The following is a 430,353-nucleotide window of genomic DNA, read 5'->3' as shown; positions in this document are numbered from 1 at the left end:
GGGCATTACGGTGGACCACGAGGGCCTCCTGATCTCGGTGGAGATGTCGCAATCCACACCGAACCCGGAGGCCCTCACCCATTTCAAGAACCCAGCACGCGTGTCACCAACGTCCCGGGACAACACAGCTAGGGCGTGCCGGGCATCGCGGACCCGGTCAAGATCCGCCGGACACGCCCTAGGGAGGTCCCGCGCCGAGGAGGGTCCAGGCACCGTAGGCCGCCGACGCGCAGGCCAGTACGGCGATGACCGCCGCCGCGCGCCCCGTACTCCGCAGCCGCACGAGGGCTGCGGCGGGCGGGAGGAGCAGCGGGAACGCGGGCATCATCAGGCGTGGTCGCGAGCCGAAGTACCCGGCTCCGATCAGCGAGATGACGACGATGGCGATGCCGTAGACGAGGACGGGCAACGGCTGCCGCTGCCGTACGCAGAGCACCACCAGCCAACCCAGCAGCCCGAGTGCCGCGCACAGTCCGAGGGCGGCGGGCAGCGGCAGCCCGCCGATGAAGACGGCGAGCGCGCGCCCGCCGTCGATGCTGTTGCCCCACTGCGCCTGGACGTCGAAGTACGCGAAGGGGCTGCCCTGGCGGACGGCGACGAACACGACGTACGCCAGCCACCCCAGCGGTGCGAGCGCAACGCCCGCGAGCATCCGGGCGTTGCGGCGGAGGACACCCCTGCTGCGGCTCCCGGTCCCGCTCCCGCCCCCGGTCCCACGCCTTTCGTTCCCGTTCCCGCTCCCGCTCTCGTTCCCCTTCCCGTTCTCGTTCCCGGAGCGGTAGTCGCGTACGAGGGTGGCGGCGGCGGTGATCGCCAGCGCGGCGATGAGGGCGGCGGCCGAGGGGCGGGTGAGCCCCGCCAGTACGCACAGGGAACCGGCCACGATCCAGCGCCCGGTGAGGACGGCGTACAGGGCCCAGGCGGCCAGCGCGGTGAACAGCGTCTCCGTGTACGCCATCGACTGGACGAACGCGGTCGGGTACACCCCCCACAGGGCCGCCAGCACCACCCCCGTACGCCGCCCGTGCAGCCGGTACCCGACCGCGAAGACGCCCCAGGCGGCGAGCAGCCCGGCCGTCCAGGCGACCAGGAGCCCCGCGCCGCCGAGGGTGAGCGGGGTCACGGCGGAGATGCCGCGCTCCAGGACGGGGAGGAGGGGGAAGAAGGCCAGGTCGGAGTGGAGGGCGCCGTCCGGGAGGGTGACGGTGTACCCGTATCCATCCTGGGCGATGCGCTGATACCAGACGGAGTCCCAGCGGCCGCTGAGCCGCGCCACGGGGTCCTTGCCGGAGGTGTGGGCGGCCACCCAGAAACCCAGGAGCCCTAGGGCCCGGACGGCGGCGTAGACCGCGAGCGCCGGCGCGGCGGCCCGGAACGCGGCGGCCGCCCGGGGGCCGGTTCGGCGGGGGTGCGGGGCCGGGCTGCGGGGCGTCCGGGTGCGGAGCTGGTGGTCGGACATACGGCCGATTATGTCCTCAGGCTCGGACCATCCAGACACGGACGCTCCCGGGAGGGCTCCGCCCGACTACGACGCCGACCACCGGCAGGGCCCGCCCACCGCCGCCCACCGCCGCTCCCGGCCCTCACACGCTCAACACAGCGCTCCCGAACACCTTCCAGGGCGAGACCGCGACGGACTCCAGCACCGCCAGCTGAGGGTGCCGGGACGCGGTCTCCTCCCGTACGGCGAGGGCGTCCGGCCATGCGTCGAGGTGCGCGGCGCCCTCGATGACGACGCCGTCCCAGTCGGTGGCGGCCGTGGCCCCGCTGCGGTCGACGACGAACCCGATGCAGAGCACGGACGCCCGCCCCACGGTCCGCCGTATGGCGCTCACCGCTCGCTCCCGTTCCGCCTCGGGCAGCTCCCCGACGCCGAACTCGACGGCGACGACACCGCCGCAGGCCCGGCGTATCCGCACCAGGAGGTCGGAGCCGCCGTCCACCCATAACCGAAAGCCGACCTCCTGAAGCCTTTGCAGACCGGAAAGGGAGAGAAGTTGCTCCCGGGAGACAGGGGAACGGGCTCCGGACGAGGGGTGGTCCAGGCTGACGAGCATGGTGCGCCCGGTCACCGGATGCTCCGGCCGAAGCCCTTCGGCTTCAAGGTCGCCCAGGAGGGTCGCGGCGTCCAGCCGGGTCCAGCCCAGGTGGTACGAGTAGAAGAATCCGGCACTCACCGACGCCCCACCCCATCACGAAATGAATCCAGCAATTCGCGTGCGCAAATACGAGAGTAGGGGCCGCCGCCCGACCGGACAAGCGCCCACGGAGACCAATCCGCACGCGGACGAAGGAGGCGGGGGTGGAGGGGAGGGGAGGGGGAACGGCCGAGCGTGGTGGTCGGCGTATCCGAGCGTACCGAGCGGCGGCGGGGGCGGCGTGGGCCCACGGACCCACGAACGACCCAAAGAACGGAGCCCCCGGCCTCCGCCACCGAAGCGGCACACCGGAACACATCGGCCATGCCCATGCGACAGCCACGCACGGCACCACCTCAACAGCCCTGCCTGACAGCCGACTTGGGCCCGCCCTTGGGCCCGGGGGCCCGGGTCCGAAGCCCTCTCCGACCGTACGCTCAAGGTCAACAGCGGCACGGTGACAGCCAGGTTGGGGCTCGGGGTCGAGCTCGGATTCTCGAGTTCTCGGGTTCTCGGGTTCTCGGGTTCGAGGAGGGGAGGAACGGTGAGGGGTGACGGGGGCTGGACGGGCAGGAGGACGGACCGCAAACCGCCGCCGGACCGCGGCCGTGACGCGCTGGGTTCCGCTTCGAATTCCGGCTCCGGTTCCAGTTCCCGTTTGGGCTCCGGCTCCGGCCCAGGTTCCGCCACCGGGGCCGGTTCCCGTTCCGGCCTGGGCCCGGGTTCCGGTTCGGGGACGTACAGCGAGCCGGGCGGCCGCTTCTTCGCACTGACCCGCAGTTGGGCGGCGGGGGGCCTGGCCTACATAGCCACCGGCTTCCTGACGAGCCGGTTGCTGTTCGAACTGCTGGCGACGGAAACCCGGTTGGAGTCGTTCGGCTGGCGACTGTCCCTGCTGCACCTACCCGTGCTCGCCGCCTCCCTCCTCACCGTCCTGGCCGCCGCCCGCGTACTCCCCGACGAGCACCGGGAGTCCCGCGCCCTCTACCTGCTCGCCACGCTGACCGTGCCCTTGGCCGGCATGACGTACGCCTTCGCCCTCTCGCGGGAGGCCGTGGGGGCCGAGGGCGTGGTGATGCCCCTGGCCGCGCTGGTCACGGGCGCGGTGTCGGGGGTGGCCGTAGACCGGCTCCTGGAGGACCGCGCCACCCGGCCGGCTCCGCCGCCGAGGAACCCGTACGACTGGCGGGACGGCGGGGCCACAGCGACGGAGTACCTCGGCGTCGCCGTCCTCGTCATCACGTTGATCGGCGCGATGGCGATGACCGGGACCGGCGGGCGGATCGGGGAGCGCATGCCCTGCGCGGTGAGCGTGCTCGCGGGCGGCGGCGGGTCCTGCACCACGGGTGGCGGCGAGGCGGAGGAAACTTTCGCCACGGGCGTGAGCGACGCGAGGGAGGCAGCAACCGCCGCAGGCGCGGGATCCGGCCCGGGTTCCACCCGCCGGGCCACGAAGGACGTACGCCTGAGAGACCCGGAGATGGCCCGCGACGCCCGCCGGATCGACTACGCCTTCACGGCGGACGGCAAGGAGAACACTCCGAACGCGGGCACCCCGATGACCGGGGCCCTGGTGGCGGGCGTGGACTCGGGCGGTGTGCCGTTCGTGGTACGCCTGAACGCGGTGAAGGGCGAGGTGAGCGGGGCGGAGCTGGATGAGCTCGCGGGGGTCTATCGCGGTGAAGTAGGGGGCGGCTGAAGCCTGTTGCAGCCATACCGGGAGCACGGGTAGGCCGCTGCTGACACCGCCTGAGCCCCCTGAACACGCCCCACCTGCCCTGTCCGCAATATCCGCTGCACCTGCACCTGCACCAGCGCCTCGCCAGCCCCTGCGACCACCGCCGCAGATCAGGAAGAGTGGTTCCCGCGCAGCCGGGGGTGTTCCCCGGCGTCTGTTCTCCAGGCCGCCCTTTGAACTCCGTCCACTGATCTGTCGGCACCGCTGTGCCGGCCGGGGCCCGGTGCCGCCACGTGATCGCGGTGCCGGGCCCTCGGTCCTGAACGGAGCGGGGCGGGGCGGTCAGGAGTCCTCGCCGCGCGGGAAGGAGATCTCCACACGGCGGTTCTTCTTCCGGCCCTCCTCATCGCTGTTGCTGGCGATCGGGTACTGCTCGCCGTAACCCCGGATCTCGTACGTGATCGAGGGGCCGAGCTGCTTCGACAAGACCCTGTGCACGGCATCGGCGCGCTTCTTGGAGAGCACGTCGCCGTGGGCGGAGGAGCCGAGGTCGTCGGTGAAGCCGAAGACGCGGACCTTGGTCGTGTTCTGCTTCTTGATCTCGTCGGCGATGGCGGCGATACGGGCGTTGGCCTCCGGGCCCAGCTTCGCGCTGTTCTTGCCGAAGAGGACCTCCGCCTGCAGCGCGAGCTTGATGTCGGCGTTGCTGTCCTCGCGACGCTCCTCGCCACCGAGATCTTCCACGACCTGGACGATGTCGAGGACCCGGCTGGGGGCGAGGGTGCCGCCCTCCGGCATTTTGAGGTCCGGGTCCTGACCATCGATCGGCACCGGGGGCTCGGATACCGCTTCCGTGCCTGGAGGCACACTGGGGCCGTCGTCGGCCGACGCGGGTGATGTACCGAACAGGGCCGTTGTGGCCACGAACACAGCGGCCGCGATGGGCAGCCCCACCGTACGCGGGGGTGTCATATTCGCCATCACCCGGTGATCTTGAGCGATGTGGTGGCGAACGTCGGAACGGAGAAGTCGACCTCTGTCGTAGTGCTCGGGGGTGCCGGGAACTGCATGAACACGGCAGTCGTGTCGCCCGGCTGCAGCGCTCTGATCTTCGTGGTGCACAGGCACCGACCGTCGGTGTCGCGGAGCACGTAGTAGCGCTTCTTGCCAACCTTGTCCACCAGTGTGGCGCCGCCGACCGACGAAAGATTCTCGCGCACGATCACACTTTCACTGCCGGCCCACTGCGCCGGATTAGCAGGCGCATCTCCCTCATTTTTGACCTCTGCCTGCACAGTCACGAATCCGCCTGAATCCCGCTGCACTTGGTTGATCACCATGATGACGCCTGCTTGCCCGCGGATTTCTGCGAGCTTCACGCTGGGGTCGACGTTCTCCCCAGCTGCCGTGTCCTGCCGCGCCACGGATTCTTTATCCGGTGACGGGGATGCCGGAGCTGACGGGGGTGCCGCATTGTCCTGGTTGGCCTTGTCGTCGCTGCCGCTTCCGCAGCTGGTAAGGGCCAGGACGAGCGCAGCGGACATCGAAGCGACAGCCCACAGACTTCGATTCCTTGTGCTGCATCGCATGCTCATGGGGTTCGAATCCTTTACTCGTTGTTCGCTGTCACTGGTCGACCAACCGCACATCGAAGAGCGTCCTGCTCACTGTTTCCCACGGTGGAGCGTCGTCCGGTGTGATCTCGAGGATCTCGCCGTTCGAGCAGGTGAAGGTGAACAAGTCCTGGACTCCGTCGCCGTCCGAGTCCACAGCCTTGGGTCGAGGGCAGCGGAACTCGACGAGCGCAGTGGCCTTGGCCTTGGCGAATCTGCGCTCCGTACCGGGGACGACCGGCGAGTCCACCGGTGCACGCCCCTCGACCTCGACCGTGACTCGATCGCGCAGGTAGCCGGAAGTCGGGACGCACAACACACTGTCTGCGTCGTTGGCGGCAGCCAACCGCTGAGCCTCGTAACAAGGGGGAGCGAAAGACTCGTCGAGGAAGAGGTTCAGCGTGTCTTTGAGGAGCGACGCGTAAAACCCGGCGCCAAAGTCGTCACGGGCACTTTGAGCAGCGGCCAGCGCGGCGGCATCCGCAGCGCTCTGTGATTCATTGCGTAAGACAGATGCCTTGCCGACAGCGAAGAAGGAGAATGCAAGAAAGAGCAAGAATGCCACCATCGCAACATAGATGGGGAATGCCTGCCCTCGATCGCCACGGCACCGCCAAGTCATTAGCCGGCAGTGATCTGATCGACCAGCGCCTTGATGCGCTTCGAGATCGCGCCGCCGATGCCCGTAGCCACGATCGCGCCGATGATCGCCACGACCACCAGGATGATCCCCAGGTACTCGAACGCCGTCTGCCCCCGGTCCTTCGCCGCGTAACGCTTCTGCATGGCGCTGACGGCGGTGTTGGTCCAGCCGTTGACGCGGACGGCCATCTTCAGGGTGAAGTCCGACATGGTGTTCCCCTCCTGGTGCGGCCGACCGGTGGGCGGTCGGCTCTCGTGTCCCTGCGGTGCCGGTCGTGGAACCGGCTTCCCCCTGGCTGGTGCCGTTGCCGAGGTGAGCAATATAGGAGGGTATTGGCGGGCGGCCAGAGGGCCCGTGGGCCCATTTCCGGGCCCAAAGGGTCTTCCGCGCTCCCTCGTCGGGCGCTCTGTCGGTCATGAATGCCGCCCTGGATCCTGGGGGGCCGTGCCGAGCCAGTGGGCTATCGCCTCGCTGCGGCTGGTGCTGTGGAGCTTGGCGAAGATGCGGTTGATGTGGTTCTTGACCGTCTTCTCGCTGATGAAGCAGGTGGCGGCGATCTGCTGATTGCTCATGCCCGCCGCAATCAGCTCCATGACCTCCACCTCTCTCGAACTCAGCCCGTCATGCCGTCTGTTGACGCGAGAGGCCGAGCCTCCGGTTACCGCCGACTGTCCCACAAGGGGTTGCGGCCGTGAAAGGCTTTCCGCTGGTTCGTGCCGGTGCGGCGGTGCCTTCGCCGGGGCGGCCGGGAGAGCCGCGCCCAGGCCCTCCGGCAGGGGGGAGGGGGCTCCGAGGCGCAGGTGCGCCAGCAAGGCGTCGGCGGCCGTCGCGGTGAAGTGGGCGCGGCCGTCCTTCGTGTCGCGGACTGCCTGCACCAGCTGGTCCGCCGTGAACTCGCCGTGCACCAAATAGCCGCCCGCGCCCAGTCGTAGGGCCTCGTGCACGATCTCGCTCTCCCGGCTGTACGTCAGCATCAGCACCGGCGCGACCCTGACCAGGTGCGGCAGCGCCGAGATGCCGTCCACGCCCGGCATGCGGACATCGAGCAGCACGACATCCGGGCGGTGCTGGAGCGTCTTCTCGTACGCCTCCCGGCCGTCCGCCGCCTCCGCGACCACCTCGATGTCGGCCCGATCGGACAGCAGCACGCCCAGGCCGGCCCGGACCACGGGGTTGTCGTCGGCGATCACCACCCGGAGCGAGACGGGGGCAGAATCCGAGGGGAGCGGGGGAAGCGAGGGGAGCGGGGGGAGCAGGGGGAAGACGTCGTCTGGCATGTTGCGACCTCCTCTCGGGGGGGGGCCAGTACGGGGGGAGCTACGGGCGGGGGCTGGACGCGGGGACGGGTGTGGGAGCGAGGGTGGGAATGGGCATGGGGGCGAGGGTGGGGATGGGGATGGGGGTGAGCGTGAACGGGGGCGATGGAGCGGAGAATGACCGACGTGGTGGCTCACGCTGCGGCTCGGACTCCGCGCGGGACTGCGACTCGCCCTGCGGCCCGGGCTTCGGGCTGGACCGGACCTCACCCTGCCGACCGGGCTCCGTGCTGGACCAGGTCTCGCCCTGTCGCCCGGACTCCGGCCTGGACCGGGGCTCGCCCTGCCGCCCGCACTCCGGGCGGAACCGCAGCCCCGTCGTGCCCGCCAGCGCCGCCAGCGGCAGTTCCACGCGTACCTCCGTGCCCCTCTCCGCCTTCCCCCTGCCGATCCGGATGCGGGCCCCGATCGAGGCGGCCCGTTCCACCATGCCGACCAGGCCGAAGCGGCCTGCCCCGCGGAGGCTGTCCAGGGTGGTTCCCTCGGGCAGGCCGCAGCCGTCGTCGTACACGCTCAGGCGGAGCACGTCTCCCTGTACGCCGGCGAGGACGACCAGGTACGTGGGGGCCGCGTGGCGGTGGGCGTTCTCCAGGGCCTCCGAGGCGACCGTGAGGAGTTGGCGGGCCACCGCCTGCGGGACGGGCGGTACGGGGGTCTCCTCGGCGAGTCTGCGGAACGTGGCCGTGACCGGGTGGCGGGCGGTGAAGTCCGCCGTGTGGGCTGCCAGTTGGTCGATGAAGTCCACCCCGCCCTCCAGGCCCTGCTCGCGGCGGAGGTCCGTGAGCAGTTCCCTCGACTCGGCGGCGGCCCGGCGCGCTGCCCGGGCGACCAGTTCGGCCCGGCGCCTCACGGTGGGCGGGTCCAGGCGGTCGGCCGAGCGGGCCAGGCCGTCCGCGGCCAGGGCGAGGCCGTGCAGGGTCTTGGCGACCGAATCGTGCATCTCCCGTGCCAGGCGGGTGCGTTCGGCCTCCACCGCCTCGTTCACCGCCAGCCGCGCCCGGGTCTCGGTGAGCGCCTGAGTGGCCGTGCCGAAACGCAGGAGCAGGTTGCGCAGGGTGACCCCCACCGCCCCGGCGATCACGCAGAAGCCGGGCAGGAGCAGTGCCGTGGGCCCGCCCGCCTCCAGCTTCGGGACACTCGCGTACACGCCGAAGACGATCACCACCTGGAGCGCCGCGAACACCGCCGCCCCGCGCCAGCCGTGGACCAGGCCGGCCAGCAGCGGGGTGCAGACCGTGACGTACGCGAGGGTCGACTCGGGTGTGGCCGTGATCAGCAGCAGCGAGCCGAAGAACACGTCGACGGCGAGCAGCCAGGGGTAGCGCAGAAGGACCGGGCCGAAACGTTCCCAGTCGCGGAACAGGACGTACGAGCCCATGAAGGTGACCAGGATCGCCGAGCCGATGAACCAGGTGGGCAGGCCAGGGGCGGTGCGGCTGATGGCGAACGGGGTCGCCAGCGCGATCATCGCCAGCCGGAAGCCGAAGACCTGGCGGCACATCGCCTGGAGCGCGTTGACCTGGATGGCCAGGGCCGGACGTTCCGGGGTGCCGCTGTGGGCCCGTGTCAGGTCCGTGGTCGGGTCGGGCTGGGAGCCGCTGAGCTGGTAGGCCATGCGCCTGTCGTCACCTCCCTCTCGTTCCCCGTAAGTTCACTGAATGCGCCGAATGCACTGAATCCGCTGGATTCGTTGAGTTCGTTGAGTTCGTTGGATTCGTTGAGTTCGCTGAGCCCGTGCGGGTCTCGTCGGCCGTGCGGCCCCCGTCGTTCCCGTCGTCCCCATCCCGTACGCCGTTCATGTCAGCCGCCCGTGAGAAACGTGAAGTCGACGTCGGCTCCGTACACGAATCCGACCGTGAGGAGAACGAGCGTGCCGGGCAGGAGGAACGACGTCACCGCGAACGTCGCCTTCGGGACCGCCTTGGCCGCCTTGCGTCGGGCGTTCTGGGCGTCCGTGCGGCGCATGTCGTTGGCGATCTGGATGAGCGTCTCCACGATGGGCGCGCCCAGTTCCTCGCCCTGCTGGAGCGTCGTGACGAACATCGCGACCTGCTCCGAGTCGTTGCGCCTGCGCAGCTCCTCGAACGCCTGGCGGCGGCTGACGCCCATGTCCATCTGGCGCAGGGTGATGCGCAGTTCGTCCGACCACGGGCCCTCGTACTTCTCCGCGACCCGGTCCAGCGCCTGTCGGAAGCCGAGTCCGGCGGACACGACGACGGCGAGGACGTCGAGGAAGTCCGGGAGGGTGCGTTCGATGTGCTCGCGGCGCACCCGGATCGCCGACCAGATCCCCACCTCCACCCAGAACAGGCCGAACCCGATCATGAGGAGCGCGAGGAAGAGCTGGTCCTGGAGGAGCATGGAGAAGGCTCCGAGGAGGCCCAGCGCGCCGTAGACCGCGCGGCGGGCCGCGTAACGGTCGATGGTCAGGCCGCCCGGGTTTCCGGCCAGGTCGATCTGCCGGCGCTTCTTGTTGACGGCCTTGGGGCCCATCATCCGCAGCACCATCGGGGCCCAGCGGATGCCGAGCCGGTCGATGCCGGAGCCCACCGCGCTGGTGCGGGAGGAGCCGGATTCGAGGGCGACGGCGAGGTCGCCGGGGAGTTCGGCCTCGGCCCGGTACATCCGTATGCCGTGGATGGCCCCGTAGACGGCGAGGCCGACGATCAGGGCGAGCAGCAAGTCCATGCCGGTTCCTCTCGGTTGGGGTCGGTGGGGTCAGGCGCTGGGTCGGTGGAGTACGGCGCTGGGACGGTGGTCCAGGTGGCCCAAGTGGTCTCGGTGGTGTCGGACGCCGGCTTCGGGGGCGTTGGATGTCGTCGGTTCAAGGGCTTCAGACGTCGATACGGGACAGGCGGCGGATGACCACGAAGCCGATCGCGTACAGGGCGATGGCCACGACCACGGCCGCCTGGCCGAGGAAGGCCCCGGTCATCCGGTCCAGGGCGCCGGGCATGACCGCGTTCATCAGGAGCATCGCGCCGACGCCGAAGGCCGGTACGGCGTAGGCGGTGACGGTGACCTGGGAGAGCTGGGTCTTGACCTCGCGGCGGGTCTCCTTGCGCTCCTCCAGCGTCTCGGTCAGGTTGCGCAGGGAGCTCACGACCGTACCGCCGGCCCGGTTGGAGAGCACCAACGTCGTGACCAGGACGACCAGTTCGCGGGAGGGCAGTCTGTCCGTCAGCTCGCTCAGCGCTTCATCCAGGGACTCCCCCACCGCCAACCTCCTGGCCACCCGCGCCAGTTCCTCGCCTGCCGGGTCCTCCAACTCCTCGGCGGCCATGGAGAGTGCGGTGCGCAGGGCCAGGCCGGCCTGGGTGGCGTTGGCCAGGATGCGGGAGACCTCGGGCAGTTGGTTGATAAAGCGCTCGGTGCGCTTGGCCCGCTGCCAGTTGAGGTACGCGTTGGCGCCCCAGAGGCCGATGAGGGCGGCGACCGGGCCGAAGAAGGCGGCGAGCAGGGACGAGGCGATCATCCACAGTCCGGCCATCGCGATGAGGGCGTAGACGGCGAACTCGCCGGGGGTGAGCTCCATGCCGGTCGCCGCGAGCTTCAGCTCCAGCTTCCGGCCGAGGGCGGTGCGCCGGAGCCGGCGGTCCAGGCCCTTGAACCGGCGGTGCCGGCCCGTCTCGGGGATCTGCCCGACGTGGGAGAGCCGCTCGACCAGGGCGTCGCGGTCGGCCTTGCCGCCGGAGTACGCGTACAGGCCCATCACGCCGAGCACGCAGCACAGCAGCGTCACGCCGATGGTGACCAGGGGGAGGTTGACGTTGTCCATGGCTCGGTACCTAGTTGGCCTCTCGGATGGCGAGCTGTTCGGCGCTCTCGGCGATGCCGAACGCCTGCGGGATGGGCTGGCTCGCCATGTAGAGGCGGTCGGCGATCCTGCGGGGCAGCGGCAAGTACTGGAAGTGGCCGTGGATCCGGCCGTCCGGAGCCATCGGCCGGGCGTTGAACCGGGCCACCGTGACGATCCGGTACGGGTCGCGGCCGTGCGAGTCGAGCACCGCGATCTCGGTGACCTTCCTGGTGCCGTCCGCGTGCCGGGTGAGCTGGACGATCACGTCGACGGCGCTGTTGATCTGGTCGTGCAGCGCCTCGAAGGGGATCTCCACCTCGGACATCGAGGCCAGGGTCTGGAGACGCATGAGCGCGTCCTCGGCGCTGTTGGCGTGAACGGTGGCGAGCGAGCCGTCGTGGCCCGTGGACATCGCCTGGAGCATGTCGAGGGACTCGCCGCCGCGGACCTCGCCGACGACGATGCGGTCGGGGCGCATCCGCAGCGAGTTGCGGACCAGGTCGCGGATGGTGATCTGGCCCTTGCCCTCGACGTTGGCCGGGCGGGCCTCCAGCCGGATCACATGGCTCTGCTGGAGCTGGAGTTCGGCGGAGTCCTCGATGGTGACGATGCGCTCGTGGCCGGGGATCAGCCCGGAGAGCGCGTTGAGGAGCGTCGTCTTGCCGGTGCCGGTGGCGCCCGAGACGATGATGTTCAGCTTGGCCTGGACGAGACCGGCGAGCAGGATCAGCATCTGCTCGTCCAGCGAGCCGAAGCCGATCATCTCCTGGAGGGTGAAGGAGCGCGGGAAGCGGCGGATGGTGAGCGTCGCGCCGGTGAGGGAGAGCGGCGGGATGATGACGTTGACGCGTTCGCCGCTCGGCAGCCTCGCGTCGACCATCGGGTTCGACTCGTCGACGCGGCGGTTGACGGTCGCCACGATGCGTTCGATGGTCTGCATCAGTTGCTCGTGGGAGCCGAAACGCAGGGGCAGTTGCTCGACCTTGCCGCTGCGCTCGACGAAGATCTGGTCGGGTCCGTTCACCATGATCTCGGTGATGGACGCGTCCTCCAGGAGCGGTTCCAGGATGCCGAGGCCGAGCGCCTCGTCCACGACGCGCCGGATCAGCTGCGAGCGCTCGACGGTGGAGAGCACCGGGCCCTCGCGGCTGATGATGTGGCCGAGTACGCGCTCCAGCCGGGCCCGCCGGTCCGCGGCGGCCAGCGAGGACATCTCCGCGAGGTCGATCTCCTCCAGCAGCTTGGCCCGGTAGGCGGCCACCAGATGGCCGTCCTCCCGTGCGCCGCCGTGCTCGTCCGGGGCGCTCATGCGTGCCCGCAAACTCATCTGCGTAACTCTCCTCGGTGTCGCGGATGGTGCTGGTCCCGCCGGTCGGGCAGTCGGTCAGTCGGTGGGGCAGTCGGTGGGTGGGTGCGGTCGGGGCGGTCGGTCTGCCGGTCAGTCGGTGGGTGGGTGGGTGCGGTCGGTGCGGTCGGACGACCAGTGCGATCAGCCGTTGTGCGGACGGCCGTTGCGGTCGGTCCGTGCGGTCCTGGGGGCGCGATCCCTCGGTCAGTCCGGGAACTTCTCGTTGGGCATGGTCGCGCTCCGCTCGGCCCACCAGCCGTCCAGTCCGGGGACGACGGAGGGGACCCTGACCCTGACGGTGGCCGTCACATCGCGCCCGCCCTGCTCCTGGTAGTCGAACCCGCCGTTCGCCACCCAGCCGCTCACCGCGTCCCGGGCCGTGGACGAGGGGTCGCCCTGGGCGTCGAAGCTGGCGGCCGTACGGGCTCCGGCGCGGGCCGCCGTGCCCGCCTGGTTGGCGGCGTACGCGGCCAGGCCGAGCTGGATGGCCCCCATGGCGACCAGGAGCAGCAGCGGGAGGAAGCCGAGGTACTCCAGAGCGACCTGGCCCCGGTCCCGACTCCGGCCCTGGCCCCGGTCCCGGCCCTGCCCCTGCTCCCGGCTCCGACCCTCGTCCCACCCCCGCTCCCGTCCCCCGTTCCGTCCCCGTCCCCGGTCCCGGCTCCTGCCGCCCCGCCGGGCCCGGCCGCGCTCGCTGTGCGGGATCGTCGTCATCACTCAGTCCTCCAACGCCGATCCGGCTTCGCCGTCGATGCGGATGTCGAGGTCGAACAGGCCGGGCGCCAGCACCGGGACCTTGAGCGTCACCCGGGCCTCGTACAGTCCGCCGCCCGGGCCGCAGGAGACCTGCGCCCCGCCCCTCCATGCCTGCGGGAGGTGCTCCACCGCCCCCGCCTCGCAGGCCGCCCCCGCCCCGGACTCCGCGCCGCTGCCCTTGCGCGCGGCGACGTCCGCCGCGTTGCCCGCGAGGCTGAAGGTGTAGCCGATCAGGGCGCACTCCCAGAGCACGAGCATGATCAGGATGATGAAGGGCGTCATGCCCAGGAACTCGATCGCGACCTGCCCGCGGTCGTCCCGGACCCTCCCCGGCCGCCGCGGCCGCTCCCCCGGGGGCCGTCGATCGCGTCCGTCGTCAGGTGGGGCGGCCGTGGCCCGCCCCCGTATGCCGCTTCGGACCGTCCCAGTGGTGGTCATCGCTCAACGTGTCCCCTCGGCGTCCGCGGACCCGCCGCGCCGGTGGCGGGGGCGTCCGATCGAGCCCCGGTCGTTCTTGAAGGCGCCGCTGTTCCTCCTGGCCAGGGCGCTGCCCTTCCTCTTGGCCGGGGCGCTCGGCCTGACGATGCCCAGCTCTCCGGCCAGCGCCCACAGGGCCTGCTTCACCGTGCTCCTGGCGTCCAGTTCGTGCAGGCGGCCGGAGTCGATGGACGCCTGGAGCTCCTTGAAGTTGGCGGGGATCGCGGCGGAGGCGACCCGGGTGCCGGTGATCTTCTGGATCAGCGGCGGCTGGATCTCGGTGTTGCGGGTGAGGCGGTTGACGAGCGTGACCGTCTCCTCGGCCTTGCGGATCTGGAGCCGTTCCCACATCCGTACGATGCGTTTCGCGCCGCGCACCGCGACCACGTCGGGCGTCGTGACCAGCAGGGCCACGTCCGCCATCTCGATGGCCGCCGCGTTGGCCCCGTTCATCTGGCCGCCGCAGTCGATGACGACGATCTCGTACCGCGAACGCAGGGCGCTGACGATCTGCCGGGCCGAACGGTCGCTGACCTCCTCGCCGCGCTCGCCCTCCCCCGGGGCCAGCAGCAGGGCGAGGCCCGTGGAGTGGGAGAAGACGGCGTCGGCGAGCACCCGGGGCGAGATGTCGGCGATCTGGGCGAGGTCGGCGAGGGAGCGCCGGAACTGTACGTCGAGGAACGAGGCGATGTCCCCGGTCTGGAGGTCCATGTCGACCAGGGCGACGGTGTGGCCGGACGCCTGGGCGGCCAGGGCGAGTTGGATGGCCGTGACGGTGGCCCCGACGCCGCCCTTCGCGCCGGTGACCGTGACGACCGTGCCGCCGGGGCCGGTGAAGACGTCGTTGCCGGAGGAGAGGTGACGGCGTACGCCGATGGACCACTGGGCGGCGGCCTGGACCCGGTTGGCGAGCTCCTCGTACCCCACCGGCAGGGTGACCAGGCCGCGGGCCCCGGAGTCCATCGCGTCGGCGAAGAGGCCGGGGCTCGCGTCCGCGGTGATCATGACGACCCCGACCGAGGGGAACCGCAGCGAGACCTCCCGGATCAGTTCCAGCGCCGGGACCGGGCCGATCCGCTCGTGCACCAGGACCACTTCGGGCAGCTCGTCGATGGCCTCGCCCGCGAGCCGGGCCAGGGTGTCGATGAGCTGGGTCGAGTCGGTGACCGGGTTCGCCGGTTCGGCGTCGGGGAGCTGGCTCAGCAGGGTGGTGACCGCGCGGGCCGCGTCGGGATCGCCTACGGCCGGGAGGATTCTGGTGGTCATCCGACCCTCACTTGTCCTTGTCGAGCGTGTAGGTGCGGTCCCCCGGACGGATGGCGCCGTCGCCGCCCGGGGCGACGAGCGCGAGACGTACGTGCTCCGCGAAGGACTCGGCGTACGCGACGCGCTGGGCGTCCAGCGTGTTCAGGGCGAAGGTGATCGGCACGGCCTCGGTGACCTGGCCGCGCCGGTCGTCGCCGGACGGGTTGAGGGGGGTGAGCCTGCCGACCTCCAGCACCTTGGCGTTGGAGACGATGACCTTGGACTGGGCGGGCTCGGCGTTCTCCCGCTGCTGCTCACCGGCGAACGTGGCGTAGATGTTGACCGTCGCGCCCGGTGTGATCTTGCCCGCGACGCCGGTGGCGGCGTCGATCATGATGGCGATCTCCTGCTCACCGGCGCGGAGTTCGGGCTTGCGGACCATCATGTCGGACTGGAGCAGCGAGCCCTCGCGCAGATTGGTGACGGCGATCTTCCCCTCCACCTCCCGCAGGTCGATCACGGCGTTCGCCGAGAGCCAGCGCTTGGGCATCGTGATCTTCTCGAACTGGCGGCTGTTCAGGGCCGTGTACGGAGCCACGTCGGCCTTCAGCCGGTACGCGGTCACTTCGGGGCCGACCTTGGAGTTCACATCGCTGATCACCGAGAGCACACCGGCGAACGCGCCGAAGGCGCACAGGACCGACAACAGCAGGAGTATCACGCCGCGGCGCTGGCGGGAGTTCATGGCCGGACAACCTCGTTCGGATCGGATGCGTGGGGCAGCGGGCGGGAAGCGGATGGTGCGGGGCGGGGGTCGGGGGCGCACCGTGAGACGGCGCGGGCCGGTGTCGGTGTCCTGCGGCCAAGGTCCGGAGTCGGCGCCCTTCGGACGTCGGACCTCGGGCTTCGGACCTCGGGCTTCGGGCTTCGGACCCCGGGCTTCGGACCTCGGGCTTCGGACCCCGGGCAGGAGCCGGCCTCCGTGCCCTTCGGTCAGGGGCCGGGGCGGTTGCCGGCCTCCAGTTGCAGGACACCGGTGGTCGCCCTTCGGGTCTCGGGGGCGGCGAGGGGGGCGGTGAGCGGGGCGGAACAGAACGCGCAGCGGTCGCCGATGAGTTCCATCGCGCACCAGTGGCACTTCTCCCGCCGGACGGACGCGACCAGTTGGTACAGCAGGGAGATGTCCGGGAGGTAGGCGGCGAACTCCACCAGCTTCCCCGTGCCCCACCAGCGCGGGGAGTCGGCGGGAACGGCCCCCTCGTGCACGGCGTGGACCTTCCAGGCGGGCGCGAGGGTCTCCTGCACCCAGTTCGACTGCAACGGCCCTCTGGCCACCAGAAGATGCGTACGGAATCTGGGCCCGGCAGGCGGTTCGGCGGCCGGTCCTACCTTGACGAGCTGCGGTTCAGGACCGGCGACGACGGCGAAATGGGAGCCCGGGACCCACGACTTGGCGTGGCTTTTGAGGCCGACCGGGACCCGGTCGAGCTTGGCGACCGAGTTGAGCAGCGCGCCCGCGTGGATGTAGTGCGACAGCAGCCGGGCGGCGGAGGCGACCACGCCGGGGCTGAAGTCGCAGACGGACAACTGCCGTAACTGGCGCACCAGTACGGCAATGCCGAGGGGCGGAAGGTCCACCTTGACCAGGGCGATCCGGTCGCTTTCGAGGACCGAGCGGATCGAGTGGAGGCGACGCTCGTGCTCGGGCCGGATGCCGGAGGAGTAGAGGGCGATCACATGTCCGTGCTGTTCGAGCAGCAGATGCATGTCACCGATCGCCAGCTCCAGGACCTGGGCCTCGGGGGCCTGCAACAGGGCCGCGGTCGGGGTCTGCTGATCGGTGGGCGGCAGCACCAGATCTGCACTCGTCACTGCTATCGCGGTCGGCACGCTCTTCCCCGTTCCGGCTCCGGCCGCCGTCGAGACGTCGGCCGCGAACACTCCTGCTCTGTGCTCCTGTGCCCGGTACTTCTGCTCTGTCTCCGCACTTCTGCTCCGTGCTCCTGTCTCAGCACTTTAGCCACGTCTCACCAGGCAGAGAACAGTTATCGGGGACCAGTGCGTCATCGGGCGAACACTGTTCGTACCGGCAGCGGGCGGCAAACGGGATGAAATCGATTTCGGCCGACTCGCCCGCCCTTGCGCAGCGTTACGGAGCAGCCCGCCCGAAATCCCGTCGCGCGTCCATTCCCGCACGTCAGGCCGGACACCAGGCCGCTGCGGACCCTTTCGGCGGGCCGTTTCCGTCACGGTACGAAGACCTTGACCAAGATCACCCGTGCGGGTGCCGGGGCGCGTCCGCCGAGTCATCACCCGGCAAAGAAACTCCTGCCCGAGCGTGCCCGTCGAGCGGCTCGCGGAGAGCGGACGAGTCCATCGCGGACGGGTACGCGCGAACCTCCCGTACGCCTTTTCGTCGCCAGAGGTCTTGACAACTCGATTGGTCTGGACCAGCTTATCCGCCAGTGGTGGCCACCGCTTCAGCTTCAGCTTCAACTCAAGCTCCAGCTCCAGCTCCAGCTCCAGCTCCAAAAGTTCCGGGCACGGCACTTCTCGATCCCCATCCCCACCCCATTCCCGACGCCGTGCATCGCGTACGTCCGGCGCATCCGGCGCATCCGGTACGTCCAGTACGCCCGCAGCCCCCGCACCACACCCCCGCCACGCACCACCAACTCCCCCCGGAGGCCCCCCGTGCAACGCTCCGCAGGCAGCAGCAGACGCAGAAGGCACCACACCCGGCCGCTCCTCGGAGGCGCCGTGGCCGTCATCGCGGCGGGCGCCCTGACCGTCACCGGGCTCGTCAGCACCGCCCAGGCCGCCGACGTCAACAACGCCAAGAACGCGGGCTTCGAGTCCGGGCTCGCCAACTGGACCTGCTCCGCCGGCAGCGGCGCGACCGTCTCCTCCCCCGTGCGCAGCGGTACGTCGGCCCTGAAGGCCACTCCGGCCGGCCAGGACAACGCCAAGTGTTCGCAGACCGTGGCCGTGAAGCCCAACTCGACCTACGCGCTGAGCTCCTGGGTGCAGGGCGGTTACGCCTACCTCGGCGTGACCGGCAGCGGAACGACCGACGTCTCCACCTGGACGCCGGGCTCCACCACCTGGACCAAGCTGTCCACCAGCTTCAAGACCGGCGCGAACACCACGTCGGTGACCGTCTACACCCACGGCTGGTACGGGCAGTCCGCCTACTTCGCCGACGACGTCGAGGTGACCGGCCCCGACGGCGGGGGCGGCGGCGACGGGCCCGGCCCGGTCATCCCGGCGGCCCCCGCCGGCCTCACGGCGGGCGCCACGACCACCTCCTCCGTCTCCCTGTCCTGGAACGCGGTCTCGGGCGCGACGGGCTACAAGGTGTACCGGGACGGTGTGCAGGCCGCCACCTCCACCGGGACCTCGGCGACCGTCACGGGGCTGGCCGCCGACACCGCGTACCAGTTCTCCGTGAGCGCCACCAACGCGGCCGGTGAATCGGTCAAGTCCGCCGCCGTCAACGCCCGTACGGCGAAGCCCGGTTCGGGCGGCCCAGGCCCGGCCGTGCCCAAGCACGCGGTGACCGGCTACTGGCAGAACTTCAACAACGGCGCGGCCGTCCAGAAGCTCACCGACGTCCCGGCCGACTACGACATCATCGCGGTCTCCTTCGCGGACGCCACGCCGACGCCGGGCGCGGTCACCTTCAAGCTGGACACCGCCGGGCTGAACGGCTACACCGACGCCCAGTTCCGGGCGGACATCAAGACCAAGCAGGCGCAGGGCAAGAACGTCATCATCTCGATCGGCGGCGAACTGGGCACGGTCCGGGTCGACAACGACGCCTCCGCCACCGCGTTCGCCAACTCGGTGTACGCGCTGATGCAGGACTACGGCTTCAACGGGGTCGACATCGACCTGGAGAACGGCCTCAACGCCACCTATATGACGAAGGCGCTGCGCCAGCTGTCGGCGAAGGCGGGCAGCGGCCTGGTGATCACGATGGCTCCGCAGACGATCGACATGCAGTCGACGTCGGGTGAGTACTTCAAGACGGCGCTCAACGTGAAGGACATCCTGACCGTCGTCAACATGCAGTACTACAACAGCGGTTCGATGCTCGGCTGCGACGGCAAGGTCTACTCGCAGGGCTCGGTGGACTTCCTGACCGCGCTCGCCTGCATCCAGCTGGAGGGCGGCCTCGACCCGTCCCAGGTCGGCATCGGCGTCCCCGCCTCCACGCGCGGCGCGGGCAGCGGATACGTCTCCCCGTCGATCGTGAACGCCGCGCTGGACTGCCTGACCAAGGGAACCAACTGCGGTTCCTTCAAGCCCTCGAAGACCTACCCGTCGCTGCGCGGCGCGATGACCTGGTCGACCAACTGGGACGCCACGGCCGGGTTCGCCTGGTCGAAGGCGGTCGGCCCGCACGTCCGCAGTCTGCCGTAACCACCCCCGTAAACCGCTCCGTTCAGCGGGACCCGATACCTGCAGCGCCGCCGCTCCCCCGGCGGCGCTGCGGCGTTCCACCGGCCCCTCGCCTACCAGGGCTGTTCGCGCACCTGCTGGATGCAGAGCACGATGAACAGCAGCCCTGCCAGGACCAGCATCCCGTTGCTGACCCAGCCGTTGCGCCATTCCTTGGGCGTACGGGAGGAGTTGAGGAGCCAGAGCAGGGTGAGGGCGAGGAAGGGCATGAAGAACGCGCCGAGCACCCCGTAGGCGATGACCAGGCCGAACGGCTCGTCCAGCCACAGCAGGGCCATCGGCGGGAAGGTCAGCCACAGGAGGTACGCGCGGAACGGCAGTGACCGCTGCTGCCGTTCGACGACGGCCGGACCGGCCTGCTCCTTCTCCGAAGCGTCCTCGGCGGCCGGGGCACGGAACCGCTCCACGAAGTCCGCGAACATCAGGCTCACCCCGTGCCAGACGCCGATCAGCGACGAGAACGAGGTGGCGAAGAAGCCGACCAGGAAGAGCTTCGCGGTGCCCGCGCCGAACCGGTCCTCCAGGACCTTGCCCAGGTCGATCAGCCCGCGGTCGCCCGAGGTGAGGGCGATCTGCGAGGCGTGCAGCAGCTCCGCGCCGACGATGAGCATCGCCACGACGAAGATCCCGGTGGTGACGTAGGCGACCCGGTTGTCGAGCCGCATCACCTTCATCCAGGAGGAGTTGCTCCACCCCTTGGCGTTGACCCAGTAGCCGTACGCCGCCATGGTGATGGTGCCGCCGACGCCGCCGATCAGCCCGAGGGTGTAGAGGAGCGATCCGTCCGGCAGTACGGGGACGAGCCCGGCGAACGACGCCCCGACGTCCGGCACGACGCGGGCGGCCACGTACACGACCACCACGAACATGATGCCGATGAGGACCGTCATGACCTTCTCGAAGACGGCGTACCGGTTGAACCAGACGAAGGCCAGCCCGATCAGTCCGGTGACGATGGCCCAGAACTTCAGCCCCGGCCCGTCCGGGAAGAGCGCCACGATGGGCAGGGCGCTGGAGGACATGGCCGTCGCGCCGTAGATGAAGCCCCACAGGACGACGTAGATCGCGAAGTAGGCGGTGGTCCACGCGCCGAGGCTGCGCCAGCCGTCGAAGAGCGTGCGGCCGGTCGCCAGATGCCAGCGGCCGGCCGCCTCGGCGAGCGAGATCTTGACGACGCAGCCGATCACCGCCGCCCACATCAGGGTGTACCCGAACTTGCTGCCCGCGATCAGCGTCGCGACCAGGTCCCCGGCCCCGACCCCGGTCGCCGCGACGACGATCCCGGGGCCGATGTACTTCCAGCTGGACTTACGTGGTCGGGAGGCCGGCTCCCCTGTCCCTGTGGTTGCGCTTGTCTCCGCCATGCCGATCAAGGAAGCGCAATCGGCGGGGCGGCACAAGGGGGCGTGCGGGAATTGGGCGGACATGGTGTGCGGGAGGGGGCTCCGGCCGGTCGCGACGGCCATCCCATTCCCGTCACAGTGGGCATGACGGAAATGGGACGAGTAAGGCGAGTATCGGACCCGCTCGACCAACCGACCCGGAATCATTGCGTCCGCAAATGCACAGCGCTACGCTGCCCGAACGAAAACGGCACCATATCGTCGGCACGTCAGATTCACTCGAACCCCCTCTTTCGGGGATTCTTCATTCCGACCGGGGGAAGTTTTGCGATCCAACGAACAACGCTCACGCGGCTTCAAGAGCAAGCTTTTCGGCGCCCTGGGAGGCGCGCTCCTCCTCACCGTGGGCGCGGCCGGAGCGGCTGCCGTGACCGACAACCTGGCGCCGACCGTCAAGTACCCGCAGCCCTGCAAGAAGGGAGCGGTGTGCCAGACGGACAACAAGGACGTCACGTACTACATGGACAGCAGCGGTGAGTTCAAGCTGGAGGCGGTCGACCGTACGATCGTCACGAACATGCTGAAGAGCCAGTACTCGCCGACCGACCTGGTGATCAAGTACGACAGCACGCCCACGTTCTCCGGAAGCGCGGAGACGGACGTCGTCTGGCAGGAAGGGTCCAAGGGGGTCTCCGACGACGCCGCCGGGACGACGTGGTGCGACGACCCGGTTTCGGGCAACAGATGCGATCAGCAAGTCATACGCATTCGGGGCAACGGGACCTACGACCCCAGCATCACCTGCCACGAAATGGGCCACGCGGTCGGATTGCTCCACGGAAACAACGCCTACCCGATGCTGGACCGAGAGGACGCGAGGCTCGGCTGCATGATCGCCAAAGGCTACAACGCGACGCTCGGCAGCAATAACGTGAGCAACATCAACGGGAATTACTGATGAGGGACGCAGGAGTAGCGATGACAGCCCGTAGGCGCCTTTCCTTCGCTCTGAGCGCCGTCGCCTGTGCCGCTCTGCTGGCCGGATGCGGCGGCGGCGAGCCGGCACCGGATCCGGTCAAGGGGGAGGGCAAGGACCTGATGCCCAGCCGGACGGCCCAGGACTGGGTCACCTACGCGGATCACGTCGTGGTGGCCACCCCCACGAGCGAGAAGGAACTGGCTCCGGACCAGTCCGAGATCGATCGCGGGGAGGGGATCATAGGCCGCGAAGTGCATATGAAGGTCGAGAAGGTGCTGTGGTCCAGGGCGGACGCCGCCCAGCCCGCACCCGCGTCCTGGCCCCGGAACTCGTCGGGCTGGGTCTTCGAGGGGGGCGACGTCGGGAACCGCGCCGAGTTCGCGCTCACCGAGAGGCCCCGGATCGAGCTGGGACATCGCTACATCATCGCGCTGGCCTGGCAGGGCGCCAAGTGTTCGGAGGGCGACGCGGAGGAGCCCGCCCGCTGGATGGGGCTCGGCGAGGGAAGCACGGTGCCTTACGACGACGACACCATCGGGAAGGGCGAGATGGAGGGGGAGGAGCAGTCGGCGGGGAAGGCCGCCGCTGTGTCGGACTCCGACGATCCGGAGCCCAGGCTGGAGGACGAGCTGGCCGGAAAGGACTCCGACGCCCTGGTGTCGGCGTTGCGCGCTGTGCGCCCCGCCGTCGCGGACCGGGAGAAGGCGCCCGCCGCCAGGTCTCTGGCCTCCACCTGCGGATAGTCGGCTCCGACCCGCCCCGGCCGTCGACCTGAGCCCACCGGCGTCCGCCCCGGCCGTCGACCTGAGCCCACTGGCGTCCGCCCCGGCGTCGACCTCAGTCCGCCGCGCACGGCCGGTGCCCGCCCCGGCCGTGCGCCCCCGCCTCCGGCCGTCGACGTCGGCGGCGGGCTTCAGATCACCAGGCTGAGCGCCGCCGCGACCGCGAAGCCCGCGACCGACAGCACCGTCTCCAGCACCGTCCAGGACTTCAGCGTGTCGCGTTCCGAGATGCCGAAGTACTTCGACACCATCCAGAAGCCGCCGTCGTTGACGTGCGAGGCGAAGATCGAGCCCGCCGAGATCGCCATGATGATCAGCGCGAGGTGCGCCTGTGACAGGTCCTGGCCCTCGACCAGCGGGACCACGATGCCGGCCGTGGTGACGATCGCGACGGTGGCCGAGCCCTGGGCGACGCGCAGGACGACCGAGATCAGCCAGGCGAGGAGGATCACCGGCAGGCCCACGTCGTTGAAGGTGTCGGCCAGCGCGTCCGCGATGCCGCTGCCCTTGAGCACGGCCCCGAAGACGCCGCCCGCGCCGACCACCAGCAGGATGTTGCCGACCGGCTTCAGCGAGGAAGTGGAGACCGATTCCAGGGACTTGCGGGACCAGCCGCGGCGGATGCCCAGCAGGTAGTACGCGAGGAACAGCGCGATCGTCAGGGCCACGAACGGGTTGCCGAAGAACTCTACGACCGAGCGGAGGGTCGAAGGGTTCAGCGCGATGGAGGAGAAGGTCGCGGCCAGGATCAGGATCAGCGGCGTCCCGATGATCGCGAGGACCGTGGCGAGCGGGACCGGCTTCTCGTGGGGGGTGGCCCCGGCGGCCCGCTGCTCGGCGGCGACGGCCTCCTTGGCCTCCGCCGCGGCCTCCACCATGTCCTGCGGTACGTCGACGAAGATCCGCTTCCCGATCCAGGCGGCGTACACCCAGGCGGCGATGACGGACGGGATGCCGACGAGGACGCCCATCAGGATGACCCAGCCCAGCGACACGTTGAAGAGTCCGGCGGCGGCCACCGGGCCCGGGTGCGGCGGCAGGAACGCGTGGGTCATCGACAGGCCCGCCAGCAGCGGCATCGCGTAGAGCAGAATCGATTTTCCGGAGCGCTTGGCCGCCGCGTACACGATCGGCGCGAGAACGAAGATGCCGACGTCGAAGAAGACCGGGACGCCGAAGACCAGGCCGGTCAGGCCCATCGCGAGCGGGGCGCGCTTCTCCCCGAAGAGGTTCAGCAGGCGGGCGCTCAACACCTCGGCCCCGCCGGAGACTTCGAGGATCGCGCCGAGCATCGTACCGAGCCCGATGATGATCGCGACATGGCCGAGGATGCCGCCCATCCCGGACTCGATGACCGAGACGGCGGCGGATTTCTGCACGGTGCCGAAGAGTTCGGTGACCGAGAGCCCGGCGCCGAGGCCGACGGCTATGGAGACCGCGAGCAGGGCGACGAACGGCTGGAGTCTGACCTTGATGATCAGGAAGAGGAGGAGCGCGATACCGAGGGCGGCGACGGTCAGCAGACCGGCGGTGCCGTCGATCAGGAGGAGCAGACCACCGGTGTGCGGCGGGGTCTCGACCGGCGGTGGGGTGGCGGCGAGCGGCATGGGGGACTCCGGTGGTGCTGGAGGGAGGGCAGGGCGGAGCGCGGCACGGCGCCCCCGGGGAACGGGGCGCCGTGCCGTACGGCGAGTTGAAGAGTTGCTGCGGGTGGAGCAAGGCGATCAGTGCGGCAGGACCTTCGGTGAAGCCGGGGCCCGGGCCGGAGCGGGGGCCGGGGCGGGAGCCGGGGCCGGGGCCGAAGCGGAAGCCGGGGCGGGAGCCGAAGCCGAAGCGGAAGCCGAGGCCAGGGCCGTCAGCTCAGCACCGCGAGCGCGTCGATCTCGATCAACAGCCCCTTGGGCAGCCCGACATAGACCGTCGTACGCGCCGAGGGGGCCTCCTTGAGGTTCTGCTCCGCGAAGTACGCGTTGTAGATCTCGTTCATCTCCGCGAAGTGGTCCACGTCCGTGAGGTAGACGCGCATCATCATCACGTCGTCCCAGCTCGCGCCGCCCTCCTCCAGGATCGCCTTGACGTTGGCGAAGGTCTGGAGGGTCTGCTCGCGCAGGGTGGGGCCGGCCGGGGTGGGGGCCTGGCCCTCCACGGCGGGGAGGAAGCCGACCTGGCCGGCGACCTGGAGGATGTTCCCCTTCTTCACGCCGTGCGAGAACTTCGCGGGCGGGGTGGTGTGGGTGGAGGGGGTGAGCGCGGTCTTGTCGGTCATGGCTGAATCAGACTTTCTTGGGTCGGTTGGTGCCGGATCCGGAGTACTCCCGGCTGACGGTCTCGGCGGTGCGCCGGACCAGCGGGAGGAGGGTGAGGAGTTCCTCGGCCGTGACGACCACGTTCGGTGCGGACACCGACATGGCCGCGACGACGCGCCCGTCCGCCCCGCGGATGGGGGCGCCGACGCAGTTGATGGACTCCTCGTGGCCGCCGAGGTCGGTGGCCCAGCCCTGTTCGCGGACGACGGCGAGCTCCTTGAGGAAGGCAGCCGCGTGCGGCGTCGAACGGGACGTGTACATGGGGTAGTCGAGCTTCTCGGCGATCGCGCGCCGCTCGGGCTCGGTGAGGTCGGCGAGCAGCAGCTTGGCCACGGCCGCGACGGTGATCGCGACGGGCTTGCCGATCCGCGAGTACATCCGGACCGGGTAGCGGCTCTCGACCTTGTCGATGTAGAGGACTTCCTGCTCCTCGTAGACCGCCAGGTGCACGGTGTGCCCGCACCGGTCGTTCAGTTCGACCAGGTGGGGGTGGGCGATCTCGCGTACGTCGAGGTTCTCGACGGCCTCCTGGGCGAGCGCGAACAGCCGGGCGCCGAGGCGGTAGCGCTGGTCCTGCTGGCGGTAGACGAGCCCGTGCTCGTGGAGCGTACGCAGCAGGCGCAGCGCCGTGGACTTGTGGACGCCGAGCCGCTCGGCGACCTGGCCGAGGTCGGCGGGTCCCTGGGCGAGCAGCGGCAGGATGCTGAGTGCCCGGTCGACGGTCTGGCTCATGGCGTGCGTACCTCCTCGGGGGCCCGGTCGGCTGCGGTCCAGCCGGGGCCGAGACGAAGTCTCCCCCAGGCGTCGTCGTCGAGGGCGGCGAGGCGGTCGGCGTGGTCGCGGGCGGGCGGCTCGGTGAGGTCGCCGGGGACGGTGAGGACGGCGGCGGCCATCAGGTGCCCGTGCCGGACCCGGTCGCGTACGGGCAGTCCGCGCAGGGTCGCGGAGAGGAACCCGGCGGCGAACGCGTCCCCGGCCCCGACCGCCGCGACCACGTCCACGTGGAGGGCGGGCACGACGGTGACGGTGTCGGGGGCGTTCCCGGAGCCGGTGGCCGCGGGGGCTGCGGGGGCTTCCGGAGCCGCGTGGGCTGCCGGAGCCGCGGGAGCTCCCGGGCCCTCGTTGGCAGCGCCGCCACCCGCGCCCGCCGTGCCTTCCGCGCCCGCCGTGCCTTCCGCACCTGCCGTGCCTGCCGCGCCCGCCGTGCCTCCGGCGTCTTCCGTGCCTCCCGGGCCCTCGGTGGCCGCCCCTCCGCCGTTCGAGGAGCGGGGTCCGGAGCCGCGCCCCGAGAACACCGTCGCCCCAGCGCTCCCCCGCTTCACCACCACCACGGACGGCTCCGGCAGCGCCGCCCGGATCGCCTCCGCGCCGACGATCCCCCACGCCTCCTCCGCCTCGTCCTCCCCCACGAACACCAGGTCCGCCCGCCGCGCCAGCTCCAGCAGCACGGAAGCATCACCGCCGCGCCACAGATGCGGCCGGTGGTTCACGTCGAAGGAGACCAGCGGGCGGCCCGCCCGGGGCGCGGTCAGGTCCCGCAGCAGCGCCAGGCAGTCGCCCGACAACGCCGCCGTGATGCCGGACAGATGCAGGATCCGCCCCGCGAAGAGGTGCTCGTACGGCATGTTCGACGGCGACATCGCGGACGCCGCCGACCCCGCCCGGTAGTACGCCACCTCGTGGGCGCCGGCCCCCCGGTCCGTCGCCGTACGGAAGTAGACGCCGGTGGGCCGGGCCGGATCGCGGCGGACGGCCGACGTGTCGACCCCGTACCCCGCGATCGTCTCGACCAGGTGGTCGCCGAAGCCGTCAGCGCCCACCCGCCCCACCCAGGCCGCCCGGTGCCCGGCGGCGGCGAGCGCGCAGGCCACGTTGGACTCGGCTCCCCCGATTCCCCGTCCGAAGGACGGCACATCGGCGAGGCGGCCGGGCTGCGAGGGCAGGAACGTCACCATGGACTCACCGAGACAGACGACGTCGGTGGTCGCGGCGGCGCGGGCCGTCCCTGCTGCGGGTCCGGGCACGGGCACTGAGGGCTCCTCGCTGATCGGCGTGCGGGCCGGTGGTCACCATTGACCGGGCATCGGCTCGGATGTTAGACAGCGTTGAGCGATATACGCAATGGGTGTTGCATATGTTGCAACTGACTTCGAGGAGCTCCCCTTGGCAGCCGAACGCCCCACCGCCCCCACCGCCTCCCGCACGGCGGGCCTCGCCGAAGAACGCGTCGACCACCGCTTCAAGGCGCTCCCGCCCGACGCCGAGGGCCTGACCGTCGGCACCCTGGCCGCCGAGCGCCGCAACCTCTTCACCGGCGGGTTCACCACCCCGGTGCTCGCCCTCTCCGCCGAGTCGGTCGAGCACAACCTCGCCCTGCTGGAGACGTACGCCGAACGCCACGGCCTCGCGTTCGCCCCGCACGGCAAGACCTCGATGTCCCCGCAGCTCTTCGCGGACCAGCTGAAGCGCGGCGCGTGGGGCATCACGGCCGCCGTTCCGCACCAGGCGCGCGTGTACCGGGCGTACGGGATCGGGCGGATCTTCCTCGCCAACGAGCTGGTCGACCCGGTGGCGCTGCGCTGGCTGGCCGGCGAGATGACGGCCGACCCGGGGTTCCGCTTCATCTGTTACGTCGACTCCGTGCGCGGCGTCGAACTGATGGAGGCGGCCCTGAGCGCGGCCGGCGCGACCCGCCCGGTCGACGTCGTCGTGGAGCTCGGCGCGGGCGAGGGCGCGCGCACCGGGGCCCGTACGGAAGCCGACTGCGCGGCGGTGGCCGACGCGGTGGCGGGGGCCGGTTCGCTGCGCCTGGTGGGCGTGGCCGGTTACGAGGGCGAGGTGCCGGACGCCGACCCCGAGCGCGTACGGGAGTGGCTGCGGCGGCTCGTCGCGCTGGCCGCCGACTTCGACGGGGCCGGGCGGTTCGCCCAGGCCGACGAGATCGTCATCAGCGCGGGCGGCAGCGCCTGGTTCGACGCGGTCGCGGACGTCTTCGCGGAGACCGGCGAACTCAGCCTCCCCGTACTGAAGTTGCTGCGCTCCGGTGCGTACGTGTCCCACGACGACGGGCACTACAAGCACCTCACCCCGTTCAACCGCGTCCCGGAGGAAGGGGCGTTGGAGCCCGCCTTCCGCCTCTGGGCCCAGGTCGTCTCGCGCCCGACCGGCGAGCAGGCGTTCCTGAACGCGGGCAAGCGGGACGCGGCGTACGACCTGGACCTGCCCGAGGCGCAGGTGGTCCGCTCGGCCCGGGACGGCTCGGTGCGGCCCGCCACCGGGATCACGGTGACCGGCCTCTCCGACCAGCACACCTGGGTGCGTACGGAGGAGGGGGCCGAGCTGGAGGTGGGCGACTGGGTCGGCATGGGCCTCTCGCACCCCTGCACCAGCTTCGACAAGTGGCAGCTGATCCCGCTGGTGGACGCGGACGGCACGGTCAGCGACTACATCCGCACGTTCTTCTGACCCGCTGACTCCCCCGCCCCGAGCCGCCGATTCCTCCGCTCCGGGCCTCCGACTCCCCGCCCCCTGAAAGGCCACCCATGGACCTGGTCCTGCGCGACGCGCTCGTCGTCGACGGCACCGGCGAGCCCGCCCACCGCGCCGATGTGGCGGTCGACGGCGGCCGGATCACCGAGATCCACCGCGAGGGCTCCCCCGGCCCCCGTCCCACCGCCACCCGCACGGTCGACGCGGACGGGCTCGCGCTGGCCCCCGGCTTCATCGACATGCACGCCCACAGCGACCTGGCGTTGCTGCGCGACCCGGACCACCGCGCGAAGGCGGCGCAGGGCGTCACGCTCGAAGTGCTGGGCCAGGACGGCCTGTCGTACGCCCCCGTCGACGACCGCACGCTCGCCAAGGTCCGCCGCTCCATCACCGGCTGGAACGGCGACGGCTCCGACATCGACTTCGACTGGCGCACGGTCGGCGGCTATCTGGACCGCCTGGACCGCAACTTCGGCGGCGAGGGCATCGCCGTCAACGCCGCCTACCTCATCCCCCAGGGCACGGTCCGGATGCACGCGGTCGGCTGGGAGGACCGCCCCGCCACCGAAGCCGAACTGGCCCGGATGCGGGAGCTGGTGGACCAGGGCATGCGGGAGGGCGCGGTCGGCATGTCGTCCGGGCTGACCTACACCCCCGGGATGTACGCGGACGACGCCGAACTCACCGATCTCTGCCGGGTGGTGGCCCGCCACGGGGGCTACTACTGCCCGCACCACCGCAGTTACGGCGCGGGCGCGCTGGCAGCGTACGAGGAGATGGTGCAGCTCACCCACAACGCCGGCTGCGCCCTCCATCTCGCCCACGCCACCATGAACTTCGGCGTGAACAAGGGGAAGGCCCCGGACCTCCTCGCCCTGCTCGACGGGGCACTCACCGCCGGGGCCGACATCTCGCTCGACACCTACCCGTACACCCCGGGCTGCACAACCCTGGTCGCGATGCTGCCGAGTTGGGCGGGCGAGGGCGGTCCGGAGTCGGTCCTGACCCGGCTCGCGGACGCGGAGAGCGCGGAGAGGATACGGCACCACCTGGAGGTGCTGGGCTCGGACGGCTGCCACGGGGTGCCGATCGAGTGGGACACCATCGAGATCTCCGGCGTCAGCGCCCCGCACCTGGCCGAGTACGTGGGCCGTACGGTGGCGGAGTCGGCGCGACTGCGGGGCGAGGGGCCCTGGGTGACGGCCCGCCGGCTGCTCACCGAGGACCGGCTCGGGACGACGATCCTCCAGCACGTGGGCCACGAGGAGAACGTCCGGCAGATCATGCGCCACCCGGTGCACACCGGCGGCAGCGACGGCATCCTCCAGGGCGACAAGCCGCACCCGAGGGCGTACGGCACGTTCCCGCAGTATCTGGGCCGGTACGTGAGGGAGTTGGGCATCCTCTCGCTGGAGGAGTGCGTCGCCCACCTGACCTCGCGCCCGGCCGCCCGGCTGCGGCTGGCGGACCGGGGCCTGGTGCGCGAGGGCTACCGCGCGGACCTGGTGCTCTTCGACCCGGCGACGGTGGCGGCGGGCTCGACGTTCGAGGAGCCGCGCAGGCTGCCGGTGGGCATCCCGCACGTCCTGATCGACGGCCGGTTCGTCATCGAGGACGGCGAGCGGACGAACGTGCTGGCGGGCCGGGCCATCCGGGGCACGGGGGCTCAAGCGACCTGACGGACACGCGCCGGGCCCCTCACCCGGAGTCGGCGGCCCGACGCCGGGCCCCTCACCCCGAGTCGGCGGCCCGTTCCGCCGCCCAGGCGAGGTCCTCCTCGGTGGGGGCGTCGTCCTGGGTGAGGGCGCGCCGCCAGTAGCCGCTGAACTCGACGGCGCTCCTGGGCAGTTGCCGCTCCCCCACCAGATGGCGACGAAGCGCCCGGACCGCCGACGCCTCCCCCGCCACCCAGGCCGCGCCCACCCCGTCGAGGTCCGCCCCGGCCTCCCGTACGGCTGCGACCAGCGAGCCGCCCCGGTCCCGGTGCACCCAGCGCACCTCGGTCCCGCCGGCGGCGGTCGGCAGCTCCCGCTCCTCCGCCGCGTCCGCGACCTCCGCGTACACGAGCGCCCTGGTCCCGGCCGGCAGCGCCTCCAGCACCGTGGCGATGGCCGGGAGCGCCGCCTCGTCCCCGGCGAGCAGCATCCCCGCCGAAGTCGTCGGCAGCGGGCGGGCGTAGAGGGACGACGGGCCGACCATGCCGAGCACGTCACCGGGCCGGGCTGCCGCACCCCAGCGCGAGGCAGGGCCGCCGTCCCCGTGGAGCACGAAGTCGACGGCCATCACGTTGTGCGCGCGGTCGTAGGAGCGGACGGTGAAGCCGCGCATCCAGGGCCGCACCGGCTCCGGGATCGCGAGGAACGCCTCGTACCAGCGCATGCCGTACGCGTCCTCGGCGTCCTGCTCCGGCAGCAGCCCCTCCTCCAGGCTTCGCCCCTCGCGCGGCAGGCACAGCTTCATCTGCTGGTCGGGGCGGTCCTCCATGAGGCGGGGCAGCGCATCCCCGGTGAAGGTGACCCGGGCCGTGCGCGGGGTGATCCGCTCGGTCCCGGTGACCCGCACATGGCTGACCGGCATGGCGTGACCCATGAGTCCGCGCCCCTATCCTCCGGATGTCCCGGACATCGCTGGTATCTTTACGTCGTAAAGAATTACTCGACCGAAGTTACTTTATGGCGTAAGGAGTCGCAAGTGGTGGTCTTCGCCGGGCAGGGTGACGCCCGCCGCTCCCTCTCCCTGCTGTGGCGCGCGGAGGCCGCCGCCCCACCGCGCGGCGGCCCCGGGCCCAAGCCTCGGCTGAGCGTGGACGCCATCGTGGCGGCGGCCGTGGCGGTCGCGGACGAAGAGGGCATGGCCACCCTGTCGATGCGTGCGGTCGGCGACCGGCTCGGGCGGACCGCGATGGCGCTCTACACCCACGTGCCGGGCAAGAGCGAGCTGCTGGACCTGATGTACGACGCGGTGCACGCCGAACTCCCCTCGGCGTACCCGGAGTCGGACGATTGGCGGGTACCGCTCACCGCGTGGGCCGGGGAGGTGCTGGAGTTCTACGTCCGGCACCCCTGGGCGCTCCAGGTCTCGCAGGCCCGGCCGGTGCTGGGCCCGCACGAGTACGCGAACCTGGACACGCTCGTCCGGCTGCTCGGGGCGACCGGGCTGGCGGCGCGGACGGTGCGGCGGCTGGTGGGGACGCTGTTCCCGCTGGTGCGGGGCTCGGCGCGGACGGTGGCCGATGCCCGGCTGGCCGCTGCGGCGACCGGCAGTTCCGACGCGGAGTGGCGGGCGGCGCGTTCGGCCGCCCTGACGGAGCTGGTCCCGGACTTCGCGGAGCGCTTCCCGGCGGTGATCCGGCTGGAGCGGGAAGAGCCTCCGGAGCCGTATCCGGGAGGCGGCGGGGGCGAAGGGGCGGCGGGCGAGGGCCCGGACGCGATGCCGTATCCGGAGCGGGAGGCGCGGGAGACGTTCCGGGTGGGGCTCGGGATCCTGCTGGACGGGATCGACGCGGCGGTGGCAGCGCAGGAGAAGAGGTAGGGGGACGGGATCGGGGGCGCAGAGGCGCGTGCCGGGCGACCCTGAGCCCGGGGCCGCCCGGCATGTCTGCCGTCAGGCCGCCCGGCGTCTCTGCTGTCAGGCCGCCCGGCATCTCTGCTGTCAGGCCGTCACAGGAGGCTGTTCGTCAGGCCGTCACAGGAGGCCGTTCGTCAGACCGTCACAAGAGGTCGTTTCCAGCCATGGATTCCGGCACGCGGAGGACGTTCTCGCGCCCCCACGCCCCCAGCGGGGCCAGCGCCGCGTTCAGCGAGACCCCGCGCGGCGTGAGCGAGTACTCCACGCGCGGCGGCACTTCGGCGTACTCCTCGCGGTGCACGATGCCGTCCCCCTCCAGCTCCTTGAGATGGGAGCTGAGCACCTTCTCGGTCACCCCGGGCACCGCCCGCCGCAGCTCGCCGAAACGGCACGGCTTCTCGTCCAGCGCCCACAGGATGAGCACCTTCCACTTGCCGCCGATCACGTCCATCGCCGCGTCGATCCCGCAGATGTAAGCCCCCGGCCTCCGTGCGCTCCGCACCGTCCGCTCCTCCCCTGCCCCGCCCGGTCGCCCGCCGTCACCGGGCGACCACCCTTCGAGCAGCCTAGGGCCTGTCGTCCGGGGCGGCCCGTCTGCCGGAGCCCCCGTCCGTCCGGCGGAGGGGGACTCGGTCCGCAGCCGGAGGCGCGGTCGGGCCCCGGCTGCGTACGGTCGGCGTATGACGACACTCGACCTCGACGCCTACTTCGCCCGCATCGGCTGGACCGGTGAGCCCCGCCCCACGCTGGAGGTGCTGCGATCCCTGCACCGCGCCCACTCCCTGGGCATCCCGTTCGAGAACCTGGAGCCGGTGCTCGGCTCGGCCCCTTCCCTGGACCTCGCGGATCTGGAGGCCAAGCTCGTACGCGGTGAGCGGGGCGGCTACTGCTACGAGCACAACACCCTGCTGTGGGCCGCCCTGAGGCAGATCGGCTTCTCCGTGACGCTGCTGAACGCCCGGGTGCTGCTGGGCGCGGCTCCGGGCGACATCCGGCCGCGTACGCACATGCTGCTGCGGGTGGACGTGCCCGGTGAGCCGTACGCCTATCTCGCGGACGTCGGGTTCGGCTCCGTGGGCGCGCTGCTGGAGCCGATCGAGCTGCTGGAGAACGCCGAGCTGTCGGACACCCCGCGCCACCACCGCCTGGTCCACACCCCGAACGACGGGCCGCTGGAGATGTGGGAGCTCCAGACGGAGAAGGGCGGGGCCTGGGAGCCGCAGTACTGCTTCACCCTGGAGCCCTTCGAGGCGCCGGACTTCGAGGTGATCAACTGGCACGTGGCGACCAACCCGCGCTCGCCCTTCCAGAAGGCGGTGTACGCGCAGCGCACCCTGGCCGGATCCCATCTGGCGCTCTCCGGGCTCAGCCTGGTGGAGACGGCCGGCGACGGCACGATCAAGGAGCGGCTGCTGTCCGGGCCCGACGAGGCCCTCCAGGTGCTCCGGGACGACTTCGGCATCCGCCTCCCCGAGGGGACCCGGCTGCCGGAGTGACCCGGCGGCCGGGACGGGGACCCTCCTTTAGGCGTACCCGTACGGGCACGGGCCCCGCGTGGCGCATCTCACCCGGCCGGGCCGCCCACGCCCCATTCCAAGCCGCGACGCCGCCGGGACCGGGCCATCCCACGGTCCGGGACCGGGGCCGGCATACCGATGGAAGACGGGGCGTCGCGGCGCGCGGACCCGGGGGTCGCGAGGACGGCGCAATCTCCGCGCACCGCGCGAAACGCCGCCGTAAGCTCGCGGACATGCAGGTCATCCAGTCCACGAAGCTCGCCAATGTCTGTTACGAGATCCGGGGTCCCGTGCTGGAGGAGGCGATGCGGCTGGAGGCGGCCGGTCACCGCATCCTCAAGCTCAACACGGGCAACCCGGCCGCGTTCGGGTTCGAGTGCCCGCCGGAGATCCTTGAGGACATCCTGCGCAACCTCGCGGGCGCGCACGGGTACGGGGACGCGAAGGGCCTGCTGTCCGCGCGCCGTGCGGTGACGCAGCACTACCAGACCAAGGGCATCGACCTCGACGTCGAGGACGTCTACCTGGGCAACGGCGTCTCCGAGCTGATCCAGATGTCGATGCAGGCGCTGCTGGACGACGGCGACGAGGTGCTCGTACCGGCTCCGGACTATCCGCTGTGGACGGCGTCGGTCTCGCTGGCCGGCGGGACGGCCGTGCACTACCGGTGCGACGAGCAGGCCGACTGGATGCCGGACCTCGCGGACATCGAGCGGAAGATCACCGACCGCACCAAGGCCCTGGTGATCATCAACCCGAACAATCCGACCGGTGCGGTGTACGACGACGAGATGCTGCGCGGTCTCACCGAGATCGCCCGCCGGCACAACCTGATCGTCTGCTCCGACGAGATCTACGACCGGATCCTGTACGACGGCGCGACGCACACCCCCACAGCGGCGCTGGCCCCCGACCTGATGGTGCTGACCTTCAACGGGCTCTCCAAGAACTACCGGGTGGCCGGCTACCGCTCCGGCTGGATGGCCGTCTGCGGCCCGAAGGCGCACGCCACCTCGTACATCGAGGGGCTGACGATCCTCGCCAACATGCGGCTGTGCGCCAACATGCCCTCCCAGCACGCGGTGGCCACCGCGCTCGGCGGGCGGCAGTCGATCGAGGACCTGGTGCTGCCGGGCGGGCGGATCCTGGAGCAGCGGGACGTGGCGTACGACCTGCTGACGTCGATCCCCGGGGTGACCTGCGTGAAGCCGAAGGGGGCGCTGTACCTCTTCCCCCGGCTCGATCCCAAGGTCTACAAGATCAAGGACGACCGGCAGATGGTGCTGGACCTGCTGCGGGCCGAGAAGATCATGGTCGTGCAGGGTACGGGGTTCAACTGGCCGGAACCCGACCACTTCCGGGTGGTGACGCTGCCGGCGACCGAGGAGCTGACCGACGCGATGACCCGGATCGGGTCGTTCCTGGACGGTTACGGTCAGCCGTAGGGCGACCGCACGCCGTACCGGGTCCCGGATCGGGTCCCGGATCGGGCACAAACTTAGACTCGATCCAATGTAGGATGGACACCCAGCATCACCGGGAGGCCATCCATGTACGAGCCGATCCGCACCCCATCGGTCCACACCACGGCCGACGACGCGGACTTTCCGCACCGCAGCCGCGAGGAGGAGCTGGACATCCAGCTCGCGGGGCACCTGGCCGCGCTCCTCGCCGTCACCGACGAACTCGGTCTCGGCCCGGCGGGCGACCGCATCGCCGAACAGGTGGCCCGGCTGCGCGGCGCACCGCCCGCCCGGCACGCCGCCCTGACCGACGCCGCCCCGGCGTCCCTGCACCGCCGCGCCCACGCGCTCGCGGGCCGCGCGCTGCTGGTGGCCGCGTCCCGCGCCGACACCACCGCCGCCATCCTCGCCGCGCAGCGGATGGACGCCCACACCGAGGCCCTGGCCTCCACCGCCGACACCGCCCCCGGGCAGTTGATCGGCGCCCACTGACGGCCCCGGTCCGCGTGCCGCCTCGGCGCGCGGACCGGGCGCCACGACCTCTCGCCACAGCCGCACCCGGGCACGTCCTCGTCCTCGGCCGCCCGCGCGGCGAGGGCGCCCACCTCTTCGCGCAGAGCCGTAAGGCTGTCGGAGCAGCGCTGACGGCGGAAGGGGCCGGACCCGGCAGCAGCTCGAAGGGGCCGCCGGGCACGCCGAGTTGAGCGGGACCGTGTTCACCACGAGCACCGACCCCGTCTCGTCCGACTCGGGGGCCCTCGACGTCGGCGCTGCTGCACGGGAAGGCGGCGGGGCTGGTGGCGAGGTTGCGGGAGGCGGAGGAGATCCGCCGGCAGGCCCATACCCGCTATCCGGAGGACCGGGGGACCTGACCACGGACGAAAGAAGGGCGGCGAAAAGGGGGCGGCCCCCGGAACCGTGAGGGGGTTCCGGGGGCCGGACCGCGGCGGGTCGTCGCTTCCACAGGTCAGGGCGGACGTCCGATGGACCCGGCCGCGGGGGTTTCGGGCCGGGGACGCCGACGCGCCCCCGGCAACGGGCGTCAGCCCAGGCGCTCCACCAGCGCGCGGTACTCGTCCCACAGCTCCTTGGGCGTGTGGTCCCCGAAGGTGTTGAGGTGCTCGGGGACCAGGGCGGCCTCCTCGCGCCAGACCTCCTTGTCGACCGTGAGCAGGAAGTCGAGGTCGGACTCGGCGAGGTCCAGGCCCTCGGTGTCGAGCGCGCCCTTGGCCGGCAGGATGCCGATCGGGGTCTCGACGCCCTCGCCCTTGCCCTCCAGGCGCTCCACGATCCACTTCAGGACGCGGCTGTTCTCGCCGAAGCCGGGCCACACGAACGTGCCCGCCTCGTTCTTGCGGAACCAGTTCACGTAGTAGATCTTCGGCAGCTTCGACTGGTCGGCCTTGTCCGCGCCGACCTTGACCCAGTGGTTCATGTAGTCGCCCATGTTGTAGCCGCAGAACGGCAGCATGGCGAACGGGTCGCGGCGCAGCTCACCGACCTTGCCCTCGGCGGCGGCGGTCTTCTCGGAGGCGACGTTGGCTCCGAGGAAGACGCCGTGCTGCCAGTCGAAGGACTCGGTGACCAGCGGTACGGCCGAGGCGCGGCGGCCGCCGAAGAGGATCGCGGAGATCGGCACGCCCTTGGGGTCCTCCCACTCGGGCGCGATGATCGGGCACTGTCCGGCCGGGACGGTGAAGCGGGCGTTGGGGTGGGCGGCGGGCGTGGAGGACTCGGGGGTCCAGTCGTTGCCCTTCCAGTCCGTGAGGTGCGCGGGCGGCTCCTCGGTCATGCCCTCCCACCAGACGTCGCCGTCGTCGGTGAGCGCGACGTTGGTGAAGACGGAGTTGCCCCACATGGTCTTCATGGCGTTGGCGTTGGTGTGCTCGCCGGTGCCGGGCGCGACGCCGAAGAACCCGGCCTCGGGGTTGATCGCGTAGAGCCTGCCGTCCTCACCGAACCGCATCCAGGCGATGTCGTCGCCGATGGTCTCCACGGTCCAGCCGGGGATGGTCGGCTCCAGCATGGCGAGGTTGGTCTTGCCGCAGGCGGACGGGAACGCGGCCGCGACGTACTTGGACTCCCCGCGCGGCGGCGTGAGCTTCAGGATGAGCATGTGCTCGGCGAGCCAGCCCTCGTCGCGGGCCATCACGGAGGCGATGCGCAGCGCGTAGCACTTCTTGCCGAGCAGGGCGTTGCCGCCGTAGCCGGACCCGTACGACCAGATCTCGCGGTCCTCGGGGAAGTGCGAGATGTACTTGGTGGTGTTGCAGGGCCACGGGACGTCTTCCAATGGGGCCTCCCCTGCTCGAGCGGAGCCGAGAGCTTGGGGAACCTCGGCCAGCGGGGCGCCGAGGGTGTGGACGGCCTTCACGAAGAAGCCGTCCGTGCCCAGCTCGTCCAGGACCGGCTGACCCATCCGGGTCATGGTGCGCATGGAGACGGCGACGTACGCGGAGTCGGTGATCTCGACGCCGATGGCGGAGAGGGGCGAGCCGACCGGGCCCATACAGAAGGGCACGACGTACATGGTGCGCCCGCGCATGGACCCGCGGAAGACACCTTCCTGCCCCGTGAAGATCTCCCGCATCTCGGCGGGATCCTTCCAGTGGTTGGTCGGACCCGCGTCCTTCTCCTCCTTGGAGCAGATGAACGTACGGTCCTCGACGCGGGCGACATCGCTCGGGTCGGACGCGGCGTAGTACGAGTTCGGCCGCTTGATCTCGTCCAGCTTGGTGAACGTGCCCTTGGCGACGAGCTCCCCGCACAGGCGCTCGTACTCGGCCTCGGAGCCGTCGCACCAGACCACCCGGTCGGGCAGGGTGATGGCTGCGATCTCGTCGACCCAGGAGACCAGCTCCTGGTGGTGGGTGGGGACAGTGAGGGGAGCCGCGATGTCGCGCGCCACGATCGCTCCTTGTTGAGGGTATGTGTTGTCAGGTGCCCCGTGGGGGCTGCGACCCGGATGCTTCGTACCCTTCGATCCCCTGGCGCTCATCCGGTGCCGACCGCACTCATTTGATCATCCGACTGATCCGCCCATATGTCCAGGGGGCCGCACACGTGAGCATGGCCACTCATATTCGTTACCTACGGTTGCGTAGGTAACATGCGGATATGACTGACGCCGCCGCTGCCGCAGCGACCACAGGAACTGCCGAGGCCACCACGACGGGACCTGCCGAGCCGACGACCGGCCCCGTCGAACTCGTCGACCCCGTCCCCGTCAAGCCGCGGATGCGCGGCTGGCTGCACGCCGGAATGTTCCCCGCGGTGCTGATCGCCGGGATCACCCTGATCGCCCTCACCGACAGCACCCGCGGCCGGATCGCGTGCGCCGTCTACATCGCGACCGCCTGTCTGCTCTTCGGCGTCAGCGCGGTCTACCACCGCGGCACCTGGGGCCCGCGCGGGGAGGCGGTGCTCCGCCGCCTGGACCACGCCAACATCTTCCTGATCATCGCGGGGACCTATACCCCGCTGACCCTGCTGCTCCTGCCCGAATCCACCGGACGGCCCCTGCTGTGGGCGGTCTGGGCGGCAGCGGCGGCGGGCATCGCCTTCCGGGTCTTCTGGGTCGGCGCACCGCGCTGGCTCTACACGCCGTGCTACATCGCGATGGGCTGGGCGGCGGTCTTCTTCCTGCCCGACTTCATGCGGACGGGCGGCATTGCGGTCCTGGTGCTGGTCGTCGTCGGCGGGCTGCTCTACAGCGCGGGCGGCGTGATCTACGGGATCAAGAAGCCGAACCCGTCGCCGCGCTGGTTCGGCTTCCACGAGGTGTTCCACTCGCTGACCCTGGCGGCGTTCGTGGCGCACTACGTGGGCATCTCCCTGGTGGCGTACCAGCACGGATAGCCGTACGGGAGTCCTTACGGGCACGTGTGAGGGGCCGGCCGCACGCGGCGACCGGCCCCTCACGCCTGCTCCACGGCCCTCAGCCGCCCAGCTTCGCCGCCAGCTCCCCCGCGTCCGTGGTCGGCGCGTCGCAGACGAAATGCCGGCAGACGTACGCGGTCGGCGCGCCGCCGACCAGCGGCCGGTCCACCAGCAGCGGGAATTCGGCCCCCGCGCCCGGCCCCTCGCCCGCGGCGACGACCGCACCCGGCGCGCGTCCCAGCAGCGCCGTACGGTGCAGCTCACCGCCGACCGGTCCGGCGACGGCCACCTCGCGGGGCCCGTCCAGCAGCGCCTCCGCCACGGCGAGGCCCCAGCCGATGAACCGGGGGGCGCGCGGGCCGAGCGCCTTCACCACGCCGAGTGCGCCCTCGGCAGCGGTGCGATGGGGCTCGGATGCGGTGTACGCGGCGTACGAGAGCAGAGCGCCCGCAGCCGCCGTCCACCCGGCCGGGGTGGCGCTGTCGGTCGGATCCTGCGGCCTCCGGATCAGCTTCTCCGCCTCATGGGCGGTGTCGTAGAGCTGCCCGCCCTCGCCGGTGAACTGCTCCAGCACGATGTCCAGCAGGAACCCGGCGAACTCCAGCCAGGCCCCTTCCCCCGTCACCGCGGCCAGCGCGAGGAACCCCTCGGCCACATCGCCGTAGTCCTCCAGCACCCCGGCGTTGTCGCCCGCGCGCCCGTCCTTGGAGGTGCGGGTCAGCCGGGCCACCTCGCCCAGGTGCACCCGGACCAGCAGGTCGGCGGCCTCGGTGGCGCGCTCGACGAGGTCGGGCCGGTCGAAGTAGGCCCCGGTCTCGGCGAGGGCGGCGACGGCGAGCCCGTTCCAGGCGGCGACCACCTTGTCGTCCCGCCCCGGACGCGGCCGCTCCTCGCGGGCCGCCAGCAGCCGGGCCCGTACGTCGGCGACGCGTCCGGCGTCCACGGGCCGCGCCTCGCCCGGGAGCTGGAGGACGGAGGCCCCCTCCTCGAAGGTGCCCTCCTCGGTGACGCCGAAGTACGCGGCGGCGAAGGCCCCGTCCTCCTCGCCGAGCACCTCGCGCAGCTGCGCCGGCGTCCACACGTAGAACGCGCCCTCGACGTGCTTGCCGTCCGCGTCCTCGCTGTCGGCGTCGAGCGCGGAGGCGAAGCCGCCCTCGGCGGTACGGAGCTCCCGCACCATGAAGTCGGCGGTCTCCAGGGCGATCCGCCGGGCTTCGGCGGACCCGGTGGTGCGCCAGAGATGGGCGTACACGCGGCACAGCAGGGCGTTGTCGTAGAGCATCTTCTCGAAGTGCGGGACGACCCACTCCCGGTCCACGGAGTAGCGCGCGAACCCGCCGCCGAGCTGGTCGTAGATCCCGCCCCGGGCCATGGCCGAACAGGTGTCGGCGGCCATCTGGAGCGCACCCTCGGACCCGGTACGGGCGTAATGCCGCAACAGGAACTCCACAGCCATGGACGGCGGGAACTTGGGCGCGCCCCCGAACCCGCCGTGCTGCTCGTCGTACTCCCGGGTCAGCCCCAGCAGCGCCTGCGCGACCTCCGACTCCCCCGGAACCCCGTCCCCGCCATGGACCAGCGACCGCCCGGCGAGATCCGCGACGATCCGCCCGGCGACCTCGCCGACCTCGTCGCGCCGATCGGTCCACGCGGCGCTCACCCCTTCGAGCACCTGCTGGAAGGAGGGCGAGCCGTGGCGGGGCTCGGGCGGGAAGTACGTACCGAAGTAGAAGGGTTCGGCGTCCGGCGTGAGGAAGACGGTCATGGGCCACCCACCGTGCCCGGTGGCCGCCTGCACGGCCTCCATGTACACGGCGTCGACGTCGGGCCGCTCCTCACGGTCGACCTTGACGGAGACGAAGTGCTCGTTGAGGTAGGCGGCCACGGTCTCGTCCTCGAACGACTCGTGCGCCATGACGTGGCACCAGTGGCAACTGGCATACCCGACGCTGAGCAGCACGGGCACATCCCGCTTCCTGGCCTCCTCGAACGCCTCGGGCGACCAGGGCCACCAGTCGACGGGATTGTCGGCGTGCTGCAACAGATAGGGGGAGGTCTCCCCCACGAGTCGATTCGGCATCCCACCAACCTATGCCTCCGCCCGCTGCACCCCACCCGCCAGTCAGGAACGGCGTGCCGCGGTCAAGCGCGGGGGCGTCCGTGTTCGGCAGGCTCACTGGCGGGTTGCCGGATCGGCAGGATGCTCAACAGCCCGCAGCCGTAGGACTTGCCTCTTCCGATTCCCTCCCACATGGCTCGCCGAAGGGCGGACACGTCGTGGATCTCCGCCTCCCCGTCGAACTGTGCGAGGTGAAATCGGAGGCCCGCGCGTGCGCGGAGTCGACTGACGAGCGGATGCCGGGGGGTCACGAGCCCGGACTGAAGACTGAGCCCCGCCTTAACCGCACGCAACCTCCACCACTCCTCGGCGGCCTCCCCGTGCAAGGCCACCCGCTGCCCGACCCGGCCGCCTCCCGCCGAGGGAACGGCCAGCTGTTTCGAAGGGTTGGCAGCGATTCGATAGCGCACCCGCATGCCCCCCGCGAGCGTGTCGAGGTACGACTTCAGGTGCAGCACCCCCGTCTCGGCGTACCCCTCGGGCAGGTGTCCGATCTCGGGCTGCACGTGGCTCTGCACGAGGACCTGTACCGCGTCTCGCACGGGCTCCGTCCGGTAGAGGGCACCCACATCGCTGCGGGGGGTGTCGGAGAGGCGGTCGGGGAAGAGGGACATGACGCGGCGGTGCATCAAGTGGGCGTCATTCAGGTCGTTCAACACGTCCCCTCTGCGCAGGTCGGGGGTCAACCGGGTCAGCCAGAGGCTCATGCTGTTCCCACCTGTTCGGACTTCGAGGTGGCCTCCGGCTGTCGTGGGAGCATCGGAGCGGTCAGAGGGACGTGACCGACACGTACCGCGCGCGTACCGTGCCGCCGCCGTGCCGAGAATGAGATCGGGTGATCGTGGCGCAACTCGGCTCCTACGAACACGGGCACGGTGTCGCGCACGGTCCGCAGGTGCAGCGGTGTACCCGCGTCCAGGCGCTCGCGTGCACGGCGCAGCGGCGCTGGACGTGTCTCCAGCCAAGGATGGCCCTCCAGCACGTCGTCCACGTGACCGTCGTGTACCGCACGGCTCTCGTCCGGGTGTACGACGGGAGTACCGGGCGGGAATGCCTTGCGGCCGAGGAACAGGGGCCATCGAGGACGTCTCAGGGCCCGGTACAGGCCGCGCACCTCCTCGTCCGCTCCTTCGAGAACCACGAGGAAGAGTGCCCCCGACAGGTAGAACCGCTCGCTGACGACGGTGGCTCCCGCACCGCCTTCGGTGTTGGGTACGTTGGAAACGGTGTGGAAGTCGCGTTCCAGCTCGCCTTCGCGGTCCACCCGAACGCCCATCGACAGTGCGGCGAGTTCCCGAACGCGATCATCGTCGTCCCTCGCCACGCCGAGGGCCGACGCGAGCAGACCGACGATGCCGGACTTCGTCGGTTCACGGGCCGTGTCCCGGCGGTCGAAGCGGGAGGAGACGCCCCAGGACTGCATGGGAGCGTCGAGGCACAGAATCAGGGTGGACGTCACCGCACTGCTCCTCAGAGACCGGCCGAGCCGATGAGCCCCTCGACGAAGGCATCGATGCCCTTCGCCTCCTGACAACCACGTGGTTGGCGGTCGGAGAGCCCTCCGCTCGGATCAAGGGAGCCGTAGTGCACGCCGCGCAGCTCCTCGTCCCCATAGAAGTCACGGATCTGATCGAAGTAACCCGCCATGCGCCGGGCGGACGCGCCCATCAGGTCCGCAACGTCGCCGACGGGCGAGAGGAACGCGTTAGCGAGGCTCCACGCCCCGTCCGTGCGTGCGACTCCCAACAGGACGTCGGGGACCGTCGGCGCGGCCATGGAGTTCTGCTTGCCGCGCGGGACGGCGTGGACGAAGGCCCGAAGCCATGCCCGGACACTGCGGACCAAGAGCGCCTTGTCCTCGGCGGCGAGTTCCTCCGGGGGCACCGATTCCTCACCGAAGAGGTTGCGGAGCAGACGGTCGGTGTCCAGGTTGGCGTAGCGGTAGTAGCAAGCCGCGTTGTAGTCGATGGTGCCCATCATGTCCGCGGCGGGTTCCTCGGCCGGACGCATGTCGTCCATGGCCGTGTAGAAGTCGAACTCGTTGGCCACGGCGTGGGTGGAGATGCTGTGGGCGACCTGGCTGGCGGAGATCACGGAGAAGTCCTGGTTGTCGGCGATCATCCGGCCGAAGAGCGCGATGTCGGCGACCCGGGAGGAGTCGAAGACCTTCCGCGCTTCAATGAGCTCCTTCTGCGTCGGCTTGACCTTGGTCCGTGACGCCTTCTTCGCGTCCGCCTTGCGCTTCTCCTCCTTTTCCAGCGCCTTTTCCAGGATGTCCCAGCGCTTCTCGCAGTAGTCCGCGAGATGCTCCACGGCAGCCGGTCCCACGTACAACAGGTACTCGGACCGCCCCCGGTCCTCGGTCACCCCAAATCCGAACGCCGCCAGCGCCTCTTGGGCCACCAGCTGCGCCCTGCCCACCTCGCACTTGCCGCGCTCAGCGAGGAGAATGCCGGCCCGTTCCGGCAGTTGCTTCGTCCGCCGCCCGATGTCACCCGTTTCCAGGCCGTGTGAGGTGAACAGCTCGCGTGCCGCCCGTTTCAGTGACTGGCTGGAGATCCGGGCCCGGGTGACCCCGCCGAACCGCACTGTCTTCGGCTGTCCGATGTCGTCCCGGTTGAGGTTGCTGACCGGGAAGGACTGGAGCAGGTGGAGCTCAATGATCATTCGTCATCCTGAGTGGTCGAATCGGGGGCCTGGTCGAGCGGGGTGCCAGGGTCGCCGCCCGGCTCGTCGTCCGCCCTCCGGGGCCGGGCGACCGGATGATGGTGGTAGTCACTGATCCAGCGCAGTCGCACGCGTTGCCGCTCCTTCACCCGGTGATCCGTCTGGTCCGTCGAGAGGAGGACGACGAGATCGTCGAGGAGCCGTCCGTAGTTCAAAGGCGCATGGCTGGCGCGCAGGAGTCGCACAGCCTGGCGCACCTGGTGTTCCAGGGCCGCGCCCTCCACGGAAACGAGTTCGGTGAAGCGGCGCTCGACGGAACTCCCCTTCGTCCGTGCGAGAGCCCCGAGAGAACGGGCGAGGGTCGGTGCGTGTGATCCGCTCAGCGAGCGGGGCAGAGGGTGCAGGGCGAAGAGACCGCTCACCAGCAGCCAGACGCCCTGCTCCTCTTCCGGCGGGCCGTACGGCGCGACGATCCCGTACGCCTGCGCCTGGTGTCGCCCGCCGCTGAAGCCCCGGCGCAGCACAGCGAGCTCCGCACGCCCTCGGGCCACCAGATGCGTGGCGTCCGATTCCCGCGCCGTCGCGAGGGAGTGCAGGTGGGAGACGAACGCGTCACGCCGAGTCCGCCGTTCCTCACGGAGCTCGGTCCGTACCGTCATCGGGTGCTCCTCCTCGCGTCGATTCTCGTCGTCCGTGTTCGACAGCTCATGAGTCCTCCGTGTACTGGGCGAGGTTCTCGCGGTGACGGTCGCGGAGCCACATGGCGGCACGGAGGTAGTGCGTGTAGCTCTCACCGGCCGCCAAGAGCTCACGGTCTCGTCGTCCGACGTCCTCCGCCCAGCGTCGAGCGGCCCGGCCAGCAGTGCCGTGAACGACGTCCGCCCATTCAGTCGCGGCCTGTTCGATCTCGGCGTCCGAACCCACCGAGACGCCGAGACGCCGAACGAGTTCGTTGAAGGGCTCAGCCACCCTCGGCCAGAAGTCGATTTCCAGAGCCGTGCGCCGCAAGGCCGCAGACGGCTTTCCGCGACGGCCGGAGGACGCAGGGGCGAAACTCTGGCCGTAGGTCGTCTCCATCACGCGCAGGGCGTTACCAAGGTTGTCGGCATAGGCGACGGCTTCTCCGATGACGTACCCGATACGGCGATCACGAGCCCGCATCAGGGCGACGGGGGCCGGAACCTCCTCCTCGTACCACGCGACGATGTTCCCGCCGTTCTTCCCCAACTCCTGTCCGAAGACCCGCAGCGTGAACACCGTCGAGTCGGGGATGACGTGCGAACCGTCCACCCTGGACACCGCGAGAGGTCGCAACCGGGCGGGCTCGGCTCCGGGAACCAGTGAGGGAACGAGCTTGTTCTTCGAGGCGAGCTTCTTCTCCCCCGCCTTGCCCTGGTACTTACGGCCGGAGCGGCTCCAGCGCGCGACCTCCGGCAACAACAACTCCTGCGTGTACTGCCACACGCCGCGCACCCCCTCCAGCCGAACGGGCACGGTGCGGGCCGGCTTGGAATCCGAGATCCACCGTTCGCGGAAGGCGGCCATGGGCTCCACGTCCTGGGACAAGTCACCGTCGAGACGGGTCCCCGGAGTGCGCAGCACACCCACGACCGAAGCCGCCGTGGCCTCCCGGCCGCGGAAGAGCAGCACCCGCCGCGACGGCCAGGTCAAGGCGTCGGTGAGCCCCAGAGGTGGACGCGGCGGGCCCGGATCGGGCCGGTGCACCTCGTCGTCCTCCCAGGCGGGCCGATCCGCAGGGCCGGTACCGGTCGGACGCCCTTCGTCGGGCCGGTACGCGACGAGGTTGAGCAGAAGGGTCCTGCGGAGCGTGTCCCCCTCCAGGAGAGCGCATCCGAAGTAGCTGCCCAGAGAGGTCTGGGAAGAGGCCGGGCTCTTCTCGTATCCGGTCTTCTGCCCACCTGTGTCGTACGCCTGCAACGTGACCAGCCAGCGCGCGGCCTCGGCTGGTGACAGTTCCGGCCGTTCGGTGGCGGTGGTGTGGTCGAAAAGGGTGCGGTTGTTGCCGGTGGCCCACGGCGCGACGAGGACGGCGGTGCTCTGGTGTGGTTCGGCATCCTTGGCGGGATTCCATGAGGGACGCCTCGCGAGATCCGGGCACTGCAGGAACGGCCGGTGGGCATCGAACAGGTCGAACCGAGAATCCGTGCGCTCCACATAGCGATCGAGCCGACGTCGGAACTCGTCTTCCTCGTCGAGCAGATGTGCTGGGTCGGCCATCCACAGCTCGTCCCAGTCGTCGTCATCGGGGGTGAACGCCCGGTGCAGGAGGGCCAGCACGAGCCGGTGGAGCGCCGCCGTCATCGTCGGGCTGCTGCCGACGAGGCGGCGGTGGCGGTGCGCGTTGAGGACGAGGTCGACCAGACTCACTTGAGTCATGTGGTCGGAATCGAGCGGAAGCACTGGAAGCCAGGGTTCGCGCAACAAATCGAACGTCACTCGACCCCTCCGTCTTCTGGAACTGCGGCGCGGGATCAGTGAAGCGAACCCCGGCGCACCGTGCACACGTTCCTCAAGAAATCGCGGCCATCTCGCCTACATTCGGCCAAGAGGCAGCGAGCTTGCCCGAAAATGACCTACCGCCCCGACCGTGGGGGGCGGTCATGCCTTGCGGTCCCGGTCGGCTCCATGGCCGCTCTGACGTGTGCCGGTACCAGCACGACCGAATTCCGTGAGGGTCCGCAGACCCCATCTCGTACCCCGTGACATGGGGATGCGGGCCATCAGCGCCTCGCGGCCTGCCTTCGGCGTGCACCTCTCCGACCGGGCCGCCGCACGTTCCCACTGCTCCTCCCATCCGAGCGGGGAACGCAGTTCCTCGCCGTCGTCGTACACCCTGTCGAGTAATTCCTGTACCTCGTCGGGGCATCGGATCACGTCCCGCTCCCTCAGCACCGCCAACGTGCGAAGAAGGACCGCCTCGTCGTACACGTTCACGGCGTAACTGAAATTGACCGCCTTCCGTCCTGAGCGCGGCTCCGGCACCCTGATGAGGACGAACCGGATTTCGGGCCGTTCGGCGCCCACCCGGTGCCGCCCGATCCGTCCCATACGCTGGATCAGGCTGTCGATCGGTGCCACCGCGCTGATCATCACGTCGAAGTCCAGGTCGAGACTGCTCTCCAGGACCATGGTGCCGATCACGATCGATCCCCCGCTCCCAACCGCTGCGGTCATCGAACCCTGCGGCCCGAAGCGGGCGCGCAGGCGTCCTTCCGCCGCGAGCCGCTCCGCCGGATCGAGCCGCCCGTGAATCAACTCCGTCACCACGGTCTGCCCGGCCACGTCCCCCACCGCCCTCTGCAGCGACTCCCAGTCCCCCTCCGCCTCCCCGACGAGGTTGTGCACGATCGCGACGTTCCGCCCCCGACGCGCCTCCCGCAAGGCGAGTTCCACGACGTCTTGCCGATCCACCCAGTGCAACTGGACCACTCGATCGCGGTTGACGGGAGCGGCGGTAACGCCCACGGTGGACACCGTGACCCCAACGGAGACATCGGCGGAAAGGATCCGCGGATAGGCGGCCATCCCCGGGACTTCGGGTTCCGGCAGCTCCCCCACCGACAGCCCCAGGGCTCCCGCCCGCCAGCTGTTCACCATGGCGTGCTGTTGGCGAGTCGACAGGGTCGCCGACAGGAGCACCACTGGTGTCCGCAGCCCGCCCAATCGGTACAGCAAGGTCTCGAACAGACCCCCCGAGTGCACGTCGTAGCCGTGCACCTCATCGAAGATGATCACTTTGCCCGAGAGCCCCGCCAGCCGCACGAAGACGTGCCCCGAGCGAACGGCAGCCTTCAACACCTGATCGACGGTGCTCACCACCAGCGGATTCAGGTGATCGGCCTTTGAGGACAGCTGAGCCTGCGCCTGCGCGTCACTGTCACACCCGAACTGCTCCGATGCCCCGGAGCCGCCGTCCTCCGCGACGCACTCGGGACACAACGGTGGCGGACCGGTGGCGGACCGCCGGTTCAGGTACTCGCTCGCGGCACCGTGGAACAGCTTTAGCCGACCTATTGCGTGCCCATCCCACGGCCTCAGCAATTCGGCGGCAACCTCGTACGCCTGGTTGCCGCTCGCCCTGGTCGGCATGGCCACGTGGAATCCCCGCAGATGATGCAAACGGATCATGGCAGCAGCAGCCTGCAGGGCCGCTTTCGTTTTGCCCTCACCGGTCGGCGCGGACAACAGGTACACACCGGGTCCCCGCTCACCGGCGACCAATTGCTCCAGCCGGGCCTGGAGGTCGCGCTGTTCGGAAGTCTGGGGGAACAACGATCCGAAGGAGGTGTCTTCGGGTGCCGTGCACGCCTCCCAGCCCAGAGACCTGACCTTCGGTTGCTGGGTAGCCATCACTCCGGCGGCATACGCAGCCAGGTCGATGGCCGGACCGGCGTGAGCCGCCTCCCTCCGATCAGACGCGATCCAGTCGCTGACCGAGGTGAGCGCCGCGAGGGCCACCTCCGACGGCCCGTCCATCGTCACCCGTGCCCAGTCGGCCGCACTCGGCTCGCCTTCCGAGGTGCGACGCAACCTGCACAACTCGTCGGCCAGTGCCTCCACACGGGTGGCCCAGATCTCCCCTCCGATCGCACCGCGCTTGTAGGAGACCTGGCGGAGATCGGCCGGGCTTGGAACGTACCCGTGGTGAGCGCCAAGCACGACCCCGATGGACTCGGCGGTCTCCGCCGAGGCGCCCCACTTCATCAGCAGTTTCCGTACGTACAGCGCGCTGATCAGCCCGTGCGCCACATCCGTCCGCGCCCCAGGACTCCTCGGTCCTGCCCGCAACCGGTCGATGGCAGCGTGATCGGACTCTGGCAGCAGCGTCTTGGCGACATCCGCTCTCAACCCCTGGAAGGTGGGTGAACACTTGCCCAGGTCGTGCAGTCCCGCCAACCTCGCGGCCCACTCCCGCGCGTCCCCGAGCGGCTCCAGCGCCGCTTCCAGACGGTTCTTGAGATAGGGCCCAAGGCATAGGTCGAACAACTGGGACGCCACTTCCGCAGTGTCCAACGCATGACAGATGAGGGGGTGCGGCCGGGACCCGTTACCCAGCTTCCCCCAGATTGGGCGGACGTCGACTGGCAGGTGGAATCCACCGTTCGAGAGGGACACGACGCCCACCCAACCAAATACCGGACACCGCCGGGAGGGAATTCCGCTCCCCATTCCCTACGAACCACCGCTCCATCAGTCCCGCCTGCTGTTCTCGCGAAGCCCTCACTCCCTCACGCCCCTCTATAATAGACAATGTATTACACTAAGGCCATGAAGCCATCCCGCCCCGGAACCACCGAGAACATCTCCGTATCCATGCCCGCCGAGCTGGTCAGCGAGCTCCGCTCCCGAACCGGCCGTCGTGGATTGTCCAGCTACATCACCGAGGCTGTGAGGCATCAGCTCGCCATGGACGGACTCGCCGAGATCGTGGCGTCCCACGAGGAGGAGCACGGTGCGCTCACGGAGCAAGAGATCGAAGCCGCACGTCGCGAGCTGTTCGGAGACGTGAACGCCGAGGGTGTCGAGCGGGGCGCCGCGTGAAGGAGCAGCCGGCCCGCTCGGTGGTGCTCGACTCCGAGGCGCTCTCTCTGCTCCTGCGCAACGACCGCGGTATGGCGGCTCGCATCGAGGCATCCCGGCAGGTCGGGGTTCCCATCCTCGTGTCCCCGCTGGCCATTGTTGAAGCCGTACACGGGAAGACCAATCTTGCCCGCTTGAAGTGGCTGCTCTCCCGGCTGCAGGTGGAACCAGTCAGCCAAGAGGACTCCCTGACCGCAGTGGAGCTGCTTCGGGACGCAGGCGGGCTACATGGGCACAAATACGCAATCGACGCCCTCGTTGCCGCGCTCGCGCTCCGCCTCCCAGCCCCCGTGATCGTTCTGACCTCCGACCGCGACGACTGGTCCAAGCTCTGCGGGAAGCGCGTGATCATCAGAGACGTGTAAGCACCGTCGGCTACTGGGTCCGCGAGTTCACTGGCACCAGTGGCACGCAGAGTAGCCGACCGAGAGCAGGACGGGTACGTCGCGCCGTCGCGCTTCCTCGAAAGCGTCCGGCGTCCAGGGCCATCAGTCGACGGGATTGTCAGCGTGCTGAAGCAGATAGGGCGAGGTCGCGCCAGCCAGCCGGTTCGTGCGGCCCCCCTCTCACAGGGCCCGTATCCGCCAGGGAGACCGCACGGATTCCTCCTCGCCCGGCCGAACTCCGACGAGAGATCGCCCTCCCCCGAAGGCGGGCGCCTCGGAACCACTGGACCGTAGGCTGAGCCAAGCAGTGCCGGACGTGCGGAATCTCCTCGAAGGAGGCACACCATGACCGCCGAGATGGTGACGCCTGCCTGATGCACACCCAGATCAGCGCGGAGCAGTACGACTCGTGGTCCGAGGAGCAGTGCGCCGGCGTCGAGATCGTGGACGGAACGGCCGTCGCGAGCCCGAGCGCCTTCAAGCGCCACCACCGGCTGGCCCGCATCCTGGCCAACGCCCTGGACGCCGCGGGCCCGGACTGGAACGCCGACACGGACTTCGACGTCCGCCTGCAGGACGTGCCGCTCACCAACCGCCGTCCGGACGTCATCGTCTATCAGGCGGAAACCATCGACCTCACGCCCACCCGCCCCGAGCACGTGCTCCTGGTCGTCGAGGTGGTGTCGCCCGGCTCGGAGACCACCGACCGGATCGTGAAGGTGGACCAGTACGCCAAGGCGGGCATCCCCTTCTACTGGCGCATTGAACAGGCCGCCACCGGTGTTCCAATCGTGTACACCTACGTCCTCGACCCCGCCACCAAGGCTCCGGAACGGCGAGATGTTCACCGGCACGGTGAAGGCCGCCGCACCATTCCCTGTCACGGTCGACCTGGGAGCCATCTGACAGCTAGGCCGCCGGCTGCCCTCGCCGGCGGGCTATGTCCGGGGCCCCGATCCCCCGGACACCCCTTGGCCCCGGCCGAGGCGGGTGAGCAGGGACCGTCGCGCCCACCCGGTCCGGCGCAGGCCCGCCCAGCCGCACCAGAGAGCCGTGCCCAGGGCCGCGCCGGGCGCGGTCGGCATCTCGTTCATCACGAGGAGGCCGATCAGCACGACGACGAGTCCGTCGAACTGCCAGACGAAGACGCGGAGTCCGGAGAGGTCGCCCAGGGGCGTGATGACGGGGAGCAGCAGTTCGACGGGCAGGTTCATCTTCATCTCGCGCAGGAACCTGGCGCCCAGCACGAGCACCACGGAGCCCGCGACGAGCAGCAGCGCGTCGGCCGCCCGGCGGTCCAGCAGCGGCCACCGCGGCAAGGCCGTGACCCCGCTCGCCAGGCCCACGGCGGCGGCCACCGCGACGACGGGCCAGGCCAGGGTGCGGGCGAGCATCCCGCCCCACCACTCACCAAGCAGTGGGGCCTGCGTCCGCTCGTCGCGCAGGCCACGCCAGGTCTCGCCGACCCACCCGGACCCCCAGTACACGGCGACCGCCCCGAACACCCAGGAGAACGTCGCGAGGCGGGCCTCCGGCTCCGCGACGCCCAGCGTCAGGACCGCGCCGCCGGGCAGCAGGAACGCCGCAGCCGCGATCGCGCGGCCCCGCGTGCGCAGCGCGCGGACCGCCCCCTGCGCGAGGTGGCCGCGCAGGCGTCCGTCCGGCCGCACCAGGGCCGAGGTGAGCCCCGCGCGGCTGCGGACGGTACAGGTCCAGCGCGTGGTGGAGCATACCGGTCCAGGCGAAGGTCTGGGCCTCGGCCGCGCGCGCCGACTCGCGGGCGAGCCGGGCGAGATCGACTGTGCGGAAGGACCGGAAGGCGGCCGGCCGAGCACTCCCGCGCCGACCGCCGGCCCGCCGGAGAGCAGCCACAGGCCGCCCACGATCGCGGGCCGGCCGATCAGCGCGACGGCGATAGCCGCGGCGGCCAAGGCGGCGACGAGCGAAAGGTTGTCGCGCACCGTCCGAGCCTGGCCCCACAGCCAGTCGTGTGCGCCGGCCCGGTCGCCGCACCGGGCGTACCGATGCCGTACGGCGTGAACGCGGGCCCAGGGCTCGGCCTCGACGGCGGTGATGCTGTCTGTCGTCATCCCAGCTCCACGACGCCGTCGCACGCTCCGACCACGGCGGCCTCATGGGTGGCGACGAGGAACGAGGTCCCCTGCTTCGCGCGCTCGGCGAGCAGTGAGGCGACGAGGTCGACGCGGTCGGTGTCGAGGTGCCGCTCGGGCTCGTCGAGCAGGACGACACCGGCAGGGCGGACCAGGGTCAGGGCGAGGCTGAAGAGCTACAACTGGCCGGAGGAGAGCTGGGCGGGAAACCGCTCGCCCAGCGCGGGAAGGCCCAGGCGGTCGATGACCTCCTCGGCGCGCTCGGCGGTCGTCGTGGTGTTGTCGTGCCAGGAGGCGGCGACCAGAGTCACCTGCTCACGCAGCGTCATATCCCGTGCGACGGGCACCCGTTCGACGAGCAAGGCCACGAGCCGCCGGTGCCGGGGCCTCGCCAGGTCGACGCCCTCGCCCCCACGGGAAGGGCCGTCCGTCAGCCGGCCGCTGCCGAGGAAGGCCCACAGAAGGGTCGTCCTGCCGGAGCCGTTGGGGCCGGTGAGGCAGCGGAACTCGCCGGGCGTCACGGCGAACGTCGTCGGCGACAGCAGGGTGGTCCCGTCCAGGACGACCGTGGCGCCCTCCGCGGCGATCGCGGACACATCGGTCACGGCCCGCTCCCGGTCCGGATGGGTCGGCTGTTTCCGCTCACTCCCGCGACTTCCCTCTTACTCAGCCGGTGATCGAGAAGAAGATCGAGCAGTCCTCGGCCCACCACCAGGCGCCCCGCCCCGCAGCCCACTCCGAGTGCCAGCCGTCGAGAGCCCCGATCAGCTCGCTCACTTCGTACCGGAGGCCGGGGTCGATCCGGTCCAGCACCTCGCGGTAGGCGGCGATCGCGGGTCCTGCCTTCTGCATCGGCCAGCAGCCGATTTCCGGCGAGCCCTCTGCAGGCGGGGGCACGTAGAACCCGATCTCCGCGGGCGGGCCGCTGTAGAGGTACTGGATGGGCAGCAAGTCGGCCGGAACGCCAGCCGCGTTGAGCTCGTCGTCCAGCCTGGAGAAGACGGTGGACGGGCTCCGATAGCTCGCCAGGGTGGATATGTCGCTGCCGTTGTGATCGATGACGATCTGGAGGGCCTTGTAGTAGGCGTTGCCGGCCCACTCGGCGGTGGAGTCGGCGCGTCCGGCGACGAGTTGCTCCAGCGCGTCCTGTACCGAGAGCCCCCAGTCCACGCCTTGGGCATCGAGATCGTCCTGCTGCGCCCGCGCCCTCCCCCGCATCTTGTCCAGGAGCTGCGCTTCGTCCGCGCTCAGGTCTCGGGCGGGCAGGAAGCGGGCGACCTCTCCACGGTTCGCCATGCTGTAGTTCACGACTTTGCTCATGAGGCCATGCTGCCAAAGGGCCGTTCACCGACGACAGGCCGGGCGGGCGGGTCTCGGGGCGGTCGCTGAGCGGCACAACGGCGACGGTCGCTGAACAGCGGAACAGCGGCGGAACGGCGGGCGGAACGGCCTCTTCCCGCTGAACGGTCCCATGCACGGCCCCACCGGCTCTGGATCGCCCCGGCTCTGGATCGTCGGCACCGGTGGAGGGGCGCGTGCCCTCCGGATCAGCCCGGCGGAATTTCACCGGCGGCTTCGTCCAGGTGCTTCAGATCGGTGGAATCGATGCCGGCGACTTCGGCCACTTCCTCGACCGGTTCCCCTTCGCGGACCGCGGCCACAGCTTCACGCTCTACATCTGTACGCGCCGCTTCTGCGGCGACCTCAGCGGTACGCCGACGCTGAGCAGCCAACTCGACGGAGGAGATCGTATCCATGGCTCCCTGTTTCCCAGGCTGGAGCCGCGTATGCGCCCGGGTGGATTTTCGCAGCCGCAGCCGAAGCCACCGCCGCGGATACTGCCGCAGCCTCAGTCGTGCCCGCAGTCATCCGCGGATCGAGGACCGCCGCACAGCAGTGATCCCGGCGACCCCACGGGCGGGATCACCGGGATCGACCGGGTGCGCTACTTGCCCTTGAAGGCGTCCTTGACCTTCTCCTTGGCCGCCCGCAGGTCGCCCTTGGACTCCTCGCCGCGTCCCTCGGCCCGCAGGGACTCGTTGCCCACCGCACCGCCGACGACCTTCTTGACCTTGCCCTTGGCCTGCTCACCCGTGGCCTGAGCCTTCTCGTCCGCTGCCATAACCGCTCACACCCTCATACGCATCGAAAACATTGCTGCCCTCCGCATGACCCTGAACTCCCGCCGTAAACACGAAGATTCCTCAGGGATACCCTTCTCACGCAGAGTGACGTGGGAGATCCGTGAGTTCAGCGTGAGTGCAGAGGGTCAGACGGCAGTCGGGACGGCCGGAGGCCGCCGTGGCGGCCACCGTTGAGCACTCCCCGGTGAACCCGCGATCGGCCCGGACGGTGCCACGCGCATCGGATCAGACAATGGGTGTCAGACAATCGGTGTCAGATAATGGGCGTCGAACAATCGGTGTTGGACAATTAGTGTCAGACAATTGGTGTTGGGAAATCGGTGTTGGACAATCAACATCAGGCGAACTGATCAAAAGCCATCTTCGTCACCATTCCGGTGACCACCAGGACCAGGACGACCCGCACGAATCCGGATCCCCTCTTCATCGCTGTACGAGATCCGATCATCGCGCCGACGATGTTTCCCACCGCCATTCCCAGACCGAGGGCCCACAGAACGTTTCCCTGCCAGGCGAAGACCGCCAGGGCTCCCAGGTTGGAAGAGGCGTTGATCACCTTCGCCATGGCCGCGCTCTCCAGGAACTGCGTCGCGAGGAGCGTGGTGAAGGAGATGATGAGAAAGGTGCCCACTCCGGGCCCGAAGATGCCGTCGTAGAAACCGATCCCGACGCCTGCGATGAGGATCGCCGCATTACGGCGGAGCGGGGTGACGACGATGTTCCTCGGCTGCATCCCGAAGCTGGGTTTGAAGGCCACGAAGAGCGCCACCGCGATGAGCAGGCCCATGATGACGGGCCGGAAGTAGCTCGTGGGGACGCTCGACGCCGACAGTGCGCCGAGGGCGCCGAAGGGAACCGCGAGCCCGGCGGCGGGCAACAGCACCGAGCGGTCCAGTTTCGTGCGCCGCTGGTACATGTACGCGGCGGTCGTGGTGCCCATGACCGCCGCGATCTTGTTCGTGCCCAGCGCCACCGCCGGCGAGTACTGGGGGAAGGCCAGCAGGAGCACCGGGATGAGCAGGACCCCGCCACCGCCGACGACCGCGTCCACCCAGCCTGCTGCCGCGGCGGCAAGGAGCAGGCCGAGCACCTCGTACAGTTCCACTCTTCCTCATTCACGTCGAACGGCCCCGGCGGATTCCCGTCCGGTCGGCGGATTCCCGTCCGGTCGGCGGATTCCCGTCCGGTCGGCGGATTCCCGTCCGGTCGGCGGATTGCCTTCCAGTCGGCGGATTCCCGTCCGGCCATAGGGCCCCGCGGATCTCCGTCGTCGCGGGCAGCACGCGCGGGCCCCGCGTCATCCGCCGTTCTCGGTCCGGCGCTCCTCCCCCGCACGGGATGGGCGTCGCGGAAGAGAGCCCCCGACTTCTCGTCCTGATATCCGGTCAGCGGACCCCCGGGGATCCACGACGAGCATGAGGGTTCCATTGGCGGGACGGCTGTCGCGAATAGAGCCTTGTGAACGGCGCGCCGATTTCCGCCTACAGGATGTTCCTATTTCGCTGAAAAACGTATCCCGGGCGCATTCTTTCCGTCAACAATCAGTTTCGGACAGCGTGGAGGCGATCGCACGCAGCCGTCAGCCGGTGAGTGCTCCGGTCGAGGCGCGACCCGCGTCGAGCGGTTGCGGAACCAGTGCGCGCGGCGGCGACTTGCGCAGCGTGAACACGATCCGGGCGCCGGGCGCGTGGGTGGGATCGACGGCGATGACGCCCCCGTGGTACTCCACGATCTTCTTGCAGAGGGCCAGCCCGATGCCGTTGCCCGCGTACTGCTCGCGGGTGTGCAGGCGTTGGAAGACGACGAAGACCCGGTCGGCGAACTCCTCCTCGATTCCGATGCCGTTGTCGGTGACGGCGAACTCCCAGCCGTCGTCCACGGGCCGGCAGCCGAGGTGGATGACGGGCGGGCGGTCCGGGGAGCGGAACTTGATCGCGTTGGTGAGGAGGTTCTGGAACAGCATGCCCAACTGGCCGGGCTCTCCCTCCAGTACGGGCAGCGGGTCATGGGTGATGACCGCGTCCGACTCCTCGACGGCGAGGCTGAGCGAGGTGAGGGTCCGCTCGAACTTCTCGTCCAGGTCGACGCGTTGGTGCTCGGTCGCCAGCCGGCCGACGCGTGAGAAGTCCAGCAGGTCGCTGATGAGGCTCTGCATCCGGGTGGCCCCGTCGACGGCGAAGGCGATGTACTGCCGGGCCCGCTCGTCGAGGTTCGCGGCGTAGCGCCTCTCCAGCAGCTGGCAGAAGCTGGCGACCTTGCGGAGCGGCTCCTGGAGGTCGTGGGAGGCGACGTACGCGAACTGTTCCAGTTCGGCGTTGGAGCGGCGCAGTTCCTCGGCCTGGGCGGACAGGTTCGCCTGGGCCACGTCGCGGTGGGCGAGCTCGTCGGCCAGGCGGGCGCGCATGCTCTCGACGTCCGTCGCGAGGAGCCGCAGGTCGGCGGGGCCGGTGCCGGCGACCGGATGGCCGAAGGCGCCGCCCGCGACCGTGCGCACATGGCCGGAGAGGCGGTCCAGGTGATCGGTCACGCCGCGGCGGAGGCCGACGAAGACCGACGCGGTGAGGGCGAGGATGGCGAGGGCGATGGCGCTGAACGACCAGTTGCGCAGGGTTCGCGCCTCCTGGAGGTCGGCGCGGGCCCCGGCCCGGTCGGCCGCCAGCCGGGACTGCTGGGCGGACGCGGCCGAGCGTACGGAGTCGAAGAGGGCCTTCCCCTCGACGGCGCGCTCGGCGGCGGCGGCCTTCGGATCGGCGGCCGCGACCACGGGTCGGGCGATACGGGCCTGCCACAGGTCGGCCCGCCCGACCACCTCGGCCAGGTCCCGCTCCGTCGCCCGGTCGCCGCCGGTCGCCGTACGCAGGTCGGTCATGGCCTTCTTCTGCTGCTCCAGGCCCTCGCGGTAGGGGGCGAGGAAGCTGTCCTGCCCGGTCACCCCGTAGCCGCGGATGCCGGTCTCCTGGTTGACCAGGGCGCTCTCCAGCCGGACCGCGGCTATGAGCGCCGGGGTGGAGTGGTCGATCAGCCGCGTGTTGATCGCGGTCGACCGGGCGAGGATCCAGCCCCCGAACAGCATGAGCGCGAGCAGCAGCGACAGTGCGGCGGCGGCCATGACCGCGAGCCAGCGCCTCGTCGTCCACCCGGCGGTCATGGGTCTCGTCGTCCACCCGGCGGTCATGGGTCTCTTCGTCCGACCGGCGGTCACGGGATTCTTCGTCCGACCGGCGGTCACGGGTCTCTTCGGCTTCCCGGTCGGCACGGCATTGCCCAGGCCCACGGCGTGTACTCCTCGATGAGAGGCCCGGAGGGCTCCGAGCCGGAACAGCGTACCGCCGCCGACAACTCTTGTTGTCACGGTCCTGTCGAGCGCCTACCCTGACGCCCATGGGCCACGACCTCAGCACCTTCGACGACCACGGGTTGCTGGATGTGCTCGCCGACAGCGGTCTTCAGGAGCTGGCTCAGCGGATCGCCGAGCAGGCGCTGAACGACCGCCCCGCCCACCCCGAAGCGGCGCACGCCGCGGAGCCGGGCGCGGACCGTGGGCGGATCGACCCGCTGACCCGCCTGCGTGTGCTGGCCCACCTCGGCAGAGCGGTCACCCGGCAGGCCGAGGCGGAGGCGGAGGCGGCGGCCCGAGCAGGCGCGAACTACCCCCAACTCGGAGCGGCGTGGGGGATCAGCCGGCAGGGCGCCCGCAGGCGCTGGCCGGGTCTGGTCTTCACCGCCGAGCCGCCCAGCCGTCCTCTTCCCACCCGCCATCACCGGAGCCACGACGTGAACGCCTTCACCACGAACCGCCCCTACAGCGTCCTTCTCGTCGAGGACGACCCGGCGGACGCCCTGCTCATCGAGGAGGCTCTGGTGGATCGCGGCATGGCCCGCACCATCGATCAGGTCACCGATGGCGTCGCCGCCCTCCAGTACCTCCGCGACCCCGGCAACGAGCGGCCCGACCTCATCGTCCTCGACCTGAACATGCCGCGCATGAACGGCCGCGAACTGCTCGCCGTGCTCAAGGACGACGCCTCGCTGAGCAATATCCCCGTCGTGGTGCTGACCACGTCCTCCGCCCCCGACGACGTCGAGGACGCCTACCGCCGGCACGCCAACGCGTATGTCACCAAGCCCGTCAACCTCGACGCCTTCATCAAGTCCGTCCAGGAGATCGACGCCTTCTTCCTCGACACCGCGGTGCTGCCGCCCCGCCCGCAGAACCCGGGAACGGACTGACCCGCCCGCCGCCCCCGTGGCCGGCCCCCTCCCTCGCCCTTCACCGTCCCCCCGCGCGGTGGCTCTCGCGCGGAAGCGTCGTACGCAGGACACTTGTCCCTGACGCCGGGTCACCGACCTCGGAGACGAATTCGGACGCACCTCTCGGAGGGGGACACATATGCGGGAGAGCCATCGGGCGGAAGCGACAAGGCTGTTGGCGCGCGCCGTGGAGGAGGAGGCGCGACGCACAGGTGGCCGTACGGACCCCGGTGCGCTGATGGCGCGGGCGCGCGCGGCGCTCGACACGATCGCGGCGGGGGCGCACGAGGAGTACGCCGCGTACACGCAGGCGCTGGACGCGGCGGCGGCCGGTGAACGCCCCCTGTCGGAGCGGCTGAGCCGGGAGCAGCTCGGAACACCGCTGCTGGTGACGGGTGTCGCCGCCGTCGCCGCGTTCGGCGCGGACCTGGCGTTCGGGACGGCCACCGGTCCGGCGCTCGGCGCGGGCGCGGTCGTCGCGGTGGCCGGAGCGGCGACGACCGTGGCGAAGGCGACCGCCTCGCACTGGCCCGCCGCCCACCGCCGCGCGGGTGCGGCCGGACAGCCGGGCGGGGCCGAGCAGTTGCGCCTCCAGTGGCTGACCGCGCTGGAGGTACGGGGCATCCGCCCGTACCTGGACCAGCAGCGGATGCTGACCCCGGCCGCCCGCGCCCCGAAGAAGCAAGCAGCTCCGGTCGTACGCCAGTTGCGCGGCGGGGACCGCAGTGCCGCGGCCCGTGCCCGGGTGCTGCTGGAGCAGTCGTTCGGCCATCTCCCGCAGGATGACGGGCCGTTCACCGGGCGACGGGCCGAACTGGCGCAGATCGCCCAGTGGGTGCACGCGGCCCGCGCCGCCACGCAGACCCGGCCCACCGTCGTCGTGCTGCACGGCGAGCCGGGGTCGGGGCGCACCGCGCTCGCGGTGCGGGCGGCGCACGCGCTCAAGGACCAGTTCCGCGGGGCCTGCGTGGTCGATCTGCGGGGCCAGGTCACCGGCGAGAGCCCGTTGCCGACCCGGGACGCCCTGCTGCACCTGCTCAACCGGCTGGGAGCCCCGCGCGAGCAGTTGCTCTTCCGGGACGGGACCACCCCCGGAGCCCCCGGCCGGGCGCTCGGGACCGCTCCCGGAGCCCCCGGCCGGCCGCGGGCACAGGACGGGCCGCAGCAGCCGCAGGCGTACGGGAAGTCCGCGGCCGAGCAGCATGTGCGGCGGCTCGGGGAGCTGTACCACCAGCACCTCACCGGCACCCCGGTCACCATCGTGCTCGACGACGCGACCGACGCCGAGCAGGTCCGCACCCTGATCCCGGAGCGTTCGGACAGCCTGGTGATCGTCACCGCCCGGGAGCCGCTGGAGCTGCCCGAGGACACGCCGGCCTGGGTGCACCACCTGCCGGTGGGGCCGCTGGACGCGGCCGGTGCGGAGGAGCTGCTGCGCGAGGTGGCCCAGGGCGAGGAGTCGGGGCCGTACGACTATCCCTCGACCGACGCCGTGGTGGAGCTGTGCGGCGGGCTGCCGCTGGCCCTGCGGGTGGCGGCGTCCGCGCTCGGGGCCCGCAGCCGCCTCACGCTCGCCGAGGACCTGCGCGCGTACGGCCCGGTCTCCCCCGTCGACCGGGCCTTGTGGCTGCGCTACACCGACCAGAACGAGGCGGCCCGCCGGCTGCTGCGGCGACTCGCGCTGGCGGGCCGGGCCAGCCTCGGTACGGCGGCCGCCGCGGCCCTCCTGGCGGCCGACGAGCAGGAGGCCGGGCGGCGGCTCGCGGAGCTGACCCGGGCCGGGCTGCTCACCCGCGTACGGGGATCGCGCTACCGGCTCCACGACCTCGTCCGGAGTTTCGCGCAGGCCCGCCTCCTCGACGAGGAGGAGCCCGCCGAGCGGGCCGCCGCCCATGAGCGGCTGCTGACGAACTACGCGGAGCTGGCCGACGCCGTGATCCGCATGGTGGACGGGAAGATGTCGACCCGGGCCGGCCAGTTCGGCTCGCACGGCTTCGGGTCGCTGGACGCGGCGCTGCGCTGGCTGGACGACGAGTCGAGCTTCATCACCTCCGCCCTGCGCCACACCGAGGGCGTCGACCAGGGCACGGTGCTGGGCCTCCTCGGGGCCCTCTGCGACTACTGCCTGCTGCGCGGCGACCTCTACCGGCTGGGCGAGATCAGCGAGTTGACCCAGTCCGTCGACCAGGGGCTGCTGGAGCGGTCGGTGCAATGGCGTACGGGGATCGCGGCCCGGCAGCTCGGCGAGCTGGACAAGGCCCGCACCACGCTCTCCTCCGTGGTCGGCCTCTACCGGGAGGCGCACAACGACGCGGGCGCGGCCCTCGCCCTCTGCTCGCTCGGCATCACCCTGCACCACCAGGGCAATCTGACGGAGGCCGCCGCCCGGCTCGGTGAGGCGCTGGACCTCCAGTCCTCCGAGGGGCAGGCGGAGGACCGGGCCTGGACCCTGCACGCGCTGGCGGCCGTCGAACGCGACCGGGGCAACCTCGCCCGCGCCCTCACCCTGCTGGACACCGCGCTGCGCCTGCACCGGGAGGGCGAGTCGCTGCACGGGGAGGCGTGGACGCGGTTCCAGCTCGGCCAGGTCCGCCTGCGTACGGGCGAGGTCGCGGCGGCCGAGGAGGCCCTGAGCACCGCCCTGGAGCTGTACGAGCGCACCCGCGACGGCCGCGGCGAGGCGTGGGCGATCACCCAGCTGGCCCGGGCCCGGCTGCTGGACGGCGACCCGCGGGCCGCGCTGGAGCAGCTCCGCGACGCGCTGGCCCGGCACCGGGACAACGAGGACGCGCGGGGCGAGGCGTGGACGCTGTACTACCTGGGCCAGGCGCTGGAGGAGGACGGCGACACCGTGGAGGCCGTACGGGAGCTGGAGCGGGCCCGGACGATGTTCTCCCGGATGCGGGACGTGTACGGGCTGGCGTGCGCCCGCCACCACTCGGGCCGGGTCACCCGCGACCAGCGGGCCGCGCAGACGGGGAACCTGCGCAATTCGGGGTTCGCCCGTCAGCTCCTGATGGACGCCCGGGCCGACTTCCGGCGGATCGGGGTGGCGCACGGGGAGGCGTGGGCGTGCCTGGAGCTGGCGCTGATCGACGCGGGCAACGCCCGGGCGGCCCAGGCGCTGGGGCTGTGCGGCGAGGCGGTGGAGCTGTTCGCCTCGTACGGGGACGAGCGCGGGCGCGACTGGGCCCGGTTCCTGCGGTGCACGCTCCTGCCGTACGCCTCGCCGGGCGGCAGCGAGGTGGGCACGGTGGTGGCGCAGCAGGAGCTGGCGGAGCTGGCCGCCGAGCACCACCCGGCCCGGGACTCCCGGCTGGAGCGGTGCGCGGAGGCGTTCGCGCTGGTCCTGGAGCGGGGCGTGGACCTGGACGACGGCTGGCAGGCGTGGCGGCTCGGCCTGATCCCGACCCGCCACTCCCGCGAGGTGATGGGCGTCCCCGTGGAAGGCACGCCGAGCACGTCCGGCCCGTCCGGTGACCACGCCAGCCCGTCCGGCGTTTGAGGACGGAAGCCCGCGCCCCGGGGCCCCCGGGGCCTACTTCTCGGCGGTAGCCCCGGAGGCCCCGCTCTTGGCGGCCTCCGCCGCCCCCGCCTCCGGGGCCTCCTCGAAGTTCACCCGTCCCATGTGCCGGTTCATCGACTTCATCAGCTGCCACACGCCGACGGCGAGGGCCGCGAAGACGAGGAAGCCGAGGACTCCGGGGGTGACCTTGTTCTTGTCGAGCTCGGCGGCGAGCGGGACGACGTGCGTCAGTGCCTGGGTCGCGTACATATCAGGCATTGTCGCGGATGCCCGCGAAGAGGTCGCTCTCGGGGAGGGAGGTATCGACCAGAGACTTCGCCAGCTCGTACTCCTCGGTCGGCCAGACCTCCCGCTGGACGTCCATCGGAACGCGGAACCAGCCGCCCTCCGGGTCGATCTGCGTGGCGTGCGCGATCAGCGCCTTGTCGCGGATCTCGAAGAACTCGTCGCAGGGAACGTGCGTGGTCAGCGTCCGCTCCACGCGCTCGAACTCCTTCCAGCGCTCCAGCCACTCCCCGTACGGCGACTCCAGGCCGCGGGCGAGCAGCGCCTCGTGCAGCGCGACGGTGCGCGGCCGGTTGAAGCCCTGGTTGTAGTACAGCTTCTTCGGCTCCCAGACCGGGCCGAACTCCTCCTCCGGGAACGCCTCCGCGTCCGCCGCACCGTCGAACGCGATCATCGAGATCGTGTGCGTCATGATGTGGTCGGGGTGCGGGTAGCCGCCGTTCTCGTCGTACGTGGTGATGACCTGCGGCCGGAACGCCCGGATCTTCGCCACCAGCCGCCCCGCCCCGACCTGGGGGTCCTCCAGGGCGAAGCAGCCCTCGGGCAGCGGCGGCAGCGGGTCGCCCTCGGGGAGCCCGGAGTCGACGAAGCCGAGCCACTCCTGCTGGACGCCCAGGATCTCCCGGGCCTCGTCCATCTCCTTCTTGCGCACCTCGTGGATGTTCTTCTCGATGTACGCGTCGCCCAGGAGCTTCGGGTTGAGGATGGAGCCCCGCTCGCCTCCCGTGCAGGTCACGACCAGCACGTCCACCCCCTCGGACACGTACTTGGCCATGGTGGCCGCGCCCTTGCTCGACTCGTCGTCGGGGTGGGCGTGTACGGCCATCAGTCGCAGCTGCTCAGTCAAAGCTAGATCCTCAGTGAAGAAATGGTCGCTATGGGTGGCTATAAACGGCTATGAGCGCCCACGAGGAGAGTGACCTCTCCCCGGACGTCGTCGTGGGGCGCGGTCGGATGACGGACGGGCGGCTTCTATAGTGACCGAACGGGGAGACGGAAAATTCCTCGATGCCCGGTCCGGAGGGAACGATCATGACGGCGGTTCGCGAAGCCACGCCCGAGGGGCGGTACGGCAGGACCGATGATCAGCGCGCGGACCGCACGCTGAAGATCGTCGGTTCGGTGCTGGGCGTCGCCCTGCTCGGGATGGTCGCCTGGATCGGCTTCGACTACGTGGGCGGCAAGGGCGTCAGCGCCGAGCTCATCAAGTTCAAGATCGTCTCCGATGTCCGGGCCGAGGCCCACCTCGAAGTCCGCAAGGACCGGGACGCCCGGGGCTTCTGCACCGTACGGGCCCTGAGCGAGGACGGCAGCGAGGTCAGCCGCAAGGAAGTCCGCTTCGACCAGGACACCGACCGGATCGACGAGATCGTGGCCCTGCGGACCCGGGCGCGGGCGACCGCGGTCGAGCTGACGGGCTGCACGGCCGACGACGCTCCGAAGGGCTGACTTTTCGGCGCGCCTCCCGGGGTGGACACCGCCTGACCTGCGTCTTCCGGCACCGGAAGCGGTCCACCCGGACGTGTGACGGTTTACCTTCTCCCCCTTTTCCTGGGGAATTGTTAGGCTCGTGGTTTCGCCCACCCGAGGAAGCACATGCTTCCGGGTAGGGCGATGCTTTGTATTCCCAGTACCGACGAGGAGCACCTGTGACCCAGACCAGCGAAAACGTCACCTGGCTCACGCAGGAGGCGTACAACCAGCTGAAGGCCGAGCTGGAGTACCTGTCTGGTCCCGCGCGCACGGAGATCGCCGTCAAGATCGCGGCGGCCCGTGAGGAGGGTGACCTCCGGGAGAACGGCGGGTACCACGCGGCCAAGGAGGAGCAGGGCAAGATGGAGCTGCGCGTGCGCCAGCTCACCCAGCTCCTGGAGCACGCGAAGGTCGGCGAGGCCCCGGCCGACGACGGCGTGGTCGAGCCCGGCATGGTCGTGACGATCGCCTTCGACGGCGACGAGGACGACACGACGACCTTCCTGCTCGCCTCCCGCGAGTACGCCAGCTCGGACATCGAGACGTACTCCCCGCAGTCCCCGCTCGGTATCGGCGTGAACGGCAAGCGGACGGGCGACGACGCCGAGTACGAGCTGCCGAACGGCAGGACCGCCACGGTGAAGATCCTCGCGGCGAAGCCGTACACGGGCTGACCCGCGCCCACCCTTCCGTACGACGCGGGAGCCCCGGCCCGAGAAGGCCGGGGCTCCCGCGTCTTCCCTGCGCGGCTACTGGTCCGCGCCGGCGGGGTCGGTCACAGAGCAGGCAGACCGCTGCCGGGGCACATCTCCGTGCCGGTTCCGCCGGCCTGGTGGCTGGTCGTCGGGGTGCCGGGTTCGCTTCCGACACCCGCGCCGCACACCGGGCAGTAGCCCTCGGTGAGGGCCGGGTCGAACCGGTGGCCGGGGGTGGCGTGACTGCACATATCAGTTCCTCCTTGACGGTGGTGGTGCTGACAGGTGGTGCCCATGCGCCCCGGACCGGTCGCCCGGCCGGGGAGATCAGAAGGCGGTCTGCAGATCGAAGGGCTGGCTGCCCTTGTCCTGACCGGCGCGCGCGGTGTGCTGGAACAGGAACTGGATCCGGGCTTCGCTGTGGAACTTCAGGCCGAGGCCGGGGTGCGAGGTCGCGGGGTCCTTCACGGTGTATGCGTACACCGAGGCGATCTCCGGGGACCCGCTGTTCGTGAAGGCCGCGGCGAGGTACTTCTCGGCCTGCTGCGGGGTGACCTTCCCGTCCTCGTACAGCTCGGGGTAGCCGACCTCGGCGGGCGCTTCGTAGCTGACCGGGTTCTCCGGCTGGTCGTAGTCCTCGCCCGGGGCGGCGGTCGCGGTGATCGCCGCCCAGATCTGCGCGCCGGACATGAACACGATGTGGATGCCGAAGGGGCGGTCCGGCTCCTGCCATGGGTCGACGCTTTTCACATCGGGGGCCTTGGCGAGGGCGTCTGCTGCGAAGTCCTGGAATCGCGCGGGTCGCATTTGTGATCATTCCTTCCGTGGCGGCCGAGCCAGTCTAGGCCGCGCACGAGGTCTCGACCGAGGCCGCGACCGTCAGGGCGAGGAGCGGGCCGGCCGCTCCCGTCAGCTCCACCACGGCGTCGGGGTCGACCTCCCGGTGCCTGTCACCGGACAGCGCGTGCAAGCGGAACGACCCCTCGGGGGCGCGCCGCACGATGCCGATGTCGCCCGATGCCGTGTCCCTCATGACCGAGCCGACCTCGATACGGGGCCCGACCTACCGGTTACTCGCCATGACGATGAAGCTACGACGGGTGACCGCGACAAGCCAGACACGCAGCGGTGCACTTACGGCGACGGGCCGTCAGAAGTGCACCGTTGGAGTGCAGTTAGGCGAAAGCGCCCAAGTGGGCACCCACCTCGCGCATCTCCGTCGTGAGGGTGCGGCGTTTCTTAGTGATCTCCTCGAAGGTGATCGCGGCGGACGACTGGTGCCGGAACCACTCGGGCGCGAGCGAGGTCGAGGCGGTAGCGGTTGCCGTCGTTGGTGCTCGGTCCTCCGAGCTGCTTCCAGTGCTTCTCCTGGAGGGTGGCGTCCTCCTTGGACTTCCGGATCACCGAGCGCGCGTCGCCCTCGGTCATGTAGTCCTCAAGCTCCTTCATGGCGGCCGTGACGGGGCCGAACATCGACCAGTGGCGCAGCAGGTTCCTGTGTGTCCTGCCCACGGCCTTCGCGGCGGTGCCGGCCGCCTTGCGCAGGGCCTTCGCCTCGCCGGGGCGGTTGTTCCGCGCTGCCGCGGCAGCCGCTTCCATTGCCAGGCCGCCCCATGTCGCGTACTCGTCCGGGGTGGCTCCCATGATCTTCGGCTCGACGACGTCCATCGTCGAGACCGCGATGTCCTCGGCTTCGTCGAACCGCTCGGTCCGTACGAGCAGCCAGCACATCCCGCCGACCCCGGACGCCGCGACGAGGTTGTCGCCTGCCGCCTCGGCGTCCTCGATGGCACCTCTGGCGGCCACGTGGGCAAGGTCGAACTGCCTGATCTGTGTCAGGTACCGCCCGGCCAGGTTCAGGGCCCGTGAGCGCTCCACCAGGGCGTTCGTGTGCTCCTCGCCGGAGTCGTAGTACGCCACGGCGTCGTTCGCCGCCCTGACGAGCACGGGCAGATCCGCGGCGATGCTCCGGTAGGTGTCGCCGAAGTACAGAACAGAGTTGTCGTACGTCATACGGCTCAGGCGGCGCAGGTCCGGCTCCTCGCCCGCCGGGGCGCCGACCGGTCCCAGGCTGAGCGCGGGCGTGAGCGCGATGCGCAGCTCGCGCAGGTTCTGGCTGTTCGGATCGTCATGCTTGACCGGCTGCGGGGGGCCGGCCGCCATCAGGTCCGAGGTCTTCACCCCGAGGATGCGGGCGAGCTTATGCAGAGTCTCCATCCGGACCCCGCCATGGCCCTGTTCGATCCTCCGGATCGGCCCGACCGACATGTTGCCCCGATGCGCAAGCTCTTCCTGGTTCAGCCCCGCAGCCCGGCGGTACTTCCTTAGGCTCTCTGCGAGTTCAGCGGACATGCGACACCACCTCTCGCAGCCGGCGTAAGGCTTTCGGTAACGCGCAAGCCCCCTCCAAGTCGCACCTGAAGGGGACTTGGGCCCACACAGGGCCCCTCGGTTCGGCATGCGGTCGGCGGCCGAATTCGGTGGTAGGCGCAGTCATTGGTCCGCGGCACAGGCGAGGCCCCCTCAGCCGTGGCGAGGGGGCCTCTTCTCCTGGCCGGCCGGACGGCCGCCGAGCCGTACAGATCGGACGGCCGCCGTGCGGTGCGTTCGGACGGCGGCCGTGCGGTGCGTTCAGACGGCCGCCGAGCGGTACTTGCGGACCGCGAGGGTCCGGAAGACCACGATGATCAGGATGGACCACGCGATCGAGGCGATGATCGGGTGCTCCATCGGCCACGCCCCGGTCACCGACTTCGGCACGCCCGGCATGGTGTTGCCGAAGAGTTCACGGGCGCCCGCCACCGTGGCGCTGAACGGGTTCCACTCCGCGACGTGCTGGAGGAACGTCGGCATGCCGGTGACCGGCACGAAGGCGTTCGAGATGAACGTCAGCGGGAACAGCCAGATCAGCCCGCCGGAGGTGGCCGCCTCGGGAGTCCGCACCGAGAGGCCGATCAGGGCCCCGATCCAGGAGAACGCGTACCCGAGCAGGAGCAGCAGCAGGAAGCCGCAGAGCACCTTGCCGATGTTCTCGTGGGCCCGCCAGCCGACGAGCAGGGCGACTCCCGCGAGGACGACCAGGGTGAGCGTGGTCTGTACGAGGTCGGCGAGGGTGCGTCCGGTGAGGACCGCGCCCCGGGCCATGGGCAGGGACCGGAAGCGGTCGATGAGCCCCTTGTGCATGTCGTCGGCGATGCCCGCTCCGGCGCCCGCGGTGGCGAAGGTGACGGTCTGGGCGAAGATGCCCGCCATCAGGAATTCCTTGTACAGCTGCGGGTCGGTGGAACCGCCGATGCTGATCGAGCCGCCGAAGACGTACGTGAACAGCACCACGAACATGATCGGCTGGATCAGCCCGAAGATCACCATCTCGGGGATCCTGGTCATCCGGATCAGGTTCCGTTTGGCGACGACGAGTGAGTCCTTGACCGACTGGACCACGCCCCCGGAGGGACGGGGAGCCAGGACCGGGTCGTCCTTGGTGGTGACGCTCACTGGGTGTCCTCCTTGTCCTCGTGCTCGCCCGCCTCGGCCGCGTGGCCGGTGAGGGAGAGGAAGACGTCGTCCAGGGTCGGGCGGCGCAGGGCGATGTCGTCGATCTCCACGCCCTGGGCGTCCAGGTCGCGGATGATCTCGGCGAGCAGCTTGGCCCCGCCGCTCACCGGGACGGTCAGCTTGCGGGAGAGGCGGACGACGGCGACCTCGCCCTTGCCGAGGGCCGTCAGGACCGACCGGGCGCGCTCGATCTCGTCGGGGCGGTGTACGACGACCTCGACGCGTTCCCCGCCGGTGCGGGCCTTCAGCTCGTCGGAGGTGCCGCGGGCGATGACCTTGCCGTGGTCGATGACGCAGATGTCGTTGGCGAGGCGGTCGGCCTCCTCCAGATACTGCGTGGTCAGCAGCAGCGTCGTGCCGCCGGCCACCAGGTCCTCGATGACGTCCCACAGCTGCTGCCGGTTGCGCGGGTCGAGGCCGGTCGTCGGCTCGTCCATGAACATCACGGGCGGCGAGACGACCAGGGCGGCCGCGAGGTCGAGGCGTCGGCGCATGCCGCCGGAGTACGTCTTGGCGGTGCGGTCGGCGGCGTCGGCGAGGTTGAACCGCTCCAGCAGGACGCCCGCCCGGGCCTTCGCGTCGCGCGCGTTCATCTGGTAGAGCTGTCCGACCATCTGGAGGTTCTCGCGGCCGGTCAGATACTCGTCGACGGCGGCGAACTGTCCGGAGAGCCCGATCGACCGGCGTACCTCGTTGGGCTTCTTCAGTACGTCGATCCCGGCCACGAACGCAGCTCCGCTGTCGGGGCGCAGGAGGGTGGTGAGGACCCGGACGGCGGTCGTCTTGCCCGCGCCGTTGGGTCCGAGCAGCCCGAGGACGGTGCCCTCGGGCACGTCGAGGTCCACTCCGTCCAGGGCTCGTACGTCGCCGAAGGTCTTCACCAGACCCTCGGCATGGATGGCACCTGGCATGGAAGGGGTCCCCCGTCGATCGCGGATGGCGTACGCGTACGCGGCTCGGCGAGCGATCACGTACGCGGCTTCGTGAGCGATCCTAGGATTCGCGGGGCCGTATCGCGCGCTGATTATGGAGATCGCATGTCGGGATCCGGCCGGAGGGGTGGGGAAACCGGCGGTCAGCCGATGACCCGGTAGCCGGCCGCCCGCAGCGCCGCCTCCACCTCCTCGCAGTGGCGCGGCCCCTTGGTCTCCAGATGGAGGTCGACCTCGGCCTCGGTCAGCCCCAGGCGCGGGTCGGTGCGGACGTGGCTGATGTCGAGCACGTTGGCGTCGGCCACGGTCAGCGCGGCCAGCAGCGTGGCCAGCGCCCCGGGGCGGTCGGTGAGCCGCAGCCGCAGGCTCAGGTAGCGGCCGGCGGCGGACATGCCGTGGCGCAGGACCCGCTGCATCACCAGCGGGTCCACGTTGCCGCCCGACAGCACCGCCACCACCGGCCCCCGGAACGCCTTCGGGTCGCTGAGCAGCGCCGCCACCGGGCTCGCCCCCGCCGGTTCCACCACCAGCTTGGCCCGCTCCAGGCACAGCAGCAGCGCGCTGGAGAGCTCGTCCTCGGTGACGGTGCGGACCTCGTCGACCAGCTCCTCGATCACCGCGAAGGGGATGTCGCCGGGGCGGCCCACCTTGATGCCGTCCGCCATCGTGACCGGGTCGTCGAGGGAGATCGGGTGGCCCGCCGCCAGGGAGGGCGGGTAGGAGGCGGCGCCCTCGGCCTGGACGCCGACGATCCGGACGTCGGGGCGCAGCGCCTTCACCGCTACGGCGATGCCCGCGGCGAGGCCGCCGCCGCCGATGCCGACGACGATGGTGCGGACCTCCGGGCACTGCTCCAGGATCTCCAGCCCGACCGTGCCCTGGCCCGCGATGATGTCGGGGTGGTCGAAGGGGTGGATGAAGACCGCACCGGTCTGCGCCGCGTACTCCTGGGCGGCGGCGAGCGTCTCGTCGACGACCTGGCCGTGGAGCCGCACCTCGGCCCCGTACTCCTGGGTCGCGGCGACCTTGGGCAGGGGGGCGCCGACCGGCATGAAGACCGTGGAGCGCACGCCGAGGAGGGAGGAGGCCAGGGCGACGCCCTGGGCGTGGTTCCCGGCGCTGGCCGCGACCACCCCGGCCGCCCGCTCCACCGGGGTGAGGCCGGAGATGCGGACGTACGCGCCGCGCAGTTTGAAGGAACCGGTGCGCTGGAGGTTCTCGCACTTGAGGTGGACCGGGGCGCCGACCAGCTCGGTGAGGTGGCGGCTGCCCTCCAGGGCGGTCGTCCTGGCCACCCCGGCCAGCATTTTCTGCGCGCCCCGGACGTCGTCGAGGATCAGGGCCGGGTGGCGGGCGGTCGCGCGGAAGGTCATGACCGCAAGTCTTGCAGCTCGGACGGCTCGCGGCAGACTTGTCTCATGGCGGCCTGCGGTGGTGTCCGCAGGTTTGTGCGGCACTGGTACGCGTTGCCCCGGGGCCGCGTACTCTGTCCCCCACCCATCCGACACCGCACGAAGAGAGCCCCCGGCCATGCCCCCTCAGGACATGACGACTGCTGCGTCTCCTTCCGGGGGCGCCGCCCCCCAACACCCGGGTCCCGACCGCCTGCTGGACTCCCTCCAGCACCAGGTGGCGGTGTTCGCCCGCCGTGCCGAGCAGACCCGCCTCGGCGGTGTCGGCCAGGTCCGCAACTCGATGGACCGGGCGGCCTACCTGTTGCTGAACCGGCTGGACCGGGAGGGCCCGATGGGCGTCAAGGCGCTCGCGGCGGGCATGGGCATCGACTCCTCGACCGTGACCCGTCAGGTGGCCCCGCTCGTGGACACCGGACTGGTCAAGCGGACCTCGCACCCGGAGGACGGCCGGGCGGTCGTGCTCCAGCTCTCCCCGCGCGGCCAGGCCCGCCTGGAGGAGGTCCGCGCTTCGCGGCGCGAGCTGATGTCGCAGGTGACGGACGGGTGGACGCAGGAGGAGCGGGACACCTTCTGCGCGCTGCTGACCCGGTTCAACGGGTCGCTGGCCGCCCGGCAGGCCGCGCACCAGCCGCCGCAGAACGACTGAGCCTCTCCCCCCTTTCCTTCTCAGGTCCCCCGGCCCCCGAGGTGCCCGGGGGCGTTGCCGTACGCTTCGCAAGAGTTGCCTGACGGATACTTTTTACCTTTAAGGGGCGCCGGACATGGCGAAGCAGGAGAGCAAGAGCGACCTGGTGGGGCTGTTGGCCGCCGAGAGAGACAAGGTCGCCGGCCAGTGGGTCGACAGCGTCGTCGGCTCGCTCAGGAACCGCATCAGCAAGGCCGAGGTCGACCGGGAGCTGCGCGAGCTGTACGCGGCCCTCGTGGAGGCGCTGCGCACGGGCGGGGAGGACGCGCGCGGCGAGGGCATGTCCGAGGTCCGGGCGCTGCTGACCGAGCTGTCGCGCAACCGCGCCCGGCAGGGCTTCACGCCCAGCGAGACGGCGATCAGCGTCCTGGCGCTCAAGGGGCCGTTCGAACCGGCGCTGCGGGACGGCTCCGCCGAGGACACCGACCGGTATCTGCGGCTGAGCCGGATCCTCGACGATCTGTCGCTGTTCACCATCGAGACGTACACCCGCACCCGCGAGGAGATCATCAGCTCGCAGGCGGCCCAGCTCATGGAGCTGTCCACCCCCGTGGTGAAGCTCTGGGACGGCGTCATAGCCGTGCCCCTCGTGGGCACCCTGGACTCGGCGCGCACCCAGGTCGTGATGGAGAAGCTTCTCCAGGCGCTGGTGGACACCGGTTCCGAGCAGGCCATCATCGACATCACCGGGGTGCCCGCCGTCGACACCCAGGTCGCCCAGCACCTGCTGAAGACGATCGTGGCGGCCCGGCTGATGGGCGCGGAGTGCACGGTCTCCGGCATCCGTCCGCAGATCGCGCAGACCATCGTGGCGCTGGGCATCGAGTTCGGCGACATCGTCACCAAGGCGACCCTGGCCGACGCCCTCCAGCTCGCGCTGAAGAAGTCCGGCATCGACCTCGTCGCGCACCAGGGTTCCGGCCGATGACCGAACGGGTTCCGGTCCTGCGGATCGGTGACGTGCTCCTCGTCTCCATCCAGGTGGACCTGGAGGACCAGACGGTGCTGAACCTCCAGGAGGACCTGGCCGAGCAGATCGTCTCGCGCGCGGCCCGGGGTGTCGTCATCGACATCACCGCCGTCGAGATCGTCGACTCCTTCGTGGGCCGCATGCTGGCCACGATCGCCTCCATATCGCGGCTGCTCGACGCCGAGACCGTGGTGGTGGGGATGCGGCCGGCCGTGGCCATCACGCTCGTCGAGCTGGGTCTTTCGCTGGGCGGAGTACGCACGGCACTCGATCTGGAGAAGGGGCTCGCGCTGCTGCGGCGGTCCGCCACCGGCACGGACCGGCGATGAACGTCCCCTGGGCGGTGGGGCAGGAACCGCAGACGCAGTCCATCGTCCAGAACGACGACGTCGTACGGGCCCGCCAGCAGGTCCGCGGTTTCGCGCAGAGCTGCGGTCTCTCCCTGGTCGACCAGACGAAGTTCATCACGGCCGCCAGCGAACTCGCCCGCAACACCCTGGTGTACGGCGGCGGCGGGGAGATGCGGGCGGGCCTGGTGGAGCGGGACGGGCGGCGCGGCATCGCCGCGGTCTTCGAGGACTCCGGCCCCGGCATCCCCGACATCGAACTCGCCCTGACCGACGGCTGGACCTCCGGCGGCGGACTGGGCCTGGGGCTGAGCGGCGCGCGCCGGCTGGTCGACGAGTTCCTCCTCGACACCGAGCCGGGCCGCGGCACCGCGGTCACCATCGTCAAGTGGTCGCGATGAGCGTCCCCTCCCCTCTGTACGTCCTCGACTGCGAGGACGTCGCATGGTTCCGGGACGACCCCGGCCTGCCCTCGGCGGCCCGGGGAGCGGCGGCGACGCTGGCGCGGCGTATCGGGCTGGACGGCTACCGGTCCTCCGAGGTCGCGCTCGCGGTCACCGAGGCCGCGACCAACCTCCAGCGGCACGCGAGCGACGGGGCGCTGCTGCTGCGGGTCCTGCGGACGCCGGAGCGGGCGGGCGTCGAGTTCGTCACCGTGGACACCGGCCCCGGCATGGCCGACGTCGAGGCCGCGCTCTCGGACGGCACGTCCACGGCGGGGACGCTCGGCATCGGGCTGGGTGCGGTGGCCCGGCTCGCCGACGCCTTCGACATCCACTCGATCCCGGGGCGGGGCACGGTGATGGCCGCCCAGTTCTGGGCGCGCGGCCAGGGAGCGGCCCCGACCGGCGGCACGCCGGACGGCCCGGCGCTCTCCGTGGCCTCGGGCCTGACCCGGCCCATCAGCGGCGAGAGCACGTGCGGCGACGCCTGGGCGGTACGCGTGGACCCGGGGCCGGACCGCGACGCGCGGTCCGGGCCTGACGCGCGGTCCGGGGGGTATGGGGAGGGCGAGGGGCCCGGCGCGCACGGCGCGTACGGCGGGTCCGGCGGCTCCGCGGCCCACGGCGCGTACGGCGGGGTCGGCGGCTCCGGCGCGTACAACGCGTACAGCGGCTCCGGCGCGCACGGCGGCTCCGGCGCGCACGGCGCGTACGGGGAGACCGGCGGCTCCGGCGCGTACGGCAGGTCCGGCTCCGGGGCCCACGGCGCGTACGGGGAGACCGGCGGCTCCGGCGCGTACAACACGTACGGCAGGTCCGGCGGCTCCGGCGCGCACGGCGCGTACGGCACCACGGGCGCCGCCCCCTCCCCCGAGCCCGCGATCCTCGTCATGCTCTGCGACGGCCTCGGCCACGGGCCGCTCGCCGCGCTCGCCGGTGAGGCGGCCGTCAAGGCGTTCCGGCAGAGCGCGGCCCGCCACCCGGAGGGTCTGCTGCGCGACATCCACACCGCGTTGCGCGGCACCCGGGGCGGGGCGGTCGCGGTCGCCAGGATCGAGCCCTCCGCGCAGCGCCTGCTCTACTGCGGCATCGGCAACGTCAGCGGCGTCCTCCTCGGGCCCGACTCCCGCAACGGCCTGCTCTCGGCACCGGGCATCGTCGGGCAGCAGATGCGCAGTCTGCGGACGTTCGAGCTGCCGCTCAAGCCGGGCGGGGCGCTGGTCATGCACTCGGACGGGCTGACCGAGCGCTGGAAGGCCGACGATCTGCCCGGGCTGCTCCGGCACTCCCCGGCGGTGATGGCCGGTCAGCTGCTGCGCGAGGCCGGCGTCCGCCGCGACGACGCCGGGATCGTGGTCGTCAAGGGGGCCTGGTGACGGTGACCGCACCGCGTTCCGCCTCGCTCGCCGCGTACGACCTGGCCACGGCGCAGGACGTCTTCGCCCTGCGCCGCATCGGCCAGGGCGCGGCGGAGGCCCTGGGCATGGACCGCCAGGACCAGGTGCGCCTGGCGACCGCGCTCAGCGAGCTCGGCCGCGACCGGCTCGGCTGCGAGGGGCTGACGGTGGCCTTCACCCTGCCGGGCGGGCCCGCCCCCGTACTCGCCGTCGTCTTCGAGTGGGAGTGGGCGGGCGGCACGGAGGCGGCCCCCGATCTGGAGCCGGCCTCCCGGCTGCTGCACCGGGTCCGCCACGAACCCGGCGGGGCGCGCGGCCGGATCATCGCGGAGCACCTGCTGCCGCCGGGCTGGGTGGACGGCCCGGACGCCCGACGGAGGGTGCGGGAGGCCCTGCGCCGCCACGCGCCCCTGACGTTCGCCGACGACCTGCGGGCGCAGACCCGCGACCTGATCACCGCCCTGGAGGAGACGCGGGCCCAGCGCGAGGAGCTGCGCAGGCTCAACGAGGAGCTGGAGGAGACGAACCGGGGGGTCCTCGCGCTCTACACCGAGCTGTCGCAGGAGCTGGAGGAGACCAACAGCGGTGTGGTGGCCCTGCACGCCGAGCTGGAGGAGAAGTCGAACCGGCTGCGCGAGACGAGCGAGGCCAAGACGCGCTTCTGGACCAACATCAGCCATGAGCTCCGTACGCCGGTGAACGCGGTGGTCGCCCTGTCCCGGCTGCTCCTGGCCCCCGGTTCCTCGCCGCTCAACGACGAGCAGCGCCGCCAGATCTCCCTGGTCGACGCGTCGGGGCAGACCCTGCTGGCCCTGGTCAACGACCTGCTGGACGTGGCGAAGGCGGAGGCCGGCGAGCTGGAGATCGTCTCCGGACCGGTCGACCTGCGGGCGCTGGTGGGTCAGCTGGGGGCCGTGATGCGTTCCACCGGGCTCTCGGGCGACGTCGTCCTGCTGACCCCCGACCCGGGTGCGCTCCCCGTCGCGGTGACCGATGAGGCCCTGCTCACCCGCATCCTGCGCAACCTGCTGTCGAACGCCCTGAAGTTCACCGAGAAGGGTGAGGTCCGACTGGAGTTCGCCGTGGACCCGGGGCCGTCCCCGCAGTGGATGACCTTCAGCGTCACGGACACCGGGGTGGGCATCCCGGAGACCGAACTGACGCGGGTGTTCGAGGAGTTCTACCAGGTACGCGGACCGCTCCAGCGGACCCATCGGGGCACCGGCCTCGGACTCCCGTACGCCCGCACCCTCACCGAACTGCTGGGCGGCACGCTCCTGTTGTCCAGCACCCCCGGGGTGGGCACCCGCGTGGAGGTCCGGCTGCCCCACCGGCCCGTGGCCCCGCCCGCCCACCGGCTCCCCGCACCGTCCGGCCCCCGGCCCGCGTCCCCGCCCGCCGCCCCCACCCCGGAGAACGACCAGTGACCGAGACAGCCAGACGCGACAGCGCGCCGGGGACCATCCTGGTGATCGACGACGACGAGACCAACCGCTACATCCTCACGAGCTGGCTCCAGCGCGCCGGGCACACCGTGATCGACGCCGCGGACGGGGGCCAGGGTCTCGCCCTGCTCATCGCGGAGGACGGCGCCCCCCGGGCCGAGGCGGCCGTCATCGACGTCCAGCTCCCGGACATGACCGGTTTCGAGGTCTGCGAGCGGCTCAAGGCCGACCCGCGCACCGCCTTCCTGCCGGTGATCCACGTCTCCGCCATCGCCATGAGCCCGGAGGACCACACCGAGGGGCTGAGCCGGGGCGCGGACGCCTATCTCGACCAGCCCGTCGACCCGGACGAGTTCCTGGCCACCGTCACGGCCGCCCTGCGCTACGCACGGGCCCGCCGCCGGGCGGAGCGCCTCACCGCACGGCTGGCCACCCTCAACCGGGCGACCCTGGACGTCTACCGGGCGGTGGGCTTCCACTCCTTCGCCGCCTCCGCGACCGGCGGTGCGGCCACCCTGATGTCCAGCCCCGCCACCGCGATCTTCCTGAGCCCCCTCGGGCAGCCGGTGCACAGCCACACCCCGAGGCCGGACGCCGCCCCCCTCACGCTGCCCGCCGGCTCCGAACTCCTCGACCGGCTCGCCTCGTACACCCTCGGCAGCGACACCGGATCGGAGGTGCGGCTGATGCCCCACAGCCAGTGGAAGGCTCTGCTGCCCCTCGACCCGATCGAGGGCGACGTCGTGGTGGTCGTGGCGCGGACCAAGCGCAACCGTCCGCCCGTCTGCGTCGCCGTCCCCGCCGGCGCGGCCCGCGGGACCGACGAGCGCGAGCTCCTCCAGCAGCTCGCCAGCGCCAGCGCGCTCGCCCTGGAGGCCCTGCGCACGTACAACGAGGAGCACGCCCTCGCGCTCGCCCTCCAGCGCACCTTCCTGCCGGACCGGCTGCCCGCCGTGCCGGGCACGTCCCTCGCCGTGCGCTACCTCCCGGCCTCCGACCACGCGGAGATCGGCGGCGACTTCTACGAGGCCCTGGAGACCCCGGCCGGGCTGCTGCTGGCCATCGGGGACGTGGCCGGGCACTCGCTGGTCGCCGCGACGGTCATGGGCGAGATCCGGCACGCACTGCGCGCCTACGCCCTGGAGGGCCACTCGCCGCACCACGTGCTGGAGCGGCTCGACGTGCTCCTCGCCCACACCCGGCCCGGCCTCACCGTGACGCTGTGCCTGGTCCTGGTCGAGCCGGACGGCGGCCGGGTGCACGTCGCCAACGCCGGTCACATACCGCCGCTGCTGCTCGCCCCGGACGGCGGCGCCGCCTACCTCCACGAGCACGGCCCGCTGCTGGGCCTGCGGCTCCCGCACCCCGAGGCGACCGTCCACCCGACCGCACCGGGCACCCGGATCCTGCTGATCACGGACGGCCTGGTGGAGGTGCGCAGCCAGGACCTCGACGACACCCTGGCGGCGTTCCGCGACGCGACGGCGTCCGGACCCCGGGAGCTGGAGGCCCTGTGCGACTTCCTGCTCGGGTCGTTCGGCGAGGGCAAGGAGGACGACATCGCGCTCCTCGCCCTCCAGCTGGACGCGGAGCCGGAGGCGGGGGCGGAGGCGGGGGCGGGGGCGGAGGCGGGGGCAGCGGCCTGAGCGCAACGTAAAGGAGGGGCCCGCCGGAAGCGGGCCCCTCCTTTACGTACCACGGGGCTTCTACGTACTGCGGGGCTTCGTGCTGCGTACGGGATCAGCCCAGGGCCTGGGTGAGGTCGGCGAGCAGGTCGTCGCCGTTCTCGATGCCCACGGAGAGCCGGACCAGGTCGCCGGGGACCTCCAGCAGGGAGCCCGCGACGGAGGCGTGCGTCATCCGGCCGGGGTGCTCGATCAGCGACTCGACGCCGCCGAGGGACTCGCCGAGCGTGAAGAGCTTCGCCCGGTTGCAGACCTCGACCGCCGCCTCCTCGCCGCCCGCGACGCGGAAGGAGACCATCCCGCCGAACGCCTTCATCTGCTTGGCGGCGACCTCGTGGCCGGGATGCTCGGGGAGCCCCGGGTACAGGACCTGGGAGACCTTGGGGTGCCGGGTCAGCAGGTCGGCGACCTTGGTGGCGTTCTCGGTGTGCCGGTCCATGCGGACGGCCAGGGTCTTGATGCCGCGCAGCACGAGCCAGGCGTCGAAGGGGCCGGAGACCGCGCCCATGGCGTTCTGGTGGTACGCCAGGTCCTCGGCGAGCTCCGGGTCGCTGACGACGAGCGCGCCGCCGACGACGTCGGAGTGGCCGCCCATGTACTTGGTGGTGGAGTGCACGATGACGTCCGCGCCGAGCGCGAGGGGCTGCTGGAGGTAGGGCGAGGCGAAGGTGTTGTCGACGACGAGGCGGGCCCCGGCCTGCCGGGCGACCTGGGCGAGCGCGGCGATGTCGGTGATGTTGAGCAGCGGGTTGGAGGGGGTCTCCACCCAGATCGCCTTCGTACGCGGGGTGATCGCCTCCCGTACGGCCGCCACGTCCGAGGTGTCGGCGACCGAGAACTCCACGCCCCACCGCGCGGCGACCTTCGCGAACAGGCGGAACGTGCCGCCGTAGGCGTCGTTCGGGATGACCACGTGGTCGCCGGGCGTCAGCAGCGTACGGAGGAGGCAGTCCTCGGCGGCGAGGCCGGAGGCGAAGGCCAGACCCCGGCGGCCGCCTTCCAGGGCCGCCAGGTTCTCCTCCAGGGCGGTGCGGGTCGGGTTGGCGCTGCGGCTGTACTCGTAGCCGCCGCGCAGCCCGCCCACGCCGTCCTGCTTGTACGTGGACACCTGGTAGATGGGCGGAACAACCGCGCCGGTGAGGGGGTCGGCGGTGTTCCCCGCGTGGATCGCGAGAGTCTCGAAGCTGTGCTGGTCGCTCATGGGCACCGAGCGTAGTTCGTCAAGAGGGCCCTTGACGTCAAGAGGGTCCTTGACGTGGAGAGGATCCGGACGTGGACAGGGCCCTTGACGTGGACAGGGTCCTTGACGTCGAGAAGGCCCTTGGCGTCGAGAGGGCCCTTACCGGCCACCGGGCGCTCCGGGGACAATGGAGCCATGGAGATTCTGTTGTTCCTGCTCGCGATGTGCATGCTCGCCGCGATCGTCGGGCCGATCGTGATGCGCCGCCGGGGCGGTATCCGTCAGGTCGCCCCGGGTTCGCCCGACGCCGCCGACCCCGATACGTACGGCTTCGCACGTCAGGAGGAGCTGGACGTCCGGATGCCGGGCCCGGACCAGGACCTCCTGGACGTGCTCGACGTCGTCCAGGCCACCCAGGACTGGCGGGCCGCCGCCCAGCTGCTCGCCGGTACGCCGAAGGAGGGCGAGGTGCGCTGGCAGCGGGTGCAGGCGTTCGCGGGCGCGGCCTCGCTGGAGCTGGCGCAGCAGCCGGGCAAGGGCGGCTCGTGGCTGCGCGCCTGGCGTGCGGAGGCCCCCAAGGACGCGGGCGGGGCGGCGGTGCACGCGGAGTTCCTGGTGCAGCAGGCGTGGCGCTCCTCCGCCGCCGGGACCGACGACTTCCGGATCATCCTGGAGGAGGCCCGTACGGTCTGCGGGGAGGCGGCCCTGCTCGCCCCGGGCGACCCGGTGCCGTACATCGTGGAGCTGGCGGTGGCCCGGGGCCTCACCTACACCCCCGAGCAGTTCGACCAGCTCTGGGCGAGGATCATCGACCGGGCCCCGGCCCACATGGGCGCGCACATCGCGGCGCTGCACTTCCACTGCGAGAAGTGGCACGGCTCCCGCAAGGACGCCGACGCCTTCGCCACGGCCGCCGCCGCCCGCGCCCCGCAGGGTTCGCTGCTGGCCGCGCTGCCGCTGTTCGCGGTGTACGAGCACCTGCCGGAGGTCAACCTCGTGCAGGGCTTCTACCGCAGCCAGGTGGTGGTGAAGGCGGTCGAGGGCGCGATGTTCGCGGTCCACGCGGCCCGGCCGGACGACCCGATGCTCGCCCACGTACGCCATCTGCTGGTGCTGTTCCTGGTGCACATGGAGCGCTGGTCGGAGGCGATGCACCAGCTGGTCCTCATCGACGGCCATGTGGGCGCGCTGCCGTGGACGACGGACCCGGACCCGGCCGCGCAGTACACGGTCTACCGGGCGCTGGCGGTCGCGGGGTATGAGGCGAACGGCGGCAGCCCGGCGACGCTGCCGCACTGACGTACGGGGGGGCGCTGCCGCACTGACGTACGGGGGCGGGGCTTGGGTGGTCACGTAAGCGGGCGCGGGGGGCCCGGGAGGTCACTTCGGAGGGCGTACGGGCGCGGGGGCCCAGGGGGTCACTTCGGAGGGCGTACGGGCGCGGGGGCCGGGCCGGCCGCCGTGGTCACCAGCGCGCCCACCGCGAGCGCTCCGCCCACCCACATCACCGCCGTGACGCCCACGCCGTCCGCCGCGAGCCCGCCCACCAGCGCGCCCAGGGCGATGGCGCCGTTGAACACCCCGGCGAACAGCGAGGAGGCCGCCTCGCGGGCGTCCGGGGCCGCGAGCAGGAGCCAGGTCTGCGTGGCCACCGAGACGCCTCCGTAGCTCAGGCCCCAGACCGCCATCAGCACGGCCGCGAGGGCCGGGGACCCGCCCAGCCACGGCAGCGCGAGCACGGTGGCGGCCAGGACCGAGCTGATCACCAGGAGCGTCCTGCGCGGCGAGCGGGCCGCCCCGGCCCCGGCCAGGAAGTTCCCGGCCACGCCGGCGATCCCGTACGCCAGGAGCAGCGTGCCGATCATGCCCGCGCCGACGCCGGAGACGTCCTCCAGCACCGGCCTGACATAGGTGTACGCGGCGAAGTGACCGGTCACCACGAAGCCGACGACGACGAGGCCCGTACGCACCCGGGCGTCGCCGAACAGGCCCAGGACGCCGCCCGGCGGAACCGCGCGCTCCGTGGGCAGCGGCGGCAGCAGGACCGCCATCGCGACCAGCACCACCACACCGAGCCCGGCCGCCGCGAGGAACGCCGTACGCCAACCGGTCAGCGCCCCGAGGTACGTTCCGGCCGGGACGCCCAGCACGGACGCCACGGCGATGCCGCTGAAGACCAGCGAGGTGGCGGAGCCGACCGATCGCGCGGGCACCAGCCGCACCGCGAGCCCCGCCGCGACGGCCCAGACGCCGCCCATGCCGACGCCGACCAGGACGCGGGCGACGACCATGACCGCGAAGTTCGGGGCCCAGGCCGCGCCCGCATTGCCGATCACCAGCACGGCGAGCAGGACGCAGAGCACCGTCCGCCGGTCGGCCCTGCCCAGCTTCGGGACGAGCACCGGGGCCGAGACGGCCGCGACCAGGCCGGTGATCGTCAGCGTGAGACCGGCCACGCCCTCGGAGACCTGGAGGGACTGACCCATCGGGGTCAGCAGCCCCACGGGCAGCATCTCGGACGTGACGACCGTGAACGTGCCGAGCGCGAGGGCGACCACCCCCGACCAGGCCCTGAGCGGGGTGGGAGAGGGGTTCGGGTCTGCGTCCGAGTCTGTGTTCGGGTCTGGGTTCGGGCCTGGGTTCGTGTTCGTGGATTCCTCGACCTGCGTCATGTCCCCAGCCAACAGAGCGCGGTTCGCGGGAACAACGGCCGATCTCTCATCCTTCTATGAGCTGGACTCATGGACGGCGAGGGACGGGCGCTGACGGCTGACGGCTGACGGCTGACGGCTGACGGCTGACGGCTGACGGGGGAGGAAACGCGATGAGCAGTCTGGACGCTCGTGAGCTGGAGGCGTTTCTCGCGCTGGCCGAGGAACTGCACTTCGGTCGGGCGGGGGAACGCCTGTACGTGTCGCAGAGCCGCGTCAGCCAGCTCCTGCGGTCCCTGGAGAGCCGGATCGGCGCGCGGCTCGTCGAGCGCACCAGCCGCCGGGTCCGGCTCACCCCGCTCGGCGAGCAGCTCCTCGCGGGACTGCGCCCCGCCTTCGACGCCATCGTGGAGACGATCGACGAGGTCCGGGAGGTCGCGCGCGGCGTCGGGGGGCTGCTCCGCATCGGCTTCCAGGGCACGGTCAACGACCAGGTCATGAACGCCATCGCGCTCTTCCGGAGCAGGTATCCCGACTGCGCCACGGAGATCGTGGAAATACCCTTCTCCGATCCGTTCGGCCCGCTGCACCGGAGGGAGGTCGACACGGCGGTGGTGCTGACGCCCGTCCAGGAGGACGAGCTGGTGCAGGGCCATGTCTTCTCCCGGCAGCAGCAGTCGCTGGCCGTGTCCACCCGGCACCCGTTCGCGAAGCGCGGCGGTCTCGACGTCGAGGAACTGGCCGCCTGCCCACTCATCGGCGTCCACGGCGCGGCCCCGGAGTACTGGCGGCGCGCTCAGGCCCCGGTCGCCACCCCCGGAGGCCGCCCCATCCCCGCCGGCCCCGCGGTGAACACCCTCCAGGAGGGCCTGGCCCTGGTCCGGGCGGGGCGCGGCGCGATGCTCCTGTGCCACCCCACCGCCGACTACTACGGCCACCGCGCGGTCGCGTTCGTCCCCGTCACCGGCCTCCAGCACTCCGTCCTGGCCCTCGTGTGGCACCGCAGCCACGAAACCGCCCGCATCCGCGCCTTCTCCGAGGCCCTCGCGGCCGCCGCCGAGGCCGCCGGATAGCCGCCGCCGGAACCGCCGGACAGCCGCGCCGAGGCCGCCGGACAGCCGCCGCCGGAACCGCCGGACAGTCGCGCCGGGGCCGCCGGACAGCCGCGCGACGAGTCGCCACCGCCCGTCCGCCTCCGGGTCCGGAATCCCGGCGACCGCTCCGTTGTTGTACGCGACGAACCCGAGTACCGAGGAGCCCTTCGCATGTTCCTGAACCGCCGCACCCCCGAGCTCCCCACCCCGGAGCAGGCCCTGCGCGGCCGCCCCGTCCCCGAATTCACCGTCCCCTCCCGCCACACGGTCCTCGGCAACCCCCTGGTGGGTCCGTACCCGGAGGGCCTGGAGACAGCGGACTTCGCGCTCGGCTGTTTCTGGGGCGCGGAGCGGAAGTTCTGGCAGACGGAGGGCGTCTGGACGACACTGGTCGGCTACCAGGGCGGCTACACGGAGAACCCCACGTACGAGGAAGCCTGCTCGGGCCTGACCGGCCACACGGAGGCCGTCCGCGTCGTCTTCGACCCGGCGGTCGTCTCGTACGAGGAGCTGCTGAAGCTGTTCTGGGAGTCCCACAACCCGACCCAGGGCTTCCGCCAGGGCAACGACGTGGGCACCCAGTACCGCTCCGCGATCTACACCCACTCCCCCGCGCAGGCAGCGGCGGCGGACGCCTCCCGCGAGGCGTACCAGAAGGTCCTGACGGCCTCCGGCCACAAGGAGATCACCACGGAGATCCTCCCGGCGGAGGGCCGCCCGTTCTGGCCGGCGGAGGCGTACCACCAGCAGTACCTGGACAAGAACCCGGGCGGTTACTGCGGAATCGGCGGTACGGGGGTGTCCTGCCCGATCGGCGTGGCGCCGACAACGGGCGGCTAGGGGCTTTCCATCGACGCTCAGCCGGGCCCTCTCCGCAGTAGGGCCGGCGCTCCGGACCTTTCCTGTTCTGGAAAGGCTCGGCACTTGACCTCGCCGTGACCGGGTCGGGAGCATCGAAGACGACAGATGCTCACCGACGAGTGGGGGCCGAGAGTGCTGAGAAAGTTGTCCGGTGACCAAGACTGCAAGAACGGAACATGCCCCACGTTATGGGTCACGGAAGACGGCACGTACTACGTGGTCCAGGGGTTTGTCATCACCGACCCGGAGAGACTGGCCCAACTCGCTCTGCCCGAGGGTGAGACCGCCGTCGTGATCCCTGCGGCCGTCCTGGAGGAGTATTTCCGTGCTCAGCGGTGAAGAGTTCGGCCTGCTCTTCCAGTCGTTCGAACGGGCTGCCTTCCGGCTGGAGACGCTTGCCGTCTACGACATCGAGGATGAGCGAGAGGAAGTCGAACGGTTCCTCGCGGGCCGGGACATGGGCCCTGGGTGGGACGACAACCCGTGGGTGCGGTCGATGACCGACAAGGGCAAGGAAGTGTCCCGCGTCCACGTCCTCCGCTCACCTCTGACCGACTACCTGCGGTACGAACTGGCCGCGTATCCCGGCAATATCTCAGCCGGGGAGTCCATCGGCATCATCGACCTGGTGGAGCAGACGGTACCCGGCCTGCCTGATCACGACTTCTGGCTGTTCGACGACCGGACCGTGTACCGGATGCACTACACACCCGAGGGCGCGTTCATCGGTGCCGAACTCCTCCCCGACCACAGACTCGCCGAGTATCAGGGTCATCGGGACCGCGCCTTGACCGCGGCGGTGCCGTTCGCGGATTACTGGGAGCGGCACCACTGACCGCCGACTCGATCGGGAAAGCCCTGCGGGCACTGCGCGACGCATCCGGACTCACGGGTGACTCCGTGGCCCGCAGGGCTTCCATGTCTGCCGGGAAGCTGTCGAAAATCGAGACCGGCAAGGTGCGACCGACCGTCCAGGACGTCGGCCTCGTCCTCGCCGCCATAGGCGTGAGCCAAGAGGTCAAGGAAGAGTTCCTGGCGGCGGCCCGCGCTGAAGCCACCGAGGCCACCGCATGGCGCCTGCTGCGCCGCATGGGCCCGTGGAAGCATCAGAAGACCATCCGGGCCATCGAGGCCGGCACCACCACACTCAGGCTCTTCCAGGGCCAGCTCGTCCCCGGCCTCCTCCAGACACCCGAGTACGCCTCTGCCATCTTTTCTCTGCCTCCGGCTCTGCCTGAGGAGACCAGGGCCATGACCTTGGCGGCCCGCCTCGAACGGCAATCCGTCCTCTACGAGTCGGGCCGGGCTTTCCGCTTTCTGATCTGCGAGCACGTACTCCGGTGGCGTATCAGCGCTCCCCTGGTCATGTCGCTCCAACTGGACCGGCTCGTGTCCGTGTCCCATCTGCCCAACGTCTCGCTGGGTATCGTGCCCTCCGACCGCAGGATGCCCGACTTCCCCATGACCTGCTTCAGCCTCCACGACGACCGGCTCGTCATCGTGGAAACGTTCCATTCCGAGGTCACCACCCGCGATCCGAAGGACGTGGAGATGTACCTCGACACCTTCGAGCGATTCGCCGCCGTGGCGGTCTACGGGGATGCCATGAGAGCCACGATCGAGGGCATCCGGGACGGATTCCTGCCCCGACAGGGAAGGTCCTGACCTGCCTGTCGGCATGGCTTCGGTGGAGAGCTGACGGGCCTTGCCTCCGGTGGAACGGCGATCGGAGCGATGGAGAAGACCCGGATGCCGGTGGGCGGTGCGCGCCACTACGGTGGCCTGATGGCATCGATCAAGCAGTTCCAAGTCACCTTCGACTGCGCGGAGCCGGAGCGTGTCGCCCGTTTCTGGTGCGAGGTGTTGGGTTACGTCATCACGCCGCCGAAGGGGTTCGCCTCATGGGCCGACTTCGATCGCGCGCAGCCGCCCGAGGACCGGGGGACCTGGTCGGCGTGCACCGATCCCTCGGGGGTGGGACCGCGCCTGTTCTTCCAGCGGGTTCCGGAGGGCAAGGTCGTCAAGAACCGGGTGCATCTCGACGTACGGGCCGGGGCCGGGCTCGCGGGCGAGGAGCGCCTCGCCGCACTGGAGGCCGAGTGCGCGCGCCTGGTCGTGCTCGGTGCGGTACGGGTGGGGCTCCTGCCCGCCGATGACGAGAACCAGGTGTGCATCGTGATGCAGGACATCGAAGGCAACGAGTTCTGCCTCGACTGAGCCGCGCAATCGGCCGGGACACGCGCCGTTCGATGACGCGTGCCGTTCGATGACGCGCGCCGTCACCGCGACGCCGAGTGCCGTTCGACGACGCGTGCGCGCCCCGGCCCCGACCGGCTAGCCGAGCATCGCCGGAAGCAGCCGGCGCAGCAGCCGTTCGAACAGCGCGTCCCGCTCGGCCGGGCCCGCCGAGGGTGGTGGGCCCGCCGTCGCGAGGGCGGCAAGCAGGTGCGGGTGGCGGCCCTGTGCGGCCACCGCGGCGAGGTGGGCCGCCCGGGCGGGCGGGTCGTCGGAGCCGGGGGCGCCGTCGCCCGAGGCGGTGCTCTCGCGGCGGGCGAAAAGGGTGGCGAGGCCGCCGAGGAGCCCGATGGTCTCCAGTTTCTGCCGGCTCGTTCCGGGCGCGGGGGCCAGGACCGCCAGGGCATGGTCGAGGTAGTCGATCGCGCACGGGCCCAGCACCTCGCCCCGCCGGTCGTTCAGGTCGGCCAGCCACGGATGCCGGGCGTGCGCGGCCTTCGACTGGAGGGCCAGGCCCACGAGGTCGCCCAGCCAGTCGCCGCTGGGGGCCGCGGAGAGGTCGAGTTCGCCCGCGACCGCGTCGGCCATGAGGTCCAGCAGCTCGTCACGGCTCCCCACATAGCGGTAGAGCGAGGCGGGCCCGGTGCCCAGCCGCTGAGCGAGCGCCCGCATCGACACGGCCGCCAGCCCTTCGGCGTCGGCCAGGGCGACGGCGGCCTCGGTGATCTGGTGGCGGCTGCGTTCGGGCGCGGGGCCGCGCGCACCGCGCTCGGGCCGTGACCACACGGTCGTCGGCCGGGTCTCGCGTTCGGCCACTGCCCACCGCCTTTCTCGTCGTCCGGGTCCTGACCGGCCCGCCGGCTGGCTGTAGTCTAATACTGCGAACACTGATCGCAGTATTACCCCGCCCGCCACCGCAATCGAAGGAGCCCGCCATGACCTGGACCGAACGCCGCTTCGCCCGCAACGGCACGGTCGAGCTGGCCCACGACCGGCTCCGGGGCGGCGGGGACGGCGAACCGCTGCTGCTGGTGATGGGGCTGGCGGTCTCCCGGCACTGGTGGCCGCAGGGGCTGTGCGCGGCCTTCTCCGACGCCGGGTTCGCCGTCGCCCGCTACGACCAGCGGGACGCGGGCGAGTCCACCCGGCTGCCGAGGAGCGCCCCGGCCGACCGCACCGGCAAGCGCGGCGAGGGAACCGGAGGCGGCCGGGACGGCAACCCGTTCGCCGCCCTGGCCGCCCGGCGCGGAGCCGCTTACACCGCCGAGGACATGGCCGACGACGCCGTCGCCGTCCTGGACGCGCTCGGCTGGGAGTCGGCGCACCTCTTCGGGCACTCGCTCGGCGGGGTCGTCGCCCAGCGCGTCGCGCTCCGTCACCCCGACCGGGTGCGCACGCTCACCTCGTCCGCCGCGCTGCCGAGCGACGTCGGCGGGCTCGGCGCGTTCCGCCACCTGCGCCTGCCCACCCTCGCCAAGTTCGCCCGCGTCAAACCGGCCCGGGACCGGGAGGGCCGGATCGCGGCGGGGCTCGCGGTGGCGCGGCTCTGCGCGTCGCCGGGCTACCCGTTCGACGAGGCGGAGGCGCTGGAGCGGATCACCGCCGACGTGGACACCGGCATCGCGGACCCGGACGCCCAGTCCCGCCAGATCGGCGCGCGCTGGAGCGGGCCGCCCCTGGCCGGACTACGCGTTCCGGCACTGGTGTTGCACGGTACGGGCGACCCGCTGCTCAAGCCCTCCGCGGGCCGGGCCACCGCCGCGGCGATCCCCGGAGCCCGTCTCGTACTCCAGCCGGGCGTCGGCCATGACATCCCGCGCGAGCGCCACACGGCGGTCGCCGCCGAGGTGCGGGCGCTCGCGGACCGGGCGAGCTCCGCGAGCACCCGCAACGGGCCGGCGGATGCGCCCCCTACTGCTTGACGAAGTCCAGCGGGTCCGCCGTGAACTCCTCCTCGACAGCGCCGTCCCGGCCGTTCGGGGCGCGCCCGGGTAGACCTTGAGCGTGGCGGTCGGGAGGAGCTGGACCGACTTGTGGGCGGCGGCGGCGATGGGAACGATCTGGTCGTCGTCGCCGTGGGCCACCAGGACGGGGACGCCGATGCGCCCGGTGCCGTGCCGGCCGAGGTGGCGGACCACCTCGCCGCGAGGTCGTGGGCGTACGCCGAACTGCTGCGGGCGTCCGGGCGCCCCGATCCGGAATCCGCCGTCAGGCAGCACGCGGGGCCTTCGGCGAAGGCCCCGCCCCCCGAACCCTCCGAACCCCGATTCAGGCGGCGAGCAGCACACCGCCCATCGGGCCCGCCTGACCTGCCTGACCTGCCTGACGAGCGGAATGCCCCGCACGGCCCGCACCGGCGACCCGGGAGCGCGCCCCGGACAGGCTGATCAACGTGCCCCGGGTCAGCCCGAGGACGTCGGCGAGACTCAGACCGAGCGCTTGGGCCGCCGCCGCCAGCACCTCGGAGGATGCCTCCTTGCGGCCGCGTTCCACCTCGGAGAGGTACGCCATCGAGATGCGCGCGGTGTCGGCCACGTCCTTCAACGTCCGCCCCTGGGAAAGGCGTTCGCGGCGCAGTACGTCTCCGACGAGGTCGCGCCAGAGCGGTTCCCTGGCCGGAGCGAGGTCGGGTGCGGACGCGGGTGAGGGCGCGGGCGAGGGTGCGGATGGAGCCGGGAACGGGCGGAGGGGGATGGCGCGGGCCTGGTTCGTCGCTCGTATGCTCATCGCTCCACCCTAGGAGAACCGCTCCCGGCCGGCAGCGCCTCGGGCGCGGCGCCCGGCACCGCTGAGCGCGCACGGCCCGCGCGAGCACCGGCTCGAACCGGTCGCCTACAGCCCCTCATCGGGGCGGGCGCTGAGCCACGCGGCCTCGAACTCCTGCCGACCGATCTCCATGCCCACGAGATCGGGGTCGAAGAGGTCCACGACGGGCGGGTTGAACGGCCAGTCGTCCGGGCCGCTGCTGAGGCCGGAACCGTCCGGGGTCAACTCGACCTGACGCAGCCTGCGGCCGTCCGACCCGACCTCCATCAGGTAGATCGTCTGATCGTCGTCGTCCTCGTAGTCCCAGCGACGCCGCAGCCACAGAAGCTCCCGGTCGGCGAACGCGCCGAACCCCTCGCGACCGCGCTGAGCCTCGCGCTTGGCCCACAGCTCGTCCAGCCCTGCGGGCATGACCGCCGCGTCGACCTCGACTTCGTCCAGCTCCCACGTCTCGGCCCGCTCGACCGTCTCCGGGCTGTCGACGACCTCCACGTCGGAGAACCGTTCGCGCACCTCGCGAACCGAACGCGCGTGGACCCACCACCACGAGCCGCCCATCCCGTAGTCGTGCAGAACGAGGAAGCGCGACAAGGGCGAAGCTGTTGGATCAGAATCGGTCACGGGCCAACGATACGGGGCACGTTTCGCGCACCCGACACGACGAACTCGCCGGGCAAAGGGGCAGCCGGCGAGCGGAGTCGGGATGCAGCGCTCTCCGAGAGGCCCGGCCGGTGAGCACCGGCCGGACCCTCATCGCGTACGGAGTGAATCCCGGCGCGGGCGCGATCAGTGGTCGGAGTAGCTGAAGTCGCCCATGGTCCAGGCGCTGACGTCCTCGATCGCCACGCGGTACATCCCGCCCGTCTCCGGAATCCCCACCGCACCCTGGAGAATCCGCGCCACGTGGAAATGCAGATGCGTGGGCGGCCCCTCCGTGCGCGTCGTGGCGGTGAAGGCGGCGGCGAAGTCGCTCAGGCTGGCGGAGTCCGCCAGCACCTCCGACACCCGCTGCCTCCAGACGACTTCGGGAGCCAGCCGGCCCGTGACGACAGCGCCGCCGGCGACCACGGTCAGAGACATCTGATTGCTGTGCCCGGACTCCACCAACGCGGCGACGTCCACGAGCAACTCGTCAGGCTTCGACATGAAAGTCGATTCTAGTCACCGGCTCCGATCGTCGGCCGCCCCGGCCGCCCCGGTTGCCCAGCCGTCCGGGGCGGCAGTGCTCCAGGCACTCGCCCCGGGCGGCGGCACGGGGGCGGCACCGGCCCGGCGAAACCCCCGCCCGGGCCGACACCGCGTACCGCGTACCGCACGCCGCACACAGCCACGGCACACCGCACACCGCACACCGCGATCAGATCAGCCCCTGCGCCAGCATCGCGTCCGCCACCAGCTCGAAGCCCGCGATGTTCGCGCCCACCACGTAGTTGCCGGGGCTGCCGTAGCGCTCGGCGGTGGTGTAGCAGGAGTCGTGGATGTGGCGCATGATCTCGGCGAGGCGCTCCTCGGTGTGGGAGAAGGTCCAGGAGTCGCGCGACGCGTTCTGCTGCATCTCCAGGGCGCTCGTCGCCACCCCGCCCGCGTTGGCCGCCTTTCCGGGGGCGAAGGCGACGCCCGCGTCCTGGAGGACCCGGACCGCGTCCGGGGTGGTGGGCATGTTGGCGCCCTCCGCGACCGCCTTGACCCCGTTGCGTACGAGTTCGAGCGCGTCGGCCTCGTGGAGCTCGTTCTGCGTGGCGCAGGGCAGGGCCACGTCCACGGGGACCGACCACACCCCCGTACCGGGGACGAACCGGGCGTGCGTGCCGCGCCGTTCGGCGTACTCGGAGACCCGGCCGCGGCCCGCCTCCTTGATCTCCTTGAGGAGGGCGAGGTCGATGCCCTTCTCGTCGACGACGTAACCGCCGGAGTCCGAGCAGGTCACCACGGTCGCGCCGAGCTGCTGGGCCTTCTCTATGGCGTAGATCGCCACGTTCCCGGAGCCGGAGACCGCGATGGTCTGGCCCTCCAGCGACTCGCCCCGGCTGCGCAGCATCTCGGCGGTGAACAGGACGCAGCCGTAGCCGGTGGCCTCCGTACGGGCCTGGGCGCCGCCCCAGCCGAGGCCCTTTCCGGTGAGGACGCCGGACTCGTAGCGGTTGGTGATCCGCTTGTACTGGCCGAAGAGGTAGCCGATCTCCCGGCCGCCCACGCCGATGTCACCGGCGGGAACGTCGGTGTACTCGCCCAGGTGGCGGTGGAGCTCGGTCATGAACGACTGGCAGAACCGCATGATCTCGGCGTCGGAGCGGCCCTTGGGGTCGAAGTCCGCGCCGCCCTTGCCGCCGCCGATGGGCATGCCGGTCAGGGCGTTCTTGAAGATCTGCTCGAAGCCGAGGAACTTCACGATGCCGAGGTTGACCGAGGGGTGGAAGCGCAGGCCGCCCTTGTAGGGGCCGAGCGAGCTGGAGAACTCGACCCGGAAGCCGCGGTTGACGTGGATGTCGCCGGAGTCGTCCGCCCACGGCACCCGGAAGATGAGCTGCCGCTCGGGCTCGCAGATCCGCTCGATGATGCGGGCGTCGACGAACTCGGGGCGCTGCGTCAGCACGGGGCCGAGCGTCTCCAGGACCTCGCGGACCGCCTGGTGGAACTCCTTCTCGCCCTGGTTGCGCCGCAGGATCTCGGCGTACAGCGGCTCGATGACCCGGTTCGCGGCGTCGTGGCCCACGGCGTGGGGCGTGCGGGCGGGGTCGGGGGTGACCGGCATCTGATCAAGACCTTCCGTGGTCGGCTCGTGCGCGTCGACGCCCCCGTCCCGGGGGGCGCCGCCGGTCCGCCTCCCCGCCGGAGCCCTGCGGAATCCCCTCGGGAAGCCGCGCGGCCTTCGCCCGGCCGGGCGCTACGCAGGACCGTCGTACGCACCGATTCTCCCGCCCGATCCGATGATCTTCGAGGACCATCCACATACTGGCCATGATCAGCCATTTCGATCGGGACGGGGACAGCACGACGTACCGACCACGGGCCCCTTCCCCGAGCCACTTCCCCGGGCCCCGGCAGGGCATCAGGCGCCTCGCCCCCGCGCACCGCCGGGAACCACGGAGGGCGAACGCCATACCCCCCGGCTCGCCCCGCGCCCACCCCCGGGAGGCGAGGAGCGACCGTAAAGGATGAGTGAAACCCGGTGAGGGCACGGGAGTTACCCGCCAGAAACCCGCGACACCTCGCCTGACGATCAGTCATGATGCCCCCATGACGAAGCCGCGGGGGCGTCGGAGAAAGCAATCTCCTTATCAGCCAAGGTTGTTGTACGGAACAAGCCGAGCCGCCGCCCACCCCATACCGCCACAGCCACAGCCACAGCCACAGCCACAGCCACAACGTTACGGTGCGCTCCCCCGGCCGCCCCGCATCCCCAAGGGCCCTGGGGACACCCGCCGTTACCTGGCGGTCGGGCTCGACTGCTATCTGTGCCTGCTGGTCGTCGGCCTGCTGGTGCACTCGTGCCTGGGCCGGGCGGAGGGGAGCGCGGGGGCGGGCGCCGGGGCCGGGAGGACGGCGGCGGTGCTCCTCTGCCAGCTCACCGTGCTGTCCTTCGCCAATCAGGTGCTGCTCACGATGGCCGTACGGGCGAGCGCCGGAAAGCTGATCATGGGCGTACGGGTGGTCCGCCTGCCCGACGCGGGCCGCCCGGAATTCCGCCGCCTGGTCCTGCGCTGGCTGTACGGCCTGTTCTGGCTCCCGCTCCAGCCCTGGCGCCACCTCCGCCGGACAGCCACCGCCGAACCACCCTGCGAACGCCTCTGCGGCATCCCCCCGGCCGCCCAGGACACAGACGTGGCCGGGGTACGCCAGGTCCACCGCGCCGACCTGCTGCACTACCGGGAGGCGGTGGAGGGGCGGACGGGGTGAAGCCCGGGCCCGCCCACTCTCCGACAAACCGGGGAGACGTCTGAGTAGGACGCAGTTCACCCAGCTGGAGGCAGAGCCGACTGAGGGCCCGCCACGCACGGCAGGCCGTAAACTCAATTCCATTCACACGCTGCATCGAATACTCGACGGAGACGCCTTCCAGCGAAGATTGTCCCCTGAATAGGCAGTAAAGGGCGCCCAGTGCAACCGATCACCGAATACACCGTAGACGCACTCCCCGACCGATGCGTTGTGGAGATCTACGACGCCGATGCCTACTTGATGGACAATGCCGCGATGAAGGCGTCCCAGCGACAGGTGGTGGCCGGGAACGGCTACCACCTGTACTGCCACAGCCTTCAGTCGAACATCCGCGTAAGAGTAAACATTCGCATCTGGGCTTTGCCGCAGGATATTCCCGATCACGCCGAAGGTTCCACACCCATCCGCATCGAGTCCGAAACGGGGATTCTCGTCATCGGCCAGCTCACCTTCGGCCCAGCCGGAGAGATGGAGCTGCCACGGACAGGCGTGTACGAAGGGAATGCCTGGTGGACGGGCAGGGGCGCAGTCTCGTCCTACCACGACGACATCTTTCGACGCATTGATGATGACTGGGAGTTTGAGCAGATCAATCGAGCCTGGGGGGAGTGCCCTTTCACTGAGGAATATGTACTGGATTTGACACTTTCAAGCCCCTGCGTGCCGGAATAAGGATGGACTTCCTCTCCATGCGCGACGCGGGCCGTTGAATGACCTCCTTTTGATTGGCCACCGATCGGCTGACGGGTCGTGAAGCGCAAGGAGCAAGGCTTCCCGGGCTCTTGGTGGAGATGTCTGACGTCTCATTCATTCACGTTGCTGGGGCCCTGTCGGTCATTCATCCCGTCGAACTCGACCTGCCGCACAAGGAGCCATAGGAGCTCCCGAGAACGCCGAAGGCGGCGGCCCCGGAACGTTCCGGGGCCGCCGCCTTCAGTGGGGACGGGGAGAGTGGGGACGGGGAGAGGGAGGGCGGTGGATCAGGCCGCGGAGCCGGCCGTCCACTGGGCCCAGTCCATGTTCCAGCCGTTGAGGCCGTTGTCCGGGGTGATGGTCTTGTCCGGGGAGTTCTTGACGATGACCACGTCGCCGACCATGGAGTTGTCGTAGAACCAGGCGCCGGGCGCGTTGGGGTCGTTCGCGCCCTTCACGTCGGCCAGGCCCACGCAGCCGTGGCTGGTGTTGGCGGTGCCGAAGATGCCCTTGCCCCAGTAGTTGCCGTGGATGAAGGTGCCCGAGGTGGACAGGCGCATGGCGTGCGGCACGTCCTTGATGTCGTACTCGCCCTTGCCGTCGTCATCGGTGAAGCCGACCGTGGCGCCGTTCATCCGGGTCTCTTTGTGCTTCTCGGAGATCACCATCTGACCGTTGTACGTGGGGTTCTCGGGCGCGCCCGCGGAGATCGGGATGGACTTGACCGTCTTGCCGTCGCGCGTGACCGTCATCGTCTTGGTCTTCACGTCGACGGTGGAGACCTGGTTGCGGCCGACCTTGAACGTCACGGTCTTCTGCTGCACGCCGAAGACGCCGTCAGCGCCCTCGACGCCGTCCAGCGCCAGCTTCAGGGTGACGGTGGAGCCGCCCTTCCAGTAGCTCTCCGGGCGCAGGTCCAGGCGCTGCGGGTTGAACCAGTGGCCGACGACTTCCTGGCCGCTGCTGGAGGTCACGGTGATGCCGTCCTGGACGGCCTTCTTGTCCGTGATCGGCTTGTTGAAGTTGATCGAGACGGGCATCCCGACGCCGACCGTGGAGCCGTCCTCAGGGGTGAAGTTCCCGATGAAGCTGTTGTCGGGCGAGACGGTGGTGAAGGAGCTGTTCTCGTGGGCCTTGCGGCCCTTCGCGTCCTCGGCCGTGGCGTCGATCTTGTACGTGGTGGAGCGTTCGAGCTGCGCCGAGGGCTTCCAGCTGGAGCCGTCGGCCGCCAGCGTGCCCTCGACCGCCTTGCCGTCCGCCGTGGTCATGAGGACCTCGGTCAGCTTGCCCTTCTTGACGGAGACCTGGGCGGCGTTGTTGATGCTCGCGTTGGTGGCGCCGTTCTTCGGCTTGATCGCTATCTGGGCCTCGGACGCGTCCTCGGCCGCGGCCTTGTCCACTTCCTGCGCCTGCGACGACTCCGAACTTCCGGCACCCGCCTTCTTGTCGCCGTCGTCGGTACACGCCGAAAGCACCAGCACGCCGCCGAGCAGTGCGGACGCGGCCGCGAGGCCCCTGCGCCGCTTGCTGTCCGTCATCACACGCTTCTCCATCGTTGCCGATTCCCCAAAATCCCCGAACGGGGCCGCCAGGCGGCGATTCCCCGTCAATGTTCCAAGAACACCCGGAACGGGCACTCCGTTCCACATCCGCCGAGGATGTGGGGAACACCACTCATCGACGCGGCCGCAGCAGCGGTGGTTCCCGCTGCGGGACACGTATACGGCAGCGCCGCGCAGCACGGCCCCGGTCCGCGGTGAAGCGGTGCCGGGGCCGGTGTTCTCACACGTCAGGCCCGCTGCGCGAGGTCACCGTCCTCGCCGTCGTTCTTCCCATTGTGCGCGACACCGTCGCCGTACCCCTCCTCGTCCACCTCGTCCCCCGAAAGGAACGAGCCGTCCTCGTCGTCGTCCCAGCCCTCCGCGTCGGGGTCGTGGTCGATGGACTCGCTGCTCCAGGAAGCCTGGGCGAGATCGACCCCGGGCACCTCGCTGACCAGGTCGAAGGGATCGACCAGCGAGGCGAGCGCCTCCGCTCCGTCTGCCCGGACGGTGGCCTCGGCATGCATCCGCTCCTCGGCGCTGTCGCTCTCGGCGATCCCCGAGACGGGTTCTCCGTACTCGGCGGCGATGCTTTCGAGGGCGGTGCCGGTCAGGGCGTCGAGGTCGGTGATCTCCACCACCATCTCCACGCGAAGTCGAACAAACCTGGATGTCTCTTCTGTGCTCATACGCCGGAGCGTAAGGCTCGTGGAGGCCGCGACTTTCCTCCGACCCGCTGCTTTGCTTAGCATCGGGTCACGGGGCTAACTCATGGTTGTCGCAAGGGGATCGAAACTGTGTCCGTCACTCGTCGCACACTCCTGACCGCCACCGCCTCAGGCACGCTGCTGGCCGCTCTCTGGTTCGTCCCGTCCGCCAACGCGACGGTCGAGAGCGCTTCGCGGAGCGACGGCGTGGCCACCGAGTCCGGCCAGGCCGCGCAGTCGGCCGCCGAGGCCGCGCGGACCACCGGCGGCGCCGACGCCGCCCCAGGGCAGCCGCAGCTCGCCGCCACGGGGCCGGGGATGGACACCACGCCCTATCTGATCGGCGGCACGGCGCTGCTGGGCATCGGCGCGGGCTTCGTCACGTACTCGGTACGCCGCTCCGGAGCGCGCCCGGCCCTCTGAGCCCGTACGAGCCCGAGGGCACGGTTCGGCCGGCCTTCTGAGCCCGTACGACCTCGGAGGCACGGCCCGACCGGCTCCCTGAGCCCGTACGAGCCCGGGGGCGCGGCCCGACCGGCTCCCCGAGCCCGTACGCACACGGAAAGGCACGGAAAAGGGCTGCCGCACCCCCCGGTGCGGCAGCCCTTCCCCGTACGTACGGAACCGGCTCAGGCCAGCGGCCCCGTGACCGGCTCCACGGCCGCGACCAGACGCCCCTCCCGTACGAACGTCTCGGCGGCGGCCAGGTCCGGCGCGAGGAAGCGGTCCGGGCCCGCGCCCTCGGCCCCCGCCGTCCGCAGCGCGACCACGGCGGCCTGCGAGGCGGAGGCGGGGACGAGGCCCTCGGTGGCCCGGATCTCGATGGCCCGGGTGGCCGCGTACAGCTCGACGGCGACGATCCGCGCCAGGTTGTCCACGGTGGTACGGAGCTTGCGCGCGGCCGACCAGCCCATGGAGACGTGGTCCTCCTGCATCGCGGAGGACGGGATGGAGTCGGCGGAGGCGGGGACCGCGAGCCGCTTCATCTCGCTGACCAGGGCGGCCTGGGTGTACTGGGCGATCATCAGCCCCGAGTCGACCCCGGCGTCGTCCGCGAGGAACGGCGGCAGCCCGTGCGAGCGGTTCTTGTCGAGCAGCCGGTCGGTGCGGCGCTCGCAGATCGAGCCGAGGTCGGCGGCGACGATGGCGAGGAAGTCCAGGACGTACGCGACGGGCGCGCCGTGGAAGTTGCCGTTGGACTCGACCCGGCCATCGGGCAGGACGACCGGGTTGTCCACGGAGGAGGCCAGTTCGCGCCCGGCGACCACGGCCGCGTAGTCCAGGGTGTCGCGGCCCGCGCCGTTGACCTGGGGGGCGCAGCGTACGGAGTAGGCGTCCTGGACCCGGGGCGCGTCGTCCTGGTGATGGCCCGTCAAGCCCGAACCGGCGAGCACCCGGAGCATGTTGTCCGCGCTGACGCCCTGGCCGGGGTGCGGGCGGATGGCGTGCAGCTCGGGGGCGAGGACCTTGTCCGTGCCGAGCAGCGCCTCCAGGGAGAGGGCGGCGGTGATGTCGGCCGAGGTGTAGAGGTTACGCAGGTCGGCGAGGGCCATGACCAGCATGCCGAGCATGCCGTCCGTGCCGTTGAGGAGGGCCAGGCCCTCCTTCTCCCGCAGCTCGACCGGGGTGATGCCGTGCGCGGCGAGGAGTTCGCCGGCGGGGCGGACGGTGCCGTCCGGGCCTTCCGCGTCGCCCTCGCCCATCAGGGTGAGCGCGCAGTGCGAGAGGGGGGCCAGGTCGCCGGAACAGCCGAGCGAGCCGTACTCGTGGACGACGGGCGTGATGCCCGCGTTCAGCACGTCCGCCATGGTCTGCGCGACCTCGGGGCGTACGCCGGTGTGGCCGGAGGCGACCGTCTTGAGCCGCAGGAACATCAGCGCGCGCACCACCTCGCGCTCGACGCGGGGTCCCATGCCGGCCGCGTGCGAGCGGACGATGTTGCGCTGGAGCTGGGCGCGCAGCTCGGGACTGATGTGGCGGCTGGCGAGGGCGCCGAAGCCGGTGGAGACGCCGTAGACCGGCTCGGGCTTCGCCGCGAGCGCGTCGACGATGAGGCGGGAGGCGGCCAGCGCGTCCACGGCTGCGGTGGAGAGCTCGACCCGGGCGCCGTGGCGGGCCACGGCGACGACGTCCTCGGCGGTGGTTCCGGACGTCCCCACCACGACAGTGTGCATATCCATATTCAGCAGCGTACGGATTGAAACCCGCTATGTCACTAGTGGTTCGGCGCTGGGCCCCTTACAGCTTCCGGGGCCCGCGCCGGCCACCGCTCACGCCCGGTTCCCGCTCACGGCCGCCCATCGCTCACGGCCGGTTCCCGCGCAGCCGGCGCCGGTCGTGCGCGGACTTCGGCGGGGAGTCGGCCAGCCGGATCACCTCGCCGTCCCGCCCGGCCACCACCGGGCGCAGCGAGCGGGCGGCCTTGGCCCGGTACTGCGCCGCGTCCGCCAGCCGGAACAGCCGGCGGGCCGAGCGCACCGGGCCGATCGGGTCGCCGGTCGACGCGACCCCGCAGGCCACCCCGTCGCCGAGCTCGATCACCGCCGCCCGGTCACACAGCTCGGTGGCCGCCCCCACCACGTCGTCCGCCGGGGGCCCGTCCGCGAGGAGGCAGAACTCGTCGCCGCCGAGCCGGGCCGCCAGCGCGTCCGGCAGCATCGCGCCGCACAGCGAGAGCACGGAGGCGAAACGTTCCAGCAGCCGGTCGCCGACCGCGTGCCCATGGGTGTCGTTCACCGCCTTGAGGCCGTTCAGGTCGCAGACGACGAGACTGACCACGGTCCCCTTGTCACGGTGCGCCTCGATCGCCTCGTCGAGGCGGAGGTCGACGGCGCGGCGGTTGGCGAGGCCGGTCAGCGGGTCGGTGAAGGCGAGCTTGCGGACCTCCTCCAGCCGTTCGGTCTGGGCGACCCCGGAGGCCACGACGGCGGCGAGCACGGTCGCGAAGTCCGCGTCGTCCCGGTCGAACACCGGCTTCCCGGCCGGGCGCGCCACATACAGCTCGCCCCAGGCCCGGCCGTGCAGCACGATCGGCGCGACCACGCAGCAGCCCCGGCCGCGCCGCCGCAGGGCGGCGACCCGCTGATGGCAGTACGGGCGTGCGCCGCGCGCCGGGCCGCCCGCGCCCGCCTGGCCGTCCGCGGTCTCCACCCAGGCGTCGGGCTCCCCGCCGCCGGCCCAGCGCTCGTGCAGGAACTCGGTGATCTCCGGGAACTCGTGGACCGGGTAGGTCTCCTCCTCGGGGAACTCCTCCTCCCCCTCGGCCCGCTGCCCCGCGTTCACCAGGACCCGCAGCCTGCCCCGGTCCCGCTCCCACACCGAGAGCGCGGCGAAGCTGCCGCCGAGCGCCTCGCAGGCCCCCAGCGCGGCCGCCCGCCACGACTCGCGCGGCGTGTAGGCCGCGGCCATCGCCTGCGCAAGCGAAACCACGGCCCGCAGCCGCGCATCATCACCACCCATCTGTACAGCTTATGTAGATTTGTTCCCTTTTGATCAGTTTGATGCGCAACTAATTCTCACTAATTCTCGCCACGACCCGGCCAGATCGGATCAGGTCAGGTCAGGTCAGGTCAGGTCAGGTCAGGTCACTCACCCGGCCACCGCGGGCTCCGCTTCTCGTTGAAGGCTGCCACGCCCTCCGCCCGGTCCCCGGAGAAGGCCACCGACCGCCAGGCCGCGTCCTCCACCTCCAGGCCGGCCCGCAGGTCGAGCCCGTGCCCCAGCCGCAGGGCCCGCTTCGCGGCGCGCAGCCCGACCGGCGAGTTCGCGGCGATCCGGCCGCCCAGGGCGAGCGCCTCCTCCCGGTCCCGGCCCGCCTCGACCAGCTCGTCGACCAGGCCCAGCTCCCGCGCCTCGGCGGCCTCCACCCGGCGGGCGGTGAACACCAGCTCGGCGGCGCGCGCCGCACCCACCCGGCGCGGCAACAGCTGGGTACCCCCGCCGCCGGGGATGACACCCACCGACACCTCGGGCAGGCCGACCACGGCGGTGGCGTCGGCGACGATCACATCGCAGGCGAGGGCCAGTTCGAAGCCGCCGCCGAGGGCGAAGCCGTGCACGGCGGCGATCGTGGGCATCGGCAGCTCCAGGACGCCGGTGTAGGCGGCGCGGGCGGTGGGCCGCTGGCGTACCAGCTCGGCGTCGGTGAAGGAGTTCCGCTCCTTGAGGTCGGCCCCCACGCAGAAGGCCCGCTCATGGCTGGAGGTGAGGACGGCGACCCGCACGTCCCGGTCGGCGGCGAGCGCGTCGCAGGCGGCGGCGATGGAGCGGGCCATGTCGGTGGAGACGGCGTTCATGGCCTTGGGCCGGTCGAGCACCAGCTCGGCCACGTGCTCCTGGCCCTCATGACGCCGTACGGCGACGAACTCCCCGAACCGCTGCTCGGACGTGACGGTCATGACTGCACCCCTGTCGGTCGACTGCCGGTGGACGACACCGGTGAACGCCGGTTAACGAGCGTTACCGACAGGGATCCTAGACAGAGCGCCCCGGGAACGGACAGGCCGAGCCGGGAGCGGAGCCGTAACGAAGGAGGCCGCACAGTGCGCGCAGCGGGCCGCACAGCGCGCCCGGCGACGCGAGGGCGTCAGGACCCCGTCTTCCCCCGCCGGGCCAGCAGCCACGGCTCCACGACCCCGAGCCCGCGCACCGGCCGCTGCCACATCGGCTGGAGTCCGAAGCGGTACGTGGGCAGCGGCGGCTCGTCCGCGGCCGACCGGCCCTCCTTCTCGGCCAGCCGGGCCCGCTCGGCGGCCGCCGTGACCTCCTCGGCGGCCTGGGCCTCGGACTCCGGGGCGTCCCCGTGCCGGACCAGCTCCTTGGCGAACGCCCCGTCCACCAGGACGGCGTCCTTCGGAGCTATCGAGGTGAGCCGGCTGGCCAGGTTCACCGTGGTGCCGAAGACGTCGCCCATGCGGGTGGTGACCGTGCCGAAGGCGATGCCGACGCGCAGGGCGGGCATCGTCTCGTCCTGGGACATCGCCTCGATCAGCCGGAGCGCTATCTCGGCGGCCGTGCCCGCGTCGTCGGCGGCGAAGAGCACCTCGTCGCCGAGGGTCTTGATGAGCCGTCCGCCGTGCGCGGCGACCAGGTCGGCGGCGGTCGTCTCGAAGGACTCGACCAGCTCCCCGAGCTCCTCCTCCTCCAGCCGCCGGGTCAGCCGGGTGAAGCCGACCAGGTCCGCGAAGCCCACGGCGAGCCGCCGGTCGACCATCTCGTCGTCGTCCGCCGCCTGCACGACCCGCCCGGTCGCGGCGGCCAGCTGCCGCCGCCACACATAGACCAGGAACTCCTGGAGCTCCGGCAGCAGCAGCTCCACCAGCGGATACGTGACCTCGGTGCGCGTCATCCCCGGCTCGGGCGGCTCGGTGAGCCCCTCCAGGAACGAGTCGATCTGCCACTCCGCCAGCCGCGCGGTGGTCTGCCCGGTGGAGCGGGCCACCTGGATCGCCATCGGCTCGCTGAGCAGCCCCGCCTCCACCAGACCGGCGAGCCGGCGCAGGGCCAGCACGTCGGCCTCGGTGAGCGCCTTGGCCTGGCCGATGTCCGCGAAGCCCATGGCCCGCCAGAAACGCGAGGCCAGGTCCATGGAGACACCGGCGGTGCGGGCGGCCTGGAAGGGCGTGTAGCGGCGGTCCGCCCCGAGGATCAGGGCTTCGAGCCGGATCGCGAGGGGATCGTCGGTCGGCTCGGCCGTGTGGTCGACCTCGAGATGCGGGGTGGCATGGACCGAGGAGTCCGACGAGGGCTCCTCGCCCGCGCCGGACGTCGTGTCGCCGACGGTCACCAGCCGCCTCCTGCCCGTTCCCTGCGCACTGCCTGCCGATCTGTCGCTGATCGCCTCAACAGTGATCTGTCGCTGGATCGCCTCAACAATACGGCAGGTGTGCCCTAGCTCACGTCCTTGGTCGCCCGATACGGGTGCGTCGCGCGTGACATCTACCGGTTACGCGGTATCCACCCCTTGCCCGAGCCCCTTCGCGTACGACTCACCCGGCCCGATCACGTACCGGCGTCCGGGCCCTGTCCAGACCTCCGGACCCCTTCGCGTACCGGCGTCCGGGCGTCTCAGATCAGCCCGCCCTCCGCGCCGCGCAGGTGCACGATGTCGCCCGCCGACACCGGCTGCTGGAGCCCGCCCTCCGTGGAGAGCACGAGACGCCCGTCGCCGTCGATCGCGACCGCCTGCCCCACCAGCGACGTCCCGCCCGGCAGCTCCGCCCGCACGGTCCGGTCCAGGGTCGCGCACCCGGCCGCGTACGCCGCCTGGAGCCCGCTCGCGGCCGCGTCGCCGCCCGCCGCCTTCCACTCCCCGTACCAGTGCTCCAGCGAGCGCAGGACGGCCCGCAGCAGGGTCTCCCGGTCGGTGGAGACGGCTCCGGCCAGGGCCAGGGACCCGGCGGTGGGGGCGGGGAGCTCGTCGGCGCGCAGCGAGACGTTGATGCCGAGGCCGACGACGATGCCGTCCCCGGCGAACTCGCCGAGGATGCCGCCCGCCTTGCGCTCATCGCCCGGCGGCATCTCCCCCGGACGGCGCTCGCCGGAGCCTCCGGGGACCGTGACCAGCAGGTCGTTGGGCCACTTCAGCGACGTGTCGACGCCGGCCGACCTGGCGAGCCCGGTCGCGGCGGCGACCCCGGCGAGCAGCGGCACCCACCCCCACCGCTCCACCGGTACGTCGCCGGGCTCCAGGTACACCGAGAAGAACAGCCCGGAGCGGGGCGGCGCGGTCCAGGTCCGCTCCAGCCGGCCGCGTCCGGCGGTCTGCTCCTCGGCGACCAGGACCGCGCCCTCGGCCAGGTCGCCGGAGCGGGCGCGCTCGGCCAGGTCGGAGTTGGTCGAGCCGGTCCTCTCCACCACCTCCAGCTCGCTCCAGAGCGCGTCCGGGCGCAGCAGCCCGCGGCGCAGCGCGGTCACGTTCAGGGGCGGCCGGTCGAGGTCCGACCAGCGGTTGTGTGGCGCATCCGGTGGTGTCATGCAAGCCACCCTAGGTGTGGCAAAGGACGCACTGCCTTTCCGCAGACGCGCCGATACCCTACGAGTCAGTAGCCGACCGCTACCGGTCGTCGTCCCCCGTGACCAGGCAGGGAGCCGCCCCCCGATGTCCGAGCCGCAGAGCGACATCCACACCACCGCGGGCAAGCTCGCGGACCTGAGGCGCCGCATTGACGAAGCGACGCACGCGGGTTCGGCCCGCGCGGTCGAGAAGCAGCACGCCAAGGGCAAGCTGACGGCCCGTGAGCGGGTCGATCTCCTGCTGGACGAGGGCTCCTTCGTGGAGCTCGACGAGTTCGCCCGGCACCGCTCCACCAACTTCGGCATCGAGAAGAACCGCCCGTACGGCGACGGCGTCGTCACCGGGTACGGCACGGTCGACGGCCGCCCGGTCTGCGTGTACTCGCAGGACTTCACCATCTTCGGCGGCTCCCTCGGCGAGGTCTACGGCGAGAAGATCGTCAAGGTGATGGACTTCGCGCTGAAGACCGGCTGTCCGGTCATCGGCATCAACGACGGCGGCGGGGCGCGCATCCAGGAAGGCGTGGCGGCCCTCGGGCTGTTCGCGGAGATCTTCCGCCGCAACGTGCACGCCTCCGGGGTGATCCCGCAGATCTCGCTGATCGTCGGCCCGTGCGCGGGCGGTGCGGTGTACTCCCCCGCGATCACCGACTTCACGGTGATGGTGGACCAGACCTCGCACATGTTCATCACCGGACCCGACGTCATCAAGACGGTCACCGGCGAGGACGTGGGCTTCGAGGAGCTGGGCGGAGCCCGTACGCACAACACTACCTCCGGGGTGGCGCACCACATGGCGGGCGACGAGAAGGACGCCATCGAGTACGTCAAGTCCCTTCTCTCCTACCTGCCTTCGAACAACCTCTCCGAGGCCCCGGCGTTCCCGGAGGAGGCGGACCTCGCCGTCACCGACGAGGACCGCGAGCTCGACACGCTGATCCCGGACTCGGCGAACCAGCCGTACGACATGCACACCGCGATCGAGCACGTGCTCGACGACGCCGAATTCCTGGAGACCCAGGCCCTGTTCGCGCCGAACATCATCACCGGCTTCGGGCGGGTGGAGGGGCAACCGGTCGGGATCGTCGCCAACCAGCCGATGCAGTTCGCCGGTTGCCTCGACATCGACGCGAGCGAGAAGGCGGCGCGCTTCGTGCGCACCTGCGACGCGTTCAACGTCCCCGTCATCACCTTCGTCGACGTGCCGGGCTTCCTGCCGGGCGTGGACCAGGAGTACGGCGGCATCATCCGGCGCGGCGCGAAGCTGATCTACGCCTACGCGGAGGCGACGGTCCCGCTGATCACCGTCATCACCCGCAAGGCGTTCGGCGGCGCGTACGACGTGATGGGCTCCAAGCACCTGGGGGCCGACCTCAACGTGGCCTGGCCGACCGCGCAGATCGCCGTCATGGGCGCCCAGGGCGCGGTGAACATCCTGCACCGCCGCGCCATCGCCGCCGCCGACGACCCCGACGCCACCCGCGCCGAGCTGATGGCGGCGTACGAGGACGCGCTGCTCAACCCGTACGTGGCGGCCGAGCGCGGCTATGTCGACGCGGTGGTCATGCCGTCCGAGACCCGGGCCCACATCGTGAAGGGCCTGCGTCAGCTGCGGACGAAGCGGGAATCCCTGCCGCCGAAGAAGCACGGCAACATTCCTCTCTAGAAAGGTCGCTGCCCATGATCAGGGTCGTACGGGGCAACCCGACCCCCGAGGAGCTGGCCGCCGCCCTGGCGGTGGTCCGGGCCCGCGCCGCGGCGAGCGCCGCCGTGTCGTCCGGCGCGCCGACGCCGCCCGAGCAGTGGTCCGATCCGGGGCGCATCGCCCGCACGGACCGCCCGCGGCCGGGCCCGCGGGCCTGGGCCCGGACGTACTGGCCGGCCTGAGCGACGCCTGGGTGTCCGGCGGGCGTCGATGCGGTTGAGTACCCGTACTCAGGCGTATCGGCGCCCGGCGCAGCAGGATCGGAAGCATGCTGTGGTCCGACCCCGAGAACAAGCCCCCGAAGGAACTGCGCGACGCCCAGGACATGATGCGCCGCGCGGGTTTCGTGCTCGCGCTGGCGATGGTGGTCGCGATGTTCGTGCTCGGCGTCCGCTGAGGCCCTGCGCCCCGACTCCTCGATGGCGTGGGGTCTTCGAGGACGTCCGGCCCTTCTACGATGGCCGGTATGACTGATCAGCGCCGTCTTGTGCTCGCCTCCGCCTCCCCCGCCCGCCTCGGCCTGCTGCGCCAGGCGGGTTTCGCCCCCGAGGTGATCGTCAGCGGGGTCGACGAGGACGCCCTGAGCGCCCCGACGCCCGGCGAACTGGCCCTCGTGCTGGCCCGGGCCAAGGCGGCGGCGGTCGCGGAGCGCCCCGAGGCGGCGGGGGCGCTGGTCATCGGCTGCGACTCGGTGCTGGAGCTGGACGGCGAGGCGCTCGGCAAGCCGGCCGACGCCGAGGAGGCCACCGCCCGTTGGAAGGCGATGCGCGGCCGGTCGGGCGTCCTGCGGACCGGGCACAGCGTGATCGACACCGCTTCGGGCCGTACGGCTTCGGCGACGGCGTCCACCGTCGTACGGTTCGGGGAGCCGAGCGACGCGGAGGTCGCCGCGTACGTCGCGTCGGGCGAGCCGCTGCACGTGGCGGGGGCCTTCACGCTGGACGGCCGCTCGGCGCCGTTCGTCGACTCCATCGAGGGCGACCACGGCAACGTGATCGGCCTCTCGCTGCCGCTGCTGCGCCGTCTGCTGGGCGAACTGGACGTCTCCGTCACGGAGTTGTGGGTCTGAGACCTGTACGCGGCGGCGGGCGGCGGCTCATGCCGCCGCCGGGGCCGCCTCATCGCTCGTACGGTCCTCGGGGCGCGGCTCGGGGCCGTACGCCAGCAGGGTGAACACCAGCAGGGCCAGCACCGCCATCAGGAACGCGAACGCGGCCCAGCCCACCAGGCCCACGCTCACCGCGCCGAGCACCCCGTGCGTGACCGCGCAGCCGATCAGCGCGATCCGCCCGAAGCGCCCCGGCGAGCGGTCCCGGAGCCCGGCCAGCAGCGGGATCAGCCCGCACCCGATGAGCAGCAGGGCACAGAGCCCGCCCAGCACCCAGGTCCCGCCGGACATCATCTTCGGGTCCATCCCGGCCAGCGACATGTTCTGGTTCTCGGCGACCGTGGCGAGGGCGGCGTTGATCGCGAAGATGCCCAGCGCCTCCCCGAAGAGCACGAGCGCGGTCACGACGGCCACCGTTCTGCGCACCACTGCGCCACCCCCTGGTACGTGTTCGAGCGGGCCCGGCGACCACGGGACAGGTCTTACCCGCGGTACGCCCGATAGCGCGGACCCTACTCACCGGTAAACCTCCGGACAAGGGGTCGCGCGCGGGTCGTGCGCGGCTCGCGCCCCACTCACGCCGCCCTCGTACGCCGGGCAAAAATTCCGTCGGCCGTTCGTAGGGAGTCCACAAAGAATTACTCTGAGGCGTTGACCTTCAAGACAGAGACCTGCACCACACAAGGTGGTTACTGTGCGGTTGTAGAACCCGGCGTACCGTGGTGCCACAGGGGATTTCACCACTGGGGCAAACCTCGGATCACACTCCGTGTGGGCAAGCTCACCATTGGGGACGGGTCGTAGCGCCGTGTCGGTAGTCCCTAAACTCAGCTTGTTTCAAGGAGGGAGTCATCGTGCGCAAGGTGCTCATCGCCAACCGTGGCGAAATCGCTGTCCGCGTTGCTCGGGCGTGCCGGGACGCGGGGATCGCGAGCGTGGCGGTCTACGCCGATCCGGACCGGGACGCTCTGCACGTCCGGGCCGCCGACGAGGCGTTCGCCCTGGGCGGTGACACCCCGGCCGCCAGCTATCTGGACATGGCCAAGGTGCTCCAGGCCGCGGCGGACTCCGGCGCGGACGCCATCCACCCGGGGTACGGGTTCCTGTCGGAGAACGCGGAGTTCGCCCAGGCGGTGCTGGACGCGGGCCTGACCTGGATCGGCCCGCCGCCGCAGGCCATCCGCGACCTCGGCGACAAGGTCGCCGCCCGGCACATCGCCCAGCGCGCCGGCGCGCCGCTGGTCGCCGGCACGCCGGACCCGGTCTCCGGGTCGGCCGAGGTCGTCGCGTTCGCCGAGGCCAACGGCCTGCCCATCGCGATCAAGGCCGCCTTCGGCGGTGGCGGGCGCGGTCTGAAGGTGGCCCGCACGCTGGAGGAGATCCCGGAGCTGTACGACTCCGCCGTGCGCGAGGCCGTCGCCGCGTTCGGCCGGGGCGAGTGCTTCGTGGAGCGCTACCTCGACAAGCCGCGCCACGTGGAGACCCAGTGCCTGGCCGACCAGCACGGCAACGTGGTGGTCGTCTCCACCCGTGACTGCTCGCTCCAGCGCCGCCACCAGAAGCTGGTGGAGGAGGCCCCGGCCCCCTTCCTGACCCAGGCGCAGAACGACGAGCTGTACGCGGCGTCCAAGGCGATCCTGAAGGAAGCCGGTTACGTCGGCGCCGGCACGGTCGAGTTCCTGGTCGGGGTCGACGGCACGATCTCGTTCCTGGAGGTCAACACCCGCCTCCAGGTCGAGCACCCCGTCACCGAAGAGGTCACCGGCATCGACCTCGTACGGGAGATGTTCCGCATCGCGGACGGCGAGGAGCTGGGTTACGGCGACCCGGCCGTGCGCGGCCACTCCTTCGAGTTCCGCATCAACGGCGAGGACCCGGGGCGCGGCTTCCTCCCGGCCCCCGGCACGGTCACGACGTTCGCCCCGCCGACCGGCCCCGGCGTCCGGCTGGACGCGGGCGTCGAGTCCGGCTCCGTCATCGGCCCGGCGTGGGACTCCCTCCTCGCCAAGCTGATCGTGACGGGCGCGACCCGTGAGCAGGCCCTCCAGCGTGCGGCGCGCGCACTGGCGGAGTTCCAGGTCGAGGGCATGGCCACGGCCATCCCCTTCCACCGTGCCGTGGTCGCGGACCCCGCGTTCACCTCGGACCCCTTCACCGTCCACACCCGGTGGATCGAGACCGAGTTCGTCAACGAGATCAAGCCCTTCGCCGCGCCCGCCGACGCGGACGCCGAGGACGAGGCCGGTCGCGAGACCGTCGTCGTCGAGGTCGGCGGCAAGCGCCTGGAGGTCTCGCTGCCCTCCTCGCTGGGCATGTCGCTGGCCCGGACCGGCCTCGCCGCCGGCGCCAAGCCGAAGCGCCGCGCGGCGAAGAAGGCCGGTTCCGCCGCTTCGGGCGACAGCCTCGCCTCTCCCATGCAGGGCACGATCGTCAAGGTCGCGGTCGAGGAGGGCCAGGAGGTCAAGGAGGGCGACCTCGTCGTCGTCCTGGAGGCCATGAAGATGGAGCAGCCGCTGAACGCGCACCGCTCCGGCACGGTCAAGGGGCTCACCGCGGAGGTCGGCGGCTCCGTCTCCTCCGGCGCCCTGATCTGCGAGATCAAGGACTGACGGCGCCCGCCCGTACGGAGGGGCCCGGCCGGCGTCGTCAGGACGCGGGCCGGGCCCCTTCGTGTGCGACAGGCTCAAGCCCCGCGAGCACAGTGGCATCCTGGATCCCGACGGGAGAACTGCGAGCCCCGGGAACCGAGGGAGGGCGGGAGCCATGGCAGGGCCGATCTCGATGGGGACGGGCACGGCACGGCAGCCGGAGCGGCCGATGCGCGCGGACGCCCGCCGGAACCACGAACGGCTGCTCGGCGAGGCCCGCGCGTCCTTCGCCGAGCACGGCACCGACGCCTCGCTGGAGGACATCGCCCGGCGGGCGGGCGTGGGCATCGGCACCCTCTACCGGCACTTCCCCAACCGGCACGCCCTGATGAACGCGGTCTTCCAGGACGCCCTGCGCTCGCTCCTGGACCGCTCACGGGAACTGACGGCGGCACAGGCGCCCTGCCGGGCGCTGGTGGACTGGCTGGGCGCGATCATCACTCATGCGGGTGAGTACCGCGGCCTGGCCCGCGCCCTCATGTCGGCCTCGCGGGACGAGACTTCGGCGCTCGCCCAGTGCCATCTGCCGCTGCGGGAGGCGGGGGCGGGGCTGCTGCTGCGGGCCCAGGAGAGCGGTTCGGTGCGGGCGGACGTCTCGATCGACGACCTGCTCCAGCTGACGAACGCGATCGCGCTCGCGGCGGAGCAGTCGCCGGACGACCCGGAGCTGGCGGGACGGCTGCTGCGGCTGACCCTGCGGGGGCTCAGACCCGGGTGAGGTCGCGGTACCGGATCTCGTGCTCGATCACCGGCCGGGCCTGCGGTCTGCCGTTCTCGATGACGTAATAGCCTCGCCCGGGCTCGCGCAGCACCCAGTCGATCAGATCCTCCACGGCCGCACTGGCATCCCTGATGCCGCCCCAAGCGTGCTTCCCCGCGGTGTACCCGAAGCGGGCCGCGACCGTACCGTCCGCGATCTGGTGGACGGGGTGGTACGAGAAGGCCGAGGTCTGCCCCGTCGCCGCGTTCCACGTCGGCACCCCGTCGCGGGCCGCGTTCTTCTCGATGCCTTTGAGTACGTTGCTGAGCGCGAGGTGATACATGACGGAAAAGGCGAAGTGTTCAGCAGCGTGCCCCGCGTGCGCCACGAATCCGGGGTGGTGGACGACCTCGGTCCGTGTGGATCCGTTGACGGCGAAGAAATGCTGGACGACCGGATTATTCCGATGCACGAGGCGCAGCAGGTCGTCATGGGGAGCGGAAAGGAACTGGACATTCGATATATGCAGTGTCGCCGTCTCTCCCGAGACGAGGCGCACGGGCGCCGAGAAATTCTCGTGCGCGGTAAGGATTCCCGACCGGTCGCTCATGCTGTTCCTTCTGTCAGTCCGCAGAACTCTGGTAATTGACCGGCATCCATGAGACGCCGTTCCCCTTCAGGAGCACGTGGTACCTGCCGGGTCCGGACACTCTGAACGTGAATCGGCAGGCCATCTCGTCGGCGTCGAATTCGTCCTCGACCAGCGACAGGCTCGCCTCATCCGTGATGCCGTAACGGCCGGCGACACAGCTGCGGGCGAACGCAAGCATTTCGGCGTACGAAAGCTCTCCCTTCACCCCGGGCGCGCTCGACGCCGGGGGCGGCGTGGGGGGCGCCTGCGCGGGTGGTAGCGCAGGACTCGGCTCCGCGGGTCGCGCGGGCGGGGATCCGGGCGCGACGGCGGACCCGGCCGGAGAGGCCGGCGTCGCACCGCCGTCGCGCTGCGCCTTCTTCCGCTTCAGCGTCTGCCAGGCGTGCTGTCCGGCGCTGAGGAGGGAGAGGGCGGCGGCCGCCTCGACCAGCGCGTGCCCGACGCCGTGGTGCCCCGACCCATGGCCGCCCGGATCGCCGCCCCCGTCGTCCGCACCCGTGGACGGATCGGACGCGACGGCCAAGAGGACCGGATCGGCGGTCCGCAGCATCTCTTTCAACAGGTCGGATGCCATGAATGACCCCTGACGTCATCTGCCTGCCGCACACCCGGCAGACACCCCCACCCCACGCATCCGGCGCAATACCGCCCGATGCCTCACGATCCTGCCCATCTCGAATCCCCGGAAAACCACGGAAGGGAGGGTAACCCCTGGGGCTTCTGGGCCTTCTGGGGTTCTTGGGACCTCTGATACGGAATCCACTTCCCGCTTCGGGAGAGGAATCGAGGAATCGCAGTCGCCTGCCGAAACTGCCGACGCGTAGAGAGAATCAGACCTGGGCACCCTTTCCGCCGAAGGAGATATTCCATGATCCACCGCTGTGAGGCATCGCCATGATCCACCGCCCCACGGCAGAACGGCGTCATCGAACGGCGGCCCCGTGAGTGCGAGCTATTACCGAAGCCGGCTGGACCGGAAGAACAGGGCCCGCGCCGACGCGGAGCGTAAAGCCGGTGAGCACCGGCGCAGAGAGGCGGACAAGCGGTCGCGGGCGGCCCGGGAGCGGGCGGCCGCCGCCAGGTCGAAGAACCCGGACACGGTCAGGGGGCGGCTGAGCGCCGCCGCCCGTTACGAGAGCCAGGCCGGTGCGGCCGGCCGGGACGCCGTCGTATGGAGCAGCAGGGCGGCCCGGCTCGGCAAGGAGGCGGCACTCCTGGAAGCACAACTGGCGCGTGCGCAGACAGCGGCACAGGAAGCCGCCGACAGGGCGCGCCGGCGTGAGCAGCGGGCGGCCGAACGGCGGTCCGCGGAACGGCAGAAGAGGATCGAGGACCGGATGGCGAGTGCGGAGGAGCAGGTGGGCGCCGTGCTGAAGGAGATACGGGCGCCGAAGCCCGAGAAGTTGCGCCTGCTGATGCTGGGCGCCTCGTCGGACGGCGATCTCCGCGTCGCCCGCGAGCAGGAGCGTATCCGGACGGCGGTACGGCGGGCCCTGCACCGGGACTTGGTGGAGATGGACGCCCATCCCGCCGCCACCGCGGAGAGTCTGCTGGACGGCCTCACCCAATTCCGGCCGCACGTCGTGCACTTCTCCGGCCACAGCACGCAGGACCTGATCGTCTTCGAGCAGGACGTGGACCAGCGCCACGAGGGCGCGATCATCACGGCCGGGGCCTTCGCGCGTGCCATCGGGGCGAGCGACGATCCCCCGCTGCTGGTCGTGCTGAACTCGTGCCACTCGGCGGCGCAGACCAAGAACCTGCTGGACGTCGTCCCCTTCGCCATCGGCATGTCCGACTCCATCGGCGACACCGACGCGATCACCTACGCAGCCCGGTTCTACGCCGCCGTCGCCGATGGCCAGTCGATCCAGGGAGCGCACGCCCTCGGCCGGACCGCGGTGGAGCTGGCCGGTCTCACCGACCACGACCTGCCCACCCTCGACCACGCCGACGACGTCGACCCCCGGCTGACCCGCCTGGTCACCCCGCCACCGCAGGGCCCCTGACGGGTCGGGCGGCGGCTCACGGGCCGGGGGCACGGCGGCCCGGAGGGACAGAAGTCAGCACCTCCGGAAGCCCGCACCTCGACAGTCGACGCCCCGGAAGTCAGCGCCGCCGCAGGTCCGCGACCCGGGCGCGGTCGCCCGGCGACTGGTCGGGCAGCGGGGAAGCGCTGCGCAACTGCGGCACCGGCCCCCCGTTCCGCGTCGTCGTCCGCCGCTGCCCCGGCAACGGCATGTCGCGGCGCGGACGGCGGTCCCCCGGGGAGCCTCCGCCGTCTCCCGCCGCCACGTCCGCCTCGGGGCCGGCCACGGTGACCTCCACGCCCTGGTCCGCCAGCGCCTGGAGCTCGGCGGCGGCGCGCTCGTCGTGGGGCGGGGGTTCGTCCGTCACGAGCCGGGTGATCAGCTCGGTCGGCACCGTCTGGAACATGGTGTCCGCGCCGAGCTTCGTGTGGTCCGCGAGGACGACCACCTCCGCGGCGGCCTGCACCAGGGCCCGGTCCACGCTGGCCGAGAGCATGTTGGAGGTGGACAGGCCGCGCTCCGCGGTGAGGCCGCTCCCCGAGAGGAAGGCCCGGGAGACCCGCAGCCCCTGGAGGGACTGCTCGGCCCCGCTGCCCACCAGCGCGTAGTTGCTGCCGCGCAGGGTGCCGCCGGTCATGACGACCTCCACCCGGTTGGCATGGGCCAACGCCTGGGCTACCAGCAGCGAGTTGGTGACCACGGTGAGACCGGGGACCCGCGCGAGCCGGCGGGCCAGCTCCTGCGTGGTCGTACCCGCGCCGACGACGATGGCCTCGCCCTCGCCGACGAGCGAGGCGGCCAGATCGGCGATGGCCGTCTTCTCCGCGGCGGAGAGATGGGATTTCTGCGGAAAGCCGGACTCCCGCGTGAAACCGCCCGGCAAGACCGCACCGCCGTGCCGGCGGTCGAGGAGTCCTTCTGCCTCCAGCGCCCGCACGTCCCGCCGTACGGTCACTTCGGAGGTCTGGACGACGCGGGCGAGCTCACGGAGCGATACCGCCCCGTTGGCGCGCACCATTTCGAGGATCAATTGACGACGTTCTGCAGCGAACACGAAACTGACAGTAACCTGGTCGCCGGTGAGTTTTCAGCAGTTTGCGCCGAATAACGGAAGTTGTACTGAGAGGGCCCTCTCAGGTGGTATAGGGCCCCGGGACCGGGCTCCGGCCCCTCACTCGTCGCCCGTGAGCTTGCGGGTGTGGAGCTGCCGGGCCACCTCCGCGATGGACCCGGAGAGCGACGGGTACACGGTGAAGGCGTTGGCGATCTGTTCCACGGTCAGGTTGTTGTCGACCGCGAGCGAGATGGGGTGGATCAGCTCGCTGGCGCGCGGCGCGACGACGCAGCCGCCGACCACGATCCCCGTACCGGGACGGCAGAAGATCTTGACGAAGCCGTCGCGGATGCCCTGCATCTTGGCGCGCGGGTTGCGCAGCAGCGGCAGCTTCACCACCCGGGCCTCGATCTTGCCCGCGTCGACGTCGGCCTGGCTGTAGCCGACGGTGGCGATCTCCGGGTCGGTGAAGACGTTGGCGGAGACGGCCTTGAGGTTCAGCGGGGCGACCGCGTCGCCCAGGAAGTGGTACATCGCGATCCGGCCCTGCATCGCGGCGACCGAGGCCAGCGCGAAGATGCCGGTGACGTCGCCGGCCGCGTAGACGCCGGGGGCGCTGGTGCGCGAGACCCGGTCGGTCAGGACGTGCCCGGAGTCCTTCAGCCGTACGCCGGCCTCCTCCAGGCCCATCCCCGCGGTGTTCGGGATCGCGCCGACCGCCATCAGGCAGTGCGAGCCGGTGATGACCCGGCCGTCCGCGAGCGTCACCTCGACCCGGTCGCCGACCCGCTTGGCGGACTGGGCGCGGGAGCGGGCCATGACGTTCATGCCGCGGCGGCGGAAGACGTCCTCCAGCACGGCGGCGGCGTCCGGGTCCTCGCCCGGCAGCACCCGGTCGCGGGAGGAGACGAGGGTGACGCGGGAGCCGAGCGCCTGGTAGGCCCCGGCGAACTCCGCTCCGGTCACACCGGAGCCGACGACGATGAGCTCCTCGGGGAGCTCGTCGAGGTCGTAGACCTGGGTCCAGTTGAGGATGCGCTCGCCGTCCGGCTGCGCGTCCGGGATCTCCCGGGGGTGGCCGCCGGTCGCTATCAGCACTGCGTCGGCGGTGAGCCGCTCCTCGGTGCCGTCCGCCGCCGTGACGACGACCTGGCGGGAGCCGTCCGACGCCTGGAGCCCGTCGAGCCGGCCGCGCCCGCGCATGACCCGGGCGCCGGCCCGGGTGACGGAGGCGGTGATGTCGTGGGACTGGGCGAGCGCCAGGCGCTTCACGCGCCGGTTGACCTTGCCGAGGTCCACGCCGACGACCCGGGCCGCCTGCTCGTGGTGCGGCGTGTCGTCGGCGACGATGATGCCCAGCTCCTCGTACGAGGAGTCGAAGGTGGTCATCACCTCGGCCGTGGCGATCAGGGTCTTCGATGGCACGCAGTCGGTGAGAACCGAGGCTCCGCCGAGGCCGTCGCAGTCGACGACGGTCACCTCCGCGCCGAGCTGGGCGCCCACCAGAGCCGCCTCGTAGCCGCCGGGGCCGCCGCCGATGATCACGATCCGGGTCACGAAAAGTCCGCCTCGCGTGGGTGTCATCCCGCGGCCGTCTGCCGCCCCGGCCGGGGGTCCGGGGGATCGCCCCGGGGGAATGCAGTACGTACTCCATTGTCCCGCACGCGCCAAACAGATTCGCCCCGGGGCCCTCCATACGGGAGCGGGGGCCTCAGCCGTACGGTGACGGGCCGGGAGCCGGAGCCCCAGCCGGACGCCGACCAACCGGGATCCGGGATCCTCTCCGTACGGTGACGAGCCCCAGGCCCCCGACACGCGGGCGGTCCGACGCTCCCCCGACCGGGGCCTTTGTCACAGGAACCGGCACTCCCGCGGCCACCTCCCGTACCCTCGGTCCCATGTCGCTCTACGCCGCGTACGCCGGCAACCTCGACGCGCGGCTGATGACCCGCCGCGCCCCGCATTCCCCGATGCGCAGCACCGGCTGGCTCAACGGCTGGCGGCTGACCTTCGGCGGGGAGCAGATGGGCTGGGAGGGGGCGCTGGCCACCGTGGTGGAGGCGCCGCGCTCCCAGGTCTTCGTCGCGCTGTACGACCTGGCTCCGATGGACGAGGACTCCATGGACCGCTGGGAGGGCGTCGGGCTCGACATCTACCGCCGCATGCGGGTGCGCGTGCACACCCTGGACGGCGAGGAGCCGGCCTGGATGTACGTGCTGAACGGGTACGAGGGCGGGCTCCCCTCCGCGCGCTACCTGGGCGAGATCGCGGACGCGGCGGAATCCGCGGGCGCCCCGCACGACTATGTGATGAACCTGCGCAAGCGCCCCTGCTGAGCGGGATCCCCCGGCCCTCTTCGTACGAAGCCACAAACCCGTCCCGGGAGACTTTGCGCACGGTCATCTACGCGCGTAGGGGTTCAGCGGTTACGCTCGTCCGCGTGAACGCATCAGTTATTCCGGACAACATCCAGAGCGACCCGTACGAAGCCGCCGCCGGGGCCGCCGCCCGTCTGCGCGAGCTGACCGGGGCCGAGACCCATGACGTCGCCCTGGTCATGGGCTCCGGCTGGGCCCCCGCGGGCGAAGCACTCGGCGCCCCGGAGGCCGAGTTCCCCGTCACCGCGCTGCCCGGCTTCCCGGCGCCCGCGGTCGAGGGCCACGGCGGCACGATCCGCTCGTACAAGATCGGCAACAAGCGCGCGCTGGTCTTCCTCGGCCGCACGCACTACTACGAGGGCCGCGGCGTCGCCGCCGTCGCCCACGGAGTCCGTACGGCGGTGGCGGCGGGCTGCAAGACCATCGTTCTGACGAACGGCTGCGGCGGCCTCCGCGAGGGCATGCGCCCCGGACAGCCGGTGCTGATCAGCGACCACATCAACCTCACGGCGACCTCCCCGATCGTCGGCGCGAACTTCGTCGACCTGACCGACCTGTACTCGCCGCGCCTGCGCGCGCTGTGCAAGGAGATCGACGACACCCTCGAAGAGGGTGTGTACGTGCAGTTCCCCGGCCCGCACTACGAGACCCCCGCCGAGATCAACATGGTCCGGGTGATGGGCGGCGACCTGGTCGGCATGTCCACGGTCCTGGAGGCCATCGCGGCCCGCGAGGCGGGCGCGGAGGTGCTGGGCCTCTCCCTGGTCACCAACCTGGCGGCGGGCCTCTCCGGCGAGCCCCTGAACCACGAGGAAGTCCTCCAGGCGGGCCGCGACTCGGCGACCCGGATGGGCTCACTGCTGGCCCAGGTGCTGGACCGGGTCTAGCAGGACCGACCGCAGCCGGACCGGCTTCTCTCCCGGTTCTCCCGCCCGTCCGGCTCCTCTCCTGGTTCTCCCGCCCGTCCGGCACCGTTCCGGTTTCCCGGCCCGCCCGGTGCCGTCCCGGCTCCCCAGCCCACTCGGCGCCTGTCCGGTTCTCCAGCCCGCTCGGCGCCTTGCCCGGCTCTCCAGCCCACTAGGTGCCTTGCCCGGCTCTCCAGCCCGCTCGGCGCCCTGCCCGGTCCTCCAAGCCCACTCGGTGCCTTCCCGGTGCCGTCCTGGCTCTCCAGCCCGTCCGGCTGCCGCTACGGCCGCCCGTACGGCTCCGCCTCCCCGTCCACCCCGTAGGGCTTCCCGCCCTGTACAAGTTCCCCCTACAACTCGCCCGTAGGGCTTCGCCTCCCTGTGGGGCTTCCCCGCCCTGTAGGGGTTGCCCGTCCCGTCCGAGGGCTTCCCCGCCCTGTAGGGGTTGCCCGTCCCGTCCGAGGGCTTCCCCGCCCTGTAGGGGTTGCCCGTCCCGTCCGAGGGCTTCCCGTCCGTAGGACTTGCCCCTCCCCTCCGCCCCGTCCCGCCTCCCTCCTCCAACCCGCCCGGCTTCCTTCCAGCCCGTCCGGCGTTTGAGGACCGGGGTCCGGGGCGGAGCCCCGGTTTCGGGAAGGGGCGGGGAGGGGAACAGCCCGCGCAGCGCCACCCCCACCCCCACACCTCCGCACCGCTCACAGCCCGACACCCCGAAAGGCGGACCCCGTGCAGCACGACCTCATCGCGCAGGCCAGAACCTGGCTGGCCGAGGACCCCGACCCCGAGACGCGCGACGAGCTGAGCGCGCTCGTCGAGGCGGGCGACACCCAGGAGCTCGCCGCCCGTTTCGCCGGCACGCTCCAGTTCGGCACCGCCGGTCTGCGCGGCGAGCTCGGGGCCGGGCCGATGCGGATGAACCGGTCCGTGGTGATCCGGGCGGCGGCGGGCCTCGCCGCCTACCTGAAGGCCCAGGGCCAGGACGGCGGCCTCGTCGTCATCGGGTACGACGCCCGCTACAAGTCCGCCGACTTCGCGCGCGACACCGCCGCCGTGATGACGGGCGCCGGGCTGCGCGCCGCCGTGCTCCCCCGCCCGCTCCCCACCCCCGTACTGGCGTACGCCATAAGGCGCCTGGGCGCCGTCGCCGGCGTCGAGGTCACCGCCAGCCACAACCCGCCGCGCGACAACGGCTACAAGGTCTACCTCGGCGACGGCTCGCAGATCGTGCCCCCGGCGGACGGCGAGATCGCGGCGGCCATCGCCGCGGTCGGCCCGCTGGCCGGCGTGCCGCGCCCGGAGGACGGCTGGCAGACCCTCGGCGACGACGTCCTGGATGCCTATCTGGCGCGTACGGACGCGGTGCTCACCGCCGGCGGCCCCCGTACGGCTCGCACGGTCTACACGGCGATGCACGGCGTCGGCGCGTCCGTGCTGACCGCCGCGTTCGCCCGGGCCGGCTTCCCCGAGCCGGTGCTCGTGGCCGAGCAGGCGGAGCCGGACCCCGCGTTCCCCACCGTGGCCTTCCCCAACCCGGAGGAGCCCGGCGCGATGGATCTCGCGTTCGCCACCGCGCGCCGGGCGACCCCGGACCTGATCATCGCCAACGACCCGGACGCGGACCGCTGCGCCGTCGCCGTGCCCGACCCCGCCGCCGAGGGCGGCTGGCGGATGCTGCGCGGCGACGAGGTGGGCGCGCTGCTGGCCGCGCACCTGGTGGAGCGCGGGGTCAGCGGCGTGTTCGCGGAGTCGATCGTGTCGTCGTCGCTGCTCGGCCGGATCGCGGAGAAAGCGGGCCTCGGTTACGAGGAGACGCTGACCGGCTTCAAGTGGATCGCCCGGGTGGACGGTCTGCGGTACGGGTACGAGGAGGCGCTCGGCTACTGCGTCGACCCCGAGGGCGTCCGCGACAAGGACGGCATCACCGCCGCGCTGCTCGTCGCGGAGCTCGCCTCCGTACTGAAGGAGCGGGGCCGTACGCTGCTGGACCTGCTGGACGACCTGGCCCTGGCCCACGGGCTGCACGCCACCGACCAGCTCTCGGTGCGGGTGGAGGACCTGACCGTCATCGCGAACGCCATGACCCGGCTGCGGGAGCGGCCGCCGGCCGCGCTGGCCGGCCTCGCCGTCACCTCGGCGGAGGACCTGTCGCGGGGGACGGCCGCGCTGCCGCCCACGGACGGGCTGCGCTACCGGCTGGAGGGGGCCAGGGTGATCGTCCGCCCGAGCGGCACGGAGCCGAAGCTGAAGTGCTACCTGGAGGTCGTGGTCCCGGTCGCGGACGCCGCCGGGCTGCCCGCCGCGCGGGCGCGGGGGGCGGAACTCCTCGCCGGGATCAAGCGGGACCTGGCGGCGGCCGCCGGGATCTGACGGGGCGCGTTCGAGGGGTGTGTTCCGGTCCACGCATGGACCGGAACACACCCCTCGGCCTTCCTGCGGCCACCTCGACGGCCCGCGCAGGCACGGGATTCACCCGCCCCCTCGCGGGGCACCCGACACTCCAAAGGCACGGAGGGGTTCCTGGCGCCTGTGTCGGCGGATTCGCCCGCCGGGCTCCTCAGGACCGCGAAGGAGATCGCGCATGCGCCAGGCCGGAGTCCCCTTGGAGCGACGAACGCTCCTGAAGCGCTTGCTGGTGACCAGCCATGTATTCGGCTTTCTCGGCGTCGTGCTCTCGATAGCACTGCTCGCTCTGGGAATGACCGCGGGCGGGCTGACGGTCCTCGGTCTCACCGTGGCCACCTGGGGCGGCGCGACGCTGAGCGCCCGCGCCCGGGAGAGGAGGGGGTGGTGAACTCCCACCCCGGGGCCCCCGGGAGCGCCTCCTGGCCTCCGGGGCGAGTCCGAACCTCCCGGAGCCTAGGGTCTGGACTCCGGGGCGAGTCCCGAACCTCCGGGAGCCCAGGGCCTGCCCTCCGGGGGCGAGTCCCGAACCTCCCGGAGCCTAGGGTCTGGACTCCGGGGCGAGTCCCGAACCTCCGGGAGCCCAGGGCCTGCCCTCCGGGGCGAGTCCGATCCTCCAGGAGCCCAGAGCTTGGCCTCCGGGGCGAGTCCCGAGCCTCCGGGCCCCCTCAGGCCGCGAAGCCGAACGCCTCAGCCGGTCGCCGCCAGCACCACGAGCAGGACCGCTCCGACGACGGCCGGGGCCATCACCTCGTACGCCCACCGCACCGTGACCGTGCCGGCGCCGTCGTCCTTGGGGTCGCCCGCGCGCTCGGCCAGGTTCCGCAGCTCCCGGACCGTGCGGTCGCCCGTGGCGACGGTCGGGTCGGTGGGCTGCGGGGCGTCGGAGCCGAAACCGGGGCCCAGTGGGAACCCGCCGCCCCTGCCCCCGCGCGGCGGCCGGGACGCCGCCCGCGCGGCCTTCTTGCGGTCGCGCAGCGAGACGGGCACCGCCCACAGCTGGTACTTCGTGCCGTCGTTGGCGATGAGCTCGGAGGTGTAGGCGGCCCGGACGCCGGCGACCTCGGTCCAGGGCAGCTGGATCGTGCGGAACGGGTTGCGGATCCGCACGCGCTCGTCGTTCACGAACACGGCGGGCCGCAGACTGAACGCCACGATCAGCGGCACCGCGGTGACCAGCGCGGCCAGGGCCAGCCACGGCACCCGCCCCGTGCCCCGGATCAGGGCGTCACCGGCCATCCCGACGGTCAGCACAAGGAGCAGCGACCCGCAGACCAGCCCGACCATGGAGCGGTAGATCCGGTCGGCGTACTGCGGCTCAGCAGGGGGTGTGGGGCTCGTCATGGGGCCGATTCTGCCTGACGGATCCCGGCACCGGCCTTCCGCCCCACTCCGCCCCCCCTCTCCCCGCCCCGGCCGCCCCGCACGGAGGCAGACCGGCCCCTGTGGCGATGCGCACGGTCGGCCCGGCCCCCTGTACAGGTCGCTACGCGCGTAGATATGCTCCTCTGGTGACCATGCCCACCACTGCTCCCTCCCCCAAGCTCTCAGCTGCGTTCGAGCAGGGACGTACCCCCCTCTCCGACGCGACGGCGTCCGACAGTGCGCTGCGCCGCTTCCTGTTCGGGCTGCCCGGCGTCGACGCCGTCGGCCTCGAAGCGCGCGCCGCCTCCCTCGGAACCCGTTCGATCAAGACGACGGCCAAGGCGTACGCCATCGATCTCGCCATCTCGATGATCGACCTGACGACGCTGGAAGGCGCGGACACCCCGGGCAAGGTCCGGGCTCTCGCCGCCAAGGCCGTCCACCCCGACCCGCTCGACCGCACGACCCCGCGCACCGCCGCGGTCTGCGTCTACCCCGACATGGCGGCCACCGCCGCCGCCGCGCTCGCCGGCTCCGGTGTGAAGGTGGCGTCCGTGGCGACCGCCTTCCCGGCCGGCCGCGCCGCGCTGGACGTCAAGCTCGCGGACGTCCGCGACGCCGTGGCGGCCGGGGCCGACGAGATCGACATGGTGATCGACCGGGGGGCCTTCCTCTCCGGCCGGTTCCTGAAGGTCTACGAGGAGATCCTCGCCGTGAAGGCCGAGTGCGGGACCGCCCGCCTCAAGGTGATCTTCGAGACCGGCGAGCTGTCCACGTACGACAACATCCGCCGCGCCTCCTGGCTCGGGATGCTGGCGGGCGCGGACTTCATCAAGACCTCGACCGGCAAGGTGGCCACCAACGCCACCCCCGCCAACACGCTCCTGATGCTGGAGGCGGTCCGCGACTTCCGGGCGCAGACCGGCGTACAGATCGGTGTGAAGCCGGCCGGCGGCATCCGCACCACCAAGGACGCGATCAAGTTCCTGGTGCTGGTGAACGAGACGGCGGGTGAGGACTGGCTGGACAACCACTGGTTCCGGTTCGGCGCCTCCAGCCTCCTCAACGACCTGCTGATGCAGCGCCAGAAGCTCAGCACCGGCCGCTACTCCGGCCCCGATTACGTGACGGTGGACTGATACGCCATGGCATCTGCATTCGAGTACGCACCGGCGCCGGAGTCCCGCTCCGTCGTCGACATCGCCCCCTCGTACGGGCTGTTCATCGACGGCGAGTTCACCGAGGCCGCCGAGGGCAAGGTCTTCAAGACCGTCTCGCCGAGCACCGAGGAGGTGCTCTCCGAGGTCGCCCGGGCGGGCGCGGCGGACGTGGACCGGGCCGTGAAGGCGGCGCGCAAGGCGTTCGAGAAGTGGTCGGCGCTGCCCGGCTCCGAGCGCGCCAAGTACCTGTTCCGGATCGCGCGGATCATCCAGGAGCGCAGCCGTCAGCTGGCCGTTCTGGAGACCCTCGACAACGGCAAGCCGATCAAGGAGACCCGCGACGCGGACCTCCCGCTGGTCGCCGCGCACTTCTTCTACTACGCGGGCTGGGCCGACAAGCTGGACCACGCGGGGTACGGGAGCAACCCCCGGCCGCTGGGTGTGGCCGGCCAGGTCATCCCGTGGAACTTCCCGCTGCTGATGCTCGCGTGGAAGATCGCCCCGGCGCTCGCCACGGGCAACACGGTGGTGCTGAAGCCCGCCGAGACGACCCCGCTCTCCGCCCTGTTCTTCGCGGACGTCTGCCGCCAGGCCGGGCTGCCCAGGGGCGTCGTGAACATCCTGACGGGTTACGGGGACGCGGGCGAGGCCCTCGTCACGCACCCCGGCGTCGACAAGGTCGCCTTCACCGGCTCGACCGCCGTGGGCAAGGCCATCGCGCGCTCCGTCGCGGGCACGGACAAGAAGGTCACGCTGGAGCTGGGCGGCAAGGGCGCGAACATCGTGTTCGACGACGCCCCCATCGACCAGGCCGTCGAGGGCATCGTCACCGGCATCTTCTTCAACCAGGGCCAGGTCTGCTGCGCGGGCTCCCGGCTGCTGGTCCAGGAGTCGGTCCAGGACGAGGTCCTGGACGCCCTCAAGCGGAGGCTCTCCACGCTCCGCCTCGGCGACCCGCTGGACAAGAACACCGACATCGGCGCGATCAACTCCGCCGAGCAGCTCGCCCGGATCACCGCCCTGGTGGAGACCGGCGAGGCGGAGGGCGCGGAGCGCTGGAGCGCCCCCTGCGAACTGCCGTCGTCGGGTTACTGGTTCGCCCCGACCCTGTTCACCAACGTCACCCAGGCCCACACGGTTGCCCGTGACGAGATCTTCGGCCCGGTCCTCTCCGTCCTCTCGTTCCGCACCCCGGACGAGGCGGTCGCCAAGGCCAACAACAGCCAGTACGGCCTCTCGGCCGGCATCTGGACGGAGAAGGGCTCCCGCATCCTCGCGGTGGCGAACAAGCTCCGCGCGGGCGTCGTCTGGGCCAACACGTTCAACAAGTTCGACCCCACGTCGCCCTTCGGCGGCTACAAGGAGTCGGGCTACGGCCGCGAGGGCGGCCGCCACGGCCTGGAGGCGTACCTCGATGTCTGACCGCGAATCCATCAACGGCTCCGCCGAGCGGCGTCTTGGCGTCTTCAAGACCTACAAGCTGTACGTCGGGGGCAAGTTCCCCCGCTCCGAGAGCGGCCGGGTGTACGAGGTGACGGACTCCAAGGGCCAGTGGCTCGCCAACGCGCCGCAGTCCTCCCGCAAGGACGCCCGCGACGCGGTCGTGGCCGCGAGGAAGGCGTTCGGCGGCTGGTCGGGCGCGACCGCGTACAACCGCGGCCAGGTCCTCTACCGCGTCGCCGAGATGCTGGAGGGCCGCAAGGAGCAGTTCGTCCGCGAGGTGGCCGCGTCCGAGGGGCTGTCGAAGTCCAAGGCAGCGGCCGTCGTCGACGCGGCGATCGACCGCTGGGTCTGGTACGCGGGCTGGACCGACAAGATCGGCCAGATCTCCGGCGGGGCGAACCCGGTGGCGGGCCCGTTCTTCAACCTCTCCACCCCCGAGCCGACCGGTGTCGTCACGGTCCTCGCGCCGCAGAAGTCGTCGTTCCTCGGGCTGGTCTCGGTGATCGCCCCGGTGATCGCGACCGGCAACACGGCGGTCGTCATCGCCTCCGCCGACGCCCCGCTGCCCGCGCTCTCCCTCGGTGAGGTGCTGGCCACCTCCGACGTGCCCGGCGGCGTGGTCAACATCCTGTCCGGCGCCACGGCGGAGCTCGCGGCCCCGCTCGCCGCCCACCAGGACGTCAACGCGATCGACCTCACCGGCGCGGCCCCGGAGCTGGCCAAGGAGCTGGAGATCGCCGCGGCGGACAACCTGAAGCGGGTCCTGCGCCCGCGGCCGGCCGAGGCGGACGGCTCGGACGCCTCCACCGACTGGCTGGCCGCGCCCGGCACGCACCGGCTGACGGCGTTCCTGGAGACCAAGACGGTCTGGCACCCCACGGGTGCGCTGGGGGCCTCGGGCTCGTCGTACTGACGTTCCCGGCCTCGTACGCCGGAAGGGGCCGCCCCCGCGAACGGGGCGGCCCCTTCCGGCGTGCCGCGGACGTCAGCCCGTGAGCAGCCGGGTCACCTGCCCCACCACCGGCAGGTCGTTGATCGCACCGCCGCTGGTGAGCGGGTCGGTGAGCACCGCCGTCGTCACCGGCTGGAAGTCCGCGATCTGGGTGCCCACCGCGTTGTCCAGCGGGTCCACCCCGGTGTTGGCCAGCGGGTGCAGCTGGAGGTCGGTGACGGGGCGGATGCTGTTGGTCAGCGAGGTCCCGAGCGCGCCTGCCACCGCGGGCCCGGCGTTCTCGGTGACCGCCTGGACGGCCGTGAGGCCCTGCTCGGGGATCTCGGCGACCGGGGGCAGCTGGGGAGCGGCCTGCGCGGAGCCCGCACCGGCTCCCAGGGCCGCGCCCAGCGCGGTGACGGTCAGACCGGCGCGCAGCAGGACGCGACGTTCGGGCTTGCGGGCGTGAAGTGCCATGTTTTCCACCTGATCGGGCCTGGTCGGGTAATCGTCCGTACGCGCAGAGTAGTTGAGGTGTGATGCTGGATACCAACAAGTGGCCCGAGTGGTCCCCTACGCGGGTCAATGCCTCACACTTCTGTTCTGTGAGTTCCAGTTCCCCTCCGCTCCCGACCCGCGTCGTGCTGCTCGCGGGCCCCTCCGGCTCCGGCAAGTCCGTCCTGGCCGCCCGCACCGGCCTCCCGGTGCTGCGCCTGGACGACTTCTACAAGGAGCACGACGACCCGACGCTGCCCCGGGTCCCCGGCTCCACGGACATCGACTGGGACTCCGCCGGGTCCTGGGACGCGGACGCGGCGGTGGCGGCCATCGCCGAGCTGTGCCGGTCCGGCCGTACGGACGTTCCGGTGTACGACATCGCCACCAGCTCCCGTACGGGCGACGAGACCTTCCACATCGAGCGCTCGCCGCTGTTCGTGGCCGAGGGCATCTTCGCGGCGGACATCGTGGGGCGCTGCCGCGAACTGGGCCTGCTGGCGGACGCGCTGTGCCTGCGCGGGCGGCCGTCCACGACGTTCCGGCGGCGGTTGGCGCGGGATCTGCGCGAGGGCCGCAAGTCGGTGCCCTTCCTGCTGCGGCGCGGCTGGCGGCTGATGCGGGCCGAGCGGCGCATCGTGGCCCGCCAGACGGCGCTGGGGGCGTATCCGTGCGCCAAGGAGGAGGCGCTGGGTCGGCTGGCGGCGGCCGCGGCGGGGCGGTGCCATCGGGGGGCGCCGGCGGTGCGGGCGGGACGGGCGGGTTAGGGAGCGCCTGCGGCGGGCTCTCTCCCCGCCCCTTCCCGGAACCGGGGCTCCGCCCCGGGCCCTCTTGTCCTCAAGCGCCGGACGGGCTGATTTCGGGACTCAGCCCCGGGGGCTGATTTCGGGACTCAGCCCGGGCCCCGCTCCTCAAACGCCCCAGGGGCTGAAAGAGGGCGAAGGGGGCCCAGGGGCTGAAAGACAGACAGCGGGGCCGTACAGGACCCCCGGCCCGTACGACCCCGCTGTGTTTCCCCCGTGGCCCGCGCCTCCCCCGAAGCGATGGGCCATTCCCCCGTGTTCCCCCCGGGGTCCCCCTCGGTCCCCGTTTTCTCCCCCGTAGCCTCAGGCCACCAGCTCGCCGAAGGACTCCTGCTCGTCACGGCCGAAGCTGAGGACCTCGTCCTCACGCAGCCGGCGGAGGGACCGCCAGATGCTCGACTTCACCGTGCCGACACTGATGTCGAGGATCGACGCGATCTCCGGGTCGGTGCGGCCCTCGTAGTACCGCAGGACCAGCATCGTGCGCTGGAGTTCGGGCAGCCGCGCGAGCGCCTGCCAGAGCACCGCCCGCAGCTCCGTGCCGCGCATCGCGTCCGTGTCGCCCACCGTCTCCGGCAGCTCCTCGGTCGGGTATTCGTTCAGCTTGCGCCGGCGCCAGGCGCTGATGTGCAGGTTGGTCATGGTGCGGCGCAGATAGCCGCCGACCGCCGCCTTGTCACTGATCCGGTGCCAGGCCCGGTACGTCGAGAAAAGGGCGCTCTGGAGCAGGTCCTCGGCCTCGAAGCGGTCGCCGGTCAGGTGGTAGGCGGTCGCGTACAGGGAGGCCCGCCGCTCCTGGACGTAGGCCGTGAACGCCGCTTCGGCGTCCTCGGTCTCCGCCCGGGTGGTGCGGTCCCCCGTGACCTCCCCGTACGCGCTTCCCCCGTTGCCCCCCGTGGGCGCGTCGACCACCGTCATGAACGACTTGCGCACCTGCTCCGCAGCCGACTGGTGCTGACGCCCGGCGCCCCGGACACACCCCCGCTTGTTCAGGGCGCCGGACTTCTCCGTGCTCCGGCCGACGTCGTGGAGACGCGTCACAACTGCGCTTGAGCTGGTGCTGTGCAGTGCGTTCATCTCGCGCCCCCTATCGGTGGAGATCGGTGAAGATTGTTCGCGAGCGGTCCAGAGCCGTGGCGACCGGTCGAGTCCGTTCGTTTCCCGCTGACCAAGAGCTTGCCGGGGCAGTTTCATGGCGCTGTCCTCCGACTGTCACAGGGCTGTCACAGGGGCAGTTGTGCCCGTGCCCGGACAACGGGTCCGGACCACAGGTCGAACTGAAGCGCCACCATGGGCCAGAATGACGCTCGTGCCTTTCCTGTTGCTGATCGAGGACGACGACGCCATCCGCACGGCCCTCGAACTCTCGTTGTCACGCCAGGGCCACCGTGTGGCCACCGCGGCGACGGGAGAGGACGGCCTGGAGCTGCTGCGCGAGCAGCGCCCCGACCTGGTCGTGCTGGACGTCATGCTGCCCGGGATCGACGGTTTCGAGGTGTGCCGGCGCATCCGGCGCACCGACCAGCTGCCGATCATTCTGCTGACCGCGCGCAGCGACGACATCGACGTCGTGGTGGGACTGGAGTCCGGCGCGGACGACTATGTGGTCAAACCCGTCCAGGGCCGGGTGCTGGACGCCCGGATCCGGGCGGTGCTGCGCCGCGGGGAGCGCGAGTCGACCGACTCCGCGACCTTCGGCAGCGTGGTCATCGACCGTTCCGCCATGACCGTGACCAAGGGCGGTGAGGATCTGCAGCTCACGCCGACCGAGCTGCGGCTCCTGCTGGAGCTGAGCCGCCGGCCCGGCCAGGCCCTGTCCCGGCAGCAGTTGCTGCGCCTGGTGTGGGAGCACGACTACCTGGGCGACTCGCGGCTGGTGGACGCCTGTGTGCAGCGGCTGCGCGCCAAGGTGGAGGACGTGCCGTCCTCGCCGACCCTGATCCGCACGGTGCGGGGCGTGGGCTATCGGCTGGACACGCCTCAGTGACCGAAAGCGCCAAGCGGTCGATCCGGGCGGGGCTGCGCTGGACCAGTCTGCGGTTGCGGCTCGTCGTGGTGTTCGCGCTGGTGGCGCTGACCGCCGCGGTCTCCGCCTCGGGGATCGCGTACTGGCTCAACCGCGAGGCCGTGCTGACCCGTACGCAGGACACCGCGCTCGACGACTTCCGGCGGCAGATGCAGGACACGGCGGCGACGCTGCCGGTGCGGCCCACCAAGGACGACCTCCAGCGGGCCGCCGGGCAGATGGCGACCGGCGGCCCCGGTTACAGCGTCCTGCTGGAGGACGAGCGCGAGCGCGGCAAGCCGATCGTCGGGTACTCCGACCTGGACACCTTCACCCGGGCCGACGTACCGGACTCGTTGCAGAAGCAGGTGGCCCGCAAGCAGCCGCTGACCTCGAACAACGAGCACGAGTACCACCTCTTCTGGCAGCGTACGAGCATCGCGGGCACCCCGTACCTCGTCGCCGGCACCCGGATCATCGGCGGCGGCCCGACCGGGTACATGCTCAAGTCCCTCGACCAGGAACGGCAGGACCTCAACTCGCTGGCCTGGTCGCTGGGGATCGCCACCGCCCTCGCCCTGATCGGTTCGGCGCTGCTCGCGCAGGCCGCCGCGACGACGGTCCTGCGCCCGGTGCAACGGCTCGGCGACGCGGCCCGCAAGCTCGGCGAGGGCAAGCTCGACACCCGGCTCACCGTCTCCGGTACGGACGAACTCGCGGATCTCTCCCGTACGTTCAACCGGACCGCGAGCTCGCTGGAGAAGAAGGTCGCGGACATGAGCGCGCGGGAGGAGTCGAGCCGCCGGTTCGTCGCCGACATGTCGCACGAACTGCGCACCCCGCTGACCGCGATCACGGCGGTGGCCGAGGTGCTGGAGGACGAGGCGGACAGCCTCGATCCGATGATCGCGCCCGCCGTGCACCTCGTGGTGAGCGAGACCCGGCGGCTGAACGACCTGGTGGAGAACCTGATGGAGGTGACCCGCTTCGACGCGGGCACCGCGCGCCTGGTCCTGGACGACGTCGACGTGGCCGACCAGGTCACCGCGTGCATCGACGCGCGGGCCTGGCTGGACGCGGTGGACCTGGACGCGGAGCGCGGCATGATGGTCCGGCTCGACCCGCGCCGGCTCGACGTGATCCTGGCCAACCTGATCGGCAACGCCCTCAAGCACGGGGGTTCGCCGGTGGGGGTCAGGGTGCGGACCGAGGGCGAGGAGCTGGTCATCGAGGTACGGGACCACGGCCCGGGCATCCCCGAGGAGGTGCTGCCGCACGTGTTCGACCGGTTCTACAAGGCCAGTGCCTCCCGGCCGCGTTCGGAGGGCAGCGGGCTCGGCCTCTCCATCGCCGTGGAGAACGCGCACATCCACGGCGGCGACATCTCGGCCGCCAACTCCCCTGATGGCGGGGCCGTGTTCGTCCTGCGGCTGCCGCGCGACGCCTCGGAGCTGACCGGCGGCGGGGAGCAGGGCGACGGTCAGAACGGGCGGGACGCGCGGGCCGGGCAGGACTCCGGAGCCGTCGCCGACGAGGACGGTGGGGCCTCATGACCGGCCGCAGCCTTTCGACCCTCCGGGCCCTCTTGAACGGCCGGACCCTTTTCAGCGGCCGGACCCCTTCGAGCGGCGGGACCCTCTTGAGCGGCGGGACCCTCCTCAGCAGCGGCGGCGTGACCGGCCGGGGCTTCGCCGCCGCCCGCTTCGGGGGGCTTCGGCTGCGGCGCTCTGCCGCCGTGCTGGGCGCGGTGCTGGCCGCCGCCGCCCTGGCCTCGGGGTGCGGGATCCGGACGACGTCCGTGCCCGTGGACGCCGGGGGAGCCCCCTCCCGGGTGCCGTGCAAGCTGCCTTCGGCGGACGTCACCACCCGGTCCCCGGACAGCGTGGCCGCCGAGGTGTACCTCGTGTGCGCCTCGCAACTGGTCCCCGTGGACCGTCCGGTGCCGGTGGGCACGCCCGGCTCCGACCGGCTCGCGGTCGCCCGTGCGCTGCTGGACCAGGTCCGGCGGACACCGCCCGAGAGCGAGCGGCGGGCCGGGTTCTCCACGGCGGTCCCGGCGGGCCTGCGGGTCGCCCCGTCCCGCTCCGGCGACCCGGCGGGCGCGGTGCGGCTGAGCAGTCAGCCCGAGGACCTCTCCGCCGAGGCGCTGGCGCAGCTGGTGTGCACGTACGCGGAGAACGAGGCGCTCGCGACGAACGGCTCGGTGGTCCTGGGCGGCCCCGGGGAGTACCCGACGCGCGGCTACCTGTGCACCTCGCAGACGAAGGCCCGGCCGCAGGACGTGACGACGCCGGGCGCGGTGGGGCTGGGCTGAGGGCGGGACCGGGGCGCGGAGGCTGAAAGCCCCGGGAGGCTGAGGGCCGGGAGCTGAGGCCGGGGGGGCTGAGGGCCGGGGGCTGAGGGCCGGGAGCTTGCGAAGTCACGGAACCGATCCTGCCGATCGGGGCGTCTTGGTGGGCGTGCGTCAAGGTTCGGACGGTCAGACCGTCATCCACTTCCGCGCGGCGGGGGTCACCCTCCTCCTCGCGCATCTCCTGCTCGTCGGGTGGCTGACGCTGCGCCCGCTGGACGTGCCCTGGATCGCGGCCGCGAATTTCGAGCCGCTCGCCGGGATCAGAGCCGACCTCGCGCTGGGACCGGTCGAGGCCACGCGCCGGATCGGCGGGGCGCTGCTCCTGCTGGCCCCCCTCGGCGTGCTGCTGCCGATGGCCGGGGGCCGGATCTTCGTCTCGCCGTGGGTCTCGCTGCTGCGGACCGTCACGGCCGGGGCGCTGATCTCGCTCGCCATCGAGCTGGGCCAGACCGGGGTGCCGGGCCAGGTGGTCGACGTCGATTCGGTGCTGCTGAACACCACGGGCGTGACGCTCGCCCATCTGCTGGTGGTCCCGGTGTGCCGGGCGCGGCTGCGCCGGCGGGGACTGCCGGGGGTGCGGGACCTCCCCCAGTACCGGCAGGAGACCCGTCTGCGGGAGGAGGCCCCTGGGGGCTCGACCCCGACGATTACCAGGGTCGGCATCGCCCCGTAGAGCGATGCTTTGTACCCCTTCGCGGCGGCACTATGGATACATCGGGAGCGGAACTCTCCGCCCCCACCGCAACGGTTCGCGAAGGAGTCCACCATGGCCGCACTTGTCCGCCCCACCGAGGGACGCATGATCGGCGGTGTGTGCGCGGGGCTGGCACGGCGCTTCGGCACATCGGCCGGCACCATGCGCGTGATCTTCGTCGTCTCCTGCCTGCTGCCCGGCCCGCAGTTCCTGCTCTACCTGGCCCTGTGGGCGCTGCTGCCCTCCGAGAAGTCGGCCTCGTCCGCCTCGGCCTGGTGACGTACGCGCCACGGGGAGAGAGCGCGCGGGACGCGCAGTGGGGCGCACACCCTGGATCAGGGTGTGCGCCCCACTGGCATGTACGGGTGCGCGCCGCCGGGCGACCTGTCGTCGCGGCGCGGCACGGCGATACGCCGTGGTGGCGCGTCCGGCGGCGGCGCGTCGTCGCGGTGGGTCAGCCGCCCAGCGGGATGCCGTTGGCGGTGAGGCCCTGCGTCGGCAGTCCGCCGAGCAGGCCGGTGACCGGAGCGGCGGCGTCGGTGGCGTCGCCGCCGAGAAGCTTGCTGACGGTCTCCTGGACCGGCGCGGACTGGGCCGACTTGGCGACGGTGTCCACGGCCATGGTGGAGACGGGGAGCAGGCTCGCCGCGGAGTCCAGCGGCAGGGACGGAGCGGCGGACGCGCTGCCGGCGGCGGCAGCGGCGAAAGCGGCGCCGAGAGCGGCGACGCCGAGAGTCTTGGCAGCAGACTTCTTCATGAAGAATTCATCCTTGGGGAAGGGGATGTGAGCGGCTCTGCACGGTAGTCATTCCGCCGCCCCGACCGCAAACATCCCGACACGCGGAAAATGGCCGGCATTTCCCCGCCCGGCCATCTTCCGCGCCCCGATCATCAGCCCGCAGTGGAAGCAGAACCGCTGGTCACAGCGGTCTGGCGGAAAAGCCACTCCGACCTGAGCTCGGCATAACCGGGCTTGACGACGTCGTTGATCATCGCAAGACGTTCGTCGAAAGGAATGAATGCTGATTTCATCGCATTGACGGTGAACCACTGCATGTCGTCGAGCGTGTATCCGAATGCCTCGGTCAGCAGCTCGAATTCCCGGCTCATGCTCGTCCCGCTCATCAGCCGGTTGTCCGTGTTCACGGTGACGCGGAAATGCAGCTTGCGCAGCAGCCCGATCGGGTGCCCCGCGTACGAGTCGGCGGCGCCGGTCTGGAGGTTGGAGGTGGGGCACATCTCCAGCGGGATGCGCTTGTCGCGTACGTACGAGGCGAGGCGGCCGAGCGCGACCGAGCCGTCGTCGGCGACCTCGATGTCGTCGATGATCCGCACGCCGTGGCCGAGCCGGTCGGCGCCGCACCACTGGAGGGCCTGCCAGATCGACGGCAGGCCGAACGCCTCGCCCGCGTGGATCGTGAAGTGGTTGTTCTCCCGCTTGAGGTACTCGAACGCGTCGAGGTGGCGGGTGGGAGGGAAGCCGGCCTCGGCGCCCGCGATGTCGAACCCGACGACGCCCTGGTCGCGGTAGGTGTTGGCGAGCTCGGCGATCTCCAGCGCGCGGGCGGCGTGCCGCATCGCGGTGAGCAGCGCCCCGACCCGGATGCGGTGGCCGTTGGCCCGGGCGATGCGCTCGCCCTCGCGGAAGCCCTCGTTGACCGCCTCGACGACCTCTTCGAGGGTCAGGCCGCCCTCCAGGTGCTGCTCGGGGGCGTACCGGATCTCGGCGTAGACGACGCCGTCCTCGGCGAGGTCCTCGGCGCACTCGGCGGCCACCCGGAAGAGCGCGTCGCGGCTCTGCATGACGGCGCAGGTGTGGGCGAAGGTCTCCAGATAGCGCTCCAGCGAACCGGAGTCGGCGGCCTCGCGGAACCAGATGCCGAGCTTGTCGGCCTCGGTCTCGGGGAGGGAGTCGTAACCCTGCGCGCGGGCCAGCTCGATGATCGTGCCCGGTCGCAGGCCGCCGTCGAGGTGGTCGTGCAGCAGCACCTTGGGGGCGCGCCGGATCTGGTCGGAATCAGGGACATTCGGGGTCTGGCTCGTCATCCGGCAACTCTAGCGCCTACGCGCGTAGAGCGCCCGCTGCCGATGCGTAACAGTGACCGGAAAGTCGGGTGGAGTACACCTGCTCTTCTGAGACTGTTCTGTCATGGCACAGCGCGCACTCCCCCTGCCTGCTGCGAGGCTGGGACGGGCCGTCCAGACGGCCGGAGCACCACATGAGGTCAGCGGCGTGGTCCTGCTGCTCCCGGACGGCGAGGCCGATTCGCGCCGCCGTCCCTCCACCCTGTCGTACGCGACCCAGCTGCCGTTCGCCCGCGCCCTGGCGCGCGCCGGGGAGGGGGACGGGCTGGCGGTGCACGTCCTGCGCTACCGCTGGCGCGGCTGGAACGACGCCGACGCGCATCCGGCCGAGGACGCCGCGTGGGCCGCCGACGAAGTGCAGAGGCGGTACGGGGACGTGCCCGTCTGCCTGGTCGGGCACGGGATGGGCGGCCGGGCGGCGCTGCGGGCCGCCGGGCACGGGGCGGTCACCTCGGTGCTGGCGATGGCCCCCTGGCTGCCCGAGCGCGCCGCCGCCGAACCGGAACCGGTGAAGCAGCTCGTGGGGCGGCGGGTGCTGATCGTGCACGGCACCAACGACGAGCGCACCGACCCGGAGCTGTCGTACCGGCTGGCCGAGCGGGCGAAGAAGTCCAACCGGGACACCTGCCGCTTCGAGGTCCACTCGGACGGGCACGCGCTGCGCGAGCACCGCTCCGAAGTGGTGGCGCTGGCAGCCGACTTCGTCCGCGGCTCGCTCTTCGCCCGGTCGTACGCCCGCCCGGTCAAGGACGCCCTGGCGGCGCCACCGCCGCTCGGGCTGCGGATGCCGCTGGCCGCCGGGTTCGGGCGGTCGCTGCGGCACTGAGGGGGGTACGGGGGTCTCGTACGCGAACGTCTCGTGCGGGGATGTCTCGTGCGGGAACGCCGTACGCGGACGTCTCGCACGGGAACGTCGTACCGCGGACGTCTCGCACGGGAACGCCGTACCGGGGGTGTCGCGTACGGGGTGTCTCGTACGGGGTGTCTCGTACGGGAACGTCGTACGGGGCGGAGCCCGTACATCAGGCCGTACGTCCGCCTCCCAGTCGGCGGACCAGCAGCGCCGAGGCCGTCCACGCCACCGCGCATCCGGCGGCGGTGACCAGCAGGACGAGCCAGATGTTCTCCGTGGCGACGGCGGCGGTGGCGGCGACGCCGACCGCCGCCAGGGTCGCCGCCACCGGCACGAGGACCTGCGACGCGCGGGCGGCCGGGGCGCGGACGGCGCGGCGGCGGTGCAGCCATCCCGCTCCGCGCAGGAAGACGGCCCCGACGATCAGCAGCGCGAGGCCGATGGCCAGTTGGGCGGTGGAGGCGCGGCCCGGCTTCTCGGTCGTGTCCTGGCGCAGCTCGCCCAGGCCCATCGCCCACGTCAGATCGCGCCAGGTGAACACGGTGACCCGGCTCCCGGGCGCGAGCTTCTCCCACACCGGGCCGTCGCCCCGCATCCGTACCCGGAACGCCGGTTCCTCGGGGCTGAGGTCGACGGTGACCCAGTGGGTGACGGCCTTGTTCTTCCGCCCGGTCTCCGTCGAGACCACGGTGGCCGGCCACGCGGAGAGGCAGTCGCCGTTCTCGGCCACGGAGCCCCCGATCTCCTCGCACGACCGCGCGGCCCGGAAGTCGCGGGCCTCGGAGAGGGACCCGGGCAGCAGTGCGAACAGGACGGCGGCGGCGAGCACCATCACCGAGCCGACCACGGCGGCGAGGGTGACGCCCATCAGGCTGGAGCGTTCGGGCGGCACCGAGGGGGAAACAGGATTCACCGGGCCATTCTCCCCTCCCGTTCGAACAGGGGGGCGACAGGGTCACCCCGCCTCAGTCCGGCAGCAGGTTCCCCCGCCGTGAGAGCAGGAACCGTTTGAAGGCGGCGACCGGCGGGGTGTCGGGGTGGCCGTCCAGCCAAGCGACCCCGATCTCGCGGACCGCGCGCGGAGCCGTCACCGTCAGCTCGACCACGCCGGGGCGGGCGACCGCGGGCGGTGGGAGCAGGGCCACCCCGAGCCCGGCCGCGACCAGGCCGCGCAGGGTCTCGGCCTCCTCGCCCTCGAAGGCGACGCGCGGGGTGAAGCCCGCCTCCGTGCAGAGGTCGTCGGTGATGCGGCGGAGCCCGTAACCGGGTTCGAGGGTCACGAACGTCTCGTCGGCGGCCTCCGCGAGACGGATGCGGCGGCGGGAGGCGAGGCGGTGGTCGTCGGGGACCACCAGGCGCAGGCGCTGTTCGTCGAGGCGGCGGGTGACCAGGTCGGGGGCGTCGGGCACGGGTGAGGTGAGGCAGAGGTCGAGGCCGCCCGCGCGCAGGCGTTCGATCATGGCCTCGCCGTAGTTCTGGACGAGCTGGAAGCGGACCTTGGGGTGGTCGGCCCGGAAGCCGCGGATCAGGGCGGGTACGGTCTCCGAGCCCATGGTGTGCAGGAAGCCGAAGGAGACCCGGCCCGCCGTGGGGTCGGCGTCCGCCCGGACCGAGTCGGCGGCCTTCTCCACCTCGGCCAGGGCCCGTTCGGCCGAGCCGAGGAAGGTGCGGCCGGCCGGGGTGAGCGAGACGGTGCGGCCCTTGCGGGCGAACAGGGCGACGCCCAGGTCCGCTTCGAGCCGGACCATGGCCCGCGAGAGCGTGGACTGCGGGACGCCGAGCTCGTGTGCGGCGCGGGTCACATGCTCGTGCCGGGCGACGGCCTCGAAGTACGCGAGGCGGGGCGCGAGGACGGCCCGGATGTCTTCTTCGTAACTGCTCGGTGACAGCCGAGGCTGTGAGCTGCGTTGATGCGCCATGGGATCGATTATGGCGGTTTCGTGCATTGGACGCATGAAACGTCGCGCTCTACGTTCGCTGTATGCCTCCCGCCGATACCGGGGCATCCACCGTCGTCGTGGATGCCTCTGCCCCGTCGTCCCCCGTCATCACCTCCCGCGCCGCCGCTGCCGACGCCCATGAGCGTCTGGAGCCCGGCCGCCCCGGCTACCGCCGGATGAGCTTCGCGCTCTTCGCCGCCGGTGTCGCGGCCTTCGCCCTCCTCTACTCCACCCAGGCCCTGCTGCCCGCGATCTCCGCCGCGTACGGAGCGAGTGCCGGGCAGGCGAGCTGGACGGTCTCGGCGGCGACCGGCGCGCTGGCGCTGTGCGTGCTGCCGCTGAGCGCGCTCTCGGAGCGGTTCGGGCGGCGGCAGATGATGACGGCCTCGCTGGCGGTCGCGGTCCTGGTCGGGATGCTGGTGCCCCTCGCCCCCTCGATCGGCTGGCTGATCGCGCTGCGGGCGATCCAGGGCGCGGCGCTCGCCGGGCTTCCGGCCTCCGCGATGGCGTATCTCGCGGAGGAGGTGCGGCCCAAGGCGCTGATCGCCGCGATCGGGCTGTTCGTCGCGGGCAACAGCATCGGCGGCATGAGCGGCCGCATCCTCACCGGCTGGGTCGCCCAGCTGTGGGGCTGGCGCGCCGCGCTCGCGGCGGTCGGACTGCTGGCCGTGGCGTGCGCCGTCGCCTTCCACTTCCTGATCCCCAAGGCCCGTAATTTCCGGCCCGGTTCGCTGAACCCGAAGGCGCTCGCGAGGACCGTCGCCACGCACCTGGGCAACCCGCTGCTGGTGCGGCTGTACGCGATCGGCGCGCTGTTCATGACGGTCTTCGGCGCGGTCTACACGGTGATCGGCTACCGGCTGGTCGAGGAGCCGTTCTCGCTGCCGCAGGGCGTCATCGGCTCGATCTTCCTGGTCTACCTGGTCGGTACGGTCTCCTCCGCCGCGGCCGGACGTCTGGTGGCCCGCCTCGGCCGCCGGGGCGCGCTCTATCTGGCGGTCTCCACGACGGCCGCCGGGCTGCTGCTCTCGCTGGGCGACCGGCTGGCTTCCGTGCTGCTGGGCCTGGTGCTGATCACGGCCGGTTTCTTCGCCGGGCACGCGGTGGCCTCGTCGTCGGTGAGCCGGACCGCGACGACGGGCCGGGCACAGGCGTCGGCGCTGTACCAGTCGGCGTACTACCTGGGCTCCAGCGCGGGCGGCACGCTGGGCGCGGTCGCCTTCCACACGGGCGGCTGGGCGGCGACGGTGGTACTGGGGCTGCTCGCGGTCCTGGGCGTCGTCTCCATCACGCTGTACGGGACCCGGGTGGCGCGGGCCGAGCGGCGGGCGCTGGTGCCGGCGACGCGGTAGGGACGGCGCGGGTGGGCACCCCTGGCAGGCACCCCGGCAGGGACAGCCCGCCGGGTGGGCACCTCCGGCAGGGACGGCCCGGCAGGCACCCTGGCAGGGGGCAGCCCGGCAGGCACCCCCGGCAGGACGGCCCGGCGAAACGGAGGCCGTAATTCCGGCTAGACCGGACCGCGACGTAACCGAGACCTGCCCCGCGCAACCACCCCTCCCCTTCGAGCGTCTACCAGGCGTAACCACAAAACCACTGTGGGCGAAGGGGAGTTGGCGCACATGGGAGTGACGGCGAAAATATCCGGAGGACGGCTGCGACGCGGGGCGGCGCTCTCCGTGGCGGGACTGGTGGCGGCGCCCGCCCTGGTCCTGGGCACCGGGACCGCGGCCCAGGCGGCGTCCTGCACCACCTCCACCGGACCGCACCAGAAGCAGGTCGAGAAGTTCCTCAAGCGGCCTGTGGACGGCAAGCAGTCGGCGGCCGACTGCAAGGCGATCCAGAAGTTCCAGAAGGCCCACGGCATCACCCCCACCATCGGGTACGCCGGGCCGCTGACCTGGCGCACGATGAACACGATGCTCGCCCAGAAGGCGGCCGGGAAGAACCCGAACAAGGCCGGCAAGTGTCCGACGAACAAGGGCCGCATCGCCTGCGTGGACCTGACCCGGCAGCTGAGCTGGATCCAGGACGGCAAGAAGCTCACCTACGGCCCGGTGCCGGTGCGGACCGGGCGGGACGGCGCGGAGACCCGGACCGGCGCGAAGAAGATCTACTGGCGCAGCATCAAGCACTGGTCGACGATCTACAAGGTGTGGATGCCGCACGCGCAGTTCTTCGACGGCGGCCAGGCGTTCCACTCGGTCACCAAGTCCATGTACAACCCGCCGGGCTCCGGCGGCTGCGTCAACATGCGCCCCGCCGACGCGAAGGCATACTGGAAACTGCTGAAGAACGGCGACGACGTGTACGTCTACGGGCGCAAGCCCGGGACCTGATCCGGCCCGGACGGCGAGCCCCTCGGCCTCTTGCCCGCCCTCGTTGTCAGTGCCCTGCGGTAGCTTCCGACGTACCGGGTGAAGCTACCGGCGTACGGGGTGACGGATGCCGCGGCGCGGCTGCGCGACAGGGGTGGAACGATGAGCGACCTGACCACGACGGCGACCGGCGGTGGGGCCGCTGACGCCCCGGGCGGTGGCGAAGCCGGGGCCGCCGACGTCGACGCGCGCCTCGAAAGTCACCGGACCGAGCTGACCGGGTACTGCTACCGGATGCTCGGTTCGGCGTTCGAGGCCGAGGACGCGGTGCAGGACACCCTGGTGCGGGCCTGGCGCAACTTCGACAGGTTCGAGGGCCGCTCCTCCCTGCGCTCCTGGCTCTACCGGATCGCCACCAACGTCTGTCTGGACATGCTGAGCGCGGGCAGCAAGCGGGCCCGGCCGGTCGATCTGACCGGCCCGACCCCGCTCGCCCGGGCCGCCCTCACCCCCCGGCCGGAGAACGTCTGGCTGGAGCCCATGCCGGACGGCCGGATCCTGCCCACGGTCCAGGACCCGGCGGAGGCGGCCGTGGCGCGGGAGTCAGTGCGCCTGGCGTTCGTCGCCGCCCTCCAGCACCTGCCGCCCAAGCAGCGTGCCGTGCTGATCCTGCGCGAGGTGCTCGCCTGGAAGGCCGCCGAGGTCGCCGAACTGCTGGAGACCACGGTCGCCTCGGTGAACAGCGCCCTCCAGCGGGCCCGCGCCACCCTCACCGAGACCGAGGGCCGGATCCCGGACGCGGCGGACCCGCTCGACGAGGAGCAGCAGAAGCTCCTGGAGCGCTATGTGCGGGCGTTCGAGGGGTACGACATGACCGCGCTCACCGCACTGCTCCATGAGGACGCGGTGATGACGATGCCGCCGTTCGACCTGTGGTTGCAGGGCACTTCGGACATCACGGGCTTCATGACCACCCTCGGCGCGGCGTGCGCGGGCTCCCGGCTGCTGCCCGTGTCGGTCAACGGCTCCCCGGGCTTCGCGCACTACAAGCCCGATCCGGCGGGGTCCGGGTTCGTGCCGTGGGCGGTGCAGGTCATCGACGTCCGGGACGGGGCGATCTCGGGAATGCACTGCTTCCTGGACGTGGAGCGCTGGTTCCCGCTGTTCGGCCTGCCCGACCGGCTTCCGGCGGCGTCGGCCGGGGGCTGACCGGGGCCTTCGGGGCGACCGCGTCCGTCAGCCCCACCAGGTCCAGCAGCGCCCGGAGTTCGGGCGTCACCCGGCGCAGCCGCAGACGTCGCCCGGCCCGCCGGGCGACGAGCGCCAGCCGGGCCAGCGCCTCGACCAGGAGCAGGTCGGCACGGTCCACGCCTCCCACATCGCACTCCACCGAAGCGGACTGTCCCGGCGTGGCGGCCGGGGCGTCCGCGAGGCGGCGTTCCAGTTCGGCGCCAAGGCCCGGCACGGTGTCACGAGTGACGCGTCCGGCGACGACGAGGACGATCGGATCGGTGGCTTCCACACTCTGGGGGACCGGCGCGGCGACCGAAACTCATCGCCGCCGGGGCCCGGCTCTCCGCAAAGAGAGCCAACTCACAGTTTCCACACATCCCTTGCGAACCTCTTCACCATTTTTCCCCTCTAGGTTGAGTGAACGGTTCAGAGGAACCGCCTCATTCTCCAGGGGGAGAGTTGCACAGACACGTGAACAGGGTGGGAGTCCCGGCCGTCGCCGCGGCCGCTGCCGTCGCTCTCGCGGCGGGCATGACCGCGCCCGCCGTCGCCCAGCCGGTCCCGGCCAAGGCTGAGCGCCCGGCGGCCGCCGGCCTCTCGGGCAAGGCGTCGCACCAGCTGACACTCATCACCGGCGACCGGGTGTCGGTCGACGCCGAGGGCCGGGTCGTGGGCTTCCGGGCCGCGAAGGGCCGCGCCGACATCCCGGTGCGCAAGCAGATACGCGGCGGACGCACGCTCGTCATACCCGCCGACGCCCAGCGGCTCATCGCCTCGGGCAAGCTGGACCGGCGGCTGTTCGACATCACCGAGCTGAACCGGCCGGAGAACCGCCGGTCCCAGCAGCAGGACCTGCGGCTCATCGTCAGCTACCGGGGCGCGCAGAGCGCCCTGGCGAAGGCTGAGGTCAGGGACGCGGGCGGCACCCGGATCGGCCGGAGCCTGACGTCGCTGAACGCGCAGTCGGTCGCCACGCCGAAGGCGGACGCCCCCGAGCTGTGGGAGGCGCTCACCAGCGAGCAGGCGGGCGACCCGCAGCGCACCACGGCGGCGGGCGTCGACCGGGTCTGGCTGGACGGCAAGCGCAAGGCCAGCCTGGACCGCAGCGTCGCCCAGATCGGGACGCAGGCCGCCTGGAACGCCGGGTACACCGGCAAGGGCGTCAAGATCGCGGTCCTGGACACCGGTGTGGACGCGACCCACGCGGACCTCAAGGGCAAGGTCGTCGCGGCGAAGAACTTCACCAAGTCGCCCGACCTCAAGGACCGCATCGGCCACGGCACCCACGTCGCCTCGATCGCGGCGGGCACGGGCGCCAGGTCGGGCGGGAAGTTCAAGGGCGTCGCCCCGGACGCCACGCTGCTGGCGGGCAAGGTCCTCGGCGACGACGGGTTCGGCGACGACTCCGGCATCCTGGCCGGGATGGAGTGGGCGGTCGCCCAGGGCGCCGACATCGTCAACCTGAGCCTCGGCGGCCTGGACACCCCCGAGGTGGACGCGCTGGAGGCCGGGGTCAACAAGCTCTCGGCCGGCAAGGGCGTCCTGTTCGCCATCGCTGCGGGCAACGAGGGCGACGAGGCGGGCACGGTCGGCTCCCCGGGCAGCGCGGACGCCGCGCTGACGGTCGGAGCGGTCGACGTCAAGGACAAGCTGGCGGACTTCTCCAGCCGTGGCCCGCGCGTGGGCGACGGCGGGGTCAAGCCCGACGTCACCGCCCCCGGCGTGGACATCACGGCGGCCTCCGCCCCCGGTTCGGAGATCGCGAAGGAGGTCGGCGAGAAGCCGGCCGGATACACGACCATCTCCGGTACGTCGATGGCCACCCCGCACGTCGCGGGCGCCGCCGCCCTGCTCAAGCAGCAGCACCCCGAGTGGACGTACACGCAGCTCAAGAGCGTGCTGGCGGCCTCGGCGAAGCCGGGCCCGTACAACCCGTTCCAGCAGGGCGTGGGCCGGATCTCGGTGGACCGGGCGCTCGCCCAGACCGTCGTGGGCGAGCAGGTCTCGGTGAACTTCGGTGTGCGGCAGTGGCCGCACACCAACAGCACCCCGGTCGCCAAGGCGGTCACCTACCGCAACCTCGGCACCGAGGACGTCACCCTCGACCTGACGGTCGAAGGCGGGACCGGCCCCAAGGGCAAGCCCGTCCCGGCCGGCTTCTTCACCCTCGGCGCGCAGCAGGTCACCGTCCCCGCGGGCGGCACCGCCGCTGTGCAGCTGACGGCCGACACCCGGCTCGGCGGCACGGTGACCGGCGCGTACGCCGCGTACGTCGTGGCCACCGGCGGCGGCCAGAGCGTGCGCACCTCCGTCGCGGTGGAGCGCGAGCGCGAGACGTACGACGTCACCCTGAAGGCCATCGGCCGCACCGGAAAGGTTCCGGCCACCGTGGACTTCACGCTGGACGACCTGGTCGGCGCGGCGGACTACACCGGATTCACCGCCAAGTTCACCAACGGCGTGGCGAAGGTCCGGGTGCCCAAGGGCACGTACGCGCTGGACAGCGCCATCGTCTCGGCGCCCAAGTCCAAGGAGATCGACTGGCTCGCCCAGCCGAAGCTGGCCGTCACGAAGAACACGACGGTCACGCTGGACGCCCGCAAGACCAAGCCGGTCACCATCACCCTGCCGGAGAAGGGCGCCAAGCTCCGGGCCCTTCAGAGCGACTACACGGTCACGACCAAGCAGACCCTCGTCGAGTACGGCTGGGCGGTCACCGGGGCGTACACGCTGCGCACCGCCCACATCGGGCCGAAGATCACCGATGGCTCGGTCCGCCAGTACTGGGCCGGCCGCTGGGACAAGGGGGCGTCGAGCGAGTACAACATCGCGACCGGCGGCCCCGTCCAGCAGCTCGCCACGGGCTACAGCCGTAAGTACACGGCCGGTCAGTTCGCCACGCTGAAGGTGGGCCTGGGCGTCGGCGCGGTCAAGAACAAGGTCGGACTGCTCCTGGCCTGGCCCGAGCTGCCGGGCGGGCACACGCTGCACGGCGAACCCACCGCGCAGAAGCTGCCCGGTACGCGTACGGTCAAGGTCTCCACCACCGACAAGGTGCGCTGGGGTCTGGAGTTCGCCCAGAGCAGCGGCAAGGACTCCAAGGGCTTCTGGAAGTTCGAAGCCGGCTACACCATCGGCGGCCCCACGGCGTACAAGGGCGGCTCCCAGCACACCAAGGCCGTGAACACGGGCGTCTTCGGCCCGCGGCTGGCCGCCCGCGACGGCGTCTACCGCGAGGGCAACGAGATCTACCCCGTCATCCCGGTGCTGGCGGACGGCAAGGGCAACGAGGGCTCGATCCTCTCCTCGGCCACGACCGTGCTCTACCGCAACGGGAAGAAGTACGCCCAGACCAAGACCGGTCTTGACGGCTACGACGGCTTCGTCGTCCCGGCCGGCAGCGCCGACTACCGGCTCACCTCGTCGGTGAAGCACAGCGCGAAGATCGGCGCCCTCTCCACCCGGGTGGACGTCAGCTTCTCGTTCCGCTCCAAGAAGGCGACGAGCGCCAAGCTCCCGGCGTCCACCGCCCGCTTCACGCCCGCGCTCTCCATCGACGGCAGGGCGAAGGCCGGCAAGACCCTCTCCGTGCCGGTGAAGGTGCAGGGTTCGGCCGCCGGGAAGAACCTGAAGTCGCTGACGACGTACGTCAGTTACAACAACGGCAAGACCTGGAAGAAGGTCGCCGTGAAGAAGGGCAAGATCTCGGTGAAGAACCCGGCGAAGGGCAAGGGCATCGCCTTCTCCGCCAACATCACCGACAAGCAGGGCAACAAGTCCTCGGTGAAGATCTACAACGCGTACCTGGGCAAGTGACCCCGGTTCGCGGGTAGTCCACGTCGACTGCGCGCAACGGCGGCCCGCCGCACGGAACTTGTTCCGTGCGGCGGGCCGCTCGCTTGTCCCCGTGGGGCGGGCCGCCTGTCCGCGCATGCCGAACGGGACCGGCGGCAGTCCACCGGTCCCGTTCGCCCGTACGAGGAAAGCGCAGGTCAGGCGATACGTTCCCGCACCACCGGGAGCGGCGCGAACGACGTGCCGGCCGGGGCGATGTCGTACGCCTCCGGGAGCGCCTTCAGGGCGTAGTCGAACTTCTCGGGGGTGTCCGTGTGCAGCGTCATCAGGGGCTGGCCCTCGGTGACGGTGTCGCCGGGCTTGGCGTGCAGCTCGACGCCCGCGCCCGCCTGCACCGGGTCCTCCTTGCGGGCCCGGCCCGCGCCCAGGCGCCAGGCGGCGACGCCGACGTCGTACGCGTCCAGGCGGGTCAGGACGCCGGAGGAGCGCGCGGTCACCACGTGCCGCTCGCGGGCGGTCGGGAGCGTGGCGTCCGGGTCGCCGCCCTGGGCGGAGATCATCCGGCGCCAGACGTCCATGGCGGAGCCGTCGGCGAGGGCCTTCTCCGGGTCGGCGTCCTTGAGTCCGGCGGCGTCCAGCATCTCGCGGGCGAGGGCGAGGGTCAGGTCGATGACGTCCTGGGGGCCGCCGCCGGCGAGGACCTCGACCGACTCCCGTACCTCCAGCGCGTTGCCCGCGGTGAGGCCGAGCGGGGTCGACATGTCGGTGAGCAGCGCGACCGTGCGCACTCCGCTGTCGGTGCCGAGCGCGACCATGGTGGAGGCCAGTTCACGGGCGTCCTCGATGGTCTTCATGAACGCGCCGGAGCCGACCTTGACGTCCAGGACGAGCGCCCCGGTGCCCTCGGCGATCTTCTTCGACATGATCGAGCTGGCGATCAGCGGGATGGCCTCGACGGTGCCGGTGACATCGCGCAGCGCGTACAGCTTCTTGTCGGCGGGGGCGAGTCCGTCGCCGGCGGCGCAGATGACCGCGCCGGTGGTGTCGAGGACGTTGAGCATCTCCTGGTTGGAGATGTGGGCCCGCCAGCCGGGGATGGACTCCAGCTTGTCCAGGGTGCCGCCGGTGTGGCCGAGGCCCCGGCCGCTGAGCTGGGGCACGGCCGCGCCGCACGCGGCGACCAGCGGGGCGAGCGGCAGGGTGATCTTGTCGCCGACGCCGCCGGTGGAGTGCTTGTCGGTGGTGGGGCGGGAGAGCGCGGCGAAGTCCATCCGCTCGCCCGAGGCGATCATCGCGGCGGTCCAGCGGGCGATCTCGGTGCGGTTCATGCCGTTGAGCAGGATCGCCATGGCGAGGGCGGACATCTGCTCGTCGGCGACCTCGCCGCGGGTGTACGCGTCGATGACCCAGTCGATCTGCTCGGGGGTCAGCTCGCCTCGGTCCCGCTTGGTGCGGATGACGGAGATGGCGTCCATGGGAGTCCTTCCGGCCGGTGCGTACGCAAGAGTTCGATGGCGACTCTACGCGCATAGAGAGGGGAATGGCGGTGGCCCTTCCGGGAAGGGAAGGGCCACCGGAACGACGGATTCAGCCGAGGTGCTGCGGGCCGAACGACTGCGGGAGCATCTCGTCCAGCGTGCGTCGGCCGTCCGGCGTCTCCAGGAGGAGTCCGGGGCCGCCGAACTCGTACAGGAGCTGCCGGCACCTGCCGCACGGCACCAGGGCCGACCCGGTGCCGTCCACGCAGGTGAAGTGGGTCAGCCGGCCGCCGCCGGTGGCCTGGAGCTGGGAGACGAGGCCGCACTCGGCACAGAGCGAGAGGCCGTAGGAGGCGTTCTCGACGTTGCAGCCGGTGATGATGCGGCCGTCGTCCACCCGGGCCGCGACGCCGACCGGGAAGCCCGAGTAGGGCGCGTACGCCCGGGACATGGCGTCCCGGGCCGCGACCCGCAGGGCCTCCCAGTCGGCCTCGCCGAAGACGGCGTCGGGCTCCCCGTCTGCCCCCTGGGAGGCCGTTTCCGGCTCCCCGGGGGCGGCCGGGGTCACTTGCCCTGGCCCTTGCGGTAGCGCATGCCGTCCGCCTTGGGCATGCGCAGGCGTTGCGCGGAGAGCGAGAGCACGAGCAGCGTGACGATGTACGGGGTCGCGCTGACGAACTCGGTGGGCACCGTGTCCGTACCGAGGTACCAGACCAGGACCACGGCGGCGATGACACCGCTGACGACGGCGGGGACGTACGCCTTGCGGTAGAGCTTCCAGGCCGCCAGGACGCCCAGGACGACCACCAGGAGCAGCAGCAGCGCGTGGACGGAGTCGCCGCCGTTGCGCAGCTGGAGCGCGTCGGCGAAGCCGAACAGGCCCGCGCCCATGGCGAGTCCGCCGGGACGCCAGTTGCCGAAGATCATCGCTGCCAGGCCGATGTAGCCGCGGCCGCCGGTCTGGCCCTCGTTGTAGATGTGCGAGGTGACCAGCGAGAGGAAGGCCCCGCCGAGTCCGGCGAGACCGCCGGAGGCGATCACCGCGATGTACTTGTAGCGGTAGACGTTCACGCCGAGCGACTCGGCGGCGACCGGGTTCTCACCGGCCGAGCGCAGCCGCAGGCCGAACGCGGTCTTCCACAGGATGAAGAAGGTGCCCACGAACAGCGCCATCGCGACCAGCGTCAGCACCGAGACGTTGGTGACCAGGCCGCCGACCACACCGGCGACGTCGGAGACGAAGAACCAGTGGTGCTGTTCCACCGAGTGCAGCCAGTCGGAGAGACCGGGGAACGTCACGGTGGCGATGTCCTCGGCCGGTGGCGACTGTTTGGGGCTGCCGCCCCGGGCCGCCGCTTCGCCGCTGTTGAACCAGAGCTTGGCGAAGTAGGTGGTGAAGCCGAGCGCCAGGATGTTGATCGCGATGCCGGAGATGATGTGGTCGACGCCGAAGGTGACGGTGGCGACCGCGTGCAGCAGCCCGCCGAGCATGCCGCCGACAACACCGGCGAGCACGCCGAGCCAGGGGCTGGTCTGCCAGCCGGCCCAGGCGCCGAAGAAGGTGCCGAGGATCATCATGCCTTCGAGGCCGATGTTGACCACGCCGGCCCGCTCGGACCACAGGCCGCCGAGACCGGCGAGGCCGATCGGCACGGCCATGGCGAGCGCGGCGCTGATCTGGCCCGCCGAGGTCACGTCCTGCGCGCCGGTGATGGCGCGCACCGCGGAGAGCGCGAGCAGGGCGCCCGCCACGATCAGCAGGATGACGGGGAGGGAGAACCGGATACGGCCGCCCTTGCCGCCGGAGACCTTGGGGGCCGCGGGCGGCGGAGTGGAAGTCGCCGTGGCGGTCACGCCGACACCTCCTGCTGGTCGGAGTTACGTGCCTGGGCGGCGAGCTCCTCGCCGACCTTGCTCTGCTGACGCTTGAGGCCGTAGCGGCGGACGACTTCGTAGGCGATGACGACGCACAGGACGATGACGCCCTGGATGACGCCGACGATCTCCTTGTCGTACCCCTCGAACTCGAGCTTTCCGGTGCCGCGCTCCAGGAAGCCCCACAGCAGCGCGCCGAGCGCGATGCCGACGGGGTGGTTGCGGCCCAGGAGGGCGATGGCGATGCCGGTGAAGCCGATGCCGATCGGGAAGTCGCCGCTGTACTCGTAACTGTCGTTGAGGAGCGTCGGCATCCCGATCAGGCCGGCCATCGCGCCGGAGATGAGCATCGAGGTGACGACCATCTTCTTGACGTTGACGCCGCTGGCCTGGGCGGCGGAGCCGGACTGGCCGACCGTGCGCAGGTCGAAGCCGAAGCGGGTGCGCGAGAGGACGAACCAGTAGGCGACGCCCGCGAGGGCCGCGATCACGATGAAGCCCCAGATCGGGGTCGGCGTGGTCGGGATCTCGAAGAAGTGCGAGGACTCCGGGATCGGCTTGGTGGAGATCTTCGTGCCGGCCTGGTCCAGGTGGCCCAGACGGCCCTGCTGGAGCAGGTAGCCGATGATGGCCGTCGCGATGGCGTTCAGCATGATCGTCGAGACGACCTCGCTGACGCCCCGGGTGACCTTGAGGACACCGGCGATGCCGGCCCACATGGCGCCGACGATCATCGCCGTGAGGATGATCATCGGGATCTGGAGGATGCCGGGCAGGGTCAGCGCGCCGCCGAGGGCGGCGGCGAAGAACGCCGCCAGGCGGTACTGGCCGTCCACGCCGATGTTGAACAGGTTCATCCGGAAGCCGACCGCCACCGCGAGACCCGCGAGGTAGTACGTCGTCCCCTTGTTGAGGATGTAGACCTGGCTGTCCGACTTCAGCCCGTAGTCGAACATGATGCCGAAGGCGCTGAACGGTTCCTTGCCGGTGGCCGCCAGCACGAGGGCGGTCACCAGGAACGCGACCACGATCGCGAGCAGCGGGGCCGCGATGCCCAGGAGCAACCGCTCCTTGTCGAACTTCTTCATCGGTCCTCTCCCCCGTCCCGGGGGTCGGTGGGGGCGGCGGCGTCGCCGCCGGCGTCCGGTGCTTGGGAGTCGCCCTCCGATGCCGGCGCGTGGCTCTCCGGCGCTTCGAGGTGGCCCGAGGCCGCGCCCGTCATCGCCGAGCCGAGCTCCTCGGGGGTGATGGTCGCCGGGTCGGCGTCCGCGACCAGCCGGCCGCGGTACATGACGCGCAGGGTGTCGGACAGGCCGATCAGCTCGTCCAGGTCCGCCGAGATCAGCAGCACGGCCAGACCCTCGCGGCGGGCCTCGCGGATCTGGTCCCAGATCTGCGCCTGGGCCCCGACGTCCACGCCCCGGGTGGGGTGGGCCGCGATGAGCAGCTTGGGCTGATGGCTCATCTCGCGGCCGACGATCAGCTTCTGCTGGTTGCCGCCCGAGAGCGAGGCCGCGGTGACCTCGATGCCGGGGGTGCGGACGTCGTACTCGCGCACGATCCGCTCGGTGTCGGCGCGGGCCGCCTTCAGGTCGAGGAAGGCGCCCTTGCTGTTGGGCTTCTCGGTCACGTGGCCGAGGATGCGGTTCTCCCAGAGGGGGGCGTCCAGCAGCAGGCCGTGGCGGTGGCGGTCCTCGGGGATGACCGCCATGCCGTCCTCGCGCCGCTTGCGGGTGGCGAGGCGGGAGATGTCGGAGCCGTCCAGGGTGAGGACGCCGTGTTCGAGGTGGCGCATCCCCATGATGGAGTCGACCAGCTCGGACTGCCCGTTGCCCTCGACGCCCGCGATGCCGAGCACCTCGCCCTTGTGGATGGTGAAGGTGATGCCGTCCAGCACCACGCGCACCACGCCGTCCGGGTCGGTGACCGTCAGCCGCAGGTCGTCGACGGTCAGCATCGGGGTGTCGGTGACGGTCGAATCCCGGGTCTCCGGCGAGGGGAGCTCGCTGCCGACCATCAGCTCGGCGAGCTGCTTGGTCGTGGTGTTCGCCGGGTCCGCGGTGCCCACCGTCGTACCGCGCCGGATCACCGTGATCTCGTCGGCGACGGAGAGCACCTCGCCCAGCTTGTGCGAGATGAAGATGACGGTGAGGCCCTCGGCCTTGAGCTCGCGGAGGTTGTCGAAGAGCGCGTCGACCTCCTGCGGCACGAGTACGGCGGTGGGCTCGTCGAGGATCAGGGTGCGGGCGCCCCGGTAGAGGACCTTGAGGATCTCCACCCGCTGCCGGTCGGCGACCCCGAGGTCCTCGACCATGGCGTCCGGGCGGACCCCGAGACCGTACGTCTCGGAGATCTCCTTGATCTTGGCGCGGGCCCGGTCCCCGATGCCGTACAGCTTCTCGGAGCCGAGGACGACGTTCTCCAGGACGGTGAGGTAGTCCGCGAGCATGAAGTGCTGGTGCACCATGCCGATCCCGCGGTCGATCGCGTCACCGGGGTTGCTGAACGAGACCTGCTCGCCGTCCACCGTGATGGTGCCCTCGTCCGGCTTCTGCATGCCGTAGAGGATCTTCATCAGGGTGGACTTCCCGGCGCCGTTCTCGCCGACGAGGGCGTGCACGGTGCCGCGGCTCACGGTGATGTCGATGTCGTGGTTGGCCACGACTCCGGGGAATCGTTTGGTGATGCCGCGGAGCTCTACGGCATGAGGACTGCTGGACGCTTTGATGACGCACTCTCCTTGACAGGAGCGGAGGGTGGGAGGACGAGGGGGGCCGGCGGTGGGGCGGTGGCTGGGGCTCGTGCCTGTGGCGATGGGTGGTGGCTGTGACGGTCGCCGGCGGGCGTGGCGGTGGCTGGCAGGTGTGGCGGACGTCGATGGCCGTGGCGATGGCTGGTGGGTGTGGCGGTAGCTGCGGGCGGGTCGGTAGCTGTGGGCGTGTCAGTAGCTGGGGGTGTGTCGGGCGGGCGTGGCGAAAATACCGTGCCCGGGGGAAGCTACGCGCGTAGCGCCACCGATCGGCCGAACCGCCGGCGAGCGGACGGCGATCCGTTCACGCGGACCGGACAGCGCGGTCACAGCGTGTACGTGAATCGGGGCCCGGAGATGCGGCCGAAACCGCGTTCCCGGACCCCGATGCCAACGGGCCGGTCAGGTCGTGGTCTTGACCTTGATGGAGCCGTCGACGATCTTCTTCTTGGCCTCGTCGATCTTGGCCTGGATGTCGGTGAGGTGGTCGCCCGTGGTGGTCAGGCTGACCCCGTCCTCGGCCAGCGAGTACGCCTGGGTGCCGCTCAGCGGCTTGTCCTCGTCGACCGACTTGATGAGGTCGAAGACGCCGCTGTCGACGTTCTTGACGACGGAGGTCAGGATCGTCTCCGAGTACTTCGACAGGGCCGGGTCCTTGGCCTGGTCGGAGTCGACGCCGATGGACCAGGCGCCCTTCTTGCCGGCCACGGCCTCGATCGCACCGGCGCCGGAGCCGCCCGCGGCGGCGAAGATCACGTCGGCGCCCTTGTCGAGCATGCCCTTGGCGGCGGCCTTGCCCTTGTCGGGGCTGCCGAAGCCGGAGAGGTCCGAGCCCGTGGACAGGTACTGGATCTGCACCTTGGCCTTCGGGTCCGTGTCCGTGACGCCCTGCTGGAAGCCGGCGGCGAACTTCTTGATCAGCGGAAGGTCGACGCCGCCGATGAAGCCGACCTGACCGTCCTTGGACTTCAGCGCCGCCGCGACACCGGCGAGGTAGGAGCCCTGCTCCTCGGTGAAGACGATGGAGGCCACGTTCTTGGCGTCGGAGACCGAGTCGATCAGGCCGAACGTGGTGTCCGGGTGCGACTTGGCGACCTTCGCGATCGCGTCCGAGTAGGCGAAGCCGACCCCGATGACCGGGTTGTAGCCGGCCTCGGCGAGCGAGGTGAGGCGCTGCTCGCGGTCGGCCGGGGTCTCGCCGCTCTTGGCGGTGAGCTCCTTGGTCTCGGCGCCGAGATCGGCCTTGGCCTTGTCCAGGCCGCGGGCGGCGGAGTCGTTGAAGGAGTTGTCCCCCCGACCGCCGACGTCATAGGCCATGCCGACCTTGAGCTTGCTCTCGGAGTCGCTGGACTCGGTGGACGACTCGCCGCACGACGTGGCGGTGAGCGCGAGGGCCGCGACGACGGCACACGCGGCGGTGATCTTGGATACCCGGCGCACGAGGAGGGTCCCTTCAAACTGGCCGAAAGCGCCTCTTCCGGCGCTGGTTTCGCGGCGATCGTAACGCGCGTAGATATCTGTTTAGCCCCAGTTCATGAGTCGTTACCAGATCGAAGCGCGAGGTCCACTCAGGGACATCGGACGCCTCCGGGAAGCGACGCGCGGGACCGTCCGCGCCCTCAGCGTACGACGGGCCGGCCGCCCTCGCCGGGCGCCGCGAGAGTCGTGCGGGTCGTGCGGATCGGCGCCGGGGAGCGCGGAAGGGCCGGGGGTGCGGGAGTTCGGGGTGGACGTTCGCGGCGGGGCCGCGGGCGAAGACCAGCCGGCTGGGACCGGAGGACAGAGCAATACCCATCCAATTATGCTTCCGAATCCACCGGGAAACCTCAAAAGAACCTCAGAAAACGATGCCCCGGGATCCGCATTCCTCTCTCGCACGGGGCGCACTCCACCTCCTCCCCCGCTATCACCATCAGGCCGGGCGGAACCCGCCCGTCCGGAATGAACTTGCCGCTTGAAGTGCCCCAAAGCCATCGAAAACCTTTGGCCGAAAAGCGACATCCGGCCAACTCGCCCCACCTTCTTGACTTCCCCTTTGCGGTGATAGTGAATAGCAGCGCTTCATCCGATCAGAGGCTTACCGCACTCGGCGGAAGAAGGGCACACGCGCTGGTGGGGCAGGGAGGACGCGACAGCCCGCTGAGGACGCCTGCCGCTTCTCGATCCGCCTCGCACCACCACTCGCACAATCACTCACACGGCTACTTTGCGTATTCGGCGCATTCCATCGAGTCAAGGGAGAATCATGAAGCGAGCTCTTGCCGTTCTTTCCGTCACGGCAGCGGCCCTGGGGGCTGCCGGCGCCGTCGCCCCTACCGCCGTCGCCGCGAGTGCGGGGCCCTGTAAGACCTGGGTGTCGGCCACCTCCCCGTACGCCGGCTCCGCCTCCTGCGGCAACCTGACCACGTCCGACGGTTTCCGCGCGAGGGTCGTCTGCGTCGCCCCGCAGGGCGCCACGTGGACCGTGTACGGCCCGTGGAAGAAGGGCGGGCAGACCTCCACCGCCACGTGCCCGGACAGGGCGATCGACATCAAGTCGATCAGCGTCCAGGTCAGCCCCTGACCCAGGGGTCCGCGTGCTCCTGGCCCGGCCCGCCCGGCAGCAGCACGTACGTCCGGCCTGCCCGGCAGCAGCACGTACGTCCGGCCTGCCCGGCAGCACGTACGTACGTCCGCAGGGATCTCAGGGCAGGTCCCGCGACGGACACCGGGTTTCACGACGGACGACAAGCAGCGCGTCGCCACATCCGAACATCCAAGAGGTATCCGTGAAGAAGATATTCAGCCTGGTCGCAGGAACAGCCGTCGTAACCGGCTCGCTCTTCCTCGCCGCACCCGCCGCGAGCGCCAAGCCGATATGCGTGCTGTCGAAGTCGACCACGGCCCCGTACAAGGCTTTTGTCAGGTGTAGCGGAATGCTGTCGAACCAGCGTGCCGTGGTCTACGCGGACTGCGTCGATCCCCGTGGAAAGACCTGGACGGTCGCGGGGAAGCGAGTGAAGAACGGACAGGAGTCCGTGGCTCAGTGCTCCGACAGCCCGAATGTGGGGATGACCAAGATCTCGCACAAGGTCGTCACTCTCTGACGCCGGGTCCGTCCAGCTGGGACCGCATGTCACCCCACCCAAAAGGAACCCCGTGAAGAAAATGTTCAGCCTGGTCGCAGGCACAGCCGTCGCAGCCGGCTCGCTCTTCCTGTCCGTACCGACCGCGAACGCCGCCGACGCCGCACAGGTCGGCACGACCGCTGTGCCGATATGCACGGCGTCCAAGTCGTCCAGCGCTCCGTACAGCGCTTATGCCAAGTGCACCAGAATGGCTGAGACCAAGTACGTCGTGGTCATACCGACCTGCGTCGACCCCCGCGGAAACAAGTGGACGATCACCGGGAATCGGGCATATAACGGACAGACGTCCAGGGCCAAGTGCTCCGACAATCCGAACGTGGGCATCGCCAAGGTGACGTACAGCATCAGGTCCATTTTCTAGCGGTATGCCCTCTCCTGCGTCGGCCCCACCGCGACCAGAGGATTTCGCGAGCAAGGTCCATCGTGGGACGAGCTCTGTCGCCATCGGGCCGGACAGAACCCATCCGACGGGAAAGACCTCGCCGCTCACATCCGACACGGCCGGGTCCTCGCGTCATCACCATCCGAAAGGAACCTTGTGAAGAAGATATTCAGCCTGGTCGCAGGAACAGCCGTCGCAGCCGGCTCGCTCTTCCTGTCCGTACCGGCCGCGAACGCCGCCGACGCCGCACAGGTCAGCGCGGACGCTCTCCCGAAGTGCAAGGCGTGGAAGTCGTCCGGCGCTCCGTACAAGGGCTATGCCAAGTGCACCGGAATGTCCCCGTACAGGTACGCCGTGGTCAAAGTGACCTGCGTCGATCCGCGAGGAAAGAAGTGGATCATCGCGGGAACCAAGGCGAAGAACGGGCAGACCTCCACAGCCCAGTGCTCGGACAACCCGAACGTCGGCATAGCCGAGGTGGGTCACGCCATCAGGTCCATCTACACGTAGTCCTCACCGGCTCGGGTTCGGCCCTGACGCCAGGTTCTCGCGAGCGAGGTCCCTGGGACGCCCGGCCTGAAGCGGACCGCGGCGCGCGACTGAGCCGCACAGACGACGAAGCTCCCGACAGGCGGGGTCTCCACCGGGACCGCCCACTGCCTTTCGGGAGCTTCGCGTGCGTAGCGATCTTCTGTACGCAGGCGCCGCGGAGGGGCGGGGCGACCGCCTGTTCGCGCTATCGGGCTCTGCGGGACGACTCCCCCAGCCACTCCCCGCTTCCGCGCCGCACCGGACGGGCTTTCTCAGCGCTTCGCGTCCAGCAGCGCGGCCGCCGTGAACAGCTCCACCCCCACGGTGATCGCTTCCTCGTCCACGTCGAAGTTGCCCCGGTGCAGATCCAGGCCGCGCGTGTCGCCCGGGGGGCGCACCCCGAGGCGGGCCATGGCGCCCGGGACCCGCTCCAGATACCAGGAGAAGTCCTCGCCGCCGAGGCTCTGCTCGGTGTCCTCGATCGCATACGATCCGCGGCGCTCGGCCATCGCCGCGTCCAGCAGCCCGACGCTCTCCGCGTCGTTCACCACGGGCGGCACGCCCCGTACGTAATTGATCACGCTCTTGGCCCGGTGCATGCCGGCGACCTCGTCCACGGCGGCGTGCACCATGTCGGGCGCGTCCCGCCAGGCGTCCAGGTCGAGGCAGCGGACGGTGCCGGACAGCTCGGCGTGCTGCGGTACGACGTTGGGGGCGTGGCCGGTCTGCAACCGCCCCCAGGTCAGGACGAGCCCCGAGCGGGCGTCGACGCGGCGGGAGAGCAGCGCGGGCACGTCGACGGCGACCCGGGCGGCGGCGGTGACCAGGTCGGTGGTCAGGTGCGGGCGGGCGGTGTGGCCGCCGGGCCCGTCGAGGGAGATCTCCAGCCGGTCGCAGGCCGAGGTGATGGGCCCGACGCGCAGCCCGATCCGCCCGGCGTCCACCTTCGGGTCGCAGTGCACGGCGATGATCCGCCCGACGCCCTCCAGCACCCCGGACTCGATCGCGTCGATCGCGCCGCCCGGGAGGACCTCCTCGGCCGGCTGGAAGACCAGCCGCACCGCGTTCGGCAGCAGCCCCTCCCGGTCGAGCGCGGCGAGCACCAGACCGGCCCCGAGCACGGTGGTGGTGTGCACGTCGTGGCCGCAGGCGTGGGCCCGGTCGGGCACGGTGGACCGGTAGGGGACGTCCACCTTGGTGTCGGGGATCGGCAGCGCGTCGATGTCGGCCCGCAACGCCAGCATCGGCGTCACCCCGTCCCACTCCCCCACGTCGCAGACGAGCCCGGTGCCCACGTCGAGCACGCGCGGCCGCAGCCCGGCCTTCTCCAGCCGGTCCTTGATGGCGGCGGTGGTGCGGAACTCCTGGTTGCCCAGCTCGGGGTGCATGTGCAGATCCCGGCGGAAGGCGATCAGCTCGTCCCGCAACTCGTCACCGAGCCTGCCGGGCAGCCCACCTCCCCCCGGCTGGTCGACCAGGTCTTCGGGGCGGGAGGCGCGGGACTTCAACTGGTTCACCTTGTGAAGGGTAGGCCCCTTTACCCGTCAACTGGCCACAGATCAACAAAACTTCAGCCGCACAGGCGAACAAAAGGCGGCGCGGAGGCGTGTGACGCCCTGCGACAGTGGGTATACCTTGCGGCTCGCTCGGCGGTTCCTTGAGGGTTCCTCGGTGCTTCCTCGCGGCTTCGTCACGGCTTTCCGCCGGTCCAGGGATGCCGGGCGGACCGGGCGGTCACGCGGGCCGTTGACGCCCTCCACCCATCCCTCTCGCCTCGCCCGCCGCTTCGGTCGGCTCCTGACTGCACTGCCGAATTCGCTTCCATGGCCTATGACACGCGACCGTGGCCTTGCTCCTGGCTTACAGTGTCGATCACCTGGCGATCGAAGAACTCCTCGGCCACGTTCACAACACTGACGTCAACGTCAGCCGTCGGCACTCTTAACGACCTATACGGCTGGGCCCGCGTCCCCTCGACGGCCCAGCCACTACAGCCACCGCCCGCTGGCGTTGCCGCAAGACTTTGCGAAAAATTCCCGCCGCAGCCCTGCCGCAAGACATGTGCAAGGGCTTCAAGCGACGCATTCAACGATGTCAGCCGCCGACATTTCCAACCGGCGGATTAAAACGCCAGATCATCAAAAGCAGAGCGCCATGGACCGAGTCCATGAAAACCACGAAGGGCCGCTTCGACGACGGCAGGAGAGAACGACTTGTGGAGCTTCATCTCACTCGCCCGTTCTGAGGAGATTGAGATCCCCAAGTTTCCGCGAACATCCTGAATTCGATACTCCCCAGGCGGGTCAACCCAGACTTTGCATTCAGGGCCCGCGATTCTCTTTGACACCTTCCCTTTCCCCATAATCAGCCAATGCCATCTGTGATCCGAGGGCCAATTACCCTGAAAGGCGAGAAATCCGATCAGTCCGATCGAACGAGGTCAGCAAGTTCGATTAGATACTCGTTAAACCTCAAGTCGCCATGAGCGGAAAAAAGCACCGCAAAGGCCGACTGAAGAGCCGTACTCGGGGCTTCCTCCAAATCGCACAGAAGGACCGTTGAAACCACATCGGAAAAGCTGCAGGAGAGCTCCACCACACCTCCTTCCATCACAGCTGTAATTGAATCCTGAGTTTTCGAGGATTCTACAACTGACGCACCGGAAGAGACGACTTCGCGGCACAGCTGAACAAGCATCAGCACAAAGTCCACGACGGGCAGGTCAGGCGTCCTCAATTGTATCTCGTTGCACCCATCGCCGATCACTACGTCGGAAGTGAAGTAGTGAAAAGTAAGGTCATCGGCCGTTAGCGTGCGAGCTGGGAGTCCCGACAGGCCGTCGACATCCCAGGACGGATCGTCGATGCGAGGTAGGAATGTAAACGAGATCACTTAGTCCCCTAGTACATAAACTTCGGCATCGCGGTGACGAAGTTCCCTGCACCATCAACGGCTATCCTCATGCCGTTCTGGCCCATCGCACCGACTTCCACATCGCCGAAATCGCAGTCGATGTAATATCCGCCGCGAGGGTCGGACTTAGACCTAGGAACCTGCGTCCCGTTCTTGATCGCCTCATCCACCATCCCTCGGAATCGGGTCTTGTCGATGCCATCGGCAAATACATTCTCCACTTTTCCGGCCTTATGGTAGGCCCCTCCAGGTGAATGCTGGTCCCAAGCGTGGTCAAACTGCCGGGTTCCTGCAATGCAGTTTGCATTGTGGACCAGTACCGGAGTCTTACCCGCCAGCAGATAATACGTGTGCTCGCCGGGCGGGTGTCACCTGCATTATTGCTGGTCAGCGAATTGCGGCTGGTCCGTGGGTGTGCGTGGAAGTGCCGTGTGCGCCTGTGTTGCCGTCGGCGATGCCGTCAGACGGCTGCGCGCGTGAGGGCGGTGGAGTGGGCTCTGGCCGGTGTCCTGCCCGGGTTGGGGTCGGGCATGGTCAGGGGGCCGTACGCTGGCCCGGCAACTCGGGCAGGTCGTGATCCTGCCCGGAATTTGAATGAGTGGCCCCCTGGCCTTGCCTGACGCGGGCCCCGGCCCACGGAGCCGACCGACCCCACCTCCGGGCCTCCACCCTCTACGACCTCCTGCGCACCCGCCGCCTGGCCTCGCTGACCATCGGCCGCGCCCGCCGCATCCCCACCCACGCCCTCGCTGACTACGTCCAGTGCCACCTGGAAGATGCCTCCCGATGACCGCCCCCAAGCGCAAGAAGGCCCGCGCCAACGGCGAAGGCACCATCTACCAGCGCAAGGACGGACGCTGGGAAGCCGCCGGATACGTGCTGGCCCCCGGCAATACCCGCAAGCGCGTCCGCGTCTACGGCGCTACCCGTAAAGACGCGATGACCAAGCTCACCGAGAAGATCGCCGCCAGCAACCGCGGCCTCCCCGTCGCGGCGGCCGACAGTACCGTGAGCGCCTACCTCGCGTAATGGCTGGACGGCGTCGCCGTGCACCGTCTGCGGGAGAACACCCGCACCCGCTACGCGGCCTCCATCCACCTCCACCTCAACCCCCGCCTCGGCGCAAAGAAGCTCGCCCGACTCACCACCCGCGACGTCCTCCCCACCGAATGCATCACCTCCCTGAAGATCCACCAGGATCGGCAGCAGAAAGAGCATCAGGCGGCCAGAGCGGGCTGGACGGATGACGGGCTCGTCTTCACGACTGTGAAGGGCGGCCCCCTCGACCCCGGCAACCTCACCCGCCGCTTTCGTCGCGTCCTCCACAGCGCTGGCCTTCGGACGATCCGCTTCCACGACCTCCGGCACTCGATCGCCACCCTGCTCCTGGAACAAGGCGTCGATCTCGTCGTCATCAAGGAACTCCTCGGCCACGCCCACATCGGCGTCTACGCCCACGTACGACTCCGCCTCCAGCGCCGGGCCATCGCCACCCTCGGGGGCATACTCAGCCAGACCGACGCCCCGGACGACCCGCCCACCGCAGCCGTCGTCCGCTGACGTTGCCGTCACTGTTGCCGTCACAAGACGCCAGGCCCCGCCGGAGATCATTCCGGCGGGGCCTGTTTGATCTATTTTCCCGAGCAATGTAAATGCCCGACTATTAGGCGTCCCGCAACAGGGGCGTACCGAACCCCTTCACTCGGTTCAACCTATCCGCGTGAAGAAGTATCACTCGCTGGGATCGTATAGGAAGCCGCGAGACTCTCGTCGAAGAACACGACCAACTCGTCAGGCATATACGTGAACCCCTCCCCCTCAGCCACCCCTAGAGCAATAACCAGGCTTGACTTATTGGAGAATCCAAGGCGATACGCCCACGGCATTACAGGACACCCGTCGTTGGGAACGTGCCAGGCAGGAATGATTTCCAGAATATCCGCCCCAAGGAACCTCTCCCAATCAACATGGTCGCTCACGTCGACAGTGTTCCCAGGCAAGTCGGCGTCCGACTCTCCAGGTTCCCTGAGCTCGATTGCCATCCCTTCGTTGAGGCCATCCATCGCCCAAGACAGGGACAGTGCAGCCCCGGTGCTCATGACCAGATCAACGGCCATGTCGACTTCATGAGCACGATCCTCCCTGTGCCCTTCGGGCCAGGTTTCCCCTTGCAGAACTACGTAGCGGACCGCACTTACAGACGCCCCCGCGATCGCACCCCGAAGGTCAGCGAGACTAGCGTCACCGCGCGCCTTTGCATCCCACGGCTCGATTACCAACATGCCTAGTACCGCCCGAAGTATTGGAACTGTCCATTTGCGTCGAAGGTTGCACCGATCCCGCGCCCACCAGCAGGGTCCGGCATGATATATCGCGTTCCGCCCGCGAAGTTGCCGGAATTGACAGCGGAAGTAGCGGTTTGCGGATTGGTCAGAATGTCGTCCAACAAATTCTGTCCGGCAGTCTTCAACTGCTTGCCGGGAACCACAGGAAGATCGCCGCGGTTCATATGCTTCTGGTATTCACGCCCTGCATGAGTCGTCTTCCCCTTGGCTGGACGCATTCCACTCTGCGAAAGCGCATCCAGATCGGGGCAGCCTCCGGAGTTATGCACGAGCACGGGAGTTTCGCCCGCCAGCACATAGTACGTATGGAAGTCAGCCACCGTGAAGTTATGGACGCGGGACCCCTCAGTCCAGCGCGCCACGGCGGTGATCCGAAGGCTGGCGCCATCGTTCCTGCGGAGCCGCTCGCCCGGACGAAGGTCGGTGGCGTCGATCCACTCCTTCACCCCCGCAACCCAGAAGGGGTGCCTATCGGTCGCGGTCACCGAGGCGGTGCTGTCGCCCTTCTCGCCGTCGGTGTCGATGGTGATCTCGACCAGGTGCTTGATGCCTTCGCCGTTGATCTCCGCGGTGACGGTCTTGGCAGTCGTCTCACCGGTTTCGGGGTCGGTCGCGAGGACCTGGTCACCGATTTCTACGTCTTCGATGTTCTTGGTGGCGCCGTCGGCGAGGACTACCTGAGTGCCGGGCAGGAAGCTGTTTCGGGTCGCACAGTTGCCGGACCCTCCCTTGCCGTCTCTCCTGGGCCCGTGAATACCTCCGCGACCCGCCACCCCTTCGGATACTCCGGCAATGAGCTTCGCGCCGGCCGAACTGTACATGTACCGCTTTTTGGACGGGCAGCTGGTTGCGTGACACGCGTTGAGCAGTGCGCTCTTGATATCGGAATCTATGTACGGCGCGTGGCCCTGATAGTCCGCGTAGAGATCAATCCCGATGTAGCTGAGATTTTCCAGATGGCTGTAGAACGCCTCGATGAACTTCTGCTGCCCCTCCCAACCATCGGGGATGTAAACGTTGGGAAGCAGCTCGACATAACCGTCCTCATTGAGGTCATACCCCGTTCCGCCCTCCTCCTTCCAGGCCGGCGTCTTCGGTGCCGAAGCCTTCGGCGACGTCGACCGTTCCGGGTGGTGCGTCGACTTACTGGTGGGGGACCCGTTGACGCAGCGGTCGAATTCGCCGGAGTGGCACTCCGGGACGCCCAGTCCGCTGGCATCGGTGAAGGTGAGGGGGTTTTGGTGTGCGTAGGTGTAGCCGTTGAGGGACTGCGGTTTGTCGGTTTCGAGGAGGGGGTCGACGCTGATGAACCGGCCGATGGCGGGGTCGTACTCTCGGGCGCCGAGGTGGGTGAGGCCGGTGGACTTGGTGTCGTCGGTGCCGCCGACGAAGCCCTTGGTGCCGGGCCAGGAGGCGGGCTGGTTGCCGCGTGGGGCGCCGAAGGGCAGGGTGCGCCGCTGGGTGAGTTTCAGGGTGGACGCGGCGATGGCCAGCTGGCCCGTGCCGTGGTGGTCGGCGGTGGTGAGGGTGACGGATCCGTCGTCGTGCTTGATGGCCTGGTGGCCGCCGCCGAGGTCGGTGTACCGGGTGGCCTTGGCCTTGCTCGCGTCGGCGGGCAGGGTGACTTCGGTGTGGCCGAGGTACAGGGTGGTTTCCGTCGGGGTGCGGCTGATGAGGCGGCTGCCGCCGGTGTCGTAGAGGTACTCGGTGGTCTTGGTCTTTCCGCCACCGGCCGGTTCGCTGGTCTTGGCGAGGTGGCCCTCGGCGTCCCAGAACAGGGTCTGGGTGGTACCGGACAGCGTGCGGGTCTCGGTATTGCCCGCCGCGTCGTAGCCGTAGCTGTCCTTGGCCGTGCCGGTGGGGCCCGTGGTGGTGACGGAGGTCAGGGTGTGGGCCTTGGGCGTGCCCGGGGCAGGGTAGGTGTAGACGCGCTTGCGGTCCTTGGTGCTGTCACCGGTGGTGTCGTGTTGGGTCTCGGTGACCCGCTGGCCGGTTTTGTTGTACGTGTAGGTGTCCCAGTACGGGGCCGGCCCGCCGATCCTGCCGCCGGTCGGGGCGGCGGCGCAGGGTGCCGTGTTCTGCGTCCAGGCTGCCGTCAGGCGACGCAGGTGATCGTAGGTGAAGCACTGGTTGTCGGTGCCGTCGCGAGAAACGTCCGCGACGGACAGGACGTTGCCGATCGCGTCGTAGCGGTAGGTGTTGTGCTGGTCGACTCCGGCTACGTCCTGGCGGTCGACCCGTGACGTGGCCAGCCGCTGGGTTCCCCACTCGTAGGTGTTGGTGGCCCAGGTCTTCTTCGCCCCGCCGGCGGTCGAGCCGAGCGCGTACTGCAGCGGCTTGCCGGTCAGCGAGTAGCTGACGTCGGCCTGGAACCCGTCGCCGAGAAGGGAGACGGGGCGCAGGGTCTGGTCTTCGTAGGTGTACGCGTTGGAGCCGCCCGGAAGGGATCCCGCTGCCGAGAAGGAGACGGCTCCCACCAGGCCGGAGGGCTTGTAGGCGGTGCCTGTCTGGTAGGTGCCGGCCAGGGCGCCCTCAGCTGCCGGGATCACCACCGCGGTTCTGATGGGGCGGTAGAGCTGGTCGTACTGGGTGACCTTGGAGGTGTAGGCGGCACTTCCCACGTAACGCGTGGTTTCGGCGAGCTGCCCCTTGGCGCCGGTGACGGCGTCGTAGACCCACTTGGACCGCAGGGCTCCGGTGGCGGAGCCTTCACGCAGCTCCGTCCTGCGGCCGAGGTTGTCGTAGAGGTGGAAGAGCGCCGGCACCTTCTCGCGGGCGTCGTTGCTGGAGGTCAGCTGGCCGCGGTCGTCGTAGGTGCTGGTGGTGACGCCCTTGTCCGGGTCCGTGGCCTTGGTCTGGCGTCCGAGCTGGTCGTATGTGTAGGTCCAGCTGTTGTCGCCCGGATCGGTCACCTTCTCGAGCTCGCCGCGCGGCGTGTACCCGTAGCGTGTGGAGTCGAAGGCAGCCTCCGCGCTCCGCGTGTGGTGCTGGCGCAGCTCGGTCAGCTTCCCACGGGCGTCCGTCAGCGTCGTGGTGGCCGGCGCCCCCTCGGGCGGGACGACAGTGGTGCGGTCACCGCCGTAGCTCGTGGTGGTCGTGCTCAGGACCCGGCCGCCGTCGCCGTTTCCGGCGATCTGCCGGCTCTCGGTCTCACGGCCGAGCCCGTCGTAGCTGTGGCGCGTCTGGGACTCCACGCTGAGGGCGTCGTCCGGCTTGAACAGGTCCCGGCCGGCGGGCTTGTCGTTGTAGTAGGGGGCGAAGGTCTTCGCGGTGAGACCGCGCTCGTCGTAGAAGACGTCCGTGATGAGGCGGCCGCCGGCCGGGCCGGGAGTCTGGGTCTGTCGCTCGCGCAGGAACCCGTCGTACAGCGCGTAGGAGGCGATCTGCGCGCCACCGTTGTTCAGGGTCTGGGTGCGGACCGCCACTTCCTTGTTCGCGGTCACGAAATAGGTGAACTCGTAGTTCGGCGTCTGCCCGGTCTTGCGGTCGGGCAGCCACACCTTGGCGGAACGGCCCAGCGCGTCGTAAGTGAGCTCGGTGCGTTTGGCGTTGGTGTCCACCTGCGCGGCAGGCCGGCCACGCAGCGGCTCCAGTTCCGTGATCGAGGTCTGTGCGGTGGTGGCGTCCTTCACCGAGGCGGGCGGGGTCGTCGTGGTGACCCTGGCGGCGAACCCGGAGCTCGGGCTGTAGGCCGTGCTCGTCGTACGGCCGTCCGTGCGGGCGGTGCGCACCAACTGGTCGGTGGCGGCGGTCACCGTGACATCGGCGGACAGGTCGGTGGCCTTCAGGGAGCGACCGTAGCCGTCGTAGCCGACCGATGCCTCCAGGTAGGCAGCGGTCGTGCCGTCGTGCTTCTTCAGCGTGGCGATGGCGGTCGCGTCGCCCTTGACCGGGATTGCCCCGTAGGCTCCGCCGTCGTAAGCGGTGCGCACGTCCGAGATCACGCCGGTGGCCCGGTTCACCGTGCCGGCGCAGGGCGCGGCGACGGTCTCCACCCTGGCGGGCAGGGTGAGGATGTTGACATCGGCGTTGGTGGCGTACGTGCTGCGGGTGCAGCGGTTGTCGGCGGCGGTGGAGTTGTCGCCGGCGTCGTCGATCTGGGTCACACGGCCTGCGACCGTGTCATGGGTCGTGGTGGTGGAGGTGGTACGCCAACTGGCGCCGGCCCCCTTGTCCAGGGAGGTCCAGGTCTTGGAGTGGGAGGTGCCGGTGAAGTTGGAGGCGATGGTTCCCCAGGCCCGCTTCTTGGACGCGGTCTGGTGGGCCCAGGGCCGCTCCACCGTCTTGCCCAGGACCTTGCCGTCCGGGCCGGAGTAGCTGACGGTCCTGTAGGTGAAGCCCGCCGCCGACGCATGGTCGGTGATGGGGTCGCCCTCGCCGTCCGCGAGGGCGACGGTCACCGTCTTGGTGGCATCGCCGGAGGCACCGGCTCGGTCACCGTGCATGCCGCGCAGGAAATACGTGTCCTCCTGGGTCTTCAGGGCGGCCGTGCCACCCTGCCCGCCGGTCTTGACCCGCACATGCCCGTAGCCGCGCCACTGGGACCAGGTCTTGAACTGCTCCTTGGTCAGGCCGTCGTCATCGTCGAAGTGCCAGGCCGCGTCGCCCTTGTACTCGTACGAGGTGACCGAGTCCGGGGCGCCGCCGGTGCGGTCGGTGGCGGTCACCGACGTCGTGACGTACTTGTTGAACCATTGCTGCTCCGGATCGTCGGTGGACGATCCGCCGATGTACTGGGGGAAGCACCTCGTGGCGTTCGTCCTCGGCGTGGGCAGTGCACCCCAGGTGCAGGACGGCGCCGAGTAGTTGACCGAGGTCAGGCCACCGCTCTCATCCGCGACGGTGGAGAGACGGCTTTTGATGAACGGCGCGTAGCCGTCGTTGTCCTTGTCCAGACGGTTCTGCAACTGGGTGTAGCCGAACGTGGTCTTCGGCAGGGTGACCGCGGGGGTGGCGGTGTGCCCGGTGCGCTGGATCGAGTCGAGCAACAGCTGGCGGTCGACGTCCGCCATACCCCAGCGGTGTGCCAGGGCCCAGGAGTCGACCTTGCTGTGGACGGTGCCGTTCAGCACCTGCGTGGTGACCCCGGTAAGCCGCTCGCGGGTGAAGAACACCGGGGACAGTCGTCCCTGGTCGCAGTCCGCCCCGACGTTGCAGTTCATGTCCCACGGGGTGTCGTACCAGTTAAACGCCTTGTCGTCGATGGTGTCCGCCGCGCAGGTCACACCGGTCTTCGGCAGGCAGCGTTCCGATGTGCTGAAATCCACGACGGCCAAGGGCTTCGCGCTGTAGACGGAGGAGCTCTTCAGGCCGTATTCGATGCGGTCCAGGGACCCGCCGCGGGTGTAGCGGGTGTTGTCCTTGGCCTCGAGGTTGCGGCCGTAGGAGTTCTTCTCCTGGTCGTAGTAGTAGGCGATCGCGTTGCCATGCGTGTCGACGGCGTAGTCCAGGTTCCAGCGCCATGCCTGCTGGCACCAGGAGTCCTTGAACGCACTGGCGTGGCAGGGCTCGCCTGCGTTGTTGCCGAAGACCGGTACCGTCCAGGTCGAGTCGCTGGTCTCCTTGCCCTCCGTCCAGCCCTGCAGACGGTGATAGCCGAAGTAGTAGCGGCTGCCGTCCGGGGTGGTCAGGCGCCAGTACTCACCGTCGTTGTCGCCGTTGCCGCGGTCCGCCGACGCCAGCCGCCTGATCCTGGAGCCGTCGTCCTGCTGGAACTTGTACTCGTTCACACCGGCCGGGACCAGCTCACCGCCCTTGCCGTTGAACGTGATGAACGCGTTGTCGTACGCCCAGCACAGGTCACCCGGCTTGTCGCCCTTGGCGTTCTCCACTCCGTCGTCGGCACACGGCTTGTACCGGCGCTCGATGTAGCCGGGCCAGGCGTCGAACCCGTCCCCCACCCAGGAGGACTGGTTGTTCGTGGTGCCGGTCCGCCCGTCGATCGCGCCCGAGGAGTAGGACAGGCCCACCGTCGGCTTGAAGCCGCCGGGTACGTCCGGTACCTGCATGTCGTAGGCCCAGGTGAAGTCGCCCGTGTTCAGGTCGGTCTTCGAGGTCGCGGACGGGGACAGCGAGGTCGCCTTGTAGTCTCCGGCCTTCGCCTCGCCCTCGGCGACCGCTGCCAGCACCGTGGGCGAGCCCGCGCTCAGGGAGACCGCGCGGGTGCTCAGCGTCTGCTTCTCGGTGTCGTTGACCGCCGCGACCGGCTTGACTGTCCGGCATTTCGCCGCGTCCGGTGTCCTGAGAACACACGCGGGTAGTTCGACGAGGGTCAGGCGCGCACCGTAGTTGCCACCGTAGGACTCGGCGAAGTCCGCGTAGTCGATGCTCGCGCCGACCGTGCCCGCGTCCGTGGCGGACTGGGGCTCCAGCGTGAACAGCAACCCGTCGACGCCTGCTTCGCGGGCCTGCTTCCGAGACAGGACGCGGGTGTTGATCTTTCCGTCGAGCGGCTTCCCGGCGTGCTCGGTCGACGGGGTGTTGAGGTGGAGCGGAAGGCCCTTGGCCTGCACGGGGCGACCGGCTTTCGCGGTCGGCTCCGCGAGGGTGACCGCAACCGCTTCGGCCGTGGGCCAGTCGGCCCTGGGGCCGTTCTCCGGGGACCGCGGCCCCTCCCGCAGGATGCGCGGTTCGCCCCCGGTCCGGCTCTTGCCCGCCACGGGCCTGTCCGGATCGATCACCTCGGGACGGCCGTTGCCCGCGGCGTCCGCGGCCGGGGCGAAGGTGATGGCCTGGATCAGGGTGGCCACCATGACCGTCGAAGCGCCCAGGGCGATCTTGCGTCGAAGCCTCACGGCACGACGTGGCCGTCTTGTTCCATACATGTCTGGACCGATTCTCCGAGTGAGCGGGGGGCTCGGCCACGACGACCGGGCGCGGGGATTCAAGAACGGGAAGGATGAGTGCGGCGCGAGTGGGGTGCCGGGCCGCGGCCCGGCACCCCACTCAGGGGGAGTCAGCCGCCGGGTACTTCGGTGGGCGGGTCGAACCAGGAACCGGCCAGCTTCTCGACCTGCGCGTCGCTCAGCGCACCCTGGAAAGCCCATACGTCGTCGATCAGGCCGGGGAAGTACTCCCCGGCGCGGCCTCCGGCGCCCGAGCGGCCGATCATCAAAGACGTGGTCCTGAACGCCAGGACGTCCTCGGCCCACGGCACCAGGTCGGCGCACCCCGTCACGTCGGCGGCGCCGTCACCGTCCATATCCGCGCAGGCGACTTCGGCGAGGGAGCCGTTCACGTACAAGCGGGCCTGCTTGGCGAAGCCGTCGTAGACGAGTGCCAGATGATTCCATTCCGTGACGCCATAGAACTCACCGTTGTCGGCGCTCACGACGCTCGCACCGGCGGCGTCCTTGTCCGCCACGGACAGGGTCCAGCGGCCCGGACCGGCCGGGTTGGCGGGATCGGGCCTGAACCGCACGGCGAACCCGCTCCGGTTGGCTCCCTCCGCACTGGCCAGGGCGATGTCCTTCTTGGGTTCCGCGGAGCCCTGCGCCCAGGCGGTCAACGTGAAGCTGCCCGAGGTGTCCACCGGCATGGACGCCGGTGAGGCGTACGCGCCCACACCGTCGAGCTTCATCGCGCCGGAGCCGACGAAGGCGTCATCCACCTTGACCGCACCGCCCCGAAGGGCGAGCGAGTTGGTCGTGCCGGTGGCGTCGGGCGTGGTGACCGGGTTGGATCCGGCAGTGGTATCGATCGTCCATCGGCTCTTCAGCAGCGGGCGTTGCCGGAAGAGTTGCTGCACCTCTTCGGCGGACACCGGCCGGGCGAAGAGACGCACGTCGTCGATCGTTCCGGGGAAGAAGTTCTTGATGACACCGCTGTAGGAGCCCGCTCCGATCAACATCGACTGGTCGGCGTAGAAGGATGTGCTGAGCGGGACCGAAGCGGCTCGCTGACCGTTGACGTAGAGCGTCAGGGTGTTGGCGACGGTGTCGTGCACTCCCGTCAGGTGCACCCACTCACCGGCCCGCGCTGTCGTCCCTTCCGGCTGCATCGCACGGACGGGCGTGGCGTCCGCGGTGTCGGCGGAGTACTGGTTGAAGGCCCACCGGTCGTAGGCGGCGGAGTAGTAGAGCTCGAAACCCGGTGCGTGCCGGCCGGCCTGGGCCGCGATGATCGCCGCCTGTTTCGGCTTGGCGGAGTTCAGCTTGGCCCAGGCGCTGACACTGAAGCTGCGCGATGTGCTCAGGTGCGGGCCGCTGACCTGGCCGATCTTCGCGTGGCCGGTGGTTCCGTCGAACTGCGCGGCCTTACCCGCCATCCCGGGCACGCCCGTGGTGACACCGCCGCTGTATTTCGCCGGCAGGACGCCGGCCTGCCCCTGGACCTCCGTGGCGCCTGCCTCCTCGTCGAGCGGGAAGACGGCCACCGCCGGACGTCCGGGGTCGCCCTCGGACTGCTTGGCGTACAGCTTGTCGACCGCGTTCTGGGTGAGGGCCTTGTCGAAGATCTGCACCTCGTCCACGGTGCCGGGGAGGAACGACTTGGTGACGCCGTTGTAGGTGGCGGCGCCGATCTGGAGACCTCGGCGGGCGTTCCACGCGTTGGGCAGCGCGGCCTCACCCACGAGTCGGCCGTTGACGTACAGCCGCAGCTGTTTCGCGGTGCTGTCGTACGCGCCCACCAGATGCGTCCACGCACCGGCCGTCACTCCTCCCGGCTGGGCCGCCATGGCCCGGATGATCTTCGCGTTCGGCGCGTCCGTCTCGTACTGGTTGAACACCCAGCGGTTCAGGTCGGCCGAGTAGTACAGCTCGAAGCCGGAGTGGTGATTGCCGGGCTGGGCCGCCACGATCGCCGCTTCGGTGGGCAGCTTCGAGAGCTTCACCCACGACGAGATGGTGAAACCACGCGCGGAGTCGATCACTGACAGGTCCGACGAGGCGTAGCCGTCGATGCCGTTGAGCCCGAGTGCCGTGCCCTTCGCGCCGGCCGCGCCGGTGGTCGCCCCGCCGTTCAGAGTGAGGATTCTGGGCGGTGTGGAGCCCTGCGCCGCGGCGGCCCCCGCCGCCTCGTCCAGCTGCCAGGTGGCCCGCTCGGGTTGGCCGGCCTTCACCCGGAACTGGTACGTACGGATCTCCGAACCGTTCCCCGCCGCGTCGAACGCCTGGGCGGTGACGAAGTTCAGCCCCGGCTTCGAGGGCAGAAAGTCCACGTTTCTCGGCGCACCACCGGTCGTGGTCAGCTGACGGGCCGAGGAGGGGTCGCCGTTGATGCCGTACCAGTAACGCGTCACGTCGTTCGACGCGGTGTCGAAGGCGAACGTTCCGTACTGGCCCACCCCGTCCAGCCAGGGATCGTTCGGGTCGTCGGGGCGGGAGGCCGGGTACTCGCCGGACACGATGGTCGGCGCCGCCGGGACGGTCCTGTCGTAGACGAAGTAGCACGCCGTGGGATCTCCCGCCGAGGACCAGGGGGAGTACCGGGCGCCATCGTAGGAACGGACGTGCCAGCTCACCGTCTTGTTCTGGGGAATCGTCGTGGGCAGGCTCAGAGTGAAACTGAACCCTGCCTTCTTGGGTGATGTCCGGTCGGGAGTCCACCGGGCGATCAAGCCCTTGCCGTCACCCGCGTCCCACGAAGCCTGCACCTGCACCGCGACGTTGTCCCCGTCGGGGTCCGTCACGCCATTGATGTTGATCTTGCCCAGGGTGCGTACGCGTGGAGCACCGGCCGGGCGCTTGCAGACGCCCCCGAACTCCATCGACAACTGCGACATCTTCACCTGAGCGGGCGGGCGGTTGTACTCCACTCGCAGAAACGCGTGGTCGGAGAACCGCTTCCACGCCAGCCCGTCCGACTCGCTCACGGCCCGCAGGCCGAAGGTCATGGTGGGCGATCTGTCGTCCGCCGCCGCCTGCGTGGCCGCCTGCACGTCGAACTCGGCGTCCTTCGCCGCGCAGCCGTCGTAGCCGTACGCGAAGGACTCCGTCCTGAGCTTTTTCATCCAGAAGCCGGGTTCACTCTGTGTCTTCCACGTGGTGGAGGACGAGATGTCCCGCGTCTGCCAGAGTTCGACGCCCCTGGCCGAGCACGAAGCGGACCACGTGCTGCGGACCACGAACGCGGCCTTCCGGATCGACTTGCCCGCGAACGCGGTCGTCTTCAGCCGGTACATCAGGCGCTTGGTGTCGTGGGGTGCGCAGTAGGACCAGTCGCAGTAGCCCAGGCCGGCGGTGGGCTCGCCGTTGAACTTCCACTGCGGTGAGGACTCCCAGTACTTCGATGTCATCGTCCACGCCCCAGCCCGGGGCGTGGACCACTGCGGGTCGATGAAGACCGGGTACGTGGTGTGCTCGCCCCGGAGTACGTCGGCGTCCGGCGTCAGTACGAGTTCCTTGCCGTGGGCCGGCAGCGTCACCCCGACCGGAGCCAGCTTCCCCGACTCCGTCGCCGCAGGTTCGCCCGCGCTCTCCGTGTCTGCCGCTCCTGAGGGCGCACGCGTCGCCGGTGCGGCGGCGGCCTTGGCCGGTGCGGCAGTCGTCACGGTGCTGGAATCCCACATCATGGGCCGCGGCGCCTCGAACACCGCTGCCCCGGCGCCCTCGTCGACCGCCTCCAGTCCGCCTTCGCCGGTCTCCCGCACGTCCATGCCGTCTGCCGCCAGCTCCAGCCGGAGCTCGGTCAGCTTCGGATGGGCCGCTGCCTCGGCGGACTTGACGACCAGCAACTGAGTGAAGCCGTCCTCCTGCGCCTCCATCCGCAGGTCCACGTCCGGCAGCACGTCGCGGTAGGTGGCCCTGGCGCCGTCGAGTTCCGGGGCCGGCAGCTTCTCCGGCCATGAAAGGGCCAGCTCACGACCGGCCTTCGTCATGCGTACGAGGGGGGTGTCACCGCCCCCGGAGAACGCCAGGCCCACCGTGGCGGCCCCGGGTGCGACGCTCCCGTCCGCCGCGCGGACCAGGTCGGTCTCGATCGGCTGCCACGCGCCCCGCACCCTGGCCCGAACCGGACGCAGATACTCCCGCGCCTCCAGGTTTCCTCCGGGCGTCGCGAACACGTCGCTGCTCTCGCCGCGCATCGCCGTCACCTCGACGGGGCGGCCGGTCCGTTTCGCCGCCGCCTGCGCCTCGTCGAGGGTCGTTCCGCCGTCGCTGGACGCCGGTCGCTCAGGGGCGGCCGGCTCGTCCGCCGCGGCCGCTCCCTGAGGCGTCAGTGTGGCCATGACGACCAGGCACACACTCCCGGCCACCAGGCCCCTACGGCCGCGCGCACGCAGACGTCTCCACACAGTCCCCACCCCGACCCCCACAAGACGCAGATCCTCGCGAGTGAGGAGCCCTGCGTGACTCTATGGAGACACTGTGTGGATATCCAGAGGATGATGTGTGCGTCAAGCGGGCGGAAACAGGGCATCGGGTCTGTGATGCGCCTCACTCGGGCCTCGCCGCGCCCCTCAGATCACCACCGACGTCAGCCGCTGCACCCCCCGTGCCGTCTCCGTGACCCCGCTCAGGAATCCCTGGGCGCGCGGGGAGGCCGTGGCGCGGAGCCATTCCGGGGCGATGTCGCAGACCGCGACGCCCACGCCCGTGCCGGCCAGGGCCAGGGGGAGGGTGTGGACCACCGTCGAGGGGAAGCTCACCACCGTGTGGCCGATGGGGCCGCGGCGGGCGATGAGTTCCAGGGGGAGGTCCGGGCGGACGATCTCCAGGCCGGTGGCGGCTTCCAGGGCGTGGAGCTTCTCGGCGGACTCGCGGCGGTGCGCGAAGTAGCGCGTGGCGCCGTGGGTGCGGGCCAGGTACGCGACCGCCTCCTGGTACGGGATCGGGTCGACCACCCCCGTCTCCACCAGCGAGGTGCCCACCAGGTCCGCGCCCCTGCCGACGCTGGGCGGGCCGAAGCGGGCCCGGGTCCAGGCGAAGGTGTTGGCGGTGACGGTGACCCCGGGCGGGGGCTCCACCGGCATCGCGGTGAAGACCTCGACCCCGTGCCTGGCCGTCGGGGTGAAGCGGCGGCGGGCGGTGGCCGTGACCGGGGCGAGCAGCAGTTCGCGCGGGCCGCCGCGGCCCTTGCGGTGCCAGCGGGTCAGCCGCTCGCCCCGGGCCAGCTGGGTGACGAACTCCATGGTGGCCGTGCCGTCGTCCACCACCGTGAGCCGCTCGGCGCGGACCAGGGTGAGCAGGAGCTGGACGTAACGGGAGAACGGGTCGCCGATCACTATGTGGTCCGCGCGCCTGACCAGTCCGGCCAGGGCGCGCAGGGCCTTGAGAGGCGCGCCGGACTCGCCGCGCGCCTCCTGCCAGCGGACCGCGATGCCCTCGTCGCGGGCCAGCTCCGCCATCCGGCGCAGCTGGCCGCGCGACATCGGGTCGACCGGGGGGAGGACGACGACCGTGGTGTCGGCCGGGTCGTCTCCCCCCTGGGTGTGAACCCACTCCAGGACGTTCAGGAGCTGGACCGGGCTCTCGACGAAGGCGAGGTTCACCGGTCGGCGCTCAGACCGCGACCGGCTCGGGGGCCGGCGCGTTCTCGGTCTCGGCGACGACGCCCGCGACCCGGCGGAGCTTCTTCATCGGGCCGAGCTCGGACTCGTACACCTTCTTGACTCCGTCGCCGAGCGACGCCTCGATGGTGCGGATGTCGCGGACCAGGCGGGTCAGGCCCTGCGGCTCGACGGAGGCGGCCTGGTCGGAGCCCCACATGGCGCGGTCCAGGGTGATGTGGCGCTCGACGAACGTGGCGCCGAGCGCGACGGCGGCCAGCGTGGTCTGGAGGCCCGTCTCATGGCCGCTGTAGCCGATCGGGACGTTGGGGTACTCCTGCTGGAGGGTGTTGATCACGCGCAGGTTCAGCTCCTCGGCCTTGGCCGGGTACGTCGAAGTGGCGTGGCAGAGCAGGATGTTGTCCGAGCCGAGGACCTCCACCGCGTGGCGGATCTGCTTCGGGGTCGACATGCCGGTGGAGAGGATCACCGTGCGGCCGGTGGCGCGCAGGGCGCGCAGCAGCTCGTCGTCGGTGAGGGAGGCGGAGGCCACCTTGTGGGCGGGTACGTCGAACTTCTCCAGGAACGCAACGGCCTCGGTGTCCCACGGGGAGGCGAACCAGTCGATGCCGCGCTCGGCGCAGTGGTCCGAGATGGCCTGGTACTCCTCCTCGCCGAACTCGACGCGGTGGCGGTAGTCGATGTACGTCATGCGGCCCCAGGGGGTGTCGCGCTCGATGTCCCACTGGTCGCGCGGGGTGCAGATCTCCGGGGTGCGCTTCTGGAACTTGACGGCGTCGCAGCCGGCTTCGGCGGCCGCGTCGATCAGGGCGATGGCGTTGTCGAGGTCGCCGTTGTGGTTGATGCCGATCTCGCCGGTGATGTAGACGGGGTTGCCGGGTCCGGCGGTACGGGTGCCGAACGTGCGCAGACGGGAGGTGCTCATGGTGGTGCGTCCTTACTTGGTGGGGGCAGTGGGGGCAGGAGAAGGGGTCGTGGTGGTGGTGAGGGTGGGGCCCAGCAGCCAGGCCGCGATCTCGCGGATGGCGCCGTAGCCGCCGGGGGTGGTCGTGACGGCGCGCGCGGCGGCGCGCACCGAGTCATGGGCGCTGCCCACCGCCACGGGCCAGCCCGCGAGGGAGAAGCAGGGCAGGTCGTTGACGTCGTTGCCGACGTACAGGACCCGGTCGGGGGCGATGTTCTGCTCGTCGCACCACTGCTTGAGCGCCTCGTCCTTGCGGTCGATGCCGTGCAGGACGGGCACCTGGAGCTTGCGGGCGCGGGCGGCGACGACCGGGTTCTGTTCGGTGGAGAGGATCAGGAGGGGCACGCCCGCCTTGCGCAGCGCGGCGATGCCGAGTCCGTCGCCCCGGTGCACGGCCACGGTCTCGCGGCCGTCCGAGTCGACCATGACCCGGTCGTCGGTCTGGGTGCCGTCGAAGTCCAGGACGACCGCGTCCACGTCCGCGAGGGAGGGCAGCGGCGAGGGGTCCAGGAGCGGGGCGAGCGCGCGGGCCCGGGCCAGGTCGTGCGGGTCGTCGATCTCCAGCACCCGGGCCGGGTCGGTGGGCACCAGGGCGGTGTGGCCGAAGAAGCGGTGGCGGTGGGTACGGAAGCCCGCCGCGTCCATCGCGTAGGCCGCACCGGTCTCCAGGTGGTCCTGGGGGCGGTCCTGGCGGCGCGGGCGTACGGACTTGTCGTGGTTGACGCCGTACGTTCCCTCCTCGACCGCGGCCCCGTCGCGCCAGAGGAACCCGTGGAACGGGGCGACGGTGACGGCCGTGTCGGCACCCTCCTGGGCCACCGCCCGGGCCACCTTGGCGATGTCCTCGCGGGAGACGAACGGGCTGGTGCACTGGACGAGGAGGACCACGTCGACGGTGCGGGCCCGCTCGGCCTCGTAGACGTCCAGGGCGTGCAGGACGGCGGCCTCGCTGGTGGCGGTGTCGCCCGCGATGGCGGCGGGGCGCTCCACGCAGTGCAGCCGGTGGGCCGCGCCGAGGTGGGCGGCGGCGGTGCGGGCGGCCTCGGCGATGGCCCCGTCGTCGGTGGTGACCACGACGTCGGTGACCTCGGGGGCGCCCAGTGCCGCGCGGACCGCGCGGGCCACCAGGGGGATGCCGCCGACCTCGGCGAGGTTCTTGGCGGGGACGCCCTTGGAGCCGCCGCGGGCGGGGATCACGGCGAGGACGGTCGGGGGCGTCGGGGGCGGCTTCATCGCTGCTCCTGGGGTCAGGGAGGTGTCTGAGGTGGTGGTCACAGCTGCCCCATCCGGCGGATCACGGGGGCGACGCGCTGGACGCCGTGGCGGTAGGCCCCGCGCGCCGCGCCGCGCACGGTCGCCCGCACCGCGCCCCGTACCCGGCCGGTCGCCCGGAGCGTGCCGACGCCGGCCAGGGGCGTTCCGTCCGGGGCCAGTTGGTGGCGGGCGAGGAGGCCGGGGAGGTAGCCGGATGCGGTGGTGGGCGTGTAGTACGGGGCGATCGGCGGGAGCGGGTCCGCCAGCAGGGCGGTGACCTTGGCGCGGACGGCGTCGTAGGCCGTGGCGTACGAGCCGTCCGCGGCGACGCCCTGGCCGGACAGCCACTCCTCGTCGGGGGTCGGGCGCGATCCGCCGTCGAGCCGGTCCCAGGAGGTGAGGAGCCCGGAGCCGATGAAGTGGTGGTTGCCGAGGGGTTCGCGTACGCCGAGATCGGTGAGGATCGCGGTCGGGATGCGGCGGTGCAGGGACTCCAGCGCGGCGGTCGAGGAGACGGTGACCAGCAGGTCGGCGCGGTCCAGGACCTCGCCCATGTTCCCGTACACCAGGCGGAAGTTGGGCGGCAGCCCGCCGGGCAGCTTCTGGGCGAGCAGCTGGTAGGGCAGTTCCTCGATGTGCGTGGTCTGCTCGCCCGGCTTGGAGCGCAGCTTGAGCAGCACCTCGCGGCGCGGGTGCAGCCGGGCGTGCTCGACGAGCCGGCGGAGCAGGTACGTACGGTCGGCGCGGTCGGCCGGTACGGAGGGCTGGACGGCGAACACCACGGTGTCGCGGCCCTCTTCGGGGCGGTAGGGATCGCCGCCGAGGAAGGGCAGCGCGGCTTCGGTGACGGCGGACGCGTCGGCGCCCACTCCCTCGTACACCGCGCGGAAACGCTCCGCGTCGTGCCGGGAGTTGGCGAGGACGACGTCGGCGCCGTGGCGGAGCAGGAGGCCGTCCGACAGCTTCTCGTAGACGACGCCCACGTATCCGGTGACGACGACGGGGCGGCGCGGCAGGCCGAGGGCGGCGATGCCGTGCAGCATGGCCTGGACGCCGCCGCCGACGAGGGCGAGGACGAGGACGTCGTACGCCTCGTCGCGCACCGCGTGCAGGAACTCCGTCGTGGTGACCTCGCGGACCCGCTCGGCCGCTACCCCGACGTCCCCCACCTCCGCGAGCTGGCGCGGCGTCGGGGTGGCCCGGCCGCGCAGCAGCAGTCCGCTGACCTCCACGGGGCGCGCGTCGCGTTCGAGCGCGCCGGCGGTCAGGCGGCGCGCGGTGAGCGCGCCCCATTTCCACCGCGTGTCGGAGTCGGCGAGGACGGCGACCCGCAGCGCCGGGCGGGGCTCGGCGGGGGTTCGGGCCGGATCGGCCGCGTTGCTGGTACGTGAGGGCACGTCCTAGAAGTTAGGAAGGCATTTCGATGCGCGGCCCAACGCGATGGCAACAGATGGTTAACAGCGAACCGACGATTAGGGAATCGGGCGGCCGGGCCCCACAATTATCCGATAATGACCGGCAGTTCACCTCTCTGAGGCGTTCTGTTTACCTGATGTGCGCATGCGGGAAAGGAAAGAGAAAAGGGGAGGGTAAGGGAATGAGAATGAGGGGGAATGAAGGGAAGGGAAAAGGGTGGTGCCCGGCCTCGGCCTCGCACACTCAACCCCGCCGGGCGGGCCGCGACCCCGCCGGGCGGACCTCCTGGAGCATGCCGAGTGCCCTCAGCGCGTCGCGTTCGACGCGTGAGGGCTCGGGGGGGGCGGAGGCGGCCGTCGAGCGCACAGCCGACCGGCCGGCGTCGATGGACGCCGGCCGGTCGGTCTGCCCTGTCTTGCGCGGGAAGGTGGTCGCGCGTCGAGGGGCGGGCGCTTCCTGGCCCCGTATCCAGCCTGGGGGAAGCGCCGGGACCCGTGACGCCCGGCCTCTCTCGACGCGACGCTCAGCCCAGCAGGCGGGCCAGCCCGAGCCGCCGCCACAGAAGCACGGACGCGAACGACAGGACGGTGATCGCCGCCGACACGGCCATGAAGAGCGCGACGGCGGCCGGCCACCCCGCATCCGCGTTGACGAACATGTCGGCCAGCACGTCCTCGAAGAGGATGTGGACCACATAGACCCCGAACGTCGCCTCGACGAGCCGGGACACGGCCGGACGCAGCCGGTCGGGCAGGCGCACCCGGTGCAGCGCGAGCAGGAAGCCGCCGGTGAACAGGGCGATCACCACGTTCGCGTTCGGGATGAAGTAGTGGACCTTGTGCTGGTACAGGATCACGACGAGGAAACCCGCCACGGCGAGCAGCAGCCAGGGCAGTCGCCGCTTGCCGAAGGTTCCGGCGGGCGCCGCTATCAGCAGCGCGCCGAGCGCGGCGTATATCACCTGGTACACGGCGAAGCTCCAGCCGAAGCGCGGTACGTCCCAGTCGGTGACCCCGGCCAGATCGCCGAAGAGCAGCGGGGCGGACGCGACCACCAGCAGGATCAGCGCGAGCCCCCAGGGGCGCTTGCCCGACCTCACCATCGAGACGAGGGCGAGCAGCATGATCACGGGGATGTAGGCGTACAGGTACCAGAGGTGGTAGGCGGGGCGGACCGAGCCGAACAGCGAGTCCAGTGCCAGGTCGCCGATCGGGCCGTCGTTCGTGCCGCGCCACCGGCCCCACACCAGGTAGACGGCCGTCCACACGGCGAGCGGCACCACGATGCTCACGATCCGCTGCCGCAGCCGGGCGACGTCCTTGGGCGGGGCGCCGACCAGCACGGCCCAGCCCGCTATGGCGAAGAACGTCGGTACGGCGAACCGCCCGAGGGAGTCCGCGACCAGCCCGGTCCAGTAGACGCCGGCGCCGCCCGACGCCTTGCGCCCGGCCGCGTCCATGAACGCGGCGCCCGTATGCGAGACGACCACACCGACCGAGCAGATCAGCCGGATCAGGTCGATGTCGTAGCGGTGTTCACGCGGTGAACCGGCGCGGGCGGACGGCACCGTGGCGACGGGGGCCTCGGGCAGGGCGGCGGCGGGGGCTGAGGCGGGGGCGGCTGTGAAAGACATTGTCCTCGAAGATTAGGCAGCGGCCGGATCCCGCTGAACTCCGGTGAGATGAACGGTCACTTCGGCCGGGCGTACGAAAGGTGAACTCCCGGCGCCTGGAGGGTCGCAGGCGGGGAGGCCCGGAGCCCCAACGGCTCAGGGGCCCCGGTGCTCGGAGCCCGGAGCTCCAAAGCCCTGGAGTCCCGGAGTCCCGGAGTCCCCAAGGCTCAGAGCCCCGGGGCCCCGAAGGCTCAGAGCCCCGGAACCTCAGAGCCCCAAAGGCGTCAGAGCCCCAAAGTGCTGCGCGTGCGCCGTACGGTCCTGCGCAGCCGGACCGCGGCCCCCCGGGGCCCGCCGCCGGGGAGGGTGAGCGTCTGGAGGCGGCGGCGCTTGAAGTAGTGCTGGGTGGTGGCGTCCAGCCGCTCCCGCAGCCACGCCTCCGCGTCGGGCCGCAGTGGGCGGTGGAGGGCGGCCTGCATGCAGTAGCCGACCGTGCGGACCAGCGGGCTGAGCGTGTCGGGCGCGGTGGGCGGGAGGGTCCCGACGCCCTCCTCGCCCCGCTGGTCCAGGTCGGGCACCAGATGGTCGACGATCGTCAGCGGGATGCGGTTGCTGTTCTCGTACGGGACGATGCGGTCCAGGACCAGCCGGGCGCCGACGCTCGCGACGGGGATGCCGTAGTACGCGGCGGCGGTGAACATCGCGGTGGAGAAGCAGCCGACGACCAGTGCGGGCGCGCAGCGCTCGTACAGGGTCTCGGCGAGCAACGGGCTGTCCAGCGTCGTCAGTCGGACCCCGGACGCGGCGGCCGCCCGCTCCAGCGCCTGCGAGTAGCGGGCGGGCGCGGTCGGGTGGGGCTTGAAGAGTACGGAGGTGTGGCCCGCGCGGGCCGCGCCGCGCAGCATCCGGATGTGCAGGTCCTCCTCCTCCTCGGCGGTGAGGATGTCCAGGGCGGCGAGGTACTGCCCGAGGAGTATCGCCGTGGGTGCCGCGGCCTCCGCCGCGGCCAGGGCGCGGTCGCCGTCCGCCGCCTCGGAGAGCTCGGCGAGGATCTTGCGGAAGGCGCTGTCCGGGACCAGTTCGGCCTGGACGTCGAACTCGGTGAGCAGGAGGGGCTTGAGGCCGGGCACCAGGTCGAGGTGGAGGACCCGGCGGATGCGGCAGCCGACCGAGACGGGCAGCTTGTTGCGGGTGGGCCCATAGCTCATCAGGCCGTCCGCGTACACGTGCAGGGCGCTGTCGGAGAAGATCGCCGCGAGTGCGCCGGCCGGGTTGACCTGGATGGACTCCACGGCCAGCTCGACCCGTTCGTCCGGGCCGATGCCCCAGGCGCGGCGGAAGGCGCGCTGCCACAGCACGCTGTCGTCGGCGCGCGGGCCCCAGCCGCTGGGGTGGTGCGGGCTGATGGCCTCGTTCCAGTCGACGACGGAGTCGAAGCGGGCGGCGATGACGTCGTAACCGCGCATGTCCTCCATGCGCAGGGCGGTTTCGGGGACCGCCGCGTTGTTGGACACCAGCAGGATGCGGCGGCTGTCGGCCGCCGGGCCGAACTGGCCGGCGTCCAGCGCGGCGGCGAGGGTGGCGGCCCCGTACAGGGTGGAGACCTGGAAGATCTGGGTGCGCGTCGGCATGCGTCAGGCGGCCTTCTGCTTGGTACGCAGGCGGCCGAGGAGCGCGCCGCGCTTGTCGTCGATCATCTTCAGGGTGTGGTCCAGCACCTCTTGCGGCATGCGGTTCAGCGCCGAGGCGGACTCGCCGCGCAGCCGCCGGGCCGTGGCCGGTTCGTAGGTGGCGGCCTTCTCGTTGTGGAAGGCGATCATCGCGCAGTAGGTGCGGACCGCCTTGGGGAGCAGGCGCTCACCGTCCCGGTCCCGGTGGAGCTCGTCGAGCACCGCGTCGTAGGCGGGGAAGAAGTCGAGCTGCCGGGAGTCCTTGATCTGGGTGAGCGAGGTGGTCACGCCCCGCCGGTAGAAGATGCCGTGCAGCCCGAGCGCCGCGTAGGTACGGGCCCGCAGGTGCAGCTTCCAGGTCCACAACCGGTCCTCGGCGGTGCGCAGTTCGGTGGCGAAGCGCTGTTCGCCGTCCTCGAAGAGCCGCCGGTGGTAGATCCCCGCCCAGACGAACGGGTAGTCGACCATGGTCTCCCGGGCGGCCGCCCCTATCCCCTCCCGGGGATCGATCACGGTGTCGCGGAGCGGGGCGGGCGCGCGCCGCACGACGCGGTTGACGCCGGTGGACTGGACGTGGTCGGTGCGCACGAAGTCGCAGTCGAGGTCCTGGGCGGCCCGCAGCAGCCGGTTCAGATGGCCGGGGGCGTACCAGTCGTCGCCGTCGAGGAAGGTGATGAAGTCGCCGAGGGCCGCGTCGATGCCGCTGTTGCGGGCGGCGGCGATGCCGACATTCGTGCCGTGCCGGATCACCCGCGCCTGCGGGAGGCGGTCGGCCCAGTGGTCGACGACGGCCTCGGTCCCGTCCGTGGAGGCGTCGTCGACGAGCAGGAACTCCACGTCCGGGTCCGCGTTGCGGGCCAGACTGCCCAGCGTGGTCCCGGCATAGGCCGCGACATTGTGGAACGGTACGACAACGGACAGTTTCGGCACGCGGGCCCTCACCTTCGATCTTGGTCCCGGAACAACGTAATGAGGGACCCGAAGGGTTGGGTGAAGCCCGGCGCGACGAGAGGTGAACTCTGCGCGTCCGCCGAGTGGCCCGTCCCGCGCGAGGCCCGGGGCCGGCGGCTGTCACGGCGTCACCGCCACGGGCCCCGGACGCGCCCGGCGGCGGCTTCGACATTCCCGCCGTAGGTCACGTCGGAGCGATTATCGGCGCGTATCAGCCCGAAGCCGTTCCGGTTCGTATATGCGACCCCCGCAGTACGCCCGGAATTCACTCAGCTATGCGGCCGTATTCGACCGGCCTCTCGAGGTGAGCCGGGCCCGCCGCCCCCTCACCCGACTCCGTACCGCGCCTCGATGCCCGCGACGATCAGCAGCAGGCCGTCCTCGAAGCGTTCGTCGTAACCGGAGAAGATCTCGGGCCCGGCGGCGGCCGCGAGGGGGAACTCGGCCATGCGGGCGGCCCGTTCGTCGGTGTCGAAGCCGTCGCGCCGCTCGTCGGGCCGGGGCTGGACGCCCTGTTCCTCCGTCACGAAGCCCAGCGTGTACGAGAACGCGGTGGTGCCCGCACGGACCGCCTGGCGCAGGGTGAAGCCCGCCTCGGTCATGGTCCTCAGGTGGGCTTCGAGGCCGGGGGCGTGGTCGGTGCCGGTGAAGCGGGCGCCGCTGTAGACCTTGGCGCCGTCGCGGTAGCGCAGGAGCGCGGTGCGCAGGGCGGTGTTGTACGCGATGAGCTGGGCCTGCCAGGTGACGGGGGCGGGTCCGGGTTCAAGCCCTTGCCCTGGTCCGGGGAGGTCGTCGGCGAGCATCCGGCGGTACATCACCGTGGCCATCTCGTCGAGGAGGGCCTGCTTGTCCTTGAAGTGCCAGTAGAGGGCCGGCGCCTTGACGTCCAGCTCCCGGGCGATGGCGCGCAGGGTCAGCCCGTCGAGGCCCACCTCGTTCAGCAGCCGCAGGGCGGTGTCGGCGACCCGCGCCCGGTCGATCTTCGTCATAGCCACCTTGACAACTTAACAGTGTTAAGCGCAGACTCCGAATCATGGAACTTAACACCGTTAAGGAAATGTCCCGGGGCCCCGTCACGCCCCCCGCCGAGGTCGACGTGCTGATCGTCGGCGCGGGCCCCAGCGGCCTCGCCCTCGCCGTCGACCTGGCCCGCCGGGGCGTGCCCGCCCTCGCCGTCGAGCGGGCCGGCTCCCTCTTCCCCGGGTCCCGGGGCAAGGGCGTTCAGCCCCGCACCCGCGAGGTGTTCGACGACCTCGGGGTGGGCGAGGCGGTGCGCGAGCACGGCGGGAGCGCGCCGGTCGGGATGGTCTGGGAGGGCGGCAGACGGCAGGGCCCGCACGACATGTTCCGCCGGGCGGCCCCCACCGACGCGGAGCCGTACGGGGAGCCCTGGCTGCTGCCCCAGTGGCGGACCCAGGAGATCCTGCTCGCCCGGCTGCGGGAGCTCGGGGGCGACGTCGCCTTCTCCACCGCCCTGACCTCGCTGACCCAGGACGCCGCCGGGGTCACCGCCGAACTGTCGACCGGGCCCGCGCTCCGGGCCTCCGGGGCCGCGCTCCGGGCCTCCGACCCCGCCCACGCCTCCGAGACCGAGCGCACCTCCGGGACCGCAGAAGCCTCCGAAGCCTCCGAAGCCACCCACACCCACCCCCAGACCCAGACCCACCCCCACACCCACACCCCCGGGACCGTGAGGGCCTCCTGGCTGGTCGCGGCGGACGGTGGGCGCTCCACCGTGCGGCGGGCGCTGGGGATCGGCATGACGGGCGAGAGCGTCGACCCGGCGCCGATGCTGGTCGCGGACGTGCGGATCGCGCCGGCCGCCCTCGACCGGGACGACTGGCACATCTTCCTGGGCGAAGCGGGCTACACCACGCTGTGCCCGCTGCCCGGCACGGAGGACTTCCAGCTGGTCGCCCAGTTCAAGGAGGGCGAGCCCGGCCTCGCGCCGGAGGCCGTACGCGCCCTGATCGCCGGTCGGACGCATCTGGCCGCCCGGGACGTCACCGAGGTCCGGTGGTCGTCCGACTTCCGGCCGCGCACGGCCCTCGCCGACCGCTTCCGGGCGGGCCGGGCGCTGCTCATGGGCGACGCGGCGCACATCCACTCGCCGGCGGGCGGCCAGGGCCTGAACACCAGCGTCCAGGACGCGTACAACCTGGGCTGGAAGCTCGGCCAGGTGCTGCTGCACGGTGCGCCCGAGGCCCTGATCGACAGTTACGAGCAGGAGCGCCGCCCGGTCGCCGAGGCGATGCTGAACCTGTCGACCCGCATCCACCAGGGCCGGCAGGAACGCGGCCGGGACACCGGGCAACTCGGGCTCGGCTACCGGGGCGGCCCCCTCTCCTCGGGCCGGGCGGGCCTGCTGGAGGCGGGCGACCGGGCGCCGGACGGGCCGGCCGGTGAGCACGGGCGGCTGTTCGACGTGTTCCGGGGGGCGCACTTCACGCTGCTGGCGCTGGGCACGGACGCCGGACTCCCCACGGCGGGGGACGCGTCGGTGCGTACGTACCGGGGGCCGGCCTGCGAGGCGTACGGCGACGGCCTGTTCCTGGTCCGGCCGGACGGCTACATCGGCTGGGCGGGCGAGGACGCCTCGGGGCTCACCGCGTACGCGGAACGCCTGGGCCTTGACCTCAAGTTCGCTTGAGCTCCTACGTTCGGGGCATGGACTACTCACACGACGACACAGGACTCGCCCGCCAGCCGATCGGCTACTGGAGCTGGGCCGCCCACGAGGCGACGGTCACTCACATCCGCGCCGCCCTGGCGGAGAACGGGCTCACCCAGCCGCCCTGGTGGGTGCTCAACCAGCTCGCCGGGGCGGCCGGCGAGGCAGCCGCTCGCGACGAACTGGTCACCCTGTTCAGCGGCTACCTGGACACCGGGGCCGACGGGATGGAGGAGGCCGTCGACAGCCTGCTGGAACGCGGGCTCGCCGCCCAGGACGACGGGGCCCGGCTGCGGATCACCCCTGAGGGGCGGGCGCTGCGCGACCGGGCGTACACCCGGGTGATGCGGGCCCGTGCGGAGATCCATGAGGGCATCCCCGACGAGGAGTTCGTCGCCGCGCTCAAGGTGCTCCAGCGGATGATCCACAACGTCGGAGCCACCGCATACCACCAGTGACGGGTTCCGGGCCTGTCCGGCCCACGCCCCCTAGACGCTGCTGAGCGAGAGCTTTGCCGCGAACCCCAGGAACAGCACGCCCGCCGCCGAAGTCGCCCCCGCCGACAGCCTCTTGCGGCGGCGGAAGACGGCGGCCAGGCGGGTGCCGCCGAAGATCAGCGTCGAGAGGTAGAGGAAGCTGGCGAGCTGGAGCAGCGTGCCCAGCACGAGGAACGACAGAGCCGGGTAGGCGTAACCGGGATCGACGAACTGGACGAAGAACGAGATCAGGAACAGGATCGCCTTCGGGTTGATCAGGCTGACCACCAGCGCCCGCCGGTAGGGGTGCTCCGTCGCCGCCCCCGCCTCGGACGCCTCGGCCGCCTCCGCCAGTTCGGCGGTGCGCCGGTGCCGTTCGCGCCACAGGGAGACCGCGGCCCGCAGCATGCCGATCGCCAGCCAGGTGAGATAACCGGCGCCCGCGTACTTGACGACGGCGAACAGCAGGGGCGTGGTCCGGAGCAGCGAGGCCGCGCCGAGCGCGGCCAACGTCATCAGGACGGCGTCCCCGGTCCACACGCCGGCGGCGGCTCTGTAGCCGGTGCGTACGCCGCGTCGCGCCGCGACGGAGAGCACGTACAGCGAGTTCGGCCCGGGCAGCAGAACGATCAGCAGCAGGCCGGCGAGGTAGGTCGGAAGGTCGGTGACACCCAGCATGGACGGAGTTTCGCACATCCGTACGGTGTGCCGTCCGGTCGTCCCACCCGGGCGGACAGCCGCCCCGTCGTGACCTCGTGACCTCGTGGCACTCAGGCCGTGACCTGGTGGCACTACCGTCGTGCGCGGGCGCACTCTCCCGGTGGCCGGTTGGCGACGGGCGGCCTGGACGCGCCGCCGTCGTCACGCGCAGGATTCGACCACCGGGCGGGACGGGCATCCGTCAGGGGGAGCCCGGAAGCACGGGAAACACCGGGAGCACCGGAAACACCGGAAGCGTCGGACGATCCGGGAGCGCCGGTGAGGCACCGCGCCGATCGGGCGGTGCGGACAAGGGCCTTGGGGGCAGCGGGGATGACGGGGACGGCGGACAGCTACGTGCGCGCGGACAGCGAGACGTACGGGAGCGGGGACGGTGGCCCGGACGGCGAGACGTACGGGAGCGGGAGCGGTGGCCCGGACGACGAGACGTACGGGAGCGGGAGCGGTGGCCCGGACAGCGAGACGTACGGGAGCGGGAACCCGGACAGCGAGACGTACGGGATCGGGGGCAGCACCCTCCACCGATACACGCACCGCAACGCGCACCGCGACACACACCGACCCGGGCCCCCGCGCGGCAGGCGGACGGCGACCGTGACCGCGGCCGGGGTGCTCGCGATGGCCGCCCTGGCGGCCGGGTGCGGCCCGCAGACGCCCGGGGCCGACGCGCTGCCGCAGCCACCGGCCCGGGCCACCACCGCGCCGCCCACGCCCTCCCCCACCGTCGACGACGACGCCAAGCCGGGTGACGGCTCCGCATCCCCGGCACCGACCCCGACCCCCAGCCCGTCGTCGGCCGCGACCGAACCGGTCGCCGTGCCCTCGGCCCCCGTACCGTCGCCATCCACCCCCGAGCCCCCTGGGCCGAGCACCGCCCCGCCGCCGCGGCTCCTCATGCGGATCGGCTCCGAGGGCCCCCAGGTACGGGAGTTGCAGGCGCGGCTGCGGCAGATCGGGCACTTCGGACGCACCCCCACCGGCTACTACGGCACGGTCACCGCCGACGCCGTCCGGTCCTTCCAGGTCAAGCGGGGTACGGAGGCGACCGGCGGCACCGACGCGGTCACCTGGCAAAAGCTGCTCGCCATGACCCGTACGCCATCGGCCGACGAGCTGGACCCGCCGACCGAGCGACCGGTGGCGGCGCCGGACAAGCGGTGTCTGACGGGCAGGGTGCTGTGCATCAGCAAGAAGAGCCGGACCCTGGCGTGGATGATCGACGGCCGGGTCGTCTCCGCGATGGACGTGCGTTTCGGCTCGCAGTACACGCCCACCCGGGAGGGCGAGTTCCCGGTGTACTGGAAGTCCCGGGACCATGTCTCGACGCTGTACGACACCCCGATGCCGTACGCCCTGTTCTTCAGCGGCGGCCAGGCCGTCCACTACTCCGCCGACTTCGCGGCCAGCGGCTACGGCGGCGCGTCGCACGGCTGTGTCAACGTGCGGGACAAGGGGAAGGTCGCGGCCCTCTTCGACCAGGTGAAGAACGGCGACAAGGTCGTCATCTACTGGTGAGGGCGGTGCGGGAAGAGGGGGCGGTACGGGAAGAGAGGGCGCGGGCGGAACCGGGGGAACGTGTCCCGCCCGCGCCGATGCGCTGAGCCGAAGGTACGGGGGGAACCCCGGCTCGTCGCGCTGCCGATGACCAGTCGGCTCACTCTGTACTGCGTCCGGCCGCCGAAAAACGTCACACCCCTTGGATCGCGCGGTGCTGTTCGGGGGGAAAGGCGCAGGTCAGCGGGCGAGAACGGCCGCCGGGGCGGAGGCGGTCGGCGACAGCGAGGGCCACAGCGGCTTCGCCGCCCCGCCGCCCTGGGACCGTACGCCGACATCACCACGCCGGTCCCCGCCGCCTACCTGGGACCGGACGTCGGCACCGCCACGCCGGTCGCCCCTGCCGGCCTGGGACCGCACGTCGGCACTACCCCGCCGATCACCGCCGCCGGCCTGGGACCGCACGTCGGCACCACCCCGCCGATCACCGCTGCCGGCCTCGGACCGCACGCAGGCATCACCCCGCCGGTTGTGCCCGTCCGCCTCGGGCCGCACGCCCATCTCTCCGCGTCGGCCCCGGTCCGCGTGGGGCGGCGGGGCGGGCTGGAAGGAGACGGGCGGCAGCGGGTCGCCGTCGCCCTCCCTCGGGCCCTCGCCGTGCCCGCCGTCCTTGCCGTCACCCTTGCCGTCGTCCTTGCCGCTTCCGGGGCCGTTGCCCCCGCCGAGCAGCCGGTCGCAGAAGCGCTGAACGTTCTGTTCGCCCTTGGCGAGCTGGATCAGCTGCCGCCGGCTCCGTTCGTCGAGGGTGCCGTCGCGGAATGCCTTGCATGCCTTGGCGGACTTCTCGTACCAGTTCCCGCCGGACCCCCGCCCGTCGCCGGAGCCGCCGGGCCGGTTCTCGCGGCCGGTGGGGCTCCTGGAGGCGTTCTCGCGCCCGGACGCCTTCGGGCGTTCGCGGGCGCGGTCGCCCGGATCGTCCTCGCCGGTCTCCGGCCCGGTGGAGCCGGGACTCGGCTCCGCGGGTTCCCCGGACGCCCCGGGCTCCCGGCTCCCGGGCGACGCGAGCGGGTCCGGGTCGCCGGGCGGCGGGGAATCGACCGGGGACGGCGGATCGTCAGCGGGTTGCCCGGACGTCGGCGGCTCGGGAGGCACGGCGGCCGATACGGAGGTGGCGGGCGCGGGCGCGCCCTGGCTGCCGAAGGAGCCCGGGAAGATCCCCGTACCGGCGGCGACCGCCACCCCGCCGAGCGCGCAGCCCGCGAGCGAGACGGCCAGGCCGAAGCGGACCGGGCGGCTCCAGCGCGGCCTGCGGAGCGGGGTGGCGGGGGCGGCGCCGATGTGGACGGCGTGCAGTGTTCCGGGCCGGCCGGGGAGGGCGGCGCCCGCGTTCCGCCCGGCGAGCCGGTCGGTGCGGTTGCCGTGGGCGGCCTGCCGGAACGCGGTGAGCACGGCCTCCTCGCCGGGGAGTGCGCCGGCCGGGGCGCGGTGGCCGACACGCGCCGCTCCGAGGGCTTCGGCGAGCCGGCGGGCATCGCTCGCGGCCCGGTCGCCGAGGGGTACGACCGGCTCGCCGCGGAGCAGTTTCTCCGCCGCGTCCTTGTCGAGCCACTCGTTCCGCTCGTCGGCCATCACATGTCCCTCTGCGTCCACGCCCGCGAATGCGTCACACCGGGAGTGACCCCGGCTGGCGCTGTCGGACCGCCCCTTCCGGGGCGCTGAGAGGGTACGGCACCGAGCTCGCCGCCGCTGCCCGCGTCCGGCCCGCCGTCGCTCCCGGACCGCCCGGCCGGGGCCGGAAGGGGACCGTCGTGGCCGCCACCGGGGAACGCGGCGTCACGGCCGCCACCGGGACGAGGGCCGTCGTGGCCACCGCCGGGACGCGGACCCTCGTGGCCACCGCCGGGGAACGCGGCGTCACGGCTGCCGCCGGGACGAGGGCCGTCGTGGCCGCCCCCCGGACGCGGACCCTCGTGGCCGCCGCCCGAGAGTGCGGCGACGCCGCCGCCGCCGGGGAACGCGCCGTCATGTCCCCCGCCCGGGAACGCACCGTCACGTCCCCCGCCCGGGAGCGGGCCGTCGTGGCCGCCGCCCGGGGCGGGGGCGCCGCCGGAGCGGGGCGGGTCCGGGTGGTCGGCGACGAGGAGTTCGGCGAGGCGCTTGAGGCCGCGGTGGGCGGCGGTCCGTACGGCGCCGGGCCGCTTGCCGAGGGTCTGGGCGGCGCTCTTGGCGTCCAGCCCGACGACCACCCGCAGCACGACGGCCTCGGCCTGGTCCTGCGGCAGCTGCGCTATGAGCGACATGGTGCGGTCGGTGTCCAGCGCCTCCATGGCGTCGCCCGCCGTGTCGGACTCGGCGGGCCTGCCGGTCAGCTCCGTCTCGTCGCCGCCGATCGCGGGGCGACGGCTGCGCATCCGCAGATGGTCGAGCGAACGGTTGCGCGCGATCCGGGCCGCCCAGCCGCGGAAGCGGTCGGCGTCGCCGCTGAAGCGGTCGAGGTCGCGCGCTATCTGTAGCCACGCCTCGGACGCCACGTCCTCGGCGTCCGGCTCCCCCACCAGCGTTCTTATGTAGCCCAGCAACCGTGGCTGCACCGCGCGGTACACAGCACGGAACGCGTCCTCGTCCCCGTCCTGTGCCGCGAGCACCGCGGCGGTCAGCTCCGCGTCGTCCCCCAGCACTCCCTCAACCCGCCCCGCTGTCCTCAATCGCAGCTGGTCACCACTGCTGCGCCACTCTGCGCGACTCAGCACGCTACGTGCTCGGCAGGGGCCACGTCCACGACTTGTACAACTCGCAACAATTCACGGTGCCCGGTGCGGTGTGACAGAAAACGCGGTCACGGCGCTGAGATGAGTACGGGGTCGTGCTGCGACCCCGTGGAAGACGGCCGGGGCCTCTCCTGTGGGGGGTGGCGGCCCCGGTCGTCGCTCCTCTCCGTCCGCGCCCCGACCAGGGACGCCCTGGACGCGGCGCCCCTGCGTGACCGGCGGCACGGCCATCGGCGTGACCGACGCGTCACCGAATTCGCGGGAACGACGGGAACGAACAGACCCGCGATGCCCGTCACCTGAGGGAGCCGGGGGCGGTGGTCGCCCGTGCGAGGCGGTCGGCCCGCTTCTCGACGATCCGGCGCGCCGTGCCACGATGGCTGCCGCAGCCGGGGCGCGTGGTCGCCCGGACGCCGCGGAGAGGCTCGTGGACGTGATCCTGTCCGCAGCGGCCCGGCAACCGCGCAGCCTGTCCGTGGGCTACGCGCATCGCCCGGTGTGGCGGGCGGGGGCGGCTTCGACGAGCACAGCGCACATCGCACTCGTCGAACGCGGCGTCGCCCCGGCCCATCGGGGCGGGCGCGTCGCCCTTCCCCGACGTAGTTCGCCAAGGAGTGCCGTCGTGCCCGACATCGCCGTCCCCGCGCCCGCGCAGGCCCCCGGCACACCCCACCGCTTCCGTGCCGTACTCGACCGCGTCGCCGAGGAGATGGCCGACCTGACCCATCGCGGGAGGCCGGCGGACTACATCCCCGTGCTCGCTGACGGCGACCCCCGGCGCTTCGGCATGGCCGTGGCGGAGCCGGACGGAACGGTCTACGGCGTCGGGGAGTGGCGTCAGCCCTTCTCGGCCCAGTCCATCACCAAGGTCTTCGCCCTGGCCCTGGTGCTCTCGCTGGACGGCGAGGGGCTGTGGCAGCGCGTGGGACGCGAGCCGTCGGGCGATCCCTTCAACTCTCTTGTGCAGTTGGAGTACGAGAACGGCATCCCCCGCAATCCCTTCATCAACGCCGGAGCCCTGGTGGTCACCGACCGCCTCCAGGAGCTGACCGGTGACGCGGCCGCCCTGCTCCTGGAGTTGCTGCGCACCGAGAGCGGCAACCCGGCTCTCGACTTCGACCCGCAGGTCGCCGCCTCCGAAGCCGCGCGCGGCGACCGCAATGCCGCCCTGGCCCACTTCATGGCCTCCTACGGCAACATCGTCACCCCGGTCCCCCGGCTGCTCACCGCGTACTTCCAGCAGTGCTCCGTCGAGGCATCCTGCGCGGACCTGGCCCTGGCCGCCGGGTTCCTGGCCCGCCACGGCATCCGGGCGGACGGTTCGGCGCTGCTGACGCGCAGCCAGGCGAAGCGGATCAACGCCGTGATGCTGACGTGCGGGACGTACGACGCCGCCGGGGAGTTCGCCTACCGCGTCGGGCTGCCCGCCAAGAGCGGGGTCGGCGGCGGCATCGTCGCCGTCGTCCCCGGGGTCTGCACCCTCTGTGTGTGGAGTCCGGGGCTCGACCGGCGCGGGAACTCCGTCGCCGCCATGACCGCACTCGACCGGTTCACCACCCTGACGAACCTCTCCGTCTTCTGACCCGCGACCCGGACGCTCCCTCCCGGTCGGTGAGTGAGGACCGCCATGCTCAGCAGCGTGCGAGGGGAGCCGCTTCACGGGCTTCCTCCCGGCCGGTGGCGCGTGAGGTCGCGGCGGGAGATCGCCCCGGTCTTGCGCATGGCGTGGGCGATGTGCTGTTCCACCGTTCGGGGCGAGAGGTGCAGCGTCGCCGCGATCTCCCTGTTCGTCAGACCGGAGGCCGCGAGCTGGGCCACCTCCGCTTCCCGGGGGGACAGTTCGTCGGCGTGCGAGGGGCGGCCCGGAGGACGGCCCTTCCGGGCGGGCTTTCGGGTACGGAGCAGAGCTCTGGTGCGCGCGGTGTCCCAGGACGCGCCGAGATCGGTGTAGCGCTGGATGCAGAGCTCCAGTTCGGTGATCGCCGATGCGGCGGCGGCGCGATCTTCGTCCGGGGGCGACGCCGCGCCCGTCTCGGCGGTCCCGGCGGCGGGCCCGGCACCGGAATCCGCCCCGAGCACGCAGCGCGCGGCGCTCTCCGAAGCCAGGGCCTGGGAGTAGGGCCGGGACAGTGCCGCGTAGGCCGCCGCGGCCTCCCGGTAGGTCTCCGCGGCCCGCAGCAGGTCGCTCGGCCCTCCCGAGGCCGATGCCTGTGTCTCGGCGAGTACGGCCCGGCTCCACACCAGCGCGGCTTCGGCGGCCGGAGCGTCGCGTCCGGCCAGGCCCCGCGAGAGATCACGCACCATGGCCTCGGCCGTCGCGGCGTCTTCGGCGCGTGCCAGTGCCTCCACCGCCCACGGGACGAGCTCGGCGGCCCACGCCCACACCCCCTTGTCGGTCACCGCCGTCCAGGCCGTACGGGCCTGCTCCGCCGCGGCGGCGACTTCCTGGCGGGCGAGAGCCAGCCGGATCATGGCCCCTGCCACGGTCGCCGCCAGGGGTACGGGCAGGCTCTCCGTCTCCAGGGCACCGCGCTGGGACAGCCAGAAGGTCGCCTCGCCCCACTCCGCCTGGGCGACGGCGAGCAGACCTCGTACGACACAGGCGTCGGACGCGAGGAACGGCATGTCGGCGGTCGCCTCGACGAAGTCCTCGCACTGCTTGGCCAGGCCCGTCCACCGGCCGGTCCACCACCGCTGGAGCAACTGGGTGCCCAGCGCGGTCTGCTCGGTGTACGGCGCGCCGCTCCGGGCGGCCAGGGTGCGCCCCTCGGCCAGCAGGTCGTCGGCCCGTTCGTAGAAGCCGAGCCAGACCGCCGAGTCCGCGGCGTTGCACAGACCGCGGGCGGCCTGCTGGAGACACGCCGGGTCCGTGCTGTCGGTGGGCAGCCGTTCCACCAGGTCCCACGCCTCCGGGTCGGCGTCGCTCATGGCCAGTCCCACCTGGTTGGCCAGGACCGCCGCCCGCATCACCTCTTCCCCGCTGGCGTCCGCCGCCGCGGCGGCCCGGACCAGCCAGGCACGGTGTACGTCGATGGAGTTACTCGGCCAGTAGGGCATGGCCAGCGCCGACATCGCGCGGGCCGCCAGACCGGGCCTGACCTCGCGCAGCTCGGCCGCCGCGAGCTCCAGTTCCTGCCACCCCTCGGCCTGCCGGCCCATCTGGTTGCACAGCATCAGCCCCAGGTCGAGCCGCAGTTCCCCGCGTACGGCGACGGGCAGGGCCGTGTCCTGGACGATCTGGGTGAGCACCTCGACGGTCTGGTCCGACCGCAGTCCGGTCACGGCGCTGCTGGCGAGCAACGGGGCCAGCCGGGCCCGGGCCTGCGGAGGCAGCCCCGGTGCGGCCAGCGTCCGCTCCAGCAGCGTGATCGCCTGCTGGTGCCGGCCGGAGGCCGCCGCCGACCCGGCCGCCCTCTCCACCGCCCTCAGCCATTTCCGGATGTCGCCGGCCGCCCTGTGGTGCGCGGCGGCCGCGGCCCACGCCGCCGGCTGTCTGCGGCTCAGCGCCTCCGCCGCCCGCCCGTGCAGCGCTTGGCGGACCGGGCCGGGGACACCGTCGCGTACGGCCGACGCCGCCAGCGGGACGGCGAAGCCGTAACGGTCCTCCCCCAGTTCCGCCAGGGCCGCGCCCCGCAGGGCCGACGACAGCGCGTCGCTCCCCGCGACGGATCCGAGCCCGGACACGGCAAGCAGTTCGTCGCGCCCCACCGGTTCGTCGAGGACGGCGGCCGCCCAGACCACGGGGCGGACCGCCGGCGCCAGCGCGTGCGTACGGCTCAGCACCAGCTCGGCCAGCCGGACCGGCGGGCCGGCCGCGTCCACCTCGGCGGCGGTGCCGGCGAAGGCCGGCCGCTGTTCCCGCAGGGCGGCCAGGAGGTCCAGGACCACCCGGGGCGATCCGCCGGTGCGCCGGTGCAGCCCGCTCACCGCTTCGGGCGTGCAGCGGTCGCCCAGCATCTCCACGGCGGCCCGCCGGACGCGCTCCTCGTCCCAGGGCGCCAACCGGTGCCGGAGCACCGTCGACCGGGCCGGGTACGCCACCGCCGGGCCGCCCAGCGGCAGACCGGGTACGGAGAGCTCCTCGGGGCGGTAGGCCACCGCGGCCACCGAACCCGGCTTCAGCCGCTCCAGCGCGCGCCGCAGCCGCCGCCGCTCGTCCTCGTCGGCCCGGTGCGCGTCGTCCACCAGCAGCAGGAGCGGCTCCTGCCGGATCGCGCCCTCCTCCGGCCGCCCGCCGTCAGCCCCGCACCGCCACCACACGCCGACCGCGTCCGCCGCCTCGGGCAGACCGGCCAGCGCCTGGAGCAGGCGGGTCTTGCCCGCACCGGCCGGGCCCTCCACGTACAACAGCACCGGATCGGCGGACTCGGCCGACTCGGCGGCGAGGGCGCGCGCCAAAGGGGCCAGAGCGGGATCACGCGCCGATGTCACGTCACTGTCCTCGCACTCTCTCCGGGGCGGCGACCCGGAACACGTCGCCGCAGGTTCACCGGGAGGGGCCGTCGCCTTCACCGGCGCGCTGTGCTCTCTCGGAGCATAGGTCGGGGCCGGGGCGGGGTCCTGGCGAAACACCCCCGGGGCGGCGGCCGACGCCTCCCGCAGGCCCCGGCCCCGTTCGCGCGGCGGGCCTCGCCGGGCGGCCGACGCCGTCAGACCCGGCCGCGCGCCCTTCGTGACATCACCGCGCGCAGCACCCTGCGCCCCTCCGTGGACAGGTCCAGGGCCTTGCGCACCCCGGCCCCGCCGCCCGCCGTGCCCGTGGTCTCCGCGAGGATCTCCAGGATCCGGACCTGGCGCTCCAGCTCCCCCGCGACCAGGGGTCCCACCGCGGCCGCCTCCCCGCCGCGGGCCGCCTTCAGCAGGTCCGCCGTGTCCCGCGGGGCGTCCCCGTCCGGCGCGTCGAACCGCCCGTGGATCTCCAGGGCCACCAGCGAGCAGGCGTCGGCCCACTCCCGCAGCGGTGCGGGGGCGAAGTCCGAGGGGGCGGCCGCCAGCATGGCCCGCACCAGGGCGGCCGGACCCTCGGTGACGGCCGTCTGCTCCATCTCCGTACGGATGGCTGAGAGGCGGATGGCCCATTCGCGCCCGTCCGCGCAGCTCGCCCAGAGCGGGCGCAGCGGTTCGGGCCCGTCCGGGGCCAGCAGCGGCAGGCAGCGGTCCAGGCAGGCCACGGCACTGGCGGCGAGCGCTCGTTCATCGGCGCGTTCGATCAGTTCCAGCAGACTCATCGGCGTCTCCCTCGGTCTACCGCGTACTGCGTCGAATGGCTGAAAAGCGTCACTTCGGGGCGACCCGTCACCGGTGAGCGACCGGGACGGCCGGGGCGGGGACAGCGCGCCGCGCGGCCCGCTCCACCTGCATCCGGGTCAGGGTGCGGACGAAGAGGACGGCCGACACGGCGGCGGCGACGTCGACCGCGCCGGAGTCCACGACCAGCGCGGCGGCCTCCGCGATCTCCTCCGGGCCCTCGGCCCTCTCCGCCGTCCGCGCGGCGAACCGTCCGAAGAGGACGGCCCCGACCCACGCGCCCCACCACAGATGGAGCGGCGCCCGCGACACCGCGAGCCGGTCGCCCTCGGGGCCGGTCGGGGCGCTGCCGGTCCAGATGCCGTGAGCCACCCGGCAGGGGATCCAGAAGTTGGCGATCGGGACGAACCAGCCGCCCACCGACCAGCCGGGGCCCGTCTTCTGCGCGCCCGGGTCGAAGACCTCGGCGTTCCGCCGGGTCCGGTGGAACCACACGATGAAGACGACGGCGGTGGCCACGAGGACAGCCGCCTGGGCGGTCTCCGCGAGGGAGGAGAACCGCTCGGCCCGCACGCCCTGGCTGCCGGGAACGGCCCGGTCGCCGTCGTCGACGAGCCGGTTCCCCAGGCCGCGCAGGTGGAGGCCGGCGGCGATGGCGGCCAGTTCCGTCGCCACCGCGACGCCGAGCAGGGCGGTCACCGTCCGGGACAGGCCCACGGGCGAACGCGGCCAGGCCCCGACGCCCCAGCCGCCCGGGCCGGCGACCGGGGGCTTCAGGTGGTCCGGCAGCGGGGGCCGGGTACCGGAACAGAACGTGCGGAGGCCGTCGTCGGTGACGGCGGTTCTGGTGCGGCAGCGCGTACAGAGCATGAGGCGGCCCCCCGGGGCGCGGTGGCGGTGTGCGATCCCGCGTCCCTCCCCAGGAGCGCGTGGTCGGCGGACCGTAGCCCGTGGACGCTCACGCTGTCCACGGGCTCACACGTCCAGTCGCCTGCCGCACCCCCGTCAGCTTCCCGCGCTGCCCGTCCGGCCCGCGAGCTGCTGGAACTGCGCCCAGCTCAGCTCGGGCTTCCGCGGGTCCCAGAGCTTCTGCGCGGTCGCCACCAGCGGCATCCTGATCCCGTCCGCGACCTGCTGGGTGGTCTGCGCGTTGGGCAGGTCGCCCCAGACGGCGAACCGGCCGCCGAGGATCTGCGGCGAGTAGCGCTCCGCGACGGGCTCGGTGCCGCGCAGCACGAGCGGGGTCCACTGCTCGTAGATCCGCTCGCCGGTCGGGTAGACGAACTCGTTGGGCTCGCCGAGTACGTAGTACAGGAACTCGTCGTTGAGGTTGAGCATCTTGTAGCCCTCGGCCAGGTACTCCTGCGGGGGCCGGGCGCCGATCTCCTTGCCGGTCCAGTACTCGATCTCGATGTTCTTGTCGGCCTTGACCTTCGTGCCGCGGAAGAGCCCGTCGTTCCACGCCTTGGACGTGCGGCCCTTCGGCTCGACCACCGCGGCCCGGTCGTTGAGCCAGCCGGTGGCGAGGTCCTCGATGGTGGCGCCGGACCCGTGCTTCTGCTCGGCGGCCCGCTGGAGCTGCGGATAGGAGGCAGCGGGGTTCTGGACGGTGAGCGCCTGGTACTCGTCCGCGCCCAGGTGCCAGTACTTCCCCGGGAACAGCTCCGTGTACTCGTCGAGCAGTTCGTCGATGAGCTTGGCCGCGCCCGGCTTGGAGATGTCGATGGACCCCTTGGACTCCACGCCCCGGGTGTTGCGGAGCTGGAGGTCGGGGTGGGCGCGCAGCACCGCGCCGAGGTGTCCGGGCGAGTCGATCTCGGGGACGACCTCGATGTGCAGGCGGTTGGCGAGCCCGACGATACGGCGGACCTCGTCCTGGGTCAGGGCCTCGTCCGAGACCACCTCGGGGTGGGTCTCCGACTCGATCCGGAACGCCTGGTCGTCCGAGAAGTGCAGGCCGAGCTGGTTGAGCTTGAGGTCGGCCATCTCGCGGATGCGGTCCTCTATCCACCCCGCGCTGTAGTGCTTGCGCGCGATGTCGAGGTTGAGCCCGCGCTGCGGCCGGTCGGGCCGGTCGTTGACGACGCCCTCGGGCAGGGTCTTGTCCGCCTTGAGCGACTGCTTGAGGGTGCGGGTGCCGTAGAAGACGCCCGACTCGTCGGGTCCGGTGATCCGCACCTTCCGGTCGCGGACGGTGAGCTCGTACGACTCGGCCGCGCCTTCGTCCTTCGGGCCGAGCGCCAGCTCGACGTCCCCCTCGCGAGGGGCCTCGGCGCCCCGGTAGCGGATCTTCAGCTCCTTGGCGAGCAGCTGGGCCTCGTCGGCCAGCACCTGGCTGCCCTTGGCTATGACGACCGTGCTGCCCTCGCCCGGCTGCCAGCCGGGCCCGCGTGCGGCGGTGTGTTCGCGGACCGCCGGGATCGTGCTGGGCGCGCTGGACATCGGGTAGCTGCGGGAGGGCGAGGGGGCGGCCGCCGTGGCCGCGTTCCCGGACGCCGCGTCGCGGGAGGGGTGACTGCCGGAGCCTTCCGGCCAGACGACGACGGTGAGGACGACGGCGGCTGCGGCCGTGACGGCCGCGCCGGAGACGAGGGCACCACGCGTGGGCGACATCGGTCAGATCCCTCCGGGACAGGGGACGGGGACGGGAGATAACAGGGGATGGGGACAGGGGATGGGGACAGGCCGGGGATAGAGGGTCAGGGGCAAGGGGTCAGAGGCCGGCGACGGTGGACAAGGGTGGGTGAAGAGAGTGAATAGGCTGAAAGACTGACATTCTTGCCGGTGATCCGCCCACCGGGGGCGAGGGAGAAGCGGACGAAACTCCAAGGTCCGCAGGTCAGACGTCCATCAAACGTTTCCAAACTCTCCCGTTCGAGTGATTTTTCGCCGATCCACCGGACGGCCGCCGAACGATCTCGCTAACGTTGCGACACATTCGCCACTCCCTTCACACGCCGTCGCACTTCCTCCTCGCCGCCCCCGCACTCCGGCACTCCCTTCACTCCCGCCCCGCACGCACCCCACCACTCTCCCTCCGCGCGCCTCACTTTCGGCCCGCACATGGCTCGTTCTCGCCTCTCACCCCTCTCTGCCACGCAACCTTGTTGCGCTCCTGCCCCTCTTCAGGGGGGTAGATGTCGTTGATTCGAGGAGTCCACGCTGTCCAGGTCCAGCGAGTCCCCCGCCGGCCTGCCGAAGCAGCCCGCACCCCGGGCCGGGCGCTCCGCCATACCCGTACAGCTCCGCCGCCCGGAGCGGCCGGCCGGAGCCCCCGGCGTACCGCGGGCCGATGCGGCCGCCGGTCTCGCCCGCTTCAACGCCGCCCCCTTCGCCACCGCCGAGGCCGCGCTCCTGGAGTGCTGCGGCAGCCGCCGCTGGGCCCACCGGATGGCCGCGCACCGCCCCTTCCCGGATCTGGCGTCCCTGCTGGCCGCCTCCGACGAGGCGGGCTACGACCTCGCGGCCCGGGACATCGCGGAGGCGCTCGCCGCCGAGCCCGCCCCCTGCCTGCACGACGACGCGCCCCGCGCCGCCCATCTGGCCCTGCGGGCCGCGAACGCGGCGTACGAGAGCAGATTCGGCCATTCCTTCGTGATCTGCCTGGACACGCACCTGCCCTCCCGGTACGTGGACCAGGTCCTGGCCGGCATCCGGCTCAGGCTGACGCACGAGGTGGACGAGGAGCGGGCGGTGACCGCCGACGAGCTGCGGCGACTCGCCCGGAGCCGGCTCGTGGAGCTGGTGGTCGAGGGCTGGTGAGCCGGACGGCGGGCGGCCGGGCGGACCGCCGGGCCGGGGCCCGCCGCCGGACCGGGGGACGACGCCCCGCCGGGGCCGGAGGGACGACGCCCGGGTACGGGCCGCTCTAGCCCGTACGTGCCTGTTTGATTGCCGCTTTGATCACACCGGAGGCCCCGGCGCGAACGAACCGACAATGCGTCGCTACGATGGCCGGGGCCGGTGGACCGTACCCGGCCGGGTCAGACCGACAGTCAAGCCGGCCGACCCCAATCCCCGCTCCCGGAGGGTTCTTCCGTGCCGGCTGGAACGCTGTACCGCGGCCGGGAAGGCATGTGGTCGTGGGTGGCTCATCGAGTCACCGGTGTCCTCATTTTCTTCTTCCTGTTCGTACATGTCCTGGACACCGCACTCGTCCGCGTCTCCCCGGAGGCGTACGACGAGGTCGTGGCCACCTACAAGACGTGGCCCGTCGCCCTCCTCGAATACGGCCTCGTGGCCGCGATTCTCTTCCACGCGCTGAACGGTCTGAGGATCATCGCCGTGGACTTCTGGGCCAGGGGCCCGCGCTTCCAGAAGCAGATGCTCTGGACCGTGCTGGGCATCTGGATCGTGCTGATGGTCGGGGCCCTGTACCCCGTCCTCGGTCACGCCGTACGCGACGTCTTCGGGAGCTGAGGCCCATGTCCAGCGAGACTTCTTCCGCGGCCGCGATCGGCGACGTCGAGGGCGTGAGCCTGTACGACGTCGACCACCCGGCCCCGGTGATCGAGCCCCCGCGCAAGCGCACGGGCAAGACGCCCAAGGGTTCGCGCACCAACTTCGAGATGTACGCCTGGCTCTTCATGCGCCTGTCGGGCATCGTCCTGGTCGTCCTCGTCATCGGCCACCTGCTGATCCAGCTGGTGCTCGACGGCGGCGTCTCCAAGATCGGCTTCGCCTTCGTGGCGGGCCGCTGGGCCTCGCCGTTCTGGCAGATCTGGGACCTGACGATGCTGTGGCTCGCCATGCTCCACGGCGCCAACGGCCTCCGTACGGTCATCAACGACTACGCCGAACGGGACAAGACCCGCTTCTGGCTGAAGATGCTCCTGTACACCGCCACGGTGTTCACCGTCCTGCTGGGCACGCTGGTGATCTTCACCTTCGACCCGAACATCCGCTAGGCGCCGGGACAGAGGGACCAGAGGAAACCATGCAGATCCACAAGTACGACACCGTCATCGTCGGCGCCGGCGGCGCCGGCATGCGCGCGGCCATCGAGTCGACCAAGCGCAGCCGTACCGCCGTGCTGACGAAGCTCTACCCCACCCGCTCCCACACGGGCGCCGCGCAGGGCGGCATGGCCGCCGCGCTCGCCAACGTGGAGGAGGACAACTGGGAGTGGCACACCTTCGACACGATCAAGGGCGGCGACTACCTGGTCGACCAGGACGCCGCCGAGATCCTCGCGAAGGAGGCCATCGACGCCGTCCTCGACCTGGAGAAGATGGGCCTGCCGTTCGGCCGCACTCCCGAGGGCAAGATCGACCAGCGCCGCTTCGGTGGTCACACCCGTAGCCACGGCGAGGCCCCGGTCCGTCGCGCCTGCTACTCGGGCGACCGCACCGGCCACATGATCCTCCAGACGCTGTACCAGAACTGCGTCAAGGAGGGCGTGGAGTTCTTCAACGAGTTCTACGTCCTGGACCAGCTGATCACCGAGGTCGACGGGGTCAAGAAGTCCGCCGGCGTCGTCGCGTTCGAGCTGGCGACCGGCGAGATCCACGTCTTCCAGGCGAAGTCGGTCATCTACGCCTCCGGCGGCACCGGCAAGTTCTTCAAGGTGACGTCCAACGCGCACACCCTGACCGGTGACGGCCAGGCCGCCTGCTACCGGCGCGGCCTGCCGCTGGAGGACATGGAGTTCTTCCAGTTCCACCCCACGGGCATCTGGCGCATGGGCATCCTGCTGACGGAGGGCGCCCGCGGTGAGGGCGGCATCCTCCGCAACAAGGACGGCGAGCGCTTCATGGAGAAGTACGCGCCCGTCATGAAGGACCTCGCGTCCCGTGACGTCGTGTCCCGCTCCATCTACACGGAGATCCGCGAGGGCCGCGGCTGCGGTCCCGCCGGCGACCACGTCTACCTGGACCTCACCCACCTGCCGCCGGAGCAGCTGGACGCCAAGCTCCCGGACATCACGGAGTTCGCGCGGACCTACCTCGGCATCGAGCCCTACACGGACCCGATCCCGATCCAGCCGACCGCGCACTACGCCATGGGCGGCATCCCGACCAACGTCGAGGGCGAGGTGCTGGCCGACAACACCACCGTCGTCCCGGGCCTGTACGCCGCCGGCGAGGTCGCCTGCGTCTCCGTGCACGGTGCCAACCGCCTGGGCACCAACTCGCTGCTCGACATCAACGTCTTCGGCAAGCGCTCCGGCATCGCCGCCGCCGAGTACGCGGTGAAGAACGACTTCGTCGAGCTTCCCGAGAACCCGGCGCAGCTCGTCGCCGACCAGGTGGAGCGGCTGCGCGACTCCACCGGCACCGAGCGCGTCGCCACCCTGCGCACGGAGCTCCAGGAGTGCATGGACGCCAATGTGATGGTGTTCCGCACCGAGCAGACGATCAAGACGGCGGTCGCCAAGATCGCCGAGCTGCGCGAGCGGTACCTCAACGTGTCCATCCAGGACAAGGGCAAGCGATTCAACACCGACCTGCTGGAGGCCATCGAGCTGGGCAACCTGCTCGACCTGGCCGAGGTCATGGCGGTCTCCGCGCTCGCCCGCAAGGAGTCCCGCGGCGGTCACTACCGCGAGGACTACCCCAACCGCGACGACGTCAACTTCATGCGCCACACCATGGCGTACCGCGAGGTGGCCGCCGACGGCGCCGAGTCGATCCGGCTCGACTACAAGCCGGTCGTGACGACCCGCTACCAGCCGATGGAGCGTAAGTACTGATGGCTACCCCGACCCTGGACAAGACCGGCAACGCCGAGGCCGGCTTCGCCGACTCCCCGTTCATCACGGCCACGTTCCGCATCCGCCGCTTCAACCCCGAGGTGTCGGACGAGGTCCAGTGGCAGGACTTCCAGATCGAGATCGACCCGAAGGAGCGTGTCCTCGACGCCCTTCACAAGATCAAGTGGGAGTTCGACGGGACCCTGACGTTCCGTCGTTCCTGCGCGCACGGCATCTGCGGTTCCGACGCGATGCGGATCAACGGCAAGAACAGGCTCGCCTGCAAGACGCTGATCAAGGACATCAACCCGGAGAAGCCGATCCTGGTGGAGGCCATCAAGGGCCTCACGGTCCTCAAGGACCTCGTGGTCGACATGGACCCGTTCTTCCAGGCGTACCACGATGTCATGCCCTTCCTCATCACCAAGGGGAACGAGCCGACCCGCGAGCGCCTCCAGTCCCCCGAGGACCGCGAGCGGTTCGACGACACCACCAAGTGCATCCTGTGCGCCGCGTGCACGTCCTCGTGCCCGGTGTTCTGGAACGACGGCCAGTACTTCGGCCCGGCGGCGATCGTCAACGCGCACCGCTTCATCTTCGACTCGCGCGACGAGGGCGGCGAGCAGCGGCTGGAGATCCTCAACGACCGTGACGGCGTGTGGCGTTGCCGTACGACGTTCAACTGCACGGACGCCTGCCCGCGTGGCATCGAGGTCACCAAGGCGATCCAGGAAGTCAAGCGCGCGCTCATCACGCGCCGCTTCTGACCTCTCCCGGGTGTGCCCCGGCTCCTCTCAGGGGGCCGGTCGGCCCCCGCACAGGCCCCGGCCGCCGCGGTCGTCACGACCGCGGCGGCCGGGGCCTGTTGCTGCGCCGGGGCGGTGCGGGCGGTACGGTCGTGCGGAGCTGAACGGCGTAGAGAAGCAGAGCATCAGAGAAACGGGGATTCCCATGAGCGAGCCGAATCCGTACGCGGACGACGCGTACAAGTGGGGTCCTCCCCAGCAGCCCGGCCACCCGCCCACGATGGCCGACGGACAGGGGTACGGTTACCCGCCCCCGGGCGGCACGCCCGCGTACGGCTACCCCCAGCCGCTGCCCGAGACGCCGCCCCAGCCCGACCCCGGCTACGGCTATCCGAACCCGGCCCAGCCGACGTTGCCCGGCCAGTACCTTCCCGCGCCGCACGACCTGTCCGGTCAGGGCAGCGTCCCGGTGATGAGCATCGGCGACATCACCGTCATGAACGACTCGATCGTCACCCCGTCCGGGGCGATGCCCCTCAGCGGCGCGGTCTGGACGGCGACGGACATGTCGCGCACGGAGGAGAAGATCCCGACGCACGCGATCGTGCTGGCGATCATCTTCGCCTGGTTCTGCCTGATCGGCCTGCTGTTCCTGCTCATGAAGGAGAAGCGGACCACCGGGTTCGTCCAGGTCACCGTCACCAGCGGCGGCCGGCACCACAGCACCATGATCCCGGCGACGGGCCCGCACACCTTCCCCGCCGTCATGCACCAGCTCAACGCCGCCCGCTCGATGAGCGTCTGAACGGCGGGCCCCGGTCATGGCACGGTTCGAGCACACGGTCACCGTCCCGGCCCTGGACCGGGGCTGGTTCGAAGAGGCCGCCGGGGCCCTGGTGGACCTCTTCGAAGCCTCCCGGGAACAGGGCGGTGCGATCCTGCTCCCGGACGGCCGCCCGATCCACGGCCTGCGGCTGCTGAAGGGGCGCCACCTACAGGCCGGGGCGCACTACGGGGAGGACCCGGGGGCGGACGCCGCGGACGGGACGGCGAAGGCCCCGGGCGCACCGGACGCCTCGAAGGCCCCGGGCGCCCCGGACGTCTCGGAGACGACCGTGCTGCGTGAGTGGCGGCCCTCCCGCTCCGTCGAGGTGGAGAGCCTCATGGCGGAGGAGGACATGTCCGTACGCATAGGAGTGCGGCTGCGTGAGCCCCGGACGCCCAGGGAGCTGGAGGTGTCCCTCGCCGGGCACAACCCGAAGGGCGGTTCGCTGTACCGCTTCTCGGGCCGCGCCAAGGCCGACCTGCACGCCTGGTGGGCGGCGCTGGACCGGCCCTCGTCGGCGCCCCCGCAGGCCCGGCCGCCGGTCGTGGGCAAGGCGGTGCACCGGCTGGCCAGGGCCCGTCTCACGGTGACCCCGCGCCCGGCCGGGGACGGCTCCTGGCAGGTCTCCGTCGTGCTGAGCGCGCGCGGGCGGTGGCTGCTGCGGCCGGTCGGCGCGGTGGCGCTGTTCTTCGCCCGCAGGCCCGTCGAGCGGGGGTTCCGGGAGGCGGTGGACTCCGCGGCCGAGGAGTGGACCGAGATGCTGGCGGAGCTGCCGTCGCTGCACGGGGAGGCGCTGCGGGCGGAGATCGCGGACGCGCTGACCGAGCCGCCCGAGCCTCTGGAGTCGGCGGTGTAGGTGGAGTCGGCGGCGGTGGGCGGAACTCTCGGACGCCGCGGAGTCAGCGAGTCCGCACCCGGGCAGTGAGCCCGATCACCGCGCCCGGTTCCCCGTTAACCTTGGGCCTGTGGTGAAGCAAGAGAAGAACGTGCAGGAGAGCGGGGCCGCGAAGCCCGCCAGGGGCGGCAAGGCCGCGAAGAGCGAGCAGACCCGCACGCTGATTCTCGAGACGGCGCTCCGGCTCTTCGCCGAGCGGGGTTACGACCGGACGACCATGCGGGCGATCGCCCAGGAGGCGGGCGTCTCCGTGGGGAACGCCTACTACTACTTCTCCTCCAAGGAGCACCTGGTCCAGGGGTTCTACGACCGCATCGCGGGCGAGCACGCGGCCGCGGTCCGGCCCGTCCTCGCGGACGAGGAGGAGTTGGCCGACCGGATCCGGGGCGTGCTGCTGATCTGGCTGGACGTGGCGGAGCCGTACCACCGGTTCGCCGCGCAGTTCTTCAAGAACGCGGCCGACCCGGACAGTCCGCTCTCCCCGTTCTCCGACGAGTCGGCGGCAGCCCGCGAGGCGGCGATCTCCGTCCACCGGGAGACCCTCGCCGGTTCGAGCACCAAGAGCGATCCCGAACTGGCCCCGCTGCTGCCCGAGTTGCTCTGGCTGATGCAGATGGGGCTGGTGCTGTTCTGGGTGTACGACCGCTCCCGGGGCGCGGAGCGGTCGCGGCGGCTCGTCGAGCGCACCGCGCCGATCGCCGCACGGGCGATCGCGCTCTCCCGGTTCCGGGTGCTGCGACCGCTCGTACGGCAGGTTCACGCGCTGCTGGTGGAGTTCATGCCCGGCGCGGCGGCCGGGGCGGAGCCGGAGCCCCGGCCGGCCGGCTGACCGGGACGGCGACCGGCGAGCAGGCCGGCCCGACCGACATCCGGCCGGTCAACCGACCTGGCCGGTCAGATCCAGCTCAGTTCCCACAGGCGCCACAGGCCGGTGCCGTCCGAGAGGTACTGGGACCCGGCGACCTCCGACTTCGCGATGACATAGTCCTTCTTCTGCCACAGCGGCAGCAGGGGCACGTCCTCGCCCACCAGACGCTGGACCTCCTTGAAGCCGGACGAGGTGCGGCCGCGGTCGCTGAACTGCTGCGTGGCGGCGATCAACTGGTCCATGCGCTTGCTGGAGTAGCCGCTGTGGAGGATGCTGCCGGTGCCGACGAGCGGCTGGCTGAAGGTGTCGGGGTCCGGGAAGTCGGGGAGCCAGCCGACGGTGTACATGTCGTACGCACCGGCCGCGTACCCCTTCTGGAACTTCGTCCACTCGGCGGACTTGAGCGAGACCTTGAACAGTCCGTCCTTCTCCAGCTGGCGGCGCAGCTCGGCGGTCTCCTCCACGTACGCGTCGCCCTCGCGGTAGCCGAAGGTGACGGGGACCGGCGTCTGGAGACCGGCCTCCTGGAGCAGCTCCTGAGCCCGCTTCAGGTCGGGTGAGGGGTAGGCGTCGAAGAAGGGGGTGCTGTGCCCGATGTAGCCCGTGGGGATCAGCGAGTACAGCGGCTCGACGGTGTTCTTGTAGACCTTGGTGACCAGGGGCCCGCGATCGAGGGTCGCGGCGACGGCCTGGCGGACCCGCTTGTCGGCGAACGGGGATCCCGACCGGGCGTTGAAGATGATGTTGCGGATCTCGGCGCTGTCCGCCTCGGTCACCCGCATGTCCGGGTCGCCGGGGTTCAGCTCGGAGAGCCGGGAGGCGGGCAGCTGGCGATGGGTGACGTCCACCTCACCGCTGTTCCAGGCGGCCAGAAGGTCCTCGCCACCCTTGTAGTAGCGGACGGTGACGGCCTCGCCGGTCTTCTTGAGCGCGCCCCGGTACTTCAGGTTGGGCAGCAGTTCGGCCTTGACCCCGGGCTCGTACGCCTTGAGGACGTACGGCCCCGAACCGTCGATCTGGTTGCCGGTGCGCAGCTTGTCCTTCGGGTACTTCGCCGGGTCGACGATCGCGCCGGCGCCGGTGGCCAGCTTGTGCGGGAAGGTCGCGTCCTTGCCGGACAGGTTGAAGGTGATGGTGCGGCCTTCGGTCGCGATGCTGTCGAGCGTCGGGAACAGACCCGCCGGACCGGTGTCGGGGTCGATCTTGAGCATCCGCTCGAAGGAGTACTTGACGTCCTCGACGGTGATCTTCTTCCCGTTGGAGAAGGTGAGGTCGTCACGGAGCTTGCACTGGTACGTCTGCAACTTCTGCCCGATGAACGAGCAGCTCTCCGCCGCGTCCGGCTCGGGCACGACGGCCCCGGCCTTGAACGTCATCAGCGACTGGTAGAGATTGCTGTAGATCGACCAGGATCCCGCGTCGTACGCCCCGGCCGGGTCGAGATGACTCACCGAGTCCGATGTCCCGACCTTGATCGCGTCGGTCTTCGCCTCCCCCGACGGGAGCAGTTGCCAGGCGACGACGCCTGCGATGATCAAAACCGCGAGAATCGCGAGAATCCGTACCCGGACCGACCGCATTGCCGTGCTCTCCCTTACCTGCCCCACCACGACAGTTGCGCTCAGACACGCACGTCGCCGCATGTTCGCGCTTACCCAATCACACGATTTTCACATCTGGAAGAGTAAACAGGACACTCACTGCCTTTTGTTGGGCACGTTCGACGGAGCGTGCCCGAAAAGGCCGTTTCCCGGCGCTCACCTGCGGTTTTTCGTAGCTGACAGTGACACAGCGGTCGGATTTCAATGACAGGCACATGATCGCAACCGCAACTCCGGACCCGCCCCGACGCGCGCTCACGCCTGCCGGGAGGCGAGTTGCACGACGGTGATGTCGGCCGGGGCTCCGACCCGTACCGGCGGCCCCCAGGCTCCCGCGCCCCGGGAGACGAAGAGCTGGGTGTCGCCGTAGCGTTCGAGCCCGGCGACGGTCGGATTGGCCAGCTCGGCGAGGTAGTTGCCGGGCCAGAGCTGACCGCCGTGGGTGTGGCCGGAGAGTTGCAGGTCGACGCCGTGCTCGACGGCGTCGTGGATGACGACGGGCTGGTGCGCGAGGAGGACGGAGGCCCGGGAGCGGTCCCGGTCGCCCAGCGCCCGGACGAAGTCGGGCCCCTGGCCCTCGGTCTCCCCCGCCACGTCGTTGACCCCGGCGAGGTCGAAGCCGCCGATCTCCACGCGGGCGTTCTCCAGCGGGATCAGCCCCAACTCCCGTACGTGGTCGACCCACTGGGCCGCGCCGGAGAAGTACTCGTGGTTGCCGGTCACGAAGAAGCTGCCGTGCCGGGCCCGCAGCCCGGCCAGCGGCTCGGCGGCGGAACCGAGGTCGGCCACGGACCCGTCGACGAGGTCGCCGACGACCGCGACCAGGTCGGGGGAGGTGGAGTTGATCGTGTCGACGATGCGCCGGGTGTGGGCGCGGCCGAGGATCGGGCCGATGTGGATGTCGCTGACCACGGCGATCTTGAACCCGTGGGCCGCGCGCGGCAGTCTGGCGAGCGGCACGGTGATCCGCTGGACGCTCGGGCCGCTCAGCACGTTGTGGGTCCCGTACCCGACCGTGGCGAGCCCGGCGGCGGCAGCGGCGCCGCCGACGACCCGGGAGACGAAGAGCCGCCGGGAGGGGCCGGCCGGGGCGGCCGGGGGCGTCTGCGGCGCTGCCGACGCCCCGGTGTCCCGGGGCGTTTCGGTGTCGGTGTCCGCTTCCGTCGCCGTGGCCGTCGCCTTCTCCGGTTCCGGGTCGGCCGGGGCGGAGGGGAGCGACGGGCCCGCCGGTACGAGTTCCTCGGTACGGGGACGGGCTCCCTCGGCGGTCCGGGCCCGGGCGGCCGTGGCATCGCGCCGGGCGAGCACCCGCCCGAGGACCGGACGTACGGCCTCGCCCACCAGCAGAGCCAGCGTCAGATACATCAGCGCGGCCAGCCACAGGAAGCCCGGCCAGGCCAGCACCTGCTGGAGCCGGAAGGGGAAGCCCGCGCGGCCGGAGACCATGGCCCCGAGGCTCAGCAGGGGCAGGACGAAGGCCGCCACGGTGCCGACCCTGCGCATCGTGCTGCCCGGCGCCGTCGTGTCACCGACCAAGCGCCGCCAGACATACCGGTGCACGCTCGCGAGCAGCGCGAGCACCACCAGTGCCACCAGGACGAAGACCACTGCTGTCATCCGCGCTTCCCTACGTTCCTGTCGTCATGCGCGCTCGTTGCGCAAAGCCCGGACGCCACGCAACCCGATGACGCCGACCGCCGTCCCCAGAGACAAGGACGTGATGGCGAGCAGCAGGTGCACCCAGAAGTACCCGGTCGGCTCACCCGCGTCGTCGAACGCGAGCCCGCTGCCGTCCTGCCACAGGTTCTTGACGAAAGTGATCCAGATGAACCAGCTCCACACCCCGAAGACGAGCAGGAACCAGGAGACGGGGCGGCTGAGCTTCATGGGTCCAGTATCGCCGCCGCCCTCCGGACCCCTCGTCCGGGGTGACGTCCGAAAGGGGCAGTCCCGGCCGTCCCTCCGGCGGGTCAGCCGGTCCGGGTCCTCAACCACATCTTCGCCCTGTACGTTTTCGACCGTGCCTGCTCTGAAAAAGATCGCTTTTACGGTCACCTCCGTCGCCCTGCTGTCCGGTCTTGTCCTGAGCCCCGCCTCGGCGGCCGACAAGGACAAGAAGGAGGACGAACGGCCGAAGCCGAACCACGTGATGTCGAGCATCGGCGGCGTACAGCTCTCCAAGGTCGGCACCCAGGTCAACCTGGGCCCGGGAGCCCCCGTGCTGCCCAAGAAGCTGACCGGCCGCTCGTGGATCGTCGCGGACGCGGAGAGCGGGCAGGTGCTGGCGGCGCACAACGCGCACTGGCGGCTGCCGCCCGCCTCCACCCTCAAGATGCTGTTCGCGGACACGGTCCTGCCCGCGCTCCAGCCCACCTCCCTGACGTACAAGGTCGAGGAGAGCGACCTGGCGGGCGTCGGCGAGGGCAGCAGCCTGGTGGGCGTCAAGGAGGACCACACGTACACGGTCCACGACCTGTGGCTCGGGGTCTTCCTGCGGTCGGGCAACGACGCGGTGCACGTGCTGTCGGAGATGTACGGCGGCATCCCCAAGACGGTCGCGGCGATGCAGAAGCACGCCGAGGAGCTCCAGGCGCTGGACACGACGGTGGTCTCGCCGGACGGGTACGACGCTCCGCGCCAGGTCTCCAGCGCCTACGACCTGACGCTGATCGCCCGCAGCGGCATGCAGAAGAAGGACTTCCGGGAGTACGCGGCGACGGCCTCCGCCGACTTCCCCGGGGAGAAGAAGAAGGGCAAGAAGCGCGACAGCTTCGAGATCCAGAACACCAACCGGCTGATCACCGGGGACTACGGCGTGGACCCCTACAAGGGCATCGCGGGCGTGAAGAACGGCTACACCACCCACGCGGGCAGCACCTTCACCGGCGTCGCCGAGCGCAACGGCCGGGTGCTGCTGGTCACCGTCATGAACCCGTCGGCGGACGAGAGCCACTCCGTCTACAAGGAGGCCGCCCACCTGCTGGACTGGGGCTTCGCCGCGAGCGGCAAGGTGAAGCCGGTCGGCGAGCTGGTGCCGCCGAAGTCCGTGGACACCGGCGCCGGCAACGGCGCGGGGGGCCTGACGGGCGGGAAGGGCGCGCAGCCGGCCGCCGGGGCGGACCAGGGCTCGGGGGGCGACGCGAAGGCCGCGCACGCCTCGGCGGCCTCCCGGGGCTCCAGCGGCGTCGGGATCGCGCTGGCGATCGTCGGCGGGCTGCTGATGACGCTGGCGGCCGCGGTCTTCCTGGTCAACCGGCGCTGGCCGCTGCCCGGCCTGGCCCGCCGGGCCCCGCGCGACTGACGCGAAGGGCCCGGGCGCGGCTGAGCTAGCGAGAGCCCGCCGCCCGGGTGGAGCCCCCGGCCTCGCTGGAGCCGCCGGGGCCGCTGGAGCCTTCGACGGCCCCGGCACTCTTCCCGGCCCCGGCCGGCCCGGCGCTCTCCCCGGCCCCGGCTGCCCCGGCGCTCTTCCCCGCCTCGGCGGGATCCGGCTCGGTGTCGCCCTGTGCCGCCGGCTCCGCCTCGTCCTTGGAGCGGGTCGCGGTCCAGGCGGCGCAGAACAGCAGCAGCTTGGCGGTGAAGTTGATCCACAGGAGCAGGGCGATCGGGACGCCGAACGCCCCGTACATGCTTTTGCCCGCGACGCCCTTCATATAGCTGCCGAGCAGCAGCTTGAGCAGTTCGAAGCCGACCGCGCCGATCAGGGCCGCGACCACCAGACGGCGGCGGGGCGGCTCGACCCCGGGCAGCAGCGACAGCAGATAGAGCATCAGCAGGAAGTCGGCGAGGACCGCGACCGCCAGGGCCGCCACCCGGAGCACGACGCCGCCCGCGCCGCCCTCGGGGATGCCGAGCCGGTCGGCGGTCCAGCCCACGGCCGTCGTCCCCACCGTGGAGACCGCCAGGGTGGCGAGCCCCGCGCCGCCGAGGCCCACCAGGAGAACGGTGTCCTTCAGCTTGGCGACGACCGGGTTGGCCTCCTGGACGTCGTCCAGCTCCCAGACCGCGCGCAGGCACTCCCGCATCGAGCCGATCCAGCCGACACCGGTGAACAGCAGCAGCACACCGGCCACCAGTCCGACCGTGCCCGCGTTGGCCACCAGGCCGTCGATGCCGAGCTGGTCGGAGATGCCCGGCACCTGCTCGGCGAGCTTGTCCTTGATGGTGTCCAGCTGCTTGTCGCTCAGCAGCGCGGCGGCGATCGCCGCGCCGACCGCGATCAGCGGGAACAGCGCCAGGAAGCTGATGAAGGTGATGGCGGCGGCGAGCCTGGCCCAGTGGACCCGGTCCAGCCTCTCGTAGGAGCGCCAGGCGTGCGTCTCCATCAGCCGGGAGACGAGAGGCCCGACCACGGGGAGTTTCTTGAGCCAGTCCATGACGTAACGCGTACCCTCCCGGGGCCGGAAAACCAGCGGCCCGCGCCGAGGACTCTTCCGGACGCGTCCGGAAGAACGACACCCCGCCCCGCTGACACCCGCTCCATCACCCATTCCGGTGAGTGCTGTAACAAAAGGGTCGAATAGGTTTTCCCGGACGTCACGGCCGGGGCTACGGTCACGGGCATGTCCGTCGACACGGTGTCCCTGACCGGCTGGGGCCGCACCGCCCCGACCACCGCCGTACGGTTTCGCCCCCGTACGTACGAGGAAGCGGCCGCCGTGATCCGGGGTCGCGGGCCCCGGGGCGCCATCGCCCGGGGACTCGGGCGCGCGCCCGGCGACGCGGCGCAGAACGCGGGCGGCTCGGTGCTCGACATGACGGGGCTGGACCGCGTCCGCGCCCTGGACGAGGCCGCGGGGACCGTCCGCTGCGACGCGGGGGTGAGCCTGGACCGGCTGCTGCGCGTCCTGCTGCCGCACGGCTGGTGCCCGCCGGCCGTGCCGGGGACGGGCCGGGTCACCGTGGGCGGCGCGATCGCCTCCGACGTGCAGGGCCGCGACCACACCGCCGCGGGTTCGCTCGCCCGGCACGTCAGCGAGCTGGACCTCCTCACCGCGGACGGCGACGTCCGTACGGTGACACCCGGCACCGCCCTCTTCGACGCGACCACCGGCGGCCTGGGGCTGACCGGGGTGATCCTCGGCGCCACCCTCCGCCTGAAGCGCGTGAGCACCCCGCTGATCTCGGTCTCCACCGAGCGGGCCGCCGACCTGGACGATCTGCTGGCCCGTTTCACGGACGGCGGGGACCGGCTGCCGTACGCCTCCGCGTGGATCGACCTGCTGGCCGGGGGCCGGGCGACCGGGCGCGGCGTCCTGACCAGAGGGGAGCACGCGCCCCCTTCTGTGCTACCGGCGCACGCCCGGCGCACTATGCGCGCCGGGCGCACACCGCTCCCCGGGCAGCGGGACCGGTGGTCCGCCGCGCCGGCCCTCCCGGACGGGCTGCTGGGCCGGACCTCCGTCGCCCTCCTCAACGAGGTCCGCTACCGGAGTGCGTCCCGCGCCCGGACCGGGGAGCTCCGCACCGCCGCCGCCTTCTTCCACCCCCTGGACGCGCTCCCCGACGTCTCCCGGCTGTACGGCGGCCGCGCCGGTCTCGTGCGCTACCGGTTCACGGTCGGGTACGGGCAGGAGGAGGCCCTGCACCGCGTGGTGCGGCGGATCTCGGCGCGGCGGTGCCCGGCGTTCCGGGCCGAGCTCCAGCGGTTCGGCGCGCCGGACCCGGGCTGGCTGTCGCTCCCGGCGTCGCCCGGCTGGGCCCTCGCCCTCGATCTGCCCGCAGCCCTGCCCGGCCTCGGCCGCTTCCTGGACGGGCTCGACGAGGAGGTGGCGGCGGCCGGGGGGCGGGTCTGCCTCGCGAAGGACTCCCGGATGCGCCCGGAGACGGCGGCCGCGATGTACCCCCGGCTCGCGGAGTTCCGGGAGCTGCGGGCGGAGCTGGACCCGGCGGGCGCGTTCCGCTCGGACCTGGCCCGCCGCCTCGGCCTGTGACCGGGCCCCATCCCCGTAACCGCGCTTCCCCCTGAACAGGAGAGTTCCGTGAAGGACGCCTTCGGTGCCCCGCAGTCCCTGCTCGTCCTCGGCGGCACCTCCGAGATCGCCCTCGCCACCGCGCGCCGTCTGGTCGCCCTGCGCACCCGGCGGGTGTGGCTGGCCGGCCGCCCCTCCCCCGCCCTGGACGCGGCGGCGGCCGAGCTGCGCGACCGGGGCGCCGACGTGCGTACCGTCGCCTTCGACGCGCTGGACTCCGCCGCGCACGAGGAGGTGCTCGGGAAGGTCTTCGCGGAGGGCGACGTCGATGTGGTGCTGCTGGCGTTCGGGATCGCCGGCGACCAGGCGCGCGACGAGGAGGAGCCGCTGTCGGCGGTCCGGGTCGCGCAGACCAACTACACGGGGGCGGTCTCGGCGGGGCTGGTGTGCGCCGGCGCACTCCAGGCGCAGGGGCACGGTTCGCTGGTGGTGCTGTCGTCGGTGGCCGGGGAGCGCGCCCGGCGGGCCGACTTCATCTACGGCTCCAGCAAGGCGGGCCTGGACGTCTTCGCGCAGGGGCTCGGGGACGCGCTCCAGGGGACCGGCGTCCAGGTGATGGTCGTCCGCCCCGGGACCGTACGCACACGGGCCACGGCCGCCGGGCAGCCGGAGCAGCCGCTCACCACTACTCCGGAGGCGGTCGCCGGGGCGATCGTGACGGGGCTGCGGCGGCGCTCGGAGACGGTGTGGGTGCCCGGTTCGCTGCGGGTGGTGATGTCGGCGCTGCGGCACGTCCCGCGCCCGCTGTTCCGGCGGCTGCCGGTGTGATCGGCGGCCCCCCGGTTCAGGGCCGCAGCGACCGCGCCTCGACCGTGTAGCCGCCCTGGGCGGGGACGGCGGGCGGGTTGCCCCCGGCCCCGAACGGGAAGTCCCTGATCTTGCGCCAGACGGCGTCCGCGCCCTGTTCGTACAGCGCGAAGGAGCCGCAGGTCCAGGCCGCCTCGTAGTCGGCGAGCTCCGCGTACGCCCGGTCCATCGCCTCTTCGGAGATGCCGTGCGCCACGGTGACGTGCGGGTGGTACGGGAACTGGAGCTCGCGCACCAGCGGCCCGGAGGCGTCCCGGACCCGCTTCTGGAGCCAGGAGCAGGCCGACGCGCCCTCGACGACCTGGACGAAGACCACCGGCGACAGTGGCCGGAACGTGCCGGTGCCGGAGAGCCGCATCGGGAAGGGGCGGCCGGCCGTGGCGATCCTGTCGAGGTGCGCCTCGATCGCCGGCAGGTCGGCCGCCTCCGCCTCGGTCGGCGGCATGAGGGTGACGTGGGTGGGAATGCCGTACGCGGCGGGATCCCCGAAGCTCGCGCGCCGCTCCTGGAGCAGGCTGCCGTAGGGCTCCGGGACCGCGATCGAAACGCCGAGCGTTACGGTCCCCACGTCGTTCTCCTCAATCGTCGATGGTCGTGGTCGATGAGCGTCGATGGTCGATTTCCGGCCTGCGTCGCGACCCGCCGCCGTAAGTGTGGCCCCTGGGGGCGGGATCTCGCCAGAGTCCTTGGACTCAGTGCTTCGCGGGCAGGAAGCCCATCCGGTCGTACGTCTGCGCCAGGGTCTCGGCGGCGACGGCCCGCGCCTTCTCCGCGCCCTTGGCCAGGATGGAGTCCAGCGTCTCCGGGTCGTCCAGATATTCCTGGGTGCGGAGCTGGAAGGGGGTGACGAATTCCACCATGGCCTCGGCCAGGTCGGTCTTCAGCGCGCCGTAGCCCTTGCCCGCGTACTTCCCCTCCAGGTCCTCGACCGTGCTGCCGGAGAGGGTGGAGAGGATGGTGAGCAGGTTGCTGACGCCCGGCTTCTTCTCCTCGTCGAAGCGGATCACCGTGTCGGTATCGGTGACCGCGCTCTTCACCTTCTTCGCCGTGGCCTTCGGGTCGTCGAGGAGGTTGATGAGGCCCTTCGGCGTGGAGGCCGACTTGCTCATCTTGACCGCCGGGTCCTGGAGGTCGAGGATCTTCGCCGTCTCCTTGAGGATGTACGGCGCCGGGACGGTGAACGTCTGCCCGAACCGGCCGTTGAACCGCTCCGCGAGGTCGCGGGTCAGCTCGATGTGCTGGCGCTGGTCGCCGCCGACCGGGACCTGGTCGGCCTGGTAGAGCAGGATGTCGGCGACCTGGAGCACGGGGTAGGTGAAGAGGCCCACGGTGGCGCGGTCGGAGCCCTGCTTGGCGGACTTGTCCTTGAACTGCGTCATCCGGGACGCCTCGCCGAAGCCGGTGAGGCAGTTCATCACCCAGCCGAGCTGGGCGTGCTCGGGCACGTGGCTCTGCACGAAGAGCGTGCACCGCTCCGGGTCCAGACCGGCCGCGAGGAGCTGCGCCACGGCGAGCCGGGTGTTGGCCCGCAGCGCGGCGGGGTCCTGCGGAATCGTGATCGCGTGCAGGTCCACGACCATGTAGAAGGCGTCGTGGGTCTCCTGGAGCGCCACCCACTGGCGCACCGCGCCCAGGTAGTTGCCGAGGTGGAACGAGCCCGCGGTGGGCTGGATCCCGGAGAGCACACGGGGCCGGGCGGGCACGCCGGTGCGGCCCGTCTGCGGCTGGTCGGTGGAGAGCGCGGAGCGATCAGAGGCCATGGGCCCATTGTCTCAGGTGCGGAGGCGATCTCCGGCAGCCGGTGCGGGGCGCAGCGGGGGCGCACCCGCTCGGGTGCGGGGCCCTGGAGCGCCCCGGGAGCGCGGGCCTGAGACGAAGTGCACATTCCGGCCGCCGGAGCGCCACCGAGCGCCGCCGGAGCGCGCGCGGGCGGGCGCACGGGGAAGTGCCCGGCAGTGCGCGCGGGCGGGCGCGCCGGAGAGTGAAGGTTTCCCCGCGCCGGATGCGACCGACGATACAAAGTGGGCACCACCCCCGCCCACGCCGCACGACGAACGGAGATCCCGTGTCGAACACGGAAACTGCCATCGCCTCCGCCGAGGCGCACAGCGCGCACAACTACCACCCGTTGCCGGTCGTCGTGGCCTCGGCGGAGGGCGCGTGGATGACCGACGTCGAGGGGCGCCGCTACCTCGATCTGCTCGCCGGGTACTCGGCGCTCAACTTCGGCCACGGCAACCGCCGGCTGATCGACGCGGCCAAGGCGCAGCTGGAGCGGGTGACGCTGACCTCCCGGGCCTTCTACCACGACCGGTTCGCCGATTTCTGTACGCGGCTGGCCGAGCTCTGTTCCATGGAGATGGTGCTGCCGATGAACACGGGGGCGGAGGCCGTGGAGACGGCGGTGAAGACCGCCCGCAAGTGGGGCTACCGGGTCAAGGGCGTCCCGGACGGGATGGCGAAGATCATCGTGGCCTCGGACAACTTCCACGGCCGCACGACGACGATCGTCAGCTTCTCCACGGACCCGGAGGCGCGGGCCGACTACGGCCCGTACACCCCGGGGTTCGAGATCGTGCCGTACGGGGATCTCACCGCGATGCGGGAGGCGATGACGGAGAACACCGTCGCGGTGCTGATCGAGCCGATCCAGGGCGAGGCGGGCGTGCTGGTACCGCCGGCCGGCTATCTGCCCGGGGTGCGGGAGCTGACCCGGGAGCGGAACGTGCTCTTCATCGCGGACGAGATCCAGTCGGGTCTGGGACGTACCGGGAAGACGTTCGCGTGCGAGCACGAGGGCGTGGTCCCGGACATGTACGTGCTGGGCAAGGCGCTCGGCGGCGGGGTCGTGCCGGTGTCGGCCGTCGTCTCGTCGGCGGACGTCCTGGGCGTGTTCAAGCCGGGCGAGCACGGCTCCACCTTCGGCGGGAACCCGCTGGCGTGCGCGGTGGCGCTGGAGGTGATCGCGATGCTGCGGACCGGCGAGTACCAGGAGCGCGCCGCCGAGCTGGGCGACCATCTGCACCGGGAGCTGGGGCTGCTGGCCGGGGGCGGCGCGGTGGAGACCGTACGCGGCCGGGGGCTGTGGGCGGGCGTCGACATCGCGCCCGCCCTGGGCACCGGCCGGGAGATCTCCGAGAAGCTGATGGAGGAGCGGGTGCTGGTGAAGGACACCCACGGCTCGACGATCCGGATCGCGCCGCCGCTGGTGATCAGCAAGGAGGACCTGGACTGGGGTCTGGACCGGCTGCGTACGGTGCTCAGCGCCTGAGCCGTTCGCGTGTGGGCCGTTCGCAGGAAGGTCAGAGGATGACGTGGGGCAGGAAGCGGGCGTACTCGTCCGTGACCGGCCCCGCCGATTCCCGGATGCCGAGCCCCGCCGCCTCGTCCTCCACCACCCAGGCCCCGAGCACCACCCGGTTGCCGTCGACGTCGGGCAGCGGGGCTGACTCCTGGTAGCAGCACGGCTCGTCGCGCAGCACCGGCGGGGAGCCGGGGCCGTGCAGCTCGACCCCGGCGCCCTCGCGGCCCAGCAGCGGCTTCGACACGTAACCCGCCCCGCCGGGTCCGGCCAGCTCGCGGGGGCCGTCGAGGTGGGCGGGGAGCAGATTGGGGTGGCCCGGGTAGAGCTCCCACAGGATCGCGAGCAGCGCCTTGTTGGACAGCAGCATCTTCCAGGCGGGCTCGATCCAGCAGGTCGTGCCGGAGCCGCCGCCGTTGTCGAGGGTGTCCAGGACGTGCGGCCCGAAACGGTCGGTGACCAGCCACTCCCAGGGGTAGAGCTTGAAGCAGCTGCGGATGAAGCGGAGCCGGTCGTCGACGAACCGCCCGCTCAGCCGGTCCCAGCCGATCTCCTCGACGGACAGCGCCTGGGTGTCGATCCCGGCCTGCTGGGCGGTCTCGCGCAGATACGCGACCGTCATCAGGTCCTCGCCCGCCTCGTCGCCGTCCGAGTGGACGAAGTGCAGCGGGCCCGGCGGCAGCAGGGGCGCCTGCCGCTTCCAGGCGTCGACCAGCCGCTCGTGCAGGGAGTTCCACTGGTCCGCGCCGGGGAACCGGTCCTCCATCCAGAACCACTGGGCGCTGGCGGCCTCGACCAGCGAGGTCGGGGTGTCGGCGTTGTACTCCAGCATCTTCGCCGGGCCGCCGCCGTCATAGCGCAGGTCGAACCGCCCGTACAGGGAGGGCAGTTCGTCGCGCCGCCGCCAGGACTCCGCGACCAGCGCGGCGAGTCGCGGGTCGGTGATGGCGAGGTCGGCGAAACGGTCCTGCTCCACGATGTGCGCGGCGGCGGCCAGGCACATCGCGTGCAGTTCCTCGACGGTCTCCTCCAGCGCCTCGACCTCGGGCAGCGAGAAGACGTAGTAGGCGCTCTCGTCCCAGTAGGGGCGCAGCGAGCCGTCCGGGTAGCGGGTGAGCGGGTAGACCACTCCCTGCGACTCCACGGTCTCCTGCCAGCCGGGGCGGGGCGCGATGGTGCGGCGCTCCATCTTCCTCAGCCTCCGCCGGACTTGGTGCAGCCGAAGCCGCCGCGGTCGACCGCCGACTTGTCGAAGCTGCCGCCCTGCACCTTGCCGTCCGAGCTGTCGCCGCCGTAGTAGTACGAGCCACGGCCGCCGCCGGAACCGCCCGCGCCGCCGCCGCTGCCGCCCCGGCACTCGTAACTCGGCAGGGTCTCGCGGGTCGTACGGTCGGCGCACCGCCGGTCCGGTTCCGATCCGCAGGACGTGATGGCCAGGGCGAACAGCCCCATGCCGCCGAGCACGACCGTGCTCGACCTCAACCTCCGCCTGGACATGTCCTGTTCTCCCCCGTCGTACGCGCCCGGCACCTCTCGTCACCGGGCCTCTTGTCAGAATAAAGCCTCGCGCCGAGGCCGGACCGGGGGCCGGTGCCGGACGTCGCGCGGCAGACGGCAGACGGCAGGCGGCAGACGGCAGACGGCAGGCGGCAGGCGGCAGTGTGAACGACCGGCCCTACGGCAGCGCCCGGCAGAGGGCGTCCAGCGCGCCCGCCCAGCCGCTCTCCGAGGGCGAGCCGTAGCCGATCACCAGCGCGTCCCGGCCGGCCGGGGCGTCCGGGTGCCGGTAGCGGGACAGGCCGTCCAGTGCCAGGCCCTGGAAGGCCGCCGCCTGGATCACCGTGCCCTCGGTGCCTTCGGGGAGTTCGAGGACCGCGTGCAGCCCGGCCGCGATGCCGCTGACCTCGATGCCCGGCGCGCGTTCGGCGAGCGCGGCGACGAGCTGGTCGCGGCGGCGGCGGTAGCGCAGCCGCATGGAACGTACATGCCGGTCGTACGCTCCCGAGGCGATGAACTCCGCCAGCGTCAGCTGTTCGAGGGCGCCGGTCGACCAGCCCGACGCGTCCTTCGCCGCCGCCACCTCCGCCGTCAGGGCGCGGGGCAGCACCATCCAGCCCAGGCGCAGCCCGGGGGCCAGCGACTTGCTGGCGGTGCCGAGGTGGACGACCCGTTCGGGGTCCAGGCCCTGGAGCGCCCCGACCGGCTGCCGGTCGTAGCGGAACTCCCCGTCGTAGTCGTCCTCCAGGATCAGCCCTCCGCTCGACCGGGCCCAGTCGACGGCGGCGGCCCGCCGGTCCGGGTGGAGCGGGACGCCGGTGGGGAACTGGTGCGCCGGGGTCAGCAGGACCGCCCCCGTACCGCGCATCCCGGCCAGTTCCCCGGTGCGCGAGCCGAGTTCGTCGAGCCCGAGGCGGGGGGTGCGCAGCCCGGCGCCGGTGAGGAGGTCGCGGTGCAGGTCGAGGCCGTACGACTCGACGGCGAGGTCCCGCACCCGGCGTTGCCGCAGCACCCTGCCGAGCAGCGTCAGCCCGTGGGCGAAGCCGGAGCAGATCACGATGCGCTCCGGATCGGCGTACACCCCGCGCGCCCGCGCCAGGTACTCGGCCAGCACCGTGCGCAGTTCGGCGCGCCCGCGCGGATCGCCGTAGCCGAGGGCCTCGTCGGGCGCGGCGGTGAGCGCCTTGCGGGAGGCCCTCAGCCAGGCGGCGCGCGGGAACGCCGACAGGTCCGGCTGGCCCGGCTTCAGGCTGTGGGCGGGTCCGGGGCGCACCGGCCGGCTCCGGGACGCCGCCTGGGCCGCCCGCCGGGGCGCGGACCGCTGGGCGACCCGGGTCCCCGAGCCCTGCCGGGCGGTGAGCCAGCCCTCGGCGACCAGCTCGGCGTAGGCGTCGGCGACCGTGTTGCGGGCGATGCCCAGGTCGGCGGCGAGCGCCCGGGAGGACGGCAGCCGGGTGCCGGGAGTCAGCCGCCCGGTGCGCACGGCTTCGCGCAGCGCCTCCATCAGTCCGCTGCGCAGCCCGGTGCCGACCGGTTCCAGATGCAGGTCGGCACCGAAAGCGGCCCAGGAATCCGTCATGGAAATGGACCATACCGGGGAGCCATCCGGCACGTAACGTCGTTCCCATGACGACGCACGAGCACCACTCCCACCCCGCCGCCCCCTACGCCCCCGAGCACCCCGCCCGGCTGTCCTGGGCCGAGCTGGCCCCCGAGGTCTTCAAGGCGATGGTCCGCCTGGACGCCGCCTCCCGGAAGGGCCTGGACCCGCTGCTGCTGGAGCTGGTGAAGATCCGGGCCTCGCAGCTCAACCGGTGCGCGCTCTGCCTGGACATGCACTCCAAGGACGCTCTCGCGGCGGGTGAGAGCGTCGAGCGGATCGTCCAGCTCAGCGCCTGGGACGAGTCGCGGCACTTCTACACGGAGAAGGAGATCGCGGCGCTCGAACTGACCGAGGCCATCACCGTCCTGACCGACGGGTTCGTCCCGGACGAGGTGTACGCGCGGGCCGCCGAGCGCTTCGAGGAGGCCGAGCTGGCCCAGCTGATCGCCGCGATCACGGTGATCAACGCCTGGAACCGGTTCGGCGTCGCCACCCGGCAGGTTCCCGGCCACTACACGCCCGGCGACTTCAAGCACTGATGGCCCGTGCCGGGGAAGGCACTCGCGTGGACGCCGGACGCCCCCGGCAGCACCGGACGTGCTGCCGGGGGCGTCCGGCGTGATGCGGGGGGCGCCGATCTCAGATGAGGCCGAGCTCGCGGACCGCGTCGCGCTCCTCGGTGAGCTCCTTGACCGACGCGTCGATGCGCGCACGGGAGAACTCGTTGACGTCCAGGCCCTGGACGATCTCGTACGTGCCGTCCTTCGTGGTGACCGGGAAGGAGGAGATGATGCCCTCGGGGACGCCGTAGGAGCCGTCCGAGGGGATGCCCATCGAGGTCCAGTCGCCGGCGGCGGTGCCGTTGACCCAGGTGTGCACGTGGTCGATGGCGGCGTTGGCGGCCGAGGCGGCGGAGGACGCGCCACGGGCCTCGATGATCGCCGCGCCGCGCTTGGCGACGGTCGGGATGAAGGTGTCGGCGAGCCACACCTCGTCGTTGACGACCTCGGCGGCGTTCTTGCCGGCGATCTCCGCGTGGAAGATGTCCGGGTACTGGGTGGCCGAGTGGTTGCCCCAGATCGTCAGCTTCTTGATGTCGGAGACGGCGGCGCCGGTCTTGGCGGCCAGCTGCGAGATCGCCCGGTTGTGGTCCAGGCGGGTCATCGCGGTGAAGCGCTCCGCCGGTACGTCCGGGGCGGCGGCCTGCGCGATGAGCGCGTTGGTGTTGGCCGGGTTGCCGACGACGAGGACCTTGATGTCGTCCGCCGCGTTGTCGTTGATGGCCTTGCCCTGCGGCTTGAAGATGCCGCCGTTGGCGGCGAGCAGGTCGCCGCGCTCCATGCCCTTGGTGCGCGGGCGCGCGCCGACGAGGAGGGCGACGTTCGCGCCGGCGAAGCCGACGTTCGGGTCGTCGGTGATCTCGATGCCGCGCAGCAGCGGGAAGGCGCAGTCGTCGAGCTCCATCGCGGTGCCCTCGGCGGCCTTGAGGCCCTGCGGGATCTCCAGGAGGCGCAGGTTGACCGGCACGTCCGGGCCGAGCAGGTGGCCGGAGGCGATGCGGAAGAGCAGCGCGTAGCCGATCTGGCCGGCAGCGCCGGTCACGGTGACATTCACGGGAGTGCGGGTCATGGCGGTCTCCGTTAGACAGCTGGCGGTGGGGGTCCCGGCCCCTGGTGCCGGACCCTGGTGCGGGACACCTCCGCACGCCCTGACGAATCTTGACGTGAAGAGATATCCGGCGGCCAGGCTATCGGACCCGGGTGGGCCGGACCGCCCGCCCCCCTGTGGGACGGCGCACTCCTACGACGTGGTGCACCCCTTCGTGCCGGCGACGAGCGACGCGCATGCCTGGGCGTCGCCCGGCTTCCGTACCGCGACCATCGGGGTGTACGCGTCCGTGTCCCCCATGACCTCGCCGTTCTGCCCGTCCCCGGCCGCGCCCGCGGTGATCGTCACGGTGTCGCCGACCGCCGCCTCGGTGAGCCGGGCCCACGCGGCGGAGCAGACCTCGCTGTAGCGGACCTCGACGCGGGCGCCGCCGACGACGGCGCTCGACACCGTACGGGCGTACTCGCCGCCGCAGCCCATCGCCTCGGGGTCCTCCCCGGCGCAGTCGCCGCCGTTGCACTCGACGCCGGCCGGCAGCTCGGGGGCGGCCGTGGTGGGCGGGGCCGAGGGGGGCGGGGCGGCCTTGGCGGGGTCGCCGTCGTTCGGTGCGAGCAGCACCGCGCCGACCACGACGACGAGGGCGGCGGCCGCGCCGACGATGAGCATGACCGCCTTGGGGCGGCCTCCGGGGGCCGCCGCTCCGGGGTCGCTCCGCCGCCCGTCCACGCGTCCCGCGGGCTGCGGGTGCTGGTTCTGCTGCTGGTGCTGCTGCTGGTGCTGGTGTTGCGGGGCCGGGGGCGACGGGACGGTGCCGCGCTGCGGGGGCACGGAGGGGGCGTACCCGTTGTGGACGCCGTACGCGTCGGTCGGCTGCGCGCCCGGTCCGTACGACGTATCGCTTCCTTGCGCGCCCGGTCCGTACGACACGTCGCTTCCGTACGCGCCCGGTCCGTACGACGTATCACTCCCGCGCGCGCCCGGTCCGTACGACGCATCGCTCCCGCGCGCGCCCGGTCCGTACGCGTCGGTTCCGTGACCGCCCGGCCAGGGGGTGTCGGTCGGGTGCGCGCGCCGCCCGGGGGCGTCGGTTCCGGTCGTGGTGGGGACCCGGGCGGGGGAACCGGCGCCGCTGTGGCGGCCGCCCGTGGAGCGGCCGGTCCCGCCGCCCGGCCGGGCGTTCGCCGGGCCGGTCGTGCCGAGGTCGCCGAGGGCCGCGCGCGCCTGGGTGATGCGGATGGCCTCCATGGTCATGTCGTGGCGCATCTCGGCCCGGCTCCAGGCCCGCTCGGCCAGCTCCCACATGGTGGTGAGGTGGTGCTGCGGGGTGTCCGTCGCCTCGGCGAGGGCCACGACGGCACCGCGCGGGGGGAGGAGCCGGCCGTTGAGGTACCGCTCCCAGGACGTCTTGCTGTATCCCGTGCGGTCGGCGACCGCGTTGATGTTCAGTCCGCTGCGGTCGACGAGCCTGCGCAACTGGCTCGCGAACTCCCTGATCTGCGGGTCGAGCTCTTCGGGCAGTGCCTTCCAACGAGGCATTGCGTTCCCCCCTTGTGATCCCCCGGACGTCCTTGCTGTGCCCCGCTGCGGCCGGTCCCGCCGGCTCGGCCGTCCCCCCGGACCCGATCCGGCCGTACGTCCGTTCCGGACCGCTCAGCCGGCCTACCCAGGAGGATGCGCCGTGCCAGGGTGTCAGTTCCTGACGAGGGGGCGCACGGGAGCATTCGGACCGCGGTGCGCTCTTCGCGCGCCCCTGCCGCCGCGCTTCGTCCTGATCCGTGCGCCGTGCCAGTCTGCCATCGTTGCGCGGCGATCACACCGTGCCGGAATGGTCACTTCCGTGCCACAGGCCACAGGGGCCCCTTGTCGTGGCCTTTCATGTCCATGACGCTGGAATCAGGACGGGGCAAGGCCGCTCATTCCGCCGTATACCGGGGCTTGTCGACCTTGGCGGCCGCGATCCGGGGTGTCCGTCCCTCCACGGGGGAGGGGACGGACGCCTCAGCCCCCACCCCGGCGGCGGGACAAGCCCTAGCGGATCGCGAAGCGGACCGCTTTCTCCAGGACCGGGACGTCCAGCCACGGATACGGCTGGGCGACCAGCGCGAGCAGCACGATCAGCGTCCCCATCAGCCCGTACGTGACCAGGTCGGTGAAGCGGGACCGCACCGCGAGCATCCCCACGGACGGCACTGCCCAGCGCAGCGCCGCTCCGGCGATCAGGCCGGCTCCGATCAGGATGACGCCGATGCGGAACGCCTCGGCGAACGGGTCGAGGGCCACCACCAGCAGGCCGGCGCCCGCCGTGCAGAGGACGGTGAGCAGCGGCCACTGCCGGGCCGGGGCGGGCGCGTCGCCCGAAGCGGCCCGGCCGCCGCCCTCGGGGCGTGCGGTGTCCCGGGTGAACAGCGGAAAGCGCCGGGACCTGCGGCGCGCGCCGCTCCCGTCGTCCGGCTCCCCGGTCGCGGGGTCGGCCGCACTCGTACCAGCACCCATGGGGTTCCCTCCGGTTGTCCGGCCGTCAGCCGGCGGCAGCGGCGTCGGCGGCCTCGGCGGCGGTCCGTTCGGCCGCCTCCACCACGTTGACCAGGAGCTGGGCGCGGGTCATCGGGCCGACGCCGCCGGGGTTGGGCGCGACCCAGGCCGCCACCTCGCGGACCCCGGGGTGCACATCCCCGACGATCTTGCCGTTCTCGTCCCGGCTGACGCCGACGTCGAGCACGGCCGCGCCCGGCTTGACGTCCTCGGGCTTGATCAGGTGCCGCACCCCGGCGGCGGCCACGATGATGTCGGCCTGCCGCAGGTGCGAGGAGAGGTCCCGGGTGCCGGTGTGGCACTGGGTCACCGTGGCGTTCTCCGACTTACGGGTCAGCAGCAGCGGGATCGACCGGCCGATGGTGACACCGCGTCCGACGACCACCACATGCGCCCCGTTGATCTCCACGCCGTGCGCGCGCAGCAGCTGGACCACGCCCTGCGGGGTGCAGGGCAGCGGACCGGTCTCGTTGAGGACGAGGCGGCCGAGGCTCATCGGGTGCAGGCCGTCGGCGTCCTTGGCCGGATCCATCAGCTCCAGGACGCGGTTGGTGTCGATGCCCTTGGGCAGCGGCAGCTGCACGATGTAACCCGTGCACTCCGGGTCGGCGTTCAGCTCCCGTACGACGTCCTCGATCTCCTCCTGGGTGGCGGTGTCGGGGAGTTCGCGCTGGATGGAGCCGATGCCGACCTGGGCGCAGTCCCGGTGCTTGCCGTTCACGTACCACCGGCTGCCCGGGTCGTCCCCGACGAGGAGGGTTCCCAGGCCGGGGGTGATTCCCTGGGCCTTCAGGGCCGCGACGCGGACGGTCAGATCGGACTTGATCGCGGCAGCGGTGGCCTTGCCGTCGAGAATCTGGGCAGTCATGGCCCCATCTTCGCGGATGACCCCTCCCCCGTACCAATTCCGGGTCGACACATGGACGTGGGGTTGCACTTGCACAACGTCTTGGCAATCGGCTGGACAAAAAGGCGATGTCAAGACGACGATAAGGCGCGCACTACCGTGGACAGCGTCGGGGGACCAACCGTAGATCGCGCCGTTTTTCCTCCGTCCGGACCGCGTCGTCCCCAGCACTTTCGCAACGGAGGAACATCGCCATGAGCTTCGGCGACCCCAACAACCCCTACGGCCAGCAGCAGGGTGGCCAGCCGCAGCAGGGCGGCCAGCCGGGCTACGGCTACCCCCAGCAGCCGCAGCAGTCCCAGCAGGGCTACGGCTACCCCCAGGCCCCGGCCGCCCCGGGCGGCTACGGCTTCCCGGCCGGCCCCACGGAGATGCCCGGCGGGGTGAAGGCCGCGCGCGTCCTTCTCTACGTGATCGCCGGCCTCCAGGCCATCGGCGCGATCTTCGTCGTCCTCGCCGCGGCGGCCGTGAACGCGGCCAAGAACGACTCCACGATGCAGGAGGACGTCCAGTTCCAGCAGCTCGCCGACTACTCGGGCGGCGTGCTGTGGGCCATGGCCGCCTTCGCGGTGGCCTGGGGCGTCTTCGCCGTCGTCCTCGCCGCGAAGTTCGGCAAGGGCGGCAACGGACTGCGCATCACGACCATCGTCTTCGGTGTGGTCACCGCGATCCTCGGCATCTGGCCCTTCGTCGTAATAGGTCTCATCCACACGATCCTGGCCATTCTGGTGGTCGTGTTCGTCGCGAAGTCCGATGGCGACGCCTGGTTCAACCGTCAGCAGCAGCACTGACGTCCTCGCTCGCGTATGAAGGCCGTGACACCCGCTCAGCCGCGGGTGTAGCGGCCTTCAGCCGTTTCGGGCGTCAGCCTTTCCCGCCCTCAGCCGTTTCCGCCCTCAGCCGTTTCGGGCTCCGGCGTGGTGCGCTCCATCACCACGAAGCTGCCGCCCCGGTGCTTGAGCCGGTAGCGCGCCTCCGGGTGCAGCTGCTCCGCGTAGGCCACCGGGTCCTGGATCGGCCGTGCCCAGCCGAAGTCGAGGTTGAGGGCGACGATGTCGGGCGCGGTGCCCGGGGCGCCCCCGATCCAGTAGACGGTCCGGTCCGAGGTGAGGTGGGCCATCAGCGTGATGTCGGTCTCGACCCGCGACCCGGCGGGGATGGCGTCCAGGGCCGCCCGCGCCGCCTCCGTACGGGCGTCGGTGCGGTAGGACTCCGGGCGCAGCAGCTCGCGCAGCGGCAGGTGCTGGGCCAGGGCGACGGCGATCGCGGTGGCGACGGGCACGGCGACCTTCGCGTACGAGGCGAGCCAGGGGCGGTGTGACGACCGGCTGCGGCGGACGCCGTCCGCCATCGCCAGGAACAGCACCGGCATCAGGATCGCGCTGTAGTGCCAGACCATGCCCCAGTGGTTGCTGTCCTGGGAGAGCAGCCGCCAGCCGAGGGTGGGCACGATCAGCAGCGTCAGGGGCGAGCGCAGCGCCAGGAACGCGGTGATGCCGACGAGAAAGACCAGCATCTCGATCTTGGTGGAGGAGTTCAGGACGCCGAGGACGGAGTCCAGCATCGAGACGTCCTGCTCGCCGTTCTTGTCGATCTTCTTCCAGTAGTCGTACGTGCCCGCGCTGCTGGCCGCCGGGATGAGGACGAGGAGGGTGACGACGAAGGCCGCCACCCCGAACGCGGCGAGCAGCGCGCCCTGGAGGCGTCGCCCGTACACGAACAGCAGGAAGCCGACCACGGCGACGGTCGCGCCGAGGTCCTCCTTGACCAGGACCAGCGGCAGCGACCACAGGACGGCGGCCGTCCACCGCCGCAGGAGCAGCGCCCGGCAGACGAGCGCGAGGAGCGGGACGGCGAAGGCGATCTCGTGGAAGTCGGCCTTCACCGCTTCCTGGATGCCCCAGGACAGTCCGTACGCGACGGTGACGCAGAGCCCGGAGCGGCCGCCGAGGAGCTGCTGCGTGGTGCGGCCGACGATGACCGCGCCCAGCGCGAAGAACGCGGCCTGCGCGAAGAGCAGGGACTCGGCCGAGGGCCAGAGCCAGTACAGCGGGGCCAGCAGCGCGACGATCGGGGAGAAGTGGTCGCCCAGGATCAGATAGCCGGGGCCCTTGATGTCGACGATCGGGGCGCGGAGGCCGGCGTACGCCCGTACCTCCTGCTCGAAGATCCCGAGGTCCCAGGAGGGCGAGCCGAACCGGCTGTACTGGAGGTAGGAGTACAGGAAGTAGAGCGCGCACAGGATCGCGGCGGCGATGAGGTAGGGGCGCAGGGGCACGCGTTCGGCGGTGGCCGCGCCCGGGGAGCCGTCCGCCGGGCGGGCGTCCGGCCCGGCGCCCTGCGCGGGCAGCCGCCCCGGCTCCAGCTCCGGCTCCGGCTCCGGCTCCGGCTCCGGCTCCGACCGGTCCGTTCCACTCTTGTTCAGCTCAAGCACGGTGACTGCCCCCGCCAGGGATTCCTGCTGGTCTTCGGACACGGCCGCTCATGGACTCGGCCGTTCATGGCACACGGCTGTTCATGGACTCGGCCGTTCATGACGCACGGCCGTTCATTAGAACAGAGCGGCGAGCGGGTTCCGTACGACGGACACGGCCGTGGCCGCACCCCTGTGAGGGAGCGCGGCCACGGGTCGTGCGGGTGCCGGTCGGGGGATCGGCGGGAGATCAGTGGAAGAAGTGGCGCGTCCCGGTGAAGTACATCGTGACGCCCGCCTTCTTCGCGGCCTCGATCACCAGCTCGTCGCGGACGGAGCCGCCGGGCTGGGCGACCGCCTTGATGCCGGCGGCGGTGAGGATCTCCAGACCGTCCGGGAACGGGAAGAACGCGTCGGACGCGGCGTACGCGCCGGCCGCCCGCTCCTGCCCCGCCCGCTCGACGGCGAGCTTCGCGGAGTCGACCCGGTTGACCTGGCCCATGCCGACGCCGACCGAAGCGCCGTCCTTGGCGAGCAGGATCGCGTTGGACTTGACCGCGCGGCACGCCTTCCAGGCGAAGGCGAGCTCCTTGAGCTCGGCCTCGGAGAGGGCGTCGCCGGTGGCGAGCGTCCAGTTCGCCGGGTCGTCGCCCTCGGCCTGGAGCCGGTCGGCGACCTGGAGCAGCGCCCCGCCGTCGATGGGCTTGACCTCGACGTCGGCGGCCGGGGCCCCGGGGGTGCGCAGCACGCGGATGTTCTTCTTGCGGGCGAGCACCTCGACCGCGCCGTCCTCGTACGCCGGGGCGACGATGACCTCGGTGAAGATCTCCGCGACCTGCTCGGCCAGCGCGACCGTCACCGGGCGGTTGACGGCGATGACCCCGCCGAACGCCGAGAGCGGGTCGCAGGCGTGGGCCTTGCGGTGCGCCTCGGCGACGTCGTCACCGATCGCGATGCCGCACGGGTTGGCGTGCTTGATGATCGCGACGCACGGCTCGGCGTGGTCGTACGCGGCCCGGCGCGCGGCGTCGGTGTCCGTGTAGTTGTTGTACGACATCTCCTTGCCGTGCAGCTGCTCCGCCTCGGCCAGACCGCCGGTGCCCGAGGTGTAGAGGGCGGCGGGCTGGTGCGGGTTCTCGCCGTAGCGCAGGACGTCTCTACGGGTGAGGGCGTCGCCCACGAACTCCGGGAGTCCCGAATCGTCGGCAGGCGCGTAGCCGTCCACGAACCAGGAGGCCACGGCCACGTCGTACGCGGCGGTGTGCTGGAACGCCTCGGCGGCCAGCCGCTTGCGGGCGGTGAGGTCGAAGCCGCCGGCCTGCACCGCCGCGAGGACGTCCCCGTACCGCCCGGGGCTGGTCACCACGGCGACGGACGGGTGGTTCTTGGCGGCGGCGCGGACCATGGAGGGGCCGCCGATGTCGATCTGCTCCACGCACTCGTCGTCGGACGCGCCGGAGGCGACGGTCTCCTTGAACGGGTAGAGGTTGACCACGACCAGGTCGAAGGGCTCGACCCCGAGCTCGGCGAGCTGCTCGCGGTGGGCGTCCAGGCGCAGGTCGGCGAGGATGCCGGCGTGGACGCGGGGGTGCAGCGTCTTGACGCGGCCGTCCAGGCACTCGGGGAAGCCCGTGAGCTCCTCGACCTTGGTGACCGGCACTCCGGCGGCGGCGATCCTCCCGGCGGTCGAGCCGGTGGAGACGAGCTCGACGCCCGCCTCGTGCAGACCGCGGGCAAGGTCTTCGAGCCCCGTCTTGTCGTAGACGCTGACCAGGGCGCGGCGGATGGGCTTATTCACCGACATGACCGAGATGAACCTTTCGTCCCTCAATGCGATGGCCGTCGCGGGCGAGCCGCCCCACGGCCTCGACGAGCAGCGAGCGCTCGACTTCCTTGATGCGTTCGTGGAGGGCGGCTTCGCCCTCCGGGGTGTCCTCCTCGGTCACCTCGACCACGCCCTGCGCGATGATCGGACCGGTGTCGACGCCGTCGTCGACGAAGTGGACGGTGCAGCCCGTGACCTTGACGCCGTGCGCGAGTGCGTCGCGCACGCCGTGGGCGCCGGGAAAACTGGGCAGCAGGGCGGGGTGGGTGTTGATGAACCGGCCGCCGAAGGCGGCGAGGAACGCCGGGCCCACGATCTTCATGAAACCGGCGGAGACGATGAGGCCCGGGCGGTGATCGGCGATGGCGGCGGTGAGCGCCTCGTCCCACTCCGCACGCGTCGCGTGGTCCTTGAGCTTGCACACGAACGTGGGGATTCCCGCCCGCTCCGCGCGCTCCAGACCGCCGGCCTTGTCGCGGTCCGCGCCGACTGCGACGATCCGCGCCCCGTACGCCGCCGGGTCGTCCCCGATGGCGTCGATCAACGCCTGAAGGTTCGTACCGGATCCGGAGAGCAGCACGACCAGCCGGACGGGACCGGTCGAGGGGGGCGGGGAGGCCACGTCGGGGCCCTTTCTCGCATGAATGACACGGGCGGTGGGCGGGAAGCTCTTCGCAGGGCCGGAGGCTCTTCGCAGGATCGAAAGCTCTTTGTAGGGTCGAAGGCTCTTTGTAGGGTCGTACGAAAGAAGCGCTTCGCTCGATACGGGGAACCCTACGAAGGGGCCGACCGTCAGCAACGATACCGGCACACCCGGCGGCCCCCACGGGACGGGGGCGGGGCCGGGAGGTAGCGTCAGGGGACAGCGAGCCGTCCACCGGGCGGTCGAACCGTCCTTCGGGCGGACATGACGAGATGGGGAAGACGTTCACCACATGCCGGACCGACGCCGTCGCACCGCCTTCCGCCTCCCCCTGCCCGCGCGGGCCGCTCTGTTGATGCGGGAAAGCCGGCCCTCTTCGCCGGACTCCTCTTCGCAGCCGGCTTCGGGTTCCCCCTCGGGTTCCTCCTCGGGGTCGCCCTCCGGGCCGTCCTCGGGATCGCCTTCGGGTTCCTCGCCCGCTCCCGACTCCTCTTCCGGCTCCTCAGCCTCCTCTTCCGGCTCCTCCGGATCCTCGTCCTCCGGATCCTCGGGCTCGTCTCCCGACCGGCCGGCCGACGACAATCCGTTCGCCGCGCCGCCGGCCGGCCGGCCCGACCAGCCCTGGCAGCCCCGCCACCCCTCCGGCACGAACGGGGAGGGCGGCGACGAGGGCTCCCAGGACGGCTCCTCCTCCGGCGGCCGCCCGTCCTGGGGCAGCCAGTGGAGCAGCCGCCAGCCCGGCCGGGGCAACGGCGGCTTCGGCAGCCGCTCCGGCGGCAACGGCTCCGGCCCGAACGGCAAGGGCGGGCCGGACGGCGGTCCGGGCGGGCTGCGGTGGGACCCCACCGACCCCACGCAGCGGCGCGCCCGCTACGCGGTGCTCGGCGGCATGTGGGCCTTCTTCTTCGCGCTCTTCGAGTTCCCGGAGATCGCGATGCTGCTGGGCGCGCTCTCCGTGTACTGGGCGATCAGCTCGCTGCGCGGCCAGCCCAAGACCCCGGCCGCGACGGACCGTACGGCGGCCGGCGTCGGTACGGGCGCGGCCCCGGGCGGCGGCGCCGCGTCGGCGGGCGGCGCCTCGCCCGCCGCGAAGGGCAACAGCCGGCCGCACACCACCGCGGCGATCGGCGGGCTGGTGACCGCTCTGCTCGCCCTGCTGATCGTGATCACGACGTTCACCGTGCAGCTCGTCTACCGCGACTACTACACGTGCGTGAACGACGCCCTGACCAAGACCGGCGCGCAGGCGTGCAACGAGCACCTGCCGAAGCAGCTGGAACCGCTCTTCGGCGTCAAGGAGTAGCCCCCGGGGCGTCGGGGCCGGAACCGGAGTCGGATTCGGCGTCCGCCCTGCCGGGGTCGTCGCTGCGCAGGGCGGCCGGGACACGGGCCGGGAAGTCGGCCATCAGTCCGCCGGAGCCCTGCTTGAGGGAGGCCCACCGGGCCTCCCTCGCCTCCTTCTCGTGCCAGGGGTCGGTGGGCAGGAAGTCGTACGGCTCGAAGCCCGCGTCGTCCGTGGCCGGCCCGCCGGCCGGGGCCGCCCGGTCGCCCGCCGCCGACGCGTCCAGGCCCGCCTGGACGGCCGCGCCCTTCGTCTCCTCGCCCGCGCCCCGCCCCGACCTGCGCCACGGGGCCCACCAGCGACGCGCTCCACCGGCGGCCGTCGCCTCCGGCTTCGGGGGTGCCTCCTGCGGCTTCGCGGCTGCCTTCTCCGGCTTCGCGCCCGGCTTCGCGGCTGCCTTCTTCGCCGTCCCCGCGCCCGGCTTCGCGAACCCCGCGCCCGGCTTCGCGGGGGCCGACGCCGCGTCAGGCCCCTGCGGTACGTCCCTGCGCCAGGCCCAGCCCGGTGCGCGCAGCCGCCACACCCGTAGGAGCAGAGCCGCCGGTACGCCGATGGCGGCCGTCCACGCCAGTGCCGCCGGGCCCGTCAGCCACCACACGGGCCCGAACGCGCTGAGCGCCCCCGTCCCCAGCGGCCCGCCCGCCATCGCCGCGAGCAGCGCCGTGACGGCTCCGCAGACCAGCGCGGCGAGACCGGTGACCAGCGCCGTCTCGCGCACGCTCCACGCCTGCGCGCGCGGGGCGTCGGCGGGGGCCGCCCTGCGTACGGTGAACCAGGCGAGCGCCAGTGCGGCCGCGACCGGCACCGCGAGGGCCGTCCAGTTCAGCGGGGCGCCCGGCCCCTGGTCCGGCACCGCCGCGAGCAGCGGGAAATCGGGGACGGCCGGGGTCCCGGCGAGACCCAGCGGGGTGGCCGTGGACCCCGTACCGAGGGCGAAACCGGGGCCGAGCCCGTACGACGCGCCCCACAGCGCGGCGTTCGGCACCAGCGACACGGCGAGCAGGAGCACCGCGATCCGCCCGGACCAGTCCCCGGCGAGCGCCAGGAACGCGTCCTGGGTCCTCGCCGCGTCCCGCCCCAGGGCCACCGCCACCAGCAGTGCGCCCCCGCCGAGCAGCACCGCCGTCCCGGCCGCCGCCGACCGGCAGACGGCCTCGGCCCGGGTACGGAAGAGGGTGCGCGCGACGGCCTCCTGGAGTACCAGGGGCGACCAGGACGGCAGCGGCCCGAGCGGGCGGCCGGCCGCCGTCCAGATCCCGGCCGCCGCCGAAGCCGCCACCACCAGGGCCACCGGGAACGCCAGCGTGTCCGGGACCGCGCGCAGCGACCCGCCCCGCGCATGGGCCGCCGCCCCCGCCACGACCAGCAGGTAGCCCGCCGTCACCGCGCAGAACGCACCGGCCTGCGAAGGGACCGGCCGCCCCTCCTCCGGCTCCGCCGCATCGCGCGCCGCCCGGTGCGCCAGCCAGACCGGGCCCGCCATCAGCAGCAGCGGAACCAGGGCGACGGGGGCGGGAGCGCCGCTGACGGTGTCGCTCCGGACGAGTTCGGCACCGTGCGCGAGCAGCCACACGCCGGCCGCCGCGCGCAACGCGCCGCCGGGTCCGCTGTCGGGGTAGGGGGAGCTGATCCACAGCACCGTCACCAGCACGGCCAGGGACCCGAGACCGAGCCCGGCGGCAACGACGCCCCGCAGAAAGGCGGAGGCGAGAGCGAGGGTCCGGTTCCGCTCGGCCGGCAACATCGGGCCGCGTTCGGTCATTTGGGTCACGCCGCCCATGCTCCCAACGACACGCGCTTATGTCGCGTAACGAGCTAACGGCCGTTGTGTCGCTCAATATACGTTTATGTACTTTATTTCCCCGTGCAGCGCTGCCGGGGGTCACCCATGACCCGGAGCACCACCGATGAGGCCACCGCACCGCCGCTGCCCTCCCCCAAGGAGCGCCGCAGACTGCGCGAGGCGAAGTCGTTGAGCGAGGAGCAGGTGGCGGCGGCCGTAGGCGTCACACGCGCCACCGTGCGCTCCTGGGAGACGGGGCGCACGAGCCCGCGCGGACGCAAGCGCGCGCTGTACGCCAAGCTCATCGCACCCGATGGGGGCCCCGCCCAGGGAACACCGGACGCGCCGAGCGTGCTGGACGCGCCCGAACCGGCTCCCGAAGCGCGGCCCGTGAGCGCGCCCCCGTCCTCGCCGCTGCCCCCGCCTCCGTCTCCGCCGCCTGTCGCGAAGCCCGTCGTCCCCGGCCTCACCCCCGCCGAGGCGTTCGACGCGCTGTACGCCCACACCGCCCCCGGCCTCGTCCGGCAGACCTTTCTGCTCACCGGCCGCCGCAGCCTGGCCCGCGAGTCCGTGGAGCGGGCCTTCCAGCAGGCATGGCACCGCTGGCCCGAGGTGGCCGTCGACCGTGACCCGGCGGGCTGGGTGCGCGCGGCGGCGTACGAGTACGCGATGTCCCCCTGGCACCGGCTGCGCCGCGCGCACCGGCACCCCGACGCCCCGCCCACCGCGCCGGGCGGCCGGGCCCTGTTCGACGCGCTGCTCGAACTGCCCCCGGCCTACCGGCGCACCCTGCTCCTGTACGACGGGGTCGGCCTGGACCTCCCGGAGACCGCGGCCGAGACGGAGGCGTCCACTCCGGCGGCGGCGGGACGGCTGGAGACCGCCCGTGCGGTCATCGCCGCGCGGCTGCCGGAGCTGGCCGCCGCGGCCTCGCCCGCCGAGCAGTCGGAGCTGCTGCACGACCGGCTGGGCGGCCTCGCCCGGGCCGAGCACGTGCCCGTGCCGCCGCCCGCCCGGACCGTGCGCACCGGCAGCGAGAACAAGGCGAGGCTCTGGACCAGGGCCGCGATCGCCTTCGCCGCCCTGCTCATCGGCGCGACCGCCCTGACCCTGCACACGGCGCCCACGCACTACGAGGAGCCGCTGTCACCCGCCGAACGGGTCGGGGGCGTACCGCCGCGCGGTGGTCCGCAGAAGCTCACCGCGCAGGACCTGAAGCTCCAGAAGTCGCTGAAGGAGCAGTTGACGCACGGCCCGGAACGGCTGGTGCCCCGCATCCCCTGAGCCCGGAACCGCTGGTGACCCACACCCCTGAGCCCGGGGAACGGCCGGTGCCCCACACCCCTGAGCCCGGGGCGTCTGCCCCGCATCCCCTGAGCCCGGGGGCGTCCGCATCGGACCGTCCGAGCCCCGGCCACGGGAACGGCGTGGGCCCGCACCCCCTGTGTGCTCAGGGGTGCGGGCCCACGCCGTTCAAGCGTGCCGGGCTGCCCGACTCAGGCGCCGAGGATCTCGCGCGCCAGCTTGGCGGTCTCGGTCGGCGTCTTGCCGACCTTCACGCCGGCGGCCTCCAGGGCCTCCTTCTTCGCCTGGGCGGTGCCGGAGGAGCCGGAGACGATGGCGCCCGCGTGGCCCATGGTCTTGCCCTCGGGGGCGGTGAAGCCCGCGACGTAACCGACGACCGGCTTCGTGACGTTCTTCGCGATGAAGTCGGCGGCACGCTCCTCGGCGTCGCCGCCGATCTCGCCGATCATCACGATGAGGTCGGTCTCCGGGTCCGCCTCGAACGCCGCGAGGGCGTCGATGTGCGTCGTGCCGATGACCGGGTCGCCACCGATGCCGACCGCGGAGGAGAAGCCGATGTCGCGGAGCTCGTACATCATCTGGTAGGTCAGCGTGCCGGACTTGGACACGAGACCGATGCGGCCGGGCTTGGTGATGTCGCCCGGGATGATGCCGGCGTTGGACTGGCCGGGGGTGATGAGACCCGGGCAGTTCGGGCCGATGATCCGGGTCTTGTTGCCCTTCTCGTTCGCGTACGCCCAGAAGGCGGCGGAGTCGTGAACGGCGATGCCCTCGGTGATGACGACCGCGAGCGGGATCTCGGCGTCGATCGCCTCGACGACGGCGGCCTTGGAGAAGGCCGGCGGCACGAAGAGGACGGAGACGTTCGCGCCCGTCTTCTCGATGGCCTCCTTGACGGAGCCGAAGACGGGGACCTCGGTGCCGTCGAAGTCGACGGACGTGCCGGCCTTGCGCGGGTTCACGCCGCCGACGATGTTGGTGCCGTCGGCCAGCATGAGCTTGGTGTGCTTCATGCCCGTGGCGCCGGTCATCCCCTGGACGATGACCTTGCTGTCCTTGGTGAGGAAGATAGCCATGGTGTTGGAGTCCCTCGTCCTTTACTTCGCAGCCGCGGCGAGCTCGGCGGCCTTGTCGGCCGCGCCGTCCATGGTGTCCACGCGCTGCACGAGCGGGTGGTTGGCGTCGGAGAGGATCTTGCGACCCAGCTCCGCGTTGTTGCCGTCGAGACGCACGACCAGCGGCTTCTCGACCTTCTCGCCCTTGGACTCGAGCAGCGCGAGCGCCTGCACGATGCCGTTGGCGACCTCGTCGCAGGCGGTGATGCCACCGAAGACGTTGACGAAGACGGACTTGACGTCCGAGTCGCCGAGGATGATCTCCAGGCCGTTCGCCATGACCTCTGCGGAGGCGCCGCCACCGATGTCGAGGAAGTTGGCGGGCTTCACGTCGCCGTGCTTCTCACCGGCGTACGCGACGACGTCCAGGGTCGACATGACCAGGCCCGCGCCGTTGCCGATGATGCCGACCTCGCCGTCGAGCTTGACGTAGTTGAGGTTCTTGGCCTTGGCGGCAGCCTCGAGCGGGTTGGCTGCGGCCTTGTCCTCGAGGGCCTCGTGGTCCGGCTGGCGGAAGTCGGCGTTCTCGTCGAGCGAGACCTTGCCGTCCAGCGCCAGGATGCGGCCGTCCTTGGTCTTCACCAGCGGGTTGACCTCGACGAGGAGCGCGTCCTCGGCGACGAAGGTGTCCCACAGCGTCACCAGGACCTCGGCGACCTTCTCGGCCACCTCGGCCGGGAACTTCGCCTGGGCCACGATCTCGCGGGCCTTGACGATGTCCACGCCGGAGTTGGAGTCGACCGGGACCTTCGCGAGGGCCTCGGGGGTCTTCTCCGCGACCTCCTCGATGTCCATGCCGCCCTGCACCGAGGCCATGGCCAGGAAGGTGCGGTTGGTGCGGTCGAGGAGGTACGAGACGTAGTACTCCGCCTCGATCTCCGGGGACAGCTCGGCGATCATCACCTTGTGGACCGTGTGGCCCTTGATGTCCATGCCGAGGATGTCGGTCGCCCGGGCGACCGCCTCGTCGGCGTCGGCGGCCAGCTTGACGCCGCCGGCCTTGCCGCGGCCGCCGACCTTCACCTGCGCCTTGACGACAGACTTGCCGCCCAGCTTCTCGGTCGCCTCGCGGGCCGCCTCAGGCGTGTCGATGACTTCACCGGCCAGCACCGGTACACCGTGCTTGGCGAAGAGGTCCCTCGCCTGGTACTCGAACAGGTCCACGCGCGTCCGTCCCTTTTAAGTGGTATCGCGGTTCGTTCTTCTGCGTGGGCGTGCCGCGATGGGCAACGTGACTGCGCTGTCACTAGGGAGGCGTACACGGTGTCCGAGTACGCGGCATGTCCATCCGGCAGGTTATCCCCGCGCCCCGTGTGACCCTAAATCGCAGATCACACCTGAGCGGTGATAACGGTCACAGAGGGTACCGAAGGCGGGTCCGGCCGGGTCGCCCCGTGACGGGTCTACGACGCGCTCTCCTGGTCCGGTATGGGCAGGGGCCGCTTCTCGATCGCGGCGGCCATGACGTCCGGGAAGAGGTCCGGCGTACAGGCGAACGCGGGTGCGCCCAGTGCGCCGAGCGCCGCCGCGTGCTCGTGGTCGTAGGCGGGGGCTCCCTCGTCGGAGAGGGCGAGCAGGGTCACGAACTGCACGCCGGACGCCTTCATCGCCGCGACCCGCTTGAGCATCTCGTCGCGGATGCCGCCCTCGTAGAGGTCGCTGATGAGGACGACGACGGTGTCCGCGGGCCGGGTGATCTGCGACTGGCAGTAGGCGAGCGCCCGGTTGATGTCCGTACCGCCGCCGAGCTGGGTGCCGAAGAGGACGTCGACCGGGTCGTCGAGCTGGTCGGTGAGGTCGACGACCGCCGTGTCGAAGACGACCAGGCGGGTCGCGAGGGTGCGCATGGAGGCGAGCACCGCGCCGAAGACCGAGGCGTAGACGACGGAGGCGGCCATGGAGCCCGACTGGTCGATGCAGAGGATGACGTCCTTCTTCACCGACTGTGACGCGCGGCCGTAGCCGATGAGGCGCTCCGGGACGACCGTGCCGGTGGCCTGCCCGCCGTCCGCTGCGGGGATGGTCAGGTAGTTCTTCAGGTTGGCGCGGATGGTGCGGTCCCAGTCGATGTCCCGGTGGCGCGGCCGGCTGATCCGCGCGGAGCGGTCCAGGGCCCCGGTGAGGGTGGCCCAGGTCCGGCTCTCCAGCCGCTTCTCCAGGTCCTCGACGACCTTGCGGACGACGGCCCGCGCGGTCTCCTTGGTCGTCTCGGGCATGGCCTTGTTGAGGGAGAGCAGGGTGCCGACGAGATGGACGTCCGCCTCGACGGCCTCCAGCATCTCGGGCTCCAGGAGCAGCGCGGAGAGGCCGAGGCGGTCGATCGCGTCGCGCTGCATGACCTGGACGACGGAGCTGGGGAAGTACGTGCGGATGTCGCCGAGCCAGCGGGCTACGGAGGGGGCCGACGCGCCGAGGCCCGCCGAACGCCCGCCGCCGTTCCGGCCGCCGGGCTTCTTCCCGCCGCCCCCGCCGTAGAGCGCGTTGAGCGCGCCGTCCATGGCGGCGTCCCGGCCGGTGAGGGTGCAGCCGGTGCTCTCCGCACTGTCCGCGCCGAGCACCATGCGCCAGCGCCGCAACCGCTCGGCGTCGCCGGGGTGCGCCCTCGCTGTCTCCCCGCCTGTCTCCCTCGCTGCCTCCCTCGCTGTCTCCGTCTGCACCGTCGCCCCCGTTCGGTCATCGTCCTGTGTGGTGTGTGGGTCTGTCGTGGCGTGTGCGGCTGTCGTGGTGTGTGGGCCTGTCACGGCCTGTGCGGCTGTCGCGGCGTGTGCGGTTTTCGTGGCGTGTGCGGTTGTCGTGGCCGTGGTCGCTCTCGTGGTGGTCATGCGGTGGCCTCCGCCGGTTCGGGTGTGCGGCCGAGGAGCAGGTGCAGCACCGGCTCCACGGCGGCGGCCCGGTCCGTGTCGAGGCCGGGTCCGAAGCCGGGGTACGCGTGTTCGGCGCGGTCGCTCCTGGCGCCCTCGGGGACGGGCCCGCGCCGGACCAGCTCGCCGAGGGTGCGCCGTACGCCCGGCTCGAAGGCCGAGAACGTACGCCGCAGGAGCGGCAGCACGTCGGTGAACGTGTCAGCGGATACGCCGGTGAGCCAGGCGTCGACCAGGGAGAGCAGCCGCTCGTCGTGGACCAGCAGCATGCCGCCGCCGGACGCTCCGCCGACGAACCCCTCGATCCAGGCGGCGGCGTCGCCGGGCGGGGTGCCGGGCGAGAGGGCCAGGCCCATCAGCCGGGCCGCCTCGTCCTCCGTGAGCCGCCCGTCGTCGAGCAGCAGCCGGGTGGCGCGGCCCCGGATGATCCCGGCGACCGTGTCCCGGCCGGCCAGCTTGCGCAGGACGGCGCACCAGCGGCCCCGCAGTCCTTCGGCGGGCGCGGCGAGTCCTTCGAGGAGCGCGGTGAGCCCCTCGGCGGGCGCGGCATCTCCCTCTGCGGGCGCGGGGAGCCCTTCGGCGGGGGCGGCCTCTCCCTCTGCGGGCGCGGCGGGTCCTTCCGCGGGCGCGGCGGGTCCTTCCGCGGGCGCGGCGGGTCCTTCCGCGGGCGCGGCGGGTCCTTCCGCGGGCGCGGTGCCGGCGGTGAGCAGCCCGATGGCGCTGTGCACCCCGTCCACCTGGCGGCGCAGCGCCTCCGCCCCGTCCGCGTCGAGGCCGGTGCAGGCCGGGGGCAGGCCGACGCAGATCCGCTCGGCGATCCCGGCCGCGACCTCGGAGAGCGCGGCCGTGTCCGTGGAGCGCACGTCGCCGTAGCGCAGGGAGCGGGCGAGGGCCGGGAGGGCGTCGGCGAGGTGGCCGACGTCCGCGTCGAGTGCGGCGCGGTCGGCGAGGGCCTTCATCACGACGGGCAGGGCCTCGGGCAGCCCGGCCAGGAGGCAGTGCTCGGCGAGTGCGGTGACCTCGAAGAGCGCGGTCGCCGCGAGGGCCCCGGACTCGGTCTTCGCGGTGGCGGCGGCCTCGACCGTGGTCCCCCACACGCCTGCCTCCGCGACCCGGACGTGCAGTTCCGGCTCCCAGCGCAGCCGCCAGCTCTCCCGGAAGGTGCCGGTGCTGCCCCGGCCCTCGGCCGGTTCGCCCCAGCCGACGCCGAGGAGGCGCAGCCGGTGCAGGAGGCGGCTGCGGGCGGCGTCGGTCTCCTTGCGCAGGTCGAGGTCGAGGTCTCGCTCCAGGGCCTCCGGCTTGAGCCGGAGGGTCCGCTGACTGCGGGTCAGGTCGCGTTGGAGCGGGACGGCGGGGGCGCTGTCGGGCACCTCGCCCAGGGTCTCGCCGACGACCAGGCGGTCCTGGACGAGCGCGAGCGGTACGTCGGAGCCCTCGCACATCACGGCGCGCACCGCGTCGGTGGTCTCGCTCAGTCCGGCCAGCGGGCGGCCCCGCATCGCCGCGAGCGTCTCGGCGAGCCGGACGGCCTCGATGACGTGGGCGGTGGAGACGAACCGGTCCTCCTCGCGCAGCAGTCCGGCGACCTTGGTCATCCACCGCTCGATCGGCCGGTCGGCCGCGCCGAAGAGGTGCCCGTACCAGCCGGGCGAGTCGATCCCGGCCCCGTAACCGCTGTGCCGGGCGAGCCGGCGGTGGGTCCACGGCACCCACGTCATCTCGGTCTTGACCTTCGGGAGCCCCTTGAGGAGGGCGCGGTCGGCGGCGAGGGTGGTCCGTGCGGCGAGCGCCGGAACGTGCCAGGCCCCGCAGACGACGGCCACGGAGTCTCCGTGCTCCTTGCGTGCGGTACGGAGCTGGATCCGCATGTACGCCTCGCGCACGGCGTCCCGGGGGTGCCCGCCGTCCCCGTACGCCTCACGCAGGGCCGTCATGGCGTCGGCGAGCGCGGCGAAGGGCGCGAGCGCGTCGGCGGTGGGTGAACCGTCCGGTGAGCGGTGCTCGACGACGTCCTCCCACCAGCGCTCGGGGTCGTCGTATCCGGCGGTCTCGGCGAGCGCCCGGATGGGGTCGACGGTGGGCGCGGCCTCCTCGGCCTCCGGGGCAGGTCCGGCCTCCTCGCCGGGCGGTTCGCCGTGGGGCTCCTTCAGCGCCAGCGAGTGGGTGGCGGGGAGGTCGATGAAGCGCACCGGGACGTCGTGGGCGAGGGCCCAGCGGATCGCCGCCCACTCGGGCGAGAACTCGGCCAGCGGCCAGAAGGCGGCCCGCCCCGGGTCGTCCACGGCATGGGCGAGCAGGGCGACGGGCGGACGCATCTGCGGGTCGGCCGCGAGCGGCAGCAGCGCGTCGCCCTCGGGCGGCCCCTCGACGAGGACGGCGGCCGGCCGGACGGCTTCGAGCGCGGCCAGGACCGCACGGGCCGAACCGGGACCGTGGTGCCGCACGCCCAGCAGCAACGGCCCGGCTACGGCGACGGACCGGGTGGTGGCGGGGCCGGTGGCGGAGGGGGCGGTGGTGGCCGCGAGGCCGGTGGTGGCCGCCGGGCTGGAAGTCAGGGGCCCGGCGGTGGTGGGGCCGGTGGTCGTAGGGCCGGTGGTGGCCGCCGGGCCGGTGGTCGCGGGGCCAGAGGGCACGGGGCCGGTCATGCGGAGACCTCGCGGCAGGCGCGGTAGAAGTCCTTCCAGCCGTCCCGCTCGCGGACCACGGTCTCCAGATACTCCTGCCAGACCACTCGGTCCGCCGCCGGATCCCGGACGACCGCGCCGAGGATGCCCGCGGCCACGTCGGCCGGGCGCAGGACGCCGTCGCCGAAGTGGGCGGCGAGTGCGAGGCCGTTGGTGACGACGGAGATCGCCTCGGCCGTGGAGAGCGTGCCCGAGGGGGACTTGAGCTTGGTGCGCCCGTCCGTGGTGACTCCGTCGCGCAGCTCCCGGAAGACGGTCACCACGCGGCGGATCTCCAGGAGTCCTTCCGGCGCGGCGGGCAGGTCCAGCGAGCGGCCGATCTGGTCGACGCGCCGGGACACGATGTCGACCTCGGCGTCGGGGGTCGCGGGCAGCGGCAGGACGACGGTGTTGAACCGGCGGCGCAGCGCGCTGGACAGCTCGTTGACGCCCCGGTCGCGGTCGTTGGCCGTGGCGATCAGGTTGAACCCGCGGACGGCCTGGACCTCCTGTCCCAGCTCGGGGACGGGGAGGGTCTTCTCCGACAGGATCGTGATGAGCGAGTCCTGCACATCGGCGGGGATGCGGGTCAGCTCCTCGACCCGGGCGGTCATGCCCTCCGACATGGCCCGCATCAGCGGGCTGGGCACCAGGGCGTCACGGCTGGGGCCGTGGGCGAGCAGCTGGGCGTAGTTCCACCCGTAGCGGACGGCTTCCTCCGGGGTGCCGGCGGTGCCCTGCACGAGCAGGGTCGAGTCGCCGCTCACGGCGGCGGCGAGGTGTTCGGACACCCAGGTCTTGGCGGTCCCGGGAACGCCGAGCAGGAGCAGCGCGCGATCGGTGGCCAGGGTGGTGACGGCCACTTCGATCAGGCGGCGCGGTCCCACGTACTTGGGTGTGATCACCGTGCCGTCCGGCAGTGTCCCGCCCTGGAGGTAGGTGGCGACGGCCCAGGGCGAGAGTCGCCAACGGGCGGGCCTCGGGCGGTCGTCGGCCGCGGCGAGCGCCTTCAGCTCGTCCGCGAACGCGTCCTCGGCGTGCGGGCGCAGAGCCTCGGCCCCGGTGGCCTCGTCGACGGCTGCGGCAGTGGTTTCGGGCACGGTCATGGATCCCCCTCCAGATCGTCGACAGATCGTCGACCTGATGTGGTTCCACCGTGCACCATGCCACTGACAATGGGTCCCGCATCCGGCCCGACCGCAGGTCAGAGCCCTTGCAGCGGCCGGGTGGGCAGGGCGGGCAGGCTGGTCGGGCGGCCGGGGTCAGATCCCGATCGGCGATTCTGCGACGCAGCCGCCTTCCGCGAGCATCCCCTCGCCCTGCCCCTCGTTGATGACCTTGCCCTTGTACGTGATGGTGCAGGTGATGTCGGTGCCGTCCGTCGACGCCGCCACCGGCATGACGGCGGACGGCATGATGCCGCGCAGCTTCACCGTCTTCTTCCACGGCAGGGTGGGCGAGGTGACGGTCTCCAGGTCGGTCGGGGTCCATGGCCTCGCCACCGCCGCCGTTGTACACGATCTCGTCGACGGCCTCCCCCGTCACTTCGTACGTGACCTCGTACTCCTGGTCCACGGCCTTGTCGACCGCCGTTTCGATCGCCGCGTCCACCGGTGAGGCCGAGCAGGCTCCGAGTCCGAACGTCAGGCCGGTGGCCGCGAGAACGCCGGCGGCGGCGCGCAGTCCGCGAGTGGCGCGTGCGGTGCGCGGGGCGTCTGTCATCTGGGTTCTCCTTTGGACCGGCCCGCGACCGGACCCGTTCCGTGCGCGGAGATCGCAGAGAATCGCAAAGGGAAGGCAAAGTCAAATTGGCCTCCGGATCATGAAACCGCAGGTCAGAGCAGATTGTCAGTGCCGCCCCCTACCGTCGTTCCCATGCTGCTATCTCACGGGGGAGAACCCTCGCCCGCCACGGAACAGGTGGCGCGCTGGACGGTGGAGCAGGTGCTGGCCCTGGCTCCTGACGACGCATCACGCAAGGCGGGGAACAAGCTGGCTTCGGCCGGGCAGTGGTCGGGGACCGGCTTCGACGGGACGGGGGCGGTCTGGGGGCTGTGCAAGGGGAGCGGGAGCAAGCCGTATCAGACGGTGGTCGACGTCACCGGCCCCGCGTACCGGTGCAGTTGCCCGAGCCGGAAGTTCCCCTGCAAGCACGCGCTGGGCCTGCTGCTGCTCCGGGCCTCCGGCGACGGGCCGCTCCAGCGGGGTGAGCCGGCCGACTGGGCGGCGCAGTGGCTCGAAGCCCGACGCGGACGGGCGGAGGCCAAGCAGGCCGCGCAACAGGCGGGCATGGAGGGGCAGTCCGCACCCGGCCCGGCCGACGCCACCGCCGCGGCCGCCGCCAGGAAGCGGGCGGAGCGCCGGGCGGAGCGCGTCACCTCGGGGGCCCAGGAGCTGGAGCAGCGCCTGACCGATCTGCTGCGGGGCGGCCTCGCCGTCGCCGACCGCGCGGGCCACAGCCTGTGGGAGGAGACCGCGGCCCGCATGGTCGACGCGCAGGCGCCCGGACTCGCGAACCGGGTGCGGGAGTTGGGCGCCATACCCGGCTCCGGTCCGGGCTGGCCGGTGCGGCTGCTGGAGGAGTGCGGCCTGCTCCATCTGCTGGGCACGGCGTGGCTGGGCCGGGAGCGGCTGCCGGATCCGCTGGCCGCGACGGTGCGCACGCGGGTGGGGCTGCCGGCGTCCGCCGAAGGCCCGCCGGTCCGCGACCACTGGCTGGTCCTCGCGCAGTACGACATCCCGGACGGGCGGCTCGTCACCCGGCGGATCTGGCTGTACGGGAGGGAGTCGGGCCGCACGGCACTGCTCCTCTCCTTCGGCGCGGCGGGCCGGTCCCCGGAGACGGCGCTGCCGGTGGGCGTCACGATCGACGCCGAGCTCACGCCGTACCCGGGCAGCGGGCTCCGGGCCGAGCTGGGCCGGCAGTTCTCCACGCCCGCACCGGGGCCGGAGCGGGAGCCGGGCACGCCGCCACCGCCGGGCGTGGTCACCGCCGCCGCTCTCGCCGCCTACGGAGCGGCCCTGCGGGACGATCCCTGGCTGGACGCCTGGCCGGTCGTCCTGCGCGACGTCATACCCGTGCCGTCGAAGGACGGCTGGCAACTGGCCGACGCGGAGGCCGGGTCCGCGCTGCCCCTCGCCCCGGCGGCGTTGTCCCGCCCGGGGCTGTGGAAGCTCGTCGCGCTCTCCGGCGGCGGGCCGGTCACGGTGTTCGGCGAGGTGGGCCACCGAGGCTTCGACCCGTTCGCGGCCTGGGACACCGGTGGCGGGGAGATGGGGAGCGGGAGCGCGGGGGCCGGAGGCACGGGAAGCGGAGGCACGGGGAGCGGAGACCCGAGGAGCAGGAGCACGGGGGCCGGGGGCGGGCCGCTCACGGGTGGGACCGTGCGGCTCATCTGACCCGCGCCGAGGGACCCGGGAGCCGCCCGATGCCGCCCCGCGCCTGTCCCCCGCTCCTCTCCGCCTCTCGCCCGCGCCTGCCACCCGCTCCGCCCCGTCGCTCACTCATCCCTGCCACTGATCTCCGCCGCCACCGACTGCTGCTGACCGCCACAGTCGGCCACCGACTGCCACCGACTGCTGCCAACTGCTGCTGACTGCCGTTGAAGGGGACCCGATGTCTCGCACGACCACCGATCCGTCCGGGCCCACGACAGCCCCCGCGCCGACCGCCGCCCACCCCCTCGCGTCCCTCCCCTGGGAGGAGCTGGTCACCTCGGCGCTCCTGGGCACCGACCGCCGCCCGCCGGTGGCTCCCGGCGGCGCGGCCCCGGCCGACGCCCCCGTGGCGCTGCTGGACGCCGCCGCGCTGCACACCGTGCGGCGGCGGGCCGGGCTGCTGCCCGCCGCGCCGGGGCCCCGGCCGGAGCCCGCGCCCCACGACCCGCGCCCGCCACTGCCCGAGGCCGCCCGGCAGCGGCTCGCCCAACTGCTCGCCGACCGGGCCGCGCCGACCGCCTCCGGGCGGCGCGGGGCGACGCCCGACCTCACCGAGCTCATCCCGCAGTGGCTGGCCATCGCCAACCTGCGGGGGTTCCGGGCCCCGGCCGCCCTGTTGCCGCCCCTGCTGGACGCCGCCCGGGCCCGCACGGACCTGCGTCCCCAGGCGCTCGCCTTCGCCGGTCCGCGCGGGCTGTGGCTGGCCGCGCTGAACCCCGAGTGGAAGTTCGCCCTGCGCGGCGCGGCGGGCGGCGCGCTCGTGCCCGACACCGCCGACCCGGACGCGGTGCGCCGGCTGTGGGAGGAGGGGCTGTTCGCCGAGCGGGTCGCGCTGCTCGACACCGTACGGGCGCAGGATCCCGCCGCCGCGCTCGCCCTGCTCGCCACCACCTGGTCCACCGAACGGGCGGAGGACCGGCTGATGTTCCTGGACTCCCTGCGGACCGGGCTCGGCGGCGGTGACGAGGAGTTCCTGGAGCAGGCGCTGTCCGACCGCAGCCGCAACGTCCGCGCCACGGCCGCCGAGCTCCTCTCCGCCCTCCCCGCGTCGGCCCTCGCCGGGCGGATGGCGGCCCGCGCTACGTCATGCGTCAATCCCGACCGTACGGGGGGTGGCGCATCCATCGCCGTGGAGGCGCCGCACGAGTGCGACGCCGGGATGCAGCGCGACGGGGTGGCGGCCGTGCCGCCGACCGGCCGGGGCGAGCGGTCCTGGTGGCTCGGGCAGTTGGTGGAGGCGACGCCGCTCGGGGTCTGGCAGGAACAGTTCGGCGGGCGCCCGGCCGAGGACATCGTGGCGCTGCCGGTCGCCGACGACTGGGCGGGCGAGCTGCACGCCGCCTGGTGCCGGGCCGCGGTGCGCCAACGCGACCCGCGATGGGCGCGGGCCCTGCTGGGCATACCGGCCGCGCCTCCGGCGAGCAGCCCCGGGACGGCGTCGATCGCCGAGCGGTCCAAGCTCCTGGCGGTCCTGCCCGAGGCCGAACGGGCCGAGTGGGTGGCCGGGTTCATCGCGGCGCACGGGCTGTCCGAGGCGTTCCAGCTGCTCGGGGTCTGCGCGGTGCCCTGGGCCGGTCCGCTCGGGCGCGCCGTGGTCGACGCGCTCGACATCGCGCGGGACGGCGGGAGTTACCCGTGGAGCTTCAGCGGGGTGATGGGCCTGGCCGAACGCTGCCTGGACCCCGCCGAGGCCGACCGCCTGGAGGTCCTCACGGCCACCCCCGACGAGCAGGAGGGGGCGTCGCCGGGGGCGGGCGGCTACTGGTCGGAGGCGTTCCAGCGCCTGGTCTCCACGCTGCGGCTGCGCGCCGCCATGGAGGCGGAGCTGGCCTGACGCCCGCCGCCAGAACCTGGCGCGCCCTTCCGGCCGTGCCCCGCCACCAGAACCCGGCGCGCGTCCCCGGCCGTGCCCCGCCACCAGAACCCGGCGCGCGTCTCCGGCCGTGCCCCGCCGACCAGAACCCGGCGCACCCCTCCGGCCGTGCCCCGCCACCAGAACCCCGGGCGCGCCTCCGGTCGTTGCCCCGGCCTCGGACCCGGACCCGGCCGCGCCTCACCCCGGACCCCGGCGCGCCTCCGGCCGTCGCCCCCGCCCCGGATCCGGCCGCGCCCCGGACCTGGACCCGGCCGTTGGCTCGACCCCGGACACCGCCCCGGCCCCGGCCGCGCCGCACCTCCGGACCGGCAGCCCATCCGGCCCCGGGCCCGGGCCCGGGCCCGGGCCCGACCGCGCGTCCGCCTCACTCACCGCTCCCCCTCCCGCCCCTCCCCGGAGGAGACGGCGGCCGGCGGGTCAGGTCTGCGCGGGCTGGCGGACGTTCGCGTTGACCCAGGAGACGATCTCGGTCGTCGTCGCGCCCGGGGTGAAGAGCTCCGCCACGCCCAGCTGCTTCAGCGGCGCGATGTCGTCCTCCGGGATGATCCCGCCGCCGAACACCTTGATGTCCTCCGCCTCCCGCTCCTTCAGCAGCTCGATCACCTTGGCGAACAGCGTGTTGTGCGCGCCCGAGAGGATCGAGAGGCCGATCGCGTCGGCGTCCTCCTGGATCGCCGTGTCGACGATCTGCTCGGGTGTCTGGTGGAGCCCCGTATAGATGACTTCCATACCGGCATCCCGCAACGCCCGCGCGATCACCTTGGCCCCGCGGTCATGGCCGTCGAGTCCCGGCTTGGCCACCACCACACGGATCGGACCGGTCACACCCATCACTGCCTCCACATGGTCTCCCGCGCCTGAAGGGCCGGGGATGTGAACGAACGTTATCCACAGCATCCCGCACGCCACAGTTTCGCGGCAGGCGGGGAGGGGGAAATCACATGTGGGACATGTTCGCCAGGCGTCGGACCCCGCACCACACGGCATACCGGCCGCGCGGGGACCGGCGCCGGGGGCTGTCTTGCCGGTCATGGCGCTCTCCGCCCCGACCTGCGAACCCCATCCCCCAGGGGAGCCGCTACGAGGTCGCCGTATCACCGCGCCGCCAGCCGCACGGCACGGTGGTACGGCCCGTCGCAGCCCAGCCTCCGGACCAGGGGCCCAGGTGCCCGCAGGTCCGCGACAGGGTGCGGTCCTCGCGCCGGCGCATCCCAGGAAGGCATCAGGAAGGCATACGGGGGCGTGAGCCGCCTCCTCCCGTGCGCCAGTGCAGGAGGTCGGCTGTGCAGGTCTTCCCTCTCCTCTCCCTACTGCCCCACCCGCCCCGCCCGCCGGGCCCCCGGTGGTCGACCGCACTGCTCGCCGCCGCCGCGCTGGAGTTCGTCGTCCTCACCGGCCATCTGGCCGCGTACCCCTTCGGCCTCACCCAGGAGCGCCCCTCCCCGGGCCCGCCGCCCGGGGAGCTGCCGGGCCCGGGCCGCTCCCCCGGATCCCCGCACGCCGGGCGGCCCGTCGTCCTGCTGCACGGGTTCATCGACAACCGCTCCGTCTTCCTCCTGCTGCGCCGCACCCTGGCCCGGCACGGCCGCAATCACCTGGCGTCCCTCAACTACTCGCCGCTCACCCGCGATCTGCGCGTCGCCGCCGAACTGCTCGGCCGCCATGTGGAGGAGATCTGCGCCCGCACCGGCCACCGCGAGGTCGACATCGTCGGGCACAGCCTCGGCGGCCTGATCGCCCGCTACTACGTACAGCGGCTGGGCGGCGACCACCGGGTGCGCACGCTCGTCACGCTCGGGACGCCGCACGGCGGCACCGCCGTCGCCCCCGGGGCCGGCATTCACCCCATCGTGCGGCAGATGCGCGGCGGGTCCACGGTGATCGAGGAGCTGCGCGGCCCCGCCCCCGGCTGCCGGACCCGGTTCGTCAGCTTCTGGAGCGAGTTGGACCAGGTGATGGTCCCGGTGGAGACGGCCCGCGTCGACCATCCCGACCTCGACGCGGTGAACGTACGCGTCACCGGCATCGGACATCTCGCGCTGCCGGTGCACCCCACGGTGGCCGCCGCGATCCTCGACGCCCTGGAGACGGATGAGGCGGAAGGGATGGAAGGGGCGGAAGGGGTGGAAGGGGCGCGGGAGGAGAGGGAGGGCCGGGAGGACGGAGAGAGCCGGGAGGCAACGGCGTCCTCAACCGGAACGGCCTCCGTCGCCTGACCCGTCGCCCATTACGCCACACCCGCCACTCGGAATAGAACAACCCTCGAACATAGAGCCAAGGCTGTGCCTGACGTCCGCCGAAAGGCGGCCGATTGCCCGTTTCCTGCGGACGTAAAACCTGGCGAAGATTGTCGTCCTCACATACTGCCGGGTACAGTCGCGGCCACTGCTTCCCCCTGGGACCCCCTCACCGGGATCCAGAACAGTCCTGCTGCCGAGGCGAGAGAGAAGTTGGTGAACGACCAGCACCCCCACGCCGGGCCCGTCGGGTATGACACCCGATCCACCGGCAGCTTCGACACCGACCCGCTTTTCGGTACCTTCTCCGGCGACTCGGGTACCCGCGACACCACGGATTACACAGCCTCCGGATACGACGGTTCCTACGTCGACCACAGTGGCCACAACAGCCACGGCGACCACACCCCCCACAGTGGCCAGTACGACTCCTCCGCCTGGGACACCGGAGCCCAGCAGACCGGCACGTACGACGCGTACGCCGCCCAGCCGCAGACCGCCGCCGACACCCACCAGCAGTGGGACACCGGCGCGACGGGAGCCTGGCAACAGCCCTCCGACCAGGACCTGACCGGCCCGTGGGCGACGACCGACACCGGCGCGTTCCACACCGCCGACGCCGGGTTCACCACAGCCGCCTTCGGCACCGCCCCGTACGAGACGGGGGCGTACGACACCGGCGCGTACGGCACCAGCGCCTACACCACCCCCACGTACGGCACCGGCACCGCCTACGTGACGGACGGCCCGTACGCGACGGACGGCTCCTACGGAACGGCCGCCTACGACACCGGGGCCTACGGGACGATCGCCGCCGACGACACGGGCGCCTACGCCACCACCTCCTTCACCACCGGGGTGCACGACACCGGGGTGCACGACACCGGGGTGCATGACACCGGCGCGTACGACACCGGGATGTACGACTCCGGCGCCTACGACGCGACCGCCTGGAACTCCGGCGCCACGCCCGGGGACGCCGCGTACGAGCCCGAACAGACGTCGCATCAGCTGTACGAACAGCAGGCGTCCGAAACGGCGGAACCCGAAGCGGCCGAGCAGGCGGCGGACCGGGCCGAGGAGACGGCGTCCACCACCGCCGAGTTCGCCGTCCTCGAACCGGACGCCGCCCCCGCGCCGGACGACGGCGACGCCCCCGACGCCGCCCCGCTCTCCATGGACCGCACCGTGGTCCGCACCGCCCCCGCCCCGCGCAACCGGGCCCGCCGCCGCAGCCCCGCCAAGCGGTCCGCCCTCCTGACCGTCGCGGTCCCCTCCGCCTGCGTGATGAGCGTCGCCGGCATCGCCGCCGCCTCCGTCAGCGGGATCAACGGCGGCGAGGAGAAGCAGGAGGACACCACCTCCCTGGCCGTCGCCGATCCGAGCACGGTCAAGGCGGTCACCGCCGCGAACAAGAAGCTCGACAGCCAGCTGGAGCAGCTCACCGAGGGCAGCGACGACTTCCGTGTGCGGGCGAGCCGCACCCAGGAGCGCATCGACCTCAAGCAGCGTCAGGTGGCGGAGAAGAAGAAGCGCGAGGAGGAGGCCGCCCGCCGCGAGGCGCTGCGCCCCAAGTTCGTCCTGCCGGTCAAGCAGCACGGACTCAGCGCGTACTACGGCCAGGCGGGCGTCAACTGGATGTCCGTGCACACGGGCATCGACTTCCCCGTGGGGTACGGCACTCCGGTGATGGCCGCGACCGATGGCACCGTGCGCACCCAGTTCAACAGCGCCTACGGCAACATGGCGATCGTGACCATGGCCGATGGCACGGAGACCTGGTACTGCCACCTCAGCAGCACCAGGATCCGGTCGGGCCCGGTGAAGGCCGGGGACGTCATCGCGTACGCCGGAAGCTCCGGCAACTCCACCGGTCCGCACCTGCACTTCGAGGTCCGGCCCGGCGGCGGCGCGTCGATCGACCCGCTGGCGTGGCTGCGCAGCCACGGCGTCAACGCGACCTGATACGCACAAGCGCATACGAGAGAGGGGTGCGGGACGGCCGAAGCCGTCCCGCACCCCTTCTTTCACGCTCCCCGCCGGCAGAGCCCCGTCCGCCGGAAGCCGCGTACACAGCTCCGGAACTCCGGCGGACAGCTCCGGAACTCCGCCGGAGCTCCGGAGCCCCGGCGGACAGCTCCGGAGCCCCGGCGGCAGCTCCGTCTACAGCTTCTCGACCGGCGCGTACCGCAGGAGCAGCTTCTTGGGGCGCTCGTCGCCGAAGTCCACCGTCGCCTTGGCCTGGTCGCCGAAGCCCTCGACGGCCGTCACCGTGCCCAGCCCGAACTGGTCGTGCGTGACCCGGTCCCCCACCACCAGCGTGACCGTGGGCTTCTCCACGCCGCGCCGGGTCGCGAAGCCCGAGGGTCCCGAGCGGGCGCGCGAGGAGGAGAGCGAGGACGTGATGCCCGAGGTGGGTCCGGCCGGGGCGGCCATCGGGCCCTTGCGCTTCCACTCCAGGTGCTGGTCCGGGATCTCCTCCAGGAACCGCGAGGGCGGGTTGTACGAGGGCTGGCCCCAGGCGCTGCGCATCGCGGCCCGGGTGAGGTAGAGGCGTTCGCGGGCGCGGGTGATGCCGACGTACGCGAGGCGGCGCTCCTCCTCCAGCTCCTTGGTCTGGCCGAGGGCCCGCATGTGCGGGAAGACGCCGTCCTCCATGCCGGTGAGGAAGACCACCGGGAACTCCAGGCCCTTCGCGGTGTGCAGGGTCATCAGCGTGATGACGCCGGAACCGTCCTCGTCCTCGTCGGGGATCTGGTCGGAGTCCGCGACCAGCGCGACCTTCTCCAGAAACTCCGCGAGCGTGCCGGCCTCCTCCTCGTCGCCGCGCTCCTGCTCGAACTCCAGGGCGACGGCGGCGAGTTCCTGGAGGTTCTCGATACGGGTCTCGTCCTGCGGGTCGGTCGACGCCTGGAGCTCCGCGAGATAGCCCGTGCGCTCCAGCACCGCTTCCAGCACGACGGCGGGTCCGGCCCCGGACTCGACGATGGTGCGCAGCTCCTCCATCAGCGTGTTGAAGCGCTTGACGGCGTTGGACGAGCGGGCCGCCATGCCGTACGCCTCGTCCACGCGGCGCAGCGCCTGCGGGAAGGAGATCTTCTCGCGCATCGACAGGGCGTCGATCATGGCCTCGGCGCGGTCGCCGATGCCGCGCTTGGGCACGTTGAGGATGCGGCGCAGCGGGACGGTGTCCTCGGGGTTGGCGAGGACCCGGAGGTAGGCCAGGACGTCCCGGACCTCCTTGCGCTCGTAGAAGCGCACGCCGCCGACGACCTTGTAGGGCAGGCCGACGCGGATGAAGATCTCTTCGAAGACGCGGGACTGGGCGTTGGTCCGGTAGAAGACGGCGACGTCGCCCGCCTTGGCGTCGCCCGCGTCGGTGAGGCGGTCGATCTCGTCCGCGACGAACTGAGCCTCGTCGTGCTCGGTGTCCGCGACGTATCCGGTGATGCGGGCGCCGGAGCCGGCGTTGGTCCACAGGTTCTTCGGGCGGCGGCTCTCGTTGCGCTCGATGACCGCGTTGGCGGCGGAGAGGATCGTCTGCGTGGAGCGGTAGTTCTGCTCCAGCAGGATCGTGGTCGCGCTCGGGTAGTCCTCCTCGAACTGGAGGATGTTGCGGATGGTCGCACCCCGGAAGGCGTAGATCGACTGGTCCGCGTCGCCCACCACGCACAGCTCGGCGGGGGCGTCGGCCTCTCCGGCCGGGCCGACCAGCTCGCGTACCAGCGTGTACTGGGCGTGGTTGGTGTCCTGGTACTCGTCGACCAGGACGTGGCGGAAGCGGCGGCGGTAGTGCTCGGCGACGTCCGGGAATGCCTGGAGGAGGTGGACCGTCGTCATGATGATGTCGTCGAAGTCCAGGGCGTTGGCCTCGCGGAGGCGGGCCTGGTACAGCGCGTACGCCTGGGCGAGGGTCTTCTCGAAGCCGTCCGCGGCCTGTCCGGCGAAGGTCTCCTCGTCGATCAGCTCGTTCTTGAGGTTGGAGACCTTCGCGGTGAAGGACTTCGGCGGGAAGCGCTTGGGGTCCAGGTCCAGATCGCGGCAGACCAGGGCCATCAGGCGCTTGGAGTCGGCGGCGTCGTAGATCGAGAACGACGACGTGAAGCCGAGCTTCTTGGACTCGCGGCGCAGGATGCGGACGCACGCGCTGTGGAAGGTCATGACCCACATGGCGTTGGCGCGCGGGCCCACGAGCTGCTCGACGCGCTCCTTCATCTCGCCCGCGGCCTTGTTGGTGAAGGTGATCGCGAGGATCTGCCCGGGGTGCGTCCCGCGCTCGGCCAGCAGGTGGGCGATGCGGTGGGTCAGGACCCGGGTCTTGCCGGAGCCGGCCCCGGCGACGATGAGCAGCGGGGACCCGGCGTGCACGACGGCGGCGCGCTGCTCGGTGTTCAGCCCGTCGAGCAGCGCCGCGGCGTCGATGACCGGGCGCGGGTGGCCGTCCCGGTAATACCCGTCCCTGGGCGGCGGGGGCGCGTCGAAGACGCCCTCGAAGAGTCCCTCCGGCACCGCTTCGGGTGCGTGGTCCTCGGGGGGCGGGGGCGGGCCGTCCTCCGTGGTCTGGAGGCCGGTCAGGAAGTTGTCGTCAAAGAGGCTGCTCATCGCCATCCGAGTCTAGGCGGCCGCACCGACAACCTTCCGCCGAAGCCGGGAAGAGAGCGGGAAGAGGCCGGGAAGAGGCCCGGAAGAGGCTGGCGAGAAGTCGGTGAAAAGCCGGCGAGAGGCCGGTGAGAGGCCAGAAGAAGCGCTCCGGTCGGCGGCCGCCACGCCGAGCCCCGCCACGCACGGAGACCGGACGAGCGCGTTCCGTTAAAGAACCCCCGGTGGGAGGGGGTGCGGCGGCCTCCGGCCACAAAGGTCACGAAAATGTATCGGGCATATCGCTCATCGACCTTCCCAGCGGTGGCGCCGGTTGGCTAGCGTGCTCGATCAGGTGGCCCGTACCCCCTGGACGCGATCCGCGCCGAACGGGCGACCCTGCCGAATCCGTCCTGCCTCGCGGCAGTTCGGAACCGGGGACCCACACGCAGCACCGGGGTGAATCGGTCCGTACCCCTCGTCCGGACCGTAGGACAGCCTTCCGTTCCGTCCGAACCCGACAGCTAACCCGGTAGGTGGTCCACGGAAGGAGATGCCGGTCTTGGCATCGCACCGCAAGCCGCGCACGAAGGTGCGCACCACCACCCCCGCCGTCGGGTTCACGACGGCCGCGCTGGCCTCTGTGACGTTGCTCTCCACGCAGAGCGCGACGGCCGCCCCCACAGAGCCGAAGCCGGCCATCGAGGAAGTCCAGAAGAAGGTCGACGAGCTCTACCGGCAGGCGGGCAGCGCGACCCAGCAGTACAACCACGCCAAGGCCGCCTCCACGGCCCAGCGGACGAAGGTCGACACGCTGCTCTCGGACGTGGCGAAGCGGACCGAGAAGATGAACGAGGCGCGCCGGGAACTGGGGGCCTACGCGGCCGCGCAGTACCGCTCCGGCGGCATCGCGCCCACCGCGACCTTCTTCCTGGCGGACGACCCGCAGTCGTACTTCGACCAGAGCCAGGTGATGAGCCGGTCGACGGCGCGGCAGCAGAAGGCCGTGGACGACTTCCGGACGCAGCAGGCGGACGCGGCGAAGAAGCGCGCGGAGGCCGTCCAGAGCCTGGAGACGCTGACCGAGACGCAGACGACGCTGCGCACCAGCAAGAAGAACGTGCAGGCCAAGCTCACCGAGGCCCGGTCCCTGCTCTCCCGGCTGACCGCCGAGGAGAAGGCGCGGCTGGCGGAGCTGGAGCGCAAGAAGGAGGCCGAGGCGCGGAAGAAGGCGGCGAAGCTGGCCGCCCGCCAGGCCGCCGAGGCCCAGCAGCGCGCCGACGCCGAGAAGAAGGCCCGCGAGGAGGCCGCGAAGGAGTCGGACGGCGACAGCGCGACCGGTTCCGGCGGTGGTGCGGGTTCCGGCGGCGGGACCGGTTCCGGCAGCGGTACGGGGACGGGCCCGGGAGCCGGTACGGGTACGGAGACGGGCCCAGGGGCGGGCACCGGAACGGGCAGCGGTTACGCGGCCAAGGCCGAGAAGGTGCTCGCCTTCGCGCGCGCCCAGATCGGCAAGCCGTACGTGTGGGGGGCCTCGGGCCCGTCCTCGTACGACTGCTCGGGGTTGACGCAGGCGGCCTGGCGGGCGGCGGGCGTCACGCTGCCCCGGACCACCTGGGACCAGGTCAAGGTCGGGACGCGGGTCGCCACCTCCGACCTGCAACCCGGCGACCTGGTCTTCTTCTACGACGACATCAGCCACGTCGGCGTCTACAAGGGCGGCGGGATGATGATCCACGCCCCGAAGCCGGGGGCGAACGTGCGCGAGGAGTCGATCTACTACATGCCGATCTACGGCAGCGTGCGCCCGGCGTAGCACGTCGAGGGGCGGCCTCCGGAGAGGCCGCCCCTCAGGTCCAGAGCGTGGCGATGAAGATGTTGGCGACCGTCAGAGCGCCGACCGCCGCGAACGCACCCTTCTCGACCCTCTCCTCGTCCCGCTTGACGTAGACCAGCGCGAGGATGGCGACGAGCAGCAGCAGCTTCACGCCGATCTTGACGTTGTTCACGCTCTGGTCGTCGGCCTGGTTGAGCCCGACCAGGGCCACGCCGGTGACCAGCATGGTCAGCGCGCCGTGCAGCATGGCGGGAACGAAGCGGGCGGCGCCCGCGCCCATGGCCTTCATCTGCGTGAGGAAGCCGCCCAGCAGGGAGGCGATGCCGATGATGTGCAGGGCGACGAAGACATTGATGAGTACGTCCATGGCTCGGGAGCCTAGCCATGGCCAAAGCATGGCCGGGCAGTGAGGCAAGCCTTTCCTGGAGCCTTCGCCGGAACTGAACGCCCTGCGCCCGAACCTGCCGGAATGATCAATTCCGGGTGCGTATCTCCGATCATCCGGCGGCGACGAAACGTCACATCCGGGCAATAACTGTCATGGCGACCCTTTTCCGTGCGCCGGGATTAGCGTCCCTCGCGGGCCCTACGGCATCCGCCGGAGGACAGCCGACAGCCCCTTCGGTATCCGCCGGAGGGGCCGTCGACAGCTCCTCCGGCACCCCCGGAGGGCAGCCCCGCAGATCCTCCGGCACCCGCCGGAGGGCCGCCGACAGGAAGGATGCCGCCCCCGTGGCCGCGCACCGGAGATCAGCCCACCGAAAACCCAAGCAGCGCCCGTTCACCGGCACTGCTGCCCGCACCGCCGCCACCCTGGCGCTCGCCGGGACCGCCACCGCGGCCTCGGCCACCGGGGCCGGGGCCGCACCCGCCGAGCCCGCTCCCACCGCCGCCCAGGTCCGGGCGAAGGTCGACCGGCTCTACCACGACGCCGAGGTCGCCACCGAGAAGTACAACGGGGCGAGGGAGAAGGCGGCCGCCGCCACGAAGACCGTCGACGCCCTGGCCGACGAGGCCGCCCGCCGCACCGACCGCCTCAACTCCTCCCGTAACGCGCTCGGTTCACTGGCCACCGCCCAGTACCGCACCGGCGCACTCGACCCGGCCGTGCAGCTGGCGCTCTCCTCGGACCCCGACTCCTATCTGGAGCGCGCCGCCCACCTCGACCGCGCGGCCGACCGGCAGTCGGGCATGCTCCAGGGCATCCGCCGCCAGCTCTCCGGCCTCGCCCAGATCAAGGCCCGCGCCGACCGGGAGACCGAGGCGCTCGCCGCCCGCCGGGCCGAGCTGCGCGAACACCGCACCGCGATCCGGACGAAGCTGTCCGACGCCCGCCGGCTCCTGGCCACCCTCACCGCCGACGAGCGCGCCGCGTACGAACGCTCGGCCGACGCCCGCCACGGCGGCGGCCCGGCCACCGCCAGTCGGTCCACCTCCACCGACCGCACCGCCGCCCACGCCGACCGCACCGCCGCACGCACCCCGGTCACGGCCCCCGACTCCCGGGCTGCGCAGGCGATCTCCTTCGCGCACGGGGCCATCGGCAAGCCGTACGTCTGGGGCGCGACCGGCCCGAACGCCTTCGACTGCTCGGGCCTGACCCAGGCGGCCTGGCGGGCGGCGGGCGTCAGCCTGCCCCGCACCACCTACACCCAGATCAACGCCGGGCAGCGGGTCTCCCGCTCCCAACTGGCCCCCGGCGACCTGGTGTTCTTCTACTCGGGCATCAGCCATGTCGGCCTCTACATCGGCGGCGGCCAGATGATCCACGCCCCGCGCGCGGGAGCGCCGGTGCGGATCGCGCCCATCGACCAGATGCCCTTCGCGGGAGCAACCCGGGTGGCGTAGTCTCCCCCGCGCCGACGCCCCTCCCGCCGAAGGAACTCCCGTATGACGATGGCGAACGCCGTCCAGGACTACGCCCGCACCCTCACACTGCGCTCCCCCGCCCACTACCGGGTGGGCCCGTTCACCGTCCGGCACAACCCGGGCTGGGAGCTGAAGTACGCCAACTACGCCATCCCCGACCGGGAAGCGGAACCCACGGCGGACGAGGTGGCGGCCTTGGTGGACGCGTTCCGGAAGCGGGCGCGGCTGCCCCGCCTGGAGTTCCTGCCCGCCTGGGCCCCGGCCGTCGAACCGGCCCTGCTGGCCGCCGGTTTCACCGTGGAGCACCGGGCCCCGCTGCTGGCCTGCGCCCCCGCCGACCTGACCCCGCCGAAGCCGGTCGACGGCCTCCGTATCGCCGTGCCCGGCACCGAAGCGGAGTTCACCGACGCCGCCCGCGTCCAGCACCACGGCTTCGGCGGCGCGGGCGAACCCGACGCGGGGACGACCGACTGGCTGCGCACGGCGGCCACCGGCGACGGGGTCGCCGCCCTGGCGGTCCTCGACGGCGCACCGGCCGGGGCGGGCGGCTGCTCCGTGGCCGTCGACGGCCTGAGCGAACTCGTCGGCCTCGCCGTCGCCGCCCCCTTCCGCCGCCGGGGCATCGGCGCGGCCCTCTCCGCCTGGCTGACGGAACGGGCCTTCGACCGGGGCTGCCGGACGGTGTGGCTGGAGCCGGGCGACGCCGACGTGGAACGGATCTACGCGGGCATCGGCTACCGCCGGATCGGCGAGAAGGTCAACATCTCGCTGGAGCCCGGAAGGCGCGCATTTGGAGAGCACGAACCCGGACAGCGGGAGCCGGGAGAGCGCGAGCCGGGAAAGAGCGAACCCGGACAGCGGGAGCCGGGAGAGCGCGAGCCGGGAAAGAGCGAACCCGGACAGCGGGGCCCCGGAAGCGGTTGAGCAACGGCCTCGGACCAGCCGTCGCTCAGACCGCCCGTGACTCCGGCCAACCCCCGCTCGGACCAACCGCGCTCAGACCAGCCGCCGAGCCGTCGCTCAGACCAACCGCGCTCAGACCAGCCGCCGAGCCGTCGCTCAGACCGACCGTGGCTCGGACCAACCCCCGCTCAGACCAGCCGCCGAGCCGTCGCCCACCGCGTCAGCTCATGCCGGTTGGACAGCTGGAGCTTGCGCAGCACCGCCGAGACGTGCGACTCCACCGTCTTCACCGAGATGAACAGCTGCTTGGCGATCTCCTTGTACGCGTAGCCGCGCGCGATCAGCCGCAGCACCTCGCGCTCGCGCTGGGTGAGGCGGTCCATGTCCTCGTCGACCGGCGGGGCGTCCGTGGAGGCGAAGGCGTCCAGGACGAAGCCGGCCAGGCGGGGCGAGAAGACCGCGTCGCCCTCCTGGACCCGGAAGACGGAGTCGACCAGGTCGGTGCCGGTGATCGTCTTGGTGACATAGCCGCGCGCGCCGCCCCGGATCACCCCGATGACGTCCTCGGCCGCGTCCGAGACGGAGAGCGCCAGGAAGCGGACCGGGTTGTCGGCCGTGCCCATCAGCGGGGCGCAGCGGCGCAGCACCTCGACGCCGCCGCCGCCGGGGAGGTGGACGTCGAGGAGGACGACCTCGGGGCGGGTCGCCGTGATGACGGTGACCGCCTGGTCGACGTCGGCGGCCTCGCCGACGACCTCGACGCCGGTCTCCTCGGTGCGGCCGATCTCGGCCTGCACCCCGGTGCGGAACATCCGGTGGTCGTCGACGAGCACGACCCGTACCCGTCGCTCCGGGCCCCCGGTGGCTTCGGTGTTCTCGGTCATTCGCTCGCCCTTTCCATCTCCAGCTCGACCTCGGTGCCCCCGCCGGGCGCGGGACGCAGCCGGGCGCTGCCGCCGTTGCGCCGCATCCGGCCGATGATTGATTCTCGTACGCCCATGCGGTCCGCGGGAACATCGTCCAGGTCGAAACCCGGACCCCGGTCCCGTACGGACACGAAGACCGTACGGCCCTCGACCTCCGCGAAGACCTGGACGGCGCCGCCCTCGCCACCGTACTTGGCGGCGTTGACCATCGCCTCGCGCGCGGCCTGCATCTGCGCCGCCAGCCTGTCGTCGAGGGGGCAGTCGCCGACGACCACGACCTCCAGGGGGACGCCGTGCTTGTCCTCGACCTCGGCGGCGGCCCGCTTCACCGCCTCGGCCAGGGTCTCCGGTTCGTCGTCCTCCTCCTTGCCGGTGCCCTCGGGGTTGTACAGCCAGTTCCGCAACTCGCGCTCCTGGGCCCGGGCCAGGCGTCTGACCTCGCCGCCGTCGTCCGCGTTGCGCTGGATCAGGGTGAGGGTGTGCAGCACGGAGTCGTGGACGTGGGCGGCGACCTCGGCGCGCTCCTGGGCGCGGATGCGCATGAGGCGCTCCTCGGACAGGTCCTGGGTCATCCGGACCAGGTAGGGGCCGGCGAGCAGGGCGATGCCGGTGAGGACGGCGATGGCCGCGGTCAGTACGTTGCCGAGCTGGGCGGCCGAGCCGCGCACCACGATGAACACGGCGAGGCCGAGTCCGACGAGCGCCACCCCGGCGAGGCCGCGCGCCAGGTGGAGCAGCTTGCGGTGGCGGCCGACCTCCATCCAGCGGGCCCGCCGGACGTTGTCCGCCTGCCGCCAGACCAGGACGGAGCCCGCGCCGATCAGGAGCGTCGGCCAGATGTAGCGGTCGGCGTCGCTGCCCATGTCGACGTTGGCGACGAACGTGACGGCCCCGACGAGCAGCGCGACCAGTGCGAAGACCTGGCCCTTGTCCGGTTTACGGAGTCGGCGCCGGCCGTCCGCCGCCGTGTCGAACACCGAGCGCGGGCCCTCGACGCCGCCGACGCCGAGCGGGACGACGATCCAGAACACCGCGTACAGCAGCGCGCCGAGGCCGTCCGTGAAGAAGAGCCCGAGGAACACGAACCGCACCCAGGCGACGGGCAGCCCGAGGTGCCCGGCGAGCCCGCGCGCGACGCCGCCGAGCAGTCGGCCGTCCGCGCTCCGGTACAGCTTGCGCGGCGGCTGCTCCTCCGGATCGGCGGCGAGGGAGCTGGCGGCTCGGGCGGTGGCGGCTGGCATACCCCGATCGTCACACGCGCGGGCGCGGAAGGTCATCAGGGTCGATCCCCCAGAGGACCCTGACGGCGGCGGGATCGTGTCCTGGGCGAGGACGCCCCCGCCGCGCGGTCGCGGAGCCGTTCACCGCCCCCTCCGGGCCCCCGCCCGGCAATATCAGGGACCGTCCAGGGTCGGCGCGGGTCCCGGCAGGCGGTCCGGGCCGTCACCATGGAGGCATGACCGCTCCTTCGGACGCCGCCCCCGGCGTCGCGCCCCCCGACGCGCCGAAGCCCCAGTTGCGGCGCACCCCCCGGCAGAAGGTCGTCGCCGGGGTGTGCGGCGGCCTCGGCCGGTACTGCGACGTGGACCCGGTGATCTTCCGGATCGTGCTCGGCGTCCTGTCGGCGACCGGGGGCGTCGGGCTGATCTTCTACGGCTTCGCGTGGCTGCTGCTGCCCGCGGACGGCGACGAGGAGAACGAGGCGCGCAAGCTGCTGTCGGGGCGGGTCGACGGGGCGTCCCTGGTGGCGCTGCTGCTGGCGCTGATCGGCTGCGGGCTGTTCCTGTCGATGCTGCACAACCGGAGCATGCTGTCGTTCGCCGCGCTGCTGACGCTGGCCGTCGTCGGCTTCTCCGTATGGACGCAGGCGCGCCGGACGGCGGACCCGAAGGACCCGGCGGCCCCGCCCGGGGCTCCGGCCGCCCCTCCCGGCCGGGCTCCCGGCCCCGCGCACACCGGCGGACTCGGCGTGCCGCCGCCGGAGGTGAAGGCTCCGCCCACGCCGGGCGGTCCGTCCTGGTGGCGGGACCCGATCGTCAAGGACGGGACCACCGGGCCGGTGGGCTCCGGGTATCTGTGGGGGCCGCCGGACACGGACGTCGGCACGGCGCGGGCCGGGCGGCCCAGCGCGGACGCCCCGTTCCGGGCCCCGCATCCGTCGCCCCGTCCGCGCGGGCCGCGCCCGGTCGGCGGGCTCGTCCTCCTGGCGGCGCTGGTGGCGGGCGGCCTGGGCGCCAGGCTGAACTGGGACCAGCCGCTGGGCACCGCCCTCCAGATCGGGCTGGCCGCCGCCCTCGCGGTGTTCGGCCTCGGGCTGCTCATCGCCTCGGTGCTGGGCCGGACCGGCTTCGGCACGGTCGTGATGGCGATGGTCACGGCGGGCCTGCTGGCGGGTGCGTCGGTGCTGCCGAAGGACATCACCACGACCTGGGTCCGCCAGGAGTGGCGGCCCGCGTCGACGGCCGCCGTCCAGCCGTCCTACGGACTGAGCACCGGCAACGCCCGGCTGGACCTGTCCGGCCTGACGGTCCCGGCGGGCGAGACCCTGAGCACCCGTCTCGACGTCGCGGCGGGGCGGGCGGCCGTGGTCGTCCCGAGGGACGTGACGGTGAACGTGCGCGCCGACACCGACCTCGGGGAGATCCGGCTGGAGGAAGGGCAGTCGGTCCAGGTCCGGATCAGCAGCGACAAGACGATCCGGCGCACCCTGCCGCCGCCCGGAGGCGGCAAACCGGCGGGCACGATCGAACTGCGAGTCGACATCGGCATCGGACAGGTGGAGGTCACCCGTGCTGCGTCATGAATTCCGGCCCGGCCGCGCGGTGGCGGGCCTGACGATGCTGGCCCTGGCCGCCGGGTACGCGGCCGACGCCGCCGGGAAGTGGGAGGCCCCGTGGACGTTCTTCCTCCCGCTGTTCTTCGGCGGGCTGTGGCTGTCCGCGGCGGCGACCTGGCTGGGCTACCTGGTCCGGCGGCGGCGCGCGGCGAAGAAGGCGTCGGCGGAGAACACGGCCGCGCCGGCGAGCACCAGCGGCAGCCACGCCATCAGATAGGGCAGGTCGTTGCCGTAGTAGTACGGGGTCATCTGCCAGCTCACCGTCAGCCACAGGCTCAGCGAGATCAGCGCGCCGCCGAGCGCGGCGAGCCGGGCCCAGAGGCCGACGAGGGTGCCGAGCCCGACGAGCAGTTCGCCGATGGCGATGGCGTAACCGAAGCCCTCGGGGCTCTTGAGCGCGAGGTCGACGAGGGCGGGGACCGCGGAGGAGTCGCGGATCCCGCGCATCGTCTCCCCGATGGAGCCGTCGCCGGTCGCGGAGAGGAACGCGCTGTCCGTCAGCTTGTCGAGCCCCGCGTAGACGAAGGTGACGCCGAGGAAGATGCGCAGCGGGAGCAGGGCGTACTCCCGCGCCCGGTCCCGCAGCCCTTTCGGCTCGCTCAGCCCGTACGAACCGCCGCCGTAACCGTTCATCAGCGCTGCCCCGCTTCCCGAAGTCCCGTCACCCGACCATACGTACGCCTGTCCGGCGTCGCTCACCAGGGCTGCGGGGCAATCAGCGGAAGGAAGGAAGGAAGGAAGGAAGGAAGGAAGGGGCCGTCAGTCCGTCACGTCGATGGAACAGCGGTTGGTCTCCACCCCGGCGGCGGTGACGACCTGGACGTCCACGGTCCCCGGCTCGACCTCGACCGGCACCGGCACGGTGAGCACGGTGTCGGTCGGGTTGGCGAAGCCCCCGGCGACCGGGATCAGCGGTACGTGGACGTGGACCGTGCCGATCCGTACGACGAGCCGGGCCAGCCGGTCGGGGCTGCCCGCGCCGGGCGGTACGAAGCCCGCGCCCCGGATCTCGATGTCGTCGCCGGTCCGGATCGGGGCGTCCAGGTCCCCGGCCTCCCGGGCCCGCACCACGGACAGCACGACGGGACGGCCGCCCTCCGCGTACTTCCCGGCGAAGTACGTCGCCGCCGACACCGCCACCAGCAGGGCGAGGCCCCACGGCAGGTCGGGCAGTTGCTCGGGGCGGCGGGCGAGCCGGACCCCGGCGAAGAGCACGGCGACGGCGCTGACCAGCACGTACTGCACATCCGTGAACGAACCGCGCCCGGAGTCGTCGGTGAGCAGGTCCGCCGCGCGCGGCCGGTCCGCGCGCAGCTTCTGGAGCCGCTGCCCCAGCACCCGTACGGTCACCACGCGGCGTACGACGACGGCGACCGCGCACACCAGCGCCAGCACGGCCAGCACCCCGGCGGACCGCACCAGGTCGAGCCCCTCGATCAGCGCGTCCCGGTCCTCGTGGTCGGACGCGCCCGCCAGCTGGAGGGCGAGCACGAGCACGGCGAAGACGGCGAACAGCACCCAGGCTGCGGCGACGGCCCGGGAGGTGGAGAGCCGGTTGTCCTCCCCGATCAGCGGGGCGAGGAGGCCGCCCCGGGCGCGGTGGAAGCGGGCGGCGACGGTCAGCAGGGAAGCGGTCACGAGCGCGGCGGCCAGACCGGCCGTGCGGGCGGTGGTCCAGCCGGGCCCGATCGCGGTGAGGCTCGCGCCGACGAGCAGCGCCACGACCGCGCCCCAGACGACGGACAGGGTGCCCCGCCACACCTGGTGGAGCCAGACGTCACCGGCCGCCCGGCCCCGTTCGGCGACGGTGCGGGCGGACTCGGTCAGCTCGTCGGAGACCCACTGCCGGGACGCGGAGGCGGACTGGGCGACCCCGGCGGGCAGACCGCTCCCCGCCGCCAGCTCGTCGCGCTTGGCGAGGAAGGCGGCGACCGCGCGCCGGTGTCCCTCGCGTGCTCCGTGCGGGCAGTCGCCGCACGTACAGCCCCCGCCGTGCGTACCGCTCGCCCTCGACTCGTCCAACGCCACGGGAGATTACGCCCTTTCCCACCCCGGTACAGCCAACCCAGCTGCGATCCCAGCGCATTGTGCCGTACGGGGACGCCGGGGCCCGCATCGGGGCGAACCAGGGGCGGGCCCCGTCAGAACGTTCGACTGATCCGCTGCCACAGGGGCTGGTAGTTGATCCAGGCCACCAGGTCGCTGCCGAGCTGGTCGCGGGTGGTGACGGCGTCCCGGTGGTCGATCAGGACGGGCTTCCCGGCGGCCCGCGCCAGCAACTGCACCTGGCAGGCGCGCTCCATCGTGAGGAACCACCAGGCCGCCGCGTCCACCGAGTCCCCCACGGTCAGCAGCCCGTGGTTGCGCAGGATGACCGCCTTGCGCGGCCCCAGCGCCTCGGCGATCCGCCGCCCCTCCTCCTCGTCCACGACGACCCCGGAGTACGCGTCGTACAGCGCGTGGTCCTCGTAGAAGGCACAGGATTCCTGGGTGATCGGCTCGATCAGCTCCCCGAGCGCGGCCAGCGCCCGCCCGTGCACGGAGTGGGTGTGCGCGACGGCCACGGCGTCCGGCCGGGCCCGGTGCACGGCCGCGTGCACCGCGAAGGCGGCCTGGTTGACGTGGAAGCGGCCCTGGACCACCTGCCCGTCGCCGTTGACGAGGATCAGGTCCTGCGGGGCGAGGTCGGCGAAGGGCGCGCCGAACGGGTTGACCCAGTAGTGGTCGGCCGACTCGGGGTCGCGCACGGTGATGTGCCCGGAGACCCCGTCCTCGTACCCGTACTGCCCGAACAGCCGCAACGCCCCCGCGAGCCGCTGCCTGCGGTACGCCCGCTCCTCGTCCGGCGACGCGTGCACGGGCGGCATCGCGAAGTGCAGCTGCTCGACGGGGACGGGGGCGGGCACGGCGGGCGGCTCGGACATGGCGGGCTCCTCGGGTTCCCAGGGCGTACGGGACCGGAAGTTACCGCCGGGTGGGGGCGATGAGAAGGGGTGGGGCTAGGGACGACGCTGATTGATCGCGGTGAGGTCGATGGAGAGAGGGAAGGGGACGTCGAGCTTCAGGGCGTTGCGGTGAATGCCCGTGGGCGTGTATGCCTTCAGTGCGGGGTCCAGCTCGTAGACGTACACGACGGGGAGACCGTCAGGGCCCTGTTCGACGCGCCAGAAGTGGACGATGCCGGCGGCGGCGTACTTGCGGGGCTTGGTCTCGCGGTCGCGGGCTTCGGAGTCGGGGGAGACGACCTCCACGGCGAGGATGACGTCCTCGGGCGCGTACCACGTCTGATCCGCGCCGGTGTCGGCGTCCGCCCGGTACACCAGCATGTCGGGTTCGGGACGGTTGTTGCGGTCCAGCTTGACCGTCATCTCCCGGTCCACGTCCAGATCCGCGGGCAAGTGCGCGAGCAGCCCGTGCTCAAGCAGCCACATGGCTCGCGTGTGGAACTTCCGCTGCGGACTCATGAAAACGAGACTCCCGTCGATCAGCTCGGTGTGGGGCGGGAGGCCCGGAATCCGGTCGAGATCGTCTGCCGTCCAGCCGCCCTCCGGCGGGACGGGCCACCGGTACGGCTGCTGCTCAAGCCTGGGCTCGGGTGCGGCGCTCATGATTGCTCCCATACGCCGAAAGTCTCGTCTCTTCACTCAGCGTACCCAGCCCATACGACAATGCCGCCACTCAAACGAATGAGCGACGGCATCGGCGTTGACCAGGAGGCCCTACGGGCTCACCGGGAGCGGGAGGTCACTCCCACTCGATCGTCCCCGGCGGCTTGCTCGTCACGTCGAGGACCACGCGGTTGACGTCGGCGACCTCGTTGGTGATGCGGGTGGAGATCTTCGCCAGCGTCTCGTACGGCAGGCGCGACCAGTCGGCCGTCATGGCGTCCTCGGAGGAGACCGGGCGCAGCACGATCGGGTGGCCGTAGGTGCGGCCGTCGCCCTGGACGCCGACCGAGCGGACGTCGGCGAGGAGGACCACCGGGCACTGCCAGATGTCGCGGTCCAGGCCGGCCGCCGTCAGCTCCTCGCGGGCGATGGCGTCGGCCTCGCGGAGGAGGTCCAGGCGGTCCTTGGTGACCTCGCCGACGATGCGGATGCCGAGGCCGGGGCCGGGGAACGGCTGGCGCTGGACGATCTCCTCGGGGAGGCCGAGCTCCTGGCCGACCATCCGGACCTCGTCTTTGAACAGCTGGCGCAGCGGCTCGACGAGCTGGAACTCGATGTCGTCGGGGAGGCCGCCCACGTTGTGGTGGGACTTGATGTTGGCGGTGCCGGTGCCGCCGCCGGACTCCACGACGTCCGGGTAGAGCGTGCCCTGGACCAGGAAGGCGACCTCGGGGCCGTCCTCCTGGAGGATCTCCAGCTGGGCCTGCTCGAAGACGCGGATGAACTCGCGGCCGATGATCTTCCGCTTCTGCTCGGGGTCGGAGACCCCGGCCAGCGCGTCCAGGAAGCGCTTCTCGGCGTCGACCACCTTCAGCTTCGCGCCGGTCGCGGCCACGAAGTCCTTCTCGACCTGCTCGGTCTCGCCCTTGCGCATCAGCCCGTGGTCGACGTACACACAGGTCAGCTGCGAGCCGATGGCCTTCTGGACGAGCGCCGCGGCGACGGCGGAGTCGACGCCGCCGGACAGGCCGCAGATCGCGCGCTTGGAGCCGACCTGCTCGCGGATGAGGGCGACCTGCTCCTCGACCACGTTGGTGGTGGTCCAGTTCGGCTCGATGCCCGCGCCCCGGTAGAGGAAGTGCTCCAGGACCTGCTGCCCGTGGGTCGAGTGCATGACCTCGGGGTGGTACTGGACGCCGTAGAGCTTCTTCTCGTCGTTCTCGAAGGCGGCGACCGGCACGACGTCGGTGGACGCGGTGACGGTGAAGCCCTCGGGGGCCGCCGAGCAGGCGTCGCCGTGCGACATCCACACCGGCTGCTCGGTGGGCGTGCCCTCGAAGAGCGTCGAGCCCGCCTTCGTGACGTGCAGCGGGGTGCGGCCGTACTCACGCGCCCCGTTGTCGTCGACCGTGCCGCCGAGGGCGGTCGCCATCAGCTGGAAGCCGTAGCACATGCCGAAGACGGGGACCCCGGCCTCGAACAGCGAGCGGTCCAGGGAGGGGGCGTCCTCCGCGTAGACCGACGACGGGCCGCCGGACAGGATGATCGCGCGGGGGTTCTTCGCCAGCATCTCGGCCACCGGCATGGTGGACGGGACGATCTCGCTGTAGACCCGGGCCTCACGGACGCGGCGGGCGATGAGCTGGGCGTACTGCGCGCCGAAGTCGACGACGAGGACCACGTCGGCCGTGGTGTCGGGGGCGGCGGGGGGTGCTGCTGGCACGGGGCGGCCTTCCGGCGGTGGTGAAGGGGGTCGGTCCTTCCGATTCTACCGGCCGTGCGCGAGCCCTCGGCCGGGCCGGGCGCGGGGCCCGCGTCTCACGATCCGGGCCCCGCCTTGGCCGGGCCGCCGGGCCGGGGCCATACTGTTCCCATGCTTCAGCACACGACCTTCGTCTTTACCTATGGCATCCGGCCCGCCGGCTGCCATGGTCGTGCTGCTTGAGTCACTGACGAGCAACGTTCCAGGCGCCCCGGGCCATCAGGCCCGGGGCGTCTCTCGTGTCCGGGTCTCTCGCCCCGGGGGGCCGCCACCCCACCGGGAGTCACCACCATGAGCAGCAGCACCACAGCCACCACGGCCACCGGCGCGCACACCGACGAGGCCGCCGCCCTGATCGGCGGCGCGCGGGAGCGCATCGACGCCCTCGACGACCGGATCATCGGCCTCATCCAGGAACGGATGGCCGTCTCGGCGGTGATCCAGAAGGCCCGCATCACCTCCGGCGGCCGCCGGGTCAACCTCTCCCGCGAGACGGCCGTCCTCAGCCACTACAGGGACGCGCTGGGCAAGCCGGGCACCGCGCTCGCGATGACGCTGCTGGAGCTGTGCCGCGGCCGGGTCTGAGGGCCCGGCAGAGGCCCAGCAGGACCGTATCTGCGTTCGGTCCCCGTCTCACCCGTACGGCGCGTGACCGGGGGCGCGGCGCCTTCGTTGGTCCCGATGTCCGTGCCAACCAGGGGCGGCATCGGTAGAAAACCACGCGTGGCTCCGCCGGGACGTGTGACGTACCGCAGGTGCGTCGTGGGACCACATCCCGGCGCATGTGACCGGTCCGCAGGGGACAGCGGCCCGGTCACCCCATGTGCGGCCGTACCCGGGGACGCCCGGGTCGGCCGCATCGGGATGTAGACGTCAGTCGGGACGGAGGCTGTTCCCCCTCCATCCCTCCCCCGCTCGCCCCTCCCTCCTGCCTTTCCCTCCTGTCCCTCCCTCCTGCCTTCCTTCCTCAGACCCGCCGCCGTCGCCCGGCCGCAGTGAACAGCGCCAGGCCCGCCGTCAACGCCGTGACCGCCGCCGCGCCCGAGGCGAGCACGGCGGTGGACGATCCGGTGGAGGCCAGGCTGCCGCCGTTCCCGGCGGCGCTGTCCGCGCCCGGGCCGCCGGAACCGCCTGAGCCGCCCCCGCCGTCCGTGTCGCCTCCGCCCGTCGCGGCCGTCGCGCCCTCCGCGCCCCGGGCGGCGGACCCGGACGTTCCGGGGGCGTCGTCGCCCGGGGCGTCCGTGGGAGCGCTCGACGGTTCGCCGGGGCCGTCGCCCGGGCCGCCCGACCACCCGCCGCCCGCCCCGTTGAGGACCACCCGGGCCGTGTCGTTGCCCGCCCTCGGGTCGAACGGCAGCCCCGGCCGCCGGAGCTCCGGGCCCCTCACCGTGACCCGGCCGACCGCGCCGGTGCGCACCTCGTCGATCCGCAGCCCGAAGGTCAGGTCCAGCCCGCCGCCGTCGCGCACGGTCGTCGAGGTCGGGCAGACGTAACGCGGCGCGGGGCCCGTCCCGTCCTCGCGGTACGCGCCATCGGCCCTCGCCGCCCGGCACCCCGCCGGCGCGGAGACGACGGTCGCGCCCGGCGGCACGGTGAAGTCGACGGCGGCGACGCTCCCGCCGGACCGGAGGCGGCCGATCCAGGCCGGGCCGTCGTTGCGGAACCCGATGTCCGCCGTGACCGTGTCGCCCACGGCCCCGGACGCGGTGTCCCCGTACGCGACGAAGTCGGCCGTGTTCTCCGTACGGAAGTCGGCCCGGCGCTCGTTGTCGCCCGGTTCGAGGTCCACGGCCCGGGCCGCCCCGGGCTGCTTCAGCTGTACGGCCCTGAGCACGGCGTCCGCCCCGTGCGCGAGGGAGCGGGCGGCGGGCGCGCGCCGGTCCGCGCCGCTCTCGTGGATGCCGTACACGAAGGTGTCGCGGTAGGCCCGGGTGGTGGCCTCCAGCGTCAGCGGGGCGGCCAGCGTGTACGTCCCGCCCGCCTCGAAGGAGCCCTCGACGGAGCAGCGGGCCGTGGTCCAGCCGCCGCCGGGGAGGTCCGGGGCGTCGGTCGCGTACGCGCAGTTGGAATAGCGCTGCGGGATGTCGAGGCCGCGCGAGTACCGCAGGGTGAGGACGACGCCCTCGGCCGCGCGGCTGCCCCGGTTGGTGAACGTGATCGGGGCCGGCTGCCTGTGGCCGGGGGTGAGCTCGTGCTCGAAGGGGAGTTCCCGCATCACCAGGTCGGGGCCGCCGACCGTGAGCCGGGCGGTGAACGGGGTGAAGGCCGCGCCCCCGGCCTCGCCGGTCACCCGGATCGTGCCGGAGTCGCCCGGCTCGCTGCCCTCGGCCGCGCCGAGGAGGAGGTCGGCGAGGGGGGTGAGGCCGGGTGGCAGGCCGTGGCCGGTGCAGACGGCGGTGCGGGGCCCGGTGGTCCCGCAGGTGATGCCGGGGCCGGCGTCGAGGGCGAGGGTGTCGAGGTCCGCGACGCCCCCGGCGCCGGTCAGGTCGAAGGTGACGGCGAAGTCGCCCTCGTAACCCTTCCCGCCCCCGGCCGGGTTGGCGACCGTGATCGCCACCGCGGTCCGCCGCGGCTCGCCGCCGCCCTCCGCGTACGGGTGCAGGGCCGTCCCGGCCGGGCCGCCCAGGGCGAACACCGGGGCCTCGGCCCGGGGCGGAGCGGTGGTGGCGGCCACGGTGAGCGAACCGGCGGCGAGCAGCAGGGCGGTGGCGGCGAGCCCGCCCGCCCGGCTGCGCGACGCGGTTCGCGGGGAGAAGCGTGTCATCGCGGGACCTCGGGGACTCGGCAGGAGCTGTGCGACTGCCCCCGTCACCGGGCAGTCAGGCGTTCGACCCCGCAGCGTACGGGGTCGGGCGCACCGTTCTCCGAAGAGCGGCCCAAGAGATGATCACGGATTGGGTACGGGGGTGTTCCCGACGCCCTTCACGTCCGCACCGGCCTCCACGGTGTCCCTCGGCGGCACCACGGGGATGCCGAGGAACGGCAGCTTCAGCGCCGCGAACGCGTCCTTGGGCACGGTCGGGGCCAACGGCTCGACGGGCGTGAGGCGTTCGTAGCCCGCGCCCTGCTCCGGGCGCGGGTCCGCCTCGCCCTTGTTGGGCCACAGCGACATCGCGCGCTCGGCCTGGGCCGTGATGGTCAGCGACGGGTTGACGCCGAGGTTGGCGGAGATCGCGGAGCCGTCGACGACGCTGATGCCGGGGTGGCCGTAGAGGCGGTGGTACGGGTCGATGACGCCCTCCTCCGCACTCGCGCCGATCGGGCAGCCGCCGAGGAAGTGGGCGGTGAGCGGGGTGCCCATCAGCTCGCCGACGTTGGAGCCGGCGAAGCCGTTGATCTCCTCGGCGAGGAGGGTGGCGCTGCGGGTCGCCTCGGGGATCTGGGTCGGGTTGGGCGCGCCGTGGCCCTGGCGGGCGGTGAGCAGGCCCTTGCCGATGCCGCCCGTCTTGCGGTACGTCGTCAGGGAGTTGTCGAGCGACTGCATGACGAGCCCGATGATGGTGCGCTCGGACCAGTGGTGGTTGGAGAGCGAACGGGCGGCGAGGGTGGGGTGCTTGACCATGTTGGCGAGCCAGCCGCGCACCCGGTGGGCCCCGTAGGGCACCTGGAGGATCGACATCGCGCCCATGGCGTTGGAGCCCTTGCCGTAACGGACGGGCTCGATGTGGGTGTTGTCGTCCGGGTGGATCGAGGAGGTGATCGCGACGCCCTGCGAGAAGTCGGCCTTGGCGATGCCGTGCTTCTTGCGGTAGCGCCGGTCGCTGGTCTGGGAGCCCACCAGCGCCTCGGAGTTGGTACGGGTCAGCTCACCGAGCCTCGTGGAGAGCCGGGGCAGCAGGCCCCGGTCCCTCATGGTGTGCAGCAGGGTCTGGGTGCCGTACGTGCCCGCCGCGACGACCACCTTGCGGGCGCGCAGCCGGGTGGGCTTCGCCTTGCGGCGGCGGTCGGTGGGGACGGTGAGGACCCGGTAGCCGCCCTCGGGGTCGTCGGTGACCGCGACGACGGAGGTCATCGGGTGGATGACCGCTCCGGCCTTCTCCGCGAGATGGAGGTAGTTCTCGTTGAGGGTGTTCTTGGCTCCGTGGCGGCAGCCCGTCATGCACTCGCCGCACTCGGTGCACGCCTTGCGGGCGGGTCCCGCGCCGCCGAAGTACGGGTCGGGGACGGTGTCGCCCGGCTTGGCCCTCGCGGTGCCGTCCGCGTCCTTGCCGTCGCCGAAGAACACGCCGACCGGGGCCAGGTGGAAGGTGTCGCCGACGCCCATCGCCTCGGCGGCGTTCTTGAGGTGGACGTCGGAGGGGGTCATGGTCGGGTTGAGGCGGACCCCGAGCATCCGGCGGGCCTGGTCGTAGTACGGCTTCAGCTCGTCCTGCCAGTCGGTGATCGAGGCCCACTGGCGGTCCTCGAAGAACGGCGCGGGCGGCACGTACAGCGTGTTGGCGTAGTTGAGCGAGCCGCCGCCGACGCCCGCCCCGGCGAGCACCATGACGTTGCCGAGCAGATGGACGCGCTGGATGCCGAAGAGGCCGAGGGCGGGGGCCCAGAGGTAGTTCTTGAGGTCCCAGGACGTCTTGGGGAGCGTGCCGGGGGTGAAGCGGCGGCCCGCCTCCAGGATTCCGACGCGGTATCCCTTCTCCGTCAGCCGCAGGGCGGACACCGCCCCGCCGAAGCCGGAGCCGACGACCAGGACGTCGTAGTCGTACGCGGCGTCGTCCTCGGCCGGCACATGGCTCACGGCCTGTTTCTGGGCAGGGCTGTCCTGGGACATGGCGCTCCTCACTACGGAATCGGAACGAAAAGGGCGTACTGCGGCGGCTTCCGGCGGGGCGCTCAGCGCAGCCGGAACGCCTTCATCGCCTTGAGGCTGCGGGTCATGAACGCGGCGTACTTCTCGTCGTCCATCCCGAAGGACGGCGCGAGCGGGATCAGCCGCTGCTGGGCGACGGTCTGGGCCTCGGTGAACTTGAGGATGCCCTCGGAACCGTGCCGCCGGCCGAGACCGGAGTCCTTCATGCCGCCCATCGGGGACTGGACGCTGCCGTAGGCGGGGGCGTACCCCTCGTTGATGTTGACGGTGCCGGTCCGCAGCCGGGCGGCGATCCGGTGGCCGCGTCGCGAGTCGGTGGTCCAGACGCTGGAGTTGAGACCGTACGGGGTGGCGTTGGCCAGCGCGATCACCTCGTCCTCGTCGCTGAACCGGTAGATGGCGACGACCGGGCCGAAGGTCTCCTCGGTGCAGACGGCCATCGGCGCCTCCACTCCGTCGAGGATGGTCGGCTCGTAGAACAGCGGGCCGATGTCGGGGCGGGCGACCCCGCCCGCGATGAGCGTCGCGCCCTTCTCGACGGCCTCGGCGACATGCCGGCTGACGGTCTCCAGCTGGCGTTCCCCGACGAGGGAGCCCATGTCGGCCCCGTACGCGAGGGAGTTGCCGAGCCGCATGGCCTTCGTACGGGTGGCGAAGCGCTCCACGAAGTCGTCGGCGACGGACTCGTGGACGTACAGCCGCTCGATGGAGATGCAGAGCTGCCCGGCGGAGGAGAAGCAGGCGCGGACCGCGCCCTGGGCGGCCTTCTCGACGTCGGCGTCCTTCAGGACGAGCATGGCGTTCTTGCCGCCGAGCTCCAGCGACACGCCGACCAGGCGGGAGGCCGCGCCGATGGCGACCTCGCGGCCGGTGCGGGTGGAGCCGGTGAAGGAGACGTAGTCGGCGCGGCTGACGACCTCGGGGCCGACGACGGGTCCCTCGCCCAGGACGACCTGGAAGACCTCGGCGGGCAGTCCGGCCTCGATGAGCAGGTCACGGGCCCACAGGGCGGTCAGCGCGGTCTCCGTGTCGGGCTTCATCACGACGGCGTTGCCGGAGACGAACGCGGGCAGGGCGTCGCCCACGGACAGCTCGAAGGGGTAGTTCCACGGGGCGATCTGGCCGATCACCCCGCGCGGCTGGCGCAGTTCGGTGACCTTGGTGAGGGTGGGGACGACGCCGGTGTGCCGCTTCGGCCTGAGGTAGGAGGCGGCCCTGCGCCCGTAGTGGCGGGCGGCGACGGCGACGGACAGCACCTCCTCATGGGCGTGCAGCCGGGCCTTGCCGGTCTCCAGCTGGATGAGGTCGAGGACCTCGGACTGGCGGCTGAGCACGAGGTCGTGGAAGCGGAGCAGGACGGCGGCCCGCTGCCGGACGGGGGTGTCGGCCCAGGCCGGCTGGGCGGCGCGGGCCCGGTCGAAGGCGGCGGCGACGTCCTCGGGGGTGGACTCGGGCAGATCGGCCAGCTTCTCGCCGGTGAACGGCGCGTGGTTGGCCGTGCGGCCCGACCCGACGACGCCGCGGGTCAGCTGGGCGATCACCTCGGGGGTGACCACGTCGGCGGCCGTGCGCACGCCGGCGGGGGCGACCGCCACGGGGTTCGTACCGAGAGGGGCGTCAGGGGCCTGCGAGTCCGTCATGAGGCCGAGAGTATGTCCAGACGCACCCTTTGGGTACCCGTGGGTAACAGATTTTCACCGGACCCGCCGGCCATCCAGGGCCATCACCTCGAACGAGCCAGCGATCACTGGCGACATAACCGCTGATCAGTGGCTATGCGGCGGTGCGGGCGGACGCGATCCGCCCGCAGCCGTCAGGAATCGTGAATCTTCAGCCCCTCGACGACCTCGGCGAAGATCCGCTCCCCGTCCTCGGCCGCCTGTCCCTGCGCCGGCATCCGCACCCGGGCGTTCCAGTGCGGCTCCTCCGGCTTCTCGCCGGGGATCAGCAGCTCGTGGAGCCGGTAGCGCACGGGGTCGTCGTCGGAGGCGTCGGCGTACGGGATGTAGTCGGTGACCATGTCGACGGCGTCGCGCCCCTGGTGCTTGACCTTCTTGTGGGTCGGGGAGGCGTCCGCCATCTGCGTGGCGTTCTCCCCGCCCTTCTCGTAGTACGCCTTACGGGCCGCCGGGTCGGGTCCCGGGTCTTCCCTGTCCTCGCTCTGGCCCCGCCGCCAGAAGGTGATCTCGAAGACGCCGCTGGGGTCCACGTACCAGACCAGCTCGCCGCCGTCCTGCTCAACCCGCTTGTAGTCCTCGGGCACCGCCACGTCCGCCGACAGCACCTCGTTCTCCGGCCTGACCTGCCACCCCTCGGGCGGCCCGTCGCCCGCGAACGGGTTGACCAGGACCAGGACCAGCGCCAGCACCACCGCCAGCGCCCCGCCCGCCAGGCCGAACTGCGCGGCCCGGTTGCGGTGCAGCACCGGCGGCACCCACTTGCTGCCACCGCCCGTCGAGGCGGCGAACAGCTCGGTGGGCCGGGCCGGGGCGGCGATCTCCTGGAGCACCCGGCGGACCTCGGCGGTGGGCGGGCGGGCCGCCGGGTCCTTGCGGAGCAGCCGCATCACGAGCAGCCCGAAGGCGTCCGTGGCGCGCGCGGGCATCTGCGGTTCGGCGGTGAGCACGGCCTGGAGGGTGGCCGGGGTGTTCGAGCGGCGGTACGGGGACATCCCCTCCACCGCCGCGTACAGCACGACCCCCAGCGACCAGAGGTCGGAGGCCGGTCCCGGGTGCTGGCCGAGCACCCGCTCCGGCGAGATGTACTCGGGCGAGCCGATGAACGCCCCCGTCTCCGTGAGCCGCTGCTCGCCCTCCACCTGGGCGATCCCGAAGTCGGTGAGGACGACCCGGTCGGCGGTGCCGAGCAGCACGTTGTCCGGCTTGACGTCCCGGTGCAGGATGCCCGCGGCGTGGGCGGCGGTCAGGGCGTCGAGGACAGCGAGGCCGATCCTGGCGGCCTCGCGGGTGTCGAGGATGCCTTCCTGGAGGCGGTCGCCGAGCGACTGGCCGCGCACCAGCTCCATGACGATCCACGGCCGGCCGTCCTCCATGACGACGTCGTGGATGGTGACGACCGAGGGGTGGTCGATCCGGGCGGCGGACCGCGCCTCCACCTGCATGCGCCGGTGGGCGGTGGCGTGTTCGCGCTCGCCCAGGTGCTCCGGTACGCGGGGCTCCTTGACGGCCACCTCACGGTCGACGACCTGGTCGTGCGCCCGCCACACCGTGCCCATCCCGCCGTGCCCGAGCCGGGCCAGCAGCCGGTAGCGCCCTCCGACGACCCGGTCCACCGCGCCGTCCGGGGCCGGCGGGGCCTGGGAGGCGGTGGGGGCGTGCGGGGCCTGAGGGGCTTGCGGGCCTTGCGGGGCGGGGATGTGCGCGGAGGGCGTCGGGGGCGCGGGATCGGGTGCGCCGGCGGGCGGCGTGGGGCGCGGCGGCTGGAGTCCGTAACTGGTGGGCTCGTTGGCCCGTCCCCCGTGGTTGCTCATGGCCCCATCCTGGGTCACGCCCGGGGGCGGACACCACAGGGGCCGGTCACCGGATGCAGAGCCGTGACGTACGGGACCGGGACCGTGACGTACGGAACCGTGACGTACGGAGACGGGCTCACGGGACCGATGCGTACCCGGGGACGGGCCCCGGGGGGGGCGGCGCTGGGCGTACGGGACCGGGGGCACGGCCTACAGGACCGGCGTTCACGGCGTACGGGACCGGCGGCACGGCGTACGGGGCCGGCCTCCGGTCAGTTCTGCGCGGCGGGGGCCCGCCAGCTGCGCAGCATGATGTCGAAGCGCTCGCGGCTGGTCTTCCAGCCCTCTTCCGGGGCCGTCAGATAGAGGGCGTACTCGGGGCCGCCCGGGCCGCCGTAGTACATCTGGTCGATCCCGTGCCGGGGGCCGGCGTGGTCCTTGGTCTCGTTCCAGGTGAACTCCCAGAGCGAGCCCGGCCGATCGCGGAAGGTGTTCTTCTCCAGCGCGATCCGCCGGTAGCCCGGCAGCCGCTCGGAGAGCTGCTGCTCCATGTTCTCCATATGGAGGTACGGATGGTCGAAGTCCGGGTCCGGGTCGACGCTGATCCGGATCCGGTGGGCCCCGTCGTCCGGCGTGTAGTCGATCTGCCCGTCCTGCACCCGGCGCTTCCAGTCCTTCGGCACGACCAGGCTGAAGCCCGCCGGATCGTCGACCCGGCGCCAGCCCTCGGGTATCTCCGGCGCCCCCTGCTCGGTGATGGGGGCGGGGGTGGTGGGGGCGGCCGTCCGCTCGTCGGCCACGGCGGAACGGCCCGCGCCTCCGCCGTAGTTCAGCGCGACCAGCCCGGCCACGCCCCCGAGAACCGCTGTGGCGGCGACCGTGACGAGCACCGTGCGCCGCCGGTACCCACCGCGCCGGGTGACGGGGGTGGAGGTGCGGCCGGCGACGGGAGCGGTGGGCGGGGGCGTCGAAAGCGCCGGTGCGGGGGGCCGGCCGGGGAGCCGGGCCGTGGAGCCGTCGGAGCCGGAACCGCCGGAGCCCGGGGCGTCCGTGGCCGGGAACCCGTACCGGGCCTCCTCCGGCACCCGCTGCGTCGGCACATGCGCCTGGGCCGAGCGCGGCTCCCGGCCCTCCATGGCCTCCAGGAACATCTGCTCGGCCTCGGCGGGGGCGGGCCGGTGGGCCGGGTCCTTGCGGAGGAGCGCGATGATGACGGGGCCCAGCGGACCGGCGTTGACGGGCGGCGGCGGTTCCTCGGTGACGACGGCCTGCATGGTGGAGATCGGGGACGTACGGCGGAAGGGGGAACGGCCCTCGACCGCCGTGTACAGGGTCGCGCCCAGCGACCAGAGGTCGGAGGCGGGCCCGGGGTCGCCGCCGCGTACCCGCTCGGGGGCCAGGTAGTCGATGGAGCCCACCAGTTCACCGGTCCGGGTGATGGTGGAGTCGCCCTCGATGGCGGCGATCCCGAAGTCGGTCAGGAGCACCTGCCCGTCGCGGGCCAGCAGGACGTTGCCGGGCTTCACGTCGCGGTGCAGCACCCCGGCCCCGTGCGCGGCGCGCAGCGCGCCCAGCACATGGAAGCCGATCCGGGCGGCCTCGCGCGGGGCGATCTCGCCGCTCTCCTTGGCGGCGTCGGCGAGCGAGGGCCCGTCGACGTACTGCATGACGATCCAGGGGCGTTTGTCGTACTCGATCACATCGTGGACGGTGACGACGCCGGGGTGCGTGATACGGGCCGCCGCACGCGCCTCCTTCTGCGTGCGGGCGTGCAGGACGAGCCGGTCGGCCTCGGCGACGTACAGCCCGGCGGTCAACTCCTTGACCGCGACCGTGCGGTGCAACACCTCGTCATGGGCGCGCCAGACCTTGCCCATGCCCCCGCGCCCGAGGACCTCGCCCAGCCGGTAACGCCCCGCCAGCACCAGTCCCGCAGCCGCGCCTTGTGTTCCGTCCACGTGTGTCCCCGCCCCGTTCCTCGGCTGCCAGATTACGGAGCGGGGGCGGCGGCGGGGAACCGGGGATCGCCCACGAGACCGCACTGTGATGGTTGTCGACTCCGGCCAAGTGGCGGTGGATCGGACGCCGGTGGGCAACCGAGCCGCACGTGATTTCGGTCCGGGCCGGGGGACTCGCCGACTCGGCCTGATCACCGGCCCCGTTGGCGAGGGCTTGACGGCGCGCCTTCCGGGCCGGGCTCAGAGCAGGTCTTCACCCGTGTCCGCGTAGTCCGCCTCTTCCCCCTCGGGGTTCAGGGGATCCGCGCCGATCCGGGCGTGGAGGAGATACGCCCCGTGCGGCGCGTCGTCGCTGACGACCGGCCCGTCCTTGGCGCCCAGCACGCCGCCGGCGCCCTCCTCGTCGGCCTCGAACGCCCCCGGGTCCAGGCCCAGCCGCCTCGCGAGCGGCGACACCGAGGCGGACAGCCGACCCCGCGCACTCTTGCCGTCAACGGCCTCGCTCCCCGTGCTCCCGGCCCCTGCCAGGGGGGCCGCCACAAGGAGGCCGGCCAGAAATCCGCGGCGCAGGCCATCGGGGTGGGCGGCCTTGAACGTCACTGCGGACGGCTGGAGTTCGGCCACCAGCGGCAGCCAGACCCGCATCGCCTCGTCGGCGGTGCTCACCTGCTCCAGGTTGAGCTGGACACGAAAAACGACATCGTGCGGGGAGAACCGCATGGGTGGGTCACCTTTCCCTTCCGAGAGACGTCCACGGGGGAAGGGTGTCAGGGGCGCCAGGGCCACAAGCAGCGGGGCGGGGGCGTTCCTCATCCCTGCCCAGGGTGCCGGGCGCTCAGGCGCTCACCCGGTACGAGTTGACGGCCTGCCGATAGATCTCGCTGACCCTGTCGCGGTCGTTCTCCGGGCCGATGACCTGGATGATGTGGTAGCGGCCGTCGACGATCATGGCGAGGTTGCGGACGTACACCTCGCGCCCCCCGCTGTCCTGCCAGGTGAACTGCCCCTCGGCCATGGCCTGCCGGCCCACGTCGACCCGGCGCAGCCCGGACGAGGTGGACCAGCTGGAGTCCCGGAACGGCTGGAGTTCGGGCTGCTTGTCGCGCTGGTAGTCCAGCGGGTCGCCGCCGACCGCCTTCACGGTGTCCCGGCCGGGCACCACGAGCAGGGTGAACCCGTCGCTGCCGTAACGGATCTGACGGTCCGCGTTGGCGGGGCTGCGCTGCCAGTCCTTCGGTACGCCGATCGCGAAGCCCTCCGCGTCCTTGCGAAGCTCGTAGCCGGAGGCGAGCGCGGCGGCGGAGCGGCTGGTCTGCGGCTGCTGGGAGCCGGGGTCGGCGGGCGGCTCGGCGGCGGGGGCCGACGACTCCGGGGAGGGAGCGGGCGACCCGGTGCCGGGCGGTGCGGAGGCCGCCGGGCCCGTGGGCTGTCCGGACGCGCCGGTCCGCCCCTCCGGCTCCTGCTTCGGCAGGAAGAGGAAGGCGTACGCGACGGCGGCGGCCATCAGCAGCAGGATCAGGATCAGCAGCAGCCGGCCGAGGTGGCGCGGCGAACGCCCCTGGGACGGCCGGGCCGGTTCGCGCAGCACCCGGGGGCCCTTGGGCTCGCGCGGTGCCCGGGACGGGCGGGACTCCCAGGCGTCGACGGGGTGGCCGGACGGCTCGGGGACCCGTGCCGATTCGCGTCGCTGCGGCGGGGGCCGGCGGCGCGGGTCCGGGCGGTCGGCCGCACGCCGCTTCTCCATCTGCTGCCGCTGCCCCTTGCCCTGCCGGTGGCGGCCGTGCGCCGCTCCCCCGCCGAACCGGCCCCGCCGCCTGCGGACCAGCTCGCCCCGGCGGCGTACGACGGGAAGCCGGGTGGCGTCGGGCGCCGGCAGCGGGACCACGTCCGCGCCCGCCTCCGGCTCGGGGGCGGAGCGCACCAGCGAACGCAGCCAGCCGCGCAGCTCCTCGAAGTCCGGCCGCTCCGTGGGGTCCTGGCGCAGCAGCGACTCCACGACGGGCCGCAGCGCCCCGCACTCCTCCGCGAAGGCGGGCGGCTCGGCGCACACCATCTGGACGAGCTCGGCCGCGTTCTCCTCGGGGTAGGGGGCGTGGCCCTGGACGGCGCGGTAGAGCAGCGCGCCGAGCGCCCACAGGTCGGTGGAGGGGCCGATGGGGGGCGCGAGCCGCCAGTTCTCGTGGACGGGGCCCGCCTGTTCGGGGGCCCAGCGTTCGGTGACGGGTCCGACGACGGCGATCCGCGCCTGCCGGGCCCGCTCGGCCGCGAGGGGCGTCTCGGGGCCCCGGTAGGCGGCGGCCCTGCTGCCGCCCGCGACGGCTTCCTCCCAGGCGCTGGAGGCGGCCCGGTCGGCGACCGGGGCCCGCGAGGCGGGGGCGAGGGCGGAGGACGGCGGGCCGGGGCGGCGGGAGTCGGCGCGCAGCGCGTCCTGGCCGGAGCCGCCCGCCGGGACGGACCGCCCGGAGCCGGGCCCGTCGTCCCAGGTGCCCGCGAGGTGGACGCGGCGGCCGGGCGGGCGGGGGCCCTCTTCGTCGTCCTCGTCATCCTCGTCGTCGTACGGGTCCTCGCCCGGGCCGCCCCAGGGGCCGGTCATACGGGGGGCGGGCAGGCCGGGGGAGAAGGGGGCGGGGGGGTGCTGCGCCTCGCCCTCGGGGGTGGCGGTGTCCGCCTCGCCCCCCGGGGCGTCCTTCGCGAGGTTCGTGGGGGCCGCCGGGGTGTTCCCGGCCGCCTGCTGCCGGTCCTCGGTGACCCGGGCGGCGGCGCGCGCGCCCGCGCGGTAGGCGGCGATCGCCCCGGCGCGGGCGGCCCGCAACTGCGCGGCGCTCCCGGCCCCCGGCTCGGCGGGGGGCCGCGGTGCGCCGACGTAGGGCACGGCGGGCGCGGCGGGACGCGGGACGAGCTCCTGGCCGCCGTCCGTACCGTGCGCGCCGTCCGGCCCGGAGGCGGGGGCCTCGGGCTCCTGCCCCTGCGGCCCGCCGCCCTGGGGCGGCTGCTGCGCGTACGGCCGGTTCTGCTGCACATAGGGCGGCGGTACGGCGGGCAGCTCCCCGCTGTCATAGCGGTCATAGGTCTCGGCCGGCGGAAGCGAGTGCGGGAGGGAGTAGGGACCTCGACCGCCCGGCGACTCACCCGTCTCGGCCGCTCCAACGGCGCCGGGAGACGCGGAAGACCCATCCGCGCCTACGGCCCCGACGTCGTCGCCCTCGTCACCCTCGACGAATTCACCGACCGCGTCGAACTCATCGGCCTCGTCGACCTCATCGGCCTCGTCAAGCGCGTCAACGGCGTCAGCGCCATCAACCGCGTCGAACGCCTCGACGACCGGTATCCCCTGCGTCTCGTAGGCCGCGCCGACCTCGGCGGCCGCATAGCCCCCGTACTCACCGTGCTCCCCGTACCCCCCATGCCCGCCGTGCTCCCCGTACGTCTCCGAAGCGCCCACCGGCTCGTCGTCCGGCAGCGGCTCGGGGGCGTACCCGCAGAGGGCTTCCTCGGCCGCGCCCGCCGCCAGGCCGGTCAGCATGACGCGGCCGTCGTCGCAGACCAGGACCGTGCGGACGGTGATGTTGCGGTGGGTCCAGCCGTGCGCGTGGAGCACCCGCAGGGCGGTGAGCACGTCGGAGGCGATCTCGGCGGCCCGGTACGGGTTGAGGGGGCGCTCGGCGAGGAGGGCGGCGAGCGGGCGGGCCGCGACGAGCTCGCTGACTATCCAGAGCGAACCGGCCTCGGCGAACACGTCGAAGACCTGGTCGAGCCGGGGATGGTCGGGGACCTGGGCGGCGGCCTGCGCGGCCTCGATCGCCCGCCGGACCGCGGGGTCCGTACTGCGGCGCACCGCCCGCCCGGCGGCGCGCCCGGCCCCCGACGCCCGGCCGTCCGCGTCGAGCATCTCGGCGTCCACGATCTCCGGCAACGGCACCTGGCGGACCAGGACTTCCTGGCCGCTGTAGGTGTCGAACGCCCGGGTCTCGGCCAGTTCGAAGCCATCGGACGGAGGCAGCGGAAGGCGATAGCGGTCGGCAAGCACCCGACCCGCGTAGTCGTCCACGACGCCTCCCCAGAGCGCGCTGTTCCCCGGCCTTCAGGTCCGTACGAATCAGTCAGTTACGGTCATTCGGCGGGCAATTGACCCACTGTTCCGGCTGCGTACGGTCTGCCTCGTCTTACGATACGTGGCAACGCGGGCGGACGGGCCGGGTCGTACCAACCCGGCCCGTCCAATACCCGATGCGCGGCCCGCCCAATAACCGATGCGCGGGGCCCGCCCCGTGCCCGACGCGCGGCCGGGCGATCAGCCCGTGGGCTTGAAGGTGGCGAACGCCGTCTCGCGCAGCGTGCGGCACTCGTCCCCGTCCCACTCGTCCACCTTGCAGCTGGTCATGATCGAGTACCCGCGGTTGGCGTCGACCTTGAAGCCGCGGTTCAGGACCCGGACCCGGACGCCGTCGTGGCTGCGCTCGAACGTCCAGTCCGCGACGGTCGGATAGCCGTTGTACTCGACCTTCTTTATGCTCACGTGCTCATAGCCCTCGCTGCGGAGCCTGGTGCTCGCGACCAGCCCGCGCCAAGCGGCGACCGCGTCGTCCTTGGGCGAGCTGTTGAAGTCGACCTGGACCCGGGGGAAGCTGCCGCGCTCGGCGTTGTAGACGCCGCCGGAGTTCGAGCCCGCTATGGCCGTGCGCTTGAAGTTCCCCGGCATCGCCATGGTGAAGCGGAAGCGGTCGTCGGTGACCGGCTTGTACCCGGCGGGCAGAGCGTCGCCCGGCTCGTCGGTCTTCGGGTCGTCGGTCTTCGGATCGTCGGCGGGGTCGTCCGCGCCGGGCTCGTCCGTCTTCGGGTCGTCTCCCGTCGGTTCGCCGGACGCCTTGCCGTCCTCGCCGCCCTGCCCTTCCTTCTGCCCGCCCTCCTTGTCGCCCTTCTCGCCGGAACCGCCGCCCGTCGCGGCTCCGGCGGAGGCGGCGGTGTCGCCCTTGCCGCCACCGGAGTCGGACTTGTCGCCGTCGCCGAGGTTGAGCGCGAGAACGGTGCCGAGGATCGCGAGAACGATGACGCCCGCGATGATCGCGAGCGTGCGGCGCGGCACGACGTCGGTGATCGAGGCGCGGGTGGTGGCAGGCGACGTCGGAGGCCGCTGCGGCGGTACGGCGGCGGTGCCTGCGGCAGCCCCGGAAACCGGCGGCTTCGCCGGGGACTTCGGGCCGGTGGCCGTGGTCGTGGCCGCCGGACCGGACGGTGAGGCCGTCGTGACCTTGCCGCCCGGGGCGGAGGCCGCGCCCGGCGCGCGGGGCGGGCCGGCGGGCTTGGGCGGCGCGACGGGCGACCCGGCGGCCGCGGAGGCGGAGCCCTGGGAGGCGGAAGCCGACGAAGCGGCAGCCGGGGAAGCGGCAGCCGGGGAAGCGGCAGCCGGGGAAGCGGACGCAACGGCTCCCGCCGCCCCCGCCGCGGCGGCCGGCGCCGCCTTCGCGCTCCGCACGGAACGCAGCGCTCCGCGCAGCCGGTCGCGCGCGCCCTCGCCGGACTCGCCCGAACCGCCCGACTGCTTCGGCGGCTTGGCGGTCTTCGCCGCCTTGCCGGAACCGGGTTCGGCCTCGGACACCACCGGCAGGGCCATGACCTGGGTGGCGTCGGCGGGCGGCGGGACAGGGGCGTCGGGAGCGTTGATCACACCCTTGAGCAACGCCCGCGCACCGGCGTCGTCGAGCCGCTGGTCGGGGTCCCGGGCGAGCAGCCCGTAGATCACCTCGGTCAGCGGGCCGGCGTTCTTCGGCGGGTCGAGCGGTTCGGTCATCACGGCCGTCAGGGTGGCGATGGCCGAGCCCTTGTCGTACGGCGGGCAGCCCTCGACGCTCGCGTACAGCAGGCCGCCGAGCGACCACAGGTCGGCGGGCGGTCCCGGCTTGTGGCCGCGGGCCCGCTCCGGCGAGATGTACGAGGGGGCGCCGACGAGCATGCCGGTGGAGGTGACCGAGGGGTCGCCCTCGACCTGGGCGATGCCAAAGTCGGTGAGCACGACCCGGCCGTCCTCGGCGATCAGCACGTTGGACGGCTTCACGTCGCGGTGCAGGATGCCCTCACGGTGCGCCGAACGCAGCACGTCGAGAATGGCGAGCCCGACCTCGGCGGCCCGCTTCGGCGTCAGCGTGCCGTCCTCGCGGATCGCTTCGGCCAGCGACTTGCCCTCGATCAGCTCCATGACAATCCACGGCCGGTCGTCCTCGTCGACCACGTCGTAGACGGTGACCGCGCTGTTGTTGCGGATCCTCGCGATCGCCTTCGCCTCACGCAGGGTGCGCGTGATCAGCCGGCGCTTCTCGTCGTCGTCGATGGCCGACGGGAACCGCAGTTCCTTGACCGCGACCGTACGGCCGAGCGTCTCGTCGGCGGCGCGCCAGACCGTGCCCATGCCGCCGCGGCCGAGCACCTCCCCGAGCCGGTAGCGCCCCGCGAGGAGACGACCGTTCTTGTCCCGTTGGGGCTCCCGTGCCTGCTCCGCCTCCGACATGCGTCCCCTCTGCGATCAACCCGCCCTGGCAGAGCGTTCATTGTCCCTCACCCCGGGACCGGTCCTGGTGCCGGGTCCGGGGTCCGCCGCGACAAGGCGCGGCGGGGGGAGCTTCCCACAGCCTGCTACCAACCGGGCCTCCCCGTCCAGCGCCGACCGGGCGGCCACCGCCGCGAGGACAGGCCCCCAGGGGCTGTCCGAACGCCCAACCGGCCTGGAGGTGAAGGGCGGTGGCCGCCGGGGTGAACGGCGTCGCGACCTCGGTCGTGATCCGCCGGACACCGCCTAAATCGGCACGATGTCCGGAGCGCCGAGCCGGGCAGCGTCCGCCGTCAGGTCGTCCGGCTGCCGCTGCGACTCGCGTTCGGCCTCCACCCTCTTCTCGTAGTGCTCGACCTCCCGGTCGATCCGGTCCGCGTCCCAGCCCAGCACCGGCGCCATCAGCTCGGCGCAGAGCCGGGCGCTGCGGGTGCCCCGGTCGAACGTCTCGATGGAGATCCGGGTCCGCCGGGTCAGCACGTCGTCCAGGTGCCGGGCCCCCTCGTGGGAGGCCGCGTAGATGATCTCGGCGCGGAGGTAGTCGTCGGCGGCGGGCAGCGGTTCGCCCAGGGAGGGGTCGTCCAGGACCAGTTCCAGAATTTCCTCCGTCATTGAGCCGTACCGGTTGAGCAGATGCTCCACCCGGACGACATGGAGGCCGGTCCGGGCCGCGATCCTGGCGCGCGCGTTCCACAGGGCCTTGTATCCCTCGGCGCCCAGCAGCGGGGTGTCCTCGGTGACGCAGGCGGCGACCCGCTGGTCGAGCCCGTGCACCGCCTCGTCCACCGCGTCCTTGGCCATGACCCGGTACGTCGTGTACTTGCCGCCCGCCACGACCACGAGCCCGGGAGCGGGGTGGGCCACCGTGTGCTCGCGCGACAGCTTGCTCGTCGCGTCCGACTCACCGGCCAGCAGGGGCCGCAGTCCGGCGTAGACGCCCTGGACGTCGTCCCTGGTCAGCGGGGTGTTCAGGACGGTGTTCACATGCTGGAGGAGGTAGTCGATATCGGCGCTGGAGGCGGCCGGGTGGGCCTTGTCCAGGTCCCAGTCGGTGTCCGTGGTGCCGATGATCCAGTGCCGGCCCCAGGGGATCACGAACAGCACGGACTTCTCGGTGCGCAGGATGAGCCCGGTGGAGGAGTGGATGCGGTCCTTGGGGACCACCAGGTGGATGCCCTTGGAGGCCCGGACGTGGAACTGTCCGCGCTCCCCGATGAGCCCCTGGGTGTCGTCCGTCCACACGCCGGTCGCGTTGACCACCTGCTTGGCCCGGACCTCGTACTCCCTGCCGCCCTCCACGTCCTGGACCAGCGCGCCCACGACCCGCTCGCCCTCGCGGAGGAAGCCGATCACCCGGGCCCGGTTGGCGACGTGGGCCCCGTAGGAGGCGGCGGTGCGCACCAGCTCGGTGACGAAGCGGGCGTCGTCCATCTGGGCGTCGTAATACTGGAGTGCGCCGACCAGGGCGTCCTTCTTCAGCGCCGGGGCGACCCGCAGGGCGCGGCGGCGGGAGAGGTGCCGGTGCACGGGCAGGCCCCTGCCATGGCCGGATGAGACCGACATCGCGTCGTACAGCGCGACGCCGGAGCCCGCGTAGAGCCGCTCCCAGCCCTTGTGCTGCAAGGGGTAGAGGAAGGGCACCGGCTTCACCAGGTGCGGGGCGAGCCGCTCCAGGAGGAGCCCGCGCTCCTTCAGCGCCTCCCGTACGAGGGCGAAGTCGAGCATCTCCAGATAGCGCAGCCCGCCGTGGATCAGCTTGCTCGACCTGCTCGATGTGCCGGACGCCCAGTCGCGCGCCTCGACCAGACCGGTGGAGAGTCCTCTGGTCGCGGCGTCCAGCACCGTCCCGGCGCCGACGACGCCCGCCCCCACGACCAGCACGTCCAGCTCGCGTTCGGCCATGGCGGCGAGCGCGGCGGTGCGCTCGGCGGGTCCCAGTGTCGCTGTCCTCACTGCTGCCTCCCGGTGGATCGGGGTGGTCGGACACGGGAGTGCCACCCGGCCGAGGGGCCGGCCGCCCGTGTCCACTCCTCGATTCTGTCCGCGCTCCCCGACTTCAGCCACCGCCTGTGGACAACACTCGGACGACAGGCGTCACAGAATGCGACATATAGGTCATATTTACGCCTAGTCTGACATTGCACTGTCCACAGCACGTTGCGCTTTTCGTTCTCCGCCTTTATGGAAGGACGGCCCCTCGACATGCCCGCAGACCTCGCCGTCATCGGACTCGGCCACCTCGGCCTGCCCCTCGTCCAGGCCGCCGTGGCGGCCGGGATCGACACCGTCGGCTACGACACCGACCCCCGTCCCTGCGCGGAGCTCCGTGCGGGCCGCACTCCCGTCGAGGGCTCCCTCACCGCGTCCGAGATCCGCCGCATGCTCTCCGGCGGCTTCCGGCCCACCACCAGCGCCGCCGAGCTGGGCCGGGTCCGTACCGCCGTGATCTGCTCCCCCACCCCCCTCGGCCCCGACCGCGCCATCGACCTCACCGCCCTCGGCGACGCCGCCCGCGCCCTGGCCGCCCGGCTGCGCCCGCACACCACCGTGGTGCTGGAGTCCGCCGTGCCGCCCGGCACCACCGAGACCTTCCTGCGCCCCCTGCTCGAAGAGGGCTCCGGGCTCGTCGCCGGACGGGACTTCCACCTCGCCTGCTCCCCCAGCCGGCTCGACCCCGGCAACCGCACCCACCTCTACGCCAACACCCCCAAGGTCATCGGCGGCCTCACCCCCGCCTGCACCGAGTCGGCCGCCGCCTTCTACGGGCGGCTCACCGACAAGGTCGTACGGGCCCGGGGGCCGCGCGAGGCGGAGATGACGAAGGTGCTGGAGACCAACTTCCGGCACGTCAACATCGCGCTGGTCAACGAGATGGCGGTGGCCTGCCACGACCTCGGCGTCGACCTGTGGGACGTCATCCGGTGCGCGGAGACCAAGCCCTTCGGCTTCCAGACCTTCCGGCCGGGCCCCGGCGTCGGCGGCCACGGCGTCCCGGTGAACCCGGGCTGCCTCCCGTACAGCAGCCGCACCCCCGGCCACCCGCTGCGGATGGTCTCGCTGGCGCAGGAGATCAACGACCGGATGCCCAGTTACGTCATCCAGCGCTGCGCCACCCTGCTGAACGAGCACGGCAAGTCCGTCCGGGGCGCGCGTGTGCTGCTGCTCGGCGTCACCTACAAGCCGGACAGCGCCGACCAGGAGGCCGCGCCCGCCCGCGAGATCGCCACCCGGCTGATGGACATGGGCGCCCAGATCGGCTACCACGACCCGCACGTCCTGGACTGGCGGGTACGCGAACGCCCCGTCCCGCGCGCCGACTCGCTGTACGAGGCGGCCGCCGCGGCCGACCTGACCGTACTGCTCCAGCAGCACCGCACCTACGACCTCCAGGGCCTCGCGGTGAAGGCGCAGCTTCTTCTGGACACCCGGGGCGCGACCCCGGCGGGCGCGGCACACCGGCTCTGAGACCCGAAGCGGCGCGCCGCAACGACGGCTTCGCCGCGATACGGGAGCGGTGGTGTCCGGCCCTCAAACATTTCGGTGACCAAACGGGAACGGACTGCTAGCCTGCGGCCTCACAGCTCGCACAATCGTGCGCATTCGTTCCTGGGGGAGACCCACCGTGAGCCAGCCCGTGCAGCCGCCGAACCAGCCCCAGCAGCCGTACGGCTCCCCGCCCGCCGAGGGCAACCCCTACGCGGGCGGCCCGGGTCAGCCCGCCCCCGCCGCCTCGACGGGCAACCCCTACGGCCAGGCCCCGGCCCCCACCGGCAACCCCTGCGGGCAGCAGCCCCCCGCCCCGACCGGCAACCCCTTCGCCGACCAGCAGGGACAGCCGGGGCAGTACGGCCAGCAGCCCGGCGCGTTCGGCGGCTCTCCCTTCGCCCCGGCTCCCCCGGCCCGGAACAACCTCGCGCTCGGCGTGCTGATCGCCCTCGGCGCGGCGATCGTCGCGGGCATTCTGTACGGCGTGCTCCTGGGCTCGATCGAGCGCGAGATCGGCTGGGCCGCGATCGGCGTCGGCTTCCTCGTCGGCTTCGCGGCCGCCAAGCTCGGCGGCTCCAACCCGGTGGTCATCGCCGCGGCAGCCGTCTTCGCGGCCGCCGCCGTCTACCTCGGCCAGCTCATCGGCATCTCGATGCTGCTGTCGGACCGGGCGCACGTCTCCTTCTCCGAGGTGGTCTTCGACCACTTCGAGACCGTGACGGCGGCCTGGAAGGTGGAGGCCAAGTTCACGACGTACCTCTTCTTCGCCTTCGGCGCGCTCGGCGCGATCGGCGGCGCCAGGAAGGGAAGCTGACCCCGCCGCGCACATCCGAAGGAAGGGCCCGGCGCCATCACACAGGTGATGGCGCCGGGCCCTTCCTTCGGAACGTACGAGCAGATCAGCGGCGGTGCTGCGAGTCCGCCACCGTCACCTCGACGCGCTGGAACTCCTTCAGGTCGCTGTAGCCGGTGGTGGCCATCGCGCGGCGCAGGGCCCCGAAGATGTTCATCGAGCCGTCCGGGGTGTGGGAGGGGCCGGTGAGGACCTCCTCCGTCGTCCCGACCGAGCCGAGGTCGACCAGCTTGCCGCGCGGCACGTCCTCGTGGACGGCCTCCATGCCCCAGTGGCGGCCACGGCCCGGCGCGTCCGTCGCGCGGGCCAGCGGGGAGCCCATCATCACGGCGTCCGCACCGCAGGCGATGGCCTTCGGCAGGTCGCCGGACCAGCCGACGCCGCCGTCCGCGATGACGTGCACATACCGGCCGCCGGACTCGTCCATGTAGTCGCGGCGGGCCCCGGCCACGTCCGCGACGGCGGTGGCCATCGGGACCTGGATGCCGAACACGTTGCGCGTGGTGTGCGCGGCCCCGCCGCCGAAGCCGACGAGGACGCCGGCCGCACCGGTGCGCATCAGGTGCAGGGCGGCGGTGTACGTGGCGCAGCCGCCGACGATGACCGGGACGTCCAGCTCGTAGATGAACTGCTTCAGGTTGAGCGGCTCGGCCGCGCCCGAGACGTGCTCGGCGGAGACCGTCGTACCCCGGATGACGAAGATGTCCACCCCGGCGTCGACGACGGCCTTGGAGAACTGGGCGGTGCGCTGCGGGGAGAGCGCGGCGGCGGTGACGACTCCGGAGTCGCGGACCTCCTTGATGCGCTGCCCGATCAGCTCCTCCTGGATGGGGGCGGAGTAGATCTCCTGGAGCCGGCGGGTCGCGGCCTCGACCGGCATCTCGGCGATCTCGTCCAGCAGCGGCTGCGGGTCGGCGTGCCGGGTCCACAGCCCTTCCAGGTTGAGGACGCCCAGGCCGCCGAGCTCACCGATGCGGATGGCGTGCTGCGGGGAGACCACGGAGTCCATGGGAGCGGCCAGGAACGGCAGCTCGAAGCGGTAGGCGTCGATCTGCCAGGCGATCGAGACCTCCTTCGGGTCCCGGGTGCGGCGGCTCGGTACGACAGCGATGTCGTCGAATGCGTAAGCCCGGCGGCCGCGCTTGCCGCGCCCGATCTCGATCTCAGTCACGATGTGTGGCCTTTCCCTCTACGTCTGCGCTGACCAGTATCCCCGACACGCGTCTGAGGGGCGGTACCGGGAACTCCGGTCCGCCCCTCAGCCCGCGCTGATGCGTTACTTCCTGCTGTAGTTCGGCGCCTCCACCGTCATCTGGATGTCGTGCGGGTGGCTCTCCTTGAGACCCGCCGAGGTGATCCGGACGAAGCGGCCCTTGCTCTCCATCTGGTCGACGGACTCCGCGCCGACGTAGCCCATGGTCTGGCGCAGGCCCCCGACGAGCTGGTGGAGGACGTTGGCCAGCGGGCCCCGGTAGGGCACCTGGCCCTCGATGCCCTCGGGGACGAGCTTGTCGTCCGAGGACACCTCGGCCTGGAAGTAGCGGTCCTTGGAGTACGAGCGGCCCTGGCCGCGCGACTGCATGGCGCCCAGCGAGCCCATGCCCCGGTACGACTTGAACTGCTTGCCGTTGATGAACATCAGCTCGCCCGGGGACTCCTCGCAGCCCGCGAGGAGGCTGCCCAGCATCACGCTGTCCGCGCCGGCGGCGAGCGCCTTGCCGATGTCGCCGCTGTACTGGAGGCCGCCGTCGCCGATGACCGGGACGCCGGCGGCACGGGCGGCGAGCGCGGCCTCGTAGATCGCGGTGACCTGCGGGACGCCGATGCCGGCGACCACCCGGGTCGTACAGATCGAGCCGGGGCCCACGCCGACCTTCACCCCGTCGACACCGGCGTCGATCAGCGCCTGGGCGCCGTCGCGGGTGGCGACGTTGCCGCCGATGACGTCGACGCCGACGCTCGACTTGATCTTCGCCATCCAGTCGAGGGCGTTGCTGTTGTGGCCGTGCGAGGTGTCCACGATCAGGAAGTCGACCCCGGCGGAGGCGAGCGCCTGGGCGCGGTCCAGCGCCTCGGGGCTGGCTCCCACGGCCGCGCCGACCAGCAGACGGCCTTCGGCGTCCTTGGCGGCGTTCGGGTACTGCTCGGCCTTCTTGAAGTCCTTGACCGTGATGAGGCCCTTGAGGAGGCCCGCCTCGTCGACCAGCGGCAGCTTCTCGATCTTGTGGCGGCGCAGCAGCTCCATGGCCTCCACGCCGGAGATCCCGACCTTGCCGGTGACGAGCGGCATCGGCGTCATGACCTCGCGCACCTGGCGCGAGCGGTCCGACTCGAAGGCCATGTCGCGGTTGGTCACGATGCCGAGGAGCTTGCCCGAGGCGTCGGTGACCGGCACGCCGCTGATGCGGAACTTCGCGCAGAGCGCGTCCGCCTCGCCGAGCGTGGCGTCGGGGTTCACGGTGATCGGGTCGGTGACCATCCCGGACTCGGACCGCTTGACCAGGTCGACCTGGTTGACCTGGTCCTCGATCGAGAGGTTGCGGTGCAGCACGCCGACGCCGCCCTGACGGGCCATGGCGATGGCCATCCGGGCCTCGGTCACCTTGTCCATGGCGGCCGACAGCAGGGGGATGTTCACCCGTACGTTGCGCGAGATGAGAGTCGAGGTGTCGACCGCGTTGGGCAGGACCTCGGACGCGCCCGGCAGCAGCAGCACGTCGTCGTATGTCAGCCCGAGCGTCGCGAACTTCTCAGGCACTCCGTCGACGTTTGCAGTCATGACACCTTCCCCAAATGGCCTTGATCGGTGCGGATGTCCATGCTAACGGCCTCTACGGGTGTCTCATTCCACGATCAAGATCACTTGAGCGTTCTGTAGCTTCCTACGGGATGGCTCAGCCTCCCGCGGGATGCCTCGCGGGCGGGCCCTACTGCTCGGCCAGCGCCCGGAGCCTGCTGAGCGCGCGGTGCTGGGCGACCCGGACCGCGCCCGGGGACATCCCGAGCATCCGCCCGGTCTCCTCGGCGGTCAGTCCGACCGCGACCCGCAGGACCAGCAGCTCGCGCTGGCTCTCGGGGAGGTTGGCGAGGAGCTTCTTGGCCCAGGCGGCGTCGCTGCTGAGCAGGGCGCGCTCCTCCGGGCCGAGCGAGTCGTCGGGGCGCTCCGGCATCTCGTCGGAGGGGACGGCGGTCGAGCCCGGGTGGCGCATCGCGGCGCGCTGGAGGTCGGCGACCTTGTGGCCGGCGATGGCGAAGACGAAGGCTTCGAAGGGCCTGCCGGTGTCCTTGTAGCGCGGCAGGGCCATCAGCACCGCGACGCAGACCTCCTGTGCGAGGTCCTCCACGAAGTGGCGAGCATCACCGGGGAGGCGGTTGAGCCGGGAGCGGCAGTAGCGCAGGGCGAGGGGGTGGACGTGGGCCAGCAGATCGTGGGTGGCCTGCGCGTCGCCGTCGACGGCACGGTGCACGAGGGCACCGATCACCGTGGTCTCGTCATCGCGCATCGGACCATGGTGCCCTGATGCCGCACGGTCCGCTCCACCGCGTCCCGAGTTGTGCACCGAAGCGTTATGAGCGGGTGCGCCGGATGTCATGTCCTGCGCCCTCCCCTTCCGCTCGACCGAATCGTTCCTATCGTTCCTGAGGAACTTCACGACTCAAGGATGCGTCATCGGCCGGGAAGCGTCACATGGCGCCGCCGCAGGGCGCCCGGATACGGGGTGCGTCGCTGGTGACCCGTCCCGTCGCCCCGTCCGCCGGTCTGCGGACGGGAGCGGTCCGGGCCGGGCGTCAGCGGACCAGCCCCCAGCGGAATCCCAGGGCCACCGCATGGGCGCGGTCCGAGGCCCCGAGCTTCTTGAACAGCCGCCGGGCGTGGGTCTTGACCGTGTCCTCGGAGAGGAACAGCTCACGGCCGATCTCCGCGTTGGAACGGCCGTGGCTCATGCCTTCGAGCACCTGGATCTCCCGCGCGGTGAGCGTCGGGGCCGCCCCCATCTCGGCGGACCGGAGCCGGCGCGGGGCGAGCCGCCACGTCGGGTCGGCCAGCGCCTGGGTGACGGTGGCCCGCAGCTCGGCGCGCGAGGCGTCCTTGTGCAGATACCCGCGGGCCCCGGCGGCGACCGCGAGCGCGACCCCGTCCAGGTCCTCGGCGACGGTCAGCATGATGATCCGGGCCCCGGGGTCGGCGGAGAGCAGCCGCCGGACCGTCTCCACACCCCCCAGACCGGGCATGCGCACGTCCATCAGAATCAGATCCGAACGGTCGGCCCCCCAGCGGCGGAGGACTTCCTCGCCGTTGGCCGCCGTGGTCACGCGCTCGACACCGGGCACGGTGGCCACCGCGCGGCGGAGCGCTTCTCGGGCGAGCGGGGAGTCGTCGCAGACGAGCACGGATGTCATGACCGGCCTCCGCAGCTGATGCGCGTCACCTTGAGCCTCCAGGCTGATACAAGTCGTCACCTGTGCGGTTGACCCCCTCGGACATGTGCCCGAGCTCGATCTCCGTCAACCGCATCCGTTCTCTTAACGATGGTCACTCGAAAGAGTTACGGGGCGGACCTTCGGGTTCGGCACTCTACGTGAGGGCCCACACACGGAGGAGAGCGACGCGGGTGATTCACCCGTCAACCGAATCTTCACTCCCCGGCTTGCCCTATTTGGCGAGATTTCTTCCCTTTTAAGGGTGTCTGTGGCTAGATTCGCAAACAGTCATATTTACATCTACTAGCACCGCAGATGTACGGTCGAGACTCAGGTCACCGAAGAGACGATCGCCGATCACGGACTGCCGGTTCGCCGGCGGTCGAGGATGCCGCTTCCGACGCAGCACGGCTTCGAGGGGACAAGCAATGGCAGATTTCTCCCGCCTTCCCGGACCCAACGCAGACCTGTGGGACTGGCAGCTGCTCGCCGCCTGCCGAGGTGTCGACAGCTCCCTGTTCTTCCACCCCGAAGGAGAGCGCGGCGCCGCCCGGAGCGCTCGCGAGACCTCCGCCAAGGAGGTGTGCATGCGGTGCCCGGTACGGGCCGAGTGCGCGGCGCACGCCCTGGCCGTACGAGAGCCCTACGGGGTGTGGGGCGGCCTGACCGAGGACGAGCGCGAAGAGCTCATGGGCCGGGCCAGAACCAGACTGATCACCGCCGCGCCCTCGGGCGTCACCACCGCCACCACGGGCTCCGGCCCCACCTGACACCCGCCGGGCCGAGTCGAACGCAGAAACGTTTCCGCAATAGGGCCCGAAGGTGCATTAGGGCCCGAAGGTGCATTAGGGCCCGAAGGCACGGCCCCGAAGGTACGGCCCCGAAGCCGTCGCCCGTACGGCCCGGAAGCCCCACCGCCGTCCGGGCCCCGGCAGCCGCGCGGCCGCTCAGCGGGCGGCCGCCCGGGACAGCTGGTCCAGCGTGGCCGCCACCGCCGGGACCCTGGCCAGGTCCGGCAGGGTGAGGGCCACGATCTCCCGCTCGATCGCGGGCTCCACCGCGACGGTCCTCGCACCCTTGGGCCGTACGGACTCGACGGCGAGCTCCGGCAGCACCGCCACGCCGAGACCGGCCCCGACCAGGCCCATCACCGCCGGGTAGTCGTCGGTGGCGAAGTCGATCCGGGGCGTGAAACCGGCCGCCTCGCAGACCTCCACGAGCTGGCGGCGGCAGCGCGGGCAGCCCGCGATCCACGACTCGTCCGCCAGCTCGCCGATGGACACCTCCGACGCGTCGGCCAGCCGGTGCCCGTCCGGGACCAGGCCGATCAGCCGGTCGGTGAGCAGCGGTCGCACGACCAGGTCGTCCCATTCGGCGTCGCCGCCCGCACTCCCGTAACGGAAGGCCAGGGCGATGTCGCAGTCGCCCTCGCGCAGCAGGTCCACCGAGCGCGGCGGCTCGGCCTCGACGAGCGAGACGCGGGTGCCGGGGTGTTCGGCCCGCAGGGCCGCCAGCGCGCCGGGGACCAGGGTGGAACTGCCGCTGGGGAAGGAGACGAGCCGGACCCGGCCCGCCCGCAGCCCGGCGATGGCGGCGACCTCCTCCTCGGCCGCGGTCAGCCCGGCGAGGATGCCGGAGGCGTGCCGCACCAGTGCCTCACCCGCCTGGGTGAGGCGCATCTCGCGACCGGTGCGGATGAGCAGGGTGGTGCCCGCGGAGGACTCCAGCGCCTTCATCTGCTGACTGACCGCCGGCTGGGTGCAGCCCAGCTCGCGGGCGGCGGCGGAGAACGAGCCGGTGGCGGCGACGGCGCGCAGGACACGGAGATGGCGGGCTTCGATCACCCGTCCACCATAAGAGCTTCTTGGGTGAGAGGCGAATTAATGGCGTACCTCTTTGAGAGTTGAGCCATTAGCGTGACCCCATGAAATTGCTGAGCGTGAATGTCGGCCGGCCCACCCCCTCCCCGTCCGCCGGCGGCCCCGGCGGTCTGACCGGGATCGACAAGCGGCCGTTCGAGGGGGCCGTACGGGTCACCGATCCCGGCCCCAAGGGCGCGGGCGGCAGCGGGCTCGCCGGGGACGCCGTCTGCGACCTGCGGCACCACGGGGGCAGCGACCAGGCGGTCTACGCGTTCGCGCGCGAGGAGCTCGACGCCTGGGAACGGGAGCTGGACGGCCGGGAGCTGAGGGACGGGTCGTTCGGGGAGAACCTCACCACCCTCGGCGTCGACGTGAGCGGGGCGCTGATCGGTGAGCGCTGGCGGGTGGGGGCCGGACTGCTGCTGGAGGTGACCTCCGGACGCATCCCGTGCCGGACGTTCGCCGACCACATCGGGGAGAAGGGGTGGGTCCGGCGGTTCACCCGGGAGGCCGCCACCGGCGCGTATCTGCGGGTGATCGAGCCGGGCACGATCCGGGCCGGGGACCCCGTCGAGATCGTGCACCGCCCGGACCACGAGGTCACGGCGGCCCTCCAGTTCCGGGCCGTGACGACCGAGCGCACCCTGCTGCCGTCCCTGCTGGCGGCCGCGTCGGCGCTGCACCCGGAGGCGCTGCGCCAGGCCCGGGACTACGTGGCGGCGGGCGGTGGCCCCGGGGCGCGCGCGGGGCACTAACGTGCCGCGTATGACGACTGCACTGATCACGGGCGCGACGGCGGGTATCGGGGCCGCCTTCGCGCGGCGGCTCGCGGCCCAGGGGCACAACCTGGTGCTGGTGGCCCGGGACACCGGCCGACTGCGCGAGCAGGCCACCGAACTGCACGACCGGCACGGCATCGAGGCCGAGGTGCTGAGCGCCGACCTGTCCACGGACGCCGGGATCGAGGCGGTCGAGAAGCGGCTCGGCGACCGCACGCACCCGGTCGATCTGCTGGTCAACAACGCCGGGTTCGGCAACAAGGGGCGCTACCTGGAAGTGTCCATGGCCGATGAGCTGACGATGCTGAAGGTGCACTGCGAGGCGGTGCTGCGGCTGACCTCGGCCGCCGCCGCGGGCATGAAGGAGCGCGGCCGGGGCGCGGTGATCAACGTGGCGTCCGTCGCGGCGTTCGTGCCGCGCGGTACGTACGGGGCGTCCAAGGCGTGGGTCGTGCAGTTCACCCAGGGAGCGGCGAAGGACCTGGCGGGGTCGGGGGTGCGGCTGATGGCGCTGTGCCCCGGTTTCGTCCGGACGGAGTTCCATGAGCGGGCCGGGATGGGCACCGGCAACATCCCGGGGTGGATGTGGCTGGACGCGGACAAGCTGGTGGCGGCGGCGCTGACGGATCTGGCGCGGGGCAGGTCGGTGTCGATCCCGGACCCGCGCTACAAGGCGCTGATGGGGCTGGTGAAGGTGACGCCGCGCGGTCTGCTGGGCGGGGTCACCTCGCGTACGGGGCGGAAGTACGGGCCGCAGTAGACGCGTCGGGGACGCCCGCCGTACGGGCTCGGAACGGCACGAGGCCCGATACCCCCGCGACGGGGATACCGGGCCTCAGTGGTACCGGGAGGCACGGGCGTACCGGAGGGTACGGGATGTGCCGAGGGTACGGGCGTACCGGAAGGTACTAGTGGGAGTGGCCGTGACCGTGGCCGTGACCGGCGTCGCCCTCTTCCTCGGCCGGCTTCTCGACGACCAGGGTCTCGGTCGTGAGCAGCAGCGACGCGATGGAGGCGGCGTTCTCCAGGGCGGAGCGGGTGACCTTGACCGGGTCGATGACGCCGGCCTTGACCAGGTCGCCGTACTCGCCGGTGGCGGCGTTGAAGCCCTGGCCCTTGTCGAGCTCGGAGACCTTGGAGGTGATGACGTAACCCTCCAGGCCGGCGTTCTCGGCGATCCAGCGCAGCGGCTCGACGGCGGCGCGGCGGACGACCGCGACACCGGTGGCCTCGTCGCCGGTCTTGCCGAGGTTGCCCTCCAGGACCTTCACCGCGTGGACGAGGGCGGAGCCACCGCCGGAGACGATGCCCTCCTCGACCGCGGCGCGGGTGGCGGAGATGGCGTCCTCAAGGCGGTGCTTCTTCTCCTTGAGCTCCACCTCGGTGGCGGCGCCGACGCGGATGACGCACACGCCGCCGGCCAGCTTCGCCAGGCGCTCCTGGAGCTTCTCGCGGTCCCAGTCGGAGTCCGTGGACTCGATCTCGGCCTTGATCTGGTTGACGCGGCCCTTGACGTCGTCGGAGTTGCCCCCGCCGTCGACGATGGTCGTGTCGTCCTTGGAGACGGTGACGCGGCGGGCGGTGCCCAGCACGTCGAGACCGGCGCCGTCGAGCTTGAGGCCGACCTCCTCGGCGATGACGGTCGCACCGGTGAGGGTGGCGATGTCGCCGAGCATGGCCTTGCGGCGGTCGCCGAAGCCCGGGGCCTTCACCGCGACGGCGTTGAAGGTGCCGCGGATCTTGTTGACGACGAGGGTGGAGAGCGCCTCGCCCTCGACGTCCTCGGCGATGATCAGGAGCGGCTTGGAGCCGCCGCCCTGGATGACCTTCTCCAGGAGCGGGAGCAGCTCCTGGATGGAGCCGATCTTGCCCTGGTGGATCAGGATGTACGGGTCGTCGAGGACGGCCTCCATACGCTCCTGGTCGGTCACCATGTACGGGGACAGGTAGCCCTTGTCGAAGGCCATGCCCTCGGTGAACTCCAGGTCCAGACCGAAGGTGTTGGACTCCTCGACGGTGATGACACCGTCCTTGCCGACCTTGTCCATCGCGTCCGCGATGAGCTCGCCGACCTGGGCGTCCTGGGCGGAGAGCCCGGCCACGGCGGCGATGTCGGACTTGTCGTCGATCGGCCGGGCGGTCGCGAGGAGCTCCTCGGACACGGCCTTGACCGCGGCGTCGATGCCCTTCTTCAGGGCGGCCGGGGAGGCGCCGGCGGCGACGTTGCGCAGACCCTCGCGGACGAGCGCCTGGGCCAGGACGGTCGCGGTGGTGGTGCCGTCACCCGCTACGTCGTTGGTCTTGGTCGCCACCTCCTTGACGAGCTGGGCGCCCAGGTTCTCGTACGGGTCGTCGAGCTCGACCTCGCGGGCGATGGTGACGCCGTCGTTGGTGATGGTGGGTGCGCCGAACTTCTTGTCGATGACGACGTTGCGGCCCTTGGGGCCGATCGTCACCTTGACCGTGTCGGCAAGCTTGTTGACGCCGCGCTCAAGGGCGCGACGGGCGTCCTCGTCGAACTTCAGAATCTTCGCCATGGGCTGTACTTCCCTCTCGGACGAACTGCGCCCCTCGCCGCCCGGCTAGTTATTTCGCAGGGGGCCAGGGGCGCAGAACACAAGCAAACGTGGGTGAATTACTTCTCGACGATCGCGAGGACGTCGCGGGCCGAGAGGACGAGGTACTCCTCGCCGTTGTACTTCACCTCGGTGCCGCCGTACTTGCTGTACAGGACGACGTCGCCGGTCTTGACGTCGAGCGGAAGACGCTCGCCGTTCTCGAAGCGGCCCGGGCCAACGGCGAGGACGACGCCCTCCTGGGGCTTCTCCTTCGCGGTGTCCGGAATGACCAGGCCGGAAGCCGTGGTCTGCTCGGCGTCGAGCGGCTGGACCACAATGCGGTCCTCAAGCGGCTTGATCGCAACCTTGGAGCTGGTGGTCGACACGATCCGGTCTCCCCCTTCGGAGATCTCACGGGGTTTAGCAGTCAGTGGGCGGCGACCAGACCGATCCGTCGTCGCGGGTGCCGGACCTGCCCTGTCGCACAGTGTGGTGCTGGCACTCTCCAGGGGGGAGTGCCAGACCTGAGACTATGACCGCGATTAGCACTCGGTCAAGCGGAGTGCCAATTCACCACCCTCGCGCCTTCCCGATCCGGGGTGCGGCGGCCCCACGCCGTACCGGTCGGCATGGGGCCGTACGCAGTTCGCAGGGCAGGCGGAAGGGGTCAGACGTAGTCCTCCAGCTTCGCCACCGCGTACCCCTTGTCCGTGATGGTCTTCATGACGAGCCGGATCATGTCGGGCATCGTGCCCTTCCAGTCGCCCTTGCCCCGGAAGTGGGTGAGGACGATGTCGCCGGGGTGCAGGTCCCGGTCCCACTCGCGCCACTCCATGTGGTCGGCGAACGCCTCGGCGGACCACAGCGGTACGGCGGTGATCCCGCAGGTCCTGGCGGCGACGAGGGTGTCGCGGTTGTAGTTGCCGTAGGGCGGGCGGAAGAGGGTGGGCCGCTTCCCGTAGTTCTTGACGATCTTGTCCTGCTGGCCGCAGATCTCCCGCTTCTGCTGGGCGTAGGAGAGGCCGGGCAGATAGCGGTGGTTGAGCGTGTGGTTGCTGATGGTCACCCCGCGCTTCTGCATCCGCTTGAAGTAGCCGTAGTCGTCGTTGATGACGTAGTCGCTCAGGAAGGCGCTGTAGGGGATGTCCAGTTCGGTCATCATCCGCAGCAGTTCGGGGTCCTTCTCCGCCCCGTCGTCCATGGTGAGGAAGACGATCTTCTCCTTGGTGGGGACGGTGGTGAAGACGGGCGGCAGCCCCTCGTCGTCCCGCACCTCGAAGCCCTTGCGGGTGGTGATGCGCGGCTTCACCCTGGGCGGCTCGGGGGCGGCGAGCGGTGTCCTGGCCAGCCCCCACTTCTTCGCGGCGACGGCCCGTGCGGCCTGTTTCCGCTTGATCTCCTCGGCGTACGCGTCCAGGGCGCGCGCGGGGCCGCCCTGCTGGGCCGCTTCGCCCCGCTGGACGGCTTCGCCCTGCTGCCCGGCCGCGGGCTTCGCCGGACCGGCCGGGGCTCCCGCCGCGCCGCCGCCCGCCTCCGCCGCGCATCCGGAGGCGACGGCGGCGGCCAGCAGGGCCGCCAGCACGACGACGCCCGACCTGTGCCGCTTCATGGCTGATTTTTCGTTTTGTCGTACTAGCTGCATGGCGCCGCATCCTGCCAGCCGCCCGCCCGCCTCCGGCCCCGACACCGCGGGCAGCCGGGCGCCGTCCCTCGGCCGGCCCACTGGGACCCGGGCCGCCTCAGGACTCCGGCACCCCAGCACCCGGGGCGCCGCCAGGGCCGGCGGAACCCGCGCACCGGCGCACCGGCGGGCCGACGCACCGGCCACAATGGACCGGGTGAACGCAACGACCCCCGCCACCCCGGCCGGCGACCCCGGCGACCCCGCCCGCGCCGCCTTCGCCGCCCTGCGCACCCCCGAGGGCGAGCGCCTGCTGGACGAGCTGCGCGACCACGACCCCGCCGACGAGCTGGCCACCGCGACCCGGCTGCGCCGTGCGCACCCGGCGGAGCTGGTGTCGGCGGCCCTGGGGCAGGCGCGGCTGCGGCAGCGGGCGGCGGCGAAGTTCGGGGCGGCGGACGCGTACCGGATGTACTTCACGCCCAACGGCGTCGAGCAGGCCACCCGCACCTCGGTCGCCACCCACCGCGCGGCCCGCCTCGCCGGGCTCGGGGTGCGGAGCGTGGCGGACCTGTGCTGCGGCATCGGCGGCGACGCGATCGCGCTGGCCCGCGCCGGGATCGCCGTGCTCGCCGTGGACCGCGACCCGCTCACCGCCGAGGTGGCCCGCGCCAACGCCGAGGCGCTCGGGCTCGGCGCGCTGATCGAGGTGCGGTGCGCCGACGTCACGGAGGTCGACGCGTCTCCGTACGACGCGGTCTTCGTGGATCCGGCACGGCGTGGCGGACGCGGCAGGATTTTCGACCCGGAGGCGTACTCGCCGCCGCTGTCCTGGGCCACGGCCGCCGCCCTCAAGGCCCCCCGGGCCGCGCTGAAGATCGCCCCGGGCGTCCCGCACGAGGCGATCGGGCCCGAGGCGGAGGCGGAGTGGATCTCGGACGGTGGGGACGTCAAGGAGGCGGTGCTCTGGTACGGGGAGGGCTTCGCCCCCGGCTCGTTCCGGGCCACGCTGCTGCCGTCCGGGGCGACCCTGAGCGCCCCGGCCCCGCTGTCCCCGCCGCCGGTGGGCCCGGTCGGGCGCTATCTGTACGAGCCGGACGGCGCGGTGATCCGGGCGCACCTGGTCGCCGACATCGTGGAGCGGTGCGGGGGGCGGCTGGTGGACGAGACGATCGCGTACGTCACGAGTGATGTGCCGTACTCCTCCCCGTACGTCTCCGGGTACGAGATCACCGACCGGCTGCCGTTCAACATGAAGAAGCTGAAGGCGCTGCTGCGGGAGCGGGGCGTCGGCGTACTGACCGTCAAGAAGCGCGGCTCGGCGGTCGAACCGGAGGAGCTGCGCCGCCGGATGAAGCTCAGCGGCCCGAACGCGGCGACGGTGTTCCTGACCCGGGTGGCCGGAGCCCCGACGATGCTGCTCGGCCACCCGCTGGGCTGAGCCCGCTCGGCCACCCACGGGGCTGAGCAGAGGCGTCCGGTCCGGGCGTCAGCGGTGGCCGGGGCCGACCGGGGCCCGGACCGGGGCGCCCGGCGCCGGCACGGCGGCGGGCGCGGCCAGGACGCGCAGCACCCAGCGGCGGTGGGCCGACGCCTTGACCATGCCGATGAGTCCGGTCAGCCAGGCGACCATGCCGAGGCCCATCGTCATCGCGACCAGGCCGTAGGTGTCGTCGCCGGGCCGGGCGCTCGCCGGCCCGATCACGCAGAGCGCCAGCCCCGACGCGGCCAGGGCGAACGACAGCAGCAGCCACAGCAGGCTCACCCCGGGCAGCCGCAGTTCCCGGTCGCGCGGCGGGTCGCGGTCCAGCGCGCCCCACTCCACGAGCAGTCGGCGGACCTCGCGGTCGCGGACCAGGCCCAGGCAGACGAAGACGACGGCCGGGACCAGCAGGCCCAGGCCGGCGATCAGGATGGGAATCCCGACGATCACGCCGAGGATGTCGTACGTCCCCTCGACCATCATGATCGCGCTCCCGATCAGCAGCCAGGCGAACCCGGCCATCGCGGCCCACAGCGCCAGCATGCCGAGCCGTCCCGGCCCCATATGCATCCGGACCAGCTCGCGCAGGACCACCGCCCGGTCGGCGAGCATGGCCTCGCGGTCGGGCCAGGACCGTATCTCCACGGGCGGCGGGGGCGGGGGCAGCGGGGCACGAGGTGGCATGCACCAGACACTATCGGCCCCGGCTCGGCACCCCGCCGACGCGTCCCTCGCCGCCCGCGAACGGCGGGCCCCGACCCGGCCGTCCTCACGGAAGCGACCCTCGGCAGCCCGTGACGACCCCTCAGGAAGCCTGCGGGCTCAGGCGTCCCGCAGCGCCTGGATGTCCAGCTTGCGCATCCCGAGCATCGCCCGCATGGTCCGTTCGGCCTTCGCCGGGTCCGGATCGGCCAGCAGCTTCGGCAGCTCGTTCGGGACGATCTGCCAGGAGACGCCGTACCTGTCCTTGACCCAGCCGCACTGGCTCTCCTCGCCGCCCTCGGAGAGCGCGTCCCAGAACCGGTCCACCTCCGCCTGGTCCGCGCAGTCCACGGAGAGCGAGATCGCCTCGGTGAAGGGGAACTGCGGTCCGCCGTTGAGCGCGATGTAGTCCTGGCCCGCGAGCCGGAAGTCGACGGTCAGCACGGAGCCCGTCTCACCGGGGCCCGCCTCGCCGTAGTGGGTGACGTCCAGGACGCGGGAGTCCCCTCCGAAGATCGCGATGTAGTGCTCGGCCGCCTCCTGGGCCTTGCCGTCGTACCAGAGACAGGGGGTGATCTTCTGCATGGTCTTCGTCTCCTCGTCGAGCTCGTCCCACGTACGGCCCGGGGGCCGGGCGCCCCGTACGGGCCATGGGGCCGCGTGGGCCTCATGGAAGGTAGACCGGGCCCGGCGTCCGGACTCATCGGCCCGCGGCGTCGTCTTCGCGTTCATACTCCGCCGCGACGCCCTCGGCGGCCACCGGGCCGGCGGCGGACCCGCGCTCCCCCGGCAGCAGGACGTACGCCGTCAGCGCTGCCGCCGCCAGGAGCCCGGCCGAGACCCAGAAGGCGGCCGCGTACCCGGCGGACAGGTCGGCGCGGCCCGTGGAGCCGCCCGTGACCCGGGCGGCGACGGTGACCAGGACCGCGAGGCCGAGCGAACCGCCGACCTGGCGCGAGCTGTTGAGCAGCCCCGACGCCATGCCGGTCTCGCCGGGCGTCACGTCGGTGGTGGCCGCCGTGCCGAGCGGGACGAAGCACAGCCCGATGCCCAGCGAGCAGAGCAGCGACGGGCCGAGGATCGAGACGAGGAAGCCGCCGTCCGCGGTGGCGGTGGCCGCGAACCACGCCATCCCGAGCGCCGCCAGCGTGCCGCCCGCCGTCATCAGCCGCCGGATGCCGAGCACCGCGACGGCACGGGTGGCCAGGATCGCGCCCGCGACGACGCCCACGCAGAACGGCAGGAACGCGAACCCGGCGGCGGTCGGCCCGAAGCCGAGGACGAGCTGCATGTAGAGCGAGACGAAGTAGAACGCGCCGAACTGGGCCGAGGCCAGCAGCAGACAGAACAGGTTGGCGGTGAGCACCGGCCGTCCCCGCAGGATGCCGGGGCGCAGCAGGGGCGATGCCGTACGGAGTTCGACGGCGACGAAGGCGGCCAGCAGGAGCACCGCCGCGCCCAGGGCGCCCAGGGTGGTGGCCGAGCCCCACCCGTCGTCCGAGGCCCGGACCAGGCCGAGCACCAGGAGGGTCGTCCCGGCGGTCGCGAGGAGCGCCCCGGCGAGGTCCAGCCGCACGCCGGTCCGCCGCCGCCCCGCGAGGTCTCCGACCGGCCCGGTGCGCGCGGCGGCGGCCAGGGCGAAGACCACGATCGGCACGTTGACCAGCATCACGGCCCGCCAGCCCGCCGCGTCGGTGAGCACCCCGCCCGCCAGCACCCCGACCGCGCCGCCCGCCGCGCCCGCCATGCCCCAGAGCCCGAGCGCGCGGGAGCGGGCGGGCCCGGCCGGGAAGGCGAGGGTGATCAGGGCGAACGCCACCGGGGCGAGGGCCGCGGCCCCGACGCCCTGGACGGCCCGCGCCGCCACCAGCGACCCGGGCGACCAGGCGAGGCCCCCGGCCAGGCTGGCGAGCCCGAAGAGGGCCAGGCCCGCCGTCAGGACGCGGCGGGGGCCGGCCAGGTCGGCGAGCCGGCCGCCGAGCATGAGGAGCCCGCCGAAGGCGAGGGCGTACGCGTTGACGACCCAGAGCAGGCCGTCCCGCCCGAAGCCGAGGTCGCTGCGGATGTCGGGCAGGGCGACGTTCACCACGGACATGTCCAGCGACACCAGGAACTGCACGGTGAGCGCCACCACCAGCAGCCACCGCGCGTGCCGCGCCCCCGCCGTACCGCGCTCCGCCTCCGGTCCGTCCCCCGCCGAGCTGTCCACCGTGCCGCCCATGACGTGCCCTCCCCTTCGCCACCCTCGGTCGAGGATTACCATACACGTATAGAAAATAAACGCGGGCGGGCGAGAAGGAACCCGAAGGAGAGAATGCCCAGGTGCCAGGCAGCGAGAAGACCGAGAAGTCCGAGCAGACCGAGAAGAAGAAACCCGTGGGCCGCCCCCGCAGGCTGGACCCCGACGTGATGGTCGCCACCGCGCGCCGGATCGTCGAGGAGGAGGGCGTGGCGGCCCTGTCCATGCGGCGGGTGGCGAAGGAGCTGGGCAGCACGCCGATGGCGCTGTACCACTACGTGCAGGACAAGGACGAGCTGCTGATGCTCACCCTGTCCGGCACGGCGGCGGCGTTCCCGCGCCCGGAACTGCCCGAGGACCCGCGCGAGCGGCTGGTGGCGGTCGCCGCGCACATGCACGACATCATCGGGCGGATCCCCTGGGTGCTGGACATCCTGGCGCTGGGCGAGCTGACCGACCGCAACGCGCTGTGGATGGTGGAGGAGATCGTCGACTGCGCGCTCGCCTGCGGCCTCTCCCCCGCCCGCTCGGTGCGCGCGTACCGGACGATCTGGAGTTACGTCTACGGCGACCTGGTCGTCCGCAGGGCGGCGGCCCGCCGGGCGGAGCAGCCCTCCCGCCGGGAGTTCTTCCCCGAGATGATCGGCGAGGAGGACGCGGCGGAGCTGCCCCGGCTCACCGAGGTGAAGGAGCACTGGCGCGAGTACGCCGCCGACTACGAGACCGTCGAGGAGCTGGACGCGATCGTGGAGGGGCTGATCCGGCGGGGCACGCGGGAGTGACCGGCCGGAACGCAGAGGCGAGCGGCCGGCACACGGGGGTGACCCGGCCCGCGCCGGCTGGTCCGGCGGGGCACACGGGAGCGACCGGCTAGGACGCAGAACCGAGCGGCCGGCACGCGGGGGTGACCCGGCCCGCGCGCGTGCGGCTCAGCCCACCGTCTCGAACCGCCATCGGTGCACCGGCCGGGTGATCAGGGCGGCGTCGGGCTCGGGGAGTTCGGGGAGGTCGTCGGCGTACGACGCCTGCTCCCACCACGTCATGACCAGCACCCGGTCCTGCGGGGCGCGCAGCAGTTCGCGGCGGGCCGGCTCGTGCGCCAGCTCGGCGGCCCGGGCCCGGGCCCACTCCAGCAGTTCGCCGCCACGGCCCTCGGCGGCGCGGGCCTCCCACATGAGGACGATGGTCGCGGCGCTCATGAGTACAGGTTGTCCTTGCTGATCTCGTGCACATGGTCGTGATCACGAACATGGGAGTGGCCGTGCCCGTGGCCGTGATCCTCGGCCCCCGGCACATGCGGCTCCGTCACCGGCAGCGAGGAGTCCGCCGACAGGGACAGGTCGGAGGGGCGCCGGTTGCGGGCGACCATCTCCGCGCCGAGCGCCGCGACCATCGCCCCGTTGTCCGTGCAGAGCCCGGGGCGCGGCACCCGCAGCCGGATGCCGGCCCGCTCGCACCGCTCCTGCGCCAGCGCGCGGAGCCGGGAGTTGGCCGCCACCCCGCCGCCGATCATCAGGTGGTCGACGCCCTCGTCCTTGCAGGCCCGGACGGCCTTCCGGGTGAGCACGTCCACCACGGCCTCCTGGAAGGACGCCGCCACATCCCGTACCGGCACCTCCTCGCCCGCCGCCCGCTTCGCCTCGATCCAGCGGGCGACCGAGGTCTTCAGGCCGGAGAAGGAGAAGTCGTACGGGGCGTCGCGCGGGCCGGTCAGCCCGCGCGGGAACGCGATGGACTTCGGGTCGCCCTCCTTGGCGAGGCGGTCGATGACCGGGCCGCCGGGGAAGCCGAGGTTCAGCACGCGGGCGATCTTGTCGAACGCCTCGCCCGCCGCGTCGTCGATGGTCGCGCCGAGCGGGCGGACGTCGGCGGTGATGTCGGGGGCCAGCAGGAGGGAGGAGTGGCCGCCGCTGACCAGCAGCGCCATGGTCGGCTCGGGCAGCGGGCCGTGCTCCAGCTGGTCGACGCAGATGTGCGAGGCGAGGTGGTTGACGCCGTAGAGCGGCTTGTTCAGGGCGTACGCGTACGCCTTCGCGGCCGAGACGCCGACCAGCAGCGCGCCCGCGAGCCCGGGACCGGAGGTGACCGCGATCCCGTCGAGGTCGCGGGCGCTGATCCCGGCCTCCTTGAGGGCGCGCTCGATGGTGGGGACCATCGCCTCCAGGTGGGCGCGGGAGGCGATCTCCGGGACGACGCCGCCGAAGCGGGCGTGGGCGTCGACGCTGGAGGCGACGGCGTCCGCGAGCAGGGTCGTCCCGCGCACGATGCCGACGCCGGTCTCGTCGCAGGAGGTCTCGATGCCGAGTACGAGGGGTTCGTCGGCAGCCATCATTCAGTCCCGGTCTCTGGTGCGTGCGCTGGTGCTTGCTCTGCTGCTCGTTCTGCCGCTCGCTCCGCTGTCCGCTCCGCCGTGTGCTCCTGCGCCTGTTCCTGCATGGTGAGGCGCATGACCAGGGCGTCGATGTTCCCCGGCTGGTAGTAGCCGCGCCGGAAGCCGATCGGCTCGAAGCCGAAGCGCTCGTACAGCTTCTGCGCCCGGGTGTTGTCGACCCGGACCTCCAGGAGCACGGTGGCGCACTCGAAGTCCGTGGCGGCCTTCAGCAGGTCGGCGAGGAGTTCGGAGCCGAGGCCGGCGCCCCACGCCTCGCGGCTGACCGCGATCGTCTGGACGTCGGAGAGGTCGCCGAGGGCGGCGAGCCCCGCGTAGCCGGCGATCCGCCCGGTGGCCGGGTCCTCGGCGACGACGTAGTGGCGGGTGGCGCCGGGGCCGCGGGCGTGGGCCAGCTCGGACCAGAACATGCCGGGCGACCAGGCGTCGTCGGGGAACAGCGCGTGCTCCAGCTCCAGCACCGGTTCGATGTCCCACCAGCGCATCTCGCGCAGAACGGCCGCGCCGGCCGGGCGCGCCGTGTTCACAGCGCTCACGTCGGGGTGACCACCTTGTAGTTCTTCGGGACCTGCGCGTCGGGCCGGCGCAGATAGAGCGGCCGCGGCTCCAGGAGCTCCTGCCCGGCGGCGAGCCGTTCGGCGGCGAGCGCGGCGAGCGCCCCGGCGGCGACGTGCTCGGGGCCGCGCGCGTCCAAGAAGGCGTCCGGGTAGAGCACCGCGCCCGCGCCGACCACGGGCAGCCCCGCCAGCTCGGCGGCGATGTCGGCGGGCCGGTCGACGGCGGGTTCACCGGTACGGGTGCGGGCGTCCTCGTACCGCGCCCAGTAGACCTCCTTGCGGCGCGCGTCCGTCGCCACCGCGAAGGGCCCCTCGATGCCGCCGTCCCGCCCGGCGGCGTACGCGAGGCCGTCCAGGGTGCAGAGGCCGTGCACCGGTACGGAGAGGGCGGAGCCGAAGGTCGCCGCGGTGACCAGGCCGACCCGCAGCCCGGTGTACGGGCCGGGGCCGACGCCCACGACCACGCCGGTCACGGCGTCGAGTCCCACCCCGGCCTCGGCGAGGACCCGGTCGACGGCGGGCAGCAGCAGTTCACCGTGCCTGCGGGCGTCGACCTGACCGGAGGAGGCGATGACGGACGCGCCGTCGTGCAGGGCGACGGTGACGGCGGGCGTTGCGGTATCCATGGCGAGCAAGAGCACGCAAACAGCCTACGGCTCCGCCGACGGCGGTACGGCGTCCGTACGGCGTCCCGGCCTGCCCGCCCCCTGCTGCTACCGTCACCGGATATCCGCGGATACGACGTAAACGCTTGTACGACAACGCTTGCAGGACACTGTTCGTACAACAGGATTCGCCATTCGTACGACAGTGTTCGTCACTACGGCGTTCGTCACTACGGCGTTCGTACGGTCCGCGGCGGACGTGCACGGCAGACGGCATACGGCAGACAGCAGCCGAAAGGGGAGTTCACGGTGTCAAGGGGAAGCTCGGGAATGGTGGCCGGGCTCACTGCGGCGGCGGTCCTCGCGGTCGGCGTCCTCGCCTACCAGGCGTCCGCGAACGCACCCGATTCGGTGGCTTCCTCCTCATCGGCCACCCCGAAGGTCTCGGCGTCCGCCACGGCCCAGCCCTCCGCGAAGCCGAAGGCCCCGAAGGACCCGCACGCGGTCCCGGCCGCCTCGGGCACCGGTGAGCGCGTCGTGTACGCGCTCAAGGACCGGCGGGTGTGGCTGGTCGAGGAGAACGGGAAGGCGCGCCGCACCTTCACCGTGATGCCGAGCCCCGTCAGCCCGCCGCCCGGCGTCTACCAGGTCTCCACGCGCGCGGGCACGATCCAGGGTTCGGACGGCGTGCCGATCGAGCACGTGGTGCGCTTCGCCAACGTGGGCGAAGTGGTGATCGGCTTCAGCGCCGCGCAGGACGGGTCGATGGAAGCGCCGGACCCGACGTCGAAGACCGGCGGCGTACGGATGAAGCGGGCGGACGGCAACGCGATGTGGACGTTCGCGACGGTCGGCGCCAAGGTCGTCGTGGTCCCGTAGGGCCGCCTGCCTCCGTCCCGTGAGCCCGTGAGCCCGCCTGCCCGGGACAACACACCTAGGCCGCTCGGCGTCGGACCGTGCTCTCCGCTTCTCCGTCCGCTCCCTCGTCGTCCGCCGCGTGCGGTTCGCTCGGCGGGGTGGAGATCGCGGTGGCCGCCGCGTACGAAGCCAGCAGGTCCTTCATCGACAGGGCGGACGGCGTCGGCTGCTGCCGCGGCTGCTCCGCGCGCTCGGGTGTCGGCATGGATGCCTCCTGGGGGCTCCGGTGGAGGTCGTGGTTAGGTATACCTAACCAGGTCTCGTACCCATGTGACCACGACCACCGTCCCGTGCGCAACAATTTACCGACAGCCCGTCGGGAAAGCGACCTTCCCGCGACGTCCCGGTCCACGCCGGCGGCTCTCCGCGCGAGACCCCGGCCTACGCCAGCTCCTCCCGCAGCCCCGCCCAGCGCGCCCCGATGCCCACCAGGGTCACCTTGCGCCGCTCGTCGTCCGTGTGGCCGGTCGCGCGGTCGATGAGCACCCGGAGCCGGTCCTCGGAGAGCTCCTCCACCTTCCCGTCGCCCCACTCCACGACCACCACCGACTCCGGCAGCGACACGTCCAGGTCCAGGTCCTCCATCTCGTCGAGCCCGCCGCCCAGGCGGTACGCGTCGACGTGGACCAGCGCCGGGCCCCCGACCAGCGAGGGGTGAACGCGGGCGATGACGAAGGTGGGCGAGGTGACCGCGCCGCGCACGCCCAGGCCCTCGCCGAGGCCCCGGGTCAGCGTCGTCTTCCCCGCGCCCAGCTCGCCCGTGAGCATGACCAGGTCGCTGGGGCCCAGGACGCGGGCGAGGCGGCGGCCCAGGTCCCGCATCTGTTCGGGTGACTCGACGGCGAGCGTCACGGTGACGGCCCCGGGCACGCCCGCGGCTTCGGGTACGGCCTCGCGGACGGCCGTCTCGGGGCTATCGGCGGCCGGGCCGCTCTGCGGTGCTTCCATGCTCGCCAACGTTAGCGGCCGGCACCGCACCGCTGCGTACGAGCAGGTCGGCCAGCCGGTCGGTGACCGTCTCCGGGTGCTCCAGCATCACCAGGTGCCCGGCGTCCGGTACGAGGATCAGCTCGGCCTCCGGCAGCACGTCCGCGATGGCCTCGCTGTGCGAGCTGGGGGTGACCAGGTCCTTCTCCCCGGCCAGGATCAGCACCGGCACGTCCCGGAACGCGGGCAGCGCCCCGCTCTTGTCGTGCTCGGTGAAGGCCGGGTAGAACTCGGCGACCACGTCGATCGGGGTCGACTCGATCAGCCGCTCCGCGAACCGGGCGACCGCCGGGTCCACGTCCCGCGAGCTGAACGAGTACCGCTTGATCAGCCCGGCGAACAGGTCGGCGGTGGCCCTGCGCCCCTTCTCCACCAGCTCCGCCTGCGTCCCCAGCGCCCGCAGCACCCCCGGCAGCACCCGGCGCACCGCCCGCACGCCCGCCACCGGCAGCCCGAAGTTCACCTCGCCGAGCTTGCCGCTGGAGGTGCCGACGAACGCGACGGCGGCGACCCGGTCGCGGATGAGAGCCGGGTACTGGTCGGCCAGCGCCATCATCGTCATGCCGCCCATGGAGTGGCCGACGAGCACGATCGGCCCCTCGGGGGCCGCCGCGTCGACGACGGCCTTCAGGTCCCGGCCCAGCTGGTCGATGCCGAGGGCCACCCCGTCCCGCTGGGACCGGCCGCGCTCGGAGCGGCCGTGGCTGCGCTGGTCCCAGTAGACGGCCCGTACGAGGCCGCGCAGGGCCGCGCGCTGGAAGTGCCAGGAGTCCTGGCCGAGGCAGTAGCCGTGGCTGAAGACGACGGTCACGGGGGCGGGGGCCTTGCGCCCGAACAGCCGGCGGCGGCGGTTGCCGTCCGATGCGGCCCCCTCCGACGGCTGTACGGGCTCCACCTCGTCGACCTCGTAGTACAGCTCGGTCCCGTCGTCGGCGACCGCGCGCCCCGGCGTCCCGCGCAGCGAGCCGTAGGGCCCGGTCGCGTCCAGCGCCAGACGGGCCTTCTTGCGCATGCCGCGCCCCACGGTGAGCCGCTCGACGGCGACCCCGGCCGCCGCACCGGCGGCGAGCACTCCTATCGCGGCCCCGGCCACGCCCGCCCGCCGCCAGCCGGCCGCCGTCGTGGCGGCTGCCGCCATGACGTCCCCCGCCGCCGCCCCCGCGCTGCTCTCGCTCACCGTGCCGCGCCCCCGCTCGGATCGGCCGGGCCCGCCGGACCCGCCGTCTCGTTCACGTACACCCTCGGTACCCGGGTTCCGATCCGGGTGACGATCTCGTACCCGATCGTGCCGGCGGCCACCGCCCAGTCCTCCACGGTCGGCTCGCCCCGGTCGCCGGGACCGAAGAGCACGGCCTCCGCGCCCGGTTCGGGCCGGTCGCCGCCGAGGTCGACGACGAACTGGTCCATGGCGACGCGGCCCGCCACCGTCCGCACCTTGCCGCCGACCAGCACCGGGCCCCGGCCCGACGCGTGGCGCGGGACGCCGTCCGCGTAGCCGACCGGGATCAGGCCGAGGGTCGTCCCGGCGGGGGTGGCGTAGTGGTGGCCGTAGCTGACGCCGTGGCCGGCGGGGACGTCCTTGACCAGGGCGACGGAGGCGGTGAGCGTCATCACCGGGCGGAGCCCCAGCTCGGCGGGGGCGCCCAGTTCCGGGGCGGGCGAGACGCCGTACATCGCGATGCCGGTCCGTACGAGGTCGAAGTGCGCCTCCGGGATGGTCAGCGTGGCCGGGGAGTTGGCCAGGTGGCGCACCTCGGGCTCGACGCCCTCCTTCTCGGCGTACGCGACCATGTCCCGGAACGCGGCCAGTTGGGGGGCGATCGAGGGGTGGCCGGGCTCGTCGGCGCAGGCGAAGTGGGACCAGAGGCCGGTGATCCGGATGTGGCCGGCCTGTTCGGCGGCGCGGGCCTCGGAGACGAGTTCGGGCCAGTCGGCGGGCTGGCAGCCGCCCCGGCCGAGGCCGGTGTCGGCCTTGAGCTGGACGCGGGCCGGGCGGTCGGCTCCGGCGGCGACGATCTCGCGCAGGGCCCACAGGGCGCTGACCGACACGTCGATGCCGGCCTCGATCGCCTCGCGCCAGGGGCCGCCCGGCGTCCAGAGCCAGCACATGATCCGGCCCTCCAGCCCGGCGGCCCGCAGGGCCAGGGCCTCCTGCGGGGTGGCGGTGCCGAGCCAGGTCGCCCCGGCCTCGCGCGCGGCCCGGGCGCAGGGCACGGCCCCGTGCCCGTACCCGTCCGACTTCACCACGGCCATGAGCTGTGCCCCGGCCGCACGCCCGCGCAGGGCGCGCACATTGGCGCGCAGCGCGGCGAGGTCGATCTCGGCACGGGCTCTCAGGGACGCTGTCTCGTTCATCGCGTTCAGTGTCTCAGAGGCATCCGCCGCCTCTGAGGTACCGCACGCCGTTATCCATGCCTATGTACGTTTCATCACATGCGCGAGGTGGTCGACCAGGACCGGCACATGACTGTCGGCCACGTCCTTGACGGCGGTGATCAGCGTGACGGGGCCGTCCTCGCGCGCCAGCCCCACGAGCCGGTCGACGGCCTCGGTGTGGGCCGGGTCCTCCAGCTCGGTGCGGTAGCGCTCGACGAACGCGTCGTGCCGGGTCCCGGAGCGGTCCTGGTGGTACCAGGAGCGCAGCTCGTCGGAGGGAGTGACCTCCTTCAGCCACACGTCGATCGCGGCGCGCTCCTTGGAGACGCCCCGGGGCCAGAGCCGGTCGACCAGGACGCGAGTGCCGTCGCCGTCCTCGGGCGGGTCGTAGACCCTGCGTACGCGTACGGGTTCGCTGCCGCTCACCGTGGGGCCGCCCTTCTGCCGGGGCTTCCACCATGGCCCCGCGTCAGCCGGCCCGCACGTCCCGCCACGCCGCCGGGATGCCGTCCGCGACGTCCTGCGCGGAGAGCGGGGCCCCGCCCGCGCCGTGCCGGGCGGCGAGCCCGTGCAGGTACGCGCCCACGGACGCGGCGTCGCGGGGGGCGAGCCCGGCCGCGAGCAGCGAGCCGGTCAGCCCGGACAGCACGTCGCCGCTGCCCGCCGTGGCGAGCCATCCGGTCCCGGTCGGGTTGACCCGTACGGGGGTGTCCCGGGCCTCCGCCACCAGGGTCGTGGAGCCCTTGAGGAGCACGGTGGCGCGGTAGCGGGCGGCCAGTTCCCGGACGGCGGCGAGCCGCCCGGCCTCCACCTCCTCGCGCGCCACGCCCAGCAGGGCCGCGGCCTCCCCGGCGTGCGGGGTCAGGACGGTGGCGCAGCTCCGGGTCCGTACGGTCTCCGCGTCCAGCAGCCGCAGCCCGTCCGCGTCGACCAGTACGGGGACGTCGGCGGCCAGCACGTCCGCGACCGCCTCCTCCGCCTCCCGCCCGTCCCCGATGCCCGGCCCGACCACCCACGCCTGCACGCGCCCGGCCTTCGACGGCGGCCCGGCGTGCACCAGCGCCTCCGGGAAGCGGGCGATCACCGCGTCCGCGCCGGACCCGGTGTACCGCACGGCCCCGGCCCCGCCGCGCAGCGCGCCCGCGACCGCGAGGACCGCCGCGCCCGGGTAGCGGTCGGACCCGGCGACGACGCCGACGACCCCGCGCCGGTACTTGTCGCTCGCCGCCCCCGGCACCGGCAGCAGCGCCGCCACGTCCGCGTACTGGAGCGCCTCCAGGTCCGGCGGCTCCGGCAGCTCCGGGCCGAGGCCGATGTCCACCAGCCGCAGGGCGCCCGCGTGTTCGGCGGCCGGGTCGATCAGGAGGCCCGGCTTGTACGTGCCGAAGGTGACCGTCGCGTCCGCCCGGACCGCCTCGCCGTGCACCTCCCCGCTGTCGGCCTCGACCCCGCTGGGCAGGTCGACGGCGATGACGGGGGTACGGTCCCGGGTCACCGCCCGCACCAGCGCGGTGGCGTCCTCGCGCAGCCCGCCGCGCCCGCCGATGCCGGTGATGCCGTCGACGACGAGGTCGAGCGCGCCGAGCCCCTCGGGTCCTTCGGCCACCTGTCCCCCGGCGGCCAGGAACGCGGCGAGCCCGCCCTCGTGGGCCCGGTCCGGCGAGATGAGGAGGGCCCGTACGCCCGCGCCCCGGCGGGCCAGGCGTGCGCCGGCGTACAGGGCGTCGCCGCCGTTGTCGCCGCTGCCGACCAGGAGCAGGACCCGGGACCCGTACACCCGGCCGTTGCGCCGCAGCAGATCGCCGCAGGCCACGGCGAGGCCGGCGGCGGCGCGCCGCATCAGGGCGCCCTCCGGCAGCCGCTTCTGGAGGGCGGCCTCCGCGGCCCGTACGGTCTCCACGCTGTAGGCACGTCGCATGGGTTCAACCCTCCGCGATCAGTCGCATGGGTTCAACCCTCCGCGATCACGGGGGCGAACGCCACCCCCGCATCCGCACCCAGACGCCCCCGGCCGTCACCCCGCCGCGATCACCACCAGGCCCGGGCGGCTCGCCCTTTCCGCGATCAGCGCGGCCGAACCCACCCCCGTACCAGCGCCGATGGCCTGGGCGGCTCACCCCTCCGCGATCACCACGGCCGAAGCCACCCCGGCGTCATGGCTGAGCGAGACGTGCCAGCCGCGCACGCCCAGTTCCGCCGCCCGGGCGGCGACCGTGCCGCGCACCCTCAGCCGGGGCTGTCCGCTCTCCTCGACCCAGACCTCCGCGTCGCTCCAGAGCAGCCCGCCCGGCGCTCCGAGCGCCTTCGCCAGGGCCTCCTTCGCGGCGAACCGGGCGGCGAGCGAGGCGACCCCGCGCCGCTCGCCGCCGGGCAGCGTCAGCTCACTCGCCACGAAGAGCCGTTCGGCCAACTGGGGCGTACGCTCCAGCGCCGCGCCGAACCGCTCGATCTCGGCCACATCGATCCCGACCCCAATGATCACGAACCCACCCTCGTCGACCCGGGCGTTCCCCGGGTCACTCCACTCACTCCACGGTCACGGACTTCGCCAGGTTGCGCGGCTGGTCCACTTCGTTGCCGCGGGCCGTCGCCAGCTCGCAGGCGAACACCTGGAGCGGCACGGTGGCGACCAGCGGCTGAAGCAGCGTAGGCGTTGCGGGGACGGTGATGAGGTGGTCGGCGTACGGGACGACGGCCTCGTCGCCCTCCTCGGCGACGACGACGGTGAGCGCGCCTCGGGCCCGGATCTCCTGGATGTTCGACACGATCTTGTCGTGCAGCACGGAACGCCCGCGCGGTGACGGCACGATGACGACGACCGGGAGCCCTTCCTCGATGAGCGCGATCGGCCCGTGCTTGAGCTCCCCGGCGGCGAACCCCTCCGCGTGCATATAGGCGAGTTCCTTGAGCTTGAGCGCGCCTTCGAGGGCGACCGGGTAGCCGACGTGCCGCCCGAGGAAGAGCACGGTGTCGTGGTGGGCGAGGGAGCGGGCCAGTGCGCGGACGGGCTCCATGGTCGCCAGGACGCGGTCGACCTCGCCGGAGATCGCGGAGAGCTGGCGCACCACCGTACGGATCTCGTCGCCCCACTTGGTGCCCCGCAACTGGCCGAGGTACAGGGCCACGAGGTAGCAGGCGACGAGCTGGGTGAGGAACGCCTTGGTGGAGGCGACGGCGACCTCGGGCCCGGCGTGCGTGTAGAGGACGGCGTCGGACTCGCGCGGGATCGTCGAACCGTTCGTGTTGCAGATGGCCAGCACCTTCGCGCCCTGCTCGCGGGCGTGCCGGAGCGCCATCAGGGTGTCCATGGTCTCGCCGGACTGGGAGATGGCGACGACCAGGGTGCGCTGGTCCAGGATCGGGTCGCGGTAGCGGAACTCGCTGGCGAGCTCGGTCTCACAGGGCAGCCGGGTCCAGTGCTCGATGGCGTACTTGGCGATCATCCCGGCGTGGAACGCGGTCCCGCAGGCGACGATGACGACCTTGTCGACCTCGCGGAGCTCGGCGTCCTGGAGGCGCACCTCGTCGAGGCGGAGCGCGCCCTCGCCGTCGATCCGGCCGAGGAGGGTGTCGGCGACGGCCTGCGGCTGGTCGGCGATCTCCTTGAGCATGAAGGAGGCGTAGCCGCCCTTCTCGGCGGCGGAGGCGTCCCAGTCGACGTGGTACTCGCGCACCTCGGCGGCCTCCCCGTCGAACCCGGTGACGGTGACGCCCTCGCGGCTCAGCTCGACGACCTGGTCCTGGCCCAGCTCGACGGCGGAGCGGGTGTGCGCGATGAAGGCGGCGACGTCGGAGGCGAGGAACCACTCGTCGTCCCCCACCCCCACCACGAGCGGCGAGTTGCGCCGGGCCCCGACCACCACGTCCGGCTGGTCCGCGTGCACGGCGACCAGGGTGAACGCCCCCTCCAGCCGCCGGCACACCTGCCGCATGGCGTCCGCGAGGTCCCCGCCCGCCGAGAACGCCTCGGCCAGCAGATGCGCGACGACCTCGGTGTCCGTCTCCGACCCCAGGGCGTGCCCGCGCCCGGTCAGCTCGCGCCGCAGGGCCGCGAAGTTCTCGATGATCCCGTTGTGCACGACGGCGACCCGGCCCGCGTTGTCCAGGTGGGGGTGGGCGTTCGCATCGGTGGGCGCGCCGTGCGTCGCCCACCGCGTGTGCCCGATCCCGGTCCGTCCGACCGGCAGCGGCCGGTCCCCGAGCTCCTTCTCCAGATTGACGAGCTTGCCCGCCTTCTTCGCGGCGGCGAGCCCGCCGTCCGCGAGAACGGCGACGCCCGCCGAGTCGTAGCCCCGGTATTCGAGGCGCTTGAGTCCTGCGACGACGACGTCCTGCGCCGACTGCCGACCGACATAACCCACGATTCCGCACATAGCGGCACCATAAGGCCGGAAGCGCCTCGCGGCAGGAAGGCCGACGACACACGATCCCTCGCGGATGCCCACCTGCGACGGGAGGCCGGCCGAACATGTCGGAGCAGCGGATCGACCACGCCGAGCACCCACCCACGCGCAGGGGGTGGGTGGGTGGGTGCTCGGCGTGCCGTCACCGGTCGCCCGTCACTAGCAGTACTGCGCCTCCTTGCCGATCGACCGGTACATGCAGTCCGCGTTCTCGATCAGTTGCAGCACCGCGTCACGGTTGCGGGAGGTCTCGCGCTCGATGACCTCGTCGGGCGGGTAGAAGCCGCCGCCCGAGGCCGAACGCGGGTACATCTCGAAGGTGTAGCCGAAGATCCTCTGCGAGCCCCACAGCCAGTCGTCGATGGACCCGTCCGTGATGTAGAGGTCACTGGACTGCTCGGCGGTGTACCCGTTGCTCGCCGCCATCTTGCGGCCCACCGCGGCGAACGCGTTGCGGTCGTCGGCCGTCATGCCGGGGGCGGTGTCGTTGTACGTGTAGCCGAACGGCCAGAGCACCAGCTCGCTGTACGTGTGGAAGTCGATGGCCGCCGTGATCTGCTGCTTCCCGCCGACCACCCGGCTGCGCACGAAGTCCGCCACGACCTTCGTCTCGGGTGCGGACTCGGCGGCCCTGCCGCGGTACGTCTCCGAGGACGTGCTGGAGGAGGAACCGCCGCAGCAGCCCCACTTGTAGGCCCAGTTGCGGTTGAGGTCGGTGCCCACGGCGGTGGAGCCGGAGTTGGGCTGGCGGTTCTTGCGCCAGCTGCGGTACGAGCCGGTGGCGATGTCGTACTCGCCGCCGTCCGGGTTCATGTCCGGCACGATCCACAGCTCGCGGCTGTTGACCGCCTGGGTGATCCGGGAGTCGCTCCCGTAACCGGCGGCGAGCTCGCGGAGCAGGTAGAGCGACATCTCGACGGTCAGGTGCTCGCGGGCGTGCTGGTGGGCGGTGAACAGGACCTCGGGCTCGGCCTCGTCGGTTCCCACGTTGTCGCTGACCTTGATCGCGACGATGTCCCGGCCCTGGTAGGTCTTGCCGATGACGCGCTTGCTCATGATCGAGGGGTTGGCGGCGATGCGGGCGTCGATCGCCGCGGTCATCTCGGCGTAGTTGTGGTAGCGGGAGTCGGCCGGCGGGAAGTCGAGGGCGGCCACGCCGTCCGCCCCGTGGGCATGGGCGTCGGGCGCGGGCAGCGCCTCCAGGACATGGCCCTTGGCCCGGAGCTTCCTGGCCTGGGCGGCGTCCGCGGTGATCACGATGCCGTGGTCGTGCACCTCGTCGATCGAGACGCCCGTGCGGGCGATCTCGGTGCGGGCGGCGGGGGTGGTGCGCCCGGTGATCTCGTACTGGAGGGTCCGCTCGTCCGCGGCGACGGCCGCGTTCGGGGCGGAGGGCTCGGCGGTGGCGACGGCGGTCGCCGGGGCGGCGAGGCCGAGGGCGAGCAGGATGGCGATGGCGGCGTTCCGCCTCGTCCTGGCCGGCCGGGTTCTCGGCCGGGATGTCCGTGCGTTGACGAGTCGCATGCTGGCAGTCTCCTGAGTCCGTCGGGGTGGGGGGTGGAGCTGTGCGACGGGCACAGGATCGTGCTATGTCATGACCGGGTCAAGGTGAAGATTTCGGCCAGGGAGCCGATGGCCGAAACTGACAGGTACTCAGAAGCACTACTCAGCAAGGGGGATGAGTACTGCTACTCACGTCACAGGAGTACCTGCTGTCCCACCATGAACACAGCGCCACGATCACCCGTTCGAATGGTCACGGCGTACCGACCCAACAGTTGATTTGACCCATCACTGAGGAGTTCCCATGTCCAAGCGTGCCGTCGTCGTCTCAGCACTCACCGGTGTCGCTCTGCTGGGAGGAACCGGCGCCTACGCCGCCGACGCCGCGAAGGTTCCGAACCCCGCCCCGAGGGTGACGAAGACCTCCAACGCCTACATCGCCCCGACCGCGAGCAAGTCCGGTTCGCTGACCTTCACCGCCCGCGTGACGGACGACTCGGGCATCCGGGGCCTGAGGGTCCTCGCCTACCCCGACAGCCGGAAGCCGCGCCCGACCATCAAGGAACTGATCAAGGCGGACGCGGCCGGCTGCAAGGTGAAGAGCGCCAAGGTATCCGACTGCAAGTACAAGCGCACGATCACCCGCGCGCAGGCCGTGAAGGCCCCCGGGACGTGGCGCATAGCGGTTCTGGTCGTCGCGAAGGACGGCGGCAAGACGTTCCTGCCGAGCGTGTCCACGTTCAAGGTCAAGTGAAGCGGTAGGCACGGCGAGCGCTGAGCCGGTTTGAGGAGGGGCATCGGGCCGGTCCGATGCCCCTTCTCCGCGCTCGCGGCCCTCGCGCCTCTCCTCTGCGCTCGCGGGCCCCGCGCCCCTTCTCCACACTCGCGGGCCCCGCGCCTCTCCTCCGCGCTCGCGGCCCCCGAGCCTCGCACTCCCGGCTTCCCTTTCCCGTACGTACGTCAGTTCCGCCGGCTCCCCTCCCCGCGCCCCGGCTTCCCTTACCCCCGCCCCAGCTTCCGGCGCAGCGCGGCCCGCTCCGGCTCGCTGCCCGCCAGCTCCAGCGCCTCCCGGTACGCCGCGTCGGCCTCCCCGCCGCGCCCCAGCCGGCTCAGCAGATCCCCCCGCGCCACCGCGTACGGCTGGTACGCCCGCAGCCGGGGCTCCCCGCCCAACGCGTCGAGCAGCGCGAGCCCCGCCCCGGGCCCGTCGCGCATGGCCACCGCCACGGCGCGGTTCACCGCCACCACGGGGGACGGCGTCAGGGTGAGGAGCACGTCGTACAGGGCCACGATCTGCGCCCAGTCCGTCCCCTCCACGTCCGCCGCCTCGTCGTGCAGGGCGGCGATGGCGGCCTGCACCCCGTAGGGCCCGGCCGGTCCGCCGGTCAGCGCCCGGACCACCAGGCCGCGCCCCTCCTCGATCATCACCCGGTCCCAGAGCCCCCGGTCCTGGTCCTCCAGGAGCACCGGCTCCCCCTCAGGACCGGTCCGCGCCCCGCGCCGGGCGTGGACGAGGAGCAGCAGGGCGAGGAGCCCGGCGCTCTCGCGCTCGGCGGGCAGCAGGCGGCGCAGGATCCGGGCCAGGCGGATCGCCTCCTCGGCCAGGGCCGGCCGCTGGAGACGGGGGCCGGCGCTGGCCGCGTACCCCTCGGTGAAGACCGAGTAGAGGACCTGGAGCACCCCGGGCAGCCGCTCGGGCAGCTCGTCGGGGCCGGGCACCCGGAACGGGATCCGGGCCTCGCGGATCTTCCTCTTGGCCCGCACGATGCGCTGGGCCATCGTCGCGGTCGGCACGAGGAAGGCCCGCGCCACCTCGGGGGTGGTGAGCCCGGCGAGGCAGCGCAGAGTCAGCGCCGTACGGTCCTCGGCGGCGAGGGCGGGATGGGCGCAGGTGAAGAACAACCGCAACCGATCGTCGGGCAGTTCACCCCCGCCGGACGCCTCCGCGGCCGGTGCCGCCTCGGCCCGTTCCGCGTCGGCCTGAAGGACCGCGAGCCGGGCCGCGTACGCCTGGTCCCGCCGCAGCCGGTCCACGGCCTTGCGCCGCGCGGTCGTCAGCAGCCAGGCCCCGGGCCGGGCGGGAACGCCCTCGGCGGGCCAGTGCAGGAGGGCCGCCTCGATCGCCTCGGACGTCACCTCCTCGGCCAGGTCGAGATCCCCGAACCGGCGTACGAGGGAGGCCAGCAACAACCCGCGCTCCTCCCGGAACACGGCCTCGACGGCCTCGACGGCGGCCTGGCCCTCCTCCGGCCCCTCCCCCGCCACCGGTCTCAGCCCCCGAAGTCCGCGACGGGCCGGACGACGACCGAGCCGCCGTCCCGCGCGCCCGGACAGCGGGCGGCCCAGTCGAGGGCGGTGTCGAGATCCGGCACGTCGATGACCAGGAACCCGCCCAACAGCTCCCGCGTCTCCGCGAACGGCCCGTCCGTCACGGTCCGCTCCCCGGCCGGCGAGACCCGCACGGTGGTGGCGGTCACCAGATCGGCCAGCGACTCCCCGGAGACGAGGATCCCGGCGTCGCGCACGTCCTTGTCGTAGGCCATCCAGTCCTCGACGGTGCACTGGGGCGCACCGCCCTGCTCGTCGACGGCCCCGCTGTGGATCAGCAGCATGTACTTCATGGTCCGACTCCTGTCGCCGTGTGTCCGGTCGTGTCGTGTCCTGTCGTGCCCGCCGTGCGGGACGCCTTACACGATGACGACGAACGGGACCGGGCCCGATCGACACGCCGCCCGAAGTTTTCTTCCGCGCCGGTCCAGAAGTCTTCCTCCGCGCCGGTCCATCAGACAGGCCCTACCGCAGTCGTCGCCGGAGCGTCTCGAAGGCGGTGGGGCGCGGCAGGTGCGGCAGCGTCTCGCGTATCCGCAGGGCGCACTCCCTCGGGCTGTCGGTACTCGTGTCCACGTCGACATCGTGCAGCCCGTGGGAGTGCACGTGGTCGTACTGCAGGGCGGCCAGGCCGCGCTGACGGTCCCCGCGCTCGATCTCACGGCGCTCCAGCTCCGGGAGCGGACAACGCACCCCGACCAGGACGGTGTCCTCGGGGACCAGTTGGTCGAGGAGGTCGAGCAGCCGCCACCGTCGACTGAGCGGGTAGTCGACGACGAGGTTGTTTCCGGCGGCGGCCATGCCCGCGACGGCGCGGTGGAAGCCCTTGGCGGTGCGGTCGATCTCGGCCTGGAGGTCCTCTTCGGCTATCTCGCCCTTGCAGCGCATCGCGTGGAAGGCGTCCACCGGCATGTGGAACCAGGTGCCGTCCAGGAGGTCGAGGAGTTCGCCCGCGATGCTGCTCTTGCCGGAACTGGAGGTGCCGTTGAGCAGGATGACCGTGCCGTTGGATCCGGTGTCGGGGATGTCCGCGTGAGCCGGGTCCGCCGTGTCCGGGATTTGCGTGTCCGCCATGGTGTCCTTCCGCCCGATGCCCGATGCCCGCCGCCTTGAGCCGGGCGTCGCTCCCATGATCGTAAACTCGTTGACCAGTCGACCCGTTGACCCGTCAGGCGGCCGGGGCGGGTTCAGGGACCACTGCCCCTGAACCCTCCGGCCGCCGGCCCCGGCCCCACGGGTCAGTCCACCGTCTTCACCGGCCGCTGCTGCGTCTCCGTCACCGAGACCCACGCCCCCCAGGACTCCACGGTGACGGCCAACCGGGCCGACGTGTGCCGGGACACCCCGGCGTACGCACCGTCCGCCTTCCCCTTGGCCCTCTTCACCCCGCAGTTGACGATCGTCGCGTCCAGTTCGCCCATGGCCTTGACGGCCGCGGCCCGGGTTGTGTACTCAGCGATGCGGTGCCGGGCGCGTGCGCCGTCCTTGCCCGTGTACACGCGGGTGAACAGCTGCTCGGGATCTTCGGCGCCGTCGAACCACCCCTCGCACGCACCGTCCAGCCCCACCTGGTGCAGGGCGTCCTCATCCAGCTCGTCCGTCGTCGAGTCGACGCTCCTCCAGCGCAGGGCCTCGTACCCGGGCAGCTCCGAGGGCTCCAGGATCTGCACCACGCCGCCGGAGAGGTACGGGTTCGGGCCCTGGGGGGCCGCCTCCGTACGGTCCACCCGCGGGCTCGGGCTCTGGGTGGCCACGTCCGTACGGCCCGTCCCCTTCTCCTGCAGCGGGACCTGGTCCGTCCACACGCCGAAGCCGAGCGCCCCGACTGCCACGACCGCCACCGCGGCCACGGTCGTCCGCCGGCGGGCCCCGCGGCGCTCGCCGCGTGCGCGGATCGCCGCGGCCGGGGCGAGCCGCACGGGGGCGTCGGTGAGCAGTTCCTCGATGTCAGCCATACCGGACCATCTCCTCGTCGTACGTGTCTATGTGCGCGAGCCGCTCGCCCAGCAGCTTCCGGGCGCGGCTGAGCCGGGTCCGTACCGCGCCACTGGTGCAGCCCGTCTCGCGGGCCACCTCCTCCACCGGCAGGTCGAGCAGGTGGTGCAGCACCACGGCCTGCCGCTGGTCCGGGCTCAGCTCGCGCAGGGCCGCCACCAGTGCGGCCCGGTCGCCCGAGCGTCCGGACGGGCCCGGGTCGTCCGGGGAGGGCCCGTGGCGCAGTTGGGCGCGGAGCCGGTTGCGGGTGCGGCGCCAGGCGCTCACCGCCAGCCGGGACGCGACGGTCCGCACCCACGGGAGCGGGTTGCCCTCGCGGGTCAGCCGGTCCCAGCGCTGCCAGGCACGTGCGTACGCCTCCTGGACCGCGTCCTCGGCCTCCGCCAGGTCGCCGGTCATCGCGTACACCGTGGCGACCAGGCGTCTGGCCGTCGCGGTGTAGAAGGCGTCGAAGTCAGCTTCCGTCGTCATCCGTTCTCCCCCGTTCCGGATTCCCGTGATGCCCCCTCCGGGGGCCCGGGTCGTGGCCGTGCCGGCCGGTGCCCGGTTCGTGTGTTGGTGCTCTCCACCGCTTCATGTCAAAGACACGCCTGAACGGCCCGCGATGTTACAAGCGCGGTCCCGCCCCGCACCCGAACGCTCCGCCCGCCTCGCCCCGCCGGGCGGGCCCCGTTCGCCCACGTGACCGACCCCACCCCCCACTCCGTTAAAACTCCCGCAACAATGAACGGGTGATCACCTCGCCCGCACGGAGCCCCCAGCGTCGCACCGAGCCTGCGGCGACCCCTTACGTCGACCTCTCACGCGACGAGTGGAGCGCCCTGCGGGACAAGACCCCGTTGCCGCTGACCGCCGAGGAGGTGGAGCGGCTGCGCGGGCTCGGGGACGTGATCGACCTCGACGAGGTGCGGGACGTCTATCTGCCGCTCTCCCGGCTGCTCAACCTGTACGTCCAGGCCACCTCGAGCCTGCGCGGCGCGCTGAACACCTTCCTCGGGGACGCCGGGAACGGGCACGGGGAACAGCGCGGCACCCCGTTCGTCATAGGGGTCGCGGGCAGTGTCGCGGTCGGGAAGTCCACCAGCGCCCGTATCCTCCAGGCGCTGCTGGCCCGCTGGCCCGAGCACCCGCGCGTCGAGCTGGTGACGACGGACGGGTTCCTGCTGCCGATGAAGGAGCTCCGGGCGCGCGGGCTGACGTCCCGCAAGGGATTCCCGGAGTCGTACGACCGGCGCGCCCTGACCCGGTTCGTCGCGGACATCAAGGCGGGCAAGGACGAGGTGACCGCCCCCGTCTACTCGCACCTGATCTACGACATCGTCCCCGGCGAGCGGCTCACCGTGCGCCGCCCCGACATCCTGATCGTCGAGGGGCTCAACGTCCTCCAGCCCGCGCTGCCCGGCAAGGACGGCCGTACGCGGGTCGGGCTCGCCGACTACTTCGACTTCAGCGTGTACGTGGACGCGCGCGCCGAGGACATCGAGACCTGGTACCTCAGCCGCTTCCGCAAGCTGCGCGACACGGCGTTCCAGGACCCGTCCTCGTACTTCCGCAAGTACACCCAGGTCTCCGAGGAGGAGGCGCTGGACTACGCGCGCACCATGTGGCGGACCATCAACAAGCCGAATCTGCTGGAGAACGTGGCTCCGACGCGCGGCCGTGCCACTCTGGTCCTCCGCAAGGGACCGGACCACAAGGTCCAGAGGCTGTCCCTGCGCAAGCTCTGACCGCTCAGCCCCGGGAGGGCCGGCCGCGTGCTGCACCTGCGTCTGATCGTGCCCGCCGACGTCACCGACGAGGTCGTCGCCCTTCTGGAGTCGACCATCGGCACCGCCCACCTGGTCGTCCTGCCCGGCGCCGCCCGCTCCCCGGCCGGGGACGTGGTGATGTGCGACGTGGCGCGGGAGGCCGGTGACCAGCTGATCGAGGAGCTGCGGCGGCTCGGCATCGACAGGTCGGGGGCGATCAGCATCGAGCACCTGGACCTCACGCTCTCCTCCCGCGCCGACACGGCCGAGCGCGAGGCCCCGGGCGACGGCGCGGACGCCGTGCTGTGGGAGGAGCTGAAGGAGACCACGCACGAGGACTCGACGTTCTCCATCACCTACGTCTCCTTCCTCGCCCTCGCCACCATGCTCGCCGCCTGCGGGGTGATGCTCGACAACGCGGTGCTGATCGTGGGCGCGATGGCGCTCGGTCCGGAGTTCGGCCCGCTCGCCGGGATCTCCACGGCCTTCGTGCAGCGCGCGCCCCGGCTGGTGGCGCGCTCGCTGTGGGCGCTGATCGGCGGCTTCGTGCTGGCGATGGTCATCACGGCGGGGTTCGCCTGGCTGATGGACGCCCTCGGGCTCTTCCAGCGGTCGATGATCGAGGCGGAGCGGCCGATCACCGGGTTCATCTGGCAGCCGGACTGGATGTCGTTCGTCGTGGCGTTCCTGGCGGGCGTCGCCGGGACGCTCTCCCTCACCTCGGCCAAGTCCGGGGCCCTGATCGGGGTGGCGATCTCCGTGACCACGGTCCCGGCCGCCGCCAACGCGGCCGTCGCGTTCAGCTACCGCGACTACCAGCAGACCATCGGCTCCGGACAGCAGCTGCTCGCCAACCTCGGCGGGATCGTCCTCGCCGGCACGCTGACGCTGCTGGTCCAGAAGGCCCTGTGGAAGTTCCGGCACGCCCGAAAGCCCCCGGCGAGCACGCCGGGGGCATCGGTGGGGGTGTGACCGCCCCCGCACGGCCGTATCCGTCCGCGCGGGTCGTCCGTGCGAGTCGTCTGCGCGGGTCGTCCGTGCGGGTCGTCTGCGCGGGTCGTCCGTGCGGGTCGTCTGCGCGAGTGTGTGAGTCATCCGTGCGAGTCATCCGCGCGAGTCATCCGTCAGCGGGACGAGCCCCGGGGCGAGAGCCGGGACGGGCGGGTACGGCACGTGCCGGGCGGGGGCGGCGCGTACCCGCCGGACCGGTGCGGCAACCGGTGGTCCGTACGAGCAGACCGGCGGCAACGGCTGCGAGCGCGCCCAGAGCGGCCAGCCCGAGCAGGGCGACGCGCCAGGCATCGGTGAGGTGGCCGGCGAGGTGGCCGGCGAGCGTGTCCGCGCCGGTCGTGGGGATGTTTCCGGTGGCCACGCGCCCGGCCAGGTCCGGCTCACCGAGGGAGAGGGTGAGCAGGCCGATCAGGGCCGCGCCGAAGAGGGCGAGGACGAGGGCATTGGCTCCGCTGCGGACGGTGTTGAGCATGCCGGCGGCCATGCCCGCCCGGTCGGTGTCGACCTGGTTCATGGCCTGGGCGTCGATGACGCCCGCGGCCAGGCCCACGCCGATGCCGACGGTCAGCAGCGGCCCGACGAGCGTCGCGATGCCGACGTCGGGATGGAGCACGCTCAGCCATCCGTTGCCGGCGGAGAGCACCAGCAGGGCCGTGGCGATGAGGACGGCGGGGCCGACGCCGCGGTTGACCAGCCGGGCGGCGAGGGTGGGCAGAAGCATCATGGGCACGGTGGGCAGCAGCATGATCAATCCGGTGGTGCTCGCGGTGTGGCCGACCGGCGATTGCAGATAGCTGGGCAGGAAGGCGAGCACCCCGCCGTAGCCGAAGGCCGTGGCGGTCGCGGCCAGCAGCCACCCCATGAACCTGCGATGCCGCAGCAGCGCGAGGTCCAGGACCGGGTTGACCGCACGGTGCTCCACCGGGACCAGTGCGACCAGTCCCACGACACCCGCGCCCCCGGCAGCCAGCACGAGTGGATCGGTCCAGCCCCGGGAGGGCCCCTGGGAGACGGCGAGCATGAGACCGGCCAGGCCCACCGCCAGCAGCGAGGCCCCGGCGACGTCGACGCGCGGCCGGGTGGTGGCGCGGGACTCGCGCATCGTGAGGGTGCCGGTCAACAGGACCAGTCCGGCGACGGTGAAGATCCCGAAGCCCGTCCGCCACCCGAGGGCGTCGACCATCCAGCCCGCCGCCGATGGCCCCAGCGCCAGGCCGAGGCCCGCGGTGGCTCCCATGGCGGCGAAGGCCCGGGTGCGGGCGGGTCCGGTGAAGGTCGCGGCCACGAGCGCTCCACCGGAGGCCATGACTCCGGCCGCGCCGAGGCCGGTGAGCACCCGGGCCGCCAGCAGGACCTCGACGGTCGGCGCGAGGGCCGCGGCGAGGCTGCCCGCGGCGTACACGAGTGCGCCGATACGGTAGACGCGGCGTCGCCCGAGCACGTCGGCCAGGGACCCCGCCACGAGCATGAGCGCCGAGGCGGTCAGGAAGTACCCGGTGACCACCCACTGGGCGGCCGCGCCGCCGGCGCCCAGGTCGGCGCCGATGCGCGGAACGGCCACACCGGCACCGGACATGGACATCGGCAGCGCGAGGAACCCGGCGAGGATCACCAGCAGGGTGCCCCGCGTCGACGGGGAGGGTCTGCCCGCCGGACCGGGATCGCCCGTGCCTCGGCTCCGAGGATCGCCCGGTGTCACGTGCATGGGAGTCAGCCCCTCTCGTGGTGGCGTCAGTTCTCCGGCCGTCGTCAGCCCTGGGCCGCCGTCAGTTCTTCGGCCGCCCGGGCGCGGACCGGAGCCAGCGCGCGGCTCCATACCGTGACCTGGTCCAGCAGCGCCGCCAGGTCGTCGAGGTGGCGCTCGTCCGGTGCGAAGACTCCGGTGACCGTGGGGTCGGTCATGTCGATGTCGGTGTAGTCGAAGTCGGTGAAGCTGTTCAGGGCCACCTGGGCGGCCACATCGGCGAGCTTGAGCTCGGCGGCGATCTGGCGGAGCTGCTCGACGGCGCGCACACCCCCGTTGACCCCGTAGCTGACGAACCCGACCGCCTTGTGATTCCACTCGGAGTACAGGTAGTCGATGGCGTTCTTCAACGGGCCGGGGACGCCGTGGTTGTACTCCGGCGTCACGAATACGTAGCCGTCGAAGCCGGCGATCGCCTGCGACCAGCGCTTGGTGTGCTCGTGGGCGTAGATGCCCCAGGCGGCCGGGGCCGGTTCGTCGAGGACCGGCAGCGCGAAGTCGGCCAGGTCGACCAGCTCGACCTCCACTCCCTCCGGGGCGGCCTTCCGGGCGCTGGTCAGGACCCAGTCGGCCACGGCCTCGGCCCTGCGGTGGGTGCGGGTACTGCCGGTGACGATCGCGAGACGCGTCATGACGTTCTCCTCGTGCGAGATGTAAAGTACAACGCAGACTTTACCTGTTATCGTCGAGAGTGCAACACATTCGTTCGAGAGGTAAGGAGTCATCGTGAGCCCAGAGGCAGAGACGCCCGGGCGGTCGGCCGGGGGCGGTGGGCCGGCCCGGCGACTGCGACCGGCCAAGCACGAGGCGATCATGACCGGCGGCCGTGAGGTCTTCGCCCGCGACGGATACGCGCGCGCCAGCATCGACGCCATCGCCACGGCCTCGGAAACCTCTACGCGCACGATCTACAAGCACTTCGCGGACAAGCGCGCGCTGTTCACCACCGTGATCGTCGACTCCGCCACGCAAGTCGCCGAGGCGGAGATCGCCCTGATCGGACGTCACCTCTCAACCGCTGCGAACGCGGGAGAAGTCGAGCCCCTCCTGCGTGCGTTCGCCACCGACTGGCTCGACGACTCGGGAGACTGGCTGGCCGGCATGGCGCACTCGGCGGCGCACCGGGCGCTGATCGGTCAGGTCCAGGCCGAGGCCGCCCATCTCGGCACCGAGGTCATCACCCAGTGGTGGCAGGCCGGCCCGGGACGGGTCCGTGCGGAGCTGGCCGCCGTCTTTCGCCGGTGGGCCGATACGGGGCTGCTGCTCATTCCCGACGCCGACCGCGCCGCGGTCCACTTCTCCCGCCTCGCCTCGGCCACCCCCGGCCCGCCGGCTTCGGCCGTCGGCGCGGACGAGCGCGCCGCCTGGATCGCCGAGGGGGTCGCGGTGTTCGTCCGCGGACACCGGCCCTGACCGGCAGGCCCGCACCGGACGACGCCCGGGGGGAGGACCTGGCCCGACCGGAGACAGGCCGTACCGGCCCGGAAACCGAAGCGCTCCCAGGTCATCGCCGATGACCTGGGAGCACGCCGTACGCGTACGGCTCGGGTGCCCTCGTCCGCGTACGCGTCAGGCACCCTCGTACGCGTACGACTCAGACACTCCCGTACGCGTACGGCTCAGGCGCCCTCATCCACATACGGCTCAGGCACTCCCCTACGCGTACGGCTCCGCGGCTCAGCCCAGCGCGGACTTCACCACATCGGCCAGCCGGCCCGCGACCGCTCGCGCCTGCTCGATGTCGGCGGCCTCGACCATGACCCGTACCAGCGGCTCCGTACCCGACTGGCGCAGCAGTACGCGACCGGTCGAGCCGAGTTCGCGCTCCGCCTCGGACACGGCGGTGGCCAGCTCGGAGGAGGTGTCGACCCGGGACTTGTCGACATCGCGGACGTTGATGAGGACCTGCGGCAGCCGCCGCATCACCCCGGCCAGCTCCGCGAGGCCCCGGCCGGTGGCGGCGACCCGGGCCGCCAGCATCAGACCGGTCAGCGTGCCGTCGCCGGTCGTGGCGTGGTCCAGGACGATGACGTGGCCGGACTGCTCGCCGCCGAGCGCGAAACCCTCGGCCTTCATCGACTCCAGGACGTAACGGTCGCCGACCGCCGTCTGGACGAGCTGAATGCCCTCGCGCTCCATGGCGATCTTGAAGCCGAGGTTCGACATCACCGTGCCGACGACGGTGTCCTTGCGCAGCTGCCCGGCCTCCTTCATGGCGAGGGCCAGTACGGCGAGGATCTGGTCGCCGTCGACCTCCTCGCCCGCCGCGTCCACGGCGAGGCAGCGGTCGGCGTCGCCGTCGTGGGCGATGCCGAGGTCCGCGCCGTGCTCGACGACGGCGGCGCGCAGCAGCTCCAGGTGGGTGGAGCCGCAGCCGTCGTTGATGTTCAGGCCGTCCGGGTCGGCCCCGATGGTGACCACCTCGGCGCCCGCCCGCGCGAACGCCTCGGGCGAGACCCGGGCGGCCGCGCCGTGCGCCTCGTCCAGGACGACCTTCAGCCCGTCGAGCCGGTTGGGGAGGACGCCGATGAGGTGGGCGACGTACCGGTCGAAGCCCTCCGTGTAGTCGGTGACCCGCCCGACGCCCGCGCCGGTCGGCCGGCTCCAGGGCTCGCCGCTGCGGTGCTGCTCGTAGACCGTCTCGATCCGGTCCTCCAGCTCGTCGGCGAGCTTGTGGCCGCCGCGCGCGAAGAACTTGATGCCGTTGTCCGGCATGGCGTTGTGGCTGGCGGAGAGCATCACGCCGATGTCCGCGCCGAGCGCGCCGGTGAGGTACGCCACCGCGGGCGTCGGCAGCACGCCGACCCGCAGGACGTTCACGCCCGCGCTGGCCAGACCGGCCACGACGGCGGCCTCCAGGAACTCTCCGGACGCCCGGGGGTCGCGGCCGACCAGGGCGGTCGGGCGATGGCCCTCGAAGGTGCCCGCCTCGGCGAGTACGTGCGCCGCCGCGACCGAGAGCCCGAGCGCCAGCTCAGCCGTCAGATCCGCGTTGGCGACACCGCGCACTCCGTCCGTGCCGAAGAGTCGTCCCACTGGTGTCCTCCGAGGTGCTCCGAAACCACAAAAAACCAAATCAAAGCGAAACTAAACAACCACAACTACGAAAATAGCGAAACGACTGAGGGGTGCGGCAGCAACGCCGACCGTCGACCCGTGCGTCCCGTGCGGGCCGATGAACGTCTCATGCCGTTATACGCCTGCGGGGCCCGATAAACGAACGCCCCAGCAGCACGGAGTGTGCCGCCGGGGCGTTCGTGTAATGCGGACGAGCAGGCGATTTAGCGCTTGCTGTACTGCGGGGCCTTACGGGCCTTCTTCAGACCGGCCTTCTTGCGCTCGACCGCACGGTCGTCGCGGGAGAGGAAGCCGGCCTTCTTCAGCGTGGCGCGGTTGTTGTCCACGTCCGCCTCGTTCAGCGCGCGGGCCACGCCGAGGCGCAGGGCGCCGGCCTGACCGGAGACGCCGCCACCCGAGATACGGGCGACCACGTCGTAGCGGCCGTCGAGCTCGAGCACCTTGAAGGGCTCGTTGACTTCCTGCTGGTGCACCTTGTTGGGGAAGTAGTCCTCAAGGGTGCGACCGTTGATCTTCCACTTGCCGGTGCCCGGAACGATCCGGACGCGGGCGATGGCGTTCTTGCGCCGGCCGAGGCCGGCCGCGGGCTGCGGGTCGCCGAAGCGGCCCGCGAGCGACTCGGAGGTGTACTCACCCTCGACGGGGACCTCCGACTCGAAGGTGGTCACCTCGGCGAAGGTCTCTTCGCCCTCGGTGCCCGCCGTGTCGTCGGCGGTCGTCTCAACAGTGGTCTCGGCCACGATTCTCCTCAGATCTTTCTGTATGTCTTAGGGGGTGGCCGGAACTACTGCGCGACCTGGGTGATCTCGAACGGGACCGGCTGCTGAGCAGCGTGCGGGTGCTGGTCGCCCGCGTAGACCTTGAGCTTCGAGAGCATCTGACGGCCCAGGGTGTTCTTGGGGATCATGCCCTTGATGGCCTTCTCGACGGCCTTCTCGGGGTTCTTCGAGAGCAGCTCGTCGTAGCGCACCGAACGGAGACCGCCCGGGAAGCCCGAGTGGCGGTACGCCATCTTCTGGGTCTTCTTGTTGCCGGAAAGGTGAACCTTCTCGGCGTTGATGATGATGACGAAGTCGCCCATGTCCATGTGGGGGGCGTAGATCGCCTTGTGCTTGCCTCGGAGGAGGTTCGCAGCCGTGGTGGCCAGACGGCCGAGAACGATGTCCTCGGCGTCGATGATGTGCCACTGGCGAGTGACATCGCCGGGCTTGGGGCTGTACGTACGCACTTCGTAGCCTTCGCTTCTTAGTGGATGAGGTCCAGACAACACATGGCACCCCTGAAGCGATCATGCAGCTGGGGCTCACACTGCCGGGGACGATGCCCGTATGCGAGCCACTGGTAACTGCTCCAGAGAACCTACGCAGGGGCTTCTCGTACGAAAACGACGAAGCCGATACGCATAACAAACCTCGACACTACCCGCCCCGCCCCGGACGGGTCAAAACAACCAGATCCAGCCCCGCCAACACCCGGGGGGCCACCTTCCCAGCCCCGCCGCACCCCCCAGCCCCGCCGGCGCTTGAGGCGCGGGGGCCCGGGGGCAGCGCCCCCGCAACGGCGCCGCACGGCACCCCGCACCCCCACCACCCGCCAGGCCACCACCCACCGGACCACCACCGCCGACCGCCGACCGCCGACCGCCGACCGCCGACCGCCAAGGTCACCGAGCCCGCTGAACCCTCCGCTCATCCCACACCGGCTCCGTCGTCTCCCGGACCACCCCGTCCGACCCGAACACCAGATACCGGTCGAAGGACTTCGCGAACCACCGGTCGTGCGTGACGGCCATCACCGTGCCGTCGTACACCTCCAGCCCGTCCTGCAACGCCTCCGCCGACTCCAGGTCCAGGTTGTCGGTCGGCTCGTCCAGCAGCAGCGCCGTCGTGCCCGCCAGCTCCAGCAGCAGGATCTGGAACCGCGCCTGCTGCCCGCCGGACAGCCGCTCGAACGCCTGGTCCCCCTGCCGCTCCAGCTCGTACCGCCGCAGCACCCCCATGGCCCCGCCCCGGTCCTTGGCGTGCTCGGACCAGAGGATCTCCACCAGGGTCTTGCCGAGCAGCTCCGGATGCGCGTGCGTCTGGGCGAAGCGCCCCGGCACCACCCGCGCCCCGAGCTTCCACTCCCCCGTGTGCGCCACCGGCTCCCCCGCCAGCAGCCGCAGGAAGTGCGACTTGCCCGACCCGTTGGAACCGAGGACGGCGACCCGCTCCCCGTAGTAGATCTCCAGGTCGAAGGGCTTCATCAGGCCGGTCAGCTCCAGGCCCTTGCAGGTGATCGCCCGCACCCCGGTCCGCCCGCCGCGCAGCCGCATCCGGATGTCCTGCTCGCGCGGCGGCTCCGGCGGCGGGCCCGCCTCCTCGAACTTCTTGAAGCGCGTCTGCATCGCGTGGTAGCGGTTGGCCATGTCGGGGCTGTTCGCCGCCTGCTGCCGCATCCGCAGGACGAGCGCCTTCAGCCGGGCGTGCTCCTCCTGCCAGCGCCGCAGCAGCTCCTCGAACCGCGCGAACCGCTCCTTGCGCGCGTCGTGGTACGTGGCGAAGCCGCCGCCGTGCACCCATACGTCGCTGCCCGCCGCGCTCGGCTCGACGCTGACGATCTTCTCGGCGGCCCGGGACAGCAGCTCCCGGTCGTGGGAGACGAAGAGGACCGTCTTACGGGTCTCCTTGAGCTTCTCCTCCAGCCACCGCTTTCCCGGCACGTCCAGGTAGTTGTCCGGCTCGTCCAGGAGCAGCACCTCGTCGGGGCCGCGCAGCAGCGCCTCCAGGACCAGCCGCTTCTGCTCGCCGCCGCTGAGCGTGCGCACCTCGCGCCACTGCGCCTTCTCGTACGGGACGCCGAGCGCGGCCATGGTGCACATGTCCCAGACCGTCTCGGCCTCGTACCCGCGCGCCTCGGCCCAGTCGCTGAGCGCCTGCGCGTACGCCATCTGCGCGGCCTCGTCGTCGACGGTGAGGATCTTCTCCTCGGCCGCGTCGACCGCCTTCGCCGCGTCCCGGATGCGCGGCTGGGAGACGGACACCAGCAGATCCCGTACGGTCCGCTCGTCCCGCACCGAGCCCACGAACTGCGGCATCACCCCGAGCCCGCCGCTCACCGAGACCGTGCCGCCGTGCGGCTGGAGCTCCCCGGCGAGGAGGCGCAGCAGGGTCGTCTTGCCCGCCCCGTTGGCCCCGACGAGGGCGACGACGGCTCCGTCGGCCACCCGGAACGAGGCGTCGCCCAGCAGCACCCGCCCGTCCGGTAGGTAGTACTCCAGGTGGCCCGCTTCAAGATGTCCCATACACAGCATTGTCACGGCCCGCGAAGCCCTGGCCCAATCGGTTTTCCAAAGCCCTGGGGCCTGCGGTCAGACTGCCGTCTGCCACCCTTCGGCCGACGACGCCAGTTTGACGACAGGCCCTAGGATTCGCGCATGAGTTCATGGCAAGGGGGGCCCTCCTGGGGGCCAGAGAACAGAGGGACTCCGGACTGGGCCGCGCTCGCCGACGAGTCTGCGGCGCGCGCCCGTCGCAGGCGGTGGCTGATGATCGGCGGCGGGGTGCTGGCCACCGGCCTGGTCGGCGCGATCGTGGCGACGGCCGTGGTGACCACGAACGGCGGCGGCAAGGGCGACCCGAGCGGCAGCGCGAGCAAGCTGCCCGCGCCGGTCGACCTCCCCGAGGACACCTCCGCGCCCGCGCCCTCCTTCTCCCCGGTGGCGCCGCCGCCCCCGCCGGACCCGAAGGAGTACATATCGAGCGCCGACAAGGACAAGGCACCGGTCACCGTCGACGGCTTCTTCCCCGGCAAGAAGCTCGCCATGGGCGACCGCGTCCACCTCAAGGGCGCCGCCACCAGCACGACGAACTGCGCGAGCGGCACGCAGGGCGCCCTGGGCGCGGTCCTCACCGGCAACGGCTGCAAGCAGCTCATCCGCGCGACCTACCGCAAGGACGGGGTCGCCGTCACCGTGGGCATAGCGGTCTTCGACACCGAGGACCGCGCGCGCAAGACGGTCGACCAGGCTTCGGGCGGCATCGCCTCCCTCTCCGGCGAGGGCGTGCCCACCTTCTGCCGTGCCGGTACGGTCTGCCGGCGCACGACCAACTCCTACGGCCGTTACGCCTACTTCACGGTCGGCGGCTTCATCAACGGCACACGCGTCACCACCGGGGACAAGAACGTGTACGCGGTCGGCGACGACCTGACGAACTTCACCTTCCGCCAGATCCGCCACCGCGGCCAGGTCCAGGCGTCGCAGGCAGCGGCGGACCCCGCCCGGTAGAGCCCGGCGGGCAGCGAAGCGCGCGACGCCTGTACGGGGGGGCCGCGCGCGTCACGTAAAACTGAACGTGTTCAATAAGGGGCGGGAGAGGGCCCATCCTCCCCCGCCCCGGGGTGCCCACGCCCTCCGCGGCCCCGGACCACCGCGCGAAGGACGGCCCTGATGAGCACCCCCAGCCCCCGTGGCACGGCCCGCCTCCTCGCCGCCGGCTACCTCGGCCTGGTCACGCTCGCCGCCCTCGTCCACGAGATCGCCGGCCGTCCGGAGACCGGCCAGACAGTGATGACCCTCGCCGCCTACCCCGGCGGCGTCATTCTGCTGGTCACCGTGCTCTACCCCCTGGCCCTGCTGACCGGCGACGACGCGGTCACCGAGGAGGCCGGGTTCAGCCTCCTCAACCCCCTGCTCGACGGCGCGGGGGCACTGGTCAACGTCCTGATCCTGTGGGGCGTCATCGCCTTTGCCCGCCACTTCAAGGCCGAGTGCGTCCGCAGCCGTTGAGCACCCGGGGCCTCAGCAGCACCCCGTGGCCCCCGGCAACGTCCTGACGTTACGGGCCTCTTCGGCGCGCGCGGCGAGCAACTCGTCGGCCGGGTACGCCACTTCCTCCAGCGTCAGCCCATGCGGCCGCACCACGTGCACGGCGGGGTCGCGCACCTTCGCGGCCAGCACCTCGGCGGGCCAGGCGGCCGGGCGGCGGCCGTCACCGACGAACAGGGCGGCCCCGATCAGCGCCCGCACCATGTTGTGGCAGAAGGCGTCGGCCTGCACGGTCGCGGTGAGGACGCCCGAGGACTCCTCCCGTACCCAACTCAGCTTCTGGAGCGTACGGATGGTGGTCGCGCCCTCGCGCTTCTTGCAGTACGCGGCGAAGTCGTGCTCACCCACCATCAGCGCGGCCGCCTCGTTCATCGCGTCCACGTCCAACGGCCGGTCGTGCCACAGCACATGACCGCGCGTCAGCGGGTCCACCCCGCCGGGCCGGTCGCCCACCCGGTAGGCGTAACGCCTCCAGAGCGCGGAGAAGCGGGCGTTGAACCCGGCCGGGGCGGGGGCCGCCCGCCAGATCCGTACGTCCAGCGGCAGCCTGCCCGCCAGCCGCCGCAGCAGCTTCTCCTCATGCTCGGCCCACACCGCCCGAGGCAGGTCCACATGCGCCACCTGGCCCCGCGCGTGCACCCCGGCGTCCGTGCGGCCCGCCACCGTCAGGTCGTACGTCACCGGGGACCGGGTCACGGTCCGCAGCGCGTCCTCGATCTCGCCCTGCACCGTGCGCCGGCTGGTCTGCTTCGCCCAGCCGGAGAAGTCCTTGCCGTCGTACGACAGGTCCAGCCGCACCCGTACGAAACCGGGCTCCGCGTCGTCACTCACCCGTATCTCCTCATCCACCCCTGCTCAGCAGAACGGGCCCGCACCGCCCCGAAGGGTGATGCGAGCCCGTCCCGTGGTCTCGGAACGCCTCAGGCGTCCTTGGACTCCGCGTCGTCGGCCTTCTCGACCGGCTTGGCGTCCTCGACGGCCTCGTCGGACTCGGCCGCGGGGGCCTCGTCCTTCTTGGCGGCGTCTTCCTTGACCGCGCGCTTCGTGGCGGCCTCGGCCTCACCGGTGGCCTGCTGGGCCACGGTCAGCGCCTCGACCAGCTCGATGACCGCCATCGGGGCGTTGTCGCCACGACGGTTACCGATCTTGGTGATACGCGTGTAACCACCGGGGCGGTTCTCGTAACGGGGGGCGATCTCGGTGAAGAGCGTGTGCACGATGCTCTTGTCCGTGATCGTCTGGAGCACCAGGCGACGGTTGTGGATGTCGCCCTTCTTCGCCTTGGTGACGAGGCGCTCGGCGACCGGACGCAGGCGGCGGGCCTTGGCCTCGGTCGTCGTGATGCGGCCGTGCTCGAACAGCGACTTCGCGAGGTTCGCGAGGAGCAGACGCTCGTGCGCGGCGCTGCCGCCCAGACGGGCACCCTTTGCGGGACGCGGCATGGTGATTCTCCTTGTGTGCTGCACCGGCCGTATCAGGTACCGGTGTCAGTTCCCGTGAAGCGGACGCCTCACGGAAGTCATAGCTGCCGGACATCAGCCAAAATCAAGCCCGTCCGGCGATTGAGGACAAAGCCTCAGCCCCGGCCCGGGGCGCCCTCGAAACCGGGCGCCCCCAGCCGGGAGGCACCTCAGTACTGCTCGGTCTCCACGAAACCGGCGTCCACGTCGTCGTCGGCGCCGAAGGCGTCGGCGGCGGCGGTCGGGTCGAAGCCGGGAGGCGAGTCCTTGAGCGCGAGGCCCATACCGGCCAGCTTCGCCTTGACCTCGTCGATCGACTTGGCGCCGAAGTTGCGGATGTCGAGGAGGTCGGCCTCGGAACGCGCCACGAGCTCACCCACGGAGTGGATGCCCTCGCGCTTGAGGCAGTTGTACGAGCGGACCGTGAGCTCCAGCTCCTCGATCGGCAGCGCCAGATCGGCGGCGAGCGCGGCGTCCGTGGGGGACGGGCCCATGTCGATGCCCTCGGCGTCGATGTTGAGCTCGCGCGCCAGACCGAACAGCTCGACCAGGGTCTTGCCGGCCGACGCCATGGCGTCACGGGGACGCATGGCCTGCTTGGTCTCGACGTCGACGATCAGCTTGTCGAAGTCGGTGCGCTGCTCGACACGGGTCGCCTCGACCTTGTACGTGACCTTGAGCACCGGCGAGTAGATGGAGTCGACCGGGATCCGGCCGATCTCCTGGCCCACCTGCTTGTTCTGGACGGCGGAGACGTAGCCGCGACCGCGCTCGACGGTCAGCTCCATCTCCAGCTTGCCCTTGCCGTTGAGCGTGGCGAGGACCAGGTCGGGGTTGTGCACCTCGACACCGGCCGGGGGCGCGATGTCGGCGGCGGTGACCAGACCCGGGCCCTGCTTGCGCAGGTACATCACGACGGGCTCGTCGTGCTCCGAGGAGACGACCAGCTGCTTGATGTTGAGGATGAGGTCGGTGACGTCCTCCTTGACGCCCGGCACGGTGGTGAACTCGTGCAGGACGCCGTCGATCCGGATGCTGGTGACAGCGGCGCCGGGGATCGAGGAGAGGAGGGTACGGCGCAGGGAGTTGCCGAGGGTGTAGCCGAAGCCCGGCTCCAGCGGCTCGATCACGAACCGGGAGCGGAATTCGTCGACGACCTCTTCGGTCAGCGACGGACGCTGAGCGATAAGCATGGGGAGAGTCCTTCAGTCGTGGGCGCCCACTATTTGACGCCCGACAGATGTGACAAGGGTACGGGCGGTACGCCCCGAATGAGGCGTACCGCCCGGACCCGGACGCTACTGACGCACGGCCGTCACCGGCCGCGACGGATCAGACGCGGCGACGCTTCGGCGGACGGCAGCCGTTGTGCGGCGTCGGGGTGACGTCCTGGATCGAACCGACCTCGAGGCCCGTGGCCTGGAGGGAGCGGATCGCGGTCTCACGGCCGGAGCCGGGACCCTTGACGAAGACGTCGACCTTGCGCATGCCGTGCTCCTGCGCGCGGCGGGCGGCCGACTCGGCGGCCATCTGCGCGGCGAAGGGGGTGGACTTGCGCGAGCCCTTGAAGCCGACGTGGCCGGCGGAGGCCCAGGAGATCACGTTGCCCGAGGGGTCCGTGATCGAGACGATGGTGTTGTTGAACGTGCTCTTGATGTGCGCGTGGCCGTGAGCGACGTTCTTCTTTTCCTTGCGACGCACCTTCTTGGCTGCGCCCTGACGACCCTTGGGGGGCATGTCTTGACTCCAGATGGAGAGGGGAGGTGATCGGTCCTACAGCGAAGACCGCTGGTTGCTGCGCTGCTCCGGAGATCCGGACCCGCGCAGTGCGTCCGCTGAGGACTACTTCTTGCCCGGCTTCTTCTTACCGGCGATGGCGCGACGCGGGCCCTTGCGGGTACGCGCGTTCGTGCTGGTGCGCTGACCGTGCACCGGCAGACCACGGCGGTGACGAATGCCCTGGTAGCAGCCGATCTCGATCTTGCGGCGGATGTCGCCCTGGACCTCACGGCGGAGGTCACCCTCGGTGCGGAGGTTGGCGTCCACGTACTCGCGGATCTTGACCAGGTCCTCTTCGGCCAGGTCACGAACGCGGGAGTTCGGGTTCACGCCGGTGGAGGCGAGGATCTCCTTGGACCGGGTGCGCCCGATACCGAAGACGTAGGTGAGGGCAACCTCCACGCGCTTTTCGCGCGGGATGTCAACACCTGAAACGCGTGCCATTCAATGGCTCCAGTTGTTAGATCGGGGGTCTTCCGCAGTACCGCTCCCGACCGCCGATCTCTCGCTGGGAGAGGTGGTACGCCCGGGTCTCCGGCCCCCGCCGGAGGTGTCGTCAGCCGTGGCTTGGACGGGTTCTGCGTATGTACGTGCTTACGTGCGTCGCGCGAAGAACTGCGAGATGCAGGCGGTCGTGCGTCAGCCCTGGCGCTGCTTGTGGCGCAGGTTGTCGCAGATGACCATGACCCGACCGTGACGGCGGATCACCTTGCACTTGTCGCAGATCTTCTTGACGCTCGGCTTGACCTTCATGGGATGTCAGGTTCTCCGGGTCAGTGCCATCACCGCGCCGAAACGGGGTGCGGGCAAGATCTACTTGTAGCGGTAGACGATCCGGCCACGCGTCAGGTCGTACGGAGAGAGCTCCACCACGACCCGGTCATCCGGGAGGATACGGATGTAGTGCATCCGCATCTTGCCGCTGATGTGCGCCAGGACCTTGTGACCGTTCTGGAGCTCCACCTTGAACATTGCGTTCGGGAGGGACTCGATCACGGTGCCCTCAATCTCGATGGCACCTTGCTTCTTGGCCACGCTTCGCCTTTCGAATCGGCTACCTTGATCGGCTCTCGCGATCCCATGCCTTACATGCGGGCACACGGATGCACCAGAGCCGACGAGTCAGTCTACGTCAGCGGACTCCAAAAGACGAATCCGTCAAGTTTGCCCACTACCGGTGATCCTTAGACCTGCCGAAGGGGTTGCATCGGGCGGTGGGGTCTCCCCCCTGGCCCTCACGACCTCGGGGAAGGGTCCGGGGCTGCCTCGATGCCGTACTCCGCGAGCTTCGCCCTGCCGCAGTCCGGAGCGGTCAGGACCAGCGGTCCCTGCTCCGTCAGGGCGACGGAGTGCTCCCAGTGCGAGGACCAGGTGCCGTCCGTCGTCAGGACCGTCCAGTCGTCGCTGAGGGTCTCCGTCCGCGCCGTGCCGAGCGACACCATGGGCTCGATCGCCAGGCAGACGCCCGGGACCAGCTTGATGCCCTTGCCGCGCTTGCGGGAGACGTAGTTCAGCAGGTGCGGGTCCATGTGCATCTCGGTGCCGATGCCGTGGCCGCCGAAGTCCTCGATGATCCCGTACTTGCCGGTGGCCGGGCGGGGCTGGCGGCGGATGTAGGACTCGATCGCGCGGGAGACGTCGACCAGGCGGTTGTTCACCTTCATCGCGGCGATCCCGGCCCACATCGACTCCTCGGTCACCCGGGAGAGCTCGATCAGCTCCGGAGCGTGACCGGTGCCCACGAAGGCGGTGTACGCGGCGTCGCCGTGCCAGCCGTCCACGATCGCGCCGGCGTCGATCGAGATGATGTCGCCGTCCTTGAGCACCGTCCTGTCGTCCGGGATGCCGTGGACGACGACCTCGTTGACCGAGGTGCAGATGGTCGCGGGGAACCCGCCGTAACCGAGGAAGTTCGACGTCGCGCCGTGGTCGGCGATCACCTTGCGGGCGACCTGGTCCAGGTCCTTCGTGGTGGCGCCGGGCACGGCCGCCTCACGGGTGGCCGCGTGAATGGCAGCGACCACCAGCCCCGCCTCGCGCATCTTCGCGATCTGCTCGGGGGTCTTGATCTGCACCATTGCTCGGCGCCTCTCTGCGTTGTCGGTGACGGTCACGGGTCCACCGCGACCGCACTCAACGATACGGGCGCAAGCAGTCGGCCGCGGCGCCCTGGGGCGTCGCGGCCGACTGCACAGCGGTGGTACGGGGTGGGGCTCAGCCCTTGGCGGACTGCTTCAGCGCCTCCATGGCACGCGCGGTCACGTCGGTGACCTTGCCGAGCGCGGAGATGGTCACCACCAGGCCCTGGACCCGGTAGTAGTCGATGATCGGCTCGGTCTGCGTGTGGTAGACCTCCAGCCGGGTGCGGACCGTCTCCTCGCTGTCGTCGTGCCGCTGGTAGAGCTCGCCGCCGCAGACGTCGCAGACGCCCTCGGTCCTCGGCGGGCTGTACGTCACGTGGAAGACGTGCGCACTGTCCTTGCGGCAGACGCGGCGACCCGCGATCCGCTTCACGACCTCGTCCTCGGGGACCTCCAGATCGAGGACCGCGTCCAGCTTCACGCCCTCGTCCTTGAGCATCACGTCAAGGGCTTCGGCCTGGCCCACGTTCCGCGGAAAGCCGTCCAGCAGGAAGCCGTTCACGGCGTCCTCCTGGGCCATGCGGTCCTTGGCCATCCCGATGGTGACCTCGTCCGGCACCAGCTGTCCCGCGTCGATGTAGGCGCGGGCCTGCTTGCCAAGGTCGGTGCCCTGGCTCATGTTGGCGCGGAAGAGGTCGCCCGTGGAGATGTGCGGAATCGACAGGTTCTCGGCAAGGTACGCAGCCTGCGTTCCCTTGCCGGCACCCGGAGGCCCGACGAGGACGATTCGCATCAGCGGAGGAACCCTTCGTAATTGCGCTGCTGGAGCTGACTCTCGATCTGCTTCACGGTTTCCAGACCGACACCCACGATGATGAGGATGCTCGTCCCGCCGAACGGGAAGTTCTGGTTCGCACCGCCGAATGCTGCCAACGCCATCGTCGGCACCAGAGCGATCAGGCCCAGGTACAGCGAGCCCGGCCAAGTGATCCTGTTGAGCACGTAGCTCAGGTACTCGGCAGTAGGGCGACCTGCCCGGATGCCCGGGATGAAGCCACCATACTTCTTCATGTTGTCGGCGACCTCGTCGGGGTTGAACGAGATGGCCACGTAGAAGAAGGCGAAGAACACGATCAGGACGAAGTACGTCGCGATGTAGTACGGGTGGTTGCCGGACTCGAAGTGCTTCCGGATCCAGTTGGCCCAGCCCGCGTTGGAGGCCGAGAACTGGACGATCAGCGCCGGGATGTAGAGCAGCGAAGAAGCGAAGATGACGGGAATCACACCCGCCTGGTTCACCTTGAGCGGGATGTACGTCGACGTGCCGCCGTAGGACCTGCGTCCGATCATGCGCTTCGCGTACTGCACCGGGACCCGGCGCTGGGCCTGCTCGACGAAGACGACGAGGCCGACCATCACGAAGCCGATGAGGATGACGGTGCCGAACTCGATCCATCCGTCGGCCAGCTTGCCGCTGACCCTGATCGCCCACAGGGCGCCGGGGAACGTCGCGGCGATCGAGATGAACATGAGGATCGACATGCCGTTGCCGATGCCGCGGTCGGTGATGAGCTCACCGAGCCACATCACGGCGGCCGTGCCGGCGGTCATCGTGAGGACCATGATGACCGTCGTGAAGACCGACTTGTCGGCGACGATCTGGTCGCCCACGGAGCAGTTCTGGAACAGCGCCCCGCTCCGGGCAGTCGCGACGAGGCCGGTGCCCTGGAGGACGGCCAGCGCGACCGTCAGGTAACGCGTGTACTGCGTGATCTTGGCGGTACCGGACTGCCCCTCCTTCTTGAGGGCCTCCAGTCGCGGGATCACGACGGTCAACAGCTGGAGAATGATGCTTGCCGTGATGTACGGCATGATGCCGAGCGCGAAGATGGTGATCTGCAACAGGGCGCCACCGCTGAACATCTGCATCAGACCGAGCAGGCCGCCCGAGTCGGCCTGGTCGATGCACTGCTGGACCTTCACGTAGTCGACGCCGGGGGCCGGGACGTGGGCCCCGAGCCGGTAGATCACGATGATGCCGAGCGTGAAGAGCAGCTTCTTGCGCAGGTCGGGCGTCTTGAACGCCTGGGCGAACGCGGTGAGCACGGTGCCTCCTGCGACCCCCGCGTTACGCGCGTGAGGGTGACGGTTCGGTAAGTGAGCAGTACAGAGCACGGCAGCGGCACGCCTGTGCACACACTGCCGGGATACTAACAGCGGATACCCTACCCGCCCTCTGTGGCCTGCGGGAGACATGGCCGAGACCCGTCAACGCCCGGGCGGTGCACGGCGACCCGCCCTGGACGGTGACCGACTTTGGTCGGCCCCGGTGACCGACCAAGGGAAGCGATGACAGTTTACCGGTCCTCGGAAAGACTCGGCCCGCAACCTCCTGATCCACGAGGTCCGCCCAAGAGCACCGATCACTGGGGAACATGTGAAGAAGTCCATGACTTTGGCCGGCGTCGCCTGCGCGGCCGTCCTCCTGACCACGGGAACGGCTACCGCGGCGGGGCAGACCGTGCCGACAGCCGGCACCGCCGCGAGCGAAACCCGCACCGCGTCCGCGTCCACCGCCTCCAGCACCGCCGGCACGGCGGTGCAGAACGACGTCGCGGCGTCGGGGGTGGTAGCGGCCGCGAAGTGCAACCTTGCCCTGGGCAAGCCCTGGAAGGAGAACATCGCCAAGAAGGGGCGGAGCGACCACTCCCGCGCGAAGTACAGGACGGTGAACAGCTGCGCGGGGTACGGACTGGTCGCGACGCTCCAGTACCACCGCTGGCACGGATGGTCCGGGCTGGTCGGCGCCCACTGGACGGGCAACCGCTCGAAGGATCGCATCCTTCAGTGGAAGTGCCAGGGCAAGGGCACGTTCACCTACCGCGTGGCGGGCACCGTGCGCGGTGGCCTCTCCGGCGGCGGCCCGGAGGTCCGCCGGGGCCACGGCGCGGAGCGTCGCTTCGCCTGCTGACGCCCACGCGTCCCCCGCACACAGCACCCGGGCCGAGCGCGTCCCCGCGCCCGGCCCGGGCCTGCCCGCACCGTATGAACCGGAGCCGATGACCATGAAACCGCGCACAGGCGCGGCACTCCTCGCAGGTGTCGTACTGGCCGCCGGAGCCACCGCGTTCGCCACCGGGCTCGTCGGCGCGGACCCCCGGAAGCCGGAGGACCGACGCGGAACCACCGCGGAGGTGACCCGCATCGCCTTCACCGAGCAGGCGCACGCGCCGAAGGGGTCCCCCGCTGATCCGCCCGTGCGGATCGCGATGTACGCGCGCCACGCGGGCGACGTGGTCGACGAACTCCACTTCCGCATCACCAGCGCCGGAAAGCTCGTCGAGGAGCGCCGGTGGGTGGCCGGCAGTCCCGACGCGATCGCCGTACGGAACTGGGTTTCCTGCGGTACGTCGCAGGAGGAGACCCCGCCGCCGAGGCCCGACAGCCTGAAGGTGGTGGTCCGCGAGCTCTTCGGTCCCCCGACAGTGCCCGAGGAGGCGCGGGAGGCCGCGAACGGCACGAAGCGCTGGGAGACCTCCGCCGGCATGATCACCACGGATTACACCGACCTCGGCGGAGCGTTCCCCGACCGGCGGATTCAGATCAAGGGGCCGGACGGGACCGTGGGTTCCACGATCGGCGACACCGAGGTGGCGCCGGCCGACGCACTGCCGGGCTGGCGTCCGGGGTGGGAGAAGTGCGCCCCGGTCGAACAGGGCTGACCCCGCCGAACCCCGTGTTAAAGACCTGTGCCGCAGACAGTTTCCCTGAATAGACTCGCAACCGCTTCCGAGGCGGCGACGGACCACTCGCAATCCGGCCTCGTGACGTGGAGCGAAGGGGGAAGAATGAGTGCGGCTCGGCGTGCCCGAATTCTTATCGTCGACGACGACCCGATCCGGACCCGGGGAATCCGCCAGCTGATCGAGGGATTTCTTTACGTCGACGCGGTCATCGCTTGTACCAGCACCGACGTCTACGTGGCGACCGGACGGACCGCTCCGGACATCGCCCTGCTGGGACCCGCCCCCCTGCCCGACGAGGACCGGACCGCGTTCACACGCCTCCAGACCTTGACGGCAGGGGGGCGCTTCGTCACATTCGACAGTTCCACCCGCTCCCGGATAACGCCGCACAGCATGTCTGCGGGGCTGTCCGGGTTTCTTCCTTCGGGGGCCACCCCCGGCGACTTCGACCGCGCCCTCGCGTCGGTCCTGGCCGGCTTCACCTACTTCCCCCGCGACGTCACCACCGAACTGGCGGACTACCGCCGGCGGTTCCCCGAACTGTCGCTGCGGGAACAGGAAGTACTCGACGAGCTGGCCGGCGGGCTGAGCAACCACCAGATCGGGAAGTCCTTAGGGATCAAGGAGACCACCGTGAAGATGTACGTCACCCGCATCCTGGCCAAACTGGGCGTGGAGAGCCGCCTCCAGGCCGGTCTCAAGGCACGCGGTCTCTGTCCCCTCACCTGAAACGCAGCGCGGAGGGCGTTCGGCGTCGACGCGTGCGTCTCCAACGGAAGTCGACGCGTGCGTCTTCCGACGAAAGAGGGCCGGCCGGTACCCCAAGAGGGTACCGGCCGGCCTTCGTTCAGCGGGTCGCTCGGGCTCAGACGAGCTCGGTGACCGTACCGCCCGCGGCGGTGATCTTCTCCTTGGCGGAGCCGGAGACGGCGTCAACCGAAACCTGGATCGCCACGGAGATCTCGCCCTGTCCGAGGACCTTGACGAGGTGGTTGTTGCGCACAGCGCCCTTGGCGACCAGGTCGGCCACCGTGACCTCTCCACCCTCGGGGTAGAGCGTCGCGAGCTTGTCCAGGTTCACGACCTGGTACTCCGTGCGGAACGGGTTCTTGAAGCCCTTGAGCTTCGGGAGACGCATGTGGAGGGGCATCTGGCCACCCTCGAAGCGCTCCGGAACCTGGTAACGAGCCTTCGTACCCTTGGTACCACGGCCTGCGGTCTTACCCTTGGACGCCTCACCACGACCCACACGGGTCTTGGCGGTCTTGGCGCCCGGGGCAGGCCGGAGGTTGTGGGCCTTCAGCGGGCTGTTCTCCGCCATGTCAGTCAACCTCCTCAACCGTCACGAGGTGGCGGACGGTGTTGGCCATTCCGCGGAACTCGGGGCGGTCCTCCTTGACAACCGAGTCGTTCAGGCGCTTGAGCCCGAGCGAACGCAGGGTGTCGCGGTGGTTCTGCTTGCTGCCGATGTACGACTTCGTCTGCGTGATCTTGAGGCGAGCCATTACGCACCCGCTCCCGCACGTGCACGGAGCAGAGCCGCGGGGGCGACGTCCTCGAGGGGCAGACCGCGGCGGGCCGCGATCTCCTCGGGACGCTGCAGGCCCTTGAGGGCCGCCACGGTCGCGTGCACGATGTTGATCGCGTTGGACGAGCCAAGCGACTTCGACAGGATGTCGTGAACGCCGGCGCACTCGAGCACGGCGCGCACCGGGCCACCGGCGATGACACCGGTACCGGGGGAAGCCGGCTTGAGCAGGACGACGCCCGCAGCCTTCTCGCCCGTGATCGGGTGAGGGATGGTGCCCTGGATGCGGGGGACCTTGAAGAAGTTCTTCTTGGCCTCTTCGACACCCTTGGCGATGGCCGCGGGAACTTCCTTGGCCTTGCCGTATCCGACACCGACGGTGCCGTCACCATCGCCCACCACGACCAGCGCGGTGAAGCTGAAGCGACGACCACCCTTCACAACCTTGGCGACGCGGTTGATCGCGACGACGCGCTCGACGTACGCGGTCTTCTCGGCGGCGCTGGCGCCACCGTCACGGCCCTTCCGGTCCCGCCGCTCGCCGCCACCGGCACCGCTTCCGCGGCGCTGGGGTCCAGCCATTGGATTTACCTCTCTCTGTTACGTCCGCTGTGCGTAGGAACCGGGGCTTAGAACTTCAGCCCGGCTTCACGGGCGGCGTCAGCCAGAGCGGCAATCCGCCCGGCGTACTGGTTGCCACCGCGGTCAAACACGACGGCCTCGACGCCTGCGGCCTTGGCACGCTCGGCGACCAGGGCGCCGACCTGCTGGGCCTGAGCGCTCTTGTCACCCTCGCCACCACGGATCGAGGTGTCCAGGGTCGACGCCGACGCGAGCGTGTGGCCCGCGATGTCGTCGATGACCTGGGCCACGATGTGGCGGTTGGAACGCGTCACGACCAAGCGGGGACGCTCCGGCGAACCGGAGATGTGCTTGCGGACGCGGATGTGGCGGCGCTTGAGAGCGGCACGCTTGTACGCGTCGCCCTTGGCGATCTTCACACCGTATGCCATGGCTACTTACCAGCCTTTCCGACCTTGCGGCGGATGACCTCGCCCGCGTACTTGACGCCCTTGGCCTTGTACGGGTCGGGCTTCCGCAGCTTGCGGATGTTGGCGGCTACCTCGCCGACCTTCTGCTTGTCGATGCCCTCGACGCTGAGCTTCGTGGGCGACTCGACCTTGAAGGTGATGCCTTCCGGAGCCTCGATGAGGATCGGGTGGCTGTAGCCCAGGGCGAACTCCAGGTTGGAGCCCTTCGCCTGGACGCGGTAACCGACACCGCTGATCTCGAGCGCCTTGCTGTAACCCGCGGTCACGCCGGTGATCATGTTCGCCACCAGCGTGCGGGACAGGCCGTGGAGGGCCTTGTTCTGACGCTCGTCGTTCGGGCGGGAGACGTTGAGCACGCCGTCCTCACCCTTGGAGACCTCGATCGGCGCGGCGACGGTGTGCGAGAGGGAACCCTTGGGGCCCTTCACGGCGACCGTACGGCCATCGATGGTGACGTCCACACCGGCGGGAACCTGGATGGGGAGCTTGCCGATTCGCGACATGAGCTTTCCTTCCTTTCCCGACTACCAGACGTAGGCGAGGACTTCCCCACCTACGCCCTTCTTGCCTGCCTGCTGGCCGGTCAGGAGGCCGTGGGACGTGGAGATGATCGCCACGCCCAGACCGCCGAGGACCTTCGGCAGGTTGGTGGACTTTGCGTACACACGCAGACCCGGCTTCGAAATCCGCTTGATGCCGGCGATCGAGCGCTCGCGGTTCGGGCCGAACTTCAGCTCGAGGACGAGGTTCTTGCCGACCTCGGCGTCCTCGACCTTCCAGCCGGTGATGAAGCCCTCCTGCTGGAGGATCTCCGCGATGTGCGACTTGATCTTGCTGTGCGGCATCGAGACATCGTCGTGATATGCCGAGTTCGCGTTACGCAGACGCGTGAGCATGTCTGCGATGGGATCAGTCATGGTCATGAGTTGGCCTTCGGCCTCTCTCGCCGGGGTTTCCTGTATGCGCCATCCCTCTCCCCACTCAGTGGCGGGACGGGTGCGGTGCGGGGACCTACGGCGTAGTAAGTCGGTCGTGGGCGGCAGGCGCCCAACCCTTCAAGCCTACGGCATGAAAAGCGGGACTCCTGCCGACCCAGATGCTTACCGAGAGTCTCCAGAACTTCCCTTCGCCCTAGGGCGGAGGAGAGTTACCAGGAGCTCTTGGTCACGCCCGGCAGCTCGCCACGGTGAGCCATCTCACGAAGGCACACGCGGCACAGGCCGAACTTGCGGTAGACGGAGTGGGGCCGGCCGCAGCGCTGGCAGCGGGTGTACCCGCGAACGCCGAACTTCGGCTTACGGGCGGCCTTAGCGATCAGAGCCTTCTTCGCCACGGTCAGTTCTCCTTGAACGGGAAGCCGAGGTGACGAAGGAGGGCACGACCCTCGTCGTCGTTGGTCGCCGTGGTGACCACGGTGATGTCCATGCCCCGGACCCGGTCGATCTTGTCCTGGTCGATCTCGTGGAACATGACCTGCTCCGTGAGACCGAAGGTGTAGTTGCCACGGCCGTCGAACTGCTTCGGCGACAGGCCACGGAAGTCACGGATACGCGGCAGCGCGAGCGACAGCGTACGGTCCAGGAACTCCCACATCCGGTCACCGCGGAGGGTGACGTGGCAGCCGATGGGCTGGCCCTCGCGCAGCTTGAACTGCGCGATGGACTTGCGGGCCTTGGTGACGGCCGGCTTCTGGCCGGTGATCGTGGTGAGGTCCTTGACGGCCCCGTCGATCAGCTTGGAGTCGCGGGCGGCGTCGCCCACACCCATGTTGACCACGATCTTGACCAGACCGGGAACCTGCATGACGTTCTCGTACGAGAACTCCTCACGCAGCTTGCCGGCGATTTCCTCGCGGTAGCGCGTCTTGAGACGCGGCGCAGTGGTGGCAGTCATCAGATGTCCTCACCGGTCCGCTTGGCAACGCGGATCTTGTTGCCCTCGTCGTCAAAGCGGTAGCCGACGCGGGTGACAACCTTGTTGCCGTCCTTCTCCACGACCAGCTGTACGTTGCTGACGTGGATCGGGGCCTCGGTGGTGACAATGCCACCCGTCTGCGAACCGCGAGCCGTCTGACCGGCCTTGGTGTGCTTCTTGACCCGGTTGACACCCTCGACGAGGACGCGGTCCTGAGCGGGGTAGGCCACGATGACCTTGCCCTGCTTGCCCTTGTCCTTACCGGTGATGACCTGAACCAGGTCGCCCTTCTTGATCTTCATGCTTACAGCACCTCCGGCGCGAGCGAGATGATCTTCATGAACTTCTTCTCGCGCAGCTCCCGGCCCACCGGGCCGAAGATGCGGGTGCCGCGGGGGTCGCCGTCGTTCTTCAGAATGACGGCGGCGTTCTCGTCGAAGCGGATGTACGAGCCATCCTGACGACGACGCTCCTTGACGGTGCGAACGATGACGGCCTTGACGACGTCACCCTTCTTCACGTTGCCACCGGGGATCGCGTCCTTGACGGTGGCGACGATGACGTCACCGATACCCGCGTAGCGGCGACCCGAGCCACCGAGAACACGAATGGTGAGAATTTCCTTCGCACCCGTGTTGTCGGCGACGCGCAGTCGCGACTCCTGCTGGATCACGTCTATCTCCTGATCGTCTGCCGGTTCCCGGCGGGTGCCTCTCCGTTACCGGAGAGGCACCTCACCGAGCCTGGCGGAACTGACCTGAGGGGAATGCCCCTCAGGAATTACTTGGCCTTCTCGAGGATCTCGACGATGCGCCAGCGCTTCGAGGCGGACAGCGGACGCGTCTCCATGATGAGGACGCGGTCGCCGACGCCGGCGGAGTTCTGCTCGTCGTGGGCCTTGAGCTTGTTCGTACGGCGGATGACCTTGCCGTACAGCGCGTGCTTGACGCGGTCCTCGACGGCGACGACGACGGTCTTGTCCATCTTGTCGCTGACGACCAGACCCTCACGGGTCTTGCGGAATCCGCGCTCGGTCTTGCTGGTCTCAGTCACAGTCTTCTCGCTCATCAGGCGCTCTCCACCGTCTCGATGCCCAGCTCGCGCTCACGCATCAGGGTGTAGATCCGGGCGATGTCCTTACGGACGGACTTGAGCCGGCCGTGGTTCTCGAGCTGGCCCGTCGCCGCCTGGAAGCGGAGGTTGAACAGCTCTTCCTTGGCTTCGCGGAGCTTGTTGAGGAGCTCCTCGTCGCCCAGCTCGCGCAGCTCGGACGCCTTGGTACCGGCCGACATCACGACTCACCTGCCTCGCGCCGAACGATCCGGCACTTCATCGGAAGCTTGTGAGCAGCGCGGGTGAGCGCCTCACGAGCAATCTTCTCGTTCGGGTAGGACAGCTCGAACATGACCCGACCCGGCTTCACGTTCGCGATCCACCACTCGGGAGAACCCTTACCGGAACCCATGCGGGTCTCGGCCGGCTTCTTCGTCAGGGGACGGTCCGGGTAGATGTTGATCCAGACCTTGCCGCCACGCTTGATGTGACGGGTCATCGCGATACGAGCGGACTCGATCTGACGGTTCGTCACATACGCCGGGGTCAGCGCCTGGATGCCGTACTCGCCGAACGCAACCTGCGTGCCACCCTTGGACATACCGCTGCGCTTCGGGTGGTGCTGCTTGCGGTGCTTGACCCTACGGGGGATCAGCATTTCGGTCAGGCCTCCGTTCCGGTGCTCTCAGCAGCCGGAGCAGCGGCGGCGGGAGCGTCGGCCTTGGGGGCCTCGGCTGCCGGCGACTGCTGCGGCTTACGACCGCGACCGCCACGCTCGCCACCACGGCCGCCACCACGGCCGGCCGGGCGGTCGGTGCCGCCACGAGCCGGACGGTTGCCGGCGCGGGCCGCGGCGTTCTCGGCGCGAACCTCGGCGATGTTCTTGACGTCGCCCTTGTAGATCCAGACCTTCACGCCGATGCGGCCGAAGGTCGTCTTGGCCTCGAAGAAGCCGTAGTCGACGTTCGCACGGAGGGTGTGCAGGGGCACGCGGCCCTCGCGGTAGAACTCCGAGCGGGACATCTCGGCGCCGCCGAGGCGACCGCCGCACTGGATCTTGATGCCCTTGGCGCCGGCCTTCATCGAGCTCTGCATGCTCTTGCGCATCGCACGACGGAAGGAGACGCGGGAGGAGAGCTGCTCGGCGACGGCCTGGGCCACCAGCTGAGCGTCCACCTCGGGGTTCTTGACCTCGAGGATGTTCAGCTGGACCTGCTTGCCGGTCAGCTTCTCCAGCTCGCCGCGGATGCGATCGGCCTCGGCGCCGCGGCGACCGATGACGATGCCCGGGCGGGCGGTGTGGATGTCAACGCGGACGCGGTCGCGGGTGCGCTCGATCTCGACCTTCGAGATGCCGGCCCGCTCCATACCCTTCGTCATCATGCGACGAATGGCGACGTCTTCCTTGACGTAGTCCTTGTACAGCTTGTCGGCGTACCAGCGGGACTTGAAGTCCGTGGTGATGCCGAGCCGGAACCCGTGCGGGTTTACCTTCTGGCCCATTACCGGGTTCCTTCCTTGCTGCTGACGACCACGGTGATGTGGCTGGTCCGCTTACGGATCCGGTAGGCACGGCCCTGAGCACGCGGACGGAACCGCTTCAGGGTCGGGCCCTCGTCCACGTACGCCTCGCTGATGACCAGCGAAGAGGCGTCGGTGTGGTCGTAGTTGTGTGCAGCGTTGGCGATGGCGCTGTCCAGCACCTTGCCAACCGGCACGCTCGCGGCCTGCGGGGCGAAACGCAGGACCGCCTGAGCCTCCGTGGCATCCATGCCACGGATGAGGTCCACCACTCGGCGGGCCTTCATGGGCGTGACGCGGATGTACCGCGCCTGGGCCCTGGCTTCCATGGTTGTCCCTTCGGTGTAAGTCATAGTCGTTTCCACCCCGCGCTAGCGGCGCTTCGACTTCCGGTCGTCCTTGACGTGGCCGCGGAAGGTGCGAGTCGGCGAGAACTCGCCGAGCTTGTGGCCGACCATCGACTCGGTGACGAACACCGGGACGTGGATCTTGCCGTTGTGCACCGCGATGGTGTGACCCAGCATGGCCGGGACGATCATCGAGCGACGGGACCAGGTCTTGATGACGTTCTTGGTGCCTGCCTCGTTCTGTACGTCCACCTTCTTGATGAGGTGGCCGTCGACGAAGGGCCCCTTCTTGAGACTGCGCGGCATCTAAACCCGCTCCTAGCGCTTCTTGTTCGTCTTGCGGCGGCGGACGATGTACTTGTTGCTCGCCTTCTTGGGAGAACGAGTACGACCCTCCTTCTGACCCCACGGCGAGACCGGGTGACGACCACCGGAGGTCTTGCCTTCACCACCACCGTGCGGGTGGTCAACCGGGTTCATCGCGACACCGCGGACGGTCGGGCGAACGCCCTTCCAGCGCATGCGGCCGGCCTTGCCCCAGTTGATGTTCGACTGCTCGGCGTTGCCGACCTCACCGATCGTCGCGCGGCAGCGCGCGTCGACCAGGCGGATCTCACCGGACGGCATACGAAGGTGGGCCATGGTGCCCTCCTTCGCCAGCAGCTGCACGGAGGCGCCCGCGGAACGGGCGAACTTCGCGCCGCCGCCGGGCCGCAGCTCGATGGCGTGGATGGTCGTACCGACCGGGATGTTGCGCAGCGCCAGGTTGTTGCCGGGCTTGATGTCTGCGCCCGGACCGTTCTCGACACGGTCACCCTGCGACAGGCCACGGGGAGCGACGATGTAACGCTTCTCGCCGTCCGCGTAGTGCAGCAGCGCGATGCGCGCGGTGCGGTTCGGGTCGTACTCGATGTGCGCGACCTTGGCCGGCACGCCGTCCTTGTCGTGACGACGGAAGTCGATCACTCGGTAGGCGCGCTTGTGGCCACCGCCCTGGTGGCGAACGGTCACACGACCGGCGTTGTTACGGCCGCCCTTGCTGTGCAGGGGGCGGACCAGCGACTTCTCCGGCGTGGACCGCGTGATCTCGACAAAGTCGGCGACGCTGGAGCCACGACGGCCCGGGGTCGTCGGCTTGTACTTGCGGATACCCATTTCTCAGTCCTCGTCCGATTCCGGACGACTCGGCCTCCGTTAGGAGGTCGGGCCGCCGAAGATGTCGATACGGTCGCCCTCGGCGAGGGTCACGATGGCGCGCTTCGTGTCGGAGCGCTTGCCGAAGCCGGTCTTGGTGCGCTTGCGCTTACCCTGCCGGTTGATCGTGTTGACCCCGGTGACCTTGACCGGCCAGACCGCTTCCACGGCCTGCTTGATCTGGGTCTTGTTGGAGCCCGGCGCGACGATGAACGTGTACTTGTTCTCGTCGAGCAGTGCGTAGCTCTTCTCGGAGACCACGGGCTTGACGAGAACGTCGCGCGGGTCCGAGAACGTCTTGCTGGTAACGGTCGCCTCGCTCATCAGGCGTCGCTCCCTTCGGTCTCAGCGGTCTGGGGGCCAGACACGAAGGACTCGAAAGCGGCCTGGGTGAAGACCACGTCGTCAGAGACGATCACGTCGTACGTGTTGAGCTGGCCCGGCTCCAGGATGTGCACCTGGGGCAGGTTGCGCGCGGACAGCCACGCGGCCTCGTCGGCGCGGTCGACGACCAGGAGCAGGTTGGCGCGCTCCGAGATCTTGCCGAACAGCGTCTTGGCGGCCTTCGTGGAGGCGGCACCCTCGACCACGCCGGTGACGACGTGGATACGGGAGTGACGGGCCCGGTCCGAGAGGGCGCCACGCAGGGCGGCGGCCTTCATCTTCTTCGGGGTCCGCTGCGAGTAGTCACGCGGCTGCGGGCCGTGGACGACGCCACCACCGGCGAACTGCGGGGCGCGGGTCGAACCCTGACGGGCGCGGCCGGTGCCCTTCTGGCGGTAAGGCTTCTTGCCACCACCGCGGACTTCGCCGCGGCGCTTGGTCTTGTGCGTGCCCTGACGGGCAGCCGCCAGCTGAGCGACAACGACCTGGTGGATCAGCGGAACGCTGGTCTTCGCGTCGAAGATCTCCGCGGGGAGGTCGACGGTACCGGCCTTGTCGCCTGCCGGCGAAAGGATGTCAATGGTGCTCATTACCTCAAGCCCCCTTGGCCGCGGTACGGACCAGGACGAGGCCGCCGTTCGGACCGGGGACCGCGCCCTTGATGAGCAGCAGACCCTTCTCCGCGTCAACCGCGTGGATGGTCAGGTTCTGGGTGGTGACGCGCTCGTTACCCATACGGCCCGCCATGCGCATGCCCTTGAAGACACGCCCAGGGGTGGCGCAGCCACCGATGGAACCGGGGGAACGGTGCTTGCGCTGGGTGCCGTGCCCGGCGCCGAGGCCCTTGAAGTTGTGACGCTTCATGACACCGGCGAAGCCCTTGCCCTTGCTCTTGCCCGTGACGTCGACCTTGACGCCGGACTCGAACACCTCGGCAGTGACCTCCTGGCCCAGCGTGTACTCGCTGGCGTCAGGGGTGCGGAGCTCCACCAGGTGGCGGCGCGGGGTGACGTCGGCCTTGGCGAAGTGACCCTTGAGGGGCTTGTTCACCTTGCGCGGGTCGATCTCGCCGAAGGCGATCTGGACCGCTTCGTAGCCGTCGCTGTCGTTGGTGCGAACCTGCGTCACGACGCACGGCCCGGCCTTGACGACGGTCACCGGGACGACCCGGTTGTTCTCGTCCCAGACCTGGGTCATGCCGAGCTTCTCGCCCAGGACGCCCTTGATGTTCTTGCTCATCTCGGCCCGTCCCCTCAGAGCTTGATCTCGATGTCGACGCCCGCCGGGAGGTCGAGGCGCATCAGCGAGTCAACCGTCTTCGGCGTGGGGTCGAGGATGTCGATGAGGCGCTTGTGCGTGCGCATCTCGAAGTGCTCGCGAGAGTCCTTGTACTTGTGCGGCGACTTGATGACGCAGTACACGTTCTTCTCAGTGGGCAGCGGCACCGGGCCCGCGACCGACGCACCAGTGCGGGTCACCGTCTCGACGATCTTCTTCGCCGAGGAGTCGATGACCTCGTGGTCGTAGGCCTTGAGCCGGATGCGGATCTTCTGTCCCGCCATGGCTACTAGTAGTCCTGTCTCTCGTAACGCTCTGGAACCCGGGGGTTCTCTGGACTCCTCCTCCGACCCACGCGGTCGGGCGTGTCGCATCCCCTCTACGAAAATCTCCCGAAGGAGATCCCAACCAAGGGGGTGCGGCCCTGGACCGCGGAACCGGGGGCGGAACACCCACCGGGTGCCTGGTCGGCGCCCTGCATTACTTCCCGGAAGATTCCCGTACGTCCGGCCCATACAGGGCCGACGAGTACTGTGGGACTCGCTTCCGGTCCTCCCGGCGGGAGGCGCGCAGCATTGACACTCAACCGAGCAACCTGGTCAGTGTGCCATACGGGGCGCGGGCCTGGCCAATCGAGCCCAGGATCCTACCCCGGGCGAGGGATCGGTCAAACGCGGGCGCGCATCCGGCGGAGCGGGGTCGCCGGGCGGGGGCGGGGCGGGCTCTCCCGTACGGTTCGCGGCCGCCGCGGTGCGTCGGCCCCCGGCGACTGTACGAGCGGCACGGGTTCACGCTGGAGCGGGAGGATCCGATCGACGCGTTCCTGGTGCGCGGCCCCGCTGTGTGACAGGGGGCCGTGCCCGGTGGCGTACGGCAGAAGCGGCACGGCCGGACTTCGGATAATCCGGTCGACAGGGGAGCCCTCGACGCAGTGGGATGGCCGCGGCCGTCCGCCGCACGGAGCGGGCCGATCCGCAGGAGTCGACTTGGCGACAAACGAGAGTGGCGCGGACACCCGCCCGACGATCGACGCCCCCCTGGTCAGACGCCTGGTCGACGCGCAGTTCCCGCAGTGGGCCGGGCTGCCCCTCCGACTGCTCGACCCGGCGGGCCTCGACCATGTGATCTACCGCCTCGGCGAGCACCTCTCCGTCCGGCTGCCCCGTCGCCCCGGGGTCATCGGGCAGGCCAGGAAGGAGGCCGAGTGGCTTCCCCGGCTCGCCCCGCACCTGCCCCTGGCCATCCCCGTGCCGGTAGGAGTGGGCGAGCCGGACCTCGGCTACCCGTGGCCGTGGTCGGTGGCCCGCTGGCTGGAGGGGGAGGCGGCGAACGCCGAGGCCCTGGCCGACTCGTCCGAGGCCGCCACCCGGCTGGCGCGGTTCCTCACCGCCCTCCAGGGCTTCGCGCCCGAGGACCTCCCGGCCGGGGACGCCCGCGCGGGCCTCGCCACCCAGGTGCTGGCCGTCCGGGATCACGAGACGCGGGCCGCCGTCATGAAGCTCGACGGCGTGTTCGACGGGGCGGCCATGACCGAGCTGTGGGACGCGGCGCTGAGCGCTCCGGGATGGGATCGCCCGCCGGTCTGGTTCCACGGCGACCTCCACACCGGCAACCTGCTGACCGTCGACGGCCGCGTCAGCGCGGTCATCGACTTCGGCGGGCTCGGCATCGGCGACCCGGCCTGCGACCTGACCATCGCCTACACCCTGATGTCGGCCGGGAGCCGGGCCGTCTTCCGCGCGGAGCTCGGCGTGGACGACGCCACCTGGCTACGGGGCCGCGGCTGGGCCCTGGCCACCGGCCTGAACGCCTACACCCACCACGCCGCCGCCAACCCCTGGGTCGCCGCGCAGACCACCCGGCAGATCAACGAGGCCCTGATCGGCTGACGGCCCGTGCGGGCGGCCTGAAATGACCACGACATCGCCGTCCGCCGACTGCATATTCTTACGGGCATGACCTCCCAGACTCCGGAGTCCTCTCCGGTCCCCGCCCCGTCGAAAGAGCTCCGCGCCTCGCACGACGACCGCGAGGCGGTGGTGGAGCGGCTGCGTGACGCGGCAGCCGAGGGGCGCATCGATCTCGACGAGCTGGATGCGCGTCTGGAGCGGGCGCTGAAGTCCAGGACGCACGGCGAGTTGGCCGTCGTGACCGCCGACCTGCCGAGCCCGCAGCCCCCCACGAGCGGGCCGCCGCTGGTGCTCAAGGGCGGCACGTTCGGCGCTTCCCGAGGCCCCGGACGGTGGGAGGTTCCCGGGCATGTGATCGCCCACGGAGGCGTGGGGGGCGTGAAGGTCGACTTCACGCGGGTCGAGTGCCGGCTCACGGAGGTCGCGGTGGAGGCGTACGGGGACACGTCCGGCGTCACGATCGTCATCCCCGACGCCTGGGCCGCGGACACCAGCGGCATGGACCCCGGCTTCGGCGGCCTCAAGGACGAGACCACCCCCGACCGGCTCCCGGGCACCCCGCTGATCCGGCTCACCGGGTCCGGCGGCTCGGGAGGAGTAGTCATCCGCCACCCCAACAACCGGGAACGCCGCAAGCTGCACAGCAACCCGGCGGGGACCCGCTAGGGAGTATCAGCGCCCGGCGGCATACGGGACGAAGCCGGCCCAGGCGGCGGGCGTGAGGGCGAGGCGGGGGCCCTGGGGGTGCTTGGAGTCGCGTACGTGGACGGTGTCCGGGGCAGCCGCGACCTCTACGCAGTCGTTGGGGTTGCTGCTGTCGCTGAAGCTGCTCTTGAACCACCGCAGCTCAGACGCTTCCCCGGCAGAGGGCCTATAGGTCATGTCTCTCCCCGCACTTGCTCGATGAAGGTCACGGACTCCTCCGGCGTGAGCGCCCGAGCCCGGATGGCTCCAAACCCTAGCTCAAGAATACGGAGCTGCTTCGGGTGGGAAATGGGCCTACCGGCGAACTCGTCATCGGCCCGTCCGACGGCTGTGCCATCTGCGAACTTCAGCACTTGGATCCGCCCACCCGTTCCTGGGTGATCCCACCGGGAGGTCGGCATCACCTGGATGTCCACGAAGGGCAACTCCCCTAGGCGAAGCAGGTTTTCGAGCTGCCTGCGCCACACCTCGACACCGCCGATCGGACGGCGCAGTGACGCCTCTTCCTGGACAAAGCTCAGCTCGGGGGCGGGCGCTCGGTCGAAGATGGATTGCCTGGCCATCCGCCCGGCCAGAGCGCGCTCCAGGTCGTCCGGCGACAGGACGGGGCGGCGTGTGCCGAGCAGCGCCCTGGCGTACTCCTCCGTCTGCAACAGACCGTGCAGGTTGTGGCTGCCGTACGCAGCGAGCTCTACAGCCTTGGCCTCAAGCTTCGCCAAGTCCCGGATCTTCTTCGGATACCGCACCTCCGCGATGTCCGCCTTCATCGCCGCGAGCTTGCCGGCCGCCCCCAGGACCGCGTCGGCCCCGTCCATGAACTCCGGGCGGGGGATGCGGCTGCCGCCCTCCACCTTGTAGATGAGATCCTCGCCGTACCCCAGCGCCGCTCCGAACTCGGCCGCCCTCATGCCCGCCGCCTCGCGCCACGTCTTGATCTGGCGGCCCACCGCGGTGACCACCGCGACGCCCGACTCGTCGTCCGGATCGACGTCCCAACCGGGCTCGTCCGCACCGCCGTCCGCTCGCTCCGTACCGTCGCCAACAGCGCTCATGCGAGCCCCCCACTTCCGACGTGCGTGCCGTTCCCGTGTCAACGGCGTCCGTTCCCCGTGCGTCACCCCGGACAGCCCGGACAAGGCCGGACAAGGCTCGGACAGTCACCGTACGCAAGGGCTCAATCACTGTGCAGCGTACGCGGAGGCGGCCACGCTGAGTGACATGAATCAAGAAATCGTCCGCACCCAACGCCCCGCCGACAGCCGGGCGTTCAGCGTGCTGCTCTCCCCCACTCGCCGGGGCGCCCGGCTCGCCCGGCTGCTCACCGTGGCCCATCTCGGCGCGTGGGGGCTCCCCTCGGAGTCAGCGGGGCACATCGTCGCCGAGCTGGCCGCGAACGCCATGGTCCACGGCCGCGTACCGGGCCGGGACTTCCAGTTGAGCCTGACGTTCGACGGAGGCACGCTGCGGATCGAGGTCACCGACACCCGGGGTGACAGCGCTCCGCCCGGGCCAGGGGCCGTCAAAGTGCCCGAGGACGACGCGGAAGGCGGGCGGGGCCTGCTCATCGTCGAGGCTCTGGCCGACCACTGGGGCGTCGCTCCCGGGCCCGTCCCGCGTAAGACGGTCTGGGCCGAACTCGCCCTCGTACGGGGATGAACTCCACCGGGTCGTGCGTCGGCGCGATCCGGTGTACCGCCACCGGATCGCGCTCGGCCACGACGTGGTGGCGCGCGACGTAAACAACTCAAAGAACCAAGAGAAAGAACCCCACCCGACCCCACCCGGCCGCTACCTGACGCACCCCGGGGGGCGTTCCGGGGGCTCGTCACCCACACGGGTGAGGTTTGGCAACTGGGCTGGATTTTGGGTCGGTTGGCAGGCATATGCTCACGCCAACAGACAGCCAGACATACGTCGGCCCCCGGCCGGGACTGCAATCCCGAGCGAGGGCCTGACCACCAAGGAAGAAGACGCTTCCCGATGGATACCCAGCAGAATACTGCGCTCCTGCGCGCGCTTACAGAGGTTCCCGGACCTCTCCCGCCTTCCGGCGTGATCCACGTCGTCATCCCGCACACCAGCCGCTTCACCGTGGTCGGCAACCACCTCGCCCAGCACCCCGGCCTCAGCTCCACCGCCGTGGGCATCGCGGTACGCATCCAGTCGCTGCCCCGAGGGACCGAAGTCGGCGTCAAGGCCCTCGCCGCCCGCTTCCCCGAAGGCGAGAAGCGCATCGCCGCCGCCCTGCGCGAGCTGGAGGCCCACGGGTATCTGCAACGGGCCCGTACGCGCCTGCCGAGCGGCCGGATCGTCACCCGCACGGTGTTCTGCAACCAGCCCATAGCGCTGCTGCGGCCCCCGCCCCAGCCCCGGCCTCGACCGGTGGCGGCCCCCCAGCCGCCTCTTTCCGCCCTGCCGACATCGGCCTCGGCATCGACAGCGGCATCGACAGCGACAGCGGCATCGACAGCGGACCTGGAGCCGGAGCCGGTAGTCCCGGGGTCGGAGCCTGTGCCCGTGCCGCCGGTCCCGGAGCCGGAAGCCCCCGCGCCCGCCGCACCCGCACCCCTCCCCGTACCGGAAACGCCCGGCCCCGCGCCCGTACCCCAGGCGGCTCGCCCAGCCCCCGTCCCCGTCCTCGTACCGCCGCCGACCGCGCCCAAGCCGCCGCCCCCGCCGCTCCCCCAGCCCCGCGAGCTCACCCCGGAGCTGGAGCGTGTCGCCGCCGCGCTCCTGGGTGATCTGCGCCGCCACGCACCCCAGTTCGTGCTGTCCGAGAGCGACGTACGTCAGCTGGTTCCCGGCGTCGCCGTCTGGCTGGAACGCGAGGCCAAGCCCGACGCCATCCGGCACGCCCTCACCAACGACCCTCCCCAGCCCCTCAAGCACCCCGCGAAGCTGCTCAAGCACCGGCTGATCGCCCTGCTGCCGCCGCCGCTCCCCGGCAGCCACGAGCTCATCGCCGTCCGTCGCGCCCCCGCCGTCCCCTTCCAGACCTGCGAGGGCTGCGACCGGGCCTTCCGCTCCCCCGCCCCCGGCCGCTGCCGCGACTGCCGGACCGAACACCAGCACCACCAGCACCACCAGCAGCAGCAAGCCGCTGCTTGAGCGTGGGGCACGGGCTCAGCGCTCCGGGTCGGCCTCACGGAACCCACAGCGGCGCCCAGCGGTGCGGCGAGTCCTGCGTCCATGGGGCCCGGTCTGCCGCTCCAGCCCCCACGGCCGCCCAAAGGTGCGCCACCCCACTCCCCGCCCAGGCAACCCAGCCGCCCCGATCCTCGTCTATCCCCCACAGGTACCGGCTCGACCAGCCGCTGACCTGCACGAAGTAACGAAGTATCGAAGTAACGAAGTAGCGAAGTACGAGAAGTACCCAGGGGTACGCAGCACCGGGCGACCGTTCGTCCGCTGCGGGGGAAGCGGGAGCGGACGGAGTGCGCGGCGTGGTGGATCGATCTGTGCTGTCCCGCATACGCGTGCCCCGGCGCACCGCCCTCCTCGCGGCCGCCGCCGCCGCGCTCAGCGGGTGTGCCGTACCGGCTCCCCGGCGTCGGGGGCCCGTGCCGGACCCGGCTCCCGGGCTGGCCATAGCGCGCACGCGGCGGGCGCAGATCGTGCAGTTCCTGGCACACCCCGACGACGACCTGTACTTCATGAACCCGGACACCCGGCAGGCGCTGGACGCCGGGACCCCGCTGGTCTGCGTGTACCTGACGGCGGGCGACGCGGACGGCGTCAACAAGATCCCCGGGGCGCCCCGCCCGGCCCCCGACCCCGCCGCGTACTCCTCCTCCCGGCACCAAGGTCTGCGCCAGGCGTACGCGGTTCTGCTCGGGCTCGACCGCTTCACGCCCTGGGAGCGGTCCGTGCTCCCCCTGCACGGCGGCCACCGGGCCGAGGTCGACGTGCTGGTCCACGGGGCGCGGCGGGTCGAGCTGGTCTTCCTCAACACCGCGATGCACACCGGGCGCGGCCGCCTCGGGCTGCCCAGCCTCTGGCAGGACCGGCAGCTCGTGCTGCGTACTGTCGTGGCCGACAACTCCCCTGCGGACAGGGCCGGTTCGTATACGTACGACGGTCTCATCGACGTCCTCGTCGGGCTGCTGGAGCGCTACCGGCCCACGCTTGTGCACACCCTCGACCCCGACCCGGACCTCCGGTTCAGCAGCGAGGCCCAGCGCCGCCGGGACAGCGAGCAGCGCGGGTACTCCGACCACGCCGACCACACCGCGGCCGGCTGCTTCGCCTGGGCGGCTCTGATCCGCTGGGCGGCGCGGGCGACGGCGGCCGGGGAGCCCGTGCCCGGGTTCGTCGTCACGTCCTTCCGGGGCTACTACAACCGGCACTGGCCCAAGAACCTGCCGCCCGCCGTGCTGGAGCGGAAGGCCGCCCACCTCGTCCCGTACGGCGGCTCGCCCGACTGGGAGTGCGGCAACCCGTCCGGCTGCGGCGACTACAACGTGGGCGGCGGCAGGCCCCTGACCAGCCGGAACGACTGGGTCCGCGCCACCCACCACCGCTACCCCGGGCCGCGTGCCGCCGTCGCCTCCGGGGCGGACGGCCGGCTCACCGCGTACGGGGTGCTGGGGCTGCGCGCCGTGCGGTGGCGCGAGAGCGCGCCCGGCAGCGGGGTGTGGGACGCGCCGGACGACCTCGGCGGCGGGCCGCTCGCCCCGGTGCTGGGCGCGGCGGTCACGTCGGACGGGCGGCAACTGCTGTTCGGGCTGCGGTTCGCGGCGCTCGGCGGGCACGGCTCGGCCAACGAGCGCGAGATCGTGCTCCTGGAGCAGCGCGCCCCGGACGGGCCCTTCCGCGCCTGGCGGGGGCTCGGCAACCCCGCGACCGGCCGCGACCACGGCCGCCGCATCGGCATACCGGTGGCCGTCGCCACCCCGGACGGGCGCGTCCACCTCTTCGTACGGAACGCGGAGAAGGGCCTGAGCACCCGCATACGCGAGGCGGGGAGCGGTCGTTGGAGCGCGTGGCGTGACATGGGCGGCGGCGAGGTGCAGGACGGGCTGAGCGCGGTGGTGGACGCGGCGGGGCGCGTGCACGTGTACGCGGCCGGGCACCACGCCGTGCACCACTGGACCCAGGACGCCCCGGGCCTGGACGTCACCGCCCGCACCCAGCTCACCGAGGCCCCCACTCCCTCCCACGCACCGGCCGCCGTGGCCGCGCCGGACGGATCGGTGGAGCTGTACTACCGGGCCGCCGCCGCTGCCGAGCTCACCGTGGCGAGGGGCGGGGCCGCCGAACTGACCCCGGTGGGCGGCGAGATGGCCCCCGGCCTCCGCTTCGACGGTTACGGGCCGGTGGCCGCCGCGCGCTCGCCCCGGGGGCCGGTCCTGCTCGGCCGGGACGCGGAGGGCGCGCTCTGCCTCCGCACCGCCGGATCCACCGCCGTACGGTCGCGGGGGCCGGTCGCCCTGGACGGTGCCGCGCTCCACCTCGACGCGGACGGGACGCCCACCGTGGTGGGGCTCGGACCGGACGCGGAGCCGTGGGCCTATCGTGTGGGTGACGCTACCTAGAGTTCGCCGGGGCATAACGCCGTGTTATGGGAAAGCGTTAGTACCCGGCCGGATGGTTCTTCGACACCCTGGGGCCGTCAACCCCCACAAACACGCCCCTCAGCGTGATCCCCGAAATGAGGAACCATGCGAATAGCAAGGCTAGTTCCCGCTGCCCTCGCGGCGGCGGCCACCGTCCTCGCTCTTCTCGCCCCCACCGCCACCGCCGCCCCCGCGCCCCCGCTGACGGACGCCCCGCCTCCCACCACGCAGATCATCGGCGGCGGTTACGCCCAGAACGCGCCGTGGGCCGCGCGCCTCTTCTCCAACGGCAGGGAGACCTGTTCGGCGACGATCATCGCGCCGACGTGGATCCTCACCGCCAGACACTGCGTCAGCGGCGGCGGCCTGTCGTTCCGCATCGGCAGCCTCGACCAGCACAGCGGCGGCGTGGTGGCCAACGGCGTCCAGACGTACAACCACAGCGCGGACATCTCCCTGGTCCGCCTGGACCGGTCCGTGCAGACGACGTACTCCCGTCTCGGCAACCCCGGTTCGGTGAGCGTCGGCCAGAGCGTCCAGGTCTGGGGCTGGGGCGCGACCTCGCAGTGCGGCTCCGAGGCCAACTGCCAGTCCCGCTACCTGAAGGTCGCCAACGTGACCGTCTCCGGCGGCTGCGGTGACGCGTACGGCGGGTCGGCGATCTGCGCCCGGCGCGGCAACGGCATCACGGCCGGCGGCGACTCCGGCGGCCCGATGACGGCCAACGGCATCCAGGTCGGCGTGGCCTCCACCAGCGACCGGCAGACCACGACCGCGTACACGAACGTCACCGCGTACCGGTCCTGGATCCAGTCCATCGCGGGCGTCTGACCTGACGTCCCCCCGTGGGTTGGCGGGCACCTGACCGACCCGCCGCCCCCGTAGAACCGTAGGGCCCCCTTACCTCTCCGCCCTGAGGTACCGGGGCCCTACATCCATGTACGGCCCTACCGGCCCGTGGTGCGCCACAGCCACCCCTGGCGCGTCACAGCCACCCCTGGTGCGTCACAACCATCCCTCGTACGTCACAACCATCCCTGGTGCGTCGCGATCCGCACGGCGTCGACGAGGGTGCGGGCGTGGAGCTTGCCGACCGCCGAGGAGAGCCGGTTGCGTACGGTTCCCACGCTGAGGAACAGGTCGGCGGCGATCTCCCGGGAGTGCGCGCCGGTGGCCGCCAGCCGGAGGGTCTCGGTCTCCTTGTCGGTGAGCGGACTGGCTACGGACCGCTCCTCCCCGCGCATACGGGGGTCGATGACCCGGCCTCCCGCGGCGATCCGCCGGACGGCGTCGGCGGTCTGGGCCGGGGTGGCGCTCTTGAGCAGGTAACCGGCGGCTCCGGCGTCGAGCGCCCGGCGCAGATGGCCCGGCCGGTCGAGCGCGGTGAGCATCAGCACCCGGCAGGACGGCAGCCGGTGCGCGAGCTCCGCCGCGACCGTGATCCCGTCCAGCACCGGCAGGTCGATGTCGAGCAGCGCCACATCCGGGCGCAGCCGCTGTGCCTCGACGAGCGCGGCCGGTCCGTCCGCCGCCTGACCGGCCACCTCTATGCCGAGTTCGGCCGAGAGGAGCGCCGTCAGCCCGGACCGCACCACGTCATGGTCGTCGACCACCAGCACCCTGATCACATGCCCGATTATCGCCGGGGGCCGGGGCGGACGTGTCCGTGCGGGCGGCGGCCCGGGCGGACGTGTCCGTGCGGCAAGCGGCCCGGGCGGGCAGGTCGGTGCGGGCGGAGGCCCGGGCGGGCATGTCCGTGCGGGCGGAGGCCCGGGAGCGTACGGCGACGAGGACCCCCCGGCGTACGCACCACACCGCGAGGAGCGACCCGAGCAGCGCGGGCAGGAACCAGAGGAGCGCTCCCGGCCCCCGCAGCGCCGCGCAGAGGACGGCGAGAGCGTGCACCGCCCCGGCCACCGCCCACACCGCGGCGATCTCCGATTTCTCGCGCCTCGTTCGCCTTGTCATGGCCCCCGTGCTCCCCGTTGCGTCACGCGCCGCGAACGCCTTGTGGGCGGAGGGCGCAGATCGGTCAGGGTCGATCCGACCACGCGGGGCCGGCCGGAGGAAGTGAGATCTTCACGCCCGCCCGGACCATGGGATCAAGGACGGGGAACGTCGCTCGTCTCCGCGTCATCGACCTTCGGGGGCTCGGCCTTACGCGGCTCCCGGAGGACCGGCAGCACGAACGGGGAGAACAGGCAGAACAGCGCCGACGCCCCGAGAGCGGCCAGGCCGCCGACCGAACCGGGGTATGCCCGCCACGGCGAACCGGTTGGCGGGTCTGTTCCCTTTAGTCACCCAGCGTTCTCTGTTTGCCGGGAGTACGCCGGGCGGGGCGGCGGGCCGGGTACGCGAGGACGCGGCCCCGGGTGGTCGCCACCCCTGCGGGACAATGGCCAGGACCAGGACCAGGACCAGGACCAGGGCACACGGCATGAGGGAAGAGACCCGGGGGGCGGACACATGCGGCGTGCGGCACGCCTCGGAGGGGGCTCACCCTGGGCGACACGCCTCGGAGGGGCCACGCCCCAGGGCTCCGGCGTGGCCTTCGGGGCGCTCGTCGTGCTGGTGGTCGGGTCGCTCGCGCTCGTCGCCCTGGACGTGGCGGCCTCGCCGCTCGGCCGACGTACGGTGGTCGCCGGGCTGACCGTGCTGGTGCTGATGCCCGCGGTCATGCTGGGCCAGTACGCGCCGCCGCCGTACCGGCTGCCCTACCGCTGGCGGTGGGGACTGCTGCTCGTGCAGGCGGTGCTCACCTATATCCCGCTGCTGCTCTTCCACTACCGGTGGCTGAGCCTGCTGGGCTTCCTCGCCGGGGCCGTCCTGCTGACGCTGCCGCCGAACACCTCCGTACCGCTCGCGCTGGCGGTCGGGGCCAGCGGCCCCCTGCTGGCCACCACCGGGCTGATCGACACCGACCGCAACCCGCTGAACGTCCTGCTGGGCACGGCGATCACCGCCAGCACCGTGTTCGCGGTGGCCCACCTGGCCCTGCTCACGGCCCGGCTGCACGGCAGCAGGGAACACGCGGCGCACCTCGCGGAGCAGCGGGAGCGGGCGCGGATGCAACAGGACCTGCACGACCTGGTCGGGTCGTCGCTGACGGCGATCGTGCTCCAGGGCGAGGCCGCGCTGCGCGACAGCGATACGCCGGCGGGCGGGTCCGCCGAGGTAGCGGCGAGGCCCGCCGGTGGCGCTGAGCCCGCCAGGGCCGCAGAGCCGACCGGGTCCGCAGAGCCCGCCGCGCCCGCCGAGTCCGCAGAGCCCGCCGGGTCCGAAGGGCCCGCCGGGTCCGTCCGCCCCGGGCAGGAGCGCGACGCGCTGAGGGAGATCATCGGGCTGGCCCGGCGGCTGCACGACGACGTGCGGTCGATCAGCCGGCCGGACGGCTGCGGCCTCTCCCTCGCCGATGAGCTGGCCCATGCGCAGAGGGTGCTCACCGCCTCCGGCGTGGAGGTGCGTACGGTGCTGCCGCCGCGCGTCGAGCCCGACCCGGCGGCCGTGGGCTGCCTGCGCTTCGTCCTGCGCGAGGCCGTGGGCAACGTCCTCCAGCACAGCCGGGCCACGCACTGCGCGATCACCCTGCGGGCGGAGGGTACGGCGATCCGGCTGACGGTCCGCAACGACGGCGCCGAGGAGGGTACGGGGATGGGGGCGAAGGCGGAAGCCGAGCCCCCGGCACCGGCATCGGGGCGGCAGCCCCCGGCACCGGCATCGGGGCGGCAGCCCCCGGCACCGGCATCGTGGCGGCAGCCCCCGGCCCTGCCGTCCGGGCGGCAGCCTACGGCCCCGGCCTCCGGACGGCAGGGCACGGGTCTGGCGGGGCTCAGCAGCCGGGTCCTCGCGCTGGGCGGGGAGTTCACCGCCGGGGCGGAGGGCGGGACCTTCACCCTGACGGCCACCGTGCCGTCGTCGCCGGGAGCCCTCGCACCCCGCCCATGACGCACGGGCCGCGCGCCCGGCCCCGTACCCCTGAGGCATTCGGATACGACGAAGGGCCCCGCACCTCTTGCGAGGTGCGGGGCCCTTCTCGGTGCTCTGTGCGAGCGACCAGGTCAGACGACCAAGCAGAAACTACTTGATGATCTTGGTGACCTGGCCGGCGCCCACGGTCCGGCCACCCTCACGGATGGCGAACTTCAGGCCCTCTTCCATGGCGACCGGCTGGATCAGCGCGACGTCCATGAGGGTGTTGTCACCCGGCATGACCATCTCGGTGCCCTCGGGAAGGGTCACAACGCCCGTCACGTCCGTGGTACGGAAGTAGAACTGCGGGCGGTAGTTGTTGAAGAACGGGGTGTGACGGCCACCCTCGTCCTTCGACAGGATGTAGGACTGCGCCTGGAACTCGGTGTGCGGCGTGACCGAACCCGGCTTGATGATGACCTGGCCGCGCTCGACGTCCTCGCGCTTGATGCCACGGAGGAGCAGACCGACGTTCTCACCGGCCTGGCCCTCGTCGAGCAGCTTGCGGAACATCTCGATGCCGGTGACCGTGGTGGTGGTCTTCTCGGTCTTGATGCCGACGATGTCGACGGTCTCGTTGACCTTGAGGACACCACGCTCGATGCGGCCGGTGACGACCGTACCGCGACCGGTGATCGTGAAGACGTCCTCGATGGGCATCAGGAACGGCTTCTCGACGTCACGCTCGGGCTGCGGGATGGACTCGTCGACGGCGGCCATCAGGTTCAGGACCGACTGGCCCCACTCCTTGTCGCCCTCAAGAGCCTTGAGCGCCGAGACGCGCACGACCGGGAGGTCGTCGCCCGGGAACTCGTACTCGGAGAGGAGCTCACGGACCTCGAGCTCGACGAGCTCCATGATCTCCTCGTCGTCCACCATGTCGGCCTTGTTCAGGGCGACGACGATGTACGGAACGCCGACCTGGCGGGCCAGGAGCACGTGCTCCTTGGTCTGCGGCATCGGGCCGTCGGTGGCGGCGACGACGAGGATGGCGCCGTCCATCTGCGCCGCACCCGTGATCATGTTCTTGATGTAGTCGGCGTGACCCGGGCAGTCGACGTGCGCGTAGTGACGCGACTCCGTCTGGTACTCGACGTGCGCGATGGAGATGGTGATACCGCGCTGGCGCTCTTCGGGAGCCTTGTCGATCTGGTCGAAGGCCGAAGCCTCGTTCAGGTCCGGGTACGCGTCGTGCAGCACCTTGGTAATGGCGGCCGTGAGGGTCGTCTTACCGTGGTCGATGTGACCGATGGTGCCGATGTTGACGTGCGGCTTAGTCCGCTCGAACTTTGCCTTCGCCACTGGGGTCCTCCTGAGTGGTTCTGTACGCCTTGCTTCATCGGCGCCAGGTGATCTTTGCTGGGGTGCCGGGGCCGGGGGCATGCGCCGCACAGCTTCCGCTGCGCGGTGCATGCCCTACCAGGCTCCGGTGACAAGCCTAAAGCGTGAGCTCGGGAGAGTTACTCGCCCTTGGCCTTCGCGATGATCTCCTCGGCGACGTTCCGCGGAACCTCGGCGTAGGAGTCGAACTGCATCGAGTAGCTTGCGCGACCCGAGGTCTTGCTGCGGAGGTCTCCGACGTAGCCGAACATCTCCGAGAGGGGCACGAGGCCCTTCACGACGCGAGCGCCGCTGCGCTCCTCCATGGCCTGGATCTGGCCACGGCGGGAGTTGAGGTCGCCGATGACATCGCCCATGTAGTCCTCGGGCGTGGTGACCTCGACGGCCATCATCGGCTCCAGGAGCACGGGGGACGCCTTGCGGGCACCCTCCTTGAACGCCTGCGAACCGGCGATCTTGAAGGCGAGCTCCGAGGAGTCGACCTCGTGGTAACCACCGTCGAGAAGGGTGACGCGGACGCCGACCATCTCGTAACCGGCCAGGATGCCGAACTGCATGGCTTCCTGGGCGCCCGCGTCCACCGAGGGAATGTACTCACGGGGGATGCGGCCACCGGTGACCTTGTTGACGAACTCGTACGAGGCGTCGCCACCCTCGATGGGCTCAAGGGCGATCTGCACCTTCGCGAACTGGCCGGTACCACCAGTCTGCTTCTTGTGCGTGTAGTCGATGCGCTCGACGGCCTTGCGGATCGTCTCGCGGTACGCGACCTGGGGCTTGCCGACGTTCGCCTCGACGCGGAACTCGCGCTTCATGCGGTCGACGAGCACCTCGAGGTGGAGCTCGCCCATACCACCGATGATGGTCTGGCCGGTCTCCTCGTCCGAGTGCACCTGGAAGGAGGGGTCCTCCTCCGAGAGGCGCTGGATGGCGACACCCAGCTTCTCCTGGTCACCCTTGGACTTGGGCTCGATGGCGACCTGGATGACCGGCGCCGGGAAGTCCATGGACTCCAGGATCACCGGGTTCTTGTCGTCGCACAGCGTCTCACCGGTGGTGGTCTGCTTCAGGCCCATGACGGCGATGATGTCGCCGGCGCCCACCGACGCGATCTCCTCACGCTTGTTCGCGTGCATGCGGTAGATCTTGCCGATGCGCTCCTTCTTGCCCTTGACGGAGTTCAGCACCGCGGTGCCGGCCTCCAGGCGACCGGAGTAGATCCGGACGAAGGTGAGCTTGCCCAGGTGCGGGTCGCTCGCGATCTTGAACGCCAGGCCGGAGAACGGCTCGTCGTCCGAGGGGCGCCGCTGGATGACCTTCTCCGGGTCCTTGACGTCGTGGCCCTCGATGGCCTCGACGTCCAGGGGGGAAGGCAGGTAGCGGACGACCGCGTCGAGCAGGGGCTGGACGCCCTTGTTCTTGAACGCGGTGCCACAGAACACCGGGGTGACGGTGACGGAGTCGGCACTGCCCTTCGACGCCAGGGTGATGCGGCGGATCGCCTCGTGCAGCTGGTCCTCGGTGGGCTCGTCGCCCTCGAGGTACAGCTCCATCATGGCGTCGTCGTTCTCGGCCACGGCCTCAAGGAGCTTGCCGCGCCATTCCTCGGCGGCCTCCTTGTGGGTGTCCGGGATCTCGACGGTGTCGTACATCTCGCCCTTGGCGGCCTCTTCGGGCCACACGAAAGCCTTCATCGACACGAGGTCGACGACGCCCTTGAAGTCGGCCTCGGCGCCGATGGGGAGCTGCATGACGAGCGGGACCGCGCCCAGGCGGTCGACGATCATGTCGACACAGCGGTGGAACTCGGCGCCGGTGCGGTCGAGCTTGTTGACGAAGCAGATACGCGGAACGCCGTAGCGGTCCGCCTGACGCCAGACGGTCTCGGACTGCGGCTCGACGCCGGCCACACCGTCGAACACGGTGACGGCGCCGTCGAGGACGCGGAGCGAACGCTCCACCTCGACGGTGAAGTCGACGTGACCCGGGGTGTCGATGATGTTGATGGTGTGGTCAACATCATTGAGCGGCCAGTGACAGGTCGTCGCGGCAGACGTGATCGTGATGCCGCGCTCCTGCTCCTGCTCCATCCAGTCCATCGTGGCAGCGCCGTCGTGGACTTCACCGATCTTGTAGCTCACACCGGTGTAGAAGAGGATCCGCTCAGTGGTGGTCGTCTTGCCCGCGTCGATGTGGGCCATGATCCCGATGTTGCGGACCTTGGCCAGGTCAAGCGAAGTGGTGGCCATAAGGCTCAATCTTCTCTCGGTCTCGATGTGGGTAGCGACTACCAGCGGTAGTGCGCGAAGGCCTTGTTGGACTCGGCCATCTTGTGGGTGTCCTCGCGCTTCTTGACCGAAGCGCCGAGGCCGTTGGAGGCGTCGAGCAGTTCGTTCATGAGGCGCTCGGTCATGGTCTTCTCGCGGCGGGCGCGGGAGTAACCGACGAGCCAGCGCAGAGCGAGGGTGGAGGCGCGACCGGGCTTGACCTCGATCGGCACCTGGTAGGTGGCGCCACCGACACGGCGGGACTTGACCTCGAGCGAGGGCTTGACGTTCTCAAGCGCGCGCTTCAGCGTGATGACCGGGTCGTTGCCGGTCTTCTCGCGGAGGCCCTCCATGGCGCCGTACACGATCCGCTCGGCGGTGGAACGCTTGCCGTCGAGGAGGATCTTGTTGATCAGCGAGGTGACAAGAGGAGAGCTGTAGACCGGGTCGATGATGACCGGGCGCTTCGGGGCGGGGCCCTTACGAGGCATTCTTACTTCTCCTTCTTGGCGCCGTAGCGGCTGCGGGCCTGCTTGCGGTTCTTGACACCCTGGGTGTCAAGGGAGCCGCGGATGATCTTGTAACGAACACCCGGCAGGTCCTTCACACGGCCACCACGCACGAGCACGATGGAGTGCTCCTGCAGGTTGTGTCCCTCACCCGGGATGTAGGCCGTGACCTCGATACCGGAGGTCAGACGCACACGCGCGACCTTACGGAGTGCCGAGTTCGGCTTCTTCGGGGTGGTCGTGAACACACGCGTGCAGACACCGCGACGCTGGGGCGAACCCTCGAGCGCGGGCGTCTTGTTCTTCTCGACCTTGTCCTGCCGGCCCTTCCGGACCAGCTGCTGGATCGTAGGCACTACTTCTCCGGTTTCTGTGTGCCGTTCGTGAAACTAACCTGGAACATCACCGACCCACGCGGTCGGGTGTGTCGAATACTGCAGGCTCCCGCCCTAGGGGCAGAAGGGGCGCAGATTGCGGTGGCCACTGACAGGCTCGCGATGCGGTTGAGGACACGCACCGGAGCCCAGGCACACCCCAGGCACAAGGCTTGAGCGTACCTACCTCACGGACCTGGGTCAAAACAAATGCTGTCCACCCCCGGCCCGCCCGGGCCGCCGACCTCCGAGTACGCCTCCCCGGCACCGGCAGGCGACCTCCGAGTACGCCTCCCCGGCACCGGCGGGCGGCTCTCCGGCCGACTCCCGGAACCGGTGCGTCAGGGGTCTCCCGCGCCGCGGTGTCACGTGGCGGCTCCCGGGCCGTGACGCGCCGCCGCGGCTCTCACGCCGTGACGCACGTCGCACGTCGCACCTCGGGCGGACGCCGGGCGGACGCGTCGCTCCGGACTGTCGGGCCCGGCCGACTCCGGAGCGGCGTTTCCCTGACTCCAGACTCGCCGCCCGGCCAGAAGGTGGAGATCAGATGATGCGCAGCCCGTTGAAGAGAAGAATCGCCGACACTACGAGACATCCCGCGGCGACCCCGTACGAGCCTGTCCCCTGGGCGGCGCCATTGACCAGAGGGGCCGCTTTCCCCTCGGGGTCGTACGTCACCTGCGCGGTCTTCCCCACCTGAACGGGGATCGTGCTGGCGGCCGGTGTCCAGGCCACCTGCTGGCGTCCTTCCGTGTCGGTATAGCGAAGGGCACTCGCCACCAATCGACCACTGGTGAACCTCAAGTTGACGCATACGCCCTTGACGTCCACCCCTCGCCCACTCCGGACGAATTCATCGTGTCGCCTACGGAGATGGGCGAGGTATCCACCGTAGACGCCCACCGCAAGCGCCGTGAGACAGAAGAGAAGCACCAGGATAATCACAGGAGGTCCTGCGTCATCAAATTCAGCAAGCCGACGAGAGCCGCCAGGCCGATACTGACAAAGAGTGCCCCGAACGCGTATGAACCGACCTTCACCTCGTCGTCGCCGACAACCGGTTGAGCTTTGTGTTCGACATCATAAAGGACATGTGCAGACTTTCCGATCAGTACGGGGATCGTGCGCCGGTACCGGGTCCACGCCATAGGTGAAACTCCCGATGTGTCCACGAATCTGATACCACTCGAAACCAATCCCTGACCGGTCCACTGCAAGTTGACGCAGACCCCGGAAGTTCTCCTTCCCTTTCCTCCGGACAGAAGGCGGGACTGCCAAAACCTCAGACGCATCGCTCTGCATCCAAAAAACAGGAACGTGGCAGGGACGGAAAAGGCCAGGAGAGCAAAAATCACTTGCACCAACAACGCCATGCGAAGTATCAACGCCCCCCATAATCGATCCACACCTGAAGGAGAGCCCCTCGGCCTCCCTCACGAACAGCAACTCACAAACGGCAACTCACGAACGGCAACTCACGATACATGCACAATGAAAAACACTGCGGCGAGCACTCCGCCGACCAATGCCACGCACGACTCGACCATGAACAGCGCCCAGTGCACCTTCTCCTTGCGTGTCTCCGGCTCCAGTCGACCGTATGCGGCACGCCGCCTCTCAACACCCCTCGAACGCAGCAGCTGCCGCCGCCTCCGCTTCGACTGCGGCAGGCGCTCCAGCAACCAGAAATGTTCCCTGGCCCACTTCTTCGGGCCGTCTTTCCAGAAGCCCTTGAAGAACCCGTGAACCAGGAGGCCGAATATCCAGAGCGGGAGAACCGCGATCGCGCCGGAAACCACCGACCAGATCACACTGTCCGAATCGACCACGTTCCACGCGAAGGCGAGCCCGATTCCGCCGGTTCCGTAGAGGAAGGAGATAGACGCGAAAACGCCGGCGGGTTCCGACCATCCGGGCCGCATTCCCAGGTGATCGAGCACGAGAACGCCGGCTATGAAGGCGAAAGCTCCGAGGCCGAGAAGCACCGTGCCCTCCTGGCAGGGTACGCCCGCCCGATGGCCGCAACTCCCCTGGTCTCCCGCCCGGCTGAACAGCTCCACGAGGAGCGTGACTCCCCCGTACATCAGGAATATGCCGACAACGGCCAGACCGTGGCGCAACGCCAGAGGACTGCCGGGCGTCTTTCGGCTATCGCCCAAGGCCACTGACTCGCTCATGCGACCGAAACTACCGGACATCAACCCGTCAGGGAAGGCGCCCGGAAGCCATCCGAGGCCGGCCGTGTCATTGCCGGAATCCGATCCTCTGGAAGCGCCAATTCCGGTCCTCCGGCCGGCGTCGCCCCCCCTGCGGTAGACGCACCGCCGAACGGCCCGGCCCGGCCCCGCACACGCCGGAGGTCTTCGCCATGATCCAGCCCGATCGGCGTTGACGACGCTTCTGATCAATACACCTAGCAGCGCCGCGCCAGCCGGACCATCCGGGCCCGGGCCGAGTCGAGCCGGTCCTGGTCCGCGGCGGGCAGGGTGGACCAGAGGGCGATCAGGTCACGGCCCATCCGGAGCCCCTCGCGGGGGTCGGCGACCTTGAGCCAGGCCGCCGCCGCGTTCAGCACGCTCTGCAGCGCCTGCGGGTCCTTGTGCGCGGCGCGTATCCGGGCGATCTCCAGGGAGCCTTCGAAGGCCCGGCCGGCGTCGCCCGCGACGAAGGCGACGTACGCGTTGAGCTCGCGCAGCCGCAGCGTCTCCGGCGCCTCGGGGCCGAGGCGCCCGGCGGCCTCGGCCACGCTCTGAAGGGCGAGCGTGGCGGCCCACTCGATGCGTCCGGACTGGAGCGCCTCGTGAATCCGGGCGACGGGCCCGGCGAACGGGTCGTCGACGGGGGGCCGGGGGGCCGGGGGCGGTGCCTGCGCGGGGGCCGGTGTCTGCGCGGGGGCCGATGCCTGCGCGAGGGCCGCCGTAGGGGCCGGTACGGGTGCGGGCGCCGGGGCCACCGGTGCGGGGGACGGAGCCGGTACGAGGGACGGAGCCGGTACGGGTGCGAATGCCGGAGCCGGGTCGGGTTCCGGGGCTGGGGCTGTCGCAGAGGACGGTACCGCTGCGCGTGCGGGGGCCGGAGCCGGTGCCGGGAACGGAGCCGGCGGCTGGGTGGGCGTGCCCCCGTCCCCCGCGTCCCGCAGCGGGGCCGGCTGCCCCGAGAAGGCGCTCGACCCGTCCTCCAGCACCCACAGCGGCACGACGGACCCGATCCGCTCGTCGTACACCGTGGCCGGCACGGGCTGCCCGGACGTCAGGGCGAGGCGGTACAGGTAGTCGAGCACGGCGTCCTGGGGGGTCTCGCCCACTCCCGCCACCACGGGTCGGCCGTCGACCTCGGCGAACCCGTCGGCGCGCACCCGCACCTCGACCGCCGTCGGCCCGGAAGCCGACAGCGGAGTCTCTTCCTTCCGCTTTCGGCGGCTGAACACGGACATGGATGCCTCACTCAGTTCTTTCGTGGGGGCGGAGTGGCGGAGGGGGAGGTCGGGGCGGAGGGGCGTACGGCGGGCGGCAGGACCTCTTCGACCACCCGGACGTCGGCCACGCGCCACGGGCCGCCGAGCGCGCGGGTCAGCTTCACCGAGGCCATGAGCCGGGGTCCGGGGCCGGTCCAGCCGTCCCGGCCGTGCGCCGTGCCCTCGACGAAGACCTCGCGGTAGGCGAGGGTCGGGGTGTCGGGCGGGAGGTCGTCGTCGCCGTCTTCGAACGCGAGCCGCACCGTCGTCCACGCCCGGTGCCCCGCCCAGACGTTCCAGTCCCCGCCGGTGCCGCCCGCCGAGACGTGCTCGCGCTCGGCGGCGGCGCGTGCGGGGGTGAGGTAGGGGAGGGTCCGGAGCACCGCGTCCTGGCGCCCCGCGTCGTAGGCGGTGTCGTAGCCGTAGGCGACGGTCGCCCAGGCCCGGGCGACGGAGGTCGGGTCCCCGTCGTCCGCCTTCGGCGGGGCGGGAAGCCTGCTCCGCCCGTCCAGTGGCTTCCCCCGGGGGACGGGGGCCTTGGGCGTGAAGGTGTCGGAGGCCACCGGGTCGGGGTCCGTCCCCCCGCCCGCGCCGTCGGACTCCTCCCGGAGGTCCTTCAGGCCGCAGCCGACCAGCACGGCCGCCCCCACCACGGTCACGAGCACGGTGGCGATGCTCTTCCGCATGGTCGTTCTCCTTCCGTCCCCGTCCCCGTCCCCGTTCCCGTCCACGTCCGCTGTCCGACGCCTGCTCATTTGCCGATCCAGGGCGCGGGGTTGACGTACTGGCCGTTCTCCTGCACCTCGAAGTGGAGGTGGGCGCCGGTCGAGTAGCCCGTGCTGCCGACGAGTCCGACCACCGTTCCCACGCCGACGCTCTGCCCCTTGGAGACGTTGATGGCGGACATGTGGTTGTAGGTCGTCGCGATCTGCTTGCCGCCGATCGATCCGTGGGAGACGATCACGCGGTTCCCGTAGCCGGGCGTCAGGCCGGCGAAGGTGACGACGCCTTCCTTGGCGGCGAGGATGGGCACGCCCTGCGCCACGCCGAAGTCCATTCCGGAGTGCAGCTTGTGGACCCCGGTGATGGGGTGCACGCGCATGCCGAAGGGCGAGGTGACGGGCGGGTTGCCGGAGAGCGGCATGGCCAGCCGCTGCCCGGCGGGGATCGTGCCCGTGCCGGGGCCGGAGCTGATCGCCGTGTACTTCGCCATGGCGGCCTTGATCTTGACGACGTAGCCCTGGGTCTCCTGGTACGGGGGTATGCCACCGTACTTGAGCACCGCGCCCGGACCCGCGTTGTAGGAGGCGAGGGTGAGGTCGAGCGTCGGTCCGCTCGCCTTGCCCCGGGCCTTGTACCCCTCGACCTGCTTGGCCAGGGCGCAGTCGTAACGCCCCTGGGCCATGATCGCGTCCCCCGGGTCGAAGGGGTTGATCCGGCCGTTGCCGTCGTCGTCCCGGCCCCAGGTGACCCAGGTGCCGGGCATGAACTGGGAGAGCCCCTGGGCCCCGACGGGCGAGGTCAGCCCGTTCACCCAGCCGGATTCGGCCTCGATCTGCGCGGCGATGACCGGCGCGGTGATCTGGGGGCACATGGAGCCCGCCTTCAGCACCCACGGCAGGTACTCCGGCGGTACGTGCTTCGGGTCCAGCGTACCGCCGTTGACGCCCGACATGTCGGGCCCGACGTCCCCCGCCCCCACCCCCGCGAACAGGAAGACCGGCATGACGACCAGCGCCATCGTGCCCCCCGCGAGCCACGCGACGGCGCTTCCCCCTTTTTCCGACATCGCTCCCCCGTCAGCACATTCCTGATTCCTTCCACCGAGCCGCGTTCCCGCGCGCCCGGTGGCCATCTCACGCGACTGCTGCGTCCAACGCCCAGAGATTCGCCGTACGTTATTACTGCCGGACGCTACGTGAGAGAGTTGCCGGGCGTCGACACGGGGGGCGAGGACGTATGCGACTGGAAGCGATCGGCGGGCCGGAGATCTGGCTCCGCGGACCGGCAGCCCCGCCGACCGCGGGCTCACCCGCTCCAAGTCCCGTACCGCAGTCCGGCCTTGGTGCGCCCGGTGGCTCCGCGCCGCCGGATACGGGGGGCGGGTTCTCGTGGATGAACGCCCATGGCGGGGCGGGCGCGTCCACTCTGGCGCAGCTGTGCGGGGGGCATGACGCCGGTCTCGCCTGGCCGGACGTGGCAGCCGGACAGCCGGGCGACGTCCTGCTGGTGGCACGCACCCACTCCTCGGGCCTCCAGGCGGTGTCCCGGATTCTCGACGCGGGCCGCCAGAACGGGATTCCGCCGGGCGTGACGCTCTCCGGGGTCGTCCTGGTCGCGGACGCGCCCGGTCGCCTGCCGAAGGAACTGGGCCGGCGGATCAAGGTGATCGGTTCGGTGGTGGACGTCCACCGGGTCCCCTGGGTGCCGTCCTGGCGGACCGGTAACCTCTCCGGGCCCCTGCCGCGCGAGGTCACCGCACTCCGCCGACTCGCTGCCGGCAACTGAACCGGTTTCTAGGGAAGTACGCGATGGAACTGATACTGGCCGCTCCCAGCACGAACGTCACCGGACCCCTCAACCAGATCCTCGGCTACCTCGCCTGGCTGGTCAGCGCCGCGGGCGTCCTGGGCGTCCTGATCGTCGGATCGCGGATGGCGATCGCACTACGGTCAGGGGGCGGTGACGAACACCTGACACAGTTCGCGGTCGTGATGGGGGCCTGCATCATCGGGGCGACGGCCGGGCCACTGGTCGAATTCCTGTTGTTCTAGAAGGCTTTCGTCCGCTTCTCTGTCCCGAGTAGGTCACCGTTGCGACCGGAAACGGGCGCAGCCCGAAGAAGTGCTGTCATGATGCGGCGGCGGCAGTGACGCCGAAGCGCCCTGATACACCACACATTTGAGCCCGAAACGCTCACTTCCACGGGGGGAAGATTCTCCATGTTGAGCAAGATCCGCGACGTCGTACTCGCGGCCAATGTGCCCAATCCGGGCATGGATGCGCCGCCGGCACTCACCAACAAAGTCAACGACGTGCTCGGCATCGTCGCCTGGGCGGGCACCGCGGCGGGTGTCGCGGGCGTGCTGATCACCGGAGCGATGATGGCGATCTCCATGCGTCGGGGCGAAGGCTCGGAGCACATGGGCCGGCTCGGCATGGTGCTGGGCGGCTGCGTCCTGGTCGCGACCGCGGGGCCACTCGTCACCTTCGTCTTCAACTGACCCGGGGAGGGGCGACCCATGAGTCCGCGAAGTCAGCGAAGCAGCAGTGGTGAGTGGGAGAAGCCGTTCTGGCAGCAGCCGGGCTGGCTGCTGTCCGCCGGGTTCTTCCTGGTGTTGGCGTTGCTCGGCGCCTTCGTCGTGTTCGCCGACGACGACGGGGACACGAACGCCGGTCCGGGGTCGGGGGCGACGACGGCTCCTTCCACCGACCCCACACAGGACGCCCCTTCGGGCGAGCCGTCGAACGGGACGGAGGACCCCCGGCCGGCCGGCTGCCGCACGGACGACAGCGACCAGGCGGTTCCGCCGAAGAGCCCGGCGGACCTGAAGTGGAAGGTCTATCAGGCGGACCTCGTCCCGGTGTCCGCGACCGCGGGCCCCCTCCAGTACAACGGCGTCGTCTGGTCCTGCTTCGCACGCACCCCGCTGGGCGCGGTGCTGGCGCTGCACTCCATCACCTCCAAGATGAGCGGGAGCGAGTGGAGGACGGTCGCCGACAAGCAGATCGCCAGTGGTCCCGGCAAGGACGCGTTCGTGGCGACGCGGTCCAAGGACACCGACGAGAGCGCGGCGGGGGCTCCGGGCAGCGACGGGACCTATATCGGGTTCTCCATGCTCACGTACACCAAGGACCAGGCCACGGCGATGCTCCTCATACGCATCGCCGACGGGAAGTACGGCGCCGCCACCGCGTCCGTGGTCTGGGAGGACGGGGACTGGAAGCTGCGCCCCACCTTGAAGGGCTCGCTGACGGAGAACATCACCTTCGTCGGAGGGTCGGAGGGGTTCGTCCTGTGGGGAGGCGGAGATGGCGACTAACCTGCCCAGCCCCGGGGACCTCGTCGAATGCGGGAAGAACCTGAAGGACTGCATCAAGAAGGGTGCCGAGGGCGCTGTCGACAGCGTGGTCGGAAGCGCCGTGGAATCCTTCGCGAACGCCATCGGCGCGGCCGCCTCCGAAGTCCTCAAGGCGCTCAACGGCGTCTGGATGAAGGTCGGCACCGGCAACAGCCTCAACCCCGAAGGGGGCACGGGGCTCGACATGATCATCGGCGAGACGAGGTGGCTCGTCGGCTACGTGGCCGTCGCCTCCCTCCTCGTCGCCGCGATCAGGATGGCCTACGAGCGCAAGGGCCAGTCCATGCAGCAGGCGTTCATGGGCATGTGGAAGGTCATCCTCGTCTCCACCCTCACCCCCGTGCTGGCCACCCTGCTGTACCAGGCGTCGGACGCGTACGCCCAAGAGGTGTACAGAAAAGCGAACCTGGGGGACAACGCCGAGACCATCCTCGGGGTCACCGCGCTGACCAGCCCCGGCCTGATCCTGATCTTCGGCCTGCTGGTCATGCTGGCCAGCTTCGTCCAGATCATCCTGATGTACATCCGGCTCGGCGTGCTCATCATGCTGATCGGCACCCTCCCCATCGCCGCCGCCGCCTCCATGACGGGCTGGGGTGACGGCTGGTGGAAGAAGCACATCGGCTGGCTGATCGCCTGGCTGCTCTACAAGCCGGCCGCGGCACTGATCATCTACTCGGCCACGTCCATGACCCAGAGCAGGAATGACCCGGGCCTGGAGAACACCATCGCGGGCATGGGCATGCTCATCCTCTCGGTCTTCGCCCTGCCCGCCCTGCTCAAGCTGGTCGTCCCGGCGACCGCCGCGCTCGGCGGCACCTCGGGCGGCACCGTGGCCCTCAACTTCGCCAACAGCATCGCGAGCGGTGCGGTCAGCATCGCCAGTGGCGGGGGCGGAGGCGGCGGTGGCGGAGGCGGCGGAGGCGGCGGAGGCGGCGGAGGCGGCTCGAAGAGCCCCGCGGGCTCCCCGTCCGCCGGCGCGGGCGCGGCCCCGTCGTCCGGCGCGGGCGGTGCCGGAGGCGCGGGTGCCGGCGGTGCGGCGGCCGGTGGCGCCGCGGCGGCCGCGGGCCCCGCGATGGTCGCGGTCCAAGCCGCCGCGGTGGTCGCCCAGGCGGGCATGAACGCGGCCAACGAAGTCGCGGGCTCGCTGGACGACAACGACGGTATGAAGGGCCACAACCAGTAACTCCTGCGGCGGGTGGGGCTGCGCGGCGCCCGTGCCGCCCCACCCGCCGCCGGCGGCACCACACGGAAGGACCGACCCATGACCGAGAAGCCCTCACTGCGCGAGTACCTCAGGCGTTACGCCAAGGGCGGCATCCCGCGCGAGGAGATGATCGAGACCATCGCCGCCTGGGACTTCGAAGAAGAGATCTACGACCCGCTACTCATCGAGCCCACAGGTCAGGACAACGTCTTGTCCCTGCTCAACGGTGCTGTCGTGCTCGGCAACATCACCTACGAGGACGCGGAAGAGATCCTGCGCCGCAAGAACGCGCGCGGCTGACCCGGGCAGGCCCGAAGCAAGGGAAAGGAGCGTCCATGCTGACGGGGGAATACGCTCAGCTCTACGCCGAGCTGCAACAGCGCATGGCGCGAGGCGGAGACCTCTCACCCGGCGCGGGGGACACCGCGGCGCAGTTCACCACCCAAGGCGTCTACCACAGCGACCGCCTTGCCCTGCACGCCTCCATCGTCGAACGCTTCAAAGCCGAGTACGCCAACCTGCCCCAGGGCGGACACGCCGTCCTGCTCACCGCGGGCGCGCCCGGTGCCGGGAAGAGCAGCGTGCAACAAGAACTCGGCTCCTGGCAGAACGAGGACTCCGAGCTGGGGCGACTGCTCACCTCCGCCCACGGCCTGAAGCTGGAGGACTACGTCGTCCTCGACCCGGACGAGTTCAAGCGCGCCCTCTTCGAGGCCGGAGGCATGCCCCAGCTCTCCCCCGAGCAGATGGCCCTGTCCTTCGGACGCGAGCTCACCCCGGCCGAGATGTCCGGCCTGCTCCACCGCGAAGCGTCGGAACTCCGTAACGATGTCGAGGAATGGGCTCGCAACGAGGGCTACAACCTCCTCTTCGACGCAACCCTCGCCAACGAGAACGCCAACCTCGAACTCCTCGGCAGCCTCGCCCGGGACGGATACGACCAGCGCGTCATCCTCTCCGTCGAAGTCCCCCTGGAAACCTCCCTCGCGCAGAACGCCGGACGCTGGCAGACCGGCCGCATCGCCCACGAACAGGGCACCGACCCCTACGGCGGCCGCATGGCCCCCCAGGAAATGATCCACGCCCTCTACGCCAAGAACACCACCGGCCTCGGCCACTCCATCAGCCGCCAGAACGCCGAAAAACTCGTCGAACAGGGCCTGGCCACAGGGCTGATCACCACCGAGCGCGGCGCGTTCACGCCCACCGGCACCAACACAACCGCTCCCGCGCAACAGACAACCCCCGCCTTCGCCAGGGGCGAGTTCTCCATCGGCATCGCCGCCGCCGGCAAACTGCGCTCCCCCCGGAACACCACCCCCCAGACCACGCCGAACCAGACCCAGACCCAGAACCAAGGCGCGCGCACCACCGTCGCCCCGCGACACACCCCGCCCTCCTCCGGCGGCCCCACCCGCTGACCCGACACGGAGACCTCCCCCGTACTCGTACACCCCTCCCCTGAAAGGAATCCCGTGGCCACCGAATCCATGGTGCGGCCCACCTACGGGAACTGGCGGCGCCCCCGTCGGCCCGGGCTCGGGCCTCTCGGCCTGCTGGGGACCGTCGTCGCGTTCGGCGGTCTCGTGGTCGTCCTGCTCGCCTCGCTCGTATCGATCTCCGTCGCCCTCACCGTCCTCGTCCCGCTCGCCCTGTTCCTCGGTCCGCTCGCCCTGCGGACCGCGGACGGAAGGAACGTCTACCAGATGGCCGCTATCCGGATCGGCTGGCTGAGGCGCAAGGCCAACGGCTCGCACACCTACGTCTCCGGGCCGCTCTCGCGGCGTCCCGGCGGCAGCTTCTCCCCACCCGGGCTGCTCGCCCGCGTGAAGATGCTGCACGGCACCGACGCGTACGGCCGCTCCTTCGGCGTCCTGCACCACCCGGGCCGGAACCTCTACACCGTCGTGCTCGCCTGCGAGCCGGACGGCGGCTCGCTCGTCGACCCCGAGCAGGTCGACATCTGGGTCGCCTCCTGGGGCGACTGGCTGTCCCGGCTGTCGCATGAGCCCGGTCTGCGCGGCGCCCAGGTCGTCGTGGAGACGGCCCCCGACACCGGCACCCGCCTGGCCGCCGAGGTGCTGCCCCGGATCTCCCCGGACGCCCCCGAGGCGGCCCGCGCGGTGATGGAGGAGGTCGTGGCGCGCTACCCGTCCGCCTCCTCCGAGATGCACACGTACGTCGCCCTCACCTACGGCGCCCTGCCCGGCCCGCGCCGCAAGCCCGAGGACGTGGTCACCGACCTCGCGATGCGCCTGCCCGGCCTGCTGGCCGGCCTGGTCGCGGCCGGGGGCGGTTCCGCCTCGCCGCTGTCCGAGGAGCGGATCGCGGAGATCGTCCGGGTCGCCTACGACCCGGCCATCGCGCCCGACGTGCTCGCCGTCCGCGCCGGCCAGTCGTCCCCCGGGGTGAGCTGGCAGGACTCCGGTCCGGCCGTGGCCGTGGAGACCGTGGACGGCTACAAGCACGACTCCGGCGTCTCCCGCACCTGGATGCTCACCCTGGCACCGCGCGGCACCGTCCGCTCCAGCGTGCTGCGCGGTCTCCTGGAGCCCGCCCAGGGCACCCGCCGCAAGCGCGTCTCCCTCGTCTACCGGCCGATCGACCCGGCGACCTCCGCCCGCATCGTGGAGGCCGACCGGCGCGCGGCCCACTTCATGGCGGGCTCCCGCCGGGGCCTGGTGCAGGCCCGTGCCGCCTCCGAGATGCAGGCCGCCGAGCAGACCGCCGCCGAGGAGGCGTCCGGTGCCGGCCTGGTGGAGTTCTCCCTCATGGTCACCGCCACGGTGGACAACGAGGAGGAGCTCCAGGACGCCTCGATCACCATCCGCAACCTCCAGGCGTCCTCCCGCATCCTGATGCGCCCCGCCGACCGCATGCAGGCGTCCGCCTTCACCTGCACACTGCCCGTCGGCCTCCTGCCATGGGAGTACACCCTCATCCCGTACCAGCTCAGGGAGACACTGTGAGCAGGAAGAACGTCAAGCGAACCGGGGACGCGGAGGAGTTCGGGCGGGCCGCGGACGCCAAGCAGGCCCCCCGCCGCCGGATCCCGGTCGCGCCCCCGCGCGGCTGGTCCGGCCCCGGCGGCGGGCAGGTCGCCCACGTGGACCCGCCCTCGATGTGGCGCGCCACCACGGTCCAGGCATGCGGCCTGTGGCCGTTCGCTGCCGGCTCGGGGGCGCCGATGACCGGCGTCCCGCTCGGCCAGCACCTGCACACCGGTTCAACGGTCTGCGGCGACCCGATCTCCTGGTTCACCCGCGCCCGGTACATCTCGAACCCGTCCCTGTTCATGCTCGGCATGCCGGGACTCGGCAAGTCGACGCTGGTCAACCGCATGCTGATCGGCATGACGGCCACCGGCGTGGTCCCCCTGGTCCTGGGCGACCTCAAGCCCGACTACGCGGACACCGTACGGGCCCTGGGCGGCCAGGTGATCTCCATCGGCCGCGGTGTCGGCGGCATCAACGTCCTCGACCCCGGGGCCATGGGCGAGGCGGCGGAGCGGATCGGCGGGGAGGCCGGCCGCGTCCTGCTGGCCGAGGCCCACGGCCGCGTCCTGAACATGGTGGCCGCGCTCATCACCATCATGCGCGGGCGCCCCATGGACGACCACGAGCAGTCGGTCCTCTCGGCCTGCCTGCACCACCTCAGGGAACGGTCGAAGCCCGGTCGGCCGCCGCTCCTGCCCGACCTGCTGAGGGTGCTGGACGAGGGCCCCGACCGGGTCCGCGCGGTCACCCTCGACCGGGGCGACCAGCAGCGCTATCAGAAGGCCGTCGACCCCCTGCACCGCTCGCTGATCGGCGTGCTCGACGGCCCGCTGGGCGACACCTTCGCCTCGGAGACCTCGACCCGCATCAACCCCAACGCCCCCGCCGTGTGCGTGGACATCTCCCGCATCGGCGAGGCGGACACCCAGCTGACGGCGGCGGCCATGCTCGCCGCCTGGTCCGACGGACTCGGCACGGTCGCCGCCGCGCACGCCCTGGCGGACGCCGGGCTCGCCCCGCAGCGCTGGTTCTTCACCGTCCTGGACGAGCTGTGGCGTCCGCTGCGCGCCGCCTCCGGCATCGTGGAGCGCATCGACGCGCTCACCCGCCTCAACCGCTCCCTCGGCCTCGGCGACGCCAAGATCACCCACACCCTGAAGGACGCCGAGGCGCTGGGCAACGAGGCCGACCGGGCCAAGGCCCGCGGCTTCGTCGAGCGCGCCGGCATGGTGGTGTGCGCCGGTCTGCCCCGTACCGAGATGGAGGATCTCGGCAGGGTGATCGGCATGTCCCAGCGGGAGATCGACCTGGTCTCGTCCTGGTCGTCACCGCCCGGCTGGGCGAACCCGGAGGCGAGCTCCGAGCCGCCCGGCCGGGGCCGCTTCCTGATCAAGGTGGGCGGCCGGCCCGGCATCCCCATCAAGGTCGCCATCACCGAGACCGAGCGCAACCTGCACAACACCAACACCCGCTGGGCCGGCAAGGACCTGCCCCAGCCGCGTTCCGGGGAGCACCGATGACCGACCGTCCGTCCCAGCCGCGCTCCGGAGGGCGTCCATGACCAGCCGTCCGCCCCGGGGCGGTTCCGCCTCCGCCGAGGACTACCTGCCCTGGCTGATCGTGGGCGCCGCCGCCGTGGTCTTCCTCGGCTTCCTCGGCGTGTGGCTGGGCGGGACGCTCGGCGCGGCCGTGTCCGGGTCGGGCTGGAACCCGCCCCCGTTCGGCCTCAGGACCCTCTCCTCCCTGGTCGGGGACGGCCCGGTCGCCCTCTGGCCGGAAGCCTCGCCGGCTGCCGTGATCGCCGGCATCGCCGTGACCGCGGGGCTGCTGATCGGCCTGGTCGTGGTCGTCGTCCTGCTGTTCCGCGGACGGGGCCGCCGCACCCCCGGCCTCGCCGGCCGCAAGGAGCTCGCCGCGATGCTCCCCAAGGGCGCCGCGGCCCGCGCCCTCCAGCTCCGCCCCGGCCTGAGGAAGGCGACCGGCGGCAAGCTCACCCCCGACGACACCGGCAACCTCCTCGGCAATCTGGAGCCCAACGGGCCCGAACTGCGCTCCAGTTACGAGGACGTGGAGCTGGACCTGATGGCCCCGCGCGCCGGCAAGTCCACCGGCATCGCCGTCCCCCGCGTCCTGCGCGCCCGCGGCAGCGTCCTGCTGACCTCCAACAAGTCCGACGTCTTCGCCGTGACCCGGGCCGAACGCGAACGGGTCGGCCAGGTCTGGACGTTCGACCCCCAGGGCATCGCGCACACCCCCCGGGCCCTGTGGTGGGACATGCTCGCCGACGCCCGCGACATCGAGGGCGCCCGGCGGCTCGCGGGCCACTTCGTCGGCGCGGTCAACGACGACGCCTCCAAGCGGGACTTCTGGATCTCCGCCGCCCAGAACACCCTGATGGCCCTCTTCCACGCCGCCGCCACGGGCGGGCGACGAGTCGACGAGGTCCTCAGCTGGCTCGCCGACCCGGCCGACCGCACCCCGATCGACCTGCTGCGCGACGCCGGCATGCCCGCCCTCGCCGAGCAGCTCCGGGGCACGGTCCAGGGGGCGGTCGAGACGCGGGACGGCATCTACGAGACGGCCCGCCAGTGCGTGAGCTGCCTGCTCGACCCGCGGATCGCCGCGTGGGTGACCCCCGACCCGGTGATGCCGGAGTTCCGGCCGGACCACCACGTCCTCGGCCCCGGGACCCTGTACCTGCTGTCCAAGGACGGCGGCGGCTCGGCCGCGGGCGTCATCGCCGCCGTCGCCGACTCCGTCCTGCGCGCGGGCGTCCGCGCCGCCGAACGGATGGGCGGCCGGCTCGAACCCCCGATGACCGCGATCCTCGACGAGGCCGCCAACGTCTGCCGCATCTCCGACCTGCCCGACCTGTACTCGCACCTCGGCTCGCGCGGCATCAACATCGTCACCCTGCTCCAGAGTTACCGGCAGGGCTCCCGCGTATGGGGCGAGGCGGGCATGGACGCCCTGTGGGGCGCGGCGACCGTCAAGCTCCTCGGCGCGGGCCTCGACGACGCCGACTTCGTGGAGAAGGTCTCCCGACTGGTCGGCGAGCACGACGTGCGCACCGTCAGCCACTCCCGGAGCAAGGACGGCCGGACCCGCTCCACCTCGTACCGGTTGGAACGCATCCTCCCCGCCGACCGGATCCGCGCCCTGCCCAAGGGCACGGCGCTTCTCCTCGCCACCGGCGTGCGCCCCGCCCTGATCCGGCTGCGCCCCTGGTACGCGGAGCCGGGCGCCGAGCGCATCGAGGCGGCCGCGGCGGCGGAGCTGCGGGCCATCACCGTCCGCGCCGCGAAGGAGCTGTCCCGATGAGCGCCCCCGCCGACCCCGGCCAGGCCGAGCCGCAGTTCATCCTCTACCTCGACGGACAGGCGTACGAGGAGGAGCTACGGCTGCTGGCGACCTGGGTGCACGCCCTCCTGCTGCCCGTGTACGGACGGGAGGTCACCTCCGCCGAACCCTGGTGCCCCCGCTGGTGGGAGCACCCGGAGGCGATCGCGCGGCTGCACGGCCTGTGGCTCGCCTGGCAGGAACTCACCGACCCGGCGGCCGGCCCGAGCGGCCCCGCCCTGTGGCACCGCGACCACCTGGGAGCGGTCATGCGCGAACTCCGCAGCCCCTCGGGCCCGTTCGCCGGGTGCAAACAGGGCTCCCACCGGCCCAAGGCAGCGCCGGTGGTCGAAGCGTTCTGACACGAAAACCGAGAAAGGCCGTGACAACGATGCGTACGCGAAAGGCCGTGGCGGGAGCCGCCCTGGCCGGAGTGCTCCTGACCGGATGCGCGGGGGCCGACGACCCGGCTCCGGCCGGGAAGGGCGGCGAGGACGGGAAGAAGACGTCCGCGGCGCCCCCCGCCCCTTCCGGCCCGTCGGTCCTCCTCTCCGTCCCGCCCGCCTACACCGCCGACAAGGGCTGGGAGCAGTCGCTCTCCTGGATGCCGGCGAAATACTCCTCGAAGCCGCCGGTGGCCGTGGGCGCCCGGAGCGGCACCGTCGCCTACGTGGACACCACGGAGGACGGCTACGTCGTCCAGGTCCGGGACGCGTCGACCGGCCGGATCCGCTTCACCGGCGCGCCGTGGGAGCCGCCCACCTCCATGGGGGAGGCCGGCAAGGGCTCCTACACCGGCGACGACGTGGAGCTGCCCTCCGTGTCGACCACCTTCCAGGACGGCCGCGAGTACGTCGTGCTGTGGGCGCACGGCGTCCTGGGCGGGGACGCCCTCGCCAAGGGCAAGGAGGTCGTCCGCCTCCTCGTCTACCCGATGGACGCCTCCGGCTCCGCCGTGGCGCCGAAGCGCCGAGTCGATGTCCCCGTGGATGTGTACGGGCCGAACTCCGGGAAGGGCGAGGGCGAGAAGGACCTGCGCGTCGAGGACTACGGCGGCGGGCTCCAGGTCCACTGGGACGGTACGAAGGACGTCGCCGTGGACGTGGCGAGCGGCACCATCGACGCGTGCGCGGACGCGTGCGCCGAGGGCCGGGGGCGGGTCAAGACCGCCAAGGGCTGGGTCGTGACCCGTCACGGCCTCGACCTCGTGGAGATGCCCGGCTCCTGGCACATCCAGGACGACGCCCCGCCGGGCGCCAGGTCGACGATGAACGAACACACCCTGGACGGCCAGTACATCTCGACCATCGGCGGGCACCTCCTCACCCGCTGGGGCACCGAGGCCGGGGACAACTTCTCCACCCCGCTCGTCGCCGTCCACAACGCCGCCACGGGCAAGCTGGAGACGAGCATCGTCTGCGAGCAGCCGAAGGGGGGCGACGCCGTCTCCTCTCCCAACGGCCGCTTCGTCGCCGCCGGCACCGTCGCCTTCGACCTCCAGCGCCGCCACGGCGCCTGCCTGGAGGCGGGCGAGAGCCGCAAGGCCGACGTGTCCGTCCGGTCGATCACCGACGACGGGATCGCGTACGGAGAGCTCGCCGCGGGCTTCGGACGGGACCCGGGTACGGCCGAGGTCGATCTGTCCGCCGGTGACGGGACCCCTCGCGCCCTCCCCAACGGCACGCAGGTCCCTGAGTGGACCCTGCGGGACACCGGGGTCTTCCTGACGCCCAGCCCGGTGAACGGCCTGCTCATCTCCGTCCTCAAGCACAAGTGACGGCCCCCGACCTGACCCTGGAGAGGTACGTGTCCCTTCCTGAGACCACCCAGTTGTTCCGCTGGCGGCACCGGCTCAACGGCGAGGCGTTCTCCCTGCTGCGCGCCGTGTACGACCCGAGCACCGGCCAGGCCGTGGCCGTCGTCTCCGAGCTGGCCGACAGCCCGGTCCACGGCATCACCTACGACTTCGCCGATGTCGCCGACGCCGCGCTCCCCCTACTCCGCGCGAACCTGAGCCCCCACCTCACCTCCCTGCTGTGGATCGCGCACTTCGGGGACTTCTCCTCCTACGACCCCGGTGGCCCCGAGACCTTCACCGCGATCACCCTGAAGGTCGCGGAGAACGGGTACCGGGACGACGACCAGGGCGACCGGAGGCTGACGGCCGACGAGGTCACCCGCCTGTTCCACGGCCGCCCTCTGGCTCCGGTGCCCGAAGTGCTGGCCGGCCTGGAGCCCTTGACGTGACGGAACTGGTCTCGGGCCGGGACGTACTGCGACAGGCACGCGAGCTGTACGCGCACTACCGGCCCGCCGTGGAACCGACCGGCATGAAGGTGGCGGTCATCCGCTTCACCCCGGCCGACACCGACCCGCCGGACTGGCGCGTCCGCCTGGAAGCCTCCCGGATCTCCGCCGAACAGAAGATCAAGAGCTTCGAGCACCTGGGCTTCCGGGCGGACCACGTCGTCCTGCCGCCCGGCGTCGGCCGTGGCGACTTCCGCGAGGTCCTGGAGGGCTACAACGCGGACCCCGCCACCCGCGCGATCATCGTGCAGTTCCCCCCGCCGCGCGACCTGGCCCCCCTCGTCGACGGCATGGACCCGGCCAAGGACATCGACGCCCTGCTCAAAGGCCGCTCCCCCTACCCCGCCTGCGCGACCGCCGAAGGCATCTACCGGGTCGCGGAGCCCTTCGCGACCGACCACCCCACCATCGCCGTGGTCGGCAGCAAGGGGTTCGTCGGGCAGGGAGTCGTGAACATGCTCCGGACCAACGGGCACGACCCCATGACCCTCGACCACGGCGACAGACTGGAGCGGGTCCGCGACGCCGACATCGTCATCTCCGTCACCGGCAACCCCGGCATCCTCACCCCCGACCACATCCAGCCGCACCACCGCGTCGTGATCGACTCCGGTTTCGTACCGCAGGCGGACGGCAGCGTGCGCGGCGACGTACGGGCCGATGCGTACAACATCCCGCAGAACATCACCCCCGTCCCCGGCGGCATCGGCCCGGTCGAGATGGCCACCCTCATGGAACGGGTGGTCCGCCAGGAGGTCGACCCGAACGTCGTCTCCTGGAAGGTCACCCCCGGCCCCTACCTCGAACGGGCACAGTTCACGGCGGACCGGACCACGGCCACCACCACGGCGGCGGCCACCACGACCACCGCTCCCTCGATCGCCGCCGCAGCCCGCCTGCGCGGCGCCTCGGGACCCGCGGCCGGCGCTCCCTCGGCCTCCACCCAGTCGGCCACGGCTCCCCGGATCCCGGACCGGCAGGCGGCCCCCCGGCCCCAGCTCCCGCCCCAAGGAGGCGGCGGCCCGTCCCGCTGAACGGCCCGGCCCCGCACACGCCGGAGGGCGGCCACCCCATGACGTACAGGGGTGGCCGCCCTCAGGCGTTCAAGCGACTCGCTTACTGGTTGTACGGACCGTAGTCGTAGTCCTCCAGCGGGACGGCCTGGCCGGAGCCGGTGCCGAACGGCGAGTAGTCGATGTCGTCGTAGCCCACGGCCGAGTACATCGCGGCCTTGGCCTCCTCGGTCGGCTCGACCCGGATGTTGCGGTAGCGGGACAGGCCCGTACCGGCCGGGATGAGCTTACCGATGATGACGTTCTCCTTGAGGCCGATCAGGGAGTCCGACTTGGCGTTGATCGCCGCGTCGGTCAGGACCCTGGTCGTCTCCTGGAAGGACGCCGCCGACAGCCACGACTCAGTGGCGAGCGACGCCTTGGTGATACCCATCAGCTGCGGACGGCCGGAGGCGGGGTGACCGCCCTCGGTGACCACACGACGGTTCTCGGTCTCGAACTTCGACCGCTCGACCAGCTCGCCCGGAAGCAGCTCCGCATCGCCGGACTCGATGATCGTCACCCGGCGGAGCATCTGCCGGATGATGATCTCGATGTGCTTGTCGTGGATCGACACGCCCTGCGAGTTGTAGACCTTCTGGACTTCGCCGACCAGGTGGACCTGGACCGCACGCTGGCCGAGGATGCGCAGCACGTCGTGCGGGTTGGTCGCGCCCACGGTGAGCTTCTGGCCCACCTCGACCGGGTCGCCCTCGCCCACGAGCAGACGGGCACGCTTCGAGATCGGGAACGCCGTCTCGTCGCTGCCGTCGTCCGGGGTGACGACGAGCTTCTTGGTCTTCTCGGTCTCCTCGATCCGCACGCGGCCCTTGGCCTCGGAGATCGGGGCGACACCCTTCGGCGTACGGGCCTCGAAGAGCTCGACGACTCGGGGCAGACCCTGGGTGATGTCGTCACCGGCCACACCACCGGTGTGGAAGGTACGCATCGTCAGCTGGGTGCCGGGCTCACCGATGGACTGGGCGGCGATGATGCCGACCGCCTCACCGATGTCGACCAGCTTGCCGGTGGCGAGCGAGCGTCCGTAGCAGAAGGCACAGGTGCCGACCGCGGACTCACAGGTCAGGACCGAGCGGGTCTTGACCTCCTCGACGCCGGCGCCCACCAGGGCGTCGATCAGGACGTCACCGAGGTCGACGTTGGCAGGCGCGATGACCTTGCCGTCCACCACGACGTCCTCGGCGAGCATGCGGGCGTAGACCGAGGTCTCGACGTCCTCCGTCTTGCGGAGCACGCCGTCCGCGCCCTTGACGGCGATCTTCAGCTTGAGGCCGCGGTCGGTGCCGCAGTCCTCCTCGCGGATGATCACGTCCTGCGAGACGTCCACCAGACGACGGGTCAGGTAACCCGAGTCGGCGGTACGCAGGGCGGTGTCCGCCAGACCCTTACGGGCGCCGTGCGTGGAGATGAAGTACTCCAGGACGGTGAGGCCCTCACGGAAGGACGCCTTGATCGGACGCGGGATGGTCTCGTTCTTCGCGTTCGACACCAGACCACGCATACCGGCGATCTGCCGCATCTGCATCATGTTTCCTCGGGCGCCCGAGTCAACCATCATGAAGATGGGGTTGGTCTTGGGGAAGTTCGCGTTCATCGCCTCGGCGACCTCGTTGGTCGCCTTGGTCCAGATCGCGATGAGCTCCTGCGTGCGCTCGTCCTTGGTGATCAGACCGCGCTCGTACTGCTTCTGGACCTTCTCGTCCTGGTCCTCGTAGCCCTTGACGATGGCCTTCTTGGCCTCGGGCACGACGATGTCGGAGATGGCCACGGTGACGCCCGAACGGGTCGCCCAGTGGAAGCCCGCCGCCTTCAGGTTGTCGAGCGTCGCCGCCACGATGACCTTGGGGTAGCGCTCGGCCAGGTCGTTGACGATCTCGGAGAGCTGCTTCTTGCCCACCGAGTAGTCGACGAACGGGTAGTCCTCGGGCAGCAGCTCGTTGAAGAGCGCGCGGCCCAGGCTGGTGCGCAGCCGGAAGGTGTCACCCGGCTGGTACTCGGGCTCGCCCTCCTCGGCGACCGGCGGCACCCAGCCGCGCGGCGGGATGGTGCCCACCGGGAAGCGGATGTCGACGGTGGACTGGAGCGCCAGCTCACCGGCGTCGAACGCCATGATCGCCTCGGCCGTGGAGCCGAACGCGCGGCCCTCGCCCTTGGTGTCACGGAGCACGCCGTCGGTGGTGAGGAAGAACAGCCCCAGCACCATGTCCTGGGTCGGCATGGTGACGGGACGACCGTCCGCCGGCTTCAGGATGTTGTTCGAGGACAGCATCAGGATGCGGGCCTCGGCCTGCGCCTCCGCGGAGAGCGGCAGGTGCACGGCCATCTGGTCACCGTCGAAGTCCGCGTTGAACGCGGTGCAGACGAGCGGGTGGATCTGGATGGCCTTGCCCTCGACGAGCTGCGGCTCGAATGCCTGGATGCCGAGGCGGTGCAGGGTGGGCGCACGGTTCAGCAGCACCGGGTGCTCGGCGATGACCTCTTCGAGGACGTCGTACACGACGGTGCGGCCACGCTCGACCATGCGCTTGGCCGACTTGATGTTCTGCGCGTGGTTCAGGTCCACCAGGCGCTTCATCACGAACGGCTTGAAGAGCTCCAGCGCCATGGCCTTCGGCAGACCGCACTGGTGCAGCTTGAGCTGCGGGCCGACGACGATGACGGAACGCGCGGAGTAGTCCACACGCTTGCCCAGGAGGTTCTGGCGGAAACGGCCCTGCTTGCCCTTGAGCATGTCGCTCAGGGACTTCAGGGGCCGGTTGCCGGGACCGGTGACCGGGCGACCGCGGCGGCCGTTGTCGAACAGCGCGTCGACGGCCTCCTGAAGCATCCGCTTCTCGTTGTTCACGATGATCTCGGGGGCGCCGAGGTCGAGAAGACGCTTGAGGCGGTTGTTGCGGTTGATCACACGGCGGTACAGGTCGTTCAGGTCGGAGGTCGCGAAGCGGCCACCGTCCAGCTGCACCATCGGACGCAGGTCCGGCGGGATGACCGGCACGCAGTCGAGCACCATGCCCTTGGGCTTGTTGCTGGTCTGCAGGAACGCGGAGACGACCTTGAGGCGCTTGAGCGCACGGGTCTTCTTCTGGCCCTTGCCGGTGCGGATGATCTCGCGGAGGCGCTCGGCCTCCTCGTCGAGGTCGAAGGACTCCAGGCGCTTCTGCAGCGCGGCGGCACCCATGCAGCCGTCGAAGTACGTGCCGAAGCGGTCACGCAGCTCGCGGTAGAGCAGCTCGTCGCCCTCCAGGTCCTGGACCTTGAGGTTCTTGAAGCGGCTCCACACCTCGTCGAGGCGGTCGATCTCGCGCTGCGCACGGTCGCGCAGCTGCTTCATCTCGCGCTCGGCGCCTTCGCGCACCTTGCGGCGTACGTCGGCCTTGGCGCCCTCGGCCTCCAGCTCGGCTAGGTCGGTCTCGAGCTTCTTGGCGCGGGCCTCCAGGTCGGAGTCACGGCGGTTCTCGGTCTGCTGGCGCTCGACGGAGACGTGCGCCTCCAGGGACGGCAGGTCGCGGGTACGACGCTCCTCGTCCACGAACGTGATCATGTACGCGGCGAAGTAGATGACCTTCTCGAGGTCCTTCGGCGCGAGGTCCAGCAGGTATCCGAGGCGCGACGGGACGCCCTTGAAGTACCAGATGTGGGTGACGGGAGCGGCGAGCTCGATGTGGCCCATCCGCTCACGACGCACCTTGGCGCGAGTGACCTCGACGCCGCAGCGCTCACAGATGATGCCCTTGAAGCGGACACGCTTGTACTTGCCGCAGTAGCACTCCCAGTCCCGGGTCGGACCGAAGATCTTCTCGCAGAAGAGTCCGTCCTTTTCGGGCTTGAGCGTGCGGTAGTTGATGGTCTCCGGCTTCTTCACTTCGCCGTGGGACCAGGTCCGGATGTCGTCCGCGGTGGCAAGGCCGATCCGCAGCTCGTCGAAGAAGTTGACGTCGAGCACTTGTCGTCAATCCCTCTTTCGGGGGTTCGAGCCCCCTCGCTCGGAAGCGAGAAATCGGGGCACTTCAGCAATGGTCTGAACGGGTCCGGGGAGAGCCGGCCGGATCACGGGGATCCGGCCGGCGAACCCGTCAGACCTCTTCGACGCTGCTCGGCTCTCGCCGGGACAGGTCGATACCGAGCTCCTCCGCTGCGCGGAAGACGTCCTCGTCCGTGTCGCGCATCTCGATGGACATGCCGTCCGAGGAGAGCACCTCCACGTTGAGGCAGAGCGACTGCATTTCCTTGATGAGCACCTTGAAGGACTCGGGGATGCCCGGCTCGGGGATGTTCTCGCCCTTGACGATGGCCTCGTAGACCTTCACGCGGCCGGTCACGTCGTCGGACTTGATCGTCAGCAGCTCCTGGAGGGCGTACGCGGCGCCGTATGCCTCCAGCGCCCACACCTCCATCTCACCGAAGCGCTGTCCACCGAACTGAGCCTTACCACCCAGCGGCTGCTGGGTGATCATCGAGTACGGACCGGTCGAACGCGCGTGCAGCTTGTCGTCGACCAGGTGGTGGAGCTTGAGGATGTACATGAACCCGACCGAGACCGGGTCCGGGAACGGCTCGCCGGAGCGGCCGTCGTACAGCTTGGCCTTGCCGGAGGGCTGGACCAGGCGGTCGCCGTCGCGGTTGGGGATCGTGGCCTCGAAGAGACCGGAGATCTCGTCCTCGCGCGCACCGTCGAAGACGGGCGTGGCGACGTTGGTGCCGGGCGGAACCTGGTCGGCGCCGATGGCCTGCAGGCGCTTGGCCCACTCGTCACCGAGGCCGGAGACGTCCCAGCCGCGGCTGGCGAGCCAGCCGAGGTGGATCTCCAGGACCTGTCCCGGGTTCATTCGGGACGGGACGCCCAGCGGGTTGAGGATGATGTCGACCGGGGTGCCGTCCTCCAGGAACGGCATGTCCTCGATCGGCAGGATCTTGGAGATGACGCCCTTGTTGCCGTGACGGCCGGCGAGCTTGTCACCATCGGTGATCTTGCGCTTCTGCGCGACGTAGACGCGGACCAGCTGGTTCACGCCCGGCGGCAGCTCGTCGCCCTCTTCGCGGTCGAAGACGCGGACGCCGATGACCTTGCCGATCTCACCGTGCGGCACCTTCAGCGAGGTGTCGCGCACCTCGCGCGCCTTCTCACCGAAGATCGCGCGGAGCAGGCGCTCCTCGGGGGTCAGCTCGGTCTCGCCCTTGGGCGTGACCTTGCCGACGAGGATGTCGCCGGCGACGACCTCGGCGCCGATCCGGATGATGCCGCGCTCGTCGAGGTCGGCGAGGACCTCTTCGGAGACGTTCGGGATGTCCCGGGTGATCTCCTCCGGGCCGAGCTTGGTGTCACGGGCGTCGACCTCGTGCTCCTCGATGTGGATCGAGGAGAGGACGTCGTCCTGCACGAGGCGCTGCGACAGGATGATCGCGTCCTCGTAGTTGTGACCCTCCCACGGCATGAACGCCACGAGGAGGTTCTTGCCGAGGGCCATCTCACCGTTCTCGGTGGCCGGACCGTCGGCGAGGACCTGCTCCGCGATGACCCGGTCGCCCTCGGAGACGACGACCTTCTGGTTCACCGAGGTGCCCTGGTTGGAGCGCATGAACTTGGCGATGCGGTACGTGGTGTACGTGCCGTCGTCGTTCGTGACGGTGACGTAGTCCGCGGAGACCTCCTGGACCACACCGTCCTTCTCGGCCTTGAGCACGTCACCGGCGTCGGTGGCGCAGCGGTACTCCATGCCGGTGCCGACGAGCGGGGCCTCGGACTTGATGAGCGGCACCGCCTGCCGCATCATGTTCGCGCCCATGAGGGCGCGGTTGGCGTCGTCGTGCTCCAGGAAGGGGATCATCGCGGTGGCGACGGACACCATCTGGCGCGGCGAGACGTCCATGTAGTCGACCTCCGTGCCGGGCACGTAGTCGACCTCCCCGCCACGGCGGCGGACCAGGACGCGGGGCTCGGTGAAGCGCAGCTCGTCGGAGAGGATCGCGTTCGCCTGAGCGATGACGAAGCGGTCCTCCTCGTCGGCCGTGATGTAGTCGACGTCGTCGGTGACCTGGCCGTCGACGACCTTGCGGTACGGCGTCTCGATGAAGCCGAACGCGTTGACGCGGCCGTACGAGGCGAGCGAACCGATCAGGCCGATGTTCGGGCCTTCCGGGGTCTCGATCGGACACATGCGCCCGTAGTGGGACGGGTGCACGTCACGGACCTCGAAGCCGGCCCGCTCACGGGAGAGGCCACCCGGGCCAAGAGCCGACAGACGGCGCTTGTGGGTGAGACCCGACAGCGGGTTGTTCTGGTCCATGAACTGCGACAGCTGGCTGGTGCCGAAGAACTCCTTGATGGAGGCGACGACCGGCCGGATGTTGATCAGGGTCTGCGGCGTGATGGCCTCGACGTCCTGGGTCGTCATGCGCTCACGCACGACACGCTCCATCCGCGCCAGGCCCGTGCGGACCTGGTTCTGGATGAGCTCGCCGACGTTGCGCAGACGACGGTTGCCGAAGTGGTCGATGTCGTCGGTCTCGACGACGATCTCCCGGCCCGACTCACCGGTCGTCTCGGTCTCACCGGCGTGCAGCTTGACCAGGTACTTGATGGTCGCGATGACGTCGTCGGTGGTGAGCACCCCGGCGTCCAGCGGCTCATCGGCGCCGAGCTTCTTGTTCACCTTGTAGCGGCCGACCTTCGCGAGGTCGTAGCGCTTCGGGTTGAAGTAGAGGTTCTCGAGCAGCGTCTGAGCGGCCTCGCGCGTGGGCGGCTCGCCCGGGCGCAGCTTGCGGTAGATGTCGAGCAGCGCGTCGTCCTGGCCCTGGGTGTGGTCCTTCTCCAGGGTGGCGCGCATCGACTCGTACTCGCCGAACTCCTCGAGGATCTGCTCGGTGCTCCAGCCGAGAGCCTTCAGGAGGACGGTGACGGACTGCTTGCGCTTGCGGTCGATGCGGACACCGACCATGTCGCGCTTGTCGATCTCCATCTCCAGCCAGGCGCCCCGGGAGGGGATGATCTTGGCGGAGAAGATGTCCTTGTCGGACGTCTTGTCGATGGAGGAGTCGAAGTAGACACCCGGCGAGCGGACCAGCTGCGACACGACGACACGCTCGGTGCCGTTGATGACGAAGGTGCCCTTGTTGGTCATGAGCGGGAAATCGCCCATGAAGACCGTCTGGGACTTGATCTCGCCGGTCTCGTTGTTGGTGAACTCGGCCGTGACGAAGAGCGGCGCGGCGAACGTGAAGTCGCGCTCCTTGCACTCGTCGATCGAGTTCTTGGGGGGCTCGAAGCGGTGGTCGCGGAACGTAAGCGACATCGACCCGGAGAAGTCCTCGATCGGTGAGATCTCCTCGAAGATCTCCTCCAGGCCGGACTTGGTGGGGACGTCTTGCCCACTGTCCAGAGCAGCCTCGACGCGAGCCTTCCAGGCGGCGTTGCCGAGGAGCCAGTCAAAGCTCTCGGTCTGCAGCGCGAGGAGGTTCGGAACCTCGAGGGGCTCCTTGATCTTTGCAAAAGAGATGCGCAGCGGGGCGGTGCTGGCACCGTTGTTCGTATTCGCGGTCGAGGCGTTGCGCGAGGCGGCCAAGAGGGGGTCCTTCCGAGGGCTCGGACTCACTACGCGCGTACCGGTCCCACAATGGGCACAGAGACACACCGTCCTGATTCGGCCGGAAACGGCCAGCTCAGAGAGGATCAGTCATCGGTGCTCAAGCGTGGGCATGCCCCTGGTGACGGGCAGGAGGCAGCTAACAGGCAGCGCAAAGGGTCAGTGTAGCCAAGCGGCACACTGATGTCCAGTCGGGGTTCTCAGAGACCCACGTTGCTCTCAACAGCTGTTCTCAACTACCTATGTGGCTGGCCCTCGCGCGGTGTGCGCTCTTCTTTACTGCCCTCTTCACTCTCGATCCATGCCTCGGATCCGGATCGAAGTGATGACGCGTCCTGAGAATTGCGCGCCTCGTGCCGTTCGTCAAGGCCCACCGGTCCGTACGGGCCACCGAAGGCTCTCGCCCACCACCCCTCGAGGAGCCCTCAAGGGCCCCCTGAGCGGCCCGCGAGAGGCGCACGGCGAAGATCACCCTACTCGTCGACGGCGGAAGAGCAAGGCAGCCGCCACGGGTACGCCGAAGGGCGACCACCCGGATGGGTGATCGCCCTTCGAAACGGGCGCGTGACGCGCCCTGGGAGTCGCGAGGACTCCCGGGGTGTTACTTGACCTCGACGGAAGCGCCGGCGCCCTTGAGGGACTCGGCAGCCTTCTCGGCGGCCTCCTTGGCGACCTTCTCGAGGACGGGCTTGGGAGCGCCGTCGACGAGGTCCTTGGCCTCCTTCAGACCCAGCGAGGTCAGCTCACGCACGACCTTGATGACCTGGATCTTCTTCTCGCCGGCACCGGTGAGGATGACGTCGAACTCGTCCTGCTCGGCCTCGGCCTCGGCCGGGGCGCCGCCCTGGGCGGGACCGGCGACGGCGACGGCCGCAGCGGCGGTGACGTCGAACTTCTCCTCGAATGCCTTCACGAACTCGGAGAGCTCGATGAGGGTCAGCTCTTCGAACTGCGCGAGCAGCTCTTCCTGGGACAGCTTCGCCATGACAGGCGTCCTTCCACTATTCGGCAGGTGCCGGATGTATGTGACTGCGGGCGTACGTGGAGCCCGCTGGACCGCTGAGCGTGATTACTCGGCGGCCTCGGCGGGAGCCGGCGTACCGGCACCGCCCTGCTCTTCCTTCTTGGCGCGCAGGGCTTCCGCGGTGCGGACGAACTTGGAGGGCAGGGCCTGGAAGACCTGCGCCGCCTGCGTCTGCTTGCCCTTGAAAGCACCGGCCAGCTTGGAGAGCAGAACCTCGCGGGACTCGAGGTCCGCGAGCTTCTTGATCTCATCGGCGGACAGCGCCTTACCGTCAAGGACACCGCCCTTGATGATGAGGTTGGGGTTGTCCTTGGCGAAGTCACGAAGACCCTTCGCCGACTCCACCGGGTCACCGGTGACGAAGGCAACCGCCGTCGGACCCGAGAACAGGTCGTCCAGCGTGTCGATCCCGGCCTCGTTGGCCGCAATCTTGGTCAGCGTGTTCTTCACCACGGCGTACTGGGCGTTCTCACCGAGCGAACGGCGCAGCTCCTTGAGCTGTGCCACGGTGAGACCCCGGTACTCGGTCAGCACGGCGGCGTTCGAGCTGCGGAACTGGTCCGTCAGCTCGGCTACCGCGGCAGCCTTGTCGGGCCTTGCCATGAGCGTCGGCCTCCTTCCGGGTGATGAGGACCGCTCAGAAGGGGCCGGGAAAGACGAAACGCCCCAGCACAAGTGCCAGGGCGCGGCTCGACCGGACAGAGTCCGGGAGCAGTTCCACAGTCACCTGCGCAGGTCGTCCGATCTAGCGGAACCTTCGGTCACCGTCCCTCTTGCGAGAGCGCGGCGACGACCAGCGGTCTTTGGCTTCCTGTGGAGCGTACGCGACCGGGGGCGCGCCGGGCAAATCCGGCGCTGTCCGTACGGCGCGAGAGGTTTAGCGGCAGGCCGCGGGAGGTCCCAGAACCCTCCGCGGTCCCGGACCTCCCGCGGTGCTCCGTCGCGGGAGCGGCCCTACTGCTTCTTCATCAGCTCCTGGAAGTCCACCGTGTCGTCGACCGGCGGCTTCTCCACGGAGACCTTCGTGCCGTAGTCGCTGTAGAGGACCGTCGAGTTGACCGGGCCGAGCGCCGTCTCGCCCCGCTCGGACTTCTTCACCAGGAGGTCGTTCTCGTCGACCCAGATGTCCACGGTCTGCGTGGTGACGCCGGCGGCCTCGAGCTGCTTCTTGAGGGCGGCGATCTGCTCGGCGTCCAGAGCGGTGCCCTTGGTCGTCAGCTCCGCCACGTCCACCGTGCCGGAGTAGTGCGTCGCGGAGACCCCCCGGACGTCCTCCTGGCCGACCTTCTTGAGGTCGCCCGCCGCCAGCAGCGCCTTCACGCCCTGCTCGGGGGTGCTGTTCTGCAACTGCTCCTTCAGGACGTCGCCGGCGGGCCCGCCCAGCTGCGCCAGGTCCTTGTAGGCGTACCGGATCCAGTGCTTGCCGCCGATGTTGGCGGCGAAGGCGTCGCCCATGTTGGCGTAGTACTCGTTCTTGAAGTAGCGCGCCTGCATCGATCCGTTGCTGCCGCCCTGCTTCATGGCCTCGGCCATGGTGCCGCCGGTGTACGTGATCTTCAGCGAGCCGGTGAGGCCGTCAGCCCAGCCGATGGCCCCGGACTGCTTCATGGAGACGCTGTCGCCCACCTTGGAAGTGCCCTCGATGCGGGCCGACTGCGCGGTGCCGGTCTTCTGCTGCACCTGCTTGAGCGCCGTGACGGGGCTCGCCTTGGCCACGCCCCCCGCCGGCTTCCCCTCCGTACCGGAGGCGCCGCCCCCGCCGCTACAGGCGGCCACCGACATCAGGGCCACCGCTGCGGCCCCCGTACCCACGCGCCGTATCGTGCTGGTCCTCATCTGGCGGTCCCACCCCTCGTATCGTCCTGTCATCCCGCCCGGACCACACTGGCACAGGGCACTGACAGGCGTCGTTCCTCGCTCATGCGTCCCGTGGATCGGCTCCGCGGGTTCTTCCTTCGGATATGAGGACGGGCCCCGCACCTCGAAAGGTTGCGGGGCCCGTCCACACAGAGCACGCGTATGACGCGGCTACCGAGTGAGCACGGTGGCTCAGACGGCGGCCGGGTCCTCCTCGACGAGGAGGTTGCGGGTGCGGTTGGCGTCCAGCGGGATGCCGGGGCCCATCGTGGTGGCCAGCGTGGCCTTCTTGATGTAGCGGCCCTTGGCGGCGGACGGCTTCAGACGGAGGATCTCCTCCAGCGCCGCTGCGTAGTTCTCCACCAGCTTGGTCTCGTCGAAGGAGACCTTGCCGATGATGAAGTGCAGGTTCGAGTGCTTGTCGACGCGGAACTCGATCTTGCCGCCCTTGATGTCGTTGACAGCCTTCACGACGTCGGGGGTGACGGTGCCGGTCTTCGGGTTCGGCATCAGACCACGCGGACCGAGCACGCGGCCCAGGCGGCCGACCTTGCCCATGAGGTCCGGCGTGGCGACGACGGCGTCGAAGTCCAGACGGCCCTTCGCCACCTCGTCGATGAGCTCGTCGGCGCCGACGATGTCGGCTCCGGCGGCTTCCGCGGCCGCAGCACGGTCACCGGTCGCGAAGACCAGGACCCGGGCGGTCTTGCCGGTGCCGTGCGGGAGGTTCACGGTGCCGCGGACCATCTGGTCGGCCTTGCGCGGGTCGACACCCAGGGCAAAGGCGACCTCGACGGTGCCGTCGAACTTCGTGGAGGCGGTGTCCTTGGCGATACGGACGGCCTCGAGCGGGGCGTAGTTGCGCTCCCGGTCGATCTTGGCGTCCGCAGCGCGGAGGTTCTTGCTGCGCTTCACTTCTACTCCTGTGGTTTCAGAGTGTGGAGTCGTGGTGCGGACCAGCGCTTGGTCCTACCACTGGGGGCTACGGGGCTGAATCAGCCTTCGACCGTGATGCCCATGGAACGGGCGGTGCCGGCAATGATCTTCGACGCGGCGTCGAGGTCATTGGCGTTCAGGTCGGGGAGCTTCGTCGTGGCGATCTCGCGGACCTGGGCGGCCGTCAGCTTGGCGACCTTGGTCTTGTGCGGCTCGCCGGAGCCCTTGTCCACACCCGCGGCCTTGAGGATCAGCTTGGCGGCCGGCGGAGTCTTCGTGACGAAGGTGAAGGAGCGGTCGTCGTAGACCGTGATCTCCACCGGCACGACCATGCCACGCTGCGACTCGGTCGCGGCGTTGTAAGCCTTGCAGAACTCCATGATGTTGACGCCGTGCTGACCGAGCGCGGGGCCGACCGGCGGGGCCGGGTTCGCCGCACCGGCGTTGATCTGGAGCTTGATAAGCCCCGTGACCTTCTTCTTCTTGGGAGGCATTGCTCTCTCCGGGTCCTATGAGAGTGTTTCGCCGCCGATTCCGGTCATCCGGATGGAGGCATACCGCACAACGATAACGGGTATAGCTGTGCGACCAAAAACCAAGCAGGTCAGAGGGGCTGCGAAGCCCCTCTGACCTGCTGGGTAGGCATGTGTCCAGAAACCGGCGGAAGCGCTAGTTCTTCTGGATCTGGTCGAAGCTGAGCTCGACCGGGGTCTCGCGGCCGAAGATCTCGACGAGGCCCTTGACCTTCTTCGAGTCGGCGTTGATCTCGTTGATCGTGGCCTGAAGCGTGGCGAACGGACCGTCCGTGACGGTGACCGCGTCGCCGACCTCGAAGTCCAGCACCTGGACCTCGACCTTGCGGGACGGGGCCGGCTTGCCCTCGGCCTCGGCGGCCTCGCGGGCGGCCTTCTCCTCGGCCTCCGGGGCGAGCATCTTGACGATCTCGTCCAGCGTCAGCGGGTACGGGTCGTAGGCGTTGCCCACGAAGCCGGTGACGCCCGGCGTGTTCCGCACGACGCCCCAGGACTCGTTCGTCAGGTCCATGCGCACCAGCACGTAGCCGGGGAGCTTGTTCTGCCGGACGTTCTTGCGCTCGCCGTTCTTGATCTGGACGATTTCCTCTTCAGGCACCTCGGCCTGATAGATGAACTCCTCCACGTTGAGGGAGACGGCGCGCTGCTCCAGGTTGGCCTTCACGCGCTTCTCGTAACCGGCGTACGTGTGGATGACGTACCACTCGCCGGGGAGGGTGCGGAGCTCGTCGCGCAGAGCGGTGACGGCGTCGACGGGGGCGGCCGGCTCGGCCTCCTCCGCGTCTGCGGTCTCCTCGGAAGCGTCAGCGGCCTCTTCGTCGTCGAGAGCCTCGTCCTCGGCGGACTCGGCCTCTTCTGCGGCCTCGGCCTCGTCGGACTCGGCGCGCACAGCGGCCTGCTCGGCGCTCTCGCCGGCCGCCAGGTCGGCGGCCTCGGCCCGGTCGGGCTCCACGGAGTCAGCAGCCTCAACGATGTCGAGCTCGTCCTTGGCGGACTCGAAGGCGCCAGCCTCGGGCTCGACGGCGTCGTTCAGGTTCGGGTCAGACACGATGGCTGCTTCTTCCTGGATACAAAGGGTGGAACATGCGGAGGGGGCGCCGGTCGGACGCCTTCCGCGGATCAGCCGAAGACGTACTTGATGACCCGCGCGAATCCCATGTCGATGACGGTAACAAGACCAATCATGACGACGACGAACACAATCACCACACTGGTGTATGTCGTCAGCTGGCTGCGAGTCGGCCAGACAACCTTGCGGAGTTCGGCGACGATCTGGCGGTAGAACAGCGCGAGACGACCCAGAGGGCCCTTCTTGCCGCGCTTTCCGCCCTTCCGAGCCTTCTTCTTCGACTCGGGGCTTTCGTCCTCAGCATCAGGCATGTCGATGGAGCCCACGGCGTCCGTCACGCTACTCACCTGATTCCGGGTCGTGGCCGTGCCGCGCCCGGTGGAGCCGCACGGCTGTGCAATGAAGTACGTACATGCGCACACATCCTGGCGAAGGAGTGTGTAGCAGGGCCGGAGGGACTTGAACCCCCAACCGCTGGTTTTGGAGACCAGTGCTCTACCAATTGAGCTACGACCCTTTGGTGGTTTCCACCAACCTACCGCATCTTTCCCGGTGGCCGGGAGCGGAGACGGTGCGGCTGGTGAAGGCCAACGACAGGTGAGTGTACGTGTTCAGGGCCGCCGCGTCGAACAGACAACAACCGACCGGTCCTGTGCGGTTCCCGTCCGGGTCGTGTCCTGGTCCTGTCCGGTCCCTGAAACCCGTGTGTCGACGGTGTTTCCGGTCTGGGAGCATGGGGCGCATGAGCGCTGCAACTTCTCCGTCCGAGCGCAGGGTTTCCGCCCGCATCGGTGCGATCTCCGAGTCCGCGACCCTCGCCGTCGACGCCAAGGCCAAGGCCCTCAAGGCCGCCGGGCGCCCGGTGATCGGCTTCGGCGCCGGCGAGCCCGACTTCCCGACCCCCGACTACATCGTCGACGCCGCGGTCGAAGCCTGCCGCAACCCGAAGTACCACCGCTACACCCCGGCCGGCGGGCTCCCCGAGCTCAAGGCCGCCATCGCAGAGAAGACGCTGCGGGACTCCGGTTACGAGGTCGACGCCAGCCAGATCCTGGTGACCAACGGCGGCAAGCAGGCCATCTACGAGGCATTCGCCGCGATCCTCGACCCGGGCGACGAGGTCATCGTCCCCGCCCCGTACTGGACCACCTACCCCGAGTCGATCCGGCTCGCGGGCGGTGTCCCGGTCGAGGTCGTCGCCGACGAGACCACCGGCTACCAGGTCTCCGTCGAGCAGCTGGAGGCCGCGCGCACCGAGAAGACCAAGGTCGTCCTGTTCGTCTCGCCGTCCAACCCGACCGGCGCCGTCTACAGCGAGGCCGACGCCGAGGCCATCGGCCGCTGGGCCGTCGAGCACGGCCTGTGGGTCATGACCGACGAGATCTACGAGCACCTCGTCTACGGCGACGCGAAGTTCACCTCGCTCCCGGCGATCGTGCCGGAGCTGCGCGACAAGTGCGTCGTCGTCAACGGCGTCGCCAAGACGTACGCGATGACCGGCTGGCGGGTGGGCTGGATCATCGGCCCGAAGGACGTCGTCAAGGCCGCGACCAACCTCCAGTCGCACGCCACCTCCAACGTCTCCAACGTCGCCCAGATCGCCGCGCTCGCCGCCGTCTCGGGCTCGCTGGACGCCGTCGCCGAGATGCGCACCGCCTTCGACCGCCGCCGCAACCTCATCGTGCGGATGCTCAACGAGATCGACGGCGTGCTCTGCCCCGAGCCGGAGGGCGCGTTCTACGCCTACCCGTCGGTCAAGGGCCTGCTCGGCAAGGAGATCCGCGGCAAGCGTCCCGCCGACTCCGTCGAGCTCGCCGCCCTGATCCTGGACGAGGCCGAGGTCGCCGTCGTACCGGGCGAGGCGTTCGGCACCCCCGGCTACCTCCGTCTCTCCTACGCGCTGGGCGACGACGACCTCATCGAGGGCGTCTCCCGCCTCCAGAAGCTGCTGGGCGAGGCCAAGGACTGACGGCCCGCGAAAGAGCGCCCCCGGCCGGGTCGGCCGGGGGCGCTTTTTGTTCGAGGCCCACTCCAAAGAGGAAAGCGGCTTCCGCTCCGGCCCGCCCGTGCGGCAGGATCTTCCAATGGAGCGTGATGTACGTCTGTTGCCCAAGGCCCACCTGCACCTGCACTTCACCGGGTCGATGCGGCCCACCACCCTGCTCGAACTCGCCGACAAGTACGGGGTCCACCTCCCCGACGCACTGACCGGCGGCGAGCCTCCCAAGCTGCGGGCGACCGATGAGCGCGGCTGGTTCCGCTTCCAGCGGCTCTACGACATCGCCCGGTCCTGCCTGCGGTCCCCCGAGGACATCCACCGCCTGGTCCGCGAGAGCGCCCAGGAGGACGTCGCGGACGGTTCCGGCTGGCTGGAGATCCAGGTCGACCCGACCTCGTACGCCCCGCTGCTCGGCGGGCTGATTCCGGCCATCGAGATCATCCTCGACGCGGTGGACAGCGCCGCCCGGGACACCGGTCTGGGGATGCGCGTGGTGATCGCCGCGAACCGGATGAAGCACCCCCTGGACGCCCGGACCCTGGCGCGGCTGGCCGTGCGGTACGCGGACCGGGGCGTCGTCGGCTTCGGGCTCTCCAACGACGAGCGGCGCGGCATGGCCCGTGACTTCGACCGGGCCTTCGCCATCGCCCGGGAGGGCGGTCTGCTGGCCGCTCCGCACGGCGGGGAGCTCGCGGGCCCCTCCAGCGTGCGCGACTGCCTCGACGACCTGGACGCTTCGCGCATCGGCCACGGCGTGCGGGCGGCCGAGGACCCCCGGCTGCTGGCGCAGCTGGCCGAGCGCCAGGTGACCTGTGAGGTCTGCCCGTCCTCCAATGTGGCGCTCGGCGTCTACGAGAAGGCCGCGGACGTACCCCTGCGCACCCTGTTCGACGCGGGGGTGCCGATGGCGCTGGGCGCGGACGACCCGCTGCTGTTCGGCTCGCGTCTGGCCGCGCAGTACGAGCTGGTGCGCCGCGACCACGGCTTCACCGACGCGGAGCTGGCCGAGCTGGCCCGGCAGTCGGTGCGCGGTTCGGCCGCGCCCGTCGACGTGAGGGACAAGCTGCTGTCGGGGATCGACGACTGGCTGGCTAGCTGATTCCGGCCAGCAGGGTGCGGGCCAGGGAGGCGGCGAACGCGTCCAGGGGCTGCGGGGGCGTGCCGCCGGGGAGCGCGTCGTAGGCGAAGGCCCGCTGGGCGCAGGCGCCGAGCAGCAGGGAGGCCGCCGCGTAGGTGTCGGCGTCCACGCGGATCCGGCCCGCGCTCTGTTCGGCGCGGAGGTAGGCGTCGAGGCCCTGGATCGGCATGTGGGGTCCGGCCCCGAGCTCGCGCAGGCCCGCTTCGTGGCGGCGTTTGAGCTGCGGTTCGGCGTACAGGGACGCGGCCATCGGGAACGTCTGCTCGTAGAACAGCGCGGCCTGCCGGGCGACCTCGGTGAGGTTGGCCTCGACGGCCCCCTGCCCCGCGACCAGGTCGCCGAGGAGCCCTCCGAGCTTCGGCAGCCGCTCCTTCAGTACGGTCACGAAGAGCTCCTCCTTGCTGGGGAAGTACTTGTACAGGGCCGCCTCCGAGCAGCCGGCCGCCCGTGCGATCTCCTTGGTGGTGGTCCGGGCGAGGCCGATGGAGAGCATCAGCTCGTGGGCGGCGTCGACCATGCGGACGCGGGCCGGTTTCGGCTCCATGCGGGCTCCCGTTATGGCTTGACGAGTGGGTGATCAGCCACTCACCCTAGAGGTGAGTGAACACTTACCCACCCGAGGAGGGGTCATATGCGACTCACGGTGTTCGGAGCGACCGGGGGCGTCGGCCAGGAGATCGTGGGCCAGGCGCTCGCGGCGGGCCACGAGGTGACGGCCGTGGTCCGCGACCCGGCGAAGCTCCCCGCGTCGCTCGACGCCGGCGCGCTGTACGGGGTCGTCGCCCTGGACGACCCGGCGGCGGTGCGTGCGGCGGTGGCGGGGCGGGACGCGGTGCTCTCGGGGCTCGGCGCGCGGGGCCGGCGGCCGGACGGGATCGCGGAGCGGCTGACCGGCCGGATCGTCGAGGCGATGGAGGCCGAGGGGGCGCGGCGGCTGCTGGTGGTGAGCGCGGCCCCGGTGGGGCCGGTGCCGGCGGGTGAGCCCGTGGCGGACCGGCTGGCGCGCAAGGCGGTCCGGGCGGCCCTGGCGGAGGTGTACGCCGATCTGACGCGGATGGAGGCGGTGCTGGCCCGCAGCGCCACGGACTGGACCTCCGTACGGCCTCCGAGGCTGACGGACGGGCCGTGCACGGGCGTCTACCGGAAGGTCGTCGGCGGTGCGCCGTGCAGCAGCCGGACCCTCTCCCGGGCCGATGTGGCGCACGCGATGCTGGGGCTGATCGACGACGTGGCGGCGGTGAAGCAGGGCGTGGGCGTGGCGTACTGAGGAGCCCCCTGTGGAGGAGCCTCCTATAGGTGACCGCGCGCCCGGAGAGGTGACCGCGCGCTCGGAGAGAAGTCCTGACGGGCGACCGCGCGTCCTGAAGGGAGAGACGCCTCAGGAGACCTCTTAAAGGGAGACGCCGACCGTCACGGGCTCGTTGACCAGGGTGACGCCGAAGGCCGCGTGGACCCCCGCGACGACCTCACGGGCCAGGGCGAGCAGGTCCTCGGTGGTGGCCTCGCCGCGGTTGGTGAGGGCGAGGGTGTGCTTGGTGGAGATCCGGGCCGGGCCGCTGCCGTACCCCTTGGTGAAGCCCGCCCGGTCGATCAGCCAGGCCGCCGAGGTCTTGGTGCGGCCGTCCCCGGCGGGGAAGGCCGGGGGCGTCACGTCCGGGCCGAGGCGCTCGTGGACCCGGGCCAGGAAGTCCTGGAAGGCGGCCGCGTCGAGGATCGGGTTGGTGAAGAAGGAGCCCGCCGACCAGGTGTCGTGGTCGTCCGGGTCCAGCACCATGCCCTTGCCGGCGCGCAGCTTCAGCACGGTTTCCCGGGCGGCCGGTGCGGGAACGCGCTCGCCCTGCTCGACCCCCATCGCCCTGGCCGTTTCCGGGTACTTGAGGGGCGCGGAGAGACCGTCTGCCTCTTCCAGCTCGAATCGGACGCGGAGCACCACGAAACGGTCGGGTTCCGCCTTGAAACGACTGTGCCGGTACGAGAAGGAGCACTCCGCGTTCGGAATCGTCACCGTCTCCTGGGCGTGCCGGTCGTAGGCGACGACCTCCGTGATCGTGGAGGACACCTCCTGTCCGTACGCCCCGACGTTCTGAATGGGCGTCGCGCCGGCGGAACCGGGGATGCCGGCCAGGCACTCGACGCCCGCGAGACCCGCCTCCACGGTGCGGGCGACGGCGTCGGTCCAGACCTCGCCGGCCGCCAGCTCCAGCGACGTACCGGAGAGGGCGAATCCGCGGGTGGCGATGCGCAGCGCGGTGCCGTCGAAGCCCTTGTCGCCGATGACCAGGTTGGACCCGCCCCCGATGACGAGGAGCGGGGTGCCGCTCGCGTCGGCCTCGCGCACGGCGGCGACCACCTCGGCGTCGGTGGTGGCCGTCAGGAGCCGGGTGGCGGGGCCGCCGAGCCGGAAGGTGGTCAGGGGGGCGAGGGGGGCGTCGTGGAGTTCCTGCACGGGGACAAGAGTACGGTCCGTGGCCCCGCCGGAGCGGCGGGGCCACGGACCGTACGTCCCGCGTACCGGGTTCAGACGGCCACCACGTCCCGTTCCGCCGCCTCCGGGCCCCTGGCCCGCCCCCGAGTGCCGCGGCGACTCGGTATGAGGAGTGCGATGAGCGCGCCCAGGGCCACCGCCCCGGCCCCGATCCAGACGGCGGGAACCGTCCCGTCCGCGAACAGCCGCGGCGAACCGTAGCCGCCCCGCGCGGCGAAGACCGAGGCCAGGACCGCGATCCCGAGCGCGCCGCCGACCTCCCGCAGCGCGGTGTTGGCGCCGGAGGCGATGCCCTGCTCGCCGGTGCGGACGCTGGAGAGCACCAGGCTCGCGGCGGGCGCGAAGTACATCGCCATGCCGACGCCGCTGACGATCAGGGCGGGCAGCTGGGCGGCGTAGCTCGCCCCGGGCTCGATGACCAGCGCGAACAGCGCGAGCCCCACGGCCTGGAGCGCCAGCCCGGCCACCACGACGGGACGGCCGCCGAAGCGGTCGGAGAGGTACCCGGCGAGCGGGGCGACGAGGATCGGCATCCCGGTCCAGGGCAGCATCCGCAGACCGGCCTCGGTGGGCGAGTAGCCCAGCCCGTTCTGGAGGAACTGGCTGAGCAGGAAGATCGATCCGAACATCCCGAAGAACATCAGCAGGCTCGCGACGTTGATCCCGAAGAAGGCCCGGCTGCGGAAGAGCCGCATCGGCAGCATCGGGTTCCGGGCGTGGAATCCGTGGTGCGCGAACCGGCCGAGCAGCGCCGTGCCCGCGATCAGCCCGGTCAGGACGGTGGGGCTGGTCCACCCGTGGCTCGCGGTGTTGACCAGGGCGTAGACGATGCCGAAGAGGCCCGCGCTGACCAGGGCCGTGCCGTGGACGTCCAGGGGGGCCTTCGGGGCGTACGACTCGGTGAGCCTCAGCCGGGCCAGCGGCAGCAGCACCAGGCCGATCGGCACGTTCAGCCAGAAGATCCACTGCCAGGACAGGTGCTCGGTGAGCACGCCGCCGATCAGCGGACCGCTGGCCACCGCCACCCCGGTCACCGCGCCGAAGACGCCCAGCGCCGCTCCCCGCCGCTCCGGCGGGACGGCGGCGCCGATCAGGGTGAGCGTCAGCGGCATCATGATCGCCGCCCCGACGCCCTGGACCGCGCGGAACGCGACGAGCGCCTCGATGCCCGGCGAGAGGGCTGCGGCGGCCGAGGCGGCCGTGAAGACGGCGAGGCCGGCCATGAAGAGCCGCCGCCTGCCGAACCGGTCCCCGAGCGCCGCACCGAGCATCAGCAGCACGGCGAAGGTGAGGGTGTACGCGTTCACCGTCCACTCCAGCGCCGCCAGGCCACCGCCGAGGCTTTCGCGGATGGAGGGAAGGGCGGTCGTGACGACGAGGTTGTCGAGGGCCGCCATGAATCCGGCGGCGCCGGTGATGACGAGGACCCAGACCGCTCCCCCGCGGTCTGTCGTGCTGTGTTGATCGTTCACTGCTCCCCCTGCTAATTAGTTATTGATCACTAACTTCTGCGGACAGAAAGACGGGCCGGCCCCGGAGGCGCTGTTCACTCCGCGGGCCTCGTCGAGATGTGGAACCCCGACCAGGTGCGGTGATCGGACGGGAAGCCCAGCGAGGCGAGGGTGTTGATGAGCATCCCGTACGCCAGGAACATCGTCGTCTCGTTCGGATCCGCGCCGAGCGCGATGTGGACGTCGTCCCACATCCGCACCCAGGCCGCCCGCAGGGATTCACCGAAGGCGTGGTCCCCGGCGGCCTCCGCCGCGGCGACGGCCGCGTACATCTGCATCTGCATCATCAGTTTCTCGGCGTCGTCGACGATCAGCCGCTGATACGCCGCGGCCATGGCGTGCAGCGCCTCGCCCCCCTCCAGCCCCTCGCGGGCCGCCACGAAGACCTGGCGCATGTCTTCCAGACAGCGCTCGGCGGCGGCGACGAACATGGCCTGCTTGTTGGGGAAGAGCCGGAAGAGATACGGCTGCGAGACGCCGACCCGCCTGGCGATCACCTCGGTCGACGTCCCGTTGTAGCCGCCACGGGAGAACTCCGTCATCGCCGCCCGGACGACGCTCTCGCGCCGCTCCTCCGCACTCATCCTGACCATGAGGCAAAGTTATTGCTCAATCACTTACTTGGTCAAGTCCTGGGGGCGGACACGAACGAGGGACGCCCCTCCCGCAGGAGGAACGCCCCTCGCCCTGAGCCTTCAGGCACCCGTGCGCGGGCAACGCGCGGGGTCTCGCTCACGCCTGTACGCCGCGCGGGCCTGAACGCCACACGTACCGGTACGCCGCGCGGGCCTGGACGCCGCGCGGGCCGGTACGCCTCAGGCGAGCCGGACGACGGCCCGGGACATCCCCAGCACCTTGTTGCCGTCGCACATGGCCACCAGGTCCACCCGGACCAGACGGTCATCCAGCTTCGCCGCGACCTTGCCGCTGACCTCGATCAGCGCGCCCTTGTCGTCGTTCGGCACGACGACCGGCTTCGTGAAGCGCACGCCGTAGTCGACGACCGCCCCCGGATCCCCGGCCCAGTCCGTGACGACCCGGATCGCCTCGGCCATCGTGAACATGCCGTGCGCGATCACGTCCGGCAGCCCGACCTCACGCGCGAACTTCTCGTTCCAGTGGATCGGGTTGAAGTCACCCGACGCGCCCGCGTACCGCACCAGCGCCGCCCGCGTCACCGGGAACGACTGCGCGGGCAGCTCCGTCCCCACCTCGACCGACTCGTAGCTGACCTTCGCCGTCATGACGCCCCCTCGGCGGCGCGCGCCACCAGCTTCATCAACGCCGTGACCACCAGTTCGCCGGTCTCGTCGTGCACGTCCCCGCGCACGTCCAGGATGTCGTTGCCCGCCATGGACCTGACCGTCTCGATCGTCGAGGTGACCGTCAGCCGGTCCCCCGCCCGTACGGGGCGCACATACGAGAACTTCTGGTCGCCGTGGACGACGCGGCTGTAGTCCAGACCCAGCTGCGGGTCCTGCACGACCACTCCGGCGGCCTTGAAGGCGATCGAGAAGACGAAAGTGGGCGGCGCGATCACATCGGGATACCCGAGGGCGCGGGCGGCCTCCGGATCGACGTACGCCGGATGGGTGTCCCCCACCGCCTCGGCGAACTCGCGGATCTTCTCCCGGCCGACCTCGTACGCCGGGGTGGGCGGATAGGTCCGCCCCACGAAGGACTGGTCGAGCGCCATGAGCTCGCTACCTCCTGATGGAAAGACGAATGACGGCGTGCCCCTGTTCACGGGGGATATTCGCGGGGATCAACCTCATACAACGACACGAGGCCGCCCCCAGAGGGGACGGCCTCGTGTACGAGCCTGATTCAGCGCGTTTCGCGGTGCGCGGTGTGCGAGTTGCAGCGCGGGCAGTGCTTCTTCATCTCAAGACGGTCCGGGTTGTTACGCCGGTTCTTCTTGGTGATGTAGTTCCGCTCCTTGCACTCCACGCAGGCCAGCGTGATCTTCGGGCGGACGTCGGTGGCAGCCACGTGAGTGCTCCTTGGACGGACGGATGGACGGATGAACGCATAAAAGAGTAGCCGATCGAAGGACCGACCCAACAATCGGCTACCGTTAGTAGCGGTGACCGGACTTGAACCGGTGACACAGCGATTATGAGCCGCTTGCTCTACCGACTGAGCTACACCGCTTTGATGACGAGTCCCCCCGCCGAAGCGAGGGTTCCCGATCACCAGAGCCCCAATGCGGAATCGAACCGCAGACCTTCTCCTTACCATGGAGACGCTCTACCGACTGAGCTATTGGGGCGAGCGATGAAGACATTACACGCTCCCCGGCCGATCGCCCAAATCCGTTTCAGCACCCCGCTCCGGCCCCCGGTCCGGGCCCGCCCACACCCCCTGATCAGGGCTTGATCCAGCCCGCGTGCAGCCCACGCGCCCGCGCGGACGGGCCCATCCCCGGAGCCGGCGCAGGCGCACCGGTACGACTATTGCGCTCCTCCCGGAAGCGACCCCGGCACGCCCCTAGGCTCGACCCACTCCGTGTGATCTTGCACCCCTCCCAGGAGCGCGATGCCTGACAGCCAGCCACGGCGGCCCGACGACAACGCGCCCGACCGCGCCGACGCGGCCACCACCGCCGACACCCCCGCCCTCGTCCTGGCCGGGGCCCGCCTCAGCGACGGCCGCGCCGTCGACGTACGCCTCAGCGGCAGCCGCATCGAGGCGGTCGGCACGGCGGGCAGCCTCACCGCCCGCGGGCCCCGCATCGACCTGCGCGGCTACCTCCTGCTCCCCGCGCCCGCCGAGCCCCACGCGCACAGCGACACCGCCCTGACCGCCGACAGCTCCGGCCCCGGCGGCCCGGGCCCCGCCTCCCACCGCGCCGAGGACATCCAGCGCCGCGCCACCGAGGCCGCCCTCCTCCAGCTCGGCCACGGGGCCACCGCCCTGCGCACCCATGTCCGCATCGGCGATGTCCAGGGCCTCGCCCCGCTCGAAGCCGTCCTCCAGGCCCGAAGGGCCCTGCGCGGCCTCGCCGACCTCACCGCCGTCGCCGTCCCCCGCCTCCTCACCGGGGTCGCCGGGGCCGACAGCCTCGCCATGCTCCGGGACGCCGTGAAGATGGGCGCCGCGGTGGTCGGCGGCTGCCCCGACGTCGATCCCGACCCCACCGGCTACACCGCGGCCGTCCTGGAGATCGCCGCCGAGCACGGCTGCCCCGTCGACCTGCACACCGACAGCGACGACCCCACCCGGCTCGCCCGGCTCGCCGCGATGGCCGGGGGCCTGCGCCCCGGCGTCACCATCGGCCCCTGCGCCGGCCTCGCCCACCTCCCCCTCGACACCGCGACCCGCGCCGCCGACCAGCTCGCCGCCGCCGGGATCACCGTCGTCTGCCTCCCCCAGGGCGGCTGCGCCGGCGCGGAACACCGTACGAGTGCTCCCGTACGCCTCCTGCTCTCCGCCGGCGTACGCGTGGCGGCGGGCAGCGGCGCACTCCGCGACGCGGTCAACCCGGTGGGCCGCGGCGACCCCCTCGAAGCCGCGTACCTCCTCGCCTCCCAGTACGGCCTGCGCGCCGAACAGGCTTACGCCATGGTCTCCACCACCGCCCGTGCGGTGCTCGGCCTGCCCGACGTGCGCGTGGAGGCGGGCTTCCCCGCCGAACTCCTCGCCGTACGCGGCGAACAGCTCTCCGCCGCGCTCTCGCTCGCCTACAGCCGGATCGTCATCCACCGCGGCCGGGTCGTCGCCCGCACCAGCGCCGTACGTGAGTACTGCGACTTCGACCCCGATCCCGACTCCGCCGCCGGACCCGACCTCCCCCGCCAGGGGCGGCCGGACACCGGCACCGGGGCCAGGAACTGAGCGTCGACCGGCCCCGGGGCGTACGGTCGGAGGTATGCGCATTGTCATCGCAGGTGGACACGGACAGATCGCACTCCGGCTGGAGCGGCTGCTCGCCGCACGCGGGGACGAGGCCGTAGGGATCATCCGTAACCCCGAACAGAGCCAGGACCTCACCGATATCGGCGCCGAACCCGCCGTGCTGGACCTCGAATCGGCCTCCGTCGAGGAGACCGCCGAGGTGCTGCGCGGGGCCGACGCGGCCGTCTTCGCGGCGGGCGCGGGACCGAACAGCGGCACCGAACGCAAGGACACCGTCGACCGGGGCGCCGCCGTCCTGTTCGCCGACGCGGCCCAGGCCGCGGGCGTACGCCGGTACATCGTCGTCTCCTCGATGGGCGCCGACCCCGACCACGAGGGCGACGAGGTGTTCGACGTCTACCTCCGGGCCAAGGGCGCGGCGGACGCCGACGTACGTTCCCGGTCCGCGCTCGACTGGACGATCCTGCGCCCGGGGATGCTCACCAACGACGCGGGCAAGGGACAGATCCTGCTCGCCGCCTCGACCGGGCGCGGTCCGATCCCCCGGGACGACGTGGCGGCCACGATCCTGGAGCTGCTGGACACCCCGGCGACGGCGGGCCTGACCCTCGAAGTGATCTCGGGCAACGTGCCGGTGATGGTGGCCGTGAAGGACGTGGCGGGCAACTGATCCGGGCCGGCGCCCCGTGGGCCCTGGCGACGAGGGAGCCCCCGACCGGAAGGACCGGTCGGGGGCTCCGTTCGCGTGGCCCCGGGCGGGACGGCGGCGCGCCCCGACCACCGGTCCGCCCCTCGCTTGCCCGGCTGCTGACGCTTCCTCAAGTCTGGCTCAAATCAGTGCAGTTCTGCGATCACGCCTCATAGATTGACCAAGCTTCGTCAATCGAGACGGGCAGTGGTCGTGCGGCCCTCAGCAAGGGCCGCCGAAGCAAAGCGGGGACAGCAGCATGAGCAAGAGATTCCTGTCCACAGTCGTGGCCACGGGCGTGGCCGCCGCCTCCTTTGTGGCGCTCGGCCCGGCCGGCGCGGCGAGTGCCGCGCCGGTCATCTGTGAGCCTGGCTACAAGTCCGCGACCTGGTCCAGCCTGAAGTCGGGCTGGGTCATCACCCACGCCAAGCAGATCAACATCCCCAAGAGCGGCACCGGCAGCTACACGAAGACGGCGACCTACCGCAAGACGGTCACCTCGGGGCGCGAGGGGACCGCAGGCGTCAGCTACTCGGGCAACTGGGTCATCTCCAGCCTGGACGTCCACGTCTCCGGGACGCTCAGCAAGTTCAAGGAGAAGACCAAGGAGAAGAGCGAGTCGGTCACGTTCAACTTCAACAAGCCGGGCGTCTACGTGGTGTTCAGCGGCGTGAAGCAGGCATCCGGCCACTACAAGGCCAGGACCTGCAACTCCCGGGGCACCGGCTTCGGCAAGACGGGCTGGGGCAAGGCCCGCAGCTGGAGCATCCAGGCCGAGGGTGCGGTGAAGTGCACCGAGAAGCCCAAGAAGGGCACGGCCAAGAAGGCGGCCAAGTCCTACTGCTGAGGTGACGCCGTCCCGGCGGGCCCCGGCCCGCCGGGACGGCATCCGCCGGCAGGGCTGTGAGGGCCGCGCCCCGGGGCGTACGCACTCGCCAGGAACGCCGAGAGGGCCCGTGCTCAGCATTTCTGCTGTGCACGGGCCCTCTCGTTCGTGTGGCGGCGCCAGGGTTCGAACCTGGGTAGGCTGAGCCGGCAGATTTACAGTCTGCTCCCTTTGGCCACTCGGGCACACCGCCTCGAACGACGCGTCGGATCTCCACTGGTGAGCTCCTTGGCGACGACGTAAACAATACCTGATGGCCAGGGGTGCTCCGCCACCTCATTGATCAGTGCTCGGAGGGGGCGGCGGTGGCTAGGCTTTGCGTTGTATCCCACGCACATTCGACGCAAGGAGCCACACGTCATGGCCGACTCCAGTTTCGACATCGTCTCGAAGGTCGAGCGGCAGGAGGTCGACAACGCCCTCAACCAGGCCGCCAAGGAGATCTCCCAGCGTTACGACTTCAAGGGCACGGGCGCCTCGATCTCGTGGTCCGGCGAGAAGATCCTGATGGAGGCGAACGGCGAGGAGCGGGTCAAGGCGATCCTCGACATCTTCCAGTCCAAGCTGATCAAGCGGGGCATCTCGCTGAAGTCGCTGGACGCCGGCGAGCCGCAGCTCTCCGGCAAGGAGTACAAGATCTTCGCGACCATCGAGGAAGGCATCTCCCAGGAGAACGCCAAGAAGGTGGCGAAGATCATCCGCGACGAGGGGCCCAAGGGCGTCAAGGCGCAGGTCCAGGGCGACGAGCTGCGGGTCAGCTCGAAGAGCCGCGACGACCTCCAGGCCGTACAGGCGCTCCTGAAGGGCCAGGACTTCGACTTCGCGGTGCAGTTCGTCAACTACCGGTAGAACCGCCGGTCGGGCTCACGACGTAGCCGAGCGGGACGAGCGAGCGGTAGACGCGAGCGGGGGCACATCGCCGGGGGCACTCCTCGGCGGTGTGCCCCTCCGCTTTTCCGGGGCGTGCCGCGGGGCCGTGACGCCGTGTCCTGGGGCGTGCCGCGGGGCTATGACGCCGTGTCCGAATACCGCCAGCGACGGCCGCCGGGCGCGGAGCAGACTGGTCGTGCGGGTCCGGGGTCGCCGTGGTCCGCGGTTCGACGGCGAGGGAAGTGAGCGGGCGTGACGACGGTGTACACGCGGGTGACGAGCCCGTTGGGTGAGCTGTTGCTGGTGGGCGAGGCGGCGGGGCCGGCCGATGCGGCCTCCGTGGCCGGGGCGCTGCGGCTGGTGTCGGTGTCGGTTCCCGGGCAGAAGGGCGGTGCGGTCGTCCAGGACGGCTGGCTCCGGGCGCCCGAGCTGTTCGTGGGGGTCGTCGCGCAGGTGGAGGCGTACTTCGCGGGGCGGTCGACGCGGTTCGACGTGCCGTTCGCCGAGGGCGTGGGCACGGAGTTCCAGCGGCGGGTCTGGAAGGTGCTGGAGGCGATTCCGTACGGGGAGACGCTGTCGTACGGGGAGGTCGCCGCGCGGGTGGGGGCCTCGGGTGCGGGGGTGCGGGCGGTGGGCACGGCGATCGGGCGCAACCCCTTGCTGGTCGTACGGCCGTGCCATCGGGTGATCGGCGCTGACGGGGCGCTGCGGGGGTACGCGGGCGGGCTGGAGCGCAAGCAGTTGCTGCTGGGGCTTGAGGGGGCGGCGTGCGTCGCGGGGCTGCGTGGGTAGCCTCGGCTGCGTATGCCGCCGGGCTGCGTGCGGCGCGGGGCTGCGTGGGCAGCCTCGGGCCGCGCTTGCCCCGGGCCGGTTGTGCGGCCCGGCCGCGGGGGTTTCTCGTGCGTGGGGACTGACGGCTGAGGGCGGTGTTGCGGGTGGGCTCGCGTGAGGTTTCCCCGGCTGCGGACGGGCTGTTTCCGCGGCCTCGGCAGGTCGTCGCGCCTGGTGCCGTGCACGTACCGGACTGGCTGCCGGTGGAGCGTCGGCGGGAGTTGGTGGCGGCGTGCCGGGAGTGGGCGCGGGGGCCGGTTCCGCTGCGGCACACGGTGCTGCCGGGCGGCGGGGTGATGTCGGTGCGGACGGTGTGCCTGGGATGGCACTGGCAGCCCTACCGCTACTCGCGTACCGCCGACGACGTGAACGGCGCTCCGGTGGCCCCGCTGCCGCAGTGGCTGGTCGCGCTGGGGCGGGCGGCGGTGGCGGAGGCGTACGGGGACGAGGACGCCGGTCGGGCGTTCGCTCCGGACACCGCGCTGGTCAACTTCTACGACGACGCCGCGCGGATGGGGATGCACCAGGACAAGGAGGAGCGGTCGGGCGCTCCGGTGGTGTCGTTGAGCATCGGGGCGGCGTGCGTGTTCCGGTTCGGGAACACGGAGGGGCGCGGTCAGCCCTACACGGACGTGGAGTTGGTCTCCGGGGACCTCTTCGTCTTCGGCGGGCCGTCGCGGTTCGCCTTCCACGGGGTGCCGAAGGTGTACGCGGGGTCCGGCGACCCGGCGGCGGGGATGCGGGCCGGCCGGCTGAATGTGACGTTGCGGGAGACCGGGCTGGGGGCGTAGGACGCGGCGGGGGCCGGTCCCCGGAGCCCCCGGCCGGGTCGGTATCGGTGTGTGGCGGCGCGTCAGCGGCGTTCGCGGGAGTGGCCGAACAGCACGCGGTAGAGGATCAGCAGGACCAGGGAACCGGCGACGGCGGCGATCCAGGTGGCGGTGTCGTAGAAGTCGTTGCTGATGGGGCGGTCGAGGAACTGGCTGGAGAGCCAGCCCCCGACGAAGGCGCCGGCGACGCCGATCAGGGTGGTGCCGACGATGCCGCCCGGGTCGCGCCCCGGGAGCAGGATCTTGGCTATGACTCCGGCGATCAGCCCGAGAATGATCCAGCCGATGATGCTCATACCGCTCCACCTACCCCTTGCTCGCTTATGGAGTGCAAGACGCGGAGGGCGCGGTTTCGGTTGCTCGGCGCGGCTGTCGGCGGCGGGCTCAGCGGGCGGCGAAGGGCTGGTCCGTGGGGACGATCTCCTTGCCGAAGGGCATGAGGGAGACGGGGATCAGCTTGAAGTTGGCGATGCCCAGGGGGATGCCGATGATCGTGATGCAGAGGGCGATGCCGGTGGTGATGTGGCCGAGGGCGAGCCACCAGCCGGCGAGGATCAGCCAGAGGACGTTGCCGACGCAGGAGGGCGATCCGGCGTCCCGGCGGTCGACGACGGTGTAGCCGAAGGGCCAGAGGGCGTACACGCCGATCCTGAAGGCGGCGAGGCCGAACGGGATGCCGATGACGGTGATGCAGAGCAGGACGCCCGCGGCCAGATAGCCGAGGAACATCCAGAAGCCGCACAGGACGAGCCATATGACGTTGAGGATGGTTTTCACGGGCGACGACCTGCCATCTGTTCCAGTCGGGCGATGCGCTCCGCCATCGGTGGATGGGTGGAGAACATCCTGGCCATCCCCTGTCCGGGGCGGAAGGGGTTCGCGATCATCATGTGACTCGCGGTCTCGATCTTGGGTTCGGGGGGGAGCGGGAGCTGTTTCGTTCCTGCGTCGAGCTTGCGCAGGGCACTGGCGAGGGCGAGCGGGTCTCCGGTGAGCTGGGCTCCGGAGGCGTCGGCCTCGTACTCACGGGAGCGGCTGACGGCGAGCTGGATGACGGAGGCGGCGAGCGGGCCCAGGATCATGATCAGGAGCATGCCCAGGAGGCCGGGGCCCTCGTCGTCGTTGGACCGGCCGATGGGGATGAGCCAGGCGAAGTTGACGAGGAACATGACGACGGAGGCGAGGGCCCCGGCCACGGACGCGATGAGGATGTCCCGGTTGTAGACGTGGCTGAGCTCGTGGCCCAGGACCCCGCGCAGCTCCCGCTCGTCGAGGATCTGGAGGATGCCCTCGGTGCAGCAGACCGCCGCGTTGCGCGGATTGCGACCGGTGGCGAAGGCGTTGGGCGCCTGCGTCGGTGAGATGTAGAGGCGGGGCATCGGCCGGCGGGCGGCGGTGGAGAGCTCGCGGACGATGCGGTAGAGCTGTGGCGCTTCGAATTCGCTGACGGGGCGGGCCCGCATGGCCCGCAGCGCCAGCTTGTCGCTGTTCCAGTAGGCGTAGGCGTTGGTGCCCACGGCCACGACGAGCGCGATGACGAGGCCCGTACGTCCGAAGAGGCTGCCGATGACGATGATGAGTGCGGACAGGCCCCCGAGGAGTACGGCGGTTTTCAGCCCGTTGTGCCGGCGGTGCACGGTACGCCCTCCAAATGGTGCAGCAGGGGAACCCTTTGCGTGGTGGTGCTCCACTCCTCAGTGGAGCCTCCCGTACTGGTCAACGCCAGGCGAGGAGAGCTAGTTCCCTTGTGCGTGCGGCCGGAGGGGCGGGGCCGTAGCGGCGTGATCCGGCCGCTTCGGGCTCCGGGCCCGTACGGGGTGGCGCTGGGCCGTACGGGTGGCGGGGGCGTGCGTGCGTCAGCGCTGGACGGGGAGCTTGGCGAGGGAGACGGCCTCGGGGTCGGGCTCGACCTCGCTGGTGCAGTGGGCGCAGCGGGAGGCGACGGCGGGGATCGCGCTGAAGCAGCGCGGGCAGTCGCGGAGGGCGGCCTTGATGTCGACCTCCTCCTCCTTGGTGAAGCGGTTCTGCACCTTGGTCATGGGGACCACGACGCAGAAGTAGAGGACCGCGGCGGTGATGAGGAAGGCGATCGCGGCGGCGAGGAACTTCCCGTACGGGAAGATCGCGCCCTCGACGGTGAACTCGGCCGCGCTGAAGTCGCCGACCGAACCGGTGGCGAGGCCGATCAGCGGGGTGATGAAGGCGGTGCTGAAGCCGGTGACGACGGCCGTGAAGGCCGCGCCCACGGCGAGTCCGATCGCCATCGAGATGACGTTTCCGCGCAGGATGAAGTCCTTGAACCCGTTCAGCACTGCTCTCTCTCCTTTTGTCCCGGTATACCGCCACCTGTGCGCGACGGATGCAGCCAAGACCTTGCCCTGTGGCCGCTGCCACGGGCAAACCGATCTTGCGGGCCCGAGAGGGGTCAGAAGAGGTTGACGGCGGCGAAGCGCAGGACGAGTTGCGGGGCTCCGGAGAGGAGGATGCCGGCGACGGCGGTGAGGGCGATCGCGGTGGTCAGCGGGGCGGGGGCGCGGAATCGGTGCGGCGGTTCGGAGGCCGGCGTTCCGGTGGCCGTCTTCGTGGTCCCGGCGGCCGCCTCCGTGGTTTCGGGGCTCCGGAAGAGGATCGCGGTCCACTGAAGGTAGTAGTAGAGAGCGATCACCACGTTGACGGCCATGACGACGGCGAGCCAGCCGAGCCCCGCGTCGACGGCGGCGGAGAAGACGGTGACCTTCGCGAAGAGCCCGATGACGCCGGGCGGCAGTCCCGCCAGGCAGAGCAGGAAGAAGCCGAGGGCGAGGGCGGCGAGGGGCCGGGCGGCGTACAGCCCCCGGTAGTCGGCGATGCGGTTGCCGGGCTTCGTACGGGCCACGAGCGCGGCGACGGCGAAGGCCCCGAGGTTCACGACGGCGTACATGAGGGCGTACGCGACGGTGGAGCCGATCTGTTCGTCGCTGGAGTACGCGGCGGCGGCGATCGGGACGAGCAGATAGCCGGCCTGGGCGACGGAGGACCAGGCGAGGAGACGTACGGCGCTGCGGGCGCGGTCGGCCCGCTGGCGGAGGGCGGCGACGTTGCCGACGGTCATGGTGAGGGCGGCCAGGACGGCGACGGCGGGCCCCCAGACGTCGGCATAGGAAGGGAACGCGATGACCGTGACGAGGATGAGGCCGGAGAAGCCGACCGTCTTTCCGACGACGGAGAGATAGGCGGCGATCGGGAGGGGCGCTCCCACATAGGTGTCGGGGACCCAGAAGTGGAAGGGCGCGGCGGCGGTCTTGAAGGCGAAGCCGACCAGGGTGAGGACGACACCGGTCTTGGCGAGGGTGTCGAGCACCGGAGGCACGTCGGCGAGGCGGGCGGCGATCTCGGTGAGGTGCAGGGTCCCTGTGGTCGCGTACACGAAGCTGACGCCGAGGAGCATGACGGCGGTGGCGACGACGGAGGAGAGGAAGAACTTGAGGGCGGCCTCGGAGGAGCGGCGGTCGCCGCGCTTGATGCCGACGAGGGCGAAGGCGGGCAGCGAGGCGACTTCGAGGGCGACGACGAGGGTGGCGAGGTCGCGGGCGGCGGGCAGGAGGGCGGCGCCCGCTGCGGAGGCGAGGAGCAGGAACCAGTACTCCCCGGCCGGCAGTCGGCGCGAGTCGTCGAGGGAGAGCAGCGCGGTGAGGAGGGCCCCGCCGAGGACGAGGGCCTGGATGACCAGGGTGAAGTAGTCGGCGGTGTAGCTGCACGCCGGTGTCCCGGTGGTGACGCAGAAGGTGGCGCGGTCTCCGGCGCGGAGCGGGATGAGGAGGGCGAGGGCCCCGGCGAGCGCGGTGAGGGTTCCGTAACCGAGGAGCTTCTTGCGGTGCCCGGGGAGGAAGAGGTCCGCGACGAGGACCAGCAGGGCGGCCAGCGCGGTGAGGGTGGGGGGTGCGATGGCGAGCCAGTCGATGGACTGGACGACGCTGGGGGCGGTGTCGGCCGCGGTGGTGAGAACGCCCTGTCCGGTGGTGAGAGCGCCCGGTGCGGTGCTGAGGTCCGCGGTCACGACTTGCCTCCCGTGAGGAGCTTCTGCACGGCCGGGTCGCTGAGGCCGAGGAGGACGGCGGGCCAGAGGCCGGCGAGGACGGTGAGGGCGGCGAGCGGGGTCCAGGCGGCGGCTTCGTAACTCTGGATGTCGGCGAGCCGCGGGGGGCTTCCGGCGGCCGTGGACGGCTGGGGTCCGTCCGCAGGCTGCGGGCCTTCCTCGGACCGCGCGCCTTCCGCCGGCTGCGCGCCTTCCGCCGACCGCGTGACCCGGTCGTCGGGCGAGAGCTGGGAGTGCGGCGTGTGCTCGCCCATGCAGACGCGGCGGACGACGATGAGCATGTACGCGGCGGTGAGCAGGGTGCCGAACGCGCCGATGGCCATGAACGTGCGGAACGCGGGCCGGCTGAGTCCTTCGGCGGGGCTGTACGCGCCGAACAGGGTGAGCATCTCGCCCCAGAATCCGGCGAGTCCGGGCAGGCCGAGCGAGGCGACGGCGGCGAAGGCCAGCAGTGCGCCGAGGCGGGGGGCGCGGCCGTAGAGGGCGGCTCCCGTCGCGCCGGCGAGGGTGTCCAGGTCGGCGGTGCCGTAACGGTCCTTGATCGCTCCGACCAGGAAGAACAGCAGGCCGGTGATGAGGCCGTGGGCGATGTTGGCGAAGAGCGCGCCGTTGACTCCGGTGGGGGTCATGGTGGCGATGCCGAGGAGGACGAAGCCCATGTGCCCCACGGAGGAGTACGCGATGAGCCGCTTGAGATCGCCCTTGGCACCGGTACGGGCCAGGGCCAGGCAGGCGAGCGACCCGTAGACGATGCCGACGACGGCGAACGCGGCGAGGTACGGCGCGAAGGTGCGCATGCCGTCCGGGGCGATGGGGAGCAGGATCCGGACGAATCCGTACGTTCCCATCTTCAGCATGACGCCCGCCAGGAGCACGGAGCCCACGGTGGGGGCGGCGGTGTGCGCGTCGGGGAGCCAGCTGTGCAGGGGCCACATCGGGGTCTTCACGGCGAGGCCCACACCGATCGCGAGAACGGCGATGACCTGCACGGATGTGGTCAGGCCGCGGCCGTTGTCAGTGGCGAGTGCCACCATGTCGAAAGTGCCGCTCCTCAGCCCGACGAGGAGCAGGCCCAGCAGCATGACGACCGAGCCGAGCAGCGTGTACAGGATGAACTTCCAGGCGGCGGCCTGCTTCCGGTCGCCGCCCCAGCGGGCGATGAGGAAGTACATCGGGATGAGGACCATCTCGAAGGCCAGGAAGAAGAGCAGCAGGTCGAGGACGGCGAAGGTGGCGAGGGTGCCGGATTCCAGGACGAGGACGAGGGCGACGAACGCCTTCGGCGAGGGGCCCGCGGGCAGCTTGAAGTAGCTGTACAGCGCGCAGAGGAAGGTCAGCAGGGCGGTCAGCAGCAGGAGGGGGAGCGAGATGCCGTCGATGCCGAGGTGGATGCGGACGTCGAGTGCCGGGATCCAGCTGATGTCGGTGGTCGCCTGCATCGTGGCGGGGTGGTCGTGGTCGAAGCCGATGGCCAGGACGATCGCGGCGATGAGGACGGTGCCGGTCACGGTCACGCCGTGGCGGAGCACTGCCTGGTCGGGGTTCTTGCCCCTGAGTCCGGGCGGGGCGGGGAGCAGGGCCGCGACCGCGCCGAGGAGCGGGACGACGACGATGAACGCGAGAAGGAATTGCATCACGGATGCGCTGATATCGATCACGGTCACGACCCCGCGGTGACGTTGGCGAAGACGACGGCGGCGATCGCCAGGACGAGGGACCCGGCGAGCAGGACGCTGAGGTAGGTCTGCACGTTTCCGGTCTGGGCGCGGCGGACGGCGGTGCCGAGAAGGCGCGTGACGGCGCCCGACCCGTTGACGTAGGTGTCGACGACCGCGCGGTCCAGGAAGCGGACGAGGCGGGCGGCCTGCTGCACGGGCCTGACGAACAGCGCCGCGTACAGGGCGTCGAGGTGGAAGCCGGTGACCGCGTGGCGGTGGAGCGGGCCCAGCAGAAGGCGTCCTGGGTCGGCCGGGTCGGCGGCGTCCGCGATGGTGCCGTAGGCGGCGGTGTGGGACGTCATGGCCTCGGCTTCGACGAGCGCCGGTTCCGCGCCGGGGTGGGCGGCGACGGCTCCGATGGGGACGCGGGGGGCGAGGGCCGTGGTGTGACGCCAGGCCCCGTAGGTGACCAGACCGCCGACGAGCCCGACGCCGGTGGAGAGCACGGCGGTGGTGAGGGAGGGGGTGAGGGCGTGTCCGTCGAACCAGTCGCCGATGGTTCCGGCGGTGAGCCCGAAGGCGATGGTGGGGACGGCCAGGATCCACAGGACGGAGGTCATGGCGGCGGGCTGCCTGCCGTGGTCGGGCACTTCGGCCCCGCGTCCGCGGAAGGCGAGGAGCCAGAGGCGGGTGGCGTAGGCGGCGGTGAGGACGGCGGCGAGGAGCCCGGCGATCAGGATCGTCCAGCCCGCGGCGGCGGGGGCGACGCTCCGGTCCCCCAGTGCGGTGTGCTCGGCGGCGACGAGGACGGCTTCCTTGGAGAAGAAGCCGGCGAACGGCGGGATGGCGGCGAGCGCGAGGAGGGCGACGGTCATCGTCCAGTAGGCGTCGGGGATGCGGCGCGCGAGACCGCCCATGCGGGACATGGCGGCGAGTGAGTTGGTGCCGGCTGCGTGGATGACGACGCCGGCGGCGAGGAAGAGGACGGCTTTGAACGCACCGTGCGAGATGAGGTGGAAGACGGCCGCGCCGCGGTCGCCCACGGCCAGGGCGCCGGACATGTAGCCGAGCTGGCCGATGGTCGAGTAGGCGAGGACGCGTTTGATGTCGTCCTGGGCGAGGGCGGCGAGTCCGGAGCCGATCATCGTGACGGCCGCCATCACGGCGAGGACGACGAGGGCCGCGCCGGAGGCGGCGAAGACGGGCAGCAGCCGGGCCACGAAGTAGATACCGGCGGCGACCATCGTCGCGGCGTGGATGAGCGCGGAGACGGGCGTGGGACCGGCCATCGCGTCGGGCAGCCAGGTGTGCAGGGGGAACTGGGCGGACTTCCCGGCGACGCCCGCCAGGAGCAGCAGGGCGATGAGGGTGGGGTGGTCCAGGCCGCCGTTGGTGACGGCCGCCAGGATCTTGGTGATCCGGAAGCTGCCGGTGTCGGCGGCCAGCGCGAACAGACCGATCAGGAAGGGGACGTCGCCGAGCTTGGTGACCAGGAACGCCTTGAGCGACGCGGCACGGGCTTCGGGCGTCTCCCAGTAGTGGCCGACCAGGAAGTACGAGCAGATGCCCATGATCTCCCAGCCGACCAGGAGCACCATCAGGTCGCCGGAGTAGACGACGAGCAGCATCGCGGAGGTGAAGAGGGAGACCAGGGCCGCGTAGGAGGGGTAGCGGGCGTCGTCGCGGAGGTAGGCCGTGGAGTACAGCTGTACGCAGGTGGCGACGAGCCCGACGAGGACGGCGACCAGGACCGCGAAGCCGTCCAGATGGAGGGCCAGGTCGATGGGGACGGACCCGGTGGGGGTGAGCTGGGTCGCGGCGTCGATGGCGCGCCCGCCGCCCTGGCGGACGGCGACGACCACGGCGATGACGGCGGCGGTGAGGGTCGGCAGGATCGCCAGGGGGCGGACGAAGCCGGGGGCGGTACGGCCGAGGGCGAGGCCGGCGACCGCGCCGAGGAAGGGGAGGAGGGGGACGAGGGCGGCGAGGGTCGTCGTGGTCACGAGGCGGCCTCTGCGTTCTTGGTCGTCCCCGCGTTCGCGGTGCTCCCGTTCGCGGTGTCGCCTGCGTTCGCGGTGTCGCCTGCGTTCGCGGTGTTCCCTGCCGTTTCGGCGTGGCCGTCGGTCTCCGCGTCGGCGATGTCGGCCTCTGCGTCAGCGGTGTCCGTCTCGGCGGTGTCGCGGAGCCGGTCGATGTCGGAGGAGCCGCGGTTGCGGTAGACGGCGAGGACGATCGCGAGGCCGATGCCGATCTCGGCGGCGGCGATGGCGATGGTGAAGAGGGTGAGGGCCTGTCCGGAGTGGAGGGTGTCGCGGAGCCAGACGTCGAAGGCGACGAGGTTGAGGTTGACGGCGTTGAGCATCAGCTCGACGGACATCAGGACCAGGATCGCGTTGCGGCGGGCGAGGACTCCGTAGAGGCCGGTGCAGAAGAGGAGGGCGGCGAGCACGGCGGGATAGGCGAGGTGCATCAGCGCTGTTCCTCCTTTCCGCGTCGGGCTGCCGGGTTCGGGTCGGGCCGCACCGTGGTGTCCGTGTCGTGCTTGCGGGACAGGACGATGGCCCCGACGAGGGCGGCGAGCAGCAGGACGGAGAGCGCTTCGAAGGGCAGGACCCAGTTCCGGAACAGGAAGGCCCCGGTGACGGCGGTGGAGCCCTGGGCCGGTCCTTCGAGGTCGATCCAGGTGGTGCGGAAGGCGTCCACGACGACCCAGACGAGAGCGGCCGCCGAGGCGAGGGCGACGCCCAGGGCGACCCACCGGTTGCCCGAATCGGCGTCCGGGGAGCGGCCGATGGGGGCCCGGGTGAGCATCAGGCCGAAGAGGAGGAGCACGACGATGGAACCGACGTAGATCAGTACCTGCACCCAGGCGATGAACTCCGCGGTGAGCAGGAGGTATTCGACGGCGAGCCCGCCGAGCGCCACGACGAGCCAGAGGGCGGCGTGCACCAGTTGCTTGGTGGTGACGGTGATGACGGCCGCGCCGAGGGTGGCGAGGCCGACGAGGACGAAGGCGATCTCGACACCGGTCGGGGAGAGGAAGCCGGGGTGGTCGGCGGCGACGGAGAGGAAACCGGGGTGGTCGCCGACCGGGAGGGAGAGGGGGGCGGTGTGGAGGGTCATGGGGTTCCTCCCTTCTCGTCGGGGTCGGGGGTCTGGGCCTTGCCGGGCGCCTGCGGCTGGGGTTGCTGCGCGGCCTGCTGGGCGGCGAGTTTGTCGGCCGTCTTGCGGGCGGCGGCGATCTCCTTCGGTTCCTCCGCGCCGGGGTCGAGCGCGGGCGGCTCCGGCACGGTCCACATCCACTCGCGGAGCTTGTCCCGCTCATGGGTGAGCTCGTGGATGTCCGTCTCCGCGTACTCGAACTCGGGTGACCAGAAGAGGGCGTCGAAGGGGCAGACCTCGATGCAGATACCGCAGTACATGCAGAGGGAGAAGTCGATGGCGAAGCGGTCGAGGACGTTACGGCTGCGCTCGCGTCCGCCGGGGGCGGCGGGCGGCACCGTCTCCTTGTGGGAGTCGATGTAGATGCACCAGTCGGGGCACTCGCGGGCGCAGAGCATGCACACCGTGCAGTTCTCCTCGAACAGCCCGATGACACCGCGCGAGCGGGGCGGGAGTTCGGGCTGGGTGTCCGGGTACTGCGCGGTGACGGTCTTCTTCGTCATGGTGCGCAGGGTGACGGCGAGGCCCTTGGCCAGGCCGGATCCGGGGATCGGGGGCACTAGTTGATCGCCACCTTCACGATGCCGGTGAGCGCGATCTGCGCGAGGGCGAGGGGAACGAGCGTGGTCCAGGCGAGCTTCTGCAACTGGTCCTCACGCAGCCGGGGGTAACTGACGCGGAGCCAGATGACGACGAACGCGAGGGCGGCGGTCTTGAGGAGGGTCCAGAGCCAGCCGAGTCCGTCAGCGCCGAAGGGGCCGTGCCAGCCGCCGAGGAAGAGGACGGTGGTCAGGGCGCACAGGATGACGATGCCCGCGTACTCGGCGAGGAGGAACAGGGCGAAGCGCAGCCCGGTGTACTCGGTGTACGCGCCGAAGATGATCTCGGAGTCGGCGACCGGCGCGTCGAAGGGCGGTCGCTGGAGTTCCGCGAGGCCCGCGACGAAGAACACCAGGGCTCCGGCGATCTGCCAGGGCAGCCACCACCACTCGAAGGCGTCGAGGATGCCGGTGAGCGAGACGGTGCCGGCCGCCATGGCCACGGAGGCGGCGGCCAGGAGCATCGGGAGCTCGTAGGAGAGGAGCTGGGCGGCGGTGCGGAGGCCGCCGAGCAGGGAGAACTTGTTGGCCGAGGCCCAGCCCGCCATCAGCGAGCCGAGGACGCCGATGCCCATCACGGCGAGCACGAAGAAGATGCCGGCGTCGATGACCTGGCCCACCGCGCCGTCGCCGGGGCCGATGGGGATGGCCACGAGGACGAGGAGGTACGGGAGGAGGGCGACGGCGGGGGCGAGTTGGAAGACGCGGCGGTCGGCGGCGGCCGGGACCACGTCCTCCTTCTGCGCGAACTTCACGCCGTCCGCGACGAGTTGGGCCCAGCCGTGGAAGCCGCCGGCGTACATGGGGCCTAGGCGGCCCTGCATGTGGGCCATCACCTTGTGCTCGGTCTGGCCCACGAGGAGGGGGGCTACCAGGAACACGACGAAGACGATGGCCAGGCGAAGGGCGACGTCGGACACGTCGTTCACTCGGTATCGCCTCCGGCGGGGTGGGGGTTGGGGGGCTGGGGGGTGTCGGGGGTCTTGGGGGGCCGGGGCGGCTGGGGGGTGTCGGGGGTCTTGGGGTTGTTGTCGGGGGTGGGCTCGTCCCTGGGCGGTGTGGGCTCGTCCCCGGGTTCGGGGTCGTCGGAGGGCTCGGTGGGGGTGGGGCCGCTGCGCGGGGCCTCTCCCCTACCCGCCCCTTCCCGAACCGGGGGCTCCGCCCCCGGACCCCCGCTCCTCAAACGCCGGAGGGGCTGAGAGGGGTCCGGGGATGCCGCCTCGGGGGTCTGAGAGGGGGGCGGGGGCGCGGCCTCGGGGTCCTGAGGGCCGGGCTGGGAGTCAGTCCCGGGAGCCGGGGAGGGGGACTCGGAGGGGGTCGCGGGCTCCTGGGAGGGTGCGTCGGAGCGTTGGGGGGCGGGCTCGGGAGCCCGAGAAGGTGCGTCGGCGGGCTGGGAGGGGGCCTCGGGGGACTGCGTGCGGGCGTCCGAAGGCTGGGACGGGCTCTCGGGAGACTGCATGCGGGCGTCTGAGGGCTGAGGGCGGGTGTCTGAGGGCCCAGTGCTCGTGTCCGAAGGCTCAGTGCGGGCGTCCGAGGACTCAGTGCTCGTGTCCGAGGGCCGAGGACGGGCGTCCGAAGGCCCAGCGCTCCTGTCCGAAGGCTGAGGGCGGGTATCTGAGGGCTCAATGCTCGTGTCCGAAGGCTGAGGACGGGCGTCCGAAGGCCCAGCGCTCCTGTCCGAAGGCTGAGGGCGGGTATCTGAGGGCTCAATGCTCGTGTCCGAAGGCTGAGGACGGGCGTCCGAAGGCCCAGCGCTCCTGTCCGAAGGCTCAGTGCGGGCGTCCGAGGACTCAGTGCTGGCGTCCGAGGGCCCAGCGCTCCTGTCCGAGCGCCGAGGACGGGTGTCCGAGTGGCCAGTGCTCCTGTCCGAGCGCTCAGTACGCGTGTCCGAGGTGTCGTCGAAAGCCGGTTGGGCGTCGTGCCAAGGAGCGTCCGTGCTGCTCGCGCGCTGGCTCGCTGAGCCCTGGGAGGCCGTGCGGGAGCGGCGTGGCGGGCGTGGTGCGGCGGGCTCCGGGTTCGGCTGCTGGCTGGCCGAACCGTCCGACGCCGAGCGGGAGCGGCGCGGGCGCGCCGCCGGGGGCGTCTCGGGCGGGGTCGCCGGTGCGGCCTCCGGTACGGTCTCCGGCGCAGTGGCAGGAGCAGTGGCAGGCGCTGCCTCGGCCGGGCCCGTGTTTCCGGTCTCGGTGGGCGGCGTGGGTGCGGGGGTCTCGGGTGGCCCCTGGGGCGTGGGGCGTTGCGCCGTCGAGCCCTCGCTCGCCGTACGGGTGCGGCGGGGCGGGCGGTCGGCTGCGGGGCGGGCCGCGCCTCGGGCCGGGCGGGAGGCGGCGGGCGGGAGCTGGCCCTTGAGGGGGCCCCATTCGTTCGGGTCGGGGACGCCGGGGGGAAGCATCGTGCGGCGCTTGGGGCCGCCGTGTTCCGACTCGCCGGGCTCCTTCGCGCCGGGCCATGCCTTGGCGACCCGGGCGGCCAGGACGAAGTCCTTGCGCAGCGGGTGGCCCTCGAAGCCCTCGGGCAGCAGGAGCGGGGTGAGGTCGGGGTGGCCCTCGAAGGCGACACCGAACATCTCGTGCGTCTCGCGCTCGTGCCAGGCCGCGCCCGCGTAGACGTCGATGGCGCTGGGCAGGGTGGCCGCCTCGTGCGGGACGGTGGTGCGCACCATGAGCCGGCGGACCGTACCGCCGCCGAGTGCCACGACGTGCGCGCAGACGCGGAAGCCCGTGCCCGGCTCGTCCACCGCGCTGAGCCAGTCGAAGTACGTGCAGCCGAGTTCGTCGCGGGCGGTGCGCAGCGCGGTGATCCAGTCGGCGGCGGGAACGTCGACGGTGAGCAGGTCGTAGGCCGACTCCGCCGTCGCCGCGTCGCCGAACAACTCCGTGACGGCGTCCGGCAGCCGGTCGTACGGGTGGTCGGGGCGGGCCGGGTGCTGACGCTCCTCGCTCACCGCTGCTCCTCCCCCACCGTCGTACCCGGAGCGTTTCCCGCCCCTGCGCCCGGAGCCGCCGGTGCGGCGACCAGGCCGCTGCGCAGGGCTGCCGTGGACGCGGATCCGATGGAAGAGCCGGAGGACTCGGCGGAGGCGTATCGGTCCGCCAGGGACTCGCGCGCGATCTTCTCCTGGAGCTTGAGGATCCCCTGGAGCAGCGCCTCGGGCCGGGGCGGGCACCCGGGGACGTACACGTCGACGGGGATGATCTGGTCGACGCCCTTGGTGACGGAGTACGAGTCCCAGTAGGGGCCGCCGCAGTTGGAGCAGGCTCCGAAGGAGATGACGTACTTCGGTTCGGGCATCTGCTCGTAGAGGCGCTTCACGGCCGGGGCCATCTTGTCCGTCACCGTGCCGGAGACGATCATCAGGTCCGCCTGGCGGGGGCCGGGGGCGAAGGGGATCACGCCGAGCCGGATGAAGTCGTGGCGTGCCATGGAGGCGGCGATGAACTCGATGGCGCAGCAGGCGAGTCCGAAGTTGAAGACCCAGAGGCTGTAGCGGCGGCCCCAGTTGAGGACGACTTTCATCGGTTCGGGGGCGAGCCGGGAGAGGATGCCGAGGCGTTTGGGTTCCGGGAGGAGCACCGGTTGCGGCGCTGCTGCCGCCTCCGGGTGGGCCGAAGGCCCGGGCGTCGGCGCGGGCTGCTGGGACGCGGGGGTCGGCCGGCTCGTCAGGCCCATGCTAGAACGCCCTTCTTCCATGCGTAGAGCAGGCCCACGGCCAGGAAGCCGAGGAAGATGAACATCTCCACCAGCGTGGTCGCGCCGTATCCGGGCGCGGCGAAGACCGTGGCCCACGGGAACAGAAAGATGGAGTCGACGGCGAAGATGACGTAAAGGAAGGCGTAGACGTAGTAGCGGACCTGGGTGTGGGCCCAGCCCTCGCCGACCGGGTCGACGCCGCACTCGTACGTAAGAAGCTTCTCCGGCGTCGGGACCACGGGCCGCAGCAGCCGTCCCGCTCCGAACGCGACGGCGACGAACAGGACGCCGACCAGCGCGAGCAGACCGACCACCGAGTAGCTCTGGAAGTACTCCGACGCGAGGGTGGTCGATGCGCCGATCGGCAGGCCCGGTGCGTCCGGCACGTACGCCACGTGCGGTACTTCCGGCACGTACGCCACGTCCCTCACGTCCGCCCCTCGTTCCTCGTCGTCCGTCTCCGGCCCCCTCGGTTCCGGGGCCCCCTTCCGTACGCACGGGAGTCTAGGCCCTGATAAACGCGCGGTAAGCAGCCGCGTCGCGCACGGGTGGGGTTATCCCTACTTCACCCCACCCATGAGCCCCATGGCGCGCGCGGGCGTGCCCCGGCAGGCTGGTGGCATGACCATGAGCCCTTCCGTAACGGCCCCCGACCGGCTGCCGCCCGCCCGCTTCGCCCTCGACCGGGGGACCTGGCGGGAGGTCGTGCACCTGCTGCTCAATCTGCCGATGGGAATCGCCGGGTTCGTCTACTCGATCCTGGTGGTGGCCGTCGGCGCGGGGCTCTCCGTCACGGCGATCGGTCTGCCGGTGCTCGTCGGCGGGCTGCGGGGAGCGCGGTCGCTGGGCCGGCTGGAGCGGGGCCGGGCGCGGTCGATGCTCGGGGTGCGGATCGAGGAGCCGAGCCCGCTGGCGCGCGGTCGCCGGGAGCGGGGCATCCTCCCCTGGCTGTGGTCGGGGCTGAAGGACCCGGTGGGCTGGCGCTCGCTGCTGTACGCGTTCGTCCGGCTGCCGTGGGGGGTCCTGACCTTCGCGGTGACGCTGGTGAGCCTGGTCGTGCTGTGGCCGCTGCTCCCGTTGATCGCCCGAGGGCTGACGGCGGCCGACCGGGCGATGGTGCGGGGGCTGTTGTCGCCCTCGGACGAGTTGGAGCGGCGGATCGCGGAGCTGGAGTCGGACCGGGGCGTGGTCGTGGACACCGCCGCCGCCGACCTGCGCCGCATCGAGCGCGACCTCCACGACGGCGCACAGGCCCGTCTGGTCGCCCTGGCCATGGGGTTGGGGCTGGCGAAGGAGAAGCTGACGGACGATCCGGAGGCGGCCGCGCGGATGGTGGACGAGGCGCACGGCGAGATCAAGGTGGCTCTTCAGGAGCTGCGCGACCTCGCCCGGGGCATCCACCCCGCCGTCCTCACCGACCGGGGCCTGGACGCCGCCCTCTCCGCCATCGCCTCCCGCTGCACGGTCCCCGTCACCGTCACGGTGAACCTGCCGGCGCGTCCGGCGGAGGCCATCGAGGGCATCGCGTACTTCACCGTCTCCGAGCTGCTCCAGAACGTCAGCAAGCACAGCGGGGCCCGGTCGGCGTCCGTCGACGTGTGGCGGTCGGCGGACCGCCTGCTGCTCCAGATCACGGACGACGGGGTGGGCGGGGCGCGGACGGACAGCGGTTCGGGGTTGTCGGGACTGGCCGAGCGGCTGGGCGCGGTGGACGGGCTGTTCATCCTGGACTCGCCGGCGGGCGGGCCGACGACCGTCACCGCCGAGCTGCCGTGGCGCGACCGGTCCGCGGCCCAGGCCGCTTCCACCAAGGCGGCTCAGGCTCAGGCGGCTCAGACGGCTCAGGCTGAGACGGCCCAGAACCAGACCCAGGCCCGGGCGGCTTCCGCTCCGGCGGTCGGCCGGACGCCCTGAGACTTCCGCCCTCCTGGCTTCCCGGGGGTGGGGAAAACCCCCGGACCGATACGGAGAACGGCCTCATGGTGCGGGGAACCGCATCCCAGCACCCTTGAAGGAGCACGGTCCGCGGTGGGCGAACCCGCGCGCGGAGGAGGGGCCGGGACACTCGCCGAGCGACTGTCGCGGAGCAAGGCCGGGACACTCGCCGAGCGACTGTCGCGGAGCAAGGACCGGGATACTCGCTGAGCGACTGAGGAAATGGAACGGACGGCACTCATGGCCACGGCATACGGACCGGACACGCGGGACTCCCGGAGTCCCGGCTCCGGCCTCCGGGAGCAGACCCCGGTGAAGTACTTCCTTCCGGCGGTGCTGCGCGCGCCCCTGGAGGCCCGCACCTGGCGCGAGCTTCTTTACGTCCTGCTGAGCATGCCGCTCAGCACGGTGATGTTCGTCTTCGCGATCACCATGACGTCGTTGAGCGCGGGCCTGCTCATCACCTTCATCGGGGTACCGCTGCTGGCGGTCGGCCTGGCCGTCTGCCGGGGGTTCGGGGTGCTGGAGCGGGCCAGGGCGCGCGGGCTGCTGAACGTGGACGTGGCCGAGCCCGCGCGGGTGGTGGGGAAGACCGGCGGCCCGATGTCGTGGATGGGCGCGGTCCTCAAGAGCGGGGTGTCCTGGCGGCACCTTCTTTACACGCTGCTGCACTTCCCGTGGGCGGTGTTCACGTTCGTGGTGGCGGTGACGTTCTGGACGTACGGATTGGCGGCGCTGACGTACCCGCTGTGGCAGTGGATGTTCCCGGTGTACGGGGGCATCGACGGCATCCAGCTGTACGGGGACCGCACCCACGCCCACTACCTGGACTCCCCCTTCGAACTGGCGGCGACCAGCGCGGTGGGCCTGGTGCTGGTGCTGGTGTCGCCGTGGATCGTGCGGGGGCTGGTCTCGGTGGACCGGCTGGCGGTGTCCGGTCTGCTGGGCCCGTCCGAACTGGCCGCCCGGGTCTCCGAGCTGGAGTCGGACCGGGGCGTGGTCGTGGACACCGCCGCCGCCGACCTGCGCCGCATCGAGCGCGACCTCCACGACGGCGCACAGGCCCGTCTGGTCGCCCTCGCCATGGATCTCGGCCTGGCGAAGGAGAAGCTGACGGACGATCCGGAAGCGGCCGCACGGATGGTGGACGAGGCGCACGGTGAAGTGAAGGTCGCCCTTCAGGAGCTGCGCGACCTCGCCCGGGGCATCCACCCCGCCGTCCTCACCGACCGGGGCCTGGACGCCGCCCTCTCCGCCATCGCCTCCCGCTGCACGGTCCCCGTCACCGTCACGGTCGACCTGGACTCGCGGCCCGCGCAGGCCATCGAGGGCATCGCGTACTTCACCGTCTCCGAGCTCTTGCAGAACGTCAGCAAGCACGCGGGGGCGACCCGGGCCACGGTCGACGTGTGGCGGACGGCCGACCGGCTGATGCTCCAGGTCACGGACAACGGCCGGGGCGGCGCGGATGTGGCGACGGGCAGTGGCCTGGCCGGGCTGACGGAGCGACTGGACGCGGTGGACGGGGTGCTCGTGGTCGATTCCCCGGCCGGCGGGCCCACGACGGTCACCGCCGAGCTGCCCTGGCGTGGCTGACGCAGCGACCTGCCCGAACCGACCCCGCCCGAGCCGACCCGGCTCACGCGCCCGGCCTCGTCGCCCCACTCGAACCGACCCCGCCCGACGCCCTCGCCCGTCAGCGGCATCAGCCCCGTCGCCAGGCCCATGGCCGGTGACGGGGCTTCCCGCGTGCCTTCGTGCCTTCCCGCGTGCCTCGATCGGGGCACGTTATCCACAGGCTCCCCATCGATGCGCCATGCCTGCAATGCTGGGATTGTCGAGCGAGACGCGCAGTGGTCGGGCCCTCTGCGCGCGAAAGCTCAGGAGCCCGGATATCGGATATCGGATATGCGGAACCCCGGGATCTCGACAGCTCGACAGCTCGACAGCTCGACAGCTCGACAGCTCAGAAATACAGAAACGCCGAACACCAGAGACCAACGGGGGACACAGCGCAGTGGAGCACGTGGAGAACAGGGTGCGGATCGTCATCGCCGAGGATTCGGTGCTGCTTCGGGAGGGGCTCACCCGTCTGCTCACCGACCTCGGGCACGACGTGGTCGCGGGTGTGGGGGACGCCGACGCGTTGCTGAAGACCTTGGCCGACCTGAACGCGCAGCAGGCGCTGCCCGATGTGGTGGTGGCCGATGTACGGATGCCGCCGACCCACACCGACGAGGGCGTACGGGCGGCGGTGCGGCTGCGGAAGGAGTACCCCGGGATAGGGGTGCTGGTCCTCTCGCAGTACGTGGAGGAGCAGTACGCCACCGAGTTGCTGGCGGGCAGCAGCCGGGGCGTGGGGTATCTGCTGAAGGACCGGGTGGCCGAGGTCCGCGAGTTCGTCGACGCGGTCGTGCGGGTGGCGCGGGGCGGGACGGCGCTGGACCCGGAGGTGGTGGCGCAGTTGCTGGGCCGCAGCCGCAAGCAGGACGTGCTGGCGGGGCTGACACCGCGCGAGCGGGAGGTGCTGGGCCTGATGGCAGAGGGCCGGACGAATTCGGCGGTCGCCCGGCAGCTCGTGGTGAGCGACGGGGCGGTGGAGAAGCACGTCAGCAATATCTTCCAGAAGCTGGGGCTGTCGCCCAGCGACGGGGACCACCGGCGTGTCCTGGCCGTGCTGACCTATCTGAACTCCTAGCGATCTGACACCCTGTCAGATACCTGTCCGCCCCCTGCTCACCATCCGCCCACCCCGCCCAACAACCGTTCGGCACCCGCCCACGTCACCCATCGCCCCGTGCGCGCCGCCCACCCGGCACGCGCCCACCGAGCACCTGTCGAGCCCCCTACGACCCCCCGTCAAGCCCCCGGGGATCTCCGCCGAGGGTGTCCGGCGGTCGCTCGCCGGGCAGCTCTGACCTGAGCCCGGAAAGGGCGCGCCCCCAGGCGCACGAGTCCGACCGGATCCAAACGAAAGGCACGCACGCTAAAACGGAGAGCGGAGCGCTTCCACCCATTGATCGGGGGCTTGCGAAAGATGGCATACCGGGCTAAAAGGGTGTCTCAAAACGGCGTCCACCATATGATCGGTCCCTGGAGGGCGTCCCGTACGGACGTAGGGTTGCCTCTGGGACCACCGGCTGGCCGGACGGTTCCGAACCGCCGCCCCAAGGGAGGTCCAGTTCAGTGACGAGCCAGGTCAGTAGCGCGGCAGAGAAGGCCGATGAGGCCAATGACGCCGTCCTCGGGGGTCAGCGAGCCCCCCAGCCAGGAACGACGGGAACCGCGGGTGGTGAGGGGAAGGAGGTTCGTCGTCTGGATCGGGTGATCATTCGTTTCGCGGGTGATTCGGGTGATGGTATGCAGCTCACGGGTGACCGGTTCACGTCGGAGACGGCGTCGTTCGGGAATGATCTGTCGACGCTGCCGAACTTTCCGGCCGAGATCCGCGCCCCTGCCGGGACCCTGCCGGGTGTGTCGTCCTTCCAGCTCCATTTCGCCGATCATGACATCCTCACCCCCGGCGACGCCCCGAACGTCCTGGTCGCGATGAACCCCGCCGCTTTGAGGGCGAACATCGACGACGTGCCGCGCGGCGCGGAGATCATCGTGAACACCGATGAGTTCACGAAGCGGCCGATGGCGAAGGTGGGGTATGCGACCAGTCCCCTGGAGGACGGGTCGCTGGACGCCTACAACGTCCACCCGGTGCCGTTGACGACGCTCACCATCGAGGCGCTGAAGGAGTTCGGGCTCTCCCGCAAGGAGGCCGAGCGGTCCAAGAACATGTTCGCGCTGGGGCTGCTGTCGTGGATGTACCACCGGCCGACCCAGGGCACGGAGGCGTTCCTGCGGCGGAAGTTCGCGAAGAAGCCGCAGATCGCCGAGGCGAACGTGGCCGCTTTCCGCGCGGGGTGGAACTTCGGCGAGACGACCGAGGACTTCGCCGTCAGCTACGAGGTCGCCCCGGCCTCGCAGGCGTTCCCCACCGGCACCTACCGCAACATCTCGGGGAACCTGGCCCTGTCCTACGGGCTGATCGCCGCCGGGCAGC

The 430,353-nt window shown here is 71.4% G+C and carries 398 protein-coding genes, 4 tRNA genes, 7 pseudogenes and 1 riboswitch; of the genes and pseudogenes, 149 read left to right on the top strand and 260 right to left on the bottom strand.

The window, feature by feature from the left end:
- Positions 1-178: 178 nt before the first annotated feature.
- Together ACLJPL_RS19670 and ACLJPL_RS19665 are read right to left on the bottom strand one after the other, a co-directional pair.
- Entirely contained in the window at positions 179-1,459 is a 1,281-nt protein-coding gene (locus tag ACLJPL_RS19670) for a hypothetical protein (RefSeq protein WP_411082123.1), read from the bottom strand.
- A gap of 124 nt (positions 1,460-1,583) precedes the next feature.
- On the bottom strand, positions 1,584-2,177 hold the full coding sequence (locus ACLJPL_RS19665; RefSeq protein ID WP_411082122.1) for a hypothetical protein: 594 nt from the start codon (positions 2,175-2,177) through the stop codon (positions 1,584-1,586).
- 619 nt (positions 2,178-2,796) lie between these two features.
- Between ACLJPL_RS19665 and ACLJPL_RS19660 the strand changes: the two genes are divergently transcribed.
- Complete coding sequence (locus ACLJPL_RS19660; RefSeq protein ID WP_411082121.1) at positions 2,797-3,837, top strand: hypothetical protein; 1,041 nt, start codon at positions 2,797-2,799, stop codon at positions 3,835-3,837.
- Positions 3,838-4,158: 321 nt separating this feature from the next.
- Here ACLJPL_RS19660 and ACLJPL_RS19655 read toward each other — a convergent pair whose 3' ends face one another.
- The 14 genes from ACLJPL_RS19655 to ACLJPL_RS19590 all read right to left on the bottom strand — a co-directional run bounded on the left by ACLJPL_RS19655 (position 4,159) and on the right by ACLJPL_RS19590 (position 16,885).
- Entirely contained in the window at positions 4,159-4,797 is a 639-nt protein-coding gene (locus ACLJPL_RS19655) for an OmpA family protein (RefSeq protein WP_411082120.1), read from the bottom strand.
- Positions 4,797-5,240 (bottom strand): hypothetical protein, encoded by a 444-nt coding sequence (locus ACLJPL_RS19650; RefSeq protein ID WP_411082119.1) that lies wholly within the window; start codon positions 5,238-5,240, stop codon positions 4,797-4,799. Before ACLJPL_RS19650 ends, ACLJPL_RS19655 begins: the two co-directional genes overlap by 1 nt.
- Before the next feature lie 202 nt (positions 5,241-5,442).
- Positions 5,443-6,051, bottom strand: a complete 609-nt coding sequence (locus ACLJPL_RS19645; protein ID WP_411082118.1) for a pilus assembly protein TadG-related protein — start codon at positions 6,049-6,051, stop codon at positions 5,443-5,445.
- Positions 6,051-6,281, bottom strand: a complete 231-nt coding sequence (locus ACLJPL_RS19640; RefSeq protein WP_411082117.1) for a hypothetical protein — start codon at positions 6,279-6,281, stop codon at positions 6,051-6,053. The genes ACLJPL_RS19645 and ACLJPL_RS19640 overlap by 1 nt, the downstream gene beginning before the upstream one ends.
- Before the next feature lie 204 nt (positions 6,282-6,485).
- Positions 6,486-7,349, bottom strand: a complete 864-nt coding sequence (locus ACLJPL_RS19635) for a response regulator (protein WP_411082116.1) — start codon at positions 7,347-7,349, stop codon at positions 6,486-6,488.
- Positions 7,350-7,389: 40 nt separating this feature from the next.
- Positions 7,390-9,003: a histidine kinase gene (locus ACLJPL_RS19630; protein ID WP_411082115.1), complete on the bottom strand. Its 1,614-nt coding sequence runs from the start codon at positions 9,001-9,003 to the stop codon at positions 7,390-7,392.
- A 185-nt stretch (positions 9,004-9,188) separates the two neighbouring features.
- The gene (locus ACLJPL_RS19625; protein WP_411082114.1) at positions 9,189-10,076 is read right to left on the bottom strand and encodes a DUF5936 domain-containing protein; all 888 of its coding nucleotides are present in this window, start codon (positions 10,074-10,076) and stop codon (positions 9,189-9,191) included.
- A 145-nt stretch (positions 10,077-10,221) separates the two neighbouring features.
- A complete protein-coding gene (locus ACLJPL_RS19620) occupies positions 10,222-11,166 on the bottom strand; it encodes a type II secretion system F family protein (RefSeq protein ID WP_411082113.1) in 945 nt (314 codons plus the stop codon).
- A gap of 10 nt (positions 11,167-11,176) precedes the next feature.
- The gene (locus tag ACLJPL_RS19615) at positions 11,177-12,514 is read right to left on the bottom strand and encodes a CpaF family protein (RefSeq protein WP_411082112.1); all 1,338 of its coding nucleotides are present in this window, start codon (positions 12,512-12,514) and stop codon (positions 11,177-11,179) included.
- A 225-nt stretch (positions 12,515-12,739) separates the two neighbouring features.
- Complete coding sequence (locus ACLJPL_RS19610) at positions 12,740-13,030, bottom strand: pilus assembly protein (RefSeq protein ID WP_411082154.1); 291 nt, start codon at positions 13,028-13,030, stop codon at positions 12,740-12,742.
- A gap of 222 nt (positions 13,031-13,252) precedes the next feature.
- Positions 13,253-13,729 (bottom strand): TadE/TadG family type IV pilus assembly protein, encoded by a 477-nt coding sequence (locus tag ACLJPL_RS19605; RefSeq protein WP_411082111.1) that lies wholly within the window; start codon positions 13,727-13,729, stop codon positions 13,253-13,255.
- A gap of 3 nt (positions 13,730-13,732) precedes the next feature.
- A complete protein-coding gene (locus ACLJPL_RS19600; RefSeq protein ID WP_411082110.1) occupies positions 13,733-15,034 on the bottom strand; it encodes a CpaE family protein in 1,302 nt (433 codons plus the stop codon).
- A gap of 7 nt (positions 15,035-15,041) precedes the next feature.
- Positions 15,042-15,758 (bottom strand): Flp pilus assembly protein CpaB, encoded by a 717-nt coding sequence (cpaB, locus tag ACLJPL_RS19595; RefSeq protein WP_411082109.1) that lies wholly within the window; start codon positions 15,756-15,758, stop codon positions 15,042-15,044.
- Between the two features lie 248 nt (positions 15,759-16,006).
- Entirely contained in the window at positions 16,007-16,885 is an 879-nt protein-coding gene (locus ACLJPL_RS19590; protein ID WP_411082108.1) for a hypothetical protein, read from the bottom strand.
- Between the two features lie 822 nt (positions 16,886-17,707).
- Here ACLJPL_RS19590 and ACLJPL_RS19585 point away from each other — a divergent pair.
- A complete protein-coding gene (locus ACLJPL_RS19585; protein ID WP_411082107.1) occupies positions 17,708-19,438 on the top strand; it encodes a chitinase in 1,731 nt (576 codons plus the stop codon).
- Between the two features lie 92 nt (positions 19,439-19,530).
- Here ACLJPL_RS19585 and ACLJPL_RS19580 read toward each other — a convergent pair whose 3' ends face one another.
- Positions 19,531-20,841 carry an Nramp family divalent metal transporter gene (locus ACLJPL_RS19580; RefSeq protein ID WP_411082106.1) on the bottom strand — a complete coding sequence of 437 codons (1,311 nt, stop codon included), beginning with the start codon at positions 20,839-20,841 and terminating at the stop codon, positions 19,531-19,533.
- Positions 20,842-21,145: 304 nt separating this feature from the next.
- On the opposite strand from ACLJPL_RS19580, the gene ACLJPL_RS19575 reads away from it, so the two are divergent.
- Both ACLJPL_RS19575 and ACLJPL_RS19570 read left to right on the top strand, forming a co-directional pair.
- Positions 21,146-21,778, top strand: a complete 633-nt coding sequence (locus ACLJPL_RS19575; RefSeq protein ID WP_411082105.1) for a hypothetical protein — start codon at positions 21,146-21,148, stop codon at positions 21,776-21,778.
- A gap of 20 nt (positions 21,779-21,798) precedes the next feature.
- On the top strand, positions 21,799-22,542 hold the full coding sequence (locus tag ACLJPL_RS19570; RefSeq protein WP_411082104.1) for a hypothetical protein: 744 nt from the start codon (positions 21,799-21,801) through the stop codon (positions 22,540-22,542).
- A 170-nt stretch (positions 22,543-22,712) separates the two neighbouring features.
- Here the strand turns inward: ACLJPL_RS19570 and ACLJPL_RS19565 are convergent, their stop codons facing one another.
- The 4 genes from ACLJPL_RS19565 to ACLJPL_RS19550 all read right to left on the bottom strand — a co-directional run bounded on the left by ACLJPL_RS19565 (position 22,713) and on the right by ACLJPL_RS19550 (position 26,911).
- Positions 22,713-24,188, bottom strand: coding sequence for a GntP family permease (locus ACLJPL_RS19565; protein ID WP_411082103.1), 1,476 nt, complete (start codon positions 24,186-24,188; stop codon positions 22,713-22,715).
- A 248-nt stretch (positions 24,189-24,436) separates the two neighbouring features.
- Positions 24,437-24,847, bottom strand: coding sequence for a RidA family protein (locus ACLJPL_RS19560; protein WP_411082102.1), 411 nt, complete (start codon positions 24,845-24,847; stop codon positions 24,437-24,439).
- 7 nt (positions 24,848-24,854) lie between these two features.
- A complete protein-coding gene (locus tag ACLJPL_RS19555) occupies positions 24,855-25,619 on the bottom strand; it encodes an IclR family transcriptional regulator (protein ID WP_411082101.1) in 765 nt (254 codons plus the stop codon).
- Complete coding sequence (locus ACLJPL_RS19550) at positions 25,616-26,911, bottom strand: sugar kinase (protein WP_411082100.1); 1,296 nt, start codon at positions 26,909-26,911, stop codon at positions 25,616-25,618. Before ACLJPL_RS19550 ends, ACLJPL_RS19555 begins: the two co-directional genes overlap by 4 nt.
- A gap of 139 nt (positions 26,912-27,050) precedes the next feature.
- Between ACLJPL_RS19550 and ACLJPL_RS19545 the strand changes: the two genes are divergently transcribed.
- Positions 27,051-28,352, top strand: a complete 1,302-nt coding sequence (locus ACLJPL_RS19545; RefSeq protein ID WP_411082099.1) for an alanine racemase — start codon at positions 27,051-27,053, stop codon at positions 28,350-28,352.
- Positions 28,353-28,429: 77 nt separating this feature from the next.
- On the top strand, positions 28,430-30,055 hold the full coding sequence (locus ACLJPL_RS19540) for an N-acyl-D-amino-acid deacylase family protein (protein ID WP_411082098.1): 1,626 nt from the start codon (positions 28,430-28,432) through the stop codon (positions 30,053-30,055).
- Between the two features lie 52 nt (positions 30,056-30,107).
- Here ACLJPL_RS19540 and ACLJPL_RS19535 read toward each other — a convergent pair whose 3' ends face one another.
- Positions 30,108-30,965 (bottom strand): siderophore-interacting protein, encoded by an 858-nt coding sequence (locus ACLJPL_RS19535; RefSeq protein ID WP_411082097.1) that lies wholly within the window; start codon positions 30,963-30,965, stop codon positions 30,108-30,110.
- Positions 30,966-31,067: 102 nt separating this feature from the next.
- Between ACLJPL_RS19535 and ACLJPL_RS19530 the strand changes: the two genes are divergently transcribed.
- Positions 31,068-31,907, top strand: a complete 840-nt coding sequence (locus tag ACLJPL_RS19530) for a TetR/AcrR family transcriptional regulator (RefSeq protein ID WP_411082096.1) — start codon at positions 31,068-31,070, stop codon at positions 31,905-31,907.
- 178 nt (positions 31,908-32,085) lie between these two features.
- Here ACLJPL_RS19530 and ACLJPL_RS19525 read toward each other — a convergent pair whose 3' ends face one another.
- Positions 32,086-32,394: a winged helix-turn-helix transcriptional regulator gene (locus tag ACLJPL_RS19525; protein WP_411082153.1), complete on the bottom strand. Its 309-nt coding sequence runs from the start codon at positions 32,392-32,394 to the stop codon at positions 32,086-32,088.
- Positions 32,395-32,623: 229 nt separating this feature from the next.
- On the opposite strand from ACLJPL_RS19525, the gene ACLJPL_RS19520 reads away from it, so the two are divergent.
- The 3 genes from ACLJPL_RS19520 to ACLJPL_RS19510 all read left to right on the top strand — a co-directional run bounded on the left by ACLJPL_RS19520 (position 32,624) and on the right by ACLJPL_RS19510 (position 35,415).
- Positions 32,624-33,439, top strand: a complete 816-nt coding sequence (locus tag ACLJPL_RS19520; protein WP_411082095.1) for an arylamine N-acetyltransferase family protein — start codon at positions 32,624-32,626, stop codon at positions 33,437-33,439.
- A 254-nt stretch (positions 33,440-33,693) separates the two neighbouring features.
- Complete coding sequence (locus tag ACLJPL_RS19515) at positions 33,694-34,905, top strand: pyridoxal phosphate-dependent aminotransferase (RefSeq protein ID WP_411082094.1); 1,212 nt, start codon at positions 33,694-33,696, stop codon at positions 34,903-34,905.
- A gap of 105 nt (positions 34,906-35,010) precedes the next feature.
- On the top strand, positions 35,011-35,415 hold the full coding sequence (locus tag ACLJPL_RS19510; protein ID WP_411082093.1) for a hypothetical protein: 405 nt from the start codon (positions 35,011-35,013) through the stop codon (positions 35,413-35,415).
- A gap of 550 nt (positions 35,416-35,965) precedes the next feature.
- On the opposite strand, the gene ACLJPL_RS19505 is transcribed toward ACLJPL_RS19510, so the two are convergent.
- Complete coding sequence (locus tag ACLJPL_RS19505) at positions 35,966-37,831, bottom strand: phosphoenolpyruvate carboxykinase (GTP) (RefSeq protein ID WP_411082092.1); 1,866 nt, start codon at positions 37,829-37,831, stop codon at positions 35,966-35,968.
- Positions 37,832-38,040: 209 nt separating this feature from the next.
- On the opposite strand from ACLJPL_RS19505, the gene trhA reads away from it, so the two are divergent.
- The gene (gene trhA / locus ACLJPL_RS19500; RefSeq protein ID WP_411082091.1) at positions 38,041-38,781 is read left to right on the top strand and encodes a PAQR family membrane homeostasis protein TrhA; all 741 of its coding nucleotides are present in this window, start codon (positions 38,041-38,043) and stop codon (positions 38,779-38,781) included.
- A 79-nt stretch (positions 38,782-38,860) separates the two neighbouring features.
- Here trhA and ACLJPL_RS19495 read toward each other — a convergent pair whose 3' ends face one another.
- From ACLJPL_RS19495 to cas3, 7 genes are all read right to left on the bottom strand, one after another.
- Positions 38,861-40,882: a thioredoxin domain-containing protein gene (locus ACLJPL_RS19495; protein WP_411082090.1), complete on the bottom strand. Its 2,022-nt coding sequence runs from the start codon at positions 40,880-40,882 to the stop codon at positions 38,861-38,863.
- Positions 40,883-40,944: 62 nt separating this feature from the next.
- The gene (gene cas6e, locus ACLJPL_RS19490) at positions 40,945-41,628 is read right to left on the bottom strand and encodes a type I-E CRISPR-associated protein Cas6/Cse3/CasE (RefSeq protein ID WP_411082089.1); all 684 of its coding nucleotides are present in this window, start codon (positions 41,626-41,628) and stop codon (positions 40,945-40,947) included.
- Entirely contained in the window at positions 41,625-42,380 is a 756-nt protein-coding gene (cas5e, locus tag ACLJPL_RS19485; RefSeq protein ID WP_411082088.1) for a type I-E CRISPR-associated protein Cas5/CasD, read from the bottom strand. Before cas5e ends, cas6e begins: the two co-directional genes overlap by 4 nt.
- 11 nt (positions 42,381-42,391) lie before the next feature.
- Positions 42,392-43,588: a type I-E CRISPR-associated protein Cas7/Cse4/CasC gene (cas7e, locus tag ACLJPL_RS19480; RefSeq protein WP_411082087.1), complete on the bottom strand. Its 1,197-nt coding sequence runs from the start codon at positions 43,586-43,588 to the stop codon at positions 42,392-42,394.
- Positions 43,585-44,247, bottom strand: a complete 663-nt coding sequence (gene casB / locus ACLJPL_RS19475; RefSeq protein WP_411082086.1) for a type I-E CRISPR-associated protein Cse2/CasB — start codon at positions 44,245-44,247, stop codon at positions 43,585-43,587. Before casB ends, cas7e begins: the two co-directional genes overlap by 4 nt.
- A 46-nt stretch (positions 44,248-44,293) precedes the next feature.
- Positions 44,294-46,111 (bottom strand): type I-E CRISPR-associated protein Cse1/CasA, encoded by a 1,818-nt coding sequence (casA, locus tag ACLJPL_RS19470; protein WP_411082085.1) that lies wholly within the window; start codon positions 46,109-46,111, stop codon positions 44,294-44,296.
- Between the two features lie 96 nt (positions 46,112-46,207).
- Positions 46,208-48,778 carry a CRISPR-associated helicase Cas3' gene (gene cas3, locus ACLJPL_RS19465; RefSeq protein WP_411082084.1) on the bottom strand — a complete coding sequence of 857 codons (2,571 nt, stop codon included), beginning with the start codon at positions 48,776-48,778 and terminating at the stop codon, positions 46,208-46,210.
- 99 nt (positions 48,779-48,877) lie between these two features.
- Between cas3 and ACLJPL_RS19460 the strand changes: the two genes are divergently transcribed.
- Positions 48,878-49,150 (top strand): hypothetical protein, encoded by a 273-nt coding sequence (locus tag ACLJPL_RS19460; RefSeq protein ID WP_411082083.1) that lies wholly within the window; start codon positions 48,878-48,880, stop codon positions 49,148-49,150.
- Positions 49,147-49,554: a PIN domain-containing protein gene (locus ACLJPL_RS19455; RefSeq protein ID WP_411082082.1), complete on the top strand. Its 408-nt coding sequence runs from the start codon at positions 49,147-49,149 to the stop codon at positions 49,552-49,554. The genes ACLJPL_RS19460 and ACLJPL_RS19455 overlap by 4 nt, the downstream gene beginning before the upstream one ends.
- 33 nt (positions 49,555-49,587) lie before the next feature.
- Here ACLJPL_RS19455 and ACLJPL_RS19450 read toward each other — a convergent pair.
- A pseudogene (locus ACLJPL_RS19450) lies at positions 49,588-49,734 on the bottom strand (DUF255 domain-containing protein); the annotation flags it as partial.
- Positions 49,735-49,920: 186 nt separating this feature from the next.
- Between ACLJPL_RS19450 and ACLJPL_RS19445 the strand changes: the two are divergent.
- Positions 49,921-50,481, top strand: a pseudogene (locus ACLJPL_RS19445) (Uma2 family endonuclease).
- 32 nt (positions 50,482-50,513) lie between these two features.
- Here the strand turns inward: ACLJPL_RS19445 and ACLJPL_RS19440 are convergent.
- From ACLJPL_RS19440 to ACLJPL_RS19405, 8 genes are all read right to left on the bottom strand, one after another.
- Positions 50,514-51,665, bottom strand: coding sequence for a hypothetical protein (locus tag ACLJPL_RS19440; RefSeq protein WP_411082081.1), 1,152 nt, complete (start codon positions 51,663-51,665; stop codon positions 50,514-50,516).
- Positions 51,662-51,847 (bottom strand): AAA family ATPase, encoded by a 186-nt coding sequence (locus ACLJPL_RS19435; protein ID WP_411082152.1) that lies wholly within the window; start codon positions 51,845-51,847, stop codon positions 51,662-51,664. The genes ACLJPL_RS19440 and ACLJPL_RS19435 overlap by 4 nt, the downstream gene beginning before the upstream one ends.
- 15 nt (positions 51,848-51,862) lie before the next feature.
- On the bottom strand, positions 51,863-52,291 hold the full coding sequence (locus ACLJPL_RS19430; protein WP_411082080.1) for an ATP-binding cassette domain-containing protein: 429 nt from the start codon (positions 52,289-52,291) through the stop codon (positions 51,863-51,865).
- Positions 52,292-52,352: 61 nt separating this feature from the next.
- Positions 52,353-53,006 (bottom strand): hypothetical protein, encoded by a 654-nt coding sequence (locus ACLJPL_RS19425; protein ID WP_411082079.1) that lies wholly within the window; start codon positions 53,004-53,006, stop codon positions 52,353-52,355.
- A gap of 227 nt (positions 53,007-53,233) precedes the next feature.
- The gene (locus ACLJPL_RS19420) at positions 53,234-53,443 is read right to left on the bottom strand and encodes a hypothetical protein (protein ID WP_411082078.1); all 210 of its coding nucleotides are present in this window, start codon (positions 53,441-53,443) and stop codon (positions 53,234-53,236) included.
- Between the two features lie 188 nt (positions 53,444-53,631).
- The gene (locus ACLJPL_RS19415) at positions 53,632-53,808 is read right to left on the bottom strand and encodes a CsbD family protein (RefSeq protein WP_411082077.1); all 177 of its coding nucleotides are present in this window, start codon (positions 53,806-53,808) and stop codon (positions 53,632-53,634) included.
- Positions 53,809-54,167: 359 nt separating this feature from the next.
- Complete coding sequence (locus ACLJPL_RS19410; protein WP_411082076.1) at positions 54,168-54,935, bottom strand: sulfite exporter TauE/SafE family protein; 768 nt, start codon at positions 54,933-54,935, stop codon at positions 54,168-54,170.
- Between the two features lie 474 nt (positions 54,936-55,409).
- Positions 55,410-56,978: a sensor histidine kinase gene (locus ACLJPL_RS19405; protein ID WP_411082075.1), complete on the bottom strand. Its 1,569-nt coding sequence runs from the start codon at positions 56,976-56,978 to the stop codon at positions 55,410-55,412.
- Between the two features lie 233 nt (positions 56,979-57,211).
- Between ACLJPL_RS19405 and ACLJPL_RS19400 the strand changes: the two genes are divergently transcribed.
- Positions 57,212-58,060 carry a response regulator gene (locus ACLJPL_RS19400; protein WP_411082074.1) on the top strand — a complete coding sequence of 283 codons (849 nt, stop codon included), beginning with the start codon at positions 57,212-57,214 and terminating at the stop codon, positions 58,058-58,060.
- 160 nt (positions 58,061-58,220) lie between these two features.
- Positions 58,221-61,586, top strand: coding sequence for a tetratricopeptide repeat protein (locus ACLJPL_RS19395; protein WP_411082073.1), 3,366 nt, complete (start codon positions 58,221-58,223; stop codon positions 61,584-61,586).
- Between the two features lie 33 nt (positions 61,587-61,619).
- Here ACLJPL_RS19395 and ACLJPL_RS19390 read toward each other — a convergent pair whose 3' ends face one another.
- Together ACLJPL_RS19390 and mca are read right to left on the bottom strand one after the other, a co-directional pair.
- Complete coding sequence (locus ACLJPL_RS19390; protein ID WP_411082072.1) at positions 61,620-61,856, bottom strand: hypothetical protein; 237 nt, start codon at positions 61,854-61,856, stop codon at positions 61,620-61,622.
- A 1-nt stretch (position 61,857) separates the two neighbouring features.
- Positions 61,858-62,739 (bottom strand): mycothiol conjugate amidase Mca, encoded by an 882-nt coding sequence (mca, locus tag ACLJPL_RS19385; RefSeq protein WP_411082071.1) that lies wholly within the window; start codon positions 62,737-62,739, stop codon positions 61,858-61,860.
- 185 nt (positions 62,740-62,924) lie between these two features.
- On the opposite strand from mca, the gene ACLJPL_RS19380 reads away from it, so the two are divergent.
- Positions 62,925-63,341: a DUF4307 domain-containing protein gene (locus ACLJPL_RS19380; protein WP_411082070.1), complete on the top strand. Its 417-nt coding sequence runs from the start codon at positions 62,925-62,927 to the stop codon at positions 63,339-63,341.
- Positions 63,342-63,541: 200 nt separating this feature from the next.
- Positions 63,542-64,039 carry a transcription elongation factor GreA gene (greA, locus tag ACLJPL_RS19375; RefSeq protein WP_411082069.1) on the top strand — a complete coding sequence of 166 codons (498 nt, stop codon included), beginning with the start codon at positions 63,542-63,544 and terminating at the stop codon, positions 64,037-64,039.
- Positions 64,040-64,140: 101 nt separating this feature from the next.
- Here the strand turns inward: greA and ACLJPL_RS19370 are convergent, their stop codons facing one another.
- From ACLJPL_RS19370 to ilvA, 8 genes and pseudogenes are all read right to left on the bottom strand, one after another.
- Positions 64,141-64,311 carry a hypothetical protein gene (locus tag ACLJPL_RS19370; protein ID WP_411082068.1) on the bottom strand — a complete coding sequence of 57 codons (171 nt, stop codon included), beginning with the start codon at positions 64,309-64,311 and terminating at the stop codon, positions 64,141-64,143.
- Positions 64,312-64,387: 76 nt separating this feature from the next.
- Complete coding sequence (locus tag ACLJPL_RS19365) at positions 64,388-64,867, bottom strand: hypothetical protein (RefSeq protein WP_411082067.1); 480 nt, start codon at positions 64,865-64,867, stop codon at positions 64,388-64,390.
- A gap of 34 nt (positions 64,868-64,901) precedes the next feature.
- The gene (locus ACLJPL_RS19360) at positions 64,902-65,093 is read right to left on the bottom strand and encodes a hypothetical protein (RefSeq protein ID WP_411082066.1); all 192 of its coding nucleotides are present in this window, start codon (positions 65,091-65,093) and stop codon (positions 64,902-64,904) included.
- Between the two features lie 206 nt (positions 65,094-65,299).
- Complete coding sequence (locus tag ACLJPL_RS19355; RefSeq protein ID WP_411082155.1) at positions 65,300-66,277, bottom strand: transcriptional regulator; 978 nt, start codon at positions 66,275-66,277, stop codon at positions 65,300-65,302.
- 3 nt (positions 66,278-66,280) lie between these two features.
- Positions 66,281-66,412, bottom strand: a pseudogene (locus tag ACLJPL_RS19350) (helix-turn-helix domain-containing protein); the annotation flags it as partial.
- Between the two features lie 279 nt (positions 66,413-66,691).
- A complete protein-coding gene (locus ACLJPL_RS19345) occupies positions 66,692-67,555 on the bottom strand; it encodes an ABC transporter permease (protein ID WP_411082065.1) in 864 nt (287 codons plus the stop codon).
- Positions 67,552-68,526, bottom strand: a complete 975-nt coding sequence (locus tag ACLJPL_RS19340) for an ATP-binding cassette domain-containing protein (RefSeq protein WP_411082064.1) — start codon at positions 68,524-68,526, stop codon at positions 67,552-67,554. The genes ACLJPL_RS19345 and ACLJPL_RS19340 overlap by 4 nt, the downstream gene beginning before the upstream one ends.
- 164 nt (positions 68,527-68,690) lie before the next feature.
- Positions 68,691-69,920, bottom strand: a complete 1,230-nt coding sequence (gene ilvA, locus ACLJPL_RS19335; protein WP_411082063.1) for a threonine ammonia-lyase — start codon at positions 69,918-69,920, stop codon at positions 68,691-68,693.
- A 157-nt stretch (positions 69,921-70,077) separates the two neighbouring features.
- Between ilvA and ACLJPL_RS19330 the strand changes: the two genes are divergently transcribed.
- From ACLJPL_RS19330 to ACLJPL_RS19300, 7 genes are all read left to right on the top strand, one after another.
- Positions 70,078-70,608: a MarR family winged helix-turn-helix transcriptional regulator gene (locus ACLJPL_RS19330; RefSeq protein ID WP_411082062.1), complete on the top strand. Its 531-nt coding sequence runs from the start codon at positions 70,078-70,080 to the stop codon at positions 70,606-70,608.
- Between the two features lie 115 nt (positions 70,609-70,723).
- Positions 70,724-71,575 (top strand): STAS domain-containing protein, encoded by an 852-nt coding sequence (locus ACLJPL_RS19325; protein ID WP_411082061.1) that lies wholly within the window; start codon positions 70,724-70,726, stop codon positions 71,573-71,575.
- Positions 71,572-71,946 carry an STAS domain-containing protein gene (locus ACLJPL_RS19320; protein WP_411082060.1) on the top strand — a complete coding sequence of 125 codons (375 nt, stop codon included), beginning with the start codon at positions 71,572-71,574 and terminating at the stop codon, positions 71,944-71,946. Before ACLJPL_RS19325 ends, ACLJPL_RS19320 begins: the two co-directional genes overlap by 4 nt.
- Entirely contained in the window at positions 71,943-72,365 is a 423-nt protein-coding gene (locus ACLJPL_RS19315) for an anti-sigma regulatory factor (RefSeq protein WP_411082059.1), read from the top strand. Before ACLJPL_RS19320 ends, ACLJPL_RS19315 begins: the two co-directional genes overlap by 4 nt.
- Entirely contained in the window at positions 72,362-73,783 is a 1,422-nt protein-coding gene (locus ACLJPL_RS19310) for an ATP-binding SpoIIE family protein phosphatase (protein ID WP_411082058.1), read from the top strand. The genes ACLJPL_RS19315 and ACLJPL_RS19310 overlap by 4 nt, the downstream gene beginning before the upstream one ends.
- On the top strand, positions 73,780-75,231 hold the full coding sequence (locus ACLJPL_RS19305; RefSeq protein ID WP_411082057.1) for a sensor histidine kinase: 1,452 nt from the start codon (positions 73,780-73,782) through the stop codon (positions 75,229-75,231). Before ACLJPL_RS19310 ends, ACLJPL_RS19305 begins: the two co-directional genes overlap by 4 nt.
- Positions 75,228-76,895, top strand: coding sequence for a SpoIIE family protein phosphatase (locus tag ACLJPL_RS19300; protein WP_411082056.1), 1,668 nt, complete (start codon positions 75,228-75,230; stop codon positions 76,893-76,895). The genes ACLJPL_RS19305 and ACLJPL_RS19300 overlap by 4 nt, the downstream gene beginning before the upstream one ends.
- 94 nt (positions 76,896-76,989) lie before the next feature.
- Here ACLJPL_RS19300 and ACLJPL_RS19295 read toward each other — a convergent pair whose 3' ends face one another.
- Positions 76,990-78,135 (bottom strand): cystathionine gamma-synthase, encoded by a 1,146-nt coding sequence (locus ACLJPL_RS19295; RefSeq protein ID WP_411082055.1) that lies wholly within the window; start codon positions 78,133-78,135, stop codon positions 76,990-76,992.
- Positions 78,136-78,309: 174 nt separating this feature from the next.
- Here ACLJPL_RS19295 and ACLJPL_RS19290 point away from each other — a divergent pair, with 174 nt between their 5' ends.
- Positions 78,310-79,413, top strand: coding sequence for a hypothetical protein (locus tag ACLJPL_RS19290; RefSeq protein ID WP_411082054.1), 1,104 nt, complete (start codon positions 78,310-78,312; stop codon positions 79,411-79,413).
- A 119-nt stretch (positions 79,414-79,532) separates the two neighbouring features.
- Here ACLJPL_RS19290 and ACLJPL_RS19285 read toward each other — a convergent pair whose 3' ends face one another.
- Entirely contained in the window at positions 79,533-80,672 is a 1,140-nt protein-coding gene (locus ACLJPL_RS19285) for an MFS transporter (RefSeq protein WP_411082151.1), read from the bottom strand.
- Between the two features lie 266 nt (positions 80,673-80,938).
- Between ACLJPL_RS19285 and ACLJPL_RS19280 the strand changes: the two genes are divergently transcribed.
- The 6 genes from ACLJPL_RS19280 to ACLJPL_RS19255 all read left to right on the top strand — a co-directional run bounded on the left by ACLJPL_RS19280 (position 80,939) and on the right by ACLJPL_RS19255 (position 84,937).
- The gene (locus ACLJPL_RS19280; protein WP_411082053.1) at positions 80,939-81,838 is read left to right on the top strand and encodes a LysR family transcriptional regulator; all 900 of its coding nucleotides are present in this window, start codon (positions 80,939-80,941) and stop codon (positions 81,836-81,838) included.
- 192 nt (positions 81,839-82,030) lie between these two features.
- The gene (gene msrA / locus ACLJPL_RS19275; protein WP_411082052.1) at positions 82,031-82,699 is read left to right on the top strand and encodes a peptide-methionine (S)-S-oxide reductase MsrA; all 669 of its coding nucleotides are present in this window, start codon (positions 82,031-82,033) and stop codon (positions 82,697-82,699) included.
- A 126-nt stretch (positions 82,700-82,825) separates the two neighbouring features.
- Complete coding sequence (locus tag ACLJPL_RS19270; protein ID WP_411082051.1) at positions 82,826-83,059, top strand: hypothetical protein; 234 nt, start codon at positions 82,826-82,828, stop codon at positions 83,057-83,059.
- Positions 83,046-83,555 carry a DUF6879 family protein gene (locus ACLJPL_RS19265; RefSeq protein ID WP_411082050.1) on the top strand — a complete coding sequence of 170 codons (510 nt, stop codon included), beginning with the start codon at positions 83,046-83,048 and terminating at the stop codon, positions 83,553-83,555. Before ACLJPL_RS19270 ends, ACLJPL_RS19265 begins: the two co-directional genes overlap by 14 nt.
- The gene (locus ACLJPL_RS19260) at positions 83,537-84,385 is read left to right on the top strand and encodes a helix-turn-helix domain-containing protein (RefSeq protein WP_411082150.1); all 849 of its coding nucleotides are present in this window, start codon (positions 83,537-83,539) and stop codon (positions 84,383-84,385) included. Before ACLJPL_RS19265 ends, ACLJPL_RS19260 begins: the two co-directional genes overlap by 19 nt.
- Positions 84,386-84,505: 120 nt before the next feature.
- Positions 84,506-84,937, top strand: a complete 432-nt coding sequence (locus ACLJPL_RS19255; RefSeq protein ID WP_411082049.1) for a VOC family protein — start codon at positions 84,506-84,508, stop codon at positions 84,935-84,937.
- A gap of 117 nt (positions 84,938-85,054) precedes the next feature.
- Here the strand turns inward: ACLJPL_RS19255 and ACLJPL_RS19250 are convergent, their stop codons facing one another.
- On the bottom strand, positions 85,055-85,771 hold the full coding sequence (locus tag ACLJPL_RS19250) for a TetR/AcrR family transcriptional regulator (RefSeq protein WP_411082048.1): 717 nt from the start codon (positions 85,769-85,771) through the stop codon (positions 85,055-85,057).
- 119 nt (positions 85,772-85,890) lie between these two features.
- Here ACLJPL_RS19250 and ACLJPL_RS19245 point away from each other — a divergent pair, with 119 nt between their 5' ends.
- Entirely contained in the window at positions 85,891-86,877 is a 987-nt protein-coding gene (locus tag ACLJPL_RS19245; RefSeq protein WP_411082047.1) for an alpha/beta fold hydrolase, read from the top strand.
- Positions 86,878-87,223: 346 nt separating this feature from the next.
- Here the strand turns inward: ACLJPL_RS19245 and ACLJPL_RS19240 are convergent, their stop codons facing one another.
- From ACLJPL_RS19240 to gdhA, 4 genes are all read right to left on the bottom strand, one after another.
- The gene (locus tag ACLJPL_RS19240; RefSeq protein ID WP_411082046.1) at positions 87,224-87,682 is read right to left on the bottom strand and encodes a helix-turn-helix domain-containing protein; all 459 of its coding nucleotides are present in this window, start codon (positions 87,680-87,682) and stop codon (positions 87,224-87,226) included.
- A gap of 105 nt (positions 87,683-87,787) precedes the next feature.
- Positions 87,788-88,342, bottom strand: a complete 555-nt coding sequence (locus tag ACLJPL_RS19235; protein WP_411082045.1) for a hypothetical protein — start codon at positions 88,340-88,342, stop codon at positions 87,788-87,790.
- Positions 88,343-88,507: 165 nt separating this feature from the next.
- Positions 88,508-88,867 (bottom strand): hypothetical protein, encoded by a 360-nt coding sequence (locus tag ACLJPL_RS19230; protein ID WP_411082044.1) that lies wholly within the window; start codon positions 88,865-88,867, stop codon positions 88,508-88,510.
- Positions 88,868-89,078: 211 nt separating this feature from the next.
- Positions 89,079-90,473 carry an NADP-specific glutamate dehydrogenase gene (gene gdhA, locus ACLJPL_RS19225; protein WP_411082043.1) on the bottom strand — a complete coding sequence of 465 codons (1,395 nt, stop codon included), beginning with the start codon at positions 90,471-90,473 and terminating at the stop codon, positions 89,079-89,081.
- A 536-nt stretch (positions 90,474-91,009) separates the two neighbouring features.
- Between gdhA and ACLJPL_RS19220 the strand changes: the two genes are divergently transcribed.
- Positions 91,010-91,618: an RDD family protein gene (locus tag ACLJPL_RS19220; protein WP_411082042.1), complete on the top strand. Its 609-nt coding sequence runs from the start codon at positions 91,010-91,012 to the stop codon at positions 91,616-91,618.
- 252 nt (positions 91,619-91,870) lie between these two features.
- Entirely contained in the window at positions 91,871-92,332 is a 462-nt protein-coding gene (locus tag ACLJPL_RS19215; protein ID WP_411082041.1) for a hypothetical protein, read from the top strand.
- A 308-nt stretch (positions 92,333-92,640) separates the two neighbouring features.
- On the opposite strand, the gene ACLJPL_RS19210 is transcribed toward ACLJPL_RS19215, so the two are convergent.
- Entirely contained in the window at positions 92,641-93,906 is a 1,266-nt protein-coding gene (locus tag ACLJPL_RS19210; protein WP_411082040.1) for a L,D-transpeptidase, read from the bottom strand.
- A gap of 236 nt (positions 93,907-94,142) precedes the next feature.
- Positions 94,143-94,538 carry a hypothetical protein gene (locus ACLJPL_RS19205; RefSeq protein WP_411082149.1) on the bottom strand — a complete coding sequence of 132 codons (396 nt, stop codon included), beginning with the start codon at positions 94,536-94,538 and terminating at the stop codon, positions 94,143-94,145.
- A 153-nt stretch (positions 94,539-94,691) separates the two neighbouring features.
- On the opposite strand from ACLJPL_RS19205, the gene ACLJPL_RS19200 reads away from it, so the two are divergent.
- Positions 94,692-95,024, top strand: a complete 333-nt coding sequence (locus tag ACLJPL_RS19200) for a hypothetical protein (protein ID WP_411082039.1) — start codon at positions 94,692-94,694, stop codon at positions 95,022-95,024.
- A gap of 206 nt (positions 95,025-95,230) precedes the next feature.
- Here the strand turns inward: ACLJPL_RS19200 and hutH are convergent, their stop codons facing one another.
- From hutH to ACLJPL_RS19175, 5 genes are all read right to left on the bottom strand, one after another.
- Positions 95,231-96,781 (bottom strand): histidine ammonia-lyase, encoded by a 1,551-nt coding sequence (gene hutH, locus ACLJPL_RS19195; RefSeq protein WP_411082038.1) that lies wholly within the window; start codon positions 96,779-96,781, stop codon positions 95,231-95,233.
- A gap of 124 nt (positions 96,782-96,905) precedes the next feature.
- Complete coding sequence (locus ACLJPL_RS19190; RefSeq protein WP_411082037.1) at positions 96,906-98,060, bottom strand: diguanylate cyclase domain-containing protein; 1,155 nt, start codon at positions 98,058-98,060, stop codon at positions 96,906-96,908.
- Positions 98,061-98,185: 125 nt separating this feature from the next.
- The gene (locus ACLJPL_RS19185; RefSeq protein WP_411082036.1) at positions 98,186-98,998 is read right to left on the bottom strand and encodes an enoyl-CoA hydratase/isomerase family protein; all 813 of its coding nucleotides are present in this window, start codon (positions 98,996-98,998) and stop codon (positions 98,186-98,188) included.
- A gap of 188 nt (positions 98,999-99,186) precedes the next feature.
- A complete protein-coding gene (locus ACLJPL_RS19180; protein WP_411082035.1) occupies positions 99,187-100,386 on the bottom strand; it encodes an adenylate/guanylate cyclase domain-containing protein in 1,200 nt (399 codons plus the stop codon).
- 281 nt (positions 100,387-100,667) lie between these two features.
- The gene (locus ACLJPL_RS19175) at positions 100,668-101,576 is read right to left on the bottom strand and encodes a biotin--[acetyl-CoA-carboxylase] ligase (RefSeq protein WP_411082034.1); all 909 of its coding nucleotides are present in this window, start codon (positions 101,574-101,576) and stop codon (positions 100,668-100,670) included.
- A gap of 124 nt (positions 101,577-101,700) precedes the next feature.
- On the opposite strand from ACLJPL_RS19175, the gene ACLJPL_RS19170 reads away from it, so the two are divergent.
- From ACLJPL_RS19170 to ACLJPL_RS19155, 4 genes are all read left to right on the top strand, one after another.
- Entirely contained in the window at positions 101,701-103,281 is a 1,581-nt protein-coding gene (locus ACLJPL_RS19170; protein WP_411082033.1) for an acyl-CoA carboxylase subunit beta, read from the top strand.
- Positions 103,282-103,295: 14 nt separating this feature from the next.
- Positions 103,296-103,502 (top strand): acyl-CoA carboxylase epsilon subunit, encoded by a 207-nt coding sequence (locus ACLJPL_RS19165; protein WP_411082032.1) that lies wholly within the window; start codon positions 103,296-103,298, stop codon positions 103,500-103,502.
- An 86-nt stretch (positions 103,503-103,588) separates the two neighbouring features.
- Positions 103,589-103,717 carry a morphogenic membrane protein MmpB gene (mmpB, locus tag ACLJPL_RS19160; RefSeq protein ID WP_411082031.1) on the top strand — a complete coding sequence of 43 codons (129 nt, stop codon included), beginning with the start codon at positions 103,589-103,591 and terminating at the stop codon, positions 103,715-103,717.
- Positions 103,718-103,777: 60 nt separating this feature from the next.
- Positions 103,778-104,389 (top strand): nucleoside triphosphate pyrophosphatase, encoded by a 612-nt coding sequence (locus ACLJPL_RS19155; RefSeq protein WP_411082030.1) that lies wholly within the window; start codon positions 103,778-103,780, stop codon positions 104,387-104,389.
- Positions 104,390-104,416: 27 nt separating this feature from the next.
- Here the strand turns inward: ACLJPL_RS19155 and ACLJPL_RS19150 are convergent, their stop codons facing one another.
- A complete protein-coding gene (locus tag ACLJPL_RS19150) occupies positions 104,417-104,842 on the bottom strand; it encodes a hypothetical protein (RefSeq protein ID WP_411082148.1) in 426 nt (141 codons plus the stop codon).
- Positions 104,843-105,282: 440 nt separating this feature from the next.
- Between ACLJPL_RS19150 and ACLJPL_RS19145 the strand changes: the two genes are divergently transcribed.
- Both ACLJPL_RS19145 and ACLJPL_RS19140 read left to right on the top strand, forming a co-directional pair.
- Positions 105,283-107,037 carry an acetyl/propionyl/methylcrotonyl-CoA carboxylase subunit alpha gene (locus ACLJPL_RS19145; protein ID WP_411082029.1) on the top strand — a complete coding sequence of 585 codons (1,755 nt, stop codon included), beginning with the start codon at positions 105,283-105,285 and terminating at the stop codon, positions 107,035-107,037.
- A 154-nt stretch (positions 107,038-107,191) separates the two neighbouring features.
- The gene (locus tag ACLJPL_RS19140; protein ID WP_411082028.1) at positions 107,192-107,794 is read left to right on the top strand and encodes a TetR/AcrR family transcriptional regulator; all 603 of its coding nucleotides are present in this window, start codon (positions 107,192-107,194) and stop codon (positions 107,792-107,794) included.
- On the opposite strand, the gene ACLJPL_RS19135 is transcribed toward ACLJPL_RS19140, so the two are convergent.
- Together ACLJPL_RS19135 and ACLJPL_RS19130 are read right to left on the bottom strand one after the other, a co-directional pair.
- A complete protein-coding gene (locus tag ACLJPL_RS19135) occupies positions 107,781-108,386 on the bottom strand; it encodes a hypothetical protein (RefSeq protein WP_411082027.1) in 606 nt (201 codons plus the stop codon). The genes ACLJPL_RS19140 and ACLJPL_RS19135 overlap by 14 nt on opposite strands.
- A gap of 13 nt (positions 108,387-108,399) precedes the next feature.
- Entirely contained in the window at positions 108,400-109,002 is a 603-nt protein-coding gene (locus ACLJPL_RS19130) for a hypothetical protein (protein WP_411082026.1), read from the bottom strand.
- Between the two features lie 367 nt (positions 109,003-109,369).
- Here ACLJPL_RS19130 and ACLJPL_RS19125 point away from each other — a divergent pair, with 367 nt between their 5' ends.
- A complete protein-coding gene (locus tag ACLJPL_RS19125; RefSeq protein ID WP_411082025.1) occupies positions 109,370-110,437 on the top strand; it encodes a hypothetical protein in 1,068 nt (355 codons plus the stop codon).
- A 100-nt stretch (positions 110,438-110,537) separates the two neighbouring features.
- On the opposite strand, the gene ACLJPL_RS19120 is transcribed toward ACLJPL_RS19125, so the two are convergent.
- On the bottom strand, positions 110,538-111,512 hold the full coding sequence (locus tag ACLJPL_RS19120; RefSeq protein ID WP_411082024.1) for a DeoR/GlpR family DNA-binding transcription regulator: 975 nt from the start codon (positions 111,510-111,512) through the stop codon (positions 110,538-110,540).
- A 117-nt stretch (positions 111,513-111,629) separates the two neighbouring features.
- Positions 111,630-113,069 (bottom strand): NAD(P)H-quinone dehydrogenase, encoded by a 1,440-nt coding sequence (locus tag ACLJPL_RS19115; protein ID WP_411082023.1) that lies wholly within the window; start codon positions 113,067-113,069, stop codon positions 111,630-111,632.
- A gap of 341 nt (positions 113,070-113,410) precedes the next feature.
- Between ACLJPL_RS19115 and ACLJPL_RS19110 the strand changes: the two genes are divergently transcribed.
- The 4 genes from ACLJPL_RS19110 to ACLJPL_RS19095 all read left to right on the top strand — a co-directional run bounded on the left by ACLJPL_RS19110 (position 113,411) and on the right by ACLJPL_RS19095 (position 117,583).
- Positions 113,411-113,848, top strand: coding sequence for a gamma-glutamylcyclotransferase (locus ACLJPL_RS19110; RefSeq protein WP_018490991.1), 438 nt, complete (start codon positions 113,411-113,413; stop codon positions 113,846-113,848).
- Between the two features lie 104 nt (positions 113,849-113,952).
- Positions 113,953-114,777, top strand: coding sequence for a purine-nucleoside phosphorylase (locus ACLJPL_RS19105; protein ID WP_411082022.1), 825 nt, complete (start codon positions 113,953-113,955; stop codon positions 114,775-114,777).
- 741 nt (positions 114,778-115,518) lie between these two features.
- Positions 115,519-117,159 carry a phospho-sugar mutase gene (locus ACLJPL_RS19100; protein ID WP_411082021.1) on the top strand — a complete coding sequence of 547 codons (1,641 nt, stop codon included), beginning with the start codon at positions 115,519-115,521 and terminating at the stop codon, positions 117,157-117,159.
- Between the two features lie 211 nt (positions 117,160-117,370).
- Positions 117,371-117,583, top strand: a complete 213-nt coding sequence (locus tag ACLJPL_RS19095) for a hypothetical protein (RefSeq protein WP_411082020.1) — start codon at positions 117,371-117,373, stop codon at positions 117,581-117,583.
- Positions 117,584-117,882: 299 nt separating this feature from the next.
- On the opposite strand, the gene ACLJPL_RS19090 is transcribed toward ACLJPL_RS19095, so the two are convergent.
- Positions 117,883-118,536 carry a PH domain-containing protein gene (locus ACLJPL_RS19090; RefSeq protein ID WP_411082019.1) on the bottom strand — a complete coding sequence of 218 codons (654 nt, stop codon included), beginning with the start codon at positions 118,534-118,536 and terminating at the stop codon, positions 117,883-117,885.
- A gap of 173 nt (positions 118,537-118,709) precedes the next feature.
- On the opposite strand from ACLJPL_RS19090, the gene deoC reads away from it, so the two are divergent.
- From deoC to ACLJPL_RS19075, 3 genes are read left to right on the top strand one after another with little or no spacing between them, the layout of a single operon-like run.
- Positions 118,710-119,696: a deoxyribose-phosphate aldolase gene (deoC, locus tag ACLJPL_RS19085; protein ID WP_411082147.1), complete on the top strand. Its 987-nt coding sequence runs from the start codon at positions 118,710-118,712 to the stop codon at positions 119,694-119,696.
- 6 nt (positions 119,697-119,702) lie between these two features.
- Positions 119,703-121,139, top strand: a complete 1,437-nt coding sequence (locus ACLJPL_RS19080) for an aldehyde dehydrogenase family protein (protein WP_411082018.1) — start codon at positions 119,703-119,705, stop codon at positions 121,137-121,139.
- On the top strand, positions 121,132-122,073 hold the full coding sequence (locus ACLJPL_RS19075) for an aldehyde dehydrogenase family protein (protein ID WP_411082017.1): 942 nt from the start codon (positions 121,132-121,134) through the stop codon (positions 122,071-122,073). The genes ACLJPL_RS19080 and ACLJPL_RS19075 overlap by 8 nt, the downstream gene beginning before the upstream one ends.
- A gap of 72 nt (positions 122,074-122,145) precedes the next feature.
- Here ACLJPL_RS19075 and ACLJPL_RS19070 read toward each other — a convergent pair whose 3' ends face one another.
- A complete protein-coding gene (locus tag ACLJPL_RS19070) occupies positions 122,146-122,568 on the bottom strand; it encodes a hypothetical protein (RefSeq protein ID WP_411082016.1) in 423 nt (140 codons plus the stop codon).
- 62 nt (positions 122,569-122,630) lie between these two features.
- Between ACLJPL_RS19070 and ACLJPL_RS19065 the strand changes: the two genes are divergently transcribed.
- Positions 122,631-123,353: a uridine kinase gene (locus tag ACLJPL_RS19065; protein WP_411082015.1), complete on the top strand. Its 723-nt coding sequence runs from the start codon at positions 122,631-122,633 to the stop codon at positions 123,351-123,353.
- A gap of 339 nt (positions 123,354-123,692) precedes the next feature.
- Here the strand turns inward: ACLJPL_RS19065 and ACLJPL_RS19060 are convergent, their stop codons facing one another.
- A complete protein-coding gene (locus ACLJPL_RS19060; protein ID WP_411082014.1) occupies positions 123,693-124,466 on the bottom strand; it encodes a SigE family RNA polymerase sigma factor in 774 nt (257 codons plus the stop codon).
- 232 nt (positions 124,467-124,698) lie between these two features.
- Here ACLJPL_RS19060 and afsQ1 point away from each other — a divergent pair, with 232 nt between their 5' ends.
- The 5 genes from afsQ1 (at position 124,699) to ACLJPL_RS19035 (ending at position 128,720) form a co-directional block, all read left to right on the top strand.
- Positions 124,699-125,376: a two-component system response regulator AfsQ1 gene (gene afsQ1, locus ACLJPL_RS19055; protein ID WP_411082146.1), complete on the top strand. Its 678-nt coding sequence runs from the start codon at positions 124,699-124,701 to the stop codon at positions 125,374-125,376.
- Positions 125,373-126,947, top strand: a complete 1,575-nt coding sequence (locus ACLJPL_RS19050) for an ATP-binding protein (RefSeq protein WP_411082013.1) — start codon at positions 125,373-125,375, stop codon at positions 126,945-126,947. Before afsQ1 ends, ACLJPL_RS19050 begins: the two co-directional genes overlap by 4 nt.
- A 164-nt stretch (positions 126,948-127,111) precedes the next feature.
- Positions 127,112-127,708, top strand: a complete 597-nt coding sequence (locus ACLJPL_RS19045; protein WP_411082145.1) for a hypothetical protein — start codon at positions 127,112-127,114, stop codon at positions 127,706-127,708.
- Between the two features lie 145 nt (positions 127,709-127,853).
- Complete coding sequence (locus tag ACLJPL_RS19040; RefSeq protein WP_411082144.1) at positions 127,854-128,420, top strand: VanZ family protein; 567 nt, start codon at positions 127,854-127,856, stop codon at positions 128,418-128,420.
- 93 nt (positions 128,421-128,513) lie between these two features.
- Positions 128,514-128,720, top strand: a complete 207-nt coding sequence (locus tag ACLJPL_RS19035) for a PspC domain-containing protein (RefSeq protein WP_411082012.1) — start codon at positions 128,514-128,516, stop codon at positions 128,718-128,720.
- A gap of 175 nt (positions 128,721-128,895) precedes the next feature.
- On the opposite strand, the gene ACLJPL_RS19030 is transcribed toward ACLJPL_RS19035, so the two are convergent.
- Positions 128,896-129,198, bottom strand: coding sequence for a hypothetical protein (locus ACLJPL_RS19030; protein ID WP_411082011.1), 303 nt, complete (start codon positions 129,196-129,198; stop codon positions 128,896-128,898).
- Positions 129,199-129,332: 134 nt separating this feature from the next.
- Positions 129,333-130,487: an adenosine deaminase gene (locus tag ACLJPL_RS19025; protein WP_411082010.1), complete on the bottom strand. Its 1,155-nt coding sequence runs from the start codon at positions 130,485-130,487 to the stop codon at positions 129,333-129,335.
- A gap of 103 nt (positions 130,488-130,590) precedes the next feature.
- Here ACLJPL_RS19025 and ACLJPL_RS19020 point away from each other — a divergent pair, with 103 nt between their 5' ends.
- Positions 130,591-131,352: a dienelactone hydrolase family protein gene (locus ACLJPL_RS19020; RefSeq protein WP_411082009.1), complete on the top strand. Its 762-nt coding sequence runs from the start codon at positions 130,591-130,593 to the stop codon at positions 131,350-131,352.
- A 196-nt stretch (positions 131,353-131,548) separates the two neighbouring features.
- On the opposite strand, the gene ACLJPL_RS19015 is transcribed toward ACLJPL_RS19020, so the two are convergent.
- Positions 131,549-132,292, bottom strand: a complete 744-nt coding sequence (locus ACLJPL_RS19015) for a hypothetical protein (RefSeq protein WP_411082008.1) — start codon at positions 132,290-132,292, stop codon at positions 131,549-131,551.
- A 52-nt stretch (positions 132,293-132,344) separates the two neighbouring features.
- Positions 132,345-133,298, bottom strand: a complete 954-nt coding sequence (locus ACLJPL_RS19010; protein ID WP_128846185.1) for a LysR family transcriptional regulator — start codon at positions 133,296-133,298, stop codon at positions 132,345-132,347.
- Positions 133,299-133,360: 62 nt separating this feature from the next.
- On the opposite strand from ACLJPL_RS19010, the gene ACLJPL_RS19005 reads away from it, so the two are divergent.
- The 3 genes from ACLJPL_RS19005 to ACLJPL_RS18995 all read left to right on the top strand — a co-directional run bounded on the left by ACLJPL_RS19005 (position 133,361) and on the right by ACLJPL_RS18995 (position 136,846).
- Complete coding sequence (locus ACLJPL_RS19005; protein ID WP_411082007.1) at positions 133,361-134,671, top strand: MFS transporter; 1,311 nt, start codon at positions 133,361-133,363, stop codon at positions 134,669-134,671.
- A 270-nt stretch (positions 134,672-134,941) separates the two neighbouring features.
- The gene (locus ACLJPL_RS19000; protein ID WP_411082006.1) at positions 134,942-135,658 is read left to right on the top strand and encodes a L,D-transpeptidase family protein; all 717 of its coding nucleotides are present in this window, start codon (positions 134,942-134,944) and stop codon (positions 135,656-135,658) included.
- A gap of 141 nt (positions 135,659-135,799) precedes the next feature.
- Entirely contained in the window at positions 135,800-136,846 is a 1,047-nt protein-coding gene (locus tag ACLJPL_RS18995) for a sigma-70 family RNA polymerase sigma factor (RefSeq protein ID WP_411082005.1), read from the top strand.
- On the opposite strand, the gene ACLJPL_RS18990 is transcribed toward ACLJPL_RS18995, so the two are convergent.
- Positions 136,731-137,102: an STAS domain-containing protein gene (locus tag ACLJPL_RS18990; RefSeq protein WP_411082143.1), complete on the bottom strand. Its 372-nt coding sequence runs from the start codon at positions 137,100-137,102 to the stop codon at positions 136,731-136,733. The genes ACLJPL_RS18995 and ACLJPL_RS18990 overlap by 116 nt on opposite strands.
- Before the next feature lie 239 nt (positions 137,103-137,341).
- On the opposite strand from ACLJPL_RS18990, the gene ACLJPL_RS18985 reads away from it, so the two are divergent.
- Positions 137,342-140,686 carry a S8 family peptidase gene (locus ACLJPL_RS18985; protein WP_411082004.1) on the top strand — a complete coding sequence of 1,115 codons (3,345 nt, stop codon included), beginning with the start codon at positions 137,342-137,344 and terminating at the stop codon, positions 140,684-140,686.
- A 176-nt stretch (positions 140,687-140,862) separates the two neighbouring features.
- On the opposite strand, the gene ACLJPL_RS18980 is transcribed toward ACLJPL_RS18985, so the two are convergent.
- From ACLJPL_RS18980 to ACLJPL_RS18955, 6 genes are all read right to left on the bottom strand, one after another.
- Positions 140,863-142,140: a thymidine phosphorylase gene (locus ACLJPL_RS18980; protein ID WP_411082003.1), complete on the bottom strand. Its 1,278-nt coding sequence runs from the start codon at positions 142,138-142,140 to the stop codon at positions 140,863-140,865.
- 112 nt (positions 142,141-142,252) lie between these two features.
- The gene (locus tag ACLJPL_RS18975) at positions 142,253-142,711 is read right to left on the bottom strand and encodes a cytidine deaminase (RefSeq protein ID WP_411082002.1); all 459 of its coding nucleotides are present in this window, start codon (positions 142,709-142,711) and stop codon (positions 142,253-142,255) included.
- Positions 142,708-143,997 carry an ABC transporter permease gene (locus ACLJPL_RS18970; protein ID WP_411082001.1) on the bottom strand — a complete coding sequence of 430 codons (1,290 nt, stop codon included), beginning with the start codon at positions 143,995-143,997 and terminating at the stop codon, positions 142,708-142,710. Before ACLJPL_RS18970 ends, ACLJPL_RS18975 begins: the two co-directional genes overlap by 4 nt.
- Positions 143,994-145,106 (bottom strand): ABC transporter permease, encoded by a 1,113-nt coding sequence (locus ACLJPL_RS18965; protein ID WP_411082000.1) that lies wholly within the window; start codon positions 145,104-145,106, stop codon positions 143,994-143,996. Before ACLJPL_RS18965 ends, ACLJPL_RS18970 begins: the two co-directional genes overlap by 4 nt.
- On the bottom strand, positions 145,103-146,746 hold the full coding sequence (locus tag ACLJPL_RS18960) for an ABC transporter ATP-binding protein (protein WP_411082142.1): 1,644 nt from the start codon (positions 146,744-146,746) through the stop codon (positions 145,103-145,105). Before ACLJPL_RS18960 ends, ACLJPL_RS18965 begins: the two co-directional genes overlap by 4 nt.
- 423 nt (positions 146,747-147,169) lie before the next feature.
- The gene (locus ACLJPL_RS18955) at positions 147,170-148,207 is read right to left on the bottom strand and encodes a BMP family lipoprotein (RefSeq protein WP_411081999.1); all 1,038 of its coding nucleotides are present in this window, start codon (positions 148,205-148,207) and stop codon (positions 147,170-147,172) included.
- A gap of 805 nt (positions 148,208-149,012) precedes the next feature.
- On the opposite strand from ACLJPL_RS18955, the gene ACLJPL_RS18950 reads away from it, so the two are divergent.
- The 4 genes from ACLJPL_RS18950 (at position 149,013) to ACLJPL_RS18935 (ending at position 150,787) form a co-directional block, all read left to right on the top strand.
- The gene (locus ACLJPL_RS18950) at positions 149,013-149,330 is read left to right on the top strand and encodes a hypothetical protein (protein ID WP_411081998.1); all 318 of its coding nucleotides are present in this window, start codon (positions 149,013-149,015) and stop codon (positions 149,328-149,330) included.
- Positions 149,331-149,535: 205 nt separating this feature from the next.
- On the top strand, positions 149,536-149,853 hold the full coding sequence (locus ACLJPL_RS18945; protein WP_411081997.1) for a hypothetical protein: 318 nt from the start codon (positions 149,536-149,538) through the stop codon (positions 149,851-149,853).
- 52 nt (positions 149,854-149,905) lie between these two features.
- Positions 149,906-150,256 carry a hypothetical protein gene (locus ACLJPL_RS18940; RefSeq protein ID WP_411081996.1) on the top strand — a complete coding sequence of 117 codons (351 nt, stop codon included), beginning with the start codon at positions 149,906-149,908 and terminating at the stop codon, positions 150,254-150,256.
- A gap of 177 nt (positions 150,257-150,433) precedes the next feature.
- Complete coding sequence (locus tag ACLJPL_RS18935; RefSeq protein WP_411081995.1) at positions 150,434-150,787, top strand: hypothetical protein; 354 nt, start codon at positions 150,434-150,436, stop codon at positions 150,785-150,787.
- Positions 150,788-151,080: 293 nt separating this feature from the next.
- Here ACLJPL_RS18935 and ACLJPL_RS18930 read toward each other — a convergent pair whose 3' ends face one another.
- The 3 genes from ACLJPL_RS18930 to ACLJPL_RS18920 form a co-directional block, all read right to left on the bottom strand.
- Positions 151,081-152,316 carry an amidohydrolase gene (locus tag ACLJPL_RS18930; RefSeq protein WP_411082141.1) on the bottom strand — a complete coding sequence of 412 codons (1,236 nt, stop codon included), beginning with the start codon at positions 152,314-152,316 and terminating at the stop codon, positions 151,081-151,083.
- A gap of 913 nt (positions 152,317-153,229) precedes the next feature.
- Positions 153,230-153,700, bottom strand: a complete 471-nt coding sequence (locus ACLJPL_RS18925) for a hypothetical protein (RefSeq protein ID WP_411081994.1) — start codon at positions 153,698-153,700, stop codon at positions 153,230-153,232.
- An 8-nt stretch (positions 153,701-153,708) separates the two neighbouring features.
- Positions 153,709-153,942 (bottom strand): hypothetical protein, encoded by a 234-nt coding sequence (locus tag ACLJPL_RS18920; protein ID WP_411081993.1) that lies wholly within the window; start codon positions 153,940-153,942, stop codon positions 153,709-153,711.
- 377 nt (positions 153,943-154,319) lie between these two features.
- On the opposite strand from ACLJPL_RS18920, the gene ACLJPL_RS18915 reads away from it, so the two are divergent.
- Positions 154,320-154,511 carry an excisionase gene (locus tag ACLJPL_RS18915; RefSeq protein WP_411081992.1) on the top strand — a complete coding sequence of 64 codons (192 nt, stop codon included), beginning with the start codon at positions 154,320-154,322 and terminating at the stop codon, positions 154,509-154,511.
- Positions 154,508-155,281 (top strand): annotated as a pseudogene (locus ACLJPL_RS18910) (tyrosine-type recombinase/integrase). Before ACLJPL_RS18915 ends, ACLJPL_RS18910 begins: the two are co-directional and overlap by 4 nt.
- A 152-nt stretch (positions 155,282-155,433) precedes the next feature.
- On the opposite strand, the gene ACLJPL_RS18905 reads toward ACLJPL_RS18910, so the two are convergent.
- The 11 genes from ACLJPL_RS18905 to ACLJPL_RS18855 all read right to left on the bottom strand — a co-directional run bounded on the left by ACLJPL_RS18905 (position 155,434) and on the right by ACLJPL_RS18855 (position 177,373).
- The gene (locus ACLJPL_RS18905) at positions 155,434-155,838 is read right to left on the bottom strand and encodes a hypothetical protein (protein ID WP_411081991.1); all 405 of its coding nucleotides are present in this window, start codon (positions 155,836-155,838) and stop codon (positions 155,434-155,436) included.
- 167 nt (positions 155,839-156,005) lie between these two features.
- A complete protein-coding gene (locus tag ACLJPL_RS18900) occupies positions 156,006-162,818 on the bottom strand; it encodes a polymorphic toxin-type HINT domain-containing protein (protein WP_411082140.1) in 6,813 nt (2,270 codons plus the stop codon).
- Positions 162,819-163,021: 203 nt separating this feature from the next.
- Positions 163,022-167,236: a LamG domain-containing protein gene (locus ACLJPL_RS18895; RefSeq protein WP_411081990.1), complete on the bottom strand. Its 4,215-nt coding sequence runs from the start codon at positions 167,234-167,236 to the stop codon at positions 163,022-163,024.
- A 231-nt stretch (positions 167,237-167,467) separates the two neighbouring features.
- Positions 167,468-168,499, bottom strand: a complete 1,032-nt coding sequence (locus ACLJPL_RS18890) for a hypothetical protein (RefSeq protein ID WP_411081989.1) — start codon at positions 168,497-168,499, stop codon at positions 167,468-167,470.
- 10 nt (positions 168,500-168,509) lie between these two features.
- On the bottom strand, positions 168,510-169,442 hold the full coding sequence (locus ACLJPL_RS18885) for an N-acetylneuraminate synthase family protein (RefSeq protein ID WP_411081988.1): 933 nt from the start codon (positions 169,440-169,442) through the stop codon (positions 168,510-168,512).
- 12 nt (positions 169,443-169,454) lie between these two features.
- The gene (locus ACLJPL_RS18880) at positions 169,455-170,714 is read right to left on the bottom strand and encodes a cytidylyltransferase domain-containing protein (RefSeq protein WP_411081987.1); all 1,260 of its coding nucleotides are present in this window, start codon (positions 170,712-170,714) and stop codon (positions 169,455-169,457) included.
- Positions 170,715-170,752: 38 nt separating this feature from the next.
- Positions 170,753-172,132 (bottom strand): DUF6716 putative glycosyltransferase, encoded by a 1,380-nt coding sequence (locus ACLJPL_RS18875; protein ID WP_411081986.1) that lies wholly within the window; start codon positions 172,130-172,132, stop codon positions 170,753-170,755.
- Positions 172,133-172,674: 542 nt separating this feature from the next.
- Positions 172,675-173,784 carry an acyltransferase gene (locus ACLJPL_RS18870; RefSeq protein ID WP_411081985.1) on the bottom strand — a complete coding sequence of 370 codons (1,110 nt, stop codon included), beginning with the start codon at positions 173,782-173,784 and terminating at the stop codon, positions 172,675-172,677.
- Positions 173,785-174,047: 263 nt separating this feature from the next.
- Entirely contained in the window at positions 174,048-175,394 is a 1,347-nt protein-coding gene (locus ACLJPL_RS18865) for a polysialyltransferase family glycosyltransferase (protein WP_411081984.1), read from the bottom strand.
- Positions 175,395-175,397: 3 nt separating this feature from the next.
- On the bottom strand, positions 175,398-176,363 hold the full coding sequence (locus tag ACLJPL_RS18860; RefSeq protein WP_411081983.1) for a glycosyltransferase family 2 protein: 966 nt from the start codon (positions 176,361-176,363) through the stop codon (positions 175,398-175,400).
- 347 nt (positions 176,364-176,710) lie between these two features.
- Positions 176,711-177,373 (bottom strand): TetR/AcrR family transcriptional regulator C-terminal domain-containing protein, encoded by a 663-nt coding sequence (locus ACLJPL_RS18855; RefSeq protein ID WP_411082139.1) that lies wholly within the window; start codon positions 177,371-177,373, stop codon positions 176,711-176,713.
- A 68-nt stretch (positions 177,374-177,441) separates the two neighbouring features.
- On the opposite strand from ACLJPL_RS18855, the gene ACLJPL_RS18850 reads away from it, so the two are divergent.
- Positions 177,442-179,034 (top strand): FAD-dependent monooxygenase, encoded by a 1,593-nt coding sequence (locus ACLJPL_RS18850; protein WP_411081982.1) that lies wholly within the window; start codon positions 177,442-177,444, stop codon positions 179,032-179,034.
- Between the two features lie 17 nt (positions 179,035-179,051).
- Positions 179,052-179,513 carry a MarR family winged helix-turn-helix transcriptional regulator gene (locus ACLJPL_RS18845; protein ID WP_411081981.1) on the top strand — a complete coding sequence of 154 codons (462 nt, stop codon included), beginning with the start codon at positions 179,052-179,054 and terminating at the stop codon, positions 179,511-179,513.
- Between the two features lie 30 nt (positions 179,514-179,543).
- Here the strand turns inward: ACLJPL_RS18845 and leuE are convergent, their stop codons facing one another.
- Positions 179,544-180,209, bottom strand: a complete 666-nt coding sequence (leuE, locus tag ACLJPL_RS18840) for a leucine efflux protein LeuE (protein WP_411081980.1) — start codon at positions 180,207-180,209, stop codon at positions 179,544-179,546.
- A 354-nt stretch (positions 180,210-180,563) separates the two neighbouring features.
- Between leuE and ACLJPL_RS18835 the strand changes: the two genes are divergently transcribed.
- Positions 180,564-181,766: a L,D-transpeptidase family protein gene (locus ACLJPL_RS18835; protein WP_411081979.1), complete on the top strand. Its 1,203-nt coding sequence runs from the start codon at positions 180,564-180,566 to the stop codon at positions 181,764-181,766.
- A 219-nt stretch (positions 181,767-181,985) separates the two neighbouring features.
- Here the strand turns inward: ACLJPL_RS18835 and ACLJPL_RS18830 are convergent, their stop codons facing one another.
- Together ACLJPL_RS18830 and ACLJPL_RS18825 are read right to left on the bottom strand one after the other, a co-directional pair.
- A complete protein-coding gene (locus tag ACLJPL_RS18830; protein WP_411081978.1) occupies positions 181,986-183,374 on the bottom strand; it encodes a hypothetical protein in 1,389 nt (462 codons plus the stop codon).
- Positions 183,374-184,423: a sigma-70 family RNA polymerase sigma factor gene (locus tag ACLJPL_RS18825; protein ID WP_411081977.1), complete on the bottom strand. Its 1,050-nt coding sequence runs from the start codon at positions 184,421-184,423 to the stop codon at positions 183,374-183,376. Before ACLJPL_RS18825 ends, ACLJPL_RS18830 begins: the two co-directional genes overlap by 1 nt.
- Positions 184,424-185,144: 721 nt before the next feature.
- Between ACLJPL_RS18825 and ACLJPL_RS18820 the strand changes: the two genes are divergently transcribed.
- Complete coding sequence (locus ACLJPL_RS18820) at positions 185,145-186,095, top strand: glutaminase (RefSeq protein WP_411082138.1); 951 nt, start codon at positions 185,145-185,147, stop codon at positions 186,093-186,095.
- A 74-nt stretch (positions 186,096-186,169) separates the two neighbouring features.
- Here the strand turns inward: ACLJPL_RS18820 and ACLJPL_RS18815 are convergent, their stop codons facing one another.
- From ACLJPL_RS18815 to ACLJPL_RS18800, 4 genes are all read right to left on the bottom strand, one after another.
- On the bottom strand, positions 186,170-188,944 hold the full coding sequence (locus ACLJPL_RS18815) for a LuxR C-terminal-related transcriptional regulator (RefSeq protein WP_411081976.1): 2,775 nt from the start codon (positions 188,942-188,944) through the stop codon (positions 186,170-186,172).
- A gap of 218 nt (positions 188,945-189,162) precedes the next feature.
- On the bottom strand, positions 189,163-189,741 hold the full coding sequence (locus ACLJPL_RS18810; protein ID WP_411081975.1) for a hypothetical protein: 579 nt from the start codon (positions 189,739-189,741) through the stop codon (positions 189,163-189,165).
- Between the two features lie 67 nt (positions 189,742-189,808).
- Positions 189,809-190,630: a DUF4328 domain-containing protein gene (locus tag ACLJPL_RS18805; protein WP_411081974.1), complete on the bottom strand. Its 822-nt coding sequence runs from the start codon at positions 190,628-190,630 to the stop codon at positions 189,809-189,811.
- A 135-nt stretch (positions 190,631-190,765) separates the two neighbouring features.
- Positions 190,766-192,373 carry a family 20 glycosylhydrolase gene (locus ACLJPL_RS18800; protein WP_411081973.1) on the bottom strand — a complete coding sequence of 536 codons (1,608 nt, stop codon included), beginning with the start codon at positions 192,371-192,373 and terminating at the stop codon, positions 190,766-190,768.
- 618 nt (positions 192,374-192,991) lie between these two features.
- Here ACLJPL_RS18800 and ACLJPL_RS18795 point away from each other — a divergent pair.
- From ACLJPL_RS18795 to ACLJPL_RS18760, 8 genes are all read left to right on the top strand, one after another.
- On the top strand, positions 192,992-193,522 hold the full coding sequence (locus ACLJPL_RS18795; RefSeq protein ID WP_411082137.1) for a 2-oxo-4-hydroxy-4-carboxy-5-ureidoimidazoline decarboxylase: 531 nt from the start codon (positions 192,992-192,994) through the stop codon (positions 193,520-193,522).
- Positions 193,523-193,798: 276 nt separating this feature from the next.
- A complete protein-coding gene (gene sdhC / locus ACLJPL_RS18790) occupies positions 193,799-194,179 on the top strand; it encodes a succinate dehydrogenase, cytochrome b556 subunit (protein WP_411081972.1) in 381 nt (126 codons plus the stop codon).
- A gap of 5 nt (positions 194,180-194,184) precedes the next feature.
- A complete protein-coding gene (locus ACLJPL_RS18785) occupies positions 194,185-194,667 on the top strand; it encodes a succinate dehydrogenase hydrophobic membrane anchor subunit (RefSeq protein ID WP_411081971.1) in 483 nt (160 codons plus the stop codon).
- A 29-nt stretch (positions 194,668-194,696) separates the two neighbouring features.
- Entirely contained in the window at positions 194,697-196,451 is a 1,755-nt protein-coding gene (gene sdhA / locus ACLJPL_RS18780; RefSeq protein WP_411081970.1) for a succinate dehydrogenase flavoprotein subunit, read from the top strand.
- Positions 196,451-197,218 carry a succinate dehydrogenase iron-sulfur subunit gene (locus ACLJPL_RS18775; protein WP_411081969.1) on the top strand — a complete coding sequence of 256 codons (768 nt, stop codon included), beginning with the start codon at positions 196,451-196,453 and terminating at the stop codon, positions 197,216-197,218. Before sdhA ends, ACLJPL_RS18775 begins: the two co-directional genes overlap by 1 nt.
- Positions 197,219-197,402: 184 nt before the next feature.
- On the top strand, positions 197,403-198,002 hold the full coding sequence (locus tag ACLJPL_RS18770) for a hypothetical protein (protein WP_411081968.1): 600 nt from the start codon (positions 197,403-197,405) through the stop codon (positions 198,000-198,002).
- A gap of 16 nt (positions 198,003-198,018) precedes the next feature.
- A complete protein-coding gene (locus ACLJPL_RS18765) occupies positions 198,019-198,879 on the top strand; it encodes a hypothetical protein (protein ID WP_411081967.1) in 861 nt (286 codons plus the stop codon).
- A 109-nt stretch (positions 198,880-198,988) separates the two neighbouring features.
- Positions 198,989-199,747 carry a TetR/AcrR family transcriptional regulator gene (locus ACLJPL_RS18760; RefSeq protein WP_411081966.1) on the top strand — a complete coding sequence of 253 codons (759 nt, stop codon included), beginning with the start codon at positions 198,989-198,991 and terminating at the stop codon, positions 199,745-199,747.
- A gap of 65 nt (positions 199,748-199,812) precedes the next feature.
- Here ACLJPL_RS18760 and ACLJPL_RS18755 read toward each other — a convergent pair whose 3' ends face one another.
- The 3 genes from ACLJPL_RS18755 to ACLJPL_RS18745 all read right to left on the bottom strand — a co-directional run bounded on the left by ACLJPL_RS18755 (position 199,813) and on the right by ACLJPL_RS18745 (position 203,274).
- A complete protein-coding gene (locus ACLJPL_RS18755) occupies positions 199,813-201,366 on the bottom strand; it encodes an ABC transporter substrate-binding protein (RefSeq protein WP_411081965.1) in 1,554 nt (517 codons plus the stop codon).
- A 276-nt stretch (positions 201,367-201,642) separates the two neighbouring features.
- Positions 201,643-202,995: a metallophosphoesterase gene (locus ACLJPL_RS18750; protein WP_411082136.1), complete on the bottom strand. Its 1,353-nt coding sequence runs from the start codon at positions 202,993-202,995 to the stop codon at positions 201,643-201,645.
- A 33-nt stretch (positions 202,996-203,028) separates the two neighbouring features.
- Positions 203,029-203,274, bottom strand: coding sequence for an SCO4848 family membrane protein (locus ACLJPL_RS18745; protein WP_411081964.1), 246 nt, complete (start codon positions 203,272-203,274; stop codon positions 203,029-203,031).
- Positions 203,275-203,407: 133 nt separating this feature from the next.
- Here ACLJPL_RS18745 and ACLJPL_RS18740 point away from each other — a divergent pair, with 133 nt between their 5' ends.
- Positions 203,408-204,688: a D-alanyl-D-alanine carboxypeptidase family protein gene (locus ACLJPL_RS18740; protein WP_411081963.1), complete on the top strand. Its 1,281-nt coding sequence runs from the start codon at positions 203,408-203,410 to the stop codon at positions 204,686-204,688.
- Positions 204,689-204,713: 25 nt separating this feature from the next.
- On the opposite strand, the gene ACLJPL_RS18735 is transcribed toward ACLJPL_RS18740, so the two are convergent.
- Complete coding sequence (locus tag ACLJPL_RS18735; protein WP_411081962.1) at positions 204,714-205,760, bottom strand: YihY/virulence factor BrkB family protein; 1,047 nt, start codon at positions 205,758-205,760, stop codon at positions 204,714-204,716.
- Positions 205,761-205,946: 186 nt separating this feature from the next.
- On the opposite strand from ACLJPL_RS18735, the gene ACLJPL_RS18730 reads away from it, so the two are divergent.
- A complete protein-coding gene (locus ACLJPL_RS18730) occupies positions 205,947-207,317 on the top strand; it encodes an FAD-binding protein (protein ID WP_411081961.1) in 1,371 nt (456 codons plus the stop codon).
- 48 nt (positions 207,318-207,365) lie between these two features.
- On the top strand, positions 207,366-208,124 hold the full coding sequence (locus ACLJPL_RS18725) for a decaprenylphospho-beta-D-erythro-pentofuranosid-2-ulose 2-reductase (protein ID WP_411081960.1): 759 nt from the start codon (positions 207,366-207,368) through the stop codon (positions 208,122-208,124).
- A 16-nt stretch (positions 208,125-208,140) separates the two neighbouring features.
- Here the strand turns inward: ACLJPL_RS18725 and ACLJPL_RS18720 are convergent, their stop codons facing one another.
- Together ACLJPL_RS18720 and trpS are read right to left on the bottom strand one after the other, a co-directional pair.
- Complete coding sequence (locus ACLJPL_RS18720) at positions 208,141-208,731, bottom strand: 2'-5' RNA ligase family protein (RefSeq protein WP_411081959.1); 591 nt, start codon at positions 208,729-208,731, stop codon at positions 208,141-208,143.
- A gap of 124 nt (positions 208,732-208,855) precedes the next feature.
- The gene (trpS, locus tag ACLJPL_RS18715; protein WP_411081958.1) at positions 208,856-209,923 is read right to left on the bottom strand and encodes a tryptophan--tRNA ligase; all 1,068 of its coding nucleotides are present in this window, start codon (positions 209,921-209,923) and stop codon (positions 208,856-208,858) included.
- 305 nt (positions 209,924-210,228) lie between these two features.
- Between trpS and rocD the strand changes: the two genes are divergently transcribed.
- A complete protein-coding gene (rocD, locus tag ACLJPL_RS18710; protein WP_411081957.1) occupies positions 210,229-211,434 on the top strand; it encodes an ornithine--oxo-acid transaminase in 1,206 nt (401 codons plus the stop codon).
- A gap of 31 nt (positions 211,435-211,465) precedes the next feature.
- Here the strand turns inward: rocD and ACLJPL_RS18705 are convergent, their stop codons facing one another.
- The 3 genes from ACLJPL_RS18705 to ACLJPL_RS18695 all read right to left on the bottom strand — a co-directional run bounded on the left by ACLJPL_RS18705 (position 211,466) and on the right by ACLJPL_RS18695 (position 214,540).
- Positions 211,466-212,653 carry a glutathionylspermidine synthase family protein gene (locus tag ACLJPL_RS18705; RefSeq protein WP_411081956.1) on the bottom strand — a complete coding sequence of 396 codons (1,188 nt, stop codon included), beginning with the start codon at positions 212,651-212,653 and terminating at the stop codon, positions 211,466-211,468.
- A 5-nt stretch (positions 212,654-212,658) separates the two neighbouring features.
- Complete coding sequence (locus tag ACLJPL_RS18700; protein WP_411081955.1) at positions 212,659-212,961, bottom strand: hypothetical protein; 303 nt, start codon at positions 212,959-212,961, stop codon at positions 212,659-212,661.
- Positions 212,962-213,139: 178 nt separating this feature from the next.
- The gene (locus ACLJPL_RS18695; protein ID WP_411081954.1) at positions 213,140-214,540 is read right to left on the bottom strand and encodes a PLP-dependent aminotransferase family protein; all 1,401 of its coding nucleotides are present in this window, start codon (positions 214,538-214,540) and stop codon (positions 213,140-213,142) included.
- Between the two features lie 47 nt (positions 214,541-214,587).
- Between ACLJPL_RS18695 and ACLJPL_RS18690 the strand changes: the two genes are divergently transcribed.
- Entirely contained in the window at positions 214,588-215,103 is a 516-nt protein-coding gene (locus ACLJPL_RS18690) for a carboxymuconolactone decarboxylase family protein (RefSeq protein WP_411081953.1), read from the top strand.
- A gap of 100 nt (positions 215,104-215,203) precedes the next feature.
- Here ACLJPL_RS18690 and ACLJPL_RS18685 read toward each other — a convergent pair whose 3' ends face one another.
- The 4 genes from ACLJPL_RS18685 to ACLJPL_RS18670 form a co-directional block, all read right to left on the bottom strand.
- Positions 215,204-216,193 carry a malate dehydrogenase gene (locus tag ACLJPL_RS18685; RefSeq protein WP_411081952.1) on the bottom strand — a complete coding sequence of 330 codons (990 nt, stop codon included), beginning with the start codon at positions 216,191-216,193 and terminating at the stop codon, positions 215,204-215,206.
- 171 nt (positions 216,194-216,364) lie between these two features.
- Positions 216,365-217,708, bottom strand: a complete 1,344-nt coding sequence (locus tag ACLJPL_RS18680) for a helix-turn-helix domain-containing protein (protein WP_411081951.1) — start codon at positions 217,706-217,708, stop codon at positions 216,365-216,367.
- A gap of 492 nt (positions 217,709-218,200) precedes the next feature.
- Complete coding sequence (locus ACLJPL_RS18675) at positions 218,201-218,704, bottom strand: DUF3017 domain-containing protein (protein WP_411082135.1); 504 nt, start codon at positions 218,702-218,704, stop codon at positions 218,201-218,203.
- Positions 218,691-219,572, bottom strand: coding sequence for a bifunctional methylenetetrahydrofolate dehydrogenase/methenyltetrahydrofolate cyclohydrolase (locus ACLJPL_RS18670; RefSeq protein ID WP_411081950.1), 882 nt, complete (start codon positions 219,570-219,572; stop codon positions 218,691-218,693). The genes ACLJPL_RS18675 and ACLJPL_RS18670 overlap by 14 nt, the downstream gene beginning before the upstream one ends.
- A gap of 233 nt (positions 219,573-219,805) precedes the next feature.
- On the opposite strand from ACLJPL_RS18670, the gene ACLJPL_RS18665 reads away from it, so the two are divergent.
- Positions 219,806-220,402: a hypothetical protein gene (locus ACLJPL_RS18665; protein WP_411081949.1), complete on the top strand. Its 597-nt coding sequence runs from the start codon at positions 219,806-219,808 to the stop codon at positions 220,400-220,402.
- 89 nt (positions 220,403-220,491) lie between these two features.
- On the opposite strand, the gene ACLJPL_RS18660 is transcribed toward ACLJPL_RS18665, so the two are convergent.
- The 3 genes from ACLJPL_RS18660 to purN form a co-directional block, all read right to left on the bottom strand.
- A complete protein-coding gene (locus ACLJPL_RS18660) occupies positions 220,492-222,045 on the bottom strand; it encodes a DUF2079 domain-containing protein (protein ID WP_411082134.1) in 1,554 nt (517 codons plus the stop codon).
- A 229-nt stretch (positions 222,046-222,274) separates the two neighbouring features.
- Positions 222,275-223,828, bottom strand: a complete 1,554-nt coding sequence (gene purH, locus ACLJPL_RS18655) for a bifunctional phosphoribosylaminoimidazolecarboxamide formyltransferase/IMP cyclohydrolase (protein WP_411081948.1) — start codon at positions 223,826-223,828, stop codon at positions 222,275-222,277.
- Positions 223,815-224,471, bottom strand: a complete 657-nt coding sequence (gene purN / locus ACLJPL_RS18650) for a phosphoribosylglycinamide formyltransferase (RefSeq protein WP_411081947.1) — start codon at positions 224,469-224,471, stop codon at positions 223,815-223,817. Before purN ends, purH begins: the two co-directional genes overlap by 14 nt.
- Before the next feature lie 313 nt (positions 224,472-224,784).
- On the opposite strand from purN, the gene ACLJPL_RS18645 reads away from it, so the two are divergent.
- On the top strand, positions 224,785-225,795 hold the full coding sequence (locus tag ACLJPL_RS18645) for a hypothetical protein (RefSeq protein ID WP_411081946.1): 1,011 nt from the start codon (positions 224,785-224,787) through the stop codon (positions 225,793-225,795).
- On the opposite strand, the gene ACLJPL_RS18640 is transcribed toward ACLJPL_RS18645, so the two are convergent.
- Positions 225,785-227,596 carry a DUF6350 family protein gene (locus ACLJPL_RS18640; protein ID WP_411082133.1) on the bottom strand — a complete coding sequence of 604 codons (1,812 nt, stop codon included), beginning with the start codon at positions 227,594-227,596 and terminating at the stop codon, positions 225,785-225,787. The genes ACLJPL_RS18645 and ACLJPL_RS18640 overlap by 11 nt on opposite strands.
- A 126-nt stretch (positions 227,597-227,722) precedes the next feature.
- Between ACLJPL_RS18640 and ACLJPL_RS18635 the strand changes: the two genes are divergently transcribed.
- The gene (locus tag ACLJPL_RS18635) at positions 227,723-228,901 is read left to right on the top strand and encodes a helix-turn-helix domain-containing protein (protein WP_411081945.1); all 1,179 of its coding nucleotides are present in this window, start codon (positions 227,723-227,725) and stop codon (positions 228,899-228,901) included.
- Between the two features lie 212 nt (positions 228,902-229,113).
- On the opposite strand, the gene sucD is transcribed toward ACLJPL_RS18635, so the two are convergent.
- From sucD to ACLJPL_RS18605, 6 genes and pseudogenes are all read right to left on the bottom strand, one after another.
- Positions 229,114-229,998 (bottom strand): succinate--CoA ligase subunit alpha, encoded by an 885-nt coding sequence (gene sucD, locus ACLJPL_RS18630; RefSeq protein ID WP_411081944.1) that lies wholly within the window; start codon positions 229,996-229,998, stop codon positions 229,114-229,116.
- A 21-nt stretch (positions 229,999-230,019) separates the two neighbouring features.
- A complete protein-coding gene (gene sucC, locus ACLJPL_RS18625; protein ID WP_411081943.1) occupies positions 230,020-231,201 on the bottom strand; it encodes an ADP-forming succinate--CoA ligase subunit beta in 1,182 nt (393 codons plus the stop codon).
- A gap of 239 nt (positions 231,202-231,440) precedes the next feature.
- Entirely contained in the window at positions 231,441-232,859 is a 1,419-nt protein-coding gene (locus tag ACLJPL_RS18620; RefSeq protein WP_411081942.1) for a VWA domain-containing protein, read from the bottom strand.
- Entirely contained in the window at positions 232,856-235,543 is a 2,688-nt protein-coding gene (locus tag ACLJPL_RS18615) for a DUF5682 family protein (RefSeq protein ID WP_411081941.1), read from the bottom strand. Before ACLJPL_RS18615 ends, ACLJPL_RS18620 begins: the two co-directional genes overlap by 4 nt.
- The gene (locus tag ACLJPL_RS18610) at positions 235,540-236,667 is read right to left on the bottom strand and encodes an ATP-binding protein (RefSeq protein ID WP_411081940.1); all 1,128 of its coding nucleotides are present in this window, start codon (positions 236,665-236,667) and stop codon (positions 235,540-235,542) included. Before ACLJPL_RS18610 ends, ACLJPL_RS18615 begins: the two co-directional genes overlap by 4 nt.
- A gap of 156 nt (positions 236,668-236,823) precedes the next feature.
- A pseudogene (locus tag ACLJPL_RS18605) lies at positions 236,824-237,283 on the bottom strand (MmpS family transport accessory protein).
- A 153-nt stretch (positions 237,284-237,436) separates the two neighbouring features.
- Here ACLJPL_RS18605 and ACLJPL_RS18600 point away from each other — a divergent pair.
- Together ACLJPL_RS18600 and ACLJPL_RS18595 are read left to right on the top strand one after the other, a co-directional pair.
- Positions 237,437-238,960: an SWIM zinc finger family protein gene (locus tag ACLJPL_RS18600; RefSeq protein ID WP_411081939.1), complete on the top strand. Its 1,524-nt coding sequence runs from the start codon at positions 237,437-237,439 to the stop codon at positions 238,958-238,960.
- A gap of 217 nt (positions 238,961-239,177) precedes the next feature.
- Positions 239,178-240,833: a DUF5691 domain-containing protein gene (locus ACLJPL_RS18595; RefSeq protein WP_411081938.1), complete on the top strand. Its 1,656-nt coding sequence runs from the start codon at positions 239,178-239,180 to the stop codon at positions 240,831-240,833.
- 459 nt (positions 240,834-241,292) lie between these two features.
- Here the strand turns inward: ACLJPL_RS18595 and ACLJPL_RS18590 are convergent, their stop codons facing one another.
- Positions 241,293-241,706 carry a cobalamin B12-binding domain-containing protein gene (locus ACLJPL_RS18590; protein WP_411081937.1) on the bottom strand — a complete coding sequence of 138 codons (414 nt, stop codon included), beginning with the start codon at positions 241,704-241,706 and terminating at the stop codon, positions 241,293-241,295.
- Between the two features lie 452 nt (positions 241,707-242,158).
- Here ACLJPL_RS18590 and ACLJPL_RS18585 point away from each other — a divergent pair, with 452 nt between their 5' ends.
- Together ACLJPL_RS18585 and ACLJPL_RS18580 are read left to right on the top strand one after the other, a co-directional pair.
- Positions 242,159-243,091, top strand: a complete 933-nt coding sequence (locus ACLJPL_RS18585; protein ID WP_411081936.1) for an esterase/lipase family protein — start codon at positions 242,159-242,161, stop codon at positions 243,089-243,091.
- Positions 243,092-243,328: 237 nt separating this feature from the next.
- Positions 243,329-245,077 (top strand): M23 family metallopeptidase, encoded by a 1,749-nt coding sequence (locus tag ACLJPL_RS18580; protein WP_411081935.1) that lies wholly within the window; start codon positions 243,329-243,331, stop codon positions 245,075-245,077.
- Positions 245,078-245,275: 198 nt separating this feature from the next.
- Here ACLJPL_RS18580 and pcrA read toward each other — a convergent pair whose 3' ends face one another.
- Positions 245,276-247,714 carry a DNA helicase PcrA gene (gene pcrA, locus ACLJPL_RS18575; protein ID WP_411081934.1) on the bottom strand — a complete coding sequence of 813 codons (2,439 nt, stop codon included), beginning with the start codon at positions 247,712-247,714 and terminating at the stop codon, positions 245,276-245,278.
- A gap of 366 nt (positions 247,715-248,080) precedes the next feature.
- Positions 248,081-248,245: riboswitch (cyclic di-AMP (ydaO/yuaA leader) on the top strand.
- Between pcrA and ACLJPL_RS18570 the strand changes: the two genes are divergently transcribed.
- Positions 248,244-249,506 (top strand): NlpC/P60 family protein, encoded by a 1,263-nt coding sequence (locus ACLJPL_RS18570; protein WP_411081933.1) that lies wholly within the window; start codon positions 248,244-248,246, stop codon positions 249,504-249,506. It overlaps the preceding riboswitch by 2 nt.
- A gap of 34 nt (positions 249,507-249,540) precedes the next feature.
- Here the strand turns inward: ACLJPL_RS18570 and ACLJPL_RS18565 are convergent, their stop codons facing one another.
- Complete coding sequence (locus ACLJPL_RS18565; protein WP_411081932.1) at positions 249,541-249,894, bottom strand: hypothetical protein; 354 nt, start codon at positions 249,892-249,894, stop codon at positions 249,541-249,543.
- 365 nt (positions 249,895-250,259) lie between these two features.
- Between ACLJPL_RS18565 and ACLJPL_RS18560 the strand changes: the two genes are divergently transcribed.
- Together ACLJPL_RS18560 and ACLJPL_RS18555 are read left to right on the top strand one after the other, a co-directional pair.
- The gene (locus ACLJPL_RS18560; RefSeq protein WP_411081931.1) at positions 250,260-251,375 is read left to right on the top strand and encodes an NlpC/P60 family protein; all 1,116 of its coding nucleotides are present in this window, start codon (positions 250,260-250,262) and stop codon (positions 251,373-251,375) included.
- Positions 251,376-251,417: 42 nt separating this feature from the next.
- Positions 251,418-252,173 (top strand): annotated as a pseudogene (locus tag ACLJPL_RS18555) (GNAT family N-acetyltransferase); the annotation flags it as partial.
- A gap of 314 nt (positions 252,174-252,487) precedes the next feature.
- On the opposite strand, the gene ACLJPL_RS18550 reads toward ACLJPL_RS18555, so the two are convergent.
- Positions 252,488-253,183, bottom strand: coding sequence for a LuxR C-terminal-related transcriptional regulator (locus tag ACLJPL_RS18550; RefSeq protein WP_411081930.1), 696 nt, complete (start codon positions 253,181-253,183; stop codon positions 252,488-252,490).
- Positions 253,180-254,466, bottom strand: coding sequence for a PspC domain-containing protein (locus ACLJPL_RS18545; protein ID WP_411081929.1), 1,287 nt, complete (start codon positions 254,464-254,466; stop codon positions 253,180-253,182). Before ACLJPL_RS18545 ends, ACLJPL_RS18550 begins: the two co-directional genes overlap by 4 nt.
- 215 nt (positions 254,467-254,681) lie before the next feature.
- Between ACLJPL_RS18545 and ACLJPL_RS18540 the strand changes: the two genes are divergently transcribed.
- Both ACLJPL_RS18540 and ACLJPL_RS18535 read left to right on the top strand, forming a co-directional pair.
- Entirely contained in the window at positions 254,682-256,028 is a 1,347-nt protein-coding gene (locus ACLJPL_RS18540; RefSeq protein WP_411081928.1) for a PspC domain-containing protein, read from the top strand.
- Complete coding sequence (locus ACLJPL_RS18535) at positions 256,015-256,278, top strand: hypothetical protein (RefSeq protein ID WP_411081927.1); 264 nt, start codon at positions 256,015-256,017, stop codon at positions 256,276-256,278. The genes ACLJPL_RS18540 and ACLJPL_RS18535 overlap by 14 nt, the downstream gene beginning before the upstream one ends.
- Here the strand turns inward: ACLJPL_RS18535 and ACLJPL_RS18530 are convergent.
- From ACLJPL_RS18530 to guaA, 5 genes are all read right to left on the bottom strand, one after another.
- Entirely contained in the window at positions 256,185-256,694 is a 510-nt protein-coding gene (locus tag ACLJPL_RS18530) for a DoxX family protein (RefSeq protein ID WP_411081926.1), read from the bottom strand. The two genes, ACLJPL_RS18535 and ACLJPL_RS18530, sit on opposite strands and share 94 nt — an antisense overlap.
- Positions 256,695-256,820: 126 nt before the next feature.
- Entirely contained in the window at positions 256,821-258,089 is a 1,269-nt protein-coding gene (locus ACLJPL_RS18525) for a hypothetical protein (protein ID WP_411081925.1), read from the bottom strand.
- 113 nt (positions 258,090-258,202) lie between these two features.
- On the bottom strand, positions 258,203-258,985 hold the full coding sequence (locus ACLJPL_RS18520; protein ID WP_411081924.1) for a class II aldolase/adducin family protein: 783 nt from the start codon (positions 258,983-258,985) through the stop codon (positions 258,203-258,205).
- A 75-nt stretch (positions 258,986-259,060) separates the two neighbouring features.
- Complete coding sequence (locus ACLJPL_RS18515) at positions 259,061-259,669, bottom strand: Uma2 family endonuclease (RefSeq protein ID WP_411081923.1); 609 nt, start codon at positions 259,667-259,669, stop codon at positions 259,061-259,063.
- A gap of 136 nt (positions 259,670-259,805) precedes the next feature.
- On the bottom strand, positions 259,806-261,392 hold the full coding sequence (gene guaA / locus ACLJPL_RS18510; protein ID WP_411081922.1) for a glutamine-hydrolyzing GMP synthase: 1,587 nt from the start codon (positions 261,390-261,392) through the stop codon (positions 259,806-259,808).
- Between the two features lie 330 nt (positions 261,393-261,722).
- On the opposite strand from guaA, the gene ACLJPL_RS18505 reads away from it, so the two are divergent.
- Positions 261,723-262,016 (top strand): chorismate mutase, encoded by a 294-nt coding sequence (locus ACLJPL_RS18505; RefSeq protein ID WP_411081921.1) that lies wholly within the window; start codon positions 261,723-261,725, stop codon positions 262,014-262,016.
- 382 nt (positions 262,017-262,398) lie between these two features.
- Here the strand turns inward: ACLJPL_RS18505 and ACLJPL_RS18500 are convergent, their stop codons facing one another.
- From ACLJPL_RS18500 to ACLJPL_RS18460, 9 genes are all read right to left on the bottom strand, one after another.
- Positions 262,399-264,195 carry a peptidase gene (locus ACLJPL_RS18500; protein WP_411081920.1) on the bottom strand — a complete coding sequence of 599 codons (1,797 nt, stop codon included), beginning with the start codon at positions 264,193-264,195 and terminating at the stop codon, positions 262,399-262,401.
- Positions 264,196-264,318: 123 nt separating this feature from the next.
- On the bottom strand, positions 264,319-266,199 hold the full coding sequence (locus tag ACLJPL_RS18495) for a GMC oxidoreductase (protein WP_411081919.1): 1,881 nt from the start codon (positions 266,197-266,199) through the stop codon (positions 264,319-264,321).
- Positions 266,200-266,261: 62 nt separating this feature from the next.
- On the bottom strand, positions 266,262-267,878 hold the full coding sequence (locus ACLJPL_RS18490; RefSeq protein ID WP_411081918.1) for a succinic semialdehyde dehydrogenase: 1,617 nt from the start codon (positions 267,876-267,878) through the stop codon (positions 266,262-266,264).
- A gap of 173 nt (positions 267,879-268,051) precedes the next feature.
- Entirely contained in the window at positions 268,052-269,728 is a 1,677-nt protein-coding gene (locus ACLJPL_RS18485; RefSeq protein WP_411081917.1) for a serine/threonine-protein kinase, read from the bottom strand.
- Between the two features lie 254 nt (positions 269,729-269,982).
- Positions 269,983-271,668: a protein kinase domain-containing protein gene (locus tag ACLJPL_RS18480; protein ID WP_411081916.1), complete on the bottom strand. Its 1,686-nt coding sequence runs from the start codon at positions 271,666-271,668 to the stop codon at positions 269,983-269,985.
- A 240-nt stretch (positions 271,669-271,908) separates the two neighbouring features.
- The gene (locus tag ACLJPL_RS18475; protein ID WP_411081915.1) at positions 271,909-272,388 is read right to left on the bottom strand and encodes a hypothetical protein; all 480 of its coding nucleotides are present in this window, start codon (positions 272,386-272,388) and stop codon (positions 271,909-271,911) included.
- A gap of 115 nt (positions 272,389-272,503) precedes the next feature.
- Positions 272,504-275,716: a protein kinase gene (locus tag ACLJPL_RS18470; protein WP_411081914.1), complete on the bottom strand. Its 3,213-nt coding sequence runs from the start codon at positions 275,714-275,716 to the stop codon at positions 272,504-272,506.
- 243 nt (positions 275,717-275,959) lie between these two features.
- Complete coding sequence (locus tag ACLJPL_RS18465; RefSeq protein ID WP_411081913.1) at positions 275,960-278,170, bottom strand: protein kinase domain-containing protein; 2,211 nt, start codon at positions 278,168-278,170, stop codon at positions 275,960-275,962.
- Between the two features lie 285 nt (positions 278,171-278,455).
- The gene (locus tag ACLJPL_RS18460) at positions 278,456-280,162 is read right to left on the bottom strand and encodes a glycerol-3-phosphate dehydrogenase/oxidase (protein WP_411081912.1); all 1,707 of its coding nucleotides are present in this window, start codon (positions 280,160-280,162) and stop codon (positions 278,456-278,458) included.
- 249 nt (positions 280,163-280,411) lie between these two features.
- Between ACLJPL_RS18460 and ACLJPL_RS18455 the strand changes: the two genes are divergently transcribed.
- Positions 280,412-281,674 (top strand): nucleotide sugar dehydrogenase, encoded by a 1,263-nt coding sequence (locus tag ACLJPL_RS18455; protein ID WP_411081911.1) that lies wholly within the window; start codon positions 280,412-280,414, stop codon positions 281,672-281,674.
- Positions 281,675-281,831: 157 nt separating this feature from the next.
- Positions 281,832-282,509, top strand: coding sequence for a hypothetical protein (locus tag ACLJPL_RS18450; protein WP_411081910.1), 678 nt, complete (start codon positions 281,832-281,834; stop codon positions 282,507-282,509).
- Positions 282,510-282,594: 85 nt separating this feature from the next.
- Here the strand turns inward: ACLJPL_RS18450 and ACLJPL_RS18445 are convergent, their stop codons facing one another.
- The 4 genes from ACLJPL_RS18445 to ACLJPL_RS18430 all read right to left on the bottom strand — a co-directional run bounded on the left by ACLJPL_RS18445 (position 282,595) and on the right by ACLJPL_RS18430 (position 286,949).
- The gene (locus ACLJPL_RS18445) at positions 282,595-283,719 is read right to left on the bottom strand and encodes a GuaB3 family IMP dehydrogenase-related protein (protein WP_015610798.1); all 1,125 of its coding nucleotides are present in this window, start codon (positions 283,717-283,719) and stop codon (positions 282,595-282,597) included.
- 105 nt (positions 283,720-283,824) lie between these two features.
- Positions 283,825-285,327 (bottom strand): IMP dehydrogenase, encoded by a 1,503-nt coding sequence (guaB, locus tag ACLJPL_RS18440; RefSeq protein WP_411081909.1) that lies wholly within the window; start codon positions 285,325-285,327, stop codon positions 283,825-283,827.
- Positions 285,328-285,475: 148 nt separating this feature from the next.
- On the bottom strand, positions 285,476-286,051 hold the full coding sequence (locus ACLJPL_RS18435) for a sigma-70 family RNA polymerase sigma factor (protein ID WP_006126954.1): 576 nt from the start codon (positions 286,049-286,051) through the stop codon (positions 285,476-285,478).
- A gap of 286 nt (positions 286,052-286,337) precedes the next feature.
- Entirely contained in the window at positions 286,338-286,949 is a 612-nt protein-coding gene (locus ACLJPL_RS18430; protein WP_003948568.1) for a response regulator transcription factor, read from the bottom strand.
- A 449-nt stretch (positions 286,950-287,398) separates the two neighbouring features.
- Here ACLJPL_RS18430 and ACLJPL_RS18425 point away from each other — a divergent pair, with 449 nt between their 5' ends.
- Positions 287,399-287,740: a WhiB family transcriptional regulator gene (locus ACLJPL_RS18425; RefSeq protein ID WP_411081908.1), complete on the top strand. Its 342-nt coding sequence runs from the start codon at positions 287,399-287,401 to the stop codon at positions 287,738-287,740.
- Between the two features lie 177 nt (positions 287,741-287,917).
- Here the strand turns inward: ACLJPL_RS18425 and ACLJPL_RS18420 are convergent, their stop codons facing one another.
- Positions 287,918-288,814: a LysR family transcriptional regulator gene (locus ACLJPL_RS18420; protein ID WP_411081907.1), complete on the bottom strand. Its 897-nt coding sequence runs from the start codon at positions 288,812-288,814 to the stop codon at positions 287,918-287,920.
- Between the two features lie 80 nt (positions 288,815-288,894).
- Between ACLJPL_RS18420 and ACLJPL_RS18415 the strand changes: the two genes are divergently transcribed.
- Together ACLJPL_RS18415 and ACLJPL_RS18410 are read left to right on the top strand one after the other, a co-directional pair.
- Positions 288,895-289,587 carry an MOSC domain-containing protein gene (locus ACLJPL_RS18415; RefSeq protein WP_411081906.1) on the top strand — a complete coding sequence of 231 codons (693 nt, stop codon included), beginning with the start codon at positions 288,895-288,897 and terminating at the stop codon, positions 289,585-289,587.
- Positions 289,588-289,597: 10 nt separating this feature from the next.
- Positions 289,598-290,371: an SDR family NAD(P)-dependent oxidoreductase gene (locus ACLJPL_RS18410; RefSeq protein WP_411081905.1), complete on the top strand. Its 774-nt coding sequence runs from the start codon at positions 289,598-289,600 to the stop codon at positions 290,369-290,371.
- A 148-nt stretch (positions 290,372-290,519) separates the two neighbouring features.
- On the opposite strand, the gene groL is transcribed toward ACLJPL_RS18410, so the two are convergent.
- The 3 genes from groL to ACLJPL_RS18395 all read right to left on the bottom strand — a co-directional run bounded on the left by groL (position 290,520) and on the right by ACLJPL_RS18395 (position 293,778).
- Entirely contained in the window at positions 290,520-292,148 is a 1,629-nt protein-coding gene (gene groL / locus ACLJPL_RS18405) for a chaperonin GroEL (protein WP_411081904.1), read from the bottom strand.
- Between the two features lie 98 nt (positions 292,149-292,246).
- Complete coding sequence (gene groES / locus ACLJPL_RS18400; RefSeq protein WP_003966899.1) at positions 292,247-292,555, bottom strand: co-chaperone GroES; 309 nt, start codon at positions 292,553-292,555, stop codon at positions 292,247-292,249.
- A gap of 281 nt (positions 292,556-292,836) precedes the next feature.
- Positions 292,837-293,778 carry a polysaccharide deacetylase family protein gene (locus ACLJPL_RS18395; RefSeq protein WP_411081903.1) on the bottom strand — a complete coding sequence of 314 codons (942 nt, stop codon included), beginning with the start codon at positions 293,776-293,778 and terminating at the stop codon, positions 292,837-292,839.
- Between the two features lie 220 nt (positions 293,779-293,998).
- Between ACLJPL_RS18395 and ACLJPL_RS18390 the strand changes: the two genes are divergently transcribed.
- The gene (locus ACLJPL_RS18390) at positions 293,999-295,231 is read left to right on the top strand and encodes a THUMP-like domain-containing protein (RefSeq protein WP_411081902.1); all 1,233 of its coding nucleotides are present in this window, start codon (positions 293,999-294,001) and stop codon (positions 295,229-295,231) included.
- Between the two features lie 48 nt (positions 295,232-295,279).
- Here the strand turns inward: ACLJPL_RS18390 and ACLJPL_RS18385 are convergent, their stop codons facing one another.
- The 3 genes from ACLJPL_RS18385 to ACLJPL_RS18375 all read right to left on the bottom strand — a co-directional run bounded on the left by ACLJPL_RS18385 (position 295,280) and on the right by ACLJPL_RS18375 (position 298,196).
- Entirely contained in the window at positions 295,280-295,957 is a 678-nt protein-coding gene (locus ACLJPL_RS18385) for a hypothetical protein (RefSeq protein ID WP_411081901.1), read from the bottom strand.
- Positions 295,958-296,095: 138 nt separating this feature from the next.
- Complete coding sequence (locus ACLJPL_RS18380) at positions 296,096-296,560, bottom strand: VOC family protein (RefSeq protein WP_411081900.1); 465 nt, start codon at positions 296,558-296,560, stop codon at positions 296,096-296,098.
- A gap of 115 nt (positions 296,561-296,675) precedes the next feature.
- Positions 296,676-298,196 carry an MFS transporter gene (locus ACLJPL_RS18375; protein WP_411081899.1) on the bottom strand — a complete coding sequence of 507 codons (1,521 nt, stop codon included), beginning with the start codon at positions 298,194-298,196 and terminating at the stop codon, positions 296,676-296,678.
- Between the two features lie 101 nt (positions 298,197-298,297).
- Here ACLJPL_RS18375 and ACLJPL_RS18370 point away from each other — a divergent pair, with 101 nt between their 5' ends.
- Entirely contained in the window at positions 298,298-298,996 is a 699-nt protein-coding gene (locus ACLJPL_RS18370; protein ID WP_411081898.1) for a TetR/AcrR family transcriptional regulator, read from the top strand.
- 147 nt (positions 298,997-299,143) lie between these two features.
- On the opposite strand, the gene ACLJPL_RS18365 is transcribed toward ACLJPL_RS18370, so the two are convergent.
- Genes ACLJPL_RS18365 through tsaB form a run of 4 tightly spaced genes read right to left on the bottom strand, consistent with a single transcriptional unit; the run spans position 299,144 to position 301,786 of the window.
- A complete protein-coding gene (locus tag ACLJPL_RS18365) occupies positions 299,144-299,413 on the bottom strand; it encodes a hypothetical protein (RefSeq protein WP_411081897.1) in 270 nt (89 codons plus the stop codon).
- Positions 299,410-300,543 (bottom strand): tRNA (adenosine(37)-N6)-threonylcarbamoyltransferase complex transferase subunit TsaD, encoded by a 1,134-nt coding sequence (gene tsaD, locus ACLJPL_RS18360; RefSeq protein ID WP_411081896.1) that lies wholly within the window; start codon positions 300,541-300,543, stop codon positions 299,410-299,412. Before tsaD ends, ACLJPL_RS18365 begins: the two co-directional genes overlap by 4 nt.
- Positions 300,543-301,088, bottom strand: coding sequence for a ribosomal protein S18-alanine N-acetyltransferase (gene rimI / locus ACLJPL_RS18355; protein ID WP_411082132.1), 546 nt, complete (start codon positions 301,086-301,088; stop codon positions 300,543-300,545). The genes tsaD and rimI overlap by 1 nt, the downstream gene beginning before the upstream one ends.
- Before the next feature lie 47 nt (positions 301,089-301,135).
- Complete coding sequence (gene tsaB, locus ACLJPL_RS18350) at positions 301,136-301,786, bottom strand: tRNA (adenosine(37)-N6)-threonylcarbamoyltransferase complex dimerization subunit type 1 TsaB (protein ID WP_411081895.1); 651 nt, start codon at positions 301,784-301,786, stop codon at positions 301,136-301,138.
- A 309-nt stretch (positions 301,787-302,095) separates the two neighbouring features.
- Between tsaB and ACLJPL_RS18345 the strand changes: the two genes are divergently transcribed.
- A complete protein-coding gene (locus ACLJPL_RS18345) occupies positions 302,096-302,644 on the top strand; it encodes a hypothetical protein (protein ID WP_411081894.1) in 549 nt (182 codons plus the stop codon).
- A gap of 55 nt (positions 302,645-302,699) precedes the next feature.
- On the opposite strand, the gene ACLJPL_RS18340 is transcribed toward ACLJPL_RS18345, so the two are convergent.
- The 9 genes from ACLJPL_RS18340 to ACLJPL_RS18300 all read right to left on the bottom strand — a co-directional run bounded on the left by ACLJPL_RS18340 (position 302,700) and on the right by ACLJPL_RS18300 (position 311,973).
- Positions 302,700-302,888, bottom strand: coding sequence for a hypothetical protein (locus ACLJPL_RS18340; protein WP_411081893.1), 189 nt, complete (start codon positions 302,886-302,888; stop codon positions 302,700-302,702).
- A 176-nt stretch (positions 302,889-303,064) separates the two neighbouring features.
- Positions 303,065-303,631 carry a tRNA (adenosine(37)-N6)-threonylcarbamoyltransferase complex ATPase subunit type 1 TsaE gene (gene tsaE / locus ACLJPL_RS18335; protein WP_411081892.1) on the bottom strand — a complete coding sequence of 189 codons (567 nt, stop codon included), beginning with the start codon at positions 303,629-303,631 and terminating at the stop codon, positions 303,065-303,067.
- Positions 303,597-304,847 (bottom strand): alpha/beta fold hydrolase, encoded by a 1,251-nt coding sequence (locus ACLJPL_RS18330; RefSeq protein WP_411081891.1) that lies wholly within the window; start codon positions 304,845-304,847, stop codon positions 303,597-303,599. Before ACLJPL_RS18330 ends, tsaE begins: the two co-directional genes overlap by 35 nt.
- Complete coding sequence (alr, locus tag ACLJPL_RS18325) at positions 304,844-306,025, bottom strand: alanine racemase (protein WP_411081890.1); 1,182 nt, start codon at positions 306,023-306,025, stop codon at positions 304,844-304,846. Before alr ends, ACLJPL_RS18330 begins: the two co-directional genes overlap by 4 nt.
- A gap of 60 nt (positions 306,026-306,085) precedes the next feature.
- The gene (locus tag ACLJPL_RS18320; protein ID WP_411081889.1) at positions 306,086-306,472 is read right to left on the bottom strand and encodes a DUF488 domain-containing protein; all 387 of its coding nucleotides are present in this window, start codon (positions 306,470-306,472) and stop codon (positions 306,086-306,088) included.
- Positions 306,473-306,515: 43 nt separating this feature from the next.
- Positions 306,516-307,964, bottom strand: a complete 1,449-nt coding sequence (locus ACLJPL_RS18315; RefSeq protein ID WP_411081888.1) for an NAD(P)H-hydrate dehydratase — start codon at positions 307,962-307,964, stop codon at positions 306,516-306,518.
- 195 nt (positions 307,965-308,159) lie between these two features.
- Positions 308,160-308,528 (bottom strand): holo-ACP synthase, encoded by a 369-nt coding sequence (locus ACLJPL_RS18310; RefSeq protein ID WP_411081887.1) that lies wholly within the window; start codon positions 308,526-308,528, stop codon positions 308,160-308,162.
- Positions 308,529-308,571: 43 nt separating this feature from the next.
- Positions 308,572-310,419 (bottom strand): glutamine--fructose-6-phosphate transaminase (isomerizing), encoded by a 1,848-nt coding sequence (gene glmS / locus ACLJPL_RS18305; protein ID WP_411081886.1) that lies wholly within the window; start codon positions 310,417-310,419, stop codon positions 308,572-308,574.
- Positions 310,420-310,608: 189 nt separating this feature from the next.
- Entirely contained in the window at positions 310,609-311,973 is a 1,365-nt protein-coding gene (locus ACLJPL_RS18300; protein WP_411081885.1) for a M14 family metallopeptidase, read from the bottom strand.
- A 283-nt stretch (positions 311,974-312,256) separates the two neighbouring features.
- On the opposite strand from ACLJPL_RS18300, the gene ACLJPL_RS18295 reads away from it, so the two are divergent.
- The gene (locus ACLJPL_RS18295) at positions 312,257-312,706 is read left to right on the top strand and encodes a DUF5707 domain-containing protein (RefSeq protein WP_411081884.1); all 450 of its coding nucleotides are present in this window, start codon (positions 312,257-312,259) and stop codon (positions 312,704-312,706) included.
- A 245-nt stretch (positions 312,707-312,951) separates the two neighbouring features.
- Here ACLJPL_RS18295 and ACLJPL_RS18290 read toward each other — a convergent pair whose 3' ends face one another.
- From ACLJPL_RS18290 to ACLJPL_RS18270, 5 genes are all read right to left on the bottom strand, one after another.
- Positions 312,952-314,217 carry an RNA polymerase sigma factor gene (locus ACLJPL_RS18290; protein ID WP_411081883.1) on the bottom strand — a complete coding sequence of 422 codons (1,266 nt, stop codon included), beginning with the start codon at positions 314,215-314,217 and terminating at the stop codon, positions 312,952-312,954.
- A 5-nt stretch (positions 314,218-314,222) separates the two neighbouring features.
- Positions 314,223-314,573, bottom strand: coding sequence for a YciI family protein (locus tag ACLJPL_RS18285; protein ID WP_015610760.1), 351 nt, complete (start codon positions 314,571-314,573; stop codon positions 314,223-314,225).
- 172 nt (positions 314,574-314,745) lie between these two features.
- Positions 314,746-315,354, bottom strand: a complete 609-nt coding sequence (locus tag ACLJPL_RS18280) for a phosphotransferase-like protein (protein WP_411081882.1) — start codon at positions 315,352-315,354, stop codon at positions 314,746-314,748.
- A gap of 164 nt (positions 315,355-315,518) precedes the next feature.
- Positions 315,519-316,235, bottom strand: coding sequence for a hypothetical protein (locus ACLJPL_RS18275; protein ID WP_411081881.1), 717 nt, complete (start codon positions 316,233-316,235; stop codon positions 315,519-315,521).
- Complete coding sequence (locus ACLJPL_RS18270; RefSeq protein WP_411081880.1) at positions 316,228-316,746, bottom strand: SigE family RNA polymerase sigma factor; 519 nt, start codon at positions 316,744-316,746, stop codon at positions 316,228-316,230. Before ACLJPL_RS18270 ends, ACLJPL_RS18275 begins: the two co-directional genes overlap by 8 nt.
- Before the next feature lie 260 nt (positions 316,747-317,006).
- On the opposite strand from ACLJPL_RS18270, the gene coaA reads away from it, so the two are divergent.
- Together coaA and ACLJPL_RS18260 are read left to right on the top strand one after the other, a co-directional pair.
- On the top strand, positions 317,007-318,002 hold the full coding sequence (gene coaA / locus ACLJPL_RS18265) for a type I pantothenate kinase (protein ID WP_411081879.1): 996 nt from the start codon (positions 317,007-317,009) through the stop codon (positions 318,000-318,002).
- A gap of 27 nt (positions 318,003-318,029) precedes the next feature.
- Entirely contained in the window at positions 318,030-318,995 is a 966-nt protein-coding gene (locus ACLJPL_RS18260) for a DUF389 domain-containing protein (RefSeq protein WP_411081878.1), read from the top strand.
- A gap of 145 nt (positions 318,996-319,140) precedes the next feature.
- On the opposite strand, the gene ACLJPL_RS18255 is transcribed toward ACLJPL_RS18260, so the two are convergent.
- Positions 319,141-320,739, bottom strand: a complete 1,599-nt coding sequence (locus tag ACLJPL_RS18255) for an MFS transporter (protein ID WP_411081877.1) — start codon at positions 320,737-320,739, stop codon at positions 319,141-319,143.
- Positions 320,740-320,783: 44 nt separating this feature from the next.
- Positions 320,784-321,410, bottom strand: coding sequence for an NADPH-dependent FMN reductase (locus ACLJPL_RS18250; RefSeq protein WP_411081876.1), 627 nt, complete (start codon positions 321,408-321,410; stop codon positions 320,784-320,786).
- A gap of 94 nt (positions 321,411-321,504) precedes the next feature.
- On the opposite strand from ACLJPL_RS18250, the gene ACLJPL_RS18245 reads away from it, so the two are divergent.
- Entirely contained in the window at positions 321,505-322,191 is a 687-nt protein-coding gene (locus ACLJPL_RS18245) for a TetR/AcrR family transcriptional regulator (RefSeq protein ID WP_411081875.1), read from the top strand.
- Positions 322,192-322,455: 264 nt separating this feature from the next.
- Here the strand turns inward: ACLJPL_RS18245 and glmM are convergent, their stop codons facing one another.
- The 4 genes from glmM to ACLJPL_RS18225 all read right to left on the bottom strand — a co-directional run bounded on the left by glmM (position 322,456) and on the right by ACLJPL_RS18225 (position 327,139).
- Positions 322,456-323,814, bottom strand: a complete 1,359-nt coding sequence (gene glmM / locus ACLJPL_RS18240) for a phosphoglucosamine mutase (RefSeq protein WP_411081874.1) — start codon at positions 323,812-323,814, stop codon at positions 322,456-322,458.
- Between the two features lie 245 nt (positions 323,815-324,059).
- The gene (gene rpsI / locus ACLJPL_RS18235; RefSeq protein WP_411081873.1) at positions 324,060-324,596 is read right to left on the bottom strand and encodes a 30S ribosomal protein S9; all 537 of its coding nucleotides are present in this window, start codon (positions 324,594-324,596) and stop codon (positions 324,060-324,062) included.
- A gap of 44 nt (positions 324,597-324,640) precedes the next feature.
- Positions 324,641-325,084, bottom strand: a complete 444-nt coding sequence (gene rplM, locus ACLJPL_RS18230; protein ID WP_030914195.1) for a 50S ribosomal protein L13 — start codon at positions 325,082-325,084, stop codon at positions 324,641-324,643.
- Between the two features lie 435 nt (positions 325,085-325,519).
- Positions 325,520-327,139 (bottom strand): ABC-F family ATP-binding cassette domain-containing protein, encoded by a 1,620-nt coding sequence (locus tag ACLJPL_RS18225; RefSeq protein ID WP_411081872.1) that lies wholly within the window; start codon positions 327,137-327,139, stop codon positions 325,520-325,522.
- 132 nt (positions 327,140-327,271) lie between these two features.
- On the opposite strand from ACLJPL_RS18225, the gene ACLJPL_RS18220 reads away from it, so the two are divergent.
- Entirely contained in the window at positions 327,272-328,123 is an 852-nt protein-coding gene (locus tag ACLJPL_RS18220) for a hypothetical protein (protein ID WP_411081871.1), read from the top strand.
- A 162-nt stretch (positions 328,124-328,285) separates the two neighbouring features.
- Complete coding sequence (locus ACLJPL_RS18215) at positions 328,286-328,624, top strand: hypothetical protein (protein WP_411081870.1); 339 nt, start codon at positions 328,286-328,288, stop codon at positions 328,622-328,624.
- Between the two features lie 12 nt (positions 328,625-328,636).
- On the opposite strand, the gene truA is transcribed toward ACLJPL_RS18215, so the two are convergent.
- The 10 genes from truA to secY all read right to left on the bottom strand — a co-directional run bounded on the left by truA (position 328,637) and on the right by secY (position 336,089).
- The gene (gene truA, locus ACLJPL_RS18210) at positions 328,637-329,494 is read right to left on the bottom strand and encodes a tRNA pseudouridine(38-40) synthase TruA (protein ID WP_411081869.1); all 858 of its coding nucleotides are present in this window, start codon (positions 329,492-329,494) and stop codon (positions 328,637-328,639) included.
- Positions 329,495-329,583: 89 nt separating this feature from the next.
- A complete protein-coding gene (gene rplQ, locus ACLJPL_RS18205; RefSeq protein ID WP_411081868.1) occupies positions 329,584-330,105 on the bottom strand; it encodes a 50S ribosomal protein L17 in 522 nt (173 codons plus the stop codon).
- Positions 330,106-330,293: 188 nt separating this feature from the next.
- On the bottom strand, positions 330,294-331,316 hold the full coding sequence (locus tag ACLJPL_RS18200; protein WP_019055532.1) for a DNA-directed RNA polymerase subunit alpha: 1,023 nt from the start codon (positions 331,314-331,316) through the stop codon (positions 330,294-330,296).
- Positions 331,317-331,455: 139 nt separating this feature from the next.
- The gene (rpsK, locus tag ACLJPL_RS18195; protein WP_003956432.1) at positions 331,456-331,860 is read right to left on the bottom strand and encodes a 30S ribosomal protein S11; all 405 of its coding nucleotides are present in this window, start codon (positions 331,858-331,860) and stop codon (positions 331,456-331,458) included.
- A 105-nt stretch (positions 331,861-331,965) separates the two neighbouring features.
- A complete protein-coding gene (gene rpsM / locus ACLJPL_RS18190; RefSeq protein WP_073877645.1) occupies positions 331,966-332,346 on the bottom strand; it encodes a 30S ribosomal protein S13 in 381 nt (126 codons plus the stop codon).
- 195 nt (positions 332,347-332,541) lie between these two features.
- A complete protein-coding gene (rpmJ, locus tag ACLJPL_RS18185; protein WP_003956441.1) occupies positions 332,542-332,655 on the bottom strand; it encodes a 50S ribosomal protein L36 in 114 nt (37 codons plus the stop codon).
- Positions 332,656-332,715: 60 nt separating this feature from the next.
- A complete protein-coding gene (infA, locus tag ACLJPL_RS18180; protein ID WP_003956442.1) occupies positions 332,716-332,937 on the bottom strand; it encodes a translation initiation factor IF-1 in 222 nt (73 codons plus the stop codon).
- Between the two features lie 200 nt (positions 332,938-333,137).
- Entirely contained in the window at positions 333,138-333,980 is an 843-nt protein-coding gene (map, locus tag ACLJPL_RS18175) for a type I methionyl aminopeptidase (RefSeq protein WP_411081867.1), read from the bottom strand.
- Positions 333,981-334,116: 136 nt separating this feature from the next.
- Positions 334,117-334,776: an adenylate kinase gene (locus tag ACLJPL_RS18170; RefSeq protein ID WP_411081866.1), complete on the bottom strand. Its 660-nt coding sequence runs from the start codon at positions 334,774-334,776 to the stop codon at positions 334,117-334,119.
- The gene (secY, locus tag ACLJPL_RS18165) at positions 334,776-336,089 is read right to left on the bottom strand and encodes a preprotein translocase subunit SecY (RefSeq protein ID WP_411081865.1); all 1,314 of its coding nucleotides are present in this window, start codon (positions 336,087-336,089) and stop codon (positions 334,776-334,778) included. The genes ACLJPL_RS18170 and secY overlap by 1 nt, the downstream gene beginning before the upstream one ends.
- 343 nt (positions 336,090-336,432) lie before the next feature.
- Between secY and ACLJPL_RS18160 the strand changes: the two genes are divergently transcribed.
- The 3 genes from ACLJPL_RS18160 (at position 336,433) to ACLJPL_RS18150 (ending at position 338,458) form a co-directional block, all read left to right on the top strand.
- Positions 336,433-336,954, top strand: coding sequence for a hypothetical protein (locus ACLJPL_RS18160; protein ID WP_411081864.1), 522 nt, complete (start codon positions 336,433-336,435; stop codon positions 336,952-336,954).
- Positions 336,955-337,048: 94 nt separating this feature from the next.
- Positions 337,049-337,705, top strand: a complete 657-nt coding sequence (locus tag ACLJPL_RS18155; protein WP_411081863.1) for a hypothetical protein — start codon at positions 337,049-337,051, stop codon at positions 337,703-337,705.
- A 126-nt stretch (positions 337,706-337,831) separates the two neighbouring features.
- Entirely contained in the window at positions 337,832-338,458 is a 627-nt protein-coding gene (locus ACLJPL_RS18150) for a LuxR C-terminal-related transcriptional regulator (RefSeq protein ID WP_411081862.1), read from the top strand.
- 136 nt (positions 338,459-338,594) lie between these two features.
- Here the strand turns inward: ACLJPL_RS18150 and rplO are convergent, their stop codons facing one another.
- The 21 genes from rplO to rpsJ all read right to left on the bottom strand — a co-directional run bounded on the left by rplO (position 338,595) and on the right by rpsJ (position 348,284).
- Positions 338,595-339,050 carry a 50S ribosomal protein L15 gene (gene rplO / locus ACLJPL_RS18145; protein WP_030561900.1) on the bottom strand — a complete coding sequence of 152 codons (456 nt, stop codon included), beginning with the start codon at positions 339,048-339,050 and terminating at the stop codon, positions 338,595-338,597.
- Position 339,051: 1 nt separating this feature from the next.
- Positions 339,052-339,234 carry a 50S ribosomal protein L30 gene (gene rpmD, locus ACLJPL_RS18140; RefSeq protein WP_015610734.1) on the bottom strand — a complete coding sequence of 61 codons (183 nt, stop codon included), beginning with the start codon at positions 339,232-339,234 and terminating at the stop codon, positions 339,052-339,054.
- Positions 339,234-339,839, bottom strand: coding sequence for a 30S ribosomal protein S5 (gene rpsE / locus ACLJPL_RS18135; RefSeq protein ID WP_411081861.1), 606 nt, complete (start codon positions 339,837-339,839; stop codon positions 339,234-339,236). The genes rpmD and rpsE overlap by 1 nt, the downstream gene beginning before the upstream one ends.
- A 47-nt stretch (positions 339,840-339,886) precedes the next feature.
- The gene (gene rplR, locus ACLJPL_RS18130; protein ID WP_015610732.1) at positions 339,887-340,270 is read right to left on the bottom strand and encodes a 50S ribosomal protein L18; all 384 of its coding nucleotides are present in this window, start codon (positions 340,268-340,270) and stop codon (positions 339,887-339,889) included.
- Positions 340,271-340,272: 2 nt separating this feature from the next.
- Complete coding sequence (gene rplF, locus ACLJPL_RS18125; protein WP_030798876.1) at positions 340,273-340,812, bottom strand: 50S ribosomal protein L6; 540 nt, start codon at positions 340,810-340,812, stop codon at positions 340,273-340,275.
- Between the two features lie 21 nt (positions 340,813-340,833).
- Entirely contained in the window at positions 340,834-341,232 is a 399-nt protein-coding gene (gene rpsH / locus ACLJPL_RS18120) for a 30S ribosomal protein S8 (RefSeq protein ID WP_007446728.1), read from the bottom strand.
- A gap of 224 nt (positions 341,233-341,456) precedes the next feature.
- Positions 341,457-341,642, bottom strand: coding sequence for a type Z 30S ribosomal protein S14 (locus ACLJPL_RS18115; protein WP_003948630.1), 186 nt, complete (start codon positions 341,640-341,642; stop codon positions 341,457-341,459).
- 2 nt (positions 341,643-341,644) lie between these two features.
- Positions 341,645-342,202, bottom strand: a complete 558-nt coding sequence (rplE, locus tag ACLJPL_RS18110; RefSeq protein ID WP_003966948.1) for a 50S ribosomal protein L5 — start codon at positions 342,200-342,202, stop codon at positions 341,645-341,647.
- On the bottom strand, positions 342,202-342,525 hold the full coding sequence (gene rplX / locus ACLJPL_RS18105) for a 50S ribosomal protein L24 (RefSeq protein ID WP_003966949.1): 324 nt from the start codon (positions 342,523-342,525) through the stop codon (positions 342,202-342,204). Before rplX ends, rplE begins: the two co-directional genes overlap by 1 nt.
- Before the next feature lie 2 nt (positions 342,526-342,527).
- Positions 342,528-342,896, bottom strand: coding sequence for a 50S ribosomal protein L14 (rplN, locus tag ACLJPL_RS18100; protein ID WP_003966950.1), 369 nt, complete (start codon positions 342,894-342,896; stop codon positions 342,528-342,530).
- Positions 342,897-343,003: 107 nt separating this feature from the next.
- On the bottom strand, positions 343,004-343,291 hold the full coding sequence (gene rpsQ / locus ACLJPL_RS18095) for a 30S ribosomal protein S17 (protein ID WP_084748671.1): 288 nt from the start codon (positions 343,289-343,291) through the stop codon (positions 343,004-343,006).
- On the bottom strand, positions 343,291-343,515 hold the full coding sequence (rpmC, locus tag ACLJPL_RS18090; protein ID WP_003966952.1) for a 50S ribosomal protein L29: 225 nt from the start codon (positions 343,513-343,515) through the stop codon (positions 343,291-343,293). Before rpmC ends, rpsQ begins: the two co-directional genes overlap by 1 nt.
- On the bottom strand, positions 343,515-343,934 hold the full coding sequence (rplP, locus tag ACLJPL_RS18085) for a 50S ribosomal protein L16 (RefSeq protein WP_003966953.1): 420 nt from the start codon (positions 343,932-343,934) through the stop codon (positions 343,515-343,517). Before rplP ends, rpmC begins: the two co-directional genes overlap by 1 nt.
- Positions 343,935-343,939: 5 nt before the next feature.
- Entirely contained in the window at positions 343,940-344,779 is an 840-nt protein-coding gene (rpsC, locus tag ACLJPL_RS18080; protein ID WP_018510593.1) for a 30S ribosomal protein S3, read from the bottom strand.
- Positions 344,779-345,126, bottom strand: coding sequence for a 50S ribosomal protein L22 (rplV, locus tag ACLJPL_RS18075; protein WP_004571827.1), 348 nt, complete (start codon positions 345,124-345,126; stop codon positions 344,779-344,781). Before rplV ends, rpsC begins: the two co-directional genes overlap by 1 nt.
- Positions 345,127-345,168: 42 nt before the next feature.
- Complete coding sequence (gene rpsS, locus ACLJPL_RS18070) at positions 345,169-345,450, bottom strand: 30S ribosomal protein S19 (RefSeq protein ID WP_003966956.1); 282 nt, start codon at positions 345,448-345,450, stop codon at positions 345,169-345,171.
- Between the two features lie 12 nt (positions 345,451-345,462).
- Complete coding sequence (gene rplB / locus ACLJPL_RS18065) at positions 345,463-346,299, bottom strand: 50S ribosomal protein L2 (protein WP_018510594.1); 837 nt, start codon at positions 346,297-346,299, stop codon at positions 345,463-345,465.
- Between the two features lie 39 nt (positions 346,300-346,338).
- Positions 346,339-346,662, bottom strand: a complete 324-nt coding sequence (gene rplW, locus ACLJPL_RS18060) for a 50S ribosomal protein L23 (RefSeq protein WP_411081860.1) — start codon at positions 346,660-346,662, stop codon at positions 346,339-346,341.
- Complete coding sequence (gene rplD, locus ACLJPL_RS18055; RefSeq protein ID WP_356452380.1) at positions 346,662-347,312, bottom strand: 50S ribosomal protein L4; 651 nt, start codon at positions 347,310-347,312, stop codon at positions 346,662-346,664. The genes rplW and rplD overlap by 1 nt, the downstream gene beginning before the upstream one ends.
- Positions 347,313-347,316: 4 nt before the next feature.
- Positions 347,317-347,961: a 50S ribosomal protein L3 gene (gene rplC / locus ACLJPL_RS18050; protein ID WP_003966960.1), complete on the bottom strand. Its 645-nt coding sequence runs from the start codon at positions 347,959-347,961 to the stop codon at positions 347,317-347,319.
- 14 nt (positions 347,962-347,975) lie between these two features.
- A complete protein-coding gene (gene rpsJ, locus ACLJPL_RS18045) occupies positions 347,976-348,284 on the bottom strand; it encodes a 30S ribosomal protein S10 (protein ID WP_003948644.1) in 309 nt (102 codons plus the stop codon).
- Between the two features lie 479 nt (positions 348,285-348,763).
- On the opposite strand from rpsJ, the pseudogene ACLJPL_RS18040 reads away from it, so the two are divergent.
- From ACLJPL_RS18040 to ACLJPL_RS18030, 3 genes and pseudogenes are all read left to right on the top strand, one after another.
- Positions 348,764-348,847: pseudogene (locus tag ACLJPL_RS18040) on the top strand (GNAT family N-acetyltransferase); the annotation flags it as partial.
- A gap of 139 nt (positions 348,848-348,986) precedes the next feature.
- Entirely contained in the window at positions 348,987-349,889 is a 903-nt protein-coding gene (locus ACLJPL_RS18035) for an aminoglycoside phosphotransferase family protein (protein WP_411081859.1), read from the top strand.
- A 66-nt stretch (positions 349,890-349,955) separates the two neighbouring features.
- A complete protein-coding gene (locus tag ACLJPL_RS18030; RefSeq protein ID WP_411081858.1) occupies positions 349,956-350,576 on the top strand; it encodes a DUF1707 domain-containing protein in 621 nt (206 codons plus the stop codon).
- 6 nt (positions 350,577-350,582) lie between these two features.
- On the opposite strand, the gene ACLJPL_RS18025 is transcribed toward ACLJPL_RS18030, so the two are convergent.
- Together ACLJPL_RS18025 and ACLJPL_RS18020 are read right to left on the bottom strand one after the other, a co-directional pair.
- Complete coding sequence (locus ACLJPL_RS18025) at positions 350,583-350,792, bottom strand: DUF397 domain-containing protein (RefSeq protein ID WP_411081857.1); 210 nt, start codon at positions 350,790-350,792, stop codon at positions 350,583-350,585.
- Complete coding sequence (locus ACLJPL_RS18020; protein WP_411081856.1) at positions 350,789-351,667, bottom strand: helix-turn-helix domain-containing protein; 879 nt, start codon at positions 351,665-351,667, stop codon at positions 350,789-350,791. Before ACLJPL_RS18020 ends, ACLJPL_RS18025 begins: the two co-directional genes overlap by 4 nt.
- A gap of 166 nt (positions 351,668-351,833) precedes the next feature.
- On the opposite strand from ACLJPL_RS18020, the gene ACLJPL_RS18015 reads away from it, so the two are divergent.
- The 4 genes from ACLJPL_RS18015 to ACLJPL_RS18000 all read left to right on the top strand — a co-directional run bounded on the left by ACLJPL_RS18015 (position 351,834) and on the right by ACLJPL_RS18000 (position 357,001).
- A complete protein-coding gene (locus ACLJPL_RS18015) occupies positions 351,834-352,271 on the top strand; it encodes an ATP-binding protein (protein ID WP_411081855.1) in 438 nt (145 codons plus the stop codon).
- Positions 352,272-352,595: 324 nt separating this feature from the next.
- Positions 352,596-353,723, top strand: coding sequence for a hypothetical protein (locus ACLJPL_RS18010; protein ID WP_411081854.1), 1,128 nt, complete (start codon positions 352,596-352,598; stop codon positions 353,721-353,723).
- A 368-nt stretch (positions 353,724-354,091) separates the two neighbouring features.
- Entirely contained in the window at positions 354,092-356,149 is a 2,058-nt protein-coding gene (locus ACLJPL_RS18005) for a PIG-L family deacetylase (protein ID WP_411082131.1), read from the top strand.
- Positions 356,150-356,275: 126 nt separating this feature from the next.
- The gene (locus tag ACLJPL_RS18000; protein WP_411081853.1) at positions 356,276-357,001 is read left to right on the top strand and encodes a S1 family peptidase; all 726 of its coding nucleotides are present in this window, start codon (positions 356,276-356,278) and stop codon (positions 356,999-357,001) included.
- Positions 357,002-357,195: 194 nt separating this feature from the next.
- On the opposite strand, the gene ACLJPL_RS17995 is transcribed toward ACLJPL_RS18000, so the two are convergent.
- Positions 357,196-357,798 carry a response regulator gene (locus ACLJPL_RS17995; protein ID WP_411081852.1) on the bottom strand — a complete coding sequence of 201 codons (603 nt, stop codon included), beginning with the start codon at positions 357,796-357,798 and terminating at the stop codon, positions 357,196-357,198.
- Positions 357,767-358,138, bottom strand: coding sequence for a hypothetical protein (locus ACLJPL_RS17990; protein WP_411081851.1), 372 nt, complete (start codon positions 358,136-358,138; stop codon positions 357,767-357,769). The genes ACLJPL_RS17995 and ACLJPL_RS17990 overlap by 32 nt, the downstream gene beginning before the upstream one ends.
- A 576-nt stretch (positions 358,139-358,714) precedes the next feature.
- Between ACLJPL_RS17990 and ACLJPL_RS17985 the strand changes: the two genes are divergently transcribed.
- Positions 358,715-360,115, top strand: a complete 1,401-nt coding sequence (locus ACLJPL_RS17985) for a sensor histidine kinase (RefSeq protein WP_411081850.1) — start codon at positions 358,715-358,717, stop codon at positions 360,113-360,115.
- 132 nt (positions 360,116-360,247) lie between these two features.
- Here ACLJPL_RS17985 and tuf read toward each other — a convergent pair whose 3' ends face one another.
- The 10 genes from tuf to ACLJPL_RS17935 all read right to left on the bottom strand — a co-directional run bounded on the left by tuf (position 360,248) and on the right by ACLJPL_RS17935 (position 369,873).
- Positions 360,248-361,441 (bottom strand): elongation factor Tu, encoded by a 1,194-nt coding sequence (gene tuf, locus ACLJPL_RS17980; protein WP_015610719.1) that lies wholly within the window; start codon positions 361,439-361,441, stop codon positions 360,248-360,250.
- 158 nt (positions 361,442-361,599) lie between these two features.
- The gene (gene fusA / locus ACLJPL_RS17975) at positions 361,600-363,729 is read right to left on the bottom strand and encodes an elongation factor G (protein ID WP_411081849.1); all 2,130 of its coding nucleotides are present in this window, start codon (positions 363,727-363,729) and stop codon (positions 361,600-361,602) included.
- Between the two features lie 38 nt (positions 363,730-363,767).
- On the bottom strand, positions 363,768-364,238 hold the full coding sequence (rpsG, locus tag ACLJPL_RS17970) for a 30S ribosomal protein S7 (protein WP_003966970.1): 471 nt from the start codon (positions 364,236-364,238) through the stop codon (positions 363,768-363,770).
- Positions 364,239-364,240: 2 nt separating this feature from the next.
- On the bottom strand, positions 364,241-364,612 hold the full coding sequence (gene rpsL / locus ACLJPL_RS17965; RefSeq protein WP_003948652.1) for a 30S ribosomal protein S12: 372 nt from the start codon (positions 364,610-364,612) through the stop codon (positions 364,241-364,243).
- Between the two features lie 561 nt (positions 364,613-365,173).
- On the bottom strand, positions 365,174-365,461 hold the full coding sequence (locus ACLJPL_RS17960) for a hypothetical protein (protein ID WP_411081848.1): 288 nt from the start codon (positions 365,459-365,461) through the stop codon (positions 365,174-365,176).
- 110 nt (positions 365,462-365,571) lie between these two features.
- Positions 365,572-366,003: a hypothetical protein gene (locus ACLJPL_RS17955; protein WP_411081847.1), complete on the bottom strand. Its 432-nt coding sequence runs from the start codon at positions 366,001-366,003 to the stop codon at positions 365,572-365,574.
- 102 nt (positions 366,004-366,105) lie between these two features.
- On the bottom strand, positions 366,106-366,807 hold the full coding sequence (locus ACLJPL_RS17950; protein ID WP_411081846.1) for a hypothetical protein: 702 nt from the start codon (positions 366,805-366,807) through the stop codon (positions 366,106-366,108).
- A gap of 236 nt (positions 366,808-367,043) precedes the next feature.
- A complete protein-coding gene (locus tag ACLJPL_RS17945) occupies positions 367,044-368,063 on the bottom strand; it encodes a tetratricopeptide repeat protein (protein WP_411081845.1) in 1,020 nt (339 codons plus the stop codon).
- An 11-nt stretch (positions 368,064-368,074) separates the two neighbouring features.
- Entirely contained in the window at positions 368,075-368,770 is a 696-nt protein-coding gene (locus tag ACLJPL_RS17940) for a hypothetical protein (RefSeq protein ID WP_411081844.1), read from the bottom strand.
- Positions 368,771-368,835: 65 nt separating this feature from the next.
- A complete protein-coding gene (locus tag ACLJPL_RS17935) occupies positions 368,836-369,873 on the bottom strand; it encodes a peptidoglycan DD-metalloendopeptidase family protein (protein ID WP_411081843.1) in 1,038 nt (345 codons plus the stop codon).
- Positions 369,874-370,199: 326 nt separating this feature from the next.
- Here ACLJPL_RS17935 and ACLJPL_RS17930 point away from each other — a divergent pair, with 326 nt between their 5' ends.
- From ACLJPL_RS17930 to ACLJPL_RS17865, 14 genes are all read left to right on the top strand, one after another.
- The gene (locus tag ACLJPL_RS17930; protein WP_411081842.1) at positions 370,200-370,592 is read left to right on the top strand and encodes a DUF6668 family protein; all 393 of its coding nucleotides are present in this window, start codon (positions 370,200-370,202) and stop codon (positions 370,590-370,592) included.
- Between the two features lie 23 nt (positions 370,593-370,615).
- Positions 370,616-370,858: a hypothetical protein gene (locus ACLJPL_RS17925; RefSeq protein WP_411081841.1), complete on the top strand. Its 243-nt coding sequence runs from the start codon at positions 370,616-370,618 to the stop codon at positions 370,856-370,858.
- A gap of 168 nt (positions 370,859-371,026) precedes the next feature.
- Positions 371,027-371,308, top strand: a complete 282-nt coding sequence (locus tag ACLJPL_RS17920) for a hypothetical protein (protein ID WP_411081840.1) — start codon at positions 371,027-371,029, stop codon at positions 371,306-371,308.
- A gap of 18 nt (positions 371,309-371,326) precedes the next feature.
- Complete coding sequence (locus tag ACLJPL_RS17915) at positions 371,327-372,127, top strand: hypothetical protein (RefSeq protein ID WP_411081839.1); 801 nt, start codon at positions 371,327-371,329, stop codon at positions 372,125-372,127.
- Positions 372,117-373,352 (top strand): hypothetical protein, encoded by a 1,236-nt coding sequence (locus tag ACLJPL_RS17910; RefSeq protein WP_411081838.1) that lies wholly within the window; start codon positions 372,117-372,119, stop codon positions 373,350-373,352. The genes ACLJPL_RS17915 and ACLJPL_RS17910 overlap by 11 nt, the downstream gene beginning before the upstream one ends.
- A 78-nt stretch (positions 373,353-373,430) precedes the next feature.
- Positions 373,431-373,673 carry a hypothetical protein gene (locus tag ACLJPL_RS17905; RefSeq protein ID WP_411081837.1) on the top strand — a complete coding sequence of 81 codons (243 nt, stop codon included), beginning with the start codon at positions 373,431-373,433 and terminating at the stop codon, positions 373,671-373,673.
- A 35-nt stretch (positions 373,674-373,708) separates the two neighbouring features.
- A complete protein-coding gene (locus tag ACLJPL_RS17900) occupies positions 373,709-374,794 on the top strand; it encodes a zeta toxin family protein (RefSeq protein ID WP_411081836.1) in 1,086 nt (361 codons plus the stop codon).
- Between the two features lie 69 nt (positions 374,795-374,863).
- Positions 374,864-376,342, top strand: coding sequence for an SCO6880 family protein (locus tag ACLJPL_RS17895; RefSeq protein WP_411082130.1), 1,479 nt, complete (start codon positions 374,864-374,866; stop codon positions 376,340-376,342).
- An 80-nt stretch (positions 376,343-376,422) separates the two neighbouring features.
- Positions 376,423-377,889 (top strand): ATP/GTP-binding protein, encoded by a 1,467-nt coding sequence (locus tag ACLJPL_RS17890; RefSeq protein ID WP_411082129.1) that lies wholly within the window; start codon positions 376,423-376,425, stop codon positions 377,887-377,889.
- A gap of 37 nt (positions 377,890-377,926) precedes the next feature.
- On the top strand, positions 377,927-379,690 hold the full coding sequence (locus tag ACLJPL_RS17885; RefSeq protein WP_411081835.1) for a type IV secretory system conjugative DNA transfer family protein: 1,764 nt from the start codon (positions 377,927-377,929) through the stop codon (positions 379,688-379,690).
- Positions 379,687-380,070 carry a DUF4913 domain-containing protein gene (locus ACLJPL_RS17880; protein ID WP_411081834.1) on the top strand — a complete coding sequence of 128 codons (384 nt, stop codon included), beginning with the start codon at positions 379,687-379,689 and terminating at the stop codon, positions 380,068-380,070. Before ACLJPL_RS17885 ends, ACLJPL_RS17880 begins: the two co-directional genes overlap by 4 nt.
- 29 nt (positions 380,071-380,099) lie before the next feature.
- Positions 380,100-381,485, top strand: a complete 1,386-nt coding sequence (locus tag ACLJPL_RS17875; RefSeq protein WP_411081833.1) for a hypothetical protein — start codon at positions 380,100-380,102, stop codon at positions 381,483-381,485.
- A gap of 29 nt (positions 381,486-381,514) precedes the next feature.
- The gene (locus tag ACLJPL_RS17870) at positions 381,515-381,955 is read left to right on the top strand and encodes a hypothetical protein (protein ID WP_411081832.1); all 441 of its coding nucleotides are present in this window, start codon (positions 381,515-381,517) and stop codon (positions 381,953-381,955) included.
- Positions 381,952-383,049, top strand: coding sequence for a bifunctional 5,10-methylenetetrahydrofolate dehydrogenase/5,10-methenyltetrahydrofolate cyclohydrolase (locus ACLJPL_RS17865; protein WP_411081831.1), 1,098 nt, complete (start codon positions 381,952-381,954; stop codon positions 383,047-383,049). The genes ACLJPL_RS17870 and ACLJPL_RS17865 overlap by 4 nt, the downstream gene beginning before the upstream one ends.
- An 82-nt stretch (positions 383,050-383,131) precedes the next feature.
- On the opposite strand, the gene ACLJPL_RS17860 is transcribed toward ACLJPL_RS17865, so the two are convergent.
- The 10 genes from ACLJPL_RS17860 to ACLJPL_RS17815 all read right to left on the bottom strand — a co-directional run bounded on the left by ACLJPL_RS17860 (position 383,132) and on the right by ACLJPL_RS17815 (position 396,604).
- Positions 383,132-387,031 (bottom strand): DNA-directed RNA polymerase subunit beta', encoded by a 3,900-nt coding sequence (locus ACLJPL_RS17860; protein ID WP_356829916.1) that lies wholly within the window; start codon positions 387,029-387,031, stop codon positions 383,132-383,134.
- Positions 387,032-387,161: 130 nt separating this feature from the next.
- Entirely contained in the window at positions 387,162-390,647 is a 3,486-nt protein-coding gene (rpoB, locus tag ACLJPL_RS17855; protein WP_411081830.1) for a DNA-directed RNA polymerase subunit beta, read from the bottom strand.
- Between the two features lie 622 nt (positions 390,648-391,269).
- A complete protein-coding gene (gene rplL / locus ACLJPL_RS17850; RefSeq protein ID WP_411081829.1) occupies positions 391,270-391,653 on the bottom strand; it encodes a 50S ribosomal protein L7/L12 in 384 nt (127 codons plus the stop codon).
- A gap of 84 nt (positions 391,654-391,737) precedes the next feature.
- Positions 391,738-392,295, bottom strand: coding sequence for a 50S ribosomal protein L10 (rplJ, locus tag ACLJPL_RS17845; protein WP_003966997.1), 558 nt, complete (start codon positions 392,293-392,295; stop codon positions 391,738-391,740).
- Between the two features lie 351 nt (positions 392,296-392,646).
- A complete protein-coding gene (locus ACLJPL_RS17840; RefSeq protein WP_411081828.1) occupies positions 392,647-393,528 on the bottom strand; it encodes a hypothetical protein in 882 nt (293 codons plus the stop codon).
- A 213-nt stretch (positions 393,529-393,741) separates the two neighbouring features.
- Entirely contained in the window at positions 393,742-394,464 is a 723-nt protein-coding gene (gene rplA, locus ACLJPL_RS17835) for a 50S ribosomal protein L1 (RefSeq protein ID WP_411081827.1), read from the bottom strand.
- A gap of 80 nt (positions 394,465-394,544) precedes the next feature.
- Entirely contained in the window at positions 394,545-394,979 is a 435-nt protein-coding gene (rplK, locus tag ACLJPL_RS17830; protein WP_015610692.1) for a 50S ribosomal protein L11, read from the bottom strand.
- A gap of 175 nt (positions 394,980-395,154) precedes the next feature.
- Positions 395,155-396,066 (bottom strand): transcription termination/antitermination protein NusG, encoded by a 912-nt coding sequence (nusG, locus tag ACLJPL_RS17825; protein WP_411081826.1) that lies wholly within the window; start codon positions 396,064-396,066, stop codon positions 395,155-395,157.
- A 71-nt stretch (positions 396,067-396,137) separates the two neighbouring features.
- The gene (gene secE / locus ACLJPL_RS17820) at positions 396,138-396,425 is read right to left on the bottom strand and encodes a preprotein translocase subunit SecE (RefSeq protein ID WP_411081825.1); all 288 of its coding nucleotides are present in this window, start codon (positions 396,423-396,425) and stop codon (positions 396,138-396,140) included.
- Positions 396,426-396,531: 106 nt separating this feature from the next.
- Positions 396,532-396,604 (bottom strand) — tRNA-Trp (locus ACLJPL_RS17815).
- A gap of 225 nt (positions 396,605-396,829) precedes the next feature.
- On the opposite strand from ACLJPL_RS17815, the gene ACLJPL_RS17810 reads away from it, so the two are divergent.
- Both ACLJPL_RS17810 and ACLJPL_RS17805 read left to right on the top strand, forming a co-directional pair.
- A complete protein-coding gene (locus tag ACLJPL_RS17810) occupies positions 396,830-398,056 on the top strand; it encodes a pyridoxal phosphate-dependent aminotransferase (protein WP_411081824.1) in 1,227 nt (408 codons plus the stop codon).
- A 115-nt stretch (positions 398,057-398,171) separates the two neighbouring features.
- Positions 398,172-399,185, top strand: coding sequence for an adenosine deaminase (locus ACLJPL_RS17805; RefSeq protein WP_366842840.1), 1,014 nt, complete (start codon positions 398,172-398,174; stop codon positions 399,183-399,185).
- Here the strand turns inward: ACLJPL_RS17805 and ACLJPL_RS17800 are convergent.
- Positions 399,178-399,768 carry a TetR/AcrR family transcriptional regulator gene (locus tag ACLJPL_RS17800; RefSeq protein ID WP_411081823.1) on the bottom strand — a complete coding sequence of 197 codons (591 nt, stop codon included), beginning with the start codon at positions 399,766-399,768 and terminating at the stop codon, positions 399,178-399,180. The genes ACLJPL_RS17805 and ACLJPL_RS17800 overlap by 8 nt on opposite strands.
- 87 nt (positions 399,769-399,855) lie before the next feature.
- On the opposite strand from ACLJPL_RS17800, the gene ACLJPL_RS17795 reads away from it, so the two are divergent.
- Positions 399,856-400,491, top strand: a complete 636-nt coding sequence (locus ACLJPL_RS17795; protein WP_411081822.1) for an NAD(P)-dependent oxidoreductase — start codon at positions 399,856-399,858, stop codon at positions 400,489-400,491.
- A 123-nt stretch (positions 400,492-400,614) separates the two neighbouring features.
- Here the strand turns inward: ACLJPL_RS17795 and ACLJPL_RS17790 are convergent, their stop codons facing one another.
- The 8 genes from ACLJPL_RS17790 to ACLJPL_RS17755 all read right to left on the bottom strand — a co-directional run bounded on the left by ACLJPL_RS17790 (position 400,615) and on the right by ACLJPL_RS17755 (position 405,492).
- The gene (locus tag ACLJPL_RS17790; protein WP_411081821.1) at positions 400,615-401,670 is read right to left on the bottom strand and encodes a UDP-N-acetylmuramate dehydrogenase; all 1,056 of its coding nucleotides are present in this window, start codon (positions 401,668-401,670) and stop codon (positions 400,615-400,617) included.
- A 71-nt stretch (positions 401,671-401,741) separates the two neighbouring features.
- Positions 401,742-403,181, bottom strand: coding sequence for an MFS transporter (locus ACLJPL_RS17785; RefSeq protein WP_411081820.1), 1,440 nt, complete (start codon positions 403,179-403,181; stop codon positions 401,742-401,744).
- Between the two features lie 74 nt (positions 403,182-403,255).
- Positions 403,256-403,804: a TetR/AcrR family transcriptional regulator gene (locus ACLJPL_RS17780; RefSeq protein WP_411082128.1), complete on the bottom strand. Its 549-nt coding sequence runs from the start codon at positions 403,802-403,804 to the stop codon at positions 403,256-403,258.
- A gap of 231 nt (positions 403,805-404,035) precedes the next feature.
- Positions 404,036-404,464 (bottom strand): MaoC family dehydratase, encoded by a 429-nt coding sequence (locus ACLJPL_RS17775; RefSeq protein WP_411081819.1) that lies wholly within the window; start codon positions 404,462-404,464, stop codon positions 404,036-404,038.
- The gene (locus ACLJPL_RS17770; protein ID WP_411081818.1) at positions 404,461-404,916 is read right to left on the bottom strand and encodes a MaoC family dehydratase N-terminal domain-containing protein; all 456 of its coding nucleotides are present in this window, start codon (positions 404,914-404,916) and stop codon (positions 404,461-404,463) included. The genes ACLJPL_RS17775 and ACLJPL_RS17770 overlap by 4 nt, the downstream gene beginning before the upstream one ends.
- Positions 404,917-405,047: 131 nt before the next feature.
- Positions 405,048-405,212, bottom strand: a complete 165-nt coding sequence (gene rpmG / locus ACLJPL_RS17765) for a 50S ribosomal protein L33 (RefSeq protein WP_003956487.1) — start codon at positions 405,210-405,212, stop codon at positions 405,048-405,050.
- 89 nt (positions 405,213-405,301) lie between these two features.
- A tRNA-Met gene (locus ACLJPL_RS17760) sits at positions 405,302-405,374 on the bottom strand.
- Positions 405,375-405,419: 45 nt separating this feature from the next.
- Positions 405,420-405,492, bottom strand: a tRNA-Thr gene (locus tag ACLJPL_RS17755).
- Between the two features lie 266 nt (positions 405,493-405,758).
- Between ACLJPL_RS17755 and ACLJPL_RS17750 the strand changes: the two genes are divergently transcribed.
- From ACLJPL_RS17750 to ACLJPL_RS17740, 3 genes are all read left to right on the top strand, one after another.
- Positions 405,759-407,057, top strand: coding sequence for an amidohydrolase family protein (locus tag ACLJPL_RS17750; protein ID WP_411081817.1), 1,299 nt, complete (start codon positions 405,759-405,761; stop codon positions 407,055-407,057).
- A gap of 34 nt (positions 407,058-407,091) precedes the next feature.
- Positions 407,092-407,748 carry an SDR family oxidoreductase gene (locus tag ACLJPL_RS17745; protein ID WP_411081816.1) on the top strand — a complete coding sequence of 219 codons (657 nt, stop codon included), beginning with the start codon at positions 407,092-407,094 and terminating at the stop codon, positions 407,746-407,748.
- Between the two features lie 277 nt (positions 407,749-408,025).
- Positions 408,026-408,613, top strand: coding sequence for a hypothetical protein (locus ACLJPL_RS17740; RefSeq protein WP_411081815.1), 588 nt, complete (start codon positions 408,026-408,028; stop codon positions 408,611-408,613).
- 150 nt (positions 408,614-408,763) lie between these two features.
- Here the strand turns inward: ACLJPL_RS17740 and ACLJPL_RS17735 are convergent.
- A tRNA-Tyr gene (locus tag ACLJPL_RS17735) sits at positions 408,764-408,845 on the bottom strand.
- A 167-nt stretch (positions 408,846-409,012) separates the two neighbouring features.
- Here ACLJPL_RS17735 and ACLJPL_RS17730 point away from each other — a divergent pair.
- From ACLJPL_RS17730 to ACLJPL_RS17720, 3 genes are all read left to right on the top strand, one after another.
- A complete protein-coding gene (locus tag ACLJPL_RS17730; protein ID WP_030926258.1) occupies positions 409,013-409,501 on the top strand; it encodes a YajQ family cyclic di-GMP-binding protein in 489 nt (162 codons plus the stop codon).
- A 273-nt stretch (positions 409,502-409,774) separates the two neighbouring features.
- Positions 409,775-410,314 carry a methylated-DNA--[protein]-cysteine S-methyltransferase gene (locus tag ACLJPL_RS17725; protein WP_411081814.1) on the top strand — a complete coding sequence of 180 codons (540 nt, stop codon included), beginning with the start codon at positions 409,775-409,777 and terminating at the stop codon, positions 410,312-410,314.
- A gap of 179 nt (positions 410,315-410,493) precedes the next feature.
- Positions 410,494-411,144 carry an alpha-ketoglutarate-dependent dioxygenase AlkB family protein gene (locus ACLJPL_RS17720; RefSeq protein ID WP_411082127.1) on the top strand — a complete coding sequence of 217 codons (651 nt, stop codon included), beginning with the start codon at positions 410,494-410,496 and terminating at the stop codon, positions 411,142-411,144.
- Between the two features lie 62 nt (positions 411,145-411,206).
- Here the strand turns inward: ACLJPL_RS17720 and ACLJPL_RS17715 are convergent, their stop codons facing one another.
- The 14 genes from ACLJPL_RS17715 to ACLJPL_RS17650 form a co-directional block, all read right to left on the bottom strand.
- Entirely contained in the window at positions 411,207-411,479 is a 273-nt protein-coding gene (locus tag ACLJPL_RS17715) for a GlsB/YeaQ/YmgE family stress response membrane protein (protein ID WP_411081813.1), read from the bottom strand.
- Positions 411,480-411,567: 88 nt separating this feature from the next.
- Positions 411,568-411,960 carry a YccF domain-containing protein gene (locus tag ACLJPL_RS17710; RefSeq protein ID WP_411081812.1) on the bottom strand — a complete coding sequence of 131 codons (393 nt, stop codon included), beginning with the start codon at positions 411,958-411,960 and terminating at the stop codon, positions 411,568-411,570.
- Positions 411,957-412,820, bottom strand: a complete 864-nt coding sequence (gene htpX / locus ACLJPL_RS17705; RefSeq protein WP_411081811.1) for a zinc metalloprotease HtpX — start codon at positions 412,818-412,820, stop codon at positions 411,957-411,959. The genes ACLJPL_RS17710 and htpX overlap by 4 nt, the downstream gene beginning before the upstream one ends.
- A 219-nt stretch (positions 412,821-413,039) precedes the next feature.
- On the bottom strand, positions 413,040-413,495 hold the full coding sequence (mscL, locus tag ACLJPL_RS17700) for a large conductance mechanosensitive channel protein MscL (protein WP_411081810.1): 456 nt from the start codon (positions 413,493-413,495) through the stop codon (positions 413,040-413,042).
- A 113-nt stretch (positions 413,496-413,608) separates the two neighbouring features.
- Positions 413,609-415,219 carry an NADH-quinone oxidoreductase subunit N gene (locus ACLJPL_RS17695; protein WP_411081809.1) on the bottom strand — a complete coding sequence of 537 codons (1,611 nt, stop codon included), beginning with the start codon at positions 415,217-415,219 and terminating at the stop codon, positions 413,609-413,611.
- On the bottom strand, positions 415,216-416,892 hold the full coding sequence (locus ACLJPL_RS17690) for a complex I subunit 4 family protein (RefSeq protein WP_411082126.1): 1,677 nt from the start codon (positions 416,890-416,892) through the stop codon (positions 415,216-415,218). The genes ACLJPL_RS17695 and ACLJPL_RS17690 overlap by 4 nt, the downstream gene beginning before the upstream one ends.
- Before the next feature lie 26 nt (positions 416,893-416,918).
- Positions 416,919-418,919 carry an NADH-quinone oxidoreductase subunit L gene (locus ACLJPL_RS17685; RefSeq protein WP_411081808.1) on the bottom strand — a complete coding sequence of 667 codons (2,001 nt, stop codon included), beginning with the start codon at positions 418,917-418,919 and terminating at the stop codon, positions 416,919-416,921.
- Positions 418,916-419,386: an NADH-quinone oxidoreductase subunit NuoK gene (gene nuoK / locus ACLJPL_RS17680; RefSeq protein ID WP_411081807.1), complete on the bottom strand. Its 471-nt coding sequence runs from the start codon at positions 419,384-419,386 to the stop codon at positions 418,916-418,918. The genes ACLJPL_RS17685 and nuoK overlap by 4 nt, the downstream gene beginning before the upstream one ends.
- A complete protein-coding gene (locus tag ACLJPL_RS17675) occupies positions 419,386-420,039 on the bottom strand; it encodes an NADH-quinone oxidoreductase subunit J (RefSeq protein WP_411081806.1) in 654 nt (217 codons plus the stop codon). Before ACLJPL_RS17675 ends, nuoK begins: the two co-directional genes overlap by 1 nt.
- Positions 420,036-420,638, bottom strand: coding sequence for a NuoI/complex I 23 kDa subunit family protein (locus ACLJPL_RS17670; protein ID WP_411081805.1), 603 nt, complete (start codon positions 420,636-420,638; stop codon positions 420,036-420,038). The genes ACLJPL_RS17675 and ACLJPL_RS17670 overlap by 4 nt, the downstream gene beginning before the upstream one ends.
- Positions 420,638-421,606, bottom strand: a complete 969-nt coding sequence (locus ACLJPL_RS17665; RefSeq protein ID WP_411081804.1) for a complex I subunit 1/NuoH family protein — start codon at positions 421,604-421,606, stop codon at positions 420,638-420,640. The genes ACLJPL_RS17670 and ACLJPL_RS17665 overlap by 1 nt, the downstream gene beginning before the upstream one ends.
- Positions 421,603-423,618, bottom strand: a complete 2,016-nt coding sequence (locus tag ACLJPL_RS17660; RefSeq protein WP_411081803.1) for an NADH-quinone oxidoreductase subunit C — start codon at positions 423,616-423,618, stop codon at positions 421,603-421,605. Before ACLJPL_RS17660 ends, ACLJPL_RS17665 begins: the two co-directional genes overlap by 4 nt.
- Positions 423,615-424,343 (bottom strand): NADH-quinone oxidoreductase subunit B, encoded by a 729-nt coding sequence (locus tag ACLJPL_RS17655; protein WP_411081802.1) that lies wholly within the window; start codon positions 424,341-424,343, stop codon positions 423,615-423,617. The genes ACLJPL_RS17660 and ACLJPL_RS17655 overlap by 4 nt, the downstream gene beginning before the upstream one ends.
- Complete coding sequence (locus tag ACLJPL_RS17650) at positions 424,334-424,759, bottom strand: NADH-quinone oxidoreductase subunit A (RefSeq protein ID WP_411082125.1); 426 nt, start codon at positions 424,757-424,759, stop codon at positions 424,334-424,336. Before ACLJPL_RS17650 ends, ACLJPL_RS17655 begins: the two co-directional genes overlap by 10 nt.
- Before the next feature lie 226 nt (positions 424,760-424,985).
- On the opposite strand from ACLJPL_RS17650, the gene ACLJPL_RS17645 reads away from it, so the two are divergent.
- The 4 genes from ACLJPL_RS17645 to ACLJPL_RS17630 form a co-directional block, all read left to right on the top strand.
- A complete protein-coding gene (locus tag ACLJPL_RS17645; protein ID WP_411081801.1) occupies positions 424,986-426,278 on the top strand; it encodes a sensor histidine kinase in 1,293 nt (430 codons plus the stop codon).
- A gap of 261 nt (positions 426,279-426,539) precedes the next feature.
- Positions 426,540-427,895, top strand: a complete 1,356-nt coding sequence (locus ACLJPL_RS17640; RefSeq protein ID WP_411081800.1) for a sensor histidine kinase — start codon at positions 426,540-426,542, stop codon at positions 427,893-427,895.
- 442 nt (positions 427,896-428,337) lie between these two features.
- On the top strand, positions 428,338-428,997 hold the full coding sequence (locus ACLJPL_RS17635; RefSeq protein ID WP_411082124.1) for a LuxR C-terminal-related transcriptional regulator: 660 nt from the start codon (positions 428,338-428,340) through the stop codon (positions 428,995-428,997).
- Between the two features lie 488 nt (positions 428,998-429,485).
- On the top strand, positions 429,486-430,353 hold an 868-nt coding region (locus ACLJPL_RS17630; RefSeq protein WP_411081799.1), incomplete at its 3' end, for a 2-oxoacid:acceptor oxidoreductase family protein.

This window comes from Streptomyces sp. cmx-18-6 (assembly GCF_046548915.1).
Taxonomy (GTDB): domain Bacteria; phylum Actinomycetota; class Actinomycetes; order Streptomycetales; family Streptomycetaceae; genus Streptomyces.
This window is presented reverse-complemented; position numbering and strand designations above follow the sequence as displayed.

Bases quoted from the DNA above. Each gene is read 5' to 3' on its own strand.
- ACLJPL_RS18680 (WP_411081951.1), bottom strand. From the start codon at position 217,708: ATGCCTCGTTGGAAGGCACTGCCCGAAGAGCTCGACCCGCAGATCAGG.
- ACLJPL_RS19425 (WP_411082079.1), bottom strand. From the start codon at position 53,006: ATGAGCAAAGTCGTGAACTACAGCATGGCGAACCGTGGAGAGGTCGCC.
- ACLJPL_RS19360 (WP_411082066.1), bottom strand. From the start codon at position 65,093: ATGAGGGACACGGCATCGGGCGACATCGGCATCGTGCGGCGCGCCCCC.
- ACLJPL_RS18900 (WP_411082140.1), bottom strand. From the start codon at position 162,818: ATGGTGGCCACCCTGATCCAGGCCATCACCTTCGCCCCGGCCGCGGAC.
- ACLJPL_RS18810 (WP_411081975.1), bottom strand. From the start codon at position 189,741: ATGAGTCTGCTGGAACTGATCGAACGCGCCGATGAACGAGCGCTCGCC.
- ACLJPL_RS18395 (WP_411081903.1), bottom strand. From the start codon at position 293,778: ATGAAGCGGCACAGGTCGGGCGTCGTCGTGCTGGCGGCCCTGCTGGCC.
- ACLJPL_RS18995 (WP_411082005.1), top strand. From the start codon at position 135,800: ATGAGCGACCTGACCACGACGGCGACCGGCGGTGGGGCCGCTGACGCC.
- nuoK (WP_411081807.1), bottom strand. From the start codon at position 419,386: ATGCACCTCGCCTATCCCGCCGTGCTCGCCGCCCTCCTCTTCTGCACC.
- ACLJPL_RS19610 (WP_411082154.1), bottom strand. From the start codon at position 13,030: ATGGGGGCCATCCAGCTCGGCCTGGCCGCGTACGCCGCCAACCAGGCG.
- ACLJPL_RS19565 (WP_411082103.1), bottom strand. From the start codon at position 24,188: ATGCCGCTCGCCGCCACCCCACCGCCGGTCGAGACCCCGCCGCACACC.
- trpS (WP_411081958.1), bottom strand. From the start codon at position 209,923: ATGGCCTCTGATCGCTCCGCGCTCTCCACCGACCAGCCGCAGACGGGC.
- ACLJPL_RS18635 (WP_411081945.1), top strand. From the start codon at position 227,723: ATGACCCGGAGCACCACCGATGAGGCCACCGCACCGCCGCTGCCCTCC.
- ACLJPL_RS18380 (WP_411081900.1), bottom strand. From the start codon at position 296,560: ATGCAGAAGATCACCCCCTGTCTCTGGTACGACGGCAAGGCCCAGGAG.
- sucD (WP_411081944.1), bottom strand. From the start codon at position 229,998: ATGGCTATCTTCCTCACCAAGGACAGCAAGGTCATCGTCCAGGGGATG.
- ACLJPL_RS18845 (WP_411081981.1), top strand. From the start codon at position 179,052: ATGGACTACTCACACGACGACACAGGACTCGCCCGCCAGCCGATCGGC.
- ACLJPL_RS17750 (WP_411081817.1), top strand. From the start codon at position 405,759: ATGCCTGACAGCCAGCCACGGCGGCCCGACGACAACGCGCCCGACCGC.
- ACLJPL_RS19440 (WP_411082081.1), bottom strand. From the start codon at position 51,665: ATGACGACAGACAGCATCACCGCCGTCGAGGCCGAGCCCTGGGCCCGC.
- ACLJPL_RS19390 (WP_411082072.1), bottom strand. From the start codon at position 61,856: ATGTACGCGACCCAGGCACTGACGCACGTCGTCCCGCTCGCCGCCGAG.
- rpmJ (WP_003956441.1), bottom strand. From the start codon at position 332,655: ATGAAGGTCAAGCCGAGCGTCAAGAAGATCTGCGACAAGTGCAAGGTG.
- gdhA (WP_411082043.1), bottom strand. From the start codon at position 90,473: ATGCCGGTCACCCCCGACCCCGCCCGCACGCCCCACGCCGTGGGCCAC.
- purH (WP_411081948.1), bottom strand. From the start codon at position 223,828: ATGTCGGTGAATAAGCCCATCCGCCGCGCCCTGGTCAGCGTCTACGAC.
- ACLJPL_RS18215 (WP_411081870.1), top strand. From the start codon at position 328,286: ATGAGCACCCCCAGCCCCCGTGGCACGGCCCGCCTCCTCGCCGCCGGC.
- ACLJPL_RS17740 (WP_411081815.1), top strand. From the start codon at position 408,026: ATGAGCAAGAGATTCCTGTCCACAGTCGTGGCCACGGGCGTGGCCGCC.
- ACLJPL_RS19035 (WP_411082012.1), top strand. From the start codon at position 128,514: ATGGCCGCACTTGTCCGCCCCACCGAGGGACGCATGATCGGCGGTGTG.
- ACLJPL_RS17945 (WP_411081845.1), bottom strand. From the start codon at position 368,063: ATGTCCGTGTTCAGCCGCCGAAAGCGGAAGGAAGAGACTCCGCTGTCG.
- rplX (WP_003966949.1), bottom strand. From the start codon at position 342,525: ATGAAGATCAAGAAGGGCGACCTGGTTCAGGTCATCACCGGTAAGGAC.
- ACLJPL_RS19355 (WP_411082155.1), bottom strand. From the start codon at position 66,277: ATGGAGACTCTGCATAAGCTCGCCCGCATCCTCGGGGTGAAGACCTCG.
- ACLJPL_RS18885 (WP_411081988.1), bottom strand. From the start codon at position 169,442: ATGAGCACCTCCCGTCTGCGCACGTTCGGCACCCGTACCGCCGGACCC.
- ACLJPL_RS18765 (WP_411081967.1), top strand. From the start codon at position 198,019: ATGGCACGGTTCGAGCACACGGTCACCGTCCCGGCCCTGGACCGGGGC.
- ACLJPL_RS19090 (WP_411082019.1), bottom strand. From the start codon at position 118,536: ATGACGAGCCCCACACCCCCTGCTGAGCCGCAGTACGCCGACCGGATC.
- ACLJPL_RS18895 (WP_411081990.1), bottom strand. From the start codon at position 167,236: ATGGCCACACTGACGCCTCAGGGAGCGGCCGCGGCGGACGAGCCGGCC.
- ACLJPL_RS17730 (WP_030926258.1), top strand. From the start codon at position 409,013: ATGGCCGACTCCAGTTTCGACATCGTCTCGAAGGTCGAGCGGCAGGAG.
- ACLJPL_RS17915 (WP_411081839.1), top strand. From the start codon at position 371,327: ATGAGTCCGCGAAGTCAGCGAAGCAGCAGTGGTGAGTGGGAGAAGCCG.
- ACLJPL_RS18475 (WP_411081915.1), bottom strand. From the start codon at position 272,388: ATGCGGTTCTCCCCGCACGATGTCGTTTTTCGTGTCCAGCTCAACCTG.
- rplL (WP_411081829.1), bottom strand. From the start codon at position 391,653: ATGGCGAAGCTGTCCCAGGAAGAGCTGCTCGCGCAGTTCGAAGAGCTG.
- ACLJPL_RS19515 (WP_411082094.1), top strand. From the start codon at position 33,694: ATGCAGGTCATCCAGTCCACGAAGCTCGCCAATGTCTGTTACGAGATC.
- ACLJPL_RS18455 (WP_411081911.1), top strand. From the start codon at position 280,412: ATGCCCGCAGACCTCGCCGTCATCGGACTCGGCCACCTCGGCCTGCCC.
- ACLJPL_RS18365 (WP_411081897.1), bottom strand. From the start codon at position 299,413: ATGAGCGCCGCGACCATCGTCCTCATGTGGGAGGCCCGCGCCGCCGAG.
- ACLJPL_RS18865 (WP_411081984.1), bottom strand. From the start codon at position 175,394: ATGCCGACGCGCACCCAGATCTTCCAGGTCTCCACCCTGTACGGGGCC.
- rpsS (WP_003966956.1), bottom strand. From the start codon at position 345,450: ATGCCGCGCAGTCTCAAGAAGGGGCCCTTCGTCGACGGCCACCTCATC.
- ACLJPL_RS18665 (WP_411081949.1), top strand. From the start codon at position 219,806: ATGAGCTTCGGCGACCCCAACAACCCCTACGGCCAGCAGCAGGGTGGC.
- ACLJPL_RS17940 (WP_411081844.1), bottom strand. From the start codon at position 368,770: ATGCGGAAGAGCATCGCCACCGTGCTCGTGACCGTGGTGGGGGCGGCC.
- ACLJPL_RS18610 (WP_411081940.1), bottom strand. From the start codon at position 236,667: ATGACCGTGCCCGAAACCACTGCCGCAGCCGTCGACGAGGCCACCGGG.
- ACLJPL_RS17950 (WP_411081846.1), bottom strand. From the start codon at position 366,807: ATGAGCGAGTCAGTGGCCTTGGGCGATAGCCGAAAGACGCCCGGCAGT.
- ACLJPL_RS18425 (WP_411081908.1), top strand. From the start codon at position 287,399: ATGGCAGATTTCTCCCGCCTTCCCGGACCCAACGCAGACCTGTGGGAC.
- ACLJPL_RS17910 (WP_411081838.1), top strand. From the start codon at position 372,117: ATGGCGACTAACCTGCCCAGCCCCGGGGACCTCGTCGAATGCGGGAAG.
- ACLJPL_RS19420 (WP_411082078.1), bottom strand. From the start codon at position 53,443: ATGGATACGATCTCCTCCGTCGAGTTGGCTGCTCAGCGTCGGCGTACC.
- ACLJPL_RS17905 (WP_411081837.1), top strand. From the start codon at position 373,431: ATGACCGAGAAGCCCTCACTGCGCGAGTACCTCAGGCGTTACGCCAAG.
- rpsJ (WP_003948644.1), bottom strand. From the start codon at position 348,284: ATGGCGGGACAGAAGATCCGCATCCGGCTCAAGGCCTACGACCACGAG.
- ACLJPL_RS18280 (WP_411081882.1), bottom strand. From the start codon at position 315,354: ATGGCGGACACGCAAATCCCGGACACGGCGGACCCGGCTCACGCGGAC.
- ACLJPL_RS17775 (WP_411081819.1), bottom strand. From the start codon at position 404,464: ATGACGGCGAAGGTCAGCTACGAGTCGGTCGAGGTGGGGACGGAGCTG.
- ACLJPL_RS19135 (WP_411082027.1), bottom strand. From the start codon at position 108,386: ATGAGCGACCGGTCGGGAATCCTTACCGCGCACGAGAATTTCTCGGCG.
- ACLJPL_RS18170 (WP_411081866.1), bottom strand. From the start codon at position 334,776: ATGCGAATCGTCCTCGTCGGGCCTCCGGGTGCCGGCAAGGGAACGCAG.
- pcrA (WP_411081934.1), bottom strand. From the start codon at position 247,714: ATGAGCAGCCTCTTTGACGACAACTTCCTGACCGGCCTCCAGACCACG.
- guaB (WP_411081909.1), bottom strand. From the start codon at position 285,327: ATGACTGCAAACGTCGACGGAGTGCCTGAGAAGTTCGCGACGCTCGGG.
- ACLJPL_RS18150 (WP_411081862.1), top strand. From the start codon at position 337,832: ATGAGTGCGGCTCGGCGTGCCCGAATTCTTATCGTCGACGACGACCCG.
- rpsG (WP_003966970.1), bottom strand. From the start codon at position 364,238: ATGCCTCGTAAGGGCCCCGCCCCGAAGCGCCCGGTCATCATCGACCCG.
- ACLJPL_RS19315 (WP_411082059.1), top strand. From the start codon at position 71,943: ATGAACGTCCCCTGGGCGGTGGGGCAGGAACCGCAGACGCAGTCCATC.
- casB (WP_411082086.1), bottom strand. From the start codon at position 44,247: ATGACGGTACGGACCGAGCTCCGTGAGGAACGGCGGACTCGGCGTGAC.
- ACLJPL_RS19380 (WP_411082070.1), top strand. From the start codon at position 62,925: ATGACGGCGGTTCGCGAAGCCACGCCCGAGGGGCGGTACGGCAGGACC.
- ACLJPL_RS17935 (WP_411081843.1), bottom strand. From the start codon at position 369,873: ATGTCGGAAAAAGGGGGAAGCGCCGTCGCGTGGCTCGCGGGGGGCACG.
- ACLJPL_RS19155 (WP_411082030.1), top strand. From the start codon at position 103,778: ATGGCCGGTATGACTGATCAGCGCCGTCTTGTGCTCGCCTCCGCCTCC.
- ACLJPL_RS18015 (WP_411081855.1), top strand. From the start codon at position 351,834: ATGAATCAAGAAATCGTCCGCACCCAACGCCCCGCCGACAGCCGGGCG.
- ACLJPL_RS19615 (WP_411082112.1), bottom strand. From the start codon at position 12,514: ATGAGTTTGCGGGCACGCATGAGCGCCCCGGACGAGCACGGCGGCGCA.
- ACLJPL_RS18465 (WP_411081913.1), bottom strand. From the start codon at position 278,170: ATGTCGGAGGCGGAGCAGGCACGGGAGCCCCAACGGGACAAGAACGGT.
- ACLJPL_RS17780 (WP_411082128.1), bottom strand. From the start codon at position 403,804: ATGAGTGCGGAGGAGCGGCGCGAGAGCGTCGTCCGGGCGGCGATGACG.
- ACLJPL_RS18030 (WP_411081858.1), top strand. From the start codon at position 349,956: ATGACCTCCCAGACTCCGGAGTCCTCTCCGGTCCCCGCCCCGTCGAAA.
- ACLJPL_RS18570 (WP_411081933.1), top strand. From the start codon at position 248,244: ATGCCGGTCTTGGCATCGCACCGCAAGCCGCGCACGAAGGTGCGCACC.
- ACLJPL_RS19140 (WP_411082028.1), top strand. From the start codon at position 107,192: ATGGCAGGGCCGATCTCGATGGGGACGGGCACGGCACGGCAGCCGGAG.
- ACLJPL_RS17715 (WP_411081813.1), bottom strand. From the start codon at position 411,479: ATGAGCATCATCGGCTGGATCATTCTCGGGCTGATCGCCGGAGTCATA.
- ACLJPL_RS19635 (WP_411082116.1), bottom strand. From the start codon at position 7,349: ATGCCAGACGACGTCTTCCCCCTGCTCCCCCCGCTCCCCTCGCTTCCC.
- ACLJPL_RS19405 (WP_411082075.1), bottom strand. From the start codon at position 56,978: ATGACCGCCGGGTGGACGACGAGGCGCTGGCTCGCGGTCATGGCCGCC.
- rplP (WP_003966953.1), bottom strand. From the start codon at position 343,934: ATGCTGATCCCCCGTAGGGTCAAGCACCGCAAGCAGCACCACCCGAAG.
- fusA (WP_411081849.1), bottom strand. From the start codon at position 363,729: ATGGCCACCACTTCGCTTGACCTGGCCAAGGTCCGCAACATCGGGATC.
- ACLJPL_RS19555 (WP_411082101.1), bottom strand. From the start codon at position 25,619: ATGAGCCAGACCGTCGACCGGGCACTCAGCATCCTGCCGCTGCTCGCC.
- ACLJPL_RS18645 (WP_411081946.1), top strand. From the start codon at position 224,785: ATGCCGGACCGACGCCGTCGCACCGCCTTCCGCCTCCCCCTGCCCGCG.
- ACLJPL_RS19030 (WP_411082011.1), bottom strand. From the start codon at position 129,198: ATGAAGAAGTCTGCTGCCAAGACTCTCGGCGTCGCCGCTCTCGGCGCC.
- ACLJPL_RS18225 (WP_411081872.1), bottom strand. From the start codon at position 327,139: ATGGGACATCTTGAAGCGGGCCACCTGGAGTACTACCTACCGGACGGG.
- ACLJPL_RS18950 (WP_411081998.1), top strand. From the start codon at position 149,013: ATGAAGCGAGCTCTTGCCGTTCTTTCCGTCACGGCAGCGGCCCTGGGG.
- ACLJPL_RS19330 (WP_411082062.1), top strand. From the start codon at position 70,078: ATGCCCCCTCAGGACATGACGACTGCTGCGTCTCCTTCCGGGGGCGCC.
- ACLJPL_RS17805 (WP_366842840.1), top strand. From the start codon at position 398,172: ATGGAGCGTGATGTACGTCTGTTGCCCAAGGCCCACCTGCACCTGCAC.
- ACLJPL_RS18785 (WP_411081971.1), top strand. From the start codon at position 194,185: ATGTCCAGCGAGACTTCTTCCGCGGCCGCGATCGGCGACGTCGAGGGC.
- ACLJPL_RS19095 (WP_411082020.1), top strand. From the start codon at position 117,371: ATGCGCCAGGCCGGAGTCCCCTTGGAGCGACGAACGCTCCTGAAGCGC.
- ACLJPL_RS18855 (WP_411082139.1), bottom strand. From the start codon at position 177,373: ATGACGAAGATCGACCGGGCGCGGGTCGCCGACACCGCCCTGCGGCTG.
- rplQ (WP_411081868.1), bottom strand. From the start codon at position 330,105: ATGCCGCGTCCCGCAAAGGGTGCCCGTCTGGGCGGCAGCGCCGCGCAC.
- ilvA (WP_411082063.1), bottom strand. From the start codon at position 69,920: ATGACCTTCCGCGCGACCGCCCGCCACCCGGCCCTGATCCTCGACGAC.
- ACLJPL_RS17885 (WP_411081835.1), top strand. From the start codon at position 377,927: ATGACCAGCCGTCCGCCCCGGGGCGGTTCCGCCTCCGCCGAGGACTAC.
- ACLJPL_RS17655 (WP_411081802.1), bottom strand. From the start codon at position 424,343: ATGGGCCTGACGAGCCGGCCGACCCCCGCGTCCCAGCAGCCCGCGCCG.
- ACLJPL_RS18540 (WP_411081928.1), top strand. From the start codon at position 254,682: ATGACCGCTCCTTCGGACGCCGCCCCCGGCGTCGCGCCCCCCGACGCG.
- ACLJPL_RS17875 (WP_411081833.1), top strand. From the start codon at position 380,100: ATGCGTACGCGAAAGGCCGTGGCGGGAGCCGCCCTGGCCGGAGTGCTC.
- ACLJPL_RS19325 (WP_411082061.1), top strand. From the start codon at position 70,724: ATGGCGAAGCAGGAGAGCAAGAGCGACCTGGTGGGGCTGTTGGCCGCC.
- ACLJPL_RS19005 (WP_411082007.1), top strand. From the start codon at position 133,361: ATGCCTCCCGCCGATACCGGGGCATCCACCGTCGTCGTGGATGCCTCT.
- rplV (WP_004571827.1), bottom strand. From the start codon at position 345,126: ATGGAAGCCAGGGCCCAGGCGCGGTACATCCGCGTCACGCCCATGAAG.
- ACLJPL_RS19625 (WP_411082114.1), bottom strand. From the start codon at position 10,076: ATGGACTTGCTGCTCGCCCTGATCGTCGGCCTCGCCGTCTACGGGGCC.
- ACLJPL_RS19570 (WP_411082104.1), top strand. From the start codon at position 21,799: ATGACAGCCCGTAGGCGCCTTTCCTTCGCTCTGAGCGCCGTCGCCTGT.
- ACLJPL_RS18300 (WP_411081885.1), bottom strand. From the start codon at position 311,973: ATGCGACTCGTCAACGCACGGACATCCCGGCCGAGAACCCGGCCGGCC.
- ACLJPL_RS17745 (WP_411081816.1), top strand. From the start codon at position 407,092: ATGCGCATTGTCATCGCAGGTGGACACGGACAGATCGCACTCCGGCTG.
- cas6e (WP_411082089.1), bottom strand. From the start codon at position 41,628: ATGAGCCTCTGGCTGACCCGGTTGACCCCCGACCTGCGCAGAGGGGAC.
- ACLJPL_RS17925 (WP_411081841.1), top strand. From the start codon at position 370,616: ATGGAACTGATACTGGCCGCTCCCAGCACGAACGTCACCGGACCCCTC.
- ACLJPL_RS19540 (WP_411082098.1), top strand. From the start codon at position 28,430: ATGGACCTGGTCCTGCGCGACGCGCTCGTCGTCGACGGCACCGGCGAG.
- trhA (WP_411082091.1), top strand. From the start codon at position 38,041: ATGACTGACGCCGCCGCTGCCGCAGCGACCACAGGAACTGCCGAGGCC.
- ACLJPL_RS18805 (WP_411081974.1), bottom strand. From the start codon at position 190,630: ATGCTCTGTACGCGCTGCCGCACCAGAACCGCCGTCACCGACGACGGC.
- ACLJPL_RS18490 (WP_411081918.1), bottom strand. From the start codon at position 267,878: ATGACGGACTCGCAGGCCCCTGACGCCCCTCTCGGTACGAACCCCGTG.
- rplR (WP_015610732.1), bottom strand. From the start codon at position 340,270: ATGGCATACGGTGTGAAGATCGCCAAGGGCGACGCGTACAAGCGTGCC.
- ACLJPL_RS18620 (WP_411081942.1), bottom strand. From the start codon at position 232,859: ATGACCACCACGAGAGCGACCACGGCCACGACAACCGCACACGCCACG.
- ACLJPL_RS19535 (WP_411082097.1), bottom strand. From the start codon at position 30,965: ATGGGTCACGCCATGCCGGTCAGCCATGTGCGGGTCACCGGGACCGAG.
- ACLJPL_RS19080 (WP_411082018.1), top strand. From the start codon at position 119,703: ATGGCATCTGCATTCGAGTACGCACCGGCGCCGGAGTCCCGCTCCGTC.
- ACLJPL_RS19620 (WP_411082113.1), bottom strand. From the start codon at position 11,166: ATGGACAACGTCAACCTCCCCCTGGTCACCATCGGCGTGACGCTGCTG.
- ACLJPL_RS18495 (WP_411081919.1), bottom strand. From the start codon at position 266,199: ATGTCCCAGGACAGCCCTGCCCAGAAACAGGCCGTGAGCCATGTGCCG.
- ACLJPL_RS19525 (WP_411082153.1), bottom strand. From the start codon at position 32,394: ATGGACGTGATCGGCGGCAAGTGGAAGGTGCTCATCCTGTGGGCGCTG.
- ACLJPL_RS17795 (WP_411081822.1), top strand. From the start codon at position 399,856: ATGCGACTCACGGTGTTCGGAGCGACCGGGGGCGTCGGCCAGGAGATC.
- ACLJPL_RS19415 (WP_411082077.1), bottom strand. From the start codon at position 53,808: ATGGCAGCGGACGAGAAGGCTCAGGCCACGGGTGAGCAGGCCAAGGGC.
- ACLJPL_RS17900 (WP_411081836.1), top strand. From the start codon at position 373,709: ATGCTGACGGGGGAATACGCTCAGCTCTACGCCGAGCTGCAACAGCGC.
- tsaE (WP_411081892.1), bottom strand. From the start codon at position 303,631: ATGGAAGCACCGCAGAGCGGCCCGGCCGCCGATAGCCCCGAGACGGCC.
- ACLJPL_RS19295 (WP_411082055.1), bottom strand. From the start codon at position 78,135: ATGAGCGACCAGCACAGCTTCGAGACTCTCGCGATCCACGCGGGGAAC.
- rplE (WP_003966948.1), bottom strand. From the start codon at position 342,202: ATGACTGCCACCACTGCGCCGCGTCTCAAGACGCGCTACCGCGAGGAA.
- ACLJPL_RS19395 (WP_411082073.1), top strand. From the start codon at position 58,221: ATGCGGGAGAGCCATCGGGCGGAAGCGACAAGGCTGTTGGCGCGCGCC.
- ACLJPL_RS18870 (WP_411081985.1), bottom strand. From the start codon at position 173,784: ATGTCTTTCACAGCCGCCCCCGCCTCAGCCCCCGCCGCCGCCCTGCCC.
- ACLJPL_RS17640 (WP_411081800.1), top strand. From the start codon at position 426,540: ATGGCCACGGCATACGGACCGGACACGCGGGACTCCCGGAGTCCCGGC.
- ACLJPL_RS19580 (WP_411082106.1), bottom strand. From the start codon at position 20,841: ATGGCGGAGACAAGCGCAACCACAGGGACAGGGGAGCCGGCCTCCCGA.
- ACLJPL_RS18220 (WP_411081871.1), top strand. From the start codon at position 327,272: ATGAGTTCATGGCAAGGGGGGCCCTCCTGGGGGCCAGAGAACAGAGGG.
- ACLJPL_RS19290 (WP_411082054.1), top strand. From the start codon at position 78,310: ATGGAGATTCTGTTGTTCCTGCTCGCGATGTGCATGCTCGCCGCGATC.
- ACLJPL_RS18595 (WP_411081938.1), top strand. From the start codon at position 239,178: ATGTCTCGCACGACCACCGATCCGTCCGGGCCCACGACAGCCCCCGCG.
- ACLJPL_RS17645 (WP_411081801.1), top strand. From the start codon at position 424,986: ATGACCATGAGCCCTTCCGTAACGGCCCCCGACCGGCTGCCGCCCGCC.
- ACLJPL_RS18390 (WP_411081902.1), top strand. From the start codon at position 293,999: ATGGACCGGGTGAACGCAACGACCCCCGCCACCCCGGCCGGCGACCCC.
- ACLJPL_RS19010 (WP_128846185.1), bottom strand. From the start codon at position 133,298: ATGGCGCATCAACGCAGCTCACAGCCTCGGCTGTCACCGAGCAGTTAC.
- ACLJPL_RS18505 (WP_411081921.1), top strand. From the start codon at position 261,723: ATGAGCAGCAGCACCACAGCCACCACGGCCACCGGCGCGCACACCGAC.
- rpsK (WP_003956432.1), bottom strand. From the start codon at position 331,860: ATGCCCCCCAAGGGTCGTCAGGGCGCAGCCAAGAAGGTGCGTCGCAAG.
- rpsE (WP_411081861.1), bottom strand. From the start codon at position 339,839: ATGGCTGGACCCCAGCGCCGCGGAAGCGGTGCCGGTGGCGGCGAGCGG.
- ACLJPL_RS19670 (WP_411082123.1), bottom strand. From the start codon at position 1,459: ATGTCCGACCACCAGCTCCGCACCCGGACGCCCCGCAGCCCGGCCCCG.
- ACLJPL_RS18880 (WP_411081987.1), bottom strand. From the start codon at position 170,714: ATGAAGCCGCCCCCGACGCCCCCGACCGTCCTCGCCGTGATCCCCGCC.
- glmS (WP_411081886.1), bottom strand. From the start codon at position 310,419: ATGTGCGGAATCGTGGGTTATGTCGGTCGGCAGTCGGCGCAGGACGTC.
- ACLJPL_RS17990 (WP_411081851.1), bottom strand. From the start codon at position 358,138: ATGACAAGGCGAACGAGGCGCGAGAAATCGGAGATCGCCGCGGTGTGG.
- ACLJPL_RS18160 (WP_411081864.1), top strand. From the start codon at position 336,433: ATGACTTTGGCCGGCGTCGCCTGCGCGGCCGTCCTCCTGACCACGGGA.
- ACLJPL_RS18530 (WP_411081926.1), bottom strand. From the start codon at position 256,694: ATGAACGGTTACGGCGGCGGTTCGTACGGGCTGAGCGAGCCGAAAGGG.
- ACLJPL_RS18640 (WP_411082133.1), bottom strand. From the start codon at position 227,596: ATGACCGAACGCGGCCCGATGTTGCCGGCCGAGCGGAACCGGACCCTC.
- deoC (WP_411082147.1), top strand. From the start codon at position 118,710: ATGCCCACCACTGCTCCCTCCCCCAAGCTCTCAGCTGCGTTCGAGCAG.
- map (WP_411081867.1), bottom strand. From the start codon at position 333,980: ATGGTGCAGATCAAGACCCCCGAGCAGATCGCGAAGATGCGCGAGGCG.
- cas3 (WP_411082084.1), bottom strand. From the start codon at position 48,778: ATGGGGAGCGGAATTCCCTCCCGGCGGTGTCCGGTATTTGGTTGGGTG.
- leuE (WP_411081980.1), bottom strand. From the start codon at position 180,209: ATGCTGGGTGTCACCGACCTTCCGACCTACCTCGCCGGCCTGCTGCTG.
- ACLJPL_RS18345 (WP_411081894.1), top strand. From the start codon at position 302,096: ATGGTGGCCGGGCTCACTGCGGCGGCGGTCCTCGCGGTCGGCGTCCTC.
- ACLJPL_RS19645 (WP_411082118.1), bottom strand. From the start codon at position 6,051: ATGACTTGGCGGTGCCGTGGCGATCGAGGGCAGGCATTCCCCATCTAT.
- hutH (WP_411082038.1), bottom strand. From the start codon at position 96,781: ATGGATATGCACACTGTCGTGGTGGGGACGTCCGGAACCACCGCCGAG.
- ACLJPL_RS19460 (WP_411082083.1), top strand. From the start codon at position 48,878: ATGAAGCCATCCCGCCCCGGAACCACCGAGAACATCTCCGTATCCATG.
- ACLJPL_RS18980 (WP_411082003.1), bottom strand. From the start codon at position 142,140: ATGGACGCCATCTCCGTCATCCGCACCAAGCGGGACCGAGGCGAGCTG.
- ACLJPL_RS19320 (WP_411082060.1), top strand. From the start codon at position 71,572: ATGACCGAACGGGTTCCGGTCCTGCGGATCGGTGACGTGCTCCTCGTC.
- ACLJPL_RS17840 (WP_411081828.1), bottom strand. From the start codon at position 393,528: ATGAGGACCAGCACGATACGGCGCGTGGGTACGGGGGCCGCAGCGGTG.
- ACLJPL_RS18415 (WP_411081906.1), top strand. From the start codon at position 288,895: ATGAAATTGCTGAGCGTGAATGTCGGCCGGCCCACCCCCTCCCCGTCC.
- ACLJPL_RS19280 (WP_411082053.1), top strand. From the start codon at position 80,939: ATGAGCAGTCTGGACGCTCGTGAGCTGGAGGCGTTTCTCGCGCTGGCC.
- ACLJPL_RS18770 (WP_411081968.1), top strand. From the start codon at position 197,403: ATGAGCGAGCCGAATCCGTACGCGGACGACGCGTACAAGTGGGGTCCT.
- rplJ (WP_003966997.1), bottom strand. From the start codon at position 392,295: ATGGCAAGGCCCGACAAGGCTGCCGCGGTAGCCGAGCTGACGGACCAG.
- ACLJPL_RS19065 (WP_411082015.1), top strand. From the start codon at position 122,631: ATGCTGGATACCAACAAGTGGCCCGAGTGGTCCCCTACGCGGGTCAAT.
- ACLJPL_RS17800 (WP_411081823.1), bottom strand. From the start codon at position 399,768: ATGGAGCCGAAACCGGCCCGCGTCCGCATGGTCGACGCCGCCCACGAG.
- ACLJPL_RS18275 (WP_411081881.1), bottom strand. From the start codon at position 316,235: ATGGCTGACATCGAGGAACTGCTCACCGACGCCCCCGTGCGGCTCGCC.
- ACLJPL_RS18520 (WP_411081924.1), bottom strand. From the start codon at position 258,985: ATGTCCGAGCCGCCCGCCGTGCCCGCCCCCGTCCCCGTCGAGCAGCTG.
- ACLJPL_RS19075 (WP_411082017.1), top strand. From the start codon at position 121,132: ATGTCTGACCGCGAATCCATCAACGGCTCCGCCGAGCGGCGTCTTGGC.
- ACLJPL_RS18615 (WP_411081941.1), bottom strand. From the start codon at position 235,543: ATGACCGGCCCCGTGCCCTCTGGCCCCGCGACCACCGGCCCGGCGGCC.
- ACLJPL_RS19370 (WP_411082068.1), bottom strand. From the start codon at position 64,311: ATGTGCAGTCACGCCACCCCCGGCCACCGGTTCGACCCGGCCCTCACC.
- ACLJPL_RS19190 (WP_411082037.1), bottom strand. From the start codon at position 98,060: ATGGGTGGTGATGATGCGCGGCTGCGGGCCGTGGTTTCGCTTGCGCAG.
- ACLJPL_RS18670 (WP_411081950.1), bottom strand. From the start codon at position 219,572: ATGACTGCCCAGATTCTCGACGGCAAGGCCACCGCTGCCGCGATCAAG.
- ACLJPL_RS18200 (WP_019055532.1), bottom strand. From the start codon at position 331,316: ATGCTTATCGCTCAGCGTCCGTCGCTGACCGAAGAGGTCGTCGACGAA.
- ACLJPL_RS19630 (WP_411082115.1), bottom strand. From the start codon at position 9,003: ATGGCCTACCAGCTCAGCGGCTCCCAGCCCGACCCGACCACGGACCTG.
- ACLJPL_RS18965 (WP_411082000.1), bottom strand. From the start codon at position 145,106: ATGAAGAAGTTCGACAAGGAGCGGTTGCTCCTGGGCATCGCGGCCCCG.
- ACLJPL_RS18270 (WP_411081880.1), bottom strand. From the start codon at position 316,746: ATGACGACGGAAGCTGACTTCGACGCCTTCTACACCGCGACGGCCAGA.
- ACLJPL_RS19655 (WP_411082120.1), bottom strand. From the start codon at position 4,797: ATGGCGAATATGACACCCCCGCGTACGGTGGGGCTGCCCATCGCGGCC.
- ACLJPL_RS19310 (WP_411082058.1), top strand. From the start codon at position 72,362: ATGAGCGTCCCCTCCCCTCTGTACGTCCTCGACTGCGAGGACGTCGCA.
- ACLJPL_RS18545 (WP_411081929.1), bottom strand. From the start codon at position 254,466: ATGCCAGCCGCCACCGCCCGAGCCGCCAGCTCCCTCGCCGCCGATCCG.
- ACLJPL_RS18730 (WP_411081961.1), top strand. From the start codon at position 205,947: ATGTCCGTCGACACGGTGTCCCTGACCGGCTGGGGCCGCACCGCCCCG.
- ACLJPL_RS18700 (WP_411081955.1), bottom strand. From the start codon at position 212,961: ATGTCCAGGCGGAGGTTGAGGTCGAGCACGGTCGTGCTCGGCGGCATG.
- tsaD (WP_411081896.1), bottom strand. From the start codon at position 300,543: ATGGCTGCCGACGAACCCCTCGTACTCGGCATCGAGACCTCCTGCGAC.
- ACLJPL_RS18800 (WP_411081973.1), bottom strand. From the start codon at position 192,373: ATGTCGCCCACGCGTGGTGCCCTCGTCTCCGGCGCGGCCGTCACGGCC.
- ACLJPL_RS17770 (WP_411081818.1), bottom strand. From the start codon at position 404,916: ATGGCGCTCGACCAGTCCTTCGTGGGGCGGACCTATCCGCCCACCCCG.
- rpmD (WP_015610734.1), bottom strand. From the start codon at position 339,234: ATGGCTCGCCTCAAGATCACGCAGACGAAGTCGTACATCGGCAGCAAG.
- rplD (WP_356452380.1), bottom strand. From the start codon at position 347,312: ATGAGCACCATTGACATCCTTTCGCCGGCAGGCGACAAGGCCGGTACC.
- ACLJPL_RS19605 (WP_411082111.1), bottom strand. From the start codon at position 13,729: ATGACCACCACTGGGACGGTCCGAAGCGGCATACGGGGGCGGGCCACG.
- ACLJPL_RS18835 (WP_411081979.1), top strand. From the start codon at position 180,564: ATGACGGGGACGGCGGACAGCTACGTGCGCGCGGACAGCGAGACGTAC.
- ACLJPL_RS19600 (WP_411082110.1), bottom strand. From the start codon at position 15,034: ATGACCACCAGAATCCTCCCGGCCGTAGGCGATCCCGACGCGGCCCGC.
- rplK (WP_015610692.1), bottom strand. From the start codon at position 394,979: ATGCCTCCCAAGAAGAAGAAGGTCACGGGGCTTATCAAGCTCCAGATC.
- ACLJPL_RS17930 (WP_411081842.1), top strand. From the start codon at position 370,200: ATGAACGCCCATGGCGGGGCGGGCGCGTCCACTCTGGCGCAGCTGTGC.
- ACLJPL_RS19110 (WP_018490991.1), top strand. From the start codon at position 113,411: ATGTCGCTCTACGCCGCGTACGCCGGCAACCTCGACGCGCGGCTGATG.
- groL (WP_411081904.1), bottom strand. From the start codon at position 292,148: ATGGCGAAGATTCTGAAGTTCGACGAGGACGCCCGTCGCGCCCTTGAG.
- ACLJPL_RS19495 (WP_411082090.1), bottom strand. From the start codon at position 40,882: ATGCCGAATCGACTCGTGGGGGAGACCTCCCCCTATCTGTTGCAGCAC.
- ACLJPL_RS18340 (WP_411081893.1), bottom strand. From the start codon at position 302,888: ATGCCGACACCCGAGCGCGCGGAGCAGCCGCGGCAGCAGCCGACGCCG.
- ACLJPL_RS17675 (WP_411081806.1), bottom strand. From the start codon at position 420,039: ATGACCCTCCACACCGCCCCCCTCTCCCTCCCGGTCGGCGACCACCCC.
- ACLJPL_RS18295 (WP_411081884.1), top strand. From the start codon at position 312,257: ATGTCCAAGCGTGCCGTCGTCGTCTCAGCACTCACCGGTGTCGCTCTG.
- ACLJPL_RS18850 (WP_411081982.1), top strand. From the start codon at position 177,442: ATGTCCCGGGGCCCCGTCACGCCCCCCGCCGAGGTCGACGTGCTGATC.
- rplF (WP_030798876.1), bottom strand. From the start codon at position 340,812: ATGTCGCGAATCGGCAAGCTCCCCATCCAGGTTCCCGCCGGTGTGGAC.
- ACLJPL_RS19130 (WP_411082026.1), bottom strand. From the start codon at position 109,002: ATGGCATCCGACCTGTTGAAAGAGATGCTGCGGACCGCCGATCCGGTC.
- ACLJPL_RS19000 (WP_411082006.1), top strand. From the start codon at position 134,942: ATGGGAGTGACGGCGAAAATATCCGGAGGACGGCTGCGACGCGGGGCG.
- cas7e (WP_411082087.1), bottom strand. From the start codon at position 43,588: ATGATCATTGAGCTCCACCTGCTCCAGTCCTTCCCGGTCAGCAACCTC.
- rpsC (WP_018510593.1), bottom strand. From the start codon at position 344,779: ATGGGCCAGAAGGTAAACCCGCACGGGTTCCGGCTCGGCATCACCACG.
- ACLJPL_RS18500 (WP_411081920.1), bottom strand. From the start codon at position 264,195: ATGACACGCTTCTCCCCGCGAACCGCGTCGCGCAGCCGGGCGGGCGGG.
- ACLJPL_RS17880 (WP_411081834.1), top strand. From the start codon at position 379,687: ATGAGCGCCCCCGCCGACCCCGGCCAGGCCGAGCCGCAGTTCATCCTC.
- ACLJPL_RS18515 (WP_411081923.1), bottom strand. From the start codon at position 259,669: ATGAGCGCCGCACCCGAGCCCAGGCTTGAGCAGCAGCCGTACCGGTGG.
- ACLJPL_RS18285 (WP_015610760.1), bottom strand. From the start codon at position 314,573: ATGAAGTACATGCTGCTGATCCACAGCGGGGCCGTCGACGAGCAGGGC.
- ACLJPL_RS19060 (WP_411082014.1), bottom strand. From the start codon at position 124,466: ATGAACGCACTGCACAGCACCAGCTCAAGCGCAGTTGTGACGCGTCTC.
- ACLJPL_RS19175 (WP_411082034.1), bottom strand. From the start codon at position 101,576: ATGACACCACCGGATGCGCCACACAACCGCTGGTCGGACCTCGACCGG.
- rplC (WP_003966960.1), bottom strand. From the start codon at position 347,961: ATGAGCAAGAACATCAAGGGCGTCCTGGGCGAGAAGCTCGGCATGACC.
- ACLJPL_RS18565 (WP_411081932.1), bottom strand. From the start codon at position 249,894: ATGGACGTACTCATCAATGTCTTCGTCGCCCTGCACATCATCGGCATC.
- ACLJPL_RS17955 (WP_411081847.1), bottom strand. From the start codon at position 366,003: ATGGCGTTGTTGGTGCAAGTGATTTTTGCTCTCCTGGCCTTTTCCGTC.
- ACLJPL_RS19205 (WP_411082149.1), bottom strand. From the start codon at position 94,538: ATGGTGGTGGAGATCACCGACCTCGACGCCCTGACCGGCACCGCCCTC.
- cpaB (WP_411082109.1), bottom strand. From the start codon at position 15,758: ATGAACTCCCGCCAGCGCCGCGGCGTGATACTCCTGCTGTTGTCGGTC.
- ACLJPL_RS18435 (WP_006126954.1), bottom strand. From the start codon at position 286,051: ATGCGCGATGACGAGACCACGGTGATCGGTGCCCTCGTGCACCGTGCC.
- tsaB (WP_411081895.1), bottom strand. From the start codon at position 301,786: ATGGATACCGCAACGCCCGCCGTCACCGTCGCCCTGCACGACGGCGCG.
- ACLJPL_RS19520 (WP_411082095.1), top strand. From the start codon at position 32,624: ATGACGACACTCGACCTCGACGCCTACTTCGCCCGCATCGGCTGGACC.
- msrA (WP_411082052.1), top strand. From the start codon at position 82,031: ATGTTCCTGAACCGCCGCACCCCCGAGCTCCCCACCCCGGAGCAGGCC.
- ACLJPL_RS18385 (WP_411081901.1), bottom strand. From the start codon at position 295,957: ATGCCACCTCGTGCCCCGCTGCCCCCGCCCCCGCCGCCCGTGGAGATA.
- ACLJPL_RS18705 (WP_411081956.1), bottom strand. From the start codon at position 212,653: ATGGAGCGCCGCACCATCGCGCCCCGCCCCGGCTGGCAGGAGACCGTG.
- ACLJPL_RS19170 (WP_411082033.1), top strand. From the start codon at position 101,701: ATGTCCGAGCCGCAGAGCGACATCCACACCACCGCGGGCAAGCTCGCG.
- rplB (WP_018510594.1), bottom strand. From the start codon at position 346,299: ATGGGTATCCGCAAGTACAAGCCGACGACCCCGGGCCGTCGTGGCTCC.
- rplW (WP_411081860.1), bottom strand. From the start codon at position 346,662: ATGAGCGAGGCGACCGTTACCAGCAAGACGTTCTCGGACCCGCGCGAC.
- ACLJPL_RS18375 (WP_411081899.1), bottom strand. From the start codon at position 298,196: ATGGGCGGCACGGTGGACAGCTCGGCGGGGGACGGACCGGAGGCGGAG.
- ACLJPL_RS19025 (WP_411082010.1), bottom strand. From the start codon at position 130,487: ATGACGAGCCAGACCCCGAATGTCCCTGATTCCGACCAGATCCGGCGC.
- ACLJPL_RS19560 (WP_411082102.1), bottom strand. From the start codon at position 24,847: ATGACCGACAAGACCGCGCTCACCCCCTCCACCCACACCACCCCGCCC.
- rpsH (WP_007446728.1), bottom strand. From the start codon at position 341,232: ATGACCATGACTGATCCCATCGCAGACATGCTCACGCGTCTGCGTAAC.
- ACLJPL_RS19340 (WP_411082064.1), bottom strand. From the start codon at position 68,526: ATGCCAGGTGCCATCCATGCCGAGGGTCTGGTGAAGACCTTCGGCGAC.
- ACLJPL_RS18690 (WP_411081953.1), top strand. From the start codon at position 214,588: ATGACGACGCACGAGCACCACTCCCACCCCGCCGCCCCCTACGCCCCC.
- ACLJPL_RS18430 (WP_003948568.1), bottom strand. From the start codon at position 286,949: ATGACATCCGTGCTCGTCTGCGACGACTCCCCGCTCGCCCGAGAAGCG.
- rpmC (WP_003966952.1), bottom strand. From the start codon at position 343,515: ATGTCGGCCGGTACCAAGGCGTCCGAGCTGCGCGAGCTGGGCGACGAG.
- ACLJPL_RS19640 (WP_411082117.1), bottom strand. From the start codon at position 6,281: ATGTCGGACTTCACCCTGAAGATGGCCGTCCGCGTCAACGGCTGGACC.
- ACLJPL_RS18315 (WP_411081888.1), bottom strand. From the start codon at position 307,964: ATGCGACGTGCCTACAGCGTGGAGACCGTACGGGCCGCGGAGGCCGCC.
- ACLJPL_RS19510 (WP_411082093.1), top strand. From the start codon at position 35,011: ATGTACGAGCCGATCCGCACCCCATCGGTCCACACCACGGCCGACGAC.
- mmpB (WP_411082031.1), top strand. From the start codon at position 103,589: ATGCTGTGGTCCGACCCCGAGAACAAGCCCCCGAAGGAACTGCGCGAC.
- ACLJPL_RS19210 (WP_411082040.1), bottom strand. From the start codon at position 93,906: ATGGAGAAGCGTGTGATGACGGACAGCAAGCGGCGCAGGGGCCTCGCG.
- ACLJPL_RS18410 (WP_411081905.1), top strand. From the start codon at position 289,598: ATGACGACTGCACTGATCACGGGCGCGACGGCGGGTATCGGGGCCGCC.
- ACLJPL_RS18685 (WP_411081952.1), bottom strand. From the start codon at position 216,193: ATGACCCGCACTCCCGTGAATGTCACCGTGACCGGCGCTGCCGGCCAG.
- rpsQ (WP_084748671.1), bottom strand. From the start codon at position 343,291: ATGAGCGAGAAGACTGTGACTGAGACCAGCAAGACCGAGCGCGGATTC.
- ACLJPL_RS17690 (WP_411082126.1), bottom strand. From the start codon at position 416,892: ATGCAATTCCTTCTCGCGTTCATCGTCGTCGTCCCGCTCCTCGGCGCG.
- ACLJPL_RS18830 (WP_411081978.1), bottom strand. From the start codon at position 183,374: ATGGCCGACGAGCGGAACGAGTGGCTCGACAAGGACGCGGCGGAGAAA.
- ACLJPL_RS19255 (WP_411082049.1), top strand. From the start codon at position 84,506: ATGGCATCGATCAAGCAGTTCCAAGTCACCTTCGACTGCGCGGAGCCG.
- ACLJPL_RS18255 (WP_411081877.1), bottom strand. From the start codon at position 320,739: ATGCACGTGACACCGGGCGATCCTCGGAGCCGAGGCACGGGCGATCCC.
- ACLJPL_RS18550 (WP_411081930.1), bottom strand. From the start codon at position 253,183: ATGACCGAGAACACCGAAGCCACCGGGGGCCCGGAGCGACGGGTACGG.
- ACLJPL_RS19240 (WP_411082046.1), bottom strand. From the start codon at position 87,682: ATGAGCATACGAGCGACGAACCAGGCCCGCGCCATCCCCCTCCGCCCG.
- rpsM (WP_073877645.1), bottom strand. From the start codon at position 332,346: ATGGCACGCGTTTCAGGTGTTGACATCCCGCGCGAAAAGCGCGTGGAG.
- ACLJPL_RS18000 (WP_411081853.1), top strand. From the start codon at position 356,276: ATGCGAATAGCAAGGCTAGTTCCCGCTGCCCTCGCGGCGGCGGCCACC.
- ACLJPL_RS18590 (WP_411081937.1), bottom strand. From the start codon at position 241,706: ATGGGTGTGACCGGTCCGATCCGTGTGGTGGTGGCCAAGCCGGGACTC.
- ACLJPL_RS19020 (WP_411082009.1), top strand. From the start codon at position 130,591: ATGGCACAGCGCGCACTCCCCCTGCCTGCTGCGAGGCTGGGACGGGCC.
- ACLJPL_RS19365 (WP_411082067.1), bottom strand. From the start codon at position 64,867: ATGCGACCCGCGCGATTCCAGGACTTCGCAGCAGACGCCCTCGCCAAG.
- ACLJPL_RS18025 (WP_411081857.1), bottom strand. From the start codon at position 350,792: ATGACCTATAGGCCCTCTGCCGGGGAAGCGTCTGAGCTGCGGTGGTTC.
- ACLJPL_RS19270 (WP_411082051.1), top strand. From the start codon at position 82,826: ATGCTCACCGACGAGTGGGGGCCGAGAGTGCTGAGAAAGTTGTCCGGT.
- ACLJPL_RS19185 (WP_411082036.1), bottom strand. From the start codon at position 98,998: ATGACCGTCACGTCCGAGCAGCGGTTCGGGGAGTTCGTCGCCGTACGG.
- ACLJPL_RS18155 (WP_411081863.1), top strand. From the start codon at position 337,049: ATGAAACCGCGCACAGGCGCGGCACTCCTCGCAGGTGTCGTACTGGCC.
- ACLJPL_RS18905 (WP_411081991.1), bottom strand. From the start codon at position 155,838: ATGGCCGTTGATCTGGTCATGAGCACCGGGGCTGCACTGTCCCTGTCT.
- ACLJPL_RS18020 (WP_411081856.1), bottom strand. From the start codon at position 351,667: ATGAGCGCTGTTGGCGACGGTACGGAGCGAGCGGACGGCGGTGCGGAC.
- rimI (WP_411082132.1), bottom strand. From the start codon at position 301,088: ATGCGCTGGTGGGACATCGAACCGGTGCTGGAGCTGGAGCACGCGCTG.
- ACLJPL_RS19165 (WP_411082032.1), top strand. From the start codon at position 103,296: ATGATCAGGGTCGTACGGGGCAACCCGACCCCCGAGGAGCTGGCCGCC.
- sdhA (WP_411081970.1), top strand. From the start codon at position 194,697: ATGCAGATCCACAAGTACGACACCGTCATCGTCGGCGCCGGCGGCGCC.
- ACLJPL_RS18485 (WP_411081917.1), bottom strand. From the start codon at position 269,728: ATGAGCAACCACGGGGGACGGGCCAACGAGCCCACCAGTTACGGACTC.
- alr (WP_411081890.1), bottom strand. From the start codon at position 306,025: ATGAACGAGACAGCGTCCCTGAGAGCCCGTGCCGAGATCGACCTCGCC.
- ACLJPL_RS18745 (WP_411081964.1), bottom strand. From the start codon at position 203,274: ATGAAGCTCAGCCGCCCCGTCTCCTGGTTCCTGCTCGTCTTCGGGGTG.
- ACLJPL_RS18755 (WP_411081965.1), bottom strand. From the start codon at position 201,366: ATGCGGTCGGTCCGGGTACGGATTCTCGCGATTCTCGCGGTTTTGATC.
- ACLJPL_RS17895 (WP_411082130.1), top strand. From the start codon at position 374,864: ATGGTGCGGCCCACCTACGGGAACTGGCGGCGCCCCCGTCGGCCCGGG.
- ACLJPL_RS18735 (WP_411081962.1), bottom strand. From the start codon at position 205,760: ATGGACTGGCTCAAGAAACTCCCCGTGGTCGGGCCTCTCGTCTCCCGG.
- ACLJPL_RS18775 (WP_411081969.1), top strand. From the start codon at position 196,451: ATGGCTACCCCGACCCTGGACAAGACCGGCAACGCCGAGGCCGGCTTC.
- ACLJPL_RS18600 (WP_411081939.1), top strand. From the start codon at position 237,437: ATGCTGCTATCTCACGGGGGAGAACCCTCGCCCGCCACGGAACAGGTG.
- ACLJPL_RS18695 (WP_411081954.1), bottom strand. From the start codon at position 214,540: ATGACGGATTCCTGGGCCGCTTTCGGTGCCGACCTGCATCTGGAACCG.
- ACLJPL_RS19245 (WP_411082047.1), top strand. From the start codon at position 85,891: ATGACCTGGACCGAACGCCGCTTCGCCCGCAACGGCACGGTCGAGCTG.
- ACLJPL_RS19070 (WP_411082016.1), bottom strand. From the start codon at position 122,568: ATGGCACTTCACGCCCGCAAGCCCGAACGTCGCGTCCTGCTGCGCGCC.
- ACLJPL_RS18250 (WP_411081876.1), bottom strand. From the start codon at position 321,410: ATGACGCGTCTCGCGATCGTCACCGGCAGTACCCGCACCCACCGCAGG.
- ACLJPL_RS17920 (WP_411081840.1), top strand. From the start codon at position 371,027: ATGTTGAGCAAGATCCGCGACGTCGTACTCGCGGCCAATGTGCCCAAT.
- ACLJPL_RS17810 (WP_411081824.1), top strand. From the start codon at position 396,830: ATGAGCGCTGCAACTTCTCCGTCCGAGCGCAGGGTTTCCGCCCGCATC.
- ACLJPL_RS19230 (WP_411082044.1), bottom strand. From the start codon at position 88,867: ATGTCGAAGCCTGACGAGTTGCTCGTGGACGTCGCCGCGTTGGTGGAG.
- ACLJPL_RS18010 (WP_411081854.1), top strand. From the start codon at position 352,596: ATGGATACCCAGCAGAATACTGCGCTCCTGCGCGCGCTTACAGAGGTT.
- ACLJPL_RS19400 (WP_411082074.1), top strand. From the start codon at position 57,212: ATGGGCCACGACCTCAGCACCTTCGACGACCACGGGTTGCTGGATGTG.
- rplO (WP_030561900.1), bottom strand. From the start codon at position 339,050: ATGGCGGAGAACAGCCCGCTGAAGGCCCACAACCTCCGGCCTGCCCCG.